444 protein-coding genes, 6 tRNA genes, 1 other RNA gene, 5 pseudogenes and 3 riboswitches (2 of these 459 running past the window's edge) are annotated in these 444,090 nt (G+C 71.3%); of the genes and pseudogenes, 213 read left to right on the forward strand and 243 right to left on the reverse strand.

What is annotated here, in order from left to right; translation table 11 throughout:
- The 6 genes from ACQEUU_RS01315 to ACQEUU_RS01340 form a co-directional block, all read right to left on the reverse strand.
- On the reverse strand, positions 1-241 hold the start of the coding sequence (locus ACQEUU_RS01315) for a glycoside hydrolase family 2 protein (RefSeq protein ID WP_433059093.1). The gene continues 2,114 nt to the left of window position 1, outside the view; 241 of the gene's 2,355 nt are visible here — the first part of the coding sequence; its start codon is at positions 239-241; its stop codon lies beyond the left edge, outside the window.
- The gene (locus ACQEUU_RS01320) at positions 238-1,128 is read right to left on the reverse strand and encodes an ATP-binding cassette domain-containing protein (protein WP_433059096.1); all 891 of its coding nucleotides are present in this window, start codon (positions 1,126-1,128) and stop codon (positions 238-240) included. Before ACQEUU_RS01320 ends, ACQEUU_RS01315 begins: the two co-directional genes overlap by 4 nt.
- Positions 1,128-2,069, reverse strand: coding sequence for an ABC transporter ATP-binding protein (locus tag ACQEUU_RS01325; protein WP_270153122.1), 942 nt, complete (start codon positions 2,067-2,069; stop codon positions 1,128-1,130). The genes ACQEUU_RS01320 and ACQEUU_RS01325 overlap by 1 nt, the downstream gene beginning before the upstream one ends.
- Positions 2,066-2,956, reverse strand: a complete 891-nt coding sequence (locus ACQEUU_RS01330) for an ABC transporter permease (RefSeq protein WP_433059100.1) — start codon at positions 2,954-2,956, stop codon at positions 2,066-2,068. The genes ACQEUU_RS01325 and ACQEUU_RS01330 overlap by 4 nt, the downstream gene beginning before the upstream one ends.
- On the reverse strand, positions 2,953-3,948 hold the full coding sequence (locus tag ACQEUU_RS01335; protein ID WP_433059103.1) for an ABC transporter permease: 996 nt from the start codon (positions 3,946-3,948) through the stop codon (positions 2,953-2,955). The genes ACQEUU_RS01330 and ACQEUU_RS01335 overlap by 4 nt, the downstream gene beginning before the upstream one ends.
- Positions 3,949-4,013: 65 nt before the next feature.
- Positions 4,014-5,771 carry an ABC transporter substrate-binding protein gene (locus ACQEUU_RS01340; RefSeq protein WP_433059106.1) on the reverse strand — a complete coding sequence of 586 codons (1,758 nt, stop codon included), beginning with the start codon at positions 5,769-5,771 and terminating at the stop codon, positions 4,014-4,016.
- Between the two features lie 338 nt (positions 5,772-6,109).
- Here ACQEUU_RS01340 and ACQEUU_RS01345 point away from each other — a divergent pair, with 338 nt between their 5' ends.
- Positions 6,110-7,129, forward strand: a complete 1,020-nt coding sequence (locus tag ACQEUU_RS01345; RefSeq protein WP_433059109.1) for a LacI family DNA-binding transcriptional regulator — start codon at positions 6,110-6,112, stop codon at positions 7,127-7,129.
- Between the two features lie 17 nt (positions 7,130-7,146).
- Here ACQEUU_RS01345 and ACQEUU_RS01350 read toward each other — a convergent pair whose 3' ends face one another.
- From ACQEUU_RS01350 to ACQEUU_RS01360, 3 genes are read right to left on the reverse strand one after another with little or no spacing between them, the layout of a single operon-like run.
- Positions 7,147-7,632 carry an SRPBCC family protein gene (locus tag ACQEUU_RS01350; RefSeq protein ID WP_433059112.1) on the reverse strand — a complete coding sequence of 162 codons (486 nt, stop codon included), beginning with the start codon at positions 7,630-7,632 and terminating at the stop codon, positions 7,147-7,149.
- Positions 7,601-7,954 carry an ArsR/SmtB family transcription factor gene (locus ACQEUU_RS01355; protein ID WP_433059115.1) on the reverse strand — a complete coding sequence of 118 codons (354 nt, stop codon included), beginning with the start codon at positions 7,952-7,954 and terminating at the stop codon, positions 7,601-7,603. The genes ACQEUU_RS01350 and ACQEUU_RS01355 overlap by 32 nt, the downstream gene beginning before the upstream one ends.
- Positions 7,951-8,403: an SRPBCC domain-containing protein gene (locus ACQEUU_RS01360; RefSeq protein ID WP_433059118.1), complete on the reverse strand. Its 453-nt coding sequence runs from the start codon at positions 8,401-8,403 to the stop codon at positions 7,951-7,953. Before ACQEUU_RS01360 ends, ACQEUU_RS01355 begins: the two co-directional genes overlap by 4 nt.
- Before the next feature lie 186 nt (positions 8,404-8,589).
- On the opposite strand from ACQEUU_RS01360, the gene ACQEUU_RS01365 reads away from it, so the two are divergent.
- From ACQEUU_RS01365 to ACQEUU_RS01375, 3 genes are read left to right on the forward strand one after another with little or no spacing between them, the layout of a single operon-like run.
- Entirely contained in the window at positions 8,590-8,988 is a 399-nt protein-coding gene (locus tag ACQEUU_RS01365; protein ID WP_433059120.1) for a YbaB/EbfC family nucleoid-associated protein, read from the forward strand.
- On the forward strand, positions 8,981-9,289 hold the full coding sequence (locus ACQEUU_RS01370) for a hypothetical protein (protein ID WP_433059123.1): 309 nt from the start codon (positions 8,981-8,983) through the stop codon (positions 9,287-9,289). The genes ACQEUU_RS01365 and ACQEUU_RS01370 overlap by 8 nt, the downstream gene beginning before the upstream one ends.
- 6 nt (positions 9,290-9,295) lie before the next feature.
- On the forward strand, positions 9,296-11,623 hold the full coding sequence (locus tag ACQEUU_RS01375) for an NUDIX domain-containing protein (protein WP_433059125.1): 2,328 nt from the start codon (positions 9,296-9,298) through the stop codon (positions 11,621-11,623).
- A 39-nt stretch (positions 11,624-11,662) separates the two neighbouring features.
- On the opposite strand, the gene ACQEUU_RS01380 is transcribed toward ACQEUU_RS01375, so the two are convergent.
- The gene (locus ACQEUU_RS01380) at positions 11,663-12,202 is read right to left on the reverse strand and encodes a DinB family protein (RefSeq protein ID WP_433059128.1); all 540 of its coding nucleotides are present in this window, start codon (positions 12,200-12,202) and stop codon (positions 11,663-11,665) included.
- Between the two features lie 181 nt (positions 12,203-12,383).
- Between ACQEUU_RS01380 and ACQEUU_RS01385 the strand changes: the two genes are divergently transcribed.
- From ACQEUU_RS01385 to ACQEUU_RS01410, 6 genes are read left to right on the forward strand one after another with little or no spacing between them, the layout of a single operon-like run.
- Positions 12,384-13,385, forward strand: a complete 1,002-nt coding sequence (locus ACQEUU_RS01385) for a LacI family DNA-binding transcriptional regulator (protein ID WP_433059131.1) — start codon at positions 12,384-12,386, stop codon at positions 13,383-13,385.
- 17 nt (positions 13,386-13,402) lie between these two features.
- Positions 13,403-14,668, forward strand: coding sequence for a sugar ABC transporter substrate-binding protein (locus ACQEUU_RS01390; protein WP_433059134.1), 1,266 nt, complete (start codon positions 13,403-13,405; stop codon positions 14,666-14,668).
- Positions 14,665-15,546, forward strand: coding sequence for a carbohydrate ABC transporter permease (locus ACQEUU_RS01395; protein WP_433059137.1), 882 nt, complete (start codon positions 14,665-14,667; stop codon positions 15,544-15,546). The genes ACQEUU_RS01390 and ACQEUU_RS01395 overlap by 4 nt, the downstream gene beginning before the upstream one ends.
- Positions 15,546-16,352 carry a carbohydrate ABC transporter permease gene (locus ACQEUU_RS01400; protein ID WP_433059140.1) on the forward strand — a complete coding sequence of 269 codons (807 nt, stop codon included), beginning with the start codon at positions 15,546-15,548 and terminating at the stop codon, positions 16,350-16,352. Before ACQEUU_RS01395 ends, ACQEUU_RS01400 begins: the two co-directional genes overlap by 1 nt.
- A 10-nt stretch (positions 16,353-16,362) precedes the next feature.
- Positions 16,363-17,733 (forward strand): sulfatase-like hydrolase/transferase, encoded by a 1,371-nt coding sequence (locus ACQEUU_RS01405; protein WP_433059143.1) that lies wholly within the window; start codon positions 16,363-16,365, stop codon positions 17,731-17,733.
- Between the two features lie 38 nt (positions 17,734-17,771).
- The gene (locus tag ACQEUU_RS01410) at positions 17,772-18,368 is read left to right on the forward strand and encodes an AAA family ATPase (protein ID WP_433059145.1); all 597 of its coding nucleotides are present in this window, start codon (positions 17,772-17,774) and stop codon (positions 18,366-18,368) included.
- Here ACQEUU_RS01410 and ACQEUU_RS01415 read toward each other — a convergent pair.
- Positions 18,355-20,316, reverse strand: coding sequence for a family 10 glycosylhydrolase (locus tag ACQEUU_RS01415; RefSeq protein ID WP_433059148.1), 1,962 nt, complete (start codon positions 20,314-20,316; stop codon positions 18,355-18,357). The genes ACQEUU_RS01410 and ACQEUU_RS01415 overlap by 14 nt on opposite strands.
- A 187-nt stretch (positions 20,317-20,503) precedes the next feature.
- Here ACQEUU_RS01415 and ACQEUU_RS01420 point away from each other — a divergent pair, with 187 nt between their 5' ends.
- A complete protein-coding gene (locus ACQEUU_RS01420; protein WP_433059151.1) occupies positions 20,504-22,021 on the forward strand; it encodes an N-acetylmuramoyl-L-alanine amidase in 1,518 nt (505 codons plus the stop codon).
- Positions 22,022-22,201: 180 nt separating this feature from the next.
- Here ACQEUU_RS01420 and ACQEUU_RS01425 read toward each other — a convergent pair whose 3' ends face one another.
- Positions 22,202-23,176 carry a chemotaxis protein CheB gene (locus ACQEUU_RS01425; RefSeq protein WP_433059154.1) on the reverse strand — a complete coding sequence of 325 codons (975 nt, stop codon included), beginning with the start codon at positions 23,174-23,176 and terminating at the stop codon, positions 22,202-22,204.
- Positions 23,177-23,226: 50 nt separating this feature from the next.
- Entirely contained in the window at positions 23,227-24,045 is an 819-nt protein-coding gene (locus tag ACQEUU_RS01430) for a DUF1206 domain-containing protein (protein WP_433059157.1), read from the reverse strand.
- 231 nt (positions 24,046-24,276) lie between these two features.
- Here ACQEUU_RS01430 and ctaD point away from each other — a divergent pair, with 231 nt between their 5' ends.
- Positions 24,277-25,902: an aa3-type cytochrome oxidase subunit I gene (ctaD, locus tag ACQEUU_RS01435; RefSeq protein ID WP_433071693.1), complete on the forward strand. Its 1,626-nt coding sequence runs from the start codon at positions 24,277-24,279 to the stop codon at positions 25,900-25,902.
- Positions 25,903-25,975: 73 nt separating this feature from the next.
- Positions 25,976-26,200, forward strand: coding sequence for a hypothetical protein (locus tag ACQEUU_RS01440; RefSeq protein ID WP_433059160.1), 225 nt, complete (start codon positions 25,976-25,978; stop codon positions 26,198-26,200).
- A gap of 3 nt (positions 26,201-26,203) precedes the next feature.
- Here the strand turns inward: ACQEUU_RS01440 and ACQEUU_RS01445 are convergent, their stop codons facing one another.
- From ACQEUU_RS01445 to ACQEUU_RS01455, 3 genes are all read right to left on the reverse strand, one after another.
- The gene (locus ACQEUU_RS01445) at positions 26,204-26,983 is read right to left on the reverse strand and encodes a hypothetical protein (RefSeq protein ID WP_433059162.1); all 780 of its coding nucleotides are present in this window, start codon (positions 26,981-26,983) and stop codon (positions 26,204-26,206) included.
- Between the two features lie 75 nt (positions 26,984-27,058).
- Positions 27,059-27,541, reverse strand: a complete 483-nt coding sequence (locus ACQEUU_RS01450; RefSeq protein ID WP_433059165.1) for a metallophosphoesterase family protein — start codon at positions 27,539-27,541, stop codon at positions 27,059-27,061.
- Positions 27,538-28,275: a helix-turn-helix domain-containing GNAT family N-acetyltransferase gene (locus tag ACQEUU_RS01455; protein WP_433059168.1), complete on the reverse strand. Its 738-nt coding sequence runs from the start codon at positions 28,273-28,275 to the stop codon at positions 27,538-27,540. The genes ACQEUU_RS01450 and ACQEUU_RS01455 overlap by 4 nt, the downstream gene beginning before the upstream one ends.
- A 56-nt stretch (positions 28,276-28,331) precedes the next feature.
- On the opposite strand from ACQEUU_RS01455, the gene ACQEUU_RS01460 reads away from it, so the two are divergent.
- Positions 28,332-28,490 (forward strand): SDR family oxidoreductase, encoded by a 159-nt coding sequence (locus tag ACQEUU_RS01460; protein WP_433059171.1) that lies wholly within the window; start codon positions 28,332-28,334, stop codon positions 28,488-28,490.
- A gap of 8 nt (positions 28,491-28,498) precedes the next feature.
- Here the strand turns inward: ACQEUU_RS01460 and ACQEUU_RS01465 are convergent, their stop codons facing one another.
- Positions 28,499-29,353 carry a cytochrome c biogenesis CcdA family protein gene (locus ACQEUU_RS01465; protein WP_433059174.1) on the reverse strand — a complete coding sequence of 285 codons (855 nt, stop codon included), beginning with the start codon at positions 29,351-29,353 and terminating at the stop codon, positions 28,499-28,501.
- A gap of 3 nt (positions 29,354-29,356) precedes the next feature.
- Positions 29,357-30,016: a redoxin domain-containing protein gene (locus ACQEUU_RS01470; RefSeq protein ID WP_433059177.1), complete on the reverse strand. Its 660-nt coding sequence runs from the start codon at positions 30,014-30,016 to the stop codon at positions 29,357-29,359.
- Positions 30,017-30,136: 120 nt separating this feature from the next.
- Here ACQEUU_RS01470 and ACQEUU_RS01475 point away from each other — a divergent pair, with 120 nt between their 5' ends.
- From ACQEUU_RS01475 to ACQEUU_RS01490, 4 genes are all read left to right on the forward strand, one after another.
- Positions 30,137-31,180: an endonuclease/exonuclease/phosphatase family protein gene (locus tag ACQEUU_RS01475; RefSeq protein WP_433059180.1), complete on the forward strand. Its 1,044-nt coding sequence runs from the start codon at positions 30,137-30,139 to the stop codon at positions 31,178-31,180.
- Between the two features lie 112 nt (positions 31,181-31,292).
- Complete coding sequence (locus tag ACQEUU_RS01480) at positions 31,293-32,495, forward strand: MFS transporter (protein WP_433059182.1); 1,203 nt, start codon at positions 31,293-31,295, stop codon at positions 32,493-32,495.
- A 65-nt stretch (positions 32,496-32,560) separates the two neighbouring features.
- The gene (locus ACQEUU_RS01485; RefSeq protein ID WP_433059185.1) at positions 32,561-34,279 is read left to right on the forward strand and encodes an HAD-IIB family hydrolase; all 1,719 of its coding nucleotides are present in this window, start codon (positions 32,561-32,563) and stop codon (positions 34,277-34,279) included.
- A gap of 96 nt (positions 34,280-34,375) precedes the next feature.
- Positions 34,376-35,308: a sporulation protein gene (locus tag ACQEUU_RS01490; RefSeq protein ID WP_433059188.1), complete on the forward strand. Its 933-nt coding sequence runs from the start codon at positions 34,376-34,378 to the stop codon at positions 35,306-35,308.
- A 12-nt stretch (positions 35,309-35,320) separates the two neighbouring features.
- Here ACQEUU_RS01490 and ACQEUU_RS01495 read toward each other — a convergent pair whose 3' ends face one another.
- Both ACQEUU_RS01495 and ACQEUU_RS01500 read right to left on the reverse strand, forming a co-directional pair.
- Positions 35,321-36,487 carry a glycosyltransferase family 4 protein gene (locus ACQEUU_RS01495; protein WP_433059190.1) on the reverse strand — a complete coding sequence of 389 codons (1,167 nt, stop codon included), beginning with the start codon at positions 36,485-36,487 and terminating at the stop codon, positions 35,321-35,323.
- Positions 36,484-37,368, reverse strand: a complete 885-nt coding sequence (locus ACQEUU_RS01500; protein WP_433059193.1) for a sulfotransferase family protein — start codon at positions 37,366-37,368, stop codon at positions 36,484-36,486. The genes ACQEUU_RS01495 and ACQEUU_RS01500 overlap by 4 nt, the downstream gene beginning before the upstream one ends.
- 182 nt (positions 37,369-37,550) lie before the next feature.
- Here ACQEUU_RS01500 and ACQEUU_RS01505 point away from each other — a divergent pair, with 182 nt between their 5' ends.
- From ACQEUU_RS01505 to ACQEUU_RS01525, 5 genes are all read left to right on the forward strand, one after another.
- A complete protein-coding gene (locus ACQEUU_RS01505) occupies positions 37,551-38,909 on the forward strand; it encodes a TrkH family potassium uptake protein (RefSeq protein WP_433059196.1) in 1,359 nt (452 codons plus the stop codon).
- A complete protein-coding gene (locus tag ACQEUU_RS01510; protein WP_433059199.1) occupies positions 38,902-39,561 on the forward strand; it encodes a potassium channel family protein in 660 nt (219 codons plus the stop codon). The genes ACQEUU_RS01505 and ACQEUU_RS01510 overlap by 8 nt, the downstream gene beginning before the upstream one ends.
- Positions 39,562-39,673: 112 nt before the next feature.
- The gene (locus ACQEUU_RS01515; protein ID WP_433059202.1) at positions 39,674-41,833 is read left to right on the forward strand and encodes a transglycosylase domain-containing protein; all 2,160 of its coding nucleotides are present in this window, start codon (positions 39,674-39,676) and stop codon (positions 41,831-41,833) included.
- A gap of 223 nt (positions 41,834-42,056) precedes the next feature.
- On the forward strand, positions 42,057-43,028 hold the full coding sequence (locus ACQEUU_RS01520; RefSeq protein WP_433059205.1) for a LacI family DNA-binding transcriptional regulator: 972 nt from the start codon (positions 42,057-42,059) through the stop codon (positions 43,026-43,028).
- Entirely contained in the window at positions 43,015-44,277 is a 1,263-nt protein-coding gene (locus ACQEUU_RS01525) for a serine/threonine-protein kinase (RefSeq protein ID WP_433059208.1), read from the forward strand. Before ACQEUU_RS01520 ends, ACQEUU_RS01525 begins: the two co-directional genes overlap by 14 nt.
- Before the next feature lie 19 nt (positions 44,278-44,296).
- Here ACQEUU_RS01525 and ACQEUU_RS01530 read toward each other — a convergent pair whose 3' ends face one another.
- Complete coding sequence (locus ACQEUU_RS01530) at positions 44,297-45,379, reverse strand: GH12 family glycosyl hydrolase domain-containing protein (protein WP_433059211.1); 1,083 nt, start codon at positions 45,377-45,379, stop codon at positions 44,297-44,299.
- Between the two features lie 227 nt (positions 45,380-45,606).
- On the opposite strand from ACQEUU_RS01530, the gene ACQEUU_RS01535 reads away from it, so the two are divergent.
- Positions 45,607-46,674 carry a lytic polysaccharide monooxygenase auxiliary activity family 9 protein gene (locus ACQEUU_RS01535; protein ID WP_433059214.1) on the forward strand — a complete coding sequence of 356 codons (1,068 nt, stop codon included), beginning with the start codon at positions 45,607-45,609 and terminating at the stop codon, positions 46,672-46,674.
- Between the two features lie 10 nt (positions 46,675-46,684).
- Positions 46,685-47,233 (forward strand): hypothetical protein, encoded by a 549-nt coding sequence (locus tag ACQEUU_RS01540; RefSeq protein WP_433059217.1) that lies wholly within the window; start codon positions 46,685-46,687, stop codon positions 47,231-47,233.
- 231 nt (positions 47,234-47,464) lie between these two features.
- On the opposite strand, the gene ACQEUU_RS01545 is transcribed toward ACQEUU_RS01540, so the two are convergent.
- Genes ACQEUU_RS01545 through ACQEUU_RS01555 form a run of 3 tightly spaced genes read right to left on the reverse strand, consistent with a single transcriptional unit; the run spans position 47,465 to position 54,497 of the window.
- Positions 47,465-49,048, reverse strand: a complete 1,584-nt coding sequence (locus ACQEUU_RS01545) for a cellulase family glycosylhydrolase (protein ID WP_433059220.1) — start codon at positions 49,046-49,048, stop codon at positions 47,465-47,467.
- Positions 49,045-51,624, reverse strand: coding sequence for a glycoside hydrolase family 9 protein (locus tag ACQEUU_RS01550; RefSeq protein ID WP_433071694.1), 2,580 nt, complete (start codon positions 51,622-51,624; stop codon positions 49,045-49,047). The genes ACQEUU_RS01545 and ACQEUU_RS01550 overlap by 4 nt, the downstream gene beginning before the upstream one ends.
- A complete protein-coding gene (locus ACQEUU_RS01555) occupies positions 51,567-54,497 on the reverse strand; it encodes a glycoside hydrolase family 48 protein (RefSeq protein WP_433071696.1) in 2,931 nt (976 codons plus the stop codon). Before ACQEUU_RS01555 ends, ACQEUU_RS01550 begins: the two co-directional genes overlap by 58 nt.
- Positions 54,498-54,795: 298 nt before the next feature.
- On the opposite strand from ACQEUU_RS01555, the gene ACQEUU_RS01560 reads away from it, so the two are divergent.
- Positions 54,796-57,147 carry a glycoside hydrolase family 6 protein gene (locus tag ACQEUU_RS01560; protein ID WP_433059223.1) on the forward strand — a complete coding sequence of 784 codons (2,352 nt, stop codon included), beginning with the start codon at positions 54,796-54,798 and terminating at the stop codon, positions 57,145-57,147.
- A gap of 117 nt (positions 57,148-57,264) precedes the next feature.
- Here ACQEUU_RS01560 and ACQEUU_RS01565 read toward each other — a convergent pair whose 3' ends face one another.
- The 5 genes from ACQEUU_RS01565 to ACQEUU_RS01585 form a co-directional block, all read right to left on the reverse strand.
- Positions 57,265-57,669, reverse strand: a complete 405-nt coding sequence (locus ACQEUU_RS01565; RefSeq protein WP_433059226.1) for a DUF1992 domain-containing protein — start codon at positions 57,667-57,669, stop codon at positions 57,265-57,267.
- A gap of 98 nt (positions 57,670-57,767) precedes the next feature.
- Entirely contained in the window at positions 57,768-58,232 is a 465-nt protein-coding gene (locus tag ACQEUU_RS01570) for an ATP-binding protein (protein ID WP_433059228.1), read from the reverse strand.
- Between the two features lie 103 nt (positions 58,233-58,335).
- The gene (locus ACQEUU_RS01575) at positions 58,336-59,394 is read right to left on the reverse strand and encodes an NAD-dependent epimerase/dehydratase family protein (RefSeq protein WP_433059231.1); all 1,059 of its coding nucleotides are present in this window, start codon (positions 59,392-59,394) and stop codon (positions 58,336-58,338) included.
- A 43-nt stretch (positions 59,395-59,437) separates the two neighbouring features.
- Positions 59,438-60,619, reverse strand: a complete 1,182-nt coding sequence (locus tag ACQEUU_RS01580) for a zinc-dependent alcohol dehydrogenase (protein WP_433059234.1) — start codon at positions 60,617-60,619, stop codon at positions 59,438-59,440.
- Positions 60,620-60,710: 91 nt separating this feature from the next.
- Entirely contained in the window at positions 60,711-61,049 is a 339-nt protein-coding gene (locus tag ACQEUU_RS01585) for an STAS domain-containing protein (RefSeq protein WP_433059237.1), read from the reverse strand.
- A 504-nt stretch (positions 61,050-61,553) separates the two neighbouring features.
- Between ACQEUU_RS01585 and ACQEUU_RS01590 the strand changes: the two genes are divergently transcribed.
- Positions 61,554-62,036, forward strand: coding sequence for a C40 family peptidase (locus ACQEUU_RS01590; RefSeq protein ID WP_433059239.1), 483 nt, complete (start codon positions 61,554-61,556; stop codon positions 62,034-62,036).
- Positions 62,037-62,067: 31 nt separating this feature from the next.
- Here ACQEUU_RS01590 and ACQEUU_RS01595 read toward each other — a convergent pair whose 3' ends face one another.
- The gene (locus ACQEUU_RS01595; protein WP_433059242.1) at positions 62,068-62,586 is read right to left on the reverse strand and encodes a MarR family winged helix-turn-helix transcriptional regulator; all 519 of its coding nucleotides are present in this window, start codon (positions 62,584-62,586) and stop codon (positions 62,068-62,070) included.
- Positions 62,583-63,209 carry a type 1 glutamine amidotransferase family protein gene (locus tag ACQEUU_RS01600; RefSeq protein ID WP_433059245.1) on the reverse strand — a complete coding sequence of 209 codons (627 nt, stop codon included), beginning with the start codon at positions 63,207-63,209 and terminating at the stop codon, positions 62,583-62,585. The genes ACQEUU_RS01595 and ACQEUU_RS01600 overlap by 4 nt, the downstream gene beginning before the upstream one ends.
- A 59-nt stretch (positions 63,210-63,268) precedes the next feature.
- Between ACQEUU_RS01600 and mads6 the strand changes: the two genes are divergently transcribed.
- The 4 genes from mads6 (at position 63,269) to ACQEUU_RS01620 (ending at position 67,447) form a co-directional block, all read left to right on the forward strand.
- A complete protein-coding gene (gene mads6, locus ACQEUU_RS01605; RefSeq protein ID WP_433059248.1) occupies positions 63,269-64,612 on the forward strand; it encodes a methylation-associated defense system protein kinase MAD6 in 1,344 nt (447 codons plus the stop codon).
- 91 nt (positions 64,613-64,703) lie between these two features.
- The gene (gene trpB / locus ACQEUU_RS01610) at positions 64,704-65,909 is read left to right on the forward strand and encodes a tryptophan synthase subunit beta (protein WP_433059251.1); all 1,206 of its coding nucleotides are present in this window, start codon (positions 64,704-64,706) and stop codon (positions 65,907-65,909) included.
- On the forward strand, positions 65,906-66,682 hold the full coding sequence (gene trpA, locus ACQEUU_RS01615; protein ID WP_433059253.1) for a tryptophan synthase subunit alpha: 777 nt from the start codon (positions 65,906-65,908) through the stop codon (positions 66,680-66,682). The genes trpB and trpA overlap by 4 nt, the downstream gene beginning before the upstream one ends.
- Positions 66,683-66,691: 9 nt before the next feature.
- The gene (locus ACQEUU_RS01620; RefSeq protein ID WP_433059256.1) at positions 66,692-67,447 is read left to right on the forward strand and encodes a GntR family transcriptional regulator; all 756 of its coding nucleotides are present in this window, start codon (positions 66,692-66,694) and stop codon (positions 67,445-67,447) included.
- 9 nt (positions 67,448-67,456) lie between these two features.
- On the opposite strand, the gene ACQEUU_RS01625 is transcribed toward ACQEUU_RS01620, so the two are convergent.
- Positions 67,457-68,263, reverse strand: coding sequence for an FKBP-type peptidyl-prolyl cis-trans isomerase (locus ACQEUU_RS01625; protein ID WP_433059259.1), 807 nt, complete (start codon positions 68,261-68,263; stop codon positions 67,457-67,459).
- 92 nt (positions 68,264-68,355) lie between these two features.
- On the opposite strand from ACQEUU_RS01625, the gene ACQEUU_RS01630 reads away from it, so the two are divergent.
- Together ACQEUU_RS01630 and ACQEUU_RS01635 are read left to right on the forward strand one after the other, a co-directional pair.
- Positions 68,356-69,402, forward strand: coding sequence for a DUF2293 domain-containing protein (locus ACQEUU_RS01630; protein ID WP_433059262.1), 1,047 nt, complete (start codon positions 68,356-68,358; stop codon positions 69,400-69,402).
- Complete coding sequence (locus ACQEUU_RS01635) at positions 69,399-69,776, forward strand: MmcQ/YjbR family DNA-binding protein (RefSeq protein WP_433059264.1); 378 nt, start codon at positions 69,399-69,401, stop codon at positions 69,774-69,776. Before ACQEUU_RS01630 ends, ACQEUU_RS01635 begins: the two co-directional genes overlap by 4 nt.
- Here ACQEUU_RS01635 and kynU read toward each other — a convergent pair.
- Genes kynU through ACQEUU_RS01665 form a run of 6 tightly spaced genes read right to left on the reverse strand, consistent with a single transcriptional unit; the run spans position 69,769 to position 74,804 of the window.
- Positions 69,769-70,962 carry a kynureninase gene (gene kynU / locus ACQEUU_RS01640; RefSeq protein WP_433059267.1) on the reverse strand — a complete coding sequence of 398 codons (1,194 nt, stop codon included), beginning with the start codon at positions 70,960-70,962 and terminating at the stop codon, positions 69,769-69,771. The two genes, ACQEUU_RS01635 and kynU, sit on opposite strands and share 8 nt — an antisense overlap.
- A 4-nt stretch (positions 70,963-70,966) precedes the next feature.
- Complete coding sequence (locus tag ACQEUU_RS01645; RefSeq protein ID WP_433059270.1) at positions 70,967-72,082, reverse strand: ABC transporter substrate-binding protein; 1,116 nt, start codon at positions 72,080-72,082, stop codon at positions 70,967-70,969.
- Between the two features lie 12 nt (positions 72,083-72,094).
- The gene (locus tag ACQEUU_RS01650; protein ID WP_433059273.1) at positions 72,095-73,063 is read right to left on the reverse strand and encodes an amidohydrolase family protein; all 969 of its coding nucleotides are present in this window, start codon (positions 73,061-73,063) and stop codon (positions 72,095-72,097) included.
- Positions 73,064-73,579 (reverse strand): 3-hydroxyanthranilate 3,4-dioxygenase, encoded by a 516-nt coding sequence (locus ACQEUU_RS01655; RefSeq protein ID WP_433059276.1) that lies wholly within the window; start codon positions 73,577-73,579, stop codon positions 73,064-73,066.
- Entirely contained in the window at positions 73,576-74,010 is a 435-nt protein-coding gene (locus ACQEUU_RS01660; RefSeq protein WP_433059279.1) for a RidA family protein, read from the reverse strand. Before ACQEUU_RS01660 ends, ACQEUU_RS01655 begins: the two co-directional genes overlap by 4 nt.
- Positions 74,007-74,804 carry a 2-keto-4-pentenoate hydratase gene (locus ACQEUU_RS01665; RefSeq protein ID WP_433059282.1) on the reverse strand — a complete coding sequence of 266 codons (798 nt, stop codon included), beginning with the start codon at positions 74,802-74,804 and terminating at the stop codon, positions 74,007-74,009. The genes ACQEUU_RS01660 and ACQEUU_RS01665 overlap by 4 nt, the downstream gene beginning before the upstream one ends.
- Before the next feature lie 222 nt (positions 74,805-75,026).
- On the opposite strand from ACQEUU_RS01665, the gene ACQEUU_RS01670 reads away from it, so the two are divergent.
- The 3 genes from ACQEUU_RS01670 to ACQEUU_RS01680 all read left to right on the forward strand — a co-directional run bounded on the left by ACQEUU_RS01670 (position 75,027) and on the right by ACQEUU_RS01680 (position 76,762).
- Complete coding sequence (locus ACQEUU_RS01670; RefSeq protein WP_433059284.1) at positions 75,027-75,491, forward strand: VanZ family protein; 465 nt, start codon at positions 75,027-75,029, stop codon at positions 75,489-75,491.
- A 153-nt stretch (positions 75,492-75,644) separates the two neighbouring features.
- Positions 75,645-76,397, forward strand: coding sequence for a GntR family transcriptional regulator (locus tag ACQEUU_RS01675; RefSeq protein WP_433059287.1), 753 nt, complete (start codon positions 75,645-75,647; stop codon positions 76,395-76,397).
- A gap of 125 nt (positions 76,398-76,522) precedes the next feature.
- Positions 76,523-76,762 (forward strand): hypothetical protein, encoded by a 240-nt coding sequence (locus ACQEUU_RS01680; RefSeq protein ID WP_433059290.1) that lies wholly within the window; start codon positions 76,523-76,525, stop codon positions 76,760-76,762.
- Between the two features lie 138 nt (positions 76,763-76,900).
- Here ACQEUU_RS01680 and ACQEUU_RS01685 read toward each other — a convergent pair whose 3' ends face one another.
- Entirely contained in the window at positions 76,901-77,902 is a 1,002-nt protein-coding gene (locus tag ACQEUU_RS01685) for a hypothetical protein (RefSeq protein WP_433059293.1), read from the reverse strand.
- 155 nt (positions 77,903-78,057) lie between these two features.
- Between ACQEUU_RS01685 and ACQEUU_RS01690 the strand changes: the two genes are divergently transcribed.
- Positions 78,058-78,579: a gamma carbonic anhydrase family protein gene (locus ACQEUU_RS01690; RefSeq protein WP_408638137.1), complete on the forward strand. Its 522-nt coding sequence runs from the start codon at positions 78,058-78,060 to the stop codon at positions 78,577-78,579.
- Here ACQEUU_RS01690 and ACQEUU_RS01695 read toward each other — a convergent pair.
- Positions 78,551-79,453, reverse strand: a complete 903-nt coding sequence (locus ACQEUU_RS01695; RefSeq protein WP_433059295.1) for a hypothetical protein — start codon at positions 79,451-79,453, stop codon at positions 78,551-78,553. The two genes, ACQEUU_RS01690 and ACQEUU_RS01695, sit on opposite strands and share 29 nt — an antisense overlap.
- A 62-nt stretch (positions 79,454-79,515) precedes the next feature.
- Here ACQEUU_RS01695 and ACQEUU_RS01700 point away from each other — a divergent pair, with 62 nt between their 5' ends.
- Positions 79,516-81,030, forward strand: coding sequence for a hypothetical protein (locus ACQEUU_RS01700; RefSeq protein WP_433059298.1), 1,515 nt, complete (start codon positions 79,516-79,518; stop codon positions 81,028-81,030).
- A 475-nt stretch (positions 81,031-81,505) separates the two neighbouring features.
- Here the strand turns inward: ACQEUU_RS01700 and ACQEUU_RS01705 are convergent, their stop codons facing one another.
- The 7 genes from ACQEUU_RS01705 to ACQEUU_RS01735 form a co-directional block, all read right to left on the reverse strand.
- Positions 81,506-81,787, reverse strand: a complete 282-nt coding sequence (locus ACQEUU_RS01705) for a metal-sensitive transcriptional regulator (protein ID WP_049560737.1) — start codon at positions 81,785-81,787, stop codon at positions 81,506-81,508.
- A 29-nt stretch (positions 81,788-81,816) separates the two neighbouring features.
- Positions 81,817-82,878: a glycosyltransferase gene (locus ACQEUU_RS01710; protein WP_433059301.1), complete on the reverse strand. Its 1,062-nt coding sequence runs from the start codon at positions 82,876-82,878 to the stop codon at positions 81,817-81,819.
- Positions 82,875-83,672 (reverse strand): hypothetical protein, encoded by a 798-nt coding sequence (locus tag ACQEUU_RS01715; protein ID WP_433059304.1) that lies wholly within the window; start codon positions 83,670-83,672, stop codon positions 82,875-82,877. The genes ACQEUU_RS01710 and ACQEUU_RS01715 overlap by 4 nt, the downstream gene beginning before the upstream one ends.
- A gap of 146 nt (positions 83,673-83,818) precedes the next feature.
- A complete protein-coding gene (locus tag ACQEUU_RS01720; RefSeq protein ID WP_433059307.1) occupies positions 83,819-85,927 on the reverse strand; it encodes a (Fe-S)-binding protein in 2,109 nt (702 codons plus the stop codon).
- A 138-nt stretch (positions 85,928-86,065) separates the two neighbouring features.
- Positions 86,066-86,650, reverse strand: coding sequence for a TetR family transcriptional regulator (locus ACQEUU_RS01725; RefSeq protein ID WP_433059310.1), 585 nt, complete (start codon positions 86,648-86,650; stop codon positions 86,066-86,068).
- A gap of 4 nt (positions 86,651-86,654) precedes the next feature.
- The gene (locus ACQEUU_RS01730; RefSeq protein WP_433059313.1) at positions 86,655-87,431 is read right to left on the reverse strand and encodes a class I SAM-dependent methyltransferase; all 777 of its coding nucleotides are present in this window, start codon (positions 87,429-87,431) and stop codon (positions 86,655-86,657) included.
- On the reverse strand, positions 87,428-88,237 hold the full coding sequence (locus tag ACQEUU_RS01735) for a sugar phosphate isomerase/epimerase family protein (RefSeq protein WP_433059316.1): 810 nt from the start codon (positions 88,235-88,237) through the stop codon (positions 87,428-87,430). The genes ACQEUU_RS01730 and ACQEUU_RS01735 overlap by 4 nt, the downstream gene beginning before the upstream one ends.
- A gap of 56 nt (positions 88,238-88,293) precedes the next feature.
- On the opposite strand from ACQEUU_RS01735, the gene ACQEUU_RS01740 reads away from it, so the two are divergent.
- Genes ACQEUU_RS01740 through radA form a run of 4 tightly spaced genes read left to right on the forward strand, consistent with a single transcriptional unit; the run spans position 88,294 to position 91,166 of the window.
- Positions 88,294-88,992 carry a class I SAM-dependent methyltransferase gene (locus ACQEUU_RS01740; RefSeq protein WP_433059319.1) on the forward strand — a complete coding sequence of 233 codons (699 nt, stop codon included), beginning with the start codon at positions 88,294-88,296 and terminating at the stop codon, positions 88,990-88,992.
- A gap of 42 nt (positions 88,993-89,034) precedes the next feature.
- A complete protein-coding gene (locus tag ACQEUU_RS01745) occupies positions 89,035-89,409 on the forward strand; it encodes a MerR family transcriptional regulator (protein ID WP_433059322.1) in 375 nt (124 codons plus the stop codon).
- Positions 89,406-89,711 (forward strand): thioredoxin, encoded by a 306-nt coding sequence (trxA, locus tag ACQEUU_RS01750; RefSeq protein WP_433059324.1) that lies wholly within the window; start codon positions 89,406-89,408, stop codon positions 89,709-89,711. Before ACQEUU_RS01745 ends, trxA (ACQEUU_RS01750) begins: the two co-directional genes overlap by 4 nt.
- Before the next feature lie 48 nt (positions 89,712-89,759).
- Positions 89,760-91,166: a DNA repair protein RadA gene (gene radA, locus ACQEUU_RS01755; protein WP_433059327.1), complete on the forward strand. Its 1,407-nt coding sequence runs from the start codon at positions 89,760-89,762 to the stop codon at positions 91,164-91,166.
- A 44-nt stretch (positions 91,167-91,210) separates the two neighbouring features.
- Here radA and ACQEUU_RS01760 read toward each other — a convergent pair whose 3' ends face one another.
- Positions 91,211-92,101: an NAD(P)H-binding protein gene (locus ACQEUU_RS01760; protein ID WP_433059330.1), complete on the reverse strand. Its 891-nt coding sequence runs from the start codon at positions 92,099-92,101 to the stop codon at positions 91,211-91,213.
- Between the two features lie 95 nt (positions 92,102-92,196).
- Here ACQEUU_RS01760 and ACQEUU_RS01765 point away from each other — a divergent pair, with 95 nt between their 5' ends.
- Complete coding sequence (locus ACQEUU_RS01765; protein ID WP_433059333.1) at positions 92,197-92,583, forward strand: winged helix-turn-helix transcriptional regulator; 387 nt, start codon at positions 92,197-92,199, stop codon at positions 92,581-92,583.
- Between the two features lie 149 nt (positions 92,584-92,732).
- On the forward strand, positions 92,733-93,815 hold the full coding sequence (gene disA / locus ACQEUU_RS01770; protein WP_433059336.1) for a DNA integrity scanning diadenylate cyclase DisA: 1,083 nt from the start codon (positions 92,733-92,735) through the stop codon (positions 93,813-93,815).
- A 65-nt stretch (positions 93,816-93,880) separates the two neighbouring features.
- Here the strand turns inward: disA and ACQEUU_RS01775 are convergent, their stop codons facing one another.
- Positions 93,881-94,555 carry a hypothetical protein gene (locus ACQEUU_RS01775; RefSeq protein ID WP_433059339.1) on the reverse strand — a complete coding sequence of 225 codons (675 nt, stop codon included), beginning with the start codon at positions 94,553-94,555 and terminating at the stop codon, positions 93,881-93,883.
- Between the two features lie 196 nt (positions 94,556-94,751).
- Between ACQEUU_RS01775 and ACQEUU_RS01780 the strand changes: the two genes are divergently transcribed.
- Positions 94,752-95,507 (forward strand): A/G-specific adenine glycosylase, encoded by a 756-nt coding sequence (locus tag ACQEUU_RS01780; RefSeq protein WP_433071698.1) that lies wholly within the window; start codon positions 94,752-94,754, stop codon positions 95,505-95,507.
- A gap of 44 nt (positions 95,508-95,551) precedes the next feature.
- On the opposite strand, the gene ACQEUU_RS01785 is transcribed toward ACQEUU_RS01780, so the two are convergent.
- Positions 95,552-95,968, reverse strand: a complete 417-nt coding sequence (locus ACQEUU_RS01785; RefSeq protein WP_433059342.1) for a cupin domain-containing protein — start codon at positions 95,966-95,968, stop codon at positions 95,552-95,554.
- 61 nt (positions 95,969-96,029) lie between these two features.
- Between ACQEUU_RS01785 and ACQEUU_RS01790 the strand changes: the two genes are divergently transcribed.
- A complete protein-coding gene (locus ACQEUU_RS01790; protein ID WP_433059345.1) occupies positions 96,030-96,500 on the forward strand; it encodes a MarR family winged helix-turn-helix transcriptional regulator in 471 nt (156 codons plus the stop codon).
- A gap of 21 nt (positions 96,501-96,521) precedes the next feature.
- On the opposite strand, the gene ACQEUU_RS01795 is transcribed toward ACQEUU_RS01790, so the two are convergent.
- The 6 genes from ACQEUU_RS01795 to ACQEUU_RS01820 all read right to left on the reverse strand — a co-directional run bounded on the left by ACQEUU_RS01795 (position 96,522) and on the right by ACQEUU_RS01820 (position 104,485).
- Positions 96,522-97,460, reverse strand: coding sequence for a sugar phosphate isomerase/epimerase family protein (locus ACQEUU_RS01795; RefSeq protein ID WP_433059348.1), 939 nt, complete (start codon positions 97,458-97,460; stop codon positions 96,522-96,524).
- A gap of 293 nt (positions 97,461-97,753) precedes the next feature.
- Positions 97,754-100,255 (reverse strand): ATP-dependent Clp protease ATP-binding subunit, encoded by a 2,502-nt coding sequence (locus ACQEUU_RS01800; protein WP_433059351.1) that lies wholly within the window; start codon positions 100,253-100,255, stop codon positions 97,754-97,756.
- 758 nt (positions 100,256-101,013) lie between these two features.
- A complete protein-coding gene (locus tag ACQEUU_RS01805) occupies positions 101,014-101,346 on the reverse strand; it encodes a histone-like nucleoid-structuring protein Lsr2 (RefSeq protein ID WP_433059354.1) in 333 nt (110 codons plus the stop codon).
- A 512-nt stretch (positions 101,347-101,858) separates the two neighbouring features.
- A complete protein-coding gene (locus tag ACQEUU_RS01810; protein ID WP_433059357.1) occupies positions 101,859-102,347 on the reverse strand; it encodes an RDD family protein in 489 nt (162 codons plus the stop codon).
- A 109-nt stretch (positions 102,348-102,456) separates the two neighbouring features.
- Complete coding sequence (locus tag ACQEUU_RS01815) at positions 102,457-103,830, reverse strand: RDD family protein (protein WP_433059360.1); 1,374 nt, start codon at positions 103,828-103,830, stop codon at positions 102,457-102,459.
- Positions 103,831-103,927: 97 nt separating this feature from the next.
- Positions 103,928-104,485, reverse strand: a complete 558-nt coding sequence (locus tag ACQEUU_RS01820) for an amino-acid N-acetyltransferase (protein WP_433059362.1) — start codon at positions 104,483-104,485, stop codon at positions 103,928-103,930.
- 277 nt (positions 104,486-104,762) lie between these two features.
- A riboswitch (cyclic di-AMP (ydaO/yuaA leader) is annotated at positions 104,763-104,915 on the forward strand.
- Between the two features lie 7 nt (positions 104,916-104,922).
- Between ACQEUU_RS01820 and ACQEUU_RS01825 the strand changes: the two genes are divergently transcribed.
- Entirely contained in the window at positions 104,923-105,966 is a 1,044-nt protein-coding gene (locus ACQEUU_RS01825) for an NlpC/P60 family protein (protein WP_433059365.1), read from the forward strand.
- 52 nt (positions 105,967-106,018) lie between these two features.
- Here ACQEUU_RS01825 and ACQEUU_RS01830 read toward each other — a convergent pair whose 3' ends face one another.
- Entirely contained in the window at positions 106,019-106,231 is a 213-nt protein-coding gene (locus ACQEUU_RS01830; protein ID WP_393408367.1) for a LuxR family transcriptional regulator, read from the reverse strand.
- A 150-nt stretch (positions 106,232-106,381) separates the two neighbouring features.
- Here ACQEUU_RS01830 and ACQEUU_RS01835 point away from each other — a divergent pair, with 150 nt between their 5' ends.
- A complete protein-coding gene (locus ACQEUU_RS01835; protein WP_433059368.1) occupies positions 106,382-107,650 on the forward strand; it encodes a cytochrome P450 in 1,269 nt (422 codons plus the stop codon).
- On the opposite strand, the gene lysX is transcribed toward ACQEUU_RS01835, so the two are convergent.
- The gene (gene lysX / locus ACQEUU_RS01840) at positions 107,634-109,091 is read right to left on the reverse strand and encodes a bifunctional lysylphosphatidylglycerol synthetase/lysine--tRNA ligase LysX (RefSeq protein ID WP_433071700.1); all 1,458 of its coding nucleotides are present in this window, start codon (positions 109,089-109,091) and stop codon (positions 107,634-107,636) included. The two genes, ACQEUU_RS01835 and lysX, sit on opposite strands and share 17 nt — an antisense overlap.
- A 175-nt stretch (positions 109,092-109,266) precedes the next feature.
- Between lysX and ACQEUU_RS01845 the strand changes: the two genes are divergently transcribed.
- The gene (locus ACQEUU_RS01845) at positions 109,267-109,749 is read left to right on the forward strand and encodes a hypothetical protein (protein WP_433059371.1); all 483 of its coding nucleotides are present in this window, start codon (positions 109,267-109,269) and stop codon (positions 109,747-109,749) included.
- A 57-nt stretch (positions 109,750-109,806) separates the two neighbouring features.
- Here the strand turns inward: ACQEUU_RS01845 and ACQEUU_RS01850 are convergent, their stop codons facing one another.
- From ACQEUU_RS01850 to ACQEUU_RS01865, 4 genes are all read right to left on the reverse strand, one after another.
- Positions 109,807-110,589: a type III pantothenate kinase gene (locus ACQEUU_RS01850; protein WP_270157850.1), complete on the reverse strand. Its 783-nt coding sequence runs from the start codon at positions 110,587-110,589 to the stop codon at positions 109,807-109,809.
- 3 nt (positions 110,590-110,592) lie between these two features.
- Positions 110,593-113,118 (reverse strand): L-aspartate oxidase, encoded by a 2,526-nt coding sequence (locus tag ACQEUU_RS01855; RefSeq protein WP_433059374.1) that lies wholly within the window; start codon positions 113,116-113,118, stop codon positions 110,593-110,595.
- Between the two features lie 78 nt (positions 113,119-113,196).
- Positions 113,197-114,030, reverse strand: a complete 834-nt coding sequence (gene panC / locus ACQEUU_RS01860; protein WP_433059377.1) for a pantoate--beta-alanine ligase — start codon at positions 114,028-114,030, stop codon at positions 113,197-113,199.
- 42 nt (positions 114,031-114,072) lie between these two features.
- Complete coding sequence (locus ACQEUU_RS01865; protein ID WP_433059380.1) at positions 114,073-114,963, reverse strand: Rossmann-like and DUF2520 domain-containing protein; 891 nt, start codon at positions 114,961-114,963, stop codon at positions 114,073-114,075.
- Between the two features lie 327 nt (positions 114,964-115,290).
- On the opposite strand from ACQEUU_RS01865, the gene ACQEUU_RS01870 reads away from it, so the two are divergent.
- Positions 115,291-116,253: an SAM-dependent methyltransferase gene (locus ACQEUU_RS01870; RefSeq protein ID WP_433059383.1), complete on the forward strand. Its 963-nt coding sequence runs from the start codon at positions 115,291-115,293 to the stop codon at positions 116,251-116,253.
- Between the two features lie 9 nt (positions 116,254-116,262).
- Here the strand turns inward: ACQEUU_RS01870 and ACQEUU_RS01875 are convergent, their stop codons facing one another.
- Together ACQEUU_RS01875 and ACQEUU_RS01880 are read right to left on the reverse strand one after the other, a co-directional pair.
- Positions 116,263-117,453 carry a cytochrome P450 gene (locus tag ACQEUU_RS01875; protein WP_433059386.1) on the reverse strand — a complete coding sequence of 397 codons (1,191 nt, stop codon included), beginning with the start codon at positions 117,451-117,453 and terminating at the stop codon, positions 116,263-116,265.
- The gene (locus ACQEUU_RS01880) at positions 117,453-118,193 is read right to left on the reverse strand and encodes a TerC family protein (protein WP_433059389.1); all 741 of its coding nucleotides are present in this window, start codon (positions 118,191-118,193) and stop codon (positions 117,453-117,455) included. Before ACQEUU_RS01880 ends, ACQEUU_RS01875 begins: the two co-directional genes overlap by 1 nt.
- Positions 118,194-118,341: 148 nt before the next feature.
- Positions 118,342-118,457: riboswitch (SAM riboswitch) on the forward strand.
- A 44-nt stretch (positions 118,458-118,501) separates the two neighbouring features.
- On the opposite strand from ACQEUU_RS01880, the gene ACQEUU_RS01885 reads away from it, so the two are divergent.
- The gene (locus tag ACQEUU_RS01885) at positions 118,502-119,791 is read left to right on the forward strand and encodes an aminotransferase class V-fold PLP-dependent enzyme (RefSeq protein WP_433059392.1); all 1,290 of its coding nucleotides are present in this window, start codon (positions 118,502-118,504) and stop codon (positions 119,789-119,791) included.
- Positions 119,792-119,814: 23 nt separating this feature from the next.
- Here ACQEUU_RS01885 and ACQEUU_RS01890 read toward each other — a convergent pair whose 3' ends face one another.
- Positions 119,815-120,465, reverse strand: a complete 651-nt coding sequence (locus ACQEUU_RS01890; protein ID WP_433059395.1) for a DoxX family protein — start codon at positions 120,463-120,465, stop codon at positions 119,815-119,817.
- 136 nt (positions 120,466-120,601) lie between these two features.
- Between ACQEUU_RS01890 and ACQEUU_RS01895 the strand changes: the two genes are divergently transcribed.
- Positions 120,602-121,747: an NADH-quinone oxidoreductase subunit D gene (locus tag ACQEUU_RS01895; RefSeq protein WP_433059397.1), complete on the forward strand. Its 1,146-nt coding sequence runs from the start codon at positions 120,602-120,604 to the stop codon at positions 121,745-121,747.
- Between the two features lie 7 nt (positions 121,748-121,754).
- On the opposite strand, the gene ACQEUU_RS01900 is transcribed toward ACQEUU_RS01895, so the two are convergent.
- From ACQEUU_RS01900 to dacB, 11 genes are all read right to left on the reverse strand, one after another.
- A complete protein-coding gene (locus ACQEUU_RS01900; protein ID WP_433059400.1) occupies positions 121,755-122,210 on the reverse strand; it encodes a DUF3180 domain-containing protein in 456 nt (151 codons plus the stop codon).
- Positions 122,207-122,710 (reverse strand): 2-amino-4-hydroxy-6-hydroxymethyldihydropteridine diphosphokinase, encoded by a 504-nt coding sequence (gene folK / locus ACQEUU_RS01905; protein WP_433059403.1) that lies wholly within the window; start codon positions 122,708-122,710, stop codon positions 122,207-122,209. The genes ACQEUU_RS01900 and folK overlap by 4 nt, the downstream gene beginning before the upstream one ends.
- Positions 122,707-123,072, reverse strand: a complete 366-nt coding sequence (gene folB, locus ACQEUU_RS01910) for a dihydroneopterin aldolase (protein ID WP_433059406.1) — start codon at positions 123,070-123,072, stop codon at positions 122,707-122,709. The genes folK and folB overlap by 4 nt, the downstream gene beginning before the upstream one ends.
- Positions 123,062-123,508, reverse strand: coding sequence for a nuclear transport factor 2 family protein (locus ACQEUU_RS01915; RefSeq protein WP_433059408.1), 447 nt, complete (start codon positions 123,506-123,508; stop codon positions 123,062-123,064). Before ACQEUU_RS01915 ends, folB begins: the two co-directional genes overlap by 11 nt.
- Positions 123,505-124,311 carry a dihydropteroate synthase gene (gene folP, locus ACQEUU_RS01920; protein WP_433071702.1) on the reverse strand — a complete coding sequence of 269 codons (807 nt, stop codon included), beginning with the start codon at positions 124,309-124,311 and terminating at the stop codon, positions 123,505-123,507. Before folP ends, ACQEUU_RS01915 begins: the two co-directional genes overlap by 4 nt.
- Positions 124,312-124,478: 167 nt before the next feature.
- Positions 124,479-125,057 (reverse strand): GTP cyclohydrolase I FolE, encoded by a 579-nt coding sequence (gene folE / locus ACQEUU_RS01925; protein ID WP_270157863.1) that lies wholly within the window; start codon positions 125,055-125,057, stop codon positions 124,479-124,481.
- Complete coding sequence (gene ftsH / locus ACQEUU_RS01930; RefSeq protein ID WP_433059411.1) at positions 125,054-127,048, reverse strand: ATP-dependent zinc metalloprotease FtsH; 1,995 nt, start codon at positions 127,046-127,048, stop codon at positions 125,054-125,056. Before ftsH ends, folE begins: the two co-directional genes overlap by 4 nt.
- Positions 127,049-127,308: 260 nt before the next feature.
- On the reverse strand, positions 127,309-127,860 hold the full coding sequence (gene hpt / locus ACQEUU_RS01935; protein WP_433059414.1) for a hypoxanthine phosphoribosyltransferase: 552 nt from the start codon (positions 127,858-127,860) through the stop codon (positions 127,309-127,311).
- Between the two features lie 11 nt (positions 127,861-127,871).
- The gene (gene tilS / locus ACQEUU_RS01940) at positions 127,872-128,870 is read right to left on the reverse strand and encodes a tRNA lysidine(34) synthetase TilS (RefSeq protein WP_433059417.1); all 999 of its coding nucleotides are present in this window, start codon (positions 128,868-128,870) and stop codon (positions 127,872-127,874) included.
- A gap of 25 nt (positions 128,871-128,895) precedes the next feature.
- Positions 128,896-129,972 carry a zinc-dependent metalloprotease gene (locus ACQEUU_RS01945; RefSeq protein ID WP_433059419.1) on the reverse strand — a complete coding sequence of 359 codons (1,077 nt, stop codon included), beginning with the start codon at positions 129,970-129,972 and terminating at the stop codon, positions 128,896-128,898.
- 84 nt (positions 129,973-130,056) lie between these two features.
- Positions 130,057-131,466: a D-alanyl-D-alanine carboxypeptidase/D-alanyl-D-alanine endopeptidase gene (gene dacB / locus ACQEUU_RS01950; protein ID WP_433059422.1), complete on the reverse strand. Its 1,410-nt coding sequence runs from the start codon at positions 131,464-131,466 to the stop codon at positions 130,057-130,059.
- Between the two features lie 87 nt (positions 131,467-131,553).
- Between dacB and ACQEUU_RS01955 the strand changes: the two genes are divergently transcribed.
- On the forward strand, positions 131,554-132,045 hold the full coding sequence (locus ACQEUU_RS01955) for an inorganic diphosphatase (RefSeq protein ID WP_270157535.1): 492 nt from the start codon (positions 131,554-131,556) through the stop codon (positions 132,043-132,045).
- A gap of 2 nt (positions 132,046-132,047) precedes the next feature.
- On the opposite strand, the gene ACQEUU_RS01960 is transcribed toward ACQEUU_RS01955, so the two are convergent.
- From ACQEUU_RS01960 to ACQEUU_RS01975, 4 genes are all read right to left on the reverse strand, one after another.
- Positions 132,048-133,148, reverse strand: coding sequence for a C40 family peptidase (locus ACQEUU_RS01960; protein ID WP_433059426.1), 1,101 nt, complete (start codon positions 133,146-133,148; stop codon positions 132,048-132,050).
- Between the two features lie 90 nt (positions 133,149-133,238).
- On the reverse strand, positions 133,239-134,825 hold the full coding sequence (locus tag ACQEUU_RS01965) for an RNA polymerase sigma factor (RefSeq protein ID WP_433059428.1): 1,587 nt from the start codon (positions 134,823-134,825) through the stop codon (positions 133,239-133,241).
- Between the two features lie 117 nt (positions 134,826-134,942).
- Positions 134,943-135,743 (reverse strand): hypothetical protein, encoded by an 801-nt coding sequence (locus tag ACQEUU_RS01970; RefSeq protein WP_433059430.1) that lies wholly within the window; start codon positions 135,741-135,743, stop codon positions 134,943-134,945.
- Between the two features lie 93 nt (positions 135,744-135,836).
- Positions 135,837-137,447, reverse strand: a complete 1,611-nt coding sequence (locus ACQEUU_RS01975) for an ABC-F family ATP-binding cassette domain-containing protein (protein WP_433059433.1) — start codon at positions 137,445-137,447, stop codon at positions 135,837-135,839.
- A gap of 224 nt (positions 137,448-137,671) precedes the next feature.
- Here ACQEUU_RS01975 and ACQEUU_RS01980 point away from each other — a divergent pair, with 224 nt between their 5' ends.
- On the forward strand, positions 137,672-138,088 hold the full coding sequence (locus ACQEUU_RS01980) for a peptidase inhibitor family I36 protein (RefSeq protein ID WP_433059436.1): 417 nt from the start codon (positions 137,672-137,674) through the stop codon (positions 138,086-138,088).
- Positions 138,085-139,089: a hypothetical protein gene (locus ACQEUU_RS01985; RefSeq protein WP_433059439.1), complete on the forward strand. Its 1,005-nt coding sequence runs from the start codon at positions 138,085-138,087 to the stop codon at positions 139,087-139,089. The genes ACQEUU_RS01980 and ACQEUU_RS01985 overlap by 4 nt, the downstream gene beginning before the upstream one ends.
- Before the next feature lie 31 nt (positions 139,090-139,120).
- On the opposite strand, the gene ACQEUU_RS01990 is transcribed toward ACQEUU_RS01985, so the two are convergent.
- The 3 genes from ACQEUU_RS01990 to ACQEUU_RS02000 all read right to left on the reverse strand — a co-directional run bounded on the left by ACQEUU_RS01990 (position 139,121) and on the right by ACQEUU_RS02000 (position 141,870).
- Positions 139,121-139,651, reverse strand: a complete 531-nt coding sequence (locus ACQEUU_RS01990; RefSeq protein WP_433059442.1) for a DUF305 domain-containing protein — start codon at positions 139,649-139,651, stop codon at positions 139,121-139,123.
- A 109-nt stretch (positions 139,652-139,760) separates the two neighbouring features.
- Positions 139,761-141,002, reverse strand: a complete 1,242-nt coding sequence (locus tag ACQEUU_RS01995; RefSeq protein WP_433059445.1) for a DUF1266 domain-containing protein — start codon at positions 141,000-141,002, stop codon at positions 139,761-139,763.
- 85 nt (positions 141,003-141,087) lie between these two features.
- Positions 141,088-141,870 (reverse strand): calcium-binding protein, encoded by a 783-nt coding sequence (locus ACQEUU_RS02000; RefSeq protein WP_433059448.1) that lies wholly within the window; start codon positions 141,868-141,870, stop codon positions 141,088-141,090.
- Between the two features lie 181 nt (positions 141,871-142,051).
- Between ACQEUU_RS02000 and ACQEUU_RS02005 the strand changes: the two genes are divergently transcribed.
- The 3 genes from ACQEUU_RS02005 to ACQEUU_RS02015 are packed head-to-tail and all read left to right on the forward strand — an operon-like array spanning position 142,052 to position 144,149.
- On the forward strand, positions 142,052-142,651 hold the full coding sequence (locus ACQEUU_RS02005; RefSeq protein ID WP_433059450.1) for a helix-turn-helix domain-containing protein: 600 nt from the start codon (positions 142,052-142,054) through the stop codon (positions 142,649-142,651).
- A 26-nt stretch (positions 142,652-142,677) separates the two neighbouring features.
- Positions 142,678-143,391, forward strand: a complete 714-nt coding sequence (locus ACQEUU_RS02010) for an SRPBCC family protein (RefSeq protein ID WP_433059453.1) — start codon at positions 142,678-142,680, stop codon at positions 143,389-143,391.
- 47 nt (positions 143,392-143,438) lie between these two features.
- Positions 143,439-144,149 (forward strand): class I SAM-dependent methyltransferase, encoded by a 711-nt coding sequence (locus ACQEUU_RS02015; protein ID WP_433059456.1) that lies wholly within the window; start codon positions 143,439-143,441, stop codon positions 144,147-144,149.
- A gap of 11 nt (positions 144,150-144,160) precedes the next feature.
- On the opposite strand, the gene ACQEUU_RS02020 is transcribed toward ACQEUU_RS02015, so the two are convergent.
- Positions 144,161-145,492 (reverse strand): NAD(P)/FAD-dependent oxidoreductase, encoded by a 1,332-nt coding sequence (locus ACQEUU_RS02020; protein ID WP_433059459.1) that lies wholly within the window; start codon positions 145,490-145,492, stop codon positions 144,161-144,163.
- Between the two features lie 90 nt (positions 145,493-145,582).
- Here ACQEUU_RS02020 and ACQEUU_RS02025 point away from each other — a divergent pair, with 90 nt between their 5' ends.
- From ACQEUU_RS02025 to katG, 4 genes are all read left to right on the forward strand, one after another.
- On the forward strand, positions 145,583-146,212 hold the full coding sequence (locus ACQEUU_RS02025) for a TetR/AcrR family transcriptional regulator (protein WP_270157549.1): 630 nt from the start codon (positions 145,583-145,585) through the stop codon (positions 146,210-146,212).
- 84 nt (positions 146,213-146,296) lie between these two features.
- Positions 146,297-148,108 carry a hydroxysqualene dehydroxylase gene (locus ACQEUU_RS02030; RefSeq protein ID WP_433059463.1) on the forward strand — a complete coding sequence of 604 codons (1,812 nt, stop codon included), beginning with the start codon at positions 146,297-146,299 and terminating at the stop codon, positions 148,106-148,108.
- 205 nt (positions 148,109-148,313) lie between these two features.
- Positions 148,314-148,736, forward strand: a complete 423-nt coding sequence (locus tag ACQEUU_RS02035; RefSeq protein ID WP_270157551.1) for a Fur family transcriptional regulator — start codon at positions 148,314-148,316, stop codon at positions 148,734-148,736.
- Between the two features lie 14 nt (positions 148,737-148,750).
- A complete protein-coding gene (gene katG / locus ACQEUU_RS02040; protein ID WP_433059466.1) occupies positions 148,751-150,979 on the forward strand; it encodes a catalase/peroxidase HPI in 2,229 nt (742 codons plus the stop codon).
- Between the two features lie 45 nt (positions 150,980-151,024).
- On the opposite strand, the gene ACQEUU_RS02045 is transcribed toward katG, so the two are convergent.
- From ACQEUU_RS02045 to ACQEUU_RS02055, 3 genes are all read right to left on the reverse strand, one after another.
- A complete protein-coding gene (locus ACQEUU_RS02045) occupies positions 151,025-151,222 on the reverse strand; it encodes a hypothetical protein (protein WP_433059469.1) in 198 nt (65 codons plus the stop codon).
- 197 nt (positions 151,223-151,419) lie between these two features.
- Positions 151,420-151,686 carry a MerR family transcriptional regulator gene (locus tag ACQEUU_RS02050; RefSeq protein ID WP_433071703.1) on the reverse strand — a complete coding sequence of 89 codons (267 nt, stop codon included), beginning with the start codon at positions 151,684-151,686 and terminating at the stop codon, positions 151,420-151,422.
- Positions 151,687-152,349: 663 nt separating this feature from the next.
- Positions 152,350-152,715 (reverse strand): DUF1330 domain-containing protein, encoded by a 366-nt coding sequence (locus ACQEUU_RS02055; RefSeq protein WP_433059471.1) that lies wholly within the window; start codon positions 152,713-152,715, stop codon positions 152,350-152,352.
- A gap of 448 nt (positions 152,716-153,163) precedes the next feature.
- On the opposite strand from ACQEUU_RS02055, the pseudogene ACQEUU_RS02060 reads away from it, so the two are divergent.
- Positions 153,164-153,247 (forward strand): annotated as a pseudogene (locus tag ACQEUU_RS02060) (TetR/AcrR family transcriptional regulator); the annotation flags it as partial.
- A 39-nt stretch (positions 153,248-153,286) separates the two neighbouring features.
- Positions 153,287-153,679 (forward strand): TetR family transcriptional regulator C-terminal domain-containing protein, encoded by a 393-nt coding sequence (locus tag ACQEUU_RS02065; RefSeq protein ID WP_433071705.1) that lies wholly within the window; start codon positions 153,287-153,289, stop codon positions 153,677-153,679.
- Between the two features lie 16 nt (positions 153,680-153,695).
- Here ACQEUU_RS02065 and ACQEUU_RS02070 read toward each other — a convergent pair whose 3' ends face one another.
- Both ACQEUU_RS02070 and ACQEUU_RS02075 read right to left on the reverse strand, forming a co-directional pair.
- Positions 153,696-154,421: a hypothetical protein gene (locus ACQEUU_RS02070; RefSeq protein WP_433059474.1), complete on the reverse strand. Its 726-nt coding sequence runs from the start codon at positions 154,419-154,421 to the stop codon at positions 153,696-153,698.
- Positions 154,408-154,923 carry a SigE family RNA polymerase sigma factor gene (locus tag ACQEUU_RS02075; RefSeq protein ID WP_433059477.1) on the reverse strand — a complete coding sequence of 172 codons (516 nt, stop codon included), beginning with the start codon at positions 154,921-154,923 and terminating at the stop codon, positions 154,408-154,410. The genes ACQEUU_RS02070 and ACQEUU_RS02075 overlap by 14 nt, the downstream gene beginning before the upstream one ends.
- 114 nt (positions 154,924-155,037) lie before the next feature.
- Between ACQEUU_RS02075 and ACQEUU_RS02080 the strand changes: the two genes are divergently transcribed.
- Positions 155,038-155,955, forward strand: coding sequence for a hypothetical protein (locus ACQEUU_RS02080; RefSeq protein ID WP_433059480.1), 918 nt, complete (start codon positions 155,038-155,040; stop codon positions 155,953-155,955).
- A 71-nt stretch (positions 155,956-156,026) separates the two neighbouring features.
- On the opposite strand, the gene ACQEUU_RS02085 is transcribed toward ACQEUU_RS02080, so the two are convergent.
- From ACQEUU_RS02085 to topA, 10 genes are all read right to left on the reverse strand, one after another.
- Positions 156,027-156,494, reverse strand: a complete 468-nt coding sequence (locus tag ACQEUU_RS02085) for a hypothetical protein (protein WP_433059482.1) — start codon at positions 156,492-156,494, stop codon at positions 156,027-156,029.
- 200 nt (positions 156,495-156,694) lie between these two features.
- The gene (locus ACQEUU_RS02090) at positions 156,695-157,108 is read right to left on the reverse strand and encodes a hypothetical protein (protein WP_433059484.1); all 414 of its coding nucleotides are present in this window, start codon (positions 157,106-157,108) and stop codon (positions 156,695-156,697) included.
- Positions 157,109-157,210: 102 nt separating this feature from the next.
- Positions 157,211-157,287: transfer RNA gene (locus tag ACQEUU_RS02095), tRNA-Thr, on the reverse strand.
- Between the two features lie 66 nt (positions 157,288-157,353).
- On the reverse strand, positions 157,354-158,385 hold the full coding sequence (locus tag ACQEUU_RS02100; protein ID WP_433059486.1) for a DUF2776 family protein: 1,032 nt from the start codon (positions 158,383-158,385) through the stop codon (positions 157,354-157,356).
- A gap of 78 nt (positions 158,386-158,463) precedes the next feature.
- The gene (locus ACQEUU_RS02105) at positions 158,464-159,294 is read right to left on the reverse strand and encodes a PSP1 domain-containing protein (RefSeq protein ID WP_433071706.1); all 831 of its coding nucleotides are present in this window, start codon (positions 159,292-159,294) and stop codon (positions 158,464-158,466) included.
- A gap of 136 nt (positions 159,295-159,430) precedes the next feature.
- The gene (locus tag ACQEUU_RS02110; RefSeq protein WP_433059489.1) at positions 159,431-160,603 is read right to left on the reverse strand and encodes a DNA polymerase III subunit delta'; all 1,173 of its coding nucleotides are present in this window, start codon (positions 160,601-160,603) and stop codon (positions 159,431-159,433) included.
- 9 nt (positions 160,604-160,612) lie between these two features.
- Entirely contained in the window at positions 160,613-162,655 is a 2,043-nt protein-coding gene (tmk, locus tag ACQEUU_RS02115) for a dTMP kinase (protein ID WP_433059491.1), read from the reverse strand.
- 161 nt (positions 162,656-162,816) lie between these two features.
- Positions 162,817-163,326, reverse strand: coding sequence for a helix-turn-helix transcriptional regulator (locus ACQEUU_RS02120; RefSeq protein WP_433059494.1), 510 nt, complete (start codon positions 163,324-163,326; stop codon positions 162,817-162,819).
- Positions 163,327-163,389: 63 nt separating this feature from the next.
- On the reverse strand, positions 163,390-164,601 hold the full coding sequence (locus ACQEUU_RS02125; protein WP_433059496.1) for a metallophosphoesterase: 1,212 nt from the start codon (positions 164,599-164,601) through the stop codon (positions 163,390-163,392).
- Between the two features lie 55 nt (positions 164,602-164,656).
- Positions 164,657-167,356 carry a type I DNA topoisomerase gene (gene topA / locus ACQEUU_RS02130; RefSeq protein ID WP_433059498.1) on the reverse strand — a complete coding sequence of 900 codons (2,700 nt, stop codon included), beginning with the start codon at positions 167,354-167,356 and terminating at the stop codon, positions 164,657-164,659.
- 208 nt (positions 167,357-167,564) lie between these two features.
- Here topA and ACQEUU_RS02135 point away from each other — a divergent pair, with 208 nt between their 5' ends.
- On the forward strand, positions 167,565-167,744 hold the full coding sequence (locus ACQEUU_RS02135; RefSeq protein WP_408638206.1) for a DUF5703 family protein: 180 nt from the start codon (positions 167,565-167,567) through the stop codon (positions 167,742-167,744).
- A 255-nt stretch (positions 167,745-167,999) separates the two neighbouring features.
- Here the strand turns inward: ACQEUU_RS02135 and ACQEUU_RS02140 are convergent, their stop codons facing one another.
- Positions 168,000-169,748 (reverse strand): chaplin family protein, encoded by a 1,749-nt coding sequence (locus tag ACQEUU_RS02140; RefSeq protein ID WP_433059501.1) that lies wholly within the window; start codon positions 169,746-169,748, stop codon positions 168,000-168,002.
- Positions 169,749-170,052: 304 nt separating this feature from the next.
- On the reverse strand, positions 170,053-170,502 hold the full coding sequence (locus ACQEUU_RS02145; protein WP_433059504.1) for a hypothetical protein: 450 nt from the start codon (positions 170,500-170,502) through the stop codon (positions 170,053-170,055).
- Between the two features lie 380 nt (positions 170,503-170,882).
- Between ACQEUU_RS02145 and ACQEUU_RS02150 the strand changes: the two genes are divergently transcribed.
- Positions 170,883-170,968 (forward strand) — tRNA-Leu (locus ACQEUU_RS02150).
- Here the strand turns inward: ACQEUU_RS02150 and ACQEUU_RS02155 are convergent.
- From ACQEUU_RS02155 to ACQEUU_RS02170, 4 genes are all read right to left on the reverse strand, one after another.
- Entirely contained in the window at positions 170,950-171,132 is a 183-nt protein-coding gene (locus ACQEUU_RS02155) for a hypothetical protein (RefSeq protein WP_433059506.1), read from the reverse strand. The two genes, ACQEUU_RS02150 and ACQEUU_RS02155, sit on opposite strands and share 19 nt — an antisense overlap.
- A 455-nt stretch (positions 171,133-171,587) precedes the next feature.
- Positions 171,588-172,361, reverse strand: coding sequence for an SDR family oxidoreductase (locus ACQEUU_RS02160; protein WP_433059509.1), 774 nt, complete (start codon positions 172,359-172,361; stop codon positions 171,588-171,590).
- A 100-nt stretch (positions 172,362-172,461) separates the two neighbouring features.
- Positions 172,462-173,442, reverse strand: coding sequence for an NAD(P)H-dependent flavin oxidoreductase (locus ACQEUU_RS02165; RefSeq protein WP_433059512.1), 981 nt, complete (start codon positions 173,440-173,442; stop codon positions 172,462-172,464).
- Between the two features lie 117 nt (positions 173,443-173,559).
- Complete coding sequence (locus tag ACQEUU_RS02170; RefSeq protein WP_433059515.1) at positions 173,560-173,949, reverse strand: hypothetical protein; 390 nt, start codon at positions 173,947-173,949, stop codon at positions 173,560-173,562.
- Between the two features lie 525 nt (positions 173,950-174,474).
- Here ACQEUU_RS02170 and ACQEUU_RS02175 point away from each other — a divergent pair.
- Together ACQEUU_RS02175 and ACQEUU_RS02180 are read left to right on the forward strand one after the other, a co-directional pair.
- Entirely contained in the window at positions 174,475-175,551 is a 1,077-nt protein-coding gene (locus ACQEUU_RS02175; RefSeq protein ID WP_433059518.1) for a helix-turn-helix domain-containing protein, read from the forward strand.
- 302 nt (positions 175,552-175,853) lie between these two features.
- Positions 175,854-177,164, forward strand: coding sequence for an aminotransferase class V-fold PLP-dependent enzyme (locus tag ACQEUU_RS02180; protein ID WP_433059521.1), 1,311 nt, complete (start codon positions 175,854-175,856; stop codon positions 177,162-177,164).
- 28 nt (positions 177,165-177,192) lie between these two features.
- On the opposite strand, the gene ACQEUU_RS02185 is transcribed toward ACQEUU_RS02180, so the two are convergent.
- On the reverse strand, positions 177,193-177,657 hold the full coding sequence (locus ACQEUU_RS02185) for a DUF3592 domain-containing protein (protein ID WP_433059523.1): 465 nt from the start codon (positions 177,655-177,657) through the stop codon (positions 177,193-177,195).
- Positions 177,658-177,711: 54 nt separating this feature from the next.
- Positions 177,712-178,221 carry a MarR family winged helix-turn-helix transcriptional regulator gene (locus ACQEUU_RS02190; RefSeq protein ID WP_433059526.1) on the reverse strand — a complete coding sequence of 170 codons (510 nt, stop codon included), beginning with the start codon at positions 178,219-178,221 and terminating at the stop codon, positions 177,712-177,714.
- A gap of 90 nt (positions 178,222-178,311) precedes the next feature.
- Between ACQEUU_RS02190 and ACQEUU_RS02195 the strand changes: the two genes are divergently transcribed.
- Positions 178,312-179,181 (forward strand): alpha/beta fold hydrolase, encoded by an 870-nt coding sequence (locus ACQEUU_RS02195; RefSeq protein WP_433059529.1) that lies wholly within the window; start codon positions 178,312-178,314, stop codon positions 179,179-179,181.
- Positions 179,182-179,208: 27 nt separating this feature from the next.
- Here the strand turns inward: ACQEUU_RS02195 and ACQEUU_RS02200 are convergent, their stop codons facing one another.
- The 3 genes from ACQEUU_RS02200 to ACQEUU_RS02210 form a co-directional block, all read right to left on the reverse strand.
- Positions 179,209-179,865, reverse strand: a complete 657-nt coding sequence (locus ACQEUU_RS02200; RefSeq protein ID WP_433059532.1) for a TetR/AcrR family transcriptional regulator — start codon at positions 179,863-179,865, stop codon at positions 179,209-179,211.
- A 163-nt stretch (positions 179,866-180,028) separates the two neighbouring features.
- Positions 180,029-180,289, reverse strand: a complete 261-nt coding sequence (locus ACQEUU_RS02205) for a hypothetical protein (RefSeq protein WP_433059534.1) — start codon at positions 180,287-180,289, stop codon at positions 180,029-180,031.
- 100 nt (positions 180,290-180,389) lie between these two features.
- Positions 180,390-180,752 carry a DUF1622 domain-containing protein gene (locus tag ACQEUU_RS02210; protein WP_433059537.1) on the reverse strand — a complete coding sequence of 121 codons (363 nt, stop codon included), beginning with the start codon at positions 180,750-180,752 and terminating at the stop codon, positions 180,390-180,392.
- Positions 180,753-180,858: 106 nt separating this feature from the next.
- On the opposite strand from ACQEUU_RS02210, the gene ACQEUU_RS02215 reads away from it, so the two are divergent.
- The 3 genes from ACQEUU_RS02215 (at position 180,859) to ACQEUU_RS02225 (ending at position 182,640) form a co-directional block, all read left to right on the forward strand.
- Positions 180,859-181,665, forward strand: a complete 807-nt coding sequence (locus tag ACQEUU_RS02215; RefSeq protein WP_433059540.1) for an LLM class flavin-dependent oxidoreductase — start codon at positions 180,859-180,861, stop codon at positions 181,663-181,665.
- Entirely contained in the window at positions 181,665-182,093 is a 429-nt protein-coding gene (locus ACQEUU_RS02220; protein WP_433059542.1) for a nucleoside deaminase, read from the forward strand. Before ACQEUU_RS02215 ends, ACQEUU_RS02220 begins: the two co-directional genes overlap by 1 nt.
- A gap of 61 nt (positions 182,094-182,154) precedes the next feature.
- Entirely contained in the window at positions 182,155-182,640 is a 486-nt protein-coding gene (locus ACQEUU_RS02225; RefSeq protein ID WP_433071708.1) for an NUDIX domain-containing protein, read from the forward strand.
- Between the two features lie 83 nt (positions 182,641-182,723).
- Here the strand turns inward: ACQEUU_RS02225 and ACQEUU_RS02230 are convergent, their stop codons facing one another.
- Both ACQEUU_RS02230 and ACQEUU_RS02235 read right to left on the reverse strand, forming a co-directional pair.
- Positions 182,724-183,035: a hypothetical protein gene (locus ACQEUU_RS02230; RefSeq protein WP_433059545.1), complete on the reverse strand. Its 312-nt coding sequence runs from the start codon at positions 183,033-183,035 to the stop codon at positions 182,724-182,726.
- A 51-nt stretch (positions 183,036-183,086) separates the two neighbouring features.
- Positions 183,087-183,401 carry a hypothetical protein gene (locus tag ACQEUU_RS02235; RefSeq protein WP_433059547.1) on the reverse strand — a complete coding sequence of 105 codons (315 nt, stop codon included), beginning with the start codon at positions 183,399-183,401 and terminating at the stop codon, positions 183,087-183,089.
- A 214-nt stretch (positions 183,402-183,615) separates the two neighbouring features.
- On the opposite strand from ACQEUU_RS02235, the gene ACQEUU_RS02240 reads away from it, so the two are divergent.
- The 10 genes from ACQEUU_RS02240 (at position 183,616) to ACQEUU_RS02285 (ending at position 195,341) form a co-directional block, all read left to right on the forward strand.
- Entirely contained in the window at positions 183,616-186,513 is a 2,898-nt protein-coding gene (locus tag ACQEUU_RS02240) for a BTAD domain-containing putative transcriptional regulator (RefSeq protein ID WP_433059549.1), read from the forward strand.
- A 158-nt stretch (positions 186,514-186,671) separates the two neighbouring features.
- On the forward strand, positions 186,672-187,112 hold the full coding sequence (locus tag ACQEUU_RS02245; RefSeq protein WP_433059552.1) for a VOC family protein: 441 nt from the start codon (positions 186,672-186,674) through the stop codon (positions 187,110-187,112).
- A gap of 219 nt (positions 187,113-187,331) precedes the next feature.
- Positions 187,332-188,057, forward strand: a complete 726-nt coding sequence (locus ACQEUU_RS02250; RefSeq protein WP_433059555.1) for a hypothetical protein — start codon at positions 187,332-187,334, stop codon at positions 188,055-188,057.
- 68 nt (positions 188,058-188,125) lie between these two features.
- The gene (locus ACQEUU_RS02255; RefSeq protein WP_433059558.1) at positions 188,126-188,908 is read left to right on the forward strand and encodes a glycosyltransferase family 2 protein; all 783 of its coding nucleotides are present in this window, start codon (positions 188,126-188,128) and stop codon (positions 188,906-188,908) included.
- Entirely contained in the window at positions 188,905-190,122 is a 1,218-nt protein-coding gene (locus ACQEUU_RS02260; protein ID WP_433059560.1) for a 2-phospho-L-lactate transferase CofD family protein, read from the forward strand. Before ACQEUU_RS02255 ends, ACQEUU_RS02260 begins: the two co-directional genes overlap by 4 nt.
- Positions 190,119-190,784 (forward strand): HAD family hydrolase, encoded by a 666-nt coding sequence (locus tag ACQEUU_RS02265; protein WP_433059563.1) that lies wholly within the window; start codon positions 190,119-190,121, stop codon positions 190,782-190,784. Before ACQEUU_RS02260 ends, ACQEUU_RS02265 begins: the two co-directional genes overlap by 4 nt.
- A 6-nt stretch (positions 190,785-190,790) precedes the next feature.
- Positions 190,791-191,543, forward strand: coding sequence for an NTP transferase domain-containing protein (locus tag ACQEUU_RS02270; RefSeq protein WP_433059566.1), 753 nt, complete (start codon positions 190,791-190,793; stop codon positions 191,541-191,543).
- A complete protein-coding gene (locus ACQEUU_RS02275) occupies positions 191,531-192,838 on the forward strand; it encodes a glycosyltransferase family 4 protein (protein WP_433059570.1) in 1,308 nt (435 codons plus the stop codon). The genes ACQEUU_RS02270 and ACQEUU_RS02275 overlap by 13 nt, the downstream gene beginning before the upstream one ends.
- Positions 192,835-194,106, forward strand: coding sequence for a lipopolysaccharide biosynthesis protein (locus ACQEUU_RS02280; RefSeq protein WP_433059573.1), 1,272 nt, complete (start codon positions 192,835-192,837; stop codon positions 194,104-194,106). The genes ACQEUU_RS02275 and ACQEUU_RS02280 overlap by 4 nt, the downstream gene beginning before the upstream one ends.
- Positions 194,103-195,341, forward strand: coding sequence for a glycosyltransferase family 4 protein (locus ACQEUU_RS02285; protein ID WP_433059576.1), 1,239 nt, complete (start codon positions 194,103-194,105; stop codon positions 195,339-195,341). The genes ACQEUU_RS02280 and ACQEUU_RS02285 overlap by 4 nt, the downstream gene beginning before the upstream one ends.
- A 52-nt stretch (positions 195,342-195,393) precedes the next feature.
- Here ACQEUU_RS02285 and ACQEUU_RS02290 read toward each other — a convergent pair whose 3' ends face one another.
- From ACQEUU_RS02290 to ACQEUU_RS02305, 4 genes are all read right to left on the reverse strand, one after another.
- The gene (locus tag ACQEUU_RS02290) at positions 195,394-197,769 is read right to left on the reverse strand and encodes a glycoside hydrolase family 65 protein (RefSeq protein WP_433059579.1); all 2,376 of its coding nucleotides are present in this window, start codon (positions 197,767-197,769) and stop codon (positions 195,394-195,396) included.
- The gene (locus ACQEUU_RS02295; RefSeq protein ID WP_433059581.1) at positions 197,766-198,518 is read right to left on the reverse strand and encodes a beta-phosphoglucomutase family hydrolase; all 753 of its coding nucleotides are present in this window, start codon (positions 198,516-198,518) and stop codon (positions 197,766-197,768) included. The genes ACQEUU_RS02290 and ACQEUU_RS02295 overlap by 4 nt, the downstream gene beginning before the upstream one ends.
- Before the next feature lie 122 nt (positions 198,519-198,640).
- Positions 198,641-200,140, reverse strand: coding sequence for a M28 family peptidase (locus ACQEUU_RS02300; protein WP_433059583.1), 1,500 nt, complete (start codon positions 200,138-200,140; stop codon positions 198,641-198,643).
- Between the two features lie 192 nt (positions 200,141-200,332).
- The gene (locus tag ACQEUU_RS02305) at positions 200,333-200,620 is read right to left on the reverse strand and encodes a DUF4287 domain-containing protein (RefSeq protein ID WP_270152890.1); all 288 of its coding nucleotides are present in this window, start codon (positions 200,618-200,620) and stop codon (positions 200,333-200,335) included.
- 153 nt (positions 200,621-200,773) lie between these two features.
- On the opposite strand from ACQEUU_RS02305, the gene ACQEUU_RS02310 reads away from it, so the two are divergent.
- Positions 200,774-201,679 carry a helix-turn-helix domain-containing protein gene (locus tag ACQEUU_RS02310; RefSeq protein WP_433059587.1) on the forward strand — a complete coding sequence of 302 codons (906 nt, stop codon included), beginning with the start codon at positions 200,774-200,776 and terminating at the stop codon, positions 201,677-201,679.
- A 6-nt stretch (positions 201,680-201,685) separates the two neighbouring features.
- Here the strand turns inward: ACQEUU_RS02310 and ACQEUU_RS02315 are convergent, their stop codons facing one another.
- Together ACQEUU_RS02315 and ACQEUU_RS02320 are read right to left on the reverse strand one after the other, a co-directional pair.
- Entirely contained in the window at positions 201,686-202,177 is a 492-nt protein-coding gene (locus ACQEUU_RS02315; protein WP_433059590.1) for an RNA polymerase sigma factor, read from the reverse strand.
- An 89-nt stretch (positions 202,178-202,266) separates the two neighbouring features.
- On the reverse strand, positions 202,267-203,265 hold the full coding sequence (locus ACQEUU_RS02320; protein WP_433059592.1) for a MerR family transcriptional regulator: 999 nt from the start codon (positions 203,263-203,265) through the stop codon (positions 202,267-202,269).
- A gap of 195 nt (positions 203,266-203,460) precedes the next feature.
- On the opposite strand from ACQEUU_RS02320, the gene ACQEUU_RS02325 reads away from it, so the two are divergent.
- From ACQEUU_RS02325 to plsX, 4 genes are read left to right on the forward strand one after another with little or no spacing between them, the layout of a single operon-like run.
- Positions 203,461-204,504 (forward strand): polyprenyl synthetase family protein, encoded by a 1,044-nt coding sequence (locus ACQEUU_RS02325; RefSeq protein WP_433059595.1) that lies wholly within the window; start codon positions 203,461-203,463, stop codon positions 204,502-204,504.
- On the forward strand, positions 204,504-205,958 hold the full coding sequence (locus ACQEUU_RS02330) for a phytoene desaturase family protein (protein ID WP_433059598.1): 1,455 nt from the start codon (positions 204,504-204,506) through the stop codon (positions 205,956-205,958). Before ACQEUU_RS02325 ends, ACQEUU_RS02330 begins: the two co-directional genes overlap by 1 nt.
- A complete protein-coding gene (locus tag ACQEUU_RS02335) occupies positions 205,955-206,854 on the forward strand; it encodes a phytoene/squalene synthase family protein (protein ID WP_433059600.1) in 900 nt (299 codons plus the stop codon). The genes ACQEUU_RS02330 and ACQEUU_RS02335 overlap by 4 nt, the downstream gene beginning before the upstream one ends.
- A gap of 59 nt (positions 206,855-206,913) precedes the next feature.
- Positions 206,914-207,891: a phosphate acyltransferase PlsX gene (gene plsX, locus ACQEUU_RS02340; RefSeq protein ID WP_433059603.1), complete on the forward strand. Its 978-nt coding sequence runs from the start codon at positions 206,914-206,916 to the stop codon at positions 207,889-207,891.
- Positions 207,892-207,940: 49 nt separating this feature from the next.
- On the opposite strand, the gene ACQEUU_RS02345 is transcribed toward plsX, so the two are convergent.
- Positions 207,941-208,684 (reverse strand): spheroidene monooxygenase, encoded by a 744-nt coding sequence (locus tag ACQEUU_RS02345; RefSeq protein ID WP_433059605.1) that lies wholly within the window; start codon positions 208,682-208,684, stop codon positions 207,941-207,943.
- Between ACQEUU_RS02345 and ACQEUU_RS02350 the strand changes: the two genes are divergently transcribed.
- Positions 208,659-209,255: a glycerol-3-phosphate acyltransferase gene (locus ACQEUU_RS02350; protein WP_433059608.1), complete on the forward strand. Its 597-nt coding sequence runs from the start codon at positions 208,659-208,661 to the stop codon at positions 209,253-209,255. The two genes, ACQEUU_RS02345 and ACQEUU_RS02350, sit on opposite strands and share 26 nt — an antisense overlap.
- On the opposite strand, the gene ACQEUU_RS02355 is transcribed toward ACQEUU_RS02350, so the two are convergent.
- Genes ACQEUU_RS02355 through ACQEUU_RS02365 form a run of 3 tightly spaced genes read right to left on the reverse strand, consistent with a single transcriptional unit; the run spans position 209,206 to position 212,566 of the window.
- Positions 209,206-210,312, reverse strand: coding sequence for a glycosyltransferase (locus ACQEUU_RS02355; protein WP_433059610.1), 1,107 nt, complete (start codon positions 210,310-210,312; stop codon positions 209,206-209,208). The two genes, ACQEUU_RS02350 and ACQEUU_RS02355, sit on opposite strands and share 50 nt — an antisense overlap.
- A gap of 26 nt (positions 210,313-210,338) precedes the next feature.
- The gene (locus ACQEUU_RS02360) at positions 210,339-211,805 is read right to left on the reverse strand and encodes a phytoene desaturase family protein (protein ID WP_433059613.1); all 1,467 of its coding nucleotides are present in this window, start codon (positions 211,803-211,805) and stop codon (positions 210,339-210,341) included.
- Positions 211,793-212,566: a carotenoid biosynthesis protein gene (locus ACQEUU_RS02365; RefSeq protein WP_433059616.1), complete on the reverse strand. Its 774-nt coding sequence runs from the start codon at positions 212,564-212,566 to the stop codon at positions 211,793-211,795. The genes ACQEUU_RS02360 and ACQEUU_RS02365 overlap by 13 nt, the downstream gene beginning before the upstream one ends.
- Positions 212,567-212,739: 173 nt before the next feature.
- On the opposite strand from ACQEUU_RS02365, the gene ACQEUU_RS02370 reads away from it, so the two are divergent.
- From ACQEUU_RS02370 to ACQEUU_RS02400, 7 genes are all read left to right on the forward strand, one after another.
- The gene (locus tag ACQEUU_RS02370; protein ID WP_433059619.1) at positions 212,740-213,699 is read left to right on the forward strand and encodes a YbgA family protein; all 960 of its coding nucleotides are present in this window, start codon (positions 212,740-212,742) and stop codon (positions 213,697-213,699) included.
- A gap of 36 nt (positions 213,700-213,735) precedes the next feature.
- On the forward strand, positions 213,736-214,134 hold the full coding sequence (locus tag ACQEUU_RS02375) for a hypothetical protein (protein WP_433059621.1): 399 nt from the start codon (positions 213,736-213,738) through the stop codon (positions 214,132-214,134).
- 81 nt (positions 214,135-214,215) lie between these two features.
- Positions 214,216-214,446, forward strand: a complete 231-nt coding sequence (locus tag ACQEUU_RS02380) for a DUF2945 domain-containing protein (protein ID WP_433059623.1) — start codon at positions 214,216-214,218, stop codon at positions 214,444-214,446.
- Entirely contained in the window at positions 214,446-214,784 is a 339-nt protein-coding gene (locus tag ACQEUU_RS02385; protein ID WP_433059625.1) for a DUF3140 domain-containing protein, read from the forward strand. Before ACQEUU_RS02380 ends, ACQEUU_RS02385 begins: the two co-directional genes overlap by 1 nt.
- Before the next feature lie 70 nt (positions 214,785-214,854).
- Complete coding sequence (locus ACQEUU_RS02390) at positions 214,855-215,304, forward strand: hypothetical protein (protein WP_433059628.1); 450 nt, start codon at positions 214,855-214,857, stop codon at positions 215,302-215,304.
- A 77-nt stretch (positions 215,305-215,381) separates the two neighbouring features.
- Positions 215,382-215,771: an ArsR/SmtB family transcription factor gene (locus ACQEUU_RS02395; protein ID WP_433059630.1), complete on the forward strand. Its 390-nt coding sequence runs from the start codon at positions 215,382-215,384 to the stop codon at positions 215,769-215,771.
- A complete protein-coding gene (locus ACQEUU_RS02400) occupies positions 215,771-216,694 on the forward strand; it encodes a cation diffusion facilitator family transporter (protein ID WP_433059633.1) in 924 nt (307 codons plus the stop codon). The genes ACQEUU_RS02395 and ACQEUU_RS02400 overlap by 1 nt, the downstream gene beginning before the upstream one ends.
- A gap of 6 nt (positions 216,695-216,700) precedes the next feature.
- Here ACQEUU_RS02400 and ACQEUU_RS02405 read toward each other — a convergent pair whose 3' ends face one another.
- Complete coding sequence (locus ACQEUU_RS02405) at positions 216,701-220,852, reverse strand: hypothetical protein (RefSeq protein WP_433059635.1); 4,152 nt, start codon at positions 220,850-220,852, stop codon at positions 216,701-216,703.
- Between the two features lie 71 nt (positions 220,853-220,923).
- Complete coding sequence (locus tag ACQEUU_RS02410) at positions 220,924-221,217, reverse strand: trypco2 family protein (protein WP_433059638.1); 294 nt, start codon at positions 221,215-221,217, stop codon at positions 220,924-220,926.
- Between the two features lie 239 nt (positions 221,218-221,456).
- Here ACQEUU_RS02410 and ACQEUU_RS02415 point away from each other — a divergent pair, with 239 nt between their 5' ends.
- Both ACQEUU_RS02415 and ACQEUU_RS02420 read left to right on the forward strand, forming a co-directional pair.
- Positions 221,457-223,049 (forward strand): hypothetical protein, encoded by a 1,593-nt coding sequence (locus ACQEUU_RS02415; RefSeq protein ID WP_433059640.1) that lies wholly within the window; start codon positions 221,457-221,459, stop codon positions 223,047-223,049.
- 72 nt (positions 223,050-223,121) lie between these two features.
- Positions 223,122-223,661, forward strand: a pseudogene (locus ACQEUU_RS02420) (ABC transporter ATP-binding protein); the annotation flags it as partial.
- Between the two features lie 202 nt (positions 223,662-223,863).
- Here ACQEUU_RS02420 and ACQEUU_RS02425 read toward each other — a convergent pair.
- A complete protein-coding gene (locus ACQEUU_RS02425; RefSeq protein ID WP_433072017.1) occupies positions 223,864-224,577 on the reverse strand; it encodes an AfsR/SARP family transcriptional regulator in 714 nt (237 codons plus the stop codon).
- 188 nt (positions 224,578-224,765) lie between these two features.
- On the opposite strand from ACQEUU_RS02425, the gene ACQEUU_RS02430 reads away from it, so the two are divergent.
- The gene (locus ACQEUU_RS02430) at positions 224,766-226,364 is read left to right on the forward strand and encodes an ATP-binding protein (protein WP_433059642.1); all 1,599 of its coding nucleotides are present in this window, start codon (positions 224,766-224,768) and stop codon (positions 226,362-226,364) included.
- A 312-nt stretch (positions 226,365-226,676) separates the two neighbouring features.
- Here the strand turns inward: ACQEUU_RS02430 and ACQEUU_RS02435 are convergent, their stop codons facing one another.
- Entirely contained in the window at positions 226,677-227,411 is a 735-nt protein-coding gene (locus ACQEUU_RS02435) for an AAA family ATPase (protein WP_433059645.1), read from the reverse strand.
- Between the two features lie 60 nt (positions 227,412-227,471).
- Entirely contained in the window at positions 227,472-228,050 is a 579-nt protein-coding gene (locus tag ACQEUU_RS02440; RefSeq protein ID WP_433059648.1) for a TetR/AcrR family transcriptional regulator, read from the reverse strand.
- 86 nt (positions 228,051-228,136) lie between these two features.
- Here ACQEUU_RS02440 and ACQEUU_RS02445 point away from each other — a divergent pair, with 86 nt between their 5' ends.
- The 4 genes from ACQEUU_RS02445 to ACQEUU_RS02460 all read left to right on the forward strand — a co-directional run bounded on the left by ACQEUU_RS02445 (position 228,137) and on the right by ACQEUU_RS02460 (position 231,182).
- The gene (locus tag ACQEUU_RS02445) at positions 228,137-228,613 is read left to right on the forward strand and encodes a hypothetical protein (RefSeq protein ID WP_433059651.1); all 477 of its coding nucleotides are present in this window, start codon (positions 228,137-228,139) and stop codon (positions 228,611-228,613) included.
- Between the two features lie 64 nt (positions 228,614-228,677).
- Positions 228,678-229,274: a histidine phosphatase family protein gene (locus tag ACQEUU_RS02450; RefSeq protein ID WP_433059654.1), complete on the forward strand. Its 597-nt coding sequence runs from the start codon at positions 228,678-228,680 to the stop codon at positions 229,272-229,274.
- Between the two features lie 73 nt (positions 229,275-229,347).
- Complete coding sequence (locus ACQEUU_RS02455) at positions 229,348-230,004, forward strand: response regulator (RefSeq protein ID WP_433059657.1); 657 nt, start codon at positions 229,348-229,350, stop codon at positions 230,002-230,004.
- Complete coding sequence (locus ACQEUU_RS02460) at positions 230,001-231,182, forward strand: sensor histidine kinase (RefSeq protein ID WP_433059660.1); 1,182 nt, start codon at positions 230,001-230,003, stop codon at positions 231,180-231,182. The genes ACQEUU_RS02455 and ACQEUU_RS02460 overlap by 4 nt, the downstream gene beginning before the upstream one ends.
- Here ACQEUU_RS02460 and ACQEUU_RS02465 read toward each other — a convergent pair.
- Positions 231,149-231,829 (reverse strand): hypothetical protein, encoded by a 681-nt coding sequence (locus ACQEUU_RS02465; protein ID WP_433059662.1) that lies wholly within the window; start codon positions 231,827-231,829, stop codon positions 231,149-231,151. The two genes, ACQEUU_RS02460 and ACQEUU_RS02465, sit on opposite strands and share 34 nt — an antisense overlap.
- A 173-nt stretch (positions 231,830-232,002) precedes the next feature.
- Between ACQEUU_RS02465 and ACQEUU_RS02470 the strand changes: the two genes are divergently transcribed.
- The 15 genes from ACQEUU_RS02470 to hypE all read left to right on the forward strand — a co-directional run bounded on the left by ACQEUU_RS02470 (position 232,003) and on the right by hypE (position 242,863).
- On the forward strand, positions 232,003-232,566 hold the full coding sequence (locus ACQEUU_RS02470; RefSeq protein ID WP_433059665.1) for a hypothetical protein: 564 nt from the start codon (positions 232,003-232,005) through the stop codon (positions 232,564-232,566).
- Between the two features lie 274 nt (positions 232,567-232,840).
- Complete coding sequence (locus tag ACQEUU_RS02475; RefSeq protein ID WP_433072019.1) at positions 232,841-233,002, forward strand: hypothetical protein; 162 nt, start codon at positions 232,841-232,843, stop codon at positions 233,000-233,002.
- 81 nt (positions 233,003-233,083) lie between these two features.
- Positions 233,084-233,647, forward strand: a complete 564-nt coding sequence (locus ACQEUU_RS02480; protein ID WP_433059668.1) for a dihydrofolate reductase family protein — start codon at positions 233,084-233,086, stop codon at positions 233,645-233,647.
- Between the two features lie 212 nt (positions 233,648-233,859).
- A complete protein-coding gene (locus ACQEUU_RS02485) occupies positions 233,860-235,227 on the forward strand; it encodes a hypothetical protein (protein WP_433059670.1) in 1,368 nt (455 codons plus the stop codon).
- Positions 235,224-235,724 (forward strand): hydrogenase maturation protease, encoded by a 501-nt coding sequence (locus ACQEUU_RS02490; protein WP_433059673.1) that lies wholly within the window; start codon positions 235,224-235,226, stop codon positions 235,722-235,724. The genes ACQEUU_RS02485 and ACQEUU_RS02490 overlap by 4 nt, the downstream gene beginning before the upstream one ends.
- On the forward strand, positions 235,717-236,097 hold the full coding sequence (locus ACQEUU_RS02495) for a hydrogenase maturation nickel metallochaperone HypA (protein WP_433059676.1): 381 nt from the start codon (positions 235,717-235,719) through the stop codon (positions 236,095-236,097). The genes ACQEUU_RS02490 and ACQEUU_RS02495 overlap by 8 nt, the downstream gene beginning before the upstream one ends.
- Positions 236,094-237,152 carry a hydrogenase expression protein HypE gene (locus ACQEUU_RS02500; protein ID WP_433059679.1) on the forward strand — a complete coding sequence of 353 codons (1,059 nt, stop codon included), beginning with the start codon at positions 236,094-236,096 and terminating at the stop codon, positions 237,150-237,152. The genes ACQEUU_RS02495 and ACQEUU_RS02500 overlap by 4 nt, the downstream gene beginning before the upstream one ends.
- A 36-nt stretch (positions 237,153-237,188) precedes the next feature.
- Entirely contained in the window at positions 237,189-238,982 is a 1,794-nt protein-coding gene (locus ACQEUU_RS02505; RefSeq protein WP_433059681.1) for a nickel-dependent hydrogenase large subunit, read from the forward strand.
- Positions 238,975-239,325, forward strand: a complete 351-nt coding sequence (locus ACQEUU_RS02510; RefSeq protein WP_433059684.1) for a hypothetical protein — start codon at positions 238,975-238,977, stop codon at positions 239,323-239,325. Before ACQEUU_RS02505 ends, ACQEUU_RS02510 begins: the two co-directional genes overlap by 8 nt.
- Complete coding sequence (locus ACQEUU_RS02515) at positions 239,322-239,933, forward strand: DUF5947 family protein (protein WP_433059687.1); 612 nt, start codon at positions 239,322-239,324, stop codon at positions 239,931-239,933. The genes ACQEUU_RS02510 and ACQEUU_RS02515 overlap by 4 nt, the downstream gene beginning before the upstream one ends.
- A gap of 10 nt (positions 239,934-239,943) precedes the next feature.
- Positions 239,944-240,153, forward strand: a complete 210-nt coding sequence (locus ACQEUU_RS02520) for a hypothetical protein (RefSeq protein WP_433059690.1) — start codon at positions 239,944-239,946, stop codon at positions 240,151-240,153.
- Between the two features lie 21 nt (positions 240,154-240,174).
- Positions 240,175-240,285 carry a DUF6893 family small protein gene (locus ACQEUU_RS02525; RefSeq protein WP_433059693.1) on the forward strand — a complete coding sequence of 37 codons (111 nt, stop codon included), beginning with the start codon at positions 240,175-240,177 and terminating at the stop codon, positions 240,283-240,285.
- A gap of 17 nt (positions 240,286-240,302) precedes the next feature.
- Positions 240,303-240,575 carry a HypC/HybG/HupF family hydrogenase formation chaperone gene (locus tag ACQEUU_RS02530; protein ID WP_270152950.1) on the forward strand — a complete coding sequence of 91 codons (273 nt, stop codon included), beginning with the start codon at positions 240,303-240,305 and terminating at the stop codon, positions 240,573-240,575.
- 12 nt (positions 240,576-240,587) lie between these two features.
- Positions 240,588-241,727: a hydrogenase formation protein HypD gene (hypD, locus tag ACQEUU_RS02535; protein WP_433059696.1), complete on the forward strand. Its 1,140-nt coding sequence runs from the start codon at positions 240,588-240,590 to the stop codon at positions 241,725-241,727.
- Positions 241,724-242,863, forward strand: coding sequence for a hydrogenase expression/formation protein HypE (gene hypE / locus ACQEUU_RS02540; RefSeq protein ID WP_433059699.1), 1,140 nt, complete (start codon positions 241,724-241,726; stop codon positions 242,861-242,863). Before hypD ends, hypE begins: the two co-directional genes overlap by 4 nt.
- A 15-nt stretch (positions 242,864-242,878) precedes the next feature.
- Here the strand turns inward: hypE and hypF are convergent, their stop codons facing one another.
- From hypF to ACQEUU_RS02560, 4 genes are read right to left on the reverse strand one after another with little or no spacing between them, the layout of a single operon-like run.
- Complete coding sequence (hypF, locus tag ACQEUU_RS02545) at positions 242,879-245,257, reverse strand: carbamoyltransferase HypF (RefSeq protein WP_433059702.1); 2,379 nt, start codon at positions 245,255-245,257, stop codon at positions 242,879-242,881.
- A gap of 5 nt (positions 245,258-245,262) precedes the next feature.
- Complete coding sequence (locus tag ACQEUU_RS02550; protein ID WP_433059705.1) at positions 245,263-246,123, reverse strand: SIS domain-containing protein; 861 nt, start codon at positions 246,121-246,123, stop codon at positions 245,263-245,265.
- Entirely contained in the window at positions 246,120-246,704 is a 585-nt protein-coding gene (locus tag ACQEUU_RS02555) for a D-sedoheptulose-7-phosphate isomerase (protein WP_433059708.1), read from the reverse strand. Before ACQEUU_RS02555 ends, ACQEUU_RS02550 begins: the two co-directional genes overlap by 4 nt.
- On the reverse strand, positions 246,683-247,144 hold the full coding sequence (locus ACQEUU_RS02560; protein ID WP_433059711.1) for a PadR family transcriptional regulator: 462 nt from the start codon (positions 247,142-247,144) through the stop codon (positions 246,683-246,685). The genes ACQEUU_RS02555 and ACQEUU_RS02560 overlap by 22 nt, the downstream gene beginning before the upstream one ends.
- A 185-nt stretch (positions 247,145-247,329) precedes the next feature.
- On the opposite strand from ACQEUU_RS02560, the gene ACQEUU_RS02565 reads away from it, so the two are divergent.
- Both ACQEUU_RS02565 and ACQEUU_RS02570 read left to right on the forward strand, forming a co-directional pair.
- The gene (locus ACQEUU_RS02565) at positions 247,330-247,560 is read left to right on the forward strand and encodes a hypothetical protein (protein ID WP_433059714.1); all 231 of its coding nucleotides are present in this window, start codon (positions 247,330-247,332) and stop codon (positions 247,558-247,560) included.
- Positions 247,557-248,711 carry an acyl-CoA dehydrogenase family protein gene (locus tag ACQEUU_RS02570; protein WP_433059717.1) on the forward strand — a complete coding sequence of 385 codons (1,155 nt, stop codon included), beginning with the start codon at positions 247,557-247,559 and terminating at the stop codon, positions 248,709-248,711. Before ACQEUU_RS02565 ends, ACQEUU_RS02570 begins: the two co-directional genes overlap by 4 nt.
- 18 nt (positions 248,712-248,729) lie before the next feature.
- Here the strand turns inward: ACQEUU_RS02570 and ACQEUU_RS02575 are convergent, their stop codons facing one another.
- The 8 genes from ACQEUU_RS02575 to ACQEUU_RS02610 all read right to left on the reverse strand — a co-directional run bounded on the left by ACQEUU_RS02575 (position 248,730) and on the right by ACQEUU_RS02610 (position 258,115).
- Positions 248,730-249,206, reverse strand: a complete 477-nt coding sequence (locus ACQEUU_RS02575) for a TspO/MBR family protein (protein WP_433059719.1) — start codon at positions 249,204-249,206, stop codon at positions 248,730-248,732.
- 37 nt (positions 249,207-249,243) lie between these two features.
- Complete coding sequence (locus tag ACQEUU_RS02580; RefSeq protein ID WP_433059722.1) at positions 249,244-251,103, reverse strand: APC family permease; 1,860 nt, start codon at positions 251,101-251,103, stop codon at positions 249,244-249,246.
- A gap of 104 nt (positions 251,104-251,207) precedes the next feature.
- Complete coding sequence (locus tag ACQEUU_RS02585; protein WP_433059725.1) at positions 251,208-251,876, reverse strand: CHAP domain-containing protein; 669 nt, start codon at positions 251,874-251,876, stop codon at positions 251,208-251,210.
- Positions 251,877-251,889: 13 nt separating this feature from the next.
- A riboswitch (cyclic di-AMP (ydaO/yuaA leader) is annotated at positions 251,890-252,038 on the reverse strand.
- 213 nt (positions 252,039-252,251) lie between these two features.
- A complete protein-coding gene (locus ACQEUU_RS02590; RefSeq protein WP_433059728.1) occupies positions 252,252-253,538 on the reverse strand; it encodes an ArsB/NhaD family transporter in 1,287 nt (428 codons plus the stop codon).
- Positions 253,535-253,972, reverse strand: a complete 438-nt coding sequence (locus ACQEUU_RS02595) for a CBS domain-containing protein (protein ID WP_433059731.1) — start codon at positions 253,970-253,972, stop codon at positions 253,535-253,537. Before ACQEUU_RS02595 ends, ACQEUU_RS02590 begins: the two co-directional genes overlap by 4 nt.
- Positions 253,973-254,098: 126 nt before the next feature.
- Positions 254,099-256,198, reverse strand: a complete 2,100-nt coding sequence (locus ACQEUU_RS02600; RefSeq protein WP_433059734.1) for a polysaccharide lyase 8 family protein — start codon at positions 256,196-256,198, stop codon at positions 254,099-254,101.
- 64 nt (positions 256,199-256,262) lie between these two features.
- Positions 256,263-256,901 (reverse strand): response regulator, encoded by a 639-nt coding sequence (locus ACQEUU_RS02605; protein WP_433059737.1) that lies wholly within the window; start codon positions 256,899-256,901, stop codon positions 256,263-256,265.
- Positions 256,889-258,115 carry a sensor histidine kinase gene (locus ACQEUU_RS02610; RefSeq protein ID WP_433059740.1) on the reverse strand — a complete coding sequence of 409 codons (1,227 nt, stop codon included), beginning with the start codon at positions 258,113-258,115 and terminating at the stop codon, positions 256,889-256,891. Before ACQEUU_RS02610 ends, ACQEUU_RS02605 begins: the two co-directional genes overlap by 13 nt.
- 111 nt (positions 258,116-258,226) lie before the next feature.
- Here ACQEUU_RS02610 and ACQEUU_RS02615 point away from each other — a divergent pair, with 111 nt between their 5' ends.
- From ACQEUU_RS02615 to ACQEUU_RS02645, 7 genes are all read left to right on the forward strand, one after another.
- On the forward strand, positions 258,227-258,451 hold the full coding sequence (locus tag ACQEUU_RS02615) for a hypothetical protein (RefSeq protein ID WP_433059743.1): 225 nt from the start codon (positions 258,227-258,229) through the stop codon (positions 258,449-258,451).
- Complete coding sequence (locus ACQEUU_RS02620; protein WP_433059746.1) at positions 258,448-259,143, forward strand: ABC transporter ATP-binding protein; 696 nt, start codon at positions 258,448-258,450, stop codon at positions 259,141-259,143. The genes ACQEUU_RS02615 and ACQEUU_RS02620 overlap by 4 nt, the downstream gene beginning before the upstream one ends.
- A gap of 10 nt (positions 259,144-259,153) precedes the next feature.
- Positions 259,154-259,900 carry a phosphatase PAP2 family protein gene (locus ACQEUU_RS02625; protein ID WP_433059749.1) on the forward strand — a complete coding sequence of 249 codons (747 nt, stop codon included), beginning with the start codon at positions 259,154-259,156 and terminating at the stop codon, positions 259,898-259,900.
- 55 nt (positions 259,901-259,955) lie between these two features.
- The gene (locus ACQEUU_RS02630; RefSeq protein WP_433059752.1) at positions 259,956-260,570 is read left to right on the forward strand and encodes a phosphatase PAP2 family protein; all 615 of its coding nucleotides are present in this window, start codon (positions 259,956-259,958) and stop codon (positions 260,568-260,570) included.
- A gap of 81 nt (positions 260,571-260,651) precedes the next feature.
- On the forward strand, positions 260,652-261,476 hold the full coding sequence (locus ACQEUU_RS02635; protein ID WP_433059755.1) for an alpha/beta fold hydrolase: 825 nt from the start codon (positions 260,652-260,654) through the stop codon (positions 261,474-261,476).
- 27 nt (positions 261,477-261,503) lie between these two features.
- Complete coding sequence (locus ACQEUU_RS02640; RefSeq protein ID WP_433059758.1) at positions 261,504-261,989, forward strand: MSMEG_6728 family protein; 486 nt, start codon at positions 261,504-261,506, stop codon at positions 261,987-261,989.
- A 166-nt stretch (positions 261,990-262,155) separates the two neighbouring features.
- Entirely contained in the window at positions 262,156-263,556 is a 1,401-nt protein-coding gene (locus ACQEUU_RS02645; RefSeq protein ID WP_433059761.1) for an LCP family protein, read from the forward strand.
- A gap of 196 nt (positions 263,557-263,752) precedes the next feature.
- On the opposite strand, the gene ACQEUU_RS02650 is transcribed toward ACQEUU_RS02645, so the two are convergent.
- From ACQEUU_RS02650 to ACQEUU_RS02660, 3 genes are all read right to left on the reverse strand, one after another.
- The gene (locus ACQEUU_RS02650) at positions 263,753-264,127 is read right to left on the reverse strand and encodes an SgcJ/EcaC family oxidoreductase (RefSeq protein ID WP_433059764.1); all 375 of its coding nucleotides are present in this window, start codon (positions 264,125-264,127) and stop codon (positions 263,753-263,755) included.
- A gap of 116 nt (positions 264,128-264,243) precedes the next feature.
- Positions 264,244-264,846 carry a PadR family transcriptional regulator gene (locus ACQEUU_RS02655; protein ID WP_433059767.1) on the reverse strand — a complete coding sequence of 201 codons (603 nt, stop codon included), beginning with the start codon at positions 264,844-264,846 and terminating at the stop codon, positions 264,244-264,246.
- A gap of 44 nt (positions 264,847-264,890) precedes the next feature.
- Positions 264,891-265,697, reverse strand: coding sequence for an MBL fold metallo-hydrolase (locus ACQEUU_RS02660; RefSeq protein ID WP_433059769.1), 807 nt, complete (start codon positions 265,695-265,697; stop codon positions 264,891-264,893).
- Between the two features lie 60 nt (positions 265,698-265,757).
- Between ACQEUU_RS02660 and ACQEUU_RS02665 the strand changes: the two genes are divergently transcribed.
- Both ACQEUU_RS02665 and ACQEUU_RS02670 read left to right on the forward strand, forming a co-directional pair.
- Positions 265,758-266,189: a VOC family protein gene (locus ACQEUU_RS02665; RefSeq protein WP_433059771.1), complete on the forward strand. Its 432-nt coding sequence runs from the start codon at positions 265,758-265,760 to the stop codon at positions 266,187-266,189.
- A gap of 84 nt (positions 266,190-266,273) precedes the next feature.
- On the forward strand, positions 266,274-267,464 hold the full coding sequence (locus ACQEUU_RS02670) for a TerC family protein (protein ID WP_433059773.1): 1,191 nt from the start codon (positions 266,274-266,276) through the stop codon (positions 267,462-267,464).
- Between the two features lie 16 nt (positions 267,465-267,480).
- Here ACQEUU_RS02670 and ACQEUU_RS02675 read toward each other — a convergent pair whose 3' ends face one another.
- From ACQEUU_RS02675 to ACQEUU_RS02700, 6 genes are all read right to left on the reverse strand, one after another.
- The gene (locus ACQEUU_RS02675; protein ID WP_433059774.1) at positions 267,481-267,663 is read right to left on the reverse strand and encodes a hypothetical protein; all 183 of its coding nucleotides are present in this window, start codon (positions 267,661-267,663) and stop codon (positions 267,481-267,483) included.
- 69 nt (positions 267,664-267,732) lie between these two features.
- The gene (locus ACQEUU_RS02680) at positions 267,733-268,887 is read right to left on the reverse strand and encodes an MFS transporter (protein WP_433059777.1); all 1,155 of its coding nucleotides are present in this window, start codon (positions 268,885-268,887) and stop codon (positions 267,733-267,735) included.
- A gap of 68 nt (positions 268,888-268,955) precedes the next feature.
- Positions 268,956-269,837 (reverse strand): TolB family protein, encoded by an 882-nt coding sequence (locus ACQEUU_RS02685; protein ID WP_433059780.1) that lies wholly within the window; start codon positions 269,835-269,837, stop codon positions 268,956-268,958.
- 107 nt (positions 269,838-269,944) lie between these two features.
- Positions 269,945-271,891, reverse strand: coding sequence for a beta-galactosidase (locus ACQEUU_RS02690; RefSeq protein ID WP_433059783.1), 1,947 nt, complete (start codon positions 271,889-271,891; stop codon positions 269,945-269,947).
- Between the two features lie 121 nt (positions 271,892-272,012).
- Complete coding sequence (locus ACQEUU_RS02695) at positions 272,013-272,789, reverse strand: nuclear transport factor 2 family protein (protein WP_433059786.1); 777 nt, start codon at positions 272,787-272,789, stop codon at positions 272,013-272,015.
- Between the two features lie 59 nt (positions 272,790-272,848).
- Positions 272,849-273,808 (reverse strand): sigma-70 family RNA polymerase sigma factor, encoded by a 960-nt coding sequence (locus ACQEUU_RS02700; protein ID WP_433059789.1) that lies wholly within the window; start codon positions 273,806-273,808, stop codon positions 272,849-272,851.
- 58 nt (positions 273,809-273,866) lie between these two features.
- On the opposite strand from ACQEUU_RS02700, the gene ACQEUU_RS02705 reads away from it, so the two are divergent.
- The gene (locus ACQEUU_RS02705; RefSeq protein WP_433059792.1) at positions 273,867-274,238 is read left to right on the forward strand and encodes a hypothetical protein; all 372 of its coding nucleotides are present in this window, start codon (positions 273,867-273,869) and stop codon (positions 274,236-274,238) included.
- Between the two features lie 2 nt (positions 274,239-274,240).
- Here the strand turns inward: ACQEUU_RS02705 and ACQEUU_RS02710 are convergent, their stop codons facing one another.
- Both ACQEUU_RS02710 and ACQEUU_RS02715 read right to left on the reverse strand, forming a co-directional pair.
- On the reverse strand, positions 274,241-275,092 hold the full coding sequence (locus ACQEUU_RS02710) for a DUF72 domain-containing protein (protein ID WP_433059794.1): 852 nt from the start codon (positions 275,090-275,092) through the stop codon (positions 274,241-274,243).
- Positions 275,093-275,146: 54 nt separating this feature from the next.
- Entirely contained in the window at positions 275,147-276,088 is a 942-nt protein-coding gene (locus ACQEUU_RS02715; protein ID WP_433059796.1) for an NAD(P)-dependent alcohol dehydrogenase, read from the reverse strand.
- 18 nt (positions 276,089-276,106) lie between these two features.
- Here ACQEUU_RS02715 and ACQEUU_RS02720 point away from each other — a divergent pair, with 18 nt between their 5' ends.
- Complete coding sequence (locus ACQEUU_RS02720) at positions 276,107-276,628, forward strand: hypothetical protein (RefSeq protein WP_433059799.1); 522 nt, start codon at positions 276,107-276,109, stop codon at positions 276,626-276,628.
- Positions 276,629-276,736: 108 nt separating this feature from the next.
- Here the strand turns inward: ACQEUU_RS02720 and ACQEUU_RS02725 are convergent, their stop codons facing one another.
- Both ACQEUU_RS02725 and ACQEUU_RS02730 read right to left on the reverse strand, forming a co-directional pair.
- Positions 276,737-282,949 (reverse strand): RHS repeat-associated core domain-containing protein, encoded by a 6,213-nt coding sequence (locus tag ACQEUU_RS02725; protein WP_433071710.1) that lies wholly within the window; start codon positions 282,947-282,949, stop codon positions 276,737-276,739.
- 44 nt (positions 282,950-282,993) lie between these two features.
- On the reverse strand, positions 282,994-286,263 hold the full coding sequence (locus tag ACQEUU_RS02730) for a LamG-like jellyroll fold domain-containing protein (RefSeq protein WP_433059802.1): 3,270 nt from the start codon (positions 286,261-286,263) through the stop codon (positions 282,994-282,996).
- A gap of 393 nt (positions 286,264-286,656) precedes the next feature.
- On the opposite strand from ACQEUU_RS02730, the gene ACQEUU_RS02735 reads away from it, so the two are divergent.
- Together ACQEUU_RS02735 and ACQEUU_RS02740 are read left to right on the forward strand one after the other, a co-directional pair.
- The gene (locus tag ACQEUU_RS02735) at positions 286,657-287,541 is read left to right on the forward strand and encodes a M23 family metallopeptidase (protein WP_433059805.1); all 885 of its coding nucleotides are present in this window, start codon (positions 286,657-286,659) and stop codon (positions 287,539-287,541) included.
- Positions 287,542-287,610: 69 nt separating this feature from the next.
- Entirely contained in the window at positions 287,611-288,561 is a 951-nt protein-coding gene (locus ACQEUU_RS02740; RefSeq protein ID WP_433059808.1) for an endonuclease/exonuclease/phosphatase family protein, read from the forward strand.
- Here the strand turns inward: ACQEUU_RS02740 and ACQEUU_RS02745 are convergent, their stop codons facing one another.
- Together ACQEUU_RS02745 and ACQEUU_RS02750 are read right to left on the reverse strand one after the other, a co-directional pair.
- Complete coding sequence (locus ACQEUU_RS02745; RefSeq protein WP_433059811.1) at positions 288,562-289,212, reverse strand: response regulator; 651 nt, start codon at positions 289,210-289,212, stop codon at positions 288,562-288,564.
- A complete protein-coding gene (locus ACQEUU_RS02750) occupies positions 289,209-290,315 on the reverse strand; it encodes a sensor histidine kinase (protein ID WP_433059814.1) in 1,107 nt (368 codons plus the stop codon). Before ACQEUU_RS02750 ends, ACQEUU_RS02745 begins: the two co-directional genes overlap by 4 nt.
- Positions 290,316-290,426: 111 nt before the next feature.
- On the opposite strand from ACQEUU_RS02750, the gene ACQEUU_RS02755 reads away from it, so the two are divergent.
- From ACQEUU_RS02755 to ACQEUU_RS02785, 7 genes are all read left to right on the forward strand, one after another.
- Complete coding sequence (locus tag ACQEUU_RS02755; RefSeq protein WP_433059817.1) at positions 290,427-291,359, forward strand: ABC transporter ATP-binding protein; 933 nt, start codon at positions 290,427-290,429, stop codon at positions 291,357-291,359.
- The gene (locus ACQEUU_RS02760; RefSeq protein WP_433059820.1) at positions 291,356-292,120 is read left to right on the forward strand and encodes an ABC transporter permease; all 765 of its coding nucleotides are present in this window, start codon (positions 291,356-291,358) and stop codon (positions 292,118-292,120) included. Before ACQEUU_RS02755 ends, ACQEUU_RS02760 begins: the two co-directional genes overlap by 4 nt.
- Positions 292,121-292,237: 117 nt before the next feature.
- A complete protein-coding gene (locus ACQEUU_RS02765) occupies positions 292,238-292,762 on the forward strand; it encodes a hypothetical protein (protein ID WP_433059823.1) in 525 nt (174 codons plus the stop codon).
- Complete coding sequence (locus ACQEUU_RS02770) at positions 292,762-293,688, forward strand: DUF4097 family beta strand repeat-containing protein (protein ID WP_433059826.1); 927 nt, start codon at positions 292,762-292,764, stop codon at positions 293,686-293,688. The genes ACQEUU_RS02765 and ACQEUU_RS02770 overlap by 1 nt, the downstream gene beginning before the upstream one ends.
- Before the next feature lie 19 nt (positions 293,689-293,707).
- Positions 293,708-294,673 (forward strand): ATP-binding cassette domain-containing protein, encoded by a 966-nt coding sequence (locus ACQEUU_RS02775; RefSeq protein ID WP_433059828.1) that lies wholly within the window; start codon positions 293,708-293,710, stop codon positions 294,671-294,673.
- Positions 294,670-295,473: an ABC transporter permease gene (locus ACQEUU_RS02780; RefSeq protein ID WP_433059831.1), complete on the forward strand. Its 804-nt coding sequence runs from the start codon at positions 294,670-294,672 to the stop codon at positions 295,471-295,473. Before ACQEUU_RS02775 ends, ACQEUU_RS02780 begins: the two co-directional genes overlap by 4 nt.
- 75 nt (positions 295,474-295,548) lie before the next feature.
- Positions 295,549-295,689: a prolipoprotein diacylglyceryl transferase family protein gene (locus tag ACQEUU_RS02785; RefSeq protein ID WP_433059834.1), complete on the forward strand. Its 141-nt coding sequence runs from the start codon at positions 295,549-295,551 to the stop codon at positions 295,687-295,689.
- A gap of 96 nt (positions 295,690-295,785) precedes the next feature.
- Here ACQEUU_RS02785 and ACQEUU_RS02790 read toward each other — a convergent pair whose 3' ends face one another.
- A complete protein-coding gene (locus ACQEUU_RS02790; RefSeq protein ID WP_433059837.1) occupies positions 295,786-296,580 on the reverse strand; it encodes an MBL fold metallo-hydrolase in 795 nt (264 codons plus the stop codon).
- 72 nt (positions 296,581-296,652) lie between these two features.
- Here ACQEUU_RS02790 and ACQEUU_RS02795 point away from each other — a divergent pair, with 72 nt between their 5' ends.
- Positions 296,653-297,246: a TetR/AcrR family transcriptional regulator gene (locus tag ACQEUU_RS02795; protein ID WP_433059840.1), complete on the forward strand. Its 594-nt coding sequence runs from the start codon at positions 296,653-296,655 to the stop codon at positions 297,244-297,246.
- Between the two features lie 64 nt (positions 297,247-297,310).
- On the opposite strand, the gene ACQEUU_RS02800 is transcribed toward ACQEUU_RS02795, so the two are convergent.
- Complete coding sequence (locus ACQEUU_RS02800) at positions 297,311-298,003, reverse strand: TetR family transcriptional regulator (protein ID WP_433059843.1); 693 nt, start codon at positions 298,001-298,003, stop codon at positions 297,311-297,313.
- Positions 298,004-298,106: 103 nt separating this feature from the next.
- Between ACQEUU_RS02800 and ACQEUU_RS02805 the strand changes: the two genes are divergently transcribed.
- Both ACQEUU_RS02805 and ACQEUU_RS02810 read left to right on the forward strand, forming a co-directional pair.
- Positions 298,107-299,039 carry a zinc-binding dehydrogenase gene (locus ACQEUU_RS02805; RefSeq protein ID WP_433059846.1) on the forward strand — a complete coding sequence of 311 codons (933 nt, stop codon included), beginning with the start codon at positions 298,107-298,109 and terminating at the stop codon, positions 299,037-299,039.
- Positions 299,040-299,327: 288 nt separating this feature from the next.
- Positions 299,328-299,756 carry a hypothetical protein gene (locus ACQEUU_RS02810; RefSeq protein ID WP_433059849.1) on the forward strand — a complete coding sequence of 143 codons (429 nt, stop codon included), beginning with the start codon at positions 299,328-299,330 and terminating at the stop codon, positions 299,754-299,756.
- 168 nt (positions 299,757-299,924) lie between these two features.
- On the opposite strand, the gene ACQEUU_RS02815 is transcribed toward ACQEUU_RS02810, so the two are convergent.
- From ACQEUU_RS02815 to ACQEUU_RS02825, 3 genes are read right to left on the reverse strand one after another with little or no spacing between them, the layout of a single operon-like run.
- The gene (locus ACQEUU_RS02815) at positions 299,925-300,323 is read right to left on the reverse strand and encodes a DMT family transporter (RefSeq protein WP_433059852.1); all 399 of its coding nucleotides are present in this window, start codon (positions 300,321-300,323) and stop codon (positions 299,925-299,927) included.
- 39 nt (positions 300,324-300,362) lie between these two features.
- On the reverse strand, positions 300,363-300,683 hold the full coding sequence (locus ACQEUU_RS02820) for a DMT family transporter (RefSeq protein WP_433059855.1): 321 nt from the start codon (positions 300,681-300,683) through the stop codon (positions 300,363-300,365).
- The gene (locus tag ACQEUU_RS02825) at positions 300,680-301,129 is read right to left on the reverse strand and encodes a DsbA family protein (protein WP_433059857.1); all 450 of its coding nucleotides are present in this window, start codon (positions 301,127-301,129) and stop codon (positions 300,680-300,682) included. Before ACQEUU_RS02825 ends, ACQEUU_RS02820 begins: the two co-directional genes overlap by 4 nt.
- A gap of 108 nt (positions 301,130-301,237) precedes the next feature.
- On the opposite strand from ACQEUU_RS02825, the gene ACQEUU_RS02830 reads away from it, so the two are divergent.
- A complete protein-coding gene (locus ACQEUU_RS02830) occupies positions 301,238-301,435 on the forward strand; it encodes a hypothetical protein (RefSeq protein WP_433059860.1) in 198 nt (65 codons plus the stop codon).
- 422 nt (positions 301,436-301,857) lie between these two features.
- Here ACQEUU_RS02830 and ACQEUU_RS02835 read toward each other — a convergent pair whose 3' ends face one another.
- The 4 genes from ACQEUU_RS02835 to ACQEUU_RS02850 are packed head-to-tail and all read right to left on the reverse strand — an operon-like array spanning position 301,858 to position 305,961.
- Positions 301,858-302,520 (reverse strand): response regulator, encoded by a 663-nt coding sequence (locus ACQEUU_RS02835; protein WP_433071712.1) that lies wholly within the window; start codon positions 302,518-302,520, stop codon positions 301,858-301,860.
- A gap of 18 nt (positions 302,521-302,538) precedes the next feature.
- Complete coding sequence (locus ACQEUU_RS02840) at positions 302,539-303,822, reverse strand: sensor histidine kinase (RefSeq protein ID WP_433059863.1); 1,284 nt, start codon at positions 303,820-303,822, stop codon at positions 302,539-302,541.
- 13 nt (positions 303,823-303,835) lie between these two features.
- On the reverse strand, positions 303,836-304,990 hold the full coding sequence (locus ACQEUU_RS02845; protein WP_433059866.1) for an acyltransferase family protein: 1,155 nt from the start codon (positions 304,988-304,990) through the stop codon (positions 303,836-303,838).
- A gap of 11 nt (positions 304,991-305,001) precedes the next feature.
- Positions 305,002-305,961 carry an alpha/beta hydrolase gene (locus ACQEUU_RS02850; RefSeq protein ID WP_433059869.1) on the reverse strand — a complete coding sequence of 320 codons (960 nt, stop codon included), beginning with the start codon at positions 305,959-305,961 and terminating at the stop codon, positions 305,002-305,004.
- 670 nt (positions 305,962-306,631) lie between these two features.
- On the opposite strand from ACQEUU_RS02850, the gene ACQEUU_RS02855 reads away from it, so the two are divergent.
- Together ACQEUU_RS02855 and ACQEUU_RS02860 are read left to right on the forward strand one after the other, a co-directional pair.
- Entirely contained in the window at positions 306,632-307,087 is a 456-nt protein-coding gene (locus ACQEUU_RS02855; RefSeq protein WP_433059872.1) for an ADP-ribosylglycohydrolase family protein, read from the forward strand.
- 699 nt (positions 307,088-307,786) lie between these two features.
- Positions 307,787-307,978, forward strand: coding sequence for a hypothetical protein (locus ACQEUU_RS02860; RefSeq protein ID WP_433059875.1), 192 nt, complete (start codon positions 307,787-307,789; stop codon positions 307,976-307,978).
- On the opposite strand, the gene ACQEUU_RS02865 is transcribed toward ACQEUU_RS02860, so the two are convergent.
- On the reverse strand, positions 307,975-308,103 hold the full coding sequence (locus ACQEUU_RS02865) for a hypothetical protein (RefSeq protein WP_433059878.1): 129 nt from the start codon (positions 308,101-308,103) through the stop codon (positions 307,975-307,977). The two genes, ACQEUU_RS02860 and ACQEUU_RS02865, sit on opposite strands and share 4 nt — an antisense overlap.
- Before the next feature lie 983 nt (positions 308,104-309,086).
- On the opposite strand from ACQEUU_RS02865, the pseudogene ACQEUU_RS02870 reads away from it, so the two are divergent.
- Together ACQEUU_RS02870 and ACQEUU_RS02875 are read left to right on the forward strand one after the other, a co-directional pair.
- A pseudogene (locus ACQEUU_RS02870) lies at positions 309,087-309,608 on the forward strand (tyrosine-type recombinase/integrase); the annotation flags it as partial.
- Between the two features lie 437 nt (positions 309,609-310,045).
- Positions 310,046-310,765 carry a site-specific integrase gene (locus ACQEUU_RS02875; protein ID WP_433059881.1) on the forward strand — a complete coding sequence of 240 codons (720 nt, stop codon included), beginning with the start codon at positions 310,046-310,048 and terminating at the stop codon, positions 310,763-310,765.
- Positions 310,766-310,808: 43 nt separating this feature from the next.
- Here ACQEUU_RS02875 and ACQEUU_RS02880 read toward each other — a convergent pair whose 3' ends face one another.
- From ACQEUU_RS02880 to ACQEUU_RS02895, 4 genes are all read right to left on the reverse strand, one after another.
- A complete protein-coding gene (locus ACQEUU_RS02880; protein WP_371248783.1) occupies positions 310,809-311,300 on the reverse strand; it encodes a hypothetical protein in 492 nt (163 codons plus the stop codon).
- 125 nt (positions 311,301-311,425) lie between these two features.
- Positions 311,426-311,498, reverse strand: a tRNA-Ala gene (locus tag ACQEUU_RS02885).
- A 19-nt stretch (positions 311,499-311,517) separates the two neighbouring features.
- Positions 311,518-312,249: an HAD family hydrolase gene (locus tag ACQEUU_RS02890; protein ID WP_433059885.1), complete on the reverse strand. Its 732-nt coding sequence runs from the start codon at positions 312,247-312,249 to the stop codon at positions 311,518-311,520.
- A 15-nt stretch (positions 312,250-312,264) separates the two neighbouring features.
- Positions 312,265-312,384 (reverse strand): DLW-39 family protein, encoded by a 120-nt coding sequence (locus tag ACQEUU_RS02895; protein WP_013130296.1) that lies wholly within the window; start codon positions 312,382-312,384, stop codon positions 312,265-312,267.
- 283 nt (positions 312,385-312,667) lie between these two features.
- On the opposite strand from ACQEUU_RS02895, the gene ACQEUU_RS02900 reads away from it, so the two are divergent.
- The 3 genes from ACQEUU_RS02900 to ACQEUU_RS02910 are packed head-to-tail and all read left to right on the forward strand — an operon-like array spanning position 312,668 to position 316,117.
- Positions 312,668-312,880 (forward strand): heavy-metal-associated domain-containing protein, encoded by a 213-nt coding sequence (locus tag ACQEUU_RS02900; protein WP_433059888.1) that lies wholly within the window; start codon positions 312,668-312,670, stop codon positions 312,878-312,880.
- The gene (locus ACQEUU_RS02905) at positions 312,877-313,887 is read left to right on the forward strand and encodes a hypothetical protein (RefSeq protein WP_433059891.1); all 1,011 of its coding nucleotides are present in this window, start codon (positions 312,877-312,879) and stop codon (positions 313,885-313,887) included. Before ACQEUU_RS02900 ends, ACQEUU_RS02905 begins: the two co-directional genes overlap by 4 nt.
- 22 nt (positions 313,888-313,909) lie before the next feature.
- On the forward strand, positions 313,910-316,117 hold the full coding sequence (locus tag ACQEUU_RS02910; protein WP_433059893.1) for a heavy metal translocating P-type ATPase: 2,208 nt from the start codon (positions 313,910-313,912) through the stop codon (positions 316,115-316,117).
- 5 nt (positions 316,118-316,122) lie between these two features.
- Here the strand turns inward: ACQEUU_RS02910 and ACQEUU_RS02915 are convergent, their stop codons facing one another.
- Positions 316,123-316,578 carry a carboxymuconolactone decarboxylase family protein gene (locus ACQEUU_RS02915; protein WP_433059896.1) on the reverse strand — a complete coding sequence of 152 codons (456 nt, stop codon included), beginning with the start codon at positions 316,576-316,578 and terminating at the stop codon, positions 316,123-316,125.
- A gap of 46 nt (positions 316,579-316,624) precedes the next feature.
- On the opposite strand from ACQEUU_RS02915, the gene ACQEUU_RS02920 reads away from it, so the two are divergent.
- The gene (locus ACQEUU_RS02920) at positions 316,625-318,052 is read left to right on the forward strand and encodes a PLP-dependent aminotransferase family protein (protein ID WP_433059899.1); all 1,428 of its coding nucleotides are present in this window, start codon (positions 316,625-316,627) and stop codon (positions 318,050-318,052) included.
- Here the strand turns inward: ACQEUU_RS02920 and ACQEUU_RS02925 are convergent.
- Positions 318,005-318,526 carry a universal stress protein gene (locus ACQEUU_RS02925; RefSeq protein ID WP_433059902.1) on the reverse strand — a complete coding sequence of 174 codons (522 nt, stop codon included), beginning with the start codon at positions 318,524-318,526 and terminating at the stop codon, positions 318,005-318,007. The genes ACQEUU_RS02920 and ACQEUU_RS02925 overlap by 48 nt on opposite strands.
- Before the next feature lie 176 nt (positions 318,527-318,702).
- On the opposite strand from ACQEUU_RS02925, the gene ACQEUU_RS02930 reads away from it, so the two are divergent.
- The 5 genes from ACQEUU_RS02930 to ACQEUU_RS02950 all read left to right on the forward strand — a co-directional run bounded on the left by ACQEUU_RS02930 (position 318,703) and on the right by ACQEUU_RS02950 (position 325,758).
- Complete coding sequence (locus ACQEUU_RS02930) at positions 318,703-319,254, forward strand: MFS transporter (RefSeq protein ID WP_433059905.1); 552 nt, start codon at positions 318,703-318,705, stop codon at positions 319,252-319,254.
- A gap of 56 nt (positions 319,255-319,310) precedes the next feature.
- Positions 319,311-319,832 carry a copper chaperone PCu(A)C gene (locus ACQEUU_RS02935; RefSeq protein ID WP_433059908.1) on the forward strand — a complete coding sequence of 174 codons (522 nt, stop codon included), beginning with the start codon at positions 319,311-319,313 and terminating at the stop codon, positions 319,830-319,832.
- Positions 319,832-321,058, forward strand: a complete 1,227-nt coding sequence (locus ACQEUU_RS02940; RefSeq protein WP_433059911.1) for a Dyp-type peroxidase — start codon at positions 319,832-319,834, stop codon at positions 321,056-321,058. Before ACQEUU_RS02935 ends, ACQEUU_RS02940 begins: the two co-directional genes overlap by 1 nt.
- Positions 321,059-321,383: 325 nt before the next feature.
- The gene (locus tag ACQEUU_RS02945; protein ID WP_433059913.1) at positions 321,384-323,345 is read left to right on the forward strand and encodes a hypothetical protein; all 1,962 of its coding nucleotides are present in this window, start codon (positions 321,384-321,386) and stop codon (positions 323,343-323,345) included.
- 133 nt (positions 323,346-323,478) lie between these two features.
- Positions 323,479-325,758 (forward strand): xanthine dehydrogenase family protein molybdopterin-binding subunit, encoded by a 2,280-nt coding sequence (locus ACQEUU_RS02950; protein WP_433059915.1) that lies wholly within the window; start codon positions 323,479-323,481, stop codon positions 325,756-325,758.
- A gap of 7 nt (positions 325,759-325,765) precedes the next feature.
- Here ACQEUU_RS02950 and ACQEUU_RS02955 read toward each other — a convergent pair whose 3' ends face one another.
- The 4 genes from ACQEUU_RS02955 to ACQEUU_RS02970 are packed head-to-tail and all read right to left on the reverse strand — an operon-like array spanning position 325,766 to position 329,203.
- A complete protein-coding gene (locus ACQEUU_RS02955; RefSeq protein ID WP_433059918.1) occupies positions 325,766-326,971 on the reverse strand; it encodes an ABC transporter permease in 1,206 nt (401 codons plus the stop codon).
- Positions 326,971-327,624, reverse strand: a complete 654-nt coding sequence (locus tag ACQEUU_RS02960; protein WP_433059922.1) for an ABC transporter ATP-binding protein — start codon at positions 327,622-327,624, stop codon at positions 326,971-326,973. Before ACQEUU_RS02960 ends, ACQEUU_RS02955 begins: the two co-directional genes overlap by 1 nt.
- A complete protein-coding gene (locus tag ACQEUU_RS02965) occupies positions 327,621-328,718 on the reverse strand; it encodes a peptidoglycan-binding protein (protein WP_433059924.1) in 1,098 nt (365 codons plus the stop codon). The genes ACQEUU_RS02960 and ACQEUU_RS02965 overlap by 4 nt, the downstream gene beginning before the upstream one ends.
- Positions 328,718-329,203: a hypothetical protein gene (locus ACQEUU_RS02970; protein ID WP_433059926.1), complete on the reverse strand. Its 486-nt coding sequence runs from the start codon at positions 329,201-329,203 to the stop codon at positions 328,718-328,720. Before ACQEUU_RS02970 ends, ACQEUU_RS02965 begins: the two co-directional genes overlap by 1 nt.
- A gap of 127 nt (positions 329,204-329,330) precedes the next feature.
- Between ACQEUU_RS02970 and ACQEUU_RS02975 the strand changes: the two genes are divergently transcribed.
- Together ACQEUU_RS02975 and ACQEUU_RS02980 are read left to right on the forward strand one after the other, a co-directional pair.
- Positions 329,331-329,987: a response regulator transcription factor gene (locus ACQEUU_RS02975; protein WP_433059929.1), complete on the forward strand. Its 657-nt coding sequence runs from the start codon at positions 329,331-329,333 to the stop codon at positions 329,985-329,987.
- Entirely contained in the window at positions 329,984-331,171 is a 1,188-nt protein-coding gene (locus ACQEUU_RS02980) for a sensor histidine kinase (protein ID WP_433059932.1), read from the forward strand. The genes ACQEUU_RS02975 and ACQEUU_RS02980 overlap by 4 nt, the downstream gene beginning before the upstream one ends.
- Before the next feature lie 3 nt (positions 331,172-331,174).
- On the opposite strand, the gene ACQEUU_RS02985 is transcribed toward ACQEUU_RS02980, so the two are convergent.
- A complete protein-coding gene (locus tag ACQEUU_RS02985; protein ID WP_433059935.1) occupies positions 331,175-332,083 on the reverse strand; it encodes a CU044_5270 family protein in 909 nt (302 codons plus the stop codon).
- Positions 332,080-332,685, reverse strand: a complete 606-nt coding sequence (locus tag ACQEUU_RS02990) for an RNA polymerase sigma factor (RefSeq protein WP_433059938.1) — start codon at positions 332,683-332,685, stop codon at positions 332,080-332,082. The genes ACQEUU_RS02985 and ACQEUU_RS02990 overlap by 4 nt, the downstream gene beginning before the upstream one ends.
- A 182-nt stretch (positions 332,686-332,867) precedes the next feature.
- Between ACQEUU_RS02990 and ACQEUU_RS02995 the strand changes: the two genes are divergently transcribed.
- Complete coding sequence (locus tag ACQEUU_RS02995) at positions 332,868-333,110, forward strand: hypothetical protein (protein ID WP_433059941.1); 243 nt, start codon at positions 332,868-332,870, stop codon at positions 333,108-333,110.
- Positions 333,111-333,140: 30 nt separating this feature from the next.
- On the opposite strand, the gene ACQEUU_RS03000 is transcribed toward ACQEUU_RS02995, so the two are convergent.
- Positions 333,141-333,989: a fumarylacetoacetate hydrolase family protein gene (locus ACQEUU_RS03000; RefSeq protein ID WP_433059944.1), complete on the reverse strand. Its 849-nt coding sequence runs from the start codon at positions 333,987-333,989 to the stop codon at positions 333,141-333,143.
- A 227-nt stretch (positions 333,990-334,216) separates the two neighbouring features.
- Between ACQEUU_RS03000 and ACQEUU_RS03005 the strand changes: the two genes are divergently transcribed.
- Both ACQEUU_RS03005 and ACQEUU_RS03010 read left to right on the forward strand, forming a co-directional pair.
- Positions 334,217-335,764 carry an RICIN domain-containing protein gene (locus ACQEUU_RS03005; RefSeq protein WP_433071714.1) on the forward strand — a complete coding sequence of 516 codons (1,548 nt, stop codon included), beginning with the start codon at positions 334,217-334,219 and terminating at the stop codon, positions 335,762-335,764.
- A gap of 172 nt (positions 335,765-335,936) precedes the next feature.
- Entirely contained in the window at positions 335,937-336,476 is a 540-nt protein-coding gene (locus tag ACQEUU_RS03010; RefSeq protein ID WP_433059947.1) for a dihydrofolate reductase family protein, read from the forward strand.
- A 1-nt stretch (position 336,477) separates the two neighbouring features.
- Here ACQEUU_RS03010 and ACQEUU_RS03015 read toward each other — a convergent pair whose 3' ends face one another.
- The 3 genes from ACQEUU_RS03015 to ACQEUU_RS03025 all read right to left on the reverse strand — a co-directional run bounded on the left by ACQEUU_RS03015 (position 336,478) and on the right by ACQEUU_RS03025 (position 340,006).
- The gene (locus ACQEUU_RS03015) at positions 336,478-337,464 is read right to left on the reverse strand and encodes a DUF418 domain-containing protein (RefSeq protein WP_433059950.1); all 987 of its coding nucleotides are present in this window, start codon (positions 337,462-337,464) and stop codon (positions 336,478-336,480) included.
- A 124-nt stretch (positions 337,465-337,588) separates the two neighbouring features.
- Positions 337,589-338,722, reverse strand: a complete 1,134-nt coding sequence (locus ACQEUU_RS03020; protein ID WP_433059953.1) for a hypothetical protein — start codon at positions 338,720-338,722, stop codon at positions 337,589-337,591.
- Positions 338,723-339,331: 609 nt separating this feature from the next.
- Entirely contained in the window at positions 339,332-340,006 is a 675-nt protein-coding gene (locus ACQEUU_RS03025; RefSeq protein ID WP_433059955.1) for a winged helix-turn-helix transcriptional regulator, read from the reverse strand.
- A 114-nt stretch (positions 340,007-340,120) separates the two neighbouring features.
- Between ACQEUU_RS03025 and ACQEUU_RS03030 the strand changes: the two genes are divergently transcribed.
- Entirely contained in the window at positions 340,121-340,528 is a 408-nt protein-coding gene (locus ACQEUU_RS03030) for a tautomerase family protein (protein ID WP_433059958.1), read from the forward strand.
- A gap of 272 nt (positions 340,529-340,800) precedes the next feature.
- Here ACQEUU_RS03030 and ACQEUU_RS03035 read toward each other — a convergent pair whose 3' ends face one another.
- From ACQEUU_RS03035 to dnaA, 11 genes are all read right to left on the reverse strand, one after another.
- Positions 340,801-341,550 carry a GNAT family N-acetyltransferase gene (locus tag ACQEUU_RS03035; RefSeq protein WP_433071716.1) on the reverse strand — a complete coding sequence of 250 codons (750 nt, stop codon included), beginning with the start codon at positions 341,548-341,550 and terminating at the stop codon, positions 340,801-340,803.
- Between the two features lie 109 nt (positions 341,551-341,659).
- Positions 341,660-341,971, reverse strand: a complete 312-nt coding sequence (locus ACQEUU_RS03040; RefSeq protein ID WP_433059961.1) for a hypothetical protein — start codon at positions 341,969-341,971, stop codon at positions 341,660-341,662.
- A 197-nt stretch (positions 341,972-342,168) separates the two neighbouring features.
- A tRNA-Ile gene (locus ACQEUU_RS03045) sits at positions 342,169-342,242 on the reverse strand.
- Between the two features lie 122 nt (positions 342,243-342,364).
- Complete coding sequence (locus ACQEUU_RS03050; RefSeq protein ID WP_433059964.1) at positions 342,365-343,078, reverse strand: DUF3566 domain-containing protein; 714 nt, start codon at positions 343,076-343,078, stop codon at positions 342,365-342,367.
- A 3-nt stretch (positions 343,079-343,081) separates the two neighbouring features.
- Positions 343,082-345,583, reverse strand: coding sequence for a DNA gyrase subunit A (gyrA, locus tag ACQEUU_RS03055; RefSeq protein WP_433059967.1), 2,502 nt, complete (start codon positions 345,581-345,583; stop codon positions 343,082-343,084).
- Positions 345,584-345,619: 36 nt separating this feature from the next.
- Positions 345,620-347,542 (reverse strand): DNA topoisomerase (ATP-hydrolyzing) subunit B, encoded by a 1,923-nt coding sequence (gene gyrB, locus ACQEUU_RS03060; protein WP_433071718.1) that lies wholly within the window; start codon positions 347,540-347,542, stop codon positions 345,620-345,622.
- A 397-nt stretch (positions 347,543-347,939) separates the two neighbouring features.
- Positions 347,940-348,440: a DUF721 domain-containing protein gene (locus ACQEUU_RS03065; protein ID WP_433059970.1), complete on the reverse strand. Its 501-nt coding sequence runs from the start codon at positions 348,438-348,440 to the stop codon at positions 347,940-347,942.
- On the reverse strand, positions 348,430-349,662 hold the full coding sequence (gene recF / locus ACQEUU_RS03070) for a DNA replication/repair protein RecF (protein ID WP_433059973.1): 1,233 nt from the start codon (positions 349,660-349,662) through the stop codon (positions 348,430-348,432). Before recF ends, ACQEUU_RS03065 begins: the two co-directional genes overlap by 11 nt.
- Before the next feature lie 62 nt (positions 349,663-349,724).
- On the reverse strand, positions 349,725-350,672 hold the full coding sequence (gnd, locus tag ACQEUU_RS03075) for a phosphogluconate dehydrogenase (NAD(+)-dependent, decarboxylating) (protein ID WP_433059976.1): 948 nt from the start codon (positions 350,670-350,672) through the stop codon (positions 349,725-349,727).
- Positions 350,673-350,720: 48 nt separating this feature from the next.
- Positions 350,721-351,860 carry a DNA polymerase III subunit beta gene (dnaN, locus tag ACQEUU_RS03080; RefSeq protein WP_433059979.1) on the reverse strand — a complete coding sequence of 380 codons (1,140 nt, stop codon included), beginning with the start codon at positions 351,858-351,860 and terminating at the stop codon, positions 350,721-350,723.
- A 522-nt stretch (positions 351,861-352,382) separates the two neighbouring features.
- A complete protein-coding gene (dnaA, locus tag ACQEUU_RS03085; protein ID WP_433059982.1) occupies positions 352,383-354,008 on the reverse strand; it encodes a chromosomal replication initiator protein DnaA in 1,626 nt (541 codons plus the stop codon).
- A 442-nt stretch (positions 354,009-354,450) separates the two neighbouring features.
- On the opposite strand from dnaA, the gene rpmH reads away from it, so the two are divergent.
- The 8 genes from rpmH to ACQEUU_RS03125 all read left to right on the forward strand — a co-directional run bounded on the left by rpmH (position 354,451) and on the right by ACQEUU_RS03125 (position 360,119).
- Entirely contained in the window at positions 354,451-354,588 is a 138-nt protein-coding gene (rpmH, locus tag ACQEUU_RS03090) for a 50S ribosomal protein L34 (protein WP_020547366.1), read from the forward strand.
- A gap of 83 nt (positions 354,589-354,671) precedes the next feature.
- Positions 354,672-355,013: a ribonuclease P protein component gene (rnpA, locus tag ACQEUU_RS03095; protein ID WP_433071720.1), complete on the forward strand. Its 342-nt coding sequence runs from the start codon at positions 354,672-354,674 to the stop codon at positions 355,011-355,013.
- On the forward strand, positions 355,010-355,288 hold the full coding sequence (gene yidD, locus ACQEUU_RS03100; protein ID WP_270154544.1) for a membrane protein insertion efficiency factor YidD: 279 nt from the start codon (positions 355,010-355,012) through the stop codon (positions 355,286-355,288). Before rnpA ends, yidD begins: the two co-directional genes overlap by 4 nt.
- A gap of 4 nt (positions 355,289-355,292) precedes the next feature.
- Positions 355,293-356,246 (forward strand): membrane protein insertase YidC, encoded by a 954-nt coding sequence (gene yidC, locus ACQEUU_RS03105; RefSeq protein ID WP_433059987.1) that lies wholly within the window; start codon positions 355,293-355,295, stop codon positions 356,244-356,246.
- A gap of 20 nt (positions 356,247-356,266) precedes the next feature.
- Positions 356,267-356,755 (forward strand): protein jag, encoded by a 489-nt coding sequence (locus ACQEUU_RS03110; RefSeq protein ID WP_433071722.1) that lies wholly within the window; start codon positions 356,267-356,269, stop codon positions 356,753-356,755.
- A gap of 273 nt (positions 356,756-357,028) precedes the next feature.
- A complete protein-coding gene (gene rsmG, locus ACQEUU_RS03115) occupies positions 357,029-357,700 on the forward strand; it encodes a 16S rRNA (guanine(527)-N(7))-methyltransferase RsmG (protein WP_433059990.1) in 672 nt (223 codons plus the stop codon).
- A 136-nt stretch (positions 357,701-357,836) separates the two neighbouring features.
- Positions 357,837-358,769, forward strand: coding sequence for a ParA family protein (locus ACQEUU_RS03120; protein ID WP_433071724.1), 933 nt, complete (start codon positions 357,837-357,839; stop codon positions 358,767-358,769).
- A gap of 384 nt (positions 358,770-359,153) precedes the next feature.
- On the forward strand, positions 359,154-360,119 hold the full coding sequence (locus tag ACQEUU_RS03125; protein ID WP_433059993.1) for a ParB/RepB/Spo0J family partition protein: 966 nt from the start codon (positions 359,154-359,156) through the stop codon (positions 360,117-360,119).
- A gap of 847 nt (positions 360,120-360,966) precedes the next feature.
- On the opposite strand, the gene ACQEUU_RS03130 is transcribed toward ACQEUU_RS03125, so the two are convergent.
- The 3 genes from ACQEUU_RS03130 to ACQEUU_RS03140 all read right to left on the reverse strand — a co-directional run bounded on the left by ACQEUU_RS03130 (position 360,967) and on the right by ACQEUU_RS03140 (position 364,724).
- A complete protein-coding gene (locus ACQEUU_RS03130; RefSeq protein WP_433059996.1) occupies positions 360,967-362,007 on the reverse strand; it encodes a threonine aldolase family protein in 1,041 nt (346 codons plus the stop codon).
- Between the two features lie 214 nt (positions 362,008-362,221).
- Positions 362,222-363,193, reverse strand: coding sequence for a D-alanine--D-alanine ligase family protein (locus tag ACQEUU_RS03135; RefSeq protein WP_433059999.1), 972 nt, complete (start codon positions 363,191-363,193; stop codon positions 362,222-362,224).
- Positions 363,194-363,491: 298 nt separating this feature from the next.
- Complete coding sequence (locus ACQEUU_RS03140) at positions 363,492-364,724, reverse strand: PLP-dependent aminotransferase family protein (protein ID WP_270154569.1); 1,233 nt, start codon at positions 364,722-364,724, stop codon at positions 363,492-363,494.
- Between the two features lie 268 nt (positions 364,725-364,992).
- On the opposite strand from ACQEUU_RS03140, the gene ACQEUU_RS03145 reads away from it, so the two are divergent.
- Positions 364,993-365,610: a GNAT family N-acetyltransferase gene (locus ACQEUU_RS03145; protein ID WP_270154537.1), complete on the forward strand. Its 618-nt coding sequence runs from the start codon at positions 364,993-364,995 to the stop codon at positions 365,608-365,610.
- Positions 365,611-365,636: 26 nt separating this feature from the next.
- On the opposite strand, the gene ACQEUU_RS03150 is transcribed toward ACQEUU_RS03145, so the two are convergent.
- Positions 365,637-365,891 (reverse strand): hypothetical protein, encoded by a 255-nt coding sequence (locus ACQEUU_RS03150; protein ID WP_433072021.1) that lies wholly within the window; start codon positions 365,889-365,891, stop codon positions 365,637-365,639.
- Here ACQEUU_RS03150 and ACQEUU_RS03155 point away from each other — a divergent pair.
- Both ACQEUU_RS03155 and ACQEUU_RS03160 read left to right on the forward strand, forming a co-directional pair.
- Positions 365,826-366,101, forward strand: a pseudogene (locus ACQEUU_RS03155) (hypothetical protein); the annotation flags it as partial. The gene ACQEUU_RS03150 and the pseudogene ACQEUU_RS03155 sit on opposite strands and share 66 nt — an antisense overlap.
- A gap of 120 nt (positions 366,102-366,221) precedes the next feature.
- Positions 366,222-366,482: a DUF6300 family protein gene (locus ACQEUU_RS03160; RefSeq protein ID WP_433071726.1), complete on the forward strand. Its 261-nt coding sequence runs from the start codon at positions 366,222-366,224 to the stop codon at positions 366,480-366,482.
- 48 nt (positions 366,483-366,530) lie between these two features.
- Here the strand turns inward: ACQEUU_RS03160 and trxA (ACQEUU_RS03165) are convergent, their stop codons facing one another.
- The 8 genes from trxA (ACQEUU_RS03165) to ACQEUU_RS03200 all read right to left on the reverse strand — a co-directional run bounded on the left by trxA (ACQEUU_RS03165) (position 366,531) and on the right by ACQEUU_RS03200 (position 375,416).
- Positions 366,531-366,845: a thioredoxin gene (gene trxA, locus ACQEUU_RS03165; RefSeq protein ID WP_270154536.1), complete on the reverse strand. Its 315-nt coding sequence runs from the start codon at positions 366,843-366,845 to the stop codon at positions 366,531-366,533.
- Positions 366,846-366,857: 12 nt separating this feature from the next.
- Entirely contained in the window at positions 366,858-367,790 is a 933-nt protein-coding gene (gene trxB / locus ACQEUU_RS03170; protein WP_433060002.1) for a thioredoxin-disulfide reductase, read from the reverse strand.
- A 126-nt stretch (positions 367,791-367,916) separates the two neighbouring features.
- Complete coding sequence (locus ACQEUU_RS03175) at positions 367,917-368,771, reverse strand: anti-sigma factor family protein (RefSeq protein ID WP_433060005.1); 855 nt, start codon at positions 368,769-368,771, stop codon at positions 367,917-367,919.
- Positions 368,761-369,408, reverse strand: a complete 648-nt coding sequence (sigM, locus tag ACQEUU_RS03180) for an RNA polymerase sigma factor SigM (RefSeq protein ID WP_433060007.1) — start codon at positions 369,406-369,408, stop codon at positions 368,761-368,763. Before sigM ends, ACQEUU_RS03175 begins: the two co-directional genes overlap by 11 nt.
- Before the next feature lie 14 nt (positions 369,409-369,422).
- Positions 369,423-370,931: a protein kinase family protein gene (locus tag ACQEUU_RS03185; RefSeq protein ID WP_433060010.1), complete on the reverse strand. Its 1,509-nt coding sequence runs from the start codon at positions 370,929-370,931 to the stop codon at positions 369,423-369,425.
- Between the two features lie 167 nt (positions 370,932-371,098).
- Positions 371,099-372,706 carry a murein biosynthesis integral membrane protein MurJ gene (murJ, locus tag ACQEUU_RS03190; protein WP_433060013.1) on the reverse strand — a complete coding sequence of 536 codons (1,608 nt, stop codon included), beginning with the start codon at positions 372,704-372,706 and terminating at the stop codon, positions 371,099-371,101.
- Complete coding sequence (locus ACQEUU_RS03195) at positions 372,703-374,844, reverse strand: DUF6049 family protein (protein ID WP_433060016.1); 2,142 nt, start codon at positions 374,842-374,844, stop codon at positions 372,703-372,705. The genes murJ and ACQEUU_RS03195 overlap by 4 nt, the downstream gene beginning before the upstream one ends.
- A 47-nt stretch (positions 374,845-374,891) precedes the next feature.
- Positions 374,892-375,416 (reverse strand): aminoacyl-tRNA deacylase, encoded by a 525-nt coding sequence (locus ACQEUU_RS03200; protein WP_433060019.1) that lies wholly within the window; start codon positions 375,414-375,416, stop codon positions 374,892-374,894.
- Positions 375,417-375,563: 147 nt separating this feature from the next.
- Here ACQEUU_RS03200 and ACQEUU_RS03205 point away from each other — a divergent pair, with 147 nt between their 5' ends.
- The gene (locus ACQEUU_RS03205) at positions 375,564-376,967 is read left to right on the forward strand and encodes a CCA tRNA nucleotidyltransferase (protein WP_433060021.1); all 1,404 of its coding nucleotides are present in this window, start codon (positions 375,564-375,566) and stop codon (positions 376,965-376,967) included.
- On the opposite strand, the gene ACQEUU_RS03210 is transcribed toward ACQEUU_RS03205, so the two are convergent.
- Positions 376,957-378,243 carry an MFS transporter gene (locus ACQEUU_RS03210; RefSeq protein ID WP_433060024.1) on the reverse strand — a complete coding sequence of 429 codons (1,287 nt, stop codon included), beginning with the start codon at positions 378,241-378,243 and terminating at the stop codon, positions 376,957-376,959. The genes ACQEUU_RS03205 and ACQEUU_RS03210 overlap by 11 nt on opposite strands.
- Before the next feature lie 106 nt (positions 378,244-378,349).
- Between ACQEUU_RS03210 and idi the strand changes: the two genes are divergently transcribed.
- Positions 378,350-378,946, forward strand: coding sequence for an isopentenyl-diphosphate Delta-isomerase (gene idi / locus ACQEUU_RS03215; RefSeq protein WP_433060027.1), 597 nt, complete (start codon positions 378,350-378,352; stop codon positions 378,944-378,946).
- A gap of 39 nt (positions 378,947-378,985) precedes the next feature.
- On the opposite strand, the gene ACQEUU_RS03220 is transcribed toward idi, so the two are convergent.
- Together ACQEUU_RS03220 and ACQEUU_RS03225 are read right to left on the reverse strand one after the other, a co-directional pair.
- Positions 378,986-380,065: an inositol-3-phosphate synthase gene (locus tag ACQEUU_RS03220; RefSeq protein WP_433060030.1), complete on the reverse strand. Its 1,080-nt coding sequence runs from the start codon at positions 380,063-380,065 to the stop codon at positions 378,986-378,988.
- 13 nt (positions 380,066-380,078) lie between these two features.
- A complete protein-coding gene (locus ACQEUU_RS03225; protein WP_433060033.1) occupies positions 380,079-380,666 on the reverse strand; it encodes a helix-turn-helix transcriptional regulator in 588 nt (195 codons plus the stop codon).
- Positions 380,667-380,799: 133 nt separating this feature from the next.
- Here ACQEUU_RS03225 and ACQEUU_RS03230 point away from each other — a divergent pair, with 133 nt between their 5' ends.
- From ACQEUU_RS03230 to ACQEUU_RS03245, 4 genes are all read left to right on the forward strand, one after another.
- Entirely contained in the window at positions 380,800-381,186 is a 387-nt protein-coding gene (locus ACQEUU_RS03230; RefSeq protein WP_433060035.1) for a DUF5318 family protein, read from the forward strand.
- A gap of 165 nt (positions 381,187-381,351) precedes the next feature.
- A complete protein-coding gene (locus tag ACQEUU_RS03235) occupies positions 381,352-384,132 on the forward strand; it encodes a transglycosylase domain-containing protein (protein ID WP_433060038.1) in 2,781 nt (926 codons plus the stop codon).
- The gene (locus tag ACQEUU_RS03240) at positions 384,129-385,469 is read left to right on the forward strand and encodes a glycosyltransferase family 87 protein (RefSeq protein WP_433060040.1); all 1,341 of its coding nucleotides are present in this window, start codon (positions 384,129-384,131) and stop codon (positions 385,467-385,469) included. The genes ACQEUU_RS03235 and ACQEUU_RS03240 overlap by 4 nt, the downstream gene beginning before the upstream one ends.
- Complete coding sequence (locus ACQEUU_RS03245; RefSeq protein ID WP_433060043.1) at positions 385,466-386,533, forward strand: mannosyltransferase family protein; 1,068 nt, start codon at positions 385,466-385,468, stop codon at positions 386,531-386,533. Before ACQEUU_RS03240 ends, ACQEUU_RS03245 begins: the two co-directional genes overlap by 4 nt.
- 77 nt (positions 386,534-386,610) lie before the next feature.
- Here the strand turns inward: ACQEUU_RS03245 and ACQEUU_RS03250 are convergent, their stop codons facing one another.
- Positions 386,611-387,354: a deoxyribonuclease IV gene (locus ACQEUU_RS03250; RefSeq protein ID WP_433060045.1), complete on the reverse strand. Its 744-nt coding sequence runs from the start codon at positions 387,352-387,354 to the stop codon at positions 386,611-386,613.
- A gap of 72 nt (positions 387,355-387,426) precedes the next feature.
- Between ACQEUU_RS03250 and ACQEUU_RS03255 the strand changes: the two genes are divergently transcribed.
- On the forward strand, positions 387,427-387,606 hold the full coding sequence (locus ACQEUU_RS03255; protein WP_433060048.1) for a hypothetical protein: 180 nt from the start codon (positions 387,427-387,429) through the stop codon (positions 387,604-387,606).
- Positions 387,607-387,646: 40 nt separating this feature from the next.
- On the opposite strand, the gene ACQEUU_RS03260 is transcribed toward ACQEUU_RS03255, so the two are convergent.
- Positions 387,647-387,958, reverse strand: a complete 312-nt coding sequence (locus ACQEUU_RS03260; protein ID WP_433060050.1) for a hypothetical protein — start codon at positions 387,956-387,958, stop codon at positions 387,647-387,649.
- 190 nt (positions 387,959-388,148) lie between these two features.
- Here ACQEUU_RS03260 and rpsF point away from each other — a divergent pair, with 190 nt between their 5' ends.
- The 7 genes from rpsF to ACQEUU_RS03295 all read left to right on the forward strand — a co-directional run bounded on the left by rpsF (position 388,149) and on the right by ACQEUU_RS03295 (position 392,494).
- Positions 388,149-388,439 carry a 30S ribosomal protein S6 gene (gene rpsF, locus ACQEUU_RS03265; protein ID WP_055504125.1) on the forward strand — a complete coding sequence of 97 codons (291 nt, stop codon included), beginning with the start codon at positions 388,149-388,151 and terminating at the stop codon, positions 388,437-388,439.
- 92 nt (positions 388,440-388,531) lie between these two features.
- On the forward strand, positions 388,532-389,089 hold the full coding sequence (locus ACQEUU_RS03270; protein ID WP_433060052.1) for a single-stranded DNA-binding protein: 558 nt from the start codon (positions 388,532-388,534) through the stop codon (positions 389,087-389,089).
- Between the two features lie 65 nt (positions 389,090-389,154).
- A complete protein-coding gene (gene rpsR, locus ACQEUU_RS03275) occupies positions 389,155-389,391 on the forward strand; it encodes a 30S ribosomal protein S18 (RefSeq protein WP_020543048.1) in 237 nt (78 codons plus the stop codon).
- A gap of 14 nt (positions 389,392-389,405) precedes the next feature.
- Positions 389,406-389,852, forward strand: a complete 447-nt coding sequence (rplI, locus tag ACQEUU_RS03280; protein WP_433060055.1) for a 50S ribosomal protein L9 — start codon at positions 389,406-389,408, stop codon at positions 389,850-389,852.
- Positions 389,853-390,054: 202 nt separating this feature from the next.
- A complete protein-coding gene (locus tag ACQEUU_RS03285; RefSeq protein ID WP_433060058.1) occupies positions 390,055-390,921 on the forward strand; it encodes an ABC transporter substrate-binding protein in 867 nt (288 codons plus the stop codon).
- Complete coding sequence (locus ACQEUU_RS03290) at positions 390,918-391,766, forward strand: amino acid ABC transporter permease (RefSeq protein ID WP_433060061.1); 849 nt, start codon at positions 390,918-390,920, stop codon at positions 391,764-391,766. Before ACQEUU_RS03285 ends, ACQEUU_RS03290 begins: the two co-directional genes overlap by 4 nt.
- Complete coding sequence (locus tag ACQEUU_RS03295) at positions 391,763-392,494, forward strand: amino acid ABC transporter ATP-binding protein (RefSeq protein ID WP_433060064.1); 732 nt, start codon at positions 391,763-391,765, stop codon at positions 392,492-392,494. Before ACQEUU_RS03290 ends, ACQEUU_RS03295 begins: the two co-directional genes overlap by 4 nt.
- Positions 392,495-392,502: 8 nt before the next feature.
- Here ACQEUU_RS03295 and ACQEUU_RS03300 read toward each other — a convergent pair whose 3' ends face one another.
- Both ACQEUU_RS03300 and ACQEUU_RS03305 read right to left on the reverse strand, forming a co-directional pair.
- Positions 392,503-393,972 (reverse strand): APC family permease, encoded by a 1,470-nt coding sequence (locus ACQEUU_RS03300; protein WP_433060067.1) that lies wholly within the window; start codon positions 393,970-393,972, stop codon positions 392,503-392,505.
- A 138-nt stretch (positions 393,973-394,110) separates the two neighbouring features.
- The gene (locus ACQEUU_RS03305) at positions 394,111-395,412 is read right to left on the reverse strand and encodes an MATE family efflux transporter (protein ID WP_433060069.1); all 1,302 of its coding nucleotides are present in this window, start codon (positions 395,410-395,412) and stop codon (positions 394,111-394,113) included.
- Between the two features lie 283 nt (positions 395,413-395,695).
- Between ACQEUU_RS03305 and dnaB the strand changes: the two genes are divergently transcribed.
- Positions 395,696-398,065: a replicative DNA helicase gene (gene dnaB, locus ACQEUU_RS03310; protein ID WP_433060072.1), complete on the forward strand. Its 2,370-nt coding sequence runs from the start codon at positions 395,696-395,698 to the stop codon at positions 398,063-398,065.
- 318 nt (positions 398,066-398,383) lie between these two features.
- Here the strand turns inward: dnaB and ACQEUU_RS03315 are convergent, their stop codons facing one another.
- The 3 genes from ACQEUU_RS03315 to ACQEUU_RS03325 are packed head-to-tail and all read right to left on the reverse strand — an operon-like array spanning position 398,384 to position 401,035.
- On the reverse strand, positions 398,384-398,896 hold the full coding sequence (locus ACQEUU_RS03315) for a GerMN domain-containing protein (protein WP_433060075.1): 513 nt from the start codon (positions 398,894-398,896) through the stop codon (positions 398,384-398,386).
- Complete coding sequence (locus ACQEUU_RS03320) at positions 398,893-400,353, reverse strand: ATP-binding protein (protein WP_433060078.1); 1,461 nt, start codon at positions 400,351-400,353, stop codon at positions 398,893-398,895. The genes ACQEUU_RS03315 and ACQEUU_RS03320 overlap by 4 nt, the downstream gene beginning before the upstream one ends.
- Before the next feature lie 7 nt (positions 400,354-400,360).
- Positions 400,361-401,035 carry a response regulator gene (locus tag ACQEUU_RS03325; protein ID WP_433060081.1) on the reverse strand — a complete coding sequence of 225 codons (675 nt, stop codon included), beginning with the start codon at positions 401,033-401,035 and terminating at the stop codon, positions 400,361-400,363.
- A gap of 191 nt (positions 401,036-401,226) precedes the next feature.
- On the opposite strand from ACQEUU_RS03325, the gene vanY-N reads away from it, so the two are divergent.
- Positions 401,227-401,778, forward strand: a complete 552-nt coding sequence (gene vanY-N / locus ACQEUU_RS03330; protein ID WP_433060084.1) for a D,D-peptidase/D,D-carboxypeptidase VanY-N — start codon at positions 401,227-401,229, stop codon at positions 401,776-401,778.
- 5 nt (positions 401,779-401,783) lie between these two features.
- Here the strand turns inward: vanY-N and ACQEUU_RS03335 are convergent, their stop codons facing one another.
- On the reverse strand, positions 401,784-402,353 hold the full coding sequence (locus ACQEUU_RS03335) for a hypothetical protein (RefSeq protein ID WP_433060087.1): 570 nt from the start codon (positions 402,351-402,353) through the stop codon (positions 401,784-401,786).
- 22 nt (positions 402,354-402,375) lie between these two features.
- The gene (locus tag ACQEUU_RS03340; RefSeq protein WP_433060090.1) at positions 402,376-402,852 is read right to left on the reverse strand and encodes a hypothetical protein; all 477 of its coding nucleotides are present in this window, start codon (positions 402,850-402,852) and stop codon (positions 402,376-402,378) included.
- A 169-nt stretch (positions 402,853-403,021) separates the two neighbouring features.
- Here ACQEUU_RS03340 and ACQEUU_RS03345 point away from each other — a divergent pair, with 169 nt between their 5' ends.
- Positions 403,022-403,408: a hypothetical protein gene (locus ACQEUU_RS03345; protein ID WP_433060093.1), complete on the forward strand. Its 387-nt coding sequence runs from the start codon at positions 403,022-403,024 to the stop codon at positions 403,406-403,408.
- On the opposite strand, the gene soxR is transcribed toward ACQEUU_RS03345, so the two are convergent.
- The 4 genes from soxR to ACQEUU_RS03365 are packed head-to-tail and all read right to left on the reverse strand — an operon-like array spanning position 403,405 to position 406,260.
- Entirely contained in the window at positions 403,405-403,884 is a 480-nt protein-coding gene (soxR, locus tag ACQEUU_RS03350) for a redox-sensitive transcriptional activator SoxR (protein WP_433060095.1), read from the reverse strand. The genes ACQEUU_RS03345 and soxR overlap by 4 nt on opposite strands.
- 10 nt (positions 403,885-403,894) lie before the next feature.
- The gene (locus ACQEUU_RS03355; RefSeq protein ID WP_433071728.1) at positions 403,895-404,614 is read right to left on the reverse strand and encodes a metallophosphoesterase; all 720 of its coding nucleotides are present in this window, start codon (positions 404,612-404,614) and stop codon (positions 403,895-403,897) included.
- 9 nt (positions 404,615-404,623) lie between these two features.
- Entirely contained in the window at positions 404,624-405,358 is a 735-nt protein-coding gene (locus ACQEUU_RS03360) for an ABC transporter permease (RefSeq protein WP_433060098.1), read from the reverse strand.
- Positions 405,355-406,260 carry an ABC transporter ATP-binding protein gene (locus ACQEUU_RS03365; protein WP_433060101.1) on the reverse strand — a complete coding sequence of 302 codons (906 nt, stop codon included), beginning with the start codon at positions 406,258-406,260 and terminating at the stop codon, positions 405,355-405,357. The genes ACQEUU_RS03360 and ACQEUU_RS03365 overlap by 4 nt, the downstream gene beginning before the upstream one ends.
- A gap of 109 nt (positions 406,261-406,369) precedes the next feature.
- On the opposite strand from ACQEUU_RS03365, the gene ACQEUU_RS03370 reads away from it, so the two are divergent.
- From ACQEUU_RS03370 to dnaN (ACQEUU_RS03380), 3 genes are all read left to right on the forward strand, one after another.
- Entirely contained in the window at positions 406,370-407,803 is a 1,434-nt protein-coding gene (locus ACQEUU_RS03370; RefSeq protein ID WP_433060104.1) for a sensor histidine kinase, read from the forward strand.
- Positions 407,800-408,450, forward strand: a complete 651-nt coding sequence (locus ACQEUU_RS03375) for a response regulator (protein ID WP_433060107.1) — start codon at positions 407,800-407,802, stop codon at positions 408,448-408,450. The genes ACQEUU_RS03370 and ACQEUU_RS03375 overlap by 4 nt, the downstream gene beginning before the upstream one ends.
- Positions 408,451-408,515: 65 nt before the next feature.
- Positions 408,516-409,613 carry a DNA polymerase III subunit beta gene (gene dnaN, locus ACQEUU_RS03380; protein ID WP_433060110.1) on the forward strand — a complete coding sequence of 366 codons (1,098 nt, stop codon included), beginning with the start codon at positions 408,516-408,518 and terminating at the stop codon, positions 409,611-409,613.
- Here the strand turns inward: dnaN (ACQEUU_RS03380) and ACQEUU_RS03385 are convergent.
- The 7 genes from ACQEUU_RS03385 to upp all read right to left on the reverse strand — a co-directional run bounded on the left by ACQEUU_RS03385 (position 409,596) and on the right by upp (position 414,120).
- Positions 409,596-410,051, reverse strand: coding sequence for a MarR family winged helix-turn-helix transcriptional regulator (locus ACQEUU_RS03385; RefSeq protein WP_433060113.1), 456 nt, complete (start codon positions 410,049-410,051; stop codon positions 409,596-409,598). The genes dnaN (ACQEUU_RS03380) and ACQEUU_RS03385 overlap by 18 nt on opposite strands.
- A gap of 71 nt (positions 410,052-410,122) precedes the next feature.
- Positions 410,123-410,797 carry a FadR/GntR family transcriptional regulator gene (locus tag ACQEUU_RS03390; RefSeq protein ID WP_433060116.1) on the reverse strand — a complete coding sequence of 225 codons (675 nt, stop codon included), beginning with the start codon at positions 410,795-410,797 and terminating at the stop codon, positions 410,123-410,125.
- 102 nt (positions 410,798-410,899) lie between these two features.
- Complete coding sequence (locus ACQEUU_RS03395) at positions 410,900-412,231, reverse strand: helix-turn-helix domain-containing protein (RefSeq protein WP_433060119.1); 1,332 nt, start codon at positions 412,229-412,231, stop codon at positions 410,900-410,902.
- A gap of 96 nt (positions 412,232-412,327) precedes the next feature.
- Entirely contained in the window at positions 412,328-412,861 is a 534-nt protein-coding gene (locus ACQEUU_RS03400) for a PH domain-containing protein (RefSeq protein WP_270154165.1), read from the reverse strand.
- Positions 412,858-413,016, reverse strand: a complete 159-nt coding sequence (locus ACQEUU_RS03405; protein ID WP_270154167.1) for a hypothetical protein — start codon at positions 413,014-413,016, stop codon at positions 412,858-412,860. Before ACQEUU_RS03405 ends, ACQEUU_RS03400 begins: the two co-directional genes overlap by 4 nt.
- A 99-nt stretch (positions 413,017-413,115) precedes the next feature.
- Positions 413,116-413,340, reverse strand: a complete 225-nt coding sequence (locus tag ACQEUU_RS03410; protein WP_433060123.1) for a hypothetical protein — start codon at positions 413,338-413,340, stop codon at positions 413,116-413,118.
- A 141-nt stretch (positions 413,341-413,481) separates the two neighbouring features.
- Complete coding sequence (gene upp / locus ACQEUU_RS03415; protein WP_433060126.1) at positions 413,482-414,120, reverse strand: uracil phosphoribosyltransferase; 639 nt, start codon at positions 414,118-414,120, stop codon at positions 413,482-413,484.
- Positions 414,121-414,273: 153 nt separating this feature from the next.
- Here upp and ACQEUU_RS03420 point away from each other — a divergent pair, with 153 nt between their 5' ends.
- The 4 genes from ACQEUU_RS03420 to ACQEUU_RS03435 all read left to right on the forward strand — a co-directional run bounded on the left by ACQEUU_RS03420 (position 414,274) and on the right by ACQEUU_RS03435 (position 415,822).
- Positions 414,274-414,783 carry a tRNA adenosine deaminase-associated protein gene (locus ACQEUU_RS03420; RefSeq protein ID WP_433060129.1) on the forward strand — a complete coding sequence of 170 codons (510 nt, stop codon included), beginning with the start codon at positions 414,274-414,276 and terminating at the stop codon, positions 414,781-414,783.
- Positions 414,784-414,796: 13 nt separating this feature from the next.
- Positions 414,797-415,273, forward strand: a complete 477-nt coding sequence (locus ACQEUU_RS03425) for a tRNA adenosine deaminase-associated protein (protein WP_433060131.1) — start codon at positions 414,797-414,799, stop codon at positions 415,271-415,273.
- Positions 415,270-415,725, forward strand: a complete 456-nt coding sequence (tadA, locus tag ACQEUU_RS03430) for a tRNA adenosine(34) deaminase TadA (protein WP_433060134.1) — start codon at positions 415,270-415,272, stop codon at positions 415,723-415,725. Before ACQEUU_RS03425 ends, tadA begins: the two co-directional genes overlap by 4 nt.
- 10 nt (positions 415,726-415,735) lie before the next feature.
- Positions 415,736-415,822 (forward strand) — tRNA-Ser (locus ACQEUU_RS03435).
- Between the two features lie 142 nt (positions 415,823-415,964).
- Here ACQEUU_RS03435 and ACQEUU_RS03440 read toward each other — a convergent pair.
- Positions 415,965-416,261 carry a type II toxin-antitoxin system VapB family antitoxin gene (locus ACQEUU_RS03440; RefSeq protein WP_433060136.1) on the reverse strand — a complete coding sequence of 99 codons (297 nt, stop codon included), beginning with the start codon at positions 416,259-416,261 and terminating at the stop codon, positions 415,965-415,967.
- 37 nt (positions 416,262-416,298) lie between these two features.
- Positions 416,299-417,132, reverse strand: coding sequence for a KPN_02809 family neutral zinc metallopeptidase (gene ypfJ / locus ACQEUU_RS03445; protein WP_433060138.1), 834 nt, complete (start codon positions 417,130-417,132; stop codon positions 416,299-416,301).
- Positions 417,133-417,302: 170 nt separating this feature from the next.
- On the opposite strand from ypfJ, the gene ACQEUU_RS03450 reads away from it, so the two are divergent.
- On the forward strand, positions 417,303-417,704 hold the full coding sequence (locus ACQEUU_RS03450) for a hypothetical protein (RefSeq protein WP_433060141.1): 402 nt from the start codon (positions 417,303-417,305) through the stop codon (positions 417,702-417,704).
- Positions 417,705-417,716: 12 nt separating this feature from the next.
- Positions 417,717-418,667, forward strand: a complete 951-nt coding sequence (locus ACQEUU_RS03455; RefSeq protein ID WP_433060144.1) for a hypothetical protein — start codon at positions 417,717-417,719, stop codon at positions 418,665-418,667.
- 10 nt (positions 418,668-418,677) lie between these two features.
- Here ACQEUU_RS03455 and ACQEUU_RS03460 read toward each other — a convergent pair whose 3' ends face one another.
- From ACQEUU_RS03460 to ACQEUU_RS03485, 6 genes are all read right to left on the reverse strand, one after another.
- Positions 418,678-419,004, reverse strand: a complete 327-nt coding sequence (locus tag ACQEUU_RS03460) for a YbaB/EbfC family nucleoid-associated protein (RefSeq protein WP_433060147.1) — start codon at positions 419,002-419,004, stop codon at positions 418,678-418,680.
- A gap of 60 nt (positions 419,005-419,064) precedes the next feature.
- Positions 419,065-421,449, reverse strand: a complete 2,385-nt coding sequence (locus tag ACQEUU_RS03465; RefSeq protein WP_433060150.1) for an ATP-binding cassette domain-containing protein — start codon at positions 421,447-421,449, stop codon at positions 419,065-419,067.
- Positions 421,450-421,546: 97 nt separating this feature from the next.
- Positions 421,547-421,957, reverse strand: coding sequence for a VOC family protein (locus tag ACQEUU_RS03470; protein ID WP_270154181.1), 411 nt, complete (start codon positions 421,955-421,957; stop codon positions 421,547-421,549).
- A 96-nt stretch (positions 421,958-422,053) separates the two neighbouring features.
- A complete protein-coding gene (locus ACQEUU_RS03475; protein ID WP_433060154.1) occupies positions 422,054-423,151 on the reverse strand; it encodes a threonine aldolase family protein in 1,098 nt (365 codons plus the stop codon).
- Between the two features lie 91 nt (positions 423,152-423,242).
- Positions 423,243-423,443, reverse strand: coding sequence for a hypothetical protein (locus tag ACQEUU_RS03480; RefSeq protein ID WP_433060157.1), 201 nt, complete (start codon positions 423,441-423,443; stop codon positions 423,243-423,245).
- Between the two features lie 437 nt (positions 423,444-423,880).
- Positions 423,881-423,965, reverse strand: a tRNA-Ser gene (locus tag ACQEUU_RS03485).
- An 84-nt stretch (positions 423,966-424,049) separates the two neighbouring features.
- Here ACQEUU_RS03485 and ffs point away from each other — a divergent pair.
- Positions 424,050-424,148: signal recognition particle sRNA small type (gene ffs, locus ACQEUU_RS03490), an RNA gene on the forward strand.
- 28 nt (positions 424,149-424,176) lie between these two features.
- Positions 424,177-426,288 (forward strand): annotated as a pseudogene (locus ACQEUU_RS03495) (DNA polymerase III subunit gamma and tau); the annotation flags it as partial.
- A gap of 1,201 nt (positions 426,289-427,489) precedes the next feature.
- On the opposite strand, the gene ACQEUU_RS03500 reads toward ACQEUU_RS03495, so the two are convergent.
- Entirely contained in the window at positions 427,490-428,908 is a 1,419-nt protein-coding gene (locus tag ACQEUU_RS03500) for a GAF domain-containing protein (protein WP_433060160.1), read from the reverse strand.
- A 340-nt stretch (positions 428,909-429,248) separates the two neighbouring features.
- Here ACQEUU_RS03500 and ACQEUU_RS03505 point away from each other — a divergent pair, with 340 nt between their 5' ends.
- From ACQEUU_RS03505 to ACQEUU_RS03525, 5 genes are all read left to right on the forward strand, one after another.
- Complete coding sequence (locus ACQEUU_RS03505) at positions 429,249-429,599, forward strand: YbaB/EbfC family nucleoid-associated protein (RefSeq protein WP_433060163.1); 351 nt, start codon at positions 429,249-429,251, stop codon at positions 429,597-429,599.
- A gap of 2 nt (positions 429,600-429,601) precedes the next feature.
- Entirely contained in the window at positions 429,602-430,201 is a 600-nt protein-coding gene (recR, locus tag ACQEUU_RS03510) for a recombination mediator RecR (RefSeq protein WP_433060166.1), read from the forward strand.
- The gene (locus ACQEUU_RS03515; RefSeq protein ID WP_433060168.1) at positions 430,194-430,727 is read left to right on the forward strand and encodes a DUF5063 domain-containing protein; all 534 of its coding nucleotides are present in this window, start codon (positions 430,194-430,196) and stop codon (positions 430,725-430,727) included. The genes recR and ACQEUU_RS03515 overlap by 8 nt, the downstream gene beginning before the upstream one ends.
- Positions 430,728-430,810: 83 nt before the next feature.
- Positions 430,811-432,085: an aspartate kinase gene (locus ACQEUU_RS03520; protein ID WP_433060171.1), complete on the forward strand. Its 1,275-nt coding sequence runs from the start codon at positions 430,811-430,813 to the stop codon at positions 432,083-432,085.
- Positions 432,082-433,140 (forward strand): aspartate-semialdehyde dehydrogenase, encoded by a 1,059-nt coding sequence (locus ACQEUU_RS03525; RefSeq protein WP_433060174.1) that lies wholly within the window; start codon positions 432,082-432,084, stop codon positions 433,138-433,140. The genes ACQEUU_RS03520 and ACQEUU_RS03525 overlap by 4 nt, the downstream gene beginning before the upstream one ends.
- A gap of 24 nt (positions 433,141-433,164) precedes the next feature.
- On the opposite strand, the gene ACQEUU_RS03530 is transcribed toward ACQEUU_RS03525, so the two are convergent.
- Positions 433,165-434,055 (reverse strand): hypothetical protein, encoded by an 891-nt coding sequence (locus tag ACQEUU_RS03530; protein WP_433060177.1) that lies wholly within the window; start codon positions 434,053-434,055, stop codon positions 433,165-433,167.
- Between the two features lie 293 nt (positions 434,056-434,348).
- Here ACQEUU_RS03530 and ACQEUU_RS03535 point away from each other — a divergent pair, with 293 nt between their 5' ends.
- From ACQEUU_RS03535 to ACQEUU_RS03545, 3 genes are all read left to right on the forward strand, one after another.
- A complete protein-coding gene (locus ACQEUU_RS03535) occupies positions 434,349-435,017 on the forward strand; it encodes a TetR family transcriptional regulator (RefSeq protein WP_433060179.1) in 669 nt (222 codons plus the stop codon).
- A 33-nt stretch (positions 435,018-435,050) separates the two neighbouring features.
- Positions 435,051-436,007, forward strand: coding sequence for an LLM class F420-dependent oxidoreductase (locus tag ACQEUU_RS03540; RefSeq protein WP_433060182.1), 957 nt, complete (start codon positions 435,051-435,053; stop codon positions 436,005-436,007).
- A gap of 85 nt (positions 436,008-436,092) precedes the next feature.
- Positions 436,093-436,452, forward strand: coding sequence for a YkvA family protein (locus ACQEUU_RS03545; RefSeq protein WP_433060184.1), 360 nt, complete (start codon positions 436,093-436,095; stop codon positions 436,450-436,452).
- On the opposite strand, the gene ACQEUU_RS03550 is transcribed toward ACQEUU_RS03545, so the two are convergent.
- The 4 genes from ACQEUU_RS03550 to ACQEUU_RS03565 all read right to left on the reverse strand — a co-directional run bounded on the left by ACQEUU_RS03550 (position 436,449) and on the right by ACQEUU_RS03565 (position 439,920).
- Entirely contained in the window at positions 436,449-437,648 is a 1,200-nt protein-coding gene (locus tag ACQEUU_RS03550; RefSeq protein WP_433060187.1) for an amidohydrolase family protein, read from the reverse strand. The two genes, ACQEUU_RS03545 and ACQEUU_RS03550, sit on opposite strands and share 4 nt — an antisense overlap.
- A 225-nt stretch (positions 437,649-437,873) precedes the next feature.
- Positions 437,874-438,617, reverse strand: coding sequence for a tyrosine-protein phosphatase (locus ACQEUU_RS03555; RefSeq protein WP_433060190.1), 744 nt, complete (start codon positions 438,615-438,617; stop codon positions 437,874-437,876).
- A 10-nt stretch (positions 438,618-438,627) separates the two neighbouring features.
- Complete coding sequence (locus tag ACQEUU_RS03560; RefSeq protein ID WP_433060193.1) at positions 438,628-439,416, reverse strand: SURF1 family cytochrome oxidase biogenesis protein; 789 nt, start codon at positions 439,414-439,416, stop codon at positions 438,628-438,630.
- A gap of 42 nt (positions 439,417-439,458) precedes the next feature.
- Positions 439,459-439,920: a winged helix-turn-helix transcriptional regulator gene (locus ACQEUU_RS03565; protein WP_433060196.1), complete on the reverse strand. Its 462-nt coding sequence runs from the start codon at positions 439,918-439,920 to the stop codon at positions 439,459-439,461.
- A gap of 93 nt (positions 439,921-440,013) precedes the next feature.
- Between ACQEUU_RS03565 and ACQEUU_RS03570 the strand changes: the two genes are divergently transcribed.
- Together ACQEUU_RS03570 and ACQEUU_RS03575 are read left to right on the forward strand one after the other, a co-directional pair.
- Complete coding sequence (locus ACQEUU_RS03570; RefSeq protein WP_433060199.1) at positions 440,014-440,535, forward strand: N-acetyltransferase family protein; 522 nt, start codon at positions 440,014-440,016, stop codon at positions 440,533-440,535.
- Complete coding sequence (locus ACQEUU_RS03575) at positions 440,532-441,131, forward strand: TetR/AcrR family transcriptional regulator (protein ID WP_433060202.1); 600 nt, start codon at positions 440,532-440,534, stop codon at positions 441,129-441,131. Before ACQEUU_RS03570 ends, ACQEUU_RS03575 begins: the two co-directional genes overlap by 4 nt.
- Before the next feature lie 3 nt (positions 441,132-441,134).
- Here ACQEUU_RS03575 and ACQEUU_RS03580 read toward each other — a convergent pair whose 3' ends face one another.
- Positions 441,135-441,437, reverse strand: a complete 303-nt coding sequence (locus ACQEUU_RS03580) for a hypothetical protein (protein ID WP_433060204.1) — start codon at positions 441,435-441,437, stop codon at positions 441,135-441,137.
- Positions 441,438-441,593: 156 nt separating this feature from the next.
- On the opposite strand from ACQEUU_RS03580, the gene ACQEUU_RS03585 reads away from it, so the two are divergent.
- Complete coding sequence (locus ACQEUU_RS03585; protein ID WP_433060207.1) at positions 441,594-443,003, forward strand: DUF7059 domain-containing protein; 1,410 nt, start codon at positions 441,594-441,596, stop codon at positions 443,001-443,003.
- Positions 443,004-443,307: 304 nt separating this feature from the next.
- Here ACQEUU_RS03585 and ACQEUU_RS03590 read toward each other — a convergent pair whose 3' ends face one another.
- On the reverse strand, positions 443,308-444,090 hold the final stretch of the coding sequence (locus tag ACQEUU_RS03590) for an AfsR/SARP family transcriptional regulator (RefSeq protein ID WP_433060210.1). The gene runs 2,205 nt beyond the window's last position; only the last 783 of its 2,988 coding nucleotides appear in the window; the start codon falls outside the window, past its right edge — the gene reads right to left on this strand; its stop codon occupies positions 443,308-443,310.

Genomic DNA, 444,090 nt, shown 5'->3' on the forward strand with positions numbered 1-444,090 from the left:
GCCCCGCGCACACCAGGTCGGTGCGCTCGTGCTCGTCGCCCGACCAGGAGAACACGGTGGTGTACGTCCACGCGGTGCGGCCGATCCAGCCGAGCCGGTTCTCGTTGTCGTCCAGGTACGGGTCGTCGATGAGACCGGCGGCGAGCAGGTCGGTGTGCACGCAACCCGGCACCGTGGCGGGCACGTCACCCGATGAGCCCGACAGGACCCAGCCGTCGTGCAGCGGGCGGTACGACGTCACGTGGGTTCTCCCCGGCACTCGTCGAGCCTGGCGCAGGCCACGAAGTGGCCGGGCCCGGCCTCGGCCAGGCCGCCGGTCGCGCCGCGTTCGTGGTACGGGCACGTCTCCACCGGCGCGGCGTCCTCCCATGGGGCGTGCAGCCGGGGCACGGACGACAGGAGCTGCCTGGTGTAGGGGTGCAGCGGGTTGTCGAACACCTGGTGCGTCGGCCCCATCTCGACGACCGCGCCGTCGCGCAGCACCACCGTGCGCTCGGCCAGGTAGTGGCCGAGCGACAGGTCGTGCGTCACGTACAGCACGCTCAGCCCGCGGCCCTTGAGCTCGGCGAGCAGGTTGAGCACGTCGATGCGGGTGGAGGCGTCCAGCATGCTGGTGATCTCGTCGGCGATGAGCAGCTTGAGGTCGAGCAGCAGCGCCCTGGCGATCAGCAGGCGCTGCAGCTGACCGCCGCTGAGCTGGTGCGGGAACTTGCCGAGGACCTCGCGCGGGTTGAGCCGCACGTCCTCGACGGCCGCGCGGACGCGGTCGGCCCACTCCGTCTCCGGGACCGACGGGTAGTAGCTGTCCTTGATCAGCCGGAACACCCGGTCGGCCTTGAAGACCGGGTTGTAGCAGCTGAACGGGTCCTGGAAGACGCCCTGGACGGTCCGGTAGTACTCCTTGCCGGGCTTGACGGGGACGCCGTCCACGGTGATGGAGCCGCCGGTCATCGGGATCAGGCCGAGGATCATCTTGCCGATCGTGCTCTTCCCGCTGCCGCTCTCGCCGATGAGGGAGACGACCTCACCGGCCCGCACCTCGAAGCTCACGGCGTCCACGGCCGTCAGCGTCCGCCCGCCGAAGGTCCCGACCTTGTAGACCTTGGTGACGTTCTCGACTTTCAGCATCAGACCTTCCAGCACGCGGCGAAGTGGTTGGGCTCGATCTCTGTCACCGGCGGCTCCTCGGCGCACTCGTCGCCGGCCAGCGGGCAGCGGTCGCGGAAGCGGCAGCCGCTGGGCGGGTCGAGCAGCGACGGCGGGCTGCCGGGGATGCCGGTCAGCTTGCGGTCGGCGTGGCGGACGCCGATCTCCGGCAGCGAGTTGATCAGCAGTCTCGTGTACGGGTGCCTCGGCGCTTTGATCAGCTTCTCCGCGGGCGCCTTCTCCGCCAGTTTGCCCGCGTACATCACCATGATCGTGTCGGCGATGTGCGAGGTCAGCGCCAGGTCGTGGGTGATGAAGAGCATGCTCTTGACGTAGCCGCCGTCACGGAACCCGAGCAGCGCCCTGGCCACCGCCTTCTGGGTGGACACGTCCAGCGCCGAGGTGACCTCGTCGGCGATCAGCAGGGCCGGGTCGAGCAGCGTGGAGATGACCATCACCATGCGCTGCTTCTGGCCGCCGGACAGCTCGATCGGGTAGCGGTCGAGCACCTCGCGCGGCAGTCCCACCAGGCCGATCCGGCTCTCCAGCTCCTTCCTGTCGAGCGGCACGCCGCGCGAGCGGAGCAGTTCGCCCACCATCTTGCCGATGCGGCGGGTCGGGTTCATCGCGCTCATCGAGTACTGCGGGATGAGCGAGATCTCGTGGAAGCGGAAGGCGTTCATCGCCCGGTCGTCGCCGATCGGCAGCTCGCGGCCGTCCAGTTCGACGGTCCCGCCGACGTGCCGCATCCGGCCGTCCATGCGGATGAGGCTCTTGCCCAGCGTGGTCTTGCCGCAGCCGGACTCGCCCGCGAGGCCGAGTATCTCGCCGTCGTCCATGGTGAAGGAGACCCCGTCGAGCGCCTTCACATCGCCTCTGAGGGTCCTGTAGTGCACCCTCAGGTCACTGACCCGCAGACTCATGTCTCCCTCAGTTTCGGGTTGAAGACCTCGTCGAGGCCGACGTTCGCCACGTACAGGGCGCCGACGACGGCGGTGATGGCCGCTCCCGGCGGCACGAACCACCACCACAGGCCGAGCTGGAGCGCGCTCCACTGGGTCGCGTTCTGCAGCATCAGCCCGAGCGAGACGCCCTCCGTGGGGCCGAGCCCGATGAAGTCGAGCGAGGCGGCGATCAGCACCGAACTGCCGAACAGCAGGATGAACGTCATGAACAGGTAGCTGCTCATGTTCGGCGCGATCTCCCTGGCGATGATCCTGGGCGTGCCGACCCCGCTCAGCCTGGCCAGGTCGACGAAGTCCCTGGACCGCAGCGAGAACGTCTGCGCCCGGATCGCCCGCGCCGCCCACGGCCAGGAGGTGAGGCCGATGAGCAGAGCCTGCATGCCGACGCTGCGGATGCCGAGGTAGGCGTTGATGATCAGCAGCACGGCCAGGGTCGGGATGACCAGCACGATGTTGGTGAGCATGTTGAGCACCTCGTCCACCATCCCGCCCCGGTAGCCGGCGGTGAACCCGACCACCATCGCGATCACCGCGGCGATCCCGCCGCCGATCGCCCCGGCCAGGAACGTGGTCCGCAGCCCGTACACGAACTGGGTGAAGACGTCCTGGCCCTGCATGGTCGTCCCGAACCAGTGCTCCGACGAGGGCGGCAGCATCGCCGCGGCCACGTACTCGTTGGGCGCGTCCACGCTCCAGATGACCGGCCCGAACAGGGCGACCAGCGCGAGCACGAGCACGATGGAGAAACCGATGACCAGCTTCGGGTTCCGTACGGCGAAGTGGAGCGCCTCGCGGCGCACCACGCGCTCCTCCGTGGGCAGTGCCGTCGTGGGGGCCGTGGTCATGCCTGCGCTCCCGCCATCCCGGTGCGCGTGCGCGGGTCGATCAGCACGTACACGATGTCGATGATGAAGTTGGCCACCAGCACCCCGATCACGATGAACATGAACGAGCCCTGGAGCAGGAAGAAGTCCTGGTTCTGGATCGCCTTGAGGATCAGGCTGCCGATCCCCGGATAGGAGAAGACGATCTCGGTGACGAGCGCGCCCGCGACCAGCACGCCGAGCTGCAGCGCCAGGCCGGTGATCTGGGGCAGGATCGCGTTGCGGTAGGCGTAGCGGCGGATCAGCCTGGCCGGCGCGCCGAGCGCCGCCAGGTAGGTGGAGTAGTCCGACTCCAGCTCATAGATGATCATGTTGCGCATGCCGATCGCCCACCCGCCGAGCGCCACCAGGAACAGCGACAGGAACGGCAGCGCCCAGTGGTGCAGCAGATCCTGGAAGAACGTCCAGGACCAGCTCGGCGTGAGCGAGAAGCTGTAGCCGCCGGCCACCGGGAACCACCCGGCCACCACGCCGAGCCCCCAGGCCAGCAGCACGGCCAGCCACATGTACGGGGTCGCGGTGAGGACGTAGCCCACCGGCAGCACGGTGTTGTCCAGCAGCTTCCTGCGCGCGGCGAACGCGCCGAACCGGTTGCCCACCCAGTAGCTGAGCAGCACCGCCGGGATCATCAACCCCAGCGTGTACGGGACCGCGCCCAGGATCAAGTCGGCCACCGGCGTCGGGAACACGTAGATGCTGAGCCCGAAGTCGCCCCGGAACAGCGCGGCCCAGAAGTTCAGGTACTGCTGCCAGATCGGCTCGTCGAAGCCGAAGAGGTTGGTGTAGTAGGCCCGCATCGCCTCGACGGCCTCGGGCTGCGAGACCCGGGCCCTGGCCAGCATGCTCGCGACGGGGTCTCCGGGCATGAAGCGCGGGATCACCCAGTTGACCGTGACGGCGGCCACGAAGGTCAGGCCGTAGATGAACAGTTTCCTGCCGAAGTATTGGCGCACGAGGTCTCCCCACAGGGCCCCCTCCGGCCTGAACGGGCAGGCGGAGGGGGCGCCGATGTGTCAGGTCAGCCGGCCGCCGGCTGGAGCTGCGTCAGCATCTCGAAGCCGCCGAGCTCCAACCAGTTGCGCCACATCGCGGGCGCGTGCTTGGGAGCTCCGCCCGCCGCGGAGGGCCAGTTCTTCCAGGTGGTGTTGCTGGACTGGGCCCACAGGCCGTTGTACCAGAGCGGGATGATCGGCATCTCGTCCATGTGGATCTTCTGGAGCTTGGAGGTGATCTCCTTCATGCCCGCGATGTCGTCCGTCTTGACCCGGTTGAGCTGCTGGACCAGCCCCCAGGCCTCCTTGTTCTCGTAACGCCCGTAGTTGACGGTGTTCTGCACCTTCCGGATGGGGAGCTGGAAGATGTAGTCGTAGTAGGTCCACGGGCTGCTGGACAGCTGGCGCTCGTTGTTGATGAGCAGGTCGAAGTCGCCCTTGCCGCGCTTGGCCACCAGGGCGTTGAAGTCGGGGAACTGGGGAGTGACCTCGATGCCGGCCGCCTTGGCGCTGGAGGAGATGACCCGGGCCGCCTCCATCCAGTCGGTCCAGCCGGTCGGCACCTCGATGGTCAGGTTGATCTTCGAGCCGTCCTTGTTCTCCACCAGCCCGTCGCCGTCACGGTCGCGGTAGCCGGCGTCGGCCAGCATCTTCTTCGCCTCGTCGGTGCTGAAGGAGAACCCGTCGGAGCTCACCACGCCCTGGTCGACGAACTGGTCCCACTGCGGCAGCAGGCCGGTCGGGTTGGCCGCCTGGACCAGGTTGCCGTAGACGCCTTCGACGATCTTCTTGACGTCCACCGAGGCGGCCAGCGCCTTGCGGAAGGCCGGGTCGTTCATCGGCTTCTTGGTGGTGTTGGGCACCATCCAGGCCGTGTTGGCCGACAGCATGTACGGCGGCTTGTCGTAGTAAGAGGTGATCCCGAAGTTGCCGTCGATCAGGTTGGACACGCCGGGCAGGAAGTTGTTGCTGAGGTCCAGGCCCTTCTGCAGCAGCATGCCCATGGCGACCTCGTTGCTGGGGGTGGCCACGTCCACGATGTAGCGGGGCTTGGGCTCCATGCCGAGCGCGGTCTTGCCCCACCAGTCGTCGCGCCTGACCAGAACCACGCGGTCCTGGTCGTGGCTCTGGAACTTGTAGGCGCCGCTGCCGACGGGGTTCTCGTTGACGCCGTTGAGCACGTCCTCCTCGGAGCGGCCGGCCCACAGGTGCTCGGGGACGATCGAGCGGCTGTAGAGGTTGAAGTCCCACTCCTGGTAGTTGGCCTCGGAGAAGGTGAAGCGGACCGTCTGGTCGTCGACCGCCTCCACGTTCTCCAGCCAGTCCCAGATGTTGTGGAACGGGATCGCCTCCATCTTGCCGAGACCGTAGGAGAACGCCACGTCCTTGGCGGTCAGCGGCTTGCCGTCGGCCCAGGTGACGCCCTGGCGGATCTTGACCTCGTACGTCTTGTCGTCCGTCCAGGAGCCGCTCTCTGCGATCCAGGACACGAGCTTGGCCTGGGTGGGGTCGTAGTGGAAGAGCGTCTCGTACACCAGGCCCTTGGTGCCGGTGGCGGAGTCCCACTCGCGGATCGGGTTGAAGTTGGCCGGCGGGCCCCACTGGACGCCGGTCGTGTACAGCGTCTCGTTGCGGGGCAGCCCGCCGGCGTCGGCCTGCGCGGGCGCGCTGCCCGCCTGGGAGGTCTGGGGTGTCGGCGCGGCGGTGCCGCCGCCGCCGGTACAGGCGGTTGCCAGCGTGCCCGCCGCGAGGAGCGGTATCAGGATTCGCGCCCGGGTCTGCATCAGAGTTCTCCTTCCCCCGCCGAGGCGGAGGGTCGCGTGAGTCCAACCCCCGAGGTCGGCGGCCCGGGACACCTACGCCGCCGCAGAGCCGGCACGCGTCGTGGGAGCGCTCCCGAAACGGCGCTGACGGCTTGTCACTGAACCGGATAAGTACCGCGAAGGTAAAATCGTCGTGACGATCGAGTCAAGGGCCGTGACGACTTTGAGATGCGGCTTTCGGAAACCCGGTTAAGTCGAGGGAGCGCTCCCATGGCCGGATTCGCAGGTGCGCGCCGCTCCTGCCGGTAGTAAGGTGCGACTGCGGAGGTGCCTAACCGGTTCATCACAGGGAGCTCGGCGTGAAGCGACCGACGATCGCCGACATCGCCCGCAGGGCGGGGGTGTCCAAGGTGGCCGTCTCCTACGCGCTCAACGACCGCCCCGGCGTGTCACCGGCGAAACGCGCGGCGATCAAGGCCATCGCCGAGGAGATCGGCTGGCGGCCCAACAGCGCCGCCCGCGCGCTCAACGGCGCCCGCGCCCGCTCCGTCGGCCTCACGCTGTGCAGGCCCGCCCGCATCCTCGGCGTCGAGCCGTTCTTCATGGAGCTGATCAGCGGCATCGAGACCGAGCTGTCGGCCCGCTCCTACGCGCTCATGCTCCAGGTCGTCACCAGCCCCGAGCAGGAGACCGAGGTCTACCGCCGCTGGTGGGGCGAGGGCCGGGTCGACGGCGCCATCCTCGTCGACCTGCGCTTCTCCGACCCCCGCGTCACGGCGCTGGACGAGCTCGGCATGCCCGCCGTCGTCGTCGGCCACCCGTCCGCCGCCGGCGCACTCACCCCCGTCTGGTCCGACGACGCCGCCGCCGTCCGCGAGACCGTCGAGTACCTGCACGCCCTCGGCCACCGGCGCGTCGCCCGCGTCGCCGGGCTGCCCGACCTGGCCCACACGGTCCTGCGCGACCAGGCGTTCACCGCCGCCTGCCGGGAGCTCGGCCTCGACCAGCACACGATCATGCACACCGACTACACCGGCGAGGAGGGCGCCCACGCCACCCGGCGGCTGGTGAGCGCCGCCACCCGCCCCACCGCGATCGTCTACGACAACGACATCATGGCCGTCGCGGGCATGTCGGCGGCCGACGAGCTGCGGCTCCGCGTGCCGGCCGACCTGTCGATCGTGGCCTGGGACGACTCGCCGCTCTCGCAGGTCGTCCGGCCCGCGCTCAGCGCCCTCACCAGGGACATCCCCGCCTACGGGGCGCACGCCGCCCGCGCGCTGCTGGCGCTGATCGCGGGAGAGGCGGTGGCGGCCGTCCAGGACCAGGCGCCCCGCCTGGTCCCCCGCGGCAGCACCGCCCCTCCCCCGGTCTCCTGATCGCGGAGCCCCGTACGTCAGTTCCAGTCGTCGATCTTGACGTCGTGCGGGTCCGGCGCGCCCTTGCCGGTCTCGATCAGCGCCTTGAGGCTCATCAGGAAGAGCGCCCACTTGGTGCTGCAGTGGTGCGTGAACTCCACCGCCTCCTTCCAGCCCGCGTGCTTGAAGAGCACCACGGTGTAGTCGCCGGCCTGGGCGAGGTCCCAGCTCACGTGGGTGCCGAGCCACTCCGGCGGCCCGTCGACCACCTCCCACAGCACGCGCCTGCCCGGGTCGAGGTCGAGGACCTTCATGTCGAACCCGCCGGCGCCGAACCGGAACCGGAGCACGCCGCCCACGTCGCCGCCCGAGCCGTGGGTGTCGGTCGTCCACCAGCCGGCGAGCCCTTCGACGGTGGTCAAGGCCGCGTAGACCTCGGCCGCCGGTGCGGTGATGCCCACCCTGTGCAGGATGTCCACCATGGTGATCTCCTCACTGTCGATGATCGTGCCGGTCCTGGTCACGCTGGATCGCCTCGGCGATCGCCTTGATGCGCCGCAGCCTGGCGTCCCACGCCGCCCCCACCGAGGACAGCTGGGCGACCGCGCGGGCCAGCTGCGCCTCGTCCACGCGGTAGCGCCTCTCCCGCCCGATGGGCGACGCGCGCACCAGGCCGGCGCGGTCGAGCACGCCGAGATGCTTGGCGACGGCCTGTCGCGTCACGGGCAGCCGGGCGCTGAGGCTCGTGGCGGTGCCGCCCCCCTCCGCGAGGAGCAGATCGAGCATCCGCCGACGGGTCGGGTCCCCGATCGCGGACCACAGGTCGTCGTCGACGGCGGCGCTCATGAGGAGGACACCAGCCGCCCGAGGTACTCCCCCAGCCGGGGGATGAAGGTGTCCCAGCCGGCGGTGTTCTCCTGGTAGCGCTCCGCCAGCTTGGCCGCCTCCCAGCCCATCTCCCGGAACCCGGTCTCGACGAACCGGATCCTGGTGCCGGTCCCCGACGGGATGAGCTCGAAGGTGACCAGCAGGGAGTCGGCGGAGTCGTCCGCCTTCCCGCCGGAATGACACCAGCGGAACGAGAACAGCCGGGGCGGCTCGGCCCGCACGACGGCGATCGGGGAGACGTTGACCCTGTCGCCCCAGACGAGCTCGCCGACGGCGCCGGGAACGGGCTCGAAGTCGGCGTCGTCGGTCCACCACCGCGAGAGGTGTTCGGGACGGCTGACGACCTCGTAGACCACCTCGGGCGAGGCGTCGACGTGGATCTCGCGTTCGATGCTGCCGTATTCCATGCCGGTCCTCCATGCGCAACTTTCGGTTGCACGTCACCCTAGCCCATCGATCACCTGTTCGCAACCAAAGGTTGCACGTGACATCCGCCTGACTGATTCACTTTTTTGATCATGTGAAAGCACACGTCCCGATAAAGTCCTGTTACGACAGTGACATTGCGCGTTTCCGGACGAGAGGGATGCCACGTGAGTGAGGAGTTCCGGCTCACCGTCGAGGCCTTAGCCAAGGAGTACAACCAGCGAACCGCCGGGTTACGGAAGGCCTACGGACAGCTGTCGGAGCTGACGGCCACCGCCGAGTCCCGGGACGGCATGGTGCGGGTGACCGTGGGGCCGCGCGGCCAGGTGACGTCCATCAAGCTGGACCCCCGCGTGTACCGCAAGCTCTCCCCGTCAGAACTCGCCCAGGCGATCCTGAACCAGATCGGCGCCGCCGGCCGCCAGGTCACCGACCGTACGAAGGAGCTCATGAAGCCCTTCATGCCGGACGACCTCCCTCTGGAGGACCTCTTCGGCGAAGGGGCCGGCTTCGAGTCGCTCCTGCCCCAGCCGTTGAAGCTGCCGGGACTGGACACCCGTGGGTAACAGCCGGCTCCAGGGCTACCACGCCGTCTTCCAGGAACTGCGCACACGTGCCGCGCGCGCCGACTCCGACGCCGAGCGCCTGCGGGAGTTGCAGCGGGACCTGATGAGGGTCTTCGACGAGGTGGGCAATCCTCTCGGGGACGACCAGTACGGCGCCGCGCTCCATGGAGGCCATCACAAGAGGCGGCAGGACCTCCGCGACGCCTTCACCTCCTGCGTACGGGAGGTCGAGCAGCTGCGCGACGGGCTGCGGGAGAACGCGAAGAACTACGAGAACGCCGAGCACCCGCGGGGCGGGTGAGCTCCGGTGGGGTTCGACGGGTCCCTCGTGCCCGACTGGGCCAAACCGTACGTCGACTACACCATCGCCATGGACTGGCCCGAATCAGCCGAGGACGACTGTTTCCGGCTCGCGGACGCCTGCGCCGCCACCGCCCGGACCATCCTGATCGACCAGGGCATCGCCGTCCACACCCGGCCGGGCGACGACTGGAACGGTGACGCGCTCGAACAGTTCCTCCAGCACGTCCAAGGCGTATCCGACCCGACGCTCAAAACCCTCGCCGAACGCCTCGTCACGGCCGCGCTGCAGTACAACGACCTCGGCGTCCAGGTCCAGTACACCAAACGGATGATCGAGGTCTCCGTCTGGTTCATGATCTTCCAGCTCGCCTGGCTCCTGGCCGCCACCGGAACCTGGGGACCGCTCTCCCTCTCCCTGGCGAACTCCCGGGTGCAGCTCACCCGCCTGGCCATCGCCCAGCTCCGCAAGCGCCTGCTGACCGACATCGCTCTCTTCAGCGGCCCCATGACCGACACGGACCCGGCCCCGCGGGAGGAGCTCGACTGGGAGCAGATCATGAGGGCGGGCGGTACGGGAGACCTGCTGGGCGGATTCCTGACCGCCTTCACCGGCCTGGTGCCGTCCGGGGCGATCGAGGGCCCCATGGGCAGGCCGGGGCCGGTCGGCGGGGCCCCCGGCCTGATCGCGTCGGCCGGCGGGGAACCGCTCGACCGGGACCGGCTGCTGGAGAGCCTCACCGCCGATCCTGTTCACGACGCCGCCCCCACCGCCGATCCCGTTGACGACGGCGGTCCCGCGGCCGGCGACGGCTCGCCGGGGCTGCCCCAGCACCCCGGCGGCCCTTACCCGGCCGTCCCCTTCTGGCTGACGCAGGGAGCTCCCGCGCGCTCGCCCGCCCCGGCGCCCACCCGGCGCGGCTCCACCGCACCTGTCCCGCCGCCGGCCCCGCGCGGCTCCGGCGCGGTCGTCCCGTCGCCCGGAGCCGAAGCCGCCACCACCCCGGTCAGACCACGGAAGCCGCCCGGGCCGGGCTCCATCGACGCCCTGCTCAACGCCTCTTGGCCGGCGGACCATGCCAGGCCCGCCGGCCGGGCGCCCGGCCCGTTCCGGATCCTCGGCAACCCCGGCCTGCCGGGTGGCGGTCACGTGATCGGAGCCCCGGGCATCTACGGCGCCGCGGGCGTGCTGATCAGGAGCGTCGACGGCGCCGGCGTGGCGCGCCACCTGCTCGTCCAGCAGGGCGAGGCCGCCGCCGAAGCGGGGACGTGGCGGTTGCCGGGCGGGGCACTCCACAGCCGCGAGCAGCCCGTGAACGCGGCCGCCCGCGAGCTGAGCGAGCAGCTCGGGGTCGACCAGAGCCTTCTCGACGAGCTCCGGCTCTACGGCGGCCATCCGGTCCAGCCGTACGGAACCGGCTGGACGTACACCCACCTGGCCGCCGAAGGTCCGATGTTCACGCCGAGGCTCGACTCGTTCGAGATCCGCGACGCCAGGTGGTTCACTCTCGACGAGCTCGACCGGCTGGCGAACCGGGGCCGTCTCCATCCCTTCCTGGCCGAGGCCCTGCCCGACGTGCTCTCCCTGTACCACGGCGGGCGGAGCCTCACGGCGACCCCCGCGCAGCCGTGGGGTCCTGTCCGGTCCGGGCTCGTCCCGCACGGGCCGGACCCGTCTCTCTCGCGGACCCTGCACCGGACGCCGTCGGGTTCCTTCTACGTGGCGGCCGCCCCGCACGTCCCCCTGGACGCGCCGTTCGGCACCCGCGCCGTCAGCCCTTCCTTCGGGGAGGCGGTCTGGTCCCCTGTCGTGGCGGAGCTGTCACCGGCTGAGCTGGCGGCGGTGCGCCACTACGCCGGAAACGGACATCGCGGCGTCAACCGCTACCTTCGCCGGGCCGACCCCGGTCATCCGGGCTCCGCCTCGCTCCCGGCGCCTCGCGCCCCACGCCTCCTCAGCGCCAGGATCGAGGCGCTGAACGAGGTCCTGCGCCGCCGGCCGGTGCCGGAGAGCATCGACGTGTTCCGCAGGCTGCACTCCCGCTCCCGCCCCTTCACCGTGCCCGTCGAACACCTCCCGGGGACCGTGCAACGAGACCCGGCGTTCCTCCCCACGACCATCGGCGACCGGGCCGTGGGCGGGTACGCCGTCATGCTGTGCCTGCGCGTGCCCGCCGGCACCCCCGCCTTCTATCTGCCCCTGCTCAGCGGCTCCTCCGGGCAGGAACTGCTGCTGGGCAGCGGTCTGTCCTGGTATGTGGAGGACGTGCTGCGGAAGGACGGCAAGTGGCACGTCTACGGGTGGGTGCTGCCGCCTGAGGACTCCGGCGGCTGAGACGGGGGCGAGGGCGTCGTCGCTACGGGGAAGGGGTGGTTACTCGCCCGTGAGGCCGTCGACGGACTCGCGGATGAGGTCGGCGTGGCCGTTGTGGCGGGCGTACTCCTCGATCATGTGGCACAGGATCCAGCGCAGGGTGGTCGGGGCGCCACCGGGCCCTCTGCCGAGGGCGAGCTGACCCGCGTCGCCGTGGGCCAGTGCCTTGTCGACCAGGGTGCGGGAGCGGGCCACCGTGTCCTCCCAGAGTTGCCTGAGCTGCTCGGGGGTGTCGTCGGCCGCCGAGTGCCAGTCCCAGTCGGAGTCGGCCTTCCAGTCGACCGTGTCCCAGGGCGGCTGCTGGCTCTGGCCGTGCAGGCAGACGGAGAACCAGTGGTCCTCCACGTAGGCCAGATGCTTGATCATTCCGCCGAGGGTCATCGACGAGGCGGCCACGGTCGTGTTCAGGGCGGCCGCGTCCAGCCCCGAACACTTCCACGCGAACGTGGCCCGCAGGAATTCGAGGAAGCCGAGGAGGGTGCTGGTCTCGTCGCCGTCGAGAGGAGGTTCCGGCCGGCCTTGATCATCTATTTGGGTCATGGTCGGTGAGTCTAGGGCCGATTTGTCCACAGCTCTTCTCAGGCGGCGTGACAGATGTTAAACGATTAACCATGGGCCTACGAGACACGGGCAGAACAGTCGCCGGGATCGGCGTCCAGCGCCATAACGACAAGAACAAAACCTACTTTACAGGCAGGGAATACTACGTTATACGTATAACATGCGCCCCACCGCCAAGCAGGTAGCCGAACTGGCCGGGGTGTCGACCGCGACCGTCTCGTACGTCCTCAGTGGCCGGGAGCAGCGCGTCGGCGCCGAGACCAGGCAGCGCGTCCTCGACGCCGCCGCCCGGCTCGGCTACACCCCCAACCAGGCGGCCAGGAGCCTGCGCCGGCGCAGGACGCAGCGGGTCTGCCTGGTCCAGGGCTCGTTCGGCGGGGTGCCGACCGACGAGCGGCTGGCCCGCGACCTGCACGAGATGGCCGACGGGCACGGATACTCCGTCGTCACGCTGGCCGTCTACTCCGAGGCCCGCGCCACGGCCGCCGTCGACGTGCTGCGCGGCGGCATCGCCGACGCGGTGCTCGTCAACAACGTCGGCGACCACCTCACCGAGGAGCTGCTCGGCCGGATCGTCTCCGCCCGGCTGCCGACCGTCGTGATCGGCAACGGTCCGGCGCCGCCCGGCTGCGACGTCGTGCGGGCTCCGGAGACCGAGGTGTCGGCCGAGGCGGTGGAGCACCTGATCGCCCAGGGGCGGCGGCGGATCGCGTTCCTCGCCCAGCGCTACGAGCTCTACCGCGACCGGCCGATCGGCCGGCTCCTCGGCTACCACACGGCGCTCGACCGCCACGGGATCGAACAGCGGACCGTGGTGTCGGGCGCCGACGACCGGGTGAGCGCCTACCAGGCGGTCACCGGTCTCCTGCGCTCCCCCGACCCTCCCGACGCCGTCTTCGCCGCCAGCGACCGGGCCGCCATCAGCACGATCTGGGCGGTCAGGGACGCCGGGCTGCGCGTCCCCGGCGACGTCGCGGTCGTCGGCGTCGGCAACATCGACGAAGGTCTCATCACCAACCCCCAGCTCAGCACCGTTGGCCCCATCCGGCACGACTACACCGACGTCGTCCGCCTGCTCTTCGACCGGCTCCAGGCCGAGGAGCCACCGCCCGGCCGCGAGATCGTCCGCCCGTGGACGTTCGTGCGGAGGGGCTCCTCCTAGAAGGGAAACCGACACAGATGTCTCCCCACCTTTCCCGCCGGGACCTGCTCCGCCTCGCGTCCGCCGCCGCGGCCTTACCCGTCCTGTCCGCGTGCGCGGGCGCCCCGCCCGCCCGGACCGCCGAGCCGGGCACGTTCACCGCCTACTGGAACGCCGGCCACGACTACCAGGCCTACCGCAAGGTGATCGCCGAGTTCGAGCAGGCCAACCAGGTCAAGGTCAACCTGCAGAAGTACCAGTGGCCCGACCTGCGCACCCGGCTGCTGGCCGACTTCGCCTCCGGGATCGTGCCCGACGTGGTGGAGGAGCCGGGCGGGTGGGTGCAGGAGTTCGCCCTCTCCGGCAACGCCCGCTCGCTGCAGGAGTACGTCGACCGCGACGGCGCCGCCATGGGCTTCCCCGCCGACTGGCAGCCGGTCACCGTCGGGCGCAACTCGTACCGGAACCAGGTGTACGGGGTGCAGCTCCACCTGACGTGCACCCTGCTCTTCTACAACAAGGGGATGCTCGACGCGGCCGGCGTGCGGCCGCCGACCACCTGGGAGGAGCTGCTGGAGGCGGCCAAGAAGCTCACCAAGGGTGACGTGTACGGCATCGCGCTCAACCAGGACTACTCCTACGCCAACCCGTGGCTGCTGCAGAACGGCGTCCGGCACTACGACCCGGCCACCAAGGAGGTGCTGACGCCGCGCGACAAGGCGATCGAGGCCATGCGGTTCCAGGCGGACCTGGTCCACAAGCACAAGGTGGCTCCGGTGCCGGTGTCGGGCACCGACTACTCGGGACCGCAGAAGCTGTTCTCCGCCAAGCGCGCCGCGATGATCATCACGGGGCCGTGGGACCTCGGGCCGATCCGGGAGACCAGCCCCGACATCGAGCTCGGCCTGGCCGCCCCGCTCAAGAAGGACGGTCAGGCCACCAACGCGGCCGGCACCAGCCTGTTCGTGCCGGCCAAGGCCGCCAGGCCCGACCTGTCGTGGGACTTCGTCAAGCGCATCACCGCGCTGGAGGTCGAGCGGGCCGCCACCAAGGAGGTCGGCATGCTCATGCCGCGCGTCTCCTGGGCCGAGCTGCCCGAGGTGGCGGACGACCCGCTGATCAAGCCGTTCGCCGAAGCGCTCGGCTACGCCCGGGACTCCAGTGAGGAGATCCGGCTGACCGGCCAGTCCGGCAGGTTCGAGGAGGAGATGAAGAAGATGTACCAGTCGGTGGTGATCCAGAACCGGCCGGCCGAGGAGGCGATCCAGGCCATGGCCGACGCCGCCAAGGGCTTCCTGGCGTGAGCCTGCTCCGGCCGCGCACCCTGTCGGACAGGTACGCCAGGACCGCCTACCTGTTCCTGCTGCCCGCGATCCTGTTCTTCGCCGCGTTCTTCTACCTGCCGATCGGCAACGTCGTCTCCACGAGCCTGATGACGGGTCCGCAGGCCGACCGGTTCACCGGCCTGGGCAACTACGCCCAGGCCCTGGCCGACCCGGCGGTGCGCCACTCGTTCCTGGTGACGGTGGCGTTCGCGGCGGCGGTGGTGGCGGGGTCGATCGTGCTCGGGCTGGGCCTGGCGCTGGCGCTGGACCAGCCGCTCAAGGGCCGGGTGGCGTTCCGGGTGATGCTGCTCGTGCCGTACCTGACGTCGGTGGCGATCGTCGGCCTGCTCTGGCGCAACATCCTCGACCCGGAGCTGGGCGTGCTCAACCGGACGCTGTCCTCGTTCGGGCTGCCCGAGCAGCAGTGGCTCAACACGCACCCGCTGCTCACCATCGCCGCGATCACGCTCTGGCAGAGCGCGGGCTACACGATGGTGCTGTTCCTGGCAGGACTGCAGGGCATCCCCGAGACGTACCACGAGGCCGCGCGGATCGACGGGGCGGACGCCTGGCACCGGTTCTGGCGGATCACGCTGCCGCTGCTGGCCCCGACGACGCTGTTCGTGTCGGTGATGGCGGTGATCTCGGGGCTGCAGGCGTTCGGGCAGGCGTACATCATTACCAACGGCGGTCCAGGCGACGCCACCGACCTGTCGGTGTTCCACATCTTCAACGTGGCCTTCCGCACCCGCGACTTCGGCTACGCCTCGGCGCAGTCGGTGCTGCTGCTGGTGGTCATCGTCGCCTTCACGCTGATCCAGCTGCGGGCCGGGCGGCGCGGGGAGGTGCGTCACTGATGCGGCGCGCGCTCATCTACCTGATGCTCACCCTCGCCTCGCTGGTGATGGTGCTGCCGCTGCTCTACATGCTCTCGCTGTCGCTGCAGACCGAGGCGGAGACGCTCGCCGCCGAGGCGGTGATCGTGCCGGAGAGCCCGCAGTGGGGCAACTACGCCGAGCTGTTCGCGCGGGCGCCGTTCGGCGACTTCATCGTCAACAGCCTCGTCGTGGCGGGCGCGATCACGGTGGCCCACCTGCTGTTCGACCCGCTGGTCGGGTACGTGTTCGCCAAGTTCGACTTCCCGCTGCGCAACACGCTGTTCGTGGCGCTGCTGGCCACCCTCATGGTGCCGTTCTTCGTGCGGATGATCCCCCTGTACGTGCTCATGGCGCATCTGGGGTGGATCAACACGTACCAGGGGCTGATCACCCCGTTCCTCATGGACGCGTTCGGCATCTTCCTCATGCGGCAGTTCATCCAGCCGATCCCGGACGACCTGATCAACGCGGCCCGGATCGACGGCGCTTCGGAGTTCACGATCTACCGGCGGATCATCCTGCCACAGACGCGGCCGGCGCTGGCCGTGCTGGGGCTGTTCACCTTCGTCTTCCAGTGGAACGAGTTCCTCTGGCCGCTGGTGGCGACCACCACGCCGGAGATGCGGACGATCCCCGTCGGGCTCACGCTGTTCAACCAGGAGTACTTCACGCTCTGGCATCTCACGGCGGCGGGCTCGGTCATCCTGTTCGTCCCCACCGCCGTGCTGTTCATCGTCAGCCAGCGCTACTTCGTGCGCGGTATCACCCTGACCGGCCTTCGTTAGGAGTCATCGAGTGCGCCCGAACGTGATCGTCGTCCTCACCGACCAGCAGCGGTGGGACACCGTCGGCCCGGCCTTCACGCCGAACCTGGACCGCATGGCCAGGCACGGCACGCAGGCGGCGGTGGCGCTGACCCCGCAGCCGGTGTGCGCGCCGGCCCGGTCGGCGCTGCAGACCGGCCGCTACCCGACCACGACGGGGGTCCACCGCAACGGCGTCGTGCTGCCGCCGGAGGAGCGGACGCTGGCCCACCACTTCGGCGCGGCCGGCTACGCCACCGGCTACATCGGCAAGTGGCACCTGGGCAGCGCCGACCCGGTGCCCGCCGGGGAGCGCGGCGGCTACCGGAGCTGGCTGGCGTCGAACGTCCTGGAGTTCACCTCCGACGCCTACCGGACGATCACCTACGACGACGCCGGCGAGCCGGTGTTCCTGCCGGGCTACCGCTCCGACGCGCTGGTGGACGCGGCCGTCCGCTTCGTCGCCGACCACCACGACGAGCCGTTCTTCCTGTTCCTGTCGTTCATCGAGCCGCACCACCAGAACGAGGTGGACGACTACCCGGCGCCCGACGGCTACGAGGAGCGCTACCAGGGGAGCTGGCTGCCGCCGGACCTGGCGACGCTCGGCGGCACCGCGCACCGGCACCTGGGCGGCTATCTCGGCCAGATCAAGCGGCTGGACGAAGGACTGGGCCGGCTGCTGGACGCGCTGCGCAGCATGGAGCTGCTGGACGACACGATCGTGGCCTACACCTCCGACCACGGCAGCCACTTCAAGACCCGCAACGACGAGTACAAGCGATCCTGCCACGACGCCTCGCTGCGGGTGCCGCTGGCGCTGCGCGGCCCGGCCTTCGACGGCGGCGGCGTGGTCGCCCGGCCGGTGTCGACCATCGACCTGCCGCCCACGCTGCTGGAGGCGGCGGGGCTGCCGGTGCCGGAGGAGATGCAGGGCCGCTCATTCCTGCCGCTGCTGCGCGACGCCCGCGCCGACTGGCCGGAGGAGGTGTTCTTCCAGGTGAGCGAGTCGGAGGTGGGCCGCGGCATCCGCACCGGCCGGTGGAAGTACTACGTGGTGGCCGAGGACGCCGACGGCTGGAACGACCCGGCCGCCTCCCGCTACCGCGAGCAGGCCCTGTACGACCTGGCCAGCGACCCGCACGAGCTGGTGAACCTGGCCGGGCTGCGCTCCCATCTCCAGGAGGCCGCCGAGCTGCGGGAGCGCCTCGTCCACCGGATGGTGGCGGCGGGCGAGGCCGAGCCGGTGATCGAGCCGGCGGCGGAGAACGACTCGCGGGAGAGGGTGCTGGCCGACCCGACCGTCAGGCTGGGCGGCCTGGAACCGGTGCGGTTCGGTCATCAGCGCCCGAGCCTGTCGTAGCCCTATACTCCTCCCGACCGCCTCGGAGGATGTGAGCCTTGACCGTCCCGGTGTCCGCCGCGAGCAGAGCGGCCGAGCCCCTGTGCTACCCGGCGCGATCCCTGGTGATCATCACCGGGCTGCCGGGGGCGGGCAAGTCGACGCTGCTGGGCCGCCTCTACCCGCTGACCGGCGCCGAGACCGCCCCGGTCCGGATGGACGGCGCGACGGTCGTCGACTCGATGCAGTCCCGCCTGCGCTGGGCGGCCCCGCTGGCCCGGGTGCCGAAGCCGATCCGCACGGCCACCGTGTTCGTCACCCACGTCCGGCGCGTCCGCGCGGCGCTCCGGCGCGGCGAGTCGGTGGTCGCGCACAACCGGGGCTGCGGCCCGCTGGTGCTGCGCGGCTTCGCCCGGCTGGCCCGCCGCGCGGGCGCGAGCTTCCATCTGGTGATCCTGGACGTGCCCGCCGACGCGGCGATGGCGGGCCAGCGCGCCCGGGGACGGGTCGTCCCCCGGCGCACCTTCGACCGTCACCGCCGCCACTGCGCGGCGCTGCTGGCCCGGGTCCTGTCCGGCGACCCCGCCCCGGCGGCCTCGGCCCGGGTGCTGGACCGGGAGGCCGCCGGGCGGCTGCCGGGCATCAGATTCGGGTGATGCGCACCGCGTCGGCGACCACGTAGCCGGTCGTGGTGGTCCAGCGGCTCACCCCGACCACGTTGTACGTGCCCGCGTTCAGCGAGAAGGCGCCGAGGTCGCGCCAGGCGCCGCCGGTGCGCTGGTCCACGGTGACGGTCCGGTTGCCACCGGAGGCGGCGACGAGGTGCGGGGTGGCGCTGTTGTAGCCGGCGTTGCCCGGATACCAGACCTCGATCCGGTACGTGCCCGCGCTCGGGATGCTCGCCCGGAACCAGGCCGGGTCGCTGGCGGCCACCGGCTCGGCGAAGCGGTAGTCGGCGCCGTGGCGTTCGGCCGAGTAAGCGGAGGTGCCCCAGCTCGTCCCGGCCGTGAACCCGGCGTCGGCGTTGTCCACGGTGAGGCTGAACCCGCCTCCGGAAGCGGTCACGGCCCGGCCCGCGCTGGGGGCGCTCTCCTGGTGGGTGCGGGCGAGCGCGGTCACGTAGTAGGTGTAGGCGGTGCCGGCGGCGGCCGTGGCGTCGGTGAACGCCTTCTGCCGGGTGGTGCCGAGCAGGTTGCGGGCGTCGGCGAACGCGCACGGGTCGGCGGCCGAGGGCGTGCCGGTCACCCGGTAGACGGCGTAGGCGGCGCCGTTGCCGGTCCAGGCGAGCGACACGCCGCCGGTGCCCCGGGTCGCGGAGGTGATCGAGGGCGCGGCGGGGGCGGCGGCCGAGCCGCGCGTGTGGTGCAGCGACGGCCTGGTGTAGTGCGCGCCGGCCAGGATGGAGAAGGAGTTGATCCGGTTCGCCCTGACGTCCTTGGCGCTGAAGAAGATGTCGCCGGCCACCTCGGGGTGCTGCCGGTTGAGATGCAGGTGGTCACTGAGCTCGTTCGGGTCCTGCCAGTCGGCGCCGTGGCTGCTCACCCCGGCCCGGTAGGCGGCCTGGCCGGCCAGGAGCCGCACGCCGGTGTTCCTGACGACCTCGGCCCACCAGGCGATGAGCACCTGGTAGTCGGCGACGGAGTAGCCGATGTGCCAGTAGAGCTGCGGCGCGATGTAGTCGACCCAGCCTTCCTTCACCCATCTCCGGGTGTCGGCGTAGATGGCGTCGTACGACTGCAGGCCCGAGGTGCGCGAGCCGAGCGGGTCGGTGGAGGCGTTGCGCCAGATGCCGAACGGGCTGATGCCGAACGACACGTGCGGCTTGGCCGCGTGGATGCGCTGGTCCAGCTCGCGCACCAGCAGGTTGACGTTCTCCCTCCGCCAGTCGTGGACGCTGGCGAACCCGCCGCCGTACTGGGCGTACGCGGCCGAGTCGGGGATGGTCTGGCCGCTGGCCGGATACGGGTAGAAGTAGTCGTCGAGGTGGACGCCGTCGAGGTCGTACCTGGTGACCGCGTCCATGATCACGTCTTCGATGAAGTCGCGCACCTGCGGCAGCCCGGGGTTGTAGTAGAGCTTGCCGTCGTAGGCGAAGCGCCAGGAGGGGTTGCGGCGGGCGGGGTGCGAGGCGACCAGCCGGTCGGGGTCGGCGTGGTTGGCCACCCGGTACGGGTTGAACCAGGCGTGGAGTTCCAGGTCGCGCTGGTGCGCCTCGGCCACCATGAACGCGAGCGGGTCGTAGCCGGGGTTGGCGCCCTGGGTGCCGGTCAGCCACTGCGACCACGGTTCGAGCGAGGACGGCCAGAACGTGTCGGCCGTGGGCCGCACCTGGACGACGACGGCGTTCATGCGCCGCTGGACGGCCAGGTCCAGCCAGGCGCGGAACTCGGCCTGCTGGGCCGAGACGCTCAGGCCCGTGCGGCTGGGCCAGTCGATGTTGGCGACGCTGGAGATCCACATGGCCCGGAGCTGGCGCTTGGGTGTGGCGGGGTCGGTCGTGCAAGCAGTGGTGTTCGCGACGGCCGCGGGGGCGGCGGCCGGCACGACGAGGGTGCCGAGCGCGGCGGTGAGTGCCACCAGAGCGAGGCGCAGGAGCGTGGTCACGAAGAGAAGTTTCAGTGCATCGTGACCAGACCGCAATAGTTTTCAGATCATTCGCGGGGGCCCAACTTGCGACGTCCTCCGACGCGCGGGCGGAAAGTTTCCTTGAATAGCGAAGTAATGTCAATTATCGACATCTGTCATGAAACTCGCTTACTGTGCGTGCGGTACCCCCCGAAGTGGAGCTCTCATGACACTGGCACGGACCCGATTAGTAGCCCTCGTCGCCGCCGCCCTCGGCTCCCTCCTGGTCTTCGCCGGCCAGCCCGCCCTGGCCGAGCGGGGCGGCGCCCCGCTCACGGACGCCTTCGCCAAGGCCGCCGCCGAGCACGACGTCCCGCGTGACCTGCTCGTCGCCCTCGGCTACGCGGAGACCCACCTCGACGGCCACGGCGGCGAGCCCAGCGCCAGCCGCGGCTACGGGCTCATGCACCTCGCCGACAACCCCGCCAACCAGACGCTCCAGGAAGCCGCCCAGCTGACCGGCCTGCCCGTCGCGACGCTGAAGAAGGACGACGCCGCCAACGTCCTCGGCGCCGCCGCCGTGCTGCGCTCGTACGCCGACAAGCTCGGCCTCGACGAGACCGCCAGGAAGGACGCCGGCCGCTGGTACCAGGCGGTCGCCGAGTACGGCCACGCGTCCTCGCCCGAGACGGCCCGCCTGTACGCCGACGCCGTCTACGAGCTGCTCGGCCTCGGCCTGGAGGCCCGCGGCGTGCGCGTCAAGCCGCAGGAGGTCACCGCCGACCGCGGCGACCTCGCCAAGGCCCGCGACCTCAACGCGCAGGCGGCGGTCGCCAGCCCCGACTACCCGCCCGCCGCCTGGGTCCCCGCCTCCACGAGCAACTACCGCGTCTCCAACCGCGAGACCAGCTACAACATCGACCGCATCGTCATCCACGTCACCCAGGGCTCGTACGCGGGCACCATCTCCTGGTTCCAGAACCCGAGCGCCCAGGTCTCGGCGCACTACGTGGTCAAGTCGTCCAACGGCGCGATCACCCAGATGGTGCGTGACAAGGACGTCGGCTGGCACGCCGGCAACTCCACCTACAACAACCGCTCGATCGGCATCGAGCACGAGGGCTGGGTCAGCGACGCGTCCTGGTTCACCGACGCGATGTACCGCTCCTCCGCCGCGCTGACCCGCCACCTGGCCGACAAGTACGGCGTCCCGAAGAACCGCACCGGCATCATCGGCCACAACGAGGTGCCCGGCGCCACCCACACCGACCCGGGGCCGCACTGGAACTGGACCACATACCTGAACTACGTGAACGGCGGCACCACCGACCCGCCGAGCTGGACGACCACGATCGACAACGCCGGCGCCCAGTTCACCGCCAGCACCAACTGGGGCACCTCGGCGTACTCCAGCCAGCGTCACGGCACCGACTACCGCTTCGCCACCCCGGTGTCGGCCAGCGACGGGGCCTGGTACTCGGCGACCATCCCCAGCGCCGGCGCGTACCAGATCGAGGTCTGGTATCCCAGTGATCCCGGATACAACAGTTCGGCCCCGTACATCGTGGCCACATCCAGCGGAAACCAGACGGTCTACGTCGACCAACGCTCCGGCGGCGGCGCCTGGCGGAGCATCGGCACCTTCCAGCTCAACGCCGGCACGCAGAACGTCGTCGGCGTCAGCCGGTGGACCGGCGGCACCGGCTACGTGATCGCGGACGCGGTCCGCATCTCCCGCCCGTAAGGGCCGGAGGAACCGGAGAACCCTGACGGGGAGCGCCTCGACGGCGCTCCCCGTCACAGCTTCCGCGTCACCAGCTTCCGCGTCACCAGCTTCCGCGTCACCAGCTTTCGCGTCACCAGCTTTCGCGTCACCAGTCTTCGCGTCATCAGTCTTCGCGTCACAGCCGCCCGTCGCGGGCGTTCAGAGCGGGAGCAGGCCGCTGTCGCCGCGGCCGGTCCGGGTCTGGAGCGTGCGGATGGTGTCCAGCACGTGGCGCGTGCTGGCCGCCTCTTCCAGCAGGTCGCCGCGGGAGCGCTTCCCTGCGGAGCGTTCCAGCCGGTCGAGGATCCGTACGCGCTCCTCCAGCCGGTGGACGGCCGCCCACAGCGCCCGTTCCATGGCGTCGGCCTGCGCGTCGACCAGGCTCTCTTCGGACCAGGAGTGCCCGACCCGGCAGACGTGGCGTCCGGCGGTCTCGTACAGCGGGCCGCCGCACTCCGGGCAGCTGAGGCCGGTGAGGCCGTCGGCCGCCTCGCCGGGGGCGCTCGGCGGGCCCAGGAACCGGGAAACCTCGCGGATCAAGTCGGTGTCGTCCACAGCCTCCTCCGTGATGACAGGTGTGCGGCTCTGCCGCACCAGCCAGTCGGCGAGTTCCCGCGCGGGCAGGACCGACGCGTTCGGGACCGCCGTGAGCGCGGCCACCGGCATGCCGGGGAGCGCCGCCTCCGCCGGGTCCTGGACCGCCACCGCGCCACCGTGCCGGTCGACCGCCACGCAGCCTCTCGCGCCGTCGTCGAGCGCGCCGCTCAGCACGACGGCCGCCACCCGCACCCCGGCGTCGAGCGCCGCGCTCATGAACAGCGGATCGGCGGCGGGACGGCGGCCGTGGTGCCGGGGGCCCCGCGACAGCCGGATCCTGCCGTCGTCGAGCAGCAGGTGGCGGCCGGGACCGGCCACGTAGACGTGGCCGTGTTCCACGATCCGCCCGTCCTCGGCCGGGAGGGTCTTCAGCGGGCCCGCCCGGTCGAGGACGCCGGCCGGCGGGCCGGCGCCCTGCGGCACCACGAGCACCGCGGCGGGCAGGTCTGCGGGGAGCGTGCCGAGCAGGAGTCGCAGCGCCTCCGCCGCTCCGGCGGAGGCGGCGACCACGATCGTGTCCCTTCCGACTGTCAGCACTCTGTCCCTCTGTCCCACGGGCGCGGGCTCATGCGTGGCGCCGGACAGGCTCAGGTACGGCGCCAGCGCGACTCGCCGAAGCAGTAGCCCGCGAACAGCATCAGCCCGAGAGCGACCAGGACCAGCAGCCAGGGGCCGACGGGGGTGTCGGCGAACGAGCGCAGCGCCTGGTCGATGCCGCCGGCCTTGTCCGGGTCGTGGGTGATCGCCGCCTGCACGACGAGGATCCCGGCGAGCCCGGCGATGACGCCGCGGGCCACGTAGCCGGCCATGCCGAGCCTGTCCATCATCGAGCGGGTCTGGGGCGACATCTGCCCGGTGTTGAGCTCCTCGCGGAACTTCTTGGTGACGCCCTGCCGAATCCAGTAGATGCCGAGCGCGATGATGCCGAGGCCGACGGCGCCCACGATGAACTCGCCGCCCGGGAGGTCGAGCAGCTTGGCGGTCACGTCCTGCGACTTCTCGTCCTCGGACGCGGCCCGTCCGTCCAGCAGCACGCTGAGCAGGGTGAACACGATCAGCCCGTACACGACGGTCCTGGCGGCCGACTCGACCCTGTCGAGGGTCTTGTGATGGCTGAACAGCGCTTCGGAGGCCTGCCAGATGGCGAGCGCGGCGAAGCCGACGACCATCACCCACAGGATCACCGAGCCGAACGGCAGGTCGGCGACCGCGGTGATGGCGCCGCCCTTGTCGGCCTCCCGATCGCCGCTTCCCATGGCGATCTGAATGGCCAGCACGCCGATCAACGCGTACAAGACACCACGGCAGGCCAGTCCGATCCGGGCCAAGCGGTCCAGGGCCGGGCTGTCCGCCGCTCGCCGGGCGGCTGCTTCCGCCGATCGGCCGGCACTCTGTGCAGTGCTCATGAGGTCCTCCAGGGGGTCGAAGGCCCGTCCAATGCCCCGAATCCGCGCCTCCAGTCACCGGAACGTGAACGCCCACGTCAGCCCCACCATGGCGCAAGCCGATACTTTCTTGGCCCTATCGTGGCATGACGCAGGGTAGTGGAGTTCTCACGGAACGCCTGCCGAGGGAGAACCAGGGTGACGATCCAGAAGCCGAAGGGCGGCGAACCGGAAACCTCGCCGCCGGCCCCGGTGCACCACGAGGGCCCGGGAGCCTTCATCACCCGCTGGCTCACCTCCACCGACCACAAGGTGATCGGCTACCTCTATCTGATCACCTCGTTCACGTTCTTCCTGATCGCGGGCATCATGGCCCTCGTCATCAGGGCGGAGCTGGCCGGGCCCGAACTGCAGCTGGTGAACGCGCGGACCTACAACCAGCTGTTCACCATGCACGGCGGGGTCATGCTGCTGCTGTTCGCCACCCCGCTGTTCGCGGGCTTCGCCAACGTCATCATGCCGCTGCAGATCGGCGCCCCCGACGTGGCCTTCCCCCGGCTCAACATGGTCAGCTACTGGCTGTTCCTGTTCGGCGGGCTCATCACCCTCTCGGGATTCCTCACCAACGGCGGCGCCGCCGACTTCGGCTGGTTCTCCTACACGCCGCTGTCGAACCGCATCTACTCCCCGCACCTCGGCGGCGACCTGTGGATCATGGGATTGACGCTGGCGGGTCTCGGCACGATCCTCGGCTCGGTCAACTTCTTCACCACGATCGTGTGCATGCGCGCGCCCGGGATGACCATGTTCCGGATGCCGATCTTCACCTGGAACGTGCTGCTGACCAGCATGATCGTGCTGATGGCCTTCCCGGTGCTGGCGGCGGCGCTGCTGGCCGTCGAGGCCGACCGCAAGTTCGGCACCCACATCTTCGATCCGGCCGCGGGCGGACCGATCCTCTATCAGCACCTGTTCTGGTTCTTCGGCCATCCCGAGGTCTACATCATCGCGCTGCCGTTCTTCGGCATCATCACCGAGGTCATCCCGGTCTTCTCCCGCAAGCCGATCTTCGGGTACGTCGGGCTGGTCGGCGCGACCATCGCCATCGCCGGGCTGTCGATGACGGTGTGGGCGCACCACATGTTCCCCACCGGGCAGGTGCTGCTGCCGTTCTTCTCGTTCATGACGTTCCTGATCGCGGTGCCGACCGGGGTGAAGTTCTTCAACTGGATCGGCACCATGTGGCGCGGCCATCTGAGCTTCGAGCCGCCGATGCTGTTCGCGATCGGGTTCCTGGTGACGTTCCTGCTCGGCGGGCTGACCGGCGTCATCCTGGGCTCGCCGCCGCTCGACTTCCAGGTCACCGACTCCTACTTCGTGGTGGCGCACTTCCACTACGTGGTGTTCGGCACGGTGGTGTTCGCGATGTTCGCCGGGTTCTACTTCTGGTGGCCCAAGATGACCGGCCGGATGCTGGACAACCGGCTGGGGGTGTGGCACTTCTGGCCGCTGTTCATCGGCTTCCACACCACGTTCCTGGTGCAGCACTGGCTGGGCTGGGCGGGCATGCCGCGCCGCTACGCCGACTACGCCGCCGGCGACGGGTTCACCCTGCTCAACCAGATCTCGACCGCCGGCGCGATGATCCTCGGCCTGTCGACGCTGCCGTTCCTCTACAACGTGTGGATGACCTCGCGCAAGCCACGCTGGGTGACGAGGGACGACCCGTGGGGCTTCGGCAACTCCCTGGAGTGGGCCACGAGCTGCCCGCCGCCCCGGCACAACTTCTCCTTCATGCCGCCCATCCGCTCCGAGCGCCCCGCCTTCGACCTGCACCACCCGCACACCTATCCCCGGCGGGACGAGGTCGAGGCGTGAGACCTCCTTTGGTCGGAGCGGCGCATCCCTAAGGCTGATCCGCGGGCGGGTGACCGGTCACTACGGTCGTGACATGCGCAATGCGATCCAGATCGCCGGCCTGATCCTGGCGTTACAAGGCATCAGCGGCGCGATCGACCAGGTGGTCGGCCAGCCGGTCTTCGGCTTCTTCCTGAACTTCTTCAACCGGGTGATCATTCCGCGCGTCGACGCGCTGGCCGGCTACGAGCTGTTCGCCAACCTCAGCCTGGCGGCCCTGGGCGTCGTGCTGGTCCTGGCCGCCGAGCGCACGCGCTGAGCGCTATCCCGCGTGGCTGAGCCGGGGGTGGTCGCGCAGGATGATCGGGGCCGACAGCATGGTGTGCCGCTCGCCGACCTCGCCCACCAGCACCGGCCAGGTGCCGATGTTGCGGCAGCCCGCCGCCAGCGGGCGCAGCTCGGCCGGCGGGTTCAGGAGCGAGACGAACCGCCCGCCGTGGGTGCGCACCACGCTCTGCGCCGAGACGAACGTCCGCTTGAGCGCCTCCGCCGGCTCCCCGCCCTCCCAGCAGGTGGTGTTGGCCACGGTCACCGTGAGCCTGAACAACCGGTCGCGCAGCCGCACCGCGCGCGTCTCGGCCCAGCCGTGCAGCGTCTCCCAGCAGCGCAGCACCGCCCCGGCCCGGCCGCGGGCGTCGATCAGCCAGACGGCCTCCTGGTCGCCGGGGACGTCGACGCTCATCGTGTACGCCGCTCCGGCCAGGTCGGCGAGCGCCAGCCCGGACACGGCGGCCTCACGCTCGCGCGCCTCCGTGCCCGCCACGTAGCGGGTGCCGTCGACGGTCAGCTCCGCCGCCGGCTCCAGCTCGTCGCCGCGCGCCCGCGCCACCTCCCTGGATACCAGGTGCAGGAACCGTACGTGCACGTCCACGGTGTCCGAGGGAGCGGCCTCGACCAGACACTGCGTCTGCATCAGGGAGGGCAGGCCGGCCTGGCCCCGGGCGTACGGCTCGGGGTGGAGGCCGCGCAGGTGCCGGTCGTCCAGCAGCCGGGGGCGACACTCGTACAGCACGGCCTGCGCGATCTGTCTCACTCTGTCCATGTCGATCCGCCTTGCAACTGATTCATTACTCTTCGTAATCGACATACCGTCGAGACAGAGCGGGCAAACCAGCACTCAGGTGACGGGAACGATCTCCGCCTCGACGAGCGCGCCGTCCGCGATCCGCAACACCCCCACGGTCCCGTGCGGCTGACGCCGCCGGTCGGTCGGCGAGCCGGGGTTGAAGATGCGCAGGCCGCCCTCGGACGCGTCGAGCGGGATGTGCGAGTGGCCGAACACCACCAGGTCCGCGTGGGGGAACCGCCGCCGCATCCGGGCCATCCGCCCCTTGGCCGGGCCGCTGTCGTGGATCAGGGCGACCCGCAGCCCCTCCAGGTCCAGCTCCAGCGTCTCGGGCGCGTCCAGGTCCGGTCCGTCGTTGTTGCCCTTCACCACGTGGACGGGCGCGTACGCGGACAGCTCCGCGATCACGGACGGCACGCACACGTCGCCGGCGTGCAGGATCACGTCGGCGTCCCCGAGCAGCTCGGCCACCCGCGGCGGGCACGACGTCCAGCGGCGCGGCGCGTGCGTGTCGGACAGCGCGACCACTTTCACGCCGGATCCCCGCCCGTCCGCAGCACGAGCACCTCCAGGGCCCGCTCCGGCAGCGCGCCGACCCGCCGCCAGCCGAGCGACCGGTAGAAGCGGGCCGCGGGCGCCCGGGGCGAGGTGAGCAGCCAGGCCCGCGGCCAGCCGTCGACCGCCGCTTCCAGCAGCCGCCGGCCGATCCCCCTGCCCTGGGCGGCGGGGTCCACGAACAGCTCCACCACCTCGAACGCGTCACGGGTCATCCGGGCCACCGCCTCGGGGCCGCAGCTGCGCTGGAGCTCCTCGTAGATCCGGCCGGCCGGCAGGTCGGCGGGCGTGGGCCAGCCGAAGCACACCCCGAGGAGCTCACGGCCGTCCCGCTCGGCCCACGCCGCGAACCCCGGCCGCCCGGCGTCCCTGGCCAGCTTGGCGGGGAAGGCGGCGAAGTCGTCCTCGGTCTCGTACCACGGCGGGTCGGCGAAGCACCGCCGGTAGAGACGGGCGATCTCGTCGGAGATCGCCACACAGCCGGGACCGTCGAGTCGCTCCACGGCCCCATTATCGACGACCGGCGAGCCTACCTGGTCGCCCACGCCCTCGCCGTCCGCCGCGGTGAGCACCGCGTCCAGCAGCCCGGGGAAGCGCCGGTCCAGATCGGCGCGGCGCAGCACGACGTAGCAGCGGGTGCCCTCCTGGCGGGTACGGGTGACGCCGGCGTCGCGGAGCACCTTGAGGTGATGGCTCAGCGTGGACCTGGCCACCGGCGCCCGCGGCTCGCCCCAGCCGCGCTCGCGTCCGGCCGCTGCCGGGGCCGGAGGTGGAGCGCGTCAAGCAGGACGAGGCCCGCCGCGTCCCGCTCGGCCGGCGCGGCACCCCCGAGGAGGTCGCCACCTGGATCGTCCGGCTCGCCGACCCCGCCTCGACCTGGCTCACCGGCCAGGTGCTCACCCTGGACGGCGGTCTCGACCTGACGTGACCGGGGGCTCATTCCGCGCGGCGGGCCCGCCTCGATCTGATCAGGAGGATGGCGACCAGCACCGCGGCGGCCCCCGCGACCGGCACCGCGCCACCGGCCTCCATCCAGCCCGAGATCGTCCCCTGCACCCCCGTCACCGTGCCGACCACCGGGTCGTCCGGGTCACCGCCGCCGAAGACCCGCAGCTCGTACCAGCCGTAGTAGGCCACGTACAGGCCGGCCAGGACGAGCAGCACCCCGCTCACCCGGGACACGTGCGGCAGCGACCGGCGCACCCGGAACAGGACGGCCTCCTTGGTCAGCGCCACGGCCAGGGACAGCAGGGCGACGACCAGGCCCATGCCGAGCGCGTACGCGGCGAAGACCGCCAGCCCCCCGGCCACCCCGCCGCTCGTCAGCGAGGCCGACGTCACCGCCAGGAACGGCCCCACCGTGCACGACAGCGAGGCCACCGCGTACGCGACCCCGTACCCGTAGAGCGAGCGCGCTGACCTGGCGGGCCGGGCGGAGACCCCGGGGACGCGGACGGGCAGCGACCGGCCGGCCAGCAGCCAGCCGCCCAGCACCACCAGGATGATCCCGATGACGATCGTCACCCACGGCAGGACCGTCCCCGCCACCGCCGCCAGCGGCGTCACCACCAGCCCGAACAGCCCGAACACGGTCACGAACCCGGCGGTCATCGCCGCCGACAGCAGCACCGCGCGCACCACCGGGCCGCGATGCCAGACGCCGCCCGCGGCGCGCGGCGGCGTGCCCGAGACCAGCAACGTGAGGTACGCGGGCAGCATCGCGAACCCGCACGGGTTGAACGCGGCCACCGTCCCGGCCGTCAGGGCGAGCACGAGAGGCAGGTCGGTCACGACTCACCCGCTCTTGATCTTGGCGATCTCGGCGTCGAGACCGTCGCGGCCGAGCGGCCCGGTGACCTTCGCCGTCTCGCCGCCCGGCTTCATGAAGACGAACACGGACTGCTGGGAGACGCCGAGCCTGGTCCACACCGCGCCCTTCTCGTCCGACAGGTGGACCAGGCCGTCGGTGCCCGTGCCGCGGACGAACTCCTTCATCGCGGCCTCGGCGTCCAGCCCCGCCACGCCCACGAACGCCACGTCCTTGTGGGTGTCGGCGGCGGCCTTCACGGCGGGCGCGTCCGCCCGGCACTTGGTGCACCACGGCGCCCAGAACCAGAACACCACGGGCTTGCCCGCCAGGCTGCCGCCCTCGAACGCCTGCCCGTCGAGGGTCCGCGCGCTGAACCGCAGCGCCTGCGGCACGGCGGCGCCCCCGTCCGGAGACGCGCTCTCCATCGGGTCGCCGCTCTTCATGGGGTCGGCGCTCTCCATCGGGTCGCCGCTCTTCATGGGGTCGGCGCTGTTCATCGGGTCAGTGCTCTTCATCGGGTCGGCGGGCGCCGTGGACGCGCTCTCCATGGGGTCGGCGGGCGCGTCGCCCGGAGCGGCCGCGCCGCATGCGGTCAGGGTCAAGGTCGCTGCGGTGATGACCACCGCCATGCCGGCTCTGTTCACGATCGCCAGGCTAGACAGGCGTGACCGCCGAGAACCTTACGAGCCGGTGACGCCGCCTCCGCCCGGCGGCGTCTAGGCTCACCCTCAAGGTTCGATCTCATACGAAACGGGCGGCAAGGGTTGAGCATCACCGTCGAGACGGAACAGGCGTCAGGCGGCGGCCCGTCGCCTGCGCGGCGGCTGCTGTCCAGGGTGCGCAGGCGCTGGATCTCCTGGTCGGCCGTCACGTTCCTGGCCGTCTGGGCGGTGGTCCGGGCCGGCGGGCTGGAGTTTGGATCGTTCCTCACCCAGCTCATGACCATCACCCCGTACGGCGCGGTGCTGGGCCTGCTGCTGGCCGTGGCGCTGATCAGGCGCAACCGCCCGGCCGCGGTCGTGGCGCTGGTGGCAAGCCTGGCGATGGCCGCCGCCGTGCTGCCCAGAGCGTTCCCGGCCAGTGGACCAGCCGGTGGCCCCGCCGGTGGGATGGCCGGTGAGGCGGCCGGCGGCGTCCCGTTCAGGGTGCTGGCGATCAACCTGTTCGGCCGCGCGGACGCGCGGGCGGTGGTGGAGCTCGTGCGGGAGCTGCGCCCGGACGTGTTCGCCGCGACCGAGCTCACCACCGCGCAGGTCGCCGAGCTGGACGCGGCCGGGCTGGACGAGCTGCTGCCGCACCGCGTGCTGGAGGACGAGCCCGACGCGGTGGGCAGCGGGCTCTACGCGCGGCACCCGCTCACCGCGCTGCCCGGCCTGTTCACGCCGGTCGGGCACAACATGCCGGCGGCGGCCGTGACCCCGCCCGCCGGCGGGCGGGTGGAGGTGGTCGCCGTGCACCCGAACCCGCCGCTGGGCCGGATGGTCGAGAGGTGGAACCGGGCGCTGGCGTCCTTCCCCTCCCCCACCGGCGGCGCGATCCGCGTCCTGGCCGGCGACTTCAACGCCAGCCTGGACCACCGGGCCATGCGCGACCTCCTCGGCCGCGGCTACGCCGACGCCGCCCATCGGGCCGGGGAGGGACTGACGCCGACCTGGCCGAGCGGACGCGCTCTTCCGCCGCTCATCACGATCGACCACATCCTGGTCGACGAGCGCGCCGGGGTGAGCTCCTTCGCCGTGCTGGACGTGCCGGGCACCGATCATCGGGCGGTGTTCGCGGAGCTGCGGCTGCCGCCCGCCGCGGGCTAGACTCGGGCGCATGATCTGGCGACATTGATGCATCACCAGAGGCCGTGGTCGCGGACCGCCGGGCCGGCAGGCGCCCGCAGCCCCCGTCCGTCTCCTCCGGAAGGCCTCACTGATGTCACCGCCTGCCCGGTGGCTCGTCCGCACGCTCTACGTCTACACGTTCCTCGACGAGCTCGTCCTGCTCTACCCGGTCTACACGCTGCTGTTCACCCACACCGGGCTGTCCGTGGCCGAGACGTCCTCGCTCTTCGTCATCTGGTCACTCACCGGCATGGTGCTGGAGATCCCCTCCGGCGCGTGGGCCGACGCCGTGTCCCGGCGGCTGCTGCTGTTCGTCGGCCCGCTGCTCGCCGCCGTCGGCTTCGCGCTGTGGGTGATCTCCCCCTCCTACGGGATCTTCGCGCTGGGCTTCGTACGCTGGGGCGCCCGTGACGCCCTGACCTCGGGCGCGATGGAGGCCCTGGTGTACGAGGAGCTCGCCCGCACCGGCGAGACCTCGCGCTACGCCCGGGTCATGGGCCGGGCCACGGCGGTCGGCGTGATGGCGGCCGCCGCGGCCATGGCCCTGGCGACCCCGGTCCTCGCCGCCGGCGGCTATCTCGGGGTGGGCGCGGCCAGCGTGCTCGCCTGCCTGCTCACCGCCGCCACCGCCCTGGCCTTCCGCGAGCACCGCCACGCGGACTCCCCTGATGGGGTGGACGCCGCGGCGCCGTCCTACTGGCAGGTACTGAAGGCCGGGCTGGCCGAGGCGCGGGGGAACCGCCGGGTGCTCGACGGACTGGTGCTCGTCGCCACCGTGACCGCCGTCTGGGGCGCGCTGGAGGAGTACGTGCCGTTCCTCGGCGTCGAGACCGGGCTGTCCGAGACGGCGATCCCGCTGGTGTACCTGCTGCTGTGGGTGGGCGTCACGGCCGGCGGGCTGCTGGCCGGGCGGGTGGGACGGCTGCGGCCACGCGGGTTCGGCTCGCTGCTCGTGATCGCGGCCACCACCCTGGCCGGCGGCGCGCTCACCGGGCACCCCGCCGGGTTCGTGCTGATCGCGGCGTCTTTCGCGCTGTTCCAGTCGGCGGGCGTGGTGGCCGACGCCCGGTTGCAGGACAGCATCACCGGGCCCGGCCGGGCCACCGTCACCTCGGTGGCCGGGCTGGGCACCGGCCTGGTCACCGTGGCGGTCTTCGTGGTCTACGGGGCCGCCTCCGGCCTGGTCCCGCACGGGCTGATGTTCGCGCTGCTGAGCGTCCCGTACCTGCTCGTGGCCGGGTGGGCGATGACCGGGCGGCGGACCCGCCCCGTCCCTGAGGGGGTGGTCCGGTGAGGTTCGCCGTCCCTCCGGCCCCCTGACCTGCGTTCACCCCTTCCCCGCCGGGGTATGGGCCGCCCATGAGATATCACGTGCTCGCCTGCGACTACGACGACACCCTGGCCCGGCACGGCAAGGTCGCCGAGCACACGATCAAGATGCTGGAACGGGTCTCCCGCTCGGGCCGCAAGCTGCTGCTGGTCACCGGGCGGGAGCTCGACGACCTGCTGTCCGTCTTCCCGCACACCGACCTGTTCGACGCGATCGTGGCCGAGAACGGCGGCCTGCTCTACGACCCCGGGCAGCGCACCAGGGAGCCGCTCGCGCAGGCGCCGCCGGCCGAGTTCGCCGAGCGGCTGCGCGGCCAGGGCGTCACCCCCCTCGGCACCGGGTCGGTGATCGTGGCCACCCGCGACCCGTACGACCCCCAGGTGCAGGAGGCGATCCGGGAGCTGGGCCTGGAGCTGCAGGTCATCAGGAACAAGGGCGCGGTCATGGTGCTGCCGCCCGGCGTGAACAAGGCCAGCGGCCTGACCGCCGCGCTGGACCGGCTGTCCGCGTCGCGCCACAACGTGGTGGCCGTCGGCGACGCCGAGAACGACCACGCCTTCCTCACCGCCGCCGAGTGCGGCTGCGCCGTCGCCAACGCCGTGCCGTCCCTGCTGGACCAGTGCGACCTGCCGCTGGACCGCGAGCACGGCGAGGGCGTGGCCGAGCTGGCCGACCGGCTGCTGTCGGGCGAGCTCGACGAGGTGGAGATCCCGCGGCACCACATCCTGCTCGGCGAGGGGCCGGACGGCGAGGTGCGGCTGCCCCCGTACGGGACCGGCCTGGTGGTGGCGGGGCCGTCGGGCAGCGGCAAGTCCACGGTCACCACGGCGCTGCTGGAGCGGCTCGTCGAGGCGCGGTACCAGTGCGTGATCATCGACCCGGAGGGCGACTACGCGGAGTTCCCCGGCGTCGCCGTGCTGGGCGAGCCGGACCGGCCGCCGGTCGCGGAGGAGGTGCTGCGGCTGCTGGAGTCTCCGGACCAGAGCGCGGTGGTCAACATGATCGGGATGCCGCTGCGCGACCGGCCCGCGTTCTTCTCCGAGCTGATGCCCCGGCTGGTCGCGCTGCGGGCCCGGCTCGGCCACCCGCACTGCGTGGTCGTGGACGAGGCGCACCACCTCATGCCGGCCGAGCTGCAGGAGGTGCCGGTCAAGGACGTCCGCGACCTCGGCTCGGTGTTCATGATCACCGTGCATCCGGAGGCGCTCAGCCCTGCCGCGCTCAACCTGGTCAACGGTGTGATCGCGGTCGGTCCCGAGCCCGAGGAGACGCTGGGCGCCTTCGCCGCCGCCCTCGGCCGGGAAGCCCCCGAGCTGGTGGGCGAGGCTGAGGGGGTGGCGCTCTGGCGCACCTCCGCCGACGCCGCCGAGCGCGTCCATCCGGCGCCGGGCCGCGCGCACCGCACCCGCCACCGCCGCAAGTACGCCGCCGGCACCATGTCCAAGGACAAGAGCTTCTACTTCACCGGCCCCGAGGACCGGCTCAAGCTGCGGGCCCGCAACCTGCACGTGTTCGTGGAGCTGGCCGAGGGCGTGGACGACGAGACCTGGGCCTTCCACCTGGGCAGGGGCGACTACTCGACCTGGATCGGCGAGAAGCTGGGCGACTCGGAGCTGGCCGACGAGGTCGCACAGGTGGAGCGGGAAGGCGGCGACGACACCCTGCGACAGGTGGCCGAGCTGATCGAGCGGCGCTACACGCTGCCCGCCGAACCGACCAAGTACGACCCGGACCACGACGACCGCTGAACCGATGCCACGCGGCTCCGCTTTCCGGGAACCGCCGGAGCCGGAAGATCGTTTTCGGTACGGTCACCGGCCGTAAGGAAACGGAGAGTTGCAGTGGTGTTCAAAAGGATGCTGGGCGCGTTCGGCGTCGGAGCCCCCTCGGTCGACACGGTTCTCAGCACCCCCCGGGTGCGCCCGGGCGGCACGATGGCGGGTGAGGTCCGGCTCAAGGGCGGCGACTTCGACGCCTCGATCGAGCACGTGACGCTGGCGCTGGTCGCCCGCGCCGAGGCGGAGGCGGGTGACAGCGAGGTCACCGGGGTGGCGGAGCTGCGCCGGTTCCAGGTCTCGGGCCCGTTCACGCTGGCCAAGGGCGAGGAGCGGACGATCCCGTTCCAGACCGAGGTGCCGTGGGAGGCGCCGATCAGCGAGGTGCAGGGGCAGCCGCTGACCGGGATGGCGCTGGGCGTGCGCACCGAGCTGGCCATCGCCAAGGCGGTCGACAAGGGCGACCTCGACCCGATCGTGGTCGAGCCGCTGCCGTCGCAGCAGCGCGTCATGGAGGCGTTCCTGCAGCTGGGCTTCGCCTTCAAGTCGGCCGACCTGGAGATGGGCCAGATCTACGGCGTGCGCCAGGAGCTGCCCTGCTACCAGGAGATCGAGTTCTACGGCCCGCCCGGTCAGATCGCCGAGGCGGAGCTGACGTTCGTGGCCGGGCCCGACGGGATGGACATCGTCATCGAGGCCGACCGGCGCTCCGGCCACTACGGCTCCGACGCCATCGGCCGCTTCCGGGTGGCCCACGACGAGGCGCTGCGGATGGACTGGGCCGCCGAGATCGGCGCCTGGCTGAACGGCCTCTCGCAGTACCAGGGATTCGGCCAGCAGGGGTACGGGCACCCGGGTCACCACCATGGGGACGACCATCACCACCACCGCGGTGGCGGCGGCATGGGCGGGATGATCGCGGCCGGCGCCGTGGGCGTGGCCGGCGGGATGGTCGCCGCCGAGCTGATCGACGAGGCGTTCGAGGGCGAGGAGGAGGAATGACCTCGCGCCGGGTCAGCGGGAGCTGCTGACCCGGTCGCCGCCCAGCAGCTCGGCGAAGAGGTCCTCCCACATGGGCATGACCACGTCCGGGGCGTAGCCCCGGGCGGTGTCGGCCGCGGCGGCGCCCATCTCGATGCGCCGCCTGCGGTCCCGCACGACCTTCTTGAGGGCGGCGGCCAGGGCGTCGACGTCGCGCGGCGGCACGAGCAGCCCGTCGACACCGTCGGTGAGCACGTCGCGCGGGCCGGTGGGGCAGTCGAAGGCGACGACGGCCAGGGCGTGCGTCATCGCCTCGATCATGACCATGGGCAGGCCCTCGAAGCGTGAGCTGAGCGCGTAGACGGAGGCCGCCGCGAGCTCGTCGTCCAGCCGCTCGGTGCGGCCCATCAGGGCGACGTGGCCGCCCAGGCCCAGCTCGTCGATCTGCGCCTGGAGGCGGGCCTCGCGCGGGCCGTTCCCGAAGATGCGCAGACTCCAGTCGGGGTGTTCGGCCACCACCTGGGCGAACGCCTGGATGAGCAGGTCGAACCCCTTCTGGGGCACCAGCCGGCCGGCCGCCACCACGACCGGGTTGCGCTGCGTGGAGCGCTCCTGGTCGACCTTGTGGACCGCGTTCGGGATCTGCACGATCCTGGTGCCGGGCAGGATCTCCTGATATTCGAGCTGGTTCGTCCTGGTCAGCACCGCCACGGCGTCGAACCGGCCGTAGTGGCGGACGATCTCGCTGCGGATCGTCTCGGGGTAGGCGGTCAGGTTCATGTGTTCCTGCGCCACCTTGACCACGCCCTTGGCCGCGCGCCTGGCGGCGATCAGGTTGAGCGCCGGACGGGTGGTGATCAGGATCCCGTCCGGCAGCGAGGCGACGTAGTCCATGACGGCCTTCTCCACGCGCTCGGTGAAGTACTCGGCCGCGAACTCGCCGCGGGGCACCATCTTGCCGCGGACCCTGCGCCACACCTTGCGCGCCGGCGAGTCCGGCCGGCGGCCCTCCCGCTGGTCCACCAGGGCGCTGATCCGGACGTCCTGGTGGATGGCGAACTGGGGCTTGTTCCGGCGGCGGACCACGCTGACGATCTCGACGTCGTGACCGGCCCTCGCCATGGCGTTGGCCTGGTTGACGACGGTGCGGATGGTGCCGCCCATGCCGTAGGCGTGGAGCATCAGGTAGCGGATCCTCATGCCAGGTAGCCCCAGGTGCGGCACATCGGCTTCAGCGAGTCGAGGATCGTGTCGGGGTCGGGCAGCTCGCGGCCGGGCTGCACGGTGCCCGAGCGGATCTTGTCCCGCCAGTCGCCCAGGCCCTTCTGGATGACCGCCTGCTCGCCGTACGAGAGCATCCCCGGCTCCCATTCGAGGCCGAGGAACGCGCAGATCTCGCGGGTCACCCGCTCCGGCTCGGCGCTGAGGTCCTCGTAGCGGACGGTCAGGCCGGGCAGCGCCGCCTTCGCCCGCTCGACCGCCTTCATGTAGCGCAGGGCGTCGGTCGCGGCCGCCTCCCGGTCTCGTTTGTCGGGGCTGGCCTCGTACCAGGAGGTGGCGATCGAGGCCGGGTGCCGCAGGAGGAAGATGTAGCGCGCGTCCGGCCAGCAGGTCGCGATCCGCTCGTAGGCGAACGCGTTCGCCGGGGTCTTGTCCACGACGAATCGTTTGCCGCTGCGCACCAGCTCCCGGTGGAGCACGCGGTCCCAGAGCAGATGCTCCAGGTCGGCCTGGTTGTGGCCGAGCGCTTCCATTGCCTTCGCAGCCAGGGACGTGCCGAACTCCACTCTGAGGCGCCGCACGTGGAGTTCGTGCGGCGCGTGCAGGTCCGAATGGGCGTTCATGACGGAACGCAGCAGGGTGGAACCGGACCGCACCGGGGAGATGATGAAGATCGGCGCGGTCAGCAGCCGGTCGGCCTTCGGGTCGGCCGGCGGCCTGATCTCGGCCTCGGTCTGCTTGATCTTGGCGGGCGCGGTCTTGACCGGCGCCGCCGTCGAAATCCCCTGGTTCCCTACTCGATTGACCTGGAATCCGGTGAACCTGACCAGCGCTTTGTTGAATTTACGCTGCCAGCTCATGCCGATGCAGACTACCCACCCTTCCTGGCAGTTCCCTGGCAATCTCCGGACATCGCGGGGTGAAGACTTGCGCCGGGGACCCGGACCCGGGGATGTTTTGGTATTTCGGACGGGATATTCTCGGGCGCTGTACGGTTACGCGGGTCCGCCGGGAAACCTCTTCGGGGAAGCCTGACATCCACATGAGACGTGTCCGGGCCGCCTCTGTCCTGTTCGGCGGCTATCAGCACCCCACCCAGATGATCGCGGTGGGTTTCGGCCTTGCCATATTCGTCGGCACCCTGCTGCTGTCCCTGCCCGCCGCCACCGCCGAGGGGCAGACCACCACCTGGCTGACGGCGCTGTGGACCGCGACCGCGTCCGTCTCGCTGACCGGCCTGATCATCGTCGACACCCCGACGCACTGGTCCGTCTTCGGCGAGGTGGTCATCATCGGGCTGGTGCAGATCGGCGGCCTCGGGATCATGACCCTGGCCACGGTCTTCACCGTGCTGGTGTCCGGCAGGCTCGGCCTGCGCGCCCGGCTGTTCGCCCAGGCCGAGACCAAGACGCCGACCATGGCCGACATGCGGAAGGTCGTCCGCAAGGTCGTGGTGTTCAGCCTGGTGTGCGAGGCCGTCGCCGCCGTCATGTTCACCGCACGGTTCATGATCGGGTACGGGGAGAGCCTCGGCCGCGCCCTCTACCTCGGGGTCTTCCACGGCATCTCGGCCTTCAACAACGCCGGTTTCGCGCTCTGGTCGGACAACATCATGGGGTTCGTCGGCGACCCGTGGATCTGCCTGACGTTCTCGGCGGCGGTCATCGTGGGCGGGCTGGGCTTCCCCGTGGTGTTCGAGCTGCTGCGCTCCTGGCGGCATCCGGGCAGGTGGAGCGTGCTGACCAGGATCACCGTGTACGCCACCCTGATCCTGCTGGTCCTGGGCACCCTGGTCTATTTGGCCACCGAGTGGCGCAACCCCGGCACGCTCGGCCGGCTGGACGAGCCCACCAGGGTGCTGGCCGCGTTCTTCCTGTCGGCCATGGTCCGCACGGCCGGGTTCAACAGCGTCGACACCGGCGCGCTGCACCCGTCGAGCTGGCTGCTGTCGGACGTCATGATGTTCATCGGCGGCGGCAGCGCCGGCACCGCGGGCGGCATCAAGGTGACCACGCTCGGCCTGCTGGCCTTCGTCATCTGGTCCGAGCTGCGCGGCGAGCCCAAGGTGAACGTCGGCCATCGCCAGGTCCCCGAGGCCGCCCAGCGCCAGGCCGTCGTGGTGACGGTGATGAGCGCGGCGCTGGTGGCCTTCTGCACCTACGTGCTGCTGGTGCTCACCCCGCTCAACCTCGACCGGGTGCTGTTCGAGGTGATCGCCGCGTTCAGCACGGCGGGGCTCACGACCGGCATCACGAATGACATCCCGCCCGCCGGGCACCTGCTGCTCATCATGCTGATGTTCGTGGGCCGGATCGGGCCGCTCACCATAGGCTCCGCGCTGGCGCTCAAGGAACGGGCCCGGCGCTACGAACTACCCGAGGAGCGGATGATCGTTGGTTGACCGAAGCAACGACCCTGTGGTGGTGATCGGCCTCGGCCGGTTCGGCTCCGCCCTCGCCCTCGAACTGACCAGGCGCGGCACGGAGGTGCTGGCCATCGACAACCGCCCCAAGATCGTCCAAGGGCTGTCGGGGCACATCACCCACCTGGCCACCGCCGACGCCACCGACCTGGAGACGCTGCAACAGCTCGGCGTGCCCGACTTCTACCGCGCCGTCGTCGCGATCGGCGACCTGGAGGCGAGCATCCTGAGCGCGTCCCTCCTGGTCGAGCTGGAGATCGACGACATCTGGGCCAAGGCCGTCAGCCAGCAGCACCGCCGCATCCTCAGCCGGGTCGGCGTGCACCACGTGGTGCTGCCCGAGCACGACATGGGCGAGCGGGTGGCCCACCTGGTCAGCGGCCGGATGCTCGACTACATGGAGGTGGACGAGAACTTCGCGCTGATCAAGACCCGGCCGCCGAAGGAGTACGTGGGCGTCCCGCTGGGGGCGTCGAACCTGCGGCGCAAGTACGGCGTCACGATCGTCGCGGTGAAGAAGGAAGGCGAGGAGTTCACGTACGCGACCGCCGAGACGGAGCTGTCGTACGGCGACATCATCCTCGTCTCCGGCCGCAGCGACGAGATCGAGCGCTTCTCCGAGCTGACCTGAGCGACGCCCGCGCGCCTGGTCTGATCAGCGAATTGGCAAAAGGAAGGATTTCTGGCCATTACCGTGGCTATAGGGTTTTGGCAAGGGTGGCGAATCGGGGAGGTTCTCTCACATGGACCGGGGATCAGGGATCCTGCGGCTCGCGGGTGCGGCAGCGGCGGCCGGCGTGCTCACCGCCGCCCTCGCCCTTCCGGCGGTCGGCGGCGCCGGGGCGATGTTCGTCAACACGGCGGAAGAGCTCAACCTGAAGGCGATGACCCTCGAGGAGCCGCCGCTGGCCGAGAAGACCACGATCCTCGACGCCAAGGGCGACTCCATCGGCCAGTTCTACGAGGAATACCGCGAGAGCGTCGGACTCGACGAGATCTCCGAGGTGATGAAGACCGCCATCATCGCCATCGAGGACTACCGCTTCTACGAGCACGGCGCCATCGACATCGAGGGCACGCTGCGCGCCCTGGCCAAGAACCTGACCTCCGGCGGCATCGCCCAGGGCGGCTCCAGCATCACCCAGCAGTACGTCAAGCAGGTCCTGCTCAACTCGGCCGTCACCGACGAGGAGAAGGCCAAGGCGCTGGAGGCCAGCTACGCCCGCAAGCTCAACGAGCTGCGCTACGCGATGGGCGTCGAGGAGAAGTACACCAAGGACCAGATCCTGGAGAAATACCTCAACATCGCCTACTTCGGCGCGAGCGCGAACGGCGTGGAGGCCGCGGCCAAGCGGTTCTTCGGCGTCTCGGCCAAGGATCTCGACCTGGCCCAGGCGGCCACCCTGGCCGGAGCCGTGCAGGATCCCAACCGCACCGACCCGAACCTGGGCAGGCAGTACCGCCAGCGGCTGCTGGAGCGGCGCAACATCGTGCTCAACCGGATGCGCGAGCTGGGCAAGATCACCGATGCGGAGCTCGAAGAGGCCAAGGCCAAGAAGCTCGGCTACAAGGGCACCCCGCTGCCCGGCGGCTGCGGCGCGAGCCGGTACCCCTACTACTGCATGTACGTGCGGGCCGAGATCCTCGGCAACCCGGCCTTCGGCAAGACCAAGAAGGAGCGCACCCAGCTGCTCAACCGGGGCGGCCTGACGATCAAGACCACGCTCGACCCCAAGATGCAGAAGGCGGCCGAGCGGGCCATCAAGAAGTGGGTGCGCCCCTCGGACCACCCGGTGGCCGCCGAGGCCCTGGTCGAGCCCGGCACCGGCGAGATCAAGGCGATGGCCGCGAGCCGCACCTACGGCCGCTCCAAGAAGCGGAACGAGATGTCGTACAACGTCGTGGCCGACGCGGCGCACGGCGGCGGCATCGGCTTCCAGGCCGGCTCGACGTTCAAGACCTTCACCCTCCTGACCGGGCTCAAGGAGGGCATGAAGGTCAGCGACGGGTTCTCGGTGGGCGCCGGCTACCGGGCGCCCGGCTACTCGACGTTCAAGAACTGCAAGGGCGAGAACATCGGCGACCCGTCCCACACCGTCACCAACGACGAGGGGTCGGGCGGCTTCAGGACGCTGCAGACCGGCACCTGGGGCTCGGTCAACACCTTCTTCATGAAGCTGCAGGAGGAGGTGGGCCTCTGTGACACGATCAAGACGGCCAAGTCCCTGGGCATCAAGCGCGCCGACGGCCAGCCGCTGCAGGAGTTCTCGACGTTCACGCTCGGCATCAACGAGATGGACCCGGTGACGGTCGCCAACGCCTACGCGGCGATCGGGGCGCGCGGCAAGTACTGCGAGCCGATGGTCGTCACCCAGATCGTCGACCGCTACGGCAAGGCCAAGAAGTACGAGCCGAAGTGCAAGCAGGTGATGGACCCCGAGGTCGCGGACGCCGCGGCGCACATCCTCGAAGGGGTGTTCACCAAGGGCACGATGCGCGGCGTCGGCGGCATCGGCCGGCCGGCGGCGGGCAAGACCGGCACCACGGACGCCCAGGCGACGGCCTGGTTCGCCGGGTTCACCCCCGACCTGGCGGGCGCGGTCAGCATCGGCGACCCGCGCGGCTCGCAGAAGTACAAGCTGAACAACGTCACGATCGGCGGCCGCTACTACGGGTCGGTCTTCGGCGCCAGCATCCCGGGGCCGATCTGGCGCGACACCATGCTGGCGGCGCTGAAGGGGACCAAGGCGACGAAGTTCCACCCGCTCGACTCCTCCAGGTTCGGCGGCTGCGGGTCGAGCTGCGCGCCGGTGCAGCGGGACTCGGGGGACCGTGACGAGCCCCGCCAGCTGCGCGACATCGACGGCGACGACGGCATCAGGGCGGACCTGGGCCTGGACTGATCGGCCGGCGCTCACGGGAGGGTCCGGGGTCCGGGCCCTCCCCGCCGGCGTGACACGTCAGCGGGCCGGGAAATGGCGCAGAAAATCTCCGCTCTTTCGAGTCCCATCACCTGCGGATTTCTTTACTCGGAACTAACAGCGCAGTACAGAGGGACTGTTAACGGCGGCGAAACATTGATAACGTGGGAGCGCTCCCAGGGATCTTCGGCGCGAGGTGTCGAGCATGTCCGAGCAGCCCACACTGGCCCAGGTCGCCGCGGCCGCCGGGGTCTCCCCGGCCACCGCTTCCCGCGTGCTCACCGGCTCGGTCCGGGTCAGCACGTCAACCCGTCGCCAGGTCTACGAAGCCGTGTCCCGGATGGGATACGTGCGGCAGCGGGCGCCCAGAGGATCGGTCTCCAGAACCACGGCGACCGGAATCACCGCGGTCATCTGCGACCATCTGCCGCGATTATTCTCCGAACCGTACTATGCCCGGCTGCTATCCGCCAGCGGGGCCGTCGTCGCCGAGAGCGGCACCAACCTGACCATCACCACGGTCAACCCGACCTCGTCCATCCTGCCCACGCTGTCCGGCGCGGTGCTGCTCGTCGGCGCCAGGGAACGGCATCCCCTCGCCATCAAGCTCTGCACCTCCGGCATCACCGTGCGCAACATCGGCCGGCCGCCGCACGACCTGAAGCTGCCGTACGCCGACGTGGACAACTACGACGGCGGGCGGCAGGCCGCCGAGCACTTCCTGCTCACCGGGCGCAGGTCCGTCGCCGCCATCGGCGGCCCGCCCTCACTGCCCGCCGCCAAGGACCGGCTCGACGGCCTGATCAAGACGCTTCGGGAGGCGGGCGCGGCCGAGGTCCCCGTCGCGTACGGAGACTTCACCGCGGCGTCGGGCACCCACGCCATGCAGTGGCTGCTGCGCCACGCCCCCGGCCTGGACGCGGTGTTCGCCGCCTCCGACCTGATGGCCGCCGGGGCGATCCAGGCGCTGCGCCGGGCGGGCCGCAGGGTGCCCGCCGACGTCGCGGTGATCGGGTTCGACGACGCGCCGGTCGCCCGGCACACGAACCCGGCGCTCACCACCGTACGTCAGCCTGTCGAGGAGGTGGCCACCATCGCGACCAGGTTGCTACTGTCCGGAACGACCGGGATCGATCCGATCCTCCCGACAGAACTGGTCATCCGTGACTCGGCATGAACCCGGAGACGTCCTGGCCCGCAGGTACCTGCTCCTGGACCCGCTGGCCCGCGGTGGCATGTCCGTCATCTGGCGGGCCTTCGACCAGTCGCTGCACCGGATGGTGGCGGTCAAGGTGCAGTGCTCGTCCCTCCAGACGGGCCTCGGGGACCGGGTCCGAGCGCGGAGCGAGGCACGGGCCGCCGCCCGGTTCATCCATCCGGACGCCATCGAGATCTACGACTACGGCGAGGCCGTGACCACCAGCGGGGAGGTCGCGGCCTTCGTCGTGATGCCGCTGCTGGACGGGGTGCCGCTGGCCGAGCGCCTGCAGGAGGGCCCGCTGCCGTGGCCGCAGGCCGCCGCCGTCGCCATGCGGACCGCCCGGGTGCTGGCCGCCGGGCACGCCCGCGGGCTCGTCCACCGGGACGTCACCGCCGAGAACGTGCTGCTCACCGGCGACGGGCTGAAGCTGCTCGACTTCGGCATCGCGGCCTCGGCCGGCGACCCCGACGACGGCCGGGGCACGCCGCCGTACGTCGCGCCCGAGCGGCTGGCGGGGGCGCCGACCCACCCGGCCATGGACGTGTACGCGCTGGGCGTGCTGCTGTTCACCATGATCGCGGGGCATACCCCGTACCCGGAGACCACGTGGGAGCAGCTGGAGACGGCGCGCCGCCCGTACCCGCCGCCGCGCCCGCCCGGCGCGCCGCACGGGATGGCGGCGCTCTGCCAGCGGTGTCTCGAGCCCGAGCCGGCCCGCCGCCCGCAGGCGGCGGAGGTCGCGTCGGCCCTGTCGACCGCGCTCAGCCTGCCCAAGCGGCTGCGGCGCGGCCTGGCCGTGGCGGGCACGGCGGTGCTCGCGCTGTCGCTGGCGGCGCTGCTGGAGCTGCCCCGGCAGGTGATGCCGCCCGCGGTGAGCTCGCCGGCGCCGTCGTCAGCGCCGTCCGCGCCGCCGTCGTCGGTCGCCTCGATGCCGGCCATGGAGCGGACGCAGGCCGAGGCGCAGACGGTCCGGCAGGCGGTCGACGGCTTCCACGCCACCCTGGAGGGCTCCGACGTGTGCGGCGCGCTCGGCGGGGACGTGGCGCTGGACCTCAAACAGGTGCTGCGCGGGGCGCTGGTGTCGCCGGGACCGGAGGAGACCCGCCTGTCCGGGCTGCGCAGGAAGCTGGCGGACCGGGAGCGGGAGGGCCGGCTCACCTCGGCCTGCCGATCCCAGCTGGAGATCCGGCTCAACGAGATCTCCGCCGCCCGCCGGTCGCCCTGACGGTCCCGGCGCGGGCCCGTCACGAGCACGTGTAGCCCGAGGCGACGGCCGTGGAGCCGCCGGGGCGGGAGGCCTGGAAGCCGAAGCCGGTGCTGCCTCCGGGCGCCAGGGAGCCGTTGTACGGGAGGTTGGTCGCGGTCACTGTCTGCCCGCTGGTGGACAGCTGGGCCCCCCAGGAGCCGGTGATCGCCTGACCGGCGGGAAGGGTGAACGTGACGCGCCAGCCGGAGATCGGCGACGAGCCGCCGTTGGTCACCGTGACCGGCTGGACGACGTACCCGGTGTCCCACTGGTTCTGGACGGTCGCGACGGCCTGGCAGGAGCCGCCGGGCTGCGGGTCCTGGCCGCCCGAGGTGGTGACGGAGAAGGAGCCGACCGCCAGGCCGGCGCCGCCCACCCAGGGCTCGAACCCGGCCTGCACGCTGGTCAGGTACCAGGACCGCTGGCCGTACCCGCGGGCCACGACGTCGGCGTAGAAGGTGTCGACGGCGAAGTCGAGGGAGGTGGCGGGCGTGGTGCGGACGTACGAGATGACGTTCCAGCCGATGTTGCCGAACCAGACCTGCCAGGTGGCGCCGGCCAGGTTGACGGTGCCGACCTGGGACCCGATCGGCTGGATGGAGCCCCGCCGGTTCAGCCAGATCATCAGCTCGGCGCCGGTGTTCTGCCCGTCGGTGCGCGGCGTGGGGTCGAACCACAGGTCGTAGGCGGCGTTCCAGGTGCCGCTGTTCGGATAGCTCATGCTGACGGCGGAGCGCAGGTTGCGGAAGCCGCTCGCGTCCGCCCGCATGGGCAGGCCGCTGCCGGTGGTGCAGTTGGCGTAGTGGCAGCCGGCGAAGATGGACGGGTAGGCGGCGGGCGCGCCGTTGGTGGCGTTGTTGTGCGCGGCCTGGGTGATGGTGAAGCCGCCGTTCTGGTTGACGTCGATGCACTGTGCCGTGTCGGCGCCCCAGACGTTGTTCTGCACGACGTAGCGGCCGTTCTGGATGGCCGTGGAGCCGTACTTCTCGCAGATGACGGGGGCCGCGGCCTGCGCGGGCAGGGCGAACGCGAAGGTCGCCAGGAGGACCGCGAGGGCCATGGGGAGGTGCACGCGTCTCATGCCCGCCACCATCACGAGGCCGGGGCGGCTCCGGCAACCCGGCCCGGTCCTGTGGTGCGGCGGCAGGGTGGGCCACCAGGCGAAACCACCGCCGGGACGACTGAAAGTTTCACTTGGGATTGTCGGACTTAGTCCGGACATGTTGTAATGCGATCACGCGAGTGCTGCCGGGCGGGCGGGTCGTGGTGGGTTCCTCTGTCATGCGTGTGAGCAAAGGAATCTTGTCCATGAGAGTCATGCGTTCGGTGGTCCTCGCGGCCGCCGCGGCGTTCGCCATGATCATCACCGCCTTCGTGATCCCCCAGTCGGCCCAGGCCCACGGCGTCACCATGTTCCCCGGCAGCCGCACCTTCCTGTGCTGGCAGGACGGCCTGCGGGACAACGGCGCGATCGACCCGTACAACCCCGCGTGCGACGCGGCCGTCGCGCAGAGCGGCACCACCCCGCTGTACAACTGGTTCGCCGTGCTCCGCTCCGACGGCGCCGGCCGGACCAGCGGGTTCATCCCCGACGGCCAGATCTGCAGCGGCGGCACCGGCGGGCCGTACGACTTCAGCGCCTACAACGCGGTGCGCAACGACTGGCCCAAGACCCACCTGACGTCGGGCGCGAACATCCAGATCCGGCACAGCAACTGGGCGGCCCACCCGGGCTCGTTCGACCTCTACATCACCAGGAACGGGTGGAACGCGAACGGCCCGCTGCGCTGGGCCGACCTGGAGAAGTTCGGCACCGTGAGCAACCCGCCGCAGTCGGGCGGCGTGGGCGCGCTCAACTACTACTACTGGAACTCCACGCTCCCGTCCGGCAAGAGCGGTAACCACATCCTGTTCATCCACTGGAAGCGCTCCGACAGCAACGAGAACTTCTACAGCTGCTCGGACGTCGTCTTCGACGGCGGCAACGGCGAGGTCACCGGCGTCGGCCCGGGCGGCGGGCAGTCGCCCGGCCCCGACCCGACGGACACGCCGACCCCGGACCCCGACGCGGACTGCCAGGCCACCTTCCGCGGCACCTACAACGGCTGGGACGGCCACTTCCAGGGTGAGGTGACCGTCCGCAACACCGGCACCACCCCGATCAACGGCTGGACGGTGTCCTGGACCTACACCGGCGGCCAGGGCTTCTCGGGCTCGCCCTGGAACGCCACCCTGACCGGGCAGCCGCCCAACGTGGTGGCCAAGAACGCGTCGTACAACGGGCAGCTGGCGCCGAACGGCTCGACCACGTTCGGGTTCAACGCCACGGGCAGCGTGCCCAGCCCGGTCCCGACGCTGACCTGCACGAGCCCGTAGAGGCAGGCCGATGCTGGAGGACGTACGAAGGCCACCGGCCCGGCGGCGCGGCTTCCTGGCCGTCGCCGCCGTGGTCGTGGCCGCGATCGCCGGTACGTCGCTCCTCGCGGTCCTGCGGCAGCCCGAGCTGCCGCAGGACCTGCACGGGGAGCTGACCGCCCGGGTGACGGCGCTGCTTGAGCGGTCCTCTCCTGAGGAGCACCACCACCACGGGCATCACTTCGAAGAGGACGCCGGGAAGATCATCTGTGCCGTCGACCCGTTCGGCGTGGCCCCCGAGGGCGCGCGGAGCGTGGCCGAGGTGGAGTGGGTGTACGCCCGGCACATGTGCGCGATCACCGGCCCCGGCACGGACTGGAAGACGTCCGTGCGGGTCGCCGGCCCGCTCGCCGTGCGGCTCGGCCACCACACCGAGGTACGGGTGCCCGCCGCGGGAGACGGCTACCCGGAGCGGGTCAGGGAGCTGATCCCTGAGCGCCTGCACGAGGAGGCCTTCGCGGACTTCGGCGACGACGCGGCGCTGGATGCCGCGCGGGCGAGGTTCGAGCAGGCCAGGTAGGACCTTTCGAGCAGTCCGAGGAAGAAGCGGGGCCCGGCCCGACGGGCGGGACGGGCCCCGCGGAAGCGGGCGGGCACCGGCAGGAGCGGTGGCCCGCAAGCGAACGCGGCCGGCGGAGGGGGAGGACTCTTCAGGCCGGCCGCGTTCGCGCCATCCGGGCGGGATGGGTTCGCAGGGGCGGTTCACTTCATCGGGATGGGCCTCACCTCCTCGGCGTGGGGGACGGGTCGGTCAGGTGGCGCAGGTGTAGCCGGACGGCACGCTCGTCTGTCCGCTGGGCCGGGAGGCCTGGAAGCCGAAGCCGGTGCTGCCGCCGGGGCCGAGGTCGCCGTTGTAGCCGACGTTCCTCGCGGTCACGGTCTGGCCGCTGACGGAGACGGCGGCGTTCCAGAAGCCGGTGATCTGATGGCCCGCGGGCAGCGTGAACGTCACCGTCCACCCCGTCACGGCCGAGGCGCCGGTGTTGGTGACGCCGGCCTGGACGACGTACCCGCCGCCCCACTGGCTCTGCACCGTGGGGGTCACCGAGCAGCCGCCGCCGCCCGAGCCCGGCTGGGTGGTGAACGAGCCGTTCGGCGACGACGCGGACTGGTTGCCCGCCGCGTCCCTGGCTCGCACGTACACCTGGTAGGCGGTGGCCGGGGTCAGGCCGGAGAGCGTGATCGCGTTGGTCGCCGTCTGGCCGAGGAGCGTGCCGCCGGAGCGGTAGACGTCGTAGCCGGTGACGCCCACGTCGTCGGTGGAGGCGGTCCAGGTGAGGCGGGTCCCGGTGGCGGTCACGTTCGACGCGGACGGGGCTCCGGGGGCGGACGGCGGGGTGGTGTCGTCCTCGCCGCCGCCGCCGTAGATCGCGGCCTCGCGGGCGGTCGCCCTGATGCCGTTGGTCCCGTCGAAGAGCCGCCGGCCCCAGGAGGTGAGCTGGGTGACGTCGAAGTTCGTGACCTGGTCCAGGTACTCGACGCCGCCGCCGTTGCCGCTCCACGACCAGCCGAAGTAGCCGAGGCCGCGGCTCACGGCCTGGGCCATGATCGTGTCCTCGTCGGGGTTGCCGTCGGAGTGGTCGTGCCCGAACTCGCCCACGACCAGCGGCAGCCCGGCGGTCCTGAACGCGTCCATGTAGGCGGTGATCTCCGCGGCCGTGTCGAAGACCCCGTACATGTGGATCGAGAAGATCACGTTGCGGTCGGGGTCGCTGTCGAAGACGGTCCTGGCGTTGTCGCGCATGGTGAACTGCCAGTCCTGTCCCCAGTTGGGGGCGTCGACCATGAGCGCGTGGTCGAAGCCGTTGGTCCGCAGCTTCTGGATCGCGGCCGAGGTGGCGGCGGCCCAGCCGGGCGTGACGGCGTTGTTGCCGATGGGCTCGTTGCCGATGTTGACGATGACGTGGTCCTCCTGGCCGGCCAGGGCGGACTTGACGCTGATCCAGTAGTCGGCGGCCTGGTCGAGGGTGTAGGCGCCGCTCTGCTCGCCGTACCCGGTGGTGTCGTGGTTCTCCAGGACGCAGATCAGCCGGTTCTGCTTGCACAGGGAGACGACGCCGGCCACGTCGGCGGCGTTGTTCGGGGTCCATCGGCCGCCGCTGAGCACCACCCGCACGGCGTTGGCGCCCAGCGACTTGATGTCGCGGAACGCCTGGGTCTGGCCGGTGTACCAGGCGTGCGGGTGGCTGGTGCCGCGGAGGATCAGGTTCTGTCCGCCGCGTTCGACGATGTTCGCGCCGCTGACGTGGATGCCGACGGCGGCGTGCGCCGGCTGGCTGACCAGGACGACCGGCAGGAGGATGATCGCCGCCAGGGCGGCGAGGCGTGATCTCATGTGCTTTCCTCAGGGGCGCAGGTGATGGGCTGGGGCACGACGCCGGAGCCGTTGGCCAGGAAGCCGAACGTCGTGGCGCCGCCGGGGGCCAGGGAGCCGTTCCAGGCCTCGTTCCGCACCGTGATGGCCGAGCCCGACGCGGTGTGCCTGCCGCCCCAGATCTGGGTGATGGCGCCGGAGCCGGTCCAGGACACGGTCCAGCCGGTGATGGGCGTGGTGCGGTCGTTCTTGACCGTGACCTCGGCCTGGTAGCCGCCGCTCCACGTGTTGACGACCTTGAACGCGGCGGTGCAGCCGCCGGTCGGGGCCGGTTCGTCGGTGGTGGTGAACGTGACGTCGCCGGACGGCGGCGAGGCGTTGCCCGCCGCGTCCCTGGCGACGACGTGCGCCGTGTAGGCGGTGCCCGGGGTGAGCCCGGTCAGGCCGAAGGTCGTGCCGGTGGCCGTGCCCGCCTTCTCCCCTCCCAGGTGGACGTCATAGCCGGTGACGCCCACGTTGTCGGTGGCCGCCGTCCACGTCAGCCTGGCCGTGGAGCCGGTGATCGCGGAGACGGCCGGGGTGCCCGGTCTGCCGGGCGGGGTGTCGTCCTCCTCCTCGGGTGCCGGCGGCCGGCCCCAGATCCTGGTGCCGCCGCTGTGGAGCGTGATGTTGTCCACCCGTACCGGCGTCGCGCCCGGCGTGGTCGCCACGCCGCGGTAGGACCAGTCGTTGGCCGGGTCCCACGTACCGGAGCTGGCGATCCTGAACTGGACCTCCCTGCGGTGCTGCGACTGTCCCGCCGGGGCGATGTCCTGGCCGGAGCAGTCGACGGCCACGTAGTACGTGCTGCCGCCGGCCGCGTGCAGCGTCGGGGCCGCGCACTGGTTGTACGCGGACGACACGGTGATCTGCGAGGCCGTGGTGGCGCCGTCGAGAGTGAAGTAGTAGCGGAACGAGCCGTCGTCCAGCACCCTCGCGGGCCAGGCCGACCGGTTGCGGACGATGGCCTTGATCTCGGTGAAGGTCGTGCCGGCGGCGTTCACCGCGGCCTCCACGAAGATCTCCGGCCCGTCGGGCGTCTCCTCGGCGGGGAAGCCCGCCGCCGGCGGCCCGCCGTACTCCCGGTAGAGCCGGGCGAGCGCGCTGGTGAAGCCCGCGTTGTAGTCGGTGGCGACCTCGTTCATCACGTAGTCGTCCCGCTTGTCGGTGTAGGCGTCGTTCGGTTCGGGCGGCCCGCCGACCAGCGCCCCGTACAGGGTGTGACGGGTCTCCACCGGGGAGGAGATCTGGTCCGTCCACGAGCCGTGCGCGGTGCGGTGGTGCGGGTTCTTCGGCGGGTTGGCGCCGAACCCGATCACGTAGGACGAGTCGCGCGGGTTGTCGCCGAGCGCGTAGTCGATCTGCCGTACCGCGAAGTCGTGGTAGCGGGCCTTGCGCGTGGCGTCGGTGATCGAGTCGCTGTGCACGAGCGCCGCGAAGGCGGTGTTGGCCGCGTACCGCAGCGACCCCCACCGGTCCAGCACGGCCTGACCGCCGGGCGAGTACGCCACCCGGGAGCCGTTCACCCCGACCGTCCACCAGTCCAGCCAGCGGTTGGCGTCGTCGAGGTACTTCTGCTTGCCGGTCAGCTTGTGCAGCAGCACGTAGGCGCCGTAGGACTTGTCGTCCCAGGCGATGGTCCACTTGTACGACTTGATGGAGGTCTGGGGCTCGGTACCGAGGCTGTCGTAGAGCGACTCGGCCTTGGTCAGGAAGGCCGGGTCCTGCGTTGCCCTGTACAGCCAGATCGCGCCCCAGACCAGCTCATCGGTGTATCCGCTCCACGAGTTGTAGAAACTCTGGGCGTCGGTGATGCAGTCGCTGTACTTCTTCCTCACGGTGTCGGCGAAGGTGTAGAGCTGCCTGGCGTGCGTGACCAGCGTGTCGGCGTAGCCGGGGTCGGTCGGCCGGAAGACGATCGACGCGGCGGCCATCGCCGCCGCCGTCTCCCCCGCCAGGTCCGACCCGCCGCACGACGCGTCGATCTTGTACGCGGGACGGGCCATGGACATCGCCTCGGCCGGGCCCCACCAGGCGTGGTCCGCGCCGCCGTTGCCCACCTGGCCGTAGAGCACGTTCGGCGACGGGTGGGCCTTGATGAAGTAGTCGTTGACCCACCTGAGGTTGTCGAGCAGGTGGGTGAGCTGGCCGGAGTCCTGGTAGGCGTCGCGGTACTCGACCGCGCCCCAGGCCAGCATGGTGGCGGAGAACGCCATCGGGAAGCCGAACTTGACGTGGTCGCCGGCGTCGTACCAGCCGCCGGTCAGGTCGAGCCCGGCCGTGGCGCCGTCGTCCAGCGCGGAGTCGCCCCGCCAGCTCACGCGGTTCCAGTCGGGCAGCTCGCCCGACTGCTGGGCCTCGTAGAACCAGAGCGACTTCTGCAGGGCCTCGCCGTACGCGAACGCCGGGGCCGCCGCGGCTTGGGCGTCCGGTACGGCGAGGAGCGGAAGGGCGAGGGCCGCCGCCGCGACGGCGGCGGCCCTCCGGAGGGTGCGGCTGATCACGGGAAGAGCCGCCCGTATTCGGCCAGGGCCACGGCCACGTCGACCTGCGCCCAGAACCGGTGGTAGTTGAACGTCGGCACCGGTCCGGTGCCGTTGAGGTACGCCTGGACCTCGGGCCAGTCCGGGTCGTCCTCGTAGAAGGACCTGATCGACATGAACGTGGAGTTCGAGTTGATCGGGTCGCCGTTCGGCATGGTGCCGGTCCAGCCCGGCGGCACGTAGACCGGGTCGTCGACGCGCTGGTAGTCCGCCTTGGTCTCCTCGACCGAGACGCCCTTGTCGTCGCGGTTCTCCCACACGGCGTCGAGCAGCGCCTTGGCCGTGTCACGGGCCTCGGCGTGGTTGGCCCTGGCCGCGTAGTACATCAGCACCTTGGCGTAGGAGCCGGCGACGCCCACGTCCTGGGTGTGGTTGACGACCTCGACGTGCAGGTTCGGGTTGGCCGGCGGCATGCCGGTGGTGGCGTTGAAGTTGCCCGCCGGCGCGCCGGTCCAGCTCAGCGTGGACGGGATCTCGTAGCTGCCGTCCGACCCGACCGTGGTGTTGTCGAGCGCCCAGGCCACCCACTTGTCGAGCAGCCGCTTGGCGTCGGCGTTGCCGGTCACGTTGTACAGCTCCGCGACCCGCTCCATCGTCCACGCCTGGAAGCCGAACCACTGGTTGGACGGCGGGTCGTGGTAGACGGGCTGCCAGTCGTAGGTCATGCCGTGGAACTTGGGCAGGTTGCTCGGCGGGGTGCCGTAGTCGCCTTCCCAGCTGTTGGTTGCGCCGCCCGCGATCGCGCCCTCGGCCGACTGCAGCCAGGTGTAGAACTGCAGCTGCCGGGTCAGGCTGGTGCTCCAGTCGTTGGCGCCGGTGGAGCTGCGCGGCCGCAGCTCGGTGACGTTCGACAGGGCCCAGGCCGCGAACGGGTTCTGGTAGCCGGAGTGGTTGTGGCTGGAGCCGATCCGCCAGGCCCACCCCGCGTTGGCGTCGGTCGCGCCGCCCCAGGCGTAGTACCAGGACATCAGGTAGGAGGCGGCGTTCTTGCCGGTGCCCGCCGGGCAGGACGGGCTGGTGCACCCGGGCTGCTTGAAGTACTTGTCGTACATCGAGTAGCGCAGGTAGTCGCCCATCTTGGCGGCCTTGGCCACGGTGGCGGAGATCTGCGACTCCTTGCCCTGCGCCTTGGCCCAGGTCAGCGCCCAGTACGCCACCTGCACGGCGCGGGCGTCGGCGTCGGGGGCGTTGGTGTACTTCCACTGCTTGGCGTAGGAGGAGTCCTTGATGAACAGGTCGAGGAAGCCGTTGGGCCCTCCGTGCTCGAACGTGTCGCACGAGGGCTGCGGGATCGTCTCGAACACGGACTCCTCGGCCCCGCGCTGGTAGGTGTTGATGTAGGCGGGCTTGGTGGTGCCGTCGCCGCAGCGGCCGAAGCCGTAGGTGTTGTCGACGTCGAGCAGCCAGTGCATGCCGTAGATGTCGCGGGTGCCGTACGCGCTCTGCAGCTCGTTCGCGATCGGGTCGGTGCCCACGCTCACGCCCTGCTCGATCTGCGACGGGTAGTTGCTGACGCTGGGGTGCTCGGCCGCGTACGTGGCCGGCTTGGACGGGTCGTAGAACGAGTTCGTCGGCTGGTCGGCGGTGGCCGGGATGATGTACCTCTCCATGGAGGCCCAGGCGTTGTTGAACTTCGACCAGTCACCGGTGACCTGCCCGTAGACCGCCTCCAGCCACAGGTAGTAGCTGTAGGCCTCGGACGTGGTCTCGTGCCCGTGGTCGGGCGCCTCGACCATGAACGTCTCCACCGAGTGGTACGGCACGCCCTCGGGCGAGAAGTAGCCGTTGGCGGGGTCGTGCAGGTCGTTGTACATCTCGGTGAAGCGCTGGATGTACTCGTTGTCGCCGCCGGACCCGTCGTCGTCCACCTCGGTGACGGTGACGTCGATCGGCGCGTACCCGCTCGCGCTGACCCGGAACACGGCGGAGCCGCTGACGTCGTCCGCGTCGTCGGCCGCGTTGAGCGTCACGGTCTGCGGGCTGTTCCAGTTGGACGTGCTGAACGTGCGGGTGGCCCCGGTGCCGACGGTCAGGTCCGTGTCGCCGCTGACCCGCGCGGTGGTGACGGACACGTTGCCGGAGGGCTGCGCCGACAGCCGGACGCTGAAGGAGGCGTTACCCGACTCGGGCACGGCCAGGGTGAGCGGGCTGACGAGGAGCGCGGGGGTGTTGCTCGACGTGACGGTGATCCCGACCGGTGACGACACGGTGGTGTCTCCGTCGTCGTCGGTCGCCCTGGCGGTGATCGAGTAGTTCCCTGCCGCCACGTTCTGCCAGTTGTAGGTGTAGGGCGCGCTGGTGTCGCTGCCCAGCAGCGTGCTGCCCTGGTAGAAGTCGACCTTGGCGACGGTGCCGTCGGCGTCGGCGGCGGTCGCGGCGATCGGCACGGTGGCCGGGGCGGTGAAGCTCTGCCCGGCGGTCGGCGAGGTCAGCGAGACCGTGGGCGGGTTGTTGACGGGCCCGCTGCCGCCGCAGGTGGTGCCGTTGATCGCGAACGTGGTCGGCGCCGGGTTGCTGCCGGACCAGGTGCCGTTGAAGCCGATGGAGGTGCTGGCGCCGGTGGCCAGGTTGCCGTTCCACGGCATGTTCTGCGCCGTGACCCGCGTGCCGGACTGGCTCCAGCTGGCGCTCCAGCCCTGCTGGTAGCGCTGGGTGGTGGTGGGGAAGTCGAAGGTCAGGGTCCAGTTGGTGAGCGGGTCGCCGCGGTTCTCGATGGTGATGGCCGCGGTGAAGCCTCCGCTGGAGCCGCTGCTCCAGTCGTTGGAGGCGTAGGTCACCTGGCAGGCGACGGCCGCGCTGGCCGGCGCCTGGGCGAGTACGGTGGTGGTGCCCGCCACGAGGACCAGGACCGCGGGTGCGGCGAGCCTCCTGGCCAGGCGTGAGAGCATCGAACGGGGTCTACGGATCACGGCTGCTCCATGGGAGTAGGGGGTGGGAGCGCTCCCATGGGGATTGTGCGACGCGCCGTGGAGCAGGTGTCAACGAAACGCCCTCCGCATGACAGCCGTATTTCCTCTCACCTGGTGGCGTGGCATGAAAGTTTCACGCCGGTTCGTCGGCGTTCGGCGAGCGTGTGACCGCGGGGCGGGGCTCGCGCAGCGTCGTCGGCTGTACACCCTGGCGGACCCGGTTGCACGATGGGAGCGCTCCCAAGTCAGCCTCTGTCCCCCCTGGAGATGATGACTCGTGAACATCCCACGCGGCCTGCGTAAATGGGCCGTGACCGCGACCGCGACCTGCGTCGCGGCCTTCGGCCTGGTCGCCGGGCAGACGACGGCGGCGCACGCCGCGGTCTCCTGCGACGTCGTGTACACCGCCAACACGTGGACATCCAGTCCGGGACAGGGTGGCTTCACCGCCGGCATCACGCTGAAGAACCTCGGTGACCCCCTCAGCAACTGGACGCTGACCTTCGACTTCCCGACCACCGGCCAGCGCTACACGCCCGAGGGCTGGGGCGCCGGCTGGAGCCAGTCCGGCACCACCGTGACCGGCAGGAACATGCCGTGGAACGGCAGCCTGGCCACCGGCGCCAGCACCTCCATCGGCTTCAACGGCACCTGGTCCGGCAGCAACCCGAACCCGACGTCGTTCGCCGTGAACGGCACCACCTGCGGCGCCCCCGGCGGCGAGACCCCCTCGGTCGTCACCTCCGCCAGCTCCCTGGCGGTCCCCGAGGGCGGCACCGCCACCTTCACCGCCCGCCTGTCATCCGCCCCCTCCGCCAACGTGACCGTCAGCACCACCAGGACCAGCGGTGACACGGACCTGACCGTCTCCTCCGGGGGCTCACTCACCTTCACCCCGTCCAACTGGAACACCCCGCAGACCGTGACCCTGGCCGCCGCCCAGGACGCCGACACCGTCTCCGGCACCGCCGCCTTCACCGTCGGCGGCACCGGCGCCACCTCGGCGACCGTCAACGCCAGCGAGGTGGACGACGACGCCGCCCAGGAGCAGTCGCTGATCGTCACGCCCACGTCCGTGACCGTGCCGGAAGGCGGCACCGCCACGTACACCGTCCGGCTGGCCGCCAGGCCCAGCGCGAACGTGACCGTCACCTCGACCGGCGGCAGCGGCGACACGAACCTGACCGTCTCCTCCGGGGCCTCGCTCACCTTCACGCCGGACAACTGGAACACCCCGCAGACGGTGACCCTGGCCGCGGCGCAGGACTCCGACACCACCGCCGGCACCCGCACCTTCACCGTGGCGTCCACCGGCCTGACCTCACGGACCGTCACGGCCGCCGAGGCCGACGACGACGGCGGCACCAACCCCGTCCACGTCGAGAACCCGTACGCCGGAGCGACCGGCTACGTCAACCCCGACTGGTCGGCCAAGGCCGCGGCCGAGCCCGGTGGCGCCGCGGTGGCCAACATCTCCACCGCCGTGTGGATGGACCGGATCGCCGCCATCGCCGGCTCCGCCTCCGCCATGAGCCTGCGGGAGCACCTGGACGAGGCGGTCACCCAGGACGCCGCCAACGGCGCCACGCCGCTGACCATCCAGGTCGTCATCTACAACCTGCCGAACCGCGACTGCTCGGCGTTGGCCTCCAACGGCGAGCTGCGCATCGCGCAGAACGGTTTCAACCGCTACAAGGCCGAGTACATCGACCCGATCGCCGACATCCTCGACGACCCGCAGTACGCCAACCTGAGGATCGTCACGATCATCGAGCCGGACTCGCTGCCCAACCTGATCACCAACACCGACCAGTTCGCCGACTGCCGCGAGGCCGACGGCCCCGGCGGCTACCGTGACGGCGTCCGCTACGCGCTCGACAAGCTGCACGCGATCACCAACGTCTACACCTACGTCGACGCCGCTCACCACGCCTGGCTCGGCTGGGACTCCAACTTCCAGCCCGCGGTCGACCTCTTCTACCAGACCGTGGCCGGCACCGCCGCGGGCGTCGACAGCGTGGACGGCTTCATCGTCAACACCGCCAACTACTCCGCGCTCAGGGAGCCGCACTTCACCGTCAACACCATGGTGAACGGCACCAGCGTCCGCCAGTCCGAGTGGGTGGACTGGAACTACCACGTCGACGAGGCGGGCTTCGCCACCGCACTGCGCAACGCCCTGATCGCCAAGGGCTTCCGCCAGGGTCTGGGCATGCTCGTCGACACCTCGCGCAACGGCTGGGGCGGCACCGCCCGGCCGGCCGGGCCGAGCACCTCGACCAACGTCAACACGTTCGTGGAGGAGTCGCGCACCGACCGCCGCATCCACGCCGGCAACTGGTGCAACCAGAGCGGCGCGGGCCTCGGCGAGCGGCCGCAGGCCAGCCCCGCGGCCGGCTTCGACGCCTACGTGTGGATCAAGCCGCCGGGTGAGTCCGACGGCGCCAGCAGGGAGATCGACAACGATCAGGGCAAGCGCTTCGACCGGATGTGCGACCCCACCTACACGGGCAACGAGCTCAACGGCAACAACCTGACCGGCGCTCTGGCCGACGCGCCGATCTCCGGCCAGTGGTTCTCCGCCCAGTTCAGGGAGCTGGTCAGGAACGCGTACCCCGCGCTGTCCTGACCTCCGGCACCTGATCACCAGCACAGGGCCCAGACCGCCGGACCTGCCCCGGTCTGGGTCCTGTTCCCACCTCAAGGCGAACGCCCCGTCGCACGCGGCGGGGCGTTCGCCGCGCTCTCAGCGCGCGTTCCTCTCGCGCCACTCCGCGACCAGGCGCTCGACGTCGTAGGGCACGAGGTTGAGCGGCGGCCCCGGCAGCCCGGTCCTGATGGCCTCGAGGATCCGGTCGTTGATCTCGCCGGCGATCCGCCGCACCTCGGCCTCGGTACGCGCCCCCTCGGCCTGGCGCAGCGCCTCCTCCGCGTCCTTGCGCAGCTGCAGCGTCGGCGGCAGCGGCATCGACAGGCCCTCGGCGCGCACCTTCTGCTTGACCCACCACAGCTCGTCGTACGGCTGGTCGAGCCCCGGGATGGGCTTGCCGGCGCCGGGCAGGTCGTCGAACTCCCCGCGCTCGATGGCCTCGCGGATCTGCCGGTCGACCCAGCTCTCGAAGGGCACTCCCGGTGGTTTGCGCTCGCTCACGCGCGACCCCCTGATCTCGGCTCTCCTTGCGAGGCTACCCGGGGGATGCGAGAGCCCCGCCTGCCGGCGACCGGTCAGCCAGGGGCCCCGGCCCGTGGTCAGGCGGTGAACCCGCCCGGCTGCCTGTCGGCCGCCACCCGGATGCGCTTCATCGGCGACCGGCGCCTCACCCGGCGCACGGGCAGGAGCATGGTGATCTCGACCCGGGTGCCGCGCGGCCCGGTGCGGACGGTGACGCCGTCGCTGAGCTCGCGGATGAGGTAGAGGCCCCGGCCGTCGCACACCGTCTCGGGAGGCGGGCGGTGGACCTCCGGATAACCGCCGGGGATGCCGGCCCCGTGGTCGACGGTCTCGGCGCCCAGCACCCCGTCCACCGTCCACAGCTTCACGTGGCCGTGCCCGCCCGCGTGGGTCACCACGTTGATGACGCTCTCGTGCACGGCCAGGACGAAGTCCTCCAGGCGAGGGCTCGCCAGCCCGCAGCCCGTCGCGTGGCGAGCGACCGCCTGACGCAGGTCGGCGACCTCCGTGCCGGCGATGGATCGGGTCAGCAGAGTGCGCATCCCAGCCTCCTCACGCTTCCTCCGTGTCGGATGACACGCAGGCCGCGCTTCCGGACCTCGCGCAGTCCGCTTGTTCCCCCGGTCTGCCCGGTTTACACCCGGATCAGCCTTCGGGGGTGGAACGGCTGCCGACTCCCGTGACGAGCTCGCGCAGCCGGCCCCGCGCGCTGTCGGGGGCGAGCGGCGCGGTGTCCGCCCCGGCGCCCTCCCGGATGCCCTCCAGCGCCTCCAGGATCGCGTCCTGCGCGGTGTGCCGGGGCTCCCAGCCGAGCTCCTCCCGCGCCCGGTCCGTCTTCATCAGCGGAATGGCGAGCGCCAGCTCCAGCAGGCCGGGCGCGGCCGGCACCAGCCGCAGATGCCAGCCGGCCGACGCGGCGGCCCTGGCGAGCGGCCCGGAGACCGGCACCACCCGCGCGCCGAGCAGCTCCGCCAGCGCGCGCGGGTCGAGCACCGGCTCGGCCGCGAGGTTGAACGCCCCGCTGACCTCCCGGGTGACGGCCAGCCGGTACGCCTCCGCGGCGTCCTCGGTGTGCAGCACCTGCAGCTTCAGCCCCGGGATGTCGGGCACGAACGGCACGCGTCCCGCCTTGACCAGCCGCCGCGGCAGGAACGGCCCGGCGAACAGCCTGCGCTGCTCGGTGCCCGCCTCCCGCTTGAAGATGAACCCGGGCCGCATGCGGACCACCCGGATGCCCGGGTTGTCGTTCTCGAACACGTCGAGCACCCGCTCGACGTAGGCCTTCTCCCGCCCGTAGGCGGCGCCGGGGAAACCGTGCGTGGGCCAGCTCTCGTCCACCCGCGTGTCCTTGGGCCGGGGGGAGTACGCGCCCACCGAGGACGCGTACACCAGCGCGGAGACGCCCGCCTCGGCGGCGGCCCTGAAGACCCGCGTGCTGCCGAGCACGTTGGCCCGCCAGGTGACGACGGCGTCCCTGGTCGGCTGGAACAACCACGCCAGGTGCACGACCGCGTCGGCGCCCTCGAAGATGGGCGACAGGTCGGAGCGGACCACGTCGGCCTTGTGCCACTCGACCCGGCCCTCGCGCGAGCCGGGCGGCCGCCTGGCCACGCCGACGATCGACGTCACGCTGTCGTCCGCTTCGAGTGCCCGCACCACGCTGGTCCCGACGTTGCCCGTCGCCCCCACCACCACGACTCTCATGCGCGTGTGGCTGCCCAGGGCACGGGGCGCGAAACCGCCCGGGTCACGGCCTGAGCAGGATCTTGACCGCCCCGTCCCGCTTCTTCTGGAACATCTCGTACGCTTCGGGCGCCTGGTCGAGCGGCATGGTGTGCGTGGCGAGGTCCATCACGCCGAGCGGATCGCCGTCGTCGATGAGCAGCGGCATCAGCGCGTCGATCCAGCGCTTGACGTGCGCCTGGCCCATGCGCAGCGCGATGCCCTTGTCGAACATGCGCAGCATCGGCAGCGGGTCGGTCATGCCGCCGTAGACGCCGATGACCGAGATGGTGCCGCCGCGCCGGACGCTCTCGATGGCCTGGTTGAGCGCGGCCAGCCGGTCGACGCCCGCGTGGGTCATGAGCGACGCGGCCACCGCGTCCGGCAGGAGGCCGGTGATCCTCTGGGCCAGCTTGCCGGCCGGCGAGCCGTGCGCCTCCATCCCGACCGCGTCGATCACCGAGTCGGCGCCGCGCCCCGAGGTCAGGTCGCGGATCGCGGCGGGCACGTCGGTGACGTCGGCCGCGTCGATCACCTCGACGCCGTGGCGGCGGGCCATCTCCAGGCGGGCGGGCACCCCGTCCACGCCGATCACCCGGTGACCGCGGTGACGGGCGATGCGGGCGCACATCTGCCCGATGGCGCCCAGGCCGAAGACGGCCACGCTGCCGCCGTCGGGCACCTCCGCCCACTCCACGGCCTGCCAGGACGTGGGCAGCACGTCCGACAGGAACACGAACCGCTCGTCCGGCGGCCCCTCAGGCACCTTGATCGGGCCGAACTGCGCCTGCGGCACCCGCAGGTACTCCGCCTGCCCGCCGGGCACCTGGCCGTAGAGCCTGGTGTAGCCGAACAGGGCCGCGCCCATGCCGTGCTCGCGGACCTGGGTGGTCTCGCACTGGGCGTACAGCTCCAGCCCGCACATGTGGCAGTGGCCGCAGGAGATGTTGAACGGGATCACCACCCGGTCACCCGGCTTGAGCCCGGTCACCTGGGCGCCGACCTCCTCCACGACGCCCATGGGCTCGTGCCCGAGGATGTCGCCCTCCTGCATGAAGGGTCCGAGCACCTCGTACAGGTGCAGGTCGGAGCCGCAGATGCCGGTGCTGGTGACCCGGATGACGGCGTCGTTCGGCTCCTTGATCTCCGGATCGGGTACTTGTTCGACCCGTACGTCCCGTTTTCCGTGCCATGTGACGGCCTTCATGGTTCCCTCTCTCGTCGATCCGCCCCGCATACCCCCGGGGCGGCCCCCTAGACACGGGTCACGGCGGGGGCATGCGGCGGCTCCGGCGGGGTCAGGCGAGCGGCCGCGCGCGGGCCTCCTGGCGCCAGCCCATGAGCTCCAGCAGCCGCTTCTGGCACGGGGTCAGGTTGATCAGCCTGATCCACCGGTCTTCCGGCGGCAGCGCGGGCAGGGCCAGCACGCGCAGGCCGGACAGGTCGACGAAGGTCAGCGCGCCGGTGTCGACGACCAGCGGCTCGCCGCCGTTCCACGAACATCGCAGGGTACGGGCGAGCTCCTGGCTGTTGGTGAGGTCGACCTCCCCCACCAGGAGGATCGTCATCGGCGGACATCGCGCGATGACGCGCACCTGGGCGTCCTGGTAGAGCAGTCGTTCCGTGTCGTCGCTCATCACGCGCACACCCCCCTCTCTGGCTCAGGGGGTTGTCACCGGGCCTCGTGGCGGAAGGCGCCGGCCGCTGCCCACGATACACGAAATATGCTCGTCTATGTAATCTTCGTCGGAAAATGACCGAATTGACACCTTCTCATGAAGGCCGCCGACGGGGGCCGGCCGGGGGAACGAGCGTGCTCGGGGAAGGCCAAACCCCTTTCGGGTAACGGAATATGCCGCGCCTTTGAATGAGGAAATGTCCGGACTGCTCCGCTTTTGCCGCTGCGCCATTAGAGGCTATTTTTCAGCTTGTCGCCATACACGCGTCCCTCCTGGTTAAAGGGCGTTTTATCCCCATAGCTTGCCGAGCATTCATCAGAGGGAAAGCGAGGCTGCGCCGGCGGCGAGGATCGGCGCGTCCAATGACGCAGAAGCGGTGAACCAGAGATGCGGGCACTACGCGTACTCATACTCACAGCCCTGGCCTGTGCTTTTGTCGGCGCCGTGAATTCAGCCACGGCAATGGCCCACGACTGTTCCTCCTGGGACGCGGACGACTGTTATGACGACGCTCCGGCGTCCGATTACCACCGGGGGCGGATGGCGGCCCGGACCGCGCTCGGCATGGTCGGGCTCCCGTACTCGTGGGGCGGAGGCGGCACCGGCGGCCCCGGCTACGGGATCGGCCGCGGCGCCAGGATCTGGGGGTTCGACTGCTCCGGGCTCGCGCAGTACGCGTGGGCCTCAGTGGGCGTGACCATCGCCCGCACCTCGCAGGCGCAGTGGCGCGAAGGGGCCCGGGTCCCCAGGAACGCGGTGCGCCCCGGCGACCTGGTCTTCTACGACAGCAACCGGCGCCGCCCGGGCCCCGAGCACGTCGCCGTCGCGATCGGCCGCAAACGGATGGTCAACGCCCCGTACACCGGCGGCCGCGTACGGGTCGAACCCCTCGACCGGCGCACCTACCTCGGCGCCGTCCGCCCCGGCCTGAACCAGGACCGCTGAACCCCCGCGGCGGCCCGACGCCGAGCCCGGCTCAGGGGGTGGTGCGGCGGGGCGGGGGCGCGGAGGCGGCGTTGTCCGGGCGGGGCCAGGAGGCGGTGATGTGCTCCATCGCCGTGTTGAGCCGCCGCAGGGACGCCAGGCAGGCGCGCATGCCGTCGACGCCGAGCTCTCTCTCCAACCTGGCGGCCAGTTCCCGATGGCCGGGATTGATCTTGGCGATCGCCTCCCTGCCCTCGGGGGTCGGGGTGAGGAGCTTGGCGCGCTTGTGCGCGGGGTTCGGCCGGTACTCGGCCAGGCCCTTCTCCACCAGCAGGTCGGCGACCCGCTGCACGCCCTGGCGGGTCATGCCCATCGCCCTGGCGATGCCCGCCGCCGGCAGTGGCTCGCGCAGCACCGCGCCGAGCACCTGCCACCAGGCGGCCGTCAACCCCGCCGGGCGGGCCAGGGTCTCGGACATCTCCAGGAACCGCCCGTGCAACCGGAACACCGTCACCGCGGTGTCCGACAGCAACGTCCCCACCTCGTCCGGGTGCGTGTCCGCGTCGCTCACGCCGACACCAGGACCTCGTACGCCGACGCGTCGCTGCGGGCGAAGAGCCGGTACCACGCGTCGATCACCTCGGGGCGGCTGACGTCGAGCCGGCGGAAGATCTCCCTGGCGAACGCCACCGGCTCGGTGGGCCCGGCCGTGACCAGGTCGCCGTCGGTGACCGCGTCCGCCTCCACGTAGTGGCCGGCGCCGGAGTAGCCCTCCTGGGCCTGGAGGTACTCCATCGCGCCGCTGGTGTGGGCGCGCCCGTCGAGCAGTCCTTCCCTGGCGAGCCCGGCCGTGGCCCCGCAGATCGCGGCGACCGGGACGCCCGCGTCGAGGAACGCGCGCGCCGTACGGGCGAACGGCGCCAGGGAGTCGCCCAGGTCCCACAGGTCGGCGCCGGGCAGGATCAGCAGCGCGCTCCGCTCGGGTGTGAGCTCGTCGAGGGTCAGGCCGGGGGTGATGCGCAGGCCGCCCATGCTGGTGACGGGGTCGCGGGTGAGACCGACCATGACGATCTCGTAGCCGGTGCCGTCGCGGTGGAAGCGGCCGCTGCGCAGATGGGCCGTCGCGTGCCCGACCTCCCAGTCGGCCATGGTGTCGTACGTCGCCACGTGGATCGTCTTCTTCTCTTCGTTCATGACAATATACTGTCATAACGACATCATGCTGTCAACTGTTTTCGTGCGAGGATAGGCTCATGGCAGAGATCGTCGGGGGTGGGCGGCCGGTCAACGACGCCGAACGGCGCGTGATCGCGTACCTGAGAGACCACGCGCCCGCCGACTGGCTGCTGCTCCACAACGTCGAGGTGCCCCGCGGCGACGATCTCTTCGAGGTGGACCTGCTGGTGCTGACCGGGCACGCGCTGGTGGTCGTGGACGTCAAGGGCACCAGGGGCCGGATCGAGGTGTCCGGCGCGCGCTGGTTCCCGCCGCGCAGGGAGGCGTTCGGCTCGCCGGTCACCAAGCTGCGCGGGACGGCCAAAGCGCTCAAGGGCCTGCTCGTCTCGCGGGCGACCCAGCTGGAGCGGGTCTACGTCGACGCCCTGGTGGTGCTCACCTCGCCCGACGCCCTGCTGGTCGACCCCGCCGGACGCGACGCGGGCAACGTCACCGACCTGCCCGGCCTGATCCCGACCTTGAGCGACGTCAGGCGGGTGCGGCGCGGTTGCAGCCCCGACGTGCGCCCCTACCTGACCGCCGTGCTCGACGCGCTCAACCAGACCGTGCGGCGCAGCACCGCGCCGCCCCGGTTCGGCAACTGGGAGGTCGAGGAGCAGCTCGGCGGCGACGCACGGGTCACCGAATACCGCGCTTTCAACGCCACGCTGCCGGGCAGCGAGACGGTGCTGCTCCGGGTCTACCAGGCCGACCCGCTCGCCGACCAGGCGGCCAGGGCGGCCGAGCGGCAGCGCATCGCCAACGCCTACCAGACCCTGGCCAGGATCCCGCCGCACCCGTGCGTGGTGCGCTCGCGCGACTTCTTCGCCATCGACGACGAGAGCCGGTTCGTGCTCGTGCTCGACGACGTCCACGGCCAGGCCCTCCACCTGCGGCTGGGCCGGGGTGAGCGGCTGAGCGTGATCCAGGACCTGCTGCGCGGCCTGGCCCACGCGCACGCCCACGGGGTGATCCACCGCGCGCTCACCCCGGCCAGCGTGCTGGTGACCGACGACGGCCACGCGGTGCTGACCGGGTTCGACTACGCCAAGCCGGGGCCGCGCGACTACACGGTGGTGCACGAGCTCCACAACGTGCTCGACGCCCATTACGTCGCGCCCGAGTGCCACGACAAGGCGGATCGGATGACCGCCGCCGCCGACGTGTACGCGGCCGGCGTGATCGCCTACCAGCTCCTCACCGGCGCGCTGCCGACCAGCGCCGACGCGTACGGGCAGGAGGTCCCCGAGGTGGTGCGGCGCATGATCGACCCCGTCCCGGCCAAGCGGCCGACGGCGGCGGAGTCGCTGGCCGCCCTGGAGGGCGCGGGCTCGGGCTCCCGCGTCAGGCGCCTCTTCCGCCGCCTGCTCCCCAACGGCTGACCACCCACGAGGGTGGCGTCCCCCGGCCTCCCCATGCCATGCTCACTGTTATAGAACTCTCTTCAGAGTTATAGAACGAGGTGAGTGCGGGATGCGATACGTGTCGCCATGGCGTGCGGCCGGCCCGGTGGCCGGGACGATGGGCGAGCCCGGGGCGCGGGGCCGGTTCGGGCCCTACGGCGGGCGGTACGCGCCGGAGTCACTGGTGGAGGCGTGCCGCGAGGTGGAGGAGGCGTTCCGGGCGGCATGGGCGGATCCGGGGTTCCGGGGCGACCTGGCGGAGCTGCTCGCCCTGCACGCCGGGCGTCCGACCCCGCTCACGCCGGCCCGGCGGCTGTCGCGGGAGCTGGGCGTGCGGCTCTGGCTCAAGCGCGAGGACCTCGCCCACACCGGGTCCCACAAGATCAACAATGTGCTGGGCCAGGCTCTGCTCGCCGCGCGGATGGGACGGCGGCGGTTGATCGCCGAGACGGGGGCGGGCCAGCACGGGGTGGCCGCCGCGACCGCCGCCGCGCTGCTCGGGCTGGAGGCCACGGTCTTCATGGGCGAGCGCGACATGGAGCGGCAGGGCCTGAACGTCTTCAGGATGCGCCTGCTGGGCGCCGAGGTGGTCCCGGTGACCACGGGCAGCCGCACTCTCAAGGACGCGACCAGCGAGGCCATGCGGCACTGGGTGGGCGCGACCGGCGACTCCCACTACTGCGTCGGCTCGGTGATCGGCCCGGACCCGTACCCGTGGATGGTCAGGGAGTTCCAGCGGGTCATCGGCGACGAGGCCCGCGCGCAGTGCGCCGCCGAACTGCGGACCGGCGTGCCCGACCATGTGGTCGCGTGCGTGGGCGGCGGCTCCAACGCGGCCGGCACGTTCGCCGGTTTCGCCGACACCGCGGCGCGCTTCGTCGGCGTCGAGGCGGAGGGCGGCGCCGGGGCGGCCCGCGGCAAGCTCGGCGTCCTGCACGGCTGCCGCTCGCTGTTCCTCCAGGACGACGACGGGCAGATCGTCGAGGCCCACTCCATCGCCGCCGGGCTCGACTACCCCGGGGTCGGCCCGGAGCACGCCCACCTGCGCGACCTGGGCCGGGCCCGGTACGTCACGGTGACCGACGAGGAGGCGGCCGGCGCGGCGCTGCGGCTGGCGCGCACCGAGGGCATCGTCCCCGCGCTCGAGTCGGCGCACGCCCTCGCCTGGGTGATCCGCGCCGCGGGCGACGGCGACCTGCCCGCCGGATCGACGGTCCTGATGACGCTGTCCGGCCGGGGCGACAAGGACATCTCCACCCTGAAGGAGCTGCTGTGACCGTCGAGGACCGTCTGCGCGCCCGCCGGGACACCGGCCGCGGCCTGCTCATGCCGTACGTCACCGGGGGCGTCGCGCCCGGCTGGACGCGGTACCTGGAGGCGTTCACCGCGGCCGGGGCCGACGCGATCGAGGTCGGGCTGCCGTTCTCCGACCCGACACTCGACGGCGTCACCATCCAGCGGGCGAGCGAGGCCGCGCTGGCCCGGGGGGCGAGCACCCGCCGCGTCCTCGCCGACCTGGCCGAGGTCGCCGGCCTGGGCGTGCCGCTGGTGGCCAGCACCTACTACAACCTGGTGCTGCACGACGGGCCGGAGGCGTTCTGCGCCGCGCTGCGCCGGGCCGGCGTCGGCGGCCTGATCGTGCCCGACCTGCCGGTCCACGAGGCGGACGAGCTGACCGGCGTGGCCGCCGCCGCCGGGATCGACCTCGCCCTGCTGGCCTCTCCGGCCACGCCGGACCCGAGACTGGCGGAGATCGCGCGCCGCAGCCGCGGGTTCGTCTACGCGGTGTCGCTGATGGGCACCACCGGCGAGCGGGCCGGCCTCGCCGCCTCGGCGGGCGAGCTCACCGCGCGGATCAGGAGCGTCTCCGACCGCCCGGTCTTGCTAGGATTTGGCATTTCCACGCCTGACCAGGCGCGCGAGGCACGCCGGCACGCCGACGGCGTGGTGGTCGGCGCCGCGGTCATGCGGCGGGTGCTCGACGGGGCCGGGCCGGACGACCTGCTGGCCTTCCTCGCGGCCCTGCGCCGGGCCCTCGACCAGGAGTGACGCACCACGATGACCCCCGACGCCGGACATGAGGCGAGATACCGCGCCATCGCCGCCGACCTCGCCGCGAAGATCCGGTCGGAACACTACGCCCCGGGCGAGGCGCTGCCCCCGCAGCGGGAGCTGAGCGCCTCCTACGGGGTGACCCTCATGACGCTGCGCCAGGCGCTGCGCGAGCTCAGCGACGAGAGACTGATCGTGCAGCGGCCCGGCAAGGGCACGTACGTGTCGCCGCCCCACCTGGCCTACCAGCTCGGCTCGCTCCGCAGCCTGGCCGACGACCTGCGCGAGCAGGGCCACGACGTGCGGACCGTGGTGGCCGGGCGGGCGATGCGCCGGGCCCCGGCCGTGATCGCCGCCGAGCTGCGGCTGCGGCCCGGCGACACCGCGCTGCGGCTGGAACGGGTCCGCGAGTTCGCCGGCCGTCCCGCCGTGCACCAGGTGTCCTGGGTGCGCAGGCCGGTGGCCGACCAGATCCGCGACCGCGACTTCGCCGCCGTCTCCCTGTACGCGGCCCTGGCCGACGTGGGGGTGGCGGTGGCGCGGGCGTCCGAGGTGGTCCGGCCCGGCCTGCTGGACTCCGCCGCCGCACGGCGGCTGCACGAGCCCGAGGGCAGTCCGGTGCTCCTCAGCACCCGCATCACCTACACGCCCGACGCCGTTCCCGTGGTGTCCGACCACGCCACCATCCTGGGCACCATGATGGAGATCCGCACCGAACGCGCCGCCACCGGCCTGTCCCTGTCCTGGCGCGCGACCAGCTAGGGGCCGTCGCTAGCAGTTCACGCAGTCCACGATGTCGACCACGTACAGCAGCCCGGCGGCCGGCGAGCCGAACGCGACCCGGCCCCCGACCCGCTGGCCGCGCAGCCCCTCCACCCAGCCGGCCGGCGCGCCGTCCCGGGCCAGCGTGAAGGCGGCCGGGCCGCCGGCGCGGTACGAGGAGTCCGCCACGGTCCTCGACGGCCACGCGACGGCGACGTACTGCACCACCACCTTGGATCCGGCGCGCACCGCGTCCCCCGAGCCCCCGATGAGCGTGCGGGCCGGGGCCTGCGGGGTGAGGTCGGCGGGCGGGGTGGGCAGCGGCCGGCCGACCAGGCGGGCGTCCGGCGGGTAGCCGCCGAGCACGTCGATGACCGCCACCAGCGGCTCGCCGGGCCGCAGCCCTTCGGTGTCCGCGCGCAGGTCCAGGCCGAGCACCTGCGCGGCGGGACCGACCACCAGCACCCGGCTGCCCGCCGCCCGGCCGGCGACGGCCTCACGCCAGGCGCGCGGGAGCGGCCGCCCGTCGAGGACGACCGCGACCGGCCGGTGGGTCTCGAACGTGCTCAGCCGGGAGACGTTGTCCTGCCACCGGCGGATCTCGACGTCGGCCAGCACCACGTCCCCGGGGGAGGTCAGCCGTCCCCGGCCCGCCGCCAGCACCGCCATCCGCACCCGGTGACCGGGCCTGCCTCCGGGCACGGTCACCTGCGGCCTGACGCCGAACCCGCCCCTGACCTCCGGCATCGGGGAGGCGGCCGGGGCGGCGCCGCACGAGGCGGCGAGCAGGAGCAGGGCGGGCCAGAGCAGGCGCAAGATTTCCTCCGAAAGACGGCTCGTCCGGATACTCGCCGCGATCGGCACAAGGGATGCCCACCGGGCGACAAAGGCGCGGCACACTGAGGGGCGTGAGCAAGCCGAACCTGGCCCGCAGGGTCGCCCAGGCCGCCGAGATCGCGCTGGCCGACCATCGCTACGTGACGTTCATCGACGTGGTGACGGGGTTGCGCTGGCTGCACACGCGGCACGTCGACGTCTGGCGGCAGGGCCGGGCTGCCACGCTCGCCGAGCTGGCCGCGGTCGACGGCGACCGCCTGCTCACCACGGCCGCCCTGCTGCGCTCCTGGGCGGAGGCCAAGGGGCTGCGCCCGGTGCCGGCGCCGTACGTGTCAGGCAGCCGCGACCGCCGCCCGCTGCGCTTCACCGCGCATCCGGAGCAGGAGCCGTTCACCGTCCACTGGCTGTCGCCCGACCTGAGCGAGGCGCGGGTGCGGCGGATCGCCGAGCGTCAGGCCAGGCCGCCGGACCTGGTCGTGGTCGAGCCTTCCGCGGCGTGGACGTGTGCCGGCTGCGCCGACACCGGACCGTACCTGATCATGGAGGACGACCGGCCCCACTGCCTGACCTGCGCCGACCTGGACCACCTGGTGTTCCTGCCGGCGGGGAACGCGGCGCTGAGCCGCCGGGCCAAGCAGGAGAGCGGGCTGGCGGCGGTGGTCGTCCGGTTCGACCGGCGGCGCAAGGTCTACCAGCGCCGCGGGCTGCTGGTCGAGGAGGAGGCGCTGGCCAGGGCCGAGGAGCGGTGCCTGGCCGACGAGGAGGCGCGCTCGCGCCGGCGTGAGCGCGACCGGGAGCGCAGGGCCGAGCAGGACGTGGTCTACCAGGAGCGGATGGCGGCCGAGATCGCCCGGCTGTTCCCCGGATGTCCGCCGGAGCGGGCCCGGTCCATCGCCGAGCACGCCGGCCTGCGCGGCAGCGGCCGGGTCGGCCGCACGGCGGCGGCCAGGGCCCTGGACGAGAACGCGATCACGCTGGCGGTGATCGCGTCGATCCGCCACCAGGACACCGGCTACGACGGCATGCTGATGGCGGGGGTGCCCCGGGCGGAGGCGCGCGAGCGGATCCGGGACGCCATCGATCGGAGACTGGCCGAGTTCAGGACGGGGTCGGGATGAGCGCATGGCACGACACCCGGGAGGAGCTGCGCGCGTTCGCGCTCGGCCTGCCGGAGGCGTGGGAGGACCACCCGTGGGGCGACACCGTCGTCAAGGTCGGCAAGAAGATCTTCCTGTTCCTCGGCGTCGAGGAGCCCACCGACAAGTGGCGGCCCACGTTCGGGGTGAAACTGCGGACGGAGGCGCACGGCCACGCGCTCGCCGTCGAGGGCGCGCGGCCCAGCGGCTACGGCCTCGGCAGGGCCGGGTGGGTGACGGTGCCGCTGGAGTCGCCGCTGCCGCCGTCCGACGTGCTGACCGACTGGGTCGAGGAGAGCTACCGCGCCGTCGCCCCGAAGCGGGCGGTCAAGGAGCTGGACGGCCGGGTCACGTGACGGCGAGCCGGCGGGCGTACTTCTCGTCCCGCCACAGCTCCTTGTCCAGGACCTCCAGCAGGATCCGCGCCGCGTCGTGCACGTCCACGTAGCGGATGTAGAGCGGGGCCAGCCCGAACCGCAGGATGTCGGGCGCCCGGAAGTCGCCGTGCACGCCCCGGTCGATGAGCGCCCGCATCACCGGATACCCGTGGGGATGACGGAAGGCGAGGTGGCTGCCGCGCCGTTCGGGGTCGGCGGGCGAGGCCAGTTCCAGCGCGTCGCCGACCAGGCCCGCGAAGATCTCGCCGAGCGCCACGCTCTTGGCGCGCAGCAGGTGCAGCGGCACCCGCTCCCAGACGTCCAGCGCGGCCTCCAGCGCGGCGAACGACAGCACGTGCGGCGTGCTCACCGCGAACCGCCGGATCCCGTGGGCCGGCCGGTATCCGGGCTCGAACCCGAACGGCTCGGCGTGGCCGTACCAGCCCGACAGCACGTTGACGGCCTCGTCCTGGTGGCGCGGGTTCACGTACAGGAACGCCGGCGAGCCGGGCCCGCCGTTGAGGTACTTGTACGTGCACCCGACCGCGAAGTCGGCGGCCGACACGTCCACCGGCATGGCGCCGACGCTGTGGCAGACGTCCCAGATCATCAGCGCCCCTGCCGCCTGCACCCGGGCGGTCACCTCGATCACGTCGTGGCGCTCGCCGGTGCGGTAGTCGACCTCCGACAGCAGCACCGCCGCCACGTCGTCGAAACGGCCCTCGGAGACGTCGCGCAGCTCGTAGCCGAGCGCCTCGGCCAGTCCTTGGACCATGTAGTGGTCGGTCGGGAAGTTGCGCGCGTCGGAGACGATGACCCGCCGGTCCGGGCGCAGCCGCGCCGCCGCCGCGACCGCCTGGTGGATCGCGATCGAGGTGGTGTTGCCCACGACGACCTGGCCGGGGCCGGCGCCGATGAGCGGCGCGATCCGGTCGCCGGTGCTCAGCGGCTGCTCGAACCAGCCGGCGCTGTTCCAGCCGCCGACGAGCTGGGCGCCCCACTCGTCCTCGACCGTCCTGCGTACCCGCTCGGGGGCGCGGCGCGGGAGCGCGCCGAGCGAGTTGCCCACGAGGTAGATGACCCCTTCGGGGAGCACGAACTCGTCCCTGAACTCCCGCAGCGGATCCTCGGCGTCCAGGGCGAGGCAGCGGTCGCGATCCAGCAACTGGTCACTCCTTAGGGGGAATGGTGGCGATAACCCGATTTGTACCATTTTGGTACTGGCGGGCATACCAGTTCTGCACCGGGTCATGCGTCGCCGGATGCAGCCGCAGCGCCCCCCGCGGGCTGGGCAGCTCCCCCACCCTGCCCAGCTCGGTCATCAGGTCGCCGCCCCGGGCCGCGGCCCGATCCAGCAGCCGCATGGCGTCCCAGCTCTGCACCGCCACCACCGAGGGGTTCTGCCCGGTCCGCGTCTGCCACCGGGCCACGAAGGCGGTGTTCTCCGGGTTCTCCAGCGCCGGCGCGTACAGGCCGACGCTGACGATGCCCTCCGCGTCCGGCCCGACGGCCGCGAGCACGTCCTCGTCCATGAGGTTCTGGCCGGTCAGCAGGTCGATCCTGGCGTCGTAGCCGAGCTGCTTGAACGCCTTGGCGAAGGTGACCGCCTCGCCGCCCGCGTAGAACGCGTACAGCAGCTCCGCCTCCGGCGGGATCCGCGCGAGGTACGGCGCCAGGTCCAGCGTCCTGCCGTACGGGGTCAGGATGCGCGCCAGCTTGCCCGCTCCGTACCCCTCCTCGAAGCCGTCCAGGGTCTCGACGCCGCCCGAGTAGTCGGAGGCCATGAGCACGGCCGGCCGCCGGCCGTGGGCCTCGGCGGCGTAGCGGCCCGCGGCGTGCCCGTGCTCGTGGTTGGTGAACGACACCCGGAACACGCCCGGCCCGCCCAGCTCGTCGGCCCCGGCGTTGGCCACCACGACCGGGGTCCCCCGGGCCTCGTCCACCACGGCCTCGGCGACCGGCGAGGCCAGCAGCCCGGTGATCACGTCCACCCGGTCGCGCTCGATGAGCCGTCTGGCCGCCTGCCTGCCCTGCCCCGGCGTCCCGCCGTCGTCGGCGACGACCAGCCGGGCGGGCCTGCCGCCCAGCTCGCCGCCGCTCGCCTCCAGGAACAGGCGCATGGCCTGTTCCATCTCGTCACCCAGCATGGCGAAGACGCCGGTCTGGGAGACGATCACGCCCACCCTGACCTCGCCGTCCTCCTGTTGCGACGGCTGTGGCGCGGACCCGCCGCCGCAGCCCGCGGCCATCAGCACCACCAGCCCGACGACGGGCGGTAACCGCATGGTGAGCTCCCCTCAGCCCAGGAACGCCTCGGCGTTGCGGCGCAGCAGCTTGTCCCGCGCCACGTCGGTGAGGAACCCGGCCGTCCTGATCAGCTCCCCCGCGGGCGACTCGCCCAGCGGGTACGGATAGTCCGAGCCGAGCATGACGTGGTCCTCGCCGAAGGTGTCGACGAGCAGGCGCAGCGCCCGCTCGTCGAAGACGGCCGCGTCGACGCCGAACCTGCCGAGATACCCGGACGGCGGCAGCCGCGAGACGCCGACCAGGTCTTTCTTGCGGTGCCAGGCGTTCTCGAAGCGGCCCAGCCAGAACCCGAACGACCCGCCGCCGTGCGCGAAGCAGATGCGCAGGGTGTCGGGGACGCGGTCGAACACCCCGCCGAGGATCATCGCCAGGATCGACAGGTGGGTCTCGGCCGGCATGCCCACCAGCCACCGCGCCATCCACCGGTCCAGCCGCGGCCCCGACGGCATGTCCCACGGGTGCACGAACACCGGGGCTCCCCGGTCGGCGCAGTGGGCCAGGAAGCGCACGATCCCGTCGTCGTCCAGGTCGCGGTCGCCGGCGTGGTTGCCGATCTCGACGCCCCGGTGCCCGTTGGCCAGGCACCGGTCCAGCTCCTCGCAGGCCAGGTCGGGGTCCTGCAGCGGCACCTGGCAGAACGGCACCAGCCGGTCCCCGTCGCAGATCTCCAGCGCCAGGTCGTTGAAGATCCGGGCGATCCGCACGCCCTCGGCGGCCGGCCGGTCGTAGCCGAAGAACACCGGCGTCGGCGAGACCACCTGACGGTCCACCCCGTCGCGGTCCATCGCCTCCAGCCGCACCCGGGGGTCCCAGCACTCGTGGCCGACCCGGCGGAACTCGGCGCCGCCGACGAGGATGACCGCCTCCCGCTCGGACTCCACCCGCAGGCGGGGCGCGCCCTGCCAGCCCAGGTCGGGCCAGCCCCTGGGCACGTGGTGGGTGTGGACGTCAGTGATCATTCAGCCCTTGCCCGGGTGGAGCGCGCCGCAGCCCGGGCAGGTGCGGGCCTTCTCGTCGGCGTAGAACGCGTTGAACACCGGCGGCAGGTCCTCGACGATGTCGCGTACCTGCAGCTCCACCTCGTGGACCGGCGAGCCGCACCGCTCGCAGTACCACTGGAACCGCTCCAGCGTGCCCTCAGGCCGGATCCGCTCCACCACCAGCCCGACCGACCCCTCCTCGGGGCGCTGCGGGGAGTGCGGCATCGACGGCGGGAGCAGCCACATCTGCCCCTCCCTGATGTGCACGGTCTCCGGCCCCTTGTCGGTGATCACGTTGACGTGCATGTTGCCGCGGATCTGGTAGAAGAGCTCCTCGTACGGGTCGACGTGGTAGTCGGTGCGGGAGTTCGGCCCGCCGACCACCATGACGATGAAGTCCTCGGCCCCCTCGAAGACCACCTTGTTGCCCACCGGCGGCTTGAGCAGGTGGGCGTGCTCGTCGATCCACTTGGTGAAGTCGATCGGGGGAATCATGATCTCTCCCATGGGTGATAGGCGACGGCCTGCATCTCGATCAGCAGGTGGGGGTGCGGCAGCTGGTGGACGGCCACCGTGGTCCTGGTCGGCCCTTCCTCGTCGAAGAACTCGGCGTAGACCTCGTTGTAGCCCTTGTAGTCGTTCATGTTGACCAGATAGGCGGTGATCTGCACGAGGTCGGCCAGCGAGGCGCCGGCCGCCTTGAGTATGTCGCCGAGGTTCTCGATGACGGCCCTCGTCTGGGCGCGGATGTCGAGTTCGGTGACGCCCAGTTCGTCGGCCTCCGCGCCGGCGAAGGTGTTGTCCGGCCTTCTGGAGCTGGTGCCCGAGATGTACAGGAAGTCGCCGGCGCGGCGGGCGTGCGGGAACCGGCCGCGCGGCGTCGCCTTGCCCTCGACCAGCAGCGCCCGGCCGTGGTCGCGGCTCACCGGGAGAACACCGCCCGGACGGAGCCCAGCCCGTCGATGTGCGCCTCGAACGTGTCGCCCGGCTCGGCCGGGACCACCGGCCCGAGTGCGCCCGTCAGCACCACGTCGCCGGCCCGCAGCGGGAAGGGGGTGCGGCCGAGCGCCCCGGCGAGCCACACGGCCGCGTTGAGTGGGTGGCCCATGCACGCCGCGCCCGCGCCGGCCGAGACCTCCGCGCCCGCGCGGGTCATGCGCATGCCGGCCAGCCGCAGGTCGGAGCCGATCAGCGGGGCGGGCGTGTTGCCCAGCACGAACGCGCCGGCGGAGGCGTTGTCGGCGATGGTGTCGGGGAGCGTGATGTCCCAGCCGGCGACGCGCGAGTCGGCGATCTCGATGGCGGGCAGCACGAAGTCGACCGCCCTGATCACGTCGGCCACCGTGAAGGGCCCGCCCACCAGGTCGGCGCCCATCACGAAGGCGATCTCCGCCTCGACCCTGGGCTGGAGGAAGCGCGTGATGGGGATGGGCAACCCATCGAGATACGACATATCCGCAAAAAGCATGCCGTAGTCGGGCTGGTCGACGCCGAGCCGCTCCTGCGCCTCCCGATGGGTGAGGCCGATCTTCCGGCCCACCAGGCGGCGTCCCTCGTCCAGCGCCCGGCGCGTGTTGATCTCCTGTACGGCGTACGCCTCCCGCGTGGTGCCGACCACGTCGCGGACGGGCTCGCACGGCTTGCCGGACCGCGCGGCCTCCGCCAACCGGCCGGCGGCGTCGGTGCGCCCGTCGACCGCCTGCGACCATTCATCCTGCATCGGGTAACTCCCGCTTGATCGTTGTCGTGCCCATAGCATCGTCTCTCGCCGCGTCGCCGCGCGCCATGTCGCTGATGCTGCCCACGCGCGACCTGTCTTGAGGGTCATCTTCCCGTAGCCGTCCGCCTCGGACATCATGGTCCGGTGGCGCGCACGTGGGATTCGTGGGGAAACGTCATTATTGCTGGTACTTTTGCCCTTCCATGCGCCGCGCTGGCCATCGTGCTCCTGTCGCGCCGACGCGCCCGCCGCGGACACCCGGCGGCCCTGCGCACCGCGCTCGCCGACGTGGGGATCGCGGTCGGCACCGCCCCCTGGATCTGGATGATCCTCACTCCGGCGGGCGGCGCGGAAGGCATCAGCCTGATCCCGTTCCGCGATCTCGCCGCGGTGCTGCGGGCGCCATGGGAGACGGCGTTCGTGCAGGTCGGAGGCAATCTGCTGGTGTTCGCCTCGCTCGGCGCGCTGCTGCCCGTCCGCTCCGCGCGCCTGGCCTCGCCGGCTCGCGTGGCCGCGGTCGCGGCGGTCGCCTCCCTGCTCGTGGAGACCCTCCAGTACGTCCTGCGACTCGGCCGGGTCTCGTCCGTGGACGACGTCCTGATCAACACGGCGGGGGCGGTGGCGGCCGCGGCGGTTACGCGCCGCTGGTGGGCCCGGGCCGCAACGGCCGGCCCTTTTCGCAGGTAACGGCCCGATAAAAACGGGCCGTTGTCACCACACAGGCATACACCGCTCAAAAAGAGACACGCAACCAACCTCTGTACCTGTGCGATCGTAGACAAGACGGGGCAAGTTCTCTGGAGACGCCAAACCCGGTTGGTGACAGAGGGTGATCTAACTGTGTCTGAATCCCCGGTACCCCACGAACCTCCCATCTACCGCCAGATCGCCGACGCACTCCGCGACCGGATCCAATCCGGCGACCTGCGCGACGGGGACCGGCTACCAGGCGAGAACGCTCTCATGACCGAGTACGCGATCGCACGGGCCACCGCCAGGCAGGCGCTCGCGGTTCTGATCAACGAAGGTCTGGCCGTACCGAAGCGAGGCTCGGGGGTCTACGTGCGACTGTTCAAACCGATACGCAGGCACGGCTCCCGCCGTCTGGCGCGCGAGCAGTGGGGCGAGGGACGATCGATCTGGGACGCCGACACCCGCGGCCGTCCCTTCACCGTCGACCAGGTCGAGGTGGTCCGCGAGCAGGCCCCCGGCGAGGTGGCGCACATGCTCGGCACCCCCGACGTCTGGGTGCGCCGGCGCCGCTACCTGGTCGACGCCAGGCCCGTGCAACTGGCCACCTCCTACTTCCCCGCGCCGCTCGTCGAGGGCAGCCCGATCACCCAGGAGGACACCGGGCCCGGCGGCGTCTACGCCCGGCTGCGCGACCTCGGCCTGCCTCCCGCGCACTTCACCGAAGAGGTGCGCGCCCGTATGCCGAGCCCCCGCGAGAGCGGCCTCCTGGGCCTGCCGGCCGGCACCCCGGTCATCGTCGTCGACCGCACCGCCTTCCTCGCCGGAGGGTCGCCGGTGGAGGTCAACGAGATGGTGCTGGACGCCGCGGCATACGTACTCCAGTACGACTTCGACGCATGAGTCAAGCGACATTGTCAAGTAGCTACGTTGACCTGACCCCTTCGATCATTGTGTTCTCTAGAGAGGTGGCGCACCCTCGAAAGTGGATGGAACCTCGAACAGGGGCCCTCGGAGGGTTTGATCAGATGACCTTTGACCGGCATCTCGCTGAGATCGCCCGAGAGTTCCCGCAGTGGACCATCTGGCGAAGCGATGCCGGGCGCTGGTGGGCGACGCGCCACCACCCGCTCAGCGACGCGCAGCGCGACGCCGGCGGTGCGATGACCATCGACGCGGACGACCCCGAGAACCTGCGCGAGCAGCTCCGGGACCAGCAGAGGCTGGCGGGGGAGTTCGAGCGGCGAGCCGGCCCCGCTCCTCCGTGAGCGGCGGGCCGCCTCGCCCGCCGCCACCACGATCCGCCCGGTGCCGTGTCCAGCGTCTCGGCGGCCCCGGCACCGGGCCACCAAGAGGGGGCACGCGTGGAAGCCTCCGACCCGATCGGGGGCGGAGGCTTCCACCCGCTACTTGCGCAGTTCGAGCCGGCCCAGGTTGACGTCCGTGTCGTCCGCCGACCGCTCCTCGCGCGGCTCGTCCTCCTCCTCGACGATCACCCGGACGTCGTCCTGGTCCTGTCCGCTGGGCAGCTGGGGCTGCGCCGCGGGCGGCGCGATCGCCTCCGGCACCAGCGGGCCCGCCCCGGCCTCCTTGCGCATCAGGTCGCTCAGCACCGAGTTGACCTCGTTCAGCCTGCGCACCACCTCGTTGTGGGTGTTGCTCAGATACTCCACCCGGCGGCCGGCGTGCTCGTCGAGCGAGGCCACCCGCTGCTGTGCCGCGGCCAGCGCCGCCTCGGCCTCGGCGTGGGCGGCGGCCACCGTCCGCTCCGCCTCGGCCCGCGCCCCGGCGAGGGTCTGCTCCGACTCGGCCGTCGCGGTCGACACCAGCCGCTCGGCCTCCTCACGCGCCACGGTCACCAGGTGCTCCGACTCGGCCCGCGCCTGCTGCAGCATGGCGTCGGCCTCGGCGCGCGCGGAGGTACGGGCCTCCTCCGCGTCGGCCCCCGCCTGCTCCAGCATGCGCTCGGCCGCCTCGGTGGCCTCGCCCACCCGCCGCTCGGCCTCCTCCTGCGCGGAGGTGAGCATCTTGTCGGCGGTCTCCCGGGCGGAGGTCAGCAACCGGTCCGACTCCGTCTTGGCGGACTCGCGCAGCGCGGTGCTCTCGGCCTCGGCCTCCTCCCGCAGGGAGGCGGCCTCCTCCTGGCCGAGCTTGAGTATCTGCTCCAGCCGGGTGCTGGGGTTGAAGTTCTGGGGCACCTCGGCGATCTGCCGCCTGGCGTCCACGAGCTCGATGCGGCTCTGCTCCGCCTGGTCGATCGCGCGCGCCAGCCGCTCCTCCAGATCCCTGATCTGGTTGCGGGTCTTGGCCATGTAGTCGTGCACCTGGCGGCGGTTGTAGCCGCGCATGGTGATGTCGAAGATGTCTTCCTGCATCAGGTCGGGAATGCTGTCGTGCCCGTGTGTCATGGGGATTACCTATACGTTCGCGTGAGGCGGGGGAAACTGCGGATTGTGAGGATCTGATGACGAGACGTCAGTAATCGACTCTCCTGCCTCCTGCCCCCGACCGCAACCGGAATGCCGGAGCCGGGCGGGAAATGGCGGGAATTACGATGGGTGGGATGTACATCGCTGCATTGGACGACGGGGCGATCCCGGAGATCCACCCCGACGCGTACGTCGCCCCCGGCGCCGTCGTGGTCGGCAGGGTCACGATAGGCCGGGCGTCGAGCATCTGGTACGGGTCCGTCCTGCGGGCGGACGGCGAGCGCATCGAGATCGGTGAGGAGTGCAACGTCCAGGACCTCTGCTGCCTGCACGCCGATCCCGGTGAGCCGGCCGTCCTGGAGCCGCGGGTGAGCCTCGGCCACAAGGCCATGGTCCACGGCGCCCACGTGGAGACGGGCGCGCTGATCGGCATCGGCGCGATCGTGCTGGGCGGCGCCCGCGTGGGCGCGGGCACCCTCGTCGCGGCCGGCGCGCTGATCGGGCCCGGCAAGAAGATCCCGGCGGGGGTGCTGGTGGCCGGGGTGCCGGGGAAGGTCGTGCGCGAGCTGACCGACGACGACCGGGCGTCCTTCGCCCGTACGCCGGACACCTACATGGCGGCGGCGCTCAGACATCGGCGGGCGTCAGCGCTTTGATCAGCACCTCGTCCGAGACCGACGCGGTGTTCAGCGGGTCGGCGTAGTCGGGGAGCTCCGGTCTGAGGAACCTGACGTAGTCGACGGTCATCCTCAGGTCGGGGCGCCCCCTCACCAGCTTGGCGTTGCCCTTGACGTGGTCCTTCTTGAGGGTGGCGTAGCCGTCCCAGTCGGAGTACGCGGTCACGCCCCACTGGAGCACCTCGGGGAACTCGGTCGGCCACCGGTCGGCCACCTTCCACTCGCCGCCCTCCTCCTTGTAGAGGGCGGCGCACACCCTGCCCACCCGGGCCAGCACGAACTCCGTCCAGCCGCCCTTGGCGGCGACCTCCTTGGGCTTGGAGCTGCCGTCCTGGGTGTACTTCGACTCGATCCGGCCCGGCCTGTCGGTGGTGCCGGTGGTGATCGACACCCAGTTGGGGTTGTCGTACGAGCCGGGCACCCGGGCCATCAGGCCGCCGAGCGAGAACTTGCGCCCGGGCCTGCCGCCCCGTCTGCTCTCCACCTTCACCCGGGCGTGCATGACGATGTCGCCGGCCAGGTCCTGGTAGACGAACGGGCCGCGGAAGCCGTCGAACCAGGCGGAGGTCCTGGGCTCCAGGTACATGGCGCCCTTGGCGGTCGCGTTGACGTCCAGCTTGGCGAGGCGGTCGACGTCCTTCTCCTTGTCGCTGAGCTTGAGCCACATCGCCAGGTCCTTGGCGGTCTTGAACTCGGTGGAGGCGCCGCCCACCTCTCCGCCGGGCGTGGGCGGCCGGGCCTTGTCGAGGGTGAGCACCCCGGGGCCGTCCAGCCGCGGCGGGGAAGCCGTCACCGTCCCGCACCCGCTCACCACGCCCACGACCGCCATCATGCCCGCCAGTCTCGCCCTCATAGCGGACATTCTGCCGCCTACTCCTAACCCTCGGTTCCGGTCTGGCGATTACGATGGCCGCCGTGGGCCCCTGGAATGCGTTCACCGCCGCCGAAGCGGAGATCCACGCGATGGTCCATGACCCGCGCTGGCGGGAGCTGCCCCACGACGCCCGCGCGCACGCCGTCGCGGCCAGGACGCTGGTGACCCGCGACGGCGACAGGTGGCTGTTCGGCGCGCACGCGCGCTGGCACCTGCTCGACCCGGCCGACGGCCACTGGCATCTGGCGCCGCCGCCCCGGCGCGTCCGCGTCCGGCAGGTGGGCCACTCCCCTGCGGCGCTGCCCCGGTCGGTGATCCCGTGCGGCCCGGACTTCGCCGCCGAGCCGGGCTCCACCCAGGCGTTCGTCGGCCCCGACGTGCCGCCGCGGCTCTGCGCGCACATCAGCGACCTGCTGCGGGCCAACTGTCGCAGGAGCGAGGCCGACCATCCCCTCTCGGCCTTCGACGACGTCTTCGCCGCCGACGTGCCGAGCACGGTCGCCGCGATCTGGGGGACGATCATGTGGTGCGCCTACGCGCCCGCCTTCGACGGCAACGAGCGGCTGATCACCATGTTCGGCGAGTTCCTGCGCCGGCCACTGCCGGGCGACGAGTGGGTGCGCTGGCTGCCCGCGCCGCGGCTGTCGGACCTGGTCAAGCTCGTGGCCGAGCGGCACCGCGCCGGCCATGAGCGCGTCTCGCTGCGCCTGACCGCGCTGATCGCCGACACCGCGCACCTGCTGCTGTCCGACACCCGGTTCAGGCCGCGGGCGCTGGCGCTGCTCACGATGGTGGAGCCCGCGCTCAAGCGGCCGGGCCTGGACGACGAGGCGGCCGGGCGCGGCGACCAGTCGCTGCGCCGGGCCTGGCTGCGCCGCTGCCCGCCCCGGCTGGCCAGAGCCGTGATGGCGGAGACCGACCCGGAGGCGGACCTGGCGCACGCGGTCTACGAGCTCGTCGAGGCGCTGGCCTACACGCCCGATCCGCCCCGGGCCGCCGCCGCCTACCTCGCCGACCTGTCCGACTCCAAGGGGTCGCTGCCGCCCCGGCTCGACCACCGGCTCCGTCACGCGTACGAGGAGCTGGTGCGGGCAGGGCTGACGAGCACGTCGGCGGCCGAGCCCACCGAGCCTGACGGTTTTCCGATCCGGCCCTCGCCGGTGCATTCCGGCCAATACCCCCATACCGGTTCCTTTACCGGGCCGCGGGGAGGGCCCGATACGCGCACGGGCGGCATTCCGGAGCCCGGCACGTCGGATTCAGGTCACATTCCGGGCACGACGTCGGACGGCGCCGCGAGACGGCGGCTCAGGCTGCCGGGAATCACCCCGCTCGACCGGCGCGGCGGGTTCACGCACGTGCGCGAGGAAGCGGGGACGGGCCTGATGCCGCCCGACCGCGACAGCACGGCGGCGGTGCTCGGGGCGGCGTACGCGGTGGGGCTGGCCTGGCATCGCGTGTCCGGCGCGCGGGTGCCGGAGCGGGGCTTCGCGGGGTCGGCGGCGCTGGTGCGCCGCCTCATCAGCGAACGTGACGACCCCGGCAGTCACTGCTAAACCAGTAATGCCGCTATTTCACTCTAACGCCGCCTATATCGTTCCATCACTTAAGATCACATCTATTTAGCTGAATTGTGATCTCCACCTGCGGAAATGATCCGCTTGGGGCCTCATCGGCGACGAAAGGAATGACTCCGATGGGCCATGTCGCCGGAAGAGCTCGCACCGTAACCTCGAAGAGGGTGTGGGCTGCGGAAGGGAAGGACGACGCGGTGGGGCACGAAACCTTGGACTCCCGGGTCCACGACCGTGTCGCGTTGGACGAGATCGCGCTTTACGCCGAGGTGCTCACCGCCGTCGCTGTCAGCGAGCGGCGGCTTACCTTGGACGAGCTCGACGACGCGCTCGGATTGCGGACTTCGGTCAGTCACTGAAGACGATCACATGACCTCGTCCCGGACTCCTCAAGGGGTCCGGGACATGTCATGTCAGGGGTGGCTCACGATGACTAGTCCTCCTGGGGGGTGTCCGCCTACGAGCGGACGAGCCGCGCGATGGCGGCCGAGGCCTCCTTGACCTTCGCGTCGGCCTCCGGGCCGCCGGTGGCGATGGCGTCGGCGACGCAGTGGGAGATGTGCTCCTCCAGGAGCCCCAGCGCCACCGCCTGCAGCGCCCGCGTGGCCGCGGAGACCTGGGTGAGGACGTCGATGCAGTAGGCGTCGTCGTCGACCATGCGCTGCAGGCCCCTGATCTGCCCTTCGATCCGCCTGAGCCGGGTCAGATAGGCCTGCTTGTCTCCGCTGTACCCATGCATGCCTCTAAGGTACCCGCTACCGGTATCACTCAGCGGAGTCCCGCGAACAGCTTCTCCCACTGCTCGCCCACCTCGTCGGCCGCGTGGCGGATGGCGGTGTCGAGCGCCCCCGCGGCCAGCGAGCGCCGCCTGCGCTCGTCGCCGATGAGCGCCAGCATGGCCGCGGCGAACGCCTGCTCGTCGGAGCCGGGCACCAGCACGCCGTTGTAGCCGGTGGCCACCAGCTCGGCGGGTCCATGAGGGCCCTCGAACGCCACCACGGGCACCCCGCAGCCCATCGCCTCCAGCACGGTCATGCCCAGGTCGGCGGTGTGGGAGGTGTTGGCCACGATGGACGCCTTGGCGAACTCGCCGGTCAGGTCGGGCGTCGTGCCCATGAAGTAGACATGGTTGTGCAGGCCCAGCTCGTCCACCAGCGTCCGCAGCCGCCGCTCCTCCGGGCCGCTGCCGTACAGCCTGAGCCGCCAGTCGGGCCGCTCGGCGCAGACCACGGCGAAGGCGCGGATCAGCCTGTCGTACGACTTGGCGGCCACCCAGCGGCCGCCCGCCGCCACGATGCGGTTGTCCATCCGGGAGCGCGGCCACAGCGAGCCCGGCAGCGCGTCGGGGATGGCGTGCACGGGCGGCCCGGAGTCGAGCAGATGGCTCCACTCCTCACGGGCCGACTCGGTGGCCGCCACGACCGCGTCGAGGCGCGGGTAGAGCTTCCTGACCGGGCCGGGGACCGCCGGCCTGCCCCACTCGCGGGCGATGCGCAGCGTCTCGCGGGGGGCGTGCCGGGCGGCCTGGACGCTCAGCCCCGGCCTGGTGGTGACGAGGACGTCGCTCCTGAGCGAGCGCAGCACCCGCCAGAGCGCCACCTCGGTCCGCACCTGGCCCTGCGGGAACAGCCGTCTGACCCCGGGCCTGGCGTCGACCACCGAGCGCATGTCCACGCCCGCGGCGACCGGGAAGAACGGCTTCTCCTTCTGCCTCCTGAGGCTGATCACCTCGACCTCGTGGCGCTGGGCCAGAGCGCCGGCGAGGTTGAGCATGGAGCGGACGTCCCCTCGCATGGCGTAGGCGGAGGAGAGCAGGAAGCTGACCTTCACCCGCCCACCTCGATGCGCAGCTCGTCGTCGGCCGTGTAGGAGGGCCTGATGGGCACGCCGTCGATCCGGGCCGAAGGGTACTGCAGGCGGCGCCGTTTGCCGTCGACGTCGTCGAGCCAGCCGCCCAGCCGCAGCGGCTCGCCGACGCCGTCCACCTCCAGCGACGGCTCCCACGTGCCCGACGCCTCGGGGTCGGCGGCGAGCACGTCGACCAGCGAGACCGCGGCGTGGAAGCGCACGCCCTGGACGGTGGCGGTGGCCGACACCCGCATGCCCGTCTGCCTGCGGTGCAGCGCCAGCGTGGCCTCGTGGCGGGACTCGTCGTCCTCCAGGCCCGTGAAGGCGAGCAGGCCGGTCACCTCGAAGCGGCCCTCCCTGAACCAGACGGCGCGCACCTCCGCCACGGGCGCCGCGTCGTCGATCTTCAGCGCGAGGTAGCCGTTGCGGGTGCGGTAGGACCGGTAGGCCAGCGTGCGCTTGCAGAGCGCGTACGCGTCGAGGTGGTCGAGCGAGAAGCCGGGGTCGATGCTGCGCAGCCGGCTGCGCCTGCCCTGGTGGCGCAGGTAAGCGTCCCAGCGCCCGGCGGTGAGCAGCAGCGGGGCCAACGACACGGCGACGGTGGCCTCGCGGGTCATGGCGCCGGGCGTGCCCAGGGTCACCTCGCGCTCGACGCCGCTGGTGCGGTGGCGCAGCACCAGCTCGGTGCCGCCGGGCAACGGCTCCTCCATGGCCAGTCGCAGGGCGAGGACGTCGGCAAGGGTGACTTCGGCGTCTGTCACGACGACAGCTGTCACGAGCCCCCCTCCCCGTCGAATAGAGCCATGCGACGTTGAGGTTACCGTGATTTTCCCGTTATGTGGATGCCAGATTTACCGTGATCACCCCTCTTGACCGGCGAAACTCCTCCACACGGGAGTGTGGAGGAGTTTCACTTCAAAGGTCAGGCGGAGGTCTTCACGGATTTGATCAGGAGTTGCGCGACGTCCACGACTTCGAGCGACTCCTTGGCCTCTCCGGAGTTCTTCTTCTCGTTGATCGCGTCGCCGAGCATGACCATGCAGAACGGGCAGGCGGTGGAAACGGTGTCGGGGTTCGTGGTCAGCGCCTCGTCCACCCGCTCGGTGTTGATCCGCTTGCCGATCCGCTCCTCCATCCACATGCGGGCGCCGCCCGCGCCGCAGCAGAAGCCGCGGTCCTTGTGGCGGTGCATCTCCTGGGTCTGCACGCCCGGCACCTTGGACATGATGTCGCGGGGCTGGGAGTAGACCTTGTTGTGGCGGCCCAGGAAGCACGGGTCGTGATAGGTGATCTTCTCCTCGATCGGCGTGATCGGGGTCAGCTTGCCCTCGTCGACCAGCTTGGCCAGCAGCTGGGTGTGGTGGATCACCTCGTAGGTGCCGCCGAGCTGCGGGTACTCGTTGGCCAGCGTGTTGAAGCAGTGGGGGCAGGTGGCGACGATCTTCTTGACGCCCGCCTCGTTCAGCGTCTCGATGTTCTGCTGGGCGAGCATGTTGAACAGGTACTCCATGCCCAGGCGGCGGGCCGGGTCACCGGTGCAGGCCTCCATCGGGCCGAGCACCGCGAACTTCACCCCGGCGATGTGCAGCAGCTCCGCGACCGCCTTGGTGGTCTTCTTGGCCCGGTCCTCCAGCGCGCCGGCGCAGCCGACCCAGAAGAGGTACTCGGCGTCCTCGGGCATCTTCTCGTCGACCAGCTCGACCTCGAAATCGAGCTCGGCGATCCAGTCGGCCCGCTTCATCTCCGACATGCCCCACGGGTTGGCCTTGTTCTCCAGGTTCTTGACCATCACCCCCGCCTCGGACGGGAACGACGACTCGACCATCACCTGGTAGCGGCGCATGTCGATGATGTGGTCGATGTGCTCGATGTCGACCGGGCACTGCTCGACGCAGGCGCCGCAGTTGGTGCACGACCAGAGCACGTCGGGGTGGATCACGCCCTCCTCGCCGACCAGGGGCTTCTCCAGCAGCGCGAGCACGTCGGTGTCCTTGTGCTCGGCGCCGCCGTTCTGCGCGGCCATCAGGTAGGGGGCGACGGCGAAGGCGTGGTCGCGCTGGTCGAGGATGAGCATCTTGGGCGACAGCGGCTTGTCGGTGTTCCACGCCGGGCACTGCGACTGGCAGCGGCCGCACTCGGTGCAGGAGTAGAAGTCGAGGAAGCCCTTCCACGTGGTGTCGCCGATCTTGCCCCGGCCCAGCCGCTCGGGGTCGAGGTCCTCGTCCTCGAAGTCGACCGGCTTGCCGTCGACCCGCATCTCGGGCACCGCGCCCATGCCGTCGGGCCGGCGCGAGAACAGCACGTTCAGCGGGGCGGTGAAGATGTGCAGGTGCTTGGAGTGCACCACGATGATCAGGAACACCAGCATGAAGCCGATGTGCAGGAGAAGCGCGATCTCCTCCAGCAGGTGGCTGGCCGGCAGCGCCTCGCCGAGCGGGATCGACACGAACGCGCCCGAGGAGTAGGGCAGGTTGCCGTTGGCCGCCGCCGCGCCCCTGGCCAGGAAGAGCGTCCAGATGATGTTGAAGATCATGAACAGGACGAGCCACGCGCCGCCCAGGTGGGACCCGGAGAAGCGGGACTTGCGGCCGAGCGTCTTCGGCGAGTTCTTCAGCCGGATGGCCGCGAAGGCGACCAGGCCGAGCAGGCAGGCGACGGCGATGAAGTCCTGCAGGAACCCGAGCACCGGCCACTGCCCGATGAGCGGGATGTGGAAGTTCGGCCTGCCGGTGATGGCGCCCTGGATGATCGCGCCGTACGCCTCGATGTAGACGGTCAGCAGGATGAAGAACGCCCACATGACGAAGAAGTGCGCCACGCCGGACGGCGTCCACTTCAGCAGCTTCTTCTGGCCGAACACCTCCACCAGCTGCGCCTTGGCCTCGGCGCCGGCGTTGGCCTTGGCGTACTCGATCCGCTCAGGAGCCGGCGGGCCCACCGTGGCGAGCTTGAACAGGAACAGAGCCCTGCGGCCCGCCACGGCCACCGCCACGACGGTCATCACGAGCCCGATGATGGCTACCCAGAGCACGGGTCCTCCCACAACGACGTTGGCTTGCCAGCGTACGGTGACCGCGCTGACCTGGCCCCCCCGGGATCCTACCTATGAGTAACTTCCAGAGGGTAACCGTGTTCACCTTAGGGCGCGGAGCTGTTACAGAACAATGCTCTACACTGTGAGATAGCGCTGAATCGTCGGCGCTATCAGCTCCACCAGCTCCTCCGGCCCGGCGCTCGCGATGGGCTCCAGCCGGAGCACGTGCCGCGCCATGACCACGCCGAACATCTGCGCGAACGCGGCCTCGACCCGCAGATGAGGGACGCCGAGCTGGTCGGCCACCCTGTAGAGCAGCGCGTTCGTCATGAACTCCTGGAACATCACCCGCGCCTGCTCGTGGGTCATCGCCGAGCGGATCAGCGCCACCAGCGGCTCGCGGGTCTCCGGCTCCTGGGTCACCGCGAGCACCATCGTGACCAGCCGCCTGCCGATCTCCTCCCGCGGACCGTCGAGCAGCACCGCCTGCACCCGGTCGGGCGACAGCGGCAGTTGCATGGCCGCCGCGAACATGCCCTCCTTGGTGGCGAAGTAGTGGTGCACCAGCGCCGGGTCGACCTGCGCCTCCCTGGCGATGCCGCGCACCGTGGCCTTGTCGAAGCCCTTCTCGGCGAAGACCTTCCGCGCCGCCGCGAGGATCTCCCCGCGCGTGTCGGCGGAGCCTGGACGCCGCCCGGGACGCCGCTTGATGGTGCTCACGCCCTCACCGGCCCACGGCCAGGTAGACGCGCATCGGCACCGACATCACGCCACCGGGGAACTCCTTGACCAGCTCCGCCCGCTGCCGCTCCACCAGCGCGTCGGCCTCGGCCTCCGGCATCGCCGCCATGTACGAGTGAGAACGCAGGCCGAGCAGGAACTCCTCGATCCCGACCAGGCGGGTCCACGGCATCCAGCGCTCCCCCACCACCTCGAACGCGGCCGCGATCGGCGGCGCCGACCACTCCGCCCTGGCCGGCCCCCAGTAGGTGGGGCACGCCCCGGCCAGCCGCTCCTCGTGGGCGGCCAGCCACTCGGCCTGGGCCGCGTGCGCGAAGTTCCAGCAGGCGGCGATGGCCCCGCCCGGCCGCAGCACCCGCCTGGCCTCCTCGATCGAGGCCACCGGGTCGAGCCAGTGCCAGGACTGGCCGTACGTCACCAGATCGGCGCAGCGCCCGGCCAGCGGCAGCGCGTTGCCGTCGGCCCGCACCGCGGCCACCCCCGCCGCGCCCTTGGCCCGCAGCCTGGCGAGCATCTCCGCGCCCGGGTCGACCGCGACGACCCGGGCGCCGCGGGCGCGCAGGGCGTGCGCGAGCTTCCCGGTGCCGGCCCCCACGTCGACCGCCGTCGCACCGTCGAGCGGCACCCCGGAGACCTCCGCCAGCGCGTGGTAGAGCTCGTCCGGGTAGCCGGGCCGGCCCGCGTCGTAGGCGTCGGCCACCCGCTCGAACGCCAGGCCGAGCTCGCGGCTCGGCCCCGCGCGCAGGTGCTCGTGGGTCATCGCGAGGCCGCCAGGTAGAGCCGGGCGAAGGCCAGCGCCTCGGCCAGGTCGTCGATGCGCTCCGAACGGCTGGCCGCCTTGCGGGTGTTGATCTCCAGGACGACCAGGCCGTCGTAGCCGTTGCGGGCCAGCCGCTCCAGCATCGGCGCGCACGGCTGGCTGCCCCGGCCGGGCACCAGGTGCTCGTCCTTGTTGGTCACGCCGCTGCCGTCGGCCAGGTGGAGATGGGCCAGCCGGTCACCGAGCTTGGTGGCCATCTCCATGGCGTCGGAGCCCGACACGGCGGTGTGCGACAGGTCGAGCGTGACGTGCGGGAAGTCGTAGTCGATCGGGTTCCAGTCGGGTGAGTACGGCACCACGTCGTTGCCCCTGGCCCGCAGCGGGAACATGTTCTCGACCGCGAAGACCACGTCGGTCTCGTCGCGCATGCGGGCCAGACCGGTCTCGAAGTCGCGGGCGTAGTCGCGCTGCCATCGGAACGGCGGGTGCACGACGACCGTGGAAGCGCCGAGCCGCTCGGCCGCCTTCTGGGCGCGGACGAGCTTGGCCCACGGGTCGCGCCCCCACACCCGCTGCGTGACGAGCAGGCAGGGCGCGTGGATGGCGAGGACGGGAACCTCGTAGTGGTCGGAGAGCCGCTCGATCACGTCGATGTCCTGGCTCACCGGGTCGGCGCCGACCATGATCTCAACGCCGTCGTAGCCCAGGCGGGCCGCCAGCTCGAACGCATCGGGCGTGCGTTCCGGATATACCGAAGCGGTGGACAATGCGATCTTCGCATTGGGCACGCGGATGACATCAGCCACGTTGCCAGCCTAAGCCGGATGTCCCGTGCCGGCGCGCCACCACGTACGGTTGTCGCATGCCCAGGACGGTCCGTGGCGCTATTCCGAGCCCCAACATCTGGCACACCCCCCACGTGTACGAGCTGGAGAACCGCGCCGTCGACCCCGGCGACACCGCCGGCGCGGCGATGCGCGAGCTGCGGCCGTGGCGTGGCGCGACCGTGCTCGACATCGGCTGCGGCACCGGGTACCACCTGCCCGGCTACGCCTCCGAGGCGGCGCGGGTGATCGGCGTGGAGCCGCACCGGGGCCTGGCCGCCGCCGCCCGGCGCCGGTGCGCCGCGCTCCCGTCCGTCGAGGTGCGCGAGGCGGCCGCCCAGGACCTGCCGCTGCCCGACGCCTCGGTCGACGTCGCCATCGCGCGCTGGGCGTACTTCTTCGGGCCGGGCTGCGAGCCGGGCCTGCGCGAGCTGTCGCGGGTGGTGCGGCGCGGCGGCGCGGCCTTCGTGCTCGACCTCGACGCCTCCCGTGGCGCGTTCGGCGAGTGGTTCCGGCGCACGGTCCCGTCCTACTCCGCGCCGCAGGTGGAGGCGTTCTGGGATCGCCAGGGGTGGCTGCGGCGCCCTCTCGACCTGCGCATGGTGTTCGAGCGGCGGGGCGACCTGGAGGCGGTGCTGCGCATCGAGTTCGCCCCCGAGGTGGCCGAGCAGGCCATCGCCGAGACGTCGGGGCTGGAGCTGGCCTACCCGAACGTGCTGCGCTGGCGCTTCTTCTGAGGGCTTGACCTTGACGCCGGTGTCAATGTCTACCGTGGCCTCATGCGCATCGGAGAGCTGGCCCGGCGGACCGGGGTGAGCACCCGTTCCCTCCGCTACTACGAGCAGCACGGGCTGCTCAGCGCCCGCCGGGGCGCCAACGGCTACCGCCTCTACGCGGAGGAGGACGTCCGGCTGGTGTCGGAGATCCGCGCGCTGCTGTCGGTGGGGTTCACGCTGGAGGACACCCGGCCGTTCGTCGACTGCCTGCGTTCCGGTCACGACAGCGGCGGGTCCTGCCCCGAGTCGGTGGCCGTCTACCAGCGCAAGCTCGCCGAGATCGACGACGAGGTGCGGCTGCTGCTCGCCCGCCGCGCGGAGGTCGCCGCGCAGCTCGCCGACTCGTGCGAAGACTGCTTCTTCAGAGGAGAGAGATGATCACGCTCACCGCGGACAACTTCGAGGAGCGGGTGCTCGCCGCCCAGGAGCCGGTGCTGGTGGACTTCTGGGCCGAATGGTGCCCGCCCTGCAAGATGGTCGCCCCCGTACTGGAGGAGATCGAGGCCGAGCTGGGGCTGACCATCGGCAAGCTCGACACCGACCAGCACCCCGAGATCCAGGCCCGATACGGCGTCATGAGCCTGCCCACACTGCTGCTGTTCGAGAACGGGCAGCCGGTCAGGCAGGTCGTCGGCGCCCGGCCCAAGCGCGTGCTCGTCCGCGAGCTGGGCCTGACGTAGTCTCTGCGGGTCAGCCGGATGTCGGTCGCGACCGCTAGCCTGCTCGCCATGGCCAAGACTGCCCAGAAGCCCGGATACCGCTGCGCCGAGTGCGGCTGGCGCACCTCCAAGTGGGTGGGCCGGTGCGGCGAGTGCCAGGCGTGGGGCACCGTCGACGCGGAGGGCGGCCGGGCCGGCGCCCATGTCGTCCAGGCCGGCGCCACCACCGCCCCGGCGCTGCCGATCGGCCAGGTCAAGGCCGAGATCGCCGCCGCCCGCACCACCGGCGTCGGCGAGCTCGACCGGGTCCTCGGCGGCGGCCTGGTGCCGGGCGCGGTCGTGCTGCTGGCCGGCGAGCCCGGCATCGGCAAGTCGACGCTGCTGCTGGAGGCCGCCGCCCGCATGGCCGAGCGCGAGACCGTCCTCTACGTCACCGGCGAGGAGTCGGCGGCCCAGGTCCGGCTCCGCGCCGACCGCATCGACGCCGTCCGCGACCGGCTCTACCTCGCCGCCGAGACCGAGCTGTCGGCCCTGATCGCCCACGTGGAGAAGATCCAGCCGCGCCTGCTCGTGGTCGACTCGGTGCAGACCGTCGGCTCCGCCCAGGCGACCGGCGTCCCCGGCGGCGTCACCCAGGTCCGCGAGGTCGCGGCCAACCTCGTGCGCCTGGCCAAGGAGCGCGACCTGTCGACCGTCCTGGTCGGCCACGTCACCAAGGAGGGCTCCATCGCCGGCCCGCGCACCCTCGAACACCTCGTCGACGTGGTGCTCAACTTCGAGGGCGACCGCCACTCCCGGCTCCGCATGGTACGAGCGATCAAGAACAGGTTCGGCCCCACCGACGAGGTCGGCTGCTTCGACCTGCACGAGCGCGGCATCGAGGGCATCACCGACCCCAGCGGCCTGTTCGTCTCCCGCCGCACCGACCCGGTCCCCGGCACCTGCGTGACGGTCACGGTCGAGGGCACCCGCCCGCTGCCCGCCGAGGTCCAGGCCCTGGTGGCGCGCACCGAGGCCCAGCAGCCCCGGCGCACCTCCTCCGGCCTCGACACCTACCGCGTCCAGATGGTCCTGGCCGTGCTGGAGCGCCGGCTCAACGCCCGGCTGGGCGGCTGCGACGTCTTCACCGCCACCGTCGGCGGCATCAAGCTCGGCGACCCGGCCGTCGACCTGGCCGTCATGCTCGCCGTCGCCAGCGCCGCGGGCGACAAGCCGCTGCCGGCCGGCCTGGTCGCGCTCGGCGAGGTCGGTCTCGCGGGCGAGCTCCGCCCGGTCAAGGACGTCCGCCGCCGCCTCACCGAAGCGGCCCGTCTCGGCTTCAAGCGCGGCCTCGTCCCGCTCGGCTCCCTCGACGAGGGCAGGCGCAAGGCCGGCGGCCAGCGCTCCCTCGTCCCGGTCGGCCCGGTCGCCTTCGCCCCCGGCTTCGAGGTCGTCGAGGCCGAGAACGTCTGGGACGCCCTCACCCACGTCACCTGAGACCGCGGCCGGCGCCGTCCCCCGGCCGGGCCTTCCCTCCGGCACTAGCCTGCCAGGGCCGAGGCGACCTCCGCCCTGACGAGGTCGCGCACCGGCCGCGGCCGGTCCACGAACGCCCTCAGGTCGCCGCCACGGCCCTCCAGCAGCCCCGCGCCGATGTTGGAGAACGTCGACATCGTGTGCCCCGCCTGATACGGCTCCAGCCCGGCCAGCGCGGCCCGCGTCGCGCCCAGCGGCGCCGGCCGGTACTCGACGGGCCGGCCGAGCGTCTCGGCCAGCGCCTCGGCGAGCTCCCGCCCGCCGACCGCCTCCACGCCCTCCAGCTCGTACGTGCGGCCCGCGTGCCGCCGCGGCGCCCCCGACGTCAGGTCCGCGTGAGCCTCGGCCGCCACGCGCACGGCCACCGCCGCCAGGTCGTCGCGTGCCACGGCCGACAGCCGTCCGTCGCCGAGCGGCGCGGTGAACACCCCGCTCGCCGCCGCCGCGGCGGCCCCGGCGGCCGCGAGCCCGGCCGGGATCTCGGCGTACAGGCCGTTGCGCAGGACCGTGACGTCGAAGGGCGCCTCGGCCAGCCGCGCCTCGGTCCAGCGGTGCGCGAGCGCGATCGTCAGCCGGTCCCCCGACCCGGCCAGGCTGGTGTAGATCACGTGCCGGACGCCGGCGGCGGCGGCCGCCCGCACCACGGCGCCGTGACGGGCCAGGACGACGTCGTCCTCGGCGTAGCCCGCCGAGACGAACACCAGCACGTCCACGTCCGCGAAGGCCGGCTCCAGCGTCTCCGGCCGGTCGAAGTCGGCGAGCCGCACCGCCGTGCCGTCGCCGGAACCGCCGTCACCGGAACTGCCGGCCCCGGCCGTCGCCGGCCCGTCCACGGCCCGCAGTCCGGCGAGGATCGCGCCGCCGAGTCTTCCCGACACGCCGGTGACGAGAATCATGAGACCACTCCTGTCGTTGATGAGCGCGGGTGAACACAAGGGTTCGACGCGCCCAGCATGGGGCGTCCGGCCGCCGGCCATAAGGAGGCATTCTCATGTCAGTCACGAACACGGACGTAACCCCCCAGGCCCTCGGTCCGTGCGGGGACGACGACTGCGGCATCCGCGACGTGCTCGACCGTCTCGGCGACAAGTGGACGGTGCTGGTGGTGGTGGAGCTGACCAAGGGGGTGCGGCGGTTCAGGGAGCTGGAACGGGCGATCCCCGGCATCTCGCAGCGGATGCTGACCCTGACGACCAGGCGGCTGTGCCGGGACGGGCTGGTCGAGCGGACCGCGTACCCCACCGTCCCGCCGCAGGTCGAGTACCGGCTGACGCCGATCGGCCGGAGCCTGGCCGAGACGGTCGAGCGGCTGGCCGACTGGTCCAGGGAGCACAAGGAGGCCATGGAAGCGGCCCGGGAGCGATGGGACGCGAAGTGACGCCCTGTGGTCGCGAGGGGACGTCCGCTTCAGTACGGTTCAGACCACTCTCGCCGTACTCCGCCACGGCGCATGCCTCGGCCAAAGGCGGAGGAGAGACTGAGACGGCGCGGCTAAGCTGGGCTTGACTATTTCGACACGGGGGTCAGGTGCCAAACGACCGGAGTCTTGACGACCGCCGTCGCGAAGCCCTCGCCGCGGTGGCGCCGGGCACACCCCTGCGCGACGGCCTCGAGCGGATCCTGCGCGGGCAGACCGGCGGCCTGATCGTGCTCGGCCACAACAAGACCGTCGAGCGGCTCTGCAGCGGCGGCTTCGAGCTCGACGTGGACTTCTCCGCCACCCGGCTGCGCGAGCTCGCCAAGATGGACGGCGCGATCGTGGTCAGCGGCGACGACAAGATCGTACGCGCCGCCGTCCACCTCGTCCCCGACCCCACCATCCCGACCGACGAGTCCGGCACCCGCCACCGCACCGCCCAGCGCGTGGCCAAGGAGACCGGCCTGCCGATCATCGCGATCAGCAAGTCCATGCGGATCATCGCCCTCTACCTCGACGGCATCCGCTACGTGCTGGAGGAGTCGGCCGCCATCATGTCCAAGGCCAACCAGGCCCTGGCCACCCTTGAGCGCTACAAGCACCGCCTCGACGAGGTGTCCGGCACGCTCTCCGCGCTGGAGATCGAGGACCTGGTGACCGTGCGCGACGTGGCGGCGGTGGCGCAGCGGCTGGAGATGGTGCGACGCATCTCCGACGAGATCAAGGGGTACGTGGTCGAGCTCGGCACCGACGGCCGGCTCCTGTCGCTGCAGCTCGACGAGCTGGTCTCCGGCGTCGACTCCGAGCGGGAGCTGGTGGTGCGCGACTACCTCCCGGCCCCGTCGGGCCGCCGTCAGCGCCGCCTGTCCGACGCCCTGCGCGACCTCGACGCGCTGTCCGGCAACGAGCTGCTCGACCTGACGGTGGTGGCCGGCCTGCTCGGCCACGACGACGGCGAGAAGCTCGACAGCCCGGTCAGCCCGCGCGGCTTCCGCCTGCTGGCCAAGGTGCCCCGCCTGCCCGCCACGGTGGTCGACCGCCTGGTCGACCACTTCGGCAGCCTGCAGAAGCTCCTGGCGGCCAGCATCGACGACCTCCAGGCGGTGGGCGGCGTCGGCGAGTCCCGCGCCCGCAGCGTCAGGGAAGGGCTCTCCCGCCTCGCCGAGTCCTCGATCCTCGAACGCTACGTCTGACCGCCGCGGGACGCGCCGTCCTCCGACGACGCCGGGAAGGTGACGCGGGAGCCGGCCGGCCCGGCTCAGCGCAGGTGGAAGACGCCCTTGGGGCTCTTGTGCTCGCCCATGCGGGCCATCGCCACGTACGTGCCGGGAAGCGCGGGCGGCGGGTCCGCACGGCAGTTGCCGCTGGAGCGGCGGCGGTTCCAGTCGAGGGAGCGGACGTAGGGCACGCCGCGCTCCAGCTCGCGCGTGTCCGTCCCGGAGCCGCTGACGCAGTCGGCGGTGGACCAGATGCGGTCGTCACCCGAGGTGATGCGGATCTCCAGCGCCCGCGGTCCGACGTCGGTCTTGCACATCACGGGCCCGGTGTTGACCACGGTGACGATGAAGTGCGGGCGCGCGCCTCTCGCGTAGATCTCCTGTTTGCCCTGAAGGTGGAGCACCAGGTCGTCCTCCTGGCAGGGCTCGCCGGCGCGCCGGGGGCGGGGGCGGGGGCTTCTGCTCGGGCTGGGCGAGGGTGACGGGCTCGCCGTTCCCGTGGTCAGCGTACGCAGCCCCGCGAGCAGGGGGTCCGTGACCGGGGCCGGACTGGGGGTGGGCTTGGCGTCTGAGCGTTCGGCCGGGCCGCTGGAGCCGGAGCAGGCCCACGCCACCACCGCCACCACGACGAGCACCGCGATGAGCAGGCTCATGCGCCGCCGCCAGTAGACGTCGCCCCCGAGTCCCGGCCCTCCACGCATGGTTTCCGGATCCATGTGGCCAGGATGGGTAACGGGAAGATGACGCGCCGTGACGACACGCCGGACCTTGCCATCTCGTCATACGCTGGGCCGCGTGATCGAGCCGAACCTCCTACACCTTCCCGTTCTGGAGTGGTACGAAAACAACGCCCGGGACCTCCCCTGGCGCGCTCCCGATCGGACACCCTGGGGAGTGCTCGTCAGCGAGATCATGCTGCAGCAGACGCCGGTGGCCCGGGTCCTTCCCGTCTGGCACGAGTGGATGACGCGCTGGCCCACCCCGAAGGCGCTGGCCGCGGAGCCCTCCGGCGAGGCGGTGCGGGCCTGGGGGCGGCTCGGCTACCCGCGCCGGGCGCTGCGCCTGCACGCCTGCGCCACGGCCATCACCGAGCGGCACGACGGCGAGGTCCCGGCCGACCACGCGACCCTGCTCGCCCTGCCCGGGATCGGCGAGTACACCGCCGCGGCGGTCGCGAGCTTCGCGTACGGGGGCCGGCACGCGATCCTGGACACCAACGTGCGACGGGTCTTCGCGCGGGCGGTACGGGCCGAGGAGTATCCTCCGACGGCCACCTCCGCCGCCGAACGCCGCCTCGCGGAGGCGCTCCTGCCCGAGCTGGGCGCCGCCCGCTGGGGGGTGGCGGTGATGGAGCTGGGGGCGCTCGTCTGCACCGCCCGCGCCCCCCGGTGCGAGGGCTGCCCGATCGCGGGGGTGTGCGCCTGGCGGCTGGCCGGCAAGCCCGCGCACGCGGGTCCCGCCCGCAAGGGGCAGACGTACGCGGGCACCGACCGCCAGTGCCGGGGCCGGCTGCTCGCGGTCCTGCGCGCCGCGCACGGGCCGGTGCCGAAGGCGGCGCTGGACGTGGTCTGGGACGACGTCGTGCAGCGCGAGCGGGCCCTTGACGGGCTCGTCGCCGACGGCCTGGCGGAAGTCCTGGAAGACGGCACGTACGGCCTTCCTGCTTGAACTCAGGCCCTCCCGGCGCGCTCCCTCGCGTTCGGCTCTGTCGTTCACCGGGCCCAGGGCAGCGGCATGCGGCTGGTGCCCTCGGGGACGAGGTCGCAGGCGTCCGGGGTGTCGAGCCCGTCCGGGTTGTAGACGCTCACGCCCGCGGGGGCGGCCACGATCGCGGCGAACCCGTGCCGTTCGTCGGCGATGAGCTGTCGCAGCACGTCGGCGGGCAGCACCATGGTGTCGCCGGCCGCGACCTCGACCCGTTCGCCGCCGAGCTGGACGGTGCAGCGGCCCGCCAGCCAGGTCCACACCGACTCGGTGTCGAAGGCGTGCACCGGGCCGGCCGTGCCGGGCCTGGCGTCCACGCGCCACACGGCCTGGCGGGACTCGCCCTGGGTGGGTGAGGCGAGGGTGGTCATGGTCCCGTTGGGCGTCTCGATCCTGCGTGCCCCCGCGTCGCGGATGACGGTCATGGCAGATGCTCCCCTAAGATAGACAACGTCATTGTCCAGATAGTGAACCAGGTTGTCTATCGTGTCAAGCACACCCCCGGGGTTCGAACTCCCGCTCCGCCTCTTCCTGGCCTTCCGGGTGCTCATCGACGAGCTTCACGCCGAGCTGGGCCGTCAGGGGCATCCGGACATCCGGCCCATGCACGGCTTCGTCATGCAGGCCATAGGGCCCGACGGCACGACGGCGGTGGACCTGGGCCGCACGCTCGGCGTCACCAAGCAGGCCGCGGGCAAGACCATCGAGACACTGGAACGCCTCGGCTACGTCGAACGCACCCGCGACCCCGCCGACACCCGCCGCAAGATCGTCCGTCTGACCCCGTACGGCAGGGACGCGCTCGCCCGCTCGGCCGCGATCTTCGACGACCTGCGCGCCCGCTGGGCCGCCGAACTGGGCGAGGACCGGCTTCGGGCGCTGGAGGCCGACCTGCGCAGGATGACCCCTGCCGACCTGTGGCGCCTCGACATTCCGGGCTGGTTCGGCGCCGCGTGAGGCGCCGGACCGTTCCCCCGATCAGGCGGCGAGCTGGAGGCCCAGGCCGGTGAGGCTGGTGCGGGCCCAGTCGAGCTCCTCGGCCAGGAGGGAGACCAGGGCGCCGGGGCCCTTGGCGCGGCCGGGGACCGCCAGGTTGTGGGTCTCGACCTCGATGTGGGCGCTGCCGCTCACCGCGCCCGAGAGCATCGCCGTGAGGGTGTCGTGCAGGACGCTGCCGGTGTTGGGCGCGCCGCCGGTGTGGTGGTGGACGTGGCCGAGCTTGACCACGGGGGCGCCGGTCTTGGCCAGGCCGCGCAGCGCCTCGCCGGCCTCCTCCGAGCCGCCGGCCAGGTGACAGGCGTCGAGGCAGACGCCCAGGTGGTCGGAGTCGATGCCGCGTACCCGCTCCAGCGCCTGCTCCGTGGTCTCCAGCACGCAGCCGGGCCACGGCTCGAAGCCGACCCTGACGGTCTTGCCGGTGACGCTGTGGAGGCCGCGCAGCTCGCGGGCGAGCCGCTCCAGCCGGCGGGTGGCGATGGCCTGCAGGTCGGAGGGCCAGTCGCGGCGCCAGCCGATCGGGATGGTGGAGATGCTGCCGGACTGCACGTCGTCGGGCAGCAGGAAGGCCAGGATCCTGGCCAGCGCCATCGTGTAGCGGTAGCGCTCGGGCTTGGCCCAGTCGGGGCCGGGCGCCTCCTGGTTGCGGCCGCCGGTGCCGTTGAGGCTGACGACCTCCAGGCCGCGCTCCTCAAGGGAACGGCGCAGGCGGACCAGCTCGATGCGGTCGGCGGTGAGATGGTCGGCGACGGCCGGCGAGAGCCACAGGCCGACGCCCATCCGCTCGACGCCGAGCCGCTTGCGCACCGGCACGGCGTAGCGGGTGAGATGGGCGATGAGGTTCTCCAGGTCCTCCGCGGGGTGCACGCCTGCGTTGTAGGCGAGGTGAACGAGCGTTCCGTCATCGTGACGCAGGCGCATCGACTTCCTCCACGACTTTCACTGGTTTCCCTCGCCCGCTGGTGCGCTCCGAGCATCTCGGCTCGTGAGCGTCGCGCGCGTCAGCCCTGGGTTGATTTCCGGCTACTCCCCAGGGAGCAGTCCCGACCGTACGAGTGTGATCTTGTGGATCACTTGGACAGGACTGAGCGAAGCTCTACGCAGTGTAGTACTACTACTCGTGGCGAACCAGTCGTGGCGTCAACGATTCGGCAACGTTTCCAGAGCACGAAAAACCCCCGCGTGCCGGAGCACGCGGGGGTTCTTCGGAACCGTCAGTTCTGGATCGAACCGGCGATGGCGGCCGCGGAGTCGGGCACCTGGGTGACGTTCTCCCCGACGAAGACGAACGTGGCGTCGTCGCCCTCGCCCTCGATGGTCACCTTGACGACCTGCCCCGGACGGAGCTCGCCGTAGAGGATCTTCTCCGACAGCGAGTCCTCCAGCTCGCGCTGGATCGTACGGCGCAGCGGCCGGGCGCCCATGACCGGGTCGTAACCGCGGTCGGCGAGCAGCTGCTTGGCGTCGGGCGAGACCTCGAGCCCCATGTCGCGGTCCTTCAGCCGGTCGGCCACCTGCGCGAGCATCAGATCCACGATCTTGATGATCTCGTTCGGCGTCAGCTGGTGGAAGACCACGATGTCGTCGACGCGGTTGAGGAACTCGGGCCGGAAGTGCTGCTTGAGCTCCTCCTGGACCTTGGCCTTCATCCGCTCGTAGTTGGACTCGGTGTCGTTGGACTTCGCGAACCCGACCCCGATGCCCTTGGAGATGTCACGGGTGCCGAGGTTGGTGGTCATGATGATGACCGTGTTCTTGAAGTCGACCACCCGGCCCTGGGCGTCGGTCAGGCGACCGTCCTCCAGGATCTGCAGCAGCGAGTTGAAGATGTCGGGGTGGGCCTTCTCGATCTCGTCGAACAGGACCACGGAGAACGGCTTGCGCCGCACCTTCTCGGTGAGCTGACCGCCCTCCTCGTAGCCGACGTAGCCGGGAGGCGAGCCGAACAGCCGGGAGACGGTGTGCTTCTCCATGAACTCCGACATGTCCAGGCTGATCAGAGCGTCCTCGTCGCCGAAGAGGAACTCCGCCAGAGCCTTGGACAGCTCGGTCTTACCGACGCCGGAGGGACCCGCGAAGATGAACGAGCCGCCGGGACGCCGCGGGTCCTTCAGACCGGCGCGGGTGCGCCGGATGGACCGCGACAGGCCCTTGATGGCGTCGTCCTGGCCGATGATCCGCTTGTGGAGCTCGTCCTCCATGCGGAGCAGGCGCTGCGACTCCTCCTCGGTCAGCTTGAAGACCGGGATGCCGGTGGCGGTGGCCAGGACCTCGGCGATGAGCTCCTCGGTCACCTCGGCCACGACGTCCATGTCGCCGGCCTTCCACTCCTTCTCCCGCCGCTCGCGCTTGAGCTGGAGCTGCTTCTCCTGGTCGCGGAGGGCAGCCGCCTTCTCGAAGTCCTGCGCGTCGATCGCGGACTCCTTGTCACGGCGGACGTTGGCGATCTTCTCGTCGTACTCGCGCAGGTCCGGCGGCGCGGTCATGCGGCGGATGCGCATCCGCGAGCCGGCCTCGTCGATGAGGTCGATCGCCTTGTCGGGCAGGTAGCGGTCGCTGATGTAGCGGTCGGCCAGCTGCGCGGCGGCCACCAGCGCGCCGTCGGTGATGGACACGCGGTGGTGCGCCTCGTAGCGGTCGCGCAGGCCCTTGAGGATCTCGATCGTGTGGCTGAGCGACGGCTCGGCCACCTGGATCGGCTGGAAGCGGCGCTCCAGCGCGGCGTCCTTCTCGAGGTACTTGCGGTACTCGTCGAGAGTCGTGGCGCCGATGGTCTGCAGCTCGCCGCGGGCCAGCATGGGCTTGAGGATGCTGGCGGCGTCGATCGCGCCCTCGGCGGCGCCCGCACCCACGAGCGTGTGGAGCTCGTCGATGAACAGGATGATGTCGCCGCGGGTGCGGATCTCCTTGAGCACCTTCTTGAGGCGCTCCTCGAAGTCGCCGCGGTAGCGGGAGCCGGCGACCAGGGCGCCGAGGTCAAGCGTGTAGAGCTGCTTGTCCTTCAGCGTCTCGGGCACCTCGCCCCTGACGATCTTCTGCGACAGGCCCTCGACGACGGCGGTCTTGCCGACGCCGGGCTCGCCGATGAGAACGGGGTTGTTCTTGGTCCTCCGGGAGAGGACCTGCATGACCCGCTCGATCTCCTTCTCGCGGCCGATGACCGGATCCAGCTTGCCCTCGCGGGCGGCCTGGGTCAGGTTGCGGCCGAACTGGTCGAGCACCAGGGAGGTGGACGGGGCCGACTCCTGGGGGCCGCCCGCGGCGGCCGGCTCCTTGCCCTGGTAACCGTGGAGCAGCTGGATCACCTGCTGCCGGACCCGGTTGAGATCAGCTCCAAGCTTGACCAGCACCTGGGCGGCCACACCCTCACCCTCGCGGATGAGCCCGAGCAGGATGTGCTCGGTGCCGATGTAGTTGTGACCCAGCTGCAAAGCCTCACGGAGCGACAGCTCGAGGACCTTCTTGGCCCGCGGGGTGAAGGGAATGTGCCCCGACGGAGCCGACTGGCCCTGGCCGATGATCTCCTCGACCTGCTGACGCACGCCCTCAAGGCTGATGCCGAGGCTCTCCAGAGCCTTGGCGGCCACGCCCTCACCTTCGTGGATCAAACCAAGAAGAATGTGCTCAGTGCCGATGTAGTTGTGGTTGAGCATCCTGGCCTCTTCTTGGGCCAGGACGACAACACGCCTCGCTCGGTCGGTGAACCTCTCGAACATCTCGTCGCTCCTCACAGAGCGGTCAGTCAGGCCGGTAAGTCCGGTCCCGTCATCCCGCATGCTAGCCCTGGCTCGGCGAACCGTGCCCTCTGCCGCTGACACGCTCTATAGCACAGAGCGTTCCCCGAGAGCAGGGCGTTCACCCTCCATCCAACTATGGTTCGGGGGTGACGTGTTCCCGATACGCCGCAAGCGAACGATGTTTTGGACGCCTGGGTGCTACGGCTCTAATTCGCCGCCGGCGGCGCTGACAGATCACACGGAAAGGGCGAAGAGGGACGCCCGGCGGGCCGGCCCTTGGGGCGGGTCGTCGCCCGTCGTCACGCCCATGCGTCCTGGACGCCGCTTCCGCATCTCTTGCTCCTGTCATGGTATGCGGCGATGCAAACGCGGGCCAAGCGGATGTGGAACGCATCACTCAGGGCGAAATCCGGTCTGGTCAGCGGCGTTACCAGAGTGGCCGGATCGCCCGGCCGGGCAGGCGGGACTGCCGGTGTGGGGCGGGCGCGGGGAGGCCGGACACAGAGATGGGACCCCAGATCGCCCGAAAGCGCTGGAGTCCCGTCATCCCCGACAAAACCGCCAAAAGCACGCGCTCGACGGTTCGATGCGAAGACCCAAATGCCCATTTATCAGGCAAATCCAAGATCACCGGATCGACGTCCAGGATCGGGTTCGCCTTTGACGATCATGCGCTTATGGCGGCCGCCGGGGTCCTTAGGCGAACGGCATAAGCGCATGGTCAGCCGCGGCTCGCTTTAGTGGGCCGCTTCGTACTTCTCGACGACGGTGGAGGCGATCCGGCCTCGCTCGCTGACGGGCAGGCCGTGAGCCTTGGCCCACTGCCTGATCTCGGCGCTCTTCTCGCGGCTCATCGCCCGCTGGCCGCCACGGCCGCGACGACGCGTGGGGACGGCTCCCGACCTGCGGGCGTGCTGCACGAAAGGCGTGAGAGCGTCCCTCAGCTTCTTGGCGTTAACGTCGCTGAGGTCAATCTCATAGGAAGAGCCGTCAATAGCGAAGCTGACCGTCTCATTGGCCTCGCCCCCATCGAGGTCATCGATGAGAATCTCCTGGATCTGCTTGGCCATCTACGCAATCCTTTCCGGAGCATTGTTTCATTCGCTCGCCCAAACATATACCCGGAAAGACGTTAAGACAATTCAGCTCAGCTACGATTCTGCTGAGTCACCGATCAGTGGCTGTTCTCGGCCTGATCCTGCCGGTTTGGCCGTCGCCCCGGACCCTCGGCGCGCACCAACTTGACCACCCCAAAGATGAAGGCTCCCCCCACCACGACCGGCGGGATGAGCGCGGACAATACCTCTCCCAGAACTTGCATTCGTCCTCGCCTCCACAGCGGACGGGGGTTTCCTGGCGCTTAATACACGCGCGGTGCGGCGGCACGGCTTGACCGTGCCGGTGTCGCCGTAGCCCGGCAACCTTCGCACCTCATACCATAGCGGCACACAGATGCCCATAGCGTGTCAGGGGCATCAACATCCGGCAACCCGGACGCCCCATAGCCTAATGGCAGTCTCTCCAGGCGTCTTACCGGATCTCCACCAAGTTTCCTGAAAAGCGGCTCCCGGTCTTGCCCCGCTCAGGAATGATCTTTAACCACGAGTGTCCCGGCCAGCCTGTCATGCGGCCCACGCTGCAGCGGCTTGTCCATCAGGATCAGCAGGCCGACCGCGAACACGAACATTCCGGCCAGCAGATTGAGCACCGGAATGCCCATCACGATGGCCGGGGCCGGATAGCCGAGCACCCGTTTCCACGCGTCACGCGACCCCAGCGGGGCCGGCTCCACCCGAATGCGCATGATCGCCTTGCCGAACGTGCGCCCGCCCCGGAAAAGGGTGACCCAGTCGTAGACCGTATAACCCAGCCCCGCCAACACCCACGCGAACACGCCGGGCAATCGGCCCCCGAACAGCTCCAGCACCCCGACAGTCCGGAAGATCCCCCATAGCGCGATGAACAGAATGTAATAGAACACCCCGAACACGAGCGCTTCAATGAGCCGGGCGACGAGGCGTTCCCACCATTCCGCGGGCACCGGATCCGCCCGCGGCGGTGTCGCGGCCATAACCTCACCTCGCCCCATCAGTGTCCCCCGACCGTTCCCATTCTGGTACGGAGCACACACGAAAACAGGGGCCGGTGGATCACCGGCCCCTGTTTTCCGGACTGCCCGGTTACTTGATCTTCACCACGACCGTGCCGGCGAACTTGTCCGCGAACGTCTGCTGCAGCGGCTTGTCCCACAGATGCGAGATGGCGTTGACCAGCACCGCGATCGAGCCGAGCCAGCCGAGGAACGGGATGCCGGCGAGGAGGTAGCCGCCCCACGTGACCCCGGCCCGCTTCAGCGCCACGCCGCTGGGCAGGCCGCCGGGCGGCAGGGCCTGACCGACGGGCACGACCTTGATCCCCATGACCAGCTTGCCGAGCGTCTGCCCGTTCGCCTTGGTCATGAAGAACTCGTAGGCGACATAGAGGCCACCGGCGACGAGCCAGAGCAACAGGCTGCCGATGATCGAGGTGAAGTAGCCGCTCGAGATGCCCGCCGCCGAGTTGTACGAGGCGAACAGCAGGCTCAAGAAGATGAAGTTCAGCACACCGTAGACCACGCCGAAGATGACGAAGTCGACGAGGCGGGCCACCAGCCGCTGCCACCACTCCGCCAGCGGCGCCGGGGCGCCCGGAGGCTGGAGGCCGACCGGCTGGCCGTACGCCTGCCCGTAACCGGGCTGGCCGTAGCCCTGCTGCGCGTACTGCGGCTGCTGCCCGTAACCGGGCTGACCATAGCCGGGCTGGCCGGCGCCGGGCTGCCCGTACTGGGGCTGCTGACCGTACTGCGGCTGACCGTACTGCGGCTGGCCGTAGCCCGGCTGCGACTGCGGCTGCTGCCCGTACGGGGCCTGACCGTAGTCGGGCTGGGACTGCGGCTGCTGCCCGTACTGCGGCTGACCGTAGTCGGGCTGGGACGCGCCCTGCTGACCGTAGCCCTGGCCGTAACCCTGCTGGCCCGAGGCAGGCTGCTGGCCGTACTGCGGCTGGCCGTAGCCCGGCTGCGACTGCGGCTGCTGCCCGTACGGGGCCTGACCGTAGTCGGGCTGCGACTGCGGCTGCTGCCCGTACTGCGGCTGACCGTAGTCAGGCTGGGACGCGCCCTGCTGACCGTAACCCTGGCCCTGCTGGCCCGAGGCGGCCTGCTGGCCGTACCCCTGCTGGCCCGAGGCGGGCTGCTGGCCGTAGCCCTGCTGGCCGTAGTCGGGCTGCTGCCCATACTGCGGCTGCTGGCCGTAGCCGGGCTGGGAGGCGCCCTGCTGGCCGTAGCCCTGCTGACCCGGCTGCCCGTACTGCTGCTGGCCGTACTGCTGCTGCCCGTGCTGCTGCTGGCCGTAGCCCTGCTGGCCGTACTGGCCCTGGCCGTAGGGGTCGTCGGCCCGATAGCCAACGACCGTCGCGTCGGGATCCTCGCCTTGAGGGCGTCCCGGGTTATGCCCGTATCCAGGATGATTCTCTCCGGAGTCATCCTGCGGATACGGCGGCTGTCCGGTGCTCACCGTGTCACCTCGCTTCGCGTGCGCATGTGGCACATGTCAGGGCACATGCCTGTCCTGGACAACGTATCGACATGGCTATCAACAATCACCTTTTCTGTCAGTCAAGATCCGCATCACCCGAGGTCAGGTGAAGCAACATCCTGGTGTTGCCCAGGGTGTTCGGCTTGACGTGTTCCAGGTCCAGGAACTCGGCCACGCCCTCGTCGTACGAGGCCAGGAGTTCCGCGTAGACCTCGGGCGAGACGGGGGTGCCCTGGATCTCACGAAATCCGTGTCTCGCGAAGAAGTCGACCTCGAATGTGAGGCAGAATACGCGGCGCAACCCGAGTTCTTTGGCCGTGTCGATGAGGGCCGCGACGATCCTGTGCCCGATCGCCAGCCCGCGCGCCTCCGGGTGCACCGCCACGGTGCGGATCTCCGCGAGGTCCTCCCAGAGCACGTGCAGCGCCCCGCAGCCCACGACCCTGCCGTCGCGCTCGGCCACCCAGAACTCCTGCACGTCCTCGTACAGGGTGACGGCGGCCTTCTCCAGCAGCCGGGGACCGGCTCCCGCGTAGGTGTCCACCAGGAGTTTGATGGCTCTGACGTCGGGCGTCCTGGCACGCCGGACGAGGACCTCCGTCTCGGGAAGGGGACGTTCGGCGAGCTGCTCCATGGCTCTCCAGAGTACCGATTGCGATTACGGCTCACCCCAAACCCGGGACTTCCGCCCCACTTGTGAGGTCGCGTGGCTGAACGAAGCGCTCCTGGCCGCCGCAGGTTCACCCCTGCGCCAAGTAACCACAAAGAGGACAGAAAGTCTTTGCCGTCACGGGGTTTCCGAGATCACCCTGTGACCCGTCAGTTGTGAAACCTCTACAGAGTCGGCAGTTCCGGTTGAGCAGGAACCCGGGGTGCATTAGTGTCCAGCGTCGATGTCCCCGCGCACGCGGCGCGGAGACGCGCCCAATCCCCGCAAGGGGAACCGGGGATCCGCCGGCGGCGATCAGGCAGCGCCGCCAGGGGTGAATCCGGGCACCTCGCTCGGTAGGGCTGCTCCGGCCCGAACCCGTCAGCTAACCCGGTCGGCGCCCACGGAAGGAGCTTTGATCGGTGAAGCGCACGCGCGACCGCAGGGGGAGCGCCGAGGGCGGGCCCGCCCGCCCCCCGGAACGGACCGGCAACGGCCTGAGGCTGATCGTCGCGGCCGCCGTCCTCGCCGCCCTGATGCTCGCCGTCCCAGCCGGTCCCGCCACAGCCGACCCCAAGCCCTCGCTCAAGGAGCTCTCCGAGCAGGTCGAGAAGATGCACCTGGAGATCGAGACGCTCACCGAGCAGTACAACGGGCAGCGCGAGAAGCTCAAGACCGCCAGGAAGGCCGTCGAGAACGCCGAGAAGAGGCTCGCCACCAGCGAGGCCGAGCTGGCCGCCAAGAGGACGAAGATGACGCTGCTGGTCGAGGCCGAGTACATGTCGGGCGGCCTCAACCGGACGCTCGCCTTCGCCGGCGGCGGCGACCCCGACACCTACCTCGACCGCGCGGCCACCACCTACGCGCTGCGCCGGCAGCAGAGCGAGGAGGTGCTGAAGCTCACCAAGGCGATGGACGCCGCAGAACGCGCCAGGGCAGGCGCCAGGAAGCGCATCGACGAGGTCGACCAGATCGTCGAGGACCTCGGCGCCAAGCGCGACCGCATCTCCGCCCTCGTCACCAGGGTCGAGAGCCGACTCTTCCAGCGCGCGCTCGGCGAGGCCGGCCGCCCCGGGACCCGGGCCGTCAGGGTGAACCTGCCCATCCCCGGCGACGGCAAGGCCGCCCAGGCCGCCCGCTGGGCCCTCACCCAGCAGCTCAAGCCGTACGTCTGGGGCGCAGAAGGCCCCAACGGCTACGACTGCTCCGGCCTGGTCATGGCCGCCTACCAGCGCGTCGGGATCTCGCTGCCGCACTACACCGGCGAGCAGTGGACCGCGGGCAGGCACATCTCGCGGGAGGAGCTGCGCCCCGGCGACCTGGTCTTCTTCTACAGCGACCTGCACCACGTGGGCATCTACCTCGGCGGCGGCATGATGGTGCACGCCCCGCGGACCGGTGACGTCGTCCGCATCGCCTCCATAGCGCGGCGCCCCTACGCCGGCGCGGTGCGCATCGCCGACTGATCATCGGGATCAGCCGGCGCGCTCGATCGACCGGCGCTGGAAAGGCGGCGCGCTAGATCAACTGGCGGCGCGCCGCCCAGGCCACGGCCTCGATCGCCGTGGCCACCCCGATCCGGTCGCAGATGCCCCTCAATCTTCGGCGCACCGTGCGGCCGCTGCAGTCGAGGCGGCGCCCCACGCGATCCACGGTGACGCCTCTGGCAAGCTCTGCCAGCAACGCCAGGTCTGCATGGCTCAGTTCGACGTTTTCACTGAGCACATCCATCGGGAGCCCTCCCCCCAACAGCACTACTCGGAGACCTCCTGGCCCGAGCAATGGGCTGCTCGTCCCGGACTACGTAAACGCATCCGTGAAAGACCGTCAAGCGCGAGATCCGCTTCATCTGACCCTGGCCATTGACATGATCCGGCCAAGATGAAGTACTCGCCATATGCCGGCACCTCCACCAGCGCGATGATCGATCACAACGCCTCTGACAGCGCGTCGCCGCCCGCGCTGACTCCCAGCGATCTGCTGGGTTTCGATCCGTACGACGACGCATTTCTGCGCGACCCCTATTCCAGCTACCGGAAGCTGCGCCGGCCGTTCCACCGGACCCGCGGCGGGCTGGTCGTCGCCACCTCCCACGAGCTCTGCTCGGCCATCCTGCGCGATCCCCGCTTCGGCCACGGCCCCACCCCGCCGTCCGGCCCCGACGAGCCGGTCCGCTCGTTCCTCATGATGGACCCGCCGGACCACACGCGGATGCGCGGGCTCGTCAGCAGGGCCTTCACGCCCGGCATGGTGCGGCGGTTGCGCCCGCGCATCGAGACGATCACCGCGGAGCTGGTCGCCGCGCTGCCGGACGAGGCCGACCTCGTCCGCGACTTCGCCTACCCGCTGCCCGTCATGGTGATCAGCGAGATGCTGGGGGTGCCGCCCGAGGACCACGAGCGGTTCCGCGGCTGGAGCGAGACCGTGGCGCGCAGCCTCGACCCGATCGTCACCGACGAGCTGGCCGAGCGCAACCAGCGGGACCGTCGAGAGTTCCACGCCTACTTCAGGGACCTCATCGCGCTGCGCCGGCGGGCGCCCGCCGACGACCTGCTCAGCGCGCTCGTCCAGGTCGAGGAGCTGACCGAGCGCGAGCTGCTGGCCACGTGCGTGCTGCTGCTCGTGGCCGGGCACGAGACGACCGTCAACCTCATCGCCAACGGCGTGCTCGCCCTGGTCAGGCACGGCGTGCTGAGCGAGGCCGCGCACCGGCCCAGGGAGGTCGTCGAGGAGGTGCTCAGGTACGATCCGCCGGTCCAGCTCACGGCGCGCACCGCGCTGCGGGACGCCGAGCTGGACGGGGTCGCCGTGCCGGCGGGCACGATGACGATGGCGCTGGTCGGCGCGGCCAACCGCGACCCCGGTGTCTTCCCCGACCCGGACGTGTTCGACGTGGGGCGGGCGCCGGGCCGGCATCTGGCGTTCGGCCTGGGCGTCCACTTCTGCCTGGGCGCGCCCCTGGCCCGGCTGGAAGGCGAGGTGGCGCTGGCCGCGCTGGCCCGGGCGGCGCCGGGGCTGGAACTGGCCGATCCGGACCCGCCGTACAAGGGGAACCTCGTGCTGCGCGGCCTCGCCCGGCTGCCCGTCCGGCTCAACCGCGGCCGGGGCGGCGCGGCGCCCGCCCCCGGCGCGGTCAGCGGGTCGGTTTGACCAGCGGGAACAGGATGGTCTCGCGGATGTTGCGGCCGGTGAAAGCCATGATCATCCGGTCGATGCCGGCGCCCATGCCGCCCGTGGGAGGCATGCCGTACTCCAGGGCCTGGAGGAAGTCCTCGTCGAGCTGCATGGCCTCGAGGTCGCCGCCCGCGGCGAGAAGGGACTGCTCCTCCAGCCGACGGCGCTGGTCGATCGGGTCGTTCAGCTCGGAGTAGGCGGTGCCGAGCTCGGTGCCGAAGCCGATGAGGTCCCACTTCTCGGTCAGGAGCGGGTTGTCGCGGTGGACGCGGGCCAGCGGGGAGGTCTCCAGCGGGTAGTCCATGACGAACGTCGGCTGGACCAGGGTGTGCTCGATCAGCTCCTCGAACAGCTCCTGGACGAGCTTGCCCTGGCCCCACTTCGGGTCCCACTTCACGTCGTGCTTGTCGGCCAGGGCCCGCACGCGCTCCAGCGGGGTCTCGGTGGTGACCTCCTCGCCCACCGCGCCGGACACCAGGTCGTACAGCCTGGCCCTGGGCCACTCGGGCAGCCCGAGGTCGACCTCGACGCCGTCGTGGACGACCACGGTGGTGTCGAGCGCGGCCACCACGGCCTTCTGGTACATCCGCTGGGTGAGGTCGGCCATGTCGTGGTAGTCGAGGTAGGTGCCGTAGGCCTCGACCATGGTGAACTCGGGGTTGTGGGTGGAGTCGGCGCCTTCGTTGCGGAAGTTGCGGTTGACCTCGAAGACCTTCTCGATGCCGCCGACCACGAGCCGCTTGAGGTAGAGCTCGATCGCGATGCGGAGGTAGAGCTCCATGTCGTAGGCGTTGATGTGGGTGGCGAAGGGCCGGGCCGCCGCGCCGCCGTGGATGGGCTGCAGCATCGGCGTCTCGACCTCGAGGTAGCCCTCCTCGTGCCAGAAGTCGCGCACCGCGCGCACGGTGGCGCTGCGGACGCGGGCCATCTTGCGGGCCTCGTCGTTGACGATGAGGTCGACGTAGCGCTGGCGGACCCGCGCCTCCGGGTCGGTCAGGCCGAGGTGCTTCTCCGGCAGCGGGCGCAGGCACTTGGAGGTGATCTGCCAGCGGTCGGCGAGGATGGACAGCTCGCCGCGCCTGGAGGTGATCACCTCGCCCTCGACGCCGACGTGGTCGCCCAGGTCGACGTCGTGCTTCCAGGACGCGAGCGACTCCTCGCCCACCTTGTCGAGCGAGATCATGACCTGCAGGTCGGCGCTGCCGTCGCGCAGGGTCGCGAAGCAGAGCTTGCCGCCCACGCGGTTGAGCATGACGCGCCCGGCCACGCCGACCCGGTCGCCGGTGGCGGTGTCGGGCTCCAGCCCCTGGTATTTCTCCCTGAGCTCGGCGTTGGTGGTCGTGCGGGGGAACGTCACCGGGTAAGGGTCGACGCCTTCGGCGCGAAGGCGGTCGAGCTTCTCCCTCCGGATGCGCATCTGCTCGGGAAGTTCGTCGCTCACACCATCAAAGGGTAGGGGATACGGCCGCCTGCAAGGTCTGGTCGGTCCCCTGCAGGGGGCCTGCAACCAGGCTCGCTTACTCATGAGTCACGAGCTCGAAGGAGGATCCGGCAGCGGGCCGGGGACTGGGGAAGGGGCTCTGGGAGAGATCATGTTCAAGAAGATCGCCACTGGCCTGCTCGCCGTCGCCGCCACCGGCGCCCTCGCCCTCGCGGCGCCCGCCGCCGCGAGCGCCGCCACCACCACCGGCGGGTTCGACTACTCGGACTCCTGGGGCCCGGTCTACGCCAAGCACCACCTGGCCAAGGCCACCGGCTGGATCGGCGTGGAGTGGGACGAGCACCAGGAGTCCAACACGGCCCACGTCCGCGGCCGGCTCTACGACCTCGACCGGCGCACCTACGGACAGGGCGGCAAGTGCGCCTACGTGAAGGTCCAGGCCGCCGACTTCCACCACGACTGGGACGAGGTCTACGCCAGGAAGTTCTGCGGCTACCCGGGCGCCAAGAAGTTCGCGTTCGAGGTCGACGACGTGTCCGCCGTACGGGTGAAGGTCTGCCAGATCCCCCCGAACCGGCACTGGGTGACCAAGTGCGGTCACTGGGAGTACCTGTACGCCGCCGAGTCCGAGTAGGGCTTCACACGAGCCGCAGGCGGTCCCCTACCCGAGCGGGGGGCCGCCTGCGCCCTTTCACGCGGTGTTGCGCTGGTAGACCAGCCGCAGCCCGATGAGCGTGAGCCACGGCTCCTGCACGTCGATGGAGCGTGACTCGCCGACGACCAGGCCGGCGTGGCTGCCGGTGGCGACCACCGTCACGTCGTCGGGGTCGTCGGCCAGCTCGGCGGCCATCCGCTCGACGATGCCGTCGACCTGGCCGGCGAAGCCGTAGATGATGCCCGCCTGAAGCGCTTCGACGGTGTTCTTGGCGATGACCGAGCGGGGCCTGATCAGCTCCACCTTGTGCAGCTGGGCTCCGGCGGCGGCCAGGGCGTCGACGGAGATCTCGATGCCGGGGGCGGTGACCGCGCCGATGTACTCGCCCTTGGCCGACACCGCGTCGAAGGAGGTGGCGGTGCCGAAGTCGACGATGATGCACGGGCCGCCGTACTGGTCGATGGCGGCCAGGGCGTTCACGATGCGGTCGCTGCCGACCTCCTTGGGGTTGTCCATCCGGACCGGCACGCCGGTGCGGACGCCGGGCTCCACCACGACGGCGGTGACGTCGCCGTAGTAGCGGCGGCACATCTCGCGCATCTCGTTGAGCACGCTGGGCACGGTCGAGCAGATCGCGATGCCGCCGATGTCGGTGCCCTTGAGCAGGGGCGACTGGGCGAGCAGGCCCTGGAGGACGACCGCGATCTCGTCGGCGGTGCGGCGGGCGTCGGTGGCCAGCCGCCAGTGCTCGATGACGTCCTCGCCTTCGAAGAGCCCGAGCACCGTGTGCGTGTTGCCGACGTCGATCGTGAGCAGCATGTGTTACCCCCGTAGATCCAGTGCGACGTCCAGGGCCGGCGCCGAATGGGTCAGAGCGCCTACCGCAAGGTAGTCCACGCCAGTCTCCGCCACATCGCGGGCCGATTCCAAGGTCAATCCCCCGCTGGCTTCGAGCGCAACCGCCGTATTGGCGCGATTTTTCGTGATTTGGACGGCTTGGACCGTTTGCTCCACGGTGAAGTTGTCCAGCAAGATCACCTCCGCCCCCTCGGCCAGCGCCTCCTCCAGCTCCGCGAGGCTGTCGACCTCCACCTGGATCGGCAGGTCCGGGTACCGCTCGCGCACCGCGCGGAACGCCTGCGCCACCCCTCCGGCCGCCACCACGTGATTGTCCTTGATCAGGGCCGCGTCCGACAGCGACATCCGGTGGTTGACGCCGCCGCCGCAGCGCACCGCGTACTTCTCCAGCGCGCGCAGCCCCGGCAGCGTCTTGCGGCTGTCGCGCACCCGCGCGCGGGTGCCGCCGATCGCCTCCACCCACCGGCCGGTCAGCGTGGCGATCCCGGACAGGTGCGTGACCAGGTTGAGCGCCGTGCGCTCGGCCGTCAGCAGGGCGCGCGTCGGGCCCTGCACCGTCATCAGCACCTCGCCCCTGCGGACCCGCTCGCCGTCCTTGGCCTTCCTCTCGGTACGGGTCGCGCCCAGCCGCAGGAACACCGCCTCGGCGAGGGCGAGGCCGGCCACCACGCCGTCGGCGCGGGCCACCAGGTCGCCGGACGAGTGCTGACCGGCCGGGATCGTGGCGATGCTGGTGACGTCGCCCGCCGCCGACAGGTCCTCGGCCAGCGCCCGGTCGATCACCGCGTCGGCGTCGGCGGGGTCGAGCCCGGCGGCGGCCAGCTCCTGGGCGAGCCGCCGCGGCATGGCGTCGCCGTGCGGGGTGTAGGTCATGTGCAGGCCCTCCTCGGTCAGGGTCACGTCCAGGTGGCCGAGCCACTCGTGATCGTCGCGCTCGGGGTGGTCCTCGCGCCAGTGGGAGCCGCGCGTCTCCAGCCGCGCCGCCGCCGTGCCCGCGAGCACGGTGGCCACCGTGAGCAGGTTGGTGGTCTCCCAGGACTCGGTGCACGGCGCCACCGCCACCGGCGTCCAGCGGGCGTCGCGCAGCGCCCCGGCGGTGGCCAGCAGGGACTCGCGGTCGCGCAGGACGCCGGCGCCGGCGCTCATGTGGCCCTGGATCCTGGCGCGGGCCCGCGGGTCGATCAGACCGGCCGGTGCGGCGGGCCGCTCCGGCGGTCCCGGGCGGGGCCGGGCGCGGTGGATGTCCTCGGCGATCCGCTCGGCGAACACCAGCCCTTCGAGCAGCGAGTTGGAGGCCAGCCGGTTGGCGCCGTGCACGCCGGTGCAGGCGACCTCGCCGCACGCGTACAGCCCCTCGATGGAGGTGCGGCCGTGCAGGTCGGTGCGGACGCCGCCGCTGGCGTAGTGCGCGGCCGGGGACACCGGGACGAGCTGGGTGACCGGGTCGACGCCGTGCTCGCGGCAGACGGCCTGGATCGTGGGGAACCTGGCCCGCCACTTGTCCGCCCCGAAGTGGCGGCCGTCGAGGAAGACGTGGTCGCGCCCGGTCTCGCGCATCACCCGCATGATCGCCTTGGCCACCACGTCGCGCGGCGCCAGGTCGGCCAGCTCGTGCACGCCGGTCATGAACCGGTTGCCTTCGTGGTCGACGAGGAAGGCGCCCTCGCCCCGGACCGCCTCCGAGATCAGCGGCTGCTGCCCGGTGGAGCCCTCGCCGAGCCAGAGCACGGTCGGGTGGAACTGGACGAACTCCAGGTCGCGCACCACCGCCCCGGCCCGCAGCGCCAGCGCCACCCCGTCGCCGGTGGACACGACGGGGTTCGTCGTGGCCGCGTACACCTGGCCCATGCCGCCGGTGGCGAGCACGACCGCGCGGGCCCTGACCGCGCCCACGCCGTCGCGCGCGCCCTCGCCCATGACGTGCAGGGTGACGCCGGTGGCCCGGCCGGCGGCGTCCTTCAGCAGGTCGAGGACGAGCGCGTGCTCGATCACCTCGATGCCGCTCGCCCGGACGGCCTCGACGAGCGCGCGCTGCACCTCGGCGCCGGTGGCGTCACCGCCGGCGTGCACGATGCGGTCGCGCCGGTGCCCGCCCTCCCGGGTGAGCTGGAGCCGGCCGTCGGGGGCCCGGTCGAAGCGGGCGCCGCGGTCCATCAGCCGCCGCAGCGCTCCCGGGCCCTCGGTCACCATCGTCCGCACGGCCTGCCTGTCGCACAGCCCGACTCCGGCCAGCAGCGTGTCGTTGAGGTGCTCGTCCGGGGTGTCGCCTGGGTCGAGCACGGCCGCGATGCCGCCCTGCGCCCAGCGGGTCGAGCCGGAGGAGAGCACGTCCTTGGTGACGACCAGGACCCGCTCGGATGGGGACAGCTCGGCGTGGCGCAGCGCCACGGTGAGCCCGGCGATCCCGGACCCGACCACGACCACGTCGGCCTCGGCGGTCCAGCCCGGTTCTGGGGCCGCCAGCCGCTGGGGGATCGCCGGTGCACTCATGGGGGCCCTCCTCGATGGGGCGATTTCGTCATTATGACGATAACGCCTGGAGGAGAACGGCAGCGCGCCGGGGGGCCGCTACCGGCCCAGCCGCACCACCGCGTTGTCGATCAGCCGCGTAGCGCCGGTCCTGGCGGCCACCGCCAGGACCGCCTCTCCCTCGTACGCGTCGGGAACCTCCAGGAACGTCGCCGGGTCCACCAGCGCCAGATAGTCGACCTCCAGCTCCGGCGGGGCCTCGGCCAGCGCCTTGGCGGCCGCGGCGCGGACGCGGGCCGGGGTCGGCTCGCCCTCCCCCGCGCGCAGGGCGCGCGACAGCGACAGCGCCGCCCGGCGTTCGGCGGCCGACAGGTAGCGGTTGCGGCTGGACAGGGCCAGCCCGTCGGGCTCCCGGACGGTCGGCGCTCCGACGATCTCCACCGGCACGTCGAGGTCGGCGACCATCCGGCGGATCATGGCCAGCTGCTGGGCGTCCTTCTGCCCGAACACCGCCAGGTCAGGCCGCACCAGGTTGAACAGCTTGAGCACCACGGTCAGCATGCCGTCGAAGTGGCCCGGCCGCGAGGCGCCCTCGACGATCCGTCCCATCCCGCCCGCTGAGACGCTCACCTGGCGGTCGGGGAGGTACATCTCGTCGGCGGCCGGGGCGAAGACCACGTCCACGCCCTCCTCCCGGCACGCCGCGAGGTCGGCGTCGAAGGTGCGCGGGTAGCGCTGGAAGTCCTCCCCCGGCCCGAACTGCAGGGGGTTGACGAAGACGCTGACGACGACCTCGTCGGCGCGCTCGCGGGCGAGCCTGATGAGCGAGCGGTGGCCTTCGTGCAGGGCTCCCATGGTGGGGACGAGGGCGAGGGTCCCGCCCGTGCGGGCCTTGGTCAGGTCAGAGCGGTTCCTGGCGACGATCGGGTGCATGCGCTGCCTCCAGAACGGATCCATGCCCGGGGTGGGTCACGGTCAGGTCCATATGTTGCCACCCAGCGCGTCGAGCAGCCGCTCGGCCTCCTCCGGCTTGAGCAGCCCCGCCGCGAGCGCCCGGTCCGCCGTGAGCCTGGCCAGCGCCACGTAGGCGTCGGCCGCTTCGGGCGCGGCCAGGATCAGCGCGTCGACGTGTTTGCGCACGGTGCCGGCGTCGCCGCGCACCACCGGCCCGGTCAGCGCGGTCAGGCCGAGTCTGAGGACGTTGTCGAGCGCCGCGCCGAGCAGCGGCCCGAGCATCCGTCCCGGATGCTCGACGCCGATGCGGCCGAGCAGCTCCTCCGACTCGGCGATGAGCGTGACCATGTGGTTGGAGGCGTTGGCGAGAGCCGCGTGGTAGAGGGGGCGGTCGGTGTCGGCGATCCACACCGGCTCCCCGCCCATCTCGATGACCAGGGCTTCGGCGATCGGCCGCAGCGGCTCGGGGGCGGTGACGCCGAACGAGCAGCCGGTGATCCGGTTGAGGTCGTCGTCGCGGCCGGTGAACGTCATCACGGGGTGCAGCGCCAGCGGCAGCGCACCCTTGCGCGCGGCCGGTTCGAGCACGGACAGCCCGTACGCGCCGCTGCAGTGGACGAGGATCTTGCCGCGCAGGTCGGCGCCGGTGGCCGCGAGACCGCCGACCAGGTCGGGCAGGGCGTCGTCGGGCACGGTGAGCAGGATGAGCTGGGCGGCCGCCACGACCTCGTCGGGCCGTACCGGCTCGATGCCCAGCCGGGCCGCGGCCCAGCGCCGGGAGGAGTCGGAGACGCCGCTCGCGGCGACGACGCGATGGCCGGCCTGCGCCAGCGCGGCCCCGAGCGCGGAGCCTACCTTGCCGGCTCCCAGCACACCGACGCCCAGGCGGGCCGGGCGATCAGCTGCCTCCATGACGTCACCCCCCGTACGACCTATGGCACTGGCGACCAGCGTAACCGGCGCGTCGGCGAGTGCAGGTAACCGGGGTTTTGCTCCAGGTTGCGTTACCGACAAATCGGATAAGGGCATATGAATCGTGCACCCCCTGTCGGAATGAGATGAGGAGAGGGGTTCACCGCAGGAAGCGGGCGCCGAGTCCCCACCCGGGCTCCGACGCCCGCACCGTGCCGGAACCTCTTGGGGGTGCGCGTGGCCGCCTCCGCCGACTGGCGGCCACGGCGGAGTCCGGACCGGGCCGACCGGTCCGGACTCCCGCGGACATCGTGAGATAGTCCAAGCATGTGGCTCACCTGGCGCGCCGCCATTCAGCGGGCGCTGTACGGCGAGGGGGGCTTCTACCTCCGCGAACGCCCCTCCGGTCACTTCCGTACCTCGGTCGGCGCGTCGCCAGCCTTCGCCGAGGCCGTGCTGACCCTCCTGCGCGAGGTCGACGCCGAACTCGGCCGGCCCGGGGATCTCGACCTGGTGGACGTGGGCGCGGGCGAAGGCGTGCTGGTCAGTCACGTGCTCGGCATGGCCGGCGACGAGCTGCGGGCCAGGCTGCGCGTCACGGCCGTCGACCTGTCGCCCCGCCCGGAGAGCCTGCCCGAGGAGATCGGCTGGTCCGCCCGGATCCCGTCCGGCATCCGCGGGCTGGTCATCGCCAACGAGTGGCTGGACAACGTGCCGGTGGACGTCGCCGAGCAGACCGCCGACGGGCCGAGGCTGGTGATGGTCCACACCGGGACCGGCGACGAGCGGCTGGGCGATGAGCCGCCGCAGGCCGACCTGGCGTGGCTGAAGCGGTGGTGGCCGCTGTCGTGCGTGGGCTCCAGGGCCGAGATCGGCCGCACCCGCGACGCGGCCTGGGCGGCGGTGCTGACCCGGCTCGACCGGGGCCGGGCCGTCGCCATGGATTATGCACACCCTGTGGATAACCGGCCGCGTTGCGGGACACTCACCGGATATCGCGACGGCGCGGTCGTTTCTCCCATACCCGACGGGACCTGCGACATCACCGCACATGTAGCGCTTGACGCCTGCGCGGAGGCCGGTCGGCGGGCGGGCGCGATATCCACAGAGTTGTCCACACAGCGTGCCGCGCTGCGCTCGCTGGGGATCACCGGCGCCCGCCCTCCCCTCGACCTGGCCGGCACCGACCCGCCCGGCTACCTCAGAGCGCTCGCCCGCGCCTCCGAGGAGGGCGAGCTGATCGATCCGGCCGGGCTGGGCGGGTTCGGCTGGCTCTGCCAGCGCCGGTGAGCCCGAGGCTCACCCGGTGCGCAGCTCCAGCCCCCGCAGGCCGCGGATGACGTAGCCCGGCTTCCACTCCGGCTCCCTGACCAGCTCCAGCCCCGGCGCCCGGTCGAGCAGCGCGCCGAACGACTCGGTCATCTCGATCCGGGCCAGCGGCGCGCCCAGGCAGTAGTGGATGCCCAGACCGAACGAGATGTGCGGGTTGTCCACACGGCCCGCGTCGAACCGGTCGGGGTCCTCGAACACCTCAGGGTCGCGGTTGGCCGAGCCGAACAGCAGCGCCACCTCGGCCCCGCGCGGGATCCGCACCCCGCCGACCTCGATGTCCTCCAGCACCCAGCGCTCGAACATCTGCGCCGGGGTGTCCCAGCGCAGCACCTCCTCGATCGCGGTGGGCAGCAGCGAGCGGTCCGCGCGCAGCCGGGCCAGCTCGCCCGGGTTCCTGAACAGCGCCCACCAGCCGTTGCCGGTGGCGTTCACGGTGGCCTCGTGACCGGCGTTGAGCAGCAGCACGCACGTGCCGATCAGCTCGTCCTCGGTCAGCTCGGGGACCCGCGCCAGCGCGCTGATCAGGTCCTCGCCCGGCTGCCCGGCCCGCTCGCGGGCCAGGCCCCTGAGGTACTCGGCGAACTCGTCCGCCGCCCTGACGGCCGTGTGCTGCATCTCCTCCGTCGGGTTGAGCTCGTACATCAGGCAGATGTCGGACGACCAGGGCCGCAGCAGGTGACGGTCGGACTCGGGGATGCCCAGCATCTCCGCGATCACCGTCACCGGCAGCGGCTCGGCCACCTCGGCCATCAGGTCGCCGCCGCCCTTCTCCACGTACGCGTCCACGAGCCCTTCGGCGATGGCCCGCACGCGCGGCCGCAGGGACTCGACCATGCGCGGGGTGAACGCCTTGGACACCAGGCGGCGCAGGCGGGTGTGCACCGGCGGCTCGACGTCGAGCATGCCGGCGCGGACCACCCGCCAGAACGGCTCCTGGAACTCCGGCTCCGGCGCCCTGCCGAACTCCTCGTGCGTGGCCGTGTGCAGGTAGGAGCGGCCGAGCCTGCGGTCGCGGAGCAGCTCGTCCACGTCGGCGTGACGGGCGATCAGCCACTGGTCGGTGGGCTCGAAGTAGCTGACGGGGGCCTCGCGCCGCAGTTCGGCGTAGGCGTCGTAGGGATGAGCTACGAAATCCGGATTCCAAGGATCAAAGCGCACTATTTCATAGTAGAAGTGGCCTCGACCTGCTTCGCCCTCTTGCTCCGCACCCGGATGTTGAGCAGCTCCACCACGACCGAGAAGGCCATCGCGAAGTAGATGTAGCCCTTCGGGATGTGCTGGTCGAGCCCTTCGGCGACGAGCATGACCCCGATCAGCACCAGGAACGCCAGCGCCAGCATCTTGATGCTGGGATGCGCGTCGACGAACCGGCTGATCGGCCCGGACGCGAACAGCATCACGATCACCGCGACCACCACGGCCGCGATCATCACGCCGAGCTCGTTCACCATGCCCACGGCGGTGATGACCGAGTCGAGCGAGAAGACGATGTCGAGCAGCATGATCTGCACGATCACCGAAGTGAACGAGACGACGGCCGCCGACTTGCCGTCCTTGGCCGGCCCGTCCATGGTGTGGCTGATCTCGGTGACGCTCTTGGCCAGCAGGAACAGCCCGCCCAGCAGCAGGATGAGGTCCCGGCCCGAGATCTCATGACCGAACACCTCGAACAGCGGCGCGGTGAGCCGCACCACCCACGACAGCGCCAGCAGCAGGAGCAGTCGCATGACCAGCGCCGCGCCCAGGCCCACCACCCGCGCCCGGTCACGCTGTTCGGGAGGCAGCTTCCCGGCCAGGATGGAGATGAAGATGATGTTGTCGATGCCCAGGACGATCTCCAGGGTCACCAGCGTGAGGAACCCAATCCAGATCTCCGGGTTGGCCACCCAGTCAAGCATCGCCGCCTACTTTCGGGGTCGGGGGTCTTCCAGTCGGGGTTTCGGACCGGAGGTTTTCGGGGTTGAGGGGACGTACCCATCGGGCAACGAGTAAGGCCCCGAAGAAGTTCGCGATGCCGCTGATTCATCGGTTATAGTCCGGGACGTAGGTCATGAGTGCCAGCGCCAAGCCCCGGCTCGCTGGCCGGCAACCCTCGCGTCCGCGGCGGGGTGCCCCGGGTGAAGACCTGGTCCGTCACATGGAGTGGCGGGCAAGCGCGGGCTCCGTGGTTGCTCCAGGGGTCCGATGACCCCTGAGGAGGCCTGCCGTGTCCACCCTGACGATCTTCGACGCCGCCCCCACCGCTCCCGAGGAGCGCCCCGCCCCCCGCCGGGCACGGGAGATCCCCGCCGTGCTCGGCGCCGACCTGCGGGTCCCGGTCAAGGGCGGCAGGCTCACCGGGTACGCCAACCTCGACTACGCCGCCAGCGCCCCCTGTCTGGAGCCGGTCAGCGCCGCCGTCGCCGCCGCGCTCCCGGCCTACTCCAGCGTGCACCGCGGCGCGGGGTACGCCTCCCAGCTCACCACCGCCCGCTACGAGCAGGCCCGCCACACCGTACGGGCCTTCACCGGCGCCCGCCCCGACGACGCCGTGGTCTTCACCCGCAACACCACCGACGCCACCAACCTGCTGGCCCGCTGCCTGCCCGAGGACGCCACCGTGGTCGTCTTCGACACCGAGCACCACGCCTCACTGCTGCCGTGGCGGCGGGTGGTCCGGCTGGCGCCGCCCGCCTTCCCCGGCGAGGCCGTGCGCGCCGCCGACGACGCGCTGACCGGGATCGACGGCCCCAAGCTCCTGGTCGTCACCGCCGCCTCGAACGTCACCGGCGAGCTGTGGCCCGTCGCCGCCCTGGCCCACATCGCGCACCGGCACGGCGCCCGCGTCCTGGTGGACGCCGCCCAGCTCGTCCCCCACCGCCCGCTCAACCTGACCGCGCTCGACCTGGACTACGTCGCCTTCTCCGGGCACAAGCTGTACGCGCCGTTCGGGGCCGGGGTGCTGGTAGGCAGGCGTGACTGGCTGGCCGGCGGCGACCCGTACCTGAAGGGCGGCGGCGCGGTACGCGCGGTCGGCGAGGACGGCGTGGACTGGCACGACGACCCCGAGCCCCGGCACGAGGCCGGCACCCCCAACGTGCTCGGCGCGATCGCGCTGGCCGCCGCGTGCGACGCGCTCACCGCCACCGGCTGGACCGCGCTCGTCCGCGAGGAGGAGCGGCTGATCAGGCGCCTGCGGGACGGGATCGCCGGCATCGCGGGCGTACGGGAGCTCTCCCTGTGGGGGCCGGACCACCCGCGCGTCGGCATCGTGTCCTTCACCGTGGACGGCCTCCCCGCGCGTGAGGTCGCCGAGACGCTCTCCGCCGAGCACGGCATCGGGGTGCGCGACGGCAAGTTCTGCGCTCACCCGTTCGTCCGCCACCTGCTCGGCGCGCAGGACGGAGGGTGCGCGGACGGCACCGCCTCGGCCGTGCGCGCCTCGATCGGCATCGGCACGACGGATGAGCACGTGGACCGCCTGATCGGCGCCCTGCGTGAGCTGGTCTCCCGCTGACCAGCCGCTCGATCGGCCCCCTTTTACCGCTTGGGCGGCTTGTGCTGGGCCGGTTCGTCGGACACCAACCGGTCGACGTCCCGCATGTCGCGGTCGTCCAGGCCGCCCGCCCGCCTGTCGCCCTCGACGGGGCGGGTGGGCGTGTCGTCCTGGACCGGCGGGCGCGTGCGCGGGACGTCCGCCACCGGATGGCCGGTGGTGGCCGCCGGCACGGTGCCCGCCCCGGTGTCCGCCCTGGTTTCCTCGCCGTGCGCGGCTGTCCTGCGGCGCCTGAACGACGCGTTGATGACGCCGTCGAGACCGGCGCGCCCGCCTCCCGTCGCCAGCAGCAGCAGGCAGGCCGCACCGAGCGTGGCCGCGAACTCCCATCCGCCGTCCTGCACGAACAGCCCGTTCTGGGCGTGCGCGAACAGCACCGCGCCGACCATGTCGACCAGCAGCAGCAGCGCCACGATCCGCACTCCCAGGCCGAGGATCAGCAGCACCCCGCCGATCATCTCGACCATCGTCGCGTACGCCGCCGCGGCCTGAGGCAGGGGCACACCGATCTCAGCGAAGCCGGCACCGGTGGCGGCCAGACCCTGCGTCCATTTCTGCAGCCCGTGCGCCACGAAGACGACGCCGATCACCACCCGGGCGATCAGGGCCGCGACATCGAAGCTGATCTTCTTCATCGTCTTTTCCCCCGTTCCCGACCACCCTCCCCCACGCGGGCCTGGTGAAGCGCCTTTTTGCCCTTCCTTTGACCAGGCCGGAGGCGGGCCCGGCGCACCCGTTCCTCGACCGGGCCCACGGTGAGAGCATGGCCGTATGACGGAACGCGTGGTGGGAATCGGCGCAGGGGCCAAGGAGCTGGCCACCGAGGACATGGTCCTCAACATCGGCCCCCAGCACCCGTCGACGCACGGCGTGCTCCGCCTGCGCCTGACGCTCGACGGCGAGCGCATCGCCACCGCCGAGCCGGTCGTCGGCTACATGCACCGCGGCGCCGAGAAGCTGTTCGAGGTGCGCGACTACCGGCAGATCATCATGCTGGCCAACCGTCACGACTGGCTGTCGGCCTTCTCCAACGAGCTGGGCGTGGTGCTCGCCGCCGAACGCATGCTCGGCATGGAGCCGCCCGTCCGCGCCGTCTGGGCGCGCACCCTGCTGGCCGAGCTCAACCGGGTGCTCAACCACCTGATGTTCCTCGGCTCGTACCCCCTGGAGATGGGCGCCATGACGCCGATCTTCTACGCCTTCGACGAGCGCGAGCGCCTCCAGGCCGTGATGGAGGAGATCTCCGGCGGCCGCATGCACTACATGTTCAACCGCGTCGGCGGCCTCAAGGAGGACCTCCCGTACGGATGGCTCGACCGGGTGTCGCAGACCGTCGCCGCCGTCCGCGCGAAGATCCCCGACATCGAGCACCTCATCCTGCACAACGAGATCTTCCTCGCCCGCACCAGAGGCGTCGGCGTGCTCACCCGCGAGCAGATCATGCAGTACGGGGTCAGCGGCCCGATCGCCCGAGCCTCGGGCGTCGACCTCGACCTGCGCCGCGACCAGCCCTATCTCGCCTACCCCGAGCTCCCGGTCGAGGTCGTCACCCGGACCGGCGGCGACTGCCACTCCCGCTTCGAGGTGCTGCTGGAGCAGGTCAAGGTCTCGCTCGACCTGGCCGACGCGTGCGTCGAGCGGCTCCGCTCGCTGCCGCGCGGGCCCATCAACCAGCGCCTGCCCAAGGTGCTCAAGGTGCCGGAGGGCCACACGTACGCCTGGACGGAGAACCCGCTCGGCATCAACGGCTACTACCTGGTCTCCAAGGGCGACAAGACACCGTGGCGGCTCAAGCTCCGCTCGGCCTCCTACAGCAACGTCCAGGTGCTGTGCGAGATGCTGCCCGGCCACCTGGTGTCCGACATGGTGGCCATCCTCGGCTCGATGTTCTTCGTGGTGGGCGACATCGACAGGTGACGGCCCCTCACTCGGGCCGGTCGCCCTCCGGGTCGCCGGGGATGCGGCAGGCGTGCTCCAGGAACAGCGCGGCGCAGACGAGGAGCACGCAGGCCAGCAGCGAGCCGCCCGCCACGAAGAACTCCGACCGCGGCGTCTCGCGGTCCAGCAGGGTCGCCGTGTGCAGGACGAAGCCGCCGAACACGCCCGCGAAGACCGCGCCGCCGTACGCGGACGCCTTGCCCAGGGCCGCCAGCCGTGCCACCGCCAGCGGCTCCACCGGTTTCGTGCCGGGCCTGCGGGCGATCCTGGCGCGGGTCATCCAGCCGGTGTAGCCCTCGCCGACGGCCAGCAGCAGCACCGTCGGGACGGCGGTCCACGGGACCAGCGGCAGCTCCGAGTAGACCTGGCTGACGATCAGCCAAGTCAGCAGCGCGACCGCGACGAGAAGCCCCACCAGGACGCCGGGGCGGGTGGGCCTCAATCCGGCCTCTGCAGCTTCACGTCGGGGCGCAGCCGCACGCCCCGCTGGTCGAGCCCCGCCAGCAGGGCGGACACCCGGCCCCGGCCCGGCAGCTCGGCGTCGGGATCGGCCTGCAGCCACGGCAGCAGCACGAAGGCCCGCTCGTGAGCCCGAGGGTGCGGCAGCGTCAGCTCCGCGTCGTCGACGACGTTGTCACCCACCACGATCAGGTCGATGTCGAGCGTGCGCGGCCCCCACCGCTCCTCGCGCACCCGGCCGAACGCGGCCTCGGTGCTCTGCGCCCGCTCCAGCAGGGTGTGCGGCTCCAGCGTGGTCTCCGCCACCACCACCGCGTTCAGATAGGTCCGCTGCCCCTCGGGCCCGCCCACCGGGTCGGTCTCGTAGACCGGCGAGACGGCCACGAACTCCAACCCTGGCGCGTCGAACAGCGCGTCGACGGCGCCCTGCAGCGTCTGGAAGCGTCTGCCCAGGTTGCTCCCGAGCGCGAGCACGGTCCTCATCGGCGCCTCCGTTCGATGGTCACCACCACGTCGTCGAACGGCAGCGGGATCGGCGCGGCGGGTTTGTGCACGCTCACCTCCGCGGCCTGGACGAGCTCGCTCTCCAGGCAGACCTCCGCCAGCCGTTCGGCGAGCGTCTCGATCAGGGCGACGGGCTCGCCCTCGACCACCTTCACCAGCGCCTGCGCCAGCTCTCCGTAGTCGACGGTCCTGCCCAGGTCGTCGCCGGCAGCCGCGGGCGCGGTGTCGAGGAAGAGCGTGACGTCCACGACGAACTCCTGGCCCAGCTCCCGCTCGGCCGCCAGCACGCCGTGTCTCCCCCGGGCCCGCAGGCCCCGCAGCGCGATCCGGTCAGTGCTCAAGCTCGCCGTCCTCCTCCTCGTCCTCGTCGCCCTGCAGCACCGGCGAGCCGTGGTGCATCCACAGCCGCCAGCCCTGCGGGGTGCGGATGTAGACGTTGCTCGCCACCACCTTGCCGGCGGCGAAGCTGGACTCGCCCTCCTCGCCGGCCGTCAGAATGTTCTCCACGCAGGTCAGCACCGCCACGTCGCCGAGCACGGTGGTGTTGACGTCGGTGAGCACGAACTGGATGTAGGTCGTGTTCGCCATGATCAGCGCCCACGACCGCAGCACCTCCGACCGGCCCGCCAGCAGGCTCCACCCCGGGTGCACGCAGGTGACCTGACCGTCGGGGGCGTCCTCCGCCCAGATCTCGGTCATCCGGTCCAGGTCGGCGTCCTCGATCGCGGTGTAGAACTCCTGGTTGACGGTCTCGATCGCGGCGGTGTCGACGCTCATGTGTCAGCTCCGGCTCTCTTCCATGCTGCTGCCACGCGCACGGCATCGGCATTCGGACCTACGGTGTGCACTCGTACGCACCAGGCGCCGTCACGGGCGGCCAGGGCCGTGACGGCGAGCGTGGCGTCGTCGTTGCGGTCGAACGGGCGGGGCGCGCCGTCGGCGCCGGCGAGCAGCCGCCCCAGGAACCTCTTGCGGGAGGCGCCGATCAGCAGCGGGTAGCCCAGCTCGGCCAGGCGCGGGAGGGCGGCCAGCAGCGCCCAGTTGTGGGTGGCGTTCTTGGCGAAGCCGAGCCCGGGGTCGAGCACGATCTGCTCGCGGGAGACCCCTTCGGCCAGCACCAGCTCGACCCGTTTGGCCAGCTCCTCGCAGACCTCGGTCACCACGTCCTGGTAGACGGCGCGGCTCTGCATGTCCTGGCTGTGCCCGCGCCAGTGCATCACCACGTAGGGCACGCCCGCGGCGGCCACCACGCGGGGCATCTGGGGGTCGGCCAGGCCGCCGCTCACGTCGTTGACCAGCAGCGCCCCCGCCTCGACCGCGGCCCTGGCCACCTCGGCGCGCATCGTGTCGACGCTGACCTGCACGCCCTCCGCCGCCAGCGCCCTGATCACCGGGACCACCCGGGCCAGCTCCTCGTCGAGCGGCACCCTCGCGGCGCCCGGCCGGGTGGACTCGCCTCCCACGTCGACGATGTCGGCGCCCTGGGCCACCAGCTCGAACCCGTGGCGGATCGCCGCCGCCTCGTCGAACCAGAGCCCGCCGTCGGAGAACGAGTCAGGGGTGACGTTGACGACACCCATGACGAGGCACCTGTCGGCGTCCTTGAGCCCCGGCACTCTCGTCATGTGCCCAAGCCTAGGCGCTCGCCCATTCCCGGCGATATCGCGGGTGCCCCGATGCGGATAACGATCCTTTCGCGTTTGCGACCCTTTCGCGCTCGCGGCGCGCCGATCCCGCCCGCCAGCCGTCAGCGCCCCAGGATCAGCGCCATCGCCTCGGCGCGCGTCTTGTCGCTGGTACGGAAGTCGCCGCGGACGGCCGAGGTGACCGTCTTCGCGCCGGGCTTGCGTACCCCCCGCATGGTCATGCAGAGGTGCTCGGCCTCGACCACCACGATCACGCCGCGCGGCTCCAGCACCCGCATGATGCCGTCGGCGATCTGCGAGGTCATCCGCTCCTGCACCTGCGGCCGGCGCGCGTAGACGTCGACCAGCCTGGCCAGCTTGGACAGGCCGGTGACCTGGCCGTGCTGGTTGGGGATGTAGCCGACGTGCGCCAGGCCGTAGAACGGGACCAGGTGGTGTTCGCAGGTCGAGTAGACCTCGATGTCCTTGACCAGGATCATCTCGTCGTGGTCGACGTCGAAGACCTTGTTGAGGACGTCCTCGGGGGTGAGCCCGAGGCCGGAGAACTGCTCCGCGTAGGCGCGGGCCACCCGGGCGGGCGTCTCGAGAAGGCCGTCGCGGTCGGGATCCTCGCCGATGGCGTAGAGGATCTCGCGGACGGCCTTCTCGATCCGTCCGAAATCAACGTCGTGCGCTTTCACGCAGTGTCTCCGGAGGGCAGCGCGCCCTGGTGCCCCTGGCCGAGAGCGCCGTTGCCGGACTGCTCCTTGGGCGTCAGGATGGGCGGCCGGTCGGACGGGAGCCGCTTGCCGTAGCCGGCGTAGGACGGGCGGTGCTCCTTGACGACCACCGGGGCGAAGATCTGCAGCACCTGCTCGCGGGAGAGGGTCTCCTTCTCCATGAGCTCCAGCACCAGGTTGTCGAGCACGTCGCGGTACTCGACCAGGATGTCCCACGCCTGGTCGTGCGCCGTCTCGATCATCCGGCGGACCTCCTCGTCGATCGTGGAGGCGATCTTCTCGGAGTAGTCGCGCTCGTGGCCCATCTCACGGCCGAGGAACACCTCGGCCTGGCCGGAGCCGAACTTGCGGGCGCCCAGAGCCTCGCTCATGCCGTACTCGGTCACCATGCGGCGGGCGACGGCCGTGGCCTTCTCGATGTCGTTGGAGGCGCCGGTGGTGGGCTCGTGGAAGACGAGCTCCTCCGCCGCGCGGCCGCCCAGCAGCATCGCGAGCTGGTCCATCATCTCCGACCGGGTGGCCAGGAACTTGTCCTCCATCGGCAGCGTCATCGTGTAGCCGAGCGCCCGGCCCCGGGACAAGATCGTGATCTTGTGGACCGGGTCGGAGTTCGGCAGCGCGTGCGCCACCAGCGCGTGACCGCCCTCGTGGTAGGCGATCATCTTCTTTTCCTTGTCGGACATGACGCGGGTCTTGCGCTCAGGCCCGGCCATCACGCGGTCGATCGACTCCTCCAGCATGTCCATCGTGATCAGCTTCTCGTCGGCGCGCGCGGTGAGCAGCGCGGCCTCGTTGATCACGTTGGCCAGGTCGGCGCCGGTGAACCCCGGGGTCCGGCGCGCGATGACGTCGAGGTCGACGTCGGGCGCGAACGGCTTGCCGCGGCCGTGGACCTTGAGGATGCCCTTGCGGCCCTCCAGGTCGGGACGGTCGACGGTGACCTGGCGGTCGAAGCGGCCGGGACGCAGCAGGGCCGGGTCCAGGATGTCGGGCCGGTTGGTCGCGGCGATGAGGATCACGCCGCCCTTGACGTCGAAGCCGTCCATCTCGACCAGCAGCTGGTTGAGCGTCTGCTCGCGCTCGTCGTGACCGCCGCCCAGGCCGGCGCCGCGATGGCGGCCGACGGCGTCGATCTCGTCGATGAAGATGATCGCCGGGGCGTTGGCCTTGGCCTGCTCGAACAGGTCGCGCACCCGGGAGGCACCGACGCCGACGAACATCTCGACGAAGTCGGAGCCGGAGATCGAGTAGAACGGCACGCCCGCCTCACCCGCGACCGCGCGGGCGAGCAGGGTCTTGCCGGTGCCGGGCGGGCCGTAGAGCAGGACGCCCTTGGGGATCTTGGCGCCGATCGCCTGGAACTTGGCCGGGGCCTGCAGGAAGTCCTTGATCTCGTGGAGTTCCTCGATGGCCTCGTCGGCGCCCGCGACGTCGGCGAAGGTGGTCTTGGGAGTGTCCTTGGTGATCAGCTTGGCCTTGGACTTGCCGAAGTTCATCACCCGGCTGCCGCCGCCCTGCATCTGGTTCATGATGAACAGGAAGAGCAGCACGATGATGACGATCGGCAGGAAGCTCACCAGGATGCTCACCAGGATGTTCTCCTGCGGCACCTCGGTGGTGAAGCTGTCGGTCCTGCCGGCCTGGACCTGCGCCTGCAGGTCGTCGGTCAGCTTGGCGCCGTAACCCGTGACCCAGTCGGACTGGATCATCTTGGTGGGCTGGTCGCCGGCCCTGACCTCGATCGGGTTCTTGAGCGTCAGCTCGATCCGCTGATCCTTGTCAATGATCTTGGCGTTGCTGACGTTGCCGGTGCGAATCTGCTCGAGGACCGTGGACGTGTCGGCCTGCTTGAAGTTGCCCCCGCCGCTCCACAATTGGGTGACGAGCAGGAGCAGCACGACGATGCCCAGGATCCACAGCAGTGGCCCACGTGTAAATCGCTTGAGATCCATCCGATGCGGAACCCCTGGCGGGCCCGTCCCTTCCCTGACCATGGCCTGGAACCCCGGGTAGAACCCGGGGCCGCGGCATCCCGACGCCGCGACTTCTGACTACCCGAAGGGGACGCATGGTCACCCTCCCGTCGTCAGAAGGTACACCGGTGAAGCGCACGGAGGGACCGCCCGCTACAACCGGTCTTGCCCTACCAACGTACGTCAGGGTCCGCCGTGTTCCCGGCGGTTCCCGGTGGTTCGCGGCATCGGCCCGATCGTCAGGTGTACACGTGGGGCGCGAGGGTGCCGATGAAGGGAAGGTTGCGGTATCGCTCGGCGTAGTCGAGCCCGTACCCGATGACGAACTCGTTGGGGATATCGAAACCGACATAGCGGACGTCGATGGGCACCTTGACGGCGTCGGGCTTGCGCAGGGCGGCGCAGATCTCCAGGGAGGCGGGGTTGCGCGACTTGAGGTTCTCCAGCAGCCAGTGGAGGGTCAGGCCGGAGTCGATGATGTCCTCCACGATCAGCACGTGGCGGTTCATGATGTCGGTGTCGAGGTCCTTGAGCACCCGCACGACACCCGACGACTTGGTCCCCGCGCCGTAGGACGACACGGCCATCCAGTCCATCTGCACCGGCACGTGCAGGGCCCTGGCCAGGTCGGCCATCACCATGACGGCGCCCTTGAGCACGCCGACGAGCAGCAGGTCCTTGCCCGCGTAGTCCTCGTCGATCCGCCCTGCCAGCTCCTTGATCTTGGCCTGGAGGTCGTCCTCGGAGATGAGGACTTTCTCGAGGTCCCGGCCCATGTCGGCAGCGTCCACCTGATGGTTCCTTACGCGATGGGTCTGATGGCGAGTATCAGGGTGCCATACCGCCGGACGGCGGTCAGACCCCCGGGCAGGTCCACCGCCTTCTGCCCCCGCCAGGCCGTGACGAGGCGCTCCACGGCGCGCACGTGCGTGGCCGACAGCGCGCCGGACGGCGCTCCGGCGGCGATCGCCGCGCGGCGCAGCACCCGCCGCCGTACGGCGCCGGGAAGGGGCTCCAGAGCCTCGACAGGGAGGGTGACCCGTCCGGAAATATCGCTTAGAGCGCAATCCCGGTAGGCCCTTTCCGCCCACTCGTCCAGCGCGTCGGCGTCCTCCCTGGCGAGCCCGGCCGTACGCGCGAGCGCCTCGGCCACCCCCGGCCCGAGCTCCTTCTCCAGGACCGGGAGCACCCGCGAGCGCACCCGGACCCGGGTGTAGCGGGGGTCGTCGTTGTGCGGGTCGTCCCACGGGCTCAGCCCGAGAGCGGCGCAGGCCGCGACGGTGGTGCGGCGCGGGAGGTCGAGGAACGGACGGCGGTAGAGCCCGCTCACCGGCGCCATCCCGGCCAGCGACCTCGGGCCGCTTCCCCTGGCCAGCCCGAGCAGCACGGTCTCGGCCTGGTCGTCGCGGGTGTGACCGAGCAGCACGGCGGCGGCGCCGGCCCGCGCGGCCGCCTCGCCGAGCGCGCGGTAGCGGGCCTCCCTGGCCGCGGCCTCGGGCCCGCCGGCCGTGCCCACCGTGACGGTCAGCACCTCGCCGGACTCCAGCCCCAGCTCCCCGGCCAGCGCCGCGACCCGGCGGGCCCGTACGTCCGAGCCCTCCTGCAGCCGGTGGTCGACGGTGAGCAGCCCGGCGCGCAGCCCGGCGCGCGGGGCGACGAAGGCGAGCGCGGCGGCCAGCGCGAGCGAGTCGGCGCCGCCGCTGCAGGCGGCGAGCACCGGCCCGCCCTCGAGGTCCGCCAGCGCCGCGCGCACGGCGCGGCGCACGTCGGCTACGGCAGGGTGCGGTCCCACACCCCCCATTCTCCCGGTGAACGGGGGGCGCGGCTCAGCTCGGCAGGGCCGGGGTGCCGATCACGCGGCGCACCCAGGCGTCCGGGTCGGAGATCTCCGCCGGGGTCGGCAGCGTGTTGGGCGAGGTCCACACCCGGTTGAAGCCGTCCATGCCGGCCTTCTCCACCACGCGGCGGACGAACGCCGAGCCCTCCGCGTACTGCTTCATCTTCAGGTCGATGCCCAGCAGGCGGCGGATCGTCCGGTCGAGCTTGGAGCCGCCCTCTCGGCGCTGGGCGAACTTGCCCCGGATCTCGGCCACCGACGGCACCACCGAGGGCCCAACCGCGTCCATCACGAAGTCGCCGTGGCCCTCGACGAGGGTCATGACGGCCGTGAGCCGGTCGAGCATCTCCTTCTGCTGCGGCGACTGGATCACGTCGATGAGGTTGCCCTCGCCACCCTTGACGACGTCCTGGATGGTGTCCGCGGCGTTGCGCAGGCGCTCCACCAGCGTCGGCAGGTCGAGGTCGGAGGCCAGGAGGAAGTCGGTCATCTGCGAGCGCACGTACTCGCGCAGCCAGGACACCCCGGTGAACTGCACCCGGTGGGTCTCCTCGTGCAGGCACACCCACAGGCGGAAGTCGTGCGGGTTGACGTTCATCTCGCGCTCGGCGTGCACGATGTTGGGGGCGACGAGCGTGAGCCGGCCGGTGGCCTCGCGGCCCGTCGGGTCCGGCGGAAGGAACAGCTCGTACTGGCCCAGCACCCGGGACGCCAGGAAGGCGAGCACGGCGCCGACCTCGACGCCGGTGATCCGCGACCCCACGGCGCTCACGATCGCCGGAGGCGGGTTGGCGCCGCCGGCGATTTTCTGGGTCAGCGGCTCCAGGACGACGCGGAAGCCCTCCACGTTGGCCCTGATCCACCCGGGCCGGTCGACGATGGTCGCCGCCTCCGGCGCGGTCTCGGCATCGATCTTGGTGAACTCCCGCACGTGCCCTTCGGCCTCACGCGACAGCGTACGGAGCTCGGCGACGGCCTGTCTGGCCTCCTCGCGAGTTACTTGAGGACCGGGGCGCACCAGGCGCGTGCCGGTCGAGACGGCCAGATCCCAGTCGATCACCTGCATACACACCACCGTACGTGCTTCTCGTCAAGCCCGCGAAGAAGCGCCATCGCGGGCGAGATCCACAGCAGGTCGGAGACGGGCCGGTCAGGCGCGCGAGACGATGGCCGCGAGCCGGTCGAGCACGGGTTCGGCGTAGACCGGGACCCGGTCGGCCAGGAAGGCGAAGGCCAGCACCCGGCCGTCCCTGCTCGTGGTCAGCCCTGCCAGCGTGCTGACGTTGTTGAGGGTGCCCGTCTTGGCGCGGACCAGCCCGGCCCGGTCCTTGCTGTCGGCGCCGGTGAAGCGGCGGCCGTTGCCCAGCGTGCCGGAGAACCCGGCGACCGGCATGCCGGAGGCGACCGCGTGCAGCCCGGGCCGGTCGGGCGAGACCGCGAGGGCGATGAGTCCGGCCATCGCGGCGGCGCTGATGCGGTTGCGGGTCGACAGGCCGCTCCCGTCGTACACCCGGATGCCCTGGCCGGCGCCGATCCGCCCGAGCACCTGGGGGACGGCCTTGGCGACGCCCGCGAACGAGCCGGGCTGCCCCTCCTTGATCGCCACGTGCCGGGCCAGCGCCTCCGCGAGGTCGTTGTCGCTGGCCGTGAGTGAGTGCTCGACGAGGGCGTAGACCGGGGCCGACTCGACCCTGGCCAGCTCGGCGGCCCCGGCCGGCGCCCGCGCTGGCTTGACCGCGCCGGCGACGCCGATCCCCTTCTTCCTCAGCAGCCCGGCGAAGGCGGCGGCGGCGTGATCCGCGGGGTCGGCGACGCGCGGCCGGTTCAGGCCGGGGTCCTGGCGCCCCTCGTCGATCGCGAGCGCGTGCACCGGCGCGACGTGGCCGTCGGCGACGTAGCCGGGCTTCCAGCCCGGCCCGGTGGCGGGGCCGGTGAAGAGCGTGTCGTCGTACGAGAGCGTGACCCGCTTGACCCCCCGCTGCTTGAGCGCGGCGGCGGTACGGGCCGCGAGTGTGGGCATCGACGCCTGGGCGGGGAAGGAGGTCCGCTTGGCCTTCGGCCCGGCGAGCAGCGGGTCGCCGCCGCCGACCAGGACGACCGCGCCGGCCGACGCACCCTGCACGACGCGGGTGGCCAGGCGGGTGTCGGGGCCGAGCGAGGCGAGCGCGGCGGCGCTGGTGACGACCTTGGTGGTGGAGGCGGGCACGATGCCGGTGTCGGGGTTGGCGGCGAACACCCGCTCACCCGTGGAGGCGTCGACGACGACCGCGCCGACCTGGTCGCCCAGCGCCCGGTCACCCAGCGCATCCGTGAGTCTGCGGGTCAAAGTACCCTTGGTCGGGAGAGGTCCGTCTCCTGGCCTCGCCGTCAGGCCGGCCAGCACCGGCCCCGCGGTGACCACGGGGACTTCGGGAGGCGCGGTCTGCTCGGCCGGTGGCGTCCGCCTCGTCAGCGCGCTCAGGGTGAGGTCGTTGTCAACCGCGTACACGCCGGTGACGATGGTCACGACCTGCAGCAGGACGAGTGTGGTCAGCATCACCCACCGCTCGTGTCGCGCCACGTCGCCCTGACCTCTCATCCTGGTGTTCGCCTACGAGACATTAACGCCCTGCCGGGGTTCCCGGGGGGCGCGAGCGGAGGAACCGCGGTGGAGTTCGACGTTGTCGTTGAGATTCCCAAGGGGCAACGGAACAAGTACGAAGTGGACCACGAGACCGGCAAGATCAGACTCGACCGGCTGTTGTTCACCTCCACGCAGTACCCCGCCGACTACGGCTTCATCGAGAACACCCTCGGTGAGGACGGCGACCCGCTCGACGCGCTGGTGCTGCTGCAGGAGCCGACCTTCCCGGGCTGCTACATCACCTGCCGGGCGGTCGGCATGTTCCGCATGACCGACGAGAAGGGCGGCGACGACAAGGTCCTGTGCGTCCCGTCGACCGACCCGCGCATGGCGCACATCCAGGACATCCACCACGTGGCGGAGTTCGACCGGCTGGAGATCCAGCACTTCTTCGAGGTCTACAAGGACCTGGAGCCCGGCAAGTCGGTCGAGGGCGCCAACTGGGTGGGCCGCATGGAGGCCGAGGCGGAGATCGAGCGCTCCTTCCAGCGGGCCAAGGACGAGGGCCACCACTGAGGTCACCGGGGCCTGGTGGCGCCCACCAGGTCCCGTCTCCAGATCGAGGCGACGCGCACCACGTCGCCGGCCTGCGGCGCGTGCACCATCAGGCCGCGCCCGACGTACATGCCCACGTGGTGGATGGTGCGCGGGTCGTACCGGTTGTGGCCGAAGAACAGCAGGTCGCCGCGGCGCAATCGGGGCAGGGGGACGCGCGGGCCGGACGTCCACTGGGTGCCGGTCCAGTGGTCGAGCCGCACGCCGGCCCGCTGCCACGCCCGCATGGTCAGCCCTGAGCAGTCAAAGCTCCGCGGGCCGTCGGCGGCCCACAGGTAGGGCTTGCCGAGCTGGGTGAGCGCCCAGTTGGCTGCCAGGTCGCCGCGGCTCGACCCGCGGCGCGGCGGCACCCGGAGCCCGCCCGCCCGCTTCCGCCTGGCCAGCAGGTCCGCCCGGTCGCGGGCGGCGTCCACGCGCCGCTGCAGGGCGTCGCGCTCGGCCGCCAGCGCCTTCGTCTCACGCCTCTGCCGCGCCACGGCCTCCTGCGCGGCGGCCCTGGCGCGGCCCGCGCTCTCGGCGGCGGCCCGCTGGGCGGCGTGGGCGTCGGCCGCCACCGCGCGCAGGATCTCGGCCACCGTCCAGGCGTCGCGCATCCTGGAGAGCACCGCGGCCCGCTCGCCGCCGAGCTGCCGGAGCGTGGCGGCGCGATGCAGGAAGCCCTCGTGGCCGCCGGCGTCCCGGACGGGGACCGCGGCGGCGGGCAGCCCCATCCCGCCGTACGCCCGCGCGGCCAGCAGCGCCACCGGCTGCCGGGCGCGCTCCACCTCGGCCTCCGCCGAGGCGAGCCGGGCCGTCGCCCGTCCGTGCGCCTCCTCCGCCCGGCGCAGCCGCACCAGCGCCCCGTTGTACGCCTCCACCCGCCGTTCGGCCTCGGCCGCCAGCTCCTCCAGCTTCGCCTGCGCCTCGGCCAGCGCGGCGGCGGCCCTGGCCAGCTCGCGGGAGCGGGATCGTACGTCCTGCCGCGCGCCGGCGACGTCACGGGAGGGGGGAGCCGGCTCGGCGTGCGCCGGCGGGCTGAGGGTGACGGTCAGGCAGGCGAGCAGGATCCCAGCTCGGACGTGCATAGAATCCCCCCGGTCACTCTATGCACACGGTTCCCAGCGGTCGGCCGGCGTACACCCTGTCTCTCGTGACGGCGGGGTCGTCGCCGCCGGTCAGGCGGGCGGGGAGGCGGACGGGGCCGGCTGCGGCGCCGGGGTGGGCACCGGGTCTGGCGGCGGCGTCGTGGGCTGCGCCGGGGGGTGCGTCGCCGGCTGGGTCGTGGGCTGGGTCGTGGGCTGGGTCGTGGGCTGGGTGGCCGGCGGCGTCCTGGGCGGCGGCGTCCTGGTCCTGGTGACGGTCGGCCGGACAGGCGGCCGGATGGTCGGCCGGACGTGCGGGTGGCCGTGCGGGTGGCCGGTCGGGTGGCCGTGCGGGTGGCCGGTCGGGTGGCCGTGCGGCTTCCGGGTCGGCGGCCCGGTCGTGGGGGGCGTCGTGGGGGGCGTCGTGGAGGGCGTCGTGGGGGCGGCCCCGGGACCGCGGGTGGGATCGCCCGGCCACAGCGGCGGCAGCGTGGCCTGGCCGCTCCGGCTGGGCACCGGCTCCGGGTCGCCGGGCCCGCTGGACGACGGGCCGGCGGTGGGCCACCTTCTGGTGGCCTCCTCCGTGGCGGGCGAGGCCAGGCGGGACGGCGGGGCGATGCTGACCAGGTCCAGCAGCCGGGTGGCGGTGCCGCCGGGTCCCGGCTCGGTGACGGCGGTCTCGGCCTGTTGCCACGGGAGGCCGGGCGGCTCGCCTTCCGGCGGGAACGCCGCGGTGGCGACGCCCGGCAGGCCGCCGACCTCCTTGCCGAAGTAGTCGAAGACGCTTCCTACCGCCACCACGGTCGCGACCGCCGCAAGCGTGCACGCCACCGCCCGAGGCCAGGTGCGCGGCTTCCGTCCCTCGGCCACGGGAAACCCGGCGGCGTCCAGCGCCTGGGACCGGCGGGCGACGTAGCGGCGGTAGAGGAACAGCTCGGGGTCGACGAAGCAGCTCAGCACCCGCACCCTGAGCGCCTCGGGGAGCGTGACCTGCGGCAGCAGCTCGAACACCTTGGCCGCCGACACCTGCCGGCTGCGGTGCGGGGAGCAGGTCTCGCACCGGGCCAGGTGGCGGACGAGCCGCTCGCGCATGTCGGGGGTCAGCTCCCCGGCGAACCCGGCGAGGATGCCGGCCCGGTCCTGGCAGTCGTACGGGACCTTCTTGGCGAGGATCTCGGCGGTGATGGCGTCGCGCAGCCGGTCGCGCGCCCGCTCGCGGGCGGTGTCCACCCGGCGTGGGGGGACGCCCAGCACGGCGGCGAGGCCGGCGGCGGACAGCCCGTGTCGGGTGTCCAGCTCCAGCACCTCGCGGTCGTCGTCGGGCAGGCTCTGGACCGCGCTCCAGGCCATGATCCGCAGGTCGGCGTCGTCGGGGTCATCCGGCTCCGGCGCGCCGGCGAGCGCGTCGCAGGCCGACTGCGGCGCGGCCATCCGGCGGCGCCGGCACTCGCTCCTGGCCAGCGCGTACAGCCACGGGCGGAGCATGCCGGGGTCGGCCAGCGAGCCGGCGTGGGCCTCCGCCGCGATCAGCGTGTCGCGCAGGGCGACCTGGGCGCCGTCGGCGTCGCGGAGCAGGGACCGGCAGTAGCGGTAGACGCTCTCGGCATGCGCGTCGTAGAGCGCGGCGAGTGCGCCGGGGTCGCCGGCGCGCAGGGCTTCGACCAGGGCGCGGTCATTCATATCACCGACTGTAATGGAGTTGTAACTTGCAGTTCTACCGATTCTGCGCGATACACATCCCTTGTCATGGGCCAACCAGAAAAATCTCAAGCAATTCGTCCGGAATAGTCTTTTTGTTTACTCGGCCGAAGGCGAGGACACCTGGCTCCCCCGGTCCGTCTCGAACGGCTCGGTCGTCGGCTTGACCGTGTGCAGCGGCACCGCGCCCCCCATCGCCAGCTCCTCGTAGGGCCGCGCGGTCGACCCCCAGGTACGGGCCGTCACCTCGGTCTTGGCCACCCGGGTGCCCGGCGGCAGCCCTGCCACCGTCAGGATGAACCGCGGCGGGCGGCCCGCCTGCACGTCGTCCACGAACGCGCTGCCGCCGCCGAGCAGCTTGCCGGCGCCGTCGCGCAGCAGCGCGCTCACCACGAGGCTGCTGGCGGGCAGCTGGTACGGGTTCGCGACGTATCCGGTGACCAGGTACGACCCGTCCTTCTGACGCAGGGTCTGCACCCGCGACACGGGGAACGGGCGGAAGGACGAGGGCACCCGGGCCGCGGGCCGCCACTGCGCGGGCCGGTAGGCGACGCTGACCTTGGCCGGCTTCGCCGTGGCGACGCCGTGACCGGTGAACGTCAGCGACCCTCCCGGCGGCACCGCGTCCAGCGGCTGGTCCGTCCGGAACACCTCGCGGCCCCCGGCGTCCTTGCCGACGACGGTCGCCACGACGTGCTCGCCGAAATGCCACGGGTTGCCGTTGGCCAGGACGGCGGCCCAGGTCACGGTGTACCCGTCGTCCGACTTGGCGACGGTCGACGCCTGTTCCATGAGGGTGAGCGGTTTGAGCTGCTGCTGCGTCGTCTCCTCGGACGAGCATCCGGCGAGGCAGATCGCCCCGAGTGCGAGGAGGCTGACGGTTCGGCTAGGCGGGATCACTTTGCCGTGATAACCCGATCATGGGCACGCCCGGCCCCTGACACGCGCCGGGCGTACCAACTCTTTGATTTCCTATCGGGCTTTTTGATGTCCCTAGCGAGCGCGTACGACCCGCTTCTCATCCCAGACCGGCTCTGGCGCCTCATAAACCACACCATCCGCGCCGAACACCAAATAGCGATCGAAATCAGCCGCGAACCATCGGTCGTGCGTGACCGCGACCACCGTGCCGTCGAACGCGTCCAGGCCTTCCTGCAACGCCTCGGCGCTGGCCAGGTCGAGGTTGTCGGTCGGCTCGTCGAGCAGCAGCAGCGTGGCCCCGGACAGCTCCAGCAGCAGGATCTGCAGCCTGGCCTGCTGGCCGCCGGACAGCGTCTCGAACCGCTGGTCGGCGACCAGGCCCGCCAGCTCGTAGCGGGCCAGCGCCTTCATCGCCTCGTTCTTGAGCCTGGCGTGCTCGGTCATCACGATCTCGACCGGGGTACGGCCGATCAGGTCGGGCCGGGAGTGCGTCTGGGCGAAGTGGCCGGGCACCACCCGGGCGCCGAGCCTGGCCGTACCGGAGTGACGGACCCCCTCACCGGCCAGCAGCCGCAGGAAGTGGGACTTGCCCGAGCCGTTCGAGCCGAGCACCGCCACCCGCTCGCCGTACCAGACCTCCAGGTCGAACGGCTTCATCAGGCCGGTCAGCTCCAGCCGCTCGCAGATGACCGCGCGCTTGCCGGTGCGGCCGCCGCGCAGGCGCATGCTGATGTTCTGGTCGGCGGGCGGCGTCTCGGGCGGCCCCGCCTCCTCGAACTTGCGCAGCCGCGTCTGGGCGGCGTGGTAGGGGGCGGCCATGCCGTCGTTGTAGCGCGCCTTGTTCTTCAGCATGTTGACCAGGGCCTTGAGCTTGGCGTGCTCCTCGTCCCAGCGCCGCCGCAGCTCGTCGAGCCGGGCGTTCCTGGCCCGGCGCGCCTCGGCGTAGGTGCCGAAACCGCCGCCGTGGATCCAGACGTTGCCCGACTCCACGGTGACGATCCGGTCGGCTGCGTTGGCCAGGAGCTGCCGGTCGTGGCTGACCAGCAGCACGGTCTTGGGGGTCTCGCGGAGCTGCCGCTCCAGCCACTCCTTGCCCGGCACGTCGAGGTAATTGTCGGGCTCGTCCAGCAGGAGAGTCTGGTCGGGGCCGCGCAGCAGCGCCTCCAGCACCAGCCGTTTCTGCTCGCCTCCGGACAGCGTGGCCACATCCCGATATTTCACGCGATCGTACGGAACACCCAGCGCGGCGACCGTGCACGTGTCCCACAGGACCTCGATCTCGTACCCGCCGGCGTCGGTGTAGTCGCCGATCGCCTGCGCGTAGCGCAGCTGCGTCTTCTCGTCCTCGCGCTCCATCATGTCGAGCTCGGCCCGCTCCAGCCGCTCGGCCGCCTGCCGCACGGCGGGCGGCGCCACGCTCAGCAGCAGGTCGTGCACGTTGCTGCCGTCGCGCACACTGCCGACGAACTGCCGCATCACGCCCAGCCCGCCGGAGGACGCCACGCCTCCCTCGACCGGCCGCAGATCCCCCGCGACGAGCCGCATCAGCGTCGTCTTCCCGGCCCCGTTGGGCCCCACCAGCGCGGCCTTGACGCCCTCGCCGATCCGGAACGACACGTCGTCGAGCAACGGCCGCCCGTCCGGCAGCACATACGTCAGATGAGCGACCTCGACGTGTCCCACGGCATGTCCTTCCTCGACCCTCATGGAGGGTACCGCCCGGTTTCGTGGCCCGGCATCCGCTTTTCGACCGACCGGCGCCCGTCGGCGGCGTTCTACGGATCTCGCCGCCGGTGGCATGGACGACGGCAGGGCTTTACCGGAAGACACGCGCCATGACCTGGAGTATGCGCACGCACACGCTAGGTTAGCGATAGCTCTGGAGCCCACCCCTCAAGGAGGCCCTGTTGAGGCTGTCCTCCCTCATGACCGCCCTCATGACCGCCCTCATGACCGCCGTCCTGCTCGCCTCCGGCCCAGCCGAGGCCAGCCCCCGCTCGGCCTGCTTCCACGGCCGGGTCTGCCTGTACGCGGGCTCCTCCTTCAACCGCGGCCAGGTCGACCTCTGGCGCGACTTCGTCCGCGACGACGTCAACCTGGCCGACGACACCTGGCTGAAATGGGACTACACCGACTCCTCGCTCGGGATGAACAACGACACCAGCTCGGCGAGGAACCGGCTCGGCTGCCCGGTGACGCTCTGGCAGAACCCCTACTTCACCGGCGCCCACAGCACGCTCGGCCACGGCACGGGCGACGGCCTCCTGACCGACAACCCCATCGGCGACAACCGGGCCAGCTCGCTCGACATCTGGTGCCGATGATCAGGCTCCTCGCCCTCGGGCTGGCGGCGGTGTCGGTGGCGACCGGCTGCACGAGCGCGCCGCCGCCCCAGGGGCCCGTCGTCGCCTCGGTGTTCGACCTGGTGCTGCCGTTCGACGCCTACAAGCCGGCGCCGGGCCAGCGCGCGCTGCTCGACGCCGCCCACCGCGCGCTGGTCACCCGCTGCCTCGGCCGGCGGACCGGCCCGGTCCCGCCCGCGCCGCCTGATCCCGGCAACACCCGCCGCTACGGCGTCGCCGACCCCGAACAGGCCCACCGCTTCGGCTACCACCTGCCCACCACCGCCTCCCCCACGACCGGCCGTGAAGGAGGCGCCCGACGCGTTCCGGCGAAAGAGCGTCCCCACCATACGGAAAAGGAGAGACGCCAAGCAGACCGTCCGGGGAGCGAAAGGCGACGGACCGCGAACGAACGAGCCGGCCGTTCCGCGAAGCAGGAGCGGCGGGGCGACGGCCGGCGTGCGAGCCGTTCGGCGCGGGAGAAGCGGCGGGCCGATCGTTTGCGGGAGGAAAGGCTGTACGCGCGTCTGCTGAGGCAGTGCGAGGGACGGGCGGCGGAGCGGCTGGGGCCGACCGGCAGGGCGCCCTGGCGCTGGCTGGCCCGGCGTGACGCCCGAACCCTGGAACGCGCCGCCGCCCGCCCCGAGGTCCGCCAGGCCGTCACCGCCTGGGCGGCCTGCATGCGGGCCGCGGGTCACCCGTATCCGTCGCCGCAAGCGGCCATCGCCGACCCCCGATGGAGCCTCGACGATCCGGTGATCAGCGCCGACGAGAAGCGCGTGGCCATGGCCGACACCGCCTGCAAGTGGTCGTCGGGGCTAGTGGCGCACTGGTTCACGGCCGACGCCGCGCTGCAGCGCAAGCTCGTACGCAAGCACGCGGGCCGCTTCGCCCTCCTGCGCGCCGACGTCAACGAACGCGTCCAGCGCGCCACCACTCTCCTGGCCCGTCAAGGCCCCGCCCCCGGTCGTGGCCGCGCGTGAAGGGATGGCGTCCTCGGCTCCTCGATCGAGGTCAGTTGATCCTGGCCAGGAGTTGCCGCATCTGGTCGATCTGGGCCTTGCGCGACTCCTGCACCTGCGCCGCCCAGCGGGTCGCCTCCGGGTTCACCCCGTCGCGGATCTCCGTCGCGGCCATCTGGACCGCCCCGTCCTGATGGGCCATGAACAGCGTCAGCAGCGCGGGCTCGAACGGCTTCGCCGACCTGAGCGCGGCGATCTTCTTGCGGTCGGTCTCGGGCAGGCCGCCCTGGTGGTCGTGCGCCCCGTCCGGCGGCGTGAGCGGCTGTCCCCAGGCGTGCAGCCAGCGCAGCATCATCTCGACCTCGGTCCGCTGCGTGCTCGCGACGGCCGCCGCCAGCGTCCGCAGCTCCTCCGTGGTCGCCTTCTCCGCCCCCACCTCGGCGATCTCGATCCCCTGCCGGTGGTGCTGGACCATCATCTGGACGAACATCACGTCGTCGGCGTTCACCGGATCCTCGGCGGGCGCGGTGGATCCGCAGGCCGCCACCAGCAGCAATCCCAGGGCGACGAGCCACCCTGCCACTCCGCCATGTTCCCGGGTCCGACGCACCGGCGCCCCCTGCGTTCGGGAAAGAAACCTTCCCAAGGCTTGGGCATATCCGCCCGGTGCGTCAAGGCGTCACCCGGCCCGTTCAGTGCAGCGGGACCGTGTTCCATGGGCTGTTGGGGGAGGCCAGCAGGGCGCGGTGGGCCTCCAGGACCGTGGTGTACCAGTCGCCGAACGTCTCCTGGTCGAAGTGCAGGCACCGGCCCAGCACGTAGCCGGCCGAGAACTCCGGCCACGAGCCGTACACGGCCTGCACCGCCTTGCCCGCCCGTTCGACCGCGGCGTGCAGTTCCTGCTCGGTGGCGTACCGGGCGCCGCGGCCCCAGCGGGCCACCATCGTGGCGCGGCCCAGGTCCCACGCGGCGACGGTGCGCACGTACCCGTCGGGCGGCAGGAGGCCGTCGGCGCGGAAGCGCGACTCGTACCGCATGATCTTGCCGACCAGTCCGCGCAGGCCGGCTCCCAGGTCCTCCAGTTCCTCGTCGGAGACCTCGTCCTTGAGCTGTTCGCGGATGCTCTGCTCGACGCAGTCGCGCCACACCACCGGGTCGACGCGCCGTTCGCCCATCTGCTGGGCGAGCCAGAGCCGGGCGCCGAGCACGTACTCCCACACCCACGGGCTCAGCTCGGCGGCGAGGAGTCGTTCGGTGGTCTCCAGCCAGTCGTCGTGGTCCCGGATCCCCCAGCTCCCGGCCAGCCGCTCGACCTCGCCGCTGTAGCCGGCGCCGTGCCAGTCCAGGGTGTTCCAGGCGTCGCCGTTGCCGTAGCACAGGTGGGCTCCGCAGGCGAGGCCGCGCAGCAGGCCCTCGTCCTGGGGCATGCCGGTGCGGCGGGTCTCGATGCGGTCGCAGGTGCCGTCCGGTTCGAACAGCTCATCGTGCAGGCCGAGCCAGGTGTCCCACTCGTCCTCTGTCGCCAGGAACGCCCTGGCGCACGGCGTCGCCCCGTTCACCAGGAGGACGTGCACGTCGTCCGGCCACAGAGCGACCAGCCCCCGCAACGTGACGAACTCGTACACCACGTCGGGGTGCGGGCGCGGCAGCACCCCGGCCGTGTACGCCCGCACCAGCCTGCGCCCGTCCGGCAGCGTCGTCACGTGCAGCGGCGCCGACCCGTCGCCGCCCCGGGCCTCGCCCAGCGCGACCGGCCGGTAGAGCCCTTCGGCGGCGACGACTCGCAGATAGGCCAGGTGGGCCTCGTCACCGCCGTCGCGGCACAGCTCGTAGAGCCGCTGTTCCCGGAGCGCGGGCGCGAGCCACCGTCCCCCTTCGGGCGGTTCCTCCAGGTACGGGAGTACCTCGTCATGCGTCTCGTCCTCGGGAAGCATGGGCGCAATATAGCGACTTAATGGATCATGTGAGGAGGCCCGGCACGGGAGTTCACGTGCCGGGCCCCCAGCCTCAGGAGATCCCTCAGGAACGGTCGACCGTCTCGCAGGCCACCGGGGCGTCGGCCGCGTCGGCCAGCGCGGTGTCGGCGCCGCCACCGCAGTCGATCAGGGTGTCCTTGGTGCCCTGGACGTCGACGGCGTCGATCACGTCGGCGCCGCCCCGGCCTTCGAGCGTGTCCGCGCCCTGATCGCCGTCCAGCACGTCGGCGCCGGACGAGCCGATCAGCGTGTCGGCGCGGACGGTGCCGCGGACGACCTCCACGTCGAGCGTGACGTCGTCGTTGTCGAGGCCGATCCGGCCGTCGGGCTGCGCGCTGTCGTCCTTGGTCACCTTCACGGCGGCGCCGCTGGAGCCGTAGTCGACGGTGTCGGTGCCGTCGCCGCCCCGGTAGGTGAGGCCGGTGCCCCGCGATCCCCGGCCGGCCTGGAAGACGTCGGCGCCCGGCCCTCCGTCCACGGTGCCCACCAGGCCGACCAGCGACGAGAAGCGGTCGTCGCCCCGGCCGAGCCGGGCGCTGACCGTGGTCACGCCGGCGCCGCAGTTCACCTCGTTCGCCGAGACCTGGGTGCAGCCCGTGCCGGCGAGGACGCTCCCGAACACGTGCAGCCGGCCGCTCACCTCCTGAAGGGTCAGGTTGTCGTGCCGGGTGACGTCGGGCGCCGTGATGGTCACGGTGGCGCCGCTCCTGGTGACGGCGGGCTCGCCGAGGGCGGCGTGGCCGGCGGCGGGCGCCACCGCCAGCACGCCGGCGGCCAGGCCGCCGAGCAGGGACACGCGGAGCACGCCGGACTTGATGCTGTTCATGGTTTCTCCCCGTAAGAGATCTTCGGCGGCGCTCAGTCGAGCACCGCTCACGTTCGTCCCCTACGGTGCGGCAGCTCGCTGCTCGTTACCGTGCATAAGTCCACGTATCAAGCGCTATCGAGAAAAGTGCACACTCGATCTGCATTTGACAGGAAAAACTGTCTAATGGTTCCATCGACTCATGGCCGCCACCCAGATGTCGCTCATGGACGAGCCCGAGCGCCTGCGCGTCGCCCTGACACCCATCCGTCGACAGCTCCTCGCCCGCCTCCGCGAGCCGGCCTCGGCGGTCCAGCTCGCCGCCGAGCTCGGCCAGCCGCGCCAGCGGGTCGGCTACCACCTGAAGGTGCTGGAGCAGCAGGAGCTGATCGAGCTCGTCGAGGAGCGCCGCCGCCGCGGCTGCGTCGAGCGGGTCATGCGCGCCACCGCCAAGGCCTTCCTCGTCGACCCCGACGTGCTCGCCTCCCCCGGCCAGATCGACGCCGACTTCACCCGCATCGCCGACCGGCACGCCGCCGAGCACCTGGTCGAGGTCGCCGCGGGCACCGTCCGCGAGGTCACCCGGATGGCCGCCGAGGCCGACCGGCAGGGCGTCCGCCTGCTGACCTTCACGCTGGAGGCCGACGTGCGCTTCGCCGAGCCGGGCGACGTGCACCGCTTCACCGACGAGCTCGCCGAGGCCGTCTCCCACCTCGCGGCCCGCTACGACACCTCCGGCGGCAGGCCCTACCGCCTCACCGCCGGCGGCCACCCCGCCCCGCGCACAGAGCCGGGCGACTGACCCCACTCACCCTTGAAGGAGTTTCGATGACGGACGAGCGGTTCACCGTGGAGGTCACCATCTCCGCACCGGTCGAGGAGGTGTGGCGGGCGCTGCGCGACCCGGAGCGCATCCGGCGCTGGCACGGCTGGCACTTCGACGGCCTCGACAAGGAGATCGAGCTCATCTACGCCGAGCAGGCCACCGAGTCGCCCGAGGAACACTGGGTGGAGGTCCAGGGCGGCGACAGGTTCGAGCTGACCGACGCCGGCGAGGGCCGCACCCACCTGCGCATGACCCGCGCCCCACTCAGCGGCGACACCGAGTGGGACGCCTACTACGACGACGTCAACGAGGGCTGGGTCACCTTCATCCACCAGCTCAGGTTCGCCCTGGAGCGCCACCCGGGCGCCGACCGGCGCACCGTCTTCCTCTCAGGCGCCGGCACCACCCCGCCCCTGACGGCCGCCGGTCTGGCCGCACTCGCCGGCCTCGCCCCCGGCGCGCCGTACGAGCACGCCGCCCCCACCGGCGAGCTCCTCACGGGCACGGTCTGGTACCGCACGGACCACCAGCTCGGTCTCACCGTCGACGGCTGGGGCGACGGACTGCTCGTGGCGGCCCACACCCCGCCGGTCGCGGCCCACCCGGAGGGCGTCGCCATGATGGTGCTGACCACGTACGGGCAGTCGGACGAGGAGTTCGCGGCCCTGGAGGCGGGCTGGAACACCTGGTGGTCCAGGACCGTCCCGGCGGCCTGACCACGCCGGACGCGGAAACTGTCGGCGCCCGCTGCCAGACTGCGCGGGTGCCGACACCCGACCTCGCCCCCATCTCGACGTTCTGGGACTCCTCCGCCGACGCCTTCGACCAGGAGCCCGACCACGGTCTGCGCAGCCCGCAGGTCCGCGCCGCCTGGTGGCTCAGGCTCACCCAGTGGCTGCCCAGCGGCGCCTCCGACATCCTCGACCTGGGCTGCGGCACGGGCTCGCTGATGCTGCTGCTCGCCCAGCAGGGCCACCGCCCCACCGGTGTCGACCTCTCGCCGCGCATGATCGACCAGGCCGCCCGCAAGCTCGGGGAGGCGGGTCTCAGCGCGCCCCTGCTGCTCGGGGACGCCGGCGACCCTCCGGTGGCGGCCGGGGCCAGGTTCGACGCGGTTCTCGTACGCCATCTGCTGTGGACCCTGCCCGCGCCCGAGGAGGCGCTTCGCCGCTGGCTGGCGCTGCTCCGGCCGGGCGGCCGGCTGGTGCTGGTCGAGGGCCGCTGGGCCGCTCCCGGAGACCCGCCCTACGCGGCGGCCGCGCCTCCGCTGCCCTGGCTCGGCGGCGTGCCCGCCGAGCGGCTGACCGCGGCGCTCGCGCCGATGGCCCGGGTGGTCCACCACGAGCGGCTCACCGACCCGGCGCTCTGGGGCCGGCCGGTCACCGACGAGCGCTACGTCCTGATCGCGCGCCCCTCGCCGGAGCAGGAGCGGGAGCGGGAGCGGGAGCAGCTGAGCGCATCACCCGCCGCGTAGCCCGGCCGGTCTCATGAGGCGGCCGGGCGGAGCAGGCGCTTGGCCTCGTCGTGGTGGCCGGCCATCTCGCGCAGCGTCTCGCCCGTCGCCTTCAGCACCGACAGGCGGGCGCCCGGGTTATCGCGCAGGGCGCGCGCGACGGCCTTGACCATGCCGCCCATCGCCAGCGTCTCGCGCGGGTCCCGGATCCTGGAGTAGACCTCGAGGATCCGGCGCACCCCGTACGGCACGTCGGTCAGCCCGCGCAGCAGCTCGATCTGCACGTACGCGAGCCCGTCGCCGCGCCCGAGCAGGTTCGTCCAGTGATACATGATCAGGCACTGCCGGTCGCGTGACCGTTCCCAGGCGGCCGTCGCCTCGTCGAGGGCGGCGGGGGCGTCCACCACGTCGGCGACCCGCTCGCCCAGCAGTCTCCCGAACCTCAGCGCGTCGCGGATGCCCTGCGCCGTGACCGGGTCCTTGAAGTGGCCGGCGTCGCCGACCAGCGCCCAGCCGGGGCCCGCCGACCTGCGGAAGAACGACGGGTGCGACACCGAGCTGACGATCTTCGTCGCCCTGGTGCACCCCTCCAGGCGCTTGGCCAGCCCCGGCACCAGCCCGACGGTACGGGTGAACTCCGCCTCCAGGTCTCCCCGGAAGTCCGCGGCCCGCTCGGCCGGCGGCATCAGCAGCACCATCGACATCCCGCCGTCGCAGGGGAAGGCGTTGCCCAGCTCCCGCCCGGTCAGCCACATCGCCGCGGTCGAGCGCCACTCTTCGCGGGGGTCCTCGTAGTACGCGTAGTAGCAGGCCCGGCCGTTGGCGTGGGACAGCCGGGGCTGGTCGGCGCCGACCAGGCGGGCGACGGTCGAGCGGCGGCCGTCCGCGCCGACGACCAGGTTGGCGCGGATCTCGTACTCCTTGCCGCCCCGCTCGCTGACCTTGACGCCGACCGCCCGGCCTCCCTCCCACAGGAGGTCGGTGACGCGGTGGCCCTCCCTGACCTCGGCGCCGGCCGCGCGGGCCGTGTCGACGAGCGCCGCGTCCAGACCGGCCCGCCGCACGCACAGGCCGTAGTCGATGCCGTCGATCGCGGTGTAGCCGCCGGAGGCGGCGTGTCCGGGACCGCCGACGAAGGAGCGGGGGAGCTTCGGCGCGCCGACCTTCTCGACGCGTTCCAGTGCGCCGGTCCTGGCCAGTTCGGCCACGCCCGAGGCGAAGAGCAGGTGGGTGGAGACCGTGGTCGACGGGAACCGCGCCGGATCCAGCGCTATCACCTTGACCCCGCGCCGGGCCAGCGCGGCCGCGGTGGCGGAACCCGCGCACCGCGCTCCGGCGATGACGACGTCTGCGTGCTCTGGCATCGGGGCCTCCTGGCGCGCTAACCGACTCTAGTGTCGGTTTTATGCCTGCGAGAGGCGCGGCGTCAACGGGTCGGAGGTAGGCTGCCGGGCATGGCGATCCAGGAGCCGAAGAAGCGCATGCGGGGCTCGGCCCGTCGGGCCCGCATCACCGAGTCGGCCCTGGAGGTCTTCGCCGCCCGCGGCTACCACGCCACCGCCATGGAGGAGATCGCGGCAGCGGCCGGGGTCACCCGCTCGGTGCTCTACGACCACTTCCCGTCCAAGAAGGTCCTGCTGATCACGGTCCTGCAGGAGCAGAACGCGCGGCTGGTGGAGCACATCGGCGCCCGCATCACCGGCAGCGGCTCGCCGGGCCGGCGGCTGCGGGCCACGCTCGACGCCTACTTCAGCTTCTCCGAGGACTGGCCGGACGCCCGCCGCCTGCTGTTCGACCACACCGACGAGGACGACCCGGAGATCAAGGCGGTGCGCTGGGGCATCCGCGAGACCCGCACCCGCTCGGTCGCCGTGATGCTCGGGCGCGACCTGCGCAACCTGGGCCTCGACCCCGACAGCGACACCGCCCACGCCGTGGTCGAGCTGCTCATCTCCGGCACCGACGGTCTCGCCCAGTGGTGGGCCAGGAATCCGTCGATGCCGCGCGACGGACTCGTCGAGGCCGCCATGCTCGTGCTGTGGAACGGTCTCTCCCAGACGCCTGGACGCACATCCGCGTCTTGACAGAAGTGATCCGCAGGTTCATCGTCTCGCCTAGCTGAACCAACAGCCGTGTCGGTTAGCTAATGGTGAGCGGAGGCCACCCCCATGGCAGACCAGGAAGTCCACGACAACGGTCAGGGCGGGATCGACCGACGAAGATTCGTCACCGGCGCACTGGCCACCGCCGCGGGAGCGGCGACCGGCCCGCTGTGGGGTGCCGAAGGCGCCAGAGCCGCCGCCCCCTCCCTTCTCAAGGCGAGCGTCACCGGCCGCACGGTGGCGGTCTTCGGCGCCGGCATGGGCGGCCTGAGCACCGCCCACGAGCTGGCCGAGCGCGGCTTCCAGGTCACCGTGTACGAGCGCAAGGTGCTCGGCGGCAAGTCCAGGAGCATCCCCGTGCCCGGCACCGCCACCGGAGGGCGCAAGGACCTGCCCGGCGAGCACGGCTTCCGGTTCTTCCCCGGCTTCTACCAGAACCTGCCGGACACGATGAGCCGCATCCCGTTCGGCTCCGGCACCGTCCGCGACAACCTGGTCGCCGCCAGCCTCACGGCCATCGCCTACCGGCAGAAGATGCTCCGCGTCCCCATCCCCAGCGAGCTGGGCGGCGGGCTCACCCCGGACGTCATCCGGGACTTCTTACGGAGCGCGCTCATCGCGGGCACCACCATCCCGCTCACCCAGGTCAACTTCTTCCTGTCGAAGATGATCACGTTCATCACCAGCGGTCCCCGCCGGAAGCTCGGCCAGTGGGAGAACATGAGCTTCTCCGACTTCACCAAGTCCGACAACATGTCAGTCGAGTACCGCGAGCTGCTGACCAGGATGTTCACCGCCTCCCTGGTGGCCGCCCAGCCCGACCGGGCCAACACCCGCACGATCGCGATGATGTTCGAGGCGCTCATCTACAGCGGCCTCGGGCTCGGCCCGTACGGCCCGCCCGACCAGGTGCTCAACGGCCCGTCCAACGACGTGTGGATCGACCCCTGGCTCAACTACCTGAGAGGGCTCGGCGTCCAGTTCAAGGTCGGCTGGACCGCCACCGGATTCGACTACAGCGGCGGCCGGATCACCGGCGCCCGGGTGACCGACCCCACCGGCGCGGCCGGCACCGTGACCGCCGACCACTACGTGGCCGCGATGCCCGTCGAGCGGCTCACGCCCATCCTGTCGAGCGCGATGAAGTCCGCCGACCCCCAGCTGGCCAGGCTGAGCCACCTGGAGACGGACTGGATGAACGGCGTCATGATCTACCTGAAGCAGCCCACGCCGATCGTCAAGGGCCACATGGTCTACGCCGGCACCCCGTGGGCCCTCACCTCGATCAGCCAGGCGCAGTTCTGGACGACCGACTTCCCCGCCACCTACGGCGACGGCCAGGCTCGCGACTGCCTGTCACTCGACCTGTCCGACTGGAACACCCCGGGCATCCTGTTCGGCAAGACCGCCAAGCAGTGCACCCGTCAGCAGATCGTCCAGGAGGTCCTGGCCCAGGTCCGCGCCGTCACCCCCAACGGCGCCCAGTTGCTGCCGGACTCGCTCGTCCACAGCTGGTTCGTCGACCCCGCCATCACCGGCGAGGGCACCCCATCGGTGGCCAACGACGAGCCCCTGCTCATCAACTCGCCCAGCTCGTGGGCGAACCGCCCCGAGGCCACGACCAGGATCCCGAACTTCTACCTGGCCGCCGACTACGTCCGCAACAACATCAACCTGGCGACCATGGAGGGCGGCAACGAGGCGGGCCGCACCACGGCCAACGCCATCCTCGACGCCGCCGGCTCCTCCGCCACCAAGGCCAAGCTGTACGACCTGTACCTGCCGCGCGAGTTCCAGGCCCTCTACGACACGGACGACATCCGTTACCAGCTGCGCCTGCCCAACCAGTTCGACCTGCTGGCCCCGTACTGGCCGTGACCCGTCAGCTCCGAGCTTCCGTACGGACGCCCCGTACGGAAGCTCACCCGGCCCTCGGCGCACAGGCGGTCGCCGAAGGCAGGTGATCGGCGAGTCCCAGGCCCGTCCCAGGCCCTTCGCCAGGGGCGGAATGTCGCCGACACCACAAACTTGGACTCTTCCTTCTCTTGTATCGTTCGTGTTTAGCACGGTAGGTTGGCCGGACATGAGCGCACCCAAGACCACCGCCGAGGAGCTGCGCGGGGTCGGCCTGAGAGTCACGGCCGCCCGCGTCGCGCTGCTCGAGACCGTCCGGGACGGTGACCATCTCGACGTCGAGACCATCGCCTCCGGGGTGCGCGATCGCGTCGGCCACATCTCCCTCCAGGCCGTGTACGAAGCCCTGCACGCGCTCACCGCGGCAGGACTCGTACGGCGCATCGAACCGGCCGGCAGCGCGGCCCGGTTCGAGGGGCGCGTGGGGGACAACCACCACCACATCGTGTGCCGGTCGTGCGGCGCCGTCGCGGACGTCGACTGCGTGACCGGCCATGCGCCCTGCCTGAACGCGTCCGACGACCACGGCTTCGCCGTCGACGAGGCCGAGGTCATCTTCTGGGGCCTGTGCCCCGACTGTTCCACCGCCTGATCCGAAGGACTCCCATGACCGAGAACCATGATGCGATCGTCACCGACTCCAAGCAGGAGGGCGAAGGCGGCTGCCCGGTCGCGCATCGCGCTCCGCACCCGACCCAGGGCGGCGGCAACCGCCAGTGGTGGCCGGAGCGGCTCAACCTGAAAATCCTCGCCAAGAACCCGGCCGTCGCCAACCCCATGGGCGACGACTTCGACTACGCCGCCGAGTTCCAGAGCCTCGACCTCCCGGCCGTGAAGCGTGACATCGCCGAGCTGCTGACGACCTCGCAGGACTGGTGGCCCGCCGACTTCGGCCACTACGGCCCGTTCATGGTCCGCATGGCCTGGCACAGCGCCGGCACCTACCGGATCAGCGACGGCCGCGGCGGCGCCGGGGCCGGCCAGCAGCGCTTCGCCCCGCTCAACAGCTGGCCCGACAACGCCAACCTCGACAAGGCCCGCCGCCTGCTGTGGCCGATCAAGAAGAAGTACGGCAGGAAGCTGTCGTGGGCCGACCTGATGGTTCTCGCCGGCAACGTGGCCCTGGAGTCGATGGGCTTCAAGACCTTCGGCTTCGCCGGCGGCCGCGAGGACGTCTGGGAGCCCGAGGAGGACGTCTACTGGGGCCCCGAGTCCACCTGGCTGGGCGACGAGCGCTACACCGGCGACCGCGAGCTGGAGAACCCGCTCGGCGCGGTCCAGATGGGCCTCATCTACGTCAACCCGGAGGGCCCCAACGGCAACCCGGACCCGCTCGCCGCGGCCCGCGACATCCGTGAGACGTTCCGCCGGATGGCCATGAACGACGAGGAGACCGTCGCCCTGATCGCGGGCGGCCACACCTTCGGCAAGACCCACGGCGCCGGCCCGGCCGACCACGTCGGCCCCGACCCCGAGGCCTCCCCGATCGAGCAGCAGGGCCTGGGCTGGAAGAGCACCTACGGCAGCGGCAAGGGCGGCGACACGATCACCAGCGGCCTGGAGGTCACCTGGACCTCCACGCCGACGAAGTGGAGCACCAACTTCTTCTGGAACCTGTTCGGCTACGAGTGGGAGCTGACCAAGAGCCCGGCCGGCGCCCACCAGTGGCGGCCCAAGCACGGCGCCGGCCAGGACTCGATCCCCGACGCCCACGACCCGTCGAAGCGTCACGCGCCGGCCATGCTGACCACCGACATCGCGCTGCGCGAGGACCCGATCTACGGCCCGATCTCGCGGCGGTTCTTCGAGAACCCCGACGAGTTCGCCGACGCCTTCGCCCGCGCCTGGTTCAAGCTGACCCACCGCGACATGGGCCCCGTCGCCCGCTACCTCGGCCCCGAGGTCCCGGGCGAGACGCTGCTGTGGCAGGACCCGCTGCCCGAGGTCACGCACGAGCTGATCGACGACGGCGACGTCGCCGCGCTCAAGGCGCAGATCCTCGCCTCCGGCCTGTCGGTGTCCGAGCTGGTGTCCACGGCGTGGGCGTCGGCCTCCTCCTTCCGCGGCAGCGACAAGCGCGGCGGCGCCAACGGCGCCCGCATCCGCCTCCAGCCGCAGATCGGCTGGGAGGTCAACGACCCCGACCGGCTGGCCACGGTGCTCGGCACGCTGGAGGGCATCCAGAAGGGCTTCAACGGCTCCCAGACCGGCGGCAAGCAGGTCTCGCTCGCCGACGTGATCGTGCTCGCCGGCTGCGCCGCCGTCGAGAAGGCCGCCAAGGACGCCGGTTTCGACGTCCAGGTGCCCTTCACGCCGGGTCGCGTGGACGCCTCGCAGGAGCAGACGGACGCCGAGTCGTTCGCCGCTATGGAGCCGACCGCCGACGGGTTCCGCAACTACCTGGGCAAGGGCAACAAGCTGCCGGCCGAGTACCTCCTGATCGACCGGGCCAACCTGCTCACGCTGAGCGCCCCCGAGATGACCGTCCTGGTCGGCGGCCTGCGCGTCCTCGGCGCGAACAGCCAGCAGTCGCAGCTGGGCGTCCTCACCACCACCCCCGGCAAGCTGACGAACGACTTCTTCGTCAACCTGCTCGACCTGGGCACGACCTGGGAGCCGGTGGCCGGTGACGAGAACACCTTCGAGGCCCGCGACTCCGCCACCGGCGAGATCAAGTGGACCGGCAGCCGCGCCGACCTGGTCTTCGGCTCGAACTCCGAGCTGCGCGCGCTCGCCGAGGTGTACGCGTGCGACGACGCCAAGGAGAAGTTCGTGACGGAGTTCGTCGCGGCGTGGGACAAGGTCATGAACCTCGACCGGTTCGACCTGGCCTGATCGCGACGGCCGGGCCGGCCCCCGCACGGGGACCGGCCCGGCCGTTCACCGTCCACTGAAGAAAACCTGGATGTCCTCCGCCAGCGGCCCGGGGGCCGCCATCGCGATCAGGTGGCTGGGGTGCTCGTGGTCCTCCCAGTGCACGATGGCGTTCCTCCGCTCGGCGATGCGGCGGAAGGCCGCGGGGCCGCCGTGGGAGACGCCGGTGGGCACCACGTCCTGGTCGATCGGCAGGCCCGCCACGTCCTCGTAGTAGGTCCACGACGACGACCCGCCGGTGGCGCAGATCGTCCAGATCGGCTTGCGGGATCGATGCGGAACGGGCGAATACCGGTTTCGTGCGTCATGGACGGCACGGTAGAAGCCGACGTGGCACAGTTCGTTACGCGAGGGACGCCGAGAGCCCTGCGACGTTCGATCAGAAAGGCCGGGGACCGGCGTCAGCCTCCGGTCGTGCGTTCGCGTTCGTGCGCGGCGTTGATGCGCAGCGCCTCGGCGAGCTGGTCCTCCAGGATGATGATGCGGCAGGCGGCTTCCACGGGAGTGCCCTGGTCGACGAGTTCGCGAGCGCGGGCGGCCAGGCGGAGCTGGTAGCGGGAGTAGCGGCGGTGACCGCCGCTGGAGCGCTTGGGCTCGATCAGCTTCGCGGCGCCCAGGGCCCGTAGGAAGGTCGGGGTCACACCGAGCATCTCGGCGGCGGCGCCCATGCTGTAGGCGGGGTAGTCCTCATCCTCGAACCGGTCCTCGAACCGGTCTTCGGCCGGATGCGGGGCGCTGTCCGCGCTCGTGGCGGGGCGGGCGCCGGTGGTGCGGGCTCGATGCATAAACGCCTTTCATCATGCGAACAGGGGCCCCGGCGCCTGTTGCGCCGGGGCCCGAAGAGGTTCAACACCATCTACCGGCCATCCGGCCGGCTTACTGTATTCCGCACCCGCCCTGCTGTGCGGCGGCGATGCGGGGATCGCGGATGCGTGACCGTAGACCACCTTCCTATCTTGTGGAACTGCGGTACCCGCGCGGCGAGACTCGTCAGCCGGCGACGGGCGATCCTTCGATGGCGTTCAACGCTCCTTTCTCCATACTTCTGGACGTGTCGTCCACTTCCCTGGCAGCGCGTCCACGATCTGGGCCCCTTCCACTGCACTGGCCCTTCACGTCCGACCTTCTGCCTCAACTACCTACTTCATCCTCAGTTCGGGCAGTTCGTCGTGATGCGGTGACAACTTCCTGCTGCCCGATGAATCCGTTCCTTGCGATGTCAAAACCCTAGCACCCACATCAGCGAATGTCTACTACGGCGGATACAGATTTTCGCTCACGGACATCACAGACCGCCGTCGGCGCGCGAGCCCTCGTCTCCCGGTCCGGCGTCACGCGCCCTGCCGGCTCGCGGGCGGGGCCGCCGCCTCCCGGATAGCGGTGGCGGCCGCCGTCGGCTCGTAGTTCGCGGGCACGCCGTCGACCATGATGATGTCGCCCTCGATGTGCCGCGAGCGCAGCGGCGCGATCTCCCGGTACGCGGGAGAATCCCACCACGCCCGCGCCTCGGCGATCCCCGGGAAGCCGATCATCACGACATGTCCGGGCCAGGCGCCCTCCTTCACCTCGTGCTGGGTGGCGTGCACGAGGTAGCGGCCGCCGTACGGCTCGAAGGTGACGGGGAGCCGTTCGATGTACTCGGCGATCTCAGGGTGCGGGGCCGCCTCCCGCAGGTGGGCGATGACGTAAGCGGGCACGGTGGCCTCCCGGTGAAGTCGTGTTCGGTGCGCTGCCGATCCTGACAGGCCCTGGTAGGCAGGGCGATTACCTGGCAGGTAGGTGATCCACCGTCGGCCGACACCGCGACTCCCGCGCCCCGCCCTCGATGAGCTGCGCAACCGTCGCCGGCCTCGACGTACGAAGGCCGGCGACGGTCATCGCGGCGCACCGCTCACTCGGCGGTTCCGGCGGCGAGCTGCCGCCGTACCGTGTCGGCGTCCATCAGGTACCACATGGACCTGAACCGAGCTCGACGTACCGCAGGTAGAAATCGCGCAGTTCCTCAGCCGACATGCCCGAACCCGGCGCAGTGGAGCTCATGATCACTATTCCGTTCCGTCAGTGCCGACCGGTTGGCGCAGTCGGCTGTTGAACCGGGGCGGACATTTTTGTACCGCTCGGTAAGGAAACCGGCGACACGGCTACGAGGGCGCGTCCCTGGCCACCCTCACCAGCGCGATGGGGATCAACCGGCCGAGCCTGTACGCCACGTTCGGCAGCAAGGAGCAACTGTTCGAACGCGCCTTCGCGCGCTACCGCGAGACCCAGCTGGCCAACGTCCGCGCCGCACTCGACCAACCCACCGCCTACGCCGCCATCGAAGCGTTCCTGCGCTCCAGCGTCGACGGCCTCACCGCCCACGACCACCCCCGGGGCTGCCTCTCCATCCAAGGAGGCCTGGCCTGCTCGCCCGAGAACGCCCGCATCTCCGAGGTCCTGGCCGCCGGCCGCGCCGCCAACGAAGCCGCCGTCGAAGAACGGCTGTCCCGCGCGGCGAGCGAAGGAGACCTCCCGCCCGGCGTGGACCACCGGGCACTGGCACGATTCGTCATGGCGCTCAGCGAGGGATTCGCCGTCCACGCCGCGGCCGGCGCCGGCCGTGAAGGCCTCCAGGCCTCCGTCGACATCGCCCTGCGCGCCCTCACCCCACCCCGGCCCTGACGGACCGAGCATGGCATCACAGGGTGGAGGCGAGCCCTTCACCGATCCTCTTCAGCTCGGCGTTGACGGCCTCGGCCCCGGAGTACTCCTCCGCGTACACAGGGCTGAACATGATCTCGGCCCACTGCCTGTCGCCCAATCTGAGGAAGAGGGTCGGGGTGCCCTTCATCCCGTCCTCGCCGACGTGCTGCAGGACCAGGTAGCCGCTCCGGCCCCCGACGGTCACCTCCCCGCCGTCCTTCTCGTCGCGATAGGCCTCGATCCGGTTACCGAGCTCCTGGACCGCCTTCTCCTCGTACATGACGATCTGAACCCGGTAGGAGCCCATCTCGTCGCCGTCGTAGTTGTACGAGGTCGCGTAGCCGTCGCCCCAATCCACCGACGACCCGGACCACTTCAGCCCTTTGGGCAGGTATCCCACCCTGACGCGCCCGAACTCCCTCCCGTCGCCCAAGTCCCCCAGGTTCGGCGGCTCGGTCGGCGCGGGCGGGGTGTCGTCGATGGCAGGCGGTTCCGGTACGGCGGAGAACGTGGTCCGCTCGCCGATCGTGGACACCGAGCCGCCGGCCAGGTAGGCGACGGACGCGGCCACGGACGCGACCAGCGCCGTGGTGACCCCGGCCCTCCTCCTCTTCCTGTCCCGGTGGGAGCGCATCACCCGCTCCGCCAGGTCAGGAGCGGCGTGCAGCCTTGCCGTCCCGCCCGCCATGAGCCGGCGGATCTCTTCCTCAAGCGTGGGCATCCTTGATCACTCCTTCCAGTGTTTCCCGGCCGAGTGCCGAACGGAGCTTGGCCAGCGCCTTCGACGCCTGGCTCTTGACCGTGCCGACCGCGCATCCGAGCACCTCGGCGGTCTGCGTCTCGGTGAGGTCCTCCCAGTACCGCAGGACGATCACCGCCCGCTGCCGGGGCGGCAGCGCGCGCAGCGCCTCCATGAGCACGTGGAACAGGTCGGGATCGCCCGCGCGGGCCGGTGTCTCCGGCGGGCTGTGCATGGGGATGATGTTGAAGATCGCCCGGCGGCGGGCGCGGCTGATGGCGGCGTTGATGATGACGCGCCGCACGTAGGGCTCGGGGTTGTCGTGGCGGACCACCCGGTCCCAGTTCCTATAGGTACGCTCGAGCGCCGTCTGCAGCAGGTCCTCGGCCTCCGTCCTGTCGCCGCAGGCAAGATAGGCGACCCGCAGCAGGCTCGTGGCACGCGTGGCCACGAAGGCGCCGAAGTCGTGTTCACCGCCGCTCACGGCTGTCTGTCCGAATTCACACCTCCTAATACGCCTCGGCCTTCACAGCCGTTGCCCGGCCCGCCCGGAAATCTCGCGGGCAACCCTTCGAGCGGCCCAGGCGTATGAAGGGGCATGACTTCGCAGCCATGGAGCAGCCTGATAGCGTTCGCGACCCCGCCGGCCCGGCGGCTGATCACCCTCGGCGTCACCCTCGCGATGGGCGCCGCCGTCCTGAGCGCACCGGCGGCCGTCGCGGCCGCTCCCCCCGAGGGGACCTACTGGCACACCAGGACGATCACGACATCACCCCACCCCTGGCGGTTCGGCTCCAAATCGGACCCCTATGCGCTGGTCCAGCGGGAGATCGTCGAACGGTGGAACGCCCCCGACGGCAAAAGCTGGACCGGATTCCGGGAGCTCGGCACGCTGCCGAGAACCACGGCAGACAAGAAGGCGTGGCGGCGCGACGGCTCCCCTTCCCAGGGGAGCGAGTCGATCGACGGCAAGACGGCGAAGCTGTCCGCCGAGCCCGGCAAAGGCCGCGTGGGTCCGGAGCCGAAGGCACGGAACCAGTTCCAGTTCGCGGGGCAGTGGCTGACGTACGACGAGGTACAGCGCCTGCCCGCCGACCCGAACCGCCTGAAGGACTGGCTCACGAACGCCGGACGGGTCGGTCGAGAGGACGACCTGCCCGGCTGGCTCAAGTACACCCTGACGGAGCTCCTGCACGACATCCCCGCCCCGAAGGAGGTCCGCGCGGCGGCCTACCAGGCCCTGCTGACGCTGCCGGGCGCCCGCCCCGGCGGCAACCCGAAGGACAACCTGGGCAGACCCGGCGCCGCCATCGTGCTCGACCACTCGGCAGGGACGGGCAAGCACGCGTACTCGACCAGGACCCGGCTGATCGTCGACACCGGCAGGATGGTGCTGCTGTCACGGCTCATTCAGGACACGGTCGACGGCAAGGCATCCGCGGACACGTCCTACGACACGACACTGATCGAGGTCGGCTGGACCAACACCCACCCCACCGTGCCGGCTCTCCCCTGACGCGCCACCACCAGCGCCCGTCCACTCCATGGCCAGGGACAACGAGCCACCGCAGGGCGGCGGTGATCCGCTTACCGGGTGAGCTTCACGGCGAACACAGGGAACGAGTACTCGACCTGCTCATCCGGACCGGCCGCCTCCTCAGCGGAGACCTCCCGCAGATCACCCCACGGCACCAGACCCGGCTGCACATCAGCAGCCATCAGGGCAAGCACAGGTGCGGGATCGTCCACAGCGCGGAAACAGCTCCCGAACGGCAGATCATCCGGCTCAACCGAAGCCACTGAACACCGCAACTGACCGGCCTGCTCGTCATACCAGGCATAAAACGTCACCGGCCCGGCAGCATCCCCGAACCGCGCGCGGAGCCGCTCACCCACCGCGACAAGAGCCCGCCCAACGGGCCGCACGTCGAAACTCTCAGGGGCGAAGCCGAACGCCATCAGATTGCCCCGGGCCTCGACGTCCACGTCCCTTCGGTCGAGGACCAGTTCCTCGTCCGCGAAGGACAACACGAACTGCGCGAGACCGTCCGACACTCACTATCTCCCATCAACAACACGTTTCAGTAAGAGAGCAACCATCCCACAGACGGGACGATCTCCGTGACCATGAACGTCTACACCCAGATCGCCAGCCCGGAGACCCGCAAGGCCCTCGACCAGCTCAACGCCAGCCTTGATTTCTAGCCCCACAGAGCCCTAGTCATGCAACACGTCAGCGGAGGCCATTCCCACGGCTAGGGATGGTCTCCGCTGCGGTTCCAGGCGTGGGTTATCTGCAAGTCGCCTCCCCAACTTCGGGCGATGACAGCTCCATCCTCGAACTCGAAGGCCATGCGCATGCATTGGCCGGACAAGTCATCGAACTCCTCGACCAAGCGCCGCAACCGCTGACCGATGTACCTCACGAAGGGAACTTCATCGGGAGCGGTGATCACATCCACGCGACTGCCCAGCTCCTCCATCACGTAGCCCTCCCCCGGCTCCTCGGGGTCGATCCTGAGTTCCCAATCAGCGGCAACACCTAGGTTGACAGTCAACGTCTCGAATCTGAGCCAGACCTCGCCTGTGACCGGGGCTTCAGATCGATGTGTGAACTGACTTGCTAGCACGCTCGCCAAGCGCAGATTCTCCAGGGCAGTCACATCCACCGGATGAGCCTAATCCGTAGCCCATCGATGGGCATCGGCTGCAGGGGTTGCTGTATGGAGATCAAAAAGGCCCTCCCGGATCACCCGGGAGGGCCTTTTACCTGGAGCCGCCTTCGGGATTCGAACCCGAGACCCCTTCATTACGAGTGAAGTGCTCTGGCCGACTGAGCTAAGGCGGCGTGCCGCGAACGGCTGCCAAGAGTCTACAGGAGCCCCGGGGTACTTCGCCCCCGAGAATCCCACCGCTACCCCGACGTACCAGCCTCCAGGATCGAGACGATGGAGAAGAGCGTGAAGCACACGGCCCCGAGCCCCACCAGCACGCGGGCCGGCACGAAGAAGGCCGGGTTCGTGACCTCCGCCTCGAAGAGGAACGCCGCGAAGAACAGGCAGGCCAGCGCCGTGGTCACCGGCATCATGGGGATGCGGTTGGCCAGCGGGAAGGTGCGGCGCCAGACCAGGGCCAGGAGCAGGGCCTTGGACAGGATGCTGTAGCAGATGAGGCCCAGCCCGATGAGGATGCAGCCGGGGGCGATGCGGTAGGGCTCGTCGGAGGCGGCGAGGACGTAGACGCCGAAGAGGATGTTGATGGTGCCCATGACGATGACGAGCCAGCTCCAGCGGAAGCGTTCGGGGTTGCGGAAGGCGTTGCGCGCCTGGCGGACGATGGTGGCGACGAGGGCGATGAGGCTGGCGCAGATGGCGGCGAGGCCGAAGACGACGCGGCCCGCGGTGTAGTAGGCGCTGCCGGCCTGGGCCATGAGGACGAAGGCCCAGACGAATCCGATGAGGGCGCAGACGAGGGGGATCGCGATGAGGATCTTCCCGGTGGTCGCCGAGTAGACCCCCATGGGCGGCTCGTCCTCCCACGAGCGGGCGGCGTTGACCGAGATGAGGGAGAAGCTGGTGGAGGCGGTGGCCACGGTGCTGACGCAGACGCTGATCAGGCCGACGCCGGCGACCACGTGGCCGGCCACCAGGTTCTGGGCTTCGCCGCTTCGGGTGATGAGGACGATGCCGTAGATGATCGTGAACAGGGCGACCGCGTAGCCGCTGGCGGGCAGGACGACGCGCCAGACCTTGTTGTAGCGGTCGATCAGCTGGCGGATGATCGTGGACGCGGTGGTGAAGAGCGCGTAGCAGATGGCGGCCAGGGCCACGACGACGTGACCTGCCATGAAATGGTTGGCGTCCGGGCCTCCCGCGTAGACGTACAGCCCGTACGCGGCACAGATGACGCCCATGACCAGTGGTATGGCGCGGAAGATCACGCTCATTGTGAAATTCACCGTTCACCCCCGATAGGCCATGCCTACCCGATGGTGACAATCAGTAATCGAACGGTGACGCCATTCTCACTCCGGGAGATCCTCCCCTCCGCCGTACATCTTGTCGTGCTGCTGCCGCGGCGAGCAGACGGACGCTGACGGGCAGGCGCAGCGCCGCCCTCCGTCGTCGAGACGGACGGTGACCGTGTCGGCGGGCACGTTGTGGCCGATCACGGTTCCGTCGCCCTCTGGGGTGGTGACGCGGCTGCCCGAGCGGGGCATCCGGTAGCGGGTCTCGACGTACAGCGGATGCTCGTACTTCAGGCAGCACATCAGCCGCCCGCAGGCCCCGGCGATCCGCAGCGGGTTGACCGGGAGGTCCTGGTCCTTGGCCATGCGGACCGACACCGGCTCGAAGTCCTTCAGGAAGGTGGCGCAGCACAGGTCGCGCCCGCACGGCCCGATCCCGCCCTGGAGGCGGGCCTCGTCGCGGGGGCCGATCTGGCGGAGCTCCACCCTGGCTCGCAGGTTGCGGGCCAGGTCTCGTACGAGCGCGCGGAAGTCGACCCGGTGCGGGGCGGAGAAGTAGACCGTGTAGACGTTCTCCTTGTCCAGGTAGTCGACGCCGACCACCTTCATCGGCAGGCTGTGCCGTTTGATCAGTCGTTTGGAGACGCTGCGGGCCTCGGCCCGGCGGCGCTTGTTCGTCTCGTCGCGGGTCAGGTGCTCCTCGCCCGCCAGGCCCTCACACACCGGCAGCCCGTCGATGTCCTCGCTGGTCCACTGCGGCGCCCACACGCACTCAGCCACCTCGGGGCCGGCGTCGGTCGGGACCAGCACCTTGTCGCCCACCTTGGGGGTGTGGGCGCCGGGGTCGAGGTAGTAGAGCCTTCCGTAGCGGGTGAAGCTCACGGCCATGATCATTCCCATGGGCTCGTGCTCGCCTCCTGACGGCCTCGGGGGTTCTTGCGGCGTCCGTTGACACATTACGTGTGCGGCCGCGCGAACGTGAGAGGGCCGGGGTGCTCTGTGCGGGCCTGCCGCCTCGGGCGCGCTACATGCGCAGCGCCAGCATCATGGACTCGACGGCGATCTGCGGGTTGACGTTGAGGTCGAGGCGTTCGCGGCAGCGCATGACGGCGTCGACGCGGCGCAGCGTCTCCTCCGGCGTCGTGGTCTTGGCGAGCTGGTCGAGGTCGAAGCGGAGGTCGTCGTTGGCCAGCTCCACCGACGCCCCCAGCTGCATGGCCAGCACGTCGCGGTAGAACCACACCAGCTCCAGCAGCGCCGCGTCGAGCGAGTCGCGCTTGAGGCGGGTGGCCCGTGACTTCTGCCGGTCCTCCAGCTCCTTCAGCGCCCCGGCTCCCCCGCGTACGAGGCCGCGGTTGAGGCCCTTGCCCGTGGAGCCCTCGCCGTAGATCTTGCGCAGCTCGGCGGTCTCGGTCTCGTTGAGCGCGGCGGTGGCCGCGGCGGCCTCCTCCTCGGCGGTCTTGACCAGGCGTTCGGCGGCGGTCACACACTCGCCGACGCCGGTCAGCGAACGCGGGATGGCCAGGACGGACTCGCGCCGGGCGCGGGCGGCCTCGTCGAGCGCCAGCGCGCGGGCGCGGGCGAGGTGACCCTGGGCGGCGCGGGCGGCGAAGCGGGCCGTCTCGGGCGGGACGCCGTCGCGCGTCGTCAGCACGCGGGCCACCTCCGCGGTCGACGGGGTGGTCAGGGTGACGAGCCGGCAGCGGGACCTGATGGTGATCATCAGGTCGTCGGCGGCCGGCGCGCAGAGCAGCCACACAGTGCGCGGCGGCGGCTCCTCAATGGCCTTGAGCAGGGCGTTGGCCGCGGACTCCGTGGCCCGGTCGGCGCCCTCGAACAAGATCACCCGCCAGCGGCCCTGCGTCGGCGCGCCCGCCGCCCGCAGGATCAGCTCGCGGGTCTGCTTGACGCCGTAGGACAGCCCGGCCGGCCGCACCCGCTCCAGGTCGGGATGGGAGCCGATCAGCACCTGGTGGCACTGGTCGCAGTGGCCGCAGCCCGCGTCGGGGCAGAGCAGCGCCGCCGCGAACGCCCGCGCCGCGTCCTCGCGCCCCGCGCCCGGCGGGCCGGTGAACAGCCAGGCGTGGGTCATGCCCGCGCCGCGCCCGCCCGCGACGACCTCGGCCGCGGCCACCGCGGCACGCGTCAGCACGGAGACGGACTGGTCCTGCCCCACCAGGTCATCGAAGACGCCCACGCGACAAGGCTAGTCGCGGATGGCGGGCATCGTGCCCGTGATGTCTTCGGTCTCGCCCGGCACCGGGTCGGGCAGGATCTCGCGTACCCGGTCCTGGACCGTCCGGGTGATCTGCTCGACGGGGAGGGTGCCGTCGGCGACCAGGTAGCGGTCAGGCGCGGCGGCGGCCAGCGCGCGGAACTCCTTGCGCACCCGTTCGTGGAACTCCAGCGGCTCCGCCTCGATCCGGTCGGCCGCCCCGCCGAGCCTGGTCAGCCCGACCTCGGGCGGGGTGTCGATGAGCACGGTCAGGTGGGGTACGAGCCCGCCGGTCGCCCAGGCGTTGACCTTGGAGACGTCCTCGGGGTCGAGCGAGCGGCCGGCCCCCTGGTAGGCGAGCGAGGAGTCGACGTAGCGGTCGCACACCACGATGGCACCCCGGTGGAGCGCCGGCCGGATGACCTTCTCGACGTGCTCGGCCCGGTCGGCGGCGTACAGCAGGGCCTCGGCCCGTCCCGACAGGCCGCGCTCGGCCGCGTCGAGCAGGATGGCGCGCAGCCGCATGCCGACCTTGGTCGCGCCCGGCTCGCGGGTCTGCACCACGTCGTAGCCCTGGTCGCGCAGCCAGATGGCGAGCATCCTGGCCTGGGTCGTCTTGCCCGACCCCTCGCCGCCCTCGAACGCCACGAACAGCCCCGGCACCCGCTCGGCGGGCTCGCCGCGGTAGTTCTGGCCGCGCACGGCCGCGATGAGGTCGGCCAGGATGGGCACGCCCTTCCTGTCGTCCATGTGGCGCAGGCCGAGCAGCCCGACGACGACCGCCAGCACGCCGCCGAGCAGCAGCACCAGGTTGGTGCCGTTGAACTGGTAGCTCAGCGCGCCCAGCTCGACGCCGCGCCGGCCGAACAGCGCCGCCAGCGGGTTGGCCACCGCGACCACCAGCAGCAGCGTCACCCGCGCCGTGGACTGCAGGAAGGAGAACGTGCGCCCGCGCAGGCCGTCCTCGACCTCCAGCCCGATGAGCGTGTAGCCGATGATCCAGGCGATGCCGGCGCACGCCCCGAGCATCACGGTCAGGATGACCACCAGCACCAGGTTGTGGACCAGCGCGATGGCGGCCAGCACGAACCCGGCCACGACCAGCGACAGCCCGAACAGCCGCCGCCGCGACAGACCGCTGAGCAGCCGCAGCCCGAAGAACATGCCCAGGGCCATGCCGACGAAGACCGCGCCGAACACCACGCCGTAGGCGGCGTCGCCGCCGCCGAGCTCCTCCACGTAGAGCTTGGCGAGGCCGATGACCGCGCCGCCCGCCGCGAACGCGCCGAGCATGCCGATGATCAGCCCGCGGACCAGCCGGTTGCCGCCGACGAACCGCCACCCGTCGACGATCTGCCGCAGCACCGACGGCGTGGCGATCGCCCCGTCGCGCCGGGGGATGTCGCGCAGCGTGAAGATCAGGGCGGCTGAGACGAGGTAGGCGCCCGCGTTCACGATCAGCGGCAGGGTGGTGGGGTCGAGGCCGGACAGCAGCGGCGACACGTCGCGGCCGACGTCGGCCACCACCGACAGCATCGCGAACACGGCCGCGGCGACCGGCGCGCTCCCGTACGTGACCAGCAGGTTGAGCCGGTTGGCCGCTTCGAGCTGCTGCTTGGGCACCAGGTTGGGGACGGTCGCGTCCTTGGCCGGAACCCAGAACAGGTTGACGCACTCCACCAGGACAGTGGCGATGATCACCCACTGGTAGCTGTTGACGATCGGGATCGACAGCACCACGGCGAAGCGGGCCACGTCGGAGAACACCATGGTCAGCCGGCGGTCGAACCGGTCGGCGAACACCCCGGCCAGCGGCCCGAGCAGCACGGCGGGCAGCATCTTGGCGACGAACACGCCGCCGATGGCGAGCGACTGGGCGCGGAAGTCGCCCTGGGTGAGGTTTCCCGCCAGCGCGGTGAGCGCGAGGAGGTTGAGCCAGTCGCCCAGACTGCACACCGACATGGCCGCCCACAGCCTGCGGAAGGGGGCGTTAGCCAGCACGTGAGCCTGTCGGCTTCGGCCAAGGGCGGTCATGATGTCAGCGTATCCAGGAGTTCTCTGAGAGTGGGATGACAGCGACGGGTCCGGATATATCGGACCAGTCGTCGCTGAGGGTAGTACGTCCATGGCCTGGCGCGCATGACGCACCGGGCGAATGGGCCCCCCTACAACATCGCCGGAGACCCGCCGCCGTTTCACATCCGCGCTCTGGCCCGCTCGATGACCGGGGCCCAGCGTGACCGCACCCCCGCGGGCAGGTCGAGCTCCTCCCACAGGTCGGTCAGCAACAGCTCGTCGACGTGCGCCAGCAGCTGCTGGGAGTCGCCGTCGCGCAGCAGCACCGCGTAGGCCTGGCGGCGCTGCTCACGCACCGCCAGGTCGTAGACCCGCTCGCGGACCCGCACCCGGCCGAGCGCCTGGCCGACCGGCAGCCGCGGCAGCCGGTTGGGGACGCCGCCGGTGAACTCCACCTTCGGCTCCAGCGCCAGCCGGAACCCGGCGGCGTCCAGGATGCGCCCCGCGGTCTCCAGCGTGGGCGACTTGCGGGCGTGCTCGTAGGCCGACAGCGTGGTGCGTGACGTGCCGCACATCCCCGCCAGCTGCTGCTGGCGCATGCTGGCCTCGTGACGCGCCTGCTTCAGCAGCATCGCGCCGCGCGCGGCCCAGAAATTGACGTCGGGCAGCCCTCCACCGGGGGAAGACATGAGTGACCACCTCCGAAGTATCCGCCGGGATACTACACCACGTAGCCACTCCGTCGCAGCCAGTTAGCGAATCTCCAGCAACGTGATCTCGGGCGGCGCCCCCACCCGCACCGGCGGCCCCCAGAACCCGGCCCCGCGCGTCACGTACACCTGCACCCCGTCGACGGTCGCCAGCCCCGACACCACCGGCTGCTGCAGCGGCACGATCAGGTTGAACGGCACCATCTGCCCGCCGTGCGTGTGACCGGACAACTGCAGGTCGACCCCGTACCGGGCGGCCTCCGCCACATGGACGGGCTGGTGCGCCAGCAGCACGACCGACCGGCTCTCGTCACGGCCGCCGAGCGCCTTGCCGAAATCGGGAGCGTCGCCCGCGGTCGCGCCCGTGACGTCGTTCACCCCGGCCAGATCCAGCACCGCCCCCTGGTGGCGGATCTCCACCCGCTCGTTGCGCAGCGAGCGCACCCCCAGGTCGCTCAGCTCCTCGACCCACTCGCCCGGCCCGTTGGCCGTGTAGTACTCGTGGTTGCCCGTCACGAAGTACGACCCGTACCGGGACTCCAGGTCGCGCAGCGGCCTGGCCAGCGGCCCGAGGGCCTCGACCGTGCCGTCGACCATGTCGCCGACGATCGCCACCACGTCGGCCTCGAGACCGTTGATCATCCGGACGATCCGCTCGGCGTGCGCCCTGCCGGTCAGCGGGCCCAGATGGATGTCGCTCACCACGGCGAACCGCAGCCCGCTCAGCCGGGAGTCGAGCCCCGGCAGGGTGACCGCGGCGCGTTCGATCACCGGGTCGCCCAGCGCCCGCGTCACCCCGTACCCGACCGTGCCGAGCGCGCCCACCCCCGCGACCAGCGCCGTGGCCCGGCCCAGGAACAGCCGCCGGCCCGGGTCGGCGGGCGCGTCGCCCGGGACGACCGGCTCGCGCGGCCCGCCGGCGGGCACCTTCGCCGGCTCCATCATCGGCGCCCCGGCCGGTTTCCGCGCGCGCAGCACGACCCCCGCCACCGCCCGCGGCACCTCCAGCGCCAGCAGGATCCAGAACAGGTAGAACATGATCGCGACCCACAGGAACCCCGGCCAGGCCAGCCACGACAGCCACGGCACCCGCTGCCCCACGAAGGTGACCACCACCAGCGCGAACAGCCCGACCGCCACCAGGCCGAGCCGTCCGCGCACCGGACCTGGCCGCGTCGTCGCGCGCGCCAGCCGATGCCACAGGTAGTAATGGACCCCGGCCAGCACACTCAGGACCACGACGAGGAAAACCACCCCGTCATGCTATGAGCGCCAGGAGCCCGCCGCGCGCGGCGTCCTGAGAGCCCTCTCAGGACTTGGCGGCGGGCTTCTTCGCCTTCGCGGGCGCCTTCTTCGCCGGGGCCTTCCTCGTGGACGCCTTCTTCGGCGCGGGCGCGCGCCCGCGCCGCTCGGCCAGCAGCTCCGCCGCCCGCTCGATGGTGATCTCCTCCACCGTGTCGCCCTTGCGGAGCGAGGCGTTGGTCTCGCCATCGGTGACGTACGGCCCGAACCGGCCCTCCTTGACCACCACCGGCTTCTTCGAGTTCGGGTCCTCGCCCAGCTCGCGCAGCGGCGGCGCGGCCGCCGCCCGGCCCCTGCCCCGCTGCTTCGGCTGCGCGAACAGCTCCTTGGCCTGCTCGATCGTGACCGTCAGCAGGTCGTCCTCGGACCCGAGCGACCGCGAGTCGGACCCCTTCTTCAGGTACGGGCCGAACTTGCCGTTGTGCGCCACCACCTGCTCACCGTCGAGCTCACCCACCACCCGCGGGATCGACAGCAGCCTGAGCGCGTCCTCCAGCGTGACCGTGTCGAGCGACATCGACTTGAACAGCGAACTCGTGCGCGGCTTGGGGGCGTCGGCCTTCTTCGTGCGCCGCTTCTTCTCGCCCTCGGCGGGCGGCGCCTCCTCCGGCAGCACCTCCGTCACGTACGGCCCGTACCGCCCGTCCTTGGCCACGATCAGGTGACCGCTCACCGGATCACGCCCCAGCTCACGGTCGCCGGTCGGGCGCGCGATCAGCTCCTCGGCCTTCTCCGCCGTCAGCTCGTCGGGGGTCATGTCCTCGGGGACGTTCACGCGGGTGCCGTCGCGGTCGAGGTACGGGCCGTAGCGGCCGACCCGGATGACGATGTCCGTACCCTTGATCGGGAAGGAGCTGATCTCCTTGGCGTCGATGTCGCCCAGGTCGGTGACCATCTCCTTGAGACCCTCATCGCCGTCGGCGCCGTAGTAGAAGCGCTGCAGCTCCGGCACCCGCTCGGCCCGGTCGTTGGCGATGTCGTCGAGCACCTTCTCCATCTCGGCCGTGAAGTCGTAGTCGACCAGGTTGCCGAAATGCTGCTCCAGCAGGTTGACCACGGCGAAGGCGAGGAACGACGGCACCAGCGCCGTGCCCTTCTTGAACACGTAGCCCCGGTCGAGGATCGTGCCGATGATCGAGGCGTACGTCGACGGCCGACCGATCTCGCGATCCTCCAGCTCCTTGACCAGCGACGCCTCGGTGTAGCGGGCCGGCGCCTTGGTCGAGTGGGCGGCCACGTCCAGCCGCGAGACGGTGAGCGCGTCGCCCTCGGCCAGGTTGGGCAGCCGCTTCTCCGAGTCGTCGCGGTCGGTGGCCGGGTCGTCATGACCCTCCACGTACGCCTTCAGGAACCCGTGGAACGTGATCGTCCGGCCCGAGGCGCTGAACTCGACGTCCTCACCCGCCGACGACCGGCCGCCCACCTTGACCTGGATCGACTCGCCGACCGCGTCCTTCATCTGGGACGACACGGTCCGCTGCCAGATCAGCTCGTACAGCCGGAACCTGTCGCCGCTCAGCCCGGTCTCGCCCGGCGTGCGGAACTCCTCGCCGGACGGCCTGATCGCCTCGTGCGCCTCCTGCGCGTTCTTGACCTTGCTGCTGTAGACGCGGGGCTTGTCGGGGACGTACGAGGCCCCGTACAGCTTGATCGCCTGCGAGCGCGCGGCCTGCACCGCGGTCTCCGACAGCGTGATGCTGTCGGTCCGCATATAAGTGATGTAGCCGTTCTCGTAGAGGTGCTGCGCCACCTGCATCGTGTACTTGGCGGAGAAGCCCAGCTTGCGGCTGGCCTCCTGCTGCAGCGTGGTCGTCCGGAACGGCGCGTACGGCTTGCGGGTGTACGGCTTGCGCTCGACGGACTTGACGGCGAACGACGCGCCGGACAGCCGCCCGGCCAGCTCGCCGGCGGCCTGCTCCGACAGGTGGAGCACGTCGGCGTTCTTCAACTGCCCGGTGCTGGCGAAGTCGCGCCCCTGGGCCACCCGCCTGCCGTCGACGCCGGTCAGCGTCGCGTTGAAGTCGCGCGGCCGCTCCTCCGGCTTGCCGCTGTCGAACAGCGCCTGCAGGTCCCAGTAGTGGGCGGCGGTGAACGCCAGGCGCTCCCGCTCGCGCTCCACCACCAGCCTGGTCGCCACCGACTGGACGCGGCCGGCGGACAACCGCGGCTTGACCTTCTTCCACAGGACCGGGCTGACCTCGTAGCCGTAGAGACGGTCGAGGATGCGGCGGGTCTCCTGGGCGTCGACCAGGCGCAGGTTGAGCGAACGGGGGTTGGCGACAGCGTCGCGGATGGCCTGCTTGGTGATCTCGTGGAACACCATCCGGTGCACCGGCACCTTCGGCTTGAGCACCTCGCGCAGATGCCAGGCGATCGCCTCGCCCTCACGGTCCTCGTCAGTGGCCAGGAAGAGCTCGTCGGCGTCCTTCAGCAGCTGCTTCAACTTACTGACCTGCGACTTCTTGTCAGGGTTGACGACGTACAGCGGCTCGAAGTCGTGCTCGACGTCCACGCCGAGGCGCGCCCACGGCTTCCCCTTGTACTTCTCGGGGATGTCGTCGGCCTTCTCCGGCAGATCGCGGATATGGCCGATGCTCGACTCGACGATGTAGCCGGCGCCGAGGTACTCCTTGATCGTCTTCGCCTTGGCGGGCGACTCGACGATCACCAGGCGTCTTCCGCCGGCGCTGCCGTTGTTGGCTGGCACGCTGCTTCCTACCTCGCTGTTAGCTTGCTTTCCCCCTGCCGGACGTCCGGCATAGATCTGAAAGGTAACCCCTCGCTCGGAAATTTCCTTCCCCCGGGCTACCCACTGGCTTCCGGGTCCATCCACGAGCACGCAGAATAGGGCCCATCGAGCGGCATGGCGCCCTGACTCATCCTGGAGACTAATCGTTGTGCTCGACTACTCCTACATGGATATCTTCATCCCACGCGACCTCTCCCGAGAAGCCGCACGTCAGCTGCTGACCGAGCACGCGGAGTACGGCCAGTGGGAGCTCGCCAGGGTGCGCAAGCACGCGGACGGCAGCAGGCACGTACGCCTCCGACGCAAGATCGTACGGGTGCGCAGCACGCTGGCGCGCCCTGGTTGAAGAACGGACAAGGCTTTGCCCGCTCCGGGCCGCGCCCCCGGAACGGGCAAAGCGTTCATCGCACGCTGTCTCCCCGGAGGCAATCCGGGGGCAGCGGCCGTATGCGGCTCCTCCGCGTTCGCCCACGCTGCGGTCCGCCCACCCGTCCGGCAGGCGGGCCGCCTCGTTGTCCGCTGGCTACTTGACGGTCGGACGGAACCAGCGGATGGCGGCGGGCTACGTGACGGTCGGGCGGAACCGGCGGATGACCGCGGGCTACTTGGCGGCTGGACGGAACCGGCGGATGGCCGCGAACACCGTCGCCGTCACCGCGAACAGCCCGCCCAGGGCCAGCGCCAGCAGCGAGGCCGTGGACATCCCGGCGACGCCCGCGGGCTGGGCGGCGCTCATCAGCCCCAGGCCGCCGACGGGCAGGCCACTGGCGACCGACTTGACCGCGCCGCCGACCGGAGTGGCGGCGACCAGGTCCGTGGCCGGGTTCGAGACGCCCGCGGTGGTCTTCTTGACGGGCTTGACGGGCTTGACGGGCTCGGCCGGGGCCGACGGCAGGCCGGGCAGCCCCGGAACCTGCGGCAGGCCGAGCAGTCCGGTGACGCCGGCGACGTCGCCGACGATCGGGAGCCCGCCACCGCTCATCTGCCGCGCCGAGCTGCCGAGACCCTGCACCCCGCTCATCCCGGGCAGGCCGGGGACGGCGCCCGAGGCGCCCACGGCCTTGCCGGACAGGTGCTTGCCGTGACGGTAACCCGGCTTCGACCTGCCCACGTGGGCGCCACCGAGGCACCCTGCGGCGGCGTCGCCGAGAACGGCCACCGCGTTGCCGCAGACGTTCACCGGAGCGGTGATCGGCGCCACCACCTGGTTGCCGCCCAGCACCGAATTGCGGCCCGACGTACGGTTGCCACCCGCACCTTTGCCGCCGTTCTTGACCGAGGCGCCGCCGGTGCACCCGGCGAACGCGTCACCCAGAACGGCCACCGCGTTGCCGCAGACGTTCACCGGAGCGGTGATCGGCGCCACCACCTGGTTGCCGCCCAGCACCGAATTGCGGCCCGAGGTACGGTTGCCACCCGCGCCGGAGCCGCCGCCCTTGGTGTGGACGCTCGCGCCGCCCTTGCACCCGGAGGTGGCGTTGCCGACCGAGTTGCCGCAGGCCGTGATCGGCAGGTTGATCGGGGCGACCACCTGGTTGCCGCTGCCGGCCCCGAACCGGCCGTCGGTGTCGTTGCCGGTGGAGCCGCGGTGGTAGCCGCGACGCTGGCGGCCGCCTTCGTTGGTGACGGACGCGCCGCCCTTGCACCCGGCGAACGCCTCGCCGAGCGCGGCCACCGCGTTGCCGCAGATGTTGACCGGAGCGTTGATCGGCGCCACCACCTGGTTGCCGCCCAGCACCGAGTTGCGGCCCGACGTGCGGTTGCCGCCAGCACCGGAGCCGGAGCCGGAGTTGCGCACCGACGCGCCGCCCTGGCAGCCCGCGGCCGCCTCCCCGAAGATCGCCACAGCGTTGCCGCAGGCGTTGATCGGGGCGTTGATCGGGGCGACCACCTGGTTGCCGCCGAGGATGCTGCGGTCACCGGAGGTGCGGTTGCCGCCCGCGCCGGGGCCGCCGCCCCTGTTCTGGACGCTGGCGCCGCCCTTGCACCCGGCGTCGGAGTTGCCGAACAGCGAGACCGCGTTGCCGCAGGCGTTGACCGGGGCGTTGATCGGCGCGACGACCTGGTTGCCGCCGAGGATGCTCGACTCGCCGGAGGTCCGGTTCGAGCCGCCGCTCCGCCCATTGTTGACGACGGACGCGCCGCCCGCCGAGGAGGCGGTGGAGTCGCCGACCACGCCCACGGCGTTGCCGCTGATGTCGATCGGCAGCGAGATCGGCAGGTTGACCTGGTTGCCGCCGCCGATGGAGTTGTCGCCGTCGGTGTCGGCCGAAGCCGCGCCGCCGCCGAACGACATGACCGCCACGGCGAGGAGAGCCGCGGGAGTGGAAACCTTCGCCCACGTACGCATGAGAATGCTCCTACTGATTACTTCGGGGGAATTACCTGACAGCCCGCGGCCGGCCGGAGCCATGCGAGAGCACAGCGGAGACCCCGGGGAGCGCGAACCTGTTGCGGAAGTGATCGACGTCCAGCACTGATCGACGTACCGTTGACCGACTCGCCGTTGATCGACGCGTCGTTGGTCGCGCGCTCAAGTGATCGACGTGCTGAAGCGATCAATGTGCTGGAGTGATCGACGTGTCACCCGCTGACGGAGGGGGACTCAGCCACGCTCCGCCGCCGGCCGGGAAGGGCCGGTCTCATGGCGGGGATTAGTCAGGTGAGAAAGAAGGGTCGTCCGCCGCTGCGCGGACGACAGGGGACTGCACGTACGCGGGAGCGACGCGCCTCACATCGAGCCGCGGATCGAACCCGTACCGCGCGATGTCCCCCGTGTTCGGCCCGAAGGGGCCGTTGCCACCGCCGGTGGGCACCAGACCGTCGGTGTCGAGAATCTGACCGGCGGGAGACGGTGACGGCAGCCCGTGATCCGGCTCGCTCGTGAGCCCGTCCACCGTCAGCCCCGCCATGGCCTCGGCGTCGCTGGACGCCACGGCCGCCAAGGGCGCGCCGGCTCCTGTCGCCGCGATGGGATCCGCAGCCGCCGGAGCGGCGGTGAGCATCTGGAAGACCACGGCGAGCAGCCAGCCGGCGGCCACGAGACCGCCGACTGTCGCCGCACGCACCAGGACCCGACGGGCGACGGCCGCGAACCGCGCCATCCGGTCAGCCCGGCGGGCACCGGTGGGCACGCTCCGCACAGCGAGGGATCGCTCCCTCTGCCGCTGCGCGGACCTGCGTGCCATGTGACCTCCCGAAAGACGACCGGCGTAAGGCCGGTCGCATGACAACCCCTCAACGCTGCGTAACCATAGCAGTACTCAAGGTTGTCGCAAGCGGTTTTCACCGGAGATCCAGCAACTGGTCAAGTCCGCCCGCCTAAACCACCCCGAACTGCCCTCGCACCTCATGACATGGTCTGCTTACGGCGACCTGTCCGCCACGCCGGGCGTCTCTCCGGATACCTGGTATGACGCACCCCGAAAGGTTTGCTAACCTTACGGAGCCGACGCGAGATGACGGTCTTACGTGCAGGCACCAAGTCCGGGTGGCGGAATAGGCAGACGCGCTAGCTTGAGGTGCTAGTGCCCTTTGCGGGGCATGGGGGTTCAAGTCCCCCCTCGGACACACACCGCACGCACATGTGGGGGCTCCGGTTCGATTCGGGCCTCCACATATTGCTTTTCCGGGTAGTAGGTGAGCTTCAGGCCGAGCTGGGTGTAGAGGTCGGCCTTGTCGTCCGGGTCCGCCTCACCTACCAGCCGTACCACGTCCCCGACCTCTTCGATCATCGACCTGATCTCGGCGACGCTGCTGCGCTGCGCGGTGCCGCCTTGAGCTCTCCCTCAAGACGGGCGCGTTCGTTCTTCGTCTCGTTGATCCATCCGGCGAACTCGATCGGGTCCCCTCCGGCGTCGAGGCGGAGCGATACTGATTGAGCTTGCGATCACACTTCGACAGGCGTTTACGCAGGTCGATCAGGCCTGCTTCGTTGGGATCGAGCACCTGCGGATCAGCCGCAATACCCTCATCTCCCTTGCTGAGGAAGATCCCGCCCCGGCCGAACCGGTCGCGCCTCCTCCCGCTGTTCCCGATCAGCCCGCCTACCAGCAGAGAACTTACTCACCGTCTGTCCCACTTGAGCCTGGCACAGAGGGTGGCGAGAGAGATCCGGCAGGCCGACCCTACGCATGAACTTTCGAGCCTCGGAAAGCCCGGAAAGCCCACGAGTATCCGATGTACGTGTTCACGGCACGCTGCGGTTGGTATTCGACTTCACCTCGCGCGCGAGCCATTGCTCGAACGTGGTCGGCGCGATGTGCGCGTTCTCGCCGGCCAGCAGGATGTCGCCCGCCATCTCCACGCCGAAGGCAGTCGACCAGGTCGGTATGAGCTTCACCGTCTGGCGGCGTGCCAGGTGCGTTCGTCGCGCCATGTCGACCAGGTCGTGGAAGTCGGGTCCCGCGACGTCGGGATATCGCCCTTGGGGCGGACCGGTTGCGATTCCCGCGAGAATCTCAGCGACGTCGGAACAGGCAACAGGCTGTACTAGGAGCGGCGGGATCAGAGTTTCGCCGTCACGCTCGTTCATGCCGGCCACCGCTGCGGCGAAGTCATAGAACTGCGTGGCGGGAACGATCGTCCAGGGCACGGGCCCGCTGAACACCAGGCGTTCCTGACAACGCTTGCCCTCGTGGTGTGGGGTGCCCTCGATGCGGTGCAGGCCGGCGATCGAGAGCAGGACGTGATGTCCGACCCCGGCGCGCACTTCCGCGGCGAGCAGGCCGCGGGTCGTCTCAGAGAACCGTGTCGCCGCCTGGGTTCTGTCCGCCGCGGGATGATTGGTCACATCCACGACCGCCTCGACTCCGTACAGCGCTTCCCTGACACGATCCTCATCGGCCAGGTCCAGCCCGAGGCTTCGGCTGATGCGGACGACCTCGTGCCCGCGTTGTTCGAGGGCGGCGACCGTGAGCCGGCCTACCTTGCCGGTGGCTCCGGCGACCGCGACGCGCGTCATCGCGCACCCGCGCGGCAGGCCGGCGGAGAAGCGGACCTCATCATGGATCTCCTTCCGCTGTGCTGGAGGTCACCTATGTCACGAAGACAGCAACGAACTGTCAGCTCAGGAGTCTGTCGGCCTGGGCGGCGATCGTCTTCACGATCTGCCTGGCCGGCTTCTCGTCGTGGACGAGCGCTGCCGTCTGGCCCGCGTAGAGAGCCATGGCCTCAAGGTCGCCCGTCATGCCGGCGACCGGCACCGAATCGCTGTAGCGCAGCCGAGTCGTGCCGCGCTCGTCGGCGGCGACGATCTCTCCTTCTCCCGGGCGGGCCGGCGCGGCGGGCATTCCGGCGGCCTCCCAGGCGGCGACGGTGCTGTTGCGGATCACCCGATGGGGGGCGTTCGGCCAGCCCCCGTCGAAGCATGAGGTGTACACGGTGTCGGCGTCGCCCGCTGTGCGGACCGCGTGGCGATAGACGGGATGAGTGCCGGCTTCCGCCGCGGTCAGGAACCGGGTGCCCAGCCAGCCCGCCTGAGCGCCGAGCAGGAGGGCGGCGGCCAGACCGCGCCCGTCGCCGATGCCGCCGGCGGCGACCACCGGCACAGGTCCCACGGCGTCCACCACTGCCGGGACGAGCGTCATGGTGGTGGTTCGCCCCCGAACGTGTCCACCGGCTTCCCAGCCCTGAGCGACCACGCAATCCACTCCTGCCTGCACGGCCTGCCGGGCCTCCTGTACGGATCCGACACTGTGCAGGTGGAGCGCGCCGGCGCGTCGAACACGGTCGGTCACGCTCGCCGGGTCGCCCCAGAAGGTGGAGATGATCTCCACTCCTTCGTCCAGGCATACCTCCAGCAGCTCCCGCACCGGGAAGTCCAGGACCAGGTTCACTCCGAACGGCCGGCTGGTCCGCCTCCTGACCTGCCGGATCTGCTCGCGGGCCGCATTCCGGTCGGCCCACGTCAGCGCCAGCATCCCCAGACCCCCGGCGTCGCAGACAGCCGCGGCCAGGTCGGGGGTGGCGGCCGAGCCGATGGGGGCCTGGATGATGGGCACCTGGATCCCCAGCCGCTCGCACAGGGGCGTTCTCAGCGGCATGACACCTCCCCAGCGCTTCTTCACCGAGAAGCGTTATGGATGCTCGCGGTTCTGGCCGGGCGGGACTCCGACCGGGTGGGCCGGCCATCGCCGGCCCACCTGCCTCGCATGTTCACGTCAGGGGCAACGGGCCGGCTTCGTCGCGTTGAGGTAGACCTCGGTCGTGCGGGCACCGTTCAGGTACTTGGTGTCGAAGTCGCAGAACCAGATGACTCTTCCGTCAGCGAGGTACACGGCGCCCGACCATCCTCCGGCCTGGAACTTCTGAGCCGAGACGCTGATGTAATGCGCGCCGCTGCAGTTCCAGCTGTACGTATTGCCCGAGGTGGAGGTGAGCCTCGCGGACGTCGTCTGGCAACCGAGTGCGGACAGGCTGTCGGCCGATGCGGCAGTAGTTCCTCCGGCGACCAGAGCGGTCGCGGCAGCGGCCGTACAAAAGGCGGCCTTGAGCAGCGTCTTGAAACTCTTCGCCGGAGTCGTGGTGATCGTTGGTGTTGACGTCGACACGGTGTGAATCCTTTCTGCCGACCTGTCGGCAGGTTCGTGTTTCGGTTTCCTGCGGTTCTGGAAAATTTCTCTGCGCAGGACCTTTCGTCCGCGCGTCCTCACTATTGCCTCTCGTCGGCAGGGGCGTCTTTCCTCTCGATGCCATCCGATGTGCCACCCGTGCCAATGGTGGGACGTGGCACGACCCGCGCGTGCCGGCAGCAGACCGGCACGATGAGCGATCACGAGCCGCATCGAACCGGGAGGTGGGCAGCGTGCCCTTCTGGGGTCTGCGGAGAAAAAGTGGCTGGTCGCGGCTATATGCGCGACCCGCATGCGATGTGAAATCCGGCGTTTTGTAATCTCTGACCGAGGCGACTCCACCGGCGACGGCCTTTCCCGGAGATCGGAGATGTTCCCGAGATGGCGCACGGTGCCGGCCACAACGCATCCATCCAGCTTGATCCATCGGTTTCCGACGTTCGTGAGTGAAGATCCGCCTGGCGCCCCGCGTAAGGGCTGCCCGGATGTCGACAAGGACTTCAGATGACGGCCATCCACATGCACCCACTCGTCGACGCGGGAAGAGCCGCGCCCGCCATAGCGCCGTCCCCGGTGGCGGCCGCGCGCCGCTCACCCCACATGCGGCGCCTCATCGACACCGGCGACTTCCCGCCGGCCAGGCGTTTCGCCATCTGGCAGGAGGTCGTCGGTCAGTTGTTCGGCGCGATGGACATCATGGACGAACAGAAAACGAGGTTCAGGGGCAGGATCGACTTCGCGGACTTCGGCGCGGTCCAAGTCACATCGTTCACGTCCACGGAGTGCGTGGCCCACCGGACGCCCAGGATGATAAGCCGAGACGATCCCGGACAGCTGCAAATGGCGCTCAGCCTGAACAGCGCCACCATGGTGGAACAGGGCCGGCGAAACGCTGTCCTCGGCCCCTCCGAACTGACCCTTTACAGCACCTCACAGCCCTATCGAATCCACGCCCGGAGCCGGTCCGCGGCACCTGTGCGTGGCATCATGGTCGCGATCCCCCGCGACCTGGTCCCGCTGGCCCCGCGAAAGATCGACCGTCTCACCGCGACCACTTTCTCGGGCGCATCAGGGATCGGCGGGCTGTTGGTGACCTATCTCAAAGGGCTCCTCACCGGCCCCGATCATTATCAGGCGGCCGACGCCACTCGACTCGGCGCCGTCCTCATCGAGCTGCTGACGGTGCTGCTCGCGCATCGGCTGGAGGGGCCTGACGCGATCCCGCCGGAGAGCGACAGGAAAATACTTCTCATGCGGATCCACGCATTCCTGGAAGCCCACCTCGACGATCCGCAATTGACGCCGGCCGTGGTGGCCGCGGCGCACAATGTCTCTCTGCGCACCCTGCATCGGCTCTTCGCGGACGACGGGGTCGGCGTCGCAGGCTGGATCCGCAACCGCCGGTTGGAGAGATGTCGCAAGGATCTGACCGACCCGCACCTTTCTGATCGGTCCATCTGGGCCATCGGGGCCGGACACGGCTTCGCCAACCCCGCGCATTTCAGCAAGACCTTCCGGACGGCCTACGGCATCAGCCCTCGGGACTATCGAATCCGCCACCTCGAAGGATTCGGCAGGTAACACGTACCAGCTCGTCCGGCAGGGTGAATCGCTCTCGGGAATCGTCCACGCCCAGTGGTCCCGCCGGCCGCCTCTCGATCACCGCCGAACCTCGATCCGGCCGTGGTCGGCGGCGTGCAGGCCGGTGGCGGGTCGCCGAACGATAAAGAACACGTGGAATCTTCGACAGGCATTCTCCAGGTATGACGACACGGGACAAACGGTCGTCGTGCCGTACGGAGTCGTCTCCCACACTGGACAGGCACGGCGGGCCCGCGCGACTGCCGCCCGCGAAGCGCCGCAGACACCAGGTGGAGTGCTCAATGGATCTGTCCAGACGCCGGATCGTCGCCGGCCTCGGCGTCGTGGCGGCCGGCGCCGTGGCGCGTCCGCTCACCCCGGAGCCGTCGAGCCCGCCGGCGATGCCCGCCGCGCCGCGCGGCGTCGGCCCCGAGGAGCTCGCGCGCGACGAGCGCTTCTGGGCGGCCGTCGCCCGGCAGTTCCGGGTGAGCCCGGACTTCGTCAACCTGGAGAACGGCTACTACGGGATCATGCCGGAGCCGGTGAAGGAGGCGTACCACCGCAACGTCGACCATCTCAACGAGCTCAGCTCCCACCTGCTGCGGACCACCTTCAAGCCGCGCGCCGACGAGGTCCGCGACCGGATCGCCGCCCTGCTCGGCGTGACGAGGAACGAGATCGCGCTGACCCGGGGCGGCACCGAGGCCCTGCAGAACCTGATCGCCGGCTACAACCGCCTGCGTCCCGGCGACGCCGTCATGTACGCCGACCTCGACTACCACAGCGGCCAGTACGTCATGAACTGGCTGCCCGCCCGGCGCGGCGTCACGGTCGCGCGCATGGTCATGCCGGAGCCCGCGACCCGCGAGGCGGTGCTCGACGCCTACCGGCGAGCGTTGCGCGAGCACCCGAAGGTGCGGCTGCTGCTGCTCAGCCACATGAACAACCGCACCGGGCTGGTCACCCCGGTGCGCGAGATCGTCACCATGGCGCGCGAGCACGGCGTGGACGTGATCGTGGACGCCGCCCACTCCTGGGGCCAGCTGGACTTCACCCTCACCGACCTCGACGCCGACTTCGGCGTGTTCTCCCTGCACAAGTGGATGGGCGCGCCGCTGGGCTCGGGCTTCCTCTACATCCGTGAGGGCCGGCTGGCCGACATCGACCTCTGCTACATCGACGAGACCTACCCGGCCTCCGACATCCGTTCCCGCGTGCACTCGGGCACGATGGACGTGGCCCCGTTCCTGACCGTGGACGTCGCGCTCGACTTCCACGAGAGGCTGGGCGCGCGGGTCAAGGAGGCGCGGCTGCGCTTCCTGCGCGACCGCTGGGTCCGCCAGGCGCGCGAGCTCGGCGCACAGATCCTCACCCCGGACGAGCCCGGCATGTACGGCGGCATCACCGCTTTCCGGTTGCCCGGGCGGGCGTCCAAGGAGGACAACGTGGCCATCGCCGAGGATTTGATGACCCGGCACCGGATCTTCACCGTCGCCCGCAGCGGCATGGCCGGAGGCGACGTCGTGCGGGTCACCCCGGCCGTGTTCACCTCGATCGACGACGTGGACCGGCTGGCGGCCGCGCTGCGCGACATCAGCGCGCACCCCCGGTGATCAACCGTGCGGCGGTCCCCGTCCCCTGTCAGGTCCGGCGCCGGGCGCTCCGCCGGCCCTTGAGGAACAGGATCGTGCCGATCGGCGTGAACAGCGCGCCCAGTCCGCCGGTGATCACCGGGGCGATGAACGCCGGCCAGAACGAGGCGATCCGCGCGTCGTACGGGTTGTCCGGGTCGTAGGCGACGGGGATGCTCTCGCCCTTGGCGTAGGCCGGCGGGCTGCTGCCGTGGGAGCTCCGGAACGAGTACAGCCTGCCGTCGACGGTGAACTCGACGGTCGGATACCAGACGGTGGTGTGGCGGTAGAAGCCGTCGCGGTTACGGGTCGTGCTGGTCTGTTCCGTCAGCTCGACCACGGTGCCGTCGGTCTGCTGCGCCGAGGCCAGGAAGCTCGCCGCCGAGGCCGCCAGGGCGACGGTGACGCAGAGCAGGACGAGGCCGACCAGACCGAAGATTCCCCCGACGAGGGTGAGGAGCCTTCCGTTGTGCATGGGAGGAGTCTGCCGGACCCTTGGCGCGGCCGGGAAGGCGCCTCGTGCGGGGCGCTAGGACGGTTCCGACGATGGCGGGGGCGTCGTTCCGTCAGAGCGGCCACCGGCGCTCCGGCGTCGGACGACGGCCTGTTCGATGCCGGCCAGGGCTTCGAGCTGCTGCGTGGACAGCGCCTCGGTGAAGTGGCGGTGGATCGAGGCGAGATGGACCGGGGCGGCCTGGGCGCGGGCCTGCCGGCCGGCCTCGGTGAGCACGACGTCGTCGCCGCGGCCGTCGAGCTCGCAGGGCTGACGGGTGATCAGCCCGCGCCGTTCCATCCGGCCGAGCTGCCGGGACAGCCGGCTGTGGGTCCAGTTCATCCGGGCGGTGAGACCGTGCACCCGGATGCAGTGCTCCCCGTCGGACATCGCGACCACGGCGTCCAGCACGTCGTAGTCGGCCATCGACAGGCCCGTGTCCCGCTCCAGGTCACGCGCGACCTCCGTGTCCACCAGCAAGCGCAGCCTGCGGTAGGCCGTCCAGGCCCGGCTTGCGGCCTCGTCCTGAGGTCTCGATCGCGTCATACGTATCAGTATAGGAAATCTAGTGACATGTAACGAATCTTCTCCTAGCATCTTCGTTACACGTAACGAAGATGACGAAGGGTGTGGCTGATGTCGATCGAACAGCGCATGATCAAGGTCAACGGGGTCGAGCTGTGCACGGAGTCCTTCGGCCGGCCGGAGCATCCGGCGATCCTGCTGATCCACGGCGCGGGTCACTCCCTGCCGGCCTGGGAGGAGGACTTCGTGCGGCGACTCGTGGCCGGCGGCAGACGCGTCATCCGCTACGACAGCCGGGACGCCGGCCTCTCGACGCACTACCCGGCGGGAGCACCGCCGTACGGGCTGCGCGACCTGGTCGCCGATGCCGCGGCCCTGATCGACGCCTTCGGCCTGGTCAGCGCCCATGTCGTGGGCATGTCACAGGGCGCGGCGGTCGGCCAGCTCCTGGCGCTCGACCACCCCGGCCGGGTCGCCTCGCTCACCCTCGCCTCGGCCACGCCCGGCGTGCCCGGGCTCGAGCAGCCGGACCTGCCGCCGATGTCGGCCGGGCTCCAGGCCCTGTTCGCCGAGAAGGCGCCGGAGCCGGACTGGTCGGACCGGAGCGGCGTCATCGACTACCTGGTGGAGGCCGAGCGCCCGTTCGCCGCCGCCTCCAGGCCGTTCGACGAGGCGGGCATGCGGGCCATGGCCACCCGCGTGGCCGGCCGCACCAAGAACCCCGCCGCCCAGGTGACCAATCCGTTCATGATCGACGCCGGGGAGCCGTGGCGGGACCGGCTCGGGCGGATCACCGCGCCGACCCTGGTGCTGCACGGCACCGAAGACCCCATGTTCCCCATCGAGCACGGACGCGCCCTGGCCCGGGAGATCCCCGGCGCGCGTTTCGCGGCGATGGAGCGGACCGGCCACGAGGTCTTCCCCCGCGCCCAGTGGGACGTCGTCGTCCCCGCGATCCTCGGCCACACCGCGCCCCGGTGACCCGCGACAGGACCGCCGCCGGTCCTCTCAGGAGCCCGGCCGGGTCATCCTCAGGGCGAACTCGGCGTAGGTGTCGGCGACCTTCTCCGGCTCGTACGGCATGGCGGAGTCGTACCAGTTGGCCACCCGCATCCCCATCCCGCTGATCGCCGTGACCGCGAGGAAGGCGTCGGGCACGTCGAAGACGCCCGCGGTGATGCCCTCGTCGAGGATGTCCATCAGGAGCTGCCGGCCGTCGGCGCGGAGTGTGAGCGCGGGAGCGGCGAGTTCGGGCGAGAGGGCGTGCAGTTCGTTGTCGGCGACGACCGCGAGCATGGGGAACTCGGCGTGGGTCAGCACGTGCGCGCGCACCACGCGGCGCAGGCGCGCCTCGGGGCCCGCCGGGCCTTCGGCGGCCGCCTCCGCCAGCCGCCGGTGGTGCTCCTCGTGACCGATGCGGACCAGCTCGGCCAGCACGTTCTCCTTGGCGGGGAAGTGGGAGTAGAGGGTCGCCGAGCGGATCTCGCAGGCCTTTCCGAGGTCGCGGATCGAGGTGCCGTAGAAGCCCCGCTCGGCGAAGAGCAGCAGCGCCTCGCGCAGGATCCGGCCGGACGTGCCCTTCAGCAGGACGCCCTCCGGGAGCCGGACCTCGGAGGAGGCGAACCGGCGGTGGGCCGCGGGCGCTGCCGATCGATCGTTAGTCACGACCTCATTCTGCCGTGATGTCGCTCCGGCGAAGGCGACCAGGGTGCCGACGGTCGGATCGGAGCCGGGGAGGAAGAGCGTGTCGAAGACGGGGCGAGTCATCCGGGTTGATAGCAGCAGAGTCGTCCGGTGTGCACCGTGACGCGCAACTCCTCGCCGAGGATCAGGTCGGCCGCGGCGACCGGGTCCGTTCGAGCCGTACGAGGTCGTTGGCGGACTCGTACGCGTCGATGTCCTCCTGGAGGGACGACAGCCGTTCGCGGTACGCCCTGATGACCTTCTCGTCCAGCGTCGGATGGCCGGGGCCGGTCCTGGCGTCGGCCGGGCGTCCGCCGCTCCGGCATGGGTCCCGCGGCCAGTTCGATGCGTCATGGAACGTGCCATGGCTGAACCCCCGGTTACAGCGCTGTGACTCAGCGCCCAACCCCCGGTGTTCCATCCCGTTCCACCGGCGTTCCACCCCCGGGACACCGTCCGTCTCCGTGGGCGTGCTCACGGGGGCGGGTGCGCGCGCCTGGCAGGGGTCAGGCCTGGCTCTGTCTGCTCAGGGACCGGGCCTGCCAGGGCCAGCGGCCTTCGAGTTCCACCTCCAGCGAGAAGCTGAGGATGGTACGGACCAGCACGATCACGGCGAGCACGCCGACGCCGGCGAACGTCGGTGAGACGGCGACGGTGCGGATGATGTCCGCGGCGACGAGGAACTCCAGCCCGAGCAGGATCGCCCGGCCCAGGCCGCGGCGGTACTTCTGGTAGGGCTCCTGGACGGAACGGCGCTGGAGCAGCCGGTAGCCGAAGATGACGGTGGTCACCAGGGCGCCGATCACGATGACCGCGACGCCGGCCAGGTCGATCGCCTCGCCGGCGGCCTCGATGATGCTCTTGTTCATGGGCGGTGTCTCATCCTGGAGCGCGCGGTTGTCCTTCCGCCTCGCGTGCCCGGCCCCGCCGCCGGTCAACCCTTCACGGATGAGCGGGCCGGTATAGCTTCGCTCCATGAATCTTGGCGTCAACGTACCGAACTTCGGGCCGGGAACCGATCCGGGCGTGCTGCGCGAGTGGGCCCGGGTCGTGGAGGGGCTCGGCTTCGACCTTCTGATGATGTCGGACCACGTGGTCGTCACGCCGGACGTGGCCGAGCAGTATCCCGAGCCGTTCTACGAGCCGTTCACCACGCTGTCCTGGCTAGCGGGCCTGACGACCCGGGTCCGGCTGGGCACGACCGTGCTCGTGCTGCCCTATCGGCATCCGCTTCTGGTGGCGCGCATGGCCGCCAACCTGAACCAGCTCAGCGGCGGGCGGCTCGTGCTCGGCGTGGGCGTGGGCTGGGCGCGTCAGGAGTTCGCCGCGCTCGGCGTGCCGTTCGCCGAGCGCGGCCGGCTGACCGACGAGTATCTGGCCGCCCTGCGCGACGCCTGGAATGCCGGAACCGGGCCCGCGGCGCCCCTGTGGATCGGCGGCAACAGCGAGGCGGGGATCCGGCGGGCCGCCGAGTTCGGCGACGCCTGGCACCCGCTGCGCAACACCATGCCCTGGCTGCGGGCGGCCATGGCGGAGCACCCGCGGCTCACGGCCGCGCCCCGCATCGCGCTGCGGCTGACCGCCGAACCCGTCGAGGACGCTGAACGGCTCGCCGGTGTCGGCAGTCTCGAACAGATCCTGGACGACCTCGCCCAGCTTCGCGCGCTGGGCGCGGACACCGTCGTGCTCGACCCCTTCCACGGTGATCTGGAGGAGATCCGCCGGCCCCACGCGGCCTGGCGGGCGCTCACGGCCGTGGCCACGCACTGGAGGAACGCCTGATGATCACCCCTGCGGACGAGGACTTCCTGCGGCGTGCGATCGCCCTCGCGGCCCACGCCGTCACCCTGGGCGACGCGCCGTTCGGCTCCCTGCTCGCCGGCCCGGACGGCGAGATCCTCGCCGAGGCCCACAACACGGTACGGAGCGACAACGACATCAGCGCCCACCCGGAGCTGAAGCTGGCCCGCTGGGCGGCCCGCGAGCTCGACCAGGAGACCGCGCGCGGCACCACCCTGTACACCAGTTGCCAGCCCTGCGGCATGTGCGCCGGCGGCATCGCGCGCTCGGGCCTCGGCCGGGTCGTCTACGCCCTGTCCACCGAGCAGTTCGTCGAGCTCCACCCGGCGGGCGCCTGGCCGGCCGTGCGGCAGGACGGCCCGGCGCTGTTCGACGAGGCCCGGGTCCCCATCGACGGCTACTACACCTGACCGCTCGCCCCCGGCCGGTGCCGATCGGCGGGGCGTCCCCTGGTCTAGTCTCACGGTCGTGATGATCAGGAACTCGCACTGCTCGTTCTGCGGCGCGGCCTTCGCCCCTGACCAGGCGTGGCCGCGTACCTGTCCGGCCTGTGCGAACACCAGCTATCTCAACCCGCTGCCGGTCGCGGTGATGGTGCTGCCGGTGGATGACGGCGTGCTGGTGGTGCGCCGCGACGTCGAGCCGCACCGGGGCGAGCTGGCCCTGCCCGGCGGCTTCATCGACGCCGGCGAGTCCTGGCAGCAGGCGGCGGCCCGTGAGCTGCGCGAGGAGACGGGCGTCCGGGTCGACGCCGGCGAGGTGCGGCTCCTCGACGTGCTCAGCGCGCCTGACGGCACGCTGCTGGTCTTCGGTCTGGGGCCGCGCACCGGCTCGGCCGGCCTGCCGCCGGTCGTGGCGACGGCCGAGACGTCGGAGTGGCTGGTCATCGGCGGGCCGCGGGAGCTGGCCTTCCCGCTGCACACCCGGGTCGTGGCGGAGTTCTTCCGTTCGCGGTGACGGACGGCGGGAGGCAGGGCGCCCTGCCTCCCGCTCGTGCCGCGCGTCGCGAAGCCCGCAGCCAAGCGGGCGTCAGCCGCTCGCTATCGGAAGCGGATCTGGCCGTACTTCAGCTCTTCGCCGGACAGGCAACTGACGGTGGACGGCTGACCGCCCGGAGACCGCCACTGTCCGTACCGGAGCGTGGGCAGGGGGTTGCCCGGCTTCTCGCACCGGGCCACGGCCTGGTACTCCCCCGTTCCGGTGGCGCAGTACGCGGACACGGTGTTCGAGCTCGTCATCACCTGGCAGCCGCTGGGCTGGGCGTGCGCGGCCGTCGCCGGCAGGGCCAGGGCGCCGGCCATGATCCCGCCGATCGCGGCCGCCCGCAGGGTCCGCCTCGTCTTCGACCTCATGACTCTCCTCTTCATGGACGGCACCCCCCGGGTGCCGTGGACGCGGACGGGTCAGGAGAGGAGGTAGCCGCCTCCGCCCACCTCTTCGGTGCTCTGGCAGTTGACCGTGGACGGCGAGCCGCCGGGCGAGCGCCACTGGCCCCACCTGACCGTGTACTTGGTCGTACCGATGCGGTAGCACCGGACCCACGCCTGGTAGGTGCCGTCGCCCTTGCCGCAGAACGCCCACCAGCCGTTGCTGCCGTACGGCGCGCTGCTGCAGTTGGTGGGGCCGGCGTGCGCGGCGGTCGCGGGCAGGGCCAGGGCGCCGGCCATGATCCCGCCGATCGCGGTCGCCTGCAGCACCCGCTTGAGTTTCGAACCCATACGTCTCCTTTCACAGACGGCGCCATCCGGCTGCCGCCCGAAAACCGCCTGAATCGAGATAAAAGCCCTAGTTGTGAGCTTTTAGGCTCGCCTGAGCGGTTTAGGTTGACATGATTCGAAGAATAGATCGGGCAATTTATACAGCGACTTGTCATCGGCTTACGGATACACTTGCCGCACATCACGATCTTGCTGACGCTGCGGGGGGCAGGCGTTGCGGTTCGGCATCCTCGGCCCGGTCGAGGTGGCGACGGATCACGGACCGGGGACGATCGCCCGGCCCCGGCACCGGGCGCTGCTCGCCTATCTGTTGCTCCACCCCGGCCAGGTGGTGACGTCCGATCAGCTCATCGAGGCGATGTGGGGTGGCGCCGAGCCGAGTTCGGCGCGTTCCCAGATCCACGTGGCGCTGTCGGAGCTGCGGCGGGCCCTGCGTGAGCGAGGGCTGGACGAGGTCATCGCGACCAGGCCCGGCGGCTATCTGCTGGCTCTGGGCGACGACGACCTGGACGCCGACGTGTTCCGGCGCCACGTCGAGGCCGCGCGGGACCTGCGCCGGCGCGGCGGTCTCGAGGACTCCGCCCGGAGGCTGCGCACCGCGCTCGGGCTGTGGCGCGGCCATGCCCTGGCCGACATCAGGGCGGCGTACGCGCACGCGGCCCGTCAGGCGCTGCACGAGCAGCGGCTGAGCGCGCACGAGGCGCTGGCCGACGCCGAGCTGCTGCTCGGCCGCCACGACGCCCTGCTCCCCGAACTGAGCAGGCTCGTCGAGGAGCACCCGTTGCGCGAGCGCCTGGCCTGCCATCTGATGCTCGCCCAGTACCGGGCCGGCATGCGGGCCGAAGCCCTGCGGACGGCCCGGCGCCTGCGCGAGCGGCTGGTCGAGGAGCAGGGGCTCGATCCCGGCACCCGGTTCGCGGAGCTGGAGAAGGCCATACTCGACGCCGATCCGGCGCTCGACCCGCCCGCCGGAGCCGTGACGGTCCCGGCGCCGCCCGCCGGCACCACGCCCGCCCAGCTCCCCCTGGACGCGTGGGGGTTCACCGGACGGGCCCGCGAGCTGGCCGACCTGGACCTCCTGACGGACGCCAGGGACACGCCGTCCGTGGTGCTCGTCGTGGGCAGCCCCGGCGTCGGCAAGACCGCGCTGGCCGTCCACTGGGCCCACCGTCACCGCGACCGGTTCCCGGACGGGCAGCTCTATGCGAACCTGCGGGGGTTCGACCAGGATCGGGCGCCGTTGCAGCCCTATGACATCCTGCGGCGCTTCCTGTCGGCGCTGGGGGTGGAGCCCGGCGCCGTTCCGGAGGACGTGGACGAGGCCGCGGCCCTGTTCCGGTCGACGCTGGCGCGGCGTCGCGTGCTCCTCGTGCTGGACAACGCCCACGGCGCCGACCAGGTCAGGCCGCTGCTGCCCGGCTCGGCGGACTGCACCGTCCTGGTGACCAGCCGCAACCGGTTACGCGCGCTGGTGGCCCACGAGGGCGCCCGCCCGCTCCCGCTCGGCCCGCTCACCGAGGACGAGGCCGCCGCACTGCTCCGCACCGCCATGGCTGGGAGAGCCGCACCGGACGGGACGGCCGCCCCGGCCGGAGATGACGGCTGCGAGGTCGCGACCCGGCAGGTGGCCCAGCGGTGCGCGTACCTGCCGCTGGCGCTGCGCCTGGCCGCGGCGCAACTGATCGGCCAGCGGCACCTGACGGTCGCCGACTACGCCCGGCAGCTGACGACCGGCGACCCGCTGGCCGTGCTCGACGAACACTGCGACCTGGACGGCGCCGTCAGCGCCGCGTTCCGGCTCTCGTACCAGGCCCTCCCTCCCGGCACGCGGCGCCTGTTCCGGCTGCTGAGCCTGGTGCCCGGGCAGGATTTCGGGCCGGCCACCGCGGCCGCCCTGCTCGGCGTCACCCTCGCCGAGGTGCGCCCCCGGCTCGAAGAGCTGTGCATCGGCCACCTGGTGAGCGAACATCGTCCCGGCCGGTACACGATGCACGACCTGCTGCGCAGCTACGCCGTCAGCGCCTTCGAGACGGACGAGCCGGAGGCCGGCCGGGAGGTGGCCGCCAGGCGCCTGGTCGACTTCTACGCCGAGACCGTCTACGAGGCCTATCCGCTGCTGCAGCCGCGCCGGCTGGCGGGCGAGCGGGAGGTCGTCCATCCCCCGCGTGAGCGCCCGGATTTCGCCGACCGGGCCGCCGCGCTGGACTGGCACGACCAGGAGCTGGAGAACCTGGTCGGGGTCGTCGCCCTGACCGGCGCGCGCGGCTGGCACCGCCGGGCCTGGCAGTCTGCCGCCGACCTGCTCGCCTACTTCATCATCCGGCGGCGCTGGCCGGAGTGGCTGGCCGTGCTGCGCACGGGACTGCTGGCCGCCGAGCGCAGCGGCGAGCCGGAGGCCGTCGCGCACATGCGCAACGCCCTGGGGGTGGTCCACAAGCAGCTGGGAAAGTACGACGCGGCGCGCGAGCACTACAAGAGGGCGATCGAGCTGGCGGCGGAGGCCGGCAACCCGCGCATGGTCGCCGCCTTCAACGCGAACCTGGGCGGCCTGGCCATCAACGAGGGCGACCTGGAGGCCGGGCTGCGCCACCTGCGGATCGCCCTGTCCATCCCGGAATACGGGCAGCATCCCCAGTACGCCGTCGCGGCCTACATCAACCTGGGCTGCGCGCTGATCGACTCGGAGCGGTATCCGGCGGCGGTCGACGCGCTGCGGCGGGCGCTCGCGTTCGCCGAGGCGGTGGACGACGCGCAGCAGGCCTGCTACGCCCATCACAACCTGGCGGAGATCGCCCTGCGCGAGGGGGACCGGTCGGCGGCTCGCCGGCACGCCGAGCAGCAGCTGCGGCTCGCCGAGGAGATCGGCGACCCGCTGCGGACGGCCTCCGCGCACGACAGCCTCGCCTCCGCCCTGGTCCACGAGGATCGGGCCGCCGCCGTGGCGCAGTGGCGTGCGGCGCGGCGCCTCTACCGGGAGCTCGGGCACCGCATCGCCGGCGTCCTCGACGAGTGGCTCGCGGTCCTCGACACGCTGGACGACCCGCTGGACGACCCGGGGCGGCTCGCCGCGGCCGACGAGTCCCGCCGCCGCCGGTGCCGCCACCTCATCTGAGCAGGTCGCGATCTGAGCAGGTCGCGATCTGAGCACCTCGCGATCTGAAAAGTCGCGATCTGAAAAGTCGCGATCTGAGAAGGTCGAGAACGGCCCGCCGGCTCCGTCCCGGAGGCGGACGCGGCCGCTGTGGCCGCCGTACATGAGGAGATCCCAGCATGACGATCCAGCGGATGGACAACGTGCTCATCGTCGTCGACGACCTCGACGCCGTCATCGCGTTCTTCGTCGAGCTCGGCATGGAACTGGAGGGCAGGACCTCGGTCGAGGGACCGTGGGTGGAGAGCGTCATCGCGATCGAGGGCGCCCGGCAGGAGATCGCCATGCTGCGGACCCCTGACGGTCACAGCCGGGTCGAGCTGGCGATGTTCCACACGCCGAAGGCGATCACCCCCGAACCGAAGGACGCGCCCGCGAACACGCTGGGCATCCGGCGCATCATGTTCGCCGTCGACGACGTCGAGGAGGTCGTCGGCCGGCTGCGCGCCCACGGCGCCGAGCTCGTCGGCGAGCTGGCGCGGTACGAGGACAGCTATCTGCTCTGCTACCTCCGCGGCCCCGAGGGCATCCTCGTCGGGCTGGCCGAACAGCTCAGTTGACGGCCGCAGCCGGGACCTCATGAAGGGAGCCAGGGCGAAAGATCCACAAAATCACCCCATCTATGCATCGGAACCTATAGGGTCCCTTTTCGGAATCCTGACCCGGAATGTGTACTTCGAGCGCCGTACCGTGGGCCCCTTTGGGCATTTCTCGAAATCTGTGCATTTTTCCAGGTCACAGCATCGCGCGGCGACGCCAGATGGGAGATGCCGAGCCTCATGACCGCCCGTGGCGACACCCCTCAGCCCGCGCCACCGCTCTCGGACGCGGCTCCGGCCGCGCCCGAGCCCGGCGCGTCCCGGTGGGCCGCGCACCTGTGGTGGATCTCGCTCGTCGCGGGAGTGCTCGGTTTCGCGTTCGTCTGGCTCGTCACGCCGCACGGCCGGGAGATCGGCTCCGCGTGGGAGCTCGGCGCCAAACTGGTCGCTTTCGCCTTCCTGTGCGGCGCGATCGCGTTCTTCCCCTGGGTCACGCAGCGCCTGCACTGGCTGCTGTGCGTGCCGTTCGTGTTCTTCACCGCGTACGTGATCCCGCGGATCAGCTACTTCTACTACGGGGACGTCGAACGAGCCCAGGGTGACAGCTTTTACACCCATCTGTACCTGCTGCTCTACCCCGGGCTCGTGCTCACCGTCGCGGCCGCCTACCGCATCGGCGGGGGCAGCCCGGGGCGCTGCCTGAAGATCGCGATCAGCGGGATCGTCATCGTGTTCTCGGGGCTCCTCGACATCATGTGGCAGCTCGTCAACCCGGTCGAGATCCCGGCCGTCATCGACGCGCCGCACATCAACGTGATCACCGGCGGACCGATCTCGTTCGCCGCGGCCGTCGTGTTCACGCTCGCGCACGTGCCGATCGTCGTCGGGATCAACCTGCTTCCGCTGGACCGCTGGATCGCCCGGTTGCTCGGGACGGGGACGCCCACGCCGGCGGACCGCCACTGACGCGACCGAAGCCACACGAGGAGGCGAAGCTGGACGCCCACGACGTACCGCCGACCGTCGACATCTCGGTGGCGGCGCCCGCCTACAACGAGGCGGCCAACATCGCGGCGGCGGTGACCGAATGGCGGGACTACCTGTCCGGACACCCGGCGATCGGCGCCTGGGAGATCGTCGTCTGCAACGACGGGAGCACCGACGCGACCGGCGCGATCCTCGCGGATCTGCAAGAGAGCTGCCCCCACCTGGTCGTCGTCGACTTCCCGGCCAACCGCGGCGCGGGAGCGGCCATCGCCGCCGCCATCGCGCACACCCGGATGGACTGGGTCGTGCTGCTCGACTCCGACGGGCAGTTCCCGATCGCCAACCTCGACGCCTTCCTCGACCGGTTACGGGCCGGCGAGGCGGACGCCTTCTCCGGCGCGCGGGTCAGGAAGGCCGACGGCCTGGCGTACCGGTGGGGCTCGGCGGTCAGCGGCGCGGTCAGCAACCTCACGCACGGCACCCGCTACTGCGACTACAACTCGATCTTCAAGGTGGTGCGCGGCCCGCTGCTGCGCGCCCTGCGCCTGGAGTCGGGCGGGATGAACTGCTCGACCGAGCTCACCGCCAGGGTGACGGAGCTCGGTCACGTCTGGGTGGAGATCCCGATCGAGCACCGGGAGCGCGGCGGCGGCGCCCGGGGGTGGCGGTTCTGGCGCGGCGCGCGGGACCGCGCCCTGTTCGTCGGCTATCTCGGCTATCGCCGGTGGCTGTTACGCCGGGGCGTGCTCCGGCTCCCGGAGTCGACCCCGGAGGCGGCCCCCGAGTCGTCCGAGGAGCCGGCGCGCGGGGCGAAGGAGCGGGCCCGATGAGCGGCCGCACCGCCGTCACCCTCTTCAGCGGCGGGCGCGGCGGGGCCGGCATCGCGCGCGGCCTGCTGGGCACGCCGGGGATCGACCTCACCATCCTCATCAACGGCTACGACAACGGACACTCCACCGGCGCGCTCCGGTGCTACCTGCCCGGAATGCTCGGCCCGTCCGACTTCCGCAAGAACCTCCTGGTCCATCTCGACGACGGCGAACCCCGGCAGGCCGCGCTCCGCGCGGTCCTGGAGCACCGGCTCCCCGCCGGGACCACGCGGGAACGGCTCGGCGAACTGGCCGGCGCGATCGGCTCGCCGGACGGCGGGACCGGCCCGTTCCCCCTCCTCCCGCCATCGGCGGGCGCCGCGATCGCGCGGGATCTGACCGCGTTCCTGCGCAGGCTCGACAGCCGTCCCGGCGGGCTCGACCTGACCGACTGCGCGCTGGGCAACCTCGTGCTCGCGGGCGCGTACCTGCGGCTGGGCGAGGACTTCAACGCCGCCGTACGGGCGTGCGCCCGGACGTTCGAGTCGCCGATCCGCCTGCTGAACGTGACCAACGGCGAGAACGCCTTCCTGGTCGCGCTCAAGCAGGACGGCCGGCTGCTCGCCGACGAGGCCGACATCGTCGCGCCGCAGGACACCGCCGCGATCACCGACCTGTTCCTGCTGAGCCGGCCGCTCACCCCGGCGTGCCGGGCCGAACTGGCCGGGAGGCCCGCCGAGGAGGTGCGGCGGGCGCTGACGAGCCAGCGGGCCACGGTCTCGCTGAACCCGGAGGCCCGGGACGCGATCAGGGACGCCGACCTGATCGTGTACGGGCCGGGCACGCCGCACTCGTCCCTGTTGCCCAGCTACCTCACCCCGGGGATCGCGGACGCCATCGCGGAGAGCCGGGCCACCGCCAAGGTGTTCGTCGTCAACAAACGCGACGACCACGACGTCCAAGGGCTGAGCGCGCCGGAACTGGCCGGCCTCACGCTCGCCTACCTGGGCGACCCAGGCAACGCCCGCGGCACCGTCACGCACGTGCTCAGCCACCGGGCCCCCGAGGCGCCGAAGGTGCCGTCCGACGTCGCCGGCAGCGGCGTCTGGGCGGGCGCCCGATGGCTCACCGCCGACCTGGAGGACCCCGCGCGGCCGGGCGCGCACTGCGGCCCGTGCACCGTGCGCGCGCTGGCCGGGATCGCCGGCGAGGCCGCGCTGGCGAGGGCCCGATGAGCCCGGCGGCGCTGGTCACCGGTCGGCGGGCCTGGCTCTGCGACCTGGACGGCACGCTCGTCGACTCGGCGCCCGTCCACGCGGCGGCGTTCCGCGCCGCGATCGCGGAGCTCGCGCCGTCCGCGCTCGGGTCCTTCCGGTACGACGCGCACGCCGGGGCGACCACCCGCGAGGTGGTGGCCGGGCTGGGCCTCGGCGGGGACGTGGCCGAACGGCTGGTCCGGCGCAAGCAGCGGCTGTACCGGGAGTACGTGGAGGTCGGCCGGGTGCCGCTGTTCCCCGGCGCCCGGCGGCTCCTCGGCCGGCTGAGCACCGGCGGCCGCACGGCCTACCTGGTCACCAGCGGCAGCAGGGGGTCGGTCGACCGCGTCCTGGCGGCCTGCTCGCTGGGCGGCTACTTCAGCGGCGTGCTCACCGGGGACGACGTCCTGTCGGGCAAGCCGGACCCGGCGTGCTACCGGCAGGCGTGTGAGCGCTGGTCGGTCGACCCGGACGACGCCGTGGTCGTGGAGGACTCCCCGCACGGGGTCGCCTCCGCCGTGGCCGCCGGGCTGGTGACGTTGCAGGTGCACGCGGCGGAACCGGCCGCCGGGGCGGTCCAGGTGCGGGATCTGGACGAGATCGCGGACTGTCTCGACAGAGAAGTGAGCGTAAGCGAGTGAGCTTCAGTGAGTGAGCAGGGCGTGTGCGCGGTGATCCCGGCGGCCGGGAGCGGGACCCGGCTCGGGCTGGGCATTCCGAAGATCATGTTGGAGATCGCCGACGGCGTCACCGTGTGGCACCTGCTGCACCGGCGGCTGAGCCCGTGGGTGGAGCACGTCCACGTGGTCGTCTCCCCGGCGGGTGAGATCCCGTTCCGCCGGCTCGCCGCCGCCGAGATCGAGCGCGGCGCCGTCTCGGTGAGCGTCCAGGCGCGGCCGACGGGCATGGGCGACGCGATCTTCGGCGCCGTCGCGTCCTGGGAGGCGTACGAGAGGATCCTGGTGGTCTGGGGCGACCAGGTGAACCTGTCCTCGGCGACCGTGCGCCAGGTGGTGCTGGCCGGCCACGACGGCGTGACCCTGCCGCTGGTGCCGATGCCCGACCCGTACGTGGAGTACGAGCTGGACGGGCCGCGCCTGGTGAGGGTGCGGATGTCCCGGGAGGGGGACGAGTGCCGGCCCGGCGGGCTCAGCGACGTCGGCGTGTTCTGCCTCGGCACGGACGGGCTGACGCGGGCGTGGGCGGGTTACCTGGCCGACGCCGCGCCCGGGGCCGCCACGGGTGAGATCAACTTCCTGCCGTTCCTGCCGTACCTGTCGCAGGTCCACGGCCGGACGGTGACCGTGGTGCCGGTCGCCGACCCCGACGAGGCCCGCGGCGTCAACACCGCCGACGACCTCGACTTCGCCCGGAGGGCCTTCCAGCGGTGCCCGGACTGACCCGGTCGCGTCCCCTGCCGCGTCGCTGTTACGTGGTCTGCACCGAGGTCCCGCCGGGCGTCGTCGGCGGTCTCGGACGGTACGCCGAGCGGATGCTGCCCGCGCTGCGCGACCTCGGCGTCCCGGTCGAGGTGTTCGGCGCGGTCGGACGGCGCCTGCCCGCCAGGACCGAGCGGGACGGCGGCCTCACGCTGCACCTGCTGCCCACCCCCGGGCAACCCGGCCCGTCCCCGGCCGCGCACCCGCCCGAGGCCGCGTACCCGCCCCAGGCCGGCTTCGCACGGGAGGCCGCGCGTCCGCAGGGGGTGCTTCGCCCGCTGGTCAGGGTCGCCGGGCTGCTCGCCTTCAACGTGCGGGTCGCGGCCCGGATCCTGCGCGGCGGGCGTTCCGGCGCGGTCGTGGCGGTGCACGACTGGATGGGATGCCTCGCCGGGATCCTGTGCCGGCTGCTCGGCCGCATGCCGGTGGTGTTCCACGTGCACACCTGCGAGCACAACACCGCGCCCGGCGCGCGGCGCACCGCCGTGACCGCCGGCATCACCGCGCTGGAGGACGCGCAGGCCCGGCTGGCCGACCTGATCGTGGTGCCCAGCGCGAGCATGCGCGACCAGCTCGTGGCGCGCGGCTGGCCGCCCGGCCGCATGCGGGTCGTGCCGCACGGCTTCGAGGATCCCGAGCTGGTGCGGCTGGCCGGGCTCTCCCCCGCCGACCGCGACCGGCTCCGCGCACGGGTGCGGGCCCGCTACCTGCCGGGCGGCGCCGGGCGGCTGGTCGTCTTCGCCGGGCGGCTGGCGCCGCACAAGGGCGCGCACACCCTGATCAGGGCGGTGCCGTCACTGCTCCGCGACGGTGACGAGCTGCGGGTCGTGCTCATCGGCAGCGGCGACCGCGCCGAGGTGACGCGGCTGATCGAACGGGAGGGCGTCGCCGGGCACGTGGTCGCCGACTGCCGGTTCCTGGACCCGCCCGAGGTGTTCGCGCACTTCCTGGCCGCCGACGTCTGCGCCTTCCCCTCCACGTACGAGCCGTTCGGGCTGGTCGCGATCGAGGCCATGGCACTGGGCCGGCCGGTCGTGGTGGGGCCGGGTTACTCGCCGGAGGTGGCCGGGGACGGGGCGGTGCGCTGCCGTACCGGCTCGCCGGAGGAACTGGCCGCGGCCCTGTCCCGCTGCCTGGACGACCCGGGGCACGCCGCCGGGCTGGCCCGGCGCGGCGCCGCGCACGTCCGCGCCCGCTACTCCTGGGCGCGCACGGCCGAGAGCACGCTCGCCGCGTACGCGGAGGTGGCCCGGTGACGTCCGGCTCGATCCGCGACCGGGCGGCGCGGCTGCTCGGCGGCCGGGGCTGGGCGGTGTGGCCCACCCTGGGAGGCATCGCCGCCAGCGGCACCGCCGCGGCGACCACGCTGGTCATCGCCTGGGGGATCGGCGCGGCGGCGTTCGGCCGGTTCACCCTGGTGCTGACGATCGCGCTGATCCTGACCGTCGGCATGCTGCTGAACCTGAACTACGTCATGTTCCAGGAGCTGCCGAGAGCCGACCCCGCGGACCGGCCGGCGCTGGTGACGACGGCGCTGTTCACCACGCTGGCGCTGGGCGGCGGCCTGGTCGCGGCCGGTCTGGCGGCCTCCCCTGTGCTCACGCGCCTGGTCGGCGTCGACGTCCGCACGCTCTGCTTCGCGCTGGCGCTCGCCCTGTCGATGACCGTCAACCAGCTGACCGAGAGCTTCCTGCGCGGCCTGAAGAAGTTCGCGTTCGTGGCCGGGCTCAAGCTCGCCGTCGCCGCCGTCTACCTGGCCGCGGCGGCCTACTGCCTGCTCGTCGCCGGCATCCGGGACGCCGAGGTCTACCTGGCCGCGCTCATCGTCACGAACGTCGTCTTCGCCCTCGTGGCCGTCGCCGGCTTCGACGTCGTCCCGCGGTCCTGGTCGGCGTCGCTGGCCCGCGCGCTGCTGCGGCACGGCGCCTACATGAGCGTCATCGCCGCCTTCACCGCCGTGCTGTTCGGGGTGGACGTGATCTTCCTGAACCACTGGGCGTCCGACAGTGACGTCGGCGTGTACTCCATCTACAACGGCTTCCCGAAGCGGCTGCTCGGCGTGGTGTTCACCGAGGGGATCGGGCTCGTGCTGCTGCCCGTGCTGGCGACGGCCGACAAGGTGGCGGCGCTGCGGCGGATCGGCCGCCTCGTGCCGGCGATCGCGGTGGCCACCGCGGTCTTCTCCTTCGCCGCGAGCGCGCTGTTCTTCCTGGTGCTGCGGGCCGAGTACCCGTACGCGCCCGCGCTGATGGCGCTGTCGGCGGTGGGGATCGGCGTCCACACGGTGTTCAACCTCTACCTCTTCGCCCTGTCGATGGACGGGGTGCGGGGCGCGAAGGTGCTCATCCGGTGTCTCGCCATCGGGTCGCCCGCCGCGCTCGCCTGCCAGGCGGTGCTCATCTCCTGGCACGGGCTGACCGGGGGCCTGGTGGCCTTCGCCCTGACCAACCTCATCCTCGTCGCCGTCGTGGCCGCCGCCTCGGCCCGGGTGTACCGATCGCATACTTCGGAGGTCGAACGGTGAGAGTCGCCTGCGTCATCAACCAGTTCCCGCCCAACATCACCGCGGGCCTCGGCCGCTACGTGGAGGAGATCACGCCGCACCTGGCGGGCGAGCTCCGGCTGGCCGTGTTCACGCTGAACGACGGTCACCTGCCGGCGCACGAGCGGCGCGACGGCGTCACCGTCCACCGGCCGCTGGGCCGCGTGCTCGGCGCGATCAGCCGCCGCCGCAGGCTCAACCGGACGCGCCGGGCCGAGTTCGTGCTGCTGGCGGTGAACGTCGTGGTGAGCAACTGGCGGTACTTCCTGCGGCTGCTGCGGCTGCCGCGCGGTGAGCGGCCCGACCTGGTCGCCGTGCACGACTCGACGAACTTCCTGACCGCTCTGCTGTGCCATTACGCGCTGCGGCTGCCGGTCGTCTTCCACGTGCACACCACCGAGTACGGCGTCGCCCCGCAGCGCAGCATCACCGACCCGCTCGGCGTGTTCCCCGCCCTCGAGCGGTGGCTGGCGCGGATCTCCCGCCGGGTCGTGGTCGCCACCCCGGAGGTGCGCGACCAGCTCGCCGCCGCCGGCTGGAGCCGGGAGAAGATCGACGTGGTCTGCCTGGGCGGCACGTTCGAACGGCGGCTCGCCGGCTGCGACCGGGCCGCGCTGCGTTCCGGCGCCGCCGCGCTCCGCACCCGGCTCGGTCTCGGCGACGACGACCAGGTCCTGCTCTTCGTCGGCCGCATCGAACCGCAGAAGGGCGTCTACCAGCTGCTGGAGGCGATGGAGAAGATCGCCGTCGCGCTCCCCCGGCTCCGGTTGGTGATCGTCGGCGAGGGGGACGAGGCCGGGGTCGCGAGGATCGTGGCGAACGCCGGACTGGAGGGGCGCGTCCTCACCTCCGGCGGGTTCGTCGACGGCCAGGCTCTGCTGGAGTACTACGAGATGGCCGACCTCTGCGTCTTCCCGTCGCTCTTCGAGCCGTTCGGCCTGGTGGCGACCGAGGCGATGGCCCTGGCCAAGCCGACGATCCTGGGCGACGGGTTCTCCCGGATCTTCCTCGGCGACCCCGCCGACCCCGCCGTGCGGTACGCGCGCGCCACGGACCCCGCGTCCATCGCCGACGCCGTGATCGGCCTCATGGAGGACCCGGCGGCCCGCCGGGCCCTCGCGCGGAACGGGGAGCGGTTCGTCCGGGAGCGGCTGAGCTGGTCCAGGGCGGCGGAGGAGACGATCGCGGTCTACCGGGCCGCGCTCACCCAGCGGTGACCCTGCGTCCCGGCCGCGCTCGTCGGGCGGCGGGTGCGGCGTCGGGGGTCTCCTACCGGTGTCGCCTTCCCTTCGATCTCGGGTGGCGGGCGGCGGGCTCGCGGCCGGGCGGCTGGCGGACCTGTCCGGTCGCCGGCGGGTGCGGCGGGTTGGGCCGGGCGACCGCCTCCCGGTCCAGCCGCAGCTCGTCGCCGTGGTGGGTCAGCGTGATCGGCGGGCCCTCCAGCAGTTCGTAGGTGGTCGCCTCCTCCGTGGCGGTGACGCTCAGCAGGCTGCCGCGGTAGCGCAGCCGGAAGGCGAGCCGGGTGATGTTCGCCGGCAGCTTCGGGGCGAACCCCAGCCGCCCCTGGCCGGCGCGCATCCCGCCGAACCCCGTCAACAGGACGATCCACGCCCCGGCCAGCGAGGCCATGTGGACCCCGTCGACCGTGTTCTTCTCCAGGTCCTCCAGGTCCATCAGGGCCGCCTCGCCGAGATAGCGGTAGGCGAGGTCGAGGTGCCCCACCTCGGCGGCGATCACCGCCTGGGTGCAGGCCGACAGGGACGAGTCGCGGACCGTCAGGGGTTCGTAGTAGGCGAAGTTCCGCGCCTTTTGCTCCGGGGTGAAGGCGTCGCCCCGCAGGTGCATCGCGAGGACCAGGTCGGCCTGTTTGACGACCTGCCGGCGGTAGAGGTCGAAGTAGGGGAAGTGCAGGAGCAGCGGGTACTGGTCGGGCCGGGTGGCGGCGAAGTCCCACGGTGCGTGCTGGGTGAACGCCTCGTGCTGCGGGTGCACCCCCAGGTCCTCGTCGTACGGGACGGACATCGCGGCCGCGGCCTTCCGCCAGGCGGCGGTCTCCTCGGCGGTGACGCCGAGCCGCTGGGCGTCGTCGGGATGGCGGTCCGCGGTCTCGGCCGCCACGTGCAGGTTCTGCTGGGCCATCAGGTTGGTGTAGACGTTGTTGTCGACGACGGCGCTGTACTCGTCGGGGCCGGTGACCCCGTCGACGCGGAACCGGCCGGCCGGGTCGTGGTGGCCGAGCGCCCGCCACAGCCGGGCCGTCCCGACCAGCAGCGGCAGGCCGGTCTCCCGCTCGAACGACGTGTCGCCGGTGGCGTCGACGTACTGGGTGACCGCGTGCGCGATGTCGGCGTTGACGTGGAAGGCCGCGGTCCCGGCCGGCCAGTAGCCCGAGCATTCCTCTCCGTGGATGGTCCGCCACGGGAAGGCGGTGCCGTGCAGCCCGAGCTGGGTGGCGCGGGCCCGCGCCAGCGGGACGATGGACTGGCGCCACGCCAGCGCGTCGGCCACCGCTCGCGGATAGGTGTAGGTGAGCACCGGCAGGACGAAGATCTCGGTGTCCCAGAACGCGTGCCCGTCGTAGCCGGAGCCGGTCAGCCCCTTGGCGGGTATGGGGCGCTTCTCCAGCCGGGCGGCCGACTGCAGCAGGTGGAACAGCCCGAACCGGACGGCCTGCTGCACCTCGGGGTCGCCTTCCACCTCGACGTCCGCGCCGTTCCAGAAGTCGTCGAGGAAGCGCCGCTGGTCCTCGCGCAGACCGTCCCAGCCGGCCAGCCGGGCGGCGGCGAGCGCCGCGACGACCTGGTCGTGCGTGGCGGCCCGCGAACGCCTCAGCGACCATCCGTAGGAGAAGAACTTGACCAGTCTCAGCGGCCGTCCGGGCACGAGGTTGGTGGCGACGGTCACCCGGCTGACGTCGCCGCTGCCGTCGGCGTCGACCAGGGTGCCGTCCGGCCCGTCGATCTCGTGGCTCATGCCCGCGGCCACGCGGATCCCGCTGACCCGCGTGTGGTGCACCATGATCGCCGGACCGTCCTTGTTCGGGACGTTCTCCTCCAGCACCAGCGGCGACCGCAGCGGCGCGGCCTCCCTCGGGTCGTCTCCCGCGCTCTCGTCGGTCTCGTTGGCCACCAGCTCCGACTGCACGACGACGCGCAGCGGCTCGTCGACCGCCTCGACCTCGTACCGGATCGCGGCGACCGCGCGGTGGGTGAAGGACACCAGCCGGGTGGAGGTGACCCGCACCCGGGTGCCGGTCGGCGAGCTCCACAGGACGGTGCGCGTCAGGGTGCCGGCGCGCAGGTCCAGGACCCGTTCGTGCTCGTGCACCGTGCCGTAGCGCACGTCGAAGGGCTCGTCGTTGACCAGCAGCCGGATCACCTTGCCGTTGGTCACGTTCACGACCGTCTGCCCGGACTCGGGGTAGCCGTAGCCGGCCTCCGCGTACGGCAGCGGTCTCTGCTCGTAGAGCCCGTTGAGGTAGGTGCCGGGCTCACCGTGCGGTTCGCCCTCGTCCAGGTTGCCGCGCAGGCCGATGTGCCCGTTGGACAGCGCGAACACCGACTCGCTCTGCGCCAGCACGGCCAGATCCAGCCGGTGCTCACGCACCGACCACGGCTCGACCGCGAACGCGGGATGCCGGATCATCGCCCGCCTCCCGACCCCAGCAGGTCGGCCAGGTCGCCGACGACGACGTCGGCGCCGTGCTCGCGCAGCGCGTCCGCCTGCCCCGCCCGGTCGACGCCGACGACGAAGCCGAACCCTCCGGCCCGCCCGGCCGCCACTCCCGCCAGCGCGTCCTCGAACACCGCCGCCTGCGACGGCTTCAGCCCCAGCGCCTCGGCGCCGGCCACGTACATGTCCGGGGCGGGCTTGCCCGCCAGGTGCCGCTCACGGGCGACGATCCCGTCGATCCGCGCCTCGAAGTGTCCGGCGATCCCGGCGGCGGCCAGGACATGCGCGGTGTTGGCGCTCGACGACACCACCGCCCTGCGCAGCCCCGCGTCCTCGACGGCCTCCACGTAGCGGACGGAGCCGGGGAACACCTCCACGCCGTCCCGGTCGAGTATGGCCTGCACCAGGGCGTTCTTCCGGTTGCTCAGCCCGTACAGGGTCGGCGCGTCCGGCGGGTCGTCCGGCTTCCCCTCAGGGAGGTTGATCCCGCGCGCCCGCAGGAAGCTCCGGGTCCCGTCCAGCCGTTTCTTGCCGTCGACGTAACGGTCGTAGTCGGCGACCGCGTCGAACGGCACGAAAGGAGTGCCGGTGCGCTCGGCCCGGTCGCGCAGGAAGTCGTCGAACATCGACTTCCACGCGGCGGCGTGCACGGTCGCGGTCCGGGTGAGCACGCCGTCCATGTCGAACAGGCACCCGCGCACCCCGTCAGGCATCCCCAGCATCGATCCCCCCGATCAGCCGGCCCCACCTGCGACCTACCCCCGCCTGCCGCTCTTGTCACCGGGCGGGCGCAGATACCGCAAATGGACGGCGGCGCGATCCCGGATCGCGCCGCCGTCGCCGGTCACTGGAGGATCTTCACGTCGTCGACGCCCGCCTCCACCAGGCTCGCGGTCGAGGCGTCGGCGGCCTCGACCAGCACCCGCACGCTCTGGCCCGCGAAGGCGGACAGGTCGGCGGTCGCCGCCGCCCAGGCGCCGTCACGGTCGGTGGCGGCCCCGAGCTGCTGGAAGACGGTGCTCGTGGTGCTGCCGGCCACCCTGACCCGCAGGTAGTCGGCGCTGGAGGAGTTGCTGCCGTGCGCCAGGTACCAGGAGAACGACAGCTTCGGCGCCCCGGCCGGCAACGTGATCGGCGGCGACTGGATGGACGTCACGCCGCCGTCCACGTCGTGGGCGCCGGCCGACGATCCGGCCAGCCGTCCGGTCACCAGGTCGTTGACGCCGCTGACCGTGGTGCCGAGCTGCTTGGCGCCGCTGGAGGTGGTGGCCTCCGGGTCGCCCCGCTCCCACAGGCCGCTCGTGGCGGTGCCGGCCACCGGCGTCCAGCCCCGGTCGGTCTCGAAGTCGTCCGACCAGACCACGACGGGCGGGGTGGCGGTGGCGATCGTCCAGACCGCGTACGCCACGGCGTCGGAGTTGCGGTCGAGCGCCGTGTCGCTGATGTTGGCCGTCGTGTCGCAGGCGCGGTGGTAGCACGGGTCGAAGGCCTGTCCCGCCGTGCCTCCCCACAGCTGCGCCTGGGCGCTGGACTTGACGCCCTCGGCGCCGGTGAACGTGCCGCCCGCCGGGATGCCGCGGGAGATGAACGGGCCGTAGTCGGAGCGGCCGTCGAAGTCGGTGCCGCGCGTGGGCACGCCGATCGAGCCGAAGTAGTCCTGCAGGACCCTCTCCAGCTCGGCCGATCCGGCGGGTCCGGGGCCGGAGCCCACCCCGTCGGAGTTGTCACCGTCGTAGATGAAGTAGCCGGCGTTGGGCGAGCCGACCATGTCGAAGTTGAGATACCCCTTGATCTTCGCCCGTTCGGTGGTGGACAGGTTGGTGACGTAGTACTGCGAGCCGCGCAGTCCCAGCTCCTCCGCGCCCCACCAGGCGAAGCGCAGGTGCTTGGCGGGCTGGAGCGACTGCCGGGAGACCTCCAGCGCGGTCTCCAGGATGGCGGCGCTGCCGGAGCCGTTGTCGTTGATCCCCGGCCCGGCGGTCACGCTGTCGAGGTGGGCGCCGATCATGAGGATGTCATCGGGGTCGCCGCCCGGCCAGTCGGCGATCAGGTTGTAGCCGGTGGCGCCGTTGTAGGTGAACGACTGCAGGGTCGTGGTGAACCCGGCGGCGTCCAGGCGGCCCCTGACGTAGTTCGCCGAGGCGAGGTAGCCGGGCCGGCCGTGGGCGCGGTTGCCTCCGTTGGCGTTCGCGATGGACTGGAACTGCGCCAGGTGGGCCTTGACGTTGGCCAGCGGGATGTCGGGCGCGGCGAGCGCCGTCTCGGCCTGTGCCGGCGCGCCGGTGAGGGCGCCGGCCAGGGCCAGGGTCACGGTGGTGAGTACGGCGAGCAGACGTGATCTCATGCCATTCCTCTGGGGTCGTGAGGAGAGCAGGGTGAGAGCGGGCGGCGGGTTCGGGTGCCGCGCGAGGTGCCTCCATCGGGATCTGACGGGACGGGACAATCCCCCGGGGATGGTGCTGCAAGGAACGTAATGTCGCAGAGGGATGTCGCCTAGACCCGATCTCGCACCGTCACGACGTCACGCGTCTCGCCGTCACGGGCGGTTGTCCTTCCCGTCGAGCCACAGCGTGTCCGACTCGTCCCGGTGGGTCCCGGAGCTGCCGACGTGCTTGGCGTCGATCTTCGGACCCTTCTTGATCACGTGGACCAGCGCCATCGCGTGGCCCCGGCCGAGGCCGTAGTCCTGCTTGAGCCATTCCACGATGGGGCCCGCCTTCACGGACGGGTCGTCGAACCCGCGCTCCTTCGCGAGGCCGATGAACTGCCGGGGCGTCAGCCCGGTCTTGTCCTCGATGTTGTCCAAGTACGCCTGGAAGGACATGCGGTTCTCCTTGCCGATCAGGGCACGCGCCTCGTACGCGACGGCCTGCGTTCATCTTGGTGACGGCGCCGCCCGGACGCCAGAGCAAACCGGGTTCCCGGCATGCCGTTACGGGCGATACCGTTTCCGGCGATACCGTTTCCGGCAACGCCATTGCCTGCTTCACACGGCGAGGGGGACGCACTGAACGAGAGCCGCGAACTGCTGGGCCGGTTCCTGCGCGAGCGCCGCGCCAGGATCACTCTCAGTCAGGCGGAGCTCCCCGCCCGGCGGGCGCGCCGGGGGAGGACCCTCACCCAGGAGGACGTGGCCTACCTCACGGGCTACTCGATCCGTACGATCAGCGCGCTGGAGCAGGGCGCCGAGCACCGGCCCACCCCCGGCCTGCTGGAGGCCATCGCGTCGGTGCTGCAGCTCAGCCAGGACGAGCGCAGCGTCCTGTGGTATCTCGCGAACGGCACCCCGCCTCCCGAGCCCGACAGCCCGACCGAGCCCGACCCGGCCCTGCACCGCCTGGTGAACGCCCTCGAACCGCATCCCGCCTACGTGACCGACGGCCTGTGGAACGTCCAGAGCCAGAACTCCGCGTTCGCCCGGTGGATCTGCGACTTCACCGCCGTGCCCGCCGATCAGCGCACGATCCTGCACTGGTTCTTCCTGCAGGAGCACTCCAGGCACGTCATGGTCGACTGGGAGTACGAGGCGACGGCGCTGATGTCGCTGGTCCGCGGCCGGGCGATGCGGTCGCCGCGCGGCCACGAGTTGATGGCCATGGTGGACGACCTCCGCGAACGCAGCCCGGACGCCGAACGTCTCTGGGCGGGCGGCACCGATCTGCTCGTCCAGGGCCCGTCCAGGCCGATGCTCTTCCGCGAGCCGGGCCGCACCGGCCTTCCCCGGGAAGGCGACGAGGACCATCACGTCCAGTTGACCATCACCACGCTCGCTCCGGTGCGGGAGGGAGCGGGCCATCGGCTGCTGGCGTTCCTCCTGCCCGACGGCTACACCGCGCCCGCCGGATACGGCGGGGTCTGCGCCGCCTGCCGGCCGACTGCCTGACCCGCCTCACGGCGTGGCCAGCAGGGCCGACAGTTTGCGCAGTCCGCGGGACGTGCGGGCCTTGATGGTGCCGAGCGGCACCCGCAGCCGCTCGGCGATCTCGCGCTGGCTCAGGTCGCCGAAGTAGGCCAGTTCGATCGCCTGCCGCTGGGCGTGGGACAGCTCGGCCAGCGCCCTGTCGAGCCGGTCGCGGTCGGCGAGGTCGTCCACCTGGGAGCGCCCGCGTCCCGGCGGGTCTCCGGCCTCCTCCAGCGGCACCGTGACGGGCCCGCGACCGCGCAGGTGGTCGACGGCGCGGCGGTGGGCGATGGCGAAGATCCAGGCGGCCAGGCTCCTGGACGGGTCGTACCTCTCGCGCGAGCGCCAGACGTCCGCGAAGACGACCTGCACCAGGTCCTCGACGTCCTGGGCGGGCGCGTACCTGCGCAGGTAGGAGCGCACGGCCGGGCCGTGCGCGCGGTAGCACGCGCTGAGCGATTCCTCGTCACTGATCCGCATGGCCCTGCCCCTCACCCGAAAAACCTATTCAAAACTTATTCATAGCCGGGCATAGGGGGATGCCACAAGTCCTCAAGGGAAAGCCCTGCTCAGCCGAACACGGACGCGATGCGCTCGACGGCCTCGGGCAGCGTCGACACCCGGACGACGCCCGGAGGCGGCTCGCCCTGCCAGCCGAGCCCGCCGATGACGATCTCGCACGCCGGGCGGAGCCTCGGCAGGGCCGCGAGCGGGGCGGTGTCGCCGGTGATCGCCTGCTGCGACCAGACGAACACCACCACCGGGCCCAGCCGCCGCATGGCGTGGGCCAGCGCCGCGTAGGGGGTGCGCGCGCCCAGGACGCGGGTCTGCACGCCCACCTCGGCGAGCGCGGCGGCCAGCGCGTGCACCGGCAGGCTGTGCTGCTCGTCCTCGGCGCAGGCCAGCAGCACCGGACGGCCCTCGTGCGGCGGGACGCCGCGGGCGACGCGGTGCAGCGCCGCCTGGGTCCGGTCCGACAGCAGGTGCTCCACGTCGATGCCGGCGCCGGTGTCGTCCTGGCGGCGGCAGATCGTGTCGAACACGGGGAGCAGGAGCCGCTCCCACGTCCACACCACGCCGTGCTCGGCCAGCGCCTCCTCGACCAGGCCGGAGACCTCGTGGCTGTCGAGCATGAGCGCGGCGCGAGCCAGCGCGCCCGTGGCCGGCCGCCCGCCTGCACCGGTCGCGGAAGGGCCGGTCGCGGGGGCGCCGGTCGCGGGGGTGCCCGACGGGAGAGTGCCCGACGGGAGAGTGCCCGTCGGGGGCGTGCCCGGCTGGGGTTCCTCGGCGGGTTCCGACGTGCCGGGTGGTGTGGCGGGCAGGGCCAGGGCGAGTCTCGCCGCTTCCGCCGGCGCCAGGCCGGTGGCGATCAGGCGCTTCATCTCGGCCAGCCGCCGCAGGTCGGCGGCGTCGTACCGGCGGTGGCCGCCCGCGGTGCGGCGGCTGGGACCCAGGCCGTAGCGGAGGTTCCAGGTACGCAGCGTGGGCGCGGGCACGCCCAGCCGACGGGAGGCGGCTCCGATGCCGTAGCCCGCGTCCTCCACGTTGCCCGGTGTCTCCTCGGCCATGGTCTTCCCGCTGACGTTCGACGTGTCCCCCCATCTTTTCGCGGTTACGGACCTGCTTGGACGCATGGACCAGGCGTGTCCCCCGCCGAAACCCGGCATCCGGTGGTTACCGTGAAGAGGCGATTCGAGATCGCGTGCAACCGGGTCGGCCCCCTCCTGCGAAGACTTCCCATAGCGACAGAAGGGGCAGCGTGCATGGACACGGTGATCGCGCGAACGACCCACGTGCGCGAACAGGTCGACCGGCACTTGGCGCGGTTGCTGGACCAGCAGGTGCGCCGGCTCGGATTCCTGGACCCGGCGGAGGTCGGTCTGGTGCGCGAGTACCTGGCGGCGTTCGTCCTGGGAGGCGGGAAGAGGCTGCGGCCCTCGTTCGTCTACTGGGGCTACCGGGCGGCCGGCGGCGAACGGCTGGAGTCCGTGCTGCCCGCCGCCTGCGCCGTGGAGCTGGTGCACGCGGCGGCGCTGCTGCTGGACGACGTGATGGACGAGGCGGGCTCGCGGCGCGGCCGGCCGGCGGCGCACGTCGCGCTGGCCGAGCTGCACCGGCGGTCCGGCTGGCGGGGCGACGCCGGCCGGTTCGGCGAGTCGGCGGCGACCCTGCTCGCGCTGCTGGCGCTGAGCTGGGCCGACGCCGCGCTGCTGGACACGGGGCCGCACCTCGGGGCTTCGCTCGACATCCTCACCCAGCTGCGGGTGGAGGCGATCAGCGGCCAGTACCTCGACCTGGCCTGTACGGCCGGCGCCCGGACGGGTGAGGAGCCGTCGCGGGTGATCTCGCTCTACAAGTCGGGCAAGTACACGGTCGAGCGGCCCCTGCACCTCGGTCACGCCGTCGCGGACGGCTCACCGGAGACGCGCCGCACGCTGAGCGCGTACGCGATCCCCCTGGGCGAGGCGTTCCAGCTCAGGGACGACGTCAACGGCGTCTTCGCCGACCCGGCGCGCACCGGCAAGCCCGCGGGGGCGGACCTGCTCCAGGGCAAGGCGACCTACCTGCTCGCCTACGCCAGGAGGAAGACCGGCAGCGCGCTCCTGGACGACATCACCGACCAGCCGGGGGTGGCCGCGGCGCGGGAGCTGATCGTGGAGTGCGGTGCGCTCGACGCGGCGGAGCGGCGCATCGCCGAGCTGGCCGACGAGGCGGTCACCGCGCTGGACCGGCCGCCCGGCATCCCGCACGAGGCCAGGAGGGCGCTGGCCGACCTGGCCGCCCTGTGCACGGAGAGGGACTTCTGATGAGCCCCGTGGTCGTCGTCGGCGCGGGCCTGGGCGGGCTGTCGGCCGCCATCCACCTGGCCGCCGCCGGTCGCGAGGTCACCGTGGTGGAGGCCCTCGGCGAGCCCGGAGGCTGCTGCGGAACCGCCCGCGCCGGCGCGTACCGCTTCGACACCGGCCCGTCCGTGCTCACCATGCCGGGCGTGCTCGCCGAGGTCTTCGGGGCGGCCGGGCAGGAGCTGCGGCACTGGCTGCCGCTGCGCCGTCTCGATCCTGCGTACCGGATGGTCTTCGACGACGGGTCGCGGCTGGACGTGCGGGCGGAGCGGGAGGCGATGGCGGAGGAGGTCCGCGCGGTGTGCGGGCCGGCGGAGGCGGCCCGCTACCAGCGCTACCGGAGCCTGCTCGACGAGCTGTTCCGGGTCGAGTGGCCGGCGTTCATCGACGCGGACATGACCCGGCTGCGCGCCCTGGCCCGGCCTGCGGCGTTGCTGCGGCTGGCCCGGCTGGGCGGGTTCCGCCGGCTGGACCGCCTGGCGGCCCGCTATCTGACGGACCCGCGGCTGATCAAGGCGCACACGTTCCAGTCGTTGTACGTGGGGCTGTCGCCGCAGCGCGCGCTGGGCATCTACGCCGTCATCGCGCACATGGACACCGTCGGCGGCGTGTACTTCCCGCGCCACGGCGGCATGCACGCCATCCCCGCGGCCATGGCGGCGCTGCTGGAGAAGCTGGGCGCGAACCTCCGCTACGGCACGCCCGCCGAACGGGTCGAGACGGACGGCGACGGCGTCACCGGCGTGCTGCTGCGGGACGGGGAGCGGCTGGCGGCCCGGCACGTCGTCGTGGCCTGTGACCGGCTGGCGGCCCGGCGGCTGCTTCCCGCCCGCGCGGGCGACTGGCGGCTGCGCCGGCCGCGTCACTCCCCTTCGTGCCTGGTGATGCACGTCGGCCTGGACCGCCCGCCGACCGGCCAGGCGCACCACACGCTGCACTTCGGCCGGGACTGGAGCGAGACGTTCACCGCGCTGGAGGCGGGCCGGCCGCAGCCCGACCCCAGCCTGCTGGTCACCTGCCCGGAGCCGGACGGCGAGGCCGCGCCGGCCGGGCACGCCGCGCTCAGCGTCCTGGAACCCGCGCCCAACCTGCGGCACGCCGACTGGGACCGGCTGCGCCCCCGGCTGGAGTCGCGGCTGCTCGACCGCATGGCGCGACTCGGCTACGGCGACCTGTCGGGCGCGCCCCGGCTGGTGCTGGACCCGCCCGCCTGGGCGGCGCGCGGCCACACCGCGGGCACCCCGTTCGCGCTGGACCACCGCTTCACGCAGACGGCGTGGCTGCGCCCCTCCGCCGTGGCCCGGCGGGTGCCGGGGCTGCACTTCGCCGGCATGTACACCGCGCCCGGGGTGGGGGTGCCGCCCGTGCTCATCTCCGGCCGGCTCGCCGCCGAACGCATCCTGGAGGAGACCCGTTGACGCTCACCGCCAGCTACGAACGCTGCCGGCGGCTCCACGCCCGCTACGGCCGCTCCTACTACCTGGCCACCCGCCTGCTGCCGCAGTGGAAGCGGCGGCACGTGCACGCGCTGTACGGTTTCGCCCGGTACGCCGATGAGATCGTCGACTCGTTCACGATGACCGCCGACCGGGCCCGCGCGCTGGACGCCCTGACCGTCAAGGTCGAGGCCGGGCTCGCCGGGGCGAAGCAGGACGATCCGGTGCTCCCGGCCTTCCTGCACACCGTGCACTCCTTCGGCATCGACCACGACGACGTCATGATCTTCCTCGCGTCCATGCGCGCCGACCTGTCGGTGACCCGGTACGCGACCTACGACGACCTGCTCGGCTACATGGCCGGGTCGGCCGCCGCCATCGGCACCATGATGCTGCCGGTGCTGGAGCCCGCCCCCGGGTGCGAGGAGGCCGCCCGCGAGCCCGCCCGCCAGCTCGGCCTGGCCTTCCAGCTCACCAACTTCCTGCGCGACGTGCGCGAGGACCACGCCAGGGGCCGCGTCTACCTGCCGATGGAGGACCTGGACAAGTTCGAGGTGGACCCGGAGGAGCTGGGCGCCCGCCGCACCCGGCCCGCCCTGCGCGACCTGCTGGCCTTCGAGGCGGGGCGCGCCCGCGACCACTACCGCGCCGCCGCCGGGGGCATCGGCCTGCTCGCCCCCTCGTCCCGGCCGTGCATCCGCGCCGCCTTCGACCTGTACGGCGGCATCCTCGACGAGATCGAGCGCCGGGGCTTCGAGGTCCTGGCAGGCAGGGTACGGGTGCCGCGCCGGCGCAAGGCGGCCGTGTTCGCCCGCCACCTGCTGGCCTCCGCCGAAGCGGGCCGGGCCGAGCGGCGCGTCAGCGTGGAGCTCCCGTGACGGCCCCGCCCGTAGTGGGACCCGTGGTGGGGCCCGTGGTGGGGCCCGTGGTGGGGCCCGTGGTGAGGCCCGTGGGGGCGCCCGTGGTCCTGGACGCGATGGGCGGCGACCACGGACCGGCCGCGACGGTCGCCGGCGCGGTGTCGGCGTGGCGGACGCACGGGGTGCCGGTCGTCCTGGTCGGCGAGCGGGACCGGGTGGAACGGGAGCTGCGCGGGCACGGCGCCGCAGGGGAGATCGCGGTGGTGCACGCCGAGGACGCCGTGCCGATGACCGAGCGCGGCGCCGCCGCCGCGACGCTGACGACGTCGAGTCTCGCCGTGGGCTGCGAGCTGGTCAGCCGGGGCGAGGGCGGGGCGTTCGTGTCCGCCGGGTCCACCGGCGCGGTGGTCTCGTGCGCGGTGCGTGGCATCGGCCGGGCCGGCGGGGTGCTGCGACCCGCTCTGGCCGTGGCCCTGCCCTCGCTGACGGGCGGCGCGAGCGTTCTGGTGGACGCGGGCGCGACCGCCGATCCGACCCCGGCCATGGTCGCCCAGTTCGCCCAGCTGGGCGCGGGCTACGCGCGGACCGTGCTGGGCCGCGCCGACCCGGTGGTGGGGCTGCTGTCGATCGGCTCCGAGCCGGGCAAGGGCAACCGGCTGACCCGCCGCGCCGGGGACCTGCTCGCCGCACTGCCGCTGCGCTTCCACGGCAACGTGGAGGGCCACGACGTGCTGGCCGGCGTCGTCGACGTGATCGTCACGGACGGCTTCACCGGCAACGTCGTGCTGAAGAACGTCGAAGGCTGCGTCCGCACGGCGCTGACCATGGTCGCCCAGGCCGGCATCGCCTCCCCGGAACGGCTCACCGAGGTCGCCCGCCGCTACGACCCGGAGACCCACGGCGGGGCCGCCCTCCTGGGCCTGCGCGGCACGGTCGTCGTCGCGCACGGCTCCTCCCCTGCGGCCACCATCGCCCGCGCCTGCGTGGTGGCGCACGCGCTGTCGGCGCAGGACCCGGCGGCCGGCATCGAGGCCGTGGCGGAGCCGGTGTCATGACCGGCTCCGGCGTCACGGCCGTGGCGGCGGAGCCGGCGCCGTGACCGTCTCAGCGCAGCGGGTCGGCCCCGTCCCAGGTGCCTTCGGCGGCGTACGGGGTGAAGCGGGCGAACAGTTCCTCGGCGTACCAGTCGTCCGACCGCACCCGCTCGATCACCCGCCGGTGCGCCTCGCCCCGGTAGGCGAAGGCGCGCACCGCCTCCCGGTCCCGCCAGAGAGAGAACGTCGCCTGCCGGGCCAGCGGCCACTCGCCGACGCCGATCGAGGCCAGGCAGCCGTCCTGCCGCCGCAGCAGCTCGTCGACCGGCGGCACCGACCGGTAGAACGCGACCAGGCGGCGAGGCCGGATCGACGCCCTGGTGAGCACCGCCACCGGCCCCCCACCCGGCGGCGCCGCGCCGGCTTCGGCGCCCCTCCGGGTGTCCCCGGTGTCGCGGGTCGCCGGGGCGTGGAACGGGTCGCGGCCCGACCAGGCGCCGCGCGAGGCCGTCGGGGCGAGCCTCACCTGCCAGAACTCGGACGCCTCCGACCGCCAGCGATCCGCGATCGGCGAGTCGCGCAGGAAGGCGTCCAGATCGTCCTCGCCGCGCCAGACCGCGAACAGCGCCCACCGGCGCAGGTCGGCGCCCAGGGACATGGCCCGGCCCCTGCCGGTGCCGAGCAGCCGCCAGAACAGCAGCCCGCCGGCGCTTCGCAGCAGCGGCCGGTCGAAGGCCATGTGCCGCATCGCGCGGGCGCTGTCGTACCGGATGAGGTGGAAGGACGCGATGGTTGAGGTGCTGGTGTCGGTCATCGCCGGCTACCTGCTCGGCTCGGTGCCGGTGGCGGTCCTGGTGGCGCGGGCGCACGGCGTCGACCCGCGCGACGTCGGCGACCGCAACCCCGGGTACTGGAACGTCAAGGAGCAGCTCGGCCGGCGGGCGTCGGTGCCGGTGTTCGCCGGCGACCTGCTCAAGGGCACGCTGGCCGCCCTCGTGGGCCTCCTGGTCAGCGGCGGCCACACCGCCACGCTGGGGGTCGTCGCCGGGCCGAGCGTGCTGCCGGTGTACCTGGCGGTGGCGGCGGCCATGGTGGGCCACGCGTGGCCGGTGTTCGCGGGCTTCCGCGGCGGGCGGTCGATCCTGACCTTCGCGGGGGGCGTCGCGGTCATCTGTCCTCCGGCGTTCGTGCTGGCGATCACCGCGCTGGCGGTCACGGCCGTGGCGCTGAGATCGTTCGCGGTGGGGGCGCGCCTGGCGGTGTTCGGCGTGCCGGTGCTGCAACTGCTGTTCGCGCCGGTGGAGCTGGTGGCGGCCACCGGGCTGCTGATGTGCCTCATCGGCCTGCGCTTCGGCCAGGCCGCGCTGGCCGCCCGCCGCCGCTGACCTCCGGGTACGTACGACCACGCCAGGTCCGTACGGGACGCAGCGTCGCCTGGGTGAGCCGGAACGCGGCGGCGGGGTCGAGCAGCGGCGACAGCAGGAGTCCAGGACCGGGGTCGCGGTAGCTGCCGCGCAGCGCGCCCGCGAGCAGCAGCCGCACCGCCAGCAGCGCCGCGTCCAGGCGGGTGGCGCGGCCGGCCGCCAGGCGGAGCACCGGCAGGGCCCCGGTCAGCCAGACGACGGCCAGGTCGGCCGCCTGCCAGCCGGGGCCGGTGACGTCGCGCAGCGGGAGCGAGCGGCCCCACTCGCGCCACAGCTCGCCCACCGAGTCGTGCATGTCGACCTCCAGCAGGCCGCCCGCGTCCAGGAAGCCGACCGTCCAGCCCCGCCCCGCCAGGGACCGGGCCAGCGCCACGTCGTCGGTCATCCGATCGCGTACCAGCGCGAACCCATCCACATCGGTCATCCGGGCCCGCCGGAAGGCCATGCACTGACCGTTGGCGACGGTGCGGTGCGGCGGCGGCGGGCTCGCGGGGCCGACCGGCCCGAACCGGTAGACCAGCGTCGCCAGCATGGAGGCGTGCAGCGCCTGTTCCAGTACGCCGTCGCAGACGAACCGGGGGCCCGCGCTCACCAGGTCGTAGCGCTCCAGCGTGGCCGCGAGCGCGCCGAATAGTCCGGGCCCGGGCCGCGTGTCGGCGTCCAGCGTGACCACGACCTCGCCGCCGGCCGCCGCCACCCCCTGGCGCAGCGCCCACTGCTTGCCCACCCAGCCGCCGGGCAACGGCTCGGCGGTGACGACCTTGGCCCCGGCCGCCGCCGCGACCTCGGCCGTACCGTCGCTGGAGCCGTCGTCGACCACGACCACCTCGGTGACGGCGGGGTCGCCGAGCGCGGCCCGCAGGCACGGCCCGATCCTGGCCGCCTCGTCGCGAGCGGGGATCACCACGGAGATCGTCACGTCCGCGTCGCCGCGCGGCCGGAGCGGCGGAAGCCGCCGCCGGCCCCGCGCGAGCCTGGCCAGCGCCACGCCGGCGGCGACCGCCTGCGCAACCGTCAACGGCCTCATTCGCATCCACCGCCTCGTCACGACCCACCTCGCATGCCGGTCGTCGTGGCCTGGCCTGGGCGGAAGTCCTGGGTCACCAGGTCGGCCACGATGCGGGCGCCCAGGGTCACCATGGGCAGCCCGCCGCCCGGGTGCGCGGAGCCGCCGACCAGGTACAGGCCGCGCCGGGGGCCGCGGTTGCCGGGGCGCAGGAAGGCCGACGTCCGGCCCCGGTAGGCGCTGCCGTAGATGGCGCCGCCCCAGGCCCCGTAACGATCGCGCAGGTCCGCCGGGGTGAAGACGTCGGCGAAGCGCAGCCGGCCCGCCAGGTCGTGCCCGCGCTCGGCCAGCCGTTCCAGGACCAGGTCCCGGTACGCGTCCACGCTGATCGGCCACCGGCCGGGGTCGCGGGCGGGCACGTTGACCAGCATCGTCCAGTTCTCCGCGCCCGCCGGGGCCTGCGTCGGGTCGTCCACCGCCGAGCAGCCGACGTAGATCGTCGGGTCGAGCGGCGGGCGACCGCGGTCGAAGATGTCGGCGAACTCCCGTGCGTAGTCCGCCGAGAACAGCACCGAGTGGTGCGGCAGCCCGGGCGTGCGCCCCTCCACGCCGGCCAGCACCAGCAGCGCCGACGACGAGCGCCCCAGCCGGGCGATCCGGCGCAGCCGCCCACGATCGGGCAGTAGGCGGCCGTAAAGCGCGGCGGCGTCGGTGTTGGCCACCACGACGTCGGCCCGGACCCGCTCCCCGCTCGCCAGCCGCACCCCGGTGACGGCGGAGCCGCCGGCCTCGACCGCCTCGACGGGCTCGGACAGGAACACCTGCACGCCCGCGGCCTTCAGCAGCAGGCCCAGGTCGTCGGCCAGCCGGGCCAGGCCGCCCGGCGCGTACCAGACGCCCTGGCCGTGCTCCAGCGCGGGGACGCACCCCAGCGCGGCGGGCGCGCGGTACGGGCTGGACCCGGCGTAGGTGGCGTAGCGGCCGACGTACTGCCGCAGCCGGGCGTCACGGAAGTGGCGGCGGGCCAGGCCGTCGAGCGTGCGCGCGGGCGCCACGGCCAGCAGGTCGGAGAGCCGGGCCTCGCCGGGGCGCCGGATCAGCGGCCCGGCGAACACCGTACGGTTCGCCGCGTCCAGCGCGCCGCGGGCCCAGTCGTGGAAGGCGCGCCAGGCCCGCCCCTCGCCCGGGGCCAGCCGCTCCACCGCCTCGGCCATGCGCTCGGGGTCGCGGTGGGCGTCCAGCTCCGTGCCGTCGGCGAACCGGTACCGGCACAGCGGGTCCGGTTCGATCAGGTCGCGTTCCAGCCCCAGCTCACGGAAGAGGCCGGGCATGGTCAGCAGCGACGGCCCGAGGGAGAAGGTGAACCCGTCACGGTGGTGCTCGGCCAGCTTGCCGCCCAGCCGGGGCAGCTGCTCGTACAGCCGCACCTCGTGTCCCCGCCGGGCCAGCAGCAGCGCGCACGCCATTCCGCCCACGCCGCCGCCGATCACCGTCACCTCTGCCATGTCCGCCTCCAGGCCAGCGCGGCGAACGCGCCCATCGTGATCCCGCCGGCCGCCGCCACCAGCGGGTCGGTCGGGTCGAACACCGCGGCGAAGGCGACCGTCTCCATGACCGCCATGACCGTGTACAGCGCGAGCAGCCCGCGCCCCGGCGGGGCGTCGCCGCCGATGCGCCCGACGATCAGCATGACCACGGCCGACACCAGCAGCCAGCCGGCGAAGTTGCTCAGCGGGATGCCCCGGTAGAAGCCGTCGTCCGCCGCCCACGTCCACAGGCCGAGGCGGACCATCTGCGGGTCGAGGAACAGGTCCCACGCCGTCATCGCGGCCGCGCCCACGCAGACCCGCGCCCAGCCGCCGGACGGGACGACGGCGGCGGCCACCGCGTACGCCGCGAGCCCCATGCCGCCCCACGCCACCGCCACCACGAGGGGCACGCCGCCCACCTGCGGCCACAGCACGTCGCTGTAGGCGTACGCGCCGAACGGGAAGCCGGTCAGCACCCCGACCACCTCGGCCGCGTACCCGGTCAGCACGGCCGCGCCGAACGCGGCCAGCGCCCTGCGCGTCCCCCACGCGCCGGCGGCGAAGGCGACGGCGGACACGGCGAGCACCGCGACGATCAGCCCGGTGAACCGTTCCGGCCGCGCGGCCAGACCGGACGCCACCTGCAGGCCGACCATGGTCAGCAGGGACAGGACTCCCAGCGCGCGTGCCGGCCCGAGGGCCACGCGTCCCGCCTGTTCGCTTCTCGTCTGTTCCACACACTGTCTTTCGAAGCCGTCGCGATCACGGATGCACGTGCCCGGTGGCGTGCCAAACGAGCGTCATGCCCGTCCGAGCATCGGGGCAAGATTCCCCCGCGCGCCGCCGTGACCTGGGAGGACGCCGGCGGCGGGGTGGCGTGCGACCGGCCGTCGTGGGCAGCTGTGGGGGCATGGCTGAGGACCAGCGCCTGGGCAGGCCGCGGGTGGCGGTGTCGAGCTGCCTACTCGGCGAGCGCGTACGGCACAACGGCAATCACAGCCGGTCCCGTTACCTCACCGACGACCTGAAGCCGTTCGTCGACTGGGTGCCGATCTGCCCGGAGATGGAGATCGGCCTCGGGACGCCCCGCGAGTCGATGCGGCTCGAACAGTCCCCCGGCGGCCCCCGGCTCATGACCCGCACCAGCCGCCGCGACCTCACCCCCGCCATGACGGAGCTGGCCGCCGAGCGGTCCGCCCGGCTGGACGTCGACGGGTACGTGTTCAAGGCCAAGAGCCCGAGCTGCGGCATCCACGGCATCCCGCTCTACGCCGGGAGCACGGCCCTGTCCCGGCAGCACCGGGGGCTGTTCGCCGACGCGGTGATCGAGGCCCATCCGCTGCTGCCGGTCGAGGACGAGGGCCGGCTCAACGACGCCGTGCTGCGTGAGGCGTTCACCGAGCGGATCTTCGCCCTCGCGCGGCTGCGTGAGCTGCTGGAGAGCGACTGGCGGCCCCGCGACCTGGTGGCGTTCCAGTCCCGGCACAAGATGCAGCTGCTCGCGCACTCTCCCGTGGGCTACCGCGAGACCGGCCGCGTGGTCGCCGAGGCGGGCACCCGCCCGCGTGAGGAGCTCGCCGGCGCGTACGGGACGGCGTTCCGCACCGCGATGGCGGTCCGGGTGTCGATCGGGCGCAACGTCAACGTCCTGCAGCACTGCCTGGGCATGCTCGGCGACGAGCTCGACCCGGTGCGCCGCGCCGACCTGGCCGAGGTCATCGGCTCCTACCGGGCGCGCCGGGTGGCGCTCAGCGTGCCGCTCGCCCTGCTGCGCCACCACGCCCGCGGCGAGGCCGCGACCTACGTCCAGGAGCAGACCTTCTTCTCCCCGTACCCGGACGAGCTGGGCCTGCGCAACCACGTCGCGTGACGGTTTGGCGGTCCGGCGTCCGGGCAGGCCACGGCCATGGAGCAGACGCGGTTCGACTTCGCCTTCGACAGCCGCTTCGGCCCGTGGCTGGGGATGCTGGGGATCCGGCCGGGCAACAGCTACGTCCTGGTGACCGAGGAGGCGCTGCGGGTGCGGTTCGGGCCCTGGGAGGTGGCGTCCCCGCTGGCGAACGTGACCGACGTGAGCGTGACCGGCCCGTACTCGGCGATCAGGGCGATCGGCGTGCGTGTGTCGCTGGCCGACCGCGGGCTGACCTTCGGTTCCGGCGTGCGCGAGGGCGTGTGCGTGCGGTTCCGGCAGCCGGTGCGCGGCAGCGAGCCGCTGGGGCTGGTGCGTCATCCCGGGCTCACCGTCACCGTCGCCGACTGTGCCGCTCTGGCCGACCGGCTGCGGCGGCTCGTCCGCACGGCGTGAGGCCGACGCCTTGACGCGATGATGGGGATATCCAGGACCGCGCCCGGGCGTGTCGGCGCGGACGCGGGTAGGGCGCCGCTCATGACGAAGAAGCGGAAGGACGAGCCTTCGGTGGGCGACGAGGTCACCTGGAAGAGCCACGGCTCCACCGCCCACGGCAAGGTCGAGAAGAAGCTCACCCGCAGGCAGCGCGAGGCCGGGCGCACGGTGGCCGCCTCGCCCGACGATCCGCAGTACGTGGTGCGCAGCGAGAAGAGCGGCAGGAAGGCCGTGCACAGGCCGTCGGCGCTGCGCCAGGAGAAGGACTCCTGATGACCGAGGAGGAGCGGCGGGCCGTCGTCGCCGAGTTCGACCGGGCGGTCAACATGACCGCCCGCGAGCTGGAGGGCTGGCTGGCCACGGACGAGTCCCGGGCGGTGGGCCAGAAGGACGACGGCGGCGAGTCCACCGGGCACGCGTCCGGCCGCAGGATCGTCGAGCTCCTGCGCGCCAGGCGGTCGGCTCTCACCGATCAGGACTACGCGCACATGCGCAAGGTGGTCGGCTACGTGCACCGGCACCTGGCGCAGCGGCCCTCAGGCGACGTCCGGGAGACCCGCTGGCGCTACTCGCTGATGAACTGGGGCCACGACCCGCTCAAGTCCGGATGAGTCGAACCTCGCGGCGCGGGCTGCGTATCTCTGAGAGAAGAGAGCTCGGTCCGCGCACCGAAGGGGCACCATGACGATTCATCCCGGCAAGTTGCTCGGCGTCGCCTGCGCCGTGGTCCTGGGCGCGTCACTCAGCGCCTGCGGGGCGTCGGAGACGGGGGCGCGGCCCCCGGCGGCCCATCACGCCCACGCGGCCCCGGCGCCGGCCGGCGGTCCTCCGGCGCCCGCCGCCGCACAGGCGAGCGTCGAACAGCTCGGCGCGGCTCTCGGCTGCCCCCGGCCGAGCGTGCAGATCGACGCCGAGGAGCTGCGGCAGGCCGCCTGTCAGACCTCCAGCAACCGCGCCACCCTGGTCACCTTCGCGACGGGCAAGGGCCAGCGCGACTGGCTGGACGCCGCCCAGCCGTACGGGGGCAGCTATCTGGTGGGCGAGCGCTGGGTGGTCGTCTCCGAGCCGCCGGTACTGGAGAGCCTGCGCACCCGGCTGGGCGGCGTCATCGAGTCGACGCGGCACCACTGAGCGCCGCCCGGGGTTCTTGACAGGCGAGCCGGGGCGTCAATTACCTTGTACATATGAATAGGTCTTCAGATGAAGGCGTGTTGTCGATCGACGGCTGCGTCGTCAAGGTGGTCGACGCCGACCGGGTCGCCGCCGTGCGTGAGCGGATGCCCGACGCCGAAGACCTGATCGACACCGCGGACGTCTTCGGCCTGCTGTCGGACCCCAACCGGCTCCGGCTGCTGGTCGCGCTGCTCGACGGCGAGCTGTGCGTGTGCGACCTCGCGGCGGTGACCGGCCAGAGCGAGTCCGCCGTCTCCCACGCCCTGCGCCTGCTGCGCGCCCACCGCATCGTGGCCGCCCGCCGCTCCGGGCGGATGGCCTACTACCGGCTGGAAGACCCGCACGTGCGGATGCTGCTGGACCTCGCCCTGGCCCACATCCAGCACACCGAGGCGATCCACCCCGAACGCGACGGGGGCGAGTGATGGGCCACGGCCACGGGCACGGCCACGGGCACGGCCACGGCCACGGGCACGCGGGCGGCCGCCACCGCTGGCGCCTGGCGGTCTCCTTCGCCCTGATCGGCGCCTTCTTCCTGGTCGAGCTGGCCTACGGCCTCCTCTCCGGCTCGCTGGCGCTGCTGTCGGACGCCGGTCACATGGCCGCCGACGTGGTCACCCTCGGCGCGGCGCTGGTCGCCACGAGGATCGCCACCCGCCCCGACACCACCGGCCGGCGCAGCTACGGCTCCTACCGCGCCGAGGTGTTCGCCTCCCTGCTGGCCGTGGTCCTCATGCTCGTCGTCGCCGTCTACGTGGCGGCCGAGGCGATCGGCCGCATCGGCGCCCCCGCCGAGGTCTCCTCCGGCCCGATGCTGGTCGTCGGCGCCATCGGGCTGGCCGTCAACCTGGTGGCCCTGCTGCTGCTGCGCGCCGGGGCCGCCGAGAGCCTCAACGTCAAGGGCGCCTACCTGGAGGTCGTGGCCGACACCGCCGGCTCCGTCGGCGTCATCGTCGCCGGCTGGCTGGTGGCCTCCACCGGCCAGTCCTCCTGGGACACCGTCGTCGCCCTGGCGATCGGCGTCTTCGTCGCCGTCCGGGCCGTGGCACTCGGGCGACAGGTCTTCGCCGTGCTCGGCCAGCACGTGCCCGAGGGAATCGACGCCACCGCCGTGGCCGGCGACCTGGCCGCCATCGACGGCGTACGGGACGTGCACGACCTGCACCTGTGGACGCTCACCTCCGGCATGAACGTCGCCACCGCCCACCTGGTCACCGCCGACCAGAGCGACCACCACGCGGTGCTCGACCAGGCGCGCGACCTGCTGCTCAGGCGGCACGGCGTGGCCCACGCCACCCTCCAGGTCGAGCCCGCCGACCACAGCGGCTGCGACGAGCTGGGCTGGTGACCCCCATCAGGACGTGAGCACCTCGACGGCCACGCCGAACGACTGAGGGTCGGCCTCGCGCAGCGGCCCCAGCGCCGCGGTCCAGGCGGGCCCGGCCAGCACCTGCGCCAGCAGGCGACGGGCGTGGCCGGGAACGACGCCCTTGGACAGGGCGATCAGGATCTGGGCGCGGCGTTCCGGGTCCTCGACCGCCGACGCCATGCCGGCGACCTTGCCGGCCAGCGGCGCGGCCGCGTCGAACCCCCGGCCGTCCGCGATCGCCTTCACCAGATCGGCGAAGGCCGACAGCTGCTGGTCCGGGTTGGTGACCCGGCCGGGCAGCAGGCTCTCCGCCCGCTCGGCCACGTCCGGCACGACGATCCCACCGGGGTCGGCCCTCGTCACCGCGGTGTACGCGCGAGCCAGGTGATCGGCCAAGGGGATGTGCCTGCGGGCGATCGAGGCGGCCTCGGCCGGCTCGCCGCCGTCCGCCAGCGCCTTCACCAGCGTGACGTACGCGCGCGCCCGGTCGCCCGTCGCCCTGATCTCGTCCAGCAGTCGCAGGGCGCGTGGCACCTGCCCGCGCAGGGCGAAGGCGGCTGCCAGGTCTCCCAGCGCGCCGGCCCGGTCCTGTCCTGGCGGGAGTTCGCCGATCAGCCGCCGGGCCTGGCCGGGGTGACCGAGGCGGATGAAGAGTCTCACCAGCGCCATGAGGAGGCTGGTGCGCCGGCCGGAGGCGGGGAGCCGGCGGACGAGTTCCTCGGCCTCGCCGGCCAGCTCGTGTGCCGAACCGGCCCTGCCCTGGTCGGCGGCCACCTTGGCGAGCCCGACCAGCGCCTGCGCGCGCTGGTCCGGCGACCAGCGAAGCTGGTGCAGCAGGCGTCTGGCCCGCGCCGGCGACCCGCGTGCGGCCACGGTCTCGATCAGCCCGACCCAGCACTGCGCCCGCCGGTCGGCGTGGGGGATCTTCTTCACCACGGCCATGGCCCGGTCCAGGTCGGGGAGCTTGCCGACCAGCGTGGTGAGGGCCTGCGCCCGGCTGTCCTCGGGCAGCGACAGGGCGAGCCGCTCGGCGCGGTCGAACTCTCCTCGACCGGCGAGCGACTCGGCCACTGCCGCCAGCGCTCTGTCCTGCTCGTCGTGGCCGGCAAGCCTGGCCCTGGCCAGGGCCTCGGCTTGGCCGGGGTGCTGCCTGGCGATCACCTTGACCAGGTCGACCAACATCCGCGCCCGGATGGCCGGCTCGGGGATCGCGCAGGCCAGGGTCTCGGCGAGCGCGGGATCCTCGACCGCCTCCGCGAGCGCCACCAGCGGCCGCGTCCTCTGCGCGCCGGACGTGGCGGAACGGGCCTGTGCCTCCGCCTCCTCGGCCAGCTCACGCGCCCGCTCGACGTCACCGCGATCCAGCGCCGCACCGCCCGCGGCGCTCAGCGCCCGGCTCCGCTGGTGGTGGCCGCCGATCGAGCGGACCACCTCCTCGGCCCGAGGGTCCCCGCAGACCGCGAAGGCCCGGACCACGGCGACCAGCGCCCGCTCGGCCCAGTTCTGCGAGGCCTGCTTGCGCGCAGCCTGCTTGCGCGCGGGCTCCTTCCGCGCGGCCTGCTTGCGCGCGAGGACCTCCGCCTGCTCGACCACCTCCACCGCCCACTCCCGGTCACCCCGCCGGGCGATGCCTTCCGCGACGGCCGCCAGCGCCTGAGCACGCAGGGCCGACGTCGGGACGGACGAGGCCACCTCGATGGCGCGCTCCAGGTCACCGTCGCCGACGAGGCCGCCGGCCAGCGCTTTCAGCACCTGGAATCGCTCGTACACGGTCGGCGCCTTCTCCGCCAGGTCCCTCGCCCGTGGGAGTTCGCCGCAGCGGGCCATGACCTCCACCAGCGTGGCCAGCGCCCAGCTCTGCGTGCCGTCGCCGACGATCACCTCCGCCGTGGCCTCCGCCCGCCGCAGGACGGCCCGCGCCAGGTCGAGGTCGTCGGCCGCGGCCTGCCGGGCGATAGCGCTCAACGCCCGCACCCGCTGGTCCGCGAGCGGGATCCGGTCGGCGAGGCTCTCCGCCCGCGCCAGGTCGCCGCAGGCGACGGCCGCCTCGACCAGAGCGGCCAGCGTCCTGGCCTGGAGGCGCGGGTCCACCGCCGTCCGGGTCACTTCCTCGGCCCGGTCGAGCAGCCGGCGCGAAGCGGGCCGGCACGCTCTCGCGATCATTCCCAGGGCCCACGCCCGCCTCTCCGGCTCGCCGATCGTGTCGGCGAGCGCCTCCGCCGCGACCGGCTCCCCCCGGCCGGCCAGCTCCCACGCGACCCCGGCGGTCGCCCAGGCCCGCCGCCCCGGGTGATGGATGGTCCGGGCGAGCGCCTCGGCCTTGACCAGCTCGCCCTCCTGGGCCAGGACCCGCGTCACTTCCGCCAGCGCATCAGCCTGCTCACCCGGGTCGGCGATCGACCGGGCCAGCGATTCGGCGTGGGTGGCCTGACCCAGCCTGACCCAGAGCACGAGCAGCTCATCCGGCCAGCGCGGGGCGGCGCCGCCCACCCGGTCGCGGGCGACGGCCAGACGGACGAGATCCCCCAGGCCGGGCTCGGGCTGATCGCGGATGACGTCCTGAGCGGCGGCGATCTCGCGGAGGGCCGCCGCCTGACCGCCTATGAGACGGCTCATCCGGCCTTGGCGGGCCGGGTCCAACGCGTGGTCCACCAGCCGCGCGCCGGTCAGCAGCCTCCGGTACGAGGTGAGCAGGTAAGCCGGCGTGTCCTCCGGCCACCCCTGCGCCCGGTAGGAGTCCGCCCACTCGTGGATGCGTGCCCGATGGCCGTCGAGATCCCCGCCGAGCTTCTGTTCGGCTGTCCGGAGCAGCGTCTCGTGAGCGAACGCGTAGCTCTCGGTGTCCGTCGCGAAGCCGAAGATGTTGCTGTCGAGCAGGTCCTTGATCTCGTACCGGCTCAGGCCCGTCAGCGTGGCGAGGTCTTCCGGGGTGAGCCCGCCCCGGGCGGCGGCGAGGAGGCCGAGCAGCGCGTCGTTCCGGTGGACGTGCAGCCACCAGTCGAGCTCCTTCCTGGCCTCCAGTTCGAGATGCTGGGCGTACGGGGTCGATCTCAGCGTCCTGACCCGGCACCGGTGCAGGGGATGGTCGGCCCGGAGTCTCAGATGGAGGCCGGGGTTCGGACGACTGGTGACGAGCACGCCCACGTTCGCGGGGAGGATGCGCGGGAGCTGAAGGGCGATGGCGGGGTCCTCGTCCAGCCCGTCCACGACCAGCACCAGGCGTTCCCCGTTGTCCCGGCAGCGTTCGGCCGCGCTTTCCAGCAGGTGGTGGAAGGCTCCCGGTGAGTGCGGCTCCTCGGCGATGGCCGCGAGTTGCTCGCCCACGACCTGGAGGAAGTCGTCCTGACGGCCCAGGCGGTTGACCGCGAAGTACGCCGCCACCCGCACGCCGGGCGGCGGGTCGAGCACGAAGGCGGACGTCAGGGCGGTCTTGCCCGACCACGGCTCGCCCTGCCAGCGCAGATACGTCTCGTCGCCCGTACAGAAGGATGTCAGCTCGTCCAGTTCGCGGTCGCGGTCACGTAACCCACCGTCCGGCGCCAGATCGCGGACCTGCGCCGCGTACGCGCCGAGGTCCCGGCCGGGCGGCTTGTTGACGCTCTCAGGCCGGTGCCAGCCGATCTTTTTCCGGTGTTCGGGCGTCAGGTCCCAGTCGGCCCGTTGAGCCGTGAGATGCCGCGCGCCCTCTTCCAGGTGCACCTCTTTGATGATTCCGACGAGCCGCTTGCGCGCGAAGAGGGCGGCGCCCGACATGCCTTGCCAGGCCGTACCGAACGGGTCCTCGGCGGGCGGGTTGTCGATCGAGACCTGCAAGGTTCCGGTCCGGATGTTCGACAGCGGGTAGATCGAACCGATCAGTTGAAAGCTGTCCCGCCACTCCTCTCGGAACTTGAACGAGGGGAACCCGAGTGCCTCGCAGGCCACCTTGCCGCCGCGCGGCTCCACAAGGCCGTAGCGGGTCGTCTCCACCTCGTCCTCAAGGCCGACGTGGAGCGCGGCGAGATCGCCCTCACTCCAGAGGAACCGCGCGGCCACCTTGCGCTCGGGTTGGAAAAAACGCACCGAGATGGCCTCGTCGTCCCCGACCACGTACCCCTTGACCACGTGTGCGGCGGTCAGGACGACGTCCGACGTCACCCGATAACCGGAACCGTAGGCTTTCTCGCCCTCGGGCAGTTTGACGATGATCTGCGCGACTCGCTCGGGCTTCAGTCTTCGCCCTCCCTCGCCCTGCCACCGATCTGGACGGAGCCACCCTTGTTCTTGGGCTCCAGGGTGAGCTTCACCCTGTGGGTCCTGGCCTCGATCTCCTTGGCGTCCGCCCCGGCCTCCACCACCCAGAACTTGACCTTGCCGTTGGCCGCCGCCTCCTCGGTGACCATGACCGTGATCTCCAGCTCAATGGACCCCACGGCGAACTGGAGCGCCTCCCCCTGGGCTGCTCGAACCGCCCGGGTCAGCTCGCGGCGCAGTTCACTGACGACCGTGGACAGTTCAAGCACTGATCCTCCCGAGCAAGGGTTTCGTGGAATCATGCCGAGTAAACCGTAAGTTGATCGATACGGTCAGGGTGGGCATCTTGGGAATCTCCGGCAGCCGCGTGGTCGTTACCGAACCGATCTCATCCTCGGCGACGCGGCCCATCACGCTCCATCTGCCCCCTGGACCCGAGGACCACGTCTCCGCGGTCCTGGACACCTGGACAGGCCAGGGTCTCTCGATCTCCGACCGGCGCTCTTCGATGCGGTTCGAGGCGGGCGACAATCCCGACGCCCTCATCTATTACGTGGTGCTGTCCGAGTTCGTCAACCGATGGGTCGCCGTCCACGTCAACCAGGTGCCCCTGGACTTCCAGCGGATCTACGAGGAGAGCCGGAGCCTGCCCGACGCCGGCAAACCGGGGGAGTTTCTGAAGTGGGCCCAGGTCGGCGGTGAGGATCCCGGCCACATGCCGCACGTGGTCGTCGAGACCGAGGCGGATCTCATCCCGCGGACGGTGTCGCTGATCCGCTACACGGCACGGCTGCGCATGGTCCCGCCCACCCGGACGAAGGCCGCCTTCGTCTGCTTCGCCCGCGTGGCGGGGATCCGCCTGGCCCGCCAGAAACGACTCCCCTTCCTCTCCACCGGCCGCGAACCCGAACCGGTTCGCAAGCAGTCGCCCGACCAGGGCATCGACCTCGAGCACATCCGGATGAGCGTCACCCCGCGCAGAAAGGTCGATCCGCCGACCACGTACGACCTCGTCCCGCGCAGCGGGAGCCGAGAGGGTTACCGGACCCTGGCCGAGGCGAACGCCACACCGATCGAGGCGATCCTGCGCCGGCTGGGGTCCTCCCCGACCGGCGACGACCCCGTCGTGTGGACGTGCCCGCGCGTCGTCGCCCGTCACCTCGACAACCCGAGACCCTCGATGCGGATCCGGAAGAACCGGGTCCTGTGCACCGGCTGCGACACCGCCCACCTCACTCCGGTGGAACTCGTGGCCGGGACGCTGGACATCACCCCGGACGAGGCCGCCTCTCTCATCCTCCGGCCGGACTACGTCATCGACCGCCCGGTGCCCGGCTACCGCCGGCCGGAACTGGTCTCCCCGCCGCTCCCCGGAACCCTCGTCACCGCCTACATCTCCGCAGACCGGCCCGACAGGTTCGACGGCGTGATCTACGACGCGGGCATCGGACATCCGCGAGAGGCGATCATCTGGCGCCCCGACACGGCCAATCTTCCCCCGGACGTCTCACCGGTCGAGCTGAAGCCGGGTGACACCGTCACCGCCCTCGTCACAGAAGTCCAGGAATCAGCCGCGTGCCAGCTCTCCATCACCTCGCCCGCGCTGGCGGCGCGCACCCTCGCCTCGCAGGTCCCGGAGATCATCGACGGCTCGGTGGTGGTCATGGCGGTCGCGCGGATGATGAACAGCCGCACCAAGCTGGCGGTGGCTCCGACGGAGGAACGGTTGAACGCGGTGGGCGCGGCGCTCGGCAAACGCGACAACCATTACCACCTCCACGCGGCGCACCGCCTGCTCAACAGGCACAGACTGGGCGACCCTCCCGACACGTGGGAAAGACTGGAGATCATCGCCTACTCCGCCGACCTGCGGACCTATCTGATGAACGCCATGCGCCCGACCAAGGTGATCGACTGCCGGATCCGGGGGAACAACGCGGTGGTCACCGTGACGCCCCTCCAGTATCGAGGCGGCGTCGGACGAGGCGGACTCAACGCGCAACTCGCCGGGCAACTCACCGGTCTCTACGTCGAGGTGGCGCCCGACGGCACCGACCTCGGCGCCCGGACACCACCGGACCGGCCAGGACGTCACGCCTGAGGTTTCATCGGACGCGGCCCGCTGAAACCGCCGCGAGGGGGCCGTGAAACCGGCGGCGCCGATGGTGTGGCCATGAACATCACAGAACTCGGCCGTACCGGGGACGGCGCCGCGCCCCCCGGCGGTACGGAACAGGCGGTGCTCGCGGCGGGGCTGGTCAAGGCGTTCGGCGAGCAGCGCGCCGTGGACGGGATCGACCTGGAGGTGCGGTCCGGCGAGATCTTCGGCGTCCTCGGGCCGAACGGCGCCGGCAAGACCACGATGCTGCGGATGCTGTCGACCCTGCTGCCGATCGACGCGGGCCACGCGCGGATCTTCGGCGTCGACGTGGCCGGCGAGCCGCACGTGATCCGCCAGCTCGTGGGCGTCACCGGGCAGTACGCGTCGGTGGACGAGAACCTGACCGCGCGCGAGAACCTGTGGCTCTTCGCCCGCCTGCAGAGCATCCCGTCCTCGCGGGCCCGGCGGATCGCCGACGAGCTGCTCGGCCAGTTCGGCCTGGAGGAGTCCGCGGACCAGCCGCTCGCGCAGTTCTCCGGCGGGATGCGGCGCCGCCTCGACCTGGCCGCCAGCCTGATCACCAGACCGCCGCTGATCTTCCTGGACGAGCCGACCACCGGCCTCGACCCGCGTACCCGCGGCCAGATGTGGGCCACGATCCGCGGCCTGGTCGCCGACGGCTGCACGGTCCTGCTGACCACGCAGTATCTCGACGAGGCCGACCAGCTCGCCGATCGGATCGCCGTCATCGACCACGGCCGCAAGGTCGCCGAAGGGCCGGACAGCCTCGCCACGAGCGCCCGCGCCTCGCCGATCAGGGCGGTCCCGCGCCGGTCGCCGTACCCGGCGCGGACGCGGGCCGCTCCAGAGCGGAGGCGACACCCCGCACCGCGGCCTCGCTGCGCAGCAGGCAGGCGAGCAGCTCCTCGTCGCGGGGGCGGCCGGCCGCCGCCTCCTCCAACAGCGGCAGCGCCCCCTCGTGATCGCCGGAGCGGGACCGCGCGACGGCCACCAGCCGCCGCGCCTCAGCCAGCCGCCCAGCGGCGACGGCCCGCAACTCCCCCAGCGCCCCCAGGCCTTCTCGCAACCCGGCCCCACCCGCAGCCGCCTCCACGCCGCATGTGCCCGCCGCCTGCGGCCCGCCGGTCACGAGCCCCATCGCCTCTTCCGCGAGCCGCCGCGCCCCCGCCACGTCGTCGGCGGCCAGCGCGACCCGGGCCCGCTCGACCAGCACCCCCAGCAGCAGCGCGTCCACCTGCTCGGCGGTCAGCCCAAGCCGGTAACCCCGCTCGGTGCGCAGCACGACGTCGGCGGCGGTCGCGGCCCTGGTCCGCGAGACGACCACCTGAAGCGCCTTCACAGGGTTCGCCGGAGGCTCGTCCGGCCATAACTCCTCCACCAGGCGCTCATGACCGGCGCCCGCCCGCCCGTGCAGAACGAGCACCGCCAGCAAGGTCCGTGCGCGGTCCCCGACCACCCGCGCCCCCCGCCAGCGGACACCGTCGAGCAAGGTCAGCACCGGAGCCACGGTCTTAGCTTACGGACGCCGGCCGGCTTCGGACGTGCCGGCGACCTTCGACCCGAGGCCCGTCGGCCGACGAGCGGCGAACCCAGGCGAAGCCTCTGAGCAGCGCCCGTCCGGAAACGCTCAGTCTCCGTCTTCACGCGAATCCTGGTCCGAGACATTCGGCGGCCCAATGATGACATCATGTGACCATGCGACGACCCCGAGTGAAATATTTCAACACCACGGGACCGTGCAGCCCACTGCACCACTACACCTTGCCTCCCACGCGACGGCTCCCCGAGGCGCGCGAGCTCATCGAGATGGACCGCTACTTCGTGCTGCACGCGCCCCGGCAGACCGGCAAGACGACGATGCTGCGCACCCTGGCGTCCGAGCTGACCGCCGAGGGCGACATCGCGGCCCTGATGTTCTCCTGCGAGCGCGCCAAGTCGGCCGGTGACGACTACGCCGCAGCGGAGTCGCTTCTGCTGGATTCCCTCCGCGAGGCCGCCTCGCGGTCGGGATGGCCGAAGAAACTGCTCCCACCGGACTCCTGGCCGCAGGTCACGCCCGGCGCCCGGTTCGGTTCGGCGCTGAGCGAGTGGTGCCGCCGCTCCCCGCGCCGCGTGGTGCTGCTCCTCGACGAGATCGACGCCCTGCAGGGCAACAGCATGGTCAGCATCCTCAGTCAGCTCCGCCACGGCCACAACGCCCGGCATGAGGGCCAACCGTTCCCCGCGTCCGTGGTGCTGTGCGGGCTGCGCGACCTTCGTGACTACAAGGTCGCCTCGGGCGGCGAGCCCGGCAGGTCGAACCCGGCCAGCCCGTTCAACATCGTCGCCAAGTCGCTTCGCCTGGGCGACTTCACCGCCGACGACATCGCCGAACTCTACGGCCAGCACACTCAGCAGACCGGCCAGGAGTTGACCAAGGACGCGGTGGAACGGGTCTTCGAGCTGACACAGGGCCAGCCGTGGCTGGTCAACGCCCTGGCCCACGAGGTCGTCTACGAGATGGGCGTGACCGGCGCCGTCGCCGCCGGGCAGGTGGAAGACGCCAAGGAGCGGTTGATCCGGGCGCGCGCCACACATCTGGACTCTGTGATGGCCCGGCTGCATGAGCCGCGGGTCAAGCGGGTGATGGAGCCTGTCGTGGCCGGGACCTTCCCCCACATCGACCTCGCCTTCTCCGACGACCTGTCCTACGTACGCGACCTGGGCCTGATCAAGCAGAAGCCCCCGCTCGAAGTGGCGAACCCGATCTACCGGGAGGTCATCCTGCGCGTGCTCGGAGACCCGTCGGAACAGTACGTGATGGCCGACCCGCGCAGCTTCGTGCTGCCCGACGGCCGGTTCGACCTGCCGCGCCTGCTGGAGGAGTTCGTCGTCTTCTGGCGCGAGCACGGCGAAGTCCTCATCCAGCAGGAGGGCTACCACGAGGCCGTGTGCCAGATCATCCTCATGGCCTTCCTGCACCGCCTGGTCAACGGTGGCGGCTACCTCGACCGGGAGTACGCCGCCGGCACCAAACGCCTGGACGTGTTCGTCCGCTGGCCTTACACGAGCCCCGACGGCGAACGGCTCATGCAGCGAGAGGCCATGGAACTGAAGGTGTGGCGAGCAGGCGAGAACGACCCGGCACCCGACGGCCTCGCCCAGCTCGACCGCTACCTGGACCGCCTCACCCTCTCCACCGGCGCACTCGTGATCTTCGACCGCCGCCCCGAGGCCCCGCCCTGGCAGGAACGAGGCGGCTTCCAACAGGCGACCACACCCTCCGGCCGCCAGGTCACCGTCCTGCGCGTCTGACGGGGTGCTTCAACGGATCGCCGGGCGAAGGCGAGCTGGCCCGCGCCTCCTGGACGCACCGCCTCTGGCCTCTCATAAGCCGTGAGGCGGGCCCTCGATGGTTTCGCGAGTGGCTGGACATTGAGCAGGAAGCTCAGAGCCGCGTCACCACGGTTACGCGGACGCCGGCGGTGGCGAGCCAGGCGGCGAGACCCGGCGAAGTAGCCGTCTCCCGAGCCGATGAAGACCCCGTTCGAAGCGCCGGTCGACGCGGTCGCCGATGGAGTCGGAGTACTCGCGGACGGTGCCACCGGGGGCGCTGTGGATGACTCGTCAGCCGGGGTCCGTGTCCAGGACGTAGCGCAGGTAGAAGTCCGGTTTGGTCAGGAAGCGGCGCCAGTCGTCGACGAGTTGCAGGTCCTGCCATTCCGTCGTGCGGAGGCCGTGTTCGCCGACCTCGATGATCTGGGAGCCCGGCAGGCCGGCGAGGATCGGTGAGTGTGTGGCGCAGATGATCTGGCCGCCCTCCCGCGCGACCCGGTGCATCAGGCCGACCAGGCGCAGGCATGAATGGAACGACAGCGCCGCTTCGGGCTCGTCCATCAGGTACAGGCCCGGCCCCGACACCATGCGGTCGAGTACGGTGAAGAATCCTTCGCCGTGGGACTGTTCGGCGAGGTCGTCGTCCCAGTAGCCCGGCAGGCCCGACACGTTCCGGCCGAGGTTGAACAGTGTCTCGGCGCGGAAGAAGAACGCCCGCCGCTTGCGGCGAGGGCCGTGGAGCAGCCGGAGTCCGGTGGTGGTGAGTTCGGCGTCGAGGACCGCGCCCAACGCGGTGGGCTCGCCGGTCGAGGAGTACTTCGTCCCCGCTTTGCCGCCTTCGGAGTTGATGCCGCACACATCGGCGATGGCCTCGACCAGCGTCGACTTCCCTGACCCGTTCGCACCGACCAGGAAGGTGACCGGCTGGGTGAAGGTCAGCCCGTGCTCGACGAGATCGCGTACCAGGGGCAGGTCACCTGACCAGCCGCCCGGCGAGCGGAGGGCCGCGAGCCGCGTCAGCATCATCGCCGGCCTCCGGCGTCCGGCCGTCGGTGCTTCTCCGGTGCGGTGTGGTCGGGCGGCACGCTAGTGGTCCTCCGGGGTGCGGTCGAGGATCAGGTCGGTGGCGCGGGCGAGGACCTGGGCCCGGGTGCGGTCGCCGTGGTCGGCGACGAGGAAGTGCTCACCGATGGCCACGCAGAAGGCGATCATGCTTCGCGCCTCGACCTCGTCCGGGTCGGAGCAGAAGGTGCCGATCATCTCGCGCAGCAGCCCCATGCGCCGGTTGTCGACCCGGCGCAGGCGCTCGGCGACCGCCTCGTCGCGCCGGGCCCAGTCGCGGACGGCGAGGTCGATGGGGAGCAGGCGGCCGCCGGAGAAGGTGAGCATGCCCGCGCGCTGGATCCGGGCCTTCGGGTCGCCGCCTTCGCGCTCGATGCGGTCGAGGACCTCGTCCACGCTCTCCCGCTCCCAGGTGTCGAGCATCGCCGTCAGGAGCGCGTCGCGGTCGGCGAAGTAGCCGTAGAAGCCGCCTTTCGTGACGCCGAGCCGCTTGGCCAGCGCCTCGATCCTCACGGCGTCGGGACCGCCGGCGGCCAGGGTCCGCAGCCCTTCCTCGATCCACTTCTCACGCGGCGTCCTGGTCGCGCCCACGATGTGTGCCACCTCACCTCTCAGCGATATATACGCTGCCGTATAGTACGCGCTAACCTCCATTATACGGTTGCGTATACATCGAAGGAGACAGTCGGATGACCGGCTCGTTAGTGGAAAGCGCGGTGGGGACGCGGGTGCCCGGGTCCGTCCGCGCCCTCAGTTCCTTGTCCCGGATCGACTACGCCGACCTCTTCACGCTCTCCACCGGACAGCAGGCGACCCCCGAGCAGTGGGCCCGCGCGATGTTCGGCGACGTCCCCGACGCCGCGGAGCGGTTCATCTGGGGCGCCCTCCTCGGGCTGCGTCTCAGCCGGGAACGATCGCCGGACACGGTGGCCGGGTGGCGGATCAACGGACGCGGCGGCGACTGGATCCGGCTCGGGGCCGCGTCCTGGTTCCTGACCTGCGAGCTTCTCGTACGGACGAGCGGCGGGCAGGTGTCACTCGGGACCTTCCTGCGCTATGACCGGCCCCCGGGCCGCGGCGTGTGGCGCGCGCTGTCGGCGGTCCATCGCCTGCTGGTGCCGGGCGTGCTCCGCGACGCCGCGAGCCGGCTCCGCGATGTTCGTTAGTTCCGCAGGGCCGCGATCCGTAGTCTGGGGACGCGATCGAGATCGAATCTGACAGGGAGCACCCATGACGGTTGAGATCGTTTACGAGACGCACTCGATCAGCGTCCACAACGAGACGGGCGTCGCCAGCGGCTGGTTGCCCGGCGAGCTGTCCGAACGCGGCCTGGCCCTGGCCGCCGAACTCGGCGAGCGCCGCCGCGACGACGGGCTGGACGCGGTGTTCAGTTCCGACCTGTACCGCGCCGTGCAGACCGCGCGGGTCGCCCTGGGGGACTCGGGGATCCCCCTGTTCCAGGACCGGCGGTTGCGCGAGTGCCACTACGGCGAGTTCGACGGCATGCCGGTGAGCCTGCTGGAGGCCCGGCGCGCCCGGCACATCGACGAGCCGTGGCCCGGCGGCCAGAGCTACCGGGACGTGGTGGAGCAGACGAGCGACTTCCTGGCCGAGCTGGCGGCGCGGTGGGACGGCGGGAAAGTGCTGCTGATCTCGCACTCCGCCAACCGCTGGGCCCTGCAGCACCTTCTGCACGGCGTGCCGCTCGCCGAGCTGGTCGATCGGCCGTTCGACTGGCGGCCCGGCTGGACGTTCCAGCTGCCGGGCGACTGGACGGGGGCCGCTCGGGTCCCACCAGCCGGCCCGGCGCCCATGACGCCGCCGTAAAGCCTGTGCCCCGCCTGCGCGAGATGGTGGGATTTATCCGGCTTTAATACGATCCGGTCATGCCGGGTGAGACATGATGATCAGGGTGGTCATCGCCGACGACCACGCCATGATCAGGGCGGGCCTGCGGCTGGTGGCGGAGAACGCCCCCGGCGTGGACGTGGTCGGCGAGGCGGCCGACGGCGTGGAGGCCGTCGCGGTGACGCGGCGCGAACGGCCGGACGTGCTGCTGCTCGACATCGCCATGCCGCGCCTGGACGGCCTGGCCGCAGCCACGACGCTGCTCGCCGACCCCGCCCCGCCGCGGATCGTGATGCTGACGACCTTCGGCAGCGACGAGAACCTGCACGCAGCCCTGCGTACCGGGGTCAGCGGCTTCCTGCTGAAGAGCTCGCCCCCCGAGCACCTCGTGGAGGCGGTACGGGTCGCGGCGGCGGGCGACGGGATGATCGATCCGGCGGTCACCCTCCGGGTCATCGCGTCCTTCGCCGCGCAGCCCGTACTCTCGCCGCCTCCCGAGCTGGCCACCCTCACCGCGCGTGAGCTGGACGTGCTGCGGCTGCTGACTCGGGGCCTGTCCAACCGGGAGATCGCGGCGGAGGCCGGGATCGGCGAGGCGACGATCCGCGGCCATGTCGCCCAGGTCCTGCGCAAGCTGGGGGTGCGTGACCGCCTCCAGGCGGTGGTGCTCGCCTACGAGTCCGGTTTCGTCCGCCCCGGCCGGCCATGAGGCGCGGCGGAGGCTGGCGGCCGAGCCGGCTGGACCTGCTGCTGGCGCTCGCCGTGGTCGTCGCCGGGCAGGTCGAGTCGTTCGGGCGGCAGGGGTTCGAGCCGAGCCAGATCAGCCGGCCGGTGCCGCTGGCCGTCGGCGCGGCCGCCGCCGGGGTGCTGCTGCTGTTCAGGCGGCGGTTCCCGATGAGCATGCTGCTCGCGCTGGTGGCGGTCGGCATCGGCGTGCGGGAGGTCACGGACGCGGGCTACTACGCCGCGTGGCACTTCTATTCGACGCTCATCCTGGTGCACACCGTGGCCAGCGCGGCGGAGCTGCGCAGCCGGCGTGGGCTGGCGGGGCTGGGTTGTGTGCTGCTCGCGTACGGCTATTTGCAGACATTTCAGCACAACGACCTGGCGGAAGTGCTGATCAGCGCCATCTTCGTCGGCGTCGCGTACGCCAGCGGCATCCTGTTGCGCCGCCAGATCGACCAGACGCTGCTCGTCACCCGGCAGGCCACCCGGCTGGAGGTCGAACGCGAGGAGCGCGCCCGGCAGGCGCTCGCCGGCGAACGGGCCAGAATCGCCCGGGAACTGCACGACATCGTCTCCCACAACGTCAGCCTGATGACCCTGCACACCGGCGGTGTACGGATGATGCTCCGCGACGACCCGGACCGCGAACGCGAACGCGCGCTGCTGACCGGCGTCGAACGGGCGGGCCGCGAGGCCATCGAGGAACTCAGGTTGATGCTGGGCATGCTGCGCAGCCCCGGCGGCACCGGCGCCGAACCGCACCCCACCGGGCTGGACCGGCTGGACGCCCTCGTCGGCCAGGTCGAGCAGGCCGGCCCGGCAGTGGACGTGCGGGTCGAGGGCGAACCCAGGCCGCTGCCCCCGGGGCTGGACCTCTCGGCGTACCGGGTGATCCAGGAAGCGCTGACCAACGCGCTGAAACACGCGCGGGCGACCCGGATCGCCGTCACCGTCACCTACGCCCCCTCCTCCGTCACCGTGGAGGTCACCGACGACGGCCCGGGCGGCGGACAGGGCGGCGGACAGGGCGGCGGACAAGGCGGCAGCGGGCACGGCCTGATCGGCATGCGCGAGCGGCTCGCGATGCACGGCGGCGACCTGTCGGCCGGCCCCCTGCCGGGCCGCGGCTACCGCGTGCGCGCCAGGTTCCCTACAGGCTGAGACCGCTCGCCGGCCCATTCGGCGTCGCTCATCCGTACGATGCGCAGACCGATGACCCCGGCCCCCGCCACGTAGAGCAGCCCGCCCACGACCGTGCCGACCGGGAAGATCGGCCCCGTGAAGATGCCCACGAGCATGGCGAACGGCGCCCACCAGGGCGCGTGACCGCAGTACGCCAGCACGAGCCCGAGCGCGAACAGCCCGATGATCCCGGCGAACCCCGGAATCTGGAACCCGAGCACGAGCCCCGGATCGGCGAACGCCTGGTCGCCGAGCGCCGCCCCCTGAGCGGGCGGCAGCGAGCGCTCCAGGCGCGCGTAGAAGTAGCCGCCCAGCATCAGCGCGGAGAAGTTCACCACGCCGAGCAGGGCGAGCCCGCCCGTGAGGTGCCCGAGTAGCACCGCCCGGCGGCGTACCAGGTGGATCATGCCGACGATGCCCGGCACCAGCAGCACCCAGCTCCAGTGCAGGATCGCCGCGCTGACCGACACCTGCTCCAGGTGGCGCCCGTAGACGCCGACGGTGTCGCCGCCGCCCTGGCGCAGGGCGGGGTCCGCGGCCATGCCCGCGACGTACAGGACGGGCGCGGCGATGAGGCACGCCCCGGCGGCGAGCCTCCGGAATCGGATCGGATCTGACAACGACATGGTGGTCCCCTCACTGGTCTTCGACGGGAAGGCTACGAACGCCGGACCCTCACCGTCGTCCACCACCGGACCGACCCCCACCCCGCCGTTCTGCCGGGAAAACCGGGGCAGGCGGATGACAGCGGGCGGGGAGGGCATACTGGCGGCAGTCGACGCGCGCCACAGGGGCACTCATGACTCGATCGTTCGCCGGCTCGGCCCCTCGTCTCGCCAGATTCGCGGGAGCCGCCCTGGCGGTCTGGGGCCTCGCCTACGTGATCAACGGCGCCACGCAGGCGGGCGGGTACGTCACCATCCGGGTGGCGACCGCCCCGGGCGCCGGGCCCTCGCCGCTGAGCGGGGTGGAGCTCTCCCCCGGGGTCGTCCTCCACGAGGAGGACGTCGCGCTGGACGTCTGGGGAGCCACCGTCGCCGAGCAGGTGCTCTCGCGCGCGGACGTCCTTTTGGCCGGGCTGTGCGCGGGCCTGGCCGCGCTGGTGCTGAGCTCTGCCGGGCGGCGGTTCGCCGGGCGTGGTGCCGCCGGGCTCGTCGTGCTGGCCGTCGTCTCGGGTCTCGGCTGCCTACTGCCGGTCGTCGCCGCGGCGACCGTACTCGACCGGGCGGGGCTCACCGGGGACTTCGTCCCGTCCTCCGCCCTGTCGTGGGCGCCGATCGCGGGCGCGGGAGCTCTTCTCGTGCTGGCCCTGGCGTTCCACGCGGGAGCCCGCGAGGCGGAACGGGCGGACGTCGACGGGTGACCGTGGGGAGGCCCGCGCTCCTCTGGTGGGCGAGCGCGGCTCGGGTCACCGCCGAACACGGCGTGGACGCGGTCACCATGGACCAGGTGGCCGCGGCCGCCGGCGTCGGCAAGGGCACGCTGTTCCGCCGGTTCGGCGACAAGTCGGGGCTGGCCGCCGCCCTGCTGGATGCCCGCGAGCGCGTGCTGCAGGAGGCGATCCTGCACGGACCGCCCCCGCTGGACCCCGCCCGGCGCCCGCTATCGGATCGGGGCGTACCGGTTCTGGCACCGGCATGTGGCGATCCTGCTCGACGGCGTCGCCCGACCCCGACCACGCCGCCCATGCCGTGCTGGCCGCCCTGTCGGCCGAGCACGTGTCCGCGCTCCTGCCCGAGCTGGGAGAGAAGCGGATCCGCGCCGGCCTGCACCGCCTCGCGCTCTCCCAGCGACCGTAGCGGCCCCGGAAGAGGAGCGTAAGAAGGCCGTAAGAGCGCTCCGGCATCGTGGAGCCAGGCAAACAGGAAAGGACACCCCTCATGCGCACCCTCAAGCTCCAGGTCCAGGTCACCGTCGACGGCTACATGGCCGGCCCGGACGGCGCCATGGACTGGGTGGCCGGCTCGTGGAGCGACGACCTCAGCGACCGCGTCAACGCGCTCACGAAGTCGGTCGACCTGATCGTGCTGGGCCGCAAGCTGGCCGAGGGCTTCATCCCGGCCTGGGCGTCCGGGCCGGAGGGCGAGGACCAGGAGTCGATCGACTGGATGAACGGCACCCCCAAGGTCGTCATCTCCAACACCCTCACCGAGTCGCCGTGGGAGAACGCCACCGTGGCCGGCGGCGACCTGACCGAGATCGTCAACGGGCTGAAGGCGCGGCCCGGCGGCGACCTCATCGTGTACGGCGGCGGCACGCTGGTGTCCAGCCTGATCACCGCCGGGCTCGTCGACGACTACCACCTGTTCGTGAACCCGGCCGCGACCGGAGGCGGCATGCCGGTGTTCCCCGAGGGCGTCCAGCGGCGGCTCCGCCTGGTCGGCGCGCGGCCGTTCGACTGCGGGATCACCGAGCTGCACTACGAGCCGGCGCGCGACCGGTGAGACCGGGAGGCCGGTGAGGCAAAGCGGCGGGCAAATCCTGTTGGGGCGGAGCGGGCTCACCTCGCGTGAGCCCCGGCCCTCCTGGGATGGATCACCAAGAACCGCTAGGTGAGGACGGCACCTAGGGGCGCGATCCACCTACTTGTCCAGAGACGGCGTGGCTATACCGAAAGAGTCACGTACGACCTGGGACAGGAAAGGGGCCACCCGCCGTGGACGCGAACGGCATCGACGCCGCGCCCGGGTTCCGGGCGGCGCTGGCGGTGGCGGACGCCGTCCTGTACGAGGGCTACCTGCTGTACCCCTATCGCCGTTCCTCGCCGAAGAACCAGGTCCGGTGGCAGTTCGGCGTGCTGCTGCCGGAGCCGTGGGCCAGGGCGCACGGGCTGGAGGGCGGCGGGGTGGCGGGCTCCGCCGAGTCGTGGTGGCAGCAGACCGAGTGCCTGCTCGTCGCGCCCGCCGACGCCGTCGTGCACGGCCGGGTGCGCTTCCTGCAACTGCGTCGCCGTACGTCCGAGGAGCGGCTGCCGGACGGCGGCCACCGGGAGGCGGACCGGGTCGGCGAGGCGCTGAGCTTCGACGAGGCGGTCCCGCGTGAGCTCGACGTCCGGGCCTCCGTGGCGGAGCTGCGGGCCGGTGAGAAGCAGCTCGACCTGCGGGTTCCCGGCTTCGAGACGGTGACCCCGCTGCCCGGCTCGGCCGGGCGGACGCGCTGGCGCGAGTGGCCGCTGCGGGCGCGGGCGAGGTTGTCGCTGACGCCCTGCGAGAGCTCGGCGCCGGACGGGAGCGCGCTGTTCAGGCTGCGGGTGCGGATCGAGAACGCAGGTCGGGGGCCGTCGCCCGAGACGCCCAGGGAAGAGACGCTCAGGCACGCGCTGATCGCCTGTCACACGCTGCTGACCGTGCCCGGCGGCCGGTTCGTCTCACTGCTCGAACCCCCGGACTGGGCGCGGGAGGCGGCCCGCGGCTGCGTCAACGCGCACACGTACCCGGTGCTGAGCGGCGACCAGGTGGTCCTGTCGTCGCCGATCCTGCTCTACGACAACCCGCGGGTCGCGCCGGAGAGCCCCGGCGACCTGCACGACGCGGCGGAGATCGACGAGATCCTGTCGCTGCGCACACTGACGCTCACCGACGCGGAGAAGCGCGAGGCGCGCGCCACCGATCCGCGCGCCGCCGCCATCCTCGACCGGGTCGAGGCGATGACGCCGGAGGACCTGGCCCGCCTGCACGGCGCCACCCGGGACCCGCGGCCTGCCGGTGGTCCGGCGCCCTGGTGGCATCCGGAGGCGGACGCGTCCGTCTCGCCGGCGACGGACGTCGTCGAGGTGGACGGGACGCCGGTGCGCAAGGGCAGCCGGGTGCGGCTGCGGCCCCGGCTGCGCGGCTCCGACCCGCAGGACATGTTCCTCGACGGCAGGACGGCCCTGGTGGAGGCGGTGCTGCTGGACGTCGACGGCGCCCGTCATCTCGCCGTGACGCTGGAGGACGACCCGGCGGCCGAGCTGAACCAGTGGTACGGCCGGTACCGGTACTTCGCGCCCGAGGAGACCGAGCCGCTGGACGGTGAGCCCGCGTGAACCGGGTGCTGGTGGCCGGGATCGGCAACGTGTTCCTGGGCGACGACGGGTTCGGCGTCGAGGTGGTCCGGCGGATGGACCCCTCGGCCCTGCCCGGGTCGGTGGTGGTGGCCGACTACGGCATCCGCGGCGTCCACCTGGCCTACGAGCTGCTCGGCGGCGCGTACGACACGCTGATCATGGTGGACGCGGTCGAGCTCGACGGCCCGCCGGGCACCGTCGCCGTGCTGGAGATCGACGACGAGCCGGCGCCGGACGCCCTTCCACCCGTGAACGGGCACGGCATGCATCCCCAGGCCGTCCTCGACCTGCTCGGCAAGCTGGGCGGCGGGGTGCCGAGAGTGCTGCTGGTGGGCTGCCGGCCCCAGGTCGTCGACGAGGTCATGGGCCTGTCGGAGCCGGTCGCCGCCGCCGTCGAGAGCACCGTCGCCGCGGTGACGGCGCTGGCCCGTGACGAGACGTACCGACAATCCGACAGGGAGCGCGCCGATGCATGAGACGAGTATGTGCGACGAGATCGTCGAGGCGGTCCTGCGCCGGGCGGAGGGACGGCAGGTGGCCGCGGCACGCGTCCGCGCCGCCTTCGCCGGGCACCGGCCCGATCCGGCGGTCGTCGAGCAGGGCCTGCGCGTGGCCGCGGCCGGGACCCCGGCCCAGGGCGCGCGGATCGAGCTGGTCACCGAGCCGCCCGCGGTGAGCTGCCGCGACTGCGGCGCCAGGACGCCCGCGGCCGACGCGCTCGCGCTCGTCGCCTGCCCCCGCTGCGGCGGCGTCGACGTCGAGATCGCCGGCGACACCGGAGTCGTCATCGAGTCGATCACCTATCAGCCGGACGTTCTCACCACCGAGGCCAGCGAGGTGCGCGCATGACGGAGACGCAGCAGCGGGGCGGCCAGGCCGCCGGCTACGACGAGATGCACATCCTGTGGATATCCGAGGGCATGAGCTGCGACGGCGACACCGTCTCCGTCACCGCGGCGACCCAGCCCTCGATCGAGGACGTGGTCAACGGCACCGTTCCCGGACTGCCCAAGGTCCACCTGCACAACAAGGTGCTGTCGCCCAGTCTCGGCGGCGAGGACTACCTGGCTCCGTTCCGGGCCGCCGCCCGCGGCGAGCTGGAGCCGTTCATGCTCGTCATCGAGGGCTCCATCCCGAACGAGAACATCAACGGCGACGGCTACTGGACGTCGTTCGGCAACGACCCGGAGACCGGCCAGCCGCTGACCCTGAACACCTGGATCGACCGGCTGGCCCCGCGCGCGTGGGCGGTCGTCGCCATCGGCACCTGCGCCACCTACGGCGGCATCCACGCGATGGCCGGCAACCCGACCGGCTGCATGGGCCTGGCCGACTATCTCGGCTGGGACTTCCGGTCGACCGGCGGGCTGCCGATCGTGAACGTGCCCGGCTGCCCGGTCCAGCCGGACAACTTCATGGAGACCCTGGCCTGGGTGCTCTACCACGCCGCCGGCAGCGCGCCGCCGCCTCCGCTGGACGAGATGCTGCGGCCGCAGTGGCTGTTCGGCAAGACGGTCCACGAGGGCTGCGACCGGGGCGCGTACTACGAGCAGGCCGACTTCGCCCACGACTACAACTCGCCGAAGTGCCAGGTGAAGGTGGGCTGCTGGGGCCCGGTGGTGAACTGCAACGTGCCCAAGCGCGGGTGGATGCGCGGCATCGGCGGCTGCCCGAACGTGGGCGGCATCTGCATCGCCTGCACCATGCCGGGGTTCCCGGACAAGTTCATGCCCTTCATGGACATGCCGCCCGGCGGCAACCTGTCCTCGACGTTGATCAAGCCGTACGGCGCGTTCATCCGCCGGATGCGCGGCATCACCAACCACACCGCCAACAGGGAGCCCCGGTGGCGGCACAACCGTGAGGCGCTGACCAGCGGCTACGACCCGCGCTGGCGCCCGTAGAACCGTCGGCGCGCACGAGAGAGGGGAACACGGCGGATGGCCATCGAACAGCAGGAGAGAGCCACGCCCAAGCCGGGCCAGCTCGTCGAGATGTCCTGGGATCCGATCACCAGGATCATCGGCAACCTCGGCATCTACACCAAGATCGACTTTGAGAACCAGCGCGTGGTGGAGTGCCACAGCACGTCCTCGCTGTTCCGCGGCTACTCGGTGTTCATGAAGGGCAAGGACCCGCGCGACTCCGGGTTCATCACCAGCCGCATCTGCGGCATCTGCGGAGACAACCACACGACGTGCTCGGTCTACGCGCAGAACATGGCGTACGGGATCAAGACCCCGAAGCTCGCCGAGTGGATCATGAACCTCGGCGAAGCGGCCGAGTACATGTTCGACCACACGCTGTTCCAGGACAACATGGTGTTCGTCGACTTCTGCGAGGCGATGGTCAAGAGCACCAATCCGAGCGTCCTGCGCCGGGCCACGACCACCGAGGCGCCGAACGCCCGCGTCCACGGCAAGCGCACGATCGCCGACATCATGGAGGCGTTCAACCCGTTCGAGGGCGACGTCTACAAGGAGGCGCTGACCGTCAGCCGCGTCACCAGGGAGATGTTCTGCCTGATGGAGGGCAGGCACGTGCACCCGTCGACGGTCTATCCGGGCGGCGTCGGCACGATGCCGTCGCCGACGGTCTTCATCGACTACCTGTCGCGACTGATCAACATCATCGACTTCGTCAAGAAGGCCGTCGCACTCAACGACGACGTCTTCGACTTCTTCTACCAGGCCCTGCCCGGCTACGAGGAGGTCGGCCGGCGCCGGGTGCTGCTGGGCTGCTGGGGGGCGTTCCAGGACCCCGAGGTGGTCGACTACCGCTACCAGACGATGAACGAGTGGGGCAAGGCGATGTACGTCACCCCCGGCATCGTCGTCGACGGCGAACTGATCACCACCGACCTGGTGGACATCAACCTCGGCATCCGCATCCTGCTGGGCAGCTCCTACTACGACGACTGGGTGAACGAGAAGCCGTTCGTCACCCACGACCCGCTCGGCAACCCGGTGGACATGCGCCACCCGTGGAACCAGACCACGCTGCCCGCCCCGCAGAAGCGGGACTTCGACGGCAACTACAGCTGGGTGATGAGCCCGCGCTGGCTCGACCAGCGCACCGGCGACCATCTGGCGCTGGACACCGGCGGCGGCGCGTTCGCGCGCCTCTACACCACCGCGCTGGCCGGCCTCGTGGACACGCCGTACGTGAAGTCGACCGGTTCGAGCGTGCAGATCAACCTGCCCAAGGGACCCAACCTGCCGGAGATGACGCTGGAGTGGCGGATCCCGCCGTGGTCCAACGCCCTTGAGCGCAACCGGGCCCGGGTGTACTTCGTGGCCTACGCCGCCGCCATGGCCGTGTGGTTCGTCGAGCGGGCGCTGGAGCGGGTGCACGGCGGCGACACCAAGGTGTTCCAGGACTTCGACGTGCCCGACCAGGCGATCGGCGTCGGCTTCCACGAGGCGGTGCGCGGCGTGCTGTCGCACCACCTGGTGATCGAGAAGGGCAAGATCGCCAACTATCACCCGTACCCGCCCACCCCGTGGAACGGCAGCCCGCGCGACCGCTTCGGCACCCCCGGGCCGTACGAGGACGCCGTGCAGGACATGCCGATCTTCGAGGAGAACGGGCCGGAGAACTTCAAGGGCGTCGACATCATGCGCACGGTCCGCAGCTTCGACCCGTGCCTGCCCTGCGGCGTGCACATGTACCTCGGCAAGGGCCGCACACTGCGCAAGCTGCACTCGCCCATGTTCGGCGGCGGCCATGACTGACAGGCCGAGGCTGGACGAGCGCGCCGTCGCCGGGAACCTGGAGCTGCTGGAGGAGCTGCTCAGCGAGCTGGAGACGACCTCCGGGCCCACGGCGGAGACGGCGCTGGACGCGGTCGCCACGCTCGCCGGGGTGTACGGGGAGGCGCTGGCCCGCGTCATGGACCGGGCCACCGCCGCCTCCCCCGAGCTCGCCTCGGCGCTGGCGGACGACATCCTGCTGGCGCACCTGTTCGCGCTGCACGGCGTCCCCCCGGGCAAGGCTCCGGCGAGCGGTCCCGGAGCGGCGTTCATCCCGCTCGACACGCTCTCGCGGCGGCCCGCCACCTCCAGGGCGGCCCCGTGACCGACGCCGTCACCGCGAGCGCGCTCGGCCGGGTGATCAACCGGCCGGTCGCCCGGCGGCGGCGGGCCGCCGAACCGTGCGAGCTGTGCGGCGACCCGCTCCCGGCCGAGCACGCTCACCTGCTGGAGGAGCGCAAGGATCTGGTGCTCTGCGCCTGCCGCGCCTGCGCGCTGCTGTTCGAGCCGGGCGAGCCGGGGCCTGGTGAGGCGGGGCCGGGCCGGTTCCGGCTAGTGCCGCACCGGCGGGTCCGCCTCACCGGCCCGCCGCCGTCCGAGCTGGGCGTGCCGGTGGGGCTGGCCTTCTTCGTCCGCCGGTCCGACGGCACGGTCGTGGCCCACTACCCGAGCCCGATGGGCGCCACCCGCTGGGAGGTGGACGCCGCCGCCTGGGAACGGCTCATCAGCCGGTACGAGGAGCTGCGGTCGATGCGGACGGCGGTGGAGGGCTTCCTGGTCGCGATCGTGCGCGGCCTGGACGAGCGCTGGCTCCTGCCGATCGACGACTGTCACCGGCTCGTCGCCCTGGTGCGCCAGGAATGGACGGGCATGTCCGGCGGCCAGCGGCTCTGGGACCGGATCGCGGCTTTCTTCGCCGAACTCGACAGATGAGGAGGACGACATGGCACGGATCCGCGTGGGCAAGCCCGACGTGGCGCCCGACACGCCCTCGCACGTCAAGGGCGTACGGCAGGGCAACGCGAAGGGCGCGTACCGCCATCAGGTGGGCCACCACAAGGACGACACCGCCGACGCGCGGCGGTCCACGGGCGTGCGCCCCGGCAAGGAGAACCCGATCTCGCCCAGCATGCCGAACCTCTCCCCGCCGTAGACCGAGAGAGGAGGTGGAGACATGAGGCGAGCAGCCAAGTTCCTGGCCCTGTTCACCGGGGCCGCGGTCATCGCGATGGTCTGGCGGGAACTGCCGGCCATGAAGCGCTACATCACTATGCGAAGAATGTGAGAGGAGCGAGGCGGCCGATGTGCCTGGGCATTCCCGGCGAGATCGTCGAACTCATCCCCGGACAGCCCGAACTCGCCAAGGTCGAGGTCGCGGGCGTCCGGCGGGCCATCAACGTCGGGCTGGTCAGCCAGGACGGCATCCGTCCCGGCGACTGGGTGCTCGTGCACGTCGGCTTCGCCATGTCCAAGATCGACGAGCGTGAGGCGGCGGCCACGCTCGCGCTCCTGCGCGGTCTGGGACAGGCGTACACCGACGAGCTCGAAGCGCTCGCGGAATCGGACATCACCTGAGAGGCGGGGGCAGTGCGGTTCGTCGATGAGTACCGCGACGCGGGCGAGGCCAGGAAGCTGGCGGCGCGGATCCGGGACCTGTGCGAGCCCGGACGGCGCTACACGTTCATGGAGGTGTGCGGCGGCCACACGCACACGATCTACAAGCACGGGCTGGAGGACTACCTGCCCGAGCCGGTGTCGCTGGTGCACGGCCCCGGCTGCCCGGTCTGCGTCATCCCGATGGGCCGGGTGGACGACGCCGTCGCGATCGCCCGCGAACCCGGGGTGATCATGACGTCCTTCGGCGACATGATGCGGGTGCCGGGCGGGCAGGGCTCGTTCTTCGACGCCAAGGCCGCGGGGGCGGACATCCGCATGGTGTACTCGCCGCTGGACGCGCTCAAGATCGCCCGGCAGAACCCGGACCGCACGGTCGTCTTCATGGCCATCGGGTTCGAGACCACCGCCCCGTCCACGGCGATGACCGTGCTGCGGGCCGCCGACGAGGGCATCGGGAACTTCGCCGTCTTCTGCAACCACGTGACGATCATCCCGGCCATCAAGGCCATCCTGGACTCGCCCGACCTGCGGCTGGACGGCTTCATCGGACCCGGCCACGTCTCCACCGTCATCGGCTGCCGGCCGTACTCCTTCATCGCCGCCGACTACGGCAGGCCGCTGGTGTGCGCCGGGTTCGAGCCGCTGGACGTCCTGCAGTCGGTGTACATGCTGCTGCGGCAGCTCGCCGAGGGCCGGGCCGAGGTGGAGAACCAGTACACCCGGGTGGTGCCGTGGGGCGGCAACGCCCGGGCGCTGTCGGCGATCTCGCGGGTGATGGAGCTCCGGCCGCACTTCGAGTGGCGCGGGCTGGGCTTCATCGCGCACTCCGCGCTGCGGATGCGCGAGGAGTACGCGGCCTACGACGCCGAGAGGCGCTTCCCCGTGCCGGGGGTACGGGTCGCCGACCCGAAGGCGTGCCAGTGCGGCGAGGTGCTGAAAGGCGTGCTGAAGCCGTGGGAGTGCAAGGTCTTCGGCACCGCCTGCACCCCCGAGACGCCCATCGGCACCTGCATGGTGTCCTCCGAGGGCGCCTGCGCCGCCTACTACAACTTCGGCCGCTTCACCCGGCGCCGCGAACCCGTGCCGCTGTCCTTGGGACGGCGGCCGTGAACGACCGGAGCGCGCACACGGCCGAGTGGGCCGAGCGGGCGCTGGCGGAGGCGGCCGGGCACGAGCCGGCTTCCCGCGAGGAGCAGGTGCTGGAGCGGATCGAACGCGCCCGCCGCCGCAGACCGAAGATCACCGAGGAGCGGGTGACGCTGGCGCACGGCGCTGGCGGCAAGGCGTCGCGGACGCTGATCGAGGCCGTCTTCGTCGACGCCTTCCGCAACCCGGAGCTCCAGCCGCTCGACGACGGCGCCACACTCGACCTCGGCACCGGCCGGCTGGTCTTCACGACCGACGCGTACGTGGTCTCGCCGCTGTTCTTCCCCGGCGGCGACATCGGCGACCTCGCGGTCAACGGGACCGTCAACGACCTGGCGGTCTGCGGGGCCAGGCCGATGTACCTGTCGGCGGCGTTCGTCCTGGAGGAGGGGTTCCCGATCGCCGACCTGCGCCGGATCGCCGCCTCCATGGCGGCCGCGGCCGGGCGGGCCGGGGTGCGGGTGGTGACCGGCGACACCAAGGTGGTCCAGCGCGGCAAGGCCGACGGCTGCTACGTGACCACGGCCGGCGTCGGGGCGCTGGAACGGCCGATCACACTGGGTGAGTCGCAGGTCAGGCCCGGGGACGCGGTGATCGTGTCGGGGCCGATCGGCGAGCACGGCATCACCGTCATGATCGCCCGGGGGGACCTGGACATCGAGGCCGACCTGGCCTCCGACACCGCGCCCCTGCACGACGCCGTCGCCGCGCTCCTCGACGCCGTCCCGGTGCGGATGATGCGCGACGCCACCAGGGGCGGGGTCGCGACCGTCCTGAACGAGATCGCCCGCGGCGCCGGGGTGGCCGTGACCGTGGACGAACGCGCGGTCCCGGTGCGCCCGGTGGTGAGCGGGGCCTGCGAGCTGCTCGGCCTGGACCCGCTGTACGTGGCGTGCGAGGGCAGGTTCGTGGCCGTGGTCGACGGCGACCACGCCGAGGCCGCGGTGGCGGCGCTGCGCCGGCACCCGGTGGGCGAGGGCGCGGCGGTGGTGGGCTCGATCGAGCCGGGGCCGCCGGGAATGGTGCTGCTCAACACCGCGTTCGGCGGCACCAGGATCGTCGACCTCCTGGTCGGCGACCCGCTCCCACGCATCTGCTGACCCGTGCGGGGCCGGTCAACGGCGGTCGTCGGCCGCGGCGACGACCGCCTGGCCGAGTGCGATGCCGCCGTCGCCCGGCGGGACCCGGGAGTGGACCAGCACCTGGAACCGCTCCCGTTCGAGACCGGACACCACGGCCTCCAGCAGCACCGTGTTCTGGAAGACGCCGCCGGACAGCGCCACCGTCCGCAGGCCCGTCCCTTCGCCCACCACCCGCACCGCGCGGACCACCGCCGCGGCCAGTCCACGGTGGAACCGCGCGGCGATCCGTCCCACGTCCGTCCCGGCCGCGACGTCCTCGGCCGCGGCCCGGACCAGGTCACCGGCCGCGATGACCAGAGGCTCGCCCTCGATCAGCCGGGCCGGGTACGCGCCCCGTTCGCCCGGATCCACCCGGGCCTCCAGCTCGGCCGCCGCCTGCCCCTCGTAACCGATCACGTCGCGGACCCCCGCGACCGCCGCGACCGCGTCGAACAGCCGCCCGGCGCTGGACGTGAGCGGGGAGTTCAGCCCGGTCCGCGCCATCCGGACGACCACCGGCCACTGTTCGCGGTGCCGCTCGGCCACCGGCAGGCGGGGCGGCGCGTCGCCGTGGACCCGGTCCAGCCAGGCCGCCGCCATCCGCCACGGCTGCCGCACCGCAGCCGCGCCGCCCGGCATCGGCACCGTCTCCAGGTGCGCCGCCCGCCGGTAGGAGACCAGGTCGGCGACGAGCACCTCCCCGCCCCACAGCGTGCCGTCGTCGCCCAGGCCGAGCCCGTCGAACGCCACCCCGATGACGGGCCCGCCGTGGCCGTGCTCGGCCAGGCAGGAGGCGACGTGCGCGTGATGGTGCTGCACCCCGATCAGGTCCACGCCCTCGCGCTCGCGCGCGTACGCGGTCGACAGGTACTCCGGGTGCAGGTCGTGGGCGACCACGGCCGGGCGGACGCCGAAGAGCCGGCAGAAGCGCTCGACGCTCTCGGCGAACGAACGCAGGGTCTCGTAGCTCTCCAGGTCGCCGATGTGCTGCGACAGGAACGCCTGGTCGCCCCTGGCCACGCAGAAGGTGTTCTTGAGCTGGGCGCCGCAGGCGAGCACCGGCCGGGGGAACGGCCACGGCACGCCGACGGGGGCCGGCGCGTACCCGCGCGACCGGCGCAGGACCAGCTCCCGGCCGCGGAAGACCCGCACCAGCGAGTCGTCGGCGGGCGCCTCGATCCGCCGGTCATGCACGAGGAACCCGTCGGCGACGCCCGCCAGCCGCCGCAGCGCCTCCTCGTCGCGGTAGGCGATGGGCTCGTCGGTGAGGTTGCCGCTGGTCAGCACGTACGGCGCGGCCAGCCGGTCGGCGAGCAGGTGGTGCAGCGGCGTGTACGGCAGCATCACCCCGAGGTCGCGGGCCCCGGGCGCCACGGCGTCGGCCACCGGGGCGTCGCCGCGGCGCGGGGCCAGCACGATCGGGCGGCGCGTGCCGGTGAGCAGCCGTTCGGCGGCCGGGTCCAGGTGGACGAGCGTCCGGGCGGCCGCCGCGTCCGGCGCGAGCACGGCGAACGGGCGGCTCTCGCGGCGCTTGCGGGCCCGGAGCGCGGCCACGGCAGGTCCGTCGGCGGCCAGCACGGCCAGGTGGTAGCCGCCCAGCCCTTTGATCGCCACGACCCGGCCCGCCTCCAGCCAGCGGGCCGCCGTCTCGACCGGGTCCCCGGCCGCCGCCAGGCCGTCCGCGCCGAGGGCGCGCAGCACGGGCCCGCACGCCGGGCAGCAGACCGGCTGGGCGTGGAAGCGCCGGTCACCGGGGTCGCCGTACTCCCGCGCGCACGCGGCGCACATCGCGAAGTCCGCCATCGTCGTGGCACACCGGTCGTACGGCACGCCGGTGACGATGGTGAACCTCGGCCCGCAGCCGGTGCAGTTGGCGAACGGGTACCGGTGCCGGCGGTCACCGGGATCACGCAGCTCCCGCAGACAGGCGGCACACGTCCCCGCGTCCGGCGACACCAGCGCGAACCGACCGGCCGCCCCACCTGACGCCACCCGGCCCGCCCCGCCCGAAGCGGTCCCCGCGCCATCCCGCAGTTCGGGTGCGGCACCCGAGACCGCCCGCGCAGCACCCGGCAGTTCGCCGTGCCGGCTGGGCACGATGCGGAAGCCGGACTCGCCCATCGGCTCTACCGGCTCCACCGAGACGCGCTCGACCAGGGCGAGCGGCGGCGCCTGGGCGGTCAGCCCGGCGGTGAACGCCTCCAGCCTCGCCGACTCGCCCTCCGCCTCGATGAACACCCCGCCGCGGTCGTTGCCGACGAACCCCGACACCCCGTGCGCCCCGGCCAGCCCGCACACGAACGGCCGGAACCCCACCCCCTGCACCAGCCCCTCGACCCGCACCCGGATCCGGCGCGCCCCCGTACCGGACATGGCCGTCAGATCTCGCCGGTCAGCACCTGCTGGGTCAGTTCCCACAGCACGTGGCAGAGGGTGATCTGGGCCTCCTGGATGCGGTGCACGGACACCGACGGCACCACGAACAGGTACGCGACCCGGTCCTCCTGGGCCATCGGCCCGCCGTCGTAGCCGACCAGCCCGACGGTGAGCAGGCCGCGCCTGGACGCCTCCGCCATCGCGTTGAGCACGTTGGCCGAGCCTCCGCTGGTGGACAGCCCCACGGCCACGTCGCCGCGACGGCCGAGCGCGGCGAGCTGCCTGGCGAACACCAGCTCGTACCCGACGTCGTTCGAAAGAGCCGTGAGCAGCGCGACGTCCTGGGCGAGCGGCACCGCCGCGACCGCGCGCGCCGGCTCAGGCGGCGCGGCGAACAGCTGGGCGACGGCCTGGGCGTCCGTGCTGCTCCCGCCGTTGCCGAAGGCGAACAGCCGGGCCCCCGCGTCGAAGGCCGCCGCCATCGCCCGCGCGCACGCCACCAGGCGCTCGGCGTGCAGGGCGACCAGCGACCGGCGCAGCGCGACGATCTCGGCGGCCTTCCTCCGGGTGGACGCGCACAGATCGGCGACGACGGCCTCCCGGTCGGCGGGCGCCGGCGCGAGGAACGGGTAGAGCGCCTCGATCCCGCCCGGCTCGCCGTACGGGGTGGTCGCGATGGCCTCCTTGGCGTGTACCAGGACGATGTCGCCGGGCCGCGCGTCCACCAGCGCCACGCTGACCTCCTCCGGACCCGACTCCGTCTCCACCAGGGCCATCCCGTCGTCCAGCAGCCGCAGGACGCGTACCGGCACCGCCGCGTCGGAGCACGTGACGCAGACCTCGTCGTGGCACGGCTCCGTCATCGGACCGCCTCCAGCTCGTGGAAGACGTGCACCAGCTCCCACAGCACGTGGTACATCGTCACGTGCACCTCCTTGACGATCAGCGGGTCGCCGGAGCGGGCGGCCAGCACGTGGTCCGCCTCGGGCGCGGCCCGCCCGCCGGTGAGCGCCACCGTGAGCAGCCCCAGCTCGCGCGCCGCCGCGAGGCCGTTGCGCACGCCGGCGCAGTCGCCGTCGGCCGACAGCCCGAGCGCGATGTCGCGGGGTGCGGCCAGCAGCCGCAGCTGGGCCGCGAAGATGCCGTCCAGCCCGTGGGTGCGGGCGATCCCCGTGGCCACGGCCATGTCGGTGGTCAGCGCGAGGGCCGGGAGCGCCGGCTTGCCCACGATGACCGGATGCGCGAACTCGACGGCGACGTGCTGCGCGTCGGCCACCGATCCGCCGGTGCCGAACACCAGCAGCTTGCCGCCCCCGCGGAACCGCTCCGCCATCTCCTGGCAGGCGCGGACGAGCCGTTCGGCGTCCTCGCCGATGGCGGCCGCCGGCCCCATCCGCCGCTCGAAAGCCGCGGACACCGCGGTCAGCGTCGGATCTTCGCCCATGACTCCTCCTCCCATGCGGTCGTGGAACCCTCCCGCACGGCCGGGAACGGCTCACGCGGGGGCTGGGGCTCCTCGCCCGGCACGGCCGGGGGCCCGTGGCCGCCCGGCTCCTGGCTGATCCGGGTCCATCTGGTCAGGCAGGTCTCCAGCAGCTGGCGGACCTCGGCCAGCCGGCGCATCCACGCCTGCAGTTCGGCCATGCCGCCGGTGGTCAGCTCGTAGCGCCTGCGCGCCGGACCCGCCTCGGAGGCGACCCAGGCGGAGGCCAGGTGGCCCGCGCGTTCGAGTGAGCGGAGCGTGCGGTAGACCTGGCCGGGCTCCGCGTCGGACGCCCCCAGCCGCGCCAGCCGCTCGATCAGGTCGTACCCGTGACCGGGCCGCTCGCAGATGAGCAGCAGCAGGAAGGGATGGAGCAGTCCGCGGACGTCACTGCCCGACATGGGTCCCCCTCCGCCGGTGCGGTCATGGCCGGTCGCTAGGACAGTAGGTCGCCGGGGGCCATGGTCCGGGGCGGCGCGTCCGGCGGTTGCACGAGTCATCGCCGTAGGCAAGCCAAGAGTTTCCCGGGCGGCCCGCGAGCCCCAAGATCCGTTTTGAGGGGGTTCACCTGGGCAGTCGTGGGCGTATGCGACTCATCGACCGCACAGCCGTACGCCGACTCGTCGACGCGACCGACCCGGACGCCGCCCTCGTGCTCATCAGGGGCGAGTGCGTCGTGATGCCGGAGGAGGAGGCCGACCGGCAGGGCGGCCTGGTGCTCGCGCGCCGCCGCGAGGTGAAGCACGTGACCGGCGACCACGATCTGGACTCGCTCGCCGCCCGGCTGGACACCATGGCCAGGGACCTGGGCGCATGAAGGGGAGCGGCGACTTCTACGACTACGCCGACCTGCTGGACGAGGAGGAGAGGGAGATCGTCCAGCGGGTGCGCGCGTTCATGACCGAGAAGATCGCGCCGATCGCGGACGAGGCGTGGACCAAGGCCAGCTTCCCGCACCACGTGGTGCCGGAGATGGCGAAGCTGGACGTGGCGGGGCTGCAGCACCGGGGCGCCAGTAGCCTGCTGACCGGTTTCATCGTGCTGGAGATGAATCGGGTGGATCCGTCCATGGGCACGTTCTTCGGCGTGCACAGCGGGCTGGCCATGGGCAGCATCGCCGGGCTCGGCTCGGACGAGCAGCGGGAGCGGTGGCTGCCGCCGATGGCGGCGATGGAGCAGATCGGCGCGTTCGCGCTGACCGAGCCTGAGGGCGGCTCCGACGTGGCGGCCGGGCTGCGCACCACGGCCAGGCGCGAGGGCGACACGTGGGTGCTCAACGGCGCCAAGCGGTGGATCGGCAACGCCACCTTCGCCGACCTGATCGTGGTCTGGGCCAAGGACGAGGCCGACGGCCAGGTGAAGGGCTTCGTCGTGGAGAAGGACACGCCCGGGTTCGAGGCCACCAGGATCGAGAACAAGATCGCGCTCCGTACGGTCCAGAACGCCGACATCGCGCTGACCGACTGCCGGGTCCCCGAGGCGAACCGGCTGACCGGGGCGCGCGGCTTCCGTGACACGTCCACGATCCTGCGGCAGACCCGGGGCGGCGTGGCGTGGCAGGCGGTGGGGTGCATGATGGGCGCCTACGAGCGGGCGCTCGAGTACGCCGGGGAGCGCGAGCAGTTCGGCCGCCCGATCGGGGCGTTCCAGCTCGTCCAGGACCTGCTGGTGCGCATGCTCGGCAACGTCACCAGCTCGCTCGGCATGGTGGTCCGGCTGGCCCAGTTGCAGGACGCCGGCGTCTATCGCGACGAGCACTCGGCGATGGCCAAGGCCTACTGCACGGCGCGGATGCGGGAGGCGGTCGGCTGGGGCCGGGAGATCATGGCCGGCAACGGGATCGTGCTCGACTACGGCATGGGCCGGTTCGTGGCCGACTCCGAGGCCATCTACTCGTACGAGGGGACGCGCGAGATCAACAGCCTGATCGTCGGCCGCGCGATCACCGGCCACGGCGCGTTCGTCTGAACGGGGACGCGGGCCCGCTCAGTTGAGCTGCCAGATGGCGAAGTTGAGCGCGCCCGCGTAGGTGACCCAGAGCAGGTAGGGCGCCATCAGCAGCGCGGCCGGCCGCCTGATCCGCCACATCGCGGCCATGGTCGCCGCGATCGTGACCCACAGCAGGCAGAGCTCGGCGAACGCGACGCCGTACCAGCCGGCGGCGAAGAACAGCGGGGTCCACGCGGCGTTGAGGACCAGCTGGATCGCGTAGAGGGTCATCGCAGGCGACCAGCCGCGCGCCGTCCAGGTGAGCCAGCCGGCCACGGCGATCAGGATGTACAGCACTGTCCAGACGGGCCCGAACAGCCACTGCGGCGGCGCCCACGCCGGGCGCTGCAGCGACAGGTACTCGGCGGCGGAGCCGGACGCGGACAGCGACCCGATGACGGCGACCAGCGCCACGACCACCAGGAAGACCGGCAGCGCGACCCAGCGGCGGCGCGGAGGGGAAGTGACGACCATGTGCTTCCCGTGCCCGGTGATGCGGCCGGTAACCCGGTCATGGGCCGAGATGGAACGGCAGGAGGCAGACGGGCACGTCGGAGCGCTCCCTCAGCGCGGCGGCCAGCAGCCTTCCCCGCTGGTTGTGCAGGATGCGGAAGCGGAAGTGCCGGGGTTCCAGGATGGGGATGAGGACGATGGTCCAGTTGCCCGATTCGTCCGCCCGGCGGATGTAGTCGAGCAGCGGATGGATCACCGTGCGGGCGGGGTTGACGATGATCTCCAGCGGGACCCCGGGATCCCACCGGGCCCAGGCCTCCCGCAGTGAGCGCCGCGACTCCTCGGTGAAGCAGACCGCCACGAGCACGATCTCGCCGCCGAGTGCCATGGCGGCGCTCACGCTCCGTTCGGTCGCGGCGTCGATCCCGGCGACAGGAATGATGATCTTCTTGCCGGGGTGGACGGCGGCGGGCGGCCGCGCGGGCCTGACCGGCACGGCGCCGATCTCCAGCTTGGCCGCCACCTCCCCGTAGTAGCGCTCGATCCGGGTGAACAGGAGCATGAGCGCCGGGATGACGACGGCGACCGCCCAGGCGCCCTCGGTGAACTTCGACACCAGCAGCACCAGCGCGGCCACGCAGGTCAGCACCGCCCCCGTGCCGTTGAGCAGCAGGTCGCGCCGCCAGCGAGGCGGACGCAGCCGGTGCCAGTGCTTGACCATGCCGCCCTGGCTCATGGTGAACCCGATGAAGACGCCGATGGCGAACATGGGGATGAGCCGCTGGGTGTCGCCGCCCACCGCGATCAGCAGCAGCGCCGCCAGCAATCCCGCCACCGCGACGCCGTACCGGTAGACGGGCCGCTCGGTGCGCAGCGCGAACAGCGAAGGCAGCCGCCGGTCCTTGGCCAGCAGGCTCAGCAGGACCGGCAGGCCGCCGAAGCTGGTGTTGGCGGCCAGGCCGAGGCCGAGCGCCACCACGACGTTGGTCGCGTAGAACGCCCAGCCGGTCCCGTACGAGCCGGCCACGAGCTGGGCCAGGATGGTGACGCCCTCGCGGGGCACCACCTGGTCCCTGCGGATGAGCGCGGCCAGGCCGATGAGCAGGGTGGCGAGCAGCACGCCGAGCATCAGTTCGGTGTGCTGGGCGCGCTTGACGCGCGGGTTGCGGAACATGGGCACGCCGTTGGCGATGGCCTCGATCCCGGTCAGCGAGGAGCAGCCGGAGGAGAAGGCCCGCAGGAGGAGCATCACGGTCAGCGCCTCGGTGGCGACGATCTGCTCCGGTGTCCCCACCGTGGCGGCGGGCCCGGACCGCGCCAGGCCGACCACCACGACGCCGAGGACCGACAGCACGAACAGGCCCATGGGCAGCATGAGGAACCGCGCGCTGTCCGACACCCCGAACAGGTTGATGACCGTCAGCAGCAGCACCCCGGCCAGGCAGGTCTCCACCAGGTACGGCCGCAGCACGGGGAACGCCGAGGCCAGGTTGGCGGCCGCCGCCGCGAGGCTGACCGCGATGGTCAGCACGTAGTCCACGACCAGGGCCGCGGCGGCCAGCAGGCTCGCCCGGCGGCCCAGTTCCTCCTTGGCGACCCCGTACGAGCCGCCGCCGTCAGGGTGGGCGGCGATGACCTGCCGGTAGGAGAACACGAGGATCAGCAGCAGGACCGCGATGGCGATCGTGATCGGCAGGGTCAGCGCCACGGCGGCGGCTCCGGCCCCGGCCAGGACGAGCGCCGCGGCCTCCGGTCCGTAAGCGACCGAGCTGAGGGCGTCCAGCGACAGCGCCGACAGTCCTTGCAGGCTGGTCAGGTGACGCTTGTCGCCCTCACCGTGGCGCAGTTGCAGCCGCCGCCCGCTGAGCGGCGACCTTCTGATCTTCGCCGGGTCCTGCTGATAGCGCAGCGTCGTCATGTCGCACGTGCTTTCACCTCCTGGGTTTCCCCCGGAGGCGTCGCAGGGCACGCCAAGCCGTCGTCAAGAGCGGGTGCGTACGTGCGACACCGCGGCCGGGCCGCTCAGGCGGCCTTGTACTCCGGGTAGCCGTAGCCGGTCACCTGCGAGACGGGCCGGATCCGCTCCTCGACCATGCCGTTGCCGGTGTTGCCCTCGATCGTGGTGATCGTGCCGTCGCCGTTGTCCTTCTTCACCAGTCCGACGTGGTCGACGGCGCTGATGCTCTTGCTGCCGCCCCAGTCGAAGAAGACGACGCTGCCGGGCTTGGCCACGGTGCCCCAGCGGCCGTTGTCCTTGAACCACTGGGCGTGGGTGACGGTGTAGGCGTCCCAGCCGACGGTGGACCGGGCGCCGGCCTGCTCGCCGACCCAGGACACGAACATCGCGCACCAGGGGGCGTTGGCGTACAGTTCGGGCGTGCCGCCGCCGTCGCGGGCGAGGGTCTCGGCCGCACGCGGCGAGGACATGTACCACTGGTGGAACTTGGTGCCGCCGCCGGCGGTGTTCTCCTTGACGCCGATCTGCGACTCGGCGACCTGGAGGATCCTCTGCGCGGTCACGGCGGTGGCCGGGTTCTGCTGCTGCGCGGCGGGCGGCTGGGCCGGGGTGGCCGTCGCGGCCGCGACCGGGAGGGCCGAGGTGCCGGCGAACGCGGCGCCCAGGGCCACGGCCGCGCTCACGGTATGGCGGGCGACGTTCTTGGGCAGGCGATCGAGGATGTGCTTGACCATGCTCGGGGTTTGCTCCTTGCTTCCATGCCGCCTACCGGGTTAGCTGACGGGTTCGGGCGTGGAAGTGCCCTACGGTCGCTCATAGGTAAAGAGCGATCGATTCACCCCGGAGAAACGTGGGTCCCCGGTTCCGCCTGACAGCGGATTCGGCGGCCGCGCCGCATTCCTGCGGACTTGCGCATGCGGGCGCGGTCTCGGCAATACATCGGCAACGCGCGGGTTCTTACGTCAAAGCGCTGCTCAAGCGCGTGCCATCTACGTTCTCCAAGGTAATAGCCGGGCAAGAAGCGAGGCAAGTCGTGCTGGGGTGCGCGGGCCGGGATCCTCGATGGCATAGGGGTTTCCGGGCGAATATTTTACCTTTGAGTAGGTTTGTTAGAGGTAGCGGAACCACAGATACGGCGCTACCAGGGTCACGGTGACCCCCGTGACGATCAACCCGTACTTGGTGAACTCCCAGAAGCTGATCGGCGTGCCGTTGCGCGCCGCGATGCCCAGCACCACCACGTTCGCCGCCGCGCCCACCGCCGTGGCGTTGCCGCCCAGGTCGGCGCCGAACGCCAGCGCCCACCACAGCACCTGCGCCGGCTCCCCGCCGTTCGCCTCGACGAGCTCGGCCACGATCGGGCTCATCGTGGCCACGTACGGGATGTTGTCCACGATCGCCGACAGCACCGCCGATCCGCCCAGCAGCCCCATCGTCGCCACGTCGAGCCGGCCCGCCGTGGCCTCGACCGCGGCCGAGGAGATCTGCTCGATGACCCCGGTGTGGACGAGCGCGCCGACCATGACGAACAGCCCGGCGAAGAACACCAGCGTCGGCCACTCCACCTCGGCCAGCGACTCCTCAGCGGTCACCCGGGTGGCTCCCACCAGCACGCCGGCGCCCAGCAGCGCGACCACCGACGGCGAGTAGTGGAGCACCGGGTGCAGCACGAAGGCCGTCAGCACGAGCGCCAGCACGGCCAGCGACTGCCACAGCAGCCGCCGGTCGGCGATCGCCTCCTTTTCGTTCAGCGCCATGACCTCGGCCGCGCGGGCGGGGTCGTACCGGAACGACCGCCCCCACATCAACTGGCACAGGCCCACGAACACCACCATCAGCACGATCACCATCGGCGCCATGTGGACGAGGAAGTCGTTGAAGCTCAGCCCGCCCCGGCTGGCGATGATGATGTTGGGCGGATCGCCCACCAGCGTCGCGGCGCCGCCGATGTTGGAGGCCAGCGCCTCCGCGATCAGGAAGGGAATCGGTGACACGGCCAGCCGCTCGCACACCAGGAAAGTCACCGGCGCGATCAGCAGCACCGTGGTCACGTTGTCCAGCAGCGCGGAGGCCCCGGCGGTGATCAGCACCAGCAGGACCATCAGCCGGAAGGGCCGTCCCTTGGCGCGTTTGGCCGCCCAGATGGCCAGGTACTCGAAGAGGCCGGTCTGTTTCAGCACCCCGACGATGATCATCATGCCGAGCAGCAGGAAGATGACGTTCCAGTCGATCCCGGAATGCTCGGAGAAGAACGCCGCCCGGGCGTCCGTGGCGTGGATCACCAGCATGATCCCGGCCCCGCCCAGCGCCGCCGCCATCCGTGGCACCTTCTCGGTGGCGATCAGCGCATAGGCGGCGAGGAACACCGCCACGCTCGCCCAGGCGACCAGGGTCATGTGCCGAGCATCCTGTCGAGCAGCCGCTCCAGCGTGACCGCGCCCAGCAGGCGCCCGTCCTCGACGATCGCGACCAGCGGGGTGCGGGTGCGGGCCATCAGCGCCGACATCTCCAGCACGGTCGCGTCGGGGTCGGTGACCGGCAGCTCGCGCCGGTCACGCGGCAGCGCCTCACGGACCGTACGGCCGCCCAGCGCCTCCATGAACGTGTCGGCGTGCGCCTCGTCCACCACCCGCGCCAGCGCCGGATCGTCCGCGATGTAGCGGGGCACGGCCAGCCGCAGCGCCTCGGTGCCGGACAGGATCGTGAACCCCTCGTCACCCTGGACGATCAGGCCGGGCAGATCCTGCTCGGCCATCAGCCTGGCCGCGTCGAGGATCGGCGTGTCCAAAGTGACGACGGGATAGTCGGCGACAAGGTCTCTGGCGCGCATGGGGGCACGTCCTTCCTGCTCGTACGGATGAGGACCTGCCGACCAGACTTCCCGGCTCACCAGCGGACAACCTATCAAGTGATCACACCTGCGGCCCAGGCACCTCGATCACACTCTCCCACGCCGTCACCGGACGCCGCCCGTCCGGACGGTGACCGTCGCGGAGTCCGGCAGGGCCCCGAACCTGAGCGTCAGCCGCCGCCCAGTCGCGGCCGACAGCAGAGCCGGCGGGTATCCCGTGACCTCCGGCACCGGACGGTCCCAGGTGACGGTCAGGCCGGTCAGGTCGCGGCGCGGATCCGACACGGTGACCGCGGCCGAGCCGTCGCCGCGTTCGGTGACGAGCACCGCGCAGGGGCCGGACGCCGACAGCGGACCGGCCGAGCCCGGCTGCCAGAAGTTGACCGCCGTCACCCCCGCCGACGGGACGTGCACTCCCTGCTGGGAGGCCGTGTTGGCGAGCGTCCGCGCCCACCCCCGGTCGGCGGCGCGCGCCCTGGTCGCCTCCAGCGTGGCGTTCGGCAGCAGCAGGTAGGCGTAGCGGGCGGCGTCCGGGTCCAGGCCGTGATCGAGCCAGAGCGTGACGTACGGGCGTGTCGCCCCGCCGCCCGCCCGGTGCTCCCGCACGCGGTGCAGCCCGCCGCCGTCGCGCACGACGTAGCCGCCGTGGCCCGCCAGGTGCGCCCAGCCGTCCTGGTCGTGCACGGTGAGCAGCGCGGCGCTGCGCCGGTTGTCCACGATCGTCTCCACCGGCGCGCCATCGCCGCCGGAGATGCCGGCGCCCAGGCAGATCACCGCGTCGTCGAGGAAGAACCACGACTTGAACGCCTCCACCGTGGACTCCAGCCCGCGCAGGTGCTGGCCGACCGTCGCGTAACGGCCGTCGGTGGCGCCGCCCACCCAGCGGAACGGCGGGCACGCGCCGCCCCACGCCTCGCCCGCGCCGTCCGGCAGCCGCCGGGTGGAGACCGTCGTGCCGGGCATCCGGTAGGGGTCGGCGGTGGCCCAGAACCCGTCGGCGTAGTGGGCGGCATGGCCCTCGCCCCACCAGTAGAGCATCCCGGAGCCGGTGTGCCAGCCCCGCAGGTTCTCGCCGTTGCCGTGCTCGTAGTGGGCGATCCGGTCGGAGGACATGCTGAGCGCCGCGCACCAGCCCGGCGCGCGGTGCACCGCCCGGGCGCTCATCGGGAACAGCCGGTGCCCCGGCGGCCACGAGCCGTACCCCTCCGTCAGGGGCCGCCAGCGGCGGCGCTCCTCCGGCGTGGCGGTGACCGCCAGTCGCCGCACGGCGCGGGCCAGACGGCGGGCCCTGACCTCGCCTCCCCCGGAGCTCCTGCCGATCCCCCGGCCGCTGACCAGGTCCATGACATGACCGGCGTGCACGAACGGGGCGAACGACCGCTCCACGCTGTCGTACACCACCTGCCGGTTCGGGTCGGTGACCTGCCACGGAGTGCCGCGCAGCACCGCGAAGAGCGTGGCCAGCCCTTCCAGCAGCACCAGCCCGTACCCGCCCTGGTAGGGCACGGTGCCGTGCTGGAGGAACGAGCCGTCCCGGTAGAAGCCATCGCCTTCCGTGACGTAACGGAAGACCGGCGCCAGCGCCCGCACGGCCAGGTCCGCCCGCGCCGCGTCCCCGGCGAGCACCGCGCGCAGCAGCGTCACCAGGCACAGGTCCACCCGGTTCGCGGCGGTGCTGGTGCCGCTGTAGTCGCGCAGCCGGCCCGGCGGGACGAAGTGGTCGACGGACTCCCCCAGCGCCGCGGCCGGCCGCCCCGACAGGCCGACGAGGACGGCGGCGTCGAGCAGCCTCGCCGGCGCGCCGATCTCCCAGTGCCACCAGTTGCCCACCGGCTCCGCGCCGGCCGCGTACACGTGCTCACGGAAGTGGTCGACGCCGGACGCCACGCCGGCGCGCAGCCGCGCGTCGCCGCTCACGACGTACGCCCGCGCCATCGCGAGCAGCCGGCCGGGGGTCTCGCTCAGCGACGGGTACGGCAGATCCGGCCAGAGGTGTCCCCCGGCAGGCGCCATCGCCGCCAGGTGCCGCCGGGCCTCGCGCACCGGGTGCGCCGGATCGACCGTGACCTCCCGCCACCGCCGCCGCACCGCCGCGAACGCGCCCGGATCGTGCGGGACCCGCGTGACCGGGCCCGCCCCGGCCTCGGGAACGGCCGCGGCCAGCACTCCGAGCCGCAGCACCGCCCGCCTCGACCACCCCGCCACGAACGGATTATCACACCCCGGCGCCCCGCCGACCGGTCCCCGCGAGGTCGCCGGGAGGGGTGAGTCAGGCGTCGAGGTAGTGGAGGACGGCGGCGACCCGGCGGTCCACACGGTCGGCCGGGGACAGGTCGAGCTTGGCGAAGATGCTGCGGATGTGCTTGTGCACGGCGCCTTCGGTGACCACCAGCCGTTCGGCGATGGCGGCGTTGCCCAGGCCCTCGGCCATGGCCGCGAGCACCTCCAGCTCCCTGCTGGTGAGCCGGTCCAGCGGCCCGTCGCGCCGGGTGAAGAGCTGGGCCACCACCTCCGGGTCGATGGCGGTGCCGCCCGCGGCGACCCGCTCCAGCGCGCTCATGAACTCGCCGACCCTGCCCACCCGCTCCTTCAGCAGGTAGCCGATCCCGTTCGCGCCGCCGGCCAGCAGCTCGGTGGCGAACGCCTGCTCCACGTACGCCGACAGCACGAGCACCGCCAGCTTCGGATGCAGCCGCCTGGCCTCGACCGCCGCCCTGATGCCCTCGTCGGTGTGGGTGGGCGGCATGCGGACGTCCACCACGGCGACGTCAGGGTGGTGCTCGGCCACGGCCTTCATGAACGCGTCCGGGTCCGGCACGGCCGCCGCCACCTCGAACCCCTCACCGCTCAGCAGCAGCGCCAGCCCTTCGCGCAACAGGGCGTCGTCCTCCGCGATCACGACACGCACGCCAACTCCACTTCGATTCTGGTCGGCCCGCCGTCCGGGCTGGTCAGGGTGAGGACGCCGTCGTGGGCCGCGACCCGGCGGCGGATGCCCGTCAGGCCGGATCCGTTCTGCTCGGCCGCGCCGCCGCGCCCGTCGTCCTCGATCTCGACGCGCAGCGTCCCGCCGCGCCGGCGCAGCGCCACCCGGGCGTGGGCGGCGCCGCTGTGCTTGGCGACGTTGGTGAGCGCCTCTGCGACGGTGAAGTACGCGGTGGTCTCCACCGAGAGCGGCAACGCCCCCAGCTCCCCCACCGACACCTTGCACGGCACCGGGCAGTCGGAGGCCAGCGCGGTGAGCGCGCCGGCCAGGCCCCGGTCCTGGAGGATCGGGGGCAGGATGCCGCGCACCACCCCGCGCAGTTCGCTGAGCGCGGTCTCGGCGGCGTCCTGGGCGCGGTCCAGCGCCGGGCCGGCCGTCGCGGGGTCGCGGTCCAGCGCCCGTCTGGCGGCGGCGACCAGCACGACCACGGCGACCAGCCGGTTCTGCGCGCCGTCATGCAGCGAGCGCTCGATGCGGCGCAGTTCGGCGGCGTGCGCCTGGAGAGCGCCCGCGCGGGTGGCGGTGAGCTCGGCGATGCGGTGCGACAGGTCGACCGACGGGTGGGGCGCCAGCAGGCGCCGTCCGGGGAGCGCCTGGAGGCGGGCCATGCCGGGGCCGATGGTCAGGGCGAGCAGGGGCCAGAGGAGGCCGATCAGGGCCGTGCCGGCGACGCCCGTCCAGGAGTCGATCGGCAGGTACATGGTGCTGGTGGTCTCGGCCTCCGGCAGCATCCCGTACCACAGGGGGAACGTGAGGTCCCGCACCGCCATGATCGGGAAGGCGATGCCGAGCATCCCCAGCCCGAGGCCGGACGTGGCGTGCAGGCCCAGCCAGCGCAGGTCGCGCCAGGTCGCGGGGTCGCGCCGGGCGGCGCGCAGCGCCTCCTGCCAGCTCAGGTGCTCGATGGCGGTCTGGTACGGGGACAGCACCGGCTCGCCCCACCGGCCCAGCCTGGCCCGTTCCTTGTCCGCCACCGCCCTGGTCATCGACAGGACGGCCGGCAGCAGGGGCAGGCCGACCCAGAACAGCGCGGCCGTGCCCGCGATCACCCAGCAGGCCACGGTGGCGAAGGCGAGGACGGCGGTGCCGAGACCGCCCGCGAGGCGGTCCAGCGCCTCGACGGCGTTTCTCATCATCACCGGACAATCTACGGAGTGTCGGGGCGAACGTCATTCCAGCCTGCTGTACCGACGAGACGGCAGTGAGTGGGATTTATCTGGATCTGCGCCGTTCCTAACGTTTGTGGCATGACTGATCCGTACACCATCACGACCGACCGTCCTTCCGACTCCGAGAAGTCCAGCACCCCGCGCATGGCCCTGTGGACGGTGCTCATCGTCTGCCTCGCGGCCAACCTCGTCGCCAACACCATCGGCGGGTGGGGCGTGCTCGTGGGCGTCATCACCGGCCTCGTCGCGCTGGCCTGCGGCGCCGGGCTCGTCGTCGACCACCGCAACCGTCGCCGCTTGTGACCGGTGCCGTGACGCTGGAGCACGTCACCAAGATCCACGGTGGGACGGTCGCGCTCGACGACGTGTCGGCGACCGTTCCCGCCGGGCGGTTCACCGCCGTGCTGGGCCCGGCCGGCTCGGGCAAGAGCACCCTGCTGCACTGCGCGTCCGGCCTGGACCTGCCCACCTCCGGCGCCGTCACCGTCGCCGGCGTGGACGTCACCGCGCTCGGCGAGAGCGAGCGCGACGCGTGGCGGCGCGCCCACGTCGGCCTGGTCTTCCCGTCCCACAACCTGCTGCCGTCCCTGACCATCGAACAGAACCTCACCCTGCCGCTCCGCCTGGCCCTGGTCCGGCCCGACCGGAGCTGGCTGCGGGAGCTGGCCGGCCGGGCGGGGCTGGCCGGCCGGCTCCACCACCGGCCCGCCGAGCTGCCCGAGGAGGGGCAGCGGCTGGCCGCCGTCGCCCGGGCGTTCGCGGCCCGGCCGGCGGTCGTGTTCGCCGACGAGCCCGCGGGAGCGTCCGGCCGCGTCCTCGACCTGCTCAGGGAGCTGGTCGAGGACCTCGGGCAGACGGTGGTGATGACGACGCGCGAGCGCGCCGCCGCCGCGCGGGCGCACGACGTCCTGCTGATGGAGCGCGGCCGGGTCGTCGATCCGCTGTCCGCGCCGGGCGCCGCGATTCCGGCGCATGAGCCTCACCGCTGGGGGTAGCCACCGGCCCATGCGGCTGCGACGGTGGATGGCGGAGCGACTCGAAGGCGAGCGCGGACTGCCCGTCAGACTGACGATCGCGTCGATCACGGTGGTGGTCGTCACGATCCCGTTCATGCTGCTGCTCGTGCTGGCCAAGCTGCCGCTCAACCCGCTGGACGCGCGGGTGGCGCACGAACTGCACGCCTACGCGCTGGCCAACCCCGCCGTGACGGACCTGCTCATCGTGTGGACGGACGTGTTCGGGCCGTGGCCGTGGCGGGTCGTCGTGTTCGTGCTGGCGGTCTGGCTGTGGCGCAGCCGGCGCGAGGGCGCGGCGCTGTGGGCGGTTACCACGATCGTCGTGGGCGGGGCGCTCGGCTGGGCGTTGAAGATCATCGTAGATCGGACGCGGCCCAGCCTGCCGGACCCGGTGGCGCTCGCCCCCGGGCAGTCGTTCCCGTCGGGCCACGCGCTGAACGTGACGCTCGGTGCCGGGATCGTGCTGCTGCTCGTCCTGGCTCACCTGCCCGTCTGGGGACGGGTCGCCGCGTGGGCGGGGGCCGTCTTCCTGATCGGGAGCGTCTCGTACACGCGGGTGGCGCTGGGCGTGCACTGGGTGAGCGACGTGGTGGGCGGGGTGATGCTCGGCGTGGCCGTGCTCGCGGCGACGGTGGCCGCGTTCGAGAGCTGGCGGCGGCAGCAGGGGCGGGCGCGCTCCGCGCCGCCCTTGGATGGAGTCGAACCGGAGGCGGTGAGAGCGGGACGTGACCGCTAATGATTTCCGATACTACGCGTTATCGCTGGTCCTGCCGCTACTGGTGTTGGCCGGCGTGACCTTCGGGGCGGGCGAGCTGGTCCTGTCCGTGCCCACCGGGGAGGAGGCCGTCAACAAGAGCCTGGCAGCGGAGCGCACCGACTGGTGGAACACGGCCACGGACTTCGGCAGCAGCCTGTCCGACACCCCGTACATCGTGGCGTTCACCGCGATCGCGGCGATCGCCTTCCGGCTGGCGTTCCGGCGCTGGCGGGAGTCCGTGTTCCTGATCGCGGCCGTGTGGAGCCAGTCGCTGGTCTTCCTGGCGACGACCGTGGTCATCGAGCGCAACCGGCCGGACGTGGAGCACCTCGATCCGGCGCCGCCCACGTCCAGCTTCCCGTCCGGGCACACGAGCGCCGCCGTGGCGTTCTACTGCGGGATGGCGCTGGTCCTGAGCACCCGCGTGCGACATCCGGTGCTGCGGGCGGCACTGTGGGTGGTGGCCGTGGCGGCGGCGCTCACGGTCGCGGCCTCGCGGCTGTACCGGGGCATGCACTTCGTCACCGACGTCATGTGGGGGCTGCTCCTGGGCACCGTGTGCGTGCTGGTGGCGGCGCGGGCGATCCTCTACCGGCCCGCGACGTCGCGCGAGACCGCCCCCGGGCGGGAGACCGCTTCCGTGACGTGATCCTGAAGCGCGGCGGACATCTCCTTACGCCATAAGCTATTCTCGCTTTCCCGAGAACTCTTTATGGCGTACGGAGATGTCATGCCCAAGGCCGGACTGCACGACGGCAGCACGATCGAGATCCAGGTCCACGGCGCGGGCCCCACCGTGCTGCTTCCCGTGGACCCCGAACCCGCCGAGGGAGAACGGGCCGAGGCGATGCGCGCCTGGGGCGCCGACCCCGCCCTGGGACGCTCCCTCATGGAAGGGCTCGGCGACCGGTTCCGGGTGGCCGCGTTCGACTACGAGGGCCACGTGCTCGCGCACCCGAAGCCGGCGACGCTGACCCCGGACAACATCGCCGCCGACCTGCTGGCCGTCGCCGACGCGGTGGGCGCCGCCAGGTTCGCCTACTACGGCTACTCGTGGCTGGCGCTGAGCGGGCTGCAGCTCGCCCTGCGCACCGACCGGCTCGACGCCCTCGTCATGGGCGGCTTCCCGCCCGTCGGCGGCCCGTACCGGGAGATGCTGGCCGTGACCAGGGCCACCCTCGGCCTGGCCGGCACGGCCACCGGCAAGGAAGCGACCCCCGGCGACTGGTCGACCGTGGAGGTCGACCTGTCCGACGCCCAGGCCAGGCAGTTCGTCACCCTGTACGAGGCGCTCCAGGACTTCGACGACCTGGCCGCGCAGCGGCGGATCACCTGCCCGAGGCTGTGCTTCGCCGGATCGGCCGACCTGATCGAGTACGACGAGCGCTGGGGCGGCACGCGCGTCGACATCGCCGGCCCGATCGTCCGCCGCCGGGCCGAGCTGGAGGCGCTCGGCTGGACCGTGGCGGTGCTCGACGGGCTCGACCACGCGCAGGCCATGCAGCCGGCCAACGCCCTGCCCGTGCTCGGCCCCTGGCTGGCCGCGCGCGTGTAACCCCTGGCCAGGGGCAGGGGAGGTCGCATGCAGACCTTCCTGCCCTACCCGGACTTCGCCCGCACCGCGGCGGTCCTGGACCCGCTCCGGCTGGGTAAGCAGCGGGTGGAGGCCCTGCAGGTGCTGCGGGCGCTGACGGTGCCCGGCTACGGCTGGCGGCACCACCCGGCGGTGAAGATGTGGGCCGGGTTCGAGGAGGCGCTGGTCCGCTACGGCCTGGAGATCTGCCGCCAGTGGTGCTCGATGGGCCGGGCCGACACCTGCGCCGGCACCCTGACGCAGGAGCTGACCGAGCACTGCGGCAGCCCTGTGGCCAGGAGCCAGCCGGAGCTGGCCGAGGCGGACGAGCTGCCGCCCTGGCTCGGCGACGAGGCCCTGCACCGCAGCCACCGCTCCGCGCTGCTGCGCAAGGATCCCGCGTTCTACCGGCCGATCTTCGGGGCGGAGCCGGACGACCTGGCGTACGTGTGGCCGCCCTCGGGCCGCCCGCCCGCCTGCATGCCCGACAGCTGAGAAACCGGACACCGCCCGGCTCCCTCCACGCGGCACGGTCACGCTCCGTATACCGATAGTCGACGGATACGGACCCTCGGGCCGCTCCCTTTCAGTACTATCGACCGGCAGGACCTACCACGCGCCCAGGGCTGTCGCCCGCGGCCCCGTCTCCCAGGGGAGTCTCGTGACCAGCGGGCTCGTCGACACGCCCCCGAAACCCAGCGCCCCTCCCCGGGGCCGCCGATGGCTGCGACGGCTGGCCCTCGGGGCGGGGACGGCCGTGCTGCTGGTGACGGCCGCCGGGGTGGGCGTCGTGCTCAGGCTCACCGGCAACGTCCGCCACATCGACGTGTCCGGCGAGCTGGGCGCCATCCGCCCGCCCAAGGTCGCGGCGGCCGCCATGAACGTGCTGATCGTCGGCTCCGACCAGCGCGACGGCAAGAACGCCCGCTACGGTCACCGCATCTCCGGCGAGCGCACCGACACGATCATGCTGGCCCACCTGTCGTCCCGGCGTGACGGCGCCGTCGTGATCAGTTTCCCGCGCGACTCCGTGGTCCGCCTCCCCGCCTGCCGCCCGCGGGAGGGCCACTCCGGCCAGCAGCCGCACATCGGGATGATCAACGAATCGTTCAACAACGGCGGCATCGCCTGCGTCTGGAAGACCGTCGAGTCGCTCACCGGCATCCGCGTCGACCACTTCGTCAAGGTCGACTTCTCCGGGTTCAAGAACATGGTCGACGCCATCGGCGGCGTCGAGGTGTGCCTGCCGCGGCGGATCGACGACAGCAAGGCCATGCTCCACCTGCCCGCCGGCCGCCGCACCCTCGACGGCGAGCAGGCGCTCGGCTACGTCCGCGCCCGCTACTCCCTCGGCGACGGCTCCGACATCGGGCGGATCCAGCGGCAGCAGATGTTCATCGCCTCCATGGTGAAGAAGGTGATGAGCGGCGACACGCTCAGCGACCCGGCCCGGCTGATCGGGTTCCTCGACGCCGGCACGCGGGCCGTCACCACCGACCCCGACTTCACGCTCGGCGCGATGAAGGATCTGGCCGAGAGCCTCCGGGGCCTCGACGCCGGCCGGATCCGCTTCATCACCACCCCGTGGCGCTACTCGCTGACCCAGCCGGGCCGCGTCGAGTGGGAACAGCCGGCGGCCGACCGGCTCTTCCGCGTCGTGGCCAGGGACGGCCGGCTGCACGACGTGCGCGACGGCCGTACCCGGGTGCCCCCATCGAAGGTGGCGGTGGAGCTGCGCAACGGCACCTTCCGCCCCGGCCTCGGCACCGAGGTCGCGGCGGCGCTGGAGCAGCGCGGCTACCACGTCGCCCGGGTCGGCGACACCCGGCGCAAGCCGTACCGCAGGTCCGTGATCCTGTACGGCCCGGACGGCGAGACGCGGGTGCCGACGCTCGCCCGCGACGTGCGCGAGGCCGCGCCGCGGGCGATGCCGCGAGCCCGCACGGCCCGGCTGGTGCTGGTCGTGGGCGACGACTGGCGCGGGCTCAAGCCCCTGGACCCCGCCGACGACGAGAGGCTCAAGGGCATCGACGCCACCCACGACACCTGCGCCGCCACCTGACCTACGTCACCCGGGTGCGCACTCCCAGGTCGGCGCCGAGCCGGGTGAGGGTCTCGGTGAACGACCCGCGGGTGTCGCGGGCGAAGCCGACGAAGAACCGGTTGGCGAGCCCGACGCCCCAGCGCCCGCGCCAGGGCCGCGCGCACCTGGGCGGCGGGCGCCTCGACGACGCCGGACACCTCGGTGACGAGCTTCTTCACGGCCGGCCCACCCGCGTGTTCTGGAAGGAGGCGAACCGCCAGCCTTCCGGGGTCCGCACGGCGGTGTAGCCGAGGACGGAGTCGCGGGTGGGGTCCGGCTCGCCGTCGACCGTGGACCCGCCGGTGGCGACGACCAGCGCGACCCCGTCGCCGAGCAGCCTGATGTCGGGCTCGCCCCGGCTCTCCAGCTTGATCGGCATCGTGAACAACTGGCGGTGGCCGTCCTCGATGGCCTGCCGGCCCTTCATGTTCACGCCGAAGTAGGTGATGTAGTCGGCGTCCTCGGTGAACAGCGCCGCGTAGGCGGCGGCGTCACCGGCGTTCCAGGTCTCGTAGACGCGGTCGAGCAACCGGCGGATCTCTGCGGACATGGCGCACTCCCGTGGTCGGCGGCGCCTATCCTGGGGAACTGCGAAGTCTGGACAGGGCAGGCGCCGTGTTCGGATGGACCGGCCGCCGGGGTGTTGGCGCACTCCGGCGGCCTGTTTCATTCGTCGAGCAGCTGCTCCATCAGCGACTGCTTGACCGTGCCCGTCCAGTCGAGCTCAGCTCGCTCGATGCGGCCGATGACGGTGCGCACCCAGTCGAGCTCGGCGGCGTAGAGCGCGCGGTCGCACTCCAGCTCCAGCAGGAGCATCTCCGGCAGCCCGTTCTCGGCCAGGGTGGCCAGGTGCGCCTCGATGCCGCCGATCGAGCCCTGGAGCGCGGCCGTGCGGGTGCGCAGCGCCTTGAGCGCGGCGTCCGTGGGCAGCACCCCGATCATCGAGACGGCCGCGACGAGCGTGCGCCGGTCGGACTCGGGCTGCTCCAGCAGCCTGCGCATCCGGACGGCCAGCTCCTGCCTGCCCTCGTCGGTGATCTCGTAGACCGTCCGCTCCGGCCTGCGGCCCTCGCGCGCGGTCTCCGCCGGGACGATCAGCTCTTCCTTGGCCAGCCGGTCGACCGCGTGGTAGAGGCTCCTCGGCAGGCCGGTCACGTAGTCCTTGTGCGTGTCGATGATGAAGCGGTGCAGCTCGTAGGGGTGGCTGGGGCGCACCGAGAGCATGGCGAGGACGGTGAGCCCCACCAGGTCGTGACGTCGCGCCATCATGCCTCCCTCATAGTGCAATATGCACTATAGCGGGATGCTCTGCCTCAGGGAAGCTCTCCGTCGAGCTGCGCGAACGCCCGTCCGATGGCGGTACGGGTGACGTCCTCGTCATAGGGGAACTTGTGGACGAGGTCGCGCAGCCCCTCGACGTGGGCGCGGCGGGCCAGCTCGGCCACCACCGACAGCTCCTCGTGCTGCCCGATCACGAAGTCGCGCCCCACCACCGCGCCGTGACCCGGCACGTACACCTGCTCGCGCATGTCGTGCAGCATCCGGGCCGTGGTGTCGGGCCAGTCGAGCGGGTACGCGTCACCGAACGCGGGCGGCGCCCCCTCCTCCACCAGGTCGCCCGCGAAGACCACGCCCGCGTCGGGCACGTGCGCCACCACGTCGTTGGAGGTGTGGCCGCGCCCGAAATGGCGCAGGTGCACGACCCGGCCGCCGATGTCGAGCGTGGCGGCCGAGGTGAAGACGTGGTCGGGAGGCACGATCTCCACCTCGTCCACCTCGGCCCGCCGCTCCTCGCCGAGCGCCGCCACCACGCCTGCCAGGTGCTCGGCCCCGCGCAGCTCGATCTCCTCGGCGCACCGGACGTGACCCCAGATCTCCGCCGGGAGGAACATCGCGTTGCCGAAGTAGTGGTCGAAGTGCGCGTGCGTGTTGACGACCGTCCACGGGTTGCCGGTGATCCGCCGGACGGCCCCGATCAGGTCGGCGGCCTCGCGGTGCGACATGCGGGTGTCGAGGATCAGGCAGTGGTCGTCGCCGACCACCAGGCCCACGTTCATGTCGAACGACTCGTGGCGGCGGACGTAGACCCGGTCCCCGATTTCCTGCCATGGCTCGTTCATCGCGTGATCCCGGAGCGTCGTAGCCAAGTCATGATGAACCGACCTTATTAGGATCAGCCCATGGCGTACGACATCCAGGTGGTCATCGACTCACAGGATCCGCACAACCTGGCCGACTGGTGGGCCGACGCCCTGGGCTGGCAGGTCGAACGGCAGGACGAGGCGTTCATCCGCAGCCTCATCGAGCGGGGCCACGCCGGCGAGGCCGACACCGCCTTCCACCGCGGCGCCCTGGTGTGGAAGGACGGCGCGGCGATCCGCCACCCGGGCGGCCTGCGGCGCGCCCCGCGCGTGCTCTTCCAGCTCGTGCCCGAGCCGAAGACGACCAAGAACCGGGTGCACCTCGACCTCAGGGCCGGGGCCGAGAGCATCGACGCCGAGGTGGAGCGGCTGGTGGGCAAGGGCGCGAAGGTGCTGCACGAAGGACGGCAGGGCCCCACCCGCTGGGTGACGATCGCCGACCCGGAGGGCAACGAGCTCTGCATCGCCTGATCCTGACGATCACCGCGGGCGTGCGTGAGCCCTGCGGCGCGGGGTAACAGGTCACTGCCCCGAGACCTGGAGGAGAGGACGCGCGTGGACGTTCCGGCGCTGGTGTGGTGGTTGACGATCATCGGGATCGCCGGCCTTCTGCTCTTCGACTTCTTCTTCCACGTCCGCAAGCCGCACATCCCCACGCTCAAGGAGGCCGCGGTCTGGTCGGCCCTGTACGTGGGCATCGCCGTGCTGTTCGGCCTGGGCGTGTGGGTCTTCGGCGGCCACACCATGGGCGCCGAGTACTTCGCCGGTTACGTCACCGAGAAGGCGCTCTCGGTCGACAACCTCTTCGTCTTCCTGGTGATCATCGCCAGCTTCCGGGTGCCCCGGGCCGACCAGCAGAAGGTGCTGCTCATCGGGATCACGTTCGCGCTGGTGGCCAGGAGCGGGTTCATCCTCCTGGGCGCGACGCTGATCAACATGTTCGCCTGGGTGTTCTACGTCTTCGGCCTGATCCTGCTCTTCACCGCCGGACACCTCATGAGGCAGGAGAGCGAGAAGAGCCACCAGGGCGACAACTTCGTGGTGCGGCTGACCCGGCGCTTCCTGCCCACCTCCGAGCACTACGACGGCGACAGGCTCACCACGGTCGTCGACGGCAAACGCGTCCTCACCCCGATGCTGCTGGTCATGGTCGCCATCGCCGGCACCGACCTGCTCTTCGCGCTCGACTCCATCCCGGCCATCTTCGGCCTCACCCAGCACGTCTACCTGGTCTTCACGGCCACCGCGTTCTCCCTGCTGGGGCTGCGGCAGCTCTACTTCCTCATCGACGGCCTGCTCGACCGGCTCATCTACCTCTCGTACGGGCTGGCCGTGATCCTCGGCTTCATCGGCGTGAAGCTGATCCTGCACGCCCTGCACGAGAACAACGTGCCGTTCATCAACGACGGCGAGCCCGTCCCCGTGGTCGAGGTCTCCACCGGGCTCTCCCTGATCGTGATCGTCACCGCGCTGCTGGTCACCGTCATCGCCTCGCTGGCCAGCACCAAGGGCCGGGCGCAGAACCTCTCCTCCGCCGCCCGCCGCTACGCCACCAGGATCCTGGACGCGGAGTGCGAACCGGAGGAGTGCGCGTACTTCTACCAGAGGCTCCAGGCCGAGGAGGAGGAGCTGCGCAGGCTGCCCGAGAAGTACCGGGCGAAGATCCGCGAGGACGAGCAGCTGATGGACATGCTGCGCCGGGTCCACGAGCTGCACGGCCCGGAGGCGGCCCGCCGGCCGGGCTGACCGGCGGGCCGCGCGATCAGGTCTCGGTCTGCTTCTCGTAGCCCTCGTCCTGCCCGTACACCTCCTCCTGCCCCTCCTCCTCCGGCAGGGACGCCGGGTCGGTCGGCGACGGGGTGAACTCCTCGCCGATGTCCTCGTCGAGGTGTTCCTCCGGGTGCTCGCGCCGGTCGGCCAGCGGGCGCTCGTCGGGCTCTGACATGGCTCCTCCTGCGATCTCGGTACGAGCCTCCTGCCCGGACGGCCCCCGCCGACTCCCCACCGGGGGCGGTCAGCGCATCCGGACGGCGAGCAGGCGCCAGATCGCGAGCTGGAGCAGGGCCAGCGTCATCGAGAAGGGGACGAGGGTCCACACGCCGGCGCTCTCGGCGACGGCTCCCGCCAGCCACGGGAGCAGTCCGCCGCCGAAGACCGACATGCCGTTCATGACGCCGATGGCGGTGGGCACCAGCCTGGCCTCGGTGAGGTGCGGCACCACCGCCATCGCGGTCGGGAACACCGGCCCGAGGAAGAACCCGAGCAGCGCCAGCCCCGCGCCCGCCACCGCGCCGCCCGGCGCCGTCCAGATCAGCGCCACCGACGCCACGACCCCGGCGAGGCACGCGTACGCCATCGCGGTCGTGCTCCACCCGAGCCGCGCGGCGACCGGGCTGATCAGGAACCGCCCGGCGGTCAGCCCCAGCCAGTAGCCGCTCATCATGGCCCCGGCGGCCGTGGCGGCCTGGGCGTGCTCGTCCACGAGGAACGTGAAGCCCCAGTTGCCGACCGCCGTCTCCAGTCCCACGTACACGACGAGGAAGACGCAGGCCAGCACCACCGAGAGCGAGCGCAGCGCCGTGCCGAGCAGCCCGCCGCTCGCCGGCCCGTCCGCATGCGCGCTCACCTCGCGGGGGTACGCGAACCGCGTCCCCACCGCGAGCGGCACGAACGCCGCCGCCAGCACCAGCCAGACCCCGTTCCACGGCGCGAACGTCAGCATCCACGTCGCCAGCAGCGGCCCGAGCAGCGCGCCCACGCCGAAGAAGGCGTGCAGCCGGTTGAGCAGCGCGGTCGCCGACGGCAGCCCGGCCAGGTAGGTGTTGAGCACCGCCTCCAGCAGCCCCATCCCGTACCCGGCCAGCACCTGCACCGCCACGAACCCCGCGAACGACGGCCGCAGCCCCATGATCAGCGCCGACAGCACGTACGCGCCCCCGCCCGCCAGCAACGCGGACCGCGTCCCCCACCGCCGCACCATCGCCCCGGAGCCGGACCCGGCCAGCAGGTAACCGGCGGAGAAGGTGAAGAAGATGACGCCGATCGCGGCCATGTCGACGCCGTAGTCGGCGATCTGAGCGGGCAGCAGCACCCCGGAGACCCCGCCGGTCACCCCGACCAGGATGAAGATCGCGTACGAGAGAAGGACCGAACCGCGCTGACCTGACACGCGACCCCCTGGGGTGAGGCGCGGCGACGTGTCTGATGGTAGCGAAAAGGATCATTCCCGGGCAGGGGTCAGAGCACCTGGAGCAGCGATCGTTCCCTGGCGGACGCCGGCTCGGTCAGCCACTGGCTGACGCGGCCCTTCGCGTCGAGGACGGCCCAGCGGTTGGCGGTCCTGCCCTGCAGCCGCGCCACCAGCCGGCCGTCGGCGAGGTAGAAGGCGCCGATCACGCGGCCGCCCCGCACCGGGATCGGCACCCGCCGGCCGGTGACGGTGTCGACCACCGTCGGCGTGAACCACACCGGCCACGAGCCGTCGCCGCCCGGGTCGTCGGGCCGCAGCGCGTTGACCACGACGTAACGGCCGCCCGGCGACAGGCTCTGCACGTGGTTGGCCAGTCCGACGCCCTTGACCTTGACCGACTTCCCCGTCCTGAGGTCGAGACGGTGGACGCCCCGGGTGGTGCCGGCGTACCCGGCGAGGTAGCGGCCGTCGGGCGACCACGCCAGGTGGCACGGGCCGCCCGTCCGGCCCACCACCCGGGCGCCGCGCCCGTCCGCGCCGACCACCCGCACCCGGGTGCCGTCCGCGTAGGCGACGCGCCGCGAGTCGGGCGACCACGCGGGGGTCAGGCACGGCACGTCGCCCGGCACGCCCCGGGCCACGGTCCGCACCTTGCCGTCCGCGCGCACCCGCAGCGCCGAGCCCGCGACATAGGCGACCTTCCGCCCGTCGGGCGAGACCGCGAACTGCACGCTGTCCTTCAGCCGGGCCAGCGCCTTCCACCCGGAGGGCGGGTGGTGGCGGTCGATCCGGTAGCCCCCGTCGTAGTGGGCGTAGACCGCGGCCCCCGTCACCGCCCGCGCGGTGGCCGTCGCAGGCGCGGTGGCCGCCGCCGCCTGGGGCGCGGCGATCAGGAGCGCCGCGGCGCCGAGCAGGCTCACGCTTCTCATGGCAACCTCCAGGTCGTCGCCTTGTTGGATGCGCGGGAGGCGCCGCCGGTTCACGGATGATCGCCACGGCGCCCCGCTCTCGCGGGCGGTCAGGCCGAAACCCCTGCTCAGGTCGTGAGCCGGAGGATCCGGACCTCGCCGGCCGGAACGGTCAGCTCACCCGCCACCTCCTCGCCGGTGACCAGGTCGGCGCCGGCGGCCTCGACGACCGCGGCGGCGCCGGTGTGGTTGATCGCGAACAGGTAGGCCGGGCCGTCCGGGTGGGCGCGCCGGACGAGCTCGACGCCGGGGCTCCCCGAGGCGGTGACACCCGCCTCCGCGCAGACCGCGCGCAGCACGCCCGCCAGGGCGTCGCCCACCGGCAGCGTGGTCAGGTAGTGGACGGCCCCTTCCCCCCAGACGTTGCGGGTCCAGGCGGGCTCGCCGGTGACGTACGTGTCGAGCACGGCGGCGGTGGTGACGTGCGCCGTCTCGCTCCACACGGTCCCGGCGCCGCCGCCCGACAGCGCGAGGCGCTCCCCCGGCTCCAGCGGGAAGAACTCCTCCACCGTCACCCCGAGCAGGTCGCGCCAGGCGCCCGGGTAGCCGCCGAGCCTGACCCGGTCGTGCTCGTCGACGATCCCGCTGTACGGGCCGGCCAGCGCGGTCCCGCCGCCGGCCACGAAGCGTTCGAGCGCGGCCGCGCCCCGGTCGCTGACCAGGTAGAGCGCCGGCGCGAGGACCAGGCGGTAACCGGACAGGTCGGCTTCCGGGTGGACGACGTCGCAGGTGACGCCCTGCTTCCACAGTTCCGCGTGCCAGCTCTTGATCACCTCGACCGGCTTCAGCTCGCCGGTGGGCTGGGCCGGGTGGTCCTGTGCCCACACGCTCGCGTGGTCGAGCAGGATGGCCGCCCCGGCCCTGACCGTGCTGCCCGCCACCTCGGCGGCGGCCCGCAGGAGCGCGCCGAGACCGGTCACCTCGCGCCAGATCTTCGTGGCGGTGCCGGCGTGCGGCAGCATCGCCGAGTGCCACTTCTCGGCTCCCGCCCGGGACGCCCGCCACTGGAAGAACATGATCGCGTCGGCGCCCCTGGCCAGGTGCTGCACCGCGTTGCGGACCAGTTCGCCTGGCCGCTTGGCGCGGTTGACCGGCTGCCAGTTGACCGCGCTGGTGGAGTGCTCCATCAGCACCCACGGCCGGCCGCCGCCGAGCGATCGGGCGTAGTCGGCGGCGAACGCCAGGTCGATGTGCGGGTCGGGGCCGATCAGGTAGTGGTCGGTGGAGACGACGTCCACCTCTTTGGCGAAGGACCGGTAGTCCATGTCCCAGTGCGCGCCCGCCATCAGGTTCGTCGTGGCCGGCACGTCCGGGGCCAGCCCGGCGAGCAGGTCACGCTCGGCGCGGTACAGGCCGAGCAGCGCGTCCGAGCTGAACCGGCGGAAGTCCAGCTGCTGGCCAGGGTTGGTGAACGACGGGGTGGCGCGGGGCGGCAGGATCTGCTCCCAGGAGCTGTAGCGCTGCGACCAGAAGGCCGTGCCCCAGGCGTCGTTCAGCGCGTCCAGTGTGCCGTGCCGCTCGCGCAGCCAGTCGCGGAAGGCGGCGGCGGAGACGTCGCAGTAGCAGCGGGCGTTGTGGCAGCCGTACTCGTTGTGGACGTGCCACATCCGCAGCGCCGGGTGGCCGCGGTAGCGCTCGCCGATCCGCTCCACCACCCGCAGCGCCCTGTCCCGGTAGACCGGCGAGCTGGGGCAGAAGCCCTGCCGGCTGCCGTGGTGGAGCCGCCGGCCGTCGGCGTCGACCGGCAGCGCCTCGGGGTGGGCGTGGCCGAACCAGGGCGGCGGCGACGCGGTCGGGGTGGCGAGGCAGGCGCCAATGCCGTGGCCGGCGAGCAGGTCCATGACCCGGTCCAGCCAGCCGAACTCGAACCCGCCCTCGACCGGCTCCAGCAGCGACCAGGAGAAGATGCCGACGCTGACCTGGTTGACCCCGGCCTCGCGCATCAGGGCGACGTCCTGGGTCCAGATCTCCTCGGGCCACTGCTCCGGATTCCAGTCGCCGCCGTAGCCGATCAAAGGGCCCTCCTCCTGTGGTGCTTCAGAGGAGGATTAAAACGTTCTTCCACAACGGGCACAAGCCCTCGCCGCCTGCAGCGAGGATCGCCCGGACAAGCTCGTGATCGTGACTTGAGTCGATTCAAGACTCCTGGGGCAGCGACAGGTGTTCGTGGACCAGCTCCCAGCCGTCCCCGCGCCGCCGGAACACGCGGGTGCCCCTGGACAGGACCGGCTCCCGGCCGTCCACCCGGATGCGGTCCAGGCCCCACGCCACCGCGAGGTCCTCCCGTACCAGCACCTCCAGGTCGGGGACGTCCCACGTGACCGTCGCGCCGGCCGCCGCCTCCAGGCCGGTCCGGCACACCTCGCGCAGCTCGTCCACCCCTTCGTACCGCAGCGGGCCCTGCTGCTCGTAGGCGACCACGTCGTCCGCGATGGCGGCCATCATGCCCTCCAGGTCCCCCGCCGCCGTCTGCTCCGACCAGCGCGCGAACCGCTCGTGCACCTCCCGCTCCGCGGCCTCCGCATCGGCCTGCGGGAACGAGTGGTGCTCGTGCGCCACCACCCACCGGCCGTCCTCCTTGCGCAGGCCGAGCGTCAGCCGGAGCAGGACCTTCGGGTCGTAGGCGCCCGGCATGCCGCAACGCAGCAGCGCGAACGCGTACCCGACGTCCTCCCCCGCCGTCACCTCCAGCTCCACCAGATCGAAGGTCGCCCCCTGCGCCTGCCAGTCGAAGAACCACGGCCACGTCCGCCGGTAGGCGTCCATGCCGCGCACGCCCTCGTACGGCGGCGGCACGTCGAACATGACGATGTCCCCGGCGTGGTCGGCGACCACCCCGTCCAGGTCGCCGGCGTGCACGGCGCGCGCCCACCCCTCGACGAGTTCCCTGATCTGCTTGTCATCGGTACGCATGAGCTCCGGCCTTTCCTCGACGGTGTCCTCACCCGTACAACCCGGCCGGGCTCGGAAACTCATCGCAGTTCGGCCGGCAGCCCGAACACGGTGAGGTCGGCCTCCAGGAACGCCACCACCTCGGCCACCCGGCCGTCCCGCACCGTCAGCACGTCCAGGCCGCCGGGGACGTACGCGCCCCGCCCCTCGTCCCAGCGGTACGTGCCGAACGCGAGCTGCCCGTTGGCCCGCGCCGGCAGGAACCGCCAGCGCTCCCGCAGCGGCGCCTCCATGAGGAAAGCGCGGATGGCGTCGGCGCCCGCGTACCACTCGGGCAGCGGCGGCATCGCGTAGCGGGCGTCCTCGGCCAGCATCGACACGATCGCCTCGACGTCACCCGCCTCCCACGCCGCCGCGTACCGCCTGGCCAGCTCCCGCTCACCCGGCTCCCGCCCGGTCGTCCCCTCCGGCCGCAGCCCGGCCACGGCCTTGCGGGCGCGCTGCAGGGCGCTGTTCGCGGCCGGGACCGTGGTGTCCAGCAGGCCCGCGGTCTCGGCGGCCGAGTAGCCGAGCACGTCCCGCAGCAGCAGGGACGCCCGCTGCACCGGCGGCAGGTGCTGCAGCGCGGCCACGAACGCCAGCTCCACGCTCTCCAGCTCCACCGCCCGCGCCTCGGGGCCCAGCAGCCTGTCGGGGTACGGCTCCAGCCACGCCACCTCGGCCGCCGGCGTGCCCGGCCGCAGGTCGGCGGGCAGTTCGCGGCGGCCTCTCCGCTCGGCCGCGGTCAACGCCCGGTTCGTCGCGATCCGGTACAGCCAGGCGCGGATCGACCCGTCCCGGTCCTCGAACCCCGGCAGGCTCCGCCAGGCCCGGTCGAACGTCTCCTGCACGACGTCCTCCGCGTCGTGCACCGAGCCGAGCATCCGGTAGCAGTGGGCGCGCAGCTCGTCGCGGTACGGCCCCACGAGATCGCCGAACGCCCTCTCGTCGCCGGCCCGCGCCGCCTCCAGCAGCTCCCCGTACCCGTCTGAAACGTCCATGCGACCAGCTTGCCACCGCCCCTCCGCGCCGCGGTCCCCTGCGGGTGGATCATGGGGGATGCTCAAGAACCTCGCCCTGCTGCTGGCCGGGCTCATCACCGGGATCACGATCATGGTCGCCGGCCGCTGGCCGCAGGCGGAGGTCGTCCACCGGAGCGAGCAGCCCGCCACCGTGACCTACGCGGACGACTCGGCGCACCACCTGGGCCTGATCCGCAGGGACACGCTGTTCGGTGACCCGTCGCACCTCGTGGTCGTCGGCCGCGACCCCGGATTCGGCCACGGCCACTGGGTGGACCTCCACACCTCCCTCATCGAGCCCGGCGAGGAGGTCGCCGGGACCGAGTGGACGGCCGACGGGGTGCGGCTGCGCCTGACGAGCGGGCACGAGCTGTACGTCCCGGCCCGCCACTTCCTCGGCGGCCGTTGACGTCAGAAAAGGGTGAGCGGCTCGACGGGGGCGGGCTCCGGCAGCGGCTCCAGCTCCGGCACCCGCGCCCGCACGGCGTCGTGGAAGCGCCGGGCCAGCGTCAGGGCCTCGGCGTTGTCGGGGGTGTGCACGAACACCGTCGGCGAACGGCCCTCGCGCAGCCAGTCCGTCACGACGCCGACCCAGTGACCCCAGCCCTCGACCGTCAGGGAGACGTCGTCGCGGCCCAGGTAGCGCACGATCGGCCGGTCGGTGAGCGCCGCCGACCGGCGCGGCACCCGCGGCTTCTTCACCCAGGCGTCACGCTCGGCGTCGCTGGTCGGCGGGCTCCGGAACAGCGTGACCGTGTCGAACGGCACCCATTCGGCCCCGGCCCGGCCCAGCACGCCCTCCAGCGCCCGCACGGCCCGCGCGTCCTCGAAGAACGCCTGGTGGCGCACCTCGACCGCGTAACGGTGAGCAGGCGGCAGCCGGTGCAGGAATCCCGCCAGCGTGCCCAGGTCGCCCGGCCCGAAGGAGCCCGGCAGCTGGATCCACAGGGCGTGGGCCCTCGGGCCCAGCGGCTCGATCGCGTCCAGGAACTCCCGCAGCGGCTCCTCGGCCCCGGTGAGCCGCCGCTCGTGCGTGATCGTCTTCGGCAGCTTCACCACGAACCGGAAGCCGGGCCCGGTCTGGGCGGCCCAGGACTCCACCGTGCTCCTGGCGGGGGTCGCGTAGAACGTCGTGTTGCCCTCGACCGCGTCGCACCAGGTGGCGTAGGCCCGCAACCGTTCGGCGGGAGGAAGGGGGTGCGGCAGCAGCCGGCCCTGCCACGGCGCGTGCGTCCACATCGCGCATCCCACATGAAGCCGCATCCGCCCACGCTACCGGCTCGTCCACGGCGCCCCGGCGTTCAGACCGGGAGCGCGTCACAACGTGAGGACGATCCTGCCCCGGGCCGTGCCCCCGGTCAGGTAGCGCAGGGCGGCGCCCGCCTCGGCCAGCGGGAAGGCCCGGTCGACGACCGGGCTGAGCTTGCCCTGCGCCAGCAGGTCCCCGAGGACGGCCATCGACTCCTTGACGGGCGGCGTGGCCCTGGTGGGTCTGGGCAACTGCCGCTGGAACGCGGACCTGGCCATCAGGCCGGCGAAGCGCGGCAGGCTGCCGAGCACCTGACGGCCCGCGGCGCCGTAGTGGTCGTGGCCGATGAGGACGTACGTGCCGTCGGGGGTGAGCGCGCGGCGGCACTCCGCGAACGAGTGGTTGCCGGGGATGTCCACGATGAGGTCGTAGCGCTCGCCGCGCCGGGTGAAGTCCTCCACGGTGTAGTCGATCACGTGGTCCGCGCCGAGCGCCTTCACCAGGTCGAGCCTGTCCGGGTGCTCGACGCCCGTCACCGTCGCGCCGCGCGCCTTGGCGATCTGCAATGCGCACCCGCCCACGCCGCCTCCTGCGCCGTTGACCAGGACGTTTCCCAGCGGGCCCGGCGGAAGGTTCAACAGGGTGATGAGCCCGGCGGTGGGCACGCACGCGGCCTGCTCGAAGCCGACGACGACGGGCTTGGGCGCCAGGTGGTCCTCCGGCACGGCGACGTACTCGGCGTAGGCGCCGCCGTTCTTCCACTGCATGCCGCGCAGGGTCTCGCCGAACACCTCGTCGCCCGGCCGGAACCGGGTCACCGCGGCCCCCGCCGACTCCACCACGCCGGCCATGTCCGTACCCGGGACGAGGTTCTTCGGCCGGCGCAGCCCGGACCCCATGATCCGGAGCACGTAGGGCCGGCCGGTCACGACGTGCCACACGTCGGGATGGACGGAGGCGGCGCGCACGCGGACGAGGACCTCGTCGTCGCGGGGCGTGGGCCGGTACATGGGCCTAGGCTCGCCGCCATGACCACATCCCAGACGATCTCCTTCGATCTCCACGTCCACTACGCACAGGCGTATCTCGTCGACGACGCCGAGGACGCCGAGACTCCCTCGGACTTACTGGACGACCACCCCACCCATCCCGTCGGGATCATCCGCGTGGAGGGCGAGAGCGCTCTTCTCATCACCGGGCTGCACACGGGCCCGGTGGGCTTCACGGTCACCGTGGCCGACGCCGACCCCGGCGCGGACACCGACGGCTACGAGGACATCGTGGAGATCAGCTTCGAGTCCGAGGCCGGGCAGGTCTCGGTGCACGAGTGGGGAGGCGAAGAGGTCCACGAACTCCCCGAACTGGCCGCGGGACCCGGGTGCTACCGGCTGCGCTACCACGCCAAGGGCATGGACGAGGCCGCCGCGGTGGACACCTCACAAGAGATCATCGACCGCTACCTGCTCCAGATCTGGCCTCAGGACGAGTCCGCGCCGGCCGTGGTCAAGAGCACGAGCAAACACCTCGCCCACTGGCTCGCCGCCGGCTGACACCACCCGGACGCCCTTCCCGGACGCCCTTCCCCGACGCACGGAGCGATCGGCCCCGAGAACTCCGAGGCCGATCGCCGTGCGTGAGCAGGGGCGTGAGCAGGGGCGTCAGTCGATCGACCGGATGATCCTCCAGATGAGGTAGAGCGCCTTACCGGTCTTGCCCACCTTGCCGCCCCTCGGGGTGTCCGACTCGTACCGCACGCTGGCCGGGCCGTGCCCGGTGCCCTGCCACGGCGTGTACTCGGTCTCCTTCCGGGCCGACTGGGTGTACGACCGCAGTTCGCCCGATTCGTACCGGCGGACTCCCATCTGGTCGTCGATCGAGCGTTTCTGCTCCTCGGACAGCCCTCTGCCGGACTGCGACTGGTTGTTGGACGGATTGCGCTGTGCCTTGGGCGGGTTCGCGCGCTGCTGCGCCCGGCGGGTGGTGGGCCGGTGGTTGGGCCTGCTCCTGGACTGCTTACGCGCGAGCTGGCGGACCGCGCGCTTGCCCTTCGCGGCCGCCCTGGCCTTGGCCCTGGCCGCCGCCGCCCGCCTGCGCGACTCCGCCGCCGCGCGGGCTCGGGCGCGGGCCGCCGCCGCGCGGGCCCTGGCCGCCGCGGCCCGCCGCCGCACCGCCGCCTCGGCCGCCTTGCGCGCCTTCTCGATGGCCTTCTTCCTGGCCTCGGCGGCCGCCTTCTTCCTGGCGATCTCGGCGGCCCGCTTCCTGGCCGCCTCGATCGCCCGGCGCCTGGCCGCCTCGGCCGCCCTCCGCTTCGCGGCCTCCAGCGCCGCGCGGCGGGCCGCCGCCTCGGCGGCGCGGCGGGCGGCCGCGATCGCGGCGCGCCGGGCCGCGGCCTGGAGGGCGATCCGCAGCGCGATGCCGGCCGCGAACCAGAAGAGCTGCCCGTCGGGGTCGGTCATGGACACCGGGTTGTTGCCTGCGTAGGCGTACCCGTGCATCTGCTGCGGGTCCTGCGTGTCGATCACCGGGTCCACCGACAGGAACCGGCCGGTCGACGGGTCGTACTCCCGGGCGCCCAGGTGCACGAGCTTGGTCGCCGGGTCCACGGTGCCGCCGACGAACCCGCGGTCCCCCGGCCACCACGGCGGCGGCGCGCCCCGGTCGCCGCCGAAGGGCGTCTGGCGGCGGAACGCCACCGCGCCGGTCTGGGCGTCGACGGCGGCGTGGGCGGTGCCGTGGTGGTCGCCGGCGAAGAAGTAGACCTTCCCCGCCGAGGAGCGCATCGCCACCGCCTCGCCGTTGACCGTGTAGTAGCGGGTGCCCGACACGGTCTGGGCGGCCAGGTCGAGCCGGAGCTCCATGTCGTCGACGTACAGGGTGGCGTCCGTCGCGGTGCGGCGGATCAGCCGGTCGCCGTCGGCGTCGTAGACGAACGAGGTGGTCCTGCCCGCCTCGGTGACCGATGCGAGGTTGCCCTCCGCGTCCCAGGTGAGCTGCTGCTCCGCGCTGCCGGTCCGGCGCACGACGGTGTTGCCGGCGGCGTCGTACTGGTAGGAGGAGGGCTGCTCGGTGGCCGGCCCTGTGGGCGTGACCGAGGTGAGCGCGTGCGGCCGGGGCTGCCCGGCGGCGGGGTAGGCGTAGTCGCGGACGACCTGCTGCCGGCCGCCGAACGCGTGGTGGGTCTCCTTGGTCCGGTTGCCGGTGGAGTCGTAGGCGTAGCTGGTGGCGTACGGGGCGACGCCGCCGATCAGGGTGGAGCGCGGCTCGCCGGAGGCGCAGGCGTCGGTGGCCGTCCACGCGGCGGTGAGCCGGCGCAGGTGGTCGTAGGTGAAGCACTGGGTGTCGGCGGACGCCCGGTCGGCGATCTTGGTGATGTTGCCGCTGGCGTCGTAGGTGTAGTTCAGGTCCAGGTCGGAGGCGGTGCCCGTGTCCCGGTCGAGCTGGGACCTGATGAGCCTGCGGGTGCCCTCCTCGTAGGCGTGGGTCAGCCAGGTCTTGCGCGTGCCCGTGCTGAGCTCGTACTGCAGCGTCTCGCCGAGCTTGCCGTAGCGGGCGTCGGTGACGTACGTGGACAGGCCCTCGACCTTCGTGGGCTGGCGCAGCGCGTCGTACCCGTAGGTGACGGTCTCGGCGGGCAGCCCGCCGGCCTCCGGGAACGTGATGGACTGCACCTGGTCGTCGGCGGTGTAGCGGGTGTTGAAGACGTACGTGCCGGCGAGCTTTCCTTCCCTGGCCGGGATGGTCACGCTCTGGCGGAGCGTGCGGTACTCCCGGTCGACGGCCTCGATCTTGGCGGTGTACGCCTGCTCTCCTGCCCACCGGACGGTCTCGGCCAGGTGGCCCTTGGCCAGCGTGTCGTAGCGCCACTCGGCCAGCAGCGGCCCGGTGGCCGTGCCCTCCCTGGTCGAGGTCCGGCGGCCGAGCGCGTCGTAGGTGTGCACGAGGGTCCGGCCGCGGGCGTCGGTGCTGGAGATCTCCTCGTCCAGGTCGTTGAACACCCGGGTGGTGACGCCCTTGTCCGGGTCCTCGGTCTTGATCTCGCGGTCACGCAGGTCGTAGTGGTGCCGCCAGACGTTGCCCGCCGAGTCCGTCACGGTGGTGAGCCGGCCCGACCTGTCGTAGGCGTACCTGGTGGCCTCGTACTCGCCGGTCGGGGTCGCGCCCTTGTACTGGCGCAGCTCCACGCCCCTGCCCTCGGCGTCGGCGATGAGGGTGGCGGCGCTCTCGCCGGGCGGCGGCGTCACGTGCGCCCGGTCGGCGAAGCGCCTGACGGTGGACTTCCACTTCTCCTGGCCCTTGACGCGGAAGCTCTGCGAGGCCAGTTCGCCGGACCCGTCGAAGGTGGAGACGACCTGGCCGGCGACGTCGTCGTCCGACACCTGGTACACGTTCGTCTCCGGGTCGCCGGTGGCGTAGTAGCCGTCGTTGGTCTTGGCCACCTCGCCGATCGAGTTGTGGAAGACGTCGGTGACGACCCGGCCGCCGCCGGGCGCGGGCTCCTGGGTCTGGCGCGGGCGCAGCAGCCCGTCGTAGAGCTCGTGGCTGGTGATGTAGGTGCCGTCGGTGGCGAGCGTCCTGATGGTGACGACGTTCGGGCCGTCGGCGCGGATCAGGTAGGAGTACTCGGTGTTGGGTGACTGGCCCGCCGCCTTGTCCCTGTCGTACTGCCACACCTTGACCAGGCGGCCGAGCGGGTCGTGCTGCAGGTCGGTGCGGCGGCCGTTCTCGTCCACCTCCGCGACCGGCTCGCCCCAGGCGGGCTCGACGTAGGTGACGTCGGCGTGGCCGAGCGGGTTGACGGAGCGCACCTCGGTCGCCGGCGCGCCGGACGCCGGCACGTACGAGGTGGTCGTGGAGCCGCCGGCGGCGTCGGTCTCCGCCGTCACGCGGCCGTAGGCGTCGTACGCGCGGGCCACGTCCAGCACGTACCGGGGCGTGCCCCCGTCGTAGGAGGCCAGCTCCTCCTCCCGGGTCACGTCGCCGCGCACCGGGGCCTGCCCGAATGCCCGGCCGTCGAAGTGGGACCGCTCGTCCGACAGCACGTCGGCGGGCCGCTGCGGCTGGACCGAGCACGGCTTGCCGACGGTCTCGACCCGGCTGGTGAAATCGAGCATCCAGGCGGCCGTGTCGCGGGCGTAGGTGTAGCGGGTGCAGACGTCGTCAGCCGGGTCGGCCACGTCGCCGAGGTCGCCGACCTGGGTGACGAGGCCGTGCTCGTCGTACGTCCGCTCCTCGGCGGTGCGCAGCCAGGTGCCGTCCTCCTTGAGGTCGCGGGTGGTCATCTTCGCGGACTGCACGAGGTGCGCCGTCTTGGTCACGCCCTCGAACGTGGACTCGGCGGTCTTGCGCCACCAGGGCTCCTCGGCGGTGGCGGACAGGATCTTCCCGCCGTGGCCGTCGTGCACGATCGTCTCCAGGTCCGTCCCGGAGAGCTGGTCGTGGTCCTGGCGCGCCCTGCCCTCGCTGTCGGTGACCTTGACGTCCTTGCGGCCGCCGTCGGCCAGCCGGTCGCCGTCCATGCCGCGGTAGTAGCGGTGCTCGGTCATCGTGCGCGGCCCGTCCTGGCCGTCGCCCTGCCGGACCCGTACGCGGGCGAAGCCGCGCCAGTCCGACCAGGTCCGCTCCTTGGGCTTGACCAGGATGTGCTCGGCGTAGCGCCAGGCCGCCCCGTCGAGATACTCGTAGTCGGTGACCAGCCACGGGGAGCGCGCGGTGCGGTCGACCTCCACGGTCTGCGCGACCACGTGCTTGTGGAACCAGTCCAGCACCTCCGTCTCGTCCTGCGGCGCCCACCGCTGCGGGAAGCAGCGCTTGGCGTTGCGGTCGGCCGCGGGCAGGTTCGCCGGCGTGCACTCCTCGGGCGCGTAGGTCACCCGGGTCTCCGCGCCGGCCTCGCTGTTGATCGACTGGACGCGCCACCTGTACAGCGGGGCGCGGCCCTCGTCGGCGTCCACCCGGTTCTTCAGCTGCACCCCGGCGAAGGTCACCTCGGGCAGCGTGACGGTGCCGCCGACGTGGCCGGCGTGCCGGATGGAGGCCAGCCAGAGCGCCGGGCTCAGCCCGTCGCCGGTGGCGGGGAAGGAGTGGGTGAGCGTCCACGAGTCCACGTCCCGGTACCCGGTGCCGGAGCGCACCTGCGTCGTCACCTTCGCCAGCCGCTTGCGGGTCCAGAACGTCGGCGACAGCCGGTCCTTGCACGCCTCGCCCGCCTCGCAGTTGCGGTCGAACGGCACGTCCGGCCAGTGGCGGGCGGTGTCCTTGGTGAGCTGGGCCGGCTCGCAGGTGATCGAGCCGCTCGGCACGCACCGCTCGGCCACGGTGAACACCGCGCGCGCCGCCGGCGCGACGGTGAACAGCTCGGCCGACCGGTAGCCGTAGTCGACGCGGGTCAGGTGGCCGCCGCGCACGTACGGGGTGCCCAGGTCGGGCTTCTCGTTGCGGCCGTAGTGGTTGCGCTCGGTCTCGTACCAGTACGTGAGCGCGTTGCCGTGCCGGTCGACCGAGTAGTCCAGGTTCCACCGCCAGGCCTGCTGGCACCAGGCGTTCGCGGGGGTGGAGTTGTGGCAGGGCTCGCCGGATTCGTTGCCGAACACCGGGACCGTCCAGGCCGACTTCGTCTCGGGCTTGCCCGTGGTCCAGCCGGGCAGCCGGTTCAGGCCGAAGTGGTACTGGGTGCCGTCGGTGGTGGTGAGCCGCCAGTGCTCGCCGTCGTTGTCACCGTTGGCGGCGCCGGTGAGCAGCTCGATCCGGGTGCCGTCGTCGCGTTTGGGCCGCCACTGCTTGGTGGTGGCGTCCTTGACCAGCTCCACGGCGGAGCCGTTGAGCATCAGCGTGGCGTTGTCGTGGTCCCAGCACAGGTCGCCGGTCTTGCGCCCGTCGGCCATGCAGGACTTGTAGCGGCGCTCGACGTAGCCGCCGGGGGTCAGGTCGAAGCCCTCGCCGGCCCAGGACACCTGGTTGTTGGTGGAGGAGGTGTGCCCGTCCACGCTCTGGGAGGAGTAGGCGAGGTTGATCACGGGCTCGTCGCCGCCGATGGACGGCGGCACCCGCATCGGGTGGTTCCAGGTGAAGTCGCCCGACTGGGGTCCGACGCTCCACTGCGCCGACGGCGCCAGCGACGTGGCGGAGTAGTCGCCCGAGGAGCCGGAGGCGGCGGCGGTGAGCGCGTACAGCTGGGCGCCGGAGGCGGCGACGTCCACCTCGGCCCGGACCACGCCGGCCTTGACGTCGTTCTCGGACGGCACCGGCTCCGGCACGGGGCAGGCGGTCGTCGCGTCCGTCAGTGCGCAGTCCGGCAGCTTGACCAGCCGGAGCCGGTCGGCGTAGTCGCCGCCGAAGGCGTGCCGGAAGCCGGAGTAGTCCAGCTCGACGCGGGCCGGGCCGCCGCGGGTCGCGCCCTGCCCTCGGGACAGGCGCAGCGCCACGCCCGGCAGGCCGGGGGCCTCGGCCCGGTCGAGCACCTCGACCTTGACCCGTTCCGGCGGCGCCTGGGCCCGCCCGGCCTCCCGCTGGACGGCGGCGACCTTCACCGGCAGCGAGCCGGCGACCGTCCTGGCCGTGTCACCCGGCGCCGGCTCGGCCGTGCCGGCCTTCGGCCAGGCCGCGTCCGGCGCCTTGCCGATCGCCCGCTCGGCCGTGGCGTCGCGGGTCTTGGGGAGCACGGCGACCGGGCGGCCCGGTACCGGCTCCTCCTTCTGCACCTGCGGCCGCTCTCGGCGCTCGGCCTCGGCAGGCATGGCGTACACCAGCGGGACGACCACGATGATCACCATGGCGGCGCAGGACCGGACGAACCAGCGGAGCTTGCGCGGGAACCAGTCGAAGATCAGAAAGGTCGAACGCTCGTGCTCGGAGATCTCCTCGAAGTCGTACATCCTCACCGTCCAGAGCTCAGGCAGGGGGTGCGGCGGAGGGGGGTTCATTCGGCGGCGAGCCGGGCGACGTCCGTGTCGCCCAGTGCGCCCTGGTAGGTCCGGACGTCGTCGACGATCCCGGGCCAGTGCCCGGTGAACGCCCCGTCCTGCAGCGCCCGGCCCAGCTGGAGCGGCCCGGTGGCGTTCCAGGTGCTCGTGTGGCCGGTCTCGGTGGTGGCGACGAGCCGCCCGCCGACGTAGACGCGCAGCTTCTTTGCGAGCGCGTCGTACACGCCCGCCACGTGGGTCCATTCCATGGCGTACGGGACGGCGTCCGAGCGGGTGCGCGTCACCGGCGCGCCGTCCGCGTCGGCGCCGGCCATGCCGAAGGACCAGCGCGGGCCCTGCGCGGCGTAGCCGAGCGTGAAGCCGCTGGCCCGCGTCCCGCTCTGGGCCACCACGGCAGCGTCGGCCGGGGGCAGCGCGTCGAGCTGGACCCACGCCGTGACGGTGAAGCTGTCGTCGGTGCGCACCGCGGCCCGCGACGCCCGCGCGTGGCCGCCGGCGCCGTCGAGCGCGAGCGCCCCGTCGAGCCAGCCGCCGGTCCAGCTCGCCCCCGAGCCGAGGGCGAGCGGGCCGGTCACGCCGGCCGTGTCGGCCGCGGCCGTGCCGGTCCCCTCGTCCAGCTTCCAGTGGCCGGTGAGCGTGGCGGCGTGGCTCACCAGCTTCACTACCTCGGCGGGGGCCAGGGCCCGGTCGTGCACCCGGACCTCGTCCACCTCGCCGGGCCAGGAGTCGGTCTGCCTGCCCTGGTAGAGGGCCTGCCCGAACTGCACCGCGGTCCCCGGTCCGGCCCCGCCGTGGTACGCCACGGGCCCGGCGGCGAGCGCGCCGTTCACGTACAGGAACAGCGACCGCGAGGCGGAGTCGTACACGCCGGTCAGGTGGGTCCACTGGCCCGCGACCGGGACGATCGCCGCGTTCTGCGCCCAGACGGTCTGCGGCGTGCCGCCCGGGTGGTTCATCATGAAGGCCCACGACCTGGCGCTGCCGCCGTAGCCGAGCCAGAAGCCGGCGTTGTCCTGCCCGCTCTGGCTGACCGCGGCCACGTTGCCCGTGGAGGGCAGCGACGACAGCCGCACCCACGCCGAGACCGCGAGGTTCCGGTCGGTCGGCGCGACGCCGCCGGACGTGGCGGCGTACTGGCCGGAGCCGGCGAAGCGGAGCGCCTTGCCGGCCCGGCCCTCGGCCCACGCGGCGCCGCTGACCGTCACCGGGTGCGTGCCCGCCTCGTCCCCGGCGGTCGTGCCGGAGCCCTCGTCGAGCCGCCAGGAGCCCGCCGGGCCGGTGCCGGGCCGCACGTTGAACACGTAGCTGCGGATCGGGCCCTGCTTGCCGGCGCCGTCCTTGCTGCGCACCGACAGCACGTTCGGGCCCTCCTCCAGCGGGGTGAGCCGGATCGTCGCCGACCCGCCGGCCGAGGTCGCGCTCACCTCGGTGACCGGGCTGGTGTTGAGCCCGTACAGGAACGAGGTCACGTCGCTCTCGCCGTTCGCGCCGAAGGTGAACTCCCCGGCGCGGCCGAGGCCGTCACCCCAGGCGTTCTCCGGGTACTGCGCGGAGCCGACCGTCGGCTCCCGGCCCGGCGCGGCGGTGTCCACCCCGATCTCGCAGAACGGGCCCCACGTGCTGGTGGCCCGCCCGTCCTCGCCGCGCGCCCGCCACCGGATCACCGAGCCGTCCCCGTACGCCCCTGCGGGGACGGTCGCGGAGAAGGCGTTGCCGGAGGCGGCGGCCGGGGTGAGGAACTCGCCCAGCTTCGTCCCGGCCGCGTCGTACCACTCGAAGCGGCCCTGCACGGAGTTGTCGCCGTCGCGCAGCTTGGCCCACAGCTTCGGCGTCGCCGTGCCGATCTTCGGCCTGGCGTCGCCCGAGACGCACGCGCCGCCCGGGTCGGACCAGACGTCGGCCGCGACGGGGGCGGTCGGGATGGTGTTGTACTCGACGACGAGCGTGGGGTTGTTGCGGAACTTCTTCCAGGCGTACGTATCGGTCTCGCTGCTCGCGCGCAGGCCGAGTGTGATGTTCGACCAGTTGGAGGCCGCCGCCTTCACCGCCGCTGGGGTGGCGTCGAACTCCACGCCGCCCGCAGGGCAGGAGCTGCTCCAGCCCTTGGCCACGGTCTGCGTGTTGAGCTTCTGCGACCACGACGGCTGGTTGTTCCAGGTGGTGGACTTGCTGATGCCGCCGGTCAGCCAGAGCTCGACGGCTCTCTTGGTGCACGACCACGACCACGTCTCGTACGTGCGGAAGGTCGCCTTGATGATCTGCTTGCCGTGGATGGCGGTGCCGGTGTTCATCTGGAAGAACGAGCGGTTCGTCTGGCCGGTCTCGTTCTCGTGCCCGACCCGCGCCACGTCGCTGGAGTTGAGGTAGTTGGTGGTCGGATACTTCTTCCACACCGAGGTCCAGGCGCCGCGCGGCGCCGACACCGACGGGTCCAGGTAGACGGGGTAGCGGGTGCCCGGGTCGGCCAGCATGGCCTTGTCCGGGGTGAGCGTCAGGCCGCCGCCGTCGACCCGCAGGTCCATCGCCTCGTGCCGGGAGCCGGGAGCGGGTCCCTCGCCCGGCCGGGCGGCCAGGCTCATCCGCCTGCCCTCGGGGTCGGCGGGCGAGTCCCACATCAGCGGGGTCGGCGCGGCGAACACCTCCGTGCCGGCCCGGTCCACGGCCTCCATCCCGCCGCCCTGGCCGCGCCGTACGGTGAGGCCCTGCGTCCGGAGCGCGAAGCCGATCCGGTCGAGCCGGCCGCTCAGCGCGGCCTGCCTGGTCTTGACGACGAGGACGTGCGAGAACCCGTCCACGTCGGCCGTCACCTGGAGGTCGACGCCAGGGAGCACCTCGGCGTAGGTGGCGGTGGCGCCGTCGAGCGCGGGTTCGGGCAGTCTGCCCGGCCAGGTCAGCGCGAGGGACCTGCCGCCCCTGGCGACCTCGGCCATCGGGGCGTCGCCGCCGCCGGAGAAGCGCAGCTCCACCGCCGTCGCGCCGGGGGCCACGGACCCGTCGGGCAGGCGGCGCAGGGTGGTGTCGACCGGGGTCCACCGGCCGTCCTTGCGCACCCGGACGGGACGGGCGTGCTGTTCCATGACCAGGACGCCGTCCGGGGTGGCGTGGACGGTCCGGGTCTCGGTGCGCAGGGAGCCGACCTCGACCCGCTCGCCCCGCTGGCGGGCCGCGTCCAGCGCGCCCTGTTCGGTGGCGGTGTCGGGCGGAGGCTGCTGGTGGGCGGCGGCCGTGCCGGCGCCCGCCGGGAGCGGCGCGGTCAGGCCGGACAACAGAAAAGCAGCCGCCGCGGCGACTGCTGTGATGGACCTGGAGCCGAGGGGTAAGGCGATTGAACGGTGGCCTGGCGACGTCGCCACGCTCCTGACCCGAGCCATCATGCCTCCGACACGTCCTTGTGAAGCCGGGGATTCGACGCAAGTGTGAACGCGGAGAACATGGTGATCAAGCGTGTGATCATGTTCTGTAAAGGTTTTCCCTGAACGCTGGACTTTTTGACAACTATCGCCAACGACCGCTGACAGGAGGCCACGGCGCCACCACTCAGCGCCGCGTCGCCGGAAACCTTCACCCGTGCGGCATTGATGAAGAGAACTTTCGGAGCTATCTTCCGACCAAGTGGCGCCACAGCGAACCCCTCATCACCCCCCTCGAAGAGGTGACGCATGCCCGCAACCGGCAAGCCGTTCCGGCCGACGATCACCGCCCTCCTCGTCGCCCTCGCCGCCGTCCTGTTCCCCCAGACCGCCTCGGCTCGGGAAGCCACCGCCCTGGCCACCCACAAGAGCCCCTTCAACTGCGGGAAGACCTTCTACGCCAACAACTGGAGCCCCGGGCACAACCCGTCGGGCTCCATCGACTGGCAGAGCTACGGCGGCGACGCCATCAACGGCGAGACCGTCCGCGCCACCGCCGCCGGCACCGCCTCCTTCCACAACGCCGGCAGCACCAGCTACGGCCTGTGGGTGGAGATCCGGCACGGCGACGGAACCAGGACCCGCTACGCCCACCTCGCGACCATGGTGCGGGCGGCCGGCGGCTCGATGAGCGTCAGCCAGGGCACCGTGATCGGCACCGTCGGCTCCACCGGCGGCAGCAACGCCCCCCACCTGCACTACGAGCAGCGCACCTCCACCGGCGCCATGGACACCAGCCCCACCGTCGACGGCGTCACCGTGTCCCTCGGCCAGAAGAAGGCCGTCACGAGCAGCAACTCCTGCGGCAGCGCCAACCCCTACACCCCCGTCGAGGTCTGCGGCAGCGGGTACGGCGTCGTCGACTCCGCCGCGCTCACCGGCGGCCGCGTCTACCTGCTCTACAACTCCGGCAACGGCAACAACTGCGTCGTCACTCTGAAGACGACGGGCGTCGGCACGGCGTCGGCGATGTCGGCCTTCCTCGAACCGCAAGGGGAGAGCAGGACGACCGACTCCGGCAGCTACGGCTACTACGCCGGTCCGGTCCGGCGCTCCGCCCCCGGCCAGTGCGTCAAGTGGGGCGGCTCCATCGGCGGCAGCGCCTACACCAGCCCGTTCGAACACTGCGGCTGACCCCGCCCGAACGCCCGCCCGCGGCCCACGACCTCCGGCCGCGGGCGGGCGTCCCGTACGGTCTGCGGCATGAACACTCGAGATCGGGCCGCTCTGTCGTGGACGCGCGGGCGGATCCTGGCGGCCGTCGCCGTGCCGGTGGCCGGGCTGATGGCGTTCCCCGGCGTGCTGCCCAACGCCGTGGGCCGGCTCGGCAGCCTGCTGGAGACCTTCCTGCCCTGGTCCGGCCTGGCCGTGCCGGTGCTGCTCGTGCTGGCGCTGCTGCGCCGCTCGGCCCTCGCGCTGGTGTCGGTGATGCTCCCGTCGGCGGTGTGGGCCGGCCTCTTCGGCGCCCGCCTGTTACCCGCCGGCCAGGAGGCCGCGCACGACCTGACCGTGCTCCAGCACAACGTGAACGACGAGAACCCCGACCCGCGGGGCACCGCCCGCGCCCTCGCCGCGGCCGGGGCCGACCTGATCGCCCTGGAGGAGCTGACGCCCGCGACCCGGCCCGTGTACGAGGCCGTCCTGGCCCCCGGTCACCCGTACCACGCGGTCGTCGGCAGCGTCGGGCTCTGGTCCCGCCATCCCCTCGCGGACTCCCGGCCGGTGGACATCAGGCCGGCGGAGGTCGGGGGGGACTGGAACCGAGGGCTGCGCGCGACCGTCCGGACCCCGCACGGCGACCTGGCCGCGTACGTCGCCCACCTGCCGTCGGTCCGCATCCGGCTGTCCGGCGGCTTCGCCTCGGCCTGGCGTGACGAGAGCGCCGTCAAGCTGGGCGCCGCCCTCGCGGCGGAGAAGCTGGACCGGATCGTCCTGATGGGCGACCTCAACAGCACGCTCGACGACCGCGGCCTGGCCCCGGTCACCTCGCGGCTGACCCCGGCGGACCAGGGGTTCGGCTTCACCTGGCCCGCGGCCTTCCCGCTCGCCAGGATCGACCACGTCATGACCCGGGCGGCGACTCCCGTCGCCACCTGGACGCTGCCCGCCACCGCCAGCGACCATCTCCCGGTCGCGGCCCGCGTCAAGCTCTGATCAGTCCAGGACGCGCTCGCGCAGGGCGCGCAGCACCGCGTTGGTCCGGTCCCGTGCTCCGAGCTTGAGCAGCACGGCCGACACGTGGTTCTTGACCGTGCCCTCGGCCAGGAACAGCGCCCGCGCGATCTCGCGGTTGCTGTAGCCCTCCGCGACCAGCCGCAGCACCTCCAGCTCGCGCTCGGTCAGCGGCTGGACCGCGGGCAGGCCGGCCTCCTCCGGCGGCCTGCGGCGGTCCACCGCGCGCAGCAGCCGGTCGGTGATCGACGGCGAGACCAGCGTCCCCCCGTCCGCCAGCACCCGGATGGCCCGGGTCAGCCGCTCCAGTGTCACGTCCTTCAGCAGGTAGCCGCCCGCGCCCGCGCGCATCGCGTCCAGCACCAGTGTGTCGCTGTCGAACGTGGTCAGCACGAGCACCGGCGGCGCCTCGGCCACCCGCTCGCGCAGCGCGCCGAGCGTCCAGATGCCGTCGTGGCGGGGCATGCGCAGGTCGAGCAGGACGACGTCGGGGGCGTGCTGCTCGATCGCCGCCAGCGCGGCCATGCCGTCGTCGGCCTCGCCCACCACCTCGATGTCGTCCGTCAGGTCGAGCAGGCTGCGGATGCCCTGCCGTACCAGGGTCTGATCGTCGACCACGAGCACCCGGATCATCGCGCGGGCACCGTGGCCGTCACCCGGAACCCGTCACTGCCGTCGAGCCGGACGTCACCGCCGATGGCGTCGATGCGCTCACGCAGTCCTCGCAGGCCGTTGCCGAGCCGCAGTTCGGGGCTGCCGCGCCCGTCGTCGGCGGAGGTCAGTCTGACGCCGTGGTCAGCGGTGTTCTCGATGCTGATGCGCAGCGAGCTCGCGCCGGCGTGCCGGATGGTGTTGGTGAGGATCTCCTGGACGGCGCGGATCAGCGCCAGCGTCACCTCCTCGGCCGGGCGTACGTCGTCGTCGATCCGCAGGCGGACGTCGAGGCCGGGGATGTCGCGCACCACGGCGCTCAGGGACGCGCGTAGATCGGGGGCGTCGGCGCGGAGCTGACCGACGGTCGTGCGCACATCGCCCAGCAGGTTCCGCGCCACCCGGTCGGCGCGCTCGACGTGCGGGCGGGCGCCCGCGCCGTCGTGGTGCCGGGCGACCTCCAGCTCCAGGGTGAGCGCCGTGAGCTGGTGTCCCATGAGATCGTGCAGGTCCCGGGCGATGCGCAGGCGCTCGTGGGCGCGGGCGGTGTCGGCCAGGACGACGCTCGCGGCCCGCAGCTCCACGTGCGCCTCGGCCAGCTCGCGGCGCAGCCGCTGCTCCCGGATGATGGCCAGCGAGCTGAGCAGCGCCGCCACCTGGATCAGCAGGTACAGCATCGTGGTCAGGCCGATCCCGGTGAGAGGGGTGCCGGCCACGAACCCGGCCAGCGCGACGACGACGCTGTTGAGCGCGACCACCACCGGCCCCACCCACCAGGGCGCGACGTAGGCGCCCAAGGTGGAGGTGAACACCAGCAGGATCGGCAGCCATCCGGCACTCGGCGCCGCCAGGACCGCCGCCCAGCCCAGCGCGACCGCCGCGCCGTAGCAGAACCGCCCCGCCACCGGCTGGTGCTCCACCCAGACCGCGGCCACCATCACGGTCATCAGAGCCGCGAACAGCGCGCCCCACACGGGCAGCGGCACCCATGTTTCGGTCACGCCCAGCAGCGTCGGCGTGCCCACCCCGGCGCACACCAGGATCATCGTGAGGCCCGCCCACACATCCGGCTCGATTCGCCGCATACAGCCACTGTAATCGCGGTGCCCGGCGGGCCGAGGGTGCCGGAAGTCATGGGCGCACCGGCTGACCATCGGCACAGGCGCCCGGCCCGCGCCGCTCCCTACCGTCGAGACATGCCCTCATCACCCGCCGTCGTAGCCGAACGGCTGCACAAGCGCTACCGCGCCAAGACCGCCGTGGACGACGTCAGCCTGTCCATCGACGCCGGAGAGATCTTCGGCATCCTCGGAAGGAACGGCGCGGGCAAGACGACCACCGTCGAGCTGATCGCCGGAGTCCGCAAGCCCGACCGCGGCGCCGTCCGCGTCCTCGGCCTCGACTCCCTGCGCGACCGCACCCGCCTGCGCCAGGTCCTCGGCGTCCAGCTTCAGGACGCCACCCTCCACGCCGCGCTGACCGTGACCGAACTGGTCCGCCTGTACGCGACCTTCTACCGCGACCCGGTGCCCGCCGGCGAGCTGATCGAGTCCGTCGGCCTGACCGCCTCGGGCCGCACCCGCTTCGAGAACCTGTCCGGCGGGCAGGCGCAACGCCTGTCCATCGCGCTGGCGCTCATCGGACGGCCCCGGGTGGTGATCCTGGACGAGCTCACCACCGGCCTCGACCCCGAGGCGCGCCGCCACATGTGGACCGCCGTCGAGGCGCTGCGTGACACCGGGGTGACCGTCCTGCTCGTCAGCCACGCCATGGAGGAGGTCGAGCGGCTGTGCGACCGGGTCGCGCTGCTCGACGCCGGCCGGGTCGTCGCCGTCGATTCACCCGCCGGGCTGGTCGAACGGGCCGGGTTCGCCCAGCGGGTCACCATCCGCGCGGTCTCCCCCGTACCGGAAGGGCTTCTGGAAGGGCTGGCCGGGGTGGAGCGCGTGCGCGCGGAGGGCGGCCGGGTGGTCGTCGAGGGCCGAGGGGACCTGCTCCAGGCGGTCAGCGTGGCGCTCGTCCGGGCCGGCGTCGTGGCCACCGGGACCCGCAGCGAACAGGCGGGACTGGACGACGCGTTCGTCGCCCTGACCGGCAGCCGGCTCGACCCCGAGGAGGAGAAGCGATGACGGACGTCGCCGTGCGCCGCCCCGGCCCGAGGGCCTTCGCCCAGATGCTGATCTGCGAGCTCAAGACGGTGGCCCGCGACACCGCCGGGCTGATCGTGCCGATCGGCCTGCCCATGCTGATCCTGGTGATGAACGCCTCGTCGGCCGGGGACCAGGTTGTCGCGCACGGCCGCACCGCGCTGGACGTGTTCGTGCTGCCGCTGGTGTTCACGATGGTGGTGGCCACCACGGGCGTCGTCAACATGCCGGGTCTCCTGGCCTACTACCGGCGCGCCGGTATCCTGCGCCGGCTCGGTGTGACGCCCGCCTCGCCGTTGATGGTGCTGGTCGCCCAGGCCGTCGTGGGGATGCTGCAGATCGCCGTGGGCGTCGCGGCGGCCTGGGTCCTCGCCGTGGTCGCGTTCGGGGCCAACCCGCCGGTCCGCGTCGGCGTCGCGCTCGGCGTGCTGGCGCTGACGGTGGCCGCCATGTACGCCGTGGGCCTGATCGTCGCCGCCCTCGCGCCGACCCCGAACTCCGCCGTGGCGATCGGCCTGACCGCGTTCTTCCTGATGGGCGCGACCGGCGGCATGTTCGGCGGGGTGTCCAACCTGCCGGAGGCGGTGGCGGTCACCGGGCAGTGGCTCCCGTTCGGAGCCGGACTCCAGGCCCTGTCGGCCGCCTGGGTCGGCGCGCCCCTCGGGGCCGCCCAGGTGATCGGCCTCGGCGTGAGCACGGTGCTCGGCACCGTGATCGCCGCCGTGTTCTTCCGCTGGGACTAGCCGAAGCGCACCCCCGCCCCGGCCGCGGTTCATCCTGAGGCGCCACGACAGCGTCATGACGCCATCGAAGCCGATAAGGCATTGTCGATGGCGTCATCATGATGTCATAATGGCGTCATGGACCTTGCACCCTATGTCGACAGCCTCCGGCGCGAGCTCGCCGTCGCCGCAGCGGCCGGCGGCGACGAGGCCCGCGCGCTGGGTGAGCGGCTGGCCGCCACACTGGAGTCGGCCACCCGGCTCGCGCTGCTGGAGGCGCTGTCCGCAGCCGCCGACGAGATCACCGGCGAGCTCGCGCCCGGCTCTGTGGAGGTGCGCCTGCGCGGCCGGGACCCCGGCTTCGTCGTGACGCCACCCGGCGGCGGGCCGTTCGAGCCCACGGGCGAACGACTCGCCACGACGGCGCCCGCCACGACGCCGCCCGCCCCGCCGCCGCCTCCCGACACCGACGAGGGCGGCACGTCCCGGATCTCCCTCCGGGTCCCCGAACACCTCAAGCCGCGCATCGAGGAGGCCGCCGCCCGCGACGGGCTGTCGGTCAACGCCTGGCTGGTCCGCGCCGTCTCCGCCGCGCTCGACCCCGCCGAGACGAGCCGCGCGCCCCGGCGCAGCGGCACCCGCTACAGCGGCTGGGTCCGCTGATGACCAGGCCGAACACCGACGAGGGGACCGTCATGCCCGCCTACGACACGCCCGAGCCCGTCCTCGTGCTCATCGAGCTGCCGACCGCCAACGTCCGGATCAACGCCGGCGACCGCGCCGACACGGTGGTCGAGGTGCGTCCCAGCGACGAGACCGACGAGACCGACGTGGCGGCCGCCCGCCGCACCGAGGTCGAGTACGCCGACGGCAGGCTGCTCGTGCGCGGCGACCGGGAGCCGTCCGCCGGCCTGTCGATCGACGCCCTCGTACGGTCGCCCGCGGCCTGGGCGCGCACGCTGCTGCACGGCCAGGGCGGCTCGGTCGACGTGACCGTCGACCTGCCCGCGGGGTCCCGGCTCGACATCAGGTCGGCGGCGTCCCTGCGCTGCCGAGGGCCGCTCGGCGAGGTGGAGTTCGTCACCTCCTACGGCGACATCCAGGTGGAACAGGCCGGCCGGCTGCGGCTGAAGAGCACGTACGGCGACATCTCCGTCCACCGCGCGTCCGGGCACGCCGAGATCACCTCGACCCACGGAGACATCCGCGTCGGCGAGATCGACGGCACCGCGCTGATCAGGAACTCGCACGGCGAGATCCGCCTCCGCGAGATCACCGGCGATCTCCGGCTGACCGCGGCCCACAGCGACGCCACCGTGGACCGCGCCCTGGCCGGAGTCGCCGCCAAGACGGCGTACGGGAGCCTGCGCATCGGCGAGATGATCTCCGGCTCGGTCGTCCTGGAGACCACCGGCGGCGGGCTGGAGCTGGGCATCCGCGAGGGCAGCGCCGCCTGGCTCGACGTGAGCTCCCGGTACGGCACCGTCGACGTCGCCCTCGACCCGAGCGACGGCCCCACCGAATCCGACCACGTCGTCGAAGTCCGGGCGCACACGGCCCACGGCGACATCGCCATCCACCGTTCCTGACAACAGCAAGGAGATCATCATGCCTGACGCGATCGTGGCCGAAGGCCTCGTCAAGAGGTACGGCGGCGTGACCGCACTCGACGGGGTCGATCTGACCGTTCCGGAGGGAACGGTGCTGGGCTTACTCGGCCCCAACGGCGCCGGCAAGACCACCGCCGTGCGGATCCTGACCACGCTGCTGCGGCCCGACGCCGGGCGCGCCACCGTGGCCGGGTACGACGTCGTGCGCGACGCGCGCCGGCTGAGGTCCGTCATCGGCGCCTCCGGCCAGTACGCCGCCGTCGACGACCACCTCACCGGCGCCGAGAACCTGGAGATGGTCGGCCGCCTCTACCACCTGGGCGTCGAACGCAGCCGGGAGCGCGCCCGAGAGCTGCTGGAGCGCTTCGACCTGACGGAGGCCGCCGACCGCCCGGTGCAGGGCTACTCGGGCGGCATGCGGCGCCGCCTCGACCTGGCCGGCGCGCTGGTCGCCGACCCGCCGGTGCTGTTCCTCGACGAGCCCACCACCGGCCTGGACCCGCGGGCCAGGACGAGCCTGTGGGACGTCATCTCCGGGCTCGTCGGGGCGGGCACGACCGTGCTGCTCACCACCCAGTACCTGGAGGAGGCCGACCGGCTCGCCGACCGCGTCGCGGTCGTCGACCGCGGCCGCGTGATCGCGCTCGGCACCCCCGACCAGCTCAAGAGCCAGGTCGGCGGCGACCGGATCGAGCTGTCGGTGACGAGCGCCGCGGACCTGACCGCCGCCACCCGCGCGCTCACGCCCCTGGCGGCCGACGACCTCCAGGGTGACGCCGCCGCGCTGCGGCTGACGATCCCCGCCACCGCAGGCACCGCCACACTCGCCGACGCGCTCGGCCGCCTCGCCGCCGAGCGGATCACCGTACGCGACGCGGGGCTGCGACGGCCGACCATGGACGACGTGTTCCTGACCCTCACGGGGCACGAGACCGACGCGAAGACCGAGGAGACCGTCCGATGAACGCCCTCCACCTGGCCGTCGCCGACGGCATGACGATCGCCAAGCGCAACGCCCTGAAGATCCGGCGCGCTCCCGACCTGCTCGGCGGCGTGGTCATACTGCCCATCGTGTTCGTGCTGCTGTTCACCTACGTCTTCGGCAGCATGATCAATCTGCCGGGCATCTCGTACGGCGACTACATGCTCCCCGGGATCTTCGTGATGACGATCGTCACCAGCGCGCAGATCACCGGCTACACGCTCACCCTGGACATGCGGAAGGGCATTTTCGACCGGTTCCGCACGCTGCCGATGTCCCCCTCGGCGGTGCTGACCGGCCAGACCGTCAGCGACCTCATCATGAACGTCACCAGCATCGTGACCATGGTGGCCGTCGGACTGCTCGTCGGCTGGCGCGTCCACAGCTCGCCCGGGGAGGCCGCACTCGGGTTCCTGATGCTGCTGCTGTTCGCGTACGCCTTCTCCTGGGTGACGGCGACGGTCGCGCTGTCGCTGCGCACCCCCGAGGTCTTCAACAACGTGGCCACGCTCGTGTCGCTGCCGCTGGTGTTCCTGTCCAACGCCTTCGTCGACAGCACCGTCCTGCCCGGCCCGCTCCGGCTGATCGCCGAATGGAACCCGGTCTCCACGCTGGTCCAGGCCGCCCGTGAACTGTTCGGCAACACCAGCGCCGCCATGCCCGCCCCCACCGCCTGGCCGCTGCGGCACGCCGTGCCGGTGTCGCTGCTCTGGTCGGTCGTCCTGCTGGTGGTGTTCGTGCCGCTGGCCATGCGCCTGTACAAGAGAGCCGTCAGCCGCTGACCCCTCCCGGACGACGGGGATCGGCGAACGTGGGGAGCATGCGACCGGGGAGCGGGCATCGGCTACCGTCACGCCGTGGCCGACACGGTCGCACCCGGCATCGCGTTCGGGCAGGCCATCGCCCGCTGGGGCAACTGGTTCAACCAGGCGCCACACCCCCGGGAGGCTCTTGACGAGAGAACGCGGACTCCGCGATGCCGGGTCAGCGGCCTTTGACGCGGGCCGGTGACTCGGCGGACGGCCGTATCGTCGCCGGGGAACGCAGCTTCACCGGTCGGGATACTGCTTGCGATTGATCCGGAGAGACGCCTCTCAGAGGGTGATGTCCTCGCCCTGTGTGAGGGCGGCGACCTCATAGGGCTCGGCCGAGGTCGCGTCCAGGAAGCGGGAAAGCTCATCGGGCCGCGTCTCGTAGAAGCCGTCGATGTGGAACCCGTCGTAGTGGATCGGCATCACGACTCTCGCTCCCAGCAGGCGTGCGGCCACGGCCGCCTGGCCGGCGTCGAGGGAGGCCGGATAAGGGCTCGGCGGCTGACAGTGCGGGAAGCACACGGTCGGCCCGTTGATGGGGGTGAGCACCGCGTCGAACGGCCCGAACCGGCGGGCGGCGCGCCACCAGTAGCCGTGGAACATGCTGTCACCCAGGTGCAGCACCCGCTTCCCGCCGGCTTCCACGGCCCAGGACACCTGCGGATCACCCAAGGTGTCGACGGCTGGAACGGCGGCGATCGTGAAGGGGCCGATGGTGATGGTCTCCCACAGACCCATCGGGCGCCGGGACAGGTGCCGTTCGTCGAGTTCGCGGTCGGCCTTGAGCGTCCACAGGTTCTCGTGGTCGTCGCCGCCGAAGGACATGGGGTGCAACACCTGGCCGTCGGGGCGGAGCGCTTCGGCCAGTGCGGCGGCGTCGGTGTGGTCCCGGTGCAGGTGGGTGCAGAGCCCGGCGATCACGTCTCCCTCGGTGCGCGGCCGGACGACCTGCGGCATGGGCGCCGACAACGGCGTGCCCTCCAGCACTCCCTCCGGGCGGCCGAGCAGGTCGATCACCACACTGTGACCCTGCGCTTCCAGTTCCACCCCGGCCCAGCCCAGCCACCGAACACGCATTCTCAGACCCCTTTTAGCGTACGATCGTTCGCTGATGAGATAGCGTACGATCGTACGCTAAACTGGTCAACCATGAGGAGATCAGCCGAGGCCGCCCAGCTGACCCGCGACCGGATCGTGGCCACCGGCGTGACGAAGGCCTCGGCCGACGGCCTCCACGCACTGACCATCGGCTCCCTGGCCGAAGCCCTCGGCATGAGCAAGGCAGGCGTCGTCGGCCCCTTCGGGTCCCGCGCCGAACTGCAGCTCGCCGTGCTGACCAAGGCGGCCGACCTGTTCATCGCCGCCGTCGTCGCGCCGAGCTTGGAGGCGGAGCAGGGTCTGCCACGCCTGCGCATGGTGATCGATCTGTGGTGCGACTACCTGGACAGCAGCCCTTTCCCCAACGGTTGCTTCATCACCGCAGCATCCTGTGAGCTGGATGGCCGCCCAGGCGAGCTGCGGGACGCGCTCCTCGCCACCGTGACCCGGTGGCGGGCCTTCCTGCGCGAGCAGATCGTGATCGCGCAGACCGCGGGCGACATCACCACGACGTTGGACGCGGACGACCTCGTGACGGCCCTGACCGGGCTCGCGATGTCGGCCAACCAGGAGATTCAGCTCCTCGCCGACGACACCGCGCCGGCGCGCGCACGGCGTCTCATGCTGGCCGCCCTCACCCGGTGAACGCGCCGGCCCGCGCTCCGGCCGGGGCGAGCGCGGGTTCACGGCACGGCCGAGGGCGTACCGGCTAGCGGGGCGTGAGGGTCAGGGTCAGGGCGCCGGGGACGGCGGCGAAGGTGTCGCGCATGCGGGCCGCCAGCGAGGCGCGGGTGGGTTCGGCCGGGTCGGCGGCCCATCCCTCCAGGGCGTGGTGGAAGGCCGCGACCGCCATGTCGAGGGCCAGGCGGAGGCGTGGATCGTCGCGCTCGGGCGGCACGTCGAAGCGGCGGGCCAGGATGTCGAGGGCGCTGCGGGTGATGAGGTCGCACAGGTGACGGCAGTGCGCGTCCAGCGACGGGGTCTTCTCGGCCAGCCGCAGGTTGAGCAGGACGCGGCGGGTCCATCCTTCGGCGGGCATCCGGTCGATGACGGCCAGCAGCGCGTCGCACAGGAACGGCAGGACCGCGGCGCCCGCGGGATCGCGGGACTCGATGTCGTCGAGGAACGCGATCCACAGGTCCTGGGTGGGCGCGCCGGCCACGTCCTCCTTGCTGGTGAAGGTACGGAAGAACGTGCGCTTGGAGATCTCCACCGCGTCACACAGCTCGTCGAGGGTCACGCCGTCGAAGCCGCGCTCGGTGAACAACTCCAGCGCCGTGTCGATCAGCGCCTGCCGGGTCCGCGCCTTCTTGCGCTCGCGCAGCGGCAGGTCACACAGCTCGTCCTCGGTCATCACCCGGCGGGCGAGCACGGCCGGGCGGCTCGATGCTGTGCTGTCCACCCGCAAAGTGTAACCGATGAGCTAACGCCCCTCGAAGGTTTATGCCACTCAGTGGCGTTATAGTGTCCGTCAGAGGCGACCACGCTCTGACGGAAGGCACACCATGCGCGCATTGATCACCGACCCCGAGGCCCCCGGCGGCCTCCGCCTGGGCGAGACGCCCGACCCCGTCCCCGCGCCGGACGAGGCTCTCGTCCGCGTGACCGCCACGTCCCTCAACCACGGCGAAGCGTCCATGGCGCGGCAAGGTGCGCCGGCGGGCGTGGTCCTGGGCTGGGACGCCGCCGGAGTGGTGGTACGGCCGGCCGACGACGGATCCAGCCCGCCCGCCGGCACCCCGGTGGTCACCCTCGGCCTGGCCGGCGCCTGGGCCGAACAGCGCGCGGTGAACACCGGCATGATGGGCGCCGCGCCCGAGGACGCGGACCCCGGCGCGATCAGCACGATCCCCGTCGCCGGACTCTCGGCCCTGCGAGCCCTGCGCCGCCTCGGCCCGGTCCTCGGCAGGCGGGTGCTGATCACCGGCGCCACCGGAGGCGTCGGCAGGTACGCCGTCCAGCTCGCCCGGCTCGCCGGCGCCCACGTCGTGGCCTCCACAGGCGACCCCAGCGCCCACGGCGACGCCCTGCGATCCCTCGGCGCCGACGAGGTCGTGGCGGGCCCGGACGACGTGGACGTGGACGAACCGGTGTACGGCGTCCTCGACATGGTGGGCGGCCACGCCCTCGTCGCGGCCTACGACCGCCTCGCCCCCGGCGGCGCCCTCGTCGCCGTGGGCAGGGTGACCGGCGAGGGCGAGACCTTCCCGTACACGATGCTGTCCGGCGACCGCGGCCATGACCGTTCGATCGTCTCCTTCTACCTGCCCGGCGAGTCCGGCCTCGGCCCCGACCTCACCTGGCTCGCCGCCAAGGTCGCCTCGGGCGTGCTCACCCCGCAGATCTCCTGGCGCGGCCCCTGGGCCAAGACCGCCGAGGCGATGGACGCCCTCCTGGACCGCCGCCTGCACGGCAAGGCCGTACTCGACATCACCTGACCGGCCACTCCGGAATTTGAGGACAGCGGCGGTCGCCGGGTTGTTCGCCTACCCGCTGGCCGCCCTGGTCAGCGCGCCACACCTGTAGTGGCGGCAGCGTGGTCCGGTTCTGGCCCTCTTCCTTGTGGCCTGCGCCTTCCTTTCCGGATAGCCGCGCCGCTGGAGAGGCCAGATTTACTCCGAAAATTCATGGATTGACGAGGGCTTGTAAAGATCCGGCGGCCACGTCAGAATCAGTTCACGCTTCAACTACTTGGTTGGAGAATCACTGAACGGATGAGGAGAGGCATGAAGCGCACCATCTCCGTTTTCGTCGCCGCCGGCGTCCTCGGCGCCACACTCACCGGCATCAGTCCCGCATCCGCAGCCACCTCCACGATCGACTGCTCCGCAGGCGCGTACACCCGGACCGTGGAGAGCTACGCCCCCACCAACGCCGAGAGGCCCGCGGTGGACGGTTTCGCCTACCGTTACGGCATCCCGTCAGAGGCCACGTACGAGGTCTGCCTCGACATCCCGGACACCTCCACCTTCACGATCGAAGTGCGAAGCTGGGCCAACCAGACACAGACCGTGTTCGTGGACGACCGGCCCGGCGACAAGATCTTCCGCTTCACACTCGTCCCCAACAGCTTCTGGCAGGTCTACGGCGTATTGACCGGGCCTGACAGCGTCTACCTCCCCTACACCTGGCACGAGAAGCGGATCCAGGCCTGACGACGAACGGGTCGGTATCTCGCTCAGCCACGCGGGGAACTCCACCCTGGGTAGCAGGCGCAATTCCCGATCACGGGGTCGCCTTCTACCCAAGGGTGGGAGCCTGGAATTCGGACTCGGCCTTCTGACCGTGCCGGGCGGCCCGCTTTACGCCGGTTCACGGTCGGTTCAGTTCATCGCCCGGGCTCGTTCGAGTTTGGGGCTGTCGGCGAGTTTGAGCCAGACGACTCCGGTGACGATCACGGCCAGCCAGAATCCCTTGAGGGGGGTGAGGGTTTCGTCGAAGAAGACCGGTCCGAGGAGCGCTGCTCCGATGGCGCCGATGCCGGCCCAGACGGCGTACCCGATGCCGACGTCGATCCTCTTCAGGGCGACGCTGAGGAAGAACAGCGTGAACAGGAAGAAGACGATCGCGACGATCGACCAGGCAGGGTTGGTGAAGCCTTGGCTGCCGTTGACGCTGAGGGCGTAGCCAACCTCGAAGGCTCCGGCCAGGAGCAGTGCCGCCCAAGGGCCGGCCTTCTTCTCCGTGCCGGGCGAGGTGACGGTCTGTGATGTGGTGGTCATGGGGATTCGTGTCCTTCGCGCTGATCGGATGAGCAGGAACTAGACGGTTCCGGCGAGGTTGAGGCCGACGACTCCGGCGATCACGACGGCGATGCCGAGGAGCTTCTGCCAGGTCAGGCGCTGGGAGAGGAAGAGGGCGCCGATGATGACTATCCCGACGCCTGCCAGGGAGGTCCACAGGGCGTAGCCGACCCCTACGTCGAAGGTCAGCAGGGCGAGGCTGAGGAAGAAGGTGGCGATCGCGCCGCTCACCAGGGTGCCGATGGTCCACCACAGTTTCGTGAAGCCTTGCGCCTTGCCCGCCGCGAGGCCGACGGCGATCTCGAAGATGACGGCGATGCCCAGGTAGAGCCAGCTCATGATGGTGTTTCTCCCGTTTCGGTGTACGGACGCGCGGGCGCGTTCCTGGCGGTGATGGTGGTGCGCAGATAGCGGGACAGCCCGCACGGCTCCCCAGTGGCGAGCAGCACGGTGCCGGTCAGAGTGTCGAGACCATGGGTGGTCATGGCGTCGCGCATCGCGACGACCTCGGCGTGCGCGGTCGGGTCGCCGGTCTCCGTGGCCCGGTTGACTCCGACCTCCGAGATCATCTTCCCGGTGGCATCGACGAGGACGCCGACGAAGGGCAGCCCACGGGCCGCGACGTGGGCGATGCAGGCCTCGGCGTGGTCGAGGCCGACCGAGGTGGCGACGTCGGTTATCACTTCGTCCGCACCGATGTCCCGGTCCTGTTGGAAGAATGCCTTGAACATCGCCTCGGTGTAGGCCTCGGCTCTGCCTCGTTCCTGGGCGAGCTGCAGCACCATGAACGCCTTCCCGATTAGCTGCATGTGCATGCAAGTAAATTACACGAGTCCATCGCAAGTCAAGCCAAGAGTCGGCGGGCTGCCGCGCCGCTACATCCTCGCCAGGGCGTGCACTTTCACGATCTGCGCCACACGGGCAACACCCTGGCCGCGCGGTCCGGAGCCAGCTTGGCCGATCTCAAGGCGCGCATGGGACACGACAGCGACCGTGCCGCGCTGATCTACCAGCACGCCACCCGGGACGCCGACCAGAGGATCGCCGACGCCTTGGACGCACGGGTCCGCAGGCAGCGCAAGCAAGGCTGATGGCACGTAGAGGCACGAACACCGCTTCCCATGATCAGAGAAGCGGCGTTTTCCGAGGTGGAGCCTAGGAGATTCGAACTCCTGACTTCCTGCTTGCAAACGGGAACCCGTCACCTCCTGAGGAGCCCCCGGGCCTGGTCAGGCGGCAGGTGCTGACTGATGGCGTGTGATCACGTTGGCGGGTGTTGCTGTACCGGTTGCTGTACGGCTACGCGTCCATCGGGACGGGGAACCGATGCTCAGAAGGTCCCGCACCTCATCGCCGTCGCCTGAACCCTCATAGGCCACCTTCACCTGAACGACACAACAAGCTGCGAAACCTTCGACGGCGTCGTAGTCCAGGTCGCCCAAAGCATCCTTGCCATGGCCTCCGCGATATGGCACAACGAGACTGGAGTTCTGGTAGTTCGACCGTTGATCACCTAGCGTCTGGACGGGCGCACCAATCCCGTTTCGTACGCGAAGACCACAGCCTGGGTCCGGTCACGCAGGCCCAGCTTGACCAGGATGCGGCTCACATGTGTCTTCACCGTCTGTTCCGCCACCACCAGCCGCTCGGCGATCTCCCCGTTGGACAGGCCCTGCGCGATCAGAGACAGCACCTCGGACTCGCGCTCCGTCAGGCCGCCGACGCGATCCTTGATCGGAGTGCGGGGGGCACCAGTCATCCGGGTGAACTCGATGATGAGGCGCTTGGTGATGTTCGGGGCGAGCAGGGCGTCGCCGGCCGCCACCACACGTACCGCCTGAGCGAGGTCGGCGGCCGAGGCGTCCTTCAGCAGAAAACCCGAGGCACCTGCGCGCAGCGCCTCGTACACATACTCGTCGAGGTCGAAAGTGGTCAGAACGAGGACCTTGACGGCGGTGTCAGCCGGTTCCGTGATGCGGCGGGTCGCCTCGATGCCGCCGAGCTGGGGCATCCGGATGTCCATCAAGACGATGTCCGGGGCGAGTTCGGCGACCTTGGCGACGGCGTCGAGACCGTTTACGGCTTGGCCGACGACCTCGATTCCAGGTTCGGCGTTGAGCAGCACCGTGAAGCCTTGGCGAACCATCATCTGGTCGTCGGCGATCAGCACGCGGATGTTACTCAAGAAAAGCCCTCAATCGGGTCGGTGGGGCGGTTTGGTGGAAGAGTGGCGGGGCAGGACCGCGGTCACTTCGTACCCTCCGTCGGGTGTGGGACCGACGGCCAGTTCGCCGCCCAGCATGGCCGTGCGCTCGCGCATGCCCAACAGCCCGTGTCCGGCCGCCAGATAGTACGAGGCGGGGGCGTTCGGCGCGGTGTTTGTGACTCGGATGGTAAGAGCGTCCTGCTGGTACCCGACCTCCACCCGTGCCTCCGTTCCGGACGCGTGTCGCATCACGTTGCTGAGCGCCTCCTGAACGATCCGGAACGCCGACAGCTCGATGCCCGGTGACAGCGGACGTGGTTCGCCAGTGATCCGGGTGGTGATCGTCTGCCCGGCGTCGCGCACATTGTCGACCAACTCGCCCAGCCGGTCGAGGGTGGGCTGCGGGGCGTGCCGTACCTCCTCCGACTCGGGTTCCTCCGAGCGCAGCACGCCCAGCACCCGGCGCAGCTCGGTCAGCGCCTTCACCGCGTTCTCACGGATTCCCGCGAGGTTCTCTTTCAACTCTTCGGGCGGGTCCTGGACCAGGTGCGGAGCAACCTGCGCCTGGATGGAGATCAACGACATGTGGTGGGCGAGCACATCATGCAGTTCACGGGCGATCCGGTTGCGCTCTTCCAGCAAGGTGCGCCGGGCCCGCTCCTCGGCCGTGAGCTCCTCCTGTTTGACCAGCTCCGTACGGGCCACCCCGCTGCAGCGCAGCGCGGCGCCCACCACCACCACGCCGGTGAGAATCGCAGCGGCACCGCCGACGTTGTCGCCGTGCGCCTGCGAGATGAACGTGCTGCAAGCCAGGCCCGCCAGGACAGTGATCACCAGCGCCTCGACCGCGGCCCGGGGGCGGACCCTCAACGCCAGCAGGAACAGCACCCCGGCCTGCAGGGCGAGCCCGGGGCTGGTCCAGGGAAACAACACGGGGACGCGGGGCTCCGCGAGTCCCGCGATGATGACCATGGCGATCGTCACCGCCCACCAAGCCGGCACCGGCTGGACGAGCGCGAGGAGAAGCGCCACCGCCTGGAGCCCGCCGAGCAGCGCGGCGTACGACGTCTCAAGCCCATAATGGTCACCAAGCTGGCTGATGTTGAAACCGGCGAGGACAGCCACAGGCAGCAACAACAGCATCGCGAACGCCGGAAGCCAGTCCCGCCAGCTGGGCCGCCCCGCACGCGGCAGCGGGTCGTACGCCGTCGTCCACAGGTCGTCGCGCAGGTTACTCGGTGCCGCCCGCAGCGCCTCCTTCAGCCGTCTCATGGCGCCCATCTCCCTAAGCACGCCACACCTCCAGCCCCCCGGCGGGCCGCCTGTCACATTCAACACCGCCGGACCCTCTCTGCTCGTGGATACGGAATGCGGCACAACACACCAGCAGGGCCAGCGCGAACGCCGGAAGCCAGGCCAGGCGGGCGAGCACCCAACCTAAGTCATCGGGGACGGTGTGCAGGCCTGGCAGCGGCCCGCTCGCGAACATGCCGATCGCAGTCACCGCGATCATTGCGGTCTGGTGCCAGAGGAAGACCGTCATCGCGGACAAATTGACCAGTGCCACCGCCACCCATGCGGCCGGGCGGCGTAGCACCCGCCGCAGCGGGCCGAGCAACAGCAGGGCCGCTCCGCACTGGGCGAGCCCAAAGGTGACGACCGCGAGGGTGGGCGGGTCTAGGTTCGAGACGGCTGCGCCGGGCACCCCGACCATTGCGGGCGGGTAACCGGCCCACAGGACGAGTCCTAAGACGGCTGCCGCGCCGCCGAGCAGCAGCGCCCATCCGGTCTCACGGCCGCACAGACTGCCGCGGGCCCAGGCCGCGCCTAAGCAGTACGGCACCGACCAGCCGGCCACCACGTTGATCCAACCGAGCCAGGCGGGCCCGTCCAGGCCGTACCGGACCAGGTCGACGAGAGTGACAGCGGCGAGAGGCCACAGCGGGTGCAGTTTGGCGGTCAGCGGGGTCGCCGCCGTCAGCGCTACGAAGACCAGCAGGAACCACAGTGGGAAGTACACCAGTTTGACCAGTGTGCGTACAGCCTCCCAACTGGCCCCGGAAGCGAGCATTGCACCTGCCGCCACGCTCCACACGACCAGCACAGCGGCGACGGGCCGAACCAGCTGGACCAGACGGGCGCCGAGCCACCGCCCGTACCCCATGCCCCGGGCGCGAGCCGAGGCGTGACTCGCCGCCCCCACCTGCCCGCCCACCAGGAAGAAGAGCGCGAGCGTCTGGAACAGCCAGGAAACGGGGGCGAGCTGGGGCATGTGCCGGAGCGGGCTGGTGGTGTGCAGGGTGCCGCTGTCGGAGACCAGAGCGGTCACCAGCCAATGGCCGAGCACCACGCCGAAGATGGCCAGGGCGCGTAGTGCATCGACGGCGCGGTCCCGCCCGGGCGGGGTCGCCACGTCGATGCGCCGGATGAGGTCACGCACCGCTGCCCACCTCAAAGGGGAGCCTGTCCGGAGACGATCCTGGCGATGTTCCGCAGCGACAGAGACCCGGCGGACAGGTAGTCGCTGTGGCCGCCGTCGCCCGCCGCGAAGACGCGGGCGCCGAACTCCGGGTCGACCGGGTCGGTGCCGAGCCCGATGGTGGCGAAGGGAAGGTGAAGCCGCGTGTGCGGTACTCCGGCGATCCAGTCGCCGGTGCTCCGGGTAGCCCAGACGGTCGCCCGGGTGTGCAGCGCGGCGGCATTGTCGACGGTAGTGCCGGCGCTGCCATACAGGACGATGTCCGCGACGTCCAGCCCAGATGCGGCCCGGGCGCAGACCACACTCCCGTAGGAGTGGCACAGCAGTGAGATCCGAGCAGCCGGTTTGGCGGTGCGCAGCTCTCGCATGAAGGCGCGGAGCTTGGGGGCGGCCTCCTCCGCCCGATCGGGTGCCATCGCTTCGAGACTCACGGTGCCAGGTGTCCGGTAGCCAAGCCAGGCGATGACGGCCGACCGGTTGCCGAGCATCTGCAGCAGTCGCATCGAGCCGCCGCGCAGGAGTCCGTACTTGTCGAGGTTGGTGTCGGCGCCGGGGATCACCACAGCGATCCGCCCGGCCCCAGACAGTTCGCCGAAGACCTCCGCAGTACGGCCGCCGTCGCGGCCGTCGAAGAACAGGAAGTTGCGCGTCGGGTCCGTCATGGCGTGCAGCATCGAGGCCCGCCATCGGTCGCCGTTACGGGTGGCGGTCCGTTCGGCCGCACGGATGGCGGCACGGCCGACGGTGTACCGCTGGTCCAGGGCCGCGGGGGTCATGGCCGGCAGCGGGGCCGAAGCGGCAGAGGCGGCGGGGACGGGCGCGGGGACGGCTGCGGCTCGGGCCGCACCCGAGACCGGCACCGCCACCGACGCGGTGACGAGCGAGGCGAGCAGGGTGCGGCGCAGGCGGCTCCCGGGTGAGTGGGACACCATGGGGGGACGGTCCTTCCGTAGTGGATCTCTCTCATGCTTCGGGTGTCGAAGCTATGGATCTCACTTCGTGGTCGGCGTCCTGCCGAGGAGTGCACTTCTCCCGTAGCTCTTTAGTACTACGGGTAGGGGCACGCTTGCCGGATCGGCGGAGGTGCGGTTCACGTCGGGAGCGGAACGGCGGAATCCCACGTACGAGTGGTCCAGAGTCTCGCTGTCGTGGACCGCTGGATGGCGTGACCGACCACCGTCGCGAGATCACCCGCAGGCTCGATGATCTGGGCCCAAGGGACACTGGCGAAGAGATCGGGCACGCAACGGGCCCGGAAGCGGGACAAGTCTGAACAGCAATCAAAGCCCAGGCGGAGAAAACGCCCTCCGACCTGGGCTTTTGACTGGGTGGAGCCTAGGAGATTCGAACTCCTGACTTCCTGCTTGCAAACGGGAGCCAGTCACCTCGTTGAGGGTTCGCGAGCCTGGTCAAGCGGTAGATGCGGGTCGACGACATGTGATCGTGTGCGGAGACGTTGCTGTATTCCGCTGCTGTACGCAGCGCCCTGCTTCGGCGATCTGCCTGTCATGGTCCAACGTTCGCCGTCTCCTGCGATTGATTCGGTCACCCCGCCGCGAAGCATCAGACGGTCGGCGCTGCCAGGCTAAGTAACCTGCTGGTATGAATCTTGTGCAGCGTGCCGTTGGCGCAGTCGTCGGCTCAGCTGTGGGCGATGCGCTGGGTGCTCCTTTCGAGTTCGGCCCGGCGGGCGCGTTCTTCTCCCGCTTTCCGGTACCGGGTGCCGGCGGCGAGATGAGTGGAGGCGGCGGCTGGGACGCCGGCGAGGCCACCGACGATACGCAGATGGCCGTTCATGTAGCCGAGTCGTTGCTGGAACGTGGCGGTTTGGACCTGCCGGATATCTTCGCCCGCCTCCAGCGATGGGCGGCCGATCAGCCGAAAGACATCGGACTGCAGACCGAAGATGTACTGACCCGCGGTAACCGGCGGACTGGCCGGGGCCGTGTACGGACCGGCAGCGATTCCAACCGAGTGGACCGACCCCTTACACGTTCCGCTACCCGGAAGCGGCGGCCGAACCCTGCATCTGACCCACCTGACCGACCTCGCTCGTGACCTCGTAGAGCGTCCGAATTCAGACTGACAACGGAGCCCTGACTGCCAAAGCGCAACGACCTTCCGCTCCTCAGGCGGAGCAATCACCCTGCTGGGGTGACAGGCCCGTGGTCAGGCGCGTGTGGACGGTGACGCGGATGCACCGGTGTGTGGGGACGTTGCTGTCAGTGCTGCTGTCACCTCAGCCATGGTCGTAGCGCCCCCCAGTACTGCTCCGACACGATCGCGGACACAATCGCCTCGTAGCGCGGCGCACTCGGCGATGTTGAGGAAGTAGGTGTCCAAGTCGGGCCTGTCTCGGCTGGTGTTGACGGGTTGGGGTGCTGATCACTGATGGTGGTGACCTCCTCGAAGTCGTAGAAGTCGGCGCTCACGAGTGTGGCTCCTCGGGGGCGTCCGACATGGTGTCGCCTCCCAGCTCCTGATGGAGCTTGACTGCGGCTTCGATGCCCAGTGGGGTGACGTGGTGGGTGGTGCGCAGCACCACCACGCACTCCTGCTCGAAGTCGTGATACGCCGCCTCGGCGCTGGCGCGTCGATGGATGCTCCCGTGAGCATGGCTAAAACTATTAGCGATTCTTTCTGTTGCGCTGACCTGCGGCTCCGCGATCCTCGGCGAAATCCCAACTTGCGCCGCGAGTTGGGATGCGGTTTAGCGTCATGTCGCATCGACGAAGTGAATCACAACGGAGGTATGGAATGGGCGCGCTCGTTGCGGCGCTGTCGCTGGCCCTCGGCATCATCGCGAGCCTCGTGTGCTGGATCGTCCTGAAGGCGCTCGGCGCTGACAACGTCTCGGCTTTCTGCTTCAGCGCCGGAGCTGTGGTCATCGTCGCCACGGCGGTGGTCGGGCTTGTCCAGTTCGCCAGGAGCTGGGACAGGCAGCCTTAGTCGAACTCATCGGCCTCGTGCCGGCCGATCAGGACGTTGACCGCGCCGAACTCGATATAGGCGGGTGTTGCGGTGACGCCGAACAGGTCCGCGAGGTAGCGGCCCGTGTCGTCAGCGACGTTCACCTTTCGGGTGGGCTGGCCGGCCTCGATCGCGGCGTCAACCTTCGGGCTGATGCGGCGGCAGGGGCCCGCGGCTCGAGCTGTAGAAATACAGATTAACAAGCCCCTTTCCGGGCGTACATAAATTCGGATTGCGGATTCGCGATCTTTTGCTATACGGCAGCTCCGGCCACTCTCGGCTATGCTTGGCCCCGATCCACCAAGAAACCGGTCTATCAAGAGGTGCTGAGATCTCTCTTGATAGGTGTGCGCCCACACCGAACCTAAGCAACACCACTATTTGCCATTCGACGCTGTCGCATAAGACCAGGTAGCTCAGGGGTGCACGGCTACCAGACCCGCTGTCACAAGCGGGAGTTCGACCCAGAGGGATGTTCTGGGCCGAGGTCGGTTGCGGCTGTGCCTCTTCCGATCTCGATCCAGATCCGATCGAGACGGAGGAGACATGGGAACGGCCGGTCAGGTAGCGCTTGCGTTGTGCATCGCGGCGGTCATTGGACTTTTGGCAGGGCTCGCGAAGGCCATCAAAGACCGGGATACGTTCCTAGCTGCTGCCGCCTGGGCAGGACCCACCTTCGGGGCCGTGGCGGTGCTCGCCATAGCCATCGTTGCCCTCGGCCGATAGAGCTAGCCGGGCATCACGGCAGCCAGCGCCAGCGCTCTAAGGCCGAACACCACAACGTACTCCGAGGGTGTCTCGCGAGGATCGGTTCCACGCTCTGTACGTCCTGGCGCTTTGCCTCGACCTGTGACGCGGGGACCTGCTCGGCCTTCGCCGGGAGGACGTCGACCTCGACGCAGGCACATTGGAGGTGGTCCAGACTCTCCAGCGCGTCGGAGGCGAGCTCCGGTTCGTCCGTCCCAAGACGGAGAACTCCGAGCGAACGATCCCGTTGCCCGCGATCTGCATTGACGCTCGCAAGGAACACCGCCGGCGGTAGCTCGCCGAGCGGTCAGACGCCTAGCCTAACTGGGAGGATCACGGCCTCGTCTTCCCGTCCCGGCGCGGAACGCCGATGGAGTCCCATAATCTCCGCCGAAGCTGGGGAGCCGTCCGCAAGGCCGCCGGCCTCGGTGAGATGCGCCTCCACGACATGAGGCACACCTGTGTGAGTCTCCTCCTGGACCTCGGCGTCCCGCCGCACATCGTCCGGGAGATCATCGGCCACAGCGACATCGAGGTCACCATATGGCTGAGAGCGTTGCCGTCAGGGTTGCCGTCAGCTAATACAAATGAGCCCCGGAGCGATCTTCGCTTCGGAGCTTCCTTGCTGTTCAACGATGGTGGTCATGGGCGGGGTCGAACCGCCGACCTTCCGCTTTTAGGTGTAGCGATCACCTTGCTTCCCATCCGCTACCAGGAGTCAGCCGACCGTCCATGGTGCCTACCGTGTGAGCTTGGTGGCCAACGTTGCCGTCACCGTTGCCGTCACGGATCCCACAGGGTGCCCGGTGGCAAGGACCGACAAAGTCGGTCCGCGGCAGCCGATCGCCCCGGCCCGGGCTGAGAGTGCCGAAGTCAGCGATCGTCACGGCCCCAGCCGAACACTTCACTATGAGTGAGAATTCGATCGCCCACAGGCTTCCGTCCTGCTCGACCACGCCCGCTCAGGTACGAGCAGCATGTCCACCGCCGTCAACGGTCATCCGAAGCTGTCGCTCGCCCTGTTCGCATGATCGGAACTCGAACCGCAGGGCCCCAGACCGGAGGAACGGAAGCTGCGCGGCCGCATGATCTTGGCTCTGGCGCAAGCAACGCACCCTTGCCCCCTCGAACCGGCCGTGATGGTTGCAGCCAATCCGCCGCTCCTGCCAATGCTGCGACCAAGGCAAGGACGCCGCTCGTCCAGAAATCCACAGCAACCCAAAGCGCCGTCAGCACTGCTGCGCGGTCGGCAAGTGCTGCAAGTCCGAACCCTCGGAGTGGACCGTCCACGACGCCTACATGACGCTGCGGGCCGCCCTGAGTAACGCCGTCCGCGAAGAGGTCCTGACGCGCAACGTCGCTGCCAACGTCAAGATGTCGTTCCCTCGGAAGCGCAAGGTCAAGCCCTGGTCGGTGGACGAGGCCAGGACCTTCCTGGAGTCAGCCCGTACTCGGGAGGACCCGATGTACCCGGCGTACGTCCTGGTGCTCGTCCTGGGTCTGCGGCTCGGCGAGGCCCTCGGGCTGCGTTGGGAGGACGTCGACCTCGACCAGGCCGAGATGACGATCGGCTGGCAACTCCAGCGAGTCGCCGGCAAGCTGCTGCACCGCCAGACAAAGACGGATGCCTCCGACGCCACTTTGCCCTTTCCCGAGATCGTCACGACGGCCCTCCGTGCCCGTCAACGGGTATGCGATGCCGCCAGGGATGCGGCGGGAGACGACTGGCAGGAGACCGGCCTCGTCTTCACCACCGCCAGTGGCCGGCCGATCGAACCGTCCAACTTCCGGCGCAGCTTCGCGAACGCCTGCGCCAAGGCAAACGTACGAAGAGTCCATGTCCACGCCACCCGCAAGACCTGCGCGTCTTTGCTCGTCGCCCTCGATGTTCATCCACGCGTGGCCATGCAGATCCTTCGTCACTCACAGATCTCCGTGACCATGAACGTATACAGCGAAGTCTCGTCCGCAGAGACGCGCCGAGCTCTGAAGAAGCTTGGTGATCATCTCGACTCCTAGCGAGACCCAGCATTGACGAAAATCGATTAGGCCATTCCTCGACTCACGGGGAGTGGCCTTCAACGTGTGACAAGGGCTGACGACTTCTCCTGCCGCCGCCACGCGACGACGGTTCCGCTTGCGACTCATAGCCAGTCCATCGAAAGAGAAGGATGAGCACGCCGACAAAGGTCGTGATCACGCCAGAGAACAGGGCAAGGAAGGCCATGACAAACTCACCGTCTGGATCACCGACCCCGGAAGGTCGTCCTTCGACCCAGTTCATCGTGGCCCAAGCCTGCGTCGCGACGATCACGCCGAACAGCATCGTGATCGAACCCAGGGCATAGCCAGGTGTACGCGTCCACGACCGTGTGGCGGTCAGCACGATGCCCACCAGCAACCCGAGTGGAACGGTTACGACCTGTCCAGCGTCCAGCGCCATCAAGGCTGCGAGTCGTGCGTGCTCGAAATTCTCGCCGCGCTGGATCCACAAGAACGGCAGCGCTACGACACCGCTGAGAAGGCCGATCGCCAGCAACCTGAGTAATGCCACGCGCATCATGATCGCGGGCTTGCTTGCTCCTGTGCTAGCCGAACTGGAGGTGTAGCTGTACTTTGCAGCTGTACAAGATCGAAAAGGCCGCTTCCCGATCATGGAAGGCGGCCTTCGACGTGCGGTGGAGCCTAGGAGATTCGAACTCCTGACTTCCTGCTTGCAAAGCAGGCGCTCTGCCAGCTGAGCTAAGGCCCCTTTGAAGGATGAAGATAGCTTACCGGGCCGACGCGGGTGTCCGCGCGCTTCCCAGGTCGTCGCTGAGGATCAGCTCGGGCAGGTCGTCGAGCGATCGCAGGATGTGGGTGGCTCCGCCTTGGAGGAGGCGTTCGCGGCTGTGGCCGCTGGTGGTGAGGATGCCGGTGACGAGGGCGGCGCCGGCGCGGCGGCCGGCCAGCATGTGGCTCTCGGAGTCGCCGGCGACCGCCACCTGGCGGACGTCGGGGATGCCGAGGCGGAGGACGGCGTGCAGGACCATGTCGGGCCAGGGGCGGCCGCGGCCGCCCGCGTCCTCGGGGCTGATGGCGAGGTCGATCTTGTCGTGCCAGCCGAGGATGCCGAGCACACGGCCGAGCGTGGTGCGGCTGAAGCCGGTGAGCAGGGCGAGCCTGATGTCGGAGCCGCGGAGCTTGTCGAGGACCTCGAGGACGCCGGGGGCGGGGGTGAGGCCGGACCGTTCGAGGGCGCCTTCGTAGGCACGCTCGAAGGTCAGGTTGGCGGCCTGCGCCCGGGCCTCGTTGTCGGGGAAGAGGCCGCGGAAGACGTCGATCTCGGGTTGCCCCCGGGACCGGTGCACGTGCACCATGGCACGCGCGTACGCTCCGGTCCCGGGGACTATGCCCTGGGTGGCGATCGCCTCGGCGAACGCGCGTTCCACTGTGGCGATGTCGCCGACCGTGGTGCCTGCCAGGTCCAGGCACACCAGCTTGATGGGGACGATGTCACTCATCGCCTCGCCGGTCGGCTAGTTCTCGCTGCCGGTCGCCTCGGTCCAGAGATCGAGCTCGGCGCGGTCGGCCTGCACCTTGCGCCAGATCAGCAACCCCCCAAGGGCGACCAGCGCCAGAACAAGCAGCTTCTTCACTGTGTGACCCCACTTCTTCGACGGTCTCACCCGCGGGGCGAGACCCAACGGAATGCTTTGCAGCCTAGCAAGGGATGGCTGCGGTCCCTGTGTTTGCCCGGACCAGATGTACGGATTGTTCAAGGAACACGCCGGTCCGACTGTTGACATACCCCCTAGCGGTACATATGGTCCTCGACATACCCCCCAAGGGTATGAGGACCGGTGTCCGGGAATACCCTAGGGGGGTACGGTGTTAGTGTTGATAGCGAGCACTCTGTACGAGCATATGAAGGAGCAGGCGATGACCACCTCCACCTACACCGTCAAGGGCATGACCTGCGGCCACTGCGCGAGCTCCGTCAAGGAGGAGGTCGGCGAGGTGGCCGGGGTGACGTCGGTCGAGATCGAGCTCGAGAGCGGCCGGTTGACCGTGGTCAGCGACGGCCCGGTCGACCAGGAGAAGATCAGCGGCGCGGTCGAGGAAGCCGGTTACGAGCTGGTGGGCTCGTCGTGAACACGGCAGGCCGGTTGGGTCTCTACGGCGTGGCGCTCGCGGTCGTCTTCGCCGCCGCGCTGGGCGCCGGCAGCGCGGTGGGCCAGGTCGGGCCCACCCCGGGCCCGACCGGCCACGCCGCCGCCCGCGGCGAGGCGGCCCCGGCCCACACCACGGACTCGCCGCAGAGCGACGGTCACGCGACGGACTCACCGCAGGCCGACGCCCACGCGACAGCAGAAGCCGACGGCCACGCGGGCGAGGCGAAGGCCGACGATCACACCGGCGACCAGGACGGTCACGGCGACGGCGCGCACTCAGGCGCCACGGATACCCCCGGGGGGCTCCAAGTGTCCCAGAGCGGCTACACCTTCACCCGGATCGCCACCGACGACCCCGGCGACTTCCGCTTCACCATCGAGGGCCCCGACGGCAAGCCGGTGACCGCCTACGACGTGGAGCACGACAAGAAGCTCCACCTCATCATCGCCTCCCGCGACCTGACCCGTTTCCAGCACCTCCACCCGGAGATGGCCGACGACGGGACCTGGCGCGCCGAGCCGGAGTTCGACGAGCCCGGCCCGTACCGTGCTTTCGCCGACTTCAAGCCCACCGGCGCCGGCAAGCTGACGCTCGGGCTCGACGTGGAGGCGCCCGGCGACTACCGGCCGAAGGAGCTCCCGCACGCGGATGACGAGGCGCGGGTGGGCGACTACACGGTGAGTCTCGCCGGAAAGCTGGAGCCGGGCAGGTCGAGCAAGCTGACGCTCAAGGTGAGCAAGGACGGCGAGCCGGTGACCGATCTGCAGCCCTACCTCGGCGCCTACGGCCACCTGGTGGCGCTGCGCGCCGGCGATCTCGCCTACCTGCACGTCCATCCTGAGGACACCGGGAAGGCCGGCCCGGAGATCACGTTCTTCGCCGAGGTGCCGAGCACCGGCGCCTACCGTCTGTTCCTGGACTTCAAGCATGGCGGCAAGGTACGCACCGCGGCCTTCACCGCCGAGACCGATCCGCACGGCCACTGACGCCAGAGAGGAGAAAACGGTGATGTCATCACTCACCGAGGACCGCGGCACCGCGGTCGAGCTCTCGATCGGCGGCATGACCTGTGCCTCCTGCGCGAACCGGATCGAGCGCAAGCTCAACAAGCTCGACGGCGTCACGGCGACCGTCAACTACGCGACCGAGAAGGCCAAGGTCACCTTCCCCGCCGACCTGGACCCGCTGCTGCTGGTCCAGGAGGTGGAGAAGGCCGGCTACACGGCCGAGCTCCCCCGTACGCGGCCCGAGCCCGAGGAGGAGCAGGGGAAGCCGGACAACAGCCTGCGCGACCGGCTGATCGTCGCGGTGGTGCTGAGCGTCCCGGTGGTGGCCATGGCGATGATCCCGGCGCTGCAGTTCCGCTACTGGCAGTGGCTGTCGCTGGCGCTGGCGGGGCCGGTCGTGGTGTACGCGGGCTGGCCGTTCCACAAGGCGGCCTGGGCCAACCTGCGCCACGGCACGGCCACCATGGACACGCTGATCTCGATGGGCACGCTCGCGGCGTTCGGCTGGTCGCTGTGGGCGCTGTTCTTCGGCACGGCCGGGATGCCCGGCATGACGCACCCGTTCGAGCTGACGATCCAGCGCACCGACGGCGCCGGCAACATCTATCTGGAGGCGGCGGCGGGGGTGACGGCGTTCATCCTGGCGGGGCGCTACTTCGAGTCGCGGTCCAAGCGGCGGGCCGGGGCCGCGCTGCGGGCGCTGATGGAGCTGGGCGCCAAGGACGTGGAGCTGGCCGACGGCCGACGGGTCCCGACCGGTCAGCTGCAGGCCGGTGACCGGTTCGTGGTGCGGCCTGGTGAGAAGATCGCCACGGACGGGGTGATCGAGGAGGGCGCGTCCGCCGTGGACGCCTCGATGCTGACCGGCGAGTCCGTGCCGGTCGAGGTGGGGCCGGGCGACGCGGTGACGGGCGCGACGGTGAACGCGAGCGGCCGGCTGGTCGTCCGCACCACCCGGGTCGGCGCCGACACCCAGCTCGCGCAGATGGCGAAGCTGGTGGAGGAGGCCCAGACGGGCAAGGCCCAGGTGCAGCGGCTCGCCGACCGCATCTCGGGCGTGTTCGTGCCGATCGTGATCGCGCTGGCCGTGGGCACGCTCGGGTTCTGGCTCGGTACGGGCAACGGCGCCGGCGCGGCGTTCACCGCGGCGGTGGCGGTGCTGATCATCGCCTGCCCGTGCGCGCTGGGGCTGGCGACGCCGACTGCGCTGCTGGTCGGCACCGGCAGGGGCGCCCAGCTCGGCATCCTGATCAAGGGGCCCGAGGTGCTGGAGTCCACCCGTGAGGTCGACACGATCGTGCTGGACAAGACCGGCACGGTCACCGAGGGCCGGATGACCCTGGTCGGGGTTCACCTGGCCGAGGGGGAGAGCCGCGAGGAGGTGCTCCGGCTCGCCGGCGCGCTGGAGCACGCCTCCGAGCACCCGATCGCCCAGGCGATCGCCCGGGAGGCGCGGTCGGACGCCACGGTCGAGGACTTCGCCAACGTCGAAGGGCTCGGCGTGCAGGGCGTCGTGGACGGGCACGCGGTGCTGGTCGGCCGGCCCCGGCTGCTGGAGGAGTGGTCCCAGCACCTGCCTGCCGGCCTGGCGGGCAAGCTGGCCGACGAGCAGGCCAAGGGGCACACCGCGGTCGCGGTCGGCTGGGACGGCGAGGCGCGCGCCGTGCTGGTGGTGGCCGACGTGGTCAAGCCCACCAGCAGGGAGGCCATCGAGCGGCTGCGTGCGCTCGGCCTCACCCCGGTGCTGCTGACCGGCGACAACGAGGCGGTCGCCAGGACCGTCGCGGCAGAGGTCGGCATCGACGAGGTGATCGCCGAGGTGCTGCCGGCCGACAAGGTGAACGTGGTCAAGCGCCTGCAGGGCGAGGGCAAGGTCGTGGCCATGGTGGGCGACGGGGTCAACGACGCCGCCGCGCTCGCGCAGGCCGACCTGGGGCTGGCCATGGGCACCGGCACCGACGCGGCCATCCAGGCGTCCGACCTGACGCTGGTCCGCGGCGACCTGCGGGTGGCGGGCGACGCCCTGCGCCTGTCGCGCAGGACGCTCGCCATCATCAAGGGCAACCTGTTCTGGGCGTTCGCCTACAACGTGGCCGCGCTGCCGCTGGCCGCGATGGGGCTGCTCAACCCGATGATCGCGGGGGCCGCGATGGCGTTCTCCAGCGTGTTCGTGGTGAGCAACAGCCTGCGGCTGCGCGCGTTCAAGTAGCCCGTTCAGGCAGGCGCCTTGAAGGACTCGGGCGTCATCCGGGTGGCGACGCCCATCCGGTTCCAGGCGTTGATGGTGGCCACGGCCACGATCAACGCCGCCAGCTCCGGCTCCGTGAAGCTGTCCGCCGCCTGGCGCCACACCTCGTCGGTCACGTCGTGGGTGGACAGCCGGGTGGCGGCCTCGGTGAAGGCCAGGGCAGCCCGCTCCTGCTGGGTGAAGAACGGCGCCTCACGCCAGACGGCCACCGCGTGCAGGCGGGCGTCGCTCTCCCCCGCCGCCTTGGCGTCGGAGCTGTGCGTGTCCACGCAGTAGACACAGCCGTTGATCTGGCTGGCCCGCAGCCGGACCAGTTCCAGCAGCGGCCTGGGCAGAGTGCTGGCCTGCACGAACCGGTCGAGTCCCGCCATGGCCTTGTACGCGTCACCGGCGAGGGCGCCGAGATCCATCCGTTCCGTCATGCCGCCACGCTAGATCCGGGCTTGTCCCAAGATAAGCTCCAATTCTTTGCGAGTTGATTGGGCCAAGATGGACGTGCACGTCTCCCTGACCGGGCGCGGCGACCTGGCGGCGCAGATCTACCGCCAGCTCCTCGACGCCATCCTGGACGGCCGGCTCCGCTCCGGCGAGCGGCTGCCGCCGACCAGGGAGCTGGCCCACCGCCTGCGGGTCTCCAGGAACACGGTCGCCGTCGCCTACGACCGCCTGGTCGCCGACGGGTTCCTGATCGGCCGCGCGGGCGCGGGCACGTTCGTCTCCGGTGAGCCGGTGCGCGGCCGGGCCGCGCCGAAGGGCGTGGTCCGGCCCCGGCCCGTGTGGTCCACGATCCCCGAGACCGCGCCCCGGCCGGGCCCGGTCCCGTACGACTTCCGCGCGGGCGTCCCCGACCCCCGGCTCTTCCCGATGGCCACCTGGCGCAGGCTCGTGGCCGGTGAGCTGCGGCGCGCCCCCGCGGGGTACGGCGACCCGTCCGGGCACGAGGGCCTGCGGGAGGCGATCGCCCGGCACCTCGGCGTCAGCCGCTCCGTACGGGCGAGCGCCGAGGACGTGCTCATCACCAGCGGCGCGCAGCAGGCGCTCGACCTGGTGGGCCGGGTGCTGATCGAGCCGGGGGCCTGCGTGGCCGTCGAGGAGCCCGGTTACCCGCCGGCGAGGGAGCTGTTCCGTTCGCTCGGCGCGCGGGTGATCGGCGTGCCCGTGGACGGGGAGGGCCTGGACGTGACGGCCATCCCGGCCGCGGCCCGGCTGGTCTACGTGACGCCGTCGCACCAGTTCCCGCTGGGCACGCCCATGTCCCTGGCGCGCAGGGCCACGCTGCTGGCGTGGGCGGAGCGGCGGCAGGCGGTGGTGATCGAGGACGACTACGACAGCGAGTTCCGCTTCGGCGACCGCCCGCTGGAGCCGCTGCAGAGCCTGGACCGGGCCGGTCGGGTCGTCTACGTCGGCTCGTTCTCGAAGACGCTGCTGCCGATGCTCCGGCTCGGGTTCCTGATCGCGCCCGCCTCGCTGGGCCCCGCGCTGCGCGCCGCCAAGCGGCTGGCGGACTGGCACGGCGAGCTGCCGACGCAGGCGGCGCTGGCCCGCTTCATCGATGAGGGCCTGCTCGCCCGGCACATCAGGAAGGCCACCCGGGTCTACGCGGTGCGGCACGCGATGATCGCCGACGCCCTGGCGCGGGACGACCGGCTGCGCCCCGTCCCGTCCGCCGCGGGCCTGCACCTGTGCGCGCGGCTCGCGCCGGGGCTGTCGGTACGGGAGCGCGACGGGCTGTGCGTCGAGCGGCTGGAGGCGTACTGCGGGGAAACCCCGGCGCAGCAGGGGCTGGTGATCGGCTACGGCGCGATCCACGAGGAGGCCGTGCCCGCCGGTCTGCGCCTGCTGCGCGCGTCAGTCGTGCCCGCGGCTCCAGAACCGGCGCGTACGATCCTCCCCTGAAAGCTCCGGCGTGTCCGGCGGCGTGGGCTGCTGCACGATCACCACGGTCGTCTTGGCGTGGCGCGCGCAGTACATGCTGGTCGAGGGCAGGAAGATGCGGCTGAACAGGCCGCGCCGGCTGCGGCCGAGCACCAGCAGGTCGCCCTCGCGGGCCAGGTCGACGAGGTGGTAGCCCGGATCGCCGACCTTGGACACCATGACCGTGCACAGGTCCTCGGGAAGCCCGCCGGCCACGTCGTCGAACACCCCGGCGATCAGCTCGTTGCAGCGGGCCTCCTCACCGGAGCGGATGGCGTGCTGCACGGGCAGCGCCTCGGGGAACGGGTGCACCGGCGCCCTGCTGACGTGAACCGCGACGAGGGCCATGCGCCGCAGCCTCGCCGTGCCGATGGCCCAGGCCAGCGCCCAGCGCGCGGCCGGGGTCTCGTCCACTCCCACGATGAGCCGCGCGCCGCCGGGCAGGTCCTGATCCACCACGCGCCTCCCTTACCGAGGTACGTACCATAGTGCGCCTTTCGGCTAGTAACCGGGAGGTATGAGTTTCGGACCCGCGCACCCGGGCCAGCAAGCCCTCAGCGAGGATTTCGCTCGCGTCTTGGGGGATGTGCGGAGAAGAGGGCGAGGGGGTCGTGTGCGAATATGGCCGCATCGTGCCGTCCAGCCTGCCCTTCCGCCTCCTCCGCGCCGCGGCGTTCGCCGTGGTGTGTCTCGGTCTGGGCATGGTGGCTCATGTCTTCGCGGGCGGGAGCGTGCCGGGTCCGGCCATGGTGGCCGGGTTCTGCGTGGCCGCCGCCGGCGCGTACGCCTCCGCCGGGCGGGAACGCGGCCCGCGGGCGATCCTGGCGCTGCTGGGCGGGCTGCAGCTCGTCCTCCACCTGCTGTTCTCGCTCTCCCACGCGGGGTTCGCCGCCGAGGCGGCCACGCACGCGGCGCACCCGTCGTCCGGGCTGGTGCCGGGGGTGGGGATGCTCGTCGCCCACGGCTGGGCGGTCGCGCTGACCGCGCTCTGGCTTGCCCGGGGGGAGGCGGCGCTCTGGGGGCTGCTGCGCCGCCTGGTTGTGCGGCTCGTCGCCGTGCTGCTGCCGGTCCCGGCCACGCCGTTCCTGTCTGCGCCGCACGCCGAGCCGCCGGTGCTGCGCTCGGCGATCCTCCGGCACGCCGTCACGGGTCGCGGGCCGCCCGCGGTCATCGGGAACCTCTGATCCTTTTCCGATGACCGACGCCCCCGGCAGCCGCCGCGGGCGCAGGAAGGCATGCCATGAACACCCGTACCACCCTGTTCGCCGCCGCCGTGGTGCTCCTCGCCGGGTGCGGCGTCACCACGCCCGCCGCCGATCCCGCCCCGGCCGCGAGCGCGAGCGCCGCGGCCGCCGCCCCCGCCCAGGCGCTGACCATCACCGACCCCTGGGTGAAGGCGGTGGAGAAGGGGATGACCGCCGCGTTCGGCACCCTCGTCAACCACACCGACAGCCCGATCACCGTCACCGGCGCCGCCTCGCCGCTGTCGCCGGAGATCGAGCTGCACGAGGTGGTCGAGTCCGACAACAAGATGATCATGCGTCCGAAGGACGGCGGGTTCGTCGTCCCGGCGCGCGGCAGCCACGAGCTCAGGCCGGGCGGCGACCACATCATGCTGATGGGCGTCGAGGAAGAGGTGCTGCCCGGCGCGGAGATCCCGTTCACGCTCACGGTCGAGGGCGGGGCCACGCTGGAGTTCACCGCCATCGGCAAGAACTTCGCCGGGGCGAAGGAGGACTACCAGCCCGGCATGGACCACTGATGGGGGCGTCCGGGATCTCGCGCCGAGGGCTGTTCACGGCCGGCGCCGTCACAGCGGCGGGCACGGTGGCGGGTGCCGTGGCGGGTGCCGCCGCGTACTCGGCCGCCGGCGCCTCCGCCCCTCCGGGCCCGGTCGGCCCGTCCGGCGCCCAGGTCGAGCCGTTCCACGGCGTCCACCAGGCCGGGGTCGCCACGGCCCCGCAGGCGTACGCCGTGTTCGTCGCGTTCGACCTCAAGCCGGGCATCGGCCGGGAGCCGATCAGCCGGCTGATGCGGCTGCTGACCGACGACGCGCGCCGGCTCGCCCAGGGCCGGGGCGCGCTCGCCGACACCGAACCGGAGCTGGCCGTCTCCCCCGCCAGGCTGACGGTCACGTTCGGGTTCGGCCCGGGCCTGTTCGAGGCGGCCGGGGTGGAGTCGCCGGTCCGGCAGCTGCCGGCGTTCGAGACGGACAAGCTGGAGGACCGCTGGTCCGGCGGCGACCTGGTGGCGCAGATCTGCGCCGACGACGCGCTGACCGTCGCGCACGCGCTGCGGATGCTGGTCAAGGACGCGCGCGCGTTCGCCCGGGTGCGCTGGACGCAGCGCGGGTTCCGCCGCGCCGCGCACGTCCAGCCCGACGGCTCCACCCAGCGCAACCTGATGGGCCAGCTCGACGGCACGGTCAACCCCACCGACCTGGACCGCGCGGTCTGGCTCGGCCAGGGCCCGCTGCGCGGCGGCACCACGCTGGTGCTGCGACGGATCCGCATGGACCTGGAGTCATGGGACGAACTGGACAGGACCGGCAGGGAGTTCACCATCGGCCGCCGGCTGAGCGACGGCGCGCCGCTCACCGGGACGGCCGAGCACGACGAGCCCGACTTCGGCAGGCTCAACCGGCTCGGCTTCCCCGTCATCTCCGAGTACGCGCACATCAGGCGGGCCCGGGTGGACGATCCCGGCGCCCGCATCCTGCGCCGCCCGTACAACTACGACGACGGCCTGGCGCAGGACGGCACTCCCGACTCGGGGCTGCTGTTCGCCTCCTACCAGGCGGACGTGGACCAGCAGTTCGTCCCGGTGCAGCGGCGGCTGGACCAGGGCGACCTGCTCAACGCGTGGGTCACCGCGATCGGCTCGGCGGTGTTCGCCATCCCGCCCGGGTGCGGCCCCGGCGGCTGGATCGGGGAGACGCTGCTCGTGGACGGGACGGGCGAGGCCGATCAGAATCGAGGTCGTGGCTGACAGCGAGGCAGGGGATGCCAGTCGTCCACGGCTGGGCGGTCGGGCTGACCGCGTTCTGGCCGGCCGCGGCGAGGCCGCGCTCTGGGGCTGCCGCGCCGCGTCCGTTTCCGCGCTCCGGCCGGAATCCAACGAATGTTGGCCGGAACCGGGCGGCGAATGGACCGGTTGCCTGACATGTCTCTCGATAGGCTTACCAGCTGTTTCGCCGAACGCCTGCCATAAGGGTGTATCCGCTCACATCGACTGAGAAGGCGAACCCCTTAAGGACGCCTCGGCCTGAAGACAGGCGTCGGAGATTGTCTCCGGCCGCGCCATCGGTATCTCTGTGGAGGACATCAACGTGTCGAGAAGGCGGCTATCGGCGATGCTCGCCATGCTGTGCGGGATTCTTCCCAGCGCTGCAGTCGTGGCAGCGCCCGCCGGGGCGTACGCGAGCGCCACGGCGGGGAACTCGACGCGGGCGATTACGGCGTCCGGTTGCGCCGGTCTCGCCGTGGGACCGGCCGAGGTCGTTGTCTCGGATGCCACTCGCGATCGACTTGGCCTTACGGGTTGGCCCGACAGTGGCTTCGGTGTAGAACGCCTTGAAAATGGGCGATATCGGTTTCACGCGCCTGATGCGTTCGGCGGTCCGGCGGGCGGCCTCCCACAGCGGAACGTAGTGTCCAAGGGAACGCTGGACAATCCGCTGGCTGACGGCGTCGTAGCCGCGTCCCCGTCGCGAGAGGTGCCGGCCGGGTACAAGTGGTCGGGCGGCGGTCCGATCTGGCGCGGTCCTGACGGGATGATCCTGAAGATTCTGCACCAGGAGAAGTACGCGGGAGACATGTTCTACGCGGAGCTCCATCTGGGCCGGCATGATCCCGAGACCGGGGTGACGACTTATCTCGGACCCCTCGTACAGCCGACGAACGACTTCACTGAAGCTGCCTCTCTGGGGCAGATCTCCGATGTCGGCACCTCCTCCCTGACCCGCATAGGCGACTACCTCTACGTCTACTTTCCCGATTTCTACACCGACGCGGCCGGCAAGCCGGTGAGCACGGCGCTGTCGGTGGCGCGGGCGCCGGTCTCGGCGGTCGTGACGGCCGCCCAGAAGGGCACGGTCGTGCCGTGGCGCAAATATCACGAAGGTAAGTGGAACTCGCCTGCCCTCGGCGGGCCGTCCACCGACCTGCAGCCCGGGCGGAGTATGGCATGGGCACCGCACGTCGTGCGGATGGCACACGGAGGCGTCGCCATGGTCGCAGCCGTGAGCCCCCGTGAGGTGGTGCTGTCCACGTCACCGAACGGCATCTCCAACTGGTCGCCGCGCGTGCCGCTCTTCCGCGATCCCGACCGCTACAACGCCTATGTGACCGTCGTCGGGACCGGGACCGACCCCTCGGTGATCGGCAACACCTTCTACGTGTACAACACCCAGTTCCTGAGCTCCGAACCCAACTGGTCGAACGTGCAACTCGTTCGTCACAAGGTGACGTGCACGGCCGGGATGCCGGCGTCAAGTGCGGCACTCGTCCGCCACTCCGACACCGGCGGTCGTCATCGCGTGACGACGTCGCCCGTGGATACCGCCGGGACCTACCCTCAGTTCGGCGGCATCTGGGGCCTGTACCGTTCACAGCAGCCTGGCACCCACCCTCTCTACGAATGCCGTCGCGGCAGCCGCGACTACTTCGTCAGCAAGGATTCGGACTGCGAGGGCAAGAGCAACGCGCTTCTGCATACGTTGGGCTGGGTGCACACTGCCAGGCCGGCGGCGGATTCCACTCCGCTCTACCGCTGCGGGCAACCGTCGTCTCTTGACAGCTACGTGTCCATCCTGGCCGATTGCGAATCGGCGGACTCCAAGCAGGAAGGGCTGCTGGGCTATGCACTGGCCACCATGCGCACCCCGTTCTCCCGCTTCTATGACAAGCAGGAACACTGGGAAACCACTGACAGGGTGACGTCCAGCTATTCGAGAGAAAAGACCCTCGGGTATCTGGAGAACTCCAAGAAACCGGACACCGTCGCGCTCTACGGGTGTTCCTATCGAGTGCCGGAGGGCACCAACCACTTCACATCCCTCCATGCTGATTGCGAAGGGCTGACCAAGCACCGCCTCGAAGGCTACGTCTACAGCAGCCCACCGGCCGACGGGTCCATGCCGCTCTACCGTTGCTACTGGGCGCCGAACCACGATCATTTCCTGTCGACGGAGGCGGACTGCGAGGGCGCCGAAGGGGCGAGGAACGAGGGGCGCCTGGGCTACGTGGCCACGACTCCCGGCTTCGGCGGCCAGTAGCCTCGGCCGGCTCGTCCACCGGGCCGACACACCCTGAATGAGGTCGGCGCGGAACGCGACAGCCACCCCGGCGGCTGGATCGGGGAGACGCTGCTCGTGGACGGGACGGGCGAGGCCGATCAGAATCGAGGTCATGGCTGACAGCGCGTACGTAGGATCTCGGACTCCCCGGGTCGAGGACGCCCGGCTGCTGGCGGGCCGCGGCCGGTACGTCGGCGCTACCAGGCTGCCCGGCATGGCGTACGCGACCGTGGTGCGCAGCCCGGTCGCGCACGGCCGGCTGGCCCGGTGTGACGCCGGGGCGGCGCGCGCCTCGGCCGGGGTGCTCGACGTCATCACCCCTGCGGACGCGGCCGGGCTCCGGCTCCCCTGCGCAGGGCTGGCGCCCGGCCAGCTGGTGGACTCCTACCCCGTGCTGGACGAGACGGTCCGCTACGCGGGGCAGCCGGTCGCGCTGGTCGTGGCCGCCACCCCGGAGGCCGCCGAGGACGCGGCCGGCCTGGTGGACCTGGACTTCACCGAACTGCCCGCCGTGGTCGGGGTGGAGCGGGCGCTGGCCGCCGACGCGCCGCTCCTCTACCCGGAGTGGGGCGCCAACGTCGCCGCCGACTTCGCGCTGGGCGACGACTGCGAGGCCGCGATCGCGGGCGCCGACCTGGTGGTCGACCTGACGTTCACGTTCGGCAGGGTCTCCCCGTACCCGATGGAGACGCGCGGCGTGGTGGCCGCCTACGACGGCGCGGAGCTGACGATCCGGCTGTCCACGCAGGCCGCCCACCAGGCGCGCGAGCACGCGGCGGACGCGCTCGGGCTGTCGCACGACCGGGTACGGGTGATCGGCGCGGACGTCGGCGGCGGGTTCGGCGGCAAGGAGCACGTCTACCCGGACGAGCTGCTGGTGTGCCTGGCCGCGATGCGCCTGGGCCGTCCGGTGAGCTGGGCCGAGTCGCCCGGCGACCGGCTGGTGGCCACGCTGCCGTCGCGGGCCGCGGTGCACCGGGGGCGGCTGGCGCTGGACTCCGGCGGGCGGTTCGTCGCGCTGCACGCCGACATCGCCGGCGACCTGGGCGCGCACCCGTCGAACGTCGGCCCGGGACCGTTCGCGGTGACGGCCATGATGCTGCCAGGACCGTACCGGTTCGACCTGGCAGGGGCGCGGGTGCGCGGCGTGGTCACCACGACCACGCCGACCGGCTCGTACCGCGGCTACGGCCAGCCGGAGGCGGCCTGGACGCGGGAGCGGCTGGTGGACGAGGCGGCCCGCAGGCTCGGCGCCGACCCGGTGGAGCTGCGGCTGCGCAACCTGCTCACGCCGGAGGACCTGCCGTGCGGGAACCGGGTCTGGCAGACGTACGACTCGGGCGACTACCCCCGCGCGCTGCGCACGCTGCGGGAGCTGGTGTCGCCGCCGGTACGCGACGACGGCCGGCGCCGCGGCGTCGGCTACTCCTGCCACGTGGAGATCACCGGCCTGGGCGCGTCGGCGTCGATGAAGGCGGCCGGCATCATGAGCGGCGGGTTCGAGTCGGCGCGGCTGCGGATGGAGCCGGACGGGTCGGTGGTGGTCGCCTCCGGGCTGGCCGGGATCGGCCAGGGCATCGAGACGGTGTTCGCGCAGATCGCCGCCGACCGGCTCGGGGTGCCGATCGACCGGGTACGGGTGACGCTGGGCGACACCGCGTCCACCCCGTACTCGCCGATCGGGTCCATCGCCAGCCGGGCGGCGGCGGTCGGCGGGGCGGCGCTGACGCGGGCGGCCGACCAGCTGCGCGCCAAGCTGCTGGAGCTGGCCGCGCACCGGCTGGAGGCGGCCCCCGGCGACCTGGAGCTGGCCGACGGCGGCGTGCGGGTGAAGGGGGACCCGCGGGTGTCGGTGCCGCTGCGCGAGCTGGCCACGTCGGCGTGGCGCGGCTGGGACCTGCCTGAGGGGGCGACGCCGGGGCTGGAGGAGCGGGCCGTGTACGACCCGTCCGACTACACCTACGCCTACGGCGCGCAGGCGGCGGCGGTCGCCGTGGACGTGGAGACCGGGGCGGTCGAGGTGGAGGGCTACTGGGTGGTCAACGACGCCGGGGTGCAGCTGAACCCGGAGATCGTCGAGGGTCAGATCAGGGGCGGGGTGGCGCAGGGCATCGGCATGGCGCTGACCGAGGAGGTCGTCTACTCCGAGGACGGGCAGCCGGTCGCCGACTACCTCCCGCCGACCGCGCGGGAGGTGCCGGACATCGTGGTCGCGTCGCTGGTGACGCCCTCGGGGGTGACGCCGGGCGGGATGAAGGGCGCGGGCGAGGCGGGCACGATCGGCCCGCCCGCCGCCATCGGGAACGCCGTCGCCGCCGCCCTGCCGGAGGTCGCCGACCGGATCACCGGCACGCCGCTGACGCCGGAGCGGATCTGGACGCTGCTGCGGTGAACCGCCGTCAGTGTGCCGCCAGGGCCTCGGTCGGGGAGAGGCGGGCGGCGCGGATCGCCGGATAGAGGCCGGCCACGGCGCCGATGACCAGCGTCGCGGCCAGGCCGCCCGCCGTGGCCTCGGCGGGGATCACGGACGGCCATTCCTCGTACGCGGCGTAGCCGACCGTGACGGCGGCGCCCGCGCACACGCCGCCCACCCCGCCGATCGCCGACAGCAGCAGCGACTCGGCGAGGAACTGGGTGCGGATCTGCCCCCTGGTGGCGCCCAGTGAGCGGCGCAGCCCGATCTCGGCCCGCCGCTCCAGCACCGAGATGACCATGGTGTTGGCCACCCCGACCCCGCCGACGACCAGCGCCACCGCTCCGACGCCCAGCAGCAGGCCGGTGAACGCCTGGTCGGTGGCCTGCTTGGCGGCCAGCGCGTCCGACGGGCGGGAGACGTCGACCTCGTTGGGCGCCTCCGGGTTGCCGGTGCCGGCCAGCACGTCCCGTACCGCCTCCAGGTGCCGTTCGTCCACCCGCGTGTAGAGGACGGTGGGGTGGCCGTCGAAGCCCAGGCGCTCCTCCGCGACGGGCCAGCCGACCAGCGCGGCGGTGTCCAGCTCCGTGGCGAGCGCCACCGGCTCCAGGATGCCGGCGACGGTGAACCGTTCCCCGCCGATCAGCACCTGCGTGCCGGGTCCCGCCGCGGCGAGGCCGAGCCGTTCCGCCGCCGTCGAGCCGAGCACCACGGCCGGGTAGACCTGGGTGGCCGCGGTGAGCCAGGTGCCGTCACGTAGCGTCGCCCCCACCGCGTCGAGCAGGTCGAGCCGGGCGGCGTAGCCGGTGATGCCGCCGGTCTGCGCCTCCGGGACCGCCTCGCTCCGGTACACCTTGGCGTCGGAGGCCGCCCCGATCGACGACACCGACAGCACCGGGCCGATGCGTTCGATCATCGCCTCGGCCTCCAGCGGCATCGTGGCCGTCTCGCCGGTGAGGGTCTGCCCGTTCGAGACGGTCAGCAGGTTGGTGCCCAGCGCGGACAGCTGCCGGTCCAGCTCGGCACCGGACGAGGAGGAGATGCCGACCACGCCGACCATCGCCGCGATGCCGATGGCGACGCCGAGCGCCGACAGGAACGCCCGCGTCGGGCGGGTGCGCAGCCCCACCGCGCCGACCCTGAGCACGTCAGCCGGGCGCAGCCGGGGCGGGATGAGGTCCTGGCGGGCCATCACGCGACGATCCTGCCGTCGCGCATCCGCACCTGGCGGGGCAGGGTGGCGGCGATCTCCCGGTCGTGCGTGATGACCAGCACGGTCGTGCCGGCCGCGTGCAGCCCGCGCAGGAGCTCCATCACCCCGGCCCCGGACACCGAGTCGAGCGCGCCGGTCGGCTCGTCGGCCAGGAGCAGCGGCGGGTCGCCCGCCACGGCCCTGGCGACGGCCACCCGCTGCCGCTCCCCTCCGGACAGCTCGTGCGGCTCGTGGTCCAGGCGGTGGCCGAGCCCCACCCGCTCCAGCGCGGCCCGCGCCAGGCGGCGCCGCCCGGCGGGCGGCAGGCCGCTGTAGAGCAGGCCGTCGGCGACGTTGTCGAGCACGGGGACGTTCGCGGCCAGGTGGAACTGCTGGAACACGAACCCGATCCTGGTCCCCCGCAGCGCCGACAGCCGGTTGTCCGGCAGCGTCGCGAGGTCGTAACCGTCGATCTCGACCGTCCCCGACGTGGCCCGGTCGAGCGTGCCGATGATGTTGAGCATCGTCGACTTGCCGGACCCGGACGGGCCGGCGATGGCCACCATCTCGCCGCGGCCGATCTCCAGCGACACGTCCGACAGCGCGGTGACCCCGCCCAAGTGGACCTTGCTCACGTGCGACAGTGCGATCATTTCGCCGTCCCCACCGTCATGCCCTCGGCCAGGCCCGCGCCGGTGATCTCCACCCGGCCGCCGGAGAACAGCCCCGTCTCGACCGAGACGTACCGGGTGGACCCGCCCTCGACGACCTCCACGCCGAACCCGCCCTCGCCCAGCGCCACCAGGGCGGTGACCGGGACGGTGAGCACGTCCTCGCGTTCGTCGGCGGTGAACGCGACGTCCACCGCCGCCTGGTCGAGGCCCGCCGCCTTCTTGCCGGTGAGCGAGACGAGCGCCTCGACCTTGGTCTCGGGCTCCTGGCCGCCCTCACCGGGGACGATCACGGTGGCGACCTCGGTGATCCTGCCGGTGACCTCCGCGCCGCCGGGCAGCGTGACCGTCACTTCGGCGCCCTCCTTCGCCAGCCGCTGATCCTCGGCGTCCAGCCGGACGGTGACGACCTTGGCGGTGCCGGTGTGGCCGAGCACCTTCTGGCCTGGCGCGGCGGGCCGGCCGATCTCGGCGGTCAGCGTGTCCACCCGCACCCTGCCGTCGGCGAACACCACCCGGCCCAGCTCGACCACGCCGGTCTCCGGCAGGCCGAGGTCGTCCTGCCACGCCATGACGGCCCGCGCCGTGGCCCAGGTGTACGCGTCGTCCACGGTGAAGCCGTCGTAGCCGAGCCTGGCCAGGTCGCGTTCCAGGTTCTCCACGTCCCGGCCCGTCACGCCGGTCCGGAGGTCCCGGTACGCGGGCACGCCCCCGTACAGGAGGACCACCGGATCGTTGTCGACCTTGTAGAGTGGCTCGCCACGGGTGATCACGTCCCCGCTGGCGGGCAGCCAGGTGACGGTGCCGCGCAGGCGGTTGATCGCCGAGGTGGCCGGGCCGTAGGCCAGCTCGCCGTCGGCCTCCAGCGTGTCCACCAGCGTCTCCTCGGCGATCGTCGCGGTCGCCGGGGGCAGCGCGGCGGCGGGCCGCCCGGCCGGGGTCCTGTCGAACAGGCCGAGACCGGCGGCGGCCACCGCGCCTATCAGCACGGTCGCGGCGACCGGCCAGGCGGCCCGCCGTCGGCGGCGCGGCGGGGCCGTACCCAGCGCTTCCCCATCGATCGTGGCCGCGCCCATCACTTGTTTCCCGGGCCCGGCTTGTCCATCCGGCACTTCCGCTCTGCGGCTTCGAAGTCGGGGTCGTCGCCGACGTCCTTGGTGATGTGGACCCTGCCCCCCTCGGGGTCGGGGAAGTCCTCCACGCCGTTCTCACGCATGCAGGCGGCCAGCTCGCGCAGTTCGTCGTCGCTCTCGGCGCGCGGGCGGCCGCCGGCGGGCGGCTGCCACTGCTCGCACGCCTCCTGGGCCTGCTCCAGCTTGTCCTCGGTGCCGGGGCCCATCGTCATCCGTATGCCCTCGCCCGGCTTGGGGTCGGGCACGTCGACGCCGTTCTCGCGCATGCACTGCGCCCACTTCAGGCCGCGCTCCTCGGGGCTGAGGCCGGGCGTGGCGGTCGCGGTGGCGTCGCCTCGCGCCGAGGCCACTCCGGGGGCGTCCGCGCCGCTCGCACCGCAGCCGGCCAGCGCCAGCGCCAGCGCCGTGCCGAGCATCCGTACGCGCATCCTGCTCTCCTTCCGGCGGCCGGACCGGTTCCCGCCGCTGGGAGGAGATGCAACCGGCGAGCCGGTTTCCCGGCGGTTTCCCCGCGCGTTAACGGCGAGCGAACACGTGATCGGTCACGATTCCGGCATGCGAGTGCTGGTGGTGGAGGACGAGCGCATCCTGGCCGACGCGATCGCCGAGTGGCTGCGCGACGAGACACACGCCGTGGACACCGCCGGCGACGGCGAGGCGGCGCTGGAGCGGCTCGCGGTCAACGACTACGACGTGGTCGTCCTGGACCGGGACCTGCCGCGCGTGCACGGCGACGACGTCTGCAGGGAGCTGGTGGCGTCGGAGTCGACGGCGCGGGTGCTGATGCTCACCGCTGCGGGGGACATCGACGACCGGGTGGCCGGGCTGTCACTGGGCGCCGACGACTACCTGGCCAAGCCGTTCGCGTTCGCCGAGCTGTCGGCCCGGGTGCAGGCGCTCGGCCGGCGCGCCCGGCCCGCCCTGCCGCCGGTGCTGCGCCGCGCCGGCATCACGCTCGACCCGGCCCGGCGCGAGGTGTTCAGGGACGGGCGGTACGTGCCGCTGTCGAACAAGGAGTTCGCCGTGCTCGCCGAACTGCTGCGCGGCGACGGCGCCGTGGTCTCCTCCGAGCAGCTCCTGGAGAAGGCGTGGGACGAGAACGCGGACCCGTTCACCGGAGTGGTCCGGCTGACGGTGCTCAAGCTGCGCCGCAAGCTGGGCGACCCGCCGGTGGTGCTGACCGTGCCCGGCGCGGGCTACCGCATCCCGTGAGGCTGTCGCTGCGGCTGCGGCTCACGGTCGTGTACGGCGCGCTGTTCCTGCTGGCCGGCGTGGTGCTCGTCGGCGTCACGTACCTGCTGTTCGACCAGGAGCTGGTACGGATCTTCGAGGAGAAGTACGGCGACCCCGGCGGGGACCGGCACCGGTTCATCTCCATCGTCAAGGACGGGGTGATGCTCGGCCCCGAGGAGTCGCGGCGGCTGCTGGCCGAGCAGGAGGCCGACCTGCGCGCCGCCGCCACCACGTCGCTCCTGGCCCAGGGGGTGATCGCGGTCGTGGTGGTCGCCTGCCTGGCGACGGCGCTGGGCTGGGTGGTGGCCGGGCGGGTGCTGGCCCCGCTGCACGAGGTGACCGCGACCGCGCGCCGGATCGCCGCCGCCCCCGACGCCGACCGCGGCCTGCGGGAGCGGATCGGCCTGGACGGCCCGGTCGACGAGGTCAAGGAGCTGGCCGACACCTTCGACACCATGGTGGCCAGGCTCGACCGGTCCTTCGACGGGCAGCGCAGGTTCGTCGCCAACGCCTCGCACGAGCTGCGCACCCCGCTGACGCTCAACCGCGCCCTGGTCGAGCTGGCCATGCACCGCCGCGCCGCCTCCCCCGACGTCAGGCAGCTCGGCGAGAGCCTGCTGGAGATCAACGCCAGGCACGAACGGCTCATCTCCGGGCTGCTGCTGCTCGCGCGGGCCGAGCACGAGGTGACCGACCGGTCGCCGGTGGACCTCGCCGACGTCGTGGCGCACGTGGTCGCCCAGACCGCCCAGGAGGCGGAGCAGGAGGGGATCACCGTGCACGAGGAGACGTTCCCCGCGCCCACGACCGGGAACGCGCTGCTCCTCGAACGGCTGGTGACGAACCTGGTGGAGAACGGCATCCGGCACAACCTGCGCGACGGCACCGGCTGGGTCCGGATCGCCACCCGCACGGTCACCGGCGGGCAGGTCACGGTGACGGTCACCAACACCGGGCCCACCGTGCCGCCGTACGACGTGCCCGAGCTGTTCAAGCCGTTCCGCCGGCTCGACGGCGAGCGCGTCCTCACGGGCAGGAGCGCCGGCCTGGGCCTGTCGATCGTCCGGTCGGTGGCCCGCGCCCACGGAGGCGACGTGGCGGCCCGGCCGAGGGAGGGCGGCGGCCTGGTGATGACCGCCACGCTCCCCCTCGCCGACGGCTGACCGTCAGGGCGTCTGACCAGGCCGGTCCACGACCCCCGCCGCGAGGACCGACATGGCCAGTTCGTGACCGCCGCGCACGCTCTTGACGCCGAGGTAGCGGTAGTCGGCCGGGTCGAGGATCGTGTAGCCCTTGCCGGCCTCGCCCAGGTCGAGCACGACGCCGAGCCCGGTGCGGCCGTCGGCCGTGGACACGTTCTCCTCGATCTTGACGTTCGGGATGCGGGCCATGGCCCGGTACATGGCGGCGGCCTTGTCCGGCGGGATGACAGGGCCGAACTTCAGGTACCACTGCAGGGCGCCGAACGCCTTGACGTCGTCCTCGGTGCCCGCCGGGCATTCGGGCTGGCAGATCGACAGCGCGGCGCGCTCGTCCATGCCGCGCAGGTGGGCCAGGAGCGCGTCCGGGTCGCCGGGGAACGCCAGCACCTCCTGCTGGGTCCTGAGCGGGTGGGTGCGGCCCTTCTCGGCGCCGGCCTTGATCGCGCCGCCGTCTCCCTGGCGGACGGCGGTGCGTTCGCCGTCCATCCGCGACCAGGTCTCGATGACCGGCGTGGAGGCGATCGGCTGCCGCTCCTTGAGGTAGAACCACTGGTCCGGGCGGTGATCGGGCACGTCGGTGTGCTCGGCGACGAGCGCGGCGTCCTCCAGCACCTCGGCCGCGGTCAGCGGGGTCGCCTGGCCGGGCGGGGCGCCGGAGTCCAGCCGGGGCACCACCACCGCGGCGCCCGCCGCGAGGGCCCCGGCCAGCGCCAGCCCCCAGCCCAGCCGCCCCACGCGCCTGGGCCGGGGCGCCGGGCGCCGGGTCCGCCCGTCGCCGGCGATGGCCGCGCGCAGCCGGGCCTCCTCGGCCCGGGTGTCCAGCGTCGGCGGGACCTCGGCGCGCAGCCGGTCGAGCAGTTCCCTGTCGTTCATGGGCCGTGCTCCTCATACGTCGTGGTCGGATCGATGTCAGGCAGGGACCGGCGGAGCTTCTCCCTGGCCCTGTTCATCCGCGATCGGACGGTGCCCACGGGCACGCCCAGCGCGGCGGCGGCCTCCCAGTAGCTGAGCCCGCCCCAGGTGACCAGCAGCAGCACGTCGCGGTGGCCGGCCGGCAACCGCGCCAGGGCGCCCGCGAGCGCGGCCCGCGCGCCCGACGCGTCCACCCGCGACTCCACCCCGTCGGTGAACGGCTCGGTGACGGGGTCGACGCCGGTGCGGGCGAGCACCTGGTAGAGCGCGACCTCGCTGCGGCGGTGCCGGCCGATCAGGTTGGTGGCGATGCCGTACAGCCAGGGCCGGGCGTCGGGGCGCGTCAGGTCGTAGCGGGCGCGCTGGCGGAACGCCGCCACGAACGTCTCGGCCACGACGTCCTCGGCCGCCTCGGCGCCCAGCCTGCGCACCGCGTACCGCTTGAGCGCGGGCGCGTGCCGGGTGAACAGGACGGCGAACCCCTCGGGGTCCTCCCTGGAGCGGGCGATGATCTCGGCATCGTCCAGCGTCTCGGGATCCATCGGCGGGCTCTGTTGTCGCATCGGCTGCCTCTCCGGAATCGGTGACACCTGTGATTGCCGCGGCGGCGATGCGAAGTTCCCACTGTCACGAGATTTTTCGGGTCGCTCCCGTACGACGTCTCATCAGGGACGCTCCGGCCTTCACCCCGCCCCCGGGTGCGGGCGGCGGTTTACCTCCGGCGGCGGCGGAGCACGTTCCAGCCATGAACCAGGTGACATCCGGACACGACCACACCAGGTGCACACCCGCGGAACTCTTCGAGATCACCGTCCTGGACACCACGGGCGGGGCCGCCAGGTGGCACACCATAGGCTGGGGCGTCGGCCACCATGACGCCGACGCCCTCGCCCGGTCCTACGTGACCCGCCCGCTCTGCCCGTACGAGCGAGCCAGGGTCAGCCGCAACGGCCGCCTGGTCGCCGAGCACCGCCGCCCGGCTCACTGACCCGCCGGTGGCGCGGGACGCGGCTCCGGCTCAAGCCGGTGAGACGACCTCCCGGGCCGGCCGCACGTCGTTGGCGAGCGTGCCCACGCCGTCGATGACGATCTCCACCCGGTCGCCGGGCAGCAGCGTGAAGTCCGATCCCGGGACCATGCAGGTGCCGGTCGACAGCACCACCCCGCGGGGATAGCGCTCGGCCGCGAACAGGCAGCTCACCAGCTCGTCGAGGCGGCGGTGGAGCTGGCCGGTGTTCGCCCGGTCGGACCAGGCGGTGACGCCGTCGCGGGTGATCGTCACCGTCATCGCCAGGTCGTACGGGTCCGGCACCTCCCAGGCGGGGCGGATGCCGGGGCCGAGCGCGGTGGCTCCCGCGTACATCTTGGCCTGGGGCAGGTAGAGCGGGTTGTCGCCCTCGATGGAGCGGCTGCTGACGTCGTCGCAGACGGTGTAGCCGGCGATCTCGCCGCTGGCGGTGACCACCACGGCCAGCTCCGGCTCGGGCACGTCCCAGGTGGAGTCCTCGCGCACGCCGATGGTCTCGCCGTGGCCGCGCACCCGCCAGCCGACCGACTTGAAGAACAGCTCGGGCCGTTCGGCGTCGTAGACGCGCTGGTAGATGTCGGGTTCGGTGCTCTCTTCGACCCGGGCCTCGCGGGAACGGCGGTAGGTGACGCCGGCCGCCCACACCTCGGTGGCCGCGTCGACGGGAGCCGCGGGAGTGACGGGCTCGACCGGCTCGGCGGCGCGGGCGAGCTGGTCGCGGAAGTGGCCGAGGTCAGCGGACAGGGCGCCGCCGAGGGAGAAACCGGCGGGCAGCGCCCGGTCGCCGTCCTCGGCGCGGACCACCCAGCGGGGCGATTGAGCGGACCTGACGAGGTGCATGCGTGCCCTTCTGGCGGAATGTCGGGAGTGCCAGCCTAAGACATCGCATGAAAGTTTCCATGGGTTTCGGCAGGCAGAAAGGCCGCCGGGGCCGGCGCGCTTGACGTGGCGGCGGGTCCTCGATGATCTGGTCCTAGGAAAGCGCTTTCCTTGATGGATGGGAGCCGACAGTGAGATCCGTTGCCCGAGCCCGGAGGTGCCTGCTCACCGTCCTGGCCGCCCTCGTCATGGCGCTGGCGGGCGCCCTCGTCGCGCAGCCGCCGCCCGCAGCCGCCGCCACCGTCGACACCGACGCCTGGTACGTGCTCGTCAACCGGCACAGCGGCAAGGCCCTCGACCTGTACGAGCTCGCCACGAACGACGGCGCGCCGATCGTGCAGTGGGCCCGCAACGACGGCTACCAGCAGCAGTGGCAGTTCGTCAGCTCAGGCGACGGCTACTACCGGGTCAAGTCCCGCCACAGCGGCAAGGTCCTCGACGTGTACGAGTGGAACGCCGAAGGCGGCGCCCAGATCGTCCAGTGGTCCGACGCCAACGGCTGGAACCAGCAGTTCCGGCTGGCCGACTCCGACGGCGGCCACGTCCGCCTGATCAACCGGCACAGCGGCAAGGCCCTGGAGACCTGGCAGTGGTCCACCGCCGACGGCGCCCGCGTCTCCCAGTGGGACGACCTCGGCGGCGCCAACCAGCAATGGCAGCTCGTCAAGATGGGCGGCGGCTCCGCCGACTGCGGCAGCGGCTCCTACAACGCCGAAGCCGTGCTCAACGGCGGCACCTGGACGGCCAGGAACGGCGGCACCACCCTCTATACCGGCAGCAGCATGATCGAGGCCATGCGCCGCGCCGTCGGCAGCCTCACCTCAGGCCGCACGTCCAAGCAGAAGGTCGTCGTCCGCGGCTCCGGCGGCATGAACGCCAACCAGTCGCTCGACCTGCCCAGCTACACCGTCCTCGAAGTGTGCGGCACGATCGACGTCTCCGGGACGATCAGCGCCAACAACGCCGTCGTCCGCGCCCAGAACGTCACCGACGTCGAGGTCACCCGGCTCGCCGTGACCGGCAACCCATACTTCGCGGTCTTCGTACGCAACGGCACGAACATCACGTTCGGACAGCTCGACCTGCGGCTCGGCTCGGCCGGGCTGGGCGTCCGGATCGACAACCACGCCAACAGGAGCGTCCGCACCAGGAACGTCCGCATAGACAGCGTGTACGCCTCCGGCGGCGGCAGCCACGGCGTGGAGACGTACGGCGTCGACGGCATCACCATCGGCACCGTCACCGCGCGCAACACCGGCGAGTCCGGCCTGCTGCTGAACGACACGATCAACGCCACGATCGGCACCGTGGACGCCGAGGGCGCCGGCACCGGCACCGGGTACGCGGCGTTCCGGATGGCCAACCGCAACGGCCGGATCGGCAGCTCGTACCCGGTGAACGTGCGCGTCGGCACCGTCAAGGCGCGCGGCGGCGGACGCGGCGTCTTCTGCGTGTCGGAGAGCGGCGGCGCGGTGATCGACCGGGTGGACATCGCGCAGACCGGAAGCAACTCGATCCTCATCGAGAACTGCTACAACGTCACGATCGCCGCCCAGAGCGGCACCGTGAACGGCTCCGACATCCGCCTCGCGGCCCGCAGCGAGTTCCCCGTCACCTCCGACATCACGCTGCGGAACCTGACGCTGACGAACTCGGCGATCAACGAGAGCCCGTGCGGTGTCAACATCGTCATCCGCGACATCACCCTGGTGAACTCCCGCATCAACCGCTGCTGACCGCCCTGTGGTCCTCCTCGGGTGAGCGTGCGGCCCGCCTCATGGTCCGGGCCGCCGCTCCCAGCGTGGGCGCCATGATCCTGACGAGGACCGTGGCGCTCACCCGCACCCCGTCGATGACTTTCCCGACCCTGCGCGGTCTCCATGGGTAAGGTGCGAACACGGAGGACCCATGGCGAAACTGCTCTACTCGGTGACCATGTCCCTGGACGGCTTCATCGCCGGCCCCGGCGGCGACATGTCCTGGCTCACCGAGCACCTCGGCCCCAACCCGGCCATCGACGACCTGCTTCCCCGCGTCGGCTCCCTCCTCGTGGGCAACCGTTCCTTCGGCGGCGACGACCCGTACAAGGACACCGAGCACGAGGGCGAGGCGTTCGGCGGAGGCTGGAGCGGGCCGCAGTTCGTGCTCACCCACCATCCGCCGGCCGCTCCCGTGCCGGGCGTCACCTTCGTCACCGACCTCCACACGGCGATCGCCGAGTCGAAGGCCGCCGCGGGCGACAAGTACGTCAACGTCATCGGCGCCGACGTGGCCCGGCAGTGCCTGGAGGCCGGCGCGCTCGACGAGATCCTCACCTGCGTCGCCCCCGTCCTGCTCGGCGACGGCGTCCGCCTCTTCGACCACCCCGGCGGCACCGACGTCAAGCTCGAACGCCTCAGCGTGACGCAGGTCCCCCACGCCACCAACCTGTGGATGCGCGTGCTCTGACCTACGCGATCGCCGGACGACGCGCCCAGGTGGCCCAGCGCCAGAGCCACTCCAGCGGACCCTGCCGGAAACGGCGCAGCCAGAGCGCGGAGAACAGCCACTGAGCGGCCAGGATCGCCCCGGCGGTGAGGAACGCCGTCCGGGGGGACCCGACGATCGGCAGGCCGAGCAGATGGGCGGCCGCGAGGACGACCAGCGTGGCCGTCAGATAGTTGGTCAGCGCCATCCGGCCCAGCGGCGCGAACACCACCCGCAGCACCGGCCGCAGCGGCGTCCTGAGCAGCACCAGCAGAGCGCACACGACCGCCCCCGCGATCAGCAGATCAGCCAGCCCCGAGGCGAACGACGGCCCCGCCCCGGCCCGCGCCCCCAGCGCGGCCGCCGCCCCCGCCGCCCCCGCCGCGAAGACCAGGCCCAGCCCCAGCGGCACCCAGGTGGACCCCTCGATCCGCTCCACCACCCCGTACCTGACCAGCGCCGAGCCCACCAGGAACAGCCCCGCGATCAGCAGCGGCCCGCCCCCGGCCACCAGCGCGACCGGCACGAACACGACGGCGAGACCCGCCGCAGCCCACCGCGGCGACCAGCTTGAGGGCAACAGCACCAGCAGGCCGGCGACGGCGTACTCGGTCAGGACCTCCCCCGGCCACAGCGCCATGTGCACCAGGCCGATCGCGAGCAGCGCCACCAGCCGGCGCAGCAGCACGACCCGCGGCCGGTCGACACGCCGCGAGGCGGAGTCGAGCAGCAAGGAGAACCCGACGCCGAACAGCAGCGAGAAGATCGGCAGCCCGAGCCATGGATCCCACTCCCCCAGCGGCCGCACCACGACGGCGGTGCCACCACCGGCGATCAGCTGGATGTTGGCGAGCAGGATCTCGCACAACGTGAACCCGCGCAGCACGTCGAGCGCGACGATCCGGCGCCTGCCGGCGGGATCGGCCGGGCCCTGAGAGCCCGGCCCTGGGGGGAGATCCTCACGTGACATGGCCCCTCATCCTGCGGGGCATCCCACGGCACCACACCGGCCGAAAGCAGGGTACGCGTCCCCCACCCTCGTCCTTTCGGCCGTTTCATCGAGGGCCAGGAGCCCGGCCCCGCTCTCGTCGCCGTCAGGAATTGGGGATGAGCATGTACGCGTGCTCATCAGCGGTCTTGCCCGGCTCGCAGTGGTAACACGTCCGCCCGACGATGACACCGTCATCGTTGATGGCATGGGCCGTCGCGAGGGACACATCCGGCGGGAGGTTGGTGACGACGGTGTTGAGGTCCGTCATCTGACCGTTCTTCCACAGGAAGGCGCGATGGACGTAGAGACTGTCGCCGATGTACGAGAGGCCCACGACCTGCCCCGACTCGTTGATGTCATGGCCATAGCTTCTCGTCCCGCCTAGGAGAGTGCCCAAGGCCCGCATCGATCCCGCCTCCCAGAGGAAGGCGATGGGCTTGTTCGCGGCGTCGGGGGACCAGCCGGTGATCTGGGTCTTCTCATTGATCGCCTGCGCCACCGTATCGCCCCTGCCGCCGTCCGCCAATGTGCCCAGATCGGTCATGCGGCCGTTCTCCCAAAGGAACCCGCGCATGGGGTACCCGGTGCTCGGCAGTGACTCTCCGACAACCTGGTCCTTGTCGTTGATGTCATAGGCCCGGCCCAGGTTCGTCCTCGCCTGGCCGGCCTCACCGCCGAGCGTGCCAAGGTCGCGGATCCGGCCGTCCTTCCACATGACCGGGCGCGTCGGGTGGGCCGCCGACTCGTGCCGTTGCCCCACGACGACACCCTTGTTGTTGATGGCGTGGGCGGCGCTGCCGCTTCCACTGCCCCAACCGGTGCCGAGATCGATCGTCACGCCGTCACGGCGGATGAAGGCATGGGGAGGGTCGGTGTTGTTCACATGCGTGTACCCGGCGATGTGGCCCGAGTCGTTGATGGAGGTCGCGCCGTTCTGGCCCGGCGCATAGATCGGAGCCACCGGCTCCATCCGCCCGTCCTCGAAGAAGAAGGCGTGACCGGCCGGGCTCGTGTCGGTGGACGAATAACCGACCACCTGCCTGCTCATGTTGACGTCGGCGGCCTCGCTGAACGGTCTTCCGACCGGCACTATGCCCAGCCAGCCGAGCGGCACATAGGTGTAGGTCGTGACCACCGGTTCTGCCTGCGCCTCGGCTTTCACGGGCGCGCCGACCGACGCGGCGAGCACGAGACCGATGGTTGCGGGGACCAGTGCGATGGTTCGTCTTCTGATCATCTTTTCCCTGACGCCGTAGGGGCTGAAAGATGATGATGACGAAAATTTCTGGCGAAAGATCTTACGGGGTTCTTATGGAAGGAGCCAGGCGACGCTGCGTGCCACTGCCACGACCGGACCTCCACGCCACGAAGGTCAACTCCGTTTGAACTGGTCTCACAGCTTCGCCACCTGCGGGGATCGTCTGCTGTGGTCCGCCGGCGTCCAGTGTCGTTCGTCGGCGTTGTCACGCAGTGGGCCACTCACTCCATCTGTCCCGAGATTCCGTACACCAACCCGAACGCTAGAGCCATAAGATCGCTGATGGTCATGACCTGGACGCGAAAGATTGCACGGGGACCAGTTAACGATATCCAGCTGTTGCGCGAACTCGCTGCCACGAAGATTACGAACGATGCGATGCCACCTGCGCCGGCCACTCCCACGCTCAGAAACACCAGATAGATCAAGCAGCCCCGGACAACGGTGGACAATGAGCCCATTCCGCGGGTACTCAGGATTCTGCCATTTCCGTAAGCACTGTCCGCTGACCTTGAGCACGCTCTGCGTATCGGTGCGCGATCTTCCTCGCCATGGGGTTGGGTCACGAGGCGTTCAGGTCCAGTGGCCTTATGTGCGGTCCTGGACGGGCACTGGTTGAGGGAGCGGGAATAGTACGCGCCATCTGTCAACTATCGAACGGTCTCCCTCCAATTGGGCCGCGCCGCCGGCGAGTACCTCGTCGATGGGTCGGTCGGTGCGGAGCAGGGTGAGCAGTGTGGCCAGGTCGGTGACCAAGGTGGCGTGGGGTCGGTCAGGCTCGTCCCGGCTGATGTCGATTCGTCCGTCGGCGATGGCTACCCGAAAGCTATCTTCACCGATGCGAAGAGCGAGGGTCGCCGTGAACCCGGCGGCGGCGCGGGCGTCGAACAGTGCCTCGAGCGAAAGCAGCAGCGAGTCCACCCCGATCGGTGCGTCCAGGCGCAGACCCGGCGAACGACCGCCCCATTTCGCCAGGGATACCACGATCGGTCCTAGCTCGGCACCCCAACGGGTCAGCTCATATACCCAGGATGCGGCGGGTCGGGCCAGCCGACGGCGACGTACGACCCCGGCCGTGGCGAGTTCTCGTAGCCGCAGGGTGAGCATGTCCGTGCTGACCCCGGGAAGTCCGGACAGCAGATCGGTGAACCGCTTCGGCCCGAGCAGCAACTCTCGGACCACCAGCAGCGCCCATCGCTCCCCGACCAGGTCCAGGGCGTGCGCGACCGCGCACCCCTCGTCGTACTTTCTCTTACCCGCCACAACAGGGATGCTAGCAAATCCCATGGGAGAAGTCGTTTTGAAGGTTGGAATTTCCAAGCTACTACTGCTAATGTCCAACTATCCGGCATCGACCAGGCCCCAAGGAGGCAGTTCATGCCAGTGTTCATCGTTGACGTCCCGCAAGGCGCGTCACCGGATGCGAAGCAGAAGATGCTGAAGGAGATCACCGAGGCACTCGACGAGGCGTACCAGATTCCCGACACTCGGGGTTGGCTGCGCGAGTACCCGGTGGAGAACGTCTCCCAGGACGGGCGGGTCGGCGCCGAACCGGTGCGGCCCGTCTTCTCGCTGGAGGCGCCGGAACTGTTCAGGCTGGACGCCAAGCGCACGGTGGTGCAGAAGATCGAGTCAGCCATCGCGGGTGCCTACAAGGGCATCGCCAACACCGACGAAGTGCTGGTACTGATCAACGAGTACCCGCTGCACAACGTGGGATGGCGAGCCAGCCTGCAATCGGACAAGCCGGAAATCGTGGCTGCCGTAACCCAGGCCAACGGCTAGTCCGGCATGCCCTACCAGTCGCCCGGTCCGGTAGCCGGCGAGCACCGCCTCGTGCTCGCCCGGCACGCCGAGGCTGACCCCGCCGCGGCGTCGCACCGGGGTCGGGGCCTGCTCGTCGGCGGTGCCCGTGATCATCGTCACCCGGCTACCTCCTCTCTGATATCAGAACCGGTTCTGTGCCGATCCTGCGTGGATCAACATCGGAACGAGACCGGCCCGCGAGAGGCTGGGGCCGGACCACTGAAGACTTCCCGTAGGCCGGCCCCGTTCGGCTACAGCCGGATGTAGAGGCGGCGGCCCGCCGCGCGGAAGCCGATCCGCTCGTAGACCCGCCACGAGTCGTCACCTGACGCTTCGAGCCAGGCCAGGTCGGCGCCCGACTCGAAAATCTGCCGGCTGAGCGCGGCCGTGATGGCCCCGCCGAGACCGCGACGCCGGTAGGGCGCCCGCACCGCAATGCCCGCGATCTCGCTGACCCCACCGCCGGGTGGGACCGCCTGGCCTGCACCGGCGCAGGTGCCGTCCGAGGCGAACGCCGCCATCTCGAAGCCGCCCTGCTGCCGCAGCGTTTCGAGGCGGTCGACGTCGGCGTCGCTCACCTCGAAAGCGTCACCGAATGCCTCGCCCTGGGCGGCCACCATCGCCGCCCGCTCCGCTCGGTTCTCCGGTTGTCGCACGACGAAGCCGTCGACCGGCGGCGGCGAGACGAAGGATTCGGGCGAGCAGGTCAGGAACTCGTGCCGCTCCTCGACCGTGAAACCAGCCGCGAGCAGCAGCTCCTCAAGGGCGGGGGCGCAGTTCACGACGTACTCCAAACGGGGCCGTCGTGACGCGGAGCGGAACGCCCTCACCAAGCTCTCGACGTCGGAGGCGGTGATCTCCGCGCCAGGGCGGGGTGTCGCGTAGTTGATGTTGGGACTGTCGGTCGCCGGGTCGAAACCCAGGATGAACGGCCCCGATTCGACGGCGGCCGGACGGCGGGAGAGGTTGGTGAGGACAGACTGCTGGATGCGAAGATCCACAGACAAGGTGGGAAGTCCTTTACGGCATGAGGAATGGAATCACGACAAGACGTCGGACCGCCGCGACAGGCGGCCGCTGGGCACACCCGTGATCACTGGCTTCATTCCCTCATGCAGAAGACGCCCGCACACGCTGCGCGAGCACCCAGAAGACTACCAGGATCAGAGGCAACTTGACCTTCGCTGTGAAGCGGTCCGAGATCAGCGGAGGCTCAAGGGGGCTGACTCCAGCTGTCGGGGCGTTCTCCCCCGATCCGGGCCACTGCTCGCTTGTCCGTTGTGGCTCGGTGAGCGTGTCGCGCAGAGCGGTGGCGTGGCGGGATCTCCCTTGGTTGAGGAGGGCGGCCACGTCGACCAGTTCTTTGTGGGTGTGGCGGTTGAGTAGGACGGCGTCGGCGGTGATCGGAACGCCGACGCTCACCACTCATCGACGCCCGTACGGAGCAACTACGGGCGCTCGCCTGGCCCCACGTCGACCTCGACGCCGAACCGCCCTTGATCATGGTCTGGAGGTCGGTACGGGTCGCGGGAGACACCAAGACCGAACCCGGCAGGCGTAGTCCCTCAGAAGATCAAAAAGGCCATCTCCCATGATGGGAGACGGCCTCTGACATGCGGTGGGGCTACCAGGACTTGAACCTGGGACCTCTTCCTTATCAGGGAAGCGCTCTAACCGTCTGAGCTATAGCCCCGCGCCACCGAAACCGTATCGCATCCGCCGCGCGGGCGCGAACCGGTTGGTCGCTGAGGAAAGCTTACCGCCTTCCGTACCCCGCTCACGCCGCCGCTGGACGGCGCGAGCGGGGCCGGCAGGTTACTCGGCCTCGCTGAAGGTCACCTCGACGCCGCCCACGAGGTCGCTGGAGACGTTGTAGATGACCGCGCCCAGGGTGGCGAGGGCGGTGATGAGAACGACGTTCACGGCGCCGATGAGAGCCGTGTAGCCGAGGATGCGCATCGGCTCGAACCAGGAGGCGATGTCGATCTGCAGCGACCCCTCTCCCTGCTCGCCCTGGCTCAGCTGGTTGACCAGGTCGACGATCGAGTCGAACACGCCCAGGGCCGACAGCACGCCGTACAGGACGGCGACCGCGACGAAGAGCACCACGAAGCAGACCAGGGACACCACGAAGCTGAACTTCATGGCCGACCACGGCTCGACGCGGCGCAGCACCAGGTGGGCCTTGCGGGGGAGGCGGGCGCCTCCGCCGCTCGACGACTTCTTCTTCTTGCCGGGCAGTTCGATGGCCGGGGGAGCCTCGGACGCGAGCGACGGGCGTACGCGCGTGGTGTCGTTGCCGTCGCGTTCCGGCGGGGCGGGCGCCCGCGGGGGCGCTGACGGGCCGGGGCCCGCGGACGGAAGCCGCGGCGGCGGCTGTTGCTGACCGTCCGGTTGCAACGCCGGCTTCGTCGGGTTGCCCTCCTCCTCCTGTGCCTTGCGGGGCTCCTTGTCAGGTGCCTTGTTCGGCTGCTGCTGGCCGTTGTCGCGAGCCGCCTGGGTCCTGGCGGCGCCACCCTGGGCGCTCATCAATTACTCTCCTCCCCCGTCTGCTTCACTCTCCACCGAAGTCTCCATCGACTCGGCGTTCCGGGCGAGGGCCACCACGCTGTCGCCTTCGGCGAGGTTCATCAATCGGACTCCCATGGTCTGCCGGCCGGACTGCTTGATTTCGCCGGCACTCGTCCGGATCACCCCGCCTGCGGACGTGATCGCGAAAACCTCGTCCTCCGGGTTGACCATGACGGCTCCGACCAGCTTGCCACGAGAACTCACGATTTTTGCAGTGAGCACGCCCTTTCCGCCACGTCCTTGGACTGGATACTGCTCGACGGGTGTGCGCTTCGCGTACCCAGCCCTCGTGGCGATAAGCACGTCTTGACCGTCAGAGATCCTGTTCATGGCCAGGAGTTCGTCGCCTTCGAGGAATCGCATGCCGATCACGCCGCTGGTGGCGCGTCCCATCGGCCGCAGCGCCTCGTCGGAGGCGGTGAACCTGATCGACTGCGCGCCCTTGGAGACGAGCAGCAGGTCGTCCTCCTCGGAGATCAGGCGGGCGCCGATGACCTCGTCGTCCTCGCGCAGGTTGATCGCGATGAGGCCGCCGGACCTGGGGGAGTCGTACTCCGACAAACGGGTCTTCTTCACCAGGCCGCTGCGGGTGGCGAGCACGAGGTACGGGGCGACCTCGTAGTCACGCAGGTAGAGGACCTCCATGACCGTCTCGTCGGGCTGCATGGCCAGGAGGTTGGCCAGGTGCATGCCGCGGGCGTCGCGTCCCGCGTCGGGGAGCTCGTACGCCTTGACCCGGTAGACGCGGCCCTTGTTGGTGAAGAAGAGCAGCCAGTGGTGGGTCGTGGTGACGAAGAAGTGGTCGACGATGTCGTCCTGACGCAGCTGCGCGCCGCGCACGCCCTTGCCGCCGCGCTTCTGGGCGCGGTAGAGGTCGGTCTTGGTGCGCTTGGCGTAGCCGCCGCGGGTGATGGTGATGACGATGTCGTCCTCGGCGATGAGGTCCTCGATGGACATGTCGCCGTCGTGGGCGATGATCTCGGTCCGGCGCTCGTCGCCGTACCGCGAGACGACCTCGCCCAGCTCCTCGCCGATGATCTCGCGCTGGCGGGACTCGCTGGCCAGGATCGCGTTGTACTCGGCGATCTGCGTCATCAGGTGCTCGAACTCGTCCTGGATCGCCTGGCGCTCCAGGGCGGCGAGCTTGCGCAGCTGCATGTCCAGGATGGCCTGCGCCTGGATCTCGTCGATCTCCAGCAGCGACATCAGGCCCTGCTGGGCGTGGGAGGCGGACTCCGACGCCCGGATCAGCGCGATGACCTCGTCGAGCCGGTCGAGCGCGCGCAGCAGCGCGCGCAGGATGTGGGCGCGTTCCTCCGCCTTGCGCAGCAGATAACGCGTACGGCGGACGATGACCTCGATCTGGTGGGCCACGTAGTGCCGGATGAACTGGTCGAGCCGGAGCGTGCGCGGCACGCCGTCGACCAGCGCCAGCATGTTGGCGCCGAACGTGTCCTGCAGCTGGGTGTGCTTGTAGAGGTTGTTGAGCACGACCTTGGCGACGGCGTCGCGCTTGAGCACGATCACCAGGCGCTGGCCGACCCGGGAGGAGCTCTCGTCGCGGACGTCGGCGATGCCGGTCAGCCTGCCCTCGCGGACCAGCTCGGCGATCTTGAGCGCGAGGTTGTCGGGGTTGACCTGGTAGGGGAGTTCGGTGACGACCAGCGCCTGGCGGCCCTTGCCGTCCTCCTCGACCTCGACCACGGCCCGCATGGTGATCGAGCCGCGGCCCGTGCGGTAGGCGTCCTCGATGCCGCGGCGGCCGACGATGAGCGCGCGGGTGGGGAAGTCGGGCCCCTTGACCAGCCTCATCGAGGCTTCGAGCAGCTCCTCGTCCTCGGCCTCGGGGTGCTCCAGGCACCATTTGACCGCGGCGGCCACCTCGCGCAGGTTGTGCGGCGGGATGTTGGTGGCCATGCCGACGGCGATGCCGCCCGAGCCGTTGACCAGCAGCTGCGGGAACCTCGCCGGCAGGACCTCCGGCTCCTGCGACTTGCCGTCGTAGTTGGGCCGGAAGTCGACGGTCTCCTTGTCGATGTCGCGCAGCATCTCCATGGCGATGGGCGCGAGCTTGCACTCGGTGTAGCGCATCGCCGCCGCCGGGTCGTTGCCCGGCGAGCCGAAGTTGCCCTGCCCGTCGACCAGCGGGTAGCGCAGCGACCAGTGCTGGGCGAGCCGGACCAGCGCGTCGTAGATCGAGGTGTCGCCGTGCGGGTGGTAGGTGCCCATCACGTCGCCGACGATGCGGGCGCACTTGAAGAAGCCGCGGTCGGGGCGGTAGCCGCCGTCGTACATCGCGTACAGCACCCGGCGGTGCACCGGCTTGAGCCCGTCGCGTACGTCCGGCAGCGCCCTGGACACGATGACGGACATCGCGTAGTCCATGTAGCTGCGCTGCATCTCGGACTGGATGTCCACCGGTTCGATGCGGTCAGCCGGGGGAGTGGTGTTCACTTCCGTCACAGGTTGTGGTCCTTTTTCGTGATGCGGCTAGGCCGCTCAGACGTCGAGGAAGCGGACGTCGCGCGCGTTGCGGATGATGAAGTCGCGGCGCGCCTCCACGTCCTCGCCCATGAGCACGCTGAACAGGTCGTCGGCCTGGGCGGCGTCGTCGAGCGTGACGAGGCGCAGCAGCCGGGTCTCGGGGTTCATCGTGGTCTCCCAGAGCTGACCGGCGTTCATCTCGCCGAGCCCCTTGAACCGCTGGACGTTGTCGCGCGGGCGCGGGTCGGGCTTGCCGGCCTCGATCCCCGCCTGGATGACGGCGTCGCGCTCGGCGTCGGAGTAGGCGTACGAGGCGTCCTCGCCCTTGCGGTCCCACTTGATCTTGTAGAGCGGCGGGCAGGACAGGTAGACGTGGCCGGTCTCGATGAGCGGCCGCATGAACCTGAACAGCAGCGTCAGCAGCAGCGTGTTGATGTGCTGGCCGTCGACGTCGGCGTCGGCCATCAGGATGACCTTGTGGTAGCGCAGCTTGGCGAGGTCGAAGTCGTCGTGGACGCCGGTGCCGAGGGCGGTGATGAGCGCCTGGACCTCGGCGTTCTTCAGGACCTTGTCGATCCGCGCCTTCTCCACGTTGAGGATCTTGCCGCGGATCGGCAGGATCGCCTGGAACCGCGAGTCGCGGCCGCCCTTGGCCGAGCCGCCGGCCGAGTCGCCCTCGACGATGAACAGCTCGCACTTCTCCGGGTCGTTCCACTGGCAGTCGGCCAGCTTGCCGGGCAGCCCGCTGCCGGACTCCAGCAGCGACTTGCGGCGGGTCAGGTCGCGGGCCTGGCGGGCGGCCATGCGGGCGCGTGAGGCCTGCAGGCACTTGTTGATGATGTCCTTGGCCTCGCCCGGGTTGCGCTCGAACCAGTCGCGCAGGTGGTCGTTGCAGGCCTTCTGCACGAACGACTTGGCCTCGGTGTTGCCCAGCTTGGTCTTGGTCTGGCCCTCGAACTGCGGGTCGGAGAGCTTGACCGAGATGATCGCGGTCAGGCCCTCGCGGACGTCCTCACCGGAGAGGTTGTCGTCCTTGCCCTCCTTGAGGAATTTCTGCTCGCGCGCGTAGCGGTTGACGATGGACGTCAGCGCGGCGCGGAAGCCCTCCTCGTGAGTGCCGCCCTCGGCCGTGTTGATCATGTTGGCGAAGGTGTAGACGGACTCCGAGTAGGAGTTGTTCCACTGCATCGAGATCTCGACCGCGATGCCGTCGCCCTCGGTCTCGAAGGAGATGATCGACGCGTGGGCCGGCTCCTTCTTGGCGTTGAGGTGCTTGACGAAGTCGGACAGACCGCCCTCGTAGTGGTATTCGGCCCGGTGCGCCTCGCCGTTGACGTGGTCGGGGCGCTCGTCGGTGATCGTGATGGTCAGGCCCTTGTTGAGGAAGGCCGTCTCCTGGAAGCGGCGCGAGAGCGTCTCGTAGTTCCAGGTGGTGGTCTCGAAGACGTCGGGGTCGGGCCAGAACGTGACGCTGGTGCCGGTCTCGCTGGTCTCCTCGCCCTTGGCCAGGGGGGCGGTCGGCTTGGCGTGGTCGAAGAAGATCCGCCAGTAGTGGCCGTTCTGCTTGATCTCGACGTCCATGGCCGTCGAGAGCGCGTTGACGACGGCCGAGCCGACGCCGTGCAGGCCGCCGGAGACGGCGTAGGCCTGGCTGTCGAACTTGCCGCCTGCGTGCAGGGTCGTCAGCACGACCTCGACCGCGGAGCGCTTCTCGACCGGGTGGATGCCGGTCGGGATGCCGCGGCCGTTGTCGATGACGCGCACGCCGTTGTCGGCGAGCAGCGTGACGTCGATCCGGTCGGCGAAGCCGGCCAGGGCCTCGTCGACCGCGTTGTCGACGATCTCGTAGACGAGGTGGTGCAGGCCGCGCTCGCCGGTCGAGCCGATATACATACCCGGGCGCTTGCGTACGGCCTCAAGCCCCTCGAGTACGGTGATTGAGCTAGCGTCGTAGGACAACTGCGTAATCCTCCTGCCGCGGACACGCGGCGGGGACGCTGAATGCGTGAAGCTGCCCCTGCCGTGCCCGTCACCGTCGTGAGTGCCCCGATGCGCGGTCACCCAGGGGAGTCGGCTTGCCTGCCGGGGTGACACGCAAGCGGACGTGTCCGGAATCCGCTTTCATTCTACCGGGTTCGGAGCCCGAAGGTGGCATTGAACGCGCCTGTGATGCTCTCTGGCCCGTTTTCCCCCCGGATCAGCATCCCCCCTCCGGATCGGGGGGTCAGCGCGTCTGCGGCCCCTCTGACCGCCCGGCAACCGCAGCCGCGCCTGTCACGGCCCGATCGCAGGCCGGGACGGATCCAGGGTGGCCCCGGCCTGCGGCTGGACGCGCCTACCCATAGGTGTCACCAGGGCCGCGACTTCCGGTCACCCGCAATCCGCCCGATGGTCGCGGCGCATTCATCGGGCCTCTGACCTTCACCTTCGTCACGGTGTTGCCGCCCAGCTCCTCGTTGAGCCGGCGTACGAGGGTGCGCGCGAGCAGCCGGACCTGCGTCGCCCAGGCCGTGGAGTCGGCCACCACGAGCACCTCGCCGTCGGCGAAGGACTCGGGTTTGGTGTGGGCGGCCAGGTCGGGGCCGACGATGTCGGCCCACCGGCCGAACACGCCGCCCACCGCCGCCGACTGCTCCCAGCCCCGGGCCGCCAGCAGCTCGGCGATGGCGCGGCCGAACAGCTGCGGGTCCCCGGCGTCCCGGCGGGGGCCGGCCGCCCTGCGCCTGGGCTCGCTGCGGGGGAGCTGGCCCCGCCGGGCGGCGTCGGCCTTCGCCTGGGCGAGCTTCTCCCTGGCCAGGGCGGCGCCCCTGGCGGTGGCCTCGTGGTCAGCGGACACGTCGCACGCTCCCTTCAGCGACGTCGAACCTGGCTCCAGACAGCTCGGACGGCACGTCGTCGGCCACGGCCGCGGTGATGAGCACCTGCTCGGCCGGGGCGACGATCTCGGCGAGGCGGCGCCTGCGCTGCGCGTCGAGCTCGGCGAACACGTCGTCGAGGATCAGCACCGGATCGCCGCCGTCGGCCCGCAGCAGGTCGTAGGCGGCCAGCCGCAGCGCGAGCGCGAACGACCAGGACTCGCCGTGGCTGGCGTAACCCCTGGCGGGCAGCTCGCCGAGGCGGAGGATCAGGTCGTCGCGGTGGGGGCCGACGAGGGTCACGCCGCGTTCGAGCTCGGCGGAGCGGACCTCCAGCAGCCGCTCCCTGAGCCGCTCCTCGAGAGTTTTCCCCAGGTCTGTGGATAACGTCTGCGCCTCGGGAAATCCCCTCTCACCGGGGATTTCGCCCTCGGAGTCGTCCCCACCTGTGGACAACGTGCTGCGATAGGCGAGCGTCGCGGGGGCGCTCGTGGGCGCCAGCGCGGCGTAGGCCCCGGCGACCAGCGGGCGCAGCGCCTCGATCAGCTCCAGCCGGGCGCGCAGCAGCTCGGCGCCGTGGCGGGCGAGATGGGCGTCCCAGACCTCCAGAGTGCTCAGCACGTCGCCGGCGCCCGCCGCCGTGAATCCGGCCTCACTCTCGGCTCTACGGCCGCTCCTGGCCCCTCTGCGGGCCTGCGAGGCCGTACGCAGGAGAGCGCCGCGCTGCTTCAGCACCCGGTCGTAGTCGGCGCGCACGCCCGCGAACCGCGGAGCCCTGGAGACCAGCAGCTCGTCCAGGAAGCGGCGGCGCTCGGACGGGTCGCCCTTGACCATGGAGAGGTCCTCGGGGGCGAACAGGACCGTGCGCAGCAACCCGATGACGTCGCGAGCGCGGGAGACGGGGGAGCGGTTGAGCCGGGCGCGGTTGGCCCGGCCGGGGTTGATCTCCAGCTCGACCAGGGCGCGCCGGTCGTCCCTGTGGACGGCGCAGCGCACGACCGCCCGCAAGGCGCCGTGGCGCACCAGCGGGGCGTCGCCGGCCACCCGGTGACTGGAGTGGGTGGCCACGTAACCCAGCGCCTCGACGAGGTTGGTCTTGCCCTGGCCGTTGGGCCCCACGAAGGCCGTGACGCCCGGCTCCAGGCCGAGCTCCACGGACGCGTAGGACCGGAAGTCGGTCAGCGAGAGGTGGGCGACGTGCACCCCACGAAGGTTAGCCCGCCACACCGACCTCTTCGGTCATCGGCGCACACCCTGTGGAAAACTCACCGCCGGTCGGCGTCGCGCGGCGGGGTCACGTCGGCGCCCGGCGAGTCGGCCCCCTTGTCCGTCGAGCCCTCGGTGGCGGTGATCGCGTGGCCGCCGAACTGGTTGCGCAGCGCGGCCACCACCTTCATCGCGGGGGAGTCGTCCTGACGGGAGGCGAACCTGGCGAACAGCGCGGCGGTGATCACCGGCATCGGCACCTCGTGGTCCACGGCGGCCTGCACGGTCCACCGGCCCTCGCCGGAGTCCTGGGCGTAGCCGCGCAGGCCCTCCAGGTGCTCGTCGTCGTCGAGCGCCCGCACCATGAGGTCGAGCAGCCAGGAGCGGATCACGGTGCCGGTGCGCCAGCTGCTGAAGCAGCCCCGGACGTCCTTGACGACGTCGGCGGCCTCCAACAGCTCCCAGCCTTCGGCGAAGGACTGCATCATGCCGTACTCGATGCCGTTGTGGACCATCTTCGCGAAGTGGCCGGCGCCCACGTCGCCGGCGTGCACGAAGCCGTCCGGGCCTTCGGGCTTGAGCGTCTCGAAGATCGGCATCAGCCGCTGGACGTGCGGCTCGTCGCCGCCGCACATGAGGGCGTAGCCGTTGTCCAGCCCCCAGACGCCGCCGCTCACGCCGCAGTCGACGAAGCCGACGCCCTTGCCGGCCAGCTCGGCGGCGTGCTTCTGGTCGTCCGCATAGTGGGAGTTGCCGCCGTCGACGACCACGTCGCCCTCGGACAGCAGCTCGCCGAGGTCGTCGATCGTCTGCTGAGTGGGGACGCCCGCGGGCACCATCACCCAGACCACGCGGGGCGCCCGCAGCCTCTCGACCAGCTCCTTCAGGCTCCCCACGTCGCTGATCGAGGGATCGCGGTCGAACCCGACCACGTCGTGACCGCCGCGGCGCAGCCGCTCGGCCATGTTGCCGCCCATCTTGCCGAGTCCCACCATGCCGATCTGCATGCTGCCCTACTACCCCCTCGTCCGGCTTCCATCATCATCGCCGATTATTCAGCTAGACAGGCGGATCGGCATGATCAGGTAGCGGTAGTCGGGAGTGCCGCCTTCGTCCACAGGCTTGCCCCCGGTGAGGATGGCGGGCTTGGTCGAGGTGGTCATCTGCAGCCGGGCCACGTCGGAGTCGATCGCGCCCAGCCCTTCGAGCAGGAACTGGTGGTTGAAGGCGATGTTCATCTCCTCGCCCTCGTACTCCACCGGCAGCGCCTCGACGGCCTGGGCCTCGTCGCCGCTGCCCGCCTCCAGGACGACCTCGCCGCTCTTGAAGGCCAGCCGCACCGGGGTGTTGCGCTCGGCGACCAGGGCCACGCGCTTGACCGCCTCGACGAACGGGCCTGTGGACAGGTCGGCGCGCGCGGAGAACTCGGTGGGCAGCAGCGAGCGGTATTTGGGGAACTCGGGGTCGAGCAGCCGGGTGGTGGTGCGCCGGCCCGCGCTGGAGAACCCGATCATGCCTTCGCCGGTGCCGCCCGCGGAGCTGAGCGCGATCTCCACCTCGGCTCCCGTGGTCCCCAGGGCCTTGGCCGTGTCGGCCAGGGTCTTGCCGGGGATCATCGCGATGGCGGAGAAGTCGGGCTGGCCCGGCTGCCACTTCAGCTCGCGCACGGCCAGGCGGTAGCGGTCGGTCGCGGCCAGGGTGACGGTGTCGCCCTCGATCTCCATGCGCACGCCGGTGAGCATCGGCAGCGTGTCGTCGCGCCCGGCGGCTACGGCCACCTGGCCGACGGCGGCGGCGAAGACGTCGCTGCCCACCCTCCCGGCCGCCGGCGGCATCGCCGGGAGCGTCGGATAGTCCTCCACCGGCATGGTCAGCAGGGTGAACCGGGCGCTGCCACAGGTGACGACCGCCTTGGCGCCCTCCACCACGAAGTCCACAGGCTGTGCGGGAAGCGCGCGGGTGATCTCGGCCAGCAGCTTGCCGGAGACGAGGACCACACCGGGCTCGCCGGTGTGGAGTTCGAGCGTCACCTCGGCGGAGACCTCGTAGTCGAAGCCGGACAGCTTCAGCCGCTGCTCGTCGGTCACCTCCAGGCGCATGCCTGCGAGGACGGGGACGGACGGCCGTGCCGGGAGGCTGCGTGCCGTCCATGCCACCGCCTCAGCGAGGACGTCTCGCTCGATTCGGAACATCACGGTGATCAGCCTCCTGGTTCGTCGTTGATTCCAAGTGTCTCGCCTCCCGCACGCGCGAACCGCGAGAACCCCTCTATGGGTCTTGAGTTTCTTCTTAAGAGATAAGTGGAGTCATCACACTAGGGGCGGTGGATACTGTGGACAACTCGCGTATCCGCTGCTCAGCGGCCCGATTTTCATCCACCGAGGGTGTGGGTGACGCCTGGGGGAAACTTCGGCGGCTGGGGATGAAGCGCCGTCGCCCACAGGGCATCCCCAGATCTTGGTGCCTTCGTCCACCGGTCATCCACCGGGTTTCCACCGGTTGTCCACGGGGTAAACGGGCCTTCCGCGGCCCTCTCGAAGACTGTGCACAGGCCGTCCCCAAGTCATCCACGGGTAGTCCCCAGGTTCTCCTCAGGATGTCCCCACTGTTATCCCCAGCCTCGGCGCGGAAAATTTCTGGGCATAGTGGGGCGTACGAACGGGCCATCGGCGCGTTTCCCCTGATCCACAGCGTTTTCCACAGGGTGTGCATGACGACTAGGACCCGCGGGACGTCTGTTTGATCCGCATTGTCAGCTCGTTGACCTGGTTGTACATCGACCTGCGCTCGGCGATGAGCGACCGGATCTTGCGCTCGGCGTGCATCACGGTCGTGTGGTCGCGGCCGCCGAACTGCTGCCCGATCTTCGGCAGTGACAGCTCCGTCAGCTCCCGCGCCAGATACATCGCGATCTGCCGGGCGTTCACCAGCGCCCTGCTGCGCGAGCTGCCGCACAGGTCGTCGATGCTGATGCCGAAGTATTCAGCCGTCTTCGCCATGATCGTGACGATCGTGATCTCCGGCCCCGACTCGGAGGTGATCAGGTCCTTGAGCACCACCTCGGCCAGCTGGAGATCCACACCCTGCCGGTTGAGGCTGGCGAACGCGGTGACCCTGATCAGCGCCCCCTCCAGCTCGCGGATGTTGGTGGAGATCCGGCTGGCGATGTACTCCAGCACCTCGGGCGGCGCCGCCAGGCCCTCCTGTATGGCCTTCTTCCGCAGAATCGCGATCCGCGTCTCCAGCTCGGGCGGCTGCACGTCGGTGATCAGGCCCCACTCGAACCGGTTGCGCAGCCGGTCCTCCAGCGTGATCAGCTGCTTCGGCGCCCGGTCGCTGGAGATCACGATCTGCTTGTTGGCGTTGTGGAGCGTGTTGAAGGTGTGGAAGAACTCCTCCTGCGTCTGCTCCTTGCCCTCCAGGAACTGGATGTCGTCCACGAGCAGGATGTCGATCGCGCGATAACGACCCCGGAAACCGTCGGCCTTGTGGTCGCGGATGCTGTTGATGAAGTCGTTGGTGAACTCCTCGGAGCTCACGTAACGCACCCGCGCGCCGTCGTACAGGCTCTGCGCGTAATGCCCGATCGCATGAAGAAGGTGCGTTTTGCCCAGCCCCGAGTCGCCGTAGATGAACAGCGGGTTGTACGCCTTGGCGGGGGATTCGGCGACGGCCACCGCCGCGGCGTGCGCGAAACGGTTGCTGGCCCCGATGACGAACGTCTCGAAGGTGTACTTCTGGTTCAGCCGCGCCGGCTCGCTGGGCTTGTTGCTCTTGGCCTCCCACCGGTTCGGCGCCGGTTCCGGCGCCTTCTCCACAGGCGGTGTGTACGAAGGAGGCGGGTCGAACTGGCCCTGGTCGAACGAGCCTTTGTCGAAGGAGCCTTGGTCGAAGGAGAAGGAAGGCTGTGGATAGTCGGTGGACGACTGGCTCGGATCCGGCTGTGGAGAATAGAACTGCGGAGGCTCGGAAACCGCGAAATGCTGGGGTGCGGGCCCTTGTGGAAAACGTGGCTGGGGATCCTGGCCTTGGGGATAACCATTACCCCCAGGCTGGGGATGAGGGTCCTGCTTGGGCTGCTCGGGGGCCGTCGTGTCGATCATCACGGCCAGGCGCATGGCGCGGCCCAACTCCTGGGAGAGCGCGTGGGCGACGAGCGGGCGCAGTTTGCCCTCGATGAGGTCCTTCAGGAAGTCGTTGGGGACGCCCAGCACGATCGTGTCGTCCGCGAGGGCGATGGGGCGCACCATTCCGAGCCAGGTGCGCTGCTGGATGGGCACGTTCTCGTTGAGAAAGTTGCCCAGGGCCCTGGCCCACACCGCGCCCAGGTCGACATTGTTCATCGCGCGTCTCCCCCTCCTTCCTTTCGCGGCCCTCCACGATCGTTATCCACATCCAGCGGGCCATCGCGTCGCGCCGTGCTCTGCCGTCCACAGCATCGCTCCCGGCCGGGACGCTCGCGGTCTCCACAGGAGATCCACAAGCTATGCACAGCCCTCTAGCGGGCCTGGAAGGGCCGACAGTATCTATGTGCACAGCTGTGTTCAAGGCGTTGTCCACAGCCTAGTGGTACCTGGGTGCACAACATGTGGACGTGGTGCTGCCGGTGGAAAAGTCGCCTGTGGATTCGTGGATGACGACTCCGGTTTGACCTGGGGCGCTCCGCCGCGTAGCGTACGACGGTCGGCTTGTCACGCGTCGGCTATTTCGCGTGCCCTCGCCTTTTGACAGGCCAGCCATGTGTGTTCAGCGCCTCGTGCGCACCTTCAAGCCTGGAGCCCACTCGTGAGCAAGCGTACTTTCCAGCCGAACAACCGTCGCCGCGCGAAGACCCACGGCTTCCGGCTGCGGATGCGCACCCGGGCCGGTCGGGCCATCCTCGCCTCTCGCCGCCGCAAGGGTCGCGAGAAGCTGTCGGCCTGATCGTCCCGCGCCCGACTGTCCGCCCGCCGGTGAACCACACCGGCGGGCGATAGGCGTCTTCCATGCTTTCCCGGGCAACCCGCATGCGGCGGGGCGATGACTTCCAGACGGCGATCAAGCGCGGCAAACGCGCCGGCCGCCCCACGCTGGTGGTGCATTTCGTCGTTTCCGGGGAAGGGACGCCCCTCGTGGGCTTCGTGGTCAGCCGGTCCGTCGGGGGCGCGGTGGTGCGCAACAAGGTCAAGCGGCGGCTCCGACACCTGATGCGCGAGCGTCTCGACCGGCTTCCGGGAGGTAGCCTGCTTGTGGTACGCGCGAACCCCCCGGCAGCGTCAGCGCGATACGAGCACCTTGCCGCAGAGCTCGACTCCACTTTGGACCGACTGCTCAGGCGGCACGAATCCGCGATGGATGGGCAGAGATGACGGAGCAGCCGCAAGCGACACCGAGCCTCGCCGCTCGGGTGCTGATCGGCCCTATTCGGTTCTATCGGGCCTTCATCAGCCCGCTGCTCGGTCCACGCTGCCGCTTCTACCCGTCATGCAGCGCGTACGGGCTCGAGGCGGTAGCCGTTCACGGGGCATTGCGCGGCACCTGGTTGACTGTCCGGCGCATCGGGCGGTGCCACCCATTCCATCCCGGAGGTATAGACCCGGTGCCCCCACGCCCGGTTCGGTCTCACGAATTGCAAGGGAGATAGCTCGGTGGAGCTGTCCTGGCTGAGCTGGCTCTATGAAGCCGTAGCCTTCGTCATCACCTGGATCCATACGGGATACAGCACGTTCCTGAATCCGGACAGCGGCCTGACGTGGGCACTGACCATCATCACGCTGACCGTGCTGATGCGGATCTGCATCTTCCCGCTCTTCCTCAAGCAGATGCGCTCGTCGAAGAAGATGCAGGAACTCGCCCCGAAGGTGGCGGACCTACGCAAGCGCTACAAGAACGACAAGCAGCGCATGAACCAGGAGGTCATGGCGCTGTACCAGGGTGCGGGCGCGAACCCGCTCGGCGGCTGCCTCCCCGTCCTGGCGCAGTTCCCGATCTTCATCGGCATGTTCACCGTGCTGAACGCGATGGCCAGCGGCCAGCCGAAGTTCGGCATGACGCAGGAGCTGGTCGACAGCGCCGGCAAGGCGCACATCTTCGGCGCGCCGCTGCCCGCCTACTTCTTCATGCCCGAGCAGGACCTCGTGGCCCTGGACGCGACCCCGCTCACGACGCGGATCGTGCTGGCCATCTTCGTCGCGCTCAGCTCGCTGACCACGTTCCTCACCGTCCGGCAGAGCGTCACCCGATCCATGGCGCAGATGCCCGACAACCCCATGGCCCAGCAGCAGAAGATCCTCATGTGGATCTCGCCGCTGTTCGCCTTCTTCAGCCTCAACTTCCCGCTCGGCCTGATCCTCTACTGGGTGACGACCAACGTGTGGACGCTGGGCCAGCAGCACTGGTTCTACAGCCGGCACCCGATGCCGCAGTTCGACGCCAAGGGCAACGTCATCCCGGTCACGCCCAAGCCCGGTATGGTCCAGCGGCTGCGCAAGACGACTCCGCAAGTGGAAGAGGCCCCCGCGCCGCCTCCTCAGCCTAAGATCGTCAGGAACCAGCCCACCAAGCAGAGCCGCAGCAAGCGCACCGGCAGCAAGAAGTCGTGAACACGAAGGAGAGGCCGGCCATGACCGAGGCCGAGCAGGAGAAGGCTCCTGATCTCAACGCGCTCGAGCAGGAAGGCGAGATCGCGGCCGACTACGTCGAAGGGCTTCTCGACATCGCCGACATCGACGGTGACATCGACATGGATGTCGAGGGCGACCGCGCGCTGGTCTCCGTCGTCGGCCTCAAGAGCACCGAGCTGGTCGGCCCGGAAGGCGAGGTGCTGGAGGCGCTGCAGGAGCTGACCCGCCTGGCCGTCCACAGGCAGACGGGGGAGCGCTCGCGCCTCATGCTCGACGTGGCCGGCTACCGTGAGCGTCGCCGCGCTGAGCTGAGCAAGCTCGGCACCGAAGTGGCCGACGAGGTCAAGGACCGCGGCGAGGCCCGCGCCCTGGAGCCGATGACCCCCTTCGAGCGCAAGATCGTCCACGACGCGGTGGCCGCCGCCGGCCTGCGCAGTGAGTCGGAGGGCGAGGAACCTCACCGCTACGTGGTGGTCCTGCCCGCCTGACGCATCCCTGGCAATCCCGGCCGCCGGCCCGCCTTCGGGCGCCGGCGGCCGTTCGCGTTTCCGGAGCCTGAACCACGGCTTTCGCACGTACGAGCGAGCCAAGCTTTATCCACAGGCTTGTCCACAGATCCCGTCCCGAGCTGGGCTTCCGTATTGTGGAAAGGTCGAAGCGGCGTGCTCGCGGGGTTCCGTCGACGTGGGGCCGATAGTCTTCCAGTACTGATCGCCCCGCATAGCCTTGACACCGTCACCGTGAGAAAGGGTCACCCAGCAGTGAGCGACGAGCTGCCGCCTCCGCCTGACATCGCGCGGGACGTGTTCACCGGCGATGCCTGGGACCGAGCCCGGGAGTTCGCGGGTCTGCTCGCCGGTCCCGGAGTGGTTCGAGGGCTGCTCGGGCCGCGTGAGGTGCCGCGGATCTGGGACCGCCACCTGCTCAACTGCGCCGTGGTGGCCGAGGCCGTGCCGCAGGACGTCCGCCTTGTGGACATCGGCTCCGGTGCTGGCCTGCCCGGACTGGTGCTGGCGATCGTCCGGCCGGATCTCACGGTCACCCTGCTGGAACCGCTGCTCCGCCGTACCGTCTTCCTTGAGGAGTGCGTCGAGGTGCTCAAGCTGGACAACGTCGAGGTGCTGCGCGGCCGCGCCGAGGAGCTGCGGGGCGAGCGGCAGTTCGATGTCGCCAGCGCCCGCGCGGTGGCGCCGCTCGACCGCCTGCTCACCTGGGCGATGCCGCTGCTCCGCGAGGGCGGCGAGCTGATCGCGATGAAGGGGGAGCGGGCGGCGGAGGAGCTCGCCGAGGCCGAGCCGCGACTCAAGGCCGTCGGCGCCCGTGCGGCCGAGCTTGTGACCGTGGGGCGCGGTAAGGTCGAGCCGCCTGCAACATTGGTGCGAGTCGTAGCGGGTCGCGCGCCTGAGCAGAAAAGGTCGCGACGAAGGAGGTGACGGCATGCCAGTCGCGCACAGCGGCCTGGGCTGGCCCGACCTGCCTCCGTCCGAGCACGCCACGGGGGTCGGCTGGCCCGAAAAGGGCGTGTCGCGACAGCGAATTCCCGCCACCGGTACGCCACGGGTTGAAAGGATGGCCACCGTGACCAAGACCCCCCTGAACCCAGGTGATTCGCCGTTGGTACGAGAGGCGCTCAACTCAGTGGTTTCACGTGAAACACCGGCCACGCAGTTGCCCACCCAGGTGGGTGAGCCCTTCCCCGGTGACGGCGACGCCTGGCCCAAGCCGGCGAAGACCCGGGTGATCGCGGTGGCGAACCAGAAGGGCGGGGTGGGCAAGACGACGACGTCGGTCAACATCGCGGCCGCACTGTCGATGAAGGGCGAGCGCGTGCTGGTGGTCGACCTCGACCCTCAGGGCAACGCATCCACCGCCTTGGCCACCGAGCACCGCGGCGACGTGCCGGACGTCTACCAGGTGCTGGTCGACGACCTGCCGATGGCGGACATCGTCAAGCAGGTGCCCGACATGCCCAACCTCTACTGCGCCCCCGCCACCATCGACCTGGCCGGCGCCGAGATCGAGCTCGTATCCCTGGTGGCCCGGGAGGCTCGCCTGCGCCGGGCGCTGGCGGCCTACGACGCGGTCGACTTCGACTACGTCATCATCGACTGCCCTCCGTCGCTCGGCCTGCTCACGGTCAACGCCCTGGTGGCGGCGGACGAGGTCATGATCCCGATCCAGTGTGAGTACTACGCGCTGGAGGGCCTCGGCCAGCTCCTCCGGAACGTCGATCTCATCAAGGCCCACCTCAACCCGACGCTCCGGCTGTCCACGATCGTCCTCACCATGTACGACGGCCGCACCCGGCTGGCGTCACAGGTGGCGGATGAGGTCCGGGCGCACTTCGGGGACACGGTGCTCAGCACGGTGATCCCGCGGAGCGTCCGCCTGTCGGAGGCGCCCAGCTACGGCCAGTCGGTGATGACGTACGACCCGGGCTCCAGCGGTGCGATGGCCTACATGGACGCGGCCCGCGAGATCGCCCACCGGGCCACGGTGTAGTGGCCCACCGCACGGTGTAGTCGCCCACCGGGCACGGTGTGATTGCCCACCGGGCCACGGTGGAGAGGACCGGCTCGCGAGGGTCTGCTCCTCCGCTCGCAGATTCTCACCGGACGCTGGAGTCCCGCGGAGTCCCGCTGACGCTGGATTGTCGGTCCGGTGTCGGCGGCCTGCTCGGGATGGCTCCTTGTGTTCGGCATGATGCGCCGCCACGCCCGGGAGGACCGGTCGTCAGATGTGCCTGGAAAGGCTCTGGCATCGGGTGTTCAGGGCATGGTGCCGTAAATCCGGTGGGACGGTGTGTAGACGAGACACTGTCCGGTGCGCGCACCGGTAACCTCTCCTGGAGTGACGGGAATCGGCCCGGGTGGATGAGGAGACGTAGTGAGCCAGCAGCGGCGGGGATTGGGCAAAGGGCTGGGAGCTCTCATTCCGACGGGTCCCATTGTCGACGGCACGGGGGCGGTGCCGCCCGCCAACGGCTCGGCGGCGCATGACGCGGGGCCGAAGCCCGTCGCCGGCGCGTATTTCAAGGAAGTCCCGATCTCCGCGATCGTGCCGAACCCACGGCAGCCGCGTGAGGTGTTCGACGAGGAGCGCCTCATCGATTTGGAGGCGTCGATCCGTGAGGTCGGTCTCCTGCAGCCCGTGGTGGTCCGCCCGGTGGGTGGCGGACAGTACGAGCTCATCATGGGGGAGCGGCGGCTGCGGGCCTCGAAGATGGCGGGTCTTCAGGAGATTCCGGCGATCGTCCGCAACACCCGTGACACCGACCTTCTCCGTGACGCGCTGATCGAGAACCTCCAGAGGGAGCAGCTCAACCCCTTGGAAGAGGCGGCCGCCTACCAGCAGCTCCTCGATGACTTCGAAGCCACCCATGAGCAGATCGCGCAGAAGGTCGGCCGTTCGCGATCACACATCACCAACACCCTGCGCCTGCTCCAGCTCCCGCCCGACGTTCAGCTCAAGATGGCGGCCGGCTCCATCTCCGCCGGTCACGCGCGCGCCCTGCTCGGCCTGTCCACCCCCGAGGAGATGGTCCAGCTCGCCAAGCGCATCGTCGCCGAGCTGCTGTCCGTGCGCGCGGTGGAAGAGATCGTCGCGCTCGGCAACGTCCAGGCCGCTCCCTCGAAGCCCGCCCGTGAGCGTCAGCCGAACAAGCCCACCGCCCCTGGCCTCGCCCACCTCGCGGATCGGCTCTCCGACCACTTCGAGACCAAGGTGAAGGTGGACCTCGGCCGCCGGAAGGGACGCATCGTGGTGGAGTTCGCCACGATCGACGACCTGGAGCGCATCATCGGCACCATGGCCCCTGAGGCGGCCCGCGTCATGCGCGAGGCCGGGGAGTAGCCTCCCCGGCACTCGTCGATGAGCGTGTAACTACGCTTGTTTCACGTGAAACAGTGCGCTGAGACCGCCAGCCCATGTTTCACGTGAAACCATTTTGCTCGCCTGAAGTACGGCTGGGGCGTTGACCGTCTTGCCTCACCGCCCATGGCCGCGCCTACGGCACATCAGCTGGAGACCGCCCGGCTACCTCTCCCTGTCGTTGATGTGGTCCACACGGTCCGCACTTCTCTGAGACAGCTAGCTTCTGGCCGCGACGCCGGACGCCGGAGCGAGGCGGCCGGGCGTTTGCGACGTCACTCGATGCTCTTCTGAGGGCGACGTCCCGCTGAACGGGTATAGTCCTCAGCCGCCCGGCGATAGGCGCGGGGGGCAGAGGGCATGCCGCGAAGCCGTCCATCAACCAAGAGGCGGTGTCGGCCCTCCCGCCGGCCCTCCCACCGGTCCTTCCGGTGTCGACTCTCCTGCGTCGGCCTGGTGGTGTCGGCTCTCTCGCGTCCGCCTCCCTGTGTCCGCCTCCCTGTGTCCGCCTCCTTGTGTCCGCCTCCTTGTGTCCGCCTTGCGGCAAGGGCCCTCCCGCGTCGCCCTCCCCTCCCTCCCTGGTTCCGGCGGTTCTATGCAACCCACGGCTTGCCACGCTGATTGGTCACCCGCCCTTCGCGTCTCTCCCTCCGTCGGCTACCCATGAAGATTTGGGTTTCCACTGCGGACTGGCCTCTCGTACCGCCTGGTTCCCCTCACTACCCCTTCGGCTCTCCAGCTGCGGTCGCCGACGGAGTCGATGTTTCACGTGAAACGAGCGGCCCCCATCGCACGCGGGCGGTGTTTCACGTGAAACGTGGCGGCGTCGTCACAGGGCTGCCTTGCGGATGTCGGTGAGGAAGTCGTCGACGTGGTCCGGCTTTGTGTCGAAGGCCGTCATCCAACGGACGACCCCGGCCGCCTCGTCCCAGAAGTGGAAGCGGTAGCGCCGCTGGAGCGTCGTGGCCATCGGGACGGGGAGCCGGGCGAAGACGGCGTTGGACTCGACCGGGTGCTCAAGAGTGACGCCGGGGACGCCGACAAGACCGTCCGCGAGGCGGATTGCCATGGCGTTGGCGTGCGCCGCGTTCTGCCGCCACAGATCGTCGGTGAGCAGAGCGGTGAGCTGGGCCGAGATGAACCGCATCTTGGAAGCGAGCTGGAGCGACTGGCGGCGGAGGAACGGGACCGAACCGGCGAGCGATGGATCCAGGACGACGACCGCCTCGGCCGCGAGCGCGCCGTTCTTGGTGCCGCCGAAGCTGAAGACGTCCACGCCCGCCGCCGTGGTGATCTCGTCCAGCCCGCAGCCGCGGTGCGCCGCCGCGTTGGCCAGCCGGGCGCCGTCCACGTGGAGGCGTAGGCCGGCCGCGTGGGCGGTCTCGGCGAGGGCCGCGATCTCGTCGGGGGAGTAGCAGGTGCCGAGCTCGGTCACTTGGGAGATGGAGACGACACGGGGCTGAGGGTGGTGGTGCTCGCCCAGCACGGACAGGCGTGAGGTGATGTCGGCCGGGCGGAGCTTGCCGTCGGGCGTCGGCACGGTCACGAGTTTCACCCCGAGCAGGCGTTCCGCAGCGCCGGTCTCGTGGGTGGCGATGTGGGCGGTGTCGGGGCAGATGATCGCGTCATAGCGGCCGAGCATGAGGGCCAGGCCGACCAGGTTCGCGCCCGCGCCGTTCAGCACCGCGAACCCTTCGGCCTGTGGGCCGAACACGTCCTTGACGCGCTGCTCGAACGTCGCCGTCCAGGTGTCGCCACCGTACGCGGGCGCGTCACCGCGGTTGGCGTCCACCATGGCTTCGAGGACGGTGGGGTGGACGCCGGCATGGTTGTCGCTGGCGAAGCTCTTCGGGTAGGTGGAGTCGATCACAGGCCAAGGCTACTTACGGACGCGATCCCGTACTCGGTCGCGTGCACGGCACTCTTCTGGTCAGCGACGGCGGCGGCGGTTGCCGGGTCGGTGTGGGATGCGTGGCCCGAGCTCCCGCGATCCACCAGGGCGAGTGGTCGCGGGAGGTGCAGCTGCAGGGTTGAGGGGGAGGCGTGCCGGGCCGGGTTCGTCGCGGAGCGGGTGGTGGTGGTGGTCAGCGGTTGGCGAGGTTGGTGCGGGGGCGGTTGGCGGCGTTCTGGAGGAGGGCGCGGCAGAGGTCGCCGAGGTCCTGGCCCGCCGCTTCGGCGGCCATCGGGAGGAGGGAGGTCTCCGTCATGCCGGGGGCGACGTTCACCTCCAGGAAGTAGGGCGTGTCCGTGGCGTCGACGATGAGGTCGGTGCGGGAGATGTCGCGCAGGCCGAGCGCCGTGTGGGCCGTCACGGCGGTCTCGGCGCAGGCCGCCGCCGCGGCGGGGGAGAGGCGGGCCGGGGCGAAGAACTCGGTGTGGCCGGCCGTGTAGCGGGCGGCGTAGTCGTACACGCCCTCGTCGGGGACGATCTCCACGGCCGGGAGCGCGACAGGGCCGTCGCCGACGTCCACGACGGAGACCGCCACCTCGACGCCTTCGACGTACCGCTCGATGAGGGCGATGTCGCCGTACGCGAAGCAGCCGACCATCGCGGCCGGGAGCTCCTCGGCGGTGCGGACGATGGACGCGCCCAGGGCGGAGCCGCCGCGGGCGGGCTTGACGAACAGCGGGAGGCGGAGCTGGTCGACGATGCGCTCCAGCACGGCCGTCGCGCCGAGGTCGTGGAACGTCTCCTTGGGCAGCGTGATCGAGGAGGGCGTGCGCAGGCCGACCGAGCGGACGACGGCCTTGGCCGTCGGCTTGTCGAAGGCGACCCGGCACGCGTCGGGGTCGGCTCCCACGTACGGGACGTCGAGGAGCTCCAGCACCGAGCGGATCGCGCCGTCCTCGCCGGCGCCGCCGTGCAGCGTCACGAACACGGCGTCCGGCGGGTCGGCGAGGATCGACGGGACCAGGGACGCGTCGGTGTCGCGGGCCTCCACGTCGATGCCCGCCGCCCTGAGCACCTCGCTCACCCGGCGGCCGGAGCGCAGGGACACCTCACGCTCGTAGGACAGGCCCCCGGCCAGCACGAGCACGTGGCCCAGGTCGCTCATCTCGTCTCCTCAAACGGTCACCGTGGTCCAGCCGTCGTCCAGCCGTGGTCCAGTCTGTCCAACCGTACCGGCGGGGAGGTGCGCCGGCGTACCACGGCGGCCTGGCGTCCGTCACGAGCCGCGGCGGTCACCGTACACCCGCGTTCCCGGTCGCCGTACACCTGCGTCTCGCGCGACCGTACGCCGGATCTCGCGCGACCAGTACGCCGCGTCTCAAGTGACCGTACGTCCGCGTGTCGCGTGGCGTGACCGGCGGCAGGGCCGGGGGCCGTGCGGACCCCGGCCCTGCCGGAGGCGGTCAGGCCAGGTCCGGGCCTGGGGTGTCGACGCCGGCGTGGCCCCGCGTGGAGCCGGTGCCGAACATGTCGCGCAGTTGCATCTCCTGTTCGATGACGCCCGCCAGGCGGCGGACGCCCTCACGGATGCGGTCGGGCTCCGGGTAGCAGAACGACAGCCGCATGTGCCGCGAGCCGCTGCCGTCGGCGAAGAATCCGGTGCCGGGCACGAACGCCACCCGCTCGGCCACCGCGCGGGGCAGGATCGCCTTGGAGTCGAGCCCTTCGGGGAGGGTGGCCCAGACGAAGAACCCGCCTGCGGGCCGCGTCCAGGTGACCTCGGGTGGCATCAGGGATGCGAGGGCGTCGAGCATGGCGTCGCGGCGCTCGCGGTAGAGCTCCTTGAACGTCTTGATCTGCTCGCGCCACGGCTGCGTGGTGAGGTACTGGCCGACGGCCAGCTGGGTGAACGACGAGTGCGACAGCACGGCCGACTCCATGGCCAGCACGAGTTTGTCGCGGATGGCGTGGGGCGCGAGTGCCCAGCCGACGCGGAAGCCCGGGGCGAGCGTCTTGGAGAACGACCCCAGGTAGACCACGCCGTCCGGGTTGTCCGCGCGCAGCGCGCGCATCGGCTCGCCGTCGAAGCCGAGGAGCCCGTACGGGTTGTCCTCGACGATGAGCACCCCGGCGCGCTGGCAGATGTCGAGCACCTGCTGCCGCCTGGCCGCGTTGAGCGTGACGCCGCCGGGGTTGTGGAAGGTCGGAATCGTGTACAGGAACTTGATCGGAGCTCCCGCCGTTTCCAGGGCGTAGATGGTCTGGGCGAGGGATTCGGGCACGATACCCTGATCATCCATGGCGATATGCACCACTTTGGCCTCGTATGCGGCAAAGGTGCCGAGGGCGCCCACGTACGAGGGTCCCTCTGCCAGGATCACATCGCCCGGGTCGATGAAGATCCGCGTGATCAGGTCGAGTGCCTGCTGCGAGCCGACGGTGACGACGACGTCGTTGCCGCCCGCCTGGATCCCTTCCAGCGCCATGACCTCGCAGATCTGCTCACGCAGATGCGGGTCGCCCTGGCCGGAGCCGTACTGGAGCGCGACGGGCCCGCGTCTGGTCACGAGATCCGAGACCAGCTCGCCGACCATGTCGAGGGGAAGCGCCGTGACGTACGGCATGCCGCCGGCGAGCGAGACCACCTCGGGCCTCGACGCGACGGCGAAGAGAGCTCGGATCTCGGAGGCGACCATCCCGGTAGCTCGCGCGGCGTACCGGTCGACGTAGGCGTCGATCCGCGACCCTTGGGTCGCGGGCGTCTGACCGTGATCCTGCTCTGCTGTCACGGCCCACCTCCTAGGTGTGTATCGATCCGAGACTCCAGATTACGCCAGTCGGACATGTCGCCCGTGACGGGGCCAGACGGCCGTGATATCCGCTTGTGGCACTGTCCCTGGGCTACGATGCCAGCTGGGGACGCGGTTTTCCCGCGCTTTTCCGGGTCTACGATTGGGGCCGTAGGTGTCGCGTCGGCTGGTCAATATCACCCTGGACAATCTGGAAGATCTTCCCAGGCGCTGCCGTCAGTGCGTTTTCTGGGAGCTCGACCCCGTCAGCGGCGAGCGGGCGGTGATGTCGGGCGACCCCGGGCTGGAGAAGGAAGCCTGGATCTCCGGCACGCTCCTCGAATGGGGCAGCTGCGGGAAGATCGTCTATGTCGACGGGGTGCCCGCGGGGTTCGTGCTCTACAGCCCTCCGCTCTACAGCCCGCGTTCGGTGGCCTTTCCCACCTCGCCGGTGAGCGCCGACGCCGTGCTGCTGATGACGGCGCACATCGTGTCCGAATTCTCCGGCGGCGGGCTGGGCCGGATGCTCATCCAGGGCGTCGCGAAAGACCTCACGCGTCGCGGCGTGAAAGCCATCGAGGCGTTCGGCGACCTCAAATGGGAAGAACCGAGTTGCGTAGTTCCTGCCGAATATTTGCTTTCGGTGGGCTTTAAGACGGTTCGTCCGCATTTGCGATTTCCCAGGCTGCGGTTGGAACTGAAGACCGCCGTCTCCTGGCGGGAGGACGTGGAGGTCGCCCTGGAACGCCTCCTGGGCTCCATGAGCCCCGAACGCGCCCTCCGCCCCGTCTGACCCCGTACGGCCCTTCCAGAGGGCCTTCAGAGCCCTCCAGCGGTCACGCGGTCGAGGTCCGGCATCCACTGGCGCGCCGGGTCGAACTGCCGGAATCCGTCCGCCACGAACTCGACGAGCGCGGTCAGCATCGGGTGCCGGTTCTGCCGGTGGTAGAGCAGCGAGCACGGGTAGACCGGGACGGGGTCGATCACCGGGAGCTGCACGACCCCGGCATGCCAGGGCAGCCGGCAGCCCTCGCCGACGAACCCGAGCCGCTCACCGGAGGCGATCTCCGCCACGAAGTGCTCCCAGCCGAAGTCCGGCCCCGACGCGTCCCGCTGGACGACGCGGCCACGTACGAGCTGCTGGCGCGCGGCGACACGCTCGGCGTCTTCCAGCTGGACAGCGGCGGGATGCGGGTGCTGCTGAGGCTCATGCGGCCCACCACGTTCACCGACATCGCCGCCGTCAACGCGCTCTACCGTCCGGGCCCCATGGAGATGAACGCGGGACCGTCCTGCTGGACCTCCGGCCCTTCCGGGTCGCCGCCGACCCCGCCTTCTACGGCGACGTCAAGGCGCTGCTCGGCGCCGGCGCGATAGGCGGGTCATGACGCCGGCGTGCCCCCGGTGCCGCACCGGGGACGTCCTGGCCGTGGCGCGCCTGCCCCACGCCTGGACGAACGCATCGGGGAACGAGGCGTCAGCGAGGTGCTCCTGTGCGCCCGCTGCGACGCGGGCCACCCCCTGGTCGCGTCCTTCGCGCCCCCGTACGATCCGGACCGGTTCGTACGGGCCCTGACCGCCTGGATCGCCGGGGCGCTGCCCCCGCAACCGGACGAGAGCGCGCTGAGAGCCGAGGCCGACGCCTGGCGCCGCGGCGAGCTGTGAAACGCGAAAGCCCTCCGCGCCGGGGCGGAGGGCTTTCGGTGGACGGGGCTAGATGATGCCGTCGAGCTCCCGGAGCAGCATGGCCTTCGGCTTGGCGCCGATGATCTGCTTGACGAGCTCGCCGCCCTTGTAGACGTTCATCGTGGGGATCTGGAGGACGCCCGCCTGGCGGGGCACCTCGGGGTTCTCGTCGATGTTGAGCTTGACGATCTCCAGCTTGTCGCCGTGCTCGTTGGCGATCTCCTGGAGGATGGGCGCGACCTGCCGGCACGGGCCGCACCACTCGGCCCAGAAGTCGACCAGAACGGGCTTGTCGCTCTTGAGGACCTCGGCTTCGAACGTGGCGTCGGTAACTGCCTTCACGGATGCGCTCCCTTACTTCTCGTTTGAGGCGAGCCAGCGCTCGGAGTCGAGCGACGCCGAGCAGCCGGTGCCCGCCGCGGTGATCGCCTGGCGGTAGATGTGGTCGACGACGTCGCCCGCGGCGAACACGCCGTCGATGTTGGTGGCGGTGCCGGGGTGGGCGACCTTGATGTAGCCGTTCTCGTCCAGCTCCACCTGGTCCTTGACCAGCTCGGTGCGCGGGTCGTGGCCGATCGCCAGGAACAGCGCGTCGGTGGCCAGCTCGGACTCCTCGCCGGTCTTGACGTTGCGCAGCTTGACCGCCTCCACCTTGGTGTCGCCGAGGACGTCCACGACCTCGCTGTCCCAGACGAAGCGGATCTTGTCGTTGGCGAACGCCCGGTCCTGCATGATCTTGCTGGCGCGCAGCTCGTCGCGGCGGTGCACCACGGTCACCATGCGGCCGAACCGGGTCAGGAACGTCGCCTCCTCCATGGCGGTGTCGCCGCCGCCCACGACCACGATGTCCTTGTTGCGGAAGAAGAAGCCGTCACAGGTCGCGCACCAGGAGACGCCGCGGCCGGACAACCGCTTCTCGTTCTCCAGGCCGAGCTCGCGGTAGCCGGAGCCCATCGCGAGGATGACCGACTTGGCGTAGTAGGTCGTGTCGTAGGTCTTGATGACCTTGGGGTCGGCCTTGAGGTCGACCTCCACCACGTCGTCGGCGATCAGCTCGGCGCCGAACCGCTCGGCCTGCTTGCGCAGGTTGCCCATCAGGTCGGGGCCCATGATGCCGTCGGGGAAACCGGGGAAGTTCTCCACGTCGGTGGTGTTCATGAGCGCGCCGCCGGCGGTCACGGAGCCTTCGAAAAGCAGAGGCTTGAGTTCGGCGCGTGCGGAGTAGACGGCCGCGGTGTAGCCGGCGGGGCCGGATCCAATGATGATCACGTTCCGAACGTCGTTCAACGCTCCCACGCCTCTCTCGTCTGATGATGCCGTTCGCCTCAACAGATCCTAAGCCGTCGCCATTCCCGGCCTTCGGGCGCACACGCGAAAGAGCCCGCCGAAGCGGGCTCTTTCCAGGTCACGGATCTACCAGCGGCCCAGAGCGGGCTTGCGCAGGTTCTTGCAGTTGAACGGATCGACGACGTCGATGCGCAGCCGCTTGGCCTCCTTGTTCTTCCAGGACGCCATGACGATGGCCTCCTGGCCGTTGTAGTGGCCCTGGTCGACGGCGAAGACCTCCAGCTTGGCGCGGCTGGAGACCTTGCTCACGCAGTGGTCGACCTGGTTGCCGCCGGAGTCGCCGCCGACGATGGGGGCCGGCGCGAGGAAGTCGCCGAGCGCCTGGCGCAGCTCCTGGTCGCTGTAGTTGTGGCCGCTGTCGGTGAGCGCGTAGGCCCTGGCCCGCGTCTCCTGCCGGGACGGCTGGCTCGACGCCGCGAGCTCCGGCTGCCGGGCGGCCGGCTCGCCGCCCCCGGAGGCCAGCAGGCTCGCCGTCACCGTCGCGGTGCCCACCACCGCGACCGCGGCGGCCGCGGCCACCGCGGGCATCGCCCACCGGCGCCGCCGGACCGTGCGCGTCCGCGCCGGGACGACGGTGCCGTCGTCGGAGACGACCCCGAGGCGGGCCGGCTCCTGAGGCTCCCATGGCGCGTCGCGCATGAGCTCGTCCCAGTCCGGCTCCTCGGCCAGGCCGACCCCGCCGCGCCGCGACTCCGCCTCGGCGGCCAGCGCCTTGTCGATGCGTAGTGCGACACCCATCGGCATGGCCGGGGTGGGGGTCGCCGCGAGCACCTCGCGAACCGCCGCCAGATCCGCCAGCAGCTCCCCGCATGGGGGGCACACCGCGAGATGGTCGCGGATCCGGCCGGCTCTGTCGACGTCCAGGAGACCCTCGGCGAAATCGGCGAGGGCGTCCAGATCGTAGTGCGTATCACCCGTCACGAAGTTCTGCTCCCTTCGCGGATGAGACGCGACTCAAGTCAGATCGGTTCCGCAGATGCGAAAGAATCGGGGCAAGTTTCGCGCGGCCCCTGGCGCACCTGCTCTTCACCGTCCCACTGGGCACCTGGAGTACCTGAGCTGCGTCTTCGACGGAGTAGCCCATCATGTCGACCAGCACCAGCGCGGCCCGCTGATCGGCGGGGAGCAGCTTGAGCGCGGCCGAGACCTCCATCGAGACCTCGCGCTCCAGCGTCTGGTCGGGCAGGTGGGTGTCGCGCTCCGCGGCCTCGATGAGCTCGTCGTCGGCCACCGGACGCACGGACTTGCGGCGCATCCGGTCGAGGCAGGCGTTGACCACGATGCGGTGCAGCCAGGTGGTGACGGCGGCCTCGCCGCGGAACGAGCCGGCCTTGCGGTAGGCGGAGACGAAGGCGTCCTGCACGGCGTCGGCGGCCTCGTCGGGGTCGCCGAGCGTGCGCAGCGCGACGGCCCACATCCGGTCGCGGTGTCTCTTGACGATCTCGCTGAAGGCGTGAGGATCTCCCTGGATGTGCGCGGTCAGCAGACCGGCGTCGCTGACCGCGTCGCCGGCCGCGGGACGATCCGCTGGAGACGGAGTCTCGGGTGGGGAGTTCACAAGAGGGGTCCTGGTTAAGCCGATCCTGGAGATTGCACCACTACTTCATAGATGGTGCCATGAAACTTGCCTGCGTCTGCCGGAAGCCGGGTAAACCAGATCAAAACGTACTGGCCGCTCGCCGTCTGTTCCGGCTTGAAGGTCGTCTTGCCGGAGGCGTCCTTCGCCTTGGCGACGGTCTTCAACGACGACAGGTCGGCCTCGTCGCCCACCCTCAGCTCGACGTTGGCGCCCGGCGTCTCGCCCAGCGTAGCCACCACGTCGCTGATCTGCATGGACTTGCCCAGATCGAGAAGCAGGCCCACCCCGTCCTTGAGGTTGCCCAGCTCGGCGCTGTTGTAGTTGTCGGTCTTCCAGAACGTGCTCGGCTTGCCGTCGATGGTGAGCGCCGCCAGCTCGGCCTTCTCCTCCTTGTCGCCGAGCGGGTCGAACCCGGTCGCCTCCTCCGGCTTGACCTCCTGCGACTGGGCGGGGGACTGGCTGACGGCGGTGGTCGGGGAGGGCTGCGCCTCCCGGTCGCCGGGGCTGCCCAGGCTCCGGCCGATCGTCCAGGCGCCGACGCCGACCGCGACGATCACCAGGAGCACCACGACCGTCATCAGCACCCGGTTGAGCAGGTTGCCGCCGCCGCCCTGCGTCACGACCTGCGGCACCGGCTGCGGCAGAGGGGGCAGGCGCCGCTCGGTGTCGAGGCCCTCGCTCGGGGAGGCCGACGTCACGGACGGCGGGGAGGAAGGGTACGGGATCGAGATCGGCATCGGCCTGGCCACGCCGGCGAGCGCCTCGGCGATCTGGGCGGGACTGGAGAGCGAGCCCTGGCCCTTGCGCGACTCGGGCAGGCAGGCCCGGATCGTGACCGTATCGAGATAACCGGGCACCCCCGCGGTCACCTGACGCGGGGTGCAGAAGTGGCCGTCGGTCATCGGCGCGGCCGGGAGCGTGCCCTCTTCCTCGTCGCCGGGCCAGTGGCCGGTCAGCCCCGCGTAGAGCAGGCGGCCGAGGCCCTCGGCGTCGTCCAGCGCGGGCTGGTCGGTGGTCAGCCCGTAGAGGGCGGCGTCGACCGCCACGCCCAGCACCTTGACCGTGTTGCCGGTGGTCCACACCAGGTTTCCCGGGCGCAGGCACAGGTGGTAGAGGTCGGCCTCGTGCGCGTGGGCGAGCGCCTCGGCGGCCTCGGCGACCAGCCCGGCGGCCCGCTCCGGCTCCAGCGGCCCGCTGGACAGCAGGTCGGAGAGGGTGTCGCCGGTGACCCACTCGCTGACGACGTAGGAGTGCTCGGAGTCCTCCGCGGCGTCGAAGACCTGGGTGATGCGGGGATCGGTGAGCCTGCTGGCGGCCCGGGCGGCGGTGACGACCTCGTGGACGCGCGGGAAGTCGGGCGAAAAGGTCAGCACCGCGACGGGACGGGCGAGGATCTCGTCGATGGCCTTCCAGTAGGTGGCGCCGTCGGACTCGCTGACCCGGTCCTCCAGCCGGAACCGCTGGGCGAGACGGGTGCCGGGCTCTACTGCCGACGTGCTCACTGGCTCACCCCGCTGGCCCGATCATCCCTGGTCACGGCTCTCCGCGCCTGCGTGGCGGTGTGATGCGCAGGCACGCTATGCCGGATGGATCCGCCCACGCCCCTCCTGCTTCCATTCGCGCGTGTCGGCACCATGCTAGTGCCCGGCAAGGTTGCTCCCCCCGCTCTTTAGCGGCGTACCCGCCCGGCGACCATCCCAACGACCGAGCTGACCTCGGGAATGCGAACCCGGTGGGCTATCCACAGATACAGGAGCATCCCCAGCCCGCCTCCCACAGTCAGAATGATCATCGAGTTGAGGAAGCCGAGCCCGCCGAAGATCTCCTGCACCGCCCACACCGAGGCCAGGGCGAGCGCCGCGGTGGGCAGGGCGGCGAGGTACATCTTGGTCATCGCCATGCCGATCTGCCAGCCGCCCAGCCCGCCGACCTTGCGGCCGGCCAGTATCCAGGCCGCGATCGCGCCGAGCCCGTACGCGATCGCGTACGCCAGAGCCAGCCCCATGACCGCGTAGCGGGCCGGCAGCAGGTTGTAGAACAGCACCATCAGCGCGGCGTAGACCGCGGTGGTGCCGGCGCCGACGAAGACGGGGGTGCGGGTGTCGCCGAAGCTGTAGAAGACCCGCAGCAGCATCTGGAAGACCGCGAACGGCACCAGCGCGAGCCCGTAGACCTGCAGCACGTTGCCGATGTAGATGGCGTTGGCCACGGTGTTGGCGCCGTGACCGTACAGCGGCACGGTGACCGCCGGTCCGAGCACCATGAGCAGCAGCGACACCGGCACCATCACCGCGCCGATGAGCCGCACGCCGGAGCCGAACTCCGCGCGCACCTCCGCGAAGCGCCCGTCGGCCACGGCCCGGCTCATCCGGGGCAGCATCGCGGTGATCACCGAGACGCCGACGACTCCGTACGGGAGCTGGAAGAGCTGGAACGCCAGGGTGTACGGGGAGATGCCGTGGCCGGCGACCGCGTCGCCGGCGGCGCTGGAGAGGTTGGTGGTGAGCAGGAACCCGAGCTGGGTGACCACCACGTAGCCGATCGTCCAGACGCCGGCCCTGGCCATCTCGCCGAGCCGGGCGTTGCGCAGGTCGAAGCGGGCGACGAAGCGGAACCCGGCCCGCTTGAGCGCGATCACCAGCACGGTGGCCTGGGCCACGATGCCGGCCGTGGTGCCGAGGCCGAGCAGGGCCAGCTCGCCGTTGCTGACGCTGCTGAGGTCGGAGCCGTCGGTGACGATGACGGCGTAGGCGATCAGGACGCAGATGACGACCAGGTTGTTGACCACCGGGGCCCACATCGGGGCGGCGAACCGGTCGCGGGTGTTGAGGATCGCCCCCGCCACCGCGCCGATGCCGAAGAAGGCGAGCTGCGGCAGGATGAACTGGGCCAGCCGCACCGCCACCCCGAACTTCCTCTCACCGCGGTCCCAGTCGGTGTAGAGGTCGATGAGCAGGGGGGCGGCCAGCACGGCCAGCGCGGCCACGACGATGAGCATGATGGTGGCGAACGTCAGCAGCCGCTGCTCGTAGGCGCGGCCGCCGTCGGGGTCCTGCTGCTGGGCCCTGACGATCATCGGCACCACGACGCTGCTGAGCACGCCGAGCAGCAGCAGGTCGAGGATGCTGAAGGGGATGGCGTAGGCCGCGTTGTAGGCGTCGCCGAGGAAGGCCGTGCCGATGGCGTAGGCCAGCACCATGGTCCGGATGAACCCGGTCACGCGGGACACCATCGTGCCGGCGGCCATGATGGCGCTGGCCCGCAGCAAGCGGCTCATACGGTCTCACTCTCCCGAGTCCTGGCTGCCCGTGCGCCGCGCCGCTGCGACCTGCGCCGGAGTATCCGCGTCACCACCGCCGCGAGCATGACGGTCAGCGCGCATCCCACGATGACCAGCGCGATGCCGGTGTAGCCGGTGGTGCGCACGATCAGCTTGACCGGGTCGCCGTAGGGCCGGCCGTCGGTGGTCATGAGCTGGACGGTCACCGTGGCGTCGCCGCCGCTGGAGGAGGTCACGGTCATGGGGATCTGGACGGTGCCGCTCTGCTCGCCGTTGATGTGCAGCGGCTGCCGGAAGTCGGACTCGAGCAGGTCGGGGTCGTCGGACCGGGCCGTGACGTGCAGCGATATGGGGATGTCGAGCTCGTTCTTGACGCTGATCGGGACCTCGCCCTCGCTGCCCGCGAGGGTGCGCGGCTGGTCGGGGCCGGCGCCGGTGATCGACACCAGCCTGGTCCGGTCCTCGACCGCGTCGCCGACCTGCTCGATGACGGCGCGGCCGGCCTTGGCGCGGCCGCGCCAGGCGGAGGAGGTGAGCCTGAGCACCGCGGCGTCGAAGGACGACTGGCTCTGGCCGGTGATCAGGGCGGTCAGCTCCGCCTGCGCGGCGACCTCCTGGACCGGGGCGAGGTATTTGCCGCTGAGCTCCTGCTTGCGGTCCTTGTCGGAGTAGGTGAGCCCGGCGCGCTGCGCGGGCGCTGCGGACACCTGGATCGAGTCGAGGGGGGTGAGCGACAGCCACGGCAGCCTGCCGGCGGTCTTCAGCAGCGTCGAGACGACCGTCGGGCTGGGGTTCCAGCGCCGGGACGGGGCCATGACCAGGGACCGCGCCCGGGTCTGGCCGGGTTCGGCGGCGAGCGTCGCGGTCTCGGCGACGAACCGCTGCCTGCTCAGCAGGGTCGCGCCGCGGGTGCCGGGGGCGGGTTCGAGGAGGCGGCTCAGCTCGGAGTCGGCCACCAGCGCGGTGACGGGGCCCATGACGGTGTCGAGGGTGGCCGCGGCGTCGGGGGTGGCGGCGGCGGCGAACGTGGTCGCGGCGGCGGAGGAGTCCTGCGCCGTCGGCAGGGCCGCCGGGTCGAGCAGCACCTTGTCGACGCGGGCGCCGCCGGGTGTGCCGACGGCGAGCAGGTCGAGCGCGTCGGCGTCGATCACGCCGCCGACCGGCCAGTAGGTCGACGTCAACACGTCGTTCTTGATCAGCGCGGTCTTCTGCCGGGCCAGCTCCAGCGCGCGGGCCGGCTGCCGGTCCAGGCCCCGGTGGGCCAGCGCGGTCACGTCGGGGTCGGCGTACGGGGTGGCGATGACGGCGTTGTCGGCCAGCGCCGCGCGCATCGAGGTGAGCCACTGGCCCGCGGCGGGCTCGGCGGGCCGCTGGTCGGCCTTGTCGTCCTTCTTGACCCGGAACGGCTTGGTCATGGCCTGGACGTCGTCGAAGAGCGCCGGGTCGACGACCCAGGTGACGCTCGCGGGGGCGGTCTCGGCGATGCGGGCGAGGTCGGCCAGCCGGCCCTTGCCGGTGAGCTCGGCGACCAGTTCCTCGTCCACGAAGGTGCCGTCGTCGGCCCGGCGCGGCTGGTCGATCAAGGGCAGCACGAACGACAGCCGGTTGCGCACCGGCCGCGGCTGGGTGGTCGCGGGCGCGTACGTGAGGAAGGTGCGCTGGGAGGCGAGCTGGGTGGCGTCCCACTGGACCACCTCGACGGCGAGCGGGTAGGCGCCGAACGCGGTCAGCCCGAACTGCGCGGGCGTCATCGTCAGCTCGAACTCGACGGAGGAGTTGGCGGCCAGCTCGGGGATGACCATGCTCGACTGGGTGGAGACGTTGGGCGGCTGGGTGACGGTCGTGGCGTCACCGGCGAAGGTGCTGAGCGCGGCCCGGTCGGTGAAGCGCTGGGAGGAGTAGCGCACCCTGACCCGCAGGCCCGGCAGCGGCGCGGAGCCGCTGTTGCGGACCGTGCCGGTGACCTTGATCTCGGTCGCCCGTTCGGTGGCGTAGTCGGGGGTCACGGACGTGAGGGCCAGCTCGACGCCCTGCCTGCTGGTGATCGCGGCAGCCGGGCCAGGCGCCGCCGCCACCGTGATCGGGGCGAGCAGCGCTGCCGAGAGCACGGCGAGCAGCGTGGTCCTTCGGATCACGCTTCGGCCCGGGCTGGAGTACGACGCACGCCCGCAATGGTACGGGTTCAGTGCCCCTGCGCGACCGCCTCCAAGCCCGCGTGGGGGCTCGGTGCGCGCAGGTCGACGGTCTTCCCCGACAGGAGTGTGAGCAGGTCGAGGGCCCGCATGGTGAGCACCGCGTGGCGCTCGCCGATGGGGGAGAAGATCGGATCAGTGTCGGCGTCGAGCCGGTCGTCGATGAACACCGGCAGCTCTTCGGGCAGCAGCAGCGGCCCGACCAGCCCGGCGGCGTAGTCGGTGGCCTCGTTGACGAGGTGCGCGGGCGCGGGGCGTACGGTGCGGACGCCGAGCAGCCCTCCGACGGCGCCCGGGCGCGGCGGTGCGGCGAGCGAGTGGACGACGGCGACGACGAACGGGCGCCCTATCCTCGGTGCGACCTCGAACACCGTGACCGTCACGCACCTCTCGGGTGCGGCGGAGATCGTCCCCGGAAGCTCGTCCGCGCAAGTGATGGGGCGCGGAAGGCGTACGATCTCATGGTGGACCTGGTGTGTGAGGAGCCAGCGGTGGATCGCGAGGGCGTCCTTCATGAAAGACCTCCTTGCCTCGTTCCATCGCGCCGTCGGTCCCCAGACCGAAGGTAACCCGGCCCCGGTGTGGCTCGGGGGATATGTTCCGATTCGAAGGACCTACCCAGCTTGTCCGACTCAAATCTGACCGAAACTCAGCAGCGGGCCATGCGTGACCTGTTCCGCAAGATCGCCCCTGTGGCCGACGAGCTCGGCCGCCTGTTCGCCGACGGCGGCCACGAGCTCGCCCTCGTCGGCGGCCCGGTCCGCGACCTCCTGCTCGGCCGGGTCGGCAAGGACCTCGACCTGACCACCGACGCGCGGCCCGAACGGGTGCTCGACCTCGTGCGCGACTGGGCCGACTCCGTCTGGACCATCGGCATCGACTTCGGCACGGTCGGCGTGCGCAAGGGCGGCTGGCTGATCGAGATCACCACGTACCGCAGCGAGAGCTACGACCCCAAGTCGCGCAAGCCCGAGGTCCTCTACGGCGAGACGCTGGAGGCCGACCTGGAGCGCCGCGACTTCGCGGTCAACGCGATGGCGGTGCGGCTGCCCTCCCACGAGTTCGTCGACCCCTACGGCGGGCTGGCCGACCTGGCCGTCAAGCGGTTGCGCACCCCCGGCCCGCCCGAGCGCTCCTTCGGCGACGACCCGCTGCGCATGCTCCGCGCCGCCAGGTTCGCCTCCCAGCTCGGCTTCACCGTCGACCAGGCGGCGGTGACCGCGATGACCGAGATGGCCGAGCGCATCGAGATCGTCTCCGCCGAGCGCATCCGCGACGAGCTCGACAAGCTCGTCTGCGGCCCTCACCCGCGCGACGGGCTGCGCCTGCTCGTCGACACCGGCCTGGCCGCGCACGTGCTGCCCGAGCTGCCCAAGCTGCGCCTGGAGATCGACGAGCACCACCGGCACAAGGACGTCTACGAGCACACGCTGACCGTGCTCGACCAGGCGATCGCCCAGGAGGACGACGCCCAGCCCGACCGCATCCTGCGCTGGGCGGCGCTCATGCACGACATCGGCAAGCCCAAGACCCGGCGCCACGAAGCCGGCGGCCGGGTGTCGTTCCACCACCACGAGGTCGTGGGCGCCCAGCTGACGAAGAAGCGGATGGGCGAGCTGCGCTTCCCCAAGGACGTGGTGGCCGACGTGTCCCGCCTGGTGGAGCTCCACCTGCGCTTCCACGGCTACGGCACCGGCGAGTGGACCGACAGCGCGGTGCGCCGCTACGTGCGCGACGCCGGCCACCTGCTGACCCGGCTCCACAAGCTCACCCGGGCCGACTGCACGACCCGCAACAAGCGCAAGGCGGCCGCCCTGTCGCGCACCTACGACCAGCTGGAGGAGCGCATCGCCCGGCTGGCCGAGGAGGAGGAGCTCGCCAAGATCCGCCCCGAGCTCGACGGCAACGAGATCCAGCGGGTGCTCGGCGTCGGCCCCGGTCCGGTGGTGGGCAGGGCCTACAAGTTCCTGCTCGACCTGCGGCTCGACAAGGGCGTGATCGGCAAGGAGGCGGCCACCGAGGCGCTCCTCGACTGGGCCGGGGACAACGGCGTGGTCACGGGCTGACCGGCGCGCGGGGCCGGGTGATCATCCGGTAGGCGAGGCCGCTCGCCAGGTAGCCGGCCGTGATGATCACCACCGCCGCGTACGACTTGCCGTCGGGCGGCAGGATGGCCGCCGACAGGGCCGCCGCCAGCACGTACATGCCGTTGAAGAGCATGTCGTAGAGGGAGAACGCGCGGCCCAGGTAGACGTCGGCGACGTCGCGCTGGACGGTCGTGTCGGCGCAGATCTTGACGCTCTGCCCGGCCAGGCCGAGCACGAACCCGGCCGCCGGCAGCCCCCATTCCTGGAACGGCGCCACCAGCACGCCCGCGAGCACGCCGGCCGACGACAGCGCGATCGGCACCCAGCCGGTGATGGTGAACCGCTCTGTCGCGTACGGGGTGATGATCACGGCGAGGAAGTAACCGACGCCGGAGGTGGCCACGACCAGGCTGATGCCGCGCAGCGCCGCGTCGGGGTCGCCGTCGGTGAAGTAGTAGCGGTAGAGGATGATGCCGAGCGCGGTGGCCATGCCGTAGAAGAACCGGTGGGCCGCCATCGCGCCCATCGTCGCGGCGGCGATCGGCCGGCCCGCCAGGTGGCGGGCGCCGTCGGCGAGCCCGGTCACGACGTTGCGCAGCGCCTCGCGGGCCTGCGGCCGGTCCGGGTCGACGGACGGGCCGAGCAGCGAGCGCTCCATCGTCCGCGCGACCAGCGAACTCAGCCCGAAGACCACGCCGGAGGTGACCAGCAGCAGTGCGACCCCCGTGTCGCCGCCGCCGAACAGCTCCCGCAGCAGGAAGCCCACCCCCGCGCCGACGAACGTCACCACGGTGCCGGACGTCGGCGTGACCGCGTTGGCGGCCATCAGCCGGTCGGCCGGTACCACGTGCGGCAGCGAGGCGCCGAGCGCCGCCAGGAAGAACCGGTTGACGCCCAGCACGGCCAGCGCGGCCACGTAGAAGACCGTGTCGGGCACGTCGGCAGCCACCAGCGCCGCCGCGCCGACCAGCAGCACGCCGCGCACCAGCGGCGCGACCACCAGGATCTGCCGCCGCGACCACCGGTCGATGAAGACGCCCACGAACGGCCCCAGGACGCTGTAGGGCAGCAGCAGCACGGCCAGGCCCGCCGCGACCGCGAGCGCGGTCGTCTGGCTCTCGGGGCTGAAGAAGGCGAACCCGGCGACGCCGAACTGGAAGATCCCGTCGGAGAACTGGGAGACCAGCCGGGTGCCGAAGAGCCGTCTGAAATTCCGCCCCTGGAGGACCACGCGCAGATCGGCGACGAAAGACACGCCGCAAGCCTAACCGCGTGCGGAAACGCGCGGAGACTGGAGAGACCGGCGTCTCGGGTGAGTGTACGGGTTCAGTAGACGCTCATGATCACGTACGCTTCATAGCGTGACGACTGTGGAACACGTGGTACTCGTTGACGGCTCAGGCCACGCGCTCGGCACCGCGCCCAAGCTGTCCGTGCACGGCCCGGAGACACCGCTGCACCTGGCCTTCTCCAGCTACGCCTTCGACCGCGAGGGCCGGGTGCTGCTGACCAGGCGGGCCGGCCACAAGCTCACCTGGCCGGGGGTGTGGACCAACAGCTGCTGCGGCCACCCGCTGCCGGGCGAGCGGCTGGACCAGGCGGTCATCCGCCGGCTCTCGTTCGAGCTCGGCCTGAGCGTCGAGCGCGCCGACCTGGTGCTGCCCGGCTTCTCCTACCGCGCGGTCATGGGCAACGGCATCGTCGAGCACGAACTGTGCCCCGTCTACCGGGTGCTGGTCGACGGCTCCGCCAGCCCCAACCCCGACGAGGTGGGGGAGACGCGGTGGATGCCCTGGCCGGAGTTCGCCGACGGCGTGGTCAGCGGTCTCATCTCCATCTCGCCGTGGTGCCGGGAGCAGGTGCCGCTGCTGTCGGCGCTCGGCCCGGACCCGCTCCGCTGGCCGACGGCCCCGGTCGACGAGCTGCCGCCCGCCGCGCGCCAGCCGTACGCGCCTTAGCGGGCGGCGCCGCACCCGCGGCGCCGCCAACGCCCGGGCTCAGCGCTCGATCTCGCCGCGGATGAACTTCTCGACCTGCTCGCGGGCCTCGTCGTCGGAGTGCTGCACGGGCGGCGACTTCATGAAGTACGAGGAGGCGCTCAGGATCGGGCCCCCGACGCCGCGGTCCAGGGCGATCTTGGCCGCGCGGACGGCGTCGATGATGATGCCGGCCGAGTTCGGCGAGTCCCACACCTCCAGCTTGTACTCCAGGTTGAGCGGGGTGTCGCCGAACGAGCGGCCTTCGAGGCGCACGTAGGCCCACTTGCGGTCGTCGAGCCACGGCACGTGGTCCGACGGCCCGATGTGCACGTCGGCCTTGGCCATCTCGTGCGGGATCTGCGAGGTCACCGACTGCGTCTTGGAGATCTTCTTCGACTGGAGACGCTTGCGCTCCAGCATGTTCATGAAGTCCATGTTGCCGCCGAAGTTGAGCTGGTAGGTGCGCAGCAGCTCGACCCCGCGGTCCTCGAACAGCTTGGCCAGGACGCGGTGCGTGATGGTGGCGCCGACCTGCGACTTGATGTCGTCGCCGACGATCGGCACGCCCGCCTCGGTGAACTTCTCGGCCCACTCGGGGTCGGAGGCGATGAACACCGGCAGCGCGTTGACGAAGGCCACCCCGGCGTCGAGCGCGCACTGCGCGTAGAACCGGGCGGCGTCCTCGGACCCCACCGGCAGGTAGGAGACGAGCACGTCGGCCTGGCTGTCGCGGAGCACCTGGACCACGTCGGCGGGAGCCTCGTCGGACTCCTCGATGATCTCACGGTAGTACTCGCCCAGGCCGTCGTGGGTGTGTCCGCGCTGGACGATCACCCCCGTCGGGGGCACATCGGTGATCTTGATCGTGTTGTTCTCGCTGGCGACGATCGCCTCGGACAGGTCGCGCCCGACCTTCTTGGCGTCCACGTCGAAGGCCGCGACGAACTCGACGTCGCCTACGTGGTAGTCACCGAACTTCACGTGCATCAGGCCCGGCACACGCGCGGCCGGGTCGGCGTCCCTGTAATAGTGAACGCCCTGGACCAGTGACGCCGCGCAGTTGCCGACACCGACAATGGCCACGCGAACCGAACCCATCGCACTCGCTCCCTTACTCATTGCTTGACGTGGTATCTGTTGCAGGGCCCTCCTGGGAGGCCCGTCTCTCCGTGGCGATCAGCTCGTTGAGCCAGCGGACCTCGCGCTCGACGGACTCGAGCCCGTGTCGCTGGAGCTCGAGGGTGTAACTGTCGAGCCGTTCCCTGGTGCGGGCCAGGGCGGTGCGCACGCTGTCGAGGCGCTCCTCCAGGCGGCTGCGCCGGCCTTCGAGGATGCGCAGGCGGACTTCGGCCTCGGTGTGGCGGAAGAACGCGAAGTGGACGCCGAAGCTCTCGTCTTCCCAGGCGGACGGGCCGGCCTGGGTCAGCAGCTCCTGCAAACGCTCCTTGCCTTCCGCCGTGAGCTTATAGACGATCTTCGATCGGCCACCCACGATCGTGGGCTGAGCCGGTTGCTCCTCGGCGATGAGCCCTTCCTCCAGCAGCGAGCGCAGACAGGGGTACAACGACCCGTAGGAGAAAGCGCGGAACATGCCGAGTAGTGTGTTGAGCCGTTTGCGCAGCTCATAGCCATGAAGTGGCGTCTCGTGCAGCGACCCGAGCACGGCCAGTTCCAGCACCCTGCGTTGTCCGCCGGCCATGGGAACCGTCCTCCTCTCGCGTCGATGTATCGAGCCGATACATCCAGAGGATACGTCGTGTCGCTATATCGAGCAATCGTGGACTTCCCCAAGTCGTTGGGATCAATCGGAAAAAAGCCGTAGTCTGGCGCCCATGTGGTCACAGCGAAGGGTGGTGGATTACGGCCTCGCGAAGCGGGCGGTGGTCCACTCCGTGCGCGCCGGGCGGACTTCGCCCGGCGACGTCTGCGACGCACAGCCGTACCTCCTCCGGGCGGCCCGCCACTTCGGCGAGCCGACCGACCGCCTCTGCCCCGTGTGCGAGCGGGGGAACGTCACCCACGTGACCTATGTCTACGGGGACTCGCTCGGCCGCCATGCCGGTCAGGCAAAGGGCGCAGCGGAGCTGGCGGAGATGGCTCATGATTACGACGAGTTCCGGGTCTACGTGGTCGAGGTCTGCCAAGGTTGTTCCTGGAATCACCTGACGGTCTCGTTCGTCCTCGGGAACGGACCGCCGGACGTCGTCGGCCCCACCTAGACGACCACCTAGACGACAGGCCGCACGACACAACCCGAGGACGGCGAGGAGTCACGCCCCAATCCGCCGTGATATCCGACGACGATGCGAGGACGCGTGAGTTACAGCAGCAACGAAGGGACGGCCCGCCCGGGAAGGCGCCGCCGCTCCGGCTCAACTCGTTCCGTGCCCCAGGAGCCGCCGCCGCAAACCGGCGACGCCCCTTGGGGTGGGCAGTCGCCCACCCGTCGTCCCGAGGCCGCCTACGAGCAGACCGGCGCCATGGCCGCGCAGCAGTACGGCGACCCGCCCTCCGACCCGCGCCCCGCGCCGCCCGCCCGCGGCGGCCATCCGGCAGGGCCCGGCGGCCCCGGCCATCAGCCCGGCCATCAGCCCGGCCAGCGGCCGTTCCAGCAGCCCGGCCGTCAGCCAGGCCCTCAGCCCGGCCAGCCCGCCCCGCAACCCGGCCCTCACCCCGGTCAGCCCGGCCATCAGCCCGGCCATCAGCCTGGTCAGCCCGGTCAGCCCGGTCAGCCCGGCCAGCCGGGACAGCGCAGGCGCGCGCCCGGCTCGCGGCGCCGCGCCTCCGAGCAGGACACCCGTGCCCGCAACGAGGAGACGGTGGTCAGCGACGGGCCGCGCCGCTCCCGCAGGGCCGGCGGGTCCGGCGGCGGGCCCGGCGGCCCGTCCGAGCCGCCGGGCGGCCCGGGCAAGTCCGGTGACGACCGCCCCAAGTGGCGCCGGTTCGTGCCGAGCTGGAAGATCGTCGCGGCGAGCTTCCTGGTGCTGGCCGCGGGCCTCTTCGGCATGATCGCGGTCGCGTACGCCAACACCCCCGTCCCCACGGCCGACCAGGTGCAGGAAGGCGTGGAGGACCAGGAAAGCGTCATCGTCGACCGGAACGGCACGGAGCTGGCCAGGCTCGGCACCAAGCGCATCCCGATCTCCTACGACCAGGTGCCGCGCGCGGTGCAGGACGCCGTCATCGCCGCCGAGAACGACACCTTCCGCGAGGACTCCGGCATCTCCTTCAGCGGCATGGTCCGCTCCCTCTTCAGCACGGTCAGCGGCCAGCAGGTGCAGGGCGCGTCCACCATCACCCAGCAGATGGCCCGCGGCTACTACGACGGCCTCTCCCAGGAGCGCACGATCCAGCGCAAGGTCAAGGAGATCTTCGTCGCGGTCAAGCTGAGTGACGTGCTGCCCAAGGAGCAGATCCTGGAGCAGTACCTCAACACCATCTACTTCGGCCGCGGCGCCTACGGCATCGGCGCGGCCGCCGAGGCGTTCTTCGGCAAGAAGGTGGAGAAGCTCACCCCCGAGCAGGGCGCCTACCTCGCCGGCCGGATCCAGAACCCGGACCGCTTCGACCGCGAGGAGAAGGCGGGCAACCTCGGCGAGACGGAGTTCCGCTACGACTACGTGCTCGGGCAGATGGCCAAGCTCGACCCTCAGGCGTACGGCGACCTGCCGAGCAAGTCGCCCACGGCGCCCAAGCGCGTCAAGTTCAAGCCGAAGAACCCGTTCAACGGCATCAAGGGCTACATGGTCCAGGTGGTCCTGGACGAGCTGGAGTCGCTCGACATCCCCAGGGAGGACGTCGAGAAGGGCGGCTACAAGATCAAGTCGTCGCTCGACCTCAAGCTCATGCGCGCCGCCAAGGCCGCGGTCGACAAGCACACCGAGGGCCTCGACCCCGAGATCAACGCCACGATGGCCGCCGTCGACCCGCGCAACGGGCAGGTCATCGCCTTCTACGCGGGCGACGACTACGCCAAGGACCAGTGGATCGACGCCTTCCAGTCGCAGAAGCAGGCCGCGTCGGCGTTCAAGCCGTACGTGCTGGCCGCCTGGCTGGACGCCGGCTACAGCCTGCGCAGCTACGTGCCGACCAAGGGCCCGGTCAAGCTGCCCGGCACCACGGAGATCGACAACGACCACGCCTTCAAGGCCTCGGCCGTCGACGTGGTGAAGGCCACGGCCGACTCGGTCAACACGGCCTACGCCAAGATGGGGGAGAAGGTCGGCCTGGACAAGGTGATCGAGGTCGCCGCCAAGGCCGGGCTCAACGAGAAGCGGCTGAAGGACGCCAGGGACCGCCACCACTACCTGATCACCATCGGCAGCAGCCAGGTGACGGCCGTCGAGCAGGCGGGCGGCTACTCGATCTTCGCCAACCAGGGCAGGCACTACGACAACCACGTCGTGATCGAGGTGAAGGACAAGAACGGCAACACCGTGCTCACCGAGAAGAAGGCCTACGCCCAGGTCATCTCGCCGGAGGCCGCCGCCGACGCCGTCATCGCGCTGGAAGCCGTGGTCAAGCAGGGCACCGGCCGCAACGCCGCGCTCTACAACCGCCCGGTGGCCGGTAAGACCGGCACCAACAACGACAACAAGGAAGCGTGGTTCGTCGGGTTCACCCCGCAGGTGTCGACCGCCGTCGGCATGTTCAGGCAGCAGTGCCGTACCGACAGCGGCAAGGTCGTCAAGCCGGTGAACGACAACTGCCCCTGGGCCAGGGGCAAGAGCAAGAAGTACACGATGGAGAACCCGTACTCCAAGCCGTACGAGATCCCGCTCGGCAGCGCGTTCCAGGGCGCCACCTACCCCGCGGCGATCTGGAAGACGTTCATGACCGAGGCCACCAAGAACCACAAGGTCGTGCCGTTCCCCGAGCGGGCCGACACGGGCGTCGCCGAGAACCTCGCGCCCAAGCCGACCCCGACGCCGACGCCGACGGAAGACGCGCTGGAACTGGACACCGGCGACCCGTTCGAGGAGGACACCAGCGCCGACCAGGACTGCATCGTCGGCCCGTGCTCGGACGAGGACGACAACGTCTCGGTCGACCCGAACCAGGACGACATCTCGGTGGACGACGGCTTCACGAACGGGGGCCCGAACGGGCGCCAGGGCTCCCCGAACGGCAGGCAGGACTCGCCGCCCGGCAGGCGCGACCAGTGACGACGACGCTGATGCGCGGCCCGTTCCTGGCACGGGCCGTGCCGTACCTCCCCCTGGGTCTCTTCGCGGTCCTCGGGGCGACGCTCGCGTACGTGGTGCGCCTGCCGTGCCGCACCGGGGGCTGGAACGACCAGGTCACGGTCTACACGAACTTCTGCTACACCGACATCTTCCCGCTCTACTTCGACCGGCAGCTCGGCACGCAGAACCCCTACTTCGCCGACGTCGTCTTCGACAAGCACGTCGAGTACCCCGTGGTGCTCGGCGAGGTGATGCAGGTGGTCGCCTGGATCGCGCGCTGGCTGGAGCCGGGCGTGACCCACGAGGCGATAGCGGCACAGGCCGTGCGCTTCTACGACATCACGGTCGTGCTCATGGGCGTCTGCCTGGTGGCCGGCGTGCTGCTCATGGCCGCGGTGGCCGGACCGAGCCGCCGCTGGGACGCCCTCTGGTACGCGCTCGCGCCCGCGGTGGTGCTGGCCGCCTACATCAACTGGGACCTGGTGGCCGGCGCGCTGTCCATGGGCATGCTCCTGGCCTGGGCGCACAAGCGGCAGGTGCTGGCCGGCGTGCTGCTCGGGCTGGCCATCGCCACGAAGTTCTACCCGCTGATGTTCGTCGGGGCGCTCTTCCTGCTCACGTTGCGCACCGCGCGCTGGCGGCCGTTCCTGATCAGCATGGGCTCGGCGGCGGCGGCGTGGCTGGTGGTCAACCTGCCGTTCATGGTGTTCGCCTGGGACGGCTGGCGCAGGTTCTACGTGTTCTCCCAGGAACGCGGCGTCGACTGGGGGTCACCCTGGCTGTTCTTCCAGTCCAAGGGGTGGCCGGTGCTCGGCGAGGCCGACGTCAGCACCCTCGGCATGGTCTCGCTGGCGCTGCTCTGCCTCGGCATCGCGGTGCTCACGCTGGCCGCGCCGCAGCGGCCCCGGCTGGCGCAGATCTGCTTCCTGGCGCTGGCCGCGTTCATGATGACGAACAAGGTGTGGTCGCCGCAGTTCGTGCTCTGGCTGGTGCCTTTCGCGGTGCTGGCCAGGCCCAACTGGAAGCCGCTGGCGCTGTGGCAGGTGGCCGAGGTCTGGTACTTCTTCGCGATCTGGCTCTACCTGCTCAACCAGCCTCCGCTGGCGCGCACCGACCTGGGCATCGGGGACGACACGTACTTCACCGCCGTGTGGGGGCGGATCATCACCATCGGCATCATGATGGCGTTCGTGGTACGGGACATCCTGCGTCCGGACAAGGACGTCATACGCCAGGGAGGCGTGGACGACCAGATCGGCGGGGTGTTCGACGAGGCGCCTGACCGGTTCACGCTGCGGAGCCCCGCCTACCGATGATCACGCGCTCGGCCGGCCGGGACGCGCTGCTGATCTGGTTCGGGTGGCGGGTCGGCCTGCTCGTGACCACGCTGCTCGGCGTGACACTCGGCGAGTACCTCGACCGGTGGAACCGGTGGGACGTGCACCTGTTCATCACCATCGCGCGCTTCGGCTACGACGGCGACCCGGCCGGGCCGCTCGACGAGGGGCTGCCCGCCTTCTTCCCCGGCCTGCCCGCGGCGCTGCGCCTGGTGCACCTGGTGGTGCCGGACTGGTCGGCCGCCGGGCTGATCGTCTCGCTCGTCTCCGGGGCGGTGGCGATGGTGGCGCTGGCCAGGCTGGCCGAGCACGAGGGCGCGCGCGGCTGGATGGCGGTGCTGGGGCTGGTGCTCTTCCCCTTGGCGGTGTTCCTGGTCGCGGGCTACAGCGAGTCGCTGTTCCTGGCCTTCGCGATCCCCGCCTGGCTGGCCGCCCGGCAGGGCCGCTGGCCGGCGGCGGCGATGCTGGCCGCCGGCGCGTCGTGCGTGCGCATCACCGGGCTGTTCCTGGCGCTGGCGCTGATCGTGGAGTTCGCCGCCGGGGGCCGGGCCCGGCTGAGCCGCGCGCCCTGGCTGGCCGTGCCGTTCCTGCCGCTGGCCGGCTACTCCTTCTACCACTACACGCGAACCGGCGACTGGCTGGCGTGGAAGCACGCGCAGGAGGCCGGGTGGGGCCGCGAGACGGCGTGGCCCTGGGAGGCGTGGGCGGTCACCTGGGAGAACGCGATGGGCGGCGGCGACATGGCGCCGGCCTTCCGGATGGAGATCGCCGGAGCGGTGGTGGCCGTGGCGGGCCTGATCTGGCTGCTGGCGCTGCGCAGGTGGAGCGAGGCCGTCTACACGGGGTTGCAGGCGGGCGCGCTCATGACGTCGGCGTACTACCTGTCGCTGCCGCGCTCGCTGCTGCTGTGGTTCCCGCTCTGGGTGGCGCTGGCGCGGGTGGCCACCAGGAGGACGTGGGTGATCGTGGCGTACGCGCTGGTGTCGGGGCCGCTCATGGTGCTGAACACGGCCCGTTTCCTGGAAGGCGCCTGGGCAGGTTGATCTTCCTACCCCATCTATGGCATCGGTAATCCAGGGAAGTTATCCACAGGCTGTGTGTTCTCCCTAGAGATTTTCCCCTAGAGGTTCTTCCGCAGGAACGCGATGTCCTCGGCCTGGCCCTCCGCCGGCGTCTCCACCACGATCGGGGCCCCGGCCGACCGGCACACCTCCAAGATCAGCTCCGGGTCGATCCGCCCGCCGCCGAGGTTGGCGTGACGGTCGGCGCCCGAGCCGAAGTCGTCGCGCGAGTCGTTGCAGTGGACGAGGTCGATCCGGCCGGTGATGGCCTTGACCCGGTCGACCAGGCCGAGCAGCTCCTCGCCGCCCGCGTGCGCGTGGCAGGTGTCGAGGCAGAACCCGACGTCGAAGCCGTCGAGGGCGTCCCACAGCCGGGCGATGCTCTCCAGCCGGCGGGCCATCGCGTTGTCGCCGCCGGCCGTGTTCTCGATCAGCACCGGGATCGGGCACTCCATGCGCTCGAACACCTTGCGCCAGTTGTCGAAGCCGGTCTGCGGGTCGTCGGCCTTGCCGAGGTGGCCGCCGTGCACGATCAGGCCCTTGGCGCCGATGCTCGCCGCCGCCTCCAGGTGCTGGGCCAGGAGCTTGCGGCTGGGGATCCTGATCCGGTTGTTGGTCGTGGCGACGTTGACCAGGTAGGGGGCGTGGACGTAGATGTCGACGCCCTCGACCGGCCGGTCGGGCAGCACGGGCTTCTTGTAGCCCTGCGGGTCTCCGAGGAAGAACTGCACGACCTCGGCGCCGACGGCCTCGGCGTGGGCCGTGATGTCGTCCTGATGGACATGAGCTCCGATGCGCACCATGTCAGGAGCCTATCCGTTTGACTGACCTGGGGCGGGGCAGACAGTGTGCGCCCCCTACCCCGAGGAGACGATATGAGCCGCTGGCGTTGGCGGTCGTTGATCCTGCTCGTTTACGTGATCATCGGCATCTACATCGCGTGGGTGTACGACTACATCACCCCGGCTGTTCTGCGCGACGTCGCCGAGGCGTTGCTCGCGGTCTTCCTCTGGTTCCTGGTCCTGCTCGGCGTGGACCTGCACATCGGAGGATGACCGATATCAAGGGCGGCCCCGGCCTGGCCGGGGCCGTCCGTCACGGCAGGTAGCCGCCGCCCGCGATGCCGAGCGCCACGCCGAGGAACGAGGCCACCAGACCGATGATGTTGAGCGAGCGCTGCGGCGTGGTCACCGAGACGTACTGCGAGTAGAAGCCGACGCCGAAGCCCAGCGTGCCGACCCATGACGCGACGATGTGCCCGCCGGGGAAGAACAGGGCCACGAACGCGACGAGTCCGCACACCAGGGCGCCGACGGCCAGGGCGTTCTCGATGGGATGCGAACGGCCGTCGGTGTTGAGCGTGAGCCGGATCCGTTCGCTCTGCGTGGGCTGGAGGAAGTGTGGCACTGCGGAGCACCCCCTTGCTTTCTGTCAGGCTTTCCCATCCATGAGCGGCTGGTAACCTGGTCAGGCTGCGTTGTGATGGGAGACCCGTCACCCCGGAGCGCCGAAAGGGGCGCCCGGGCCAAGCGTCAGCGTCCTCCTGTCACGGCAGAGTGTCGTGACCGCAACAGTCCAGAGGAGGTAGGAGTCCCGCATGCGTCGTTACGAAGTAATGGTCATCCTGGACCCTTCGCTCGATGAGCGCACCGTGGCGCCGTCCCTCGACCAGTTCCTCACCGTGGTCCGCAACGACGGCGGCACCGTGGAGAAGGTCGACGTCTGGGGTCGTCGCCGCCTCGCCTACGACATCAACAAGAAGTCCGAGGGCATCTACGCCGTCATCGACCTGTCGGCCGAGCCGGCGACGGTCAAGGAGCTCGACCGGCAGATGAACCTCAACGAGGGCATCCTGCGCACCAAGGTCCTGCGTCCGGACGTCCACTGAAGCAGCCGCTCGTAGCCCGGATTTCTGTCGGGCCGCGACCGTAGTCTGAGCCGTAACCGAAGCGAAGACGTGCAGGAAGGCGAGCGCTAGCCATGGCAGCAGGCGACACCGTAATCACCATCGTCGGCAACCTCGTCGACGACCCCGAGCTGCGCTTCACCCCCACGGGGCAAGCGGTGGCCCGGTTCCGCATCGCGTCCACTCCGCGCTACATGGACCGCCAGACCAACGAGTGGAAGGACGGCGAGAGCCTCTTCCTCACCTGCAACGTCTGGCGCCAGGCGGCGGAGAACGCCGCCGAGAGCCTGCAGCGCGGGATGCGGGTCATCGTCCAGGGGCGGCTCAAGCAGCGGTCCTACGAGACCAAGGAAGGCGAGAAGCGCACCGTCTACGAGGTCGAGGTCGACGAGGTCGGCCCGTCCCTGCGCAACGCCACCGCCAAGGTCAACCGCACCTCCCGGCAGGGCGGCGGCGGCGGCTTCGGCGGCGGCCCGGCCGACGACCCGTGGGCGTCCGCCAGCCCTGCCCCGCCCCAGGGCGGCGGCTACCAGGGTGGTGGCGGCGGCTTCCAGGGCGGCGGCCAGCAGGGCGGCGGTTCCTCCGGCGGCTTCGGCGGCGGCGGCGACTTCAGCGACGAACCGCCTTTCTAACCCATCCGATCCCAGTCCGAGTCCATTCCCGCTTCTGACGGCGGGGCTCTGAGAGGAGCACCACGATGGCCAAGCCGGCACTGCGCAAGCCCAAGAAGAAGGTTTGCCTGTTCTGCCATGACAAGATCTCCTACGTCGACTACAAGGACACGGCGCTGCTGCGGAAGTTCATCTCCGACCGCGGCAAGATCCGTGCCCGCCGGGTGACGGGCAACTGCACCCAGCACCAGCGCGACGTGGCGACCGCGATCAAGAACGCCCGTGAGGTGGCCCTGCTGCCCTACACGAGCACCGCGCGCTAAGGAGGTCTGTCGACATGAAGCTCATCCTCACCAACGAGGTCTCCGGCCTCGGCGCCCCTGGCGACATCGTCGAGGTCAAGGACGGCTACGGCCGTAACTACCTCATCCCGCGCGGCTACGCCATGCGCTGGACCCGTGGCGCCGAGCGCCAGATCGAGTCCATCAAGAAGGCGCGCGACGCCCGCGAGATCCGCGACCTCGGCACCGCCAAGGAGGTCGCGGGCCGGCTCGGCGCCCTGCGGGTGCGCCTGGCCACCCGCGCCGGGGAGTCCGGCCGCCTGTTCGGCTCGATCACCACGGGCGACATCGCCGAGGCCGTCAAGGCCGCCGGCGGCCCGATCCTCGACCGCCGCCGCATCGAGATCGTCAACCCGATCAAGAGCACCGGCTCCCACAAGGTCACGGTCAAGCTTCACCCCGAGGTCTCGGCGTCCGTGGACGTCGAGGTCGTCGCGGGCTGACACCAGGCCCCGGCCTCACCCGGCCCCCCTCCCGCTCCGGCGGGAGGGGGGCCGGCCTTTTGCCACACCTCCGGCCGTGCCGGGGTCGCGCGGGCGCACCAGGCCGCTTGATGGCTGTACGCGCAGGTGGGGGGCGTAATCCCTACCAAGGCCGCGTAGAATTCTCACGTTCTTCCTCTCGCTTTCCCCCTGGAGGCTCCCCATGGCCCGTCCCTCGATGCTGATCGCGCTGGGTGCGCTGGCGGCGGCGGCGATCGCCTGCGCGCCCGTCGACGACCCGGCGCCGACGGCGGCGGCCGCCCCCACCTCGTCCACGGCGTGCACCAAGGACCAGCTCACGCTCATCAACCCGGGCAAGCTCACCATCGGCACCGACAAGCCGGCCTTCGAGCCCTGGTTCAAGGACGACGACCCGAGCAACGGCCAGGGGTTCGAGAGCGCCGTCGCGTACGCGGTCGCGGGCGAGCTGGGCTTCGACCGTGACGAGGTGCAGTGGGAGTCGGTCAAGTTCGACACCGCGTTCGCCCCGGGCGACAAGCGGTTCGACTTCGACATCAACCAGGTCTCGATCACGCCCGACCGGGCCAAGGCCGTCGACTTCAGCAACGGCTACTACACGGTCAAGCAGTCCGTGGTGACGCTCGGGGAGGGCAAGTTCGCCGGCGCCGCCTCGCTGGCCGAGCTCAAGGACGCCAAGATCGGCGTGCAGGTCGGCACCACCGCGCTGGACGCCGTCAAGAACGTGATCCAGCCCAACGCCGAGCCGAACGTCTACAACGAGCAGATCGACTCCATCAACGCGCTGAAGAACGAGCAGATCGACGCCCTGGTGCTCGACCTGCCGACGGCCTTCTACGTGACGGCGGCGCAGGTCGAGGGCTCCAAGATCGTCGGGCAGTTCGGCTCGACCGGCTCGACCCCGGAGGAGTTCGGGCTGGTCATGGAGAAGGGCAGCGGGCTCAAGTCCTGCGTCGACAAGGCGATCGACGCGCTCAAGGCCAACGGTGACCTGGCCAAGATCGAGCAGCAGTGGCTGAGCGAGGCGGCGGGCGCGCCGGAGCTGAAGTGACCGCCGGCCCGGTCTGGGTCAAGAGCGATCGGCAGCGCGAACGCGAGCGGATCCTCGCGTCGCAGGGCCGCCGCACCACCTCGATCGCGACGGCTTCGACGATCCTGTTCGTCGCCCTGGCCGGCGTGGTGGTCGTCAACTCGCCGGGCTGGCCCCGGGTGCAGGACACGTTCTTCGACCCGGAGATGTTCCTCAGGGCGGTGCCGGCGGTCGCCGAGGGCTTCCTGGTCAACATCAAGATCTTCCTGATAGCCGAGCCGCTGATCCTGGTCGTGGGGCTGGCGGTGGCGCTGATCCGCGGCACCAGGAGCCCCGCTCTCTTCCCGGTCAGGGCACTGGCCACGCTCTACGTGGACACCTTCCGCGGCGTGCCCACGCTGCTGGTCATCCTCATGGTCGGGTTCGGGCTCCCCGCCCTGAAGCTGCAGGGCGTCCCGGCCGACCTGACGACGCTGGGCGTCATCGCCCTGACGCTCTCGTACGGGGCGTACGTCGCGGAGGTGTTCAGGTCGGGCATCGAGTCGATCCATCCCAGCCAGGTGGCGGCGGCGCGCTCGCTGGGGCTCAGCCACGGCAAGACGCTGCGGTTCGTGGTGCTGCCGCAGGCCGCGCGCCGGGTGGTGGTGCCGCTGCTGAACGACTTCATCTCGCTGCAGAAGGACACCGCGCTGGTGTCCACGATCGGCCTGGTGGAGGCGCTCCGGCAGGCGCAGATCATCACGTCGCAGACGTTCAACTACACCCCCTACCTGGTGGCGTCGTTGCTGTTCATCCTGCTGACGATCCCGCTGGCGCGGTACACCGACCACCTGGCGGCGCGGGCGCGAAGGAGGCAGGGCTCGTGAGCGTGCTGACCATCCACAGCCTGTGGAAAAGTTTCGGCGACAACGTCGTGCTGCGCGGCGTCGACCTGGAGGTCGCCCAGCACGAGGTGGTCAGCCTGATCGGCGCGTCCGGCTCGGGCAAGTCGACCCTGCTGCGCTGCGTCAACCTGCTGGAGACGCCCGACGACGGCACCATCCACCTCGACGGCGAGGAGATCACCGACCCGCGGGCCGACGTGGACGCGGTGCGCAAGCGCCTGGGCACCGTCTTCCAGGCGTTCAACCTGTTCCCGCACATGACCGTGATGGACAACATCACCCTGGCGCCGCGCCAGGTCCACCGGGTCGGCCGCGCGCAGGCCGAGCAGGAGGCGCACGACCTGCTGCGGCGGTTCGGGCTGGCGGACAAGGCCGGGGCGTACCCCGACCGGCTCTCCGGAGGCCAGCAGCAACGGGTGGCGATCATCAGGGCCCTGGCCACCAGGCCGCGGGTGATGCTGCTGGACGAGGTCACCTCCGCGCTCGACCCCATGCTGGTCGTCGAGGTGCTCGCCGTCATCAGGGAGCTCAAGGAGTCGGGCATGACGATGATCCTGACGACGCACGAGATGTCCTTCTGCCGCGACATCTCCGACACCGTGTGTTTCCTGGACGGCGGCGTGCTGCTTGAGAAGGGGCCGCCGGAGAAGATCTTCACCGAGCCGGAGCACGACCGCACCCGCGCCTTCCTGCGCAACGTGCTGGATTAGGGCCGCTTCTAACGCCGGTGCCTGCCCCGGCCGGGCGTCGCCACGGCGGCCCGGCCGGGGTCGGCCAGCAGGCTGCGGCGTCTGCCGTACGCGAGATAGACCAGCACCCCGAAGGCCATCCACAGCGCGAACCACGCCCAGGTGATCAACCGCAGGTTCACCATGAGCCAGAACGTGGCCGCCAGCGACAGGATCGGCAGCAGAGGTGAGAACGGCACCCGGAAGCCGCGCTCCAGGCCGGGCATCCGGCGCCGCATCACGATCACGCCCGCCGCCACGAACATGAACGCGAACAGCGTCCCCATGACGACCAGCTCCTGCATGGTGAGCACCGGCACGAACTCGGCCAGCACGATCGCCACCAGGCCGATCACCAGCGTCACCCGCGACGGCGTGTGGTACCTGCGGCTGATCGTCGCGAGCCCGCGCGGGATGAGCCCGTCGCGCGCCATCGAGAACAGCACCCGGGTCTGCCCCACCAGCAGCACCAGGATGACGGTGGTGAGCCCCAGCACCGCGCCGGCGTTGATGACGTGCACCATCCAGCCGGCGCCGACCGCCTGGAACGCGCTCGACAGCGGCGCCTGCACCGAGATGCTCGTGTACGGGACCATCCCCACCATGACGACGGCCACCGCGATGTAGATCACCGTGGCCACGACCAGGCTGCGGATCATGCCCTTCGGCACCACCGTGCGCGGGTTGACCGTCTCCTCGGCGGCGGTCGCCACGATGTCGAACCCGACGTAGGCGAAGGCGATCACCGGCGCGGCGGCGAACACGCCGGCCCAGCCAAACGTCTGGCTCTGACCCGCGAACAGGTCCAGCACGGTCGCCGTCGGCGTGGCGACCGTCTGCGGCTCGGCGTGGAAGTCGCCGAAGTTCGCCACGTCCACGTACACCGCGCCGACCACGATGACCGCGCCGATGGCCAGCAGCTTCGCCGTCACCATCACCCACAGGGCGCGCAGGCCGATCCGCGCGCCGGCCGCCACGACCCCGGTGAGCAGCACCAGGATGACCAGGACGAGGATGTTCTCCACGACCTCGGGCCGCGGCACCCGCACGCCGAAGTCGCCGATGGCGCCCACGGTGATCTGCGCCCACGCCCGCGTGACCACGGCGGCGGCCAGTTGCAGCTCCAGGATCAGCGCCCAGCCGATGACCCACGCCCAGATCTCGCCGAAGATGACGTAGGTGAAGGTGTAGGCGCTGCCGGAGGCCGGCATGGTGGAGGACAGCTCGGCGTAGCAGAGGCAGGCCAGCAGGCAGGCGATGCCCGCGATCATGAAGGACAGGATGACGCCCGGACCGGCCGTCGTCGCCGCCATCCGCCCGGCGATGCTGAAGATCCCGGCGCCGATCATCACGCCGAGCCCGAGCACCACGAGGTCGGCCGTGCGGTACACCGGGGTGAGCGCATGCCGCGCGCCGGTGCGGAGCTCGGTTGCCTCGGCGGGCGGCAGCCGTCTGGTCATACTGGACAAAGTGCCACACCCCACTCATGGGACCCGCCCACCTTGCCTCATCACTCCCGGCACCAGCAAGCACGGAAGTGTCACGGTGCCGGCACATCCGTGATGCTCCGGCCGTGAGGCCGTGAGGCCGGGAGCGGGTCAGGCGCCCACGACGAGCCAGGCGGAGCCGGTGGCCCGCCGGGCCAGGGTGACGAGCCGGGCCACCATCCACACCCCCAGTGCGCACCACAGGGCCACGATGTCCAGCCCGGAGGCGAGCGCGGCGGCGGGCAGGTACGCCAGCGTCGTCCACACCCCCGCCCACGCCAGGTAGCGCTGGTCGCCCGCGCCGATCAGCACGCCGTCGAGCACGAACACCACCCCGCAGATCGGCTGGAACAGCGCCACCGGCCAGAGCACGGCCAGCAACTGCTCGGTCACGAGCGGGTCGGCGTCGAACACGCCCGGCAGCAGCGGCCGCGCCGCCAGCACCAGCAGCGCCAGCACCGCCCCCGACCAGACGCCCCACGCCACCATCCGCCGCGTGGCCGCCCGGGTGGCCGCGACGTCGCCGGCGCCGAGCGCCCGGCCGGTGATGGCCTGCCCCGCGATGGCGATCGCGTCCAGCGCGAACGCGAGCATCGTCCACACCTGGGTGGCGATCGCGTACGCGGCCAGCTCGGCCTGCCCCATCCTGGTGGCGATCATCATGGCGACGAGCAGCACCACGCGCAGGCACACGGTCCTGATCAGCAGCGCGAACCCGGCCGTGCCCGCCTGCCGGATACCCGCGGGATGCGGCCGCAGCGGCACGCCCAGCCGCCGCGCCCCCCGGACCACGACCGCGACGTACACCGCCGCGCCCAGGGTCTGCGCCAGCACCGTGCCCCACGCCGATCCGGCGATGCCCCAGTCCAGGACCAGCACGAACCAGGCGTTCAGCACCGCGTTGAGCGCGAACGAGCCGGCCGCCACCGCCAGCGGCGTCACGGTGTCCTGCAGGCCGCGCAGCACGCCCGTGCCCGCCAGCACGACCAGCATGGCGGGGGTGCCGAGCAGACTGATCCGCAGGTACGTCACGGCCTGCTCCGCCTGCTCGGGAGCGGCCCCGAACAGGTCCACCACCTGGGGCGCGAGCGGCCAGACGACCGCGATCAGCGCCGCGCCGATGGCCAGCGCCAGCCAGATGCCGTCCACCCCGTGGCGCATCGCCCGCTGGTGGTGTCCCGCGCCGGTCTGCCGCGCCACCGACGCGGTCGTGCCGTACGCGAGGAACACGCACAGGTTCACCAGCGTCGTCAGGACCGTCCCCGCGACGCCCAGCGCGCCCACGGCGGTGGTGCCCAGCCCGTGGCCGACGATCGCGTAATCGGCCAGCAGGAAGAGCGGCTCGGCCACCAGTGCCCCGAAAGCGGGCACGGCCAGCCGCAGAATCTCCCTATCTCGGGACGTAATGGGCATTCACCAATTATGCCCCTTACTGGATGTGCGGTGCCAACTTTCTTCCCTCCACAGCCGGTGGACATCGTATCCGCAGGTCAGAGTGATGGTGGATGATGAAGTCGTGGGTTATCCCCAGGCTCGTCCACAGGCCTTTCACACCCTGAGGGGCCTGCGTACACAGCTTGACCACAACGTTGTCCACAGGCCGCGTTGCTGAGAGGGCGTGGGAGCCGCGAAACTGTCACACCGGTCGACTACAAGTGGGGGTGGTGCGACCGCTGCGAGCAGTCGAGGGGGCGCGGTGAGCATTGACGAAGAGATCGGCGGTGCGGGCCCGGGCTTCGAGCGCACCCCGCCCAACAACATCGAGGCCGAGCAGTCGGTGCTGGGCGGCATGCTGCTGTCGAAGGACGCGATCGCCGACGTCATCGAGATCGTGCGCTCCGACGACTTCTACCGGCCCGCCCACCAGATGGTCTTCGACGTCATCACCGACCTCTACGGCCGGGGCGAGCCCGCCGACGCAGTCACGGTCTTCGACGAGCTGCAGAAGCGCGGGGAGATGGCCCGGGTCGGCGGCGCCGCCTACCTCCACACCCTCACGGCCGTCGTCCCCACCGCCGCCAACGCCGGCTTCTACGCCAAGATCGTCCGGGAGCAGGCCGTCCTGCGGCGCCTCATCGAGGCCGGCACCCGCATCGTCTCCTACGGCTACGGCGGCCAGAACGAAGAGGTCGACGACCTCGTCGACCGCGCCCAGGCCGAGATCTACAAGGTCACCGAACGCCGCACGTCCGAGGACTACGCGGCCCTGGCCGACATCATGCCCGGCGCCCTGGACGAGCTGGAGGCCATCGGCAGCCGCGGCGGCCAGATGGTCGGCGTCCCGACCGGCTTCGCCGACCTCGACCAGCTGACCAACGGCCTCCACCCGGGCCAGATGATCGTGGTGGCCGCCCGACCGGCCATCGGCAAGGCCCTCGCCCTCGACACCCCCCTGCCCACCCCCGAGGGCTGGACCACGATGGGCGAGGTGCGGCCCGGCGACGAGCTGATCGGCGCCGACGGCAGGCCGACGCGCGTCGTCGCGGCCACCGAGGTCATGCACGGCCGGCCCTGCTTCGAGGTGGAGTTCAGCGACGGCACGGTGATCGTGGCCGACGCCGATCACCAGTGGCGCACCACGTCGGGAGCCCCCGACCTTCCGACTCGCCGTCCCGCGCGCCGGGCGGGCGAGCCGGGTCCGGCCGTCGTCACCACGAAGGAGCTGGCCGACGCCCTGGGCAGCGCCGCCGACCGGCGGCCCGTTCACGCCATCGCCGTCGCCGCGCCTCTGCAACGGGAGGAGCGGCACCTCCCGCTGCCGCCGTACGCCCTGGGCGTCTGGCTCGGCGACGGCCACCGCGCGAGCGCGCGCCTGACCACCGCCGACACCGGCCTGCTCGCGACCCTGCGAGCCGACGGCGTCCGCGCCGAAAGCCTCAGCCGTCCGACGCTCCACGCGATGCGCTTCGCCGACCGCCGGGGCAGCGTCCAGGGCGTCCTGCGTTCCCTCGGCGTCCTGGGCGACAAGCACATCCCCGCGAGCTACCTGCGCGCGTCCGAGCGGCAGCGCCGCGACCTGCTGGCCGGCCTGCTCGACGCACGCGGGCGGGTCGGCGTCTCGGGCCGGATCGAGCTCGCCGTGACCGGCCGACGCCTGGCCCGCGACGCTCGCGAGCTGATCCTGAGCCTCGGCTATCAGGCGACCTCGCGGCCCGAGCAGGTCGAGGGCCGCGAGGCGTGCGTGATCTCCTTCACCGCGCCCGACCCGGTGTTCCGGCTCGCCGGGAAGGCCGCCGGGAAGGCTGTCGAGCCCGGCCCCGCGACGCCGGTCCGCCACGTCGTGGCCGTGCGTCCCGTCCCGTCGCGGCCGGTGCGCTGCGTGCAGGTCGACAACGCCGACCACCTTTACCTCGCGAGCCGGTCCTGGATCCCCACCCACAACAGCACGCTCGGCCTGGACTTCGCCCGGTCCGCGGCGATCAAGCACGGCATGACGACCGTGATCTTCTCGCTGGAGATGTCGCGCAACGAGATCACCATGCGCCTGCTGTCGGCCGAGGCGCGGGTCGCGCTGCACGCCATGCGCTCGGGCATGATGACCGACGACGACTGGACCCGGCTGGCCCGCCGGATGAGTGAGGTGGCGGAGGCGCCGCTGTTCATCGACGACTCGCCCAACATGTCGATGATGGAGATCCGGGCCAAGTGCCGACGCCTCAAGCAGCGCAACGACCTGCGCTTCGTGGTCATCGACTACCTGCAGCTGATGAGCTCGCCGAAGAAGACGGAGAGCCGCCAGAACGAGGTGTCGGAGATCTCCCGGGCCATCAAGCTGCTGGCCAAGGAGCTGGAGGTCCCGGTGATCGCCATCTCCCAGCTCAACCGAGGCCCCGAACAGCGTACGGACAAACGCCCTCAGGTGAGCGACCTACGCGAATCAGGATCCATCGAACAAGATGCTGACATGGTGATCCTGTTGCACCGGGAGGACGCCTACGAGCGGGAGTCGCCGCGGGCGGGCGAGGCCGACCTGATCGTGGCCAAGCACCGTAACGGCCCCACGGCGACCGTGACCGTCGCGTTCCAGGGCCACTACAGCCGCTTCGTCGACATGGCGCAGCACTAGGCGCCCCGGCCGGGAAGCGTCCGCACCTAGAGCAGGACGAAGGAGAAGCCGGTCTTCGTCCTGCGGTTCAAGAGCCGACGGCGTCGTCGGCGACCGATGCGCGGGGAAGGTGTCAGGTCTAAAGAGCAGGCGGCGTCATGCGCGCGATGTCCTCACCTGGGGGGTGTCGTGGCCGGTGCACAGCGGGACGCTCAGGTCCGCCGGCACGCGGTGTAGGGGAGCGTACCGGCTCCGGCCGGGCGCGCGCCTCCGGATTATCCGCCGGGACGACCCACCCGGCCTGCGTGCGGACGCGACGGCGACCGCGATCAGGGCGTTTCATGGCCCGCCGAGCCTGGGCGGGGGCGGGTGGAGCTCCGGGCAGTCGCGGGGGTCGACGCTCTGCCCGGCGCCGGCGACGGTGACCCGGACGGGGCGTTCCCGCGCGGCGGCGGCCGTGCAGACGATCTGCTCGACGGCCAGGGTGGACAGGTCGCCGGCCGGAGCGGACGGGGTCACCACCACGTGCCCGGCCGGCTCGGCGGACACCGAGAGCGGGCCGGCCTTACGGGGGATGTCGGTGGTGAGTCCGCGCGCCCGCTCGTCGGCGGTGGGTCCGGCCGCCAGCAGCGCGAGCGTCTGCGCCAGGGGCAGTCGGCGGCCCGGCCGCGTCACCGCGCTGAGCCGGCCGTTCCTCACCAGGAAGAGAGTGATCGCCGTGGTGGACGCGACGGGTCCGCTCGGCGGGTCCCCGGCGGGGATGACGTCGCTGGGCCGTACGCCGCAGCCGGTCACGGCGACGAGCGACACGAGCCCTGCGGCGAGCACCCGGCGGGCGCGTCCGGCCCTCACCCGGGGCCTCCGTCCGGATCGTGGGCCCGGCGTGGCAGACGCAGCGTGAACACGGCGCCGCCGCCCGGGGCGTTGGTTACGGTGAGGTCGCCTCGGTGCAGGCGCGCGTTCTCCCGTGCGATGGCCAGGCCGAGGCCGCTGCCCTCGGACCTGGCCCTGGCCGTGTCGGCCTTGTAGAACCGGTCGAACACCTGCGGCAGCACCGCTTCGCCCAGCCCTGGCCCGTGGTCGCGGACCTCCAGGGTGATCCGGTGCCGGTCGGCGCGTAGCCGTACCGACACCGGTGGCTCGCCGTGCCGCAGGGCGTTGCCGACGAGGTTCGCCAGGATGACGTCCACCCGGCGCGGGTCGAGCCGTGCCGTCACCGAGGGGGGAAGCTCGGTGCGCACCGTCTCCGACCAGCCCCGGGCACGCAGGGTCGCGCGCACCAGCTCGGCCACGTCGACCTCGTTCAGCGCGAGGGCCGCGACGCCGGAGTCGAACCTGCTGATCTCGATGAGATCGTTGACCAGTCCGGTGAGGTTGAGCGTCTCCTGGCTGACCAGCCTGGCGGCCCTGCCCGCGGGCTCGGGCAGCCGCGCCGCCTCCTCCTCCAGGACGTCGGCGACCGCGGCGAGCGCGGCCAGCGGGGTGCGCAGCTCATGGGACACGTCGGCCACGAACCGGCGGGCGTCGGCCTCCATCTCGCGGAGCTGCCTGACGTGCCGTTCCAGCTCGGCGGCGGTGGTGTTGAACGTGCGCGCCACCTCTGCCAGCTCGTCGGAACCGCGAACCGCGACCCTGGTCCGCATCTCGCCCGCACCCAGCAGGCGCGCCGCCCGCCCGAGCTCGCGCACCGGGAGCAGCACGCCACGGGTGGCCAGCAACGCCAGAACGACCGCGAACGCCAGGGACGCCCCACCCGTGAGCCAGGCCGACGAGGCGAGCTCGTCGATGCTGTGCTGTTCGGGAAGCAGGCTGCGCGCGGCGTAGACCTCAATGCCGGACACCTTCGTCCGGTCCGGCTCGACGATCAGCAACGGGGTGCCGATGATCAGGAACGGCTCGCCGTGCCACACCACGCGTTGCCAGGCGATGCCGCCGCCCGCCACGACCCGCCGCATATCCGCCGAGATCACCCCGAGATCCAGGATCGGCGGATTACCGCCCGGTCTCCGGCAGCCCAGCGGGACGGCCGGCGAGCGCGCCTCACGGTAGACGGCGACCGCAGAGCCACATCGGTCGGTCACGGCCGCGGCGATCACGGCGAGCTCGTCCGGGCCCGGCGCCGGATCCCGCAACGGGAAGAGCGTCTCCAGACGGTCCTTCATCGCCTGCACCGCGGCATCCTGGGCCCGCTGCAGGATGGCGTTGCGGGCCAGGACGTAGCTCCCGCCGGACACCGCCGCCGCGGTGACCACACACAGCAGGGCGAAGGCGGACAACAACCGGACACGCAGCCCCAGGCTCGGCGCCACCGGCGGCTCACACCGGCCCGAACCGGTACCCGAACCCCCGCACCGTCTGCACGTAGACGGGCGCCGCCGAGTCGTCCTCGATCTTCGCGCGCAACCGCTGCACGCACGCGTCCACCAGCCGCGAGTCGCCGAAGTACCCGTGCTCCCACACCGACTCCAGCAACTGCTGGCGGCTGTGCACCCGGCCCGGCGTGCCGGACAGTTCGAGCAGCAGGCGTAACTCGGTCGGGGCCAGGCTGACCGGCACGTCGCGCCTGGTGACCACCAGCCCGGCCCGGTCGATGGTCAGGTCCCCGTGCCGCTCCAGCTCCGCCTGGTCCCGGCCGATCCGCCGGAGCACCGCGCGGATGCGTGCTTCCAGCACCCTGGGCTGCACCGGCTTGACCACGTAGTCGTCGGCGCCCGCCTCCAACCCGGCGACCACGTCCAGGTCGTCGCCGCGCGCGGTCAGCATGATGATCGGTAACTCCCCGGAGGCCCGGATCCTGCGGCAGACCTCGAACCCGTCCATGCCCGGCAACATCAGATCCAGGATGACGACGTCGGGGAGGTCCGTACGCAGCCGGTCGAGCCCCTGCTCGCCGGACTCCACCGCGCGCACCCAGTGCCCGTGGCGGGTCAGGGCCAGTTCGAGACCCTCCCGTACGGCAGGGTCATCCTCGATCAACAACACTCGCGACACGCCGCCGAGTTTCACAGGAGGCTCCGTAGATCGCCCGCCGGTCGACCTCGTCCACTGTCGTCCGGTCATGTCCCCGCATCGTCAGCGCCGGGTCATGGTTGTGTCACGGTCACGGACGGCAGCGGTCGCCGTCGACGGACCATGACACGCGGCTGACAACGCGCGCACACGCGACGCCAATCGTAGGCGTCATGGACGAACCACGCACTCTCCCGCCTCGGCGCCGAGACCGGCTGTACACCGCGGTCACGTGGCTGCTCGCCGTGCTCCTGCTGCCCGCGGCGCTGGTCCGCCATCCGGGCCGCGCCCGCGAACTGGCCTGCGGCTGGGCCTTGGGGCTGCGATTCCCCGCCGAGAACCTCACCGGTCTCACCGACGGCGCCAGGGCGGCGTTCACCGCGGCGCGCACCGAGGCGCTCTGGCGTCACGGCCGGCTCATCGGCCTCACCTCGGGCTACCGCGATCCCCTCGTCCAGCAGCGGATGTTCGACGAGGAGGTGCGCCGCTCCGGCTCCCCGGCCCTGGCCCGGATGCTCGTGTTACCACCGGCGGAATCCAGCCACGTCAGGGGCATCGCGCTGGACGTACGCCCGCACGAGGGCGCACGCTGGCTCGAGGAGCACGGCGCCCGCTACGACCTCTACCGCATGTACGACAACGAGTGGTGGCACTTCGAGTACCGCCCGGACAGCGGCGGCGCGCCGCCGCGACGCCCCCACCCAGGTGTGGGCCGCGTCCTGTAGCCCGGCTACCGCGTACGTGAGCGTTCGATCGCGACGGCGACCAGCGTGGCCGCGGCCGCGCAGCCGAGCGCGAGGCTCCAGCCGACGGGCCCTACCGGGCGGCAGCCGAAGACGCGGCTGAGGCCGGGGACGGAGACGGCCAGGCCCAGGCGGCGCAGGCCGCCACGGCGGTGGTGGTGGCGCGCAGGTGGATGTCGCGCGCGCGGCGACGTACCGGCCCGCTGAGGCGGCGGAGTCGACCAGCAGCGGCATGGTGCCCGGCGAGCACGGCGGCGGCGATCCCGGTGGTGTCGAAGACGGCGTTCGTGGCGGGTCGGCCGATCGGCGTGGTCCCGGTCGCAGCCGACGAAGACGCAGCCGAGCGTCCCGTTGACCTCGGCCCGCCGCACGCCCTGGGCGAGCAGCCGGTCCTCCAGCGCGCGGGCGCGGTCCCGCGTGCCGGGGCCGCCCAGGTGGCGCAGTTCGATCCGGACGCCGCCGGGGCACGGCCGGACCCGGCGGGAGCGGGAGACGAGGCCGCGCACGGGTTCCGGCAGGATGTCGAGCAAGGTGTCGACGGAGAACAGGCCGAACACCGCCTCACGCCCCCTGCCGCGTTCAGTTGGTGCGGCTAGCTCGCCGGGCGCGCTCGACGGCGTCCTTCTGCCGCTGCATGGTGTTCCTGACGGTGGTGGCCTTACGCTTCGCCGCCGCGGCGGCCGCCGCCTTGGTCGCCGCCTTGGTCGCCGTCTCCTGCTTGCGCACGGGTTCCTTCGCGGCGTGCTTGCCGGGCGCGTCCCCGTTGTGGCCGTTGCCCCGGGCGCGCTGGGCGATGACGGTGCCCACGCTGATGGCCGCCGCCACGGGCCATTCGACCACGCCGAAGACCGTGAGCGCGCCGAGCGCCCCGTAGTAGGCGACGCGCTCGGGCTGCGGCAGGAACGACTTGGCGATGTCGACCGCGTGGCCCATCTCCTGCTTGCTGATGTGCGGCAGGGGGACGTGCGGCATCCGCATCTCGGGCCGGTGCAGCTGGATGGAGACCAGGGGCAGGTCCAGCGTGACCTTCTTCGGCTCTGTGGACGTGTCGGCCATGGCTTCTCCTCGATCGCGCGAATCCCCGGGTCCTCGTGATTGATTTCCGGCGCCCCCGTCCCTGAATCCGGACAGGTGTTATTTGACCTTTTTGCCGCTCCTCTACCGACCGGGGCCGTCGTGCGCGCCGGAAGTGTCACGGAACCCGGCCCTCGCGCGTCCTTCCGGCATGACTCGACGCATCGTCAACGGCATCGTGTTCGTGGCGGGCCTGGTGTTCCTGGTCGCCGGCGTGTGGGCGTTCGCCCTGCCCCGGCACTTCTACGACACGATCGCCCCCTATCCGCCGTTCAACCTGCACCTGTTCCACGACGCGGGCGCGTTCCAGCTCGGACTCGCGGCGGCCCTGCTGGCCGCGCTGGTCTGGCGCGACGCGCTCTTCGTCGCCCTGCTGGGCGGCTCGGTGGGTACGGTCGTGCACGCCATCTCGCACATCCTGGACCGCGACCTCGGCGGCAACCCGAGCGACCCGTACACGCTGAGCGTGCTGGCGCTGGTCGTGGTGGCCGGCGCGGTGCTGCGGTGGCGGTCGGCGCGGGAGGCGCGGCCGGACTAGCGGCAGGCGGTGGGGACGCAGATCCGGGTGTCGATGCGCCTGGCTCCCGGCCCTTCGGTGCCGAGCCGGTCGTGGGGGTTGGCCAGCGCGCAGCGGTCGAGCGAGAGGCAGCCGCAGCCGATGCAGTCGGTGAGGTCGTCGCGGAGCCGCTGCAGCTGCTCGATGCGGTCGTCGAGCTCGCCGCGCCAGGCGGCCGAGAGCCGGGCCCAGTCGTCGCGGGTCGGGGTGCGGTTCTCGGGCAGCTCGGCCAGGGCGTCCTTGATGGTCTTGAGCGGGATGCCGAGGCGCTGGGACAGCCGGATGAACGCCACCCTGCGCAGCGTGTCGCGGCTGTAGCGGCGCTGGTTGCCGGCCGTGCGCCGGCTGGCGATCAGGCCCTTGGACTCGTAGAAGTGCAGGGCCGACACGGCGACGCCGCTGCGCTCGGCGAGCTGCCCGACGCTCAGTTCGCGGGAGTTCCAGGCCACGTTGGTCACAACCTGGATTTTACTTGAGGATGACCGGCCGGAAATGGGTCACCAGGTGCCCGCCGTCGAACAGGTGCAGCGCGAACGCGGGCGGCAGGTCGTACGCCAGCGGGACCCAGTCGGCGGTCTCCCTGCTCGTCAGGGCCGTCGAGACGACCCCCGGGGCGACGACGAGCGGCAGCCCGGCGAACCTGGTCTGGGCTGAGGTGTGCGCGTGACCGGTCAGCACCGCCACCACGTGCGGGTGGCGGGCCAGCAGTCCGGCGAGCCGCTCCGGCTCGCGCAGGCCGATCTCGTCGACGTACGGGATGCCGAGCGGGACGGGCGGGTGGTGCAGGCCCACGAAGGCCGGCACCTCCGGCCGCTCGGCGAGCACCGCGTCGAGCCAGGCCAGCGTCTGGTCGGCGAGGAACCCGTACGCCTGGCCGGGCACGCTGGAGTCGGCCAGTGCGAGCGTCACCTCGTCGAGCCTGAGCACCTGGTTGGCGGGCCCGATCCGCTTGTCGAACTCGGGCACCGAGTCGTGGTTGCCCGGGCAGACGATCAGCGGGGTGGTGACGCGCATCAGCGCGGCCGCGGTGTCGTACTCCTCCGGGAGGGCGTGGTCGGCGATGTCGCCGGTGACCAGGATCGCGTCGAGGCCGAGGGAGTCGAGGTGGCGCAGGACCGCGGCGGCCCGGTCGGCGCTGACCGGGGAGCCGCCGATGTGGATGTCACTGATCTGCGCGAAGGCCACCATGGTCACAAACTACTCCCACTTGAACAGGCGCACGGCGAGTCCCGTGAAAAGGACCAGGCCGACGAGCATGACGGCCAGGTGGGGCAGCTGCGGCCAGTCGCCGGCCCAGGTGTCGCGCATCGCGTTGACGAACGGGCCGACCACGGAGTAGTCGCTGATCGTGCGCAGGGTGTCCGGCATGATCTCGCGCGGGATCCACATGCCGGCCACGAACAGCAGCGGGAACATCGCCACCGAGCCGATGCCGGGCGCGGACTTGCTGTTGGGCGCGACGGCGGCGATCACCAGGCCGAGCGCCAGCATCGCGGCGGCGCCGAGCAGGAACACCAGCAGGAACCCGAAGAGCTGCTCGGGGATGTGCGAGCCGAGCACCAGCCGACCGGCGACGATCACCACGATGGCGCTGACCAGAGCCATGACCAGGTTGAGCAGGAGCTGCGCGCCGAGCAGCCGGCCCGGGTGCATCGGCGTGGTCGACATCCGGCGCAGCACGCCCTGCTCCCGGTAGGTGGCCATCGCGCTGGGGAGCACGGTGAAAGCGGTCGTCAGCAGCGCGAGCAGGATCATCTGGGCAGGCAGCTGGGCGTCGACGAACCGCTGCCCGCCCAGGTTCGGGTCGGGCTTCTGCAGGTCGGGGATCTGCCCCAGGATCAGCAGCAGCCCGAGGGGGAGCGCGAGTGTCAGCCCGGCGGCGATCCAGTCGCGCCCGAGCAGCTTGGTCTCCACGAGCAGGATCTTGTTCATGCCAGCTTCCTTCCGGTGAGTGCGAGGAACGCGTCGTCCAGCGTGGCCTGCTCGATCCGCAGGTCGTTGGGGACGATGCCCTGTTCGGCGAGCGCGAGGGTGACGGCCGGGGCCAGGTTGCCGATGCCGGTGACGACCACCTGGTCGCCCGTGCGGACGACCTCCTTGACCTCCGGCAGGGACGTCAGCACGGAGTCGGCCACGGGCGCGGACGGCCTGAACCGCACCTTCTGCTCGCCGCCGACCCGGGCCACGAGCCCGGAGGGCGAGTCGACGGCGGCGACCCGGCCGGAGTCGATGAGCGCGACGCGGTCGCAGAGCCGCTCGGCCTCCTCCATGAAGTGGGTGACGAGCACGATCGTCACGCCGGAGTCGCGCACCCGCTCGACCAGTTCCCACGTGTCGCGGCGGGCCTGCGGGTCGAGCCCGGTGGTCAGCTCGTCCAGCACGGCGATGCGCGGCCTGCCGACGAGCGCGAGCGCGACGGAGAGCCGCTGGCGCTGGCCGCCGGAGAGCTTGCCGAACATGGTGTCGCGCTTGGCGGTCAGGCCGACCCGCTCTATCAGGTCCCGCCAGTCGGCGGGTTCGGCGTAGAAGGACGCGTACAGGTCGAGCGCCTCCCACACCTTGATCTTCTCGGGCAGCGCGGCGCTCTGCAGCTGGACGCCCAGCACCCGGCGGAGCGCGTTCCGGTCCGCCACGGGGTCGATGCCGGCCACCCGGAGGGTGCCGCCGTCGGGGACGCGCAGGCCCGACACGCATTCGACGGTGGTGGTCTTGCCCGCGCCGTTCGGTCCGAGGATGCCGAAGACCTCGCCGGCCCGTACCTCGAACGACACGTCGTCCACCGCCACGTGGTCCTTGTAGCGCTTGTGGAGGTTCTTGACCTCGATGACGTTCATGGTGACGACGCTAGGGACGCCGCTTCTGCGCCGGAATCGTGCTGGTTGCCGGGCTAGGGTGTACTTAGATGCAATGTGCGGACACGGGCGCATCCCGCACACTAGAGGCATGGTGCGGAAGTTCGGTCACGTCCTGTGGTTGCTCATGCTGGTGGTCGTCGAGCTGCTGACGGTCGTGTCCACGTTCCTGGCCGTGATCCTCACCTTCGGCCTGGGCATGGTGTTCCTGCTCCCGCCGCAGGTGCGGATGATCAGATGGGTGGCGGGGGCGACGCGGGACCTGGTGAGGACCTCCGCCGGGATCGTCATCGAGCCCCCGTACCTGCCGAAGCCGCCGCCCCCGCAGCCGCAGTCAGACGGTCTCTACCGGTCGCACCGCACGCTCTACAAGACGCCCCGGATGCCCGCCTGGAACGACCGCTGGAACTGGCTGATCACCGACCCGGCGACCTGGCGCGACGCGCTGTGGCTGCTGCTCGACCCGTTCATCAAGCTGATGCTGCTGCCGCTGCTGGTCCTGCTTCCCGGGCGCGGGCTGCGCCTGTACGGGCTCTGGTGCGAGCTGCTGCTCGCCGCGACCACGTCCAGCCGCCTGGCCGGTCAGGTCAACCGCCTCAACCGGGTACGCAACCTCGCCGTGGACACGCAGGCCGCCGAGATGCGCAGGATCGAGCGTGACCTGCACGACGGCACGCAGGCCCGGCTGGTGGCGCTCGGGATGACGATCGGCGCCGCCGAGCAGCTCATGGAGTCCGACCCGAGGGCGGCCAGGGCGCTGATGGCCAAGGCCAGGGAGGCGTCCGCGGAGACGCTGACCGAGCTGCGCCAGGTGATCCGCGGCATTCACCCGCCGGTGCTGGCCGAGCGCGGGCTCGGCGACGCGGTGCGGGCGCTGGCCATCGACAGTCCGCTGCGGGTGTCGGTCGAGGTGGACCTGCCGCACCGGCCGGAGGCGCCGGTGGAGGCGGCCGCGTACTTCGCGGTCAGCGAGCTGCTGGCCAACGCCGCCCGGCACGGCGGGGCGGAGTCGGTCGAGATCGACATCAGCGGCAACGGCCCGAACCTGCGCATCACCGTCACCGACGACGGGTGGGGCGGCGCCGATCCGGCCAAGGGCAGCGGCCTGTCCGGGATCGAGCGCCGCCTGGCGGCCTTCGACGGCGTGATGGCGGTCCACAGCCCGCCGGGCGGGCCGACGACGGTGACCATAGAGCTGCCGAAGGTGCTGCCCCAGCACTGGGCCGGTGACCTGCCCAAGCTGCCGCGCTGGAAGATGGTCATGGTGGTGTCCCTGTGGTCGACGGCCTGGTGCCCGCTGTTCCCGCAGGGCATCGTGGCCGCGATCTTCAACGCGATCGACTTCGAGCACAGGAGCTGGTTCCTCGCGCTGTATCTGCCGGAGCCGTGGCGGTGGCCGACGATCGCTTTCATGATCCTGCTCGGCACGGCCATGTTCGTGGCAGCGGTGGCGATCCCGGCCCACCACAAGGAGGGGCCACGGGCGGCCCGGCCCCACGCGGGAGACATGGGGTTCTGCGCATGAACCGGGTGCTCGTCGCGGAGGACCTCTACCTGCTCAGGGACGGGCTGGTACGCCTGCTCCAGGCGCACGGATTCGACGTGGTCGGCGCCGTCGAGAGCGGCCCGGAGCTGCTCAAGGGCCTGCTGGAGCTGCGTCCCGACGTGTCGGTGGTGGACGTGCGGCTGCCGCCGACCTTCACCGACGAGGGGCTGCAGGCGGCGCTGCAGGCGCGCCAGAAGGTGCCGGGCCTGCCGATCCTGGTGCTGTCGCAGCACGTCGAGCAGCTCTACGCGCGCGAGCTGCTGGCCGACGGCTCCGGCGGCATCGGCTACCTGCTCAAGGACCGGGTGTTCAACGCCGAGCAGTTCGTCGACGCCGTGCGCCGGGTGGCGGCGGGCGGCACCGCGATGGACCCGGAGGTCATCTCCAAGCTGCTGGCCAGCAACGCCAAGAACGAGCCGCTGGCCGCGCTCACCCCGCGCGAGCGTGAGGTGCTGGAGCAGATGGCGGAGGGCCGCTCCAACGCCGCCATCTCCCAGCGTCTCTACCTGAGCGAGAGCGCCGTGGCCAAGCACACGGCCGGCATCTTCGGCAAGCTGGGCCTGGCGCCGTCCGACGACGACAACCGCAGGGTGCTGGCGGTCCTCGCCTACCTGAACAGCCGCTGACGGGAGGCTTTGTCGGTGCTCTCGGATACCTTCTAAAGGCATGCCGAGAAGAAAGGGTCGATCAGGTGAAGATCCGGGTTAACCGTGATGTTCTGGCCGACGCCGTCGCCTGGGCCGCCAGGGTCCTGCCCAGCCGTCCTGTGACCCCCGTGCTGTCCGGCCTGCTGCTGGAGGCCGGTGACGGGCTGAGCCTGTCCGCGTTCGACTACGACGTCTCGGCCAGGGCCGACGTCGACGCCGACGTGGCCGAGGCCGGCCGCGTGCTGATCCCCGGCCGGCTGCTCGCCGAGATCAGCCGGAGCCTGCCCGAAGAGGACGTGGAGATCGTCACCGAGGGCCAGGAAGCGGTTCTGACCTGCGGCACCGCCGAGTTCGGCCTGATCACCATGCCGGTGGAGGACTTTCCCACGATGCCCACGATGCCGCCGGCCATCGGCGCCATCGGCGGTGGCGTGTTCGCCTCGGCCGTGGGCCAGGTCGCGCCCGCGGCCAGCCGCGACGACACGCTTCCCATGCTCACCGGCATCCGTGTCGACGTGGAGGGCGAGTCGGTGACGATGGCCGCCACCGACCGCTACCGCATCGCCGCCCGCGAGTTCGGCTGGCGGCCGGCCGCCCCCGACACGGCGGTCTCCGCCATGGTGCCCGCCCGGGTGCTGGTGGAGGTGGCCCGGTCGCTGCGCGGCGGCGAGGTGCGGGTCGCGCTCGGCGACGGGGTCGCCGGGTTCGAGAGCGTGGGCCGCAGCACCACCGTGCGCCTGCTCGACGAGCAGTTCATCGACTACCGCGGCCGGCTGACCTCCCAGTGGTCGATCAGGGCCGACGTCCGCGTGGCGCCGTTCGTGGCGGCGGTCAAGCGGGTGGCGCTGGTGGCCGAGCGCAACACCGCGATCCGGCTGTCGTTCAGTCAGGGCCAGGTGCTCATCCAGGCGGGCGGCGGCGACATCGGCCGCGGCGCCGAGGTGATGGACTGCGAGCTGCGCGGCGACGACATCCAGATCGCCTTCCAGTCGCAGTTCCTCCTCGACGGGCTCACCGGCGTCGAGACGGAGCTGGTCGGCATCCACATGGAGTCGCCGACCCGGCCGGCCCTCATCCAGGACGTGCCTGGTGACGCCGACCCGGCCTTCCGCTATCTGGTGATGTCACTGCGCCTGACCTGACTGGCGCGCGGCGACGAGGCGGAAGACCCGCTTGAAGACCGCGTAGTCGGCCTCGCCCGCGGCTTCGGCGTGCCGCCGCTCGATGGCGGCCATGACCGTGTCCGAGCGTGCCAGCAGGTCCAGCCCTTCGTCGGTCGGCACGATCAGCTTGGCCCGCCGGTCGCCGGGGTCGGGGCGCCGGGCCACGTACCCGAGCTCGGCCAGCTCGTCCACCAGGGCGCCGATCACCTGCTTGTGCTGACCCGACCGGGCGGCGAGCTCGGTGGCCCGGGTGCCCTCCTCGTCGAGGTACGCGAGCACCGCGCCATGCCGTGGCCGCAGCCTCGGATGGCCCTGCTCGGCCAGGGTCGCGAACAGCTCCTTCTGCAGGCTGAGGAGGGTCCGCGCGCTCAGCATGCCCAGGTCGGGCTCGCGCTGCTTCCTGTCACCCCGCCGCACGAGACCCCCACTGGTCAGCGATCCTCACCATCACCGTACAAGGGCCGGGACGCCGGGCGAGCTCCCCTGCGTCAGTCCTCGGTGAGCGCGATGAGGATGTGCTCCATGCAGGCATGCCCCGCCCGCTCGGCGGCGGAGGCGTCGCCGGCGGCGATGGCGCGGGCGATCGCGTCGTGCGGGATGTAGGTCTTGTTGAGCGACGTGCCGGCCGCGGTGATGCTGGCCCGCAGCGCCGCGGAGAAGTCCTCGTACAGGTCGATGAGCACCCGGTTGTGCGTGGCGTAGGCGACGGCCATGTGGAAGGCCAGGTCGGTCTCCACGAACCGGGTCGGGTCGTCCTGCTCCCAGGCGCGGTCGCGCTCGGCGAGCGCCGCCTCGATGCGCGTGATGTCCTCGTCGGTGCGCCGGGTGGCCGCCAGCCTGGCGGCCTCCACCTCCAGCGCCCGCCGGACCTCGAAGATCTCCAGCTGCTCGGCCTGGCGCAGCCGCCGGAGCATCGCCCCGGACAGCTCGCTGGTCGCGCGGACGTAGGTGCCGTCGCCCTGGCGGCACTCCAGCAGTCCGGCATGAGTCAGCGCGCGTACGGCCTCGCGAACGGTGTTGCGTCCCACGCCGAGCTGCTCCGCGAGCACCGTCTCGGTCGGGATCTTGCCGTTCATCTGCCATGACCCGGTGATGATCTGCTCCTTGAGCTGGTCGATCACCTGGTCGACGAGCGAAGCCCGCTGCGCCGTACGCAGACTCACAGTCCGCCTCCTCTGGGGAAACCAATCATCCTATGAGTCAATGACTGGTGGAACCCCAGTGTATTCCAGACTCGGGGAGCCCGAGCCTGGAACCCCCCGACGTCAGCGGGTGACGTTCACGTCGACCGGCAGACCCGCCAGCATCGAGCGAACCCCGGCCGCTTCCAGGGCCTTACGATACGCGGCGGTCTGCTGGGCCGGATCGCCGGCCTGACCGTAAAGGTCGCCCAGTTCGCGCCAGCACCGCGCGACGGCCCGGTCGGCGCCGTACGGCTGGCGGCCGACGCCGTCGAGGACGATGCGAGCCGCGCTGAGGTGTCCGGCCGGATCGGCCTGGCGCGACATGGCGAGCGTGGCGCGCACGAGGTGCGCCTCCGCGGCCGCCGCGCCTCCGGCGACCAGCCCGAGCGCTTCACCGGCGAGCTGGTCGGCCCGCTCCGGCTCGGCGCGCAGCACGACCCGGGCCAGCACGATCAGGGCCTCGCCGTGCTCGGTTGCGCGGTCCGCCGCCGCGAACGCGCGCACGGCCGCCTCCGCGAACCGCCGCGCCTCCTCCGCCGGCGTCGCCTCGAGCCGGGCCCAGCGCATGGCGGCGCGGGCCAGCTGGAGACCGATCCGCTGGTCGCGGCCCGCGTTGATGGCGTCGTCGGCCAGGCGCACCGCCAGCGCGGAGTCCTCGCCCGCGGCGGCCGTGCCGCTCGCCTTCCACAGGGCGTCGACCTCTCCGGAACGGTCCATAATCTCGCCCGGGCCGGCGATGTCGAGCACCTTCTTGACGTAGGCGAGCTCGGGGGAGCCGCCTTCGCGGTCGGCGTGGGCCTCCACCAGCGCGCAGGCCAGGTCGGCGGCCAGCTCGCCCTGCTCGATCGACATCCGCTCGGCCTGCTCCAGGGCCTTCGACGCCAGGTCGCGGGCCCGCAGCCGGTCGCCGGCCCGGTGGTAGCAGCGGCTCAGCGCGATGGTGATCGGCAGATCGGCCAGCCGCTCCGGATGGGCGGCGGCCTCCCTGCGGAGCCGCTCGAAGGCCTCGACCGCCTGCCCGAGCCTGCCCTGGGCCTCCAGCGCCCGGGCCCTGCCGAAGCGGGCCTGCGCCGTGAGCATGGCGTTCTCCTCGTCGGCGACCTTGACGATCTCGGTGTATCGGTCGGCCGCTATGGCGGGGTCGCCGTGCTGCAACTCCAGCTCGGCATGGCGCAGGCCGAGCTCGGTGTCGATGCGCTGGCGTGGCTCTATGCCGTGCAGAAGGAACTCGGTGGTGCAGCCGAGCCTCTCGGCGAGGAGTCTGGCGACGACGGGAGTCGGCGTGCGCTTACCCGACTCAATGAGTGAGACGTAACTGTCCGACAGGTCGGGTCCGGCCAGCTGGGCCTGAGACATCCGCCTGTTCAGCCGCAGTCCTCGGACGCGGTCACCGATGGTTCCCTGACTCGGCATCTCATCTCTCAAGGCGGGGAAGGGTCAACACTCCGCAATGATTGCATGAAGTAGCCGAATGGGGTATACCCGGCCCAAGAATTCTCTACGTGGAGATTAATCGTCCCCGTCGTCCTTGCCGGGGAAAAGCATCGAGCAGACCTCCAGGTACAGAGTCTCCGGGTACGGAATGTACTTCACCGTGGAGAGGGCCTGGTCCTGGCCCGCGGACTCCAGGATGAACTCCCCATAGCCCAGCATGCGCCCCAGCAGTGATCGCTGGAAGCTCATGTCGGTGACCTTTCCCAGCGGCATCATCGCGACCTTGCGCGTGATCAGTCCGGTTGTCAGGAGCATCCGTTTGGATGTGACGACGAAGTAGTCAACAGACCACTCGGCCACCTTCCAGACGAAACGGATCAACAGCAGCAGCCACAGCCACCAGACGACGACCAGGGCGGTGCCGCCCCCGCCCTCGCCGCTGAAGAACCGGCTCAGGAGCCCGGCGACGACCAGGCCGCCGAAGACCTCGGCCACGGGACGGAGCAGCACGGCGGGGTGGCGCCGCACCATGATGACCTGTTGCTCTTGGGGGAGGAGGTAGCGGTTGACCGACGACGGGGCGGAGTCCCCGTGGGTCACAAGTCTCATGCGAGATGGTTCACGAATTGGGCCAGCGAATCGGCCGCGGTGAACATCGTGTCGAACGCCCCCCTGACCGCGTCGGCCGCGTCAGCGGGCCTCGCGAACAGGTAGTACGCGACAAAACCGATGCCGCCGTATGTGAGGACCTTTTTGACCTGCACTGTCGCCTCCGTACCGACTTACCCACTCCACCCGCCGTATACAGTACCCATCCCCAAGCCGGGGTAAAGGTGTCCTCGGCAAGCTAGTTCCGATCTTGCTCAGCCACGGTCGCTGGCCACGAGGGCCAGGACGTGGAGATGCTTGCGGGCGATCCGCTCGACCAGGTTGGGGTGGGCGTAGCCCGTGACCTCCAGCGCGCCGTAGTGCGCCGCCTCGACGCAGCGCGTCACGGTGGCCGCGGAGTGGACGCCGGCGAACTCCTCGCGCAGCGCCGCCTCGACCTCCGCGTACGGGCTCGGCTCCGGCTCGGTGTGATCGTTCACGAGCACACCCCGGAGGTCGGACAAACGCTCATGGTGATCCCCCACACCCAGTGTCTTCGTCACGCCTCATACCCATGCAATCACAGTATGTAACGAAGTGGCCACCTGAGGTGGGGAAACGCGCAGGTCGGAAGGGGGATGTCAGACGACGCCGTAGAGCCGGTCGCCCGCGTCGCCGAGCCCCGGCACGATGTAGCCGCTCTCGTTGAGCCGCTCGTCGAGCGCCGCGGTGACCACGCGGATGGGGTGGCCGGAGTCGGCGAACGTCTTGTCCATGTACGCCAGGCCCTCGGGGGCGGCCAGCAGGCAGATCGCCGTCACGTCCTCCGCGCCCCGGTCGAACAGGAACTTGATCGCCGCCGCGAGCGTGCCGCCCGTGGCCAGCATCGGGTCCACCACGTAGCACTGCCGGCCCGACAGGTCGTCGGGGAGCCGGGTGGCGTACGTCTCCGCCTGGAGGGTCTCCTCGTCGCGGATCATGCCGAGGAACCCGACCTCGGCGGTGGGCAGCAGCCGGGTCATGCCGTCGAGCATGCCCAGGCCGGCCCGCAGGATCGGGACCACCAGCGGGTACGGCTTGGCCATCCGCAGGCCCCGCGCGGGCGAGACCGGGGTCTCCACCGTCACCTCGACGACGCGGACGTCCCTGGTGGCCTCGTACGCCAGCAACGTCACCAACTCGTCCGCGAGCATACGGAAGGTGGGGGAGTCGGTGCGGACATCCCGCAGCGCGGTGAGCTTGTGCGCCACGAGCGGATGGTCGACGACGAGGGTTTCCATAACGGACAACGCTATCTTGTGTGCTACGTACCAGCACATCGTGGCCCCGGTTTTGATCACAATTTGGTCGGAGCCGCACACGGCGGGCAGCCTGTTCTGGAACGATTGGAAAACTGGCGAGACTCTGGGATCAGGGTCGGGTGGGGGATCGCGATGACAGACGAAGAGGCGCTCGATTTCGCCATCGTGGTCTATCGGGAGGACGACCGCTGGGACGCCGAGCTGCTCCCCGTGGCGCTCACGTCGGACCTGCAAGGACTGGTCAAGGCGCTTCGCCAGCAGCCGAGCGAGAGCGGCACGATTGGTCTCGTGGCCGTGGGGGATGAGTTCTTCGTGGCGCTGCGGGTCCTGGGTGAGCGGGTCGATGTCTTCCTGTCCGACATCGCCGCCTCGTGGGACTTCCCGCTGGCCGAGCAGGTGCTCGACTACCTCGACGTGCCGGTGCCCGACGAGCAGGAGCTCGACGAGATCCTCCAGGACGAGGACACCGCGCTGCCCGCGGGCGATCTGTCGATCTTCGCGGACCTGGGCCTCGACGAGATGGAGCTCGGCATCCTCTCCGGTGACGTCGACCTGCTGCCGGACGAGGTCCTGTCCAGCATCGCGTCGCGGCTCGGGTTCTCGGAGCCGTTCGAGCGCGCCATCGAATCGGTCTTCGACTGACCCCTGGAGCGACATGGCTGCCAACACCTTCTCCGCGGCCTTCGTCAGGACCTCCGACGGCTGGAGCGGCGCGGAGGTCGACCTGACCGGCGTCGAGATCGTCGACGACTTCGGCGACGCGGTGACCGAGGCGCTCGGGCTGGCCGGCGACGAGCTGGCCCTGCTCTGCGTCGAGGTCGAGGACGAATGGTTCGCGATCGCCCGCTACCGCGACGACGAGGAGCCCCGGGTGTTCCTCTCCGACGCGCACGCGATCACGTCCCACCAGCTGGGCGAGCTTTTCGCCGAGTTCGCTGGGGTGGCGCCCGAGAAGGAGGGCACCGAGCTGGGCGTGCGCCCGGCCGGCGACTTCGAGCTGCTGAGCGACCTCGGCGTCAGCTCCGAGGAGCTGCTGGAGCTAAGCATGGAAGAGGGCATGCTGCCGGCCGACGTCGTCTCGGTGCTCGCCGAGCGGCTGTCGTTCGCCGACGAGCTCGACCGCCTGCGATGACCTGGACCGCCGCCATGCGGCGGGCGCTCGCCGAGGCCGCCGCGGCGGGCGGGCGCGGCGAGGTGCCCGTCGGCGCGGTGGTGGTCGGCCCGTCGGACGAGATCCTCGCCGCCGCCGGCAACGACCGCGAGTCCACCGCCGACCCCACCGCGCACGCCGAGGTCCTCGCGCTCCGCGAGGCCGCCCGCAGCCGCCGGACCTGGCGGCTCGACGGCTGCACGCTCGTCGTCACGCTCGAACCCTGCACGATGTGCGCGGGAGCCGCCGTCCTGTCCCGGATCGACCGGATCGTGTACGGGGCCGTCGACGAGAAGGGCGGGGCCGTGGGCTCCCTCTGGGACGTGGTCCGCGACCGCCGGCTCAACCACCGGCCCGAGGTCGTCATGGGCGTGCTGGCCGAGGAGTGCGCGGCCGAGCTCAAGGCGTTCTTCCGCACTCGCCGGATCCGGTAAACTCGTCCGCGGTGGTGTCGCCTAGTGGCCGAGGGCGCACGCCTCGAAAGCGTGTGATGGGGCAACTCATCCGTGGGTTCAAATCCCACCACCACCGCCGCCCGAAAGGCCCCCGCACCGAGCGGGGGCCTTTCGCTTTTCCACCCGCGCTCTCCGCCCGGCGAGGCCGCTGCGGAGCCCGCACCGCACCGCACCGCCTGACCGGAAAAGGAAAAGGGCCGCGATGCGCGGCCCTTTTACTAACTAGGTAGTTCAAGGACTCGGGCGTGCAGGATGGTCCGCTGATGCAGGGCCGCGCGCAGCGCCCGATGCAGGCCGTCTTCGAGATAAAGCTCCCCCTGCCACTGCACGACATGCGGAAAGAGGTCGCCGTAGAACGTGGAATCGGCGGCGAGCAGCGAATGCAGATCCAGCATGGCCTTCGTGGTGATCAATGAGTCGAGCCGGACCTGCCGCGGCGGTATCTGAGCCCAGTCGCGGTTGGACAGTCCATGTTCGGGATAGGGCCGTCCGTCGCCGACCATCTTGAAGATCACCCCACCGATTTTAGGAGAGAATCCGCACGCTCGCTGCTCACCTCAGCTCCGCGCCCTCGCACCGGCCCGGATCTCCGGTGTCGTATCCCAGCTGGAACGCCGCCATCCGCTGTTTCGAGCTGCCGTGCGTGAACGACTCCGGATCGACCCGGCCGCCGCTGCGTTGCTGGATCCGGTCGTCACCGACCGCCGCCGCCGCGTCGAGGGCCTCGGCGATGTCGGTCGTGGTGAACTCCTTGGCGTAGAAGCCGCCCTCGTAGGCGTTCCTGGCCCACGCGCCGGAATAGCAGTCGGCCTGCAGCTCGACGGCCACCGAACTGCCGGAGCTCAGGGCGCCCAGCAGGTTCTGCACGTGGTGACCGTACTCGTGGGCGATCACGTACGCCTGCGCGAACGGGCCGCCCTTGGCCCCGAAGCGCGACTTCAGGTCGTCGAAGAAGGTCAGGTCCAGGTAGACCCGCTGGTCGCCGGGGCAGTAGAACGGGCCGACGGAGGAGTCGGCCGCGCCGCAGGCGGTGCGCACCCCGCCGGAGTAGAGCACGGTCTTGGCCGCTCGGTACTCCGCGAGCTCGGTCTTCCAGTAGTCCTGGATGCTGTTGACCACGCCGACGACCTGGCACTTCTCCGTCTGGTCGGCGTCCTTGCCGGTGCGGCACTCCTCGGCGAGGTTCGCGGGGGGCTGCTGCTGGGCCGGCTCGCCGCCCCCGCCGACGTTGTTGAGCACGAAGACCAGGACGAGCGCGATCAGGCTGACGATCCCGCCGCCGCCCACGATCATGCCGCCGGGGAACCGGCCGCCGCCGCCCCCTCCTCCGCCGCCGCGATCCTCCACCTGTGAAGCGTCGAGGTTGACGTCGTCCCTGAAGTCCATCGCCGGCTGTCCTTTCGTGGGGGGTGCGCCATGCCTGCTTCCCCCAGGACAGATCATGATTCCTCGGCGCCGGCCGTCTGGCCCGGTCCTCACGCTACGTGATCGAAACTGCTCAGTGATCTCCAGGTAACACAGGACGTGAAGGCTGGCCGCCGAAGGAGGCGACAGCCTTGGAGATCGATCATTCGAGCATGGAGAACGGCGGGAAGGCCATCCACGGCGAGGGCGCGGACCTGGCCAGGAAGATGGCCGGTCTTCGCGGGGAGCTGGTGTCGCTCATCCCGTACTTCGGGAACCCGGGAAGCGACGAGGCCGCGAGGACCTTCCGCCGGGGCGCCGACGGCCACCCCGGGTTCGACAGCGCCTATGAGGACCTGACCACGGCGATGAACAACATGGTCAAGGCCTACCAGGACATCGGCACGGCCGTCGTGGCCATGAGCAAGAACGTCAAGGCGGCCGACTGGGCCAGCATGATCAACCGGACCGCGTCCGTGCGGGATCTGGTCGCCTACGGTGACCGTGAGAACGACGAGATCAGCGTGCCCGCCACCCCGGTGGAACGGGCCTGAGAGGAGGCGCGCATGGCCGTCGGTCTCGCGAGCAAGGTCGCCCTGGGCGGCATGGCCGGTGCCGGCCTCGCGGGGGCGCTGGCTCCCGAGGTGCTGTTCGGCATCTCCTATCTCGAAGGCGACCCGGAGCGGATCCGCCGGGCGGCCGACGTCCTGGACGAGATGGCCGACGCCGTCGACGAGCACTTCCGGGAGGCGAACGCCGCTGCCCGGACGGTCTGGACGAAGAGTTCGGACAAGGCGGTCGACGAGTTCAAGCGGTTCTGGGAGAACGAGTACGGGCCCGCGCTGTTCGCGGTCTCCGTCAAGCACCGCAACGCGGCCAACGCCTGCCGGGCCTATGCCGACGTCATCGAGAAGGTCAACCACGCGCTGCGCGTGCTGTGCTGGATCCTGACCGTCGACATGATGTACACCATCGGCTACCAGATCTACACCTGGAAGCTGTTCCAGATGATCATGAAGCGGCAGGCGATCCTGCTCAAACTGAGCGCCCACCGGTTCGTCACCCTGCTGCTGCCCACCTTCGCCTACTGGGTGGCCGACAGCGTCTCGTACGCGACAGGCGAGGTGGTGCTGCCTCTTGGCCTCAACTACGTGGGCGGCATCGAGACCGACCTGTCCGGCAACGACGTCAGGTCGGTCGGCCACAACCTCACGACCTTCCGCGAGCACTTCGTGGCGAACATGGCCTTCAACGGGGTCATCGACGGATCCGGGGCGCTGATGGCGAAGGTCCCCGGCCTGCGCACCCTCACCACCAACATCCCCCTGCCGAACGGCCAGGCGCTCAACACCGGGAACTTCATCCCCCGGATGGCCGCCTCGACCACGTACTCGGTGGCCCTGGACGTGCAGCGCGGCGACAACCCGCTGCCCGGCACGGAGCACGGGCTGACCGAGCAGGAGATGTACCAGAAGTTCATCGTGCACGGGACGCGCAGCCTGATCCCGCGCATCTGAGCGGGACCGGCTAGCGGCCGCGGTCCTCCTCCAGGTAGGGCCGCGTCACCCGCATGAGGTGCCGCGCCGCGTCCTCCGCCGCGCGGTGCGACAGGTCGACGATCGTCCGGGCCAGCTCCTGCGAGCTCATCCGCATCGCCCGCGGGTCGATGTGCAGCCCGGTGAGCTGCCCGGACACCGACACCTTCACCTTGATCTTGTCGTCCGGGGTCGCCGCCCGGCCGACGACCTCGTCGACCTCGCCCATGACGCCGGAGAACTCCTGGGAGTTCGCCTGGAACTCCGCCATGATGCGGTCGAGCTCGGGGTCACCGGTGTAAAACTCGCGTTCGGCCATGAGGCATTTTCTCGACCACGGATTTCCATCACGCTACGAAAGCGAAACGGACAGGAACGTTCAGACGCCGACATAGGCCGCCAGATGCTCGCCTGTGAGGGTGGAGCGGGCGGCGACGAGGTCGGCCGGCGTGCCCTCGAAGACGACCCGGCCGCCGTCGTGGCCGGCGCCGGGGCCGAGGTCCACGATCCAGTCGGCGTGCGCCATGACCGCCTGGTGGTGCTCGATGACGATGACCGACTTGCCGGCCTCGACCAGCCGGTCGAGCAGGCCGAGCAGCTGCTCCACGTCGGCGAGGTGCAGGCCGGTGGTCGGCTCGTCCAGGACGTAGACGCCGCCCTTGTCGGCCAGGTGGGTGGCCAGCTTGAGCCGCTGCCGCTCGCCGCCGGACAGCGTGGTGAGCGGCTGGCCGAGGCTGAGATAGCCGAGCCCGACGTCGGCGAGCCGGCCGAGGACGGCGTGCGCGGCCGGCGTGCGCGCCTCGCCCGCGGCGAAGAACTCCAGGGCATCCGTCACGGCCATCGCGAGCACCTCGCTGATGTCGCGTCCGCCGAGGCGGTACTCCAGCACCGCCGCCTGGAACCGCTTCCCCTCGCACTCCTCGCAGGTGGTCGCCACGCCGGCCATCATCCCGAGGTCGGTGTAGACGACGCCTGCGCCGTTGCAGTCGGGGCAGGCACCCTCGGAGTTGGCGCTGAACAGCGCCGGCTTCACGCCGTTGGCCTTGGCGAACGCCTTGCGGATCGGGTCCAGCAGCCCGGTGTAGGTGGCCGGGTTGCTGCGCCGTGAGCCCTTGATCGGGCTCTGGTCGACGTAGACGACACCTGAGGAGGCGGGGATCGAGCCGTGGATCAGCGAGCTCTTGCCGGAGCCCGCCACGCCGGTGACCACGCAGAGCACCCCGAGCGGGATGTCGACGTCGACGTTCCGGAGGTTGTGCCGGGTGGCGCCGCGGATCTCCAGCGCGCCCGTGGGGGTGCGCGGCTTCTGCTTGAGCGACGCGCGGTCGTCGAGGTGACGGCCGGTGACCGTGCCGCTGGCCCGCAGGCCCTCCACGGTCCCCTCGAAGCAGATGGCGCCGCCCGCCGCGCCCGCGCCGGGGCCGAGGTCGACGACGTGGTCCGCGATCGCGATCGTCTCCGGCTTGTGCTCGACGACCAGGACCGTGTTGCCCTTGTCGCGCAGCCGCCGCAGCAGGTCGTTCATCCGCTGGATGTCGTGCGGGTGCAGCCCGATCGTCGGCTCGTCGAAGACGTACGTCACGTCGGTGAGCGCGGAGCCCAGGTGGCGGATCATCTTGGTGCGCTGGGCCTCGCCGCCCGACAGCGTGCCGGCCGGCCGGTCCAGCGAGAGGTAGCCGAGGCCGATCTCCACGAACGAGTCGAGGGTGTGCAGCAGCTTGCCGAGCAGCGGCGCCACCGACGGCTCGTCGAGGCCGCGTACCCAGGCGGCGAGGTCGCTGATCTGCATCGCGCAGACGTCGGCGATGCTGAGGCCCCTGATCTTCGAGGAGCGGGCCTCCTCGCTGAGCCGGGTGCCGTCGCACTCCGGGCAGGTGGTGAAGGTGACCGCCCGGTCCACGAACGCCCGGATGTGCGGCTGCATCGCCTCCCGGTCCTTCGACAGGAACGACTTCTGGACCTTGGGGATCAGTCCCTCGTACGTGAGGTTGACGCCTTCGACCTTGACCTTGGTCGGCTCCTTGTAGAGGAAGTCCTGGAGTTCCTTCTTGGTGTAGTCGCGGATCGGCTTGTCCGGGTCCACGAAGCCCGACTTGGCGTAGACCTGCACCGTCCAGAAGCTGTCGGACTTCCACCCGGGAATGGTGAACGCGCCCTCGGCCAGCGACTTGGAGTCGTCGTAGAGCTGGGTGAGGTCGATGTCGGAGACCGACCCTCGGCCCTCGCAGCGCGGGCACATGCCGCCGATGCGGGTGAAGGTCGCCCGCTCGGTCTTGCGGGCGCCGCGCTCGACCGTGATCGCGCCGCTCGCCCGTACCGTCGGGACGTTGAACGAGAACGCCTGCGGCGAGCCGAGGTGCGGCTCGCCGAGCCGGCTGAAGAGGATGCGCAGCATCGCGCTGGCGTCGGTGGCGGTGCCTACGGTGGAGCGGGGGTCGGCCCCCATCCGCTGCTGGTCGACGATGATCGCGGTCGTCAGCCCGTCGAGCACGTCGACCTCGGGCCGGGCCAGGGACGGCATGAAGCCCTGCACGAAGGCGCTGTAGGTCTCGTTGATCAGTCGCTGGGACTCGGCGGCGATCGTGCTGAACACCAGAGAGCTCTTGCCCGAGCCGGAGACGCCGGTGAACACCGTCAGCCGGCGCTTGGGGATCTCGACGCTGACGTCCTTGAGGTTGTTCACACGCGCGCCGTGCACCCGGATCAGGTCATGGGTGTCGGCGGCGTGCGGCTCGGTCGGTCGCGTGTCCGTTCTCGCGCTCATGCCTATCGTGTCTCCATCGTTCCGCTCGTTCGGGTCCCGCGGCTTCAGGTCCGATCAAACCAGCTTCGCCCCGCCACTTCGACGGACCGGCTGATCGTCAGCGGGCTTCCTGGATGCGGATCAGGTTGCCCGCCGGGTCGCGGACCGCGCAGTCGCGCACCCCGTACGGCTGCTCCGCCGGCTCCTGGACGACGTCGACGGAGCGGGACCGCAGCCGCTCGAACAGCCCGTCCAGGTCGGGGGTGGCCAGGACGACGCCGGCGTAGGTGCCCTTGGCCATCATCTCGGCGATGGTACGGCGCTCCTCGTCGGTGAGCCCGGGGTCACCGGCGGGCGGCTGCAGGACGATGCACGTGTCGGGCTGGCCGGCCGGGCCCACCGTGATCCAGCGCATCCCGTCGTACCCGACGTCGTTGCGAACCTCGAAGCCGAGGCCGTCGCGGTAGAAGACCAGCGACGCCTCTGGGTCGTCGTGCGGGAGGAAGCTCGCGTGAATGGTGATGTCCATGCCTCACACGCTAGGCCCGGTGCGTGGACGGCGCTTCTCGATTCCTGACCGGTACCGGCCAGTCCGTGGCCAGCCCGCGGCACTTCCGACCGGCTTTCACCTTCGCCCGGCATTCACCGGCTCGGCCGCGCGGGCGAGCACGTCGCGGATCAGGGCGGCCACCTCGTCCGGGGTGAAGTCCATGGCGTTCTCGCCGACGGTGACCTCGAAGGAGCATCGGCCCGGCTCGGACGCCGACCGCACCCGGCCCCAGAGCTGGATGCCCCGCTCGGCGAGGAGCGCCTGCCCGGCCCGCTCGACGGCGCGCCGGTCGGCGGGCAGGTGGACGTGGAACAGCGGGGTCTGCGGCGGGTCGGGGAAGGCGCGGGCCGCGCCGTCGGCGTTGATCGCGGCGGCGAGTGCGATGGCGTGCTCCCGGTAGGCGGGCATCTCGTCGGCCAGCGTGTCGAGGTGGACCAGCGCGGCCAGGGCGAGCGGCCAGGCGTCGCGGATGCCGCCGCCGAGCCGCTGCCGCCACACCCGTGCCACGTCGACGGTGGCCGCGTCGGAGGCGAGCACCGCGCCGCGCACGCCCTGCAGGCTCTTGTAGAGGGAGACGTAGACGGTGTCGAACAGGGCGGCGATCTCGTCGAACGGCCGCCGGTAGAAGGTCTGGGCCTCCCACAGCCTGGCCCCGTCCAGGTGCGCGGCGGCGCCGGTGGCCCGCACGATCGCCACCTGCTCGCACAATTCGTCCCAGCTGGGCAGCAGGCCGCCGAGGTCGCGCTGCGGAAGCTCCCAGACCACCGCCGCCGGCGGCTCGCCGATCCCCGCGAGGTCGTCGGCCGTCATCAGCTCGTGCGGGTCGCCGGTCGCGCGGAACAGCAGGCCGTGGACGGCGTTGTAGCCCTGCTCCTCCCACACGTCCAGGTGGGTGTGCGGGTGGGCGGCGAACGTGCGCCGGCCGCGCCGGTCGGCGTGCACGCGCAGCGCGGTCTGCTGGGCCATCGTGCCGCTGGGGAAGAACAGCGCGCACTCCTTGCCGAGCAGCTCGGCCATCCGCCGTTCCAGCACCGCGACGGGACCCTCGGGGCCGTCGGCCGGGGTGTCGTCGTCCACCAGGGCCAGCATCCGCTCCAGCATCCTGCGCGGCCCGCGCCGGATCGGCGCGTGCAGGAACAACGACCGCCGGATCGGCGTGCCGGCGTCGGCCATGGGGAGCCTCCTGTGCTTATTGCGATAAATGTGCAATAAGCGTACGGGCATGGGGAACACCGTGCATACCCCTGTCGTGCCGGCGTCGCGGTCAGTCCTCGGCTCGCGGGCCCGTCCACAGGTACGTGACGTCGCGCACCTGCCCGGCGACCGCGCCCGCCTCGTCGTAGGCGGTCACGGGTGACGGGCGGCGTGTCGGTGATCCGCACTCCCGGGGTGACGCGACCGGCCACACGCGGAAATGTCCGGTCCCCGGCTGCCGGCCGGCGTTCTGCACCACGTACGCGTCCACGTGAGGTCACCTGTCAGACCGGCCGCCAGGTCGCCGGGAGCCTCGTTGCCCCAGTACGTGAAGACCGCCGGCTCCCCGGTTCCCCCTCCTTCGCCGGCGTGCAAAAGACGAACCCGGCCGGACTGCCGAGGAGCGCCGCGGTCCCGATCGAGCAGCCCGTGATCTTGGCGACCGCCGATTCGGGAGAGGTCCTCGTAGTAGCGCAGCACCAGCACCGCGCTTAGCGGGGCGGGAGCGCCAGCAGCGCCTGCCGCATGGTGATGCGGGTCTCGATCTCGTCGGGGCGCTCGGTCTTCGTCAGTGCGGTCTGCGGCAGATCCTCGGCCGCGGTGGCGATCTAGGGCGCAGCGCCGACACGAGTGAAAAGGGCCGGACATAGCGAAAGGGGCCGACTTGGATAGGGTCGGCCCCTTCGCGTTTACTGCCTCAACCAGGCGCGGAGGATGGGGGATTTGAACCCCCGAAGGGTTGCCCCTTACACGCTTTCCAAGCGTGCGCCCTCGGCCACTAGGCGAATCCTCCGCCGACGAGCTTACCGGACTCCCCGGGGTCCCGTGACCACCATTTTGGTGGCAGCGAGTACTGCGCGCGTGTGGATAGACTGTCCCCGGACCCCTCGCGCGGCGTCATCCTGTGAACCTCCCCAGGGCCGGAAGGCAGCAAGGATAAGCGGGCTCTGGCGGGTGTGCGAGGGGTTCCTTCGTTGGGAGCCCCTCGCAGGCGGGATGGTCGCATGAGCCTTGCGCTTTACCGCAAGTACCGACCCGGCACCTTCGCGGAGGTCAAGGGTCAGGAACACGTCACGGACCCGCTGCGGCAGGCGCTGCGCACCGGCCGCATCAACCACGCCTACCTCTTCAGCGGCCCGCGCGGATGCGGCAAGACCTCCAGCGCGCGCATCCTGGCCCGGTCGCTCAACTGCGAGAAGGGCCCGACTCCCGACCCGTGCGGCGTGTGCGACTCGTGCGTGGCGCTCGCCCCCACCGGACCCGGCCACCTCGACGTCATCGAGATCGACGCGGCCTCGCACGGCGGCGTCGACGACGCCCGCGACCTGCGGGAGCGGGCGTTCTTCGCCCCGGTGTCGGCACGCTTCAAGATCTACATCATCGACGAGGCGCACATGGTGACCCGTGAGGGTTTCAACGCGCTGCTCAAGCTCGTCGAGGAGCCTCCGCCCCACCTGAAGTTCATCTTCGCGACGACCGAGCCGGAGAAGGTCATCGGCACGATCAAGTCGCGCACGCACCACTACCCGTTCCGGCTGATCCCCCCGGCGACGCTGCGCGCGTTGCTGGAGGAGATCCTCGCCGCCGAGAACGTCCCGTACGAGCCCGCCGCGCTGCCACTCGTCGTCCGCGCCGGCGCGGGCTCGGCCCGCGACTCGCAGTCCATCCTCGACCAGCTCCTCGCCGGAGCCGGCGACGACGGCATCACCTACGCCCGCGCCGTCTCCCTGCTCGGCTACACCGACGCCGACCTCCTGGACGAGGTGGTCAACGCGTTCGCCGCCCGCGACGGCGCCCAGGTCTTCCAGACGGTCAACCGGGTCGTCGAAGGCGGTCACGACCCCCGACGCTTCGCCTCCGACCTGCTCGAACGCTTCCGTGACCTGGTCATCCTGGCCAACGTCCCCGAGGCGGCGACCAACGGCCTGCTCGACCGGCCCGCCGACGAGCTGGAGCGGCTCGTCCAGCAGGCGTCGTCGATGGGGCCGGCCGAGCTGACCCGCGCGGCCGAGATCTTCAACGCGGGCCTGACGGAGATGCGCGGCGCCACCTCGCCCCGCCTGCTCCTGGAGCTGATGTGCGCGCGGGTGCTCCTCCCGGCGGCGGAGCAGGGCGAGGCGGCCCTGCTGGCCCGCCTGGAGCGCCTCGAACGCGGCGGCGCCGTCGCCGGCATGGCCGCCCGCGCGGTCCCGGCCGGGCAGCCGTCGCGCGGCCCTTCCCCTCATGGAGCCATGGGGAGCGCCCCAGGAGTTCCCGGTACGGGAGCCGCGGGCGGTGGCGCGGCCATGGCTCCCGGACATCAGGAGCCCGGCGTCTCATCCGCGGCGGGGCCGGTATCCGTACCGCAGGGAGGTTCGGGCGCCGGGCCTGCGGGTGGGCCGGATGGGCCGGGCACTGTGGCCACGCCCAGCGGTCAGGCGCTGGACGCGGCGGAGGGCGGCGCGGCGCAGGACCGGTCCCGGTCGGTGCGCGCCGGGCAGACCGATGAGCGGGCCGATGACGACTGGCCCGAGCCGGCCCGGCCGGGCGGCGGGTCCGCGAATGCCTCGCCGTACGGTGGCCAGCCCCAGTCCGGAGGGCAGGCACCGGGCGGGCCGTCGCACGCGCACGGCGGCCAGGCTTCCAGCGGGCAGGCTTCCGGCGGGCAGGCGGGCGGCGGGCAGGCGGGCGGCGGGCAGGCGGGCGGCGGGCAGGCGGGCGGCGGGCAGGCGGGCGGCGGGCAGGCGGGCGGCGGGCAGGCGGGCGGCGGGCAGGCGGGCGGCGGCATGGCCACGGCCGGGCTGCAGCAGCAGTGGCCCGCGGTGCTGGCGGCCCTCAAGCAGCGCAGCATCGTCGTGTGGGCGAACGTCAGCACCAACGCCCAGGTGGTCGGGGTCGAGGGAAACCTGGTGACGCTCGGGTTCACCCAGATCGGCGCGATGAAGAACTTCACCGGCGGCGGCAAGGACGCCGTCGTGGCCACGGCGCTCGCCGACGTGCTGGGAGGCACGTGGCGGGTCGAGGCCGTGGTCGGCAACGGGCCTCCGCCGTCTCGCGGGGGCTACTCCGGCGCTCCTGCCGGACCCGCGGGAGGCGCGGGTCCCGGCGGTTCCGCGTACGGTTCCGGCGGCGCTCCAGGGCCTCATGGCCCGGGCGGCGCTGCTGGCGGGCCGACCGGCGAGAACCGGCAGGGGGGTGGTGCCGGGCCGTCCGCTGAAGCCGGCCCCGGACCGCAGGGCGGCTCCGGGGGCGAAACCGCGATGACCCCCGGCTCGGCTGGGCACGGTCCGCACGCCGGACCGGCGCATCCGGCCGGAGGCGCGCCGGGTGGTTCCGCCACGGCCGGAGGCCCTCTGACGACCGGCGCGCCCGGCGGGCCCATGACGGCCGGTGGGCCTGGCGGGTCGGTGACGGCCGGAGGCGCGCCGGCGGCCGGTGGGTCCGGTGGGTCCGGTGGGTCCGGTGGGCCCGGTGGGCCCGGTGGGCCCGGTGGGCCCGTGGTGGTCGCAGGGGTGCGGGCAGGCGGGCCTGGCGGGTCCGTGGCGGCCGGAGGCGTACCGACGGCGGGTGGGCCCGGGGAGTCCGCGGCCGGTGGTGCGGGTGGCTTCGGTGCTGCCGGGGGCGCGCCGGATGGTTCGGCTGCCTGGGGCGGGCCGGTGGTCGGCGGTTCCGCGACTGCTGGAGGGGTGCTTACCGCGGGTGTGCCCGGCGGGTCGGTGGCGGCCGGTGGTGCGGGCGCCTCCGGAGCGGCCGGGAGTGTGCCGGGTGGGTCCACGGCGGCTGCGGGCGTGCCGGTGTCCGGTGGAGCCGCGGCGGCCGGAGGTGTACCGGCGGCCGGAGGTGTGCGGGCCGGGGCGTACGGCGGGACTTCGCGGCCGACGACGGACGAGTCTTGGCCGTCCGCTCCTGACGATCCCGGGCTCGGTTCTCCGCCGACGCCGGATCCGTCGCAGGCGGCTCCCAAGGGCGGGATGGCCGGGACCGGGCTGGCTGCCGCCCGTTCGGCGGCCAGGGCGGCGGCGCAGGCCGGCCCCCGGGTCGCGGCCGCCCGGCATGGCAGTGGCGCGGGCGGATGGCCGAGCGCCATCCCGAAGCGGGGCAACGCCGCCGACGCGGATGACGTGGACCCGCTGAACGACGCCGACGCCGACGTGGACGAACTGTCGGGGATGGCACTCCTGGAGCGGGAGCTGGGCGCCAAGGTCATCGGCGAGATCGACCACACCTGACCGGAAGACGAGGCGCGCGGCCCGGCGAGTCGACCACACCTGACCGGAAACCGGTCGAGCACACCTGACCCCGGTGGGACGGGTGTTCGCGACCCGGTGGGGAAGATCGTCAGGTGGTGTGGAGGCGGGCGCGGGCGGCGGCGGCGCGGGGGTCGGCCTGGGGGAGGCTGAGGGTGAGGCGTTCGAGGAGCTGGAAGTCCTCGCGGCCGTTCGTCGTCTGGGCGTACGCCCACAGATGGTCAGGGGCGCCGCGCTGGAGGAGGCAGGTGCGTACCTGGACTTCCAGCTCGTCGCGTTCGCGCCGGATCTGCGGGGACTCGGAGCGGGGCAGCAGAGGGCCGGGGTAGGCGCGGGCCAGGGAGGCGGGGTCGCCGGCGGTGAGGAGGCGGCGCAGGTCCAGGAAGTCGGCCTCGACGGGGCAGGTCAGGTGGTACGGCTTGGCGCCGATGGGCACGTCGAGGTGGGTGCGCAGGCGGTGCATCTCGGCGCGGATGGTGACCGGGTTGCCGGCGTCGCCGTACAGGTGGAGGGAGAGCTGTTCGGCCGTCAGGCCGCGCGGGTGGAGCGCCAGGATGGCGAGGATCTCGGCGTGACGGAGGGAGAGCAGCACCTTGCGCCCGCCGACGATGGCGGTCGGCGGGCCGTCGCCGAGGAAGGTCAGGGCGAGCGCGGAGGGGGCGCGGGTCTGGGTGGCGCGCAGCAGGTAGCCGTCGGAGAACGGCTCCAGCCGCGCCACCCGCCCGTCGCGCAGGATCAGGCACTCGCCGGTGGCGGGCAGTTGGACGCGCGGCCCGAGCTGGCCGGAGGGGTCGCCGGCGATGACCCGGCCGCCGGCGGAGAGCAGCACGGCGGGGCGGGCGCGCAGCGACTCGTAGCGGCGGCGCAGCGACTCGTCGTGCTCGTGCATGCGGAGCGCGAGCCGGGTCTCGGCCAGTTTCGCGGTGGCGTCGACCAGGGCGGCGGTGGCGGGGTGAAGGGCCGGCGCGGTGCCGCTGACGCCGACGCAGCCGAGGAGCCGGTCGGTCTCCGGGTCGAAGATGGGCGCGGCGGCGCCCGACCAGACGTGGAGCACGCGCATGAGGTGCTCCTCGGCGTGGACGTGCACGGGCCGCCGGAGAGCGAGCGCGGTGCCGATGGCGTTGGTGCCGGCGGCGTCCTCGGACCAGCGGTGGCCGCGGGCGAGCCCGGCCTCGTCGGCGCGGCCCATGGTGGCGGCGTCGCCGTCGCGCCACAGGATCACGCCCGCGTCGTCGGCGAGGACCATGAGGTGGCCGCCCTCGTCGGCCACCGGGCGCAGGGTTCGCGTGATGAGGGGGAGCAGGGGCCGCAGCGGGTGGGACTCGAACGCCTCCCGCGCCTGGGCGGGGTCCTGGCAGGCGGGGGCGCCGGGGGCGTCGGGGTCGACGCCGGCCTCCAGGGAGCGCAGCCAGGAGTCGCGGATGAGCCGGCGCGGGCCTCCGGGAGCGGTCGTGCCTTCGTGCGCGTCACGCAGGCGGCGGGAGCGTGCGTCAAGGTGAGCGTAACTCATCGGCCACTCCAAGTAATCGTCCCCCCAAAAGAGCATCGGTGCTGGGATGCCGCCCGCGCAAGCGGTTCTGGGGATTGCCCACGGTGACGGGACGATGGCAACCTGTGTGCAACGTCACTGGGGATAGCGTTCGCGGTTACCGCGTCGGCGTGGTGCGGCCGCTCCGGTCGACGCGGTTGGCCGGGTCCCGGACGCTGGAGGGGGGCCGGGACCCGGCCATGATTGTGTCCGGATTCATGGTCCTTGGGCGAAACACCTCTATGGCTCCAGTACATGCCGAGGCCCAAACACCGTAGGCTCGTGGCAGTCAAGAACGCGGAGCCACGAGGAGCGCACGACGGTGAACCCAGGGGATGTCAACCTGCAGCAGCTGCTGGAGCAGGCCCAGCTCATGCAGCAGCAGCTCGTGAGTGCCCAGCAGGAGCTCAACGACGCGCAGATCGAGGGCTCGGCCGGCGGCGGGATGGTCACCGCCGTGGTCAACGGCTCGGGCGAGCTGCTCGAGCTCAAGATCGATCCGAGTGTCATCGACGGCGGAGACCCGCAGGACACCGCCGACACGATCGCCGACCTGGTGATCGCCGCCGTGCGCGACGCCGTCAGGGCGGCCGGCGACCTGCAGCAGGAGAAGCTCGGCCCGCTGGCCCAGGGCCTGGGTGGCGGCGGTCTCGGTCAGCTGCCAGGGTTCTAGCGATGTACGAAGGGGTCGTCCAGAACTTGATCGACGAGCTGGGCCTGCTGCCCGGCGTCGGTCCCAAGAGCGCGCAGCGCATCGCCTTCCACCTGCTGGCGGCCGACCCGGCCGACGTCAGGCGGCTGGCGCACGCGCTGCTGGAGGTCAAGGAGAAGGTCCGGTTCTGCCGGGTGTGCGGCAACGTGGCCTCCGAGGAGGAGTGCCGCATCTGCCGCGACCCGCGCCGCGACACCCACGTGATCTGCGTGGTGGAGGAGTCGAAGGACGTCGTCGCGATCGAGAAGACGCGCGAGTTCCGCGGCACCTACCACGTGCTCGGCGGGGCCATCAGCCCGATCGACGGCATCGGCCCCGACGACCTGCGGATTCGCGAGCTCATGACCCGGCTGGCCGACGGCCGGGTGACGGAGCTCATCCTCGCCACCGACCCCAATCTCGAGGGTGAGGCGACGGCTACCTATCTCGCCCGTCTGGTCAAGCCGATGGGTGTGAAAGTGACACGACTGGCCAGCGGTCTGCCTGTGGGCGGCGATCTCGAGTACGCCGACGAGGTGACCTTGGGCCGCGCGTTCGAAGGACGGAGGCTGCTGGATGTCTGACGACGAGTGGGGAGCGCTGGCGGAGGAGATCGCCGGCCACGCGCAGAACTACGTGGACGGCCTGGAGAGGGTCGCGGGCGGCGAGGGAGGTGACGCGATCTGGTCGCTGCTCCTCGTCGAGGTCGCCCAGATGAGCCTGGCGGGCGCCAAGCTCGGCGCCAACCGCGACGTGATCCTGTCGGGCAACTACGAGCCGCCGCTGAGCGAGGATCCCGACATCGACGAGGTCCGCACCGCCCTGGCCGAGCGGTTGGGCCCGGTCGACGACTACGCCGAGGTGTTCGACCCGTACAAGGACACCGGGGTGACTCCCTACCGTCTCTCCGACGACCTGACCGCGGTCGCCGCCGACCTCATCCACGGGCTGCGCCACTATCAGGCGGGCCGGCCGCACGAGGCGCTGTGGTGGTGGCAGTACTCGTACTTCAACACCTGGGGCAACCACGCGGGCGCGGCCATGCGCGCGCTGCAGGCCCTGGCCGCGCATTCGCGGCTCGACGTGGCCGAAGAGGTCACGATGGGGTAGGTGTCCACATAGTGGTTGACGCAGCGGTGCCATGAGACGGCGCAAGTAGACTGGGCTCTCACAGTCCAGACCGGGAGACTCTCGTGGCGCTCGTTGTGCAGAAGTATGGTGGTTCGTCCGTCGCTGACGCGTCCTCCATCAAACGCGTGGCGCAGCGCATCGTCGCGACGAAGAAAGCCGGCAACGACGTCGTCGTCATCGTCTCGGCCATGGGCGACACCACCGACGAGCTGCTCGACCTGGCCGAGCAGGTGTCGCCGCTGCCGCAGGGCCGCGAGCTCGACATGCTGCTGACCGCCGGCGAGCGCATCTCGATGGCGCTGCTGGCGATGGCGATCGCCAACCTCGGTCACGAGGCGCGCTCGTTCACCGGCTCGCAGGCGGGTGTGATCACCAACTCCAGCCACGGCAAGGCGCGCATCATCGACGTGACGCCGAGCCGCATCCAGGAGGCCATCGACCAGGGCCACATCGCGATCGTGGCCGGCTTCCAGGGCGTCTCGCAGGACACCAAGGACATCACCACGCTCGGCCGCGGCGGCTCCGACACCACCGCGGTCGCGCTGGCCGCGGCGCTCGAGGCCGACGTGTGCGAGATCTACACCGACGTCGACGGCATCTTCACCGCCGACCCGCGCATCGTGCCCGCCGCCCGCCGCATCCCGCGCATCTCGTACGACGAGATGATGGAGATGGCGGCCTGCGGCGCGAAGATCCTCCACCTGCGCTGCGTCGAGTACGCTCGCCGTTTCGACCTGCCGATTCACGTACGCAGCTCCTACAGCAACAGGGAAGGCACGTGGGTCGTCTCCGACCCCTACTCCGAAGGAACCGAGATGGAGCAGCCGATCATCTCCGGCGTGGCGCACGACCGGAGCGAGGCCAAGATCACTGTTGTCGGGGTCCCCGACAAGGTCGGTGAGGCTGCCGCGATCTTCAAAACCCTGGCCGACGCAGAGATCAACATCGACATGATCGTGCAGAACGTCTCGGCCGCGGCGACGGGCCGCACCGACATCTCCTTCACGCTGCCCACGACCGACAGCCAGACGGCGCTCACGGCGCTGAAGAAGATCCAGACCAGGATCGGCTTCGAGTCGCTGCTCTTCGACGACCAGATCGGCAAGGTGTCGCTGATCGGCGCGGGCATGCGTTCCCACCCCGGCGTCACGGCCACGTTCTTCGCGGCGCTCGCCGACGCGGGCGTCAACATCGAGATGATCTCCACCTCGGAGATCCGGATTTCCGTCATCGTCGGGCAGGACGACGTGGACTCGGCGGTCGCCGCCGCCCACCACGCCTTCGACCTCGACGCCGACCAGGTCGAAGCCGTTGTGTATGGAGGTACTGGACGATGAGCAGGCCCAACCTGGCCCTGATCGGCGCGACCGGCGCCGTGGGCACCGTCATGCGCGACATCGTCTCCACGCGTGACGACGTCTGGGGCGAGATCCGCCTGGTGGCCTCCCCGCGCTCGGCGGGCAAGGTGCTGCGGGTGCGCGGCGAGGACGTGGTGGTGCGGGCGCTGGCGCCCGAGGTGTTCGACGGCGTCGACATCGCCATCTTCGACGTGCCCGACGAGGTGTCGGCCGAGTGGGTGCCGATCGCCGCGGAGCGGGGCGCCATCGTCATCGACAAGTCCGGCACGTTCCGCATGGACCCCGACGTCCCGCTGGTGGTGCCGGAGGTCAACCCCGATGACGCGCGCCGGCGGCCGCGCAACATCATCTCGACGCCCAACTGCACCACGCTGTCGATGATGGCGGCCATGGGCGCCCTGCACGCCGAGTACGGCCTCCAGGAGCTCGTGGTGGCCTCCTACCAGGCGGTGTCCGGCGCCGGCGTGGCGGGCTCGGCCAGGCTCTACGACGAGGTCGAGGCGCTGGCCGGCGACCGGTCGATCGGCCAGGCGGCGGGCGACGTGCGCAAGGCGCTGGCCAACAAGCTGCCCGACGAGTCGCCGTTCCCCGCGCCGGTCGCGTTCAACGTGGTGCCGTGGGCGGGCTCCTACAAGGACGGCGGCTGGGCCTCCGAGGAGCTCAAGCTCCGCAACGAGTCCCGCAAGATCCTCGGCATCCCCGACCTGAAGGTCTCCGCGACCTGTGTCAGGGTGCCGGTGATCACCACCCACTCGCTGGCCGTGCACGCCCGCTTCGAGCGTGAGATCACCGTGGCGGACGCGCATCGGGTGCTGGAGGCGGCGCCGACGGTGGTCCTGATGGACGACCCCGCCAACGGCGTCTTCCCCACCCCGGCCGACGTGGTGGGGACGGACCCGACCTATGTGGGCCGGGTCCGCCAGGCGGTCGACTTCCCCAACACGCTCGACCTGTTCGTGTGCGGCGACAACCTCCGCAAGGGCGCCGCGCTGAACGCGGCCGAGATCGCGGAGCTGGTCGCCACGGAGTTCTGATCGAACGGCCGGGGCGCGGGCCTGTCACCGGAAGAGGATGTCCCAGTGGTCTCCTTCGTCGGCGTAGACGGTGCCTGACGGGGAGCGGTACAACCGGGCTCCGTCACCCCGCATCCCGGCCGGATCGGCGATCTTCTTGATGTAGCGGTCGATGCACGCGTTGTGCCCGATGTCGAGCTTGTGGCCACTGCCGTGGCTGTAGCGGCCGGGCGCGTGCCCGGTCTCGGTGCCGCCGGTGACGATGACGGGGCAGCCGCTGCGCCTCTTGAGCGTGACCACGCGCTGCACGGTCGCGGTGCGTACGGAGTCGAGCGAGGTGCAGTGGCGCACGTGCCGGTTCGTGCAGCCGCCCGACGAGGTCAGGCGCAGGCCCGCCTCCTTGAGCCAGCGGGTGGCGTGGCCGTGCGACAGGGTCACCGTCGCGTGCCTGGGCCTGGCCCGGTGCAGTTTCACCCGGGTCTTCCCCGCCGCCCGCGCGCGGTCGTGGGCGGCCTCGTCGAGCGCCCTGTACATGCGGTGCTTGTACGCGCGGTGCTCGACGGCCGGCCGTCCGGTGTCGTGGGTGCGCCACTGCGGCCGTCCGGTGTCGTGGGCATGCCACTGCGGGCGTCCCATGTCGTGGGTGCGCCACTGGGGCCGTCCGGTGTCGTGGGCGCGCCGCTGCGGGCGTCCCATGTCGTGGGTGCGCCACTGCGGGCGGCCGGTGTGCTGCCTGAGGTGGCGGTGGTGCTCGCGGCGAGGGGCCTGCGAGCGGGTGCCGTAGTGCGGGCGGTCGCGGAACGCGCCGTCCCGGTAGGCCATCCTCTCGGCCATCCTCCCGGCCGTGTCGTCGTACGCGCCGCCGTCCAGGTCGTGGGCGTCGGACTCGAGGCCGACGATCCAGCGGGGAGCCGGGAACGTGTCCTCGAAACGCATGATCGACGCCGGCTCCTCTCCCGGGTCTTCCCCGGGCGCTGTCGGAGTGGCGGAGGCGGCGGTGGCCATGGCGATTATGGAGATCTCGATAGCAAAGAGCGCGACCACACAGGGCCGCACCGTCCTACGTATCCACATGTTTGTGCCTATTCGCGGAATAGCCCTCCCGCTGGAAACATCAATCCCACGCTTCACACCGGATGACCCCTGTCACACCGGGATCTTTGCTGTGTGTCTGCGATCACCGTGCGGGTTCATGACCTAACCCGGCATCAAGCCGTAAAGTGACGAACGTGTCCGAAGCCCGAAGCCGTGGATCGGAGAGCACCCGGGAGGTCATCGTCGCGACGGCCCTCCGGCTGTTCCGGGAGCGCGGCTTCGAGGCGACGACGATGCGGGCCATCGCCGCCGAGGCCAGGGTGTCGGTGGGCAACGCCTACTACTACTTCGACAGCAAGGAAGCGCTGGTCCAGGCGTACTACGACCGCGCCCAGGCCGAGCATGAGGAGGCCTGCCGCGCGTTGCTCGCCACCGAGAGCGCCTTCGCCGCCCGGCTGAGTGGCGTGCTCCGGGAGTGGGTGCGGGTCTCGGAGCCGTACCACGCGTTCGCGGTGAAGTTCTTCAAGCACGCGGCCGAGCCGACGAACCCGCTCAGCCCGTTCAGCGCGCAGTCCTCGCCGGCCCGGGAGGCGTCGATCGGCATCTACCGCCAGGTGGTGGAGGGCGCGACCGACCGGATGGACGCCGAGCTGCGGGAGGAGCTGCCGGAGCTGCTCTGGCTGCTGTCGATGGGCATGGTGCTGTTCTGGGTGCACGACACCTCGGAGGGGTGCGCGCGCACCTACCGGCTGATCGAGGTGACCGTGCCGTTGGTGGACCGGCTCGTGGGCCTGTCGCACCTGCCGGGGCTGCGCGGGATCACCAAGGACTTCATCGCCGCGGTGCACGAGCTGCGGGCATAGGCGTACCACATACCGGTTGGTATGGTGCGAGGCATGACGCAGAACTGGGGCATGACCATTCCCTTCTACGACCGTTCCCTCGCGGCGTCGCGGGAGCTGATCGAGGAGCTGCCCTCACTCGGGTACACCGACCTGTGGTCGGCGGAGGTGAACGGCGCCGACGGGTTCACGCCGCTGGCCCTGGCCGCGCAGTGGGCGCCGGGGGTGCGGCTCGGCACGGCCATCGTGCCGGTCTCCACCCGCGGCCCCGGGCTGCTGGCGATGTCCGCCGCGACCGTGGCGGACCTGGCGCCGGGGCGGTTCGTGCTGGGCATCGGCTCGTCCTCGCCGGCCATCGTGGAGCGCTGGAACGCGATGGACTTCGCCAAGCCGTACGCCAGGACCCGCGACACGCTGCGCTTCCTGCGCGCGGCGCTGGCCGGCGAGAAGGTGTCGGAGACCTACGAGACGTTCACCGTCAAGGGGTTCAGGCTGGAGCGGGCCCCCAAGGTGGCGCCGAAGATCGTGCTGGCCGCGCTGCGGCCCCGGATGCTGCGCCTGGCCGCCGAGGAGGCCGACGGCGCGATCACCAACTGGCTCTCCCCTGACGACGTGCGCAAGGTCCGCGCCGAGCTGCGGCCGGAGACCGAGCTGATCGCCCGCCTGTTCGTGTGCGTCAGCGAAGACGCCGACGCGGTACGCGAGCGCGGCCGCTGGATGCTGGCCAGCTACCTCACGGTGCCCGCCTACGCGGCCTTCCACGACTGGCTGGGCCGCGGCGAGCTGCTGCGGCCGCTGCACGAGGCGTGGGCCGCGGGCGACCGCAAGGCCGCGCTCCAGGCCATCCCGGACGAGGTCGTGGACGCGCTCATCGTGCACGGCGACGCCGCGACCTGCCGGGCCAGGATCCAGGAGTACGTGGACAACGGGCTCGACACGCCCGTGCTGGCGCCGATCCCCGGTGAGACCCCGATAGACCAGGCGGTCCGCGACCTCGCGCCGAAGGGCTGACACCGCCGTGGACCCGCGCCGGGCGTGAGGAACCAATCTCCTCCAGTAACACGTTATGTCGTGAGAGACGGGGTAAGGGGATCTCATGATGGCGAAAGCAGCACGGGCGGCGGCGGCGTGGCGCACGTACCGCGAGGTGACCAAGCCGGGCTCGCCGGGACTCATGACGAGAGTACGCGCGATCCCGCGCATGATCGGCGCCGTGACGCGCGGCAGGTACGAAGGGCTCGGCAAGGGCAAGCTGGCGCTGATGGCGATGGGCGTGGTCTACATGATCTCGCCCATCGACGTGGTGCCCGACTTCCTCGTGCTCATCGGCGTCGCCGACGACTTCGGCGTCTTCCTGTGGCTGATGGCCTCGCTCCTCGGCGAGAGCGGCCGCTACGTCGACTGGGAGCGCAAGGTCATCACCGGTCGCGTGGAGGCCCGGCCGCAGGAAGGCTAGATCTCCTCCATCCGCAGCCAGGCACGTGACGGGAGCGGGTGGCCGAACAGGCGTGCGGCGTTGCCGTACGCCACCCTGGCGATGTCGGCGGGCGGCAGCGGGCCGAGGTTGCGCGCGACCGTCTGCTGCGTGTCGGGCCAGGTGGAGTCGGAGTGCGGGTAGCCGCTCTCCTGCAGCACGTGGTCGAGGCCGACCGCCAGCCGCACGCCGGACAGCGCGTGGTCGTTGAGTGTGCCGAAGAAGAAGTTGCGGCGCAGCACCTCGCTGGGCTTGAGCCCGCCGTCCCACGACGTCTCGCCGCCCGCCACCGGGTGGTCGAGCGCGTAGTCGGCCCGTTCGGCCAGCATCGGCAGCCAGCCCACCCCGCCCTCGACGATGAGGATGCGCAGGTTGGGGAAGCGCAGCGGCAGCCCGGACCACAGCCAGTCGGCGCAGCCGAACATGGCGCTGGTCGGCATCAGCGTGGTGATCGCCTCGATGGGGGTGTCGGGCGACGGCACCGGCGACCAGCCGGACGAGCCGGTGTGGAGGCAGACCACGGTGCCGGTCTCCTCGCAGGCCGCGAAGAACGGGTCCCAGTGGCCGCTGTGGATCGACGGCAGCCGCAGCCGCGTGGGGAACTCGGGGAACACCACGGCCTTGAAGCCGCGCGCGGCGTTGGCCCTGATCTCCTTGGCGGCCACGTCGGGGTCGGGCAGCCAGGGCAGCTGCAGCCCGATGATCCGCTCGGGGAAGGTGCCGGCCCAGACGTCGATGTGCCAGTCGTTGTAGGCCTTGACCAGGGCCAGGCCGAGCTCCTGGTCGCGGGTCCTGGCGAAGGCCACGCCGGCCTGGCCCGCCAGCATGCCGGGGAAGCACAGCGCCGCCCAGATGCCGGCGGTGTCCATGTCCCTGACGCGGGCCTCGATGTCGTAGCAGCCGGGGCGCATGTGCTCGAACCTGACCGGGTCGAGCGTCCACTGCTCGCGCGGCAGGCCGGCGCCGACGTCGAGCCCCGCGCACGGATAGGTGGCGCCGCCGTAGCGCCACACTTGGTGACCGGCCTCGGTCTCCACCACCTTGGGCGCGACCTCGGCGTATTTCTCCGGCACCCTGTCCTCGAAAAGGTCGGGAGGCTCGATCAGGTGATCGTCGGCGGAAATGATCACGTAGTCGCGCCGCCTCGGCTCTGGGTCGGAAAGCAGCGGCGTAGTCACGCAGGTAACCGTACGACGACGGGATAACGTCGAACAAGCTGCGACGTATCCGTTGGGTATCCGTGGTGCGTCGCGGCCCTCGGACCCGGTGTCCCCCCTCGTCGCCCGGCCGCTTCCCGGGGTGCCCGGGCGGGGCCCGGAGTCGCCGAGAGGGGGACGCGGACGACCCCGGGCCGAGGGGGTCCGCCGTAAGGGTGCCGCTCCCCGCGAACCCCGGCGCCGCCTCTACCCGCCGGAGTTCGGTCCAGTCAGCAGATGCTCGCGGAGTTCGGCGACGGCGTCGGGGCCGAGCCCGACCGTGGCTGTCACGTACGCCTCGACGGAGCCGTGGCGGGCGCACAGGTCGGTCAGGAACATCCGCATCGCCTCGGCCGGGGCCTGCCCGAACCCGGGCCAGACCGCCTCGCCCGGGTGGCGGGCGCGCCAGGAGGCGACGAACCGCTCGGTGGCCAGGCCGGTCAGCGCGTAGTCGGCGACGATGTCGTCCTCGGCCACGCCCAGCAGGGACAGCACCATCGCCGACAGCAGGCCGGTACGGTCCTTGCCGGCGGCGCAGTGGACGACCACCGGCGCGCTGTCGGCGTGCGCGATGGTCTCCAGCGCCGAGCGCAGGTTGCCGATCCCGTCCTCGGTCACTTCCAGGTAGCGGTCGGCCAGGTAGCGGGCCACGCCCAGGTTCTCGTCGAAGACGGAGACGTTCCAGCGGCGGCCCTCGATGGGGAGGTTGCGGTAGGCCAGCCCGTGGTGCTCGGGGACCCGGCCGTACTTCTCAGCCTCGTAGGGGTGGCGCAGGTCGATGACGGTGCGCACGCGCAGCGCCCGGAACGTGTCGAGGTCCGCGCCCGCCAGCCCGCCGAGGGAGTCGGCCCGGTAGAGGCGCTGCCAGCGGACCGAGCGGCCGTCGGCGGTGACATATCCGCCAACGTCACGAAAATTGTGGATATTGGCAAATTCGATATGCCGGATCACCCACAACACCTTAATCCGTGCGGGCTTCCTCCGGCTGGGCCACGGACTCCTGGGCCTTCCTGTCGGCCACCTCGCGCTTGATGAGCAGCGCCCAGCCGCCGACGGCGATGCCGATGAACAGCCACCACTGCACGCCGTAGGCCAGGTTGAGCCCGCCGCCCGAGCCCACGTCGGGCGCGTTGACCGGCTCGGGGGCGGCGGCGCTCGGGGGCTGCTGCCCGGTCAGCTCGACGTACCCGTCGAGCAGGGGGAGCGTCAGCGACCTGCCGATCGAGGCCGGGTTGATGAGCAGCACCTGACGGGGCGGCAGCCCGGACCGCTCCTTGATGCCGCTGTTGGCCTCGGTCTCGCTCGGCCGTAGCCGCCCGGTGACAGTTACCTCACCCGTGGGCGGCGGGGGCACCGCAGGATGCTCGTCGGCGCTCGCCCCCGCCGGGACCCAGCCCCGGTTGACCAGGACGGCGTGGCCGCCGCCGGTGACGAGGGGAGTGATCACGAAATAGCCCGGCCGCCCGTTCTGCGGACGCCGCCGCACGACGAGCTCCTGCGCGGGATCGTACGTGCCGGTGACCGTGACGTTCCTGAACCGGTCGGACTCCTCGGCGGTCCCGCCCGGCCGGACGAGGGTCTCCAGGGGCACCGGGGCCCTCTCGATGTTGCGGGTGACGAGATCGCTGTCGGCCGAGCGCTCCTCGAAGCGCCCGAACTGCCACTGCCCCAGGAACACGAAGGCGGGGATCACGAGCAGCACGACGATGTGGAGCGCGACCCAGCGGGGCGTGAGCAGGAACCGGTACACGCCTCAAGGGTAGGCACCGCGGCACGTGCTCCCGCACGCGGCTCAGGCGGTCTTGCACGCGGCCCCGGGCAGGGGCGTGACCTCGCGCGGGCCGCTCACCTCGTGGCCCTCGGCGCAGCGGAGGTACTGCTCGACGGGGGCGCCGCACTCGCGGTGGGTCAGCAGCGTCGGCGGGCCCTCCTCGCCGGAGAGGTATCTGTCGCCCCAGTGCATGAGTGCGACCAGCAGCGGATAGAGGTCGCGTCCCTTGTCGGTCAGCCGGTACTCGTCGCGCTGCCGCTGGCCGGGCTCGCGGTAGGGAACCTTGCGCAGCAGCCCTTCCTCGACCAGGCGCGTCAGCCGGGCGCTGAGCACCTGCCGGGGGGCGCCGGTGTGGGCCTGCATGTCGGCGAACCGCCGCACGCCGCTGAACGCCTCACGCAGGACCAGGAAGGTCCATTTCTCGCCGACGACGTCCAGGGTGCGCTCGATCGAGCAGTTGTCCACCCGGAAAGGCACGCTCATGCCGCACATTCTACCTGAGTTCGATTGACAGACTCAGGTCGCGAGGAGGAAGCTGAGTTCATGCTAGGAACTCAGGGGGCTCCTCTCTTCGGTGTGCGGATCCGCCCGGCCCGGTGCGACGACGCGGAGCGGGTCCGGCGCTTCCTGACGGGCCTGTCCCCGCACACGCACACCCTGCGCTTCTTCACCGGCGTCACCAGGCCCTCCGGGAGCCTCGTGCGCGTGCTCACCGAGATGACCGAGGTCAGGGACGTGCTCGTCGCCGTGCACGAAGGGGACGCCGGGTCCGGGGGAGAGATCGTCGGCCATGCCATGAGCTACCGGGGCGGTGCGGCCGACGTGGAGATCGCGGTGGTGGTGGCCGACCGGTGGCAGGGGTTCGGGTTCGGCCCCGCGCTCGTCAACAGGCTGCTGTCCAGGGCCGCCCTGCGCGGCGCCACCACCGTCGGCATGGACGTGATGGGCGACAACCGGCGGGTGCTGGGCATGATCCGCAAGGTCTGGCCCGGCGCCGCGATGCGGGTGTCCTCCGGGTCGGTGGAGGTGACCGCTATGATCCAGGAGGCCCTACTATTTGCGGAACAACGTTCTGGTGGCTCACCATTGACAGCGTGAAGAGTGCCAAGAACGGACGCGACGGTCGGACCCGGATCATCGAAGGTGCCCTCCGCCGATTCAGCCAGGACGGGGTGTCGGCCACCACCCTGGCGAGCCTCCGTGACGAGAGTGGTGTGAGCGTCGGCAGCTTCTACCACCACTTCGCGAGCAAGGAGCACGTCTTCGGCGTGCTCTACGCCGAGACCCTCCAGACCTACCAGGCGGAGTTCGTCGCCGAGCTGAGGCGCCACGAGGACGCCCGTGACGGCGTGGAGGCGGTCGTCGCCTTCCACATGCGCTGGTCCGGCGAGCACCCCGAGCGGGCCAGGCTGCTCGTCAGCGAGCGCCCGCCGCGCAAGCAGGAGCCGGGCGGCGCCGAGGTGGCCGAGGCCAGGCGCGAGTTCTTCCGCCAGGTCTCCGACTGGTGGCGGCCGCACATGAGGAACGGCCTGCTCCAGCCCGTCTCCCCGACCATGTGCTACGTGCTGTGGCTCGGGCCGGCGCAGGAGATGTGCCGGCTCTGGTTCGCCGGCGCCCACGCCCCCACCGACGACGAGGTCAGGGGCCTGGCCGAGGCCGCCTGGCACAGCCTGCGCCAGCGCGAGGACGCCTAGCCGTCAGGCCGGCTGGCGCACGCGCGTGCGCACCCTCCAGTCCGACGCGGCGAGCGAGATGTCGAGCCGCAGCTCTCCCCGCCTCCGGCGCAGCCCCGGCACGCGGACCCGGACCTGCACGGTGAAGCGGCCGCCGCGCGGGCAGCCGAACCCCAGCTCGCCGGGGAGCACCCGCAGGTCGTCGCGGTTGCCGCAGCGCGGGCACGTCCACGACACCAGATCGAGCCCTCGGTCGTAGTCGGAGCAGGCGCCGAAGTACTCGTCGGGCGCGAACCGCGCCTCGCAGGCCAGGCAGGGGATGAGCACGGAACATCCGCTCCTCTTCGAACGGCGGGGGAGAGCATCCAAGAGATACCGCGCCGTACTTGCATCCCGCTGGGAGATCCCCCGGTATCCGGGTAACAGTATGATCACTGACGGTATCGGATCATGCGTGTCGGTTCGCGGTGAAAGGATGGTGGCGTGGAACGACTGCGCGATCACCTCCTCGAGACCGGCTACACCGTGGACGGCGTACGCGAGCGGCTGGGCGACGTCGCGGCGACCGCGCTCGCCCGCGAGGAGCTGGTCCCCGCCCTGCGCGCCACCGCCGGCGACGACCCGCTCGGCGCGCTGATCCGGCTCTGGTGGCTGGGCGTTCCCGTCGAGGCCGCGCGCCTGCCCGCGGCGGTGCTGGATCAGGTGCTGGAGTCGGGGCTGGTGAGCGCGGAGGATGACGAGGTCCGCGCCGAGGTGCACCTGCAGCCCTGGGAGAGCGACGGCTACGTGGTCTCCGACCGCAAGGTGCGCCCCGGCGACCCGGCGCTGCGTCCCGACCATGTGGTGGGCGCGGGCGGCGCGTCCGCCAACCTCGCCCAGCTCGTCACCCGCCGCCCCGCCGGCCGGGCGCTCGACCTCGGCACCGGCTGCGGCGTGCAGGTCGTCTCGCTGGCCGGCCGGGCCGGCCACGTGACCGCCACCGACGTCAACCCACGGGCGATCGAGCTGGCCCGGCTGAGCTGGCGGCTCTCGGGGATCTCCGGGGTGGACGCCCGCGTGGGCTCGCTGTTCGAGCCGGTCGAGGACGAGCGCTACGACCTGGTCGTGGCCAACCCGCCGTTCGTCATCTCGCCCGGCGGAACGCTGACCTACCGCGAGACGGGCGCGGCCGGTGACGCGTTCTGCCGCGACCTCGTACGGCGGACGCCGCGCCACCTCAGCCCCGGCGGCCAGGCCCACTTCCTGGCCAGCTGGCTGCACGTGGAGGGGGAGGACTGGCGCGACCGGGTGGGCGGCTGGCTGCGCGACGGCGGCTGCGACGCCTGGGTGGTGGAGCGCGACGTGCAGGACCCGGCCGAGTACGTCGAGCTGTGGCTGCGCGACGCCGCCCGGCAGGGCACCCCCGACTACGCCGAGCGCTACGACCGATGGCTCGCCTGGTTCGAGGAGCACAAGGTCGAGGCGATCGGCTTCGGCTGGATCAGCATGCGCAACTCCGGCACGCTCGACCCGGTGGTCCGCGTCGAGCGGCTCACCCACCGGGTGACCCTGCCGGTCGGCGACTACGTGGACGGCGTCCTCGACGCGATCGCGGCCGCCCACCGCGCCGGGGACCTCTCGGCGGCCCGGCTGCGCACCGCCGAAGGGCTGCTGGACGAGCGCGTCGGGCTGCCCGGCGCTGAGGACCCGATGCGCATCGTGCTGCGCCAGACCGCCGGGCTCCTGCGTACGCGCGAGGTCGGCACCGTGGAGGCCGCCCTGGCCGGCGTGTGCGACGGCGAGCTGGCGCTCGGCCCTCTGCTCAACGTCATCGCCGAGCTGGTCGGAGACGGCGCCGCGCCGCAGGCCGAGGCCATCCGCCCCCTCATCGCCGAGGGCTACTTCGTCCTTTGAACCCCGGGGTCCGATCCCCGGTTGATCGGGCGTTGATTGGTTGTTGACCCCGGTGGTCGAAGCTTCTGACAACGACGCGGCCCTGGGGGGTTCGAGGGACCGCGTCGGGTCCGGCCGGTCGCCGTTGTGAGGCGGCTAGCCGCCGCGCGGAGCATCCGGATGACCGGGCCCCCTGGCGACGCGCGGTGGTCAGGCGGCCGGCCGGGCCGCCGATCCACCTGTACGGACCACGGGGGTTCGTGACTCCCAAAGGACAGCCTTGGTGAACCATGTGTGGATGACACGTCTGGACGACGAGCTGTACTCAGGACTCGACGACCTTCTCCCCGACGGGGATGCCGGCGAGCAGGCTCCTGACGTCGTCGGCCTCAGGGGCGCCGAGCCGGGTGAAGAGGCCGAGGGCCTGACGTAGGCACTCGGCGCTCCGGGTGGCGCTGCCCAGCCCCTTGAGGGCGCGGCCCAGCACCGTCAGCGACAGCGCCTCCCCGTACGGATGCCCGATCTCCCGCGAGACGACCAGCGCCTGCTCGGCGTGGCGGACCGCGTCCTCGTAGCGCTCCGCGGCGATGAACGTCTCGGCCAGCCGCGAGCACACCCGCTGCTCCCACACCCGCTGCTTGCCCGCGCGGAAGAACGCCAGGCACTCGGCGTGGTGGTGGACGGCCTCGGCGAGCCGGCCCACGCGCGACAGCACGATGCCCAGGTGGTAGCGGGCCCTGGCGGTGCCGGCGCCGCTGCCGATCTCGGTGAACAGGGCCAGTCCCTTCTCCGCCGCCGCGATCGCGTCCTCCGCGCGGCCGAGGCCGAGGTGGTCGCGGGCCGAGTAGCTGTGCACCAGCGCCTCGCCGGCGGGCACGCCGTTCTCCCGGTAGAAGCGCATGGCCGCGTCGAACCAGGCCAGCGCCTCGGTGTGGCGGCGCTGCCGGCCCACCACGACCGCCAGCGCGTTGAGCACCTCACCGGTGACGATCTTCTCGTTCCGCGCGGCCGACAGCTCGTGCACCCGGGTGAACTGCTCCTCGGCCTCGGGCAGCCGGTTGCCGGCGAACATCACCCGGCCCAGGACGTACCGGGCGCGCAGCTCGCT

Source organism: Nonomuraea sp. CA-218870 (genome assembly GCF_050936535.1).
Classification (GTDB): domain Bacteria; phylum Actinomycetota; class Actinomycetes; order Streptosporangiales; family Streptosporangiaceae; genus Nonomuraea; species Nonomuraea corallina.

Coding starts and splice junctions, on each gene's coding strand:
- ACQEUU_RS02025 (WP_270157549.1), top strand. CDS start 145,583: ATGGCGATCCAGGAGCCGAAGAAGCGCATGCGGGGCTCGGCCCGTCGG.
- ACQEUU_RS02105 (WP_433071706.1), bottom strand. CDS start 159,294: ATGGCCGTGAGCTTCACCCGCTACGGAAGGCTCTACTACCTCGACCCC.
- ACQEUU_RS01895 (WP_433059397.1), top strand. CDS start 120,602: ATGACGGAACGCGTGGTGGGAATCGGCGCAGGGGCCAAGGAGCTGGCC.
- ACQEUU_RS02035 (WP_270157551.1), top strand. CDS start 148,314: ATGAGCGCACCCAAGACCACCGCCGAGGAGCTGCGCGGGGTCGGCCTG.
- ACQEUU_RS02245 (WP_433059552.1), top strand. CDS start 186,672: ATGACGATCCAGCGGATGGACAACGTGCTCATCGTCGTCGACGACCTC.
- ACQEUU_RS02370 (WP_433059619.1), top strand. CDS start 212,740: ATGGCTGAGGACCAGCGCCTGGGCAGGCCGCGGGTGGCGGTGTCGAGC.
- ACQEUU_RS03365 (WP_433060101.1), bottom strand. CDS start 406,260: ATGAACGTCATCGAGGTCAAGAACCTCCACAAGCGCTACAAGGACCAC.
- ACQEUU_RS01420 (WP_433059151.1), top strand. CDS start 20,504: ATGACACTGGCACGGACCCGATTAGTAGCCCTCGTCGCCGCCGCCCTC.
- ACQEUU_RS01545 (WP_433059220.1), bottom strand. CDS start 49,048: ATGAGATCACGCCTCGCCGCCCTGGCGGCGATCATCCTCCTGCCGGTC.
- ACQEUU_RS01400 (WP_433059140.1), top strand. CDS start 15,546: ATGCGGCGCGCGCTCATCTACCTGATGCTCACCCTCGCCTCGCTGGTG.
- ACQEUU_RS03200 (WP_433060019.1), bottom strand. CDS start 375,416: ATGAAGGACGCCCTCGCGATCCACCGCTGGCTCCTCACACACCAGGTC.
- ACQEUU_RS01515 (WP_433059202.1), top strand. CDS start 39,674: ATGGACCGGGGATCAGGGATCCTGCGGCTCGCGGGTGCGGCAGCGGCG.
- ACQEUU_RS02225 (WP_433071708.1), top strand. CDS start 182,155: ATGATCAGGAACTCGCACTGCTCGTTCTGCGGCGCGGCCTTCGCCCCT.
- ACQEUU_RS02715 (WP_433059796.1), bottom strand. CDS start 276,088: ATGTACCGGCCCACGCCCCGCGACGACGAGGTCCTCGTCCGCGTGCGC.
- trxA (WP_433059324.1), top strand. CDS start 89,406: ATGATCACGCTCACCGCGGACAACTTCGAGGAGCGGGTGCTCGCCGCC.
- ACQEUU_RS02525 (WP_433059693.1), top strand. CDS start 240,175: ATGAGGCGAGCAGCCAAGTTCCTGGCCCTGTTCACCGGGGCCGCGGTC.
- ACQEUU_RS02140 (WP_433059501.1), bottom strand. CDS start 169,748: ATGCGTACGTGGGCGAAGGTTTCCACTCCCGCGGCTCTCCTCGCCGTG.
- ACQEUU_RS03050 (WP_433059964.1), bottom strand. CDS start 343,078: ATGAGCGCCCAGGGTGGCGCCGCCAGGACCCAGGCGGCTCGCGACAAC.
- ACQEUU_RS02735 (WP_433059805.1), top strand. CDS start 286,657: ATGCCCGCAACCGGCAAGCCGTTCCGGCCGACGATCACCGCCCTCCTC.
- tmk (WP_433059491.1), bottom strand. CDS start 162,655: ATGACCGCCCTTGGCCGAAGCCGACAGGCTCACGTGCTGGCTAACGCC.
- ACQEUU_RS01390 (WP_433059134.1), top strand. CDS start 13,403: ATGTCTCCCCACCTTTCCCGCCGGGACCTGCTCCGCCTCGCGTCCGCC.
- ACQEUU_RS02480 (WP_433059668.1), top strand. CDS start 233,084: ATGCGCACCCTCAAGCTCCAGGTCCAGGTCACCGTCGACGGCTACATG.
- ACQEUU_RS02935 (WP_433059908.1), top strand. CDS start 319,311: ATGAACACCCGTACCACCCTGTTCGCCGCCGCCGTGGTGCTCCTCGCC.
- ACQEUU_RS01695 (WP_433059295.1), bottom strand. CDS start 79,453: ATGAGGGCGAGACTGGCGGGCATGATGGCGGTCGTGGGCGTGGTGAGC.
- ACQEUU_RS03375 (WP_433060107.1), top strand. CDS start 407,800: ATGAACCGGGTGCTCGTCGCGGAGGACCTCTACCTGCTCAGGGACGGG.
- ACQEUU_RS03225 (WP_433060033.1), bottom strand. CDS start 380,666: ATGGCCGGCGGACAACGCAGGGTGCTGGAACTGGCCGTGCTCGGGTCG.
- ACQEUU_RS01385 (WP_433059131.1), top strand. CDS start 12,384: ATGCGCCCCACCGCCAAGCAGGTAGCCGAACTGGCCGGGGTGTCGACC.
- ACQEUU_RS01730 (WP_433059313.1), bottom strand. CDS start 87,431: ATGACCCACGAGCACCTGCGCGCGGGGCCGAGCCGCGAGCTCGGCCTG.
- ACQEUU_RS02510 (WP_433059684.1), top strand. CDS start 238,975: ATGACTGACAGGCCGAGGCTGGACGAGCGCGCCGTCGCCGGGAACCTG.
- ACQEUU_RS02635 (WP_433059755.1), top strand. CDS start 260,652: ATGCCCAAGGCCGGACTGCACGACGGCAGCACGATCGAGATCCAGGTC.
- ACQEUU_RS03250 (WP_433060045.1), bottom strand. CDS start 387,354: ATGGTGCGCATCGGAGCTCATGTCCATCAGGACGACATCACGGCCCAC.
- ACQEUU_RS03475 (WP_433060154.1), bottom strand. CDS start 423,151: ATGGCCGACGCCGGCACGCCGATCCGGCGGTCGTTGTTCCTGCACGCG.
- ACQEUU_RS01945 (WP_433059419.1), bottom strand. CDS start 129,972: ATGCAGGTGATCGACTGGGATCTGGCCGTCTCGACCGGCACGCGCCTG.
- ACQEUU_RS01865 (WP_433059380.1), bottom strand. CDS start 114,963: ATGGAGGCAGCTGATCGCCCGGCCCGCCTGGGCGTCGGTGTGCTGGGA.
- rplI (WP_433060055.1), top strand. CDS start 389,406: ATGAAGCTCATCCTCACCAACGAGGTCTCCGGCCTCGGCGCCCCTGGC.
- ACQEUU_RS02650 (WP_433059764.1), bottom strand. CDS start 264,127: ATGTCCGCAGAGATCCGCCGGTTGCTCGACCGCGTCTACGAGACCTGG.
- recR (WP_433060166.1), top strand. CDS start 429,602: ATGTACGAAGGGGTCGTCCAGAACTTGATCGACGAGCTGGGCCTGCTG.
- ACQEUU_RS03465 (WP_433060150.1), bottom strand. CDS start 421,449: ATGAGCGCGAGAACGGACACGCGACCGACCGAGCCGCACGCCGCCGAC.
- ACQEUU_RS03395 (WP_433060119.1), bottom strand. CDS start 412,231: ATGCCGAGTCAGGGAACCATCGGTGACCGCGTCCGAGGACTGCGGCTG.
- upp (WP_433060126.1), bottom strand. CDS start 414,120: ATGGAAACCCTCGTCGTCGACCATCCGCTCGTGGCGCACAAGCTCACC.
- ACQEUU_RS02305 (WP_270152890.1), bottom strand. CDS start 200,620: ATGTCCTTCCAGGCGTACTTGGACAACATCGAGGACAAGACCGGGCTG.
- ACQEUU_RS02675 (WP_433059774.1), bottom strand. CDS start 267,663: ATGTCAGAGCCCGACGAGCGCCCGCTGGCCGACCGGCGCGAGCACCCG.
- ACQEUU_RS02805 (WP_433059846.1), top strand. CDS start 298,107: ATGCGCGCATTGATCACCGACCCCGAGGCCCCCGGCGGCCTCCGCCTG.
- ACQEUU_RS02915 (WP_433059896.1), bottom strand. CDS start 316,578: ATGACGGAACGGATGGATCTCGGCGCCCTCGCCGGTGACGCGTACAAG.
- ACQEUU_RS02530 (WP_270152950.1), top strand. CDS start 240,303: ATGTGCCTGGGCATTCCCGGCGAGATCGTCGAACTCATCCCCGGACAG.
- ACQEUU_RS02965 (WP_433059924.1), bottom strand. CDS start 328,718: ATGGGCGCGGCCACGATCGATGGGGAAGCGCTGGGTACGGCCCCGCCG.
- ACQEUU_RS01355 (WP_433059115.1), bottom strand. CDS start 7,954: ATGAGCGCCGCCGTCGACGACGACCTGTGGTCCGCGATCGGGGACCCG.
- ACQEUU_RS02910 (WP_433059893.1), top strand. CDS start 313,910: ATGTCATCACTCACCGAGGACCGCGGCACCGCGGTCGAGCTCTCGATC.
- folP (WP_433071702.1), bottom strand. CDS start 124,311: ATGGGTGTCGTCAACGTCACCCCTGACTCGTTCTCCGACGGCGGGCTC.
- ACQEUU_RS02750 (WP_433059814.1), bottom strand. CDS start 290,315: ATGCGGCGAATCGAGCCGGATGTGTGGGCGGGCCTCACGATGATCCTG.
- ACQEUU_RS03525 (WP_433060174.1), top strand. CDS start 432,082: ATGAGCAGGCCCAACCTGGCCCTGATCGGCGCGACCGGCGCCGTGGGC.
- ACQEUU_RS03120 (WP_433071724.1), top strand. CDS start 357,837: ATGGCCACCGTGACCAAGACCCCCCTGAACCCAGGTGATTCGCCGTTG.
- ACQEUU_RS02330 (WP_433059598.1), top strand. CDS start 204,504: ATGAGCCCCGTGGTCGTCGTCGGCGCGGGCCTGGGCGGGCTGTCGGCC.
- ACQEUU_RS01855 (WP_433059374.1), bottom strand. CDS start 113,118: ATGAGTGCACCGGCGATCCCCCAGCGGCTGGCGGCCCCAGAACCGGGC.
- ACQEUU_RS02030 (WP_433059463.1), top strand. CDS start 146,297: ATGGCAGACCAGGAAGTCCACGACAACGGTCAGGGCGGGATCGACCGA.
- ACQEUU_RS03460 (WP_433060147.1), bottom strand. CDS start 419,004: ATGGCCGAACGCGAGTTTTACACCGGTGACCCCGAGCTCGACCGCATC.
- ACQEUU_RS01540 (WP_433059217.1), top strand. CDS start 46,685: ATGCTGGAGGACGTACGAAGGCCACCGGCCCGGCGGCGCGGCTTCCTG.
- ACQEUU_RS03500 (WP_433060160.1), bottom strand. CDS start 428,908: ATGAGTTACGCTCACCTTGACGCACGCTCCCGCCGCCTGCGTGACGCG.
- ACQEUU_RS02695 (WP_433059786.1), bottom strand. CDS start 272,789: ATGCGTACCGATGACAAGCAGATCAGGGAACTCGTCGAGGGGTGGGCG.
- ACQEUU_RS03110 (WP_433071722.1), top strand. CDS start 356,267: ATGACCGAGGCCGAGCAGGAGAAGGCTCCTGATCTCAACGCGCTCGAG.
- ACQEUU_RS01520 (WP_433059205.1), top strand. CDS start 42,057: ATGTCCGAGCAGCCCACACTGGCCCAGGTCGCCGCGGCCGCCGGGGTC.
- ACQEUU_RS02755 (WP_433059817.1), top strand. CDS start 290,427: ATGCCCTCATCACCCGCCGTCGTAGCCGAACGGCTGCACAAGCGCTAC.
- ACQEUU_RS02230 (WP_433059545.1), bottom strand. CDS start 183,035: ATGAGGTCGAAGACGAGGCGGACCCTGCGGGCGGCCGCGATCGGCGGG.
- ACQEUU_RS03135 (WP_433059999.1), bottom strand. CDS start 363,193: ATGAGCGACCTGGGCCACGTGCTCGTGCTGGCCGGGGGCCTGTCCTAC.
- rnpA (WP_433071720.1), top strand. CDS start 354,672: ATGCGGCGGGGCGATGACTTCCAGACGGCGATCAAGCGCGGCAAACGC.
- ACQEUU_RS03245 (WP_433060043.1), top strand. CDS start 385,466: ATGATCACGCGCTCGGCCGGCCGGGACGCGCTGCTGATCTGGTTCGGG.
- ACQEUU_RS01645 (WP_433059270.1), bottom strand. CDS start 72,082: ATGCGGTTACCGCCCGTCGTCGGGCTGGTGGTGCTGATGGCCGCGGGC.
- ACQEUU_RS02100 (WP_433059486.1), bottom strand. CDS start 158,385: ATGAGCGTGATCTTCCGCGCCATACCACTGGTCATGGGCGTCATCTGT.
- ACQEUU_RS02195 (WP_433059529.1), top strand. CDS start 178,312: ATGTCGATCGAACAGCGCATGATCAAGGTCAACGGGGTCGAGCTGTGC.
- ACQEUU_RS02575 (WP_433059719.1), bottom strand. CDS start 249,206: ATGGTCGTCACTTCCCCTCCGCGCCGCCGCTGGGTCGCGCTGCCGGTC.
- ACQEUU_RS01890 (WP_433059395.1), bottom strand. CDS start 120,465: ATGAAGAAGATCAGCTTCGATGTCGCGGCCCTGATCGCCCGGGTGGTG.
- ACQEUU_RS02380 (WP_433059623.1), top strand. CDS start 214,216: ATGACGAAGAAGCGGAAGGACGAGCCTTCGGTGGGCGACGAGGTCACC.
- vanY-N (WP_433060084.1), top strand. CDS start 401,227: ATGGACGAACCACGCACTCTCCCGCCTCGGCGCCGAGACCGGCTGTAC.
- ACQEUU_RS01330 (WP_433059100.1), bottom strand. CDS start 2,956: ATGACCACGGCCCCCACGACGGCACTGCCCACGGAGGAGCGCGTGGTG.
- ACQEUU_RS02010 (WP_433059453.1), top strand. CDS start 142,678: ATGACGGACGAGCGGTTCACCGTGGAGGTCACCATCTCCGCACCGGTC.
- ACQEUU_RS02500 (WP_433059679.1), top strand. CDS start 236,094: ATGACGGAGACGCAGCAGCGGGGCGGCCAGGCCGCCGGCTACGACGAG.
- ACQEUU_RS01795 (WP_433059348.1), bottom strand. CDS start 97,460: ATGCGCCTGCGTCACGATGACGGAACGCTCGTTCACCTCGCCTACAAC.
- ACQEUU_RS01880 (WP_433059389.1), bottom strand. CDS start 118,193: ATGCTTGACTGGGTGGCCAACCCGGAGATCTGGATTGGGTTCCTCACG.
- ACQEUU_RS03030 (WP_433059958.1), top strand. CDS start 340,121: ATGCCAGTGTTCATCGTTGACGTCCCGCAAGGCGCGTCACCGGATGCG.
- tadA (WP_433060134.1), top strand. CDS start 415,270: ATGACCTGGACCGCCGCCATGCGGCGGGCGCTCGCCGAGGCCGCCGCG.
- ACQEUU_RS01585 (WP_433059237.1), bottom strand. CDS start 61,049: ATGAGCGACGACACGGAACGACTGCTCTACCAGGACGCCCAGGTGCGC.
- tilS (WP_433059417.1), bottom strand. CDS start 128,870: ATGGGGGGTGTGGGACCGCACCCTGCCGTAGCCGACGTGCGCCGCGCC.
- ACQEUU_RS02505 (WP_433059681.1), top strand. CDS start 237,189: ATGGCCATCGAACAGCAGGAGAGAGCCACGCCCAAGCCGGGCCAGCTC.
- radA (WP_433059327.1), top strand. CDS start 89,760: ATGGCCAAGACTGCCCAGAAGCCCGGATACCGCTGCGCCGAGTGCGGC.
- ACQEUU_RS02995 (WP_433059941.1), top strand. CDS start 332,868: ATGAACCAGGTGACATCCGGACACGACCACACCAGGTGCACACCCGCG.
- ACQEUU_RS02825 (WP_433059857.1), bottom strand. CDS start 301,129: ATGGTGCTGCAGCTCGCCCAGGAACGAGGCAGAGCCGAGGCCTACACC.
- ACQEUU_RS02765 (WP_433059823.1), top strand. CDS start 292,238: ATGGACCTTGCACCCTATGTCGACAGCCTCCGGCGCGAGCTCGCCGTC.
- ACQEUU_RS03545 (WP_433060184.1), top strand. CDS start 436,093: ATGATGGCGAAAGCAGCACGGGCGGCGGCGGCGTGGCGCACGTACCGC.
- ACQEUU_RS02560 (WP_433059711.1), bottom strand. CDS start 247,144: ATGTCGGGCAGTGACGTCCGCGGACTGCTCCATCCCTTCCTGCTGCTG.
- ACQEUU_RS02210 (WP_433059537.1), bottom strand. CDS start 180,752: ATGAACAAGAGCATCATCGAGGCCGCCGGCGAGGCGATCGACCTGGCC.
- folK (WP_433059403.1), bottom strand. CDS start 122,710: ATGAGGACCGTGCTCGCGCTCGGGAGCAACCTGGGCAGACGCTTCCAG.
- ACQEUU_RS02590 (WP_433059728.1), bottom strand. CDS start 253,538: ATGACCCTGGTCGCCTGGGCGAGCGTGGCGGTGTTCCTCGCCGCCTAT.
- ACQEUU_RS01985 (WP_433059439.1), top strand. CDS start 138,085: ATGATCAGGCTCCTCGCCCTCGGGCTGGCGGCGGTGTCGGTGGCGACC.
- ACQEUU_RS03360 (WP_433060098.1), bottom strand. CDS start 405,358: ATGAACAAGATCCTGCTCGTGGAGACCAAGCTGCTCGGGCGCGACTGG.
- ACQEUU_RS01805 (WP_433059354.1), bottom strand. CDS start 101,346: ATGGCCAAGCAGATCCAGGAGATTCTCATCGATGACCTCGATGGGGGC.
- ACQEUU_RS01845 (WP_433059371.1), top strand. CDS start 109,267: ATGTTCAAGAAGATCGCCACTGGCCTGCTCGCCGTCGCCGCCACCGGC.
- ACQEUU_RS03230 (WP_433060035.1), top strand. CDS start 380,800: ATGTGGTCACAGCGAAGGGTGGTGGATTACGGCCTCGCGAAGCGGGCG.
- ACQEUU_RS02795 (WP_433059840.1), top strand. CDS start 296,653: ATGAGGAGATCAGCCGAGGCCGCCCAGCTGACCCGCGACCGGATCGTG.
- ACQEUU_RS01500 (WP_433059193.1), bottom strand. CDS start 37,368: ATGAGCTGGCAGCGTAAATTCAACAAAGCGCTGGTCAGGTTCACCGGA.
- ACQEUU_RS02180 (WP_433059521.1), top strand. CDS start 175,854: ATGGATCTGTCCAGACGCCGGATCGTCGCCGGCCTCGGCGTCGTGGCG.
- ACQEUU_RS02710 (WP_433059794.1), bottom strand. CDS start 275,092: ATGCGGCTTCATGTGGGATGCGCGATGTGGACGCACGCGCCGTGGCAG.
- ACQEUU_RS01870 (WP_433059383.1), top strand. CDS start 115,291: ATGTGGCTCACCTGGCGCGCCGCCATTCAGCGGGCGCTGTACGGCGAG.
- ACQEUU_RS01740 (WP_433059319.1), top strand. CDS start 88,294: ATGCCCAGGACGGTCCGTGGCGCTATTCCGAGCCCCAACATCTGGCAC.
- ACQEUU_RS01600 (WP_433059245.1), bottom strand. CDS start 63,209: ATGAACGAAGAGAAGAAGACGATCCACGTGGCGACGTACGACACCATG.
- ACQEUU_RS03140 (WP_270154569.1), bottom strand. CDS start 364,724: ATGGTCGCCTCCGAGATCCGAGCTCTCTTCGCCGTCGCGTCGAGGCCC.
- ACQEUU_RS02565 (WP_433059714.1), top strand. CDS start 247,330: ATGCGACTCATCGACCGCACAGCCGTACGCCGACTCGTCGACGCGACC.
- ACQEUU_RS03345 (WP_433060093.1), top strand. CDS start 403,022: ATGACTCGACGCATCGTCAACGGCATCGTGTTCGTGGCGGGCCTGGTG.
- ACQEUU_RS03540 (WP_433060182.1), top strand. CDS start 435,051: ATGACGCAGAACTGGGGCATGACCATTCCCTTCTACGACCGTTCCCTC.
- ACQEUU_RS02315 (WP_433059590.1), bottom strand. CDS start 202,177: ATGCGGATCAGTGACGAGGAATCGCTCAGCGCGTGCTACCGCGCGCAC.
- ftsH (WP_433059411.1), bottom strand. CDS start 127,048: ATGGATCTCAAGCGATTTACACGTGGGCCACTGCTGTGGATCCTGGGC.
- ACQEUU_RS02135 (WP_408638206.1), top strand. CDS start 167,565: ATGGATATCTTCATCCCACGCGACCTCTCCCGAGAAGCCGCACGTCAG.
- ACQEUU_RS01495 (WP_433059190.1), bottom strand. CDS start 36,487: ATGAGGATCCGCTACCTGATGCTCCACGCCTACGGCATGGGCGGCACC.
- ACQEUU_RS03515 (WP_433060168.1), top strand. CDS start 430,194: ATGTCTGACGACGAGTGGGGAGCGCTGGCGGAGGAGATCGCCGGCCAC.
- ACQEUU_RS03425 (WP_433060131.1), top strand. CDS start 414,797: ATGGCTGCCAACACCTTCTCCGCGGCCTTCGTCAGGACCTCCGACGGC.
- ACQEUU_RS02175 (WP_433059518.1), top strand. CDS start 174,475: ATGACGGCCATCCACATGCACCCACTCGTCGACGCGGGAAGAGCCGCG.
- ACQEUU_RS02820 (WP_433059855.1), bottom strand. CDS start 300,683: ATGAGCTGGCTCTACCTGGGCATCGCCGTCATCTTCGAGATCGCCGTC.
- katG (WP_433059466.1), top strand. CDS start 148,751: ATGACCGAGAACCATGATGCGATCGTCACCGACTCCAAGCAGGAGGGC.
- ACQEUU_RS02900 (WP_433059888.1), top strand. CDS start 312,668: ATGACCACCTCCACCTACACCGTCAAGGGCATGACCTGCGGCCACTGC.
- ACQEUU_RS01555 (WP_433071696.1), bottom strand. CDS start 54,497: ATGCTCTCACGCCTGGCCAGGAGGCTCGCCGCACCCGCGGTCCTGGTC.
- ACQEUU_RS02790 (WP_433059837.1), bottom strand. CDS start 296,580: ATGCGTGTTCGGTGGCTGGGCTGGGCCGGGGTGGAACTGGAAGCGCAG.
- ACQEUU_RS02570 (WP_433059717.1), top strand. CDS start 247,557: ATGAAGGGGAGCGGCGACTTCTACGACTACGCCGACCTGCTGGACGAG.
- ACQEUU_RS03355 (WP_433071728.1), bottom strand. CDS start 404,614: ATGGTGGCCTTCGCGCAGATCAGTGACATCCACATCGGCGGCTCCCCG.
- ACQEUU_RS02375 (WP_433059621.1), top strand. CDS start 213,736: ATGGAGCAGACGCGGTTCGACTTCGCCTTCGACAGCCGCTTCGGCCCG.
- ACQEUU_RS01580 (WP_433059234.1), bottom strand. CDS start 60,619: ATGAAGGCCGTCACATGGCACGGAAAACGGGACGTACGGGTCGAACAA.
- ACQEUU_RS02080 (WP_433059480.1), top strand. CDS start 155,038: ATGACTTCGCAGCCATGGAGCAGCCTGATAGCGTTCGCGACCCCGCCG.
- ACQEUU_RS02610 (WP_433059740.1), bottom strand. CDS start 258,115: ATGATGAGAAACGCCGTCGAGGCGCTGGACCGCCTCGCGGGCGGTCTC.
- ACQEUU_RS03400 (WP_270154165.1), bottom strand. CDS start 412,861: ATGAGACTTGTGACCCACGGGGACTCCGCCCCGTCGTCGGTCAACCGC.
- ACQEUU_RS03455 (WP_433060144.1), top strand. CDS start 417,717: ATGGCCGTCGGTCTCGCGAGCAAGGTCGCCCTGGGCGGCATGGCCGGT.
- ACQEUU_RS02265 (WP_433059563.1), top strand. CDS start 190,119: ATGAGCCCGGCGGCGCTGGTCACCGGTCGGCGGGCCTGGCTCTGCGAC.
- ACQEUU_RS02260 (WP_433059560.1), top strand. CDS start 188,905: ATGAGCGGCCGCACCGCCGTCACCCTCTTCAGCGGCGGGCGCGGCGGG.
- ACQEUU_RS01530 (WP_433059211.1), bottom strand. CDS start 45,379: ATGAGACGCGTGCACCTCCCCATGGCCCTCGCGGTCCTCCTGGCGACC.
- ACQEUU_RS02655 (WP_433059767.1), bottom strand. CDS start 264,846: ATGATGGCGCGACGTCACGACCTGGTGGGGCTCACCGTCCTCGCCATG.
- ACQEUU_RS02325 (WP_433059595.1), top strand. CDS start 203,461: ATGGACACGGTGATCGCGCGAACGACCCACGTGCGCGAACAGGTCGAC.
- ACQEUU_RS01960 (WP_433059426.1), bottom strand. CDS start 133,148: ATGCACGTCCGAGCTGGGATCCTGCTCGCCTGCCTGACCGTCACCCTC.
- ACQEUU_RS02320 (WP_433059592.1), bottom strand. CDS start 203,265: ATGGCCGAGGAGACACCGGGCAACGTGGAGGACGCGGGCTACGGCATC.
- ACQEUU_RS01380 (WP_433059128.1), bottom strand. CDS start 12,202: ATGACCCAAATAGATGATCAAGGCCGGCCGGAACCTCCTCTCGACGGC.
- ACQEUU_RS02400 (WP_433059633.1), top strand. CDS start 215,771: ATGGGCCACGGCCACGGGCACGGCCACGGGCACGGCCACGGCCACGGG.
- ACQEUU_RS02720 (WP_433059799.1), top strand. CDS start 276,107: ATGACCACATCCCAGACGATCTCCTTCGATCTCCACGTCCACTACGCA.
- ACQEUU_RS02810 (WP_433059849.1), top strand. CDS start 299,328: ATGAAGCGCACCATCTCCGTTTTCGTCGCCGCCGGCGTCCTCGGCGCC.
- ACQEUU_RS02960 (WP_433059922.1), bottom strand. CDS start 327,624: ATGATCGCACTGTCGCACGTGAGCAAGGTCCACTTGGGCGGGGTCACC.
- ACQEUU_RS01485 (WP_433059185.1), top strand. CDS start 32,561: ATGAGATATCACGTGCTCGCCTGCGACTACGACGACACCCTGGCCCGG.
- ACQEUU_RS01685 (WP_433059293.1), bottom strand. CDS start 77,902: ATGACACACGGGCACGACAGCATTCCCGACCTGATGCAGGAAGACATC.
- ACQEUU_RS01745 (WP_433059322.1), top strand. CDS start 89,035: ATGCGCATCGGAGAGCTGGCCCGGCGGACCGGGGTGAGCACCCGTTCC.
- ACQEUU_RS02385 (WP_433059625.1), top strand. CDS start 214,446: ATGACCGAGGAGGAGCGGCGGGCCGTCGTCGCCGAGTTCGACCGGGCG.
- ACQEUU_RS02940 (WP_433059911.1), top strand. CDS start 319,832: ATGGGGGCGTCCGGGATCTCGCGCCGAGGGCTGTTCACGGCCGGCGCC.
- ACQEUU_RS02685 (WP_433059780.1), bottom strand. CDS start 269,837: ATGAGAAGCGTGAGCCTGCTCGGCGCCGCGGCGCTCCTGATCGCCGCG.
- ACQEUU_RS02020 (WP_433059459.1), bottom strand. CDS start 145,492: ATGCCAGAGCACGCAGACGTCGTCATCGCCGGAGCGCGGTGCGCGGGT.
- ACQEUU_RS02390 (WP_433059628.1), top strand. CDS start 214,855: ATGACGATTCATCCCGGCAAGTTGCTCGGCGTCGCCTGCGCCGTGGTC.
- ACQEUU_RS02145 (WP_433059504.1), bottom strand. CDS start 170,502: ATGGCGCGGTTCGCGGCCGTCGCCCGTCGGGTCCTGGTGCGTGCGGCG.
- ACQEUU_RS03565 (WP_433060196.1), bottom strand. CDS start 439,920: ATGAGCGTGCCTTTCCGGGTGGACAACTGCTCGATCGAGCGCACCCTG.
- ACQEUU_RS02450 (WP_433059654.1), top strand. CDS start 228,678: ATGACGGTTGAGATCGTTTACGAGACGCACTCGATCAGCGTCCACAAC.
- murJ (WP_433060013.1), bottom strand. CDS start 372,706: ATGAGCCGCTTGCTGCGGGCCAGCGCCATCATGGCCGCCGGCACGATG.
- ACQEUU_RS02775 (WP_433059828.1), top strand. CDS start 293,708: ATGCCTGACGCGATCGTGGCCGAAGGCCTCGTCAAGAGGTACGGCGGC.
- ypfJ (WP_433060138.1), bottom strand. CDS start 417,132: ATGGACTTCAGGGACGACGTCAACCTCGACGCTTCACAGGTGGAGGAT.
- ACQEUU_RS01830 (WP_393408367.1), bottom strand. CDS start 106,231: ATGGATGTGCTCAGTGAAAACGTCGAACTGAGCCATGCAGACCTGGCG.
- ACQEUU_RS02780 (WP_433059831.1), top strand. CDS start 294,670: ATGAACGCCCTCCACCTGGCCGTCGCCGACGGCATGACGATCGCCAAG.
- ACQEUU_RS02415 (WP_433059640.1), top strand. CDS start 221,457: ATGCGGTTCGAGGCGGGCGACAATCCCGACGCCCTCATCTATTACGTG.
- ACQEUU_RS01780 (WP_433071698.1), top strand. CDS start 94,752: ATGCTGCAGCAGACGCCGGTGGCCCGGGTCCTTCCCGTCTGGCACGAG.
- ACQEUU_RS02950 (WP_433059915.1), top strand. CDS start 323,479: ATGGCTGACAGCGCGTACGTAGGATCTCGGACTCCCCGGGTCGAGGAC.
- ACQEUU_RS03205 (WP_433060021.1), top strand. CDS start 375,564: ATGCGTGACCTGTTCCGCAAGATCGCCCCTGTGGCCGACGAGCTCGGC.
- ACQEUU_RS01665 (WP_433059282.1), bottom strand. CDS start 74,804: ATGCAGGATGAATGGTCGCAGGCGGTCGACGGGCGCACCGACGCCGCC.
- ACQEUU_RS02660 (WP_433059769.1), bottom strand. CDS start 265,697: ATGAACGAGCCATGGCAGGAAATCGGGGACCGGGTCTACGTCCGCCGC.
- ACQEUU_RS02460 (WP_433059660.1), top strand. CDS start 230,001: ATGAGGCGCGGCGGAGGCTGGCGGCCGAGCCGGCTGGACCTGCTGCTG.
- ACQEUU_RS02350 (WP_433059608.1), top strand. CDS start 208,659: ATGGTTGAGGTGCTGGTGTCGGTCATCGCCGGCTACCTGCTCGGCTCG.
- ACQEUU_RS01340 (WP_433059106.1), bottom strand. CDS start 5,771: ATGCAGACCCGGGCGCGAATCCTGATACCGCTCCTCGCGGCGGGCACG.
- ACQEUU_RS02070 (WP_433059474.1), bottom strand. CDS start 154,421: ATGCCCACGCTTGAGGAAGAGATCCGCCGGCTCATGGCGGGCGGGACG.
- ACQEUU_RS02235 (WP_433059547.1), bottom strand. CDS start 183,401: ATGGGTTCGAAACTCAAGCGGGTGCTGCAGGCGACCGCGATCGGCGGG.
- ACQEUU_RS01320 (WP_433059096.1), bottom strand. CDS start 1,128: ATGCTGAAAGTCGAGAACGTCACCAAGGTCTACAAGGTCGGGACCTTC.
- ACQEUU_RS02725 (WP_433071710.1), bottom strand. CDS start 282,949: ATGTACGACTTCGAGGAGATCTCCGAGCACGAGCGTTCGACCTTTCTG.
- ACQEUU_RS02455 (WP_433059657.1), top strand. CDS start 229,348: ATGATGATCAGGGTGGTCATCGCCGACGACCACGCCATGATCAGGGCG.
- ACQEUU_RS02815 (WP_433059852.1), bottom strand. CDS start 300,323: ATGACCACCACATCACAGACCGTCACCTCGCCCGGCACGGAGAAGAAG.
- ACQEUU_RS01810 (WP_433059357.1), bottom strand. CDS start 102,347: ATGGCCGCGACACCGCCGCGGGCGGATCCGGTGCCCGCGGAATGGTGG.
- ACQEUU_RS02640 (WP_433059758.1), top strand. CDS start 261,504: ATGCAGACCTTCCTGCCCTACCCGGACTTCGCCCGCACCGCGGCGGTC.
- panC (WP_433059377.1), bottom strand. CDS start 114,030: ATGCACCCGATCGTCGCCAGGAACCGCTCTGACCTGACCAAGGCCCGC.
- ACQEUU_RS02770 (WP_433059826.1), top strand. CDS start 292,762: ATGACCAGGCCGAACACCGACGAGGGGACCGTCATGCCCGCCTACGAC.
- ACQEUU_RS02740 (WP_433059808.1), top strand. CDS start 287,611: ATGAACACTCGAGATCGGGCCGCTCTGTCGTGGACGCGCGGGCGGATC.
- ACQEUU_RS01570 (WP_433059228.1), bottom strand. CDS start 58,232: ATGCGCACTCTGCTGACCCGATCCATCGCCGGCACGGAGGTCGCCGAC.
- ACQEUU_RS02985 (WP_433059935.1), bottom strand. CDS start 332,083: ATGAACGACAGGGAACTGCTCGACCGGCTGCGCGCCGAGGTCCCGCCG.
- ACQEUU_RS02890 (WP_433059885.1), bottom strand. CDS start 312,249: ATGAGTGACATCGTCCCCATCAAGCTGGTGTGCCTGGACCTGGCAGGC.
- ACQEUU_RS03015 (WP_433059950.1), bottom strand. CDS start 337,464: ATGTCACGTGAGGATCTCCCCCCAGGGCCGGGCTCTCAGGGCCCGGCC.
- ACQEUU_RS03255 (WP_433060048.1), top strand. CDS start 387,427: ATGAGCCGCTGGCGTTGGCGGTCGTTGATCCTGCTCGTTTACGTGATC.
- ACQEUU_RS03340 (WP_433060090.1), bottom strand. CDS start 402,852: ATGGCCGACACGTCCACAGAGCCGAAGAAGGTCACGCTGGACCTGCCC.
- ACQEUU_RS02955 (WP_433059918.1), bottom strand. CDS start 326,971: ATGGCCCGCCAGGACCTCATCCCGCCCCGGCTGCGCCCGGCTGACGTG.
- ACQEUU_RS02580 (WP_433059722.1), bottom strand. CDS start 251,103: ATGACGACGCTGCGCTATCAGCAGGACCCGGCGAAGATCAGAAGGTCG.
- ACQEUU_RS02435 (WP_433059645.1), bottom strand. CDS start 227,411: ATGATGCTGACGCGGCTCGCGGCCCTCCGCTCGCCGGGCGGCTGGTCA.
- ACQEUU_RS02855 (WP_433059872.1), top strand. CDS start 306,632: ATGAATCTTGTGCAGCGTGCCGTTGGCGCAGTCGTCGGCTCAGCTGTG.
- ACQEUU_RS02220 (WP_433059542.1), top strand. CDS start 181,665: ATGATCACCCCTGCGGACGAGGACTTCCTGCGGCGTGCGATCGCCCTC.
- ACQEUU_RS02495 (WP_433059676.1), top strand. CDS start 235,717: ATGCATGAGACGAGTATGTGCGACGAGATCGTCGAGGCGGTCCTGCGC.
- ACQEUU_RS02300 (WP_433059583.1), bottom strand. CDS start 200,140: ATGAGATCACGTCTGCTCGCCGTACTCACCACCGTGACCCTGGCCCTG.
- ACQEUU_RS03220 (WP_433060030.1), bottom strand. CDS start 380,065: ATGGGTTCGGTTCGCGTGGCCATTGTCGGTGTCGGCAACTGCGCGGCG.
- ACQEUU_RS01480 (WP_433059182.1), top strand. CDS start 31,293: ATGTCACCGCCTGCCCGGTGGCTCGTCCGCACGCTCTACGTCTACACG.
- ACQEUU_RS02050 (WP_433071703.1), bottom strand. CDS start 151,686: ATGGGCGCCGCCGCCGAGATGCTCGGTGTGACCCCGACCTTCCTACGG.
- ACQEUU_RS03370 (WP_433060104.1), top strand. CDS start 406,370: ATGGTGCGGAAGTTCGGTCACGTCCTGTGGTTGCTCATGCTGGTGGTC.
- ACQEUU_RS02185 (WP_433059523.1), bottom strand. CDS start 177,657: ATGCACAACGGAAGGCTCCTCACCCTCGTCGGGGGAATCTTCGGTCTG.
- ACQEUU_RS02165 (WP_433059512.1), bottom strand. CDS start 173,442: ATGCCGCTGAGAACGCCCCTGTGCGAGCGGCTGGGGATCCAGGTGCCC.
- gnd (WP_433059976.1), bottom strand. CDS start 350,672: ATGCAGATCGGCATGGTGGGACTCGGCAAGATGGGCGGCAACATGGCC.
- ACQEUU_RS01325 (WP_270153122.1), bottom strand. CDS start 2,069: ATGAGTCTGCGGGTCAGTGACCTGAGGGTGCACTACAGGACCCTCAGA.
- ACQEUU_RS01445 (WP_433059162.1), bottom strand. CDS start 26,983: ATGGACAGAGTGAGACAGATCGCGCAGGCCGTGCTGTACGAGTGTCGC.
- ACQEUU_RS01965 (WP_433059428.1), bottom strand. CDS start 134,825: ATGAATGACCGCGCCCTGGTCGAAGCCCTGCGCGCCGGCGACCCCGGC.
- ACQEUU_RS03020 (WP_433059953.1), bottom strand. CDS start 338,722: ATGATCAGAAGACGAACCATCGCACTGGTCCCCGCAACCATCGGTCTC.
- ACQEUU_RS02615 (WP_433059743.1), top strand. CDS start 258,227: ATGACTGATCCGTACACCATCACGACCGACCGTCCTTCCGACTCCGAG.
- ACQEUU_RS03285 (WP_433060058.1), top strand. CDS start 390,055: ATGGCCCGTCCCTCGATGCTGATCGCGCTGGGTGCGCTGGCGGCGGCG.
- ACQEUU_RS02005 (WP_433059450.1), top strand. CDS start 142,052: ATGGCCGCCACCCAGATGTCGCTCATGGACGAGCCCGAGCGCCTGCGC.
- ACQEUU_RS02625 (WP_433059749.1), top strand. CDS start 259,154: ATGCGGCTGCGACGGTGGATGGCGGAGCGACTCGAAGGCGAGCGCGGA.
- ACQEUU_RS02585 (WP_433059725.1), bottom strand. CDS start 251,876: ATGGTCAAGCACATCCTCGATCGCCTGCCCAAGAACGTCGCCCGCCAT.
- ACQEUU_RS02745 (WP_433059811.1), bottom strand. CDS start 289,212: ATGATCCGGGTGCTCGTGGTCGACGATCAGACCCTGGTACGGCAGGGC.
- rpsF (WP_055504125.1), top strand. CDS start 388,149: ATGCGTCGTTACGAAGTAATGGTCATCCTGGACCCTTCGCTCGATGAG.
- ACQEUU_RS02120 (WP_433059494.1), bottom strand. CDS start 163,326: ATGTCTTCCCCCGGTGGAGGGCTGCCCGACGTCAATTTCTGGGCCGCG.
- ACQEUU_RS02215 (WP_433059540.1), top strand. CDS start 180,859: ATGAATCTTGGCGTCAACGTACCGAACTTCGGGCCGGGAACCGATCCG.
- ACQEUU_RS03005 (WP_433071714.1), top strand. CDS start 334,217: ATGGCGCTGGCGGGCGCCCTCGTCGCGCAGCCGCCGCCCGCAGCCGCC.
- ACQEUU_RS01650 (WP_433059273.1), bottom strand. CDS start 73,063: ATGATCACTGACGTCCACACCCACCACGTGCCCAGGGGCTGGCCCGAC.
- ACQEUU_RS03270 (WP_433060052.1), top strand. CDS start 388,532: ATGGCAGCAGGCGACACCGTAATCACCATCGTCGGCAACCTCGTCGAC.
- ACQEUU_RS02975 (WP_433059929.1), top strand. CDS start 329,331: ATGCGAGTGCTGGTGGTGGAGGACGAGCGCATCCTGGCCGACGCGATC.
- ACQEUU_RS02295 (WP_433059581.1), bottom strand. CDS start 198,518: ATGCTGGGGATGCCTGACGGGGTGCGCGGGTGCCTGTTCGACATGGAC.
- ACQEUU_RS02470 (WP_433059665.1), top strand. CDS start 232,003: ATGACTCGATCGTTCGCCGGCTCGGCCCCTCGTCTCGCCAGATTCGCG.
- ACQEUU_RS01430 (WP_433059157.1), bottom strand. CDS start 24,045: ATGAGCACTGCACAGAGTGCCGGCCGATCGGCGGAAGCAGCCGCCCGG.
- ACQEUU_RS02155 (WP_433059506.1), bottom strand. CDS start 171,132: ATGATCGAAGAGGTCGGGGACGTGGTACGGCTGGTAGGTGAGGCGGAC.
- ACQEUU_RS02430 (WP_433059642.1), top strand. CDS start 224,766: ATGCGACGACCCCGAGTGAAATATTTCAACACCACGGGACCGTGCAGC.
- ACQEUU_RS02970 (WP_433059926.1), bottom strand. CDS start 329,203: ATGCGCGTACGGATGCTCGGCACGGCGCTGGCGCTGGCGCTGGCCGGC.
- ACQEUU_RS02555 (WP_433059708.1), bottom strand. CDS start 246,704: ATGGGCGAAGATCCGACGCTGACCGCGGTGTCCGCGGCTTTCGAGCGG.
- ACQEUU_RS02840 (WP_433059863.1), bottom strand. CDS start 303,822: ATGAGACGGCTGAAGGAGGCGCTGCGGGCGGCACCGAGTAACCTGCGC.
- ACQEUU_RS02665 (WP_433059771.1), top strand. CDS start 265,758: ATGGCGTACGACATCCAGGTGGTCATCGACTCACAGGATCCGCACAAC.
- ACQEUU_RS02550 (WP_433059705.1), bottom strand. CDS start 246,123: ATGACGGAGCCGTGCCACGACGAGGTCTGCGTCACGTGCTCCGACGCG.
- ACQEUU_RS01440 (WP_433059160.1), top strand. CDS start 25,976: ATGCGCAATGCGATCCAGATCGCCGGCCTGATCCTGGCGTTACAAGGC.
- ACQEUU_RS03300 (WP_433060067.1), bottom strand. CDS start 393,972: ATGACCAGACGGCTGCCGCCCGCCGAGGCAACCGAGCTCCGCACCGGC.
- ACQEUU_RS01535 (WP_433059214.1), top strand. CDS start 45,607: ATGAGAGTCATGCGTTCGGTGGTCCTCGCGGCCGCCGCGGCGTTCGCC.
- ACQEUU_RS01835 (WP_433059368.1), top strand. CDS start 106,382: ATGAAGTACTCGCCATATGCCGGCACCTCCACCAGCGCGATGATCGAT.
- ACQEUU_RS01800 (WP_433059351.1), bottom strand. CDS start 100,255: ATGTTCGAGAGGTTCACCGACCGAGCGAGGCGTGTTGTCGTCCTGGCC.
- ACQEUU_RS01995 (WP_433059445.1), bottom strand. CDS start 141,002: ATGCTTCCCGAGGACGAGACGCATGACGAGGTACTCCCGTACCTGGAG.
- ACQEUU_RS02700 (WP_433059789.1), bottom strand. CDS start 273,808: ATGGACGTTTCAGACGGGTACGGGGAGCTGCTGGAGGCGGCGCGGGCC.
- dnaA (WP_433059982.1), bottom strand. CDS start 354,008: ATGAACAATGTCGACCTGGGCGCGGTGTGGGCCAGGGCCCTGGGCAAC.
- trpB (WP_433059251.1), top strand. CDS start 64,704: ATGCGATACGTGTCGCCATGGCGTGCGGCCGGCCCGGTGGCCGGGACG.
- ACQEUU_RS01760 (WP_433059330.1), bottom strand. CDS start 92,101: ATGATTCTCGTCACCGGCGTGTCGGGAAGACTCGGCGGCGCGATCCTC.
- ACQEUU_RS01765 (WP_433059333.1), top strand. CDS start 92,197: ATGTCAGTCACGAACACGGACGTAACCCCCCAGGCCCTCGGTCCGTGC.
- ACQEUU_RS02000 (WP_433059448.1), bottom strand. CDS start 141,870: ATGAACAGCATCAAGTCCGGCGTGCTCCGCGTGTCCCTGCTCGGCGGC.
- ACQEUU_RS02875 (WP_433059881.1), top strand. CDS start 310,046: ATGACGCTGCGGGCCGCCCTGAGTAACGCCGTCCGCGAAGAGGTCCTG.
- ACQEUU_RS02760 (WP_433059820.1), top strand. CDS start 291,356: ATGACGGACGTCGCCGTGCGCCGCCCCGGCCCGAGGGCCTTCGCCCAG.
- ACQEUU_RS02160 (WP_433059509.1), bottom strand. CDS start 172,361: ATGACGCGCGTCGCGGTCGCCGGAGCCACCGGCAAGGTAGGCCGGCTC.
- ACQEUU_RS02990 (WP_433059938.1), bottom strand. CDS start 332,685: ATGCGACAACAGAGCCCGCCGATGGATCCCGAGACGCTGGACGATGCC.
- ACQEUU_RS01775 (WP_433059339.1), bottom strand. CDS start 94,555: ATGGATCCGGAAACCATGCGTGGAGGGCCGGGACTCGGGGGCGACGTC.
- ACQEUU_RS01680 (WP_433059290.1), top strand. CDS start 76,523: ATGACCTTTGACCGGCATCTCGCTGAGATCGCCCGAGAGTTCCCGCAG.
- ACQEUU_RS02860 (WP_433059875.1), top strand. CDS start 307,787: ATGGGCGCGCTCGTTGCGGCGCTGTCGCTGGCCCTCGGCATCATCGCG.
- ACQEUU_RS02465 (WP_433059662.1), bottom strand. CDS start 231,829: ATGTCGTTGTCAGATCCGATCCGATTCCGGAGGCTCGCCGCCGGGGCG.
- ACQEUU_RS02445 (WP_433059651.1), top strand. CDS start 228,137: ATGACCGGCTCGTTAGTGGAAAGCGCGGTGGGGACGCGGGTGCCCGGG.
- ACQEUU_RS03530 (WP_433060177.1), bottom strand. CDS start 434,055: ATGCGTTTCGAGGACACGTTCCCGGCTCCCCGCTGGATCGTCGGCCTC.
- ACQEUU_RS01850 (WP_270157850.1), bottom strand. CDS start 110,589: ATGCTGCTCACGATCGACGTCGGCAACACGCACACGGTGCTCGGGCTC.
- ACQEUU_RS03420 (WP_433060129.1), top strand. CDS start 414,274: ATGACAGACGAAGAGGCGCTCGATTTCGCCATCGTGGTCTATCGGGAG.
- ACQEUU_RS01785 (WP_433059342.1), bottom strand. CDS start 95,968: ATGACCGTCATCCGCGACGCGGGGGCACGCAGGATCGAGACGCCCAAC.
- ACQEUU_RS01820 (WP_433059362.1), bottom strand. CDS start 104,485: ATGGAGCAGCTCGCCGAACGTCCCCTTCCCGAGACGGAGGTCCTCGTC.
- ACQEUU_RS01590 (WP_433059239.1), top strand. CDS start 61,554: ATGGCCCACGACTGTTCCTCCTGGGACGCGGACGACTGTTATGACGAC.
- ACQEUU_RS02190 (WP_433059526.1), bottom strand. CDS start 178,221: ATGACGCGATCGAGACCTCAGGACGAGGCCGCAAGCCGGGCCTGGACG.
- ACQEUU_RS02345 (WP_433059605.1), bottom strand. CDS start 208,684: ATGACCGACACCAGCACCTCAACCATCGCGTCCTTCCACCTCATCCGG.
- hypF (WP_433059702.1), bottom strand. CDS start 245,257: ATGTCCGGTACGGGGGCGCGCCGGATCCGGGTGCGGGTCGAGGGGCTG.
- ACQEUU_RS02850 (WP_433059869.1), bottom strand. CDS start 305,961: ATGGTGTCCCACTCACCCGGGAGCCGCCTGCGCCGCACCCTGCTCGCC.
- ACQEUU_RS01915 (WP_433059408.1), bottom strand. CDS start 123,508: ATGAGCGTCGACACCGCCGCGATCGAGACCGTCAACCAGGAGTTCTAC.
- ACQEUU_RS02520 (WP_433059690.1), top strand. CDS start 239,944: ATGGCACGGATCCGCGTGGGCAAGCCCGACGTGGCGCCCGACACGCCC.
- ACQEUU_RS02290 (WP_433059579.1), bottom strand. CDS start 197,769: ATGATCCGGCATCCCGCGTTCGCGGTCGAGCCGTGGTCGGTGCGTGAG.
- ACQEUU_RS02360 (WP_433059613.1), bottom strand. CDS start 211,805: ATGGCAGAGGTGACGGTGATCGGCGGCGGCGTGGGCGGAATGGCGTGC.
- ACQEUU_RS03010 (WP_433059947.1), top strand. CDS start 335,937: ATGGCGAAACTGCTCTACTCGGTGACCATGTCCCTGGACGGCTTCATC.
- ACQEUU_RS03470 (WP_270154181.1), bottom strand. CDS start 421,957: ATGGACATCACCATTCACGCGAGCTTCCTCCCGCACGACGACCCAGAG.
- ACQEUU_RS02705 (WP_433059792.1), top strand. CDS start 273,867: ATGCTCAAGAACCTCGCCCTGCTGCTGGCCGGGCTCATCACCGGGATC.
- ACQEUU_RS01360 (WP_433059118.1), bottom strand. CDS start 8,403: ATGGAATACGGCAGCATCGAACGCGAGATCCACGTCGACGCCTCGCCC.
- ACQEUU_RS01690 (WP_408638137.1), top strand. CDS start 78,058: ATGTACATCGCTGCATTGGACGACGGGGCGATCCCGGAGATCCACCCC.
- ACQEUU_RS03305 (WP_433060069.1), bottom strand. CDS start 395,412: ATGCCCATTACGTCCCGAGATAGGGAGATTCTGCGGCTGGCCGTGCCC.
- ACQEUU_RS01655 (WP_433059276.1), bottom strand. CDS start 73,579: ATGATTCCCCCGATCGACTTCACCAAGTGGATCGACGAGCACGCCCAC.
- yidD (WP_270154544.1), top strand. CDS start 355,010: ATGACGGAGCAGCCGCAAGCGACACCGAGCCTCGCCGCTCGGGTGCTG.
- mads6 (WP_433059248.1), top strand. CDS start 63,269: ATGGCAGAGATCGTCGGGGGTGGGCGGCCGGTCAACGACGCCGAACGG.
- rpsR (WP_020543048.1), top strand. CDS start 389,155: ATGGCCAAGCCGGCACTGCGCAAGCCCAAGAAGAAGGTTTGCCTGTTC.
- ACQEUU_RS01635 (WP_433059264.1), top strand. CDS start 69,399: ATGAGCGCATGGCACGACACCCGGGAGGAGCTGCGCGCGTTCGCGCTC.
- ACQEUU_RS01575 (WP_433059231.1), bottom strand. CDS start 59,394: ATGAGAGTCGTGGTGGTGGGGGCGACGGGCAACGTCGGGACCAGCGTG.
- ACQEUU_RS01505 (WP_433059196.1), top strand. CDS start 37,551: ATGAGACGTGTCCGGGCCGCCTCTGTCCTGTTCGGCGGCTATCAGCAC.
- ACQEUU_RS01705 (WP_049560737.1), bottom strand. CDS start 81,787: ATGCATGGGTACAGCGGAGACAAGCAGGCCTATCTGACCCGGCTCAGG.
- ACQEUU_RS02250 (WP_433059555.1), top strand. CDS start 187,332: ATGACCGCCCGTGGCGACACCCCTCAGCCCGCGCCACCGCTCTCGGAC.
- ACQEUU_RS01620 (WP_433059256.1), top strand. CDS start 66,692: ATGACCCCCGACGCCGGACATGAGGCGAGATACCGCGCCATCGCCGCC.
- ACQEUU_RS03000 (WP_433059944.1), bottom strand. CDS start 333,989: ATGCACCTCGTCAGGTCCGCTCAATCGCCCCGCTGGGTGGTCCGCGCC.
- ACQEUU_RS02595 (WP_433059731.1), bottom strand. CDS start 253,972: ATGCGCGCCAGAGACCTTGTCGCCGACTATCCCGTCGTCACTTTGGAC.
- lysX (WP_433071700.1), bottom strand. CDS start 109,091: ATGCGCATCCGGAGGGAGAAGCTCGACCGCCTTCGCGCCGAAGGCGTC.
- ACQEUU_RS02475 (WP_433072019.1), top strand. CDS start 232,841: ATGTGGCGATCCTGCTCGACGGCGTCGCCCGACCCCGACCACGCCGCC.